Source organism: Nocardioides sp. Root122, assembly GCF_001425025.1.
Taxonomy (GTDB): domain Bacteria; phylum Actinomycetota; class Actinomycetes; order Propionibacteriales; family Nocardioidaceae; genus Nocardioides.
In genome coordinates this window covers 417,387-780,545 of the sequence record NZ_LMDE01000010.1, presented here as the reverse complement: position 1 = coordinate 780,545, position 363,159 = coordinate 417,387, and the positions used below count along the sequence as shown (strand labels likewise).

Genomic DNA, 363,159 nt, shown 5'->3' with positions numbered 1-363,159 from the left:
GGGTGCGTCTGATACTTGAGAACTCAACAGTGTGTTTGATTAGTCGACGAATTAGTTTGTTATGCCCCGTTGACATCGTTTGCTGGCCTTTCTTTGTGGAGGGGTTGGTGGTGGTGTCGCGGTTTCTTTGACAATGATTCTGGCGAGGGCCTGGCTTTGGTTGGGTTCTCAAATTGCTAGTTTTGTTCAGTCAGGGGATGTGGCTCTTATTGATAGTCCTGCCGGCTCTTGGGTTGGTGGGTATGTTTTCGATGGAGAGTTTGATCCTGGCTCAGGACGAACGCTGGCGGCGTGCTTAACACATGCAAGTCGAGCGGAAAGGCTCCTTCGGGGGTACTCGAGCGGCGAACGGGTGAGTAACACGTGAGTAATCTGCCCCTGGCTTTGGGATAGCCACCGGAAACGGTGATTAATACCGGATACGACCACTTCTCGCATGGGATGGTGGTGGAAAGTTTTTCGGCCAGGGATGTGCTCGCGGCCTATCAGCTTGATGGTGAGGTAATGGCTCACCATGGCTTCGACGGGTAGCCGGCCTGAGAGGGTGACCGGCCACACTGGGACTGAGACACGGCCCAGACTCCTACGGGAGGCAGCAGTGGGGAATATTGGACAATGGGCGGAAGCCTGATCCAGCAACGCCGCGTGAGGGATGACGGCCTTCGGGTTGTAAACCTCTTTCAGCAGGGACGAAGCGCAAGTGACGGTACCTGCAGAAGAAGCACCGGCCAACTACGTGCCAGCAGCCGCGGTAATACGTAGGGTGCGAGCGTTGTCCGGAATTATTGGGCGTAAAGGGCTCGTAGGCGGTTTGTCGCGTCGGGAGTGAAAACCAGGTGCTTAACACCTGGCTTGCTTTCGATACGGGCAGACTAGAGGTATTCAGGGGAGAACGGAATTCCTGGTGTAGCGGTGAAATGCGCAGATATCAGGAGGAACACCGGTGGCGAAGGCGGTTCTCTGGGAATGACCTGACGCTGAGGAGCGAAAGTGTGGGGAGCGAACAGGATTAGATACCCTGGTAGTCCACACCGTAAACGTTGGGCGCTAGGTGTGGGGTCCATTCCACGGATTCCGTGCCGCAGCTAACGCATTAAGCGCCCCGCCTGGGGAGTACGGCCGCAAGGCTAAAACTCAAAGGAATTGACGGGGGCCCGCACAAGCGGCGGAGCATGCGGATTAATTCGATGCAACGCGAAGAACCTTACCTGGGTTTGACATACACCCTGCCGCTCCAGAGATGGGGCTTCTTTTGGGGGTGTACAGGTGGTGCATGGCTGTCGTCAGCTCGTGTCGTGAGATGTTGGGTTAAGTCCCGCAACGAGCGCAACCCTCGTTCTATGTTGCCAGCACGTAATGGTGGGGACTCATAGGAGACTGCCGGGGTCAACTCGGAGGAAGGTGGGGATGACGTCAAGTCATCATGCCCCTTATGTCCAGGGCTTCACGCATGCTACAATGGCCGGTACAAAGGGCTGCGATCCCGTAAGGGGGAGCGAATCCCAAAAAGCCGGTCTCAGTTCGGATTGGGGTCTGCAACTCGACCCCATGAAGTCGGAGTCGCTAGTAATCGCAGATCAGCAACGCTGCGGTGAATACGTTCCCGGGCCTTGTACACACCGCCCGTCACGTCACGAAAGTCGGCAACACCCGAAGCCGGTGGCCCAACCCTTGTGGAGGGAGCCGTCGAAGGTGGGGCTGGCGATTGGGACGAAGTCGTAACAAGGTAGCCGTACCGGAAGGTGCGGCTGGATCACCTCCTTTCTAAGGAGCACACACCCCGATGCCCACCGAATGTGTGGGTGCGATGGTGGTGTCTCACTAGTGGAACGTCGACTGTCAGCTCCTGGGCCTTCGGGTCTGGGGTTGGGCGTCTGCCTCACGTTGGTGGGGGGATGGTTGAACACACTGTTGGGTCCTGAAGGATCAGCCGTATCGGCCTCCCTGGCCTGTTTGTGGGGTGGGGGGGTGGTGGTTGGGTCTTCTGGTTCCTCTCTTCGCCCGAGCACACGGGTGCTGGTCCACGGTTGTGGGCTGGTGGTGTGTGAGGGGGTTGGTGGGGTTGTTGTTTGAGATCTGCATAGTGGACGCGAGCATCTTTGCAACCAGTCACATCTGGGTTGATATCTAGGTTGATATCTAGTTGTGGGTTGGTTGCTTGTATGTGTGTGCTGCCGGCTCTTCCTTGTCTTGAGGGGGTCGGTGGCGTCTGGTCTGCCTCTTTGTGATTGGGGGGTGGATCGGTAGTGTTTCTTTGTGTGTTGTCTTGACGTTGTTGAGACAAGCTATGAAGGGCACATGGTGGATGCCTTGGCATCAAGAGCCGATGAAGGACGTTGGAGCCTGCGATAAGCCCTGGGGAGTTGGCAACCAAGCTGTGATCCGGGGGTGTCCGAATGGGGAAACCCAGCACGAGTCATGTCGTGTTACCTGCACCTGAACACATAGGGTGTGTGGAGGGAACGTCGGGAAGTGAAACATCTCAGTACCGACAGGAAGAGAAAACAACAGTGATTCCGAGAGTAGTGGCGAGCGAAATCGGATGAGGCTAAACCGTGTCTGTGTGATACCCGGCAGGGGTTGCAGGTACGGGGTCGTGGGACCGCTCAATTGAGTCTGCCGGCTCAGTGCAGAGTAAGAAACCAGTGTGGAAGTCGAAGCCGGTTGGAAAGCCGTACCGTAGAGGGTGATAGGCCCGTAGACGTAAGACACTGGCTCTGGAGCGTGTTCCCAAGTAACACGGAACCCCTGAAATTCCGTGTGAATCTGGCGGGACCACCCGTTAAGCCTAAATACTCCTTGATGACCGATAGCGGACAAGTACCGTGAGGGAAAGGTGAAAAGTACCCCTGGCGGGGAGTGAAATAGTACCTGAAACCGTGTGCCTACAATCCGTCGGAGCTTCTCCTTGTGGGGGGTGACGGCGTGCCTTTTGAAGAATGAGCCTGCGAGTTTGCGGTGTGTTGCGAGGTTAACCCGTGTGGGGAAGCCGTAGCGAAAGCGAGTCCGAATAGGGCGATTCAGTAGCGCGCTCAAGACCCGAAGCGAAGTGATCTATCCATGGGCAGGTTGAAGCGTCGGTAAGACGACGTGGAGGACCGAACCCACTTAGGTTGAAAACTGAGGGGATGACCTGTGGATAGGGGTGAAAGGCCAATCAAACTTCGTGATAGCTGGTTCTCCCCGAAATGCATTTAGGTGCAGCGTTGCGTGTTTCTTGCCGGAGGTAGAGCACTGGATAGCTAATGGGCCCTACAAGGTTACTGACGTTAGCCAAACTCCGAATGCCGGTAAGTGAGAGCGCAGCAGTGAGACTGCGGGGGATAAGCTCCGTAGTCGAGAGGGAAACAGCCCAGACCATCAGCTAAGGCCCCTAAGCGGTGACTAAGTGGAAAAGGATGTGGAGTCGCATTGACAACCAGGAGGTTGGCTTGGAAGCAGCCACCCTTGAAAGAGTGCGTAATAGCTCACTGGTCAAGTGATTCCGCGCCGACAATGTAGCGGGGCTCAAGTCATCCGCCGAAGCTATGGCATTCAGCGAATACATCAGCATCCACTTGATGGGTGTTCAGTGCGCTGGATGGGTAGGGGAGCGTCGTGTGGGCAGTGAAGCGTCGGAGTGATCCAGGCGTGGAGGCCACACGAGTGAGAATGCAGGCATGAGTAGCGAATCACGGGTGAGAAACCCGTGCGCCGAATGATCAAGGGTTCCAGGGTCAAGCTAATCTGCCCTGGGTAAGTCGGGACCTAAGGCGAGGCCGACAGGCGTAGTCGATGGACAACGGGTTGATATTCCCGTACCGGCGAAGTTGCGCCCATGACGAACCTGGTGATGCTAACCACCCGAAACTCATCGGACCGGACCCTTCGGGGCGAGGCTGGTGGGCGGAGCGTGGGACCCGAGCTGGTAGTAGTCAAGCGATGGGGTGACGCAGGAAGGTAGCCCAACCACAGCGATGGTTGTTCTGTGGGCAAGCGTGTAGGACGTCTGGTAGGCAAATCCGCCAGATCCACTTGGGTGTGGAGTCTGAGACGTGACGCGGAGCCATATATGGCGAAGTGGGTGATCCTATGCTGTCGAGAAAAACCTCTAGCGAGCAATGAGCCGCCCGTACCCCAAACCGACTCAGGTGATCAAGTAGAGAATACTAAGGCGATCGAGACAACCATGGTTAAGGAACTCGGCAAAATGCCCCCGTAACTTCGGGAGAAGGGGGGCCGGATCCGTGAACCCACTTGCTGGGGGAAGCGGTGATGGCCGCAGAGACCAGGGGAAAGCGACTGTTTACTAAAAACACAGGTCCGTGCGAAGTTGTAAGACGATGTATACGGACTGACTCCTGCCCGGTGCTGGAAGGTTAAGAGGACCGGTTAGACCCAATGGGTCGAAGCTGAGAATTTAAGCCCCAGTAAACGGCGGTGGTAACTATAACCATCCTAAGGTAGCGAAATTCCTTGTCGGGTAAGTTCCGACCTGCACGAATGGAGTAACGACTTTCCCACTGTCTCAACCATGGACTCGGCGAAATTGCACTACGAGTAAAGATGCTCGTTACGCGCGGCAGGACGGAAAGACCCCGGGACCTTTACTATAGTTTGGTATTGGTGTTTGGTACGGCTTGTGTAGGATAGGTGGGAGACTGTGAAACCTTCACGCCAGTGGAGGTGGAGTCAACGTTGAAATACCACTCTGGTCGTACTAGATGTCTAACCTAGGTCCGTTATCCGGATCAGGGACAGTGCCTGATGGGTAGTTTAACTGGGGCGGTTGCCTCCTAAAATGTAACGGAGGCGCTCAAAGGTTCCCTCAGCCTGGTTGGCAATCAGGTGGCGAGTGTAAGTGCACAAGGGAGCTTGACTGTGAGACAGACATGTCGAGCAGGGACGAAAGTCGGAACTAGTGATCTGGCCACGGCATGTGGAAGCGTGGTCACTCAACGGATAAAAGGTACCCCGGGGATAACAGGCTGATCTTCCCCAAGAGTCCATATCGACGGGATGGTTTGGCACCTCGATGTCGGCTCGTCGCATCCTGGGGCTGGAGTAGGTCCCAAGGGTTGGGCTGTTCGCCCATTAAAGCGGCACGCGAGCTGGGTTTAGAACGTCGTGAGACAGTTCGGTCCCTATCCGCCGCGCGCGCAGGAAACTTGAGAAAGGCTGTCCCTAGTACGAGAGGACCGGGATGGACGAACCTCTGGTGTGCCAGTTGTTCCGCCAGGAGCACGGCTGGTTGGCTACGTTCGGAAGTGATAACCGCTGAATGCATCTAAGCGGGAAGCACGTTTCAAGATGAGGTTTCCCACCCAGGAATGGGGTAAGGCCCCCCACAGAACATGGGGTTGATAGGCCGGAGGTGTACAGCAGTAATGCCCAGCCGACCGGTACTAATAGGCCGAGGGCTTGTCCCAACCACGTACAAGACCACACACACGTGTGAGACACCCGCGCACAAGACGAACACGATGTTCGCGTCCACTAGGCAGTTCCCAACCAACAAACCCAAGCTCTCACGACACCCAGCGTGTCGAGACAGGGTCTGTAGAGGTTGAAAGAGTTACGGCGGCCATAGCGAAACGGGAAACACCCGGTCCCATACCGAACCCGGAAGTTAAGCCTTTCAGCGCCGATGGTACTGCAACCGAGAGGTTGTGGGAGAGTAGGACGCCGCCGGACATACATTNCACCCGGTCCCATACCGAACCCGGAAGTTAAGCCTTTCAGCGCCGATGGTACTGCAACCGAGAGGTTGTGGGAGAGTAGGACGCCGCCGGACATACATTGTGGAAGTGGGGTCACCTTCGGGTGGCCCCACTTCTGCATTTCGGGCCAAGTCGTTGCGAGCTGTCGTGGCCGCGTACGAGGGCCACGAAGCGTCCACAGGACCGTCTTCCAGCGTGCTGTCCCCAGGACTGCCCGTCGTGGTGCTGCCGGCGTCGGTCCGCTCCGTGAGTGTGGTGCGCCAGGAGGTGCACTGTGGAGAAGACACAGACGAAGGATCAGGCCGCCGACGAGGTGGCGGTCAACGACGTACGACTGGTGGGCCGGGTCACCGGCGAGCCGGCCGCGATGGAGCTGCCGAGCGGCGATGTCCTGGTGACGTTCCGGATCTCGGTGCCGCGCGCTGTCCCGGCCGCCGTGCAGGCCAGGCGTGGTCAGGGCGTCGACTCGGTGCCGTGCACGGTGTGGATCCCGCGGTTGCGGCGCAGCGTGCTGGGCTGGCGGGCTGGCGACCTGGTCGAGGTCAGCGGCGCCGTGCGGTGCCGGTTCTTCCAGGCGGGAGGGGCGACCCGGTCCCGGGTCGAGGTGGAGGCGGCAAGCGCCAGGATCATCCGCCGGTCACGGGCCGCATGAGCACGCCGAGGCTCGGCTTGGGCTGGAAGGAGGTCGCCTTCTCCGGCAGCAGGCCGCCGGACTCGATCAGCGTCTGCACCTGTTCGAAGTCGGGGCTCGGCAGCAGCACAGCCGGCGAGGTAGGCGAGGCCGCGGCGAGCGCGTCGTCCACGTTGTGGTGGTGGTGGACCCGCTGCACCGGCTCGGCCAGCCGGGGGAGTGCGCGTTCGTGGAGCCAGGCCACGGCGGCCTGGTGGTCCAGGTCACGAGGGGCTGCGGTGTGCCACTCGTCGCCATCGGTGAGCACGAGGTGCGTGCTGTCCAGGGCGCCGAGCGCGTGCTGACGGCTGCTGACCGTCACCTCGGCGCCGGTCGCCCGGACCGCGGTGATCAGGTCCGCCAACGTGGTCCCGGACAGCGTGCGGTGGATCGCTCCGAGGAACAGGGGAGTGTCGTCCTGGTCGACGATCATCGCCAGTCCGGCATCCCACGGCGTGCCCGGGTGCTCCTCCTGCAGGCGAAGGTAGGCGGCGTAGCGGTGGTGCCCGTCGGCGAGCAGGCACCTGGAGCGCGACAGCGTGTCGGCGATCGTCTCGAGCTGCCCCGCGTCACGGATCGCCCAGATGCGCTGGCGTTGACCTGCGCGGTCGAGGTAGCGCCAGCCCGGCTTGGTCCGGGCCACGTCGGCAAGGACGGCACGGAGCGCCGGATCACCGTGGTGCACCAGAAGGATCGGTGCGGGGTTGAGGTCCATCTGGAGCATCCGGTCCGCGAGCTCGCCCGCCTGCTCGGGGTGGATCGCCTCGTGCGGCCAGACGGCACGCTCTGCCGGGGTCTCAGCCCGGTGCGACATGTCGAGGGCGCCGACGAGCCCGCGGACGGTCAGCCCGCCCACGGTGTACTCGTGCAGGTAGACCGCCGGCTCGGTGTCGGACGTCGCACGGCCCTGCTCGATCCACCGGGTCAGGCGGGACGCGACGTCGCGGTAGGGTCGCGCCAGCGCTCGAGCCGATGCCGGGTCCCCGACCCGCTTCGGAGCCAGCATGACCGCCCGGAACGGGTGGAGCGTCAAGGGCTTCGCGACGTACGGGGGCACGACGGTGGCGAAGTCCATCGAAGCATCGTAGGGGGACGCTGGTCACGATCCGGAGAGGGGTGGAGGATGCTCGAGGAGTCGAGGAGCGCAGTCCTGGAGGCCCATGACCTGGTCATGTTCGACCTGGACGGTGTCGTCTACGTCAGCGGTCACGCCATCGACGGCGTCGCCGAGCGCATCGACCGGGTCCGCTCGGCCGGCGCGCACGTCGCGTTCGTCACCAACAACGCCTCCCGCACTCCCGAGCAGGTCGCCCGGAAGCTCAGGGACCTGGGTGTCTCGGCGGTCGACACCGACGTCGTCACGTCCGCGCAGGCCGCGGCCCGGCTGCTCGCGGACCAGCACGGGAGCGGTGCGAAGATCCTGCTCCTGGGCGGGGAAGGCCTGCGCGTGGCGTTGACCGAGGCCGGTCTCGAGCCGGTCGAGGACCCGGACGGAGCCGTCGCGGTGGCGAGCGGCTACGGCCCCGACGTGCGGTGGCGCGACATCATGCGGGTCGCGACGCTGGTGCGCGACGGCCTGCCCTACGTCGCCAGCAACACCGACATGACGATTCCCACCTCCTATGGCCTCGCGCCCGGGCACGGCGTGCTCGTGCAGACCATCGCGGGTTTCGCCGGGGTGGAGGCGACCGTGGCCGGCAAGCCGGAGAAGCCGCTGATGGAGGAGACGGTGCTGCGGGTGGGCGGCGACCGGCCGATCATGGTCGGCGACCGGCTCGACACCGACATCGAGGGCGCCCACGCGCTCGGCGTACCGTCGCTGCTCGTGCTCACCGGCGTGACGTGGCTCGAGCAGCTCGTCGCGGCCGCACCCGAGCTGCGGCCGAGCTACATCTCGCCCACGCTCGCAGGGCTCTTCGAGCCGCACCCGGTGCCGACCGAGGAGGACGGGGCAGCCCGGCTGAACGGCTGGACCGCGTCCGTCGAGGACGGCCGGCTGGTGGTCGACGGCGAGGGCAGTGACGCGGACTGGTGGCGTGTCGCGGCGGTGGCCGCCTGGCGCCACCTGGACGACGGTGGCACGCCGGCGGACGTCACCGACACGACCCCGCCCGGACCGGTCCGGCAGCTGGGCGACGAGTAGGCTCGCGGCCATGGACCAGGTCGCCGACGCCACGCCTCCCGAGCCGCACGAGGCCGGTGGCGCACCGTCCGTCGAACCTGCTCCGGAGCCCCGCGCGCCGATCGACTACGAACCGACGGGCGTGGAGTCCGTCGACCGGGTGCTGGCGGACGTCGCCACGATCGCCGACCGTCCGGTGGGGGAGCACGTCGAGGTCTTCGAGCGCGCGCACGAGCAGCTGCGCCGGGCCCTCGACGCCCAGCCCGATCCCGCATCCCACGGCGGACAGGGCGCCTGACGCACCGTGCCCCCCCGACGACTTCGACTCGACCAGGAGCTGGTCCGTCGCGGCCTGGCCCGCTCCCGCGAGCACGCGAGCGAGCTGGTGGCGGCGGGCCGCGTGACGGTCTCGGGCGCCGTGGCGACCAAGCCCGCGACCGGCGTGACCACCGACGGGGCGATCGTGGTGCGGGAGGACCCGACCTCGGTCGACTACGTGTCGCGCGGCGGGCACAAGCTGGCCGGTGCGCTGGAGGCGTTCGCGGCCCACGGCCTCAGCGTCGAAGGCAAGCGCTGCCTCGACGCGGGCGCCTCCACCGGTGGGTTCACCGACGTGCTGCTGCGTGCCGGCGCGCGCGAGGTGGTGGCGGTCGACGTCGGCTACGGGCAGCTGGCGTGGTCGCTGCAGAGCGACGAGCGCGTCGTCGTGCACGACCGCACCAACATCCGGGAGCTGACCCCGGAGATCGTCGGGGAGCCCGTCGACCTCGTCGTCGGTGACCTGTCCTTCATCTCGCTCGCGCTCGTCCTGGACCCGCTGCTGTCGGTCACGCGCGAGGACGGTGAGCTGGCCCTGATGGTGAAGCCGCAGTTCGAGGTCGGCAAGGAGCGCGTCGGCAAGGGTGGTGTGGTGCGCGACCTGGCGCTGCGGGCCGAGGCGGTCACGACGATCGCCGACCTCGCCGCCGCGCGCGGCTGGGGTGCGGTCGCCGTGACGGTCAGCCCCTTGCCCGGGCCGTCCGGCAACGTGGAGTTCTTCCTGCTCCTGCGGCGCGGTGGCGCACAGGTCGACGCGGACGACATCCGCGCTGAGGTCGATCGTGCGGCCTCGCTGGGGGTGGCGGGTGAGAGGGTGGACCCGTGATCGTCGACAGCCCGGTGCGCCGTGTCCTCGTGCTCGCCCACACCGGGCGCGCCGAGGTGCGCGAGGTGGCGCGCGCCTGCGTCGAGGCCCTGACCCAGCACGGCATCTCGGTGCGCCTGCTGGCCGACGAGGCGGCCGACCTCGGCCTCGGCCCCGACCCGCTCGGCGAGGGGCTCGTCGAGACGACGGTGGCCGAGGACGTGCCCGGTGAGGGCTGCGAGCTGGTGCTGGTCATCGGGGGCGACGGGTCGATCCTGCGGGCGGCCGAGCTCACCCACGAGACGAGCACGCCGCTGCTGGGGGTGAACTTGGGCCACGTCGGGTTCCTGGCCGAGGCCGAGCAGGAGGACGTGGAGTCGACGATCCAGGCGATCGTGGACCGCGCCTACACCGCTGAGGACCGCCTGACCCTGGCCGTGTGCGTCATGCAGGGCAAGGAGGTCCTCTTCTCGACCTTCGCCCTCAACGAGGCGAGCGTGGAGAAGGCTGCCCGCGAGCGGATGCTCGAGGTGGTGGTGGAGGTCGACGGACGTCCGCTGTCGCGCTGGGGCTGCGACGGCGTCGTGTGTGCCACCCCGACCGGCTCGACGGCCTACAACTTCAGCGCCGGCGGTCCGGTGGTCTGGCCGGAGGTCGAGGCGTTGCTGATGGTTCCGTTGAGCGCCCACGCGCTGTTCGCCCGTCCGATGGTCGTCGCCCCGACCTCGGTCCTGGCGATCGAGGTGCTGGCCAACACGGAGGGCTCCGGTGTCCTGTGGTGCGACGGCCGCCGCTCGGTCGACCTGCCTCCGGGCGCCCGGATCGAGGTGCGCCGCGGCGAACGCCCGGTGCGTCTGGTCCGGCTGCACGCGGCTCCGTTCACCGACCGGCTCGTCGCGAAGTTCGGGCTGCCGGTCGAAGGCTGGCGCGGCGCCGCCGAACGCCGCCGCAGGGACAACGGTGACGCCGATGCTTGAGGAGCTGCGGATCAGCTCGCTCGGCGTGATCGACTCCTCGACGCTCGAGCTCGGCCCCGGGCTGACGGTCATCACGGGTGAGACGGGCGCCGGCAAGACCATGGTGGTCACCGCGCTGGGCCTGCTGCTCGGCGGACGGGCCGACTCCGGCGCCGTACGCTCGGGGGCGAAGCAGGCGCGCGTCGAGGGCGTCGTGGCGGCCGGGTCGCTGACCGACTTCCGAAGGGCTGTCGAGGACACCGGCGGCGAGGTCGAGGACGACCAGGTGGTGCTCGCCCGCAACGTCGCAGCGCAAGGCCGTTCGCGCGCCTGGGTCGGCGGCGCGGCGGTGCCGGTGACGACCCTGGCCGAGCTCGCCGAGCCGCTGGTGGCGGTCCACGGGCAGTCCGACCAGCACCGGCTGCTGAAGTCGGGTGCCCAGCGCGCGTCGCTCGACCGGTTCGGCGGGGCGGAGCTGGCGGAGACCGCCGCGGCCTACGCCGCCCGGTGGGCCGAGCTGGCCCAGACCGAGCGGACGCTCGCCGACGTCGTCGGCTCCGCGCGCGAGCGCGCCCGGGAGGCAGACCAGCTGCGGTTCGGCCTCGATGAGGTCGAGGCCGTCGATCCGCAGCCGGGGGAGGACGCCGAGCTGGCCTCCGAGGAGACCCGTCTCGGGTTCGCCGACACGCTGCGCACCGCGGCCGAGCAGGCCCGGGAGGCCCTCTCCAGCGACGAGGGCGCCGTGGACGCGCTGGCCACGACCAGCGCCGCCCGCCAGGCGCTCGAAGGCGTGCGTGAGCACGACGCCACGGCAGGAGAGCTCGCCGACCGGGCTGCGGAGCTGAGCCACCTCCTGGTCGACCTGGCCGGTGACGTGGCGTCCTATGCCGCGTCGCTCGACACCGACCCGGCGCGCCTCGCCGCCGTGTCCGAGCGCCGGGCGGCACTGACCGCGCTCACCCGCAAGTACGGCGAGACCATCGACGAGGTCCTCGCCTGGGCCGAGGAGGGCGCCAAGCGCCTGCTCGACCTCGAGGACACCGACGGCCAGATCGCCGAGCTGGAGCAGCGCCGCGACCGGATCCGGGGCGAGCTGGGCGAGCTGGCGGCCCGGCTCAGCGACCAGCGCGCGCAGGCGGCGACCCGCCTCGGCGCCGCGGTGAGCGACGAGCTCACCTCCCTCGCCATGCCGCACGCCACGGTGAGCATCGCCGTCACCCAGCAGGAGGTGGCAGCGCCGGAGACGCCGTCCGGCCCCGTCATCCAGGTGGGCCGGCGCTGGCTGCGGGCCACCTCGCACGGTGTCGACGACGTCGAGTTCCTGCTCGCCGCCAACACCGGCGCCGACGCTCGTCCGCTCCACAAGGGCGCGTCCGGCGGTGAGCTCTCCCGCGTGATGCTCGCCCTCGAGGTGTCGCTGGCCGGGACCGGCTCGGTGCCGACGTTCGTCTTCGACGAGGTCGACGCCGGAGTGGGCGGCCGCGCGGCGATCGAGGTAGGCCGCCGGTTGGCGGCGCTCGCGCGCTCCTCGCAGGTGCTGGTGGTGACGCACCTGCCGCAGGTGGCCGCCTACGCCGACCGCCACGTGGTGGTGCACAAGTCCAGCGACGGGTCCGTGACGACGTCCGGGCTCGTCACGCTCGACGAGGACAGCCGGGAGCAGGAGCTGTCCCGGATGCTCGCCGGTGTGGAGGACTCCGAGAGCGCTCGGGCCCACGCCCGCGAGCTGCTCGACGCCGCCGCGCCCGAGCGGGCGTGCCTCCCGGAGGGGCAGGGGCGCGGCTGAGACCATGGCGCGGTCATGAAGTTCGCAGTCCGCTCCCGTCCAGCCCCCGCCCTCCCCGGCGTCCACGGCCCCGCGCGCATCCACCGGCGTACGTCCAGCGTCCTGGGCCGTCTGCAGGCAGGTGACGTCGCCGTCATCGACCACACCGACATGGACCGCGAGACCGCGCAGTCCTTCGTCGACGCCGGCGTCGTCGCGGTGGTCAATGCCGGACCGATGATCTCGGGGCGCTTCCCGAACCTCGGCCCGGCCCGGCTCGTCGCGGCGGGCGTCCTCGTCGTCGACAACGCGGGCGCGGTGGTCTTCGACCGCCTCAAGGACGGCACCGCCGTCCGCATCGACGGGGGAGTGGTCTACGCCGGGGAGATCCTGGTCGCACCGGCCCGCGAGCTGACCGACGAGCTCGTCCGCTCGGAGATGGACAAGGCCCGCAGCGGCCTCGCCGCCCAGCTGGAGAGCTTCACCCACAACACGACCGAGTTCCTCCGCCGCGAGCAGGACCTGCTCCTGCACGGTCACGGCGTCCCGCGGACCTCGACCGAGATGGCAGGACGCCCCGTCGTGGTGGCCGTCCGGTCGCACGGCTGGGAGCAGGAGCTGAGCGGTATCAAGCCGTTCGTGCGCGAGCAGAAGCCGGTCCTCATCGGCGTCGACCGCGGCGCGGATGCGCTGGCCAGCGCCGGGCACCGTCCTGACGTGGTCGTGGTGACCGGTGGCAGCGACGACCTGCCGAGCGCAGCCGTGCTGCGCAAGGCGCGTGACGTCGTCGTGCTCGTCGAGCGGGGTGCGCCGCGCAGTGCCACCGAGCACTTCGAGCGCATCGGCGTGAGGCCGCTGCGGTTCGAGACCACCGCGACGACCGAGGACGCCGCGCTCCTCCTCGCCTCCGCGCGCGAGGCGACACTGATCGTCGGTGTCGGCATGCACGCGACGCTGAGCGAGTTCCTCGACCGTCGCCGTGCCGGGCTCGCGAGCACGTTCCTGACGCGGCTCAAGCTCGGGCCCGACCTCGTGGACGCGGCGGCCCTGCCCCGCCTCTACGACGGTGCCGTCCGCCCGCGGCACCTGCTGGGTGCCGTCCTGGCCGGCGTGCTCGCCGTCGGCGCGGCCGTCAGCGTCACGCCCGTCGGCCAGCAATGGGTCGACGACGCGTCGCCGGCCGTCTCCCGCACCACCTCCGACCTGTTCGACAACGTACGAGGAATTCTCCCGTGATCACCCTGCGTCACCACGTGCTCACCATCGTCGCCGTCTTCCTGGCGCTCGCCGCGGGCATCGTGCTCGGCGGCGGACCGCTGTCCGACGTCGGCGCCACCGTCGCGACCGCCGGCAAGGACGAGGACGCCCCGCCAGCGGGCGCCAGCCCGCAGGCCGGCTACAACGAGGCGTTCCTGTCCGCCGTCGGCCCCTCGATGATCGGTGGCCGGCTGGCCGACCGGTCGGTGGCCGTGGTCACCGTCCCGGGCGCCGACGAGCGGATCGTGACGGCACTGGCCGACGGGATCGCCGCGGCCGGCGGGACGGTCAGCGCCCGCTACTCGCTCACCGACGACCTCGTCGACCCCGCACAGAAGTCGCTGGTCGACACGCTCGGCAGCCAGCTCCTCACGCAGCAGGCCAAGGGGGCGGTCGCCCCCGAGGCGTCGACGTACGACCGGATCGGGCAGCTCCTCGGCCTCGCGGTCGCCAGCAAGGCGGCCGAGGGCGAGGACGTCAACGGCAAGGCCCGCGGCATCGTGGACGCCATCAGCGGCGCCGGGCTGCTGACGAAGCCCGACAAGGTCTCTCAGCGGTCCCCGCTGGTCCTGCTGGTGCTGGGCACCGATGCCGACGACGACGGCTCGGACGCGATCCTGGCCGGCCTCGCCGAGGGCCTCGCCGCCCAGGCGACGGGCGTCGTCGTCGCGGGCACGACCGCCGACGGTGCCTCGGGGCAGCTCGGCCGGCTGCGCGGCGACCCGGCAGCGGCCGCCGTCGCGAGCGTGGACGGGACCGACACCACCGCCGGACGGGTGGCGACGATCGTCACTCTCCAGCGCTCGTTGGGCAACCAGGGCGGGTCCTACGGTGCGTCGGGTTCTGACGGACCGCTCCCTCTCGGGTAGGATCGAAGCCCGTGAAGAGCCGCACGCCGACCAAGCACGTATTCGTGACCGGAGGCGTCGCCTCCTCCCTCGGCAAGGGGCTCACCGCCTCGAGCCTGGGCAACCTGCTGAAGGCGCGCGGACTGCGCGTCACGATGCAGAAGCTGGATCCGTACCTCAACGTCGATCCCGGCACGATGAACCCCTTCCAGCACGGTGAGGTCTTCGTGACCAACGACGGGGCCGAGACCGACCTCGACATCGGGCACTACGAGCGGTTCCTCGACACCGACCTCAACCAGATCGCCAACGTGACGACCGGGCAGGTCTACTCGACCGTCATCGCCAAGGAGCGCCGCGGCGACTACCTCGGCGACACCGTGCAGGTGATCCCGCACATCACCAACGAGATCAAGGACCGCATCCTCGCGATGGGCGGCCCGGACATCGACGTGGTGATCACGGAGGTCGGCGGCACTGTCGGCGACATCGAGTCGCTGCCCTTCCTCGAGGCGGCGCGCCAGACCCGGCACGAGATCGGTCGCGACAACTGCTTCTTCATCCACGTCTCGCTGGTGCCCTACATCGGCCCGTCGGGCGAGCTGAAGACGAAGCCGACCCAGCACTCGGTGGCCGCGCTGCGCTCGATCGGCATCCAGCCCGACGCGATCGTGTGCCGTGCGGACCGCGACCTCCCCGAGAGCATCAAGCGCAAGATCGCGCTCATGTGCGACGTCGACGACGACGCGGTGGTGACCTGCGCCGACGCGCCGTCGATCTACGACATCCCGAAGGTGCTGCACCGCGAGGGCCTCGACGCCTACGTCGTACGCCGCCTCGACCTGCCCTTCCGCGACGTCGACTGGACCAACTGGGACGACCTGCTCCGCCGGGTGCACCACCCGTCGGAGGAGGTCACCGTCGCGCTCGTCGGCAAGTACATCGACCTCCCCGACGCCTACCTCTCGGTCAGCGAGGCCCTGCGTGCCGGCGGCTTCGCCCACGAGGCGAAGGTCAACATCCGCTGGGTCGCCTCCGACGAGTGCGAGACCGAGGCGGGCGCAGCCAAGCACCTCGCCGACGTCGATGCCGTCCTCGTCCCCGGCGGCTTCGGCGTGCGTGGCATCGAGGGCAAGCTCGGCGCCCTGCACTACACGCGCACCCACGGCATCCCGACCCTCGGCCTGTGCCTCGGCCTGCAGTGCATGGTCATCGAGTTCGCGCGCAACGTCGCGGGGCTCGAGAAGGCCGGCTCGACGGAGTTCGACCCCGACACGGTCGAGCCGGTGATCTCCACCATCGAGGAGCAGAAGAAGTACGTCGAGGGCGCCGGCGACCTGGGCGGCACCATGCGGCTCGGGCTGCAGCGTGCCGAGCTGGCCGAGGGCAGCGTCGTACGAGCGGCCTACGGCACCGGCATCATCGAGGAGCGTCACCGCCACCGCTACGAGTTCAACGACGCCTACCGCGACACGCTCGCGAAGGCCGGGCTGGTCTTCTCCGGCATCAACCCCGAGCTCGGCCTGGTCGAGTTCGTCGAGCTGCCGGCCGACGTGCACCCCTACTACGTCGCCACCCAGGCCCACCCCGAGCTGCGCTCGCGCCCGACGCGGCCGCACCCGCTGTTCGCGGGGCTGATCGGTGCCGCGATCGAGCGCCAGCGCTCGGAGCGCTTCCCGATCGACGAGTCCGGCCTGCGCCGCAAGGACGAGGTCGAGGTCGAGGCCTGAGCCCCGGAGGGCCCACTTGTCAGGCTCTCGCTGAACATGTCAGGCCGTGCACGGCCTGACATGTTCAGCGATCCCCGGTCAGCCGGGGATCGCTGAAATGAGGCAGGGGGCGCCGCGGTGGCGGCGGGTCAGAGCTGGCGGGCCTGGAGGATCCGGCCCAGCACGAACGAGTTCGAGCGCAGCTGGTTGCGGGCGTAGGCCATCAGGGTCTCGTCGTCGGCAGCCTTCTCCGCCGCGGCGAGGAACGCCGCGTCGCCGGCGCCCAAGGGGAACATCGCGCGGATGGTGAGTCCCTGGTTGAGCAGGCCGCCCTTGAGCGTGTGCAGCTCGTCGAGGTAGCGGTGGGTGAACGGCGCGAGGAGCTCGGCCTGCCCGGGACGCCAGAACGTCGAGCCGAGCATCAGCGTCTCGCGGCTCGCGGGCACGGCGTAGTCGACGAAGAATGCGCGCCAGACCTCCTCCTTGGCCTCCACGTCCGGGCGGGCGGCGAGCACGGCGAGGCGGCGCATCCCGGCATCGGGGTCGGGGTCGGACTCGAGCAGGGAGCGGACCTTCGCCCCGTCGTAGTCGCCGAGCTCCGAGCGGCGTACGGCGATGCGCCACGCCAGGTCGAGGTCGGTGGCCTGCCCGGCGGCCTCCTCCAGCACGGCCCAGTGGGCATCGGTCGAGGCCGACGCGGCCAGCGTGCGCAGGGCGGCCTGCCGGGCGTCGGGGAGCTCGACGAGCCCGACGGCGGCGTCGGCCAGGGCACGGAGCAGACCGGGGGACTCCGCGGCCGGTGCCCAGCGGTCGGCGACCTGGAGCGCCTGGCCGAGGAAGGGCTCGATCAGCGCAGGGCTGGTCTCGGTGGTCAGGGCGCGGGTCAGCGCTGCGGAGACCTCGCGCGGGGCGACGTCGCCGAGCAGGAGCAGCTGTCCGGCGGTCGCCGCCACGAGGGCGCGGTCGAGGGGATCGGTGAGCTGCTGCACGCGCTGCAGCATCTGCTCCAGCGAGGTCGCGTCGGGCTTCACCGCCGCGAAGGTGTAGTCGCCGGCGTTGACCAGCCGCAGGTCGCCCGCGGGGAGCTCGATGGTGGTCCGCTGCCCGGCCACCTCGTGGGAGGACCGGCCGACCGGAACCAGGTCGTCGCCGGAGGTGTCGAAGACCGCGATGTCGAGGCGGTGCGGCCGGGGCTCCTGGTCGTCGGTGGTCTCGACGACCAGCTCGTCGCCGACCAGCGAGATGACGTCGGTGCCGGCCTCGTCGAGCCAGGCCTTGGTCCAGGCCGACAGGTCACGGCCCGAGGCCCGGGCGTAGCAGTCCATCAGGTCGTCGAGGCGGGTGTTGGAGAAGGCGTAGCGGCTGAAGTAGTCGCGCAGGCCCTCCACGAACGCGTCCTCGCCGATGTAGGCGACCAGCTGGTGCAGGACGCTCTGGCCCTTGACGTAGGTGATCGCGTCGAAGTTCGACATGGCGGCCGAGACGTCGGGGACGTCGCCGCGGATGGGGTGCCGGGCCGGGCTCATGTCCATCTCGTAGGCGGTGCGCTTGGCGGCGGCGAGGAAGGTGGCCCACTGGTCGGTGAACTCGGTCGCGCCGGCCATGCCCCAGTTGGCCGCCCAGGAGGCGAACGCCTCGTTGAGCCACAGGTCGTCCCACCACTGCATCGTGACCAGGTCACCGAACCACATGTGCGCCATCTCGTGGAGGATGAACTCGGCGCGCACGCCGCGCTGGGCGTGGGTCGGCGGGGTGCGGAAGAGCTGCCCGTCGCCGTAGGTCACGCAGCCCCAGTTCTCCATCGCGCCGCCGAGGTTGGGCACGAAGACCTGGTCGTAGCGCTCCTGTGGGAAGGGGAAGGCGAACCGCTCACCGAAGAAGGCCAGGCCCTGCCGGGTGAGGGTGACCAGCTCGTCGAGGTCGCGCTCCATGACCGACACCAGGGACTGGCGGCAGTAGAAGCCGAGGTCGTAGCCGTCGTGCTGGCGCCGCACCTCGTGGAACGGGCCGGCGTTGACCACGACGACGTACGTCGAGAGGCGGGGGGTGTCGGGGAAGGTCCACACGCGTGCGTCGGCGGCCCCGGCGTCCTCGACCGACTCCGGCGCGCCGTTGGAGGTCACCAGCCACGACGAGGGAGCGGTCACGGTGAATCGGTGCGGGGCCTTGAGGTCGGGCTGGTCGAAGCAGGCCCACACCCGGCGCGCCTCGTCGGGCTCGAGGCTGGTCCAGACGTAGACGAGCTTGTCGGTCGGGTCGACCGTGCGCAGGATGCCCTCGCCGCTGTCGGTGTTGTCGGTGCTCGCCTCGACGACGAGCACGTTCACCTCGGCCAGCGGGGGCAGCGGCAGGCGACCGTCGGCGGCCGCCGACACGTCCACCTCCTCGCCGTTGAGCGTGGCGCGGGCGACGTCCATCGCCACGTCGACGAAGGTGGTGGCACCGGGCTCGGAGCAGGTGAAGGTGATGTTGCTGACCGAGGACCAGACCTCGCCCTCGAGCAGCCCGGTCATGTCGACCGCGATGTCGTAGCGCTGCACCTCGAGGAGGGCGGAACGGGTGGCTGCTTCGTGCCTGGTGAGGGTCGACAACGTCATACGGGTGACCGTACTCACCCTGTCCATCCGCGCTAGCGTGCGGGGCATGTCACACCCGCCACGCCCCGACGCAGCAGAACCTCCCGTGCATCCGCTCGCCGACCGGCCGATGTCCTGGCCGGTGGTGGACAGCCGCGACCTGCACCGCGACGACTGGGTGGTGGCCCTGCGCGAGGACACGATCACCCGCCCCGGGCACGACGAGCGGTTCAGCCGGATCAGCCTCGAGCACCCCGGCGCGGTCATCGTGCTGGCCGTCGACGCCGAGGAGCGGGTGATGTGCCTGCGGCAGTACCGCCACACCAGCGGCCACGAGTTCGTCGAGCTGCCGGCCGGGCTCCGCGACGCCGGTGACGAGCCGGCCGTCGAGACGGCGAAGCGCGAGCTGCGTGAGGAGGTGGAGCTCGACGCGGCCGACTGGCGGCTGCTGCTGAGCACCTACTCCAGCGCCGGCATCACCGACGAGGTGCACGAGATCTTCCTCGCGCGCGACCTCACGCACGCGCCGCGCGGCGACTTCGAGATGCGTCACGAGGAGGCCGAGATGGAGCGCTTCTGGGTGCCCTACGACGACCTGCTCGAGGCGGTGCTCGACGGCCGGGTGCGGCAGGGCCCGCTCGTGCAGGCGGTGCTGGCGTACGCCGTGCTGAGGAGCCGGGGCACCCTGGACGCCGGATGACCCCGCCCGGGAGTAGTGTCGTCCCGCTGTGAGGCGGGCCACACCGTGGTGCCCGCCCCGATCCCCGAGGAGCAAGGCATGAAGGTCGGCGTACCCAAGGAAGTCAAGAACCGCGAGTACCGCGTGGCCCTGACCCCCATCGGTGTGCACGAGCTGGTCCAGCACGGCCACGAGGTCTACGTGCAGAAGACCGCCGGCGAGGGCTCGCTGATCCCCGACGACGAGTACGTCGCCGCGGGCGCCACCATGCTCGACACGGCCGACGACGTGTGGGGCACCGCCGACATGATCCTCAAGGTCAAGGAGCCGGTCGCGGAGGAGTACGGCCGGATGCGCGAGGGCCAGACCCTCTTCACCTACCTCCACCTCGCCGCCGACAAGCCCCTCACCGAGGAGCTGATGAAGCGCAAGGTCACCGGCATCGCCTACGAGACCGTGCAGCTGCCCTCCGGCGGGCTGCCGCTGCTCTACCCGATGTCCGAGGTGGCGGGCTGCCTCGCGCCCCAGGTCGGGGCGTACTCCCTGATGAAGGCCAACGGTGGCCGCGGTGTGCTGATGGGCGGTGTCGGCGGTGTCGCCAACGCCAAGGTCGTCATCATCGGCGCCGGCGTCTCGGGCCAGAACGCCGCCAACATCGCGCTGGGCATGGGCGCCGACGTGACGCTGCTCGACACCGACCTCGACAAGCTGCGGATGTCGTTCTGGCGCTACAACAACCGGGTCCACGGGCTCGCCTCGTCCAAGCTCGCGATCGAGCAGCAGGTGATGGAGGCCGACATGGTGATCGGCGCCGTGCTGATCCCCGGCGCGGCCGCGCCCAAGCTCGTCAGCAACGACCTCGTCTCGCGGATGAAGCCCGGCTCGGTGCTCGTCGACATCGCCATCGACCAGGGCGGCTGCTTCGAGGACTCGCACGCCACCACCCACGACGACCCGACCTACGCGGTGCACGACTCGGTCTTCTACTGCGTGGCCAACATGCCCGGCGCGGTGCCCAACACCTCGACGTACGCCCTCACCAACGCGACGCTGCCCTACGCCGTCGCGCTGGCCGACAAGGGCTGGGAGCAGGCACTGCGCGACGACCGGAGCCTCGCGCTCGGCCTGAACACCCACGCCGGCCAGCTCACCAACGACCCGGTGGGTGTCGCCGTCGGCATCGAGTCGGTGGGACTCGATACCGTTCTGGGGTGAGCTCTGGTGTGACGCTGCGCCGTGCCGTGCGCACCTATCTCGACCACCTCGCGGTCGAGCGCGGGCTGGCGGTCAACACGCTGAGCTCCTACACGCGTGACCTGGGGCGCTACGACGAGTTCCTGGCGACCCAGGGGATCGAGGACCTGGACGCGGTCACCGAGGCGACGGTGGCCGCGTTCCTCGTCGACCTGCGCGAGGGCAGCGACGGCCATCCGCCGCTGAGCGCGACCTCGGCGGCGCGCACGGTGGTCGCGGTGCGCGGCTTCCACAAGTTCGCGGTGGCCGACGGGCTGGCCACGGCCGACCCGGCCGCGGCGGTGAAGCCACCCACACCGGCGAAGCGGCTGCCGAAGGCGCTGCCGCTCTCCGACGTGGAGGCGATCCTCGAGGCGGCCGGTGCACCGGCCACCGTCCTGGCGCTGCGCGACCGAGCCCTCCTCGAGCTGCTCTACGGCACGGGTGCCCGCATCTCCGAGGCGGTCGGGCTCGACGTCGACGACCTCGACAGTGTCGACGGCACCGTCCTGCTGCGGGGCAAGGGTGGCAAGGAGCGGCTGGTGCCGGTGGGCACCTACGCCCGCGAGGCCGTCGGTGCCTACCTCACCCGCGCACGCCCCGAGCTCGTCGGCACCGGCCGCGGTGGTCCGGCGATGTTCCTCAACTCCCGCGGTGGCCGGCTGTCCCGGCAGAGCGCCTGGGCGGTCCTGGTGAAGGCGTCGGAGCGCGCCGGGGTCACGGCCTCGGTGTCCCCGCACACGCTGCGGCACTCCTTCGCCACCCACCTCCTCGACGGCGGCGCAGACGTCCGCGTGGTGCAGGAGCTGCTCGGTCACGCCTCGGTCACGACCACGCAGGTCTACACCCTCGTCACCGTCGACAACCTCCGCGAGGTGTTCGCCACGGCCCACCCGCGGGCCCGGGAGTGACCACGCCGTGATCCGCCTCCGCCTCTTGGACGGGGTGTCCTGGGAGGGCACCCCGCTCCCCGGTGAGCGGGTCGGTGCCCTGCTGGCGGTCCTGGCCGCGGAGCACGCGGGCGTCTCCGACGCCCGGCTCGTCGAGGAGATCTGGCCGGACGCAACGCCGGTGCACCCGGCCAAGGCCCTCCAGGTGCTGGTCTCCCGCACCCGCGCGGCCACGCTGGCGCGCGCCATCGACCGGGTCGAGGGCGGCTACCGGCTCGGTCTCACCGACGAGGAGGTCGACGTCCGGGCACAGGCCGCCGCGCTCGCCGGGGCCCGCACGGCCCTGGTCGCGGGTGATGCGACCGAGGCCTTCCGGCTCGCCTCCGCCGCGGCCGAAGTGGCCGTCGATCCGGCGGCGGGGGCCGAGCCGGTGGCGGCGCTGCGGCGCGGCGCCGTGGCACGACGTACGACGGCGCAGGAGGTGGCCGCCCTCGCCGCGGCGCGCCTGGGCCGGCACGCGGAGGCCCGCGACGGACTGCTCGCCGCCCACGAGCGGCGCCGCGACGACACTGATGTGCTCGATGCCCTGCTGCGCGCCGAGGCTGCCACCGCCGGCCCGGCGACGGCGCTGGCCCGCTACGAGTCCTACCGTGCCGACCTGGCCGACCGGCTCGGCATCGATCCCGACCCCGCCCTGCAGCGGCTGCACGGCGAGCTGCTGGCGGCCGACGACCCGGTGCGCAGCGGCCTGCGCTACGACGGGGCCGGGCTGCTCGGGCGCCAGGAGGACCTCGCCCGGCTGCGCGCCGCGCTGGCCGCGGCCCGCCTGGTCACCGTGCTGGGCCCGGGTGGCATCGGCAAGACGAGCATCGCGCAGGTCATCGCCCGCGAGTCGAGGCAGCCGCGCGTCCACGTGGTCGAGCTCGTCGGGGTCGGCGCCGGCGACGACGTGGTCGTCGCCGTCGGTGCGGCCCTCGGCGTGCGCGGCTCCGTGACGTCCCGGCTCAGCCTCACCGCGGCCCAGCAGGCCGACGTGCGCGGCCGTCTGGCGCAGGAGCTCGACGCGGGGCCGACGTTGCTCGTGCTCGACAACTGCGAGCACGTGCTGGAGCCCGTGGCCGCGCTCGTGGCGTTCCTGCTGGCGACGACGCGTGACCTGCAGGTGCTGGCGACCAGCCGGGCCCCGCTGCGACTGGCGGCCGAGCGTGCGGTGCCGCTGAGCCAGCTCTCGACCGGAGACGCCGAGCAGCTGTTCGTGCGGCAGGCGTCGGCGACGCGTCCGGACGCGGTGCTGGAGCCCGCCGCGGTGCGCGCTGTGGTCGAGCGGCTCGACGGGCTGCCGCTGGCCGTCGAGCTCGCGGCGGCGCGGGTGCGCACGATGACGGTGGCCGAGGTCTCCGCTGCCCTCGACGACCGATTCGCCACGCTGCGCAGCCGCGACCGCAGCAAGCCGGACCGGCACCGCACCCTCGAGGCCGTGATCGGGTGGTCCTGGGACCTCCTGGCCGCCGACGAGCAGCGCGCGCTGGCCTGGCTGTCGGTGTTCCAGGACGGCTTCGACCGGGCCACCGCGGTGGCGGTCCTGGGCCCGGACGGCTCCGACCTCGTCGACGTCCTCGTCGAGCAGTCGCTGCTCGTCATCGGTGAGGACGGCGGCACGGCCCGCTTCCGTGCGCTGGAGACGATCCGTGAGTTCGCCGCCACGCAGCTGTCCCGCGCCGGTGAGCAGGACGCGGCAGCCGACGCCCAGCGCCGCTGGGCGCAGGACCTCGCCGAACGCTGCGCCGACCTGGTCCTGGACGACGACCAGGTGTCGACCGTCGACCTCCTGGTCCGCGAGCAGAACAACCTCACCGACGTGCTCCGTCACGCCCTCTCCGTGGGGGACCGGGCGCTGGTGGCACACCTGGTGGCGCTGCTGGGCAGCCTGTGGACCATCACTGGCGACCAGCCGCGCATCTTCGCGGTCTGCGACGCGGCGGCCGAGCTGCTCACCGGGTGGGACGTGCCCGCCGACGTCCGGACGGCTGCTCAGGACGCCGCCGGGGTGCTGATGATCCACCTGAGCTGGATGCCGGGCGTGGACCTCGCCGGGCTGCGCGACGTGCTCACGCAGGGCGACACGCCCGTCGGGACGTGGGGCCTGATCGCGCACAGCGTCTACGTCGCCGACGGCCCGACGTCCGAACGGCTGGCCTCTGTGGCGGCCCTGCAGTCGCGACCGGCGATGGCGGCCGCGCTGCTGCTGTGGGCGTCCATCGTGTCCGAGAACGCCGGTGACATCGACGCCGCGCGCGGCTATGCGGAGGACGCCCTGGGCGGGCCGCTGCCGCCCTACCTCCACGCCTCGTTGCACGCCGAGCTCAGCCAGCTCGCGATCGCGAACGGCGACCACCACCGAGCCGCTCGACACGCCGAGATCGCCTGGCCGCTGCTGACACGTGTGCACGCCGAGACCGACGCGTACAGCCTGCAGGTCGCGACCGCCATCGCGCCGCTGCTCGACGGCGACGTCGACGCGGCCGCGGCCCTGCTCGAGGGTTTCGGCCCGCCCGACGGCGAGACCGCGCAGATGGGCGCCCGGCTGACGTGGCAGACCGCCCACGCGGAGCTGGCGTTGGCGCGCGGGGAGCACGAGGAGGGGTTGCGACGCTACGACGCGGTCGTCGACCTGGTCCTGGACTCGGACGGCAGCATGGGCGCCTCGCCGTGGCTCGCCATCGCCGCGTCGGCCGCGCTGGTCAGCCGGGCCCGCCACGGCACCGCCGACGTCGACGCGCGGGCCGACGAGCTGCGCGACACCGTCCTGGGCCCTCGGCTCGGCGTGTCGGAGGGGAGGCTGTGGTTCACCGACCTGCCCCTCAACGGCGTGCTGCTCGTGGCGCTGGCGTCGTGGGTGCTGCGCTTCGGGCGGGCCGAGCAGCACGAGGACGGCGCCCGGCTGCTGGCGCTGGCACACCGCTGGGCCTACAACCGGAGCATCCCCGTCATGGCGTGGGACGCCATGCGGGCGATGGCCGACGACGCGCTGCCGGGGCGGGTCGACCAGCTCGCCGCGGAGCTGGCCGCCCGTCCCGGTCCGGACCTGGTGCCGGATGCCGCTGCGCTCGTCGACCGGCTGCGGCGCACCTGGTCCGGCTGAGATCACATCTTGCGGTTGAAGGCCCGCACGGACAGGGGCGCGAAGATCGCGATCACGACCGCGCAGCCCAGCAGTGCCCAGCCGACGTTGCCGGTGAGGGCGCCGTCGTTGGCCAGGTCGCGGATCGCGGTGATCACCAGCGACACCGGGTTGACCTCGGCGAAGGCCCGCAGCGGGCCGGGCATCGTGTCGGTGGGCACGAAGGCGTTGGACAGGAACGTGAGCGGGAACATGACCAGCAGCGAGATGCCCTGCACCGCCTGGGCGTTGCGCCCGACGATTCCGAACAGCGTGAAGATCCAGGCCAGCGACCAGCCGGCGAGCATCGCCAGCAGGATCGCGCCTGCTACGCCGAGGACGCCGCCGCCCGGCCGGTAGCCGATGGCGATGCCGACGGCGAAGGTGAGTCCCGAGGCGATGAAGTAGCGCAGCAGGTCGGCCACCATCGGCCCGGCGAGTGGGGCGATCCGTGCGATCGGCAGCACCTTGAAGCGGTCGAAGACGCCGGTGTCCATGTCGGTGCGCAGCTGCACGCCCGTCGCCACGCACGCGGTGAGCACGGTCTGACCGATCAGGCCCGGGATGATGAGCGGCAGGTAGCTGCCGACGTCACCGGAGATCGCGCCGCCGAAGATGTAGGCGAACATTCCCGTGAAGATCAACGGCTGGATGGTGACGTCGAACATCACCTCCATGCTGCGTCGCATCTTCATCGTCGCCCGCCAGGCGAGGGTGAGGGTCTGGCTGAGGGTGTCGGCGAGGCTCACCCGCGGCGGGATGACGACGTCCGCCGGGTCGGTCACGGTCAGGCCCGTGGTCAGCGCAGTCATCGGGAGGCCTCCATCAGCTCGGGCGAGTCGTCGGTGTCGGTGTCGGCGTCGGCCGCCGTGTGGTCGTGGGTGTCGTGGCCCGTCAGCGCCAGGAAGACCTCGTCGAGGGAGGGCTTCTGGACCGTGACCGACTCGATGGCGACGCCGCGGTCGCGCAGTGCGACCAGCACGTCGACCGCTTGGTCGGTGCGGGTCAGCGGCACGTTGACCCGGCGGGCCTCGGGGGAGGGCACGGCGTCCTCGCCGATCAGCCGGCGGACCTCCTCGGCGACGGCGTCCAGGTCGGCCGGGTCGGCGACCTGCAGCTGGAGGGTCGACTGGCCGACCGAGGACTTCAGCTGGTCGGCGGTGCCCTCCGCCACCTTGACGCCGCGGTCGATCACGGCGATCCGGTCAGCGAGCTGGTCGGCCTCGTCGAGGTACTGCGTGGTGAGCAGGACCGTGCAGCCGGACCGCACCAGGTCGCGGATGGTCTCCCACATCTGACCGCGGGTGCGCGGGTCCAGCCCGGTGGTCGGCTCGTCGAGGAAGATCAGCGGTGGGCGGGTGAGCAGGCTGGCGGCCAGGTCGAGCCTGCGGCGCATGCCGCCGGAGAACGCCGAGATCGGCTTGGTGGCGGCCTCGGTGAGGTCGAACTGCTCGAGCAGCTCCGCGCCGCGGGTCCGCGCCTCGGTGCGGGGCATGCCCTGGAGCCGGGCGAAGAGCCAGAGGTTCTCGGTCGCGGTGAGGTTCTCGTCCACCGAGGCGTACTGCCCGGTGACGCCGAGCAGGCGTCGTACGGCATGCGGCTCGGCGGCGACGTCGTGGCCGAAGATCTCGGCCCGGCCGCCGTCGATGTGCAGCAGCGTGGCGAGCATCCGGAGCATCGTCGTCTTGCCGGCACCGTTGGGGCCGAGGACGCCGAAGACCTCGCCGCGGTGCACCTCGAGGTCGATGCCGTCCACGGCGCGCTGGTCGCCGAACTGCTTGACGAGCCCGGTCGCCCGGACGGCCAGGTCCCGCCCGGCTCCCGGTCGGGGGTGGTTGTCTGTGGTCATGCCGGCCAGCGTGGCCGCCACCGGTTTCACCGCGGTTGCGCGGCGCCTTCACCGACGAAACCCTGGGGTTGAGGAGGGCGCCCCGCGCCCGTCGCGAAACCGCGGATGGTTGGATCGGCCCCATGCCGGACCACGTCGCACGCCTCGACACCCGCGTGCCCACCGGCGCCGACCCCGACGCGGTGTACGACGCCTTCACCACGTGGGTCGCCGACCAGGGGCTCGAGCTCTACCCGCACCAGGACGAGGCGGTCATCGAGCTGCTCGGTGGCAACCACGTCATCCTGGCGACGCCGACGGGCTCCGGGAAGTCGATGGTCGCCATCGGCGCGCACCTCGCCGCGCTGGCCCGCGACGAGGTCAGCTTCTACACCGCGCCGATCAAGGCGCTGGTGAGCGAGAAGTTCTTCGCGCTGATCGAGGTCTTCGGCGCCGACAACGTCGGGATGCTCACCGGCGACGCGGCCGTGAACCCCGATGCCCCGATCATCTGCTGCACGGCCGAGGTGCTGGCCAACATCGCGCTGCGAGAGGGTCGCGCCGCCGACGTGGGTCTCGTGGTGATGGATGAGTTCCACTTCTACGGCGAGCACGACCGCGGCTGGGCCTGGCAGGTCCCCCTCCTCGAGCTGGTCGATGCGCAGTTCGTCCTGATGTCGGCGACGCTGGGCGACGTGTCCTTCCTCGTCGAGGACCTCAAGCGCCGGACCGGGCGCGACACCGCGGTCGTGGACGACGCGGAGCGGCCGGTCCCGCTCAGCTTCCGCTGGTCGACCGAGCCGCTCGACGACACCCTCGAGGAGCTCGTCACGACCGGTCAGGACCCGGTCTACGTCGTCCACTTCACGCAGGCCGCCGCGGTGGAGCACGCCAGCAACCTGTTGAAGTCGCGGCTGGTCTCCGCCGGCGGCGGGCTCAAGGTCGACAAGGACGCGATCGCCGACCGGATCGGGGCGTTCCGGTTCGGTGCGGGCTTCGGCAAGACGCTCTCGCGCCTGGTCCGCAACGGGATCGGCGTCCACCACGCGGGGATGCTGCCGAAGTATCGCCGGCTCGTGGAGACGCTGGCCCAGGCCGGGCTGCTGCGCGTGATCTGCGGCACCGACACCCTGGGCGTCGGCATCAACGTGCCGATCCGCACCGTGCTCTTCACCGGGCTCGCCAAGTTCGACGGCACCAAGCAGCGGGTGCTCCGGACGCGGGAGTTCCTGCAGATCGCCGGGCGCGCGGGCCGGGCGGGCTACGACACGGCCGGCTACGTCGTCGTACAGGCTCCGGAGCACGTGATCGACAACGAGCTCGCCAAGGCGAAGATCGCTGCCCGGGTGGCTGCGGGCAAGAAGAAGTCGAAGGTGCAGCTGAAGAAGCCGCCCGAGGGCACGGTCGTGTGGACCGAGCAGACCTTCGACAAGCTGGTCGCCGGGGTGCCCGAGCGGTTGACGAGCCGGATGAAGGTCGACAACGCGATGCTCGTCAACGTGGTCTCCCGCGAGGAGGACGCGTTCGCGGTGATGAACCGGCTGGTCACCGACAACCACGAGGACCGGCGCGGGCAGCTGCGCCTGGCTCGCAGGGCCCTGCGGCTGGGCCGCTCCCTGGTGCGCACCGGCATCGTGACCCGGCTCCCGGAGGTCGACCGCTTCGGACGCCGCTACGTGCTGGCCGTCGACCTGCCCGAGGACTTCGCGATCAACCAGCCGCTCGCGCACTTCGCGCTGGCCGCCTTCGACGTGCTCGACCCGGAGTCGGAGACCTACGGCCTCGACGTCGTCTCCGTCGTCGAGGCGGTCCTCGAGGCGCCGCGCCAGATCCTGATGGCCCAGCAGCACGCGGCCCGGGGCGAGGCCATCGGTGAGATGAAGGCCGACGGCATCGAGTACGACGAGCGGATGGCGCTGCTCGAGGAGATCACCTGGCCGCAGCCGTTGCGCGAGCTCCTCGAGGCACTCTACGAGACCTACCGGCAGACCCACCCCTGGCTGCGCGAGGACGCGCTCGGCCCGAAGTCGATCGTCCGGGAGATGTGGGAGCACGGGATGGGCTTCACCGACTTCGTCGGCCGCTACCAGCTCGCCCGATCCGAGGGGCTCGTGCTCCGCTACCTCACCGACGCCTACCGCACGCTGCGCCAGACCGTCCCGGAGGCGCACCGCGCGCCGGAGGTCGAGGACGTCATCGAGTGGCTGGGGGAGACGGTCCGCCAGACCGACTCCTCGCTGCTCGACGAGTGGGAGGCGCTCTCGGACCCCGACCACGCCTCGTCCGCGGTGGCGCACCACGAGCCGCCCCCGCCGCCGCGTCCGCTGTCGCGCCAGGACCGGCCGTTCCGCGTGATGGTGCGCAACGCGATGTGGGCGCGGGTCGAGGCCTTCGCCCGCGACGACCTCGACACGCTCGTACGACTCGAGCGGTCGGCCGCCGACCGCACGGACCCGCCCCGGGAGGTCGTCGTCGGGCGGTCGGTGTGGGACACGGCACTCGAGGACTACTTCGCCGAGCACGACACCGTGCTCACCGACGGCGACGCCCGTGGCCCCGACCTGCTCGACGTGGGGGAGGAGCGCACGGGCGAGCCGGTGGGCGCCGACGAGGACACGACGGCGCGCGTCCGCGACGTACGCCAGACCCTCCACGACCCCGCCGGCGACCACGACTGGGTCATCGACGCGGTGGTCGACTGCGACGCGACCGACGAGTCCGGCGAGCTGGTGCTGGCGACGCGGGTGGTGCGCCGACTCTGATCCCTCGGTAACGTGCCCGCCATGGTGTCCGAGGCTCGGGTCAGGCACGTGGTGGTGATGGGCGTCTCCGGCGTCGGCAAGACCACGATCGCAAAGGGGCTCTCCACGCTCACGGGGTGGACCTTCGCCGAGGGCGACGCGTTCCACCCGCAGGCCAACGTGGAGAAGATGCGGGAGGGGCTTCCGCTCACCGACGACGACCGCTGGCCCTGGCTGCGGACCATCGGTGACTGGATGAGCGAGGAGATCGCCCACGGCCGCTCGGCCGTCATCACCTGCTCGGCGCTGCGCCGGTCCTACCGCGACCTGCTGCGCGAGGGCCGCCCCGAGGTGGAGTTCTGCCACCTCGCCGCCGACGAGGGCCTCGTCGGTGACCGGCTCGGCCACCGCAAGGGCCACTTCATGCCCTCGTCACTGCTGCAGAGCCAGTACGACACGCTCGAGCCGCTCGCGCCCGACGAGCCCGGTGTCACCGTGTCCGTCGAGGGCTCGGTGCCCGACGTCCTGGCGAGGGCCGTGGCCGCGCTCGACCTGTCGCCCACCGAACGGAGCACCTGATGGAACTCACCGACGCCGGCGACACCCAGCTCGTCATCGCCGCCCTGCTCGGCATCGCCACGGTGGTGGTGCTGATCGTCTGGGCGAAGCTCCACCCGTTCCTCGCGCTCATCCTCGGCGCCGCCGTCATGGGTGGCGTCGCCGGCGTGGCACCCCTGGACATCGTCAACAGCTTCACGGTCGGCTTCGGAGGCACCGTGGGGTCGGTGGGGCTGCTCATCGCCCTCGGCGCGATGGTCGGCAAGATCCTGGCCGACTCAGGGGGCAGCGACACGATCGTCGACACCATCATCGGGCGGGTCGGCAAGGCGGGCCTCCCGTGGGCGATGGGACTGATCGCCGCGATCCTCGGCCTGCCGCTCTTCTTCGAGGTGGGCGTGGTCCTGCTCGTCCCGGTGGTCATCCTGGTCGCCCGCAAGATGGACGTCCCGGTGATGCGCGTCGGCATCCCGGCGCTCGCCGGCCTGTCGGTGCTGCACGGGCTCGTGCCGCCGCACCCCGGTCCGCTGGTCGCGATCGACAACCTGGGTGCCGACCTCGGACTGACGCTGCTGTTCGGTCTCGTGGTCGCGATCCCCACGCTCGTCGTCTGTGGCCCCCTCCTCGCCCGGCTGATCGAGCAGTGGGTGCCGGTCCACGTCCCCGCGGTCGCGGGCGGCGGAAGCGCAGGGGTGGCGCTGGACGCCACGGACGCTGCGGAGGCGCGCGACGCGGCGGAGCACGAGGCGCGTACGCCCCTCGCCGAGGGCGTCACCCGCCGTCCGGGCTTCGGCGCCGCGGTGCTGTGCATCACCCTGCCCGTGGTGCTCATGCTCATCCGCGCGGTCGCCGAGCTGACGATCGACGACGCGGAGAGCACCACCCGCCAGACCCTCGACTTCATCGGGACCCCGTCGGTCGCGCTGCTCGCGGCCGTCCTCGTCTCGATGTGGTTCCTCGGCTTCCGCACCGGCATGAACCGCAAGCAGGTCGAGGCCTCGCTGGGCTCCGGGCTGCCCGGCATCGCCTCGATCCTGCTGATCGTCGCGGCCGGCGGCGGCTTCAAGGCCATGCTGGTCGACGCGGGGGTCGGCGACGTGATCGGGAACTGGGCCGAGGGCTCCGGCATCTCCACGCTCGTGCTCGGCTGGCTCGTCGCCGTCGGCGTGCGCCTGGCCACGGGCTCGGCGACGGTCGCCACGATCACGGCCAGTGGCATCGTGAGCGGGGTGGCGTCCAGCCTGGACTCCCCGGAGCTCGCGCTGCTGGTGCTTGCGATCGGGTGCGGCTCGGTGTTCTTCAGCCACGTCAACGACGCGGGCTTCTGGCTGGTGAAGGAGTACTTCGGGCTGACGATCGGCCAGACCATCCGGTCGTGGTCGGTCATGGAGACCGCCATCTCGGTCGTGGGCCTGGTCTTCGTGCTGCTGCTCAACCTGGTCGTCTAGGCCCGGGCACGTCGACGGCCACGGTGCCGTGCCTAGTCTGGGACCGTGCCCGACCCCGCCGAGATCTTCGACCGGATCGACGACCGGATCGACCGCGCGAGCGCGCGGCCCTTCGGGCGTCGCTTCCACCTGCGCGGGCGCGAGCGGGCCACGGCCGAGCTCCGCGGCCCGCGGACGATGCGGGCCCACGCCGCGGAGATCATCGCAGAGCGGCTGGCGCCGGCCGAGCCGCGCAACGACGGTCGGCAGACGCCGTACCGCAACCACCCGGTGTTCGTCGCCCAGCACGCCACGGCCACCTGCTGCCGGAGCTGCCTGGAGACGTGGCACGACATCGCGAAGGGGCATCGGCTCGACCGCGACGAGCGGTCCTACGTCGTCGAGGTGATCGGGCGCTGGATCGACCGCGAGCTGGCGGCTCCCGTCGAAGGTCGGGACGTGGGGAGCACCCGCTCACGCCGACCGTGACGGCGGCGCGGTGGTGCGGTCGTCAGCAGTCGTGCGGTGGTGGCGACGGCCGACCATCGCCACCCGGAACATGAAGAACCGCACCAGCCCCGTGCCGAGGTTTGCCGCGACCAGGACCACCACCTCCTGCAGGCGTGAGGGCTGGTCGACAAGTGCGTCGAGCAGCCACAGGGAGCCTGCCGTCACGGCCAGGCTGAAGCCCAGGAGGGCGAGCCCGAGCACCTGGTGCTGCACCGTCCGCTCCGTGCCACGGACCCCGAAGGTGACGTAGCGATGCCCGAACGTGCCGGCGATCGTCGACAGGATGAGCGCGAGAGCATTCGCCGGCTGCGCGCTGAGCTGCTCGCGGAGGACGACGTAGAGCAGCCCGTAGAGCACGTTGAGGGCAGCGCCCACGCTGGCGAAGACGACGAGCTGCACGACGACCGGCCGCCAGCGCGCCCACGCGCCGGTCACGACCTCAGCGCCCACCCGCGCCGGGACCGAGCACTCGGGCGGCGGTGCGGGCGCTCTGGACACGGCATGGCGGACATCCTGCCCGAGGGGCGCGGCCGTCGGCAGAGGCGGGCGGTCGATGTCAGGGCCGTGCGCGCGGGACGGACCGTCCCGGCCCGTCGGCGCCTGCACAGGGTTGTGCACAGGACCGGCTCGCCTGTGCACGCGAGCGGGGCGGCGTGCACAGATTCCGATGGGCGTCTGTGGGACTGGCGGTCGGTGTTGGTGGTGCCCGTGCGGCAGTCCTAGAGTCGCGCGAAGTCGTTCTCGGAACTGTCGACGTGTCGACAAAGATCGAGGCGCTCGGCGTGATGCAATCGAAGCCAGTCGACGCGAGAAGGAGCAGACATGAGTGGTGCGGGACTCCCAGGTCCGGGAAGCTCCGGGAGCAGTGCCCCCGAGATGCCGCCCATGGTCCGACCACCGGTCCCGCCGGCCCCTTCGCACGCCCCATCTCCATCGTCGAGCCAGCCTTCCCCCCGAGACGAGCACACCGTGACCCAGCCGATCCCGTTCGAGCGACCGATCGTGGAGGAGACCCTCGACGTCGTGCCCGCGACCACGACCGAGGCCCCGCTCGGTCCGACGGGTCGCCCGATGCCGGTGTTCCCCGAGCCCCGCCCGGTCACCCGGCACGGTGCCGCGCGGGTGGTCTCGATGTGCAACCAGAAGGGCGGCGTCGGCAAGACCACCACCACGATCAACCTCGGTGCGTCGCTGGCAGAGGTCGGTCGCAAGGTGCTGCTGGTCGACTTCGACCCCCAGGGCTCGCTCTCGGTCGGTCTCGGGCTCAACCCCCACGAGATGGACCTGAGCATCTACAACCTGCTGATGGACCGCGAGACCACGCTCGACGAGGTCGTCGTCCCGTCCGGCATCCCGGGCATGGACCTGCTGCCCTCCAACATCGACCTCTCGGCCGCCGAGGTGCAGCTCGTGCACGAGGTGGCGCGCGAGCAGACGCTGCAGCGGGTGCTCGCCCCGGCGCTCGAGCAGTACGACGTCATCCTCATCGACTGCCAGCCCTCGCTCGGCCTGCTGACCGTCAACGCGCTGACCGCCTCCGACGGCGTGATCGTGCCCCTGGAGTGCGAGTACTTCGCGCTCCGCGGTGTGGCACTCCTCAAGACGACCATCGACAAGGTGCGCGAGCGGCTCAACCCCAAGCTCGAGATCGACGGGGTGCTCGGCACGATGTTCGACGGCCGCACGCTGCACAGCCGCGAGGTCATGGAGCGGCTGGTCTCGGCGTGGGGGGACACGGTGTTCCACACCGTCATCCGCCGCACGGTGAAGTTCTCCGACGCCACCGTCGCGGGCGAGCCCATCACGTCCTACGCCTCGTCCTCGTCGGGTGCCGACCACTACCGCCAGCTGGCGAGGGAGGTGCTCACCCGGTGGCCCGCCGAGTGAGCATGCCGGCCGCGGACGACCTGTTCCGGCCGACGTCCGACAGCGCCGCCGAGCCCGCCCCCGAGCAGCGCCCGCGCCGGGTGCGCGCGGTCGCCGACGACGCGGAGCCGGCTCCGAAGAAGCCGAGCGGGCGCATCCGGCACGACGAGAAGATGACCGTCTACGTCACCGCCGACGAGCTGCTCGACATCGAGCACGCGCGGTTGATGCTGCGGCGCGAGCACGGGCTGGCGGTCGATCGCGGACGCCTCGTGCGGGAGGCCCTCGCCCTGGTGCTCGCCGACCTCGAGGCACAGGGCGCCGACAGCCCCCTGGTCCAGCGGCTGCTGGACGAGTGAGCGCCACCCACCCGTCCGGCACAGACCCCGGCCCCGGGGCAGGAGCCGCCCTCGAGCCCGGCAGCGAGGCGCCGGCGTTCGCCGTACGCCTGGACAACTTCGAGGGTCCTTTCGACCTGCTCCTCGGCCTGATCGCCAAGCACAAGCTCGACATCACCGAGGTCGCCCTCTCGCAGGTCACCGACGAGTTCATCGCCCACGTGAAGAAGCTGGGTGGTGCATGGGACCTCGAGGCGACCACGTCGTTCCTCGTCGTCGCGGCCACGTTGCTCGACCTGAAGGCCGCCCGGCTGCTGCCGCAGGGGGACGTGGAGGACGAGGAGGACCTCGCGCTGCTGGAGGCGCGTGACCTGCTGTTCGCCCGGCTCATGCAGTACCGCGCCTTCAAGTTGGTCGCCTCGGTGTTCGAGGAGCGGCTGGCCTCGGAGTCGCGACGCCACCCGCGGGCGGTGGGCCTGGAGGAGCGCTTCGCCACGCTGCTGCCCGAGGTGCTGATCGGCATCGGCCTCGAGCAGTTCGCGCAGCTCGCGGCACGGGCGATGGAGCCCAAGCCGGTGCTCGAGGTCTCGCTCCAGCACATCCACGCGGCCAAGGTCAGCGTCCGCGAGCAGGGACAGGTGGTGGTGGACCGGCTGCGGCGCAGCGGCACCATGACGTTCCGAGCGCTGTGCGGCGACTCGCCCGACCGGCTCACGACGGTGGCGCGGTTCCTCTCGCTCCTCGAGCTGTTCCGCGAGGGGGCCGTCTCCTTCGACCAGGTCACGCCGCTCGGTGAGCTGACCGTGCGCTGGACGGGCGCCGAGGACGGCGACGTGGACATCCACGACGAATTCGACGGCGCCCCGCCGTCCGACGATGATGGTGACAGCGACGCGACACCCGCCGACGCAGGTGCGGACCGGGCGGACGAGCCCCAGGAGGACGAGTGAGCGAGCAGCCCGAGCCGGCGGAGCAGCCGGTCGAGGCCGGCACGGCGACGACCGAGGGCGACGACGTCGACACCCTGGCGGTGGCCGTCGCCGAGCTGCGCCCGGCGCTGGAGGCCATCTTGATGGTCTGCGACGAGCCGCTCGACCAGGTGCGGCTCGCGTCGGTGGTCGGCCATCCCGTCGCCGACGTCACCGCGGCGCTCGAGTCGCTCGCCGCGGAGTACGCCGAGCAGGGCCGCGGCTTCGACCTGCGCGCCGTCGCGGGGGGCTGGCGCTTCTACTCGCGGCCGGAGTTCGCCGCGGTGGTGGAGTCCTTCGTGCTCGACGGCCAGCAGGCCCGGCTCACCCAGGCGGCGCTCGAGACGCTGTCCGTGGTCGCCTACAAGCAGCCCGTCTCGCGGGCGCGTGTGTCGGCGATCCGCGGCGTGAACGTCGACGGCGTCATGCGCACGCTGCTCACCCGCGGCCTCGTCGAGGAGGCCGGCCAGGACGAGCACAGCGGCGCGAACCTCTACCGGACGACGTCGTACTTCCTCGAGCGGATCGGGATCACCTCGATCGACGAGCTGCCCGAGCTGGCGCCGTACCTCCCCGACATGGACGACCTGGAGGACGAGCTGGCCAGCGTCGCCGGCCTCGACGCCCCCGCCGAGCCGACCCCCGAGCCCGCAGCGGAGCCGACGCCTGAGCAGGCCCCCGAACCCACGCCCGCCCACGCCTCCCCGCACAGCGGGTCGGGCACCGAGCCCGACGGCGGGACCGAGATCACATGAAGCCGCACGACGCCCCCGACAACGACCAGCCCGCCTCCCAGCGTCCCGACACCGATGAGGACGGCCTGATCCGCCTGCAGAAGCTCCTCGCCCAGTCGGGCGTCGCCAGCCGGCGCAAGTGCGAGGAGCTGATGCTCGACGGCCTCGTCGAGGTCGACGGTGAGGTGGTCACCCGCCTCGGCACGAAGGTCGACCCCCGCACCGCAGTGATCAGGGTCGAGGGCAAGCGCCTGCCGCCGATCAGCGACAAGGTCTACCTGGTGCTCAACAAGCCGCGCGGGGTGGTCTCGACGATGAGCGACCCCGAGGGGCGGCGCACGCTCGGCGACCTCGTCGCGGACCGTCCGGAGCGGCTCTTCCACGTCGGGCGCCTCGACACCGACACCGAGGGCCTGATCATCCTCACCAACGACGGTGACTTCGCCCAGCGCCTCGCGCACCCCTCGCACGAGGTCGACAAGACCTACGTCGCCGAGGTGGAGGGCGAGGTGCACGTCCGCACGATCCGCGAGCTGCTCGCCGGGGTCAGCCTGGACGACGGCCCGGTGACCGTCAGCCGCGCCCGCGTGCTGGGCGGTGACCCGCGCCGCGAGGGCAGCAACCGGTCCATCGTCGAGCTCACGATCCACGAGGGTCGCAACCGCATCGTGCGCCGGCTGCTCGACCACGTCGGCCACCCCGTGCGCCGCCTGACCCGCACCGCGATCGGTCCGCTGACCCTCGCACGGCTGCGGGCAGGGGAGATGCGCGAGCTGACCGTCGCCGAGCTGGGCGAGCTGATGGACACCGCGGAGCTCTGACCCGAGGTCGGAGCCCACGGCTAGCGTGGGGGCATGGGTGAGGGGCTGGCCGCCGTGCATCCCGCGCTGACGCCGTTCGTGTGCTCGATCGTGGTCTACGACGTCACGTTCGGCGGCCCCGGCGTGCACATCGGGATGCCGTCCACGGCCCTGACGTTCGTCCTCCCGGTCGACGAGCCGCTCGAGGTGTCGTGGGACGGCGCGCCCGACACGCGGACCGTCGGCTGGTCGTCGGTCTCGGGCCTGCACACCACCGCCGCCGCGGTGCACCACGGGGACCGCCAGCGCGGCATCCAGCTCAGCCTCACCCCCGCCGGAGCGCGAGCACTGTGGGGAGTGCCGGCGAGCGCGCTGGCCGGGGAGCTGCTCCACCTCGACGACGTCGACGCCGGTCTCTCCGACCTCGCCGAGCGGCTCGCCGCCGAGACCACCTGGGACGGACGCCTCGCCGCCCTGGAAGGCGCGCTCCTCGCGTCGCTGAGACGCCACGAGCACCCGCCGCCCCGGCCGGAGGTCGCGCGCGCGATGGCGCTGCTGACGCGGGGCGTGCCTGTGGCCGCGGCTGCCGGCGACGTGGGCTACAGCCGACGGCGGCTCAGCACGCTGGTGCGCGACGAGGTCGGCCTCACCCCCAAGACCTACCAGCGCCTGGCGCGGTTCTCCCGCGCGCACGGCCGGCTGCGCCGCGCGGTGCTCGACGGCGAGGTGTCGGTGGCACGCGTCGCCGCCGAGAGCGGGTACGCCGACCAGGCGCACCTCGCGCGGGAGTGGACCGGGTTCGCGGGGTGCAGCCCGACCGAGTGGGTGCGCCGGGAGTTCCCGATCGTCCAAGCCACCGGTGACCGGGGCGCGGGACCCTGAGGTCGACGGCCGGACCGGCCGGCCGACGACCAGGAGGAACACCCATGGCAGGCACCACCGACGTCTCCCGCACCACCTTGTGGCACACGTTCTCCGTGCGGGACGCCGACACGATGATCACGTGGCTGCGGGCGATCGGGTTCGCCGAGCACGTCACCCTCCGCGACGAGGCGGACCCGTCGGTGGTCGTGCACGCCGAGTGGGCGTGGCCCGGTGGCGGCGGGATCATGTTCGGCTCGGACCGCCCGGACGGCGCGCTGGCCGGCACGGGTCCGGCAGCGGCGTACCTCGTCACCCCCGACCCCGACGCGGTCTTCGACGCCGCGGTGGCAGCCGGCGCGACGGTGGTGCGGCCGATGGTCGACCAGGACTACGGCGGTCGCGGCGGCAGCGTGAGCGACCCGGAGGGCAACCACTGGTCGTTCGGGAGCTACCAGCCGGCCTGAGGCGGTGGTGCCCGTCGGCCCGCGAGACGGGGCGCGGGTGGGCGCGGCGGCTGGCCTAGGGTTCTCCCGTGGCAGTGAGGGCAGTACGAGGAGCGACGCAGCTCGACGAGGACACCCGGGAGCACATGCTCGACCGGGTCGCGGAGCTCGTCACCGACGTGATGTCGGCCAACGACCTGGCGGTCGACGACTTCATCTCGATCATCTTCACCGCCACGAGCGACCTGACCAGCGAGTTCCCGGCCTACGCGGCGCGGCAGCTCGGCTTCTCCGACGTGCCGCTGGTCTGCGCGCGCGAGCTGGAGATCGAGGGGTCGATGCCCCGCGTGGTGCGGCTGATGGCGCACGTCGACACGGAGCTGCCGCGCGCCGAGGTCACCCACGTCTACCTCCACGGCGCTGCCAACCTGCGACGGGACCTGTCGCGGACGACCAGCCATGACTGACCCCCGCCCCGGGGATGCGGTGCCCGCCCTGATCGGGCCGGTCGAGGTCGTCGGCGCCGGCCTGATCGGCACGTCGATCGCCCTGGTCTGCCGCCGCCTCGGCCTGGAGGTGGTGCTGCGCGACACCTCCGACGAGAACATCCGCACCGCCACCGGCCTCGGCGCCGGTCGGGTCGTGACCCCGGCGGACCGACCACAGCTCGTGGTGGTGGCGGTCCCGCCCGCGGCGATCCCGGAGGCGATCGTGGCAGCGCTGGGGCGCTCGGACGCGGTGGTCACCGACGTCGGCAGCGTGAAGGCGGCACCGCTGGAGGCGGTCGCAGCCCGGGTGCCGGCGACGGACCTCGGCCGCTACGTCGGCTCGCACCCGATGGCCGGCAGCGAGCGCTCCGGGCCGCTGGCGGCGAGCGCGGCGCTGTTCGACGGCCGGCCGTGGGCGGTCACCCCCCATTCCGGTGCGCCGGAGCGAGCCGTCGCCCTCGTGGAGCAGCTGGTCCTGGAGTGCGGCGCGACGCCGCTGCGGCTGGCGCCCGACGAGCACGACCGCGCCGTCGCCCGTACGTCGCACCTGCCGCACCTCGCCGCGGTGCTGGTCGCCGGGCGACTGGCCTCGGCGCCGCCCGAGCACCTCGCCCTGTCGGGTCAGGGCGTGCGCGACGTGACGCGCGTCGCGGCGAGCGACCCGGCGCTGTGGCAGCAGATCCTGGAGGCCAACAGCGAGGCTGTCCTCGACCTGCTCGCCGAGGTGCGCGCCGACCTCGACGCCCTGATGACGGCCGTGGCCGCCGACGCCGGCCCGGACCTGGTCGAGATCCTGGTCCGGGGCAACGACGGCACGGCCGCGATCCCCGGCAAGCACGGTGGACCGGCACGGCCGACGCGGTCGGTCTTCGTGTCCGTCCCCGACCACCCCGGCGAGCTCGCACGCCTGTTCGGCGACGCGGGCGAGGTGGGCGTCAACATCGAGGACGTCCACATCGACCACGACCCCGGCCGCCCGGTGGGTCTGACCGAGCTGGTGGTCGAGGAGAACAGTGCCGAGCGGCTGCTGGCCGCTCTCGAATCCCGCGGGTGGACGACCCACCGGTAACCTTCTCGCCCGTGAACCACGCCGACACCGCCCCTGGCCACGAGTCCCTCGTCATCGCCGTCGACGGCACGTCCGGCTCCGGCAAGTCGAGCACCTCGCGCGGCGTGGCCGAGCGCCTGGGCCTGCGCTACCTCGACACCGGCGCGATGTTCCGGGCGATGACCTGGTGGCTGCTGCGCGAGGGCGTCGACGTACGCGACGGGGAGGCGGTCGCCGCAGTCGCCGGGCGTCCCGGCATCGAGTCGGGCACCGACCCGGCCGCGCCGACGATCACCGTCGACGGCCACGACGTCTCCGTGGAGATCCGCGGCGCAGACGTCACTGCAGCGGTGAGCCCGGTCAGCGCGGTGCCCGAGGTCCGTGCCCGCCTGCTCGACCTCCAGCGCGCGGTCATCGGCGACGGCGGCATCGTCGTGGAGGGCCGCGACATCGGCTCGGTCGTGTGGCCGCAGGCCGAGGTCAAGGTCTACCTGAGCGCCGACCCGGACGCGCGTGCCGAGCGCCGCACGGCGGAGCTGGGCGGGGGAGACGTGGCCAGCACGCAGGAGTCGCTGCTCGAGCGCGACCGGATCGACTCCGGTCGCGCGACCGCGCCCCTCACCATGGCCGAGGGCGCCGTGCACGTCGACAGCACCCACCTCACGCTGGCCGAGGTCATCGACCGCATCGTCGACCTCGCGACCCGGGCGCAGGACCAGCCGGGGGCCCGGGAGGACGCGTGAGCGCGGCCGACCACCTCGCGCTGCCGCGGAGTGCGGAGCGGCACCCGCCGACGCGCCTGCTGCACGGCCTCCGCCCGACAGCCGCCCGGCTCGTCCGACGCCGGTGGCCGGTCCGCGTGCACGGCCAGGACCGGGTGCCCCCGCACGGTGGGGTGATCCTGGCGGCCAACCACGTCGGCGTCATCGACGGCCCGCTGCTGGCCGTCTTCTCGCCACGACCGGTCCACGCCCTGACCAAGCAGGAGATGTTCGCGGGACGGCTCGGTGGGTTCCTGCGGGCCGCAGGCCAGATCCCGCTCGACCGCTACGCCGCCGACCCGGGCGCGATCCGGTCCTGCCTGCGCGTCGTGCGCGACGGGGGAGTCGCCGGCATCTTCCCCGAGGGCACGCGCGGCGACGGCCGGCTCGGCCGCTTCCACCACGGTGCCGCCTACCTCGCCCTCGTGACGGGCGCCCCGGTCGTGCCCGTCACGATGATCGGCACGCGCCCGGCCGGTGGCTCGAGCAACGCCCTGCCGGAGCGTGGCGGCAGCATCGACGTGGTCTTCGGCGCACCGTGGCGAATCACACAGCAGCCGTGGCCGCGGACGCGGGAACACGTGCGGGAGTCGTCGGTGTTGTTGCGGTTGCACATGCTGTCCGAGCTGGACGGCGCCCTCGCGCAGACGCGACGATCCTTGCCCGGACCGCTTCCTGCGGGACAATCCGAGGACGACCCCGACACCGGGCTCGTTCCTCCCACCCAGAAGCTGTGAGCACCCCATGACTGAGTACGACGCCGTCGTCGAGCCAGGTTCCGACGAGCCGTCCGGCCCGACCCCCGTCCTGGCCGTGGTGGGCCGCCCCAACGTGGGCAAGTCCACGCTGGTCAACCGGATCATCGGACGTCGCGAGGCCGTCGTGGAGGACCGCCCGGGCGTGACCCGTGACCGCGTGTCCTACGACGCCAACTGGAACGGCCGCGCCTTCACCGTCGTGGACACCGGTGGCTGGGACCCCGACGCCCGCGGGCTCGCCGAGCGGATCGCCGGCCAGGCCGAGGTCGCGGTCACGCTCGCCGACGCTGTCCTGTTCGTCGTCGACGCGACCGTGGGCATCACCGACGCCGACGAGGCCGTCGTACGGATCCTGCGCAAGTCGGGCAAGCCGGTCGTCCTCGCCGCCAACAAGGTCGACGACCAGCGCACCGAGGCCGAGGCCTACGGCCTGTGGAACCTCGGCCTGGGGGAGCCGTTCGCCGTCTCCGCGCTGCACGGTCGCGGGTCCGGCGACATGCTCGACGCCATCCTCGCGGCGCTGCCGGAGACGCCGGCCGAGTCGTTCGAGGAGGTCGGCGGCCCCCGCCGCATCGCCATCGTCGGCAAGCCCAACGTCGGCAAGTCCTCGCTGCTCAACATGCTCGCCAAGGAGGACCGCGTCGTCGTCGACAACGCCGCCGGCACGACGGTCGACCCCGTCGACGAGCTCATCCAGCTCGGCGACCGCACCTGGCGCTTCATCGACACCGCCGGCATTCGCAAGCGTGTCAACCAGGCCTCGGGCCACGAGTACTACGCCTCCCTGCGCACCTCGACGGCCATCGACCGCGCCGAGGTGGCGGTGCTGGTGCTCGACGCGAGCGAGACGGTGTCCGAGCAGGACATGCGCATCATCCAGACCATCCGCGACGCGGGCCGGGCGATGGTGATCGCCTTCAACAAGTGGGACCTCGTCGACGAGGAGCGCCGCTACTACCTCGAGCGCGAGATCGAGCGGGACCTCGTCCAGCTGACCTGGGCGCCGCGCATCAACTTCACCGCGCGGACCGGCTGGCACGTCGACCGGCTCGTGCCGGCCATCGACAAGGCGCTCGAGGGCTGGGAGACCCGCATCGGCACGGGCGCGCTCAACGCGTTCCTCGGCCGCCTCGTCGCCGAGCACCCGCACCCGGTCCGCAGCGGCAAGCAGGCGAAGATCCTCTTCGCCACGCAGCCCTCCACCGCGCCGCCGACGTTCGTGCTGTTCACGAGCGGCAAGCTCGACGCGTCCTACGAGCGTTTCGTGGAGCGTCGCCTGCGTGAGGAGTTCGGCTTCGTCGGCACCCCGATCGTGATCAACCAGAAGCCGCGGGAGAAGCGCAAGCGCTGATCGGCCCCGGGAGGCGGGTCGATTCCGTGACTCCCGAGGGCCTGCGGTAGTGTTCCACTCGCTCCGGAGGCCTCGTGCCGAGGAGCACTCGGGCTGTGGCGCAGCTTGGTAGCGCACTTGACTGGGGGTCAAGGGGTCGCAGGTTCAAATCCTGTCAGCCCGACCGAGGAGGAGCCCCTGACCTGCGGAGACGCGGGTCAGGGGCTTCGTCGTCCTTGGACCAGGAGCCCTTGTGGCACGTTCATGGCACGGAAATCATCGCGGTATGCCCCGTTTGTGCCCAGGTTCGAAGCGGCATGGTCGAGTCGCGCTTCGCCGTGATGCGGCAGTTGGACCCGGGTTGCCGCGACGTCACTGAGGTGATGGGTCCGTCAGGGCGTCGCCGGCGAATCGTTGCAGGAGGTGCGTCACGTCGGGCGTCGACCGGTCCTTGTCGATGTAGAACTCTTTGGTGATCACCGCCGATGAATGTCCGAGAACCTGGGCGGCGGTATCCGAGTCGACGGCCTCCCACCACCCGGGCCTCCTCGCCGTAGGTCATGACGTGAGCTCCGGTATCGCATCCACCGTGGCAAGGACCGTGGCGACGTACTCACTGTGGATGCGCATGCGGGCCTTCTCCTCGATCCTTGTGGAGCCGCGCCTTCTCGCGGCATGGCGCTTGGCCGGTCATGGCGTTTGTTGATCGGACCAGCCGAGCAGCTGGGCTCCCAGCACCGCGGCCTGCAAGGTGAAGCGATGTTCGGGATCGAGTGCGTCGAACCCGGTGAGGGCCTTGATCCGGTTCAACCGGTACGTCACAGCTCGTACAGAAAGGTGGAGGGTGGTGGCGGTGGTGGTGGCCACGCACCCGCACGTGAAGTAGGCCGCCAACGTCTCGACCAACGGTTGTGCACCGCCGCGGGCCTGATGCAGGGGGCTGAGGACCGAGTCGACGAGGTCCACCAGGGCGGACTGGTCTCGCGCTAGCACGCGGTACGTCAGCAGGTCCCGGGTTTCGACGATCGACCGCTCGAGCTTCATGCGCGTGGCCATGGTCAGCCCCTCCCGAGCCTCCTCGTACGACCGCGCGATGCCGTAGGCCCCGGGGTGAGCTCGTCCCACCGCCACCCGCCACGGCCGTCCGCGACGTAGTCGGCTCAACTCTCCATGCAGCATCTTTCCCAGGTTGCCAGAGGTGCCGAGTCCTCCCGAGGCCGGCGCAGGGGCTCCGGTCGCATCGGCCAGGGCGATGACCACGACGCAGCCTTCCTTGATAGCGACCAGGACGTCTCGGTCACCGAAGCGGTCGAGGATGACGCGTTCGAGGGACGTGGTGGCGGCAGCGATGGACGACAGGTGCTTCTCGGGTTGCGCGAGGGCGACCTGGTGTGCGCGGGTGAGGTCCAGCCCGAAGGGTTCGGCTCGTTCGACCAGGTCGCTGAGGTGTGCGTCGCCACGCAGGAGGTCGTCGATGAGCTCACGGCGCAGCGTCTCCTCCTGGCGCACGCGCTCGCGTCCGACTTCGGCATGACCCTCGGCGAATGCGGCGACGGCCTGGTCCATGACGCTGAGAACTGCTTCGGTCGCCGACCGCACGGCGCCGCGGTCGCGTTCTCGGATCGATGCTGGGAGGTCGTCCCACACGCGGCGGGCGGCCGAAAGATAGAGATCGACTCCCTGGCCCACCGAGACGCCTTGCTCCGCAGCTGCCCGTCCTTGGTTTCGCACTGCCGCGATGCCTGCGCGGGTGGGCCTCTGACCGGAGGTAGCGGCGTTGGCAAGCATCGGAAGGTAGTCACCCAGCAGCGCGACGGGGACGCCGCCGGCGTCGCGGCTCGCCGAGGCCGAAGCCCTCGCGAGCCAGCCGTCGTCAGACAGTCGTGCAGCGTTGCAGCTGGGAGGGAGCCCGTCGGGCGTGGACACGGTCCCCATCGTGGCTCGCCTCCTCACCTCACCCGTTGGCGTCTCGTGAAGCCATCATGGCAGTAGGCCCAGTCGCGGGGTCGTGGCTTCGGAGAGCTGTTGTGCCCGTCCCGCGATCTTTGAGGGACGGGTGAGAATCGTGCCTGCATCCCGGGGTCCCTCCGTCTCCGCCGCATCCGTGGGCGAGGTGGCCGCGGCAGGATCAGCGGGGGTTGCCCTTTCAAGGAACCGCAGCAGCTCGACAGGAAAGGGAAGTACGAGTGTGGAGTTCTTCTCGGCCGCAACCTCCACCACGGTCTGGAGCAGCCGCAGTTGCAGCGCCGCCGGGTGCTCGGCCATCACCTCGGCCGCTTGCGCCAGCTCCTCCGACGCCTGGAGCTCGCCGTTGGCGATGATCACCCTGGCGCGGCGTTCGCGCTCGGCTTCGGCCTGACGTGACATGGAGCGCTTCATCGACTCGGGCAGTGCGACGTCCTTGATCTCCACTCGTTCGATATGGACCCCCCAACCCTCCGCAGGGCTGTCGATCATGAGCTCCATTCCCTGGTTGAGCTGTTCGCGGTCGCAGAGCAGGTCGTCGAGGTCGCTCTTGCCGATGATGGACCGGAGCGACGTCTGGGCCACCTGACCGATCGCGGAGAGATAGTCCTGGACATCGACGCCCGCTCGGATCGGATCCATGACGCGGAAGTACACGACCGCGTCCACGCGCACGGTGACGTTGTCCCGGGTGATGCCATCTTGTGCCGGGACCGGCATCGTGACGATCTGCATGTTGACCTTCTGCAGCTTGTCGACGAACGGAACGATCATCACGAGGCCCGGTGAGAGAGGTTCGCGGCGTACCTGCCCCAACCGGTAGATGACTCCGCGTTCGTACTGCTTGATGACGCGGGTACTGGCCGCCGCGAGGATCGACAACAGCGCGACCACTAGGAGGACGAGGTAGAGAACAGGCATGGGAGTCTCCGTTCAGTGCGGGCGTCAGCCCTCCCGTCATCCTTCACCCCGTGACCCGGCCGCAGCAGGGTGGCGTACGGCCACTCACCACCCGGTCGACTTGCCGGGCTCCGGCAACGTCTACGCCGAACGGCTCAGGCGCCCGCGGTGAGAAGGTCGTACAGGACGGCTGCCTGGCTCCGGTCAACATCGCGGGTTGCGGTGAGGAGCGTCAGCCGGTCGTGAGCGCCCATGTCCAGCAGATGACCAAGCGCATGAGCGCGTCCTGGTTCCTTCAGCTCTTCGCGGTAACGAGCCTCGAACTCCTCGTAGCGGCTCGCCACGTGCGCGAACCAGGTGCGGAGCTCGTCGGAGGGGGCGACATCTGCGCACCACTCGTCCACTTGGGCCCGGACCTTGCTGACGCCGCGTGGCCAGCGCCGGTCGACGAGGACGCGGATGCCGTCGTCTGCGGTGGGCTCGTCATAGATGCGTCGCAAGCGGACGTCGGGCAGGGTGTGCACGGGGTACCTCCAGAGGGCGTCTGGCAATGATCGTGCGCTTCGCAGCGACTGGTGCCATCGCACGGGCGCAGAAGAGAACATCTGCCTCTGACTGCCGGGCGGCAGCAATGGTGCTGCCACCGGGCATCATGTGCGCGTGATGTCCGGGGTCCGGCAACCACGACCGCGTGGTGACGGCCGGACGTAGGCGCTGACGTGGCTTCGGTTGGTCGGCACGGTGAAGACATGGGTCGTCGCCAGCGGTCGGAGAAGGCCGGTGTCTATCGGGTGTGTTGGGTCGTCGTCGTCGCGTTCCTGCACGTTGCTGGGTGGTGGGGGGCCGTCGCGTTGTCGTTCTCGACCGTCCTCTTGCTCTTCGGCACCGGCGTGATCGTGGGCGGCCGCGCAGTGCTCGTCAGGAAGATGCGCGAGCGTCGGGCACCCTCACCCGTCAGCGCCTGGAGAACTTGGTTCACCGTCGGCGGGGCGGGTCTGTCCGCCGTGGCGACAGGTGGCTTCCTGCACCTGGTCGGCGGCGCGGTGGCGCTCACGGTGATCCTCGCGGTCGCGGCTGCGTCGCCGTACGTGCTCGCGGCTGCGAGGCGGCGGTTGTCTCCGATGCCACCTGCCATGGCGCGGGGGATCGACACGACTGTGTGGGCGCTGGCGTGCTCCAACCCAGGGCCCGTTCCTTTCCAGCCCACACGTGAGTGTCAGCGAACCGTCGAGGAGCTGTGTCGAGCCTGGTGCGCGACCTACGAGGCGCTGCACGCCTCCCCCTCCCGGCGCACGTGCCTGGCACTCGTCGAGGAGCGCCGAGCCATCCTCGATGAGCTCGCGCGACGCAACTCGGCGGCCTTCTCGGCGTGGCTGGTCGAGGCCGCGCCCGGCGACAGCCCCTGGCCGTACATGCGTGTCGACGACTTCCACCGAGCAGTCATCAACTGGGACGAGCTCATCGGAGGCTGTGACCCCACGTGAAGACGGGTGGCGCCCCGTGTATGCGGTGCCACGAAGAGGCCGACGAGTGCAAGGTGTGTGTCACCTAGGAGCTTTGGGAGACGTTCGTCAAGCCACGCGGTGCCCATGTGCCGACGGTCGGCAAGGGGAGCGGACCAGGTTGGCCCGGTCTGGTCCTCGTGCGCGACGTGCGAACAGGTGACGCTGGTTCGAGCGGGCACTGCTCCGTGTGCACTGAGCGAAGGAGACCGGCACATGAATCGAGACCCAGGAACCATCGTGGTCGGGTACGACGGCTCAGCGGAGGCCGACGTGGCCCTTCGCTGGGCGACCAGGACGGCAGGCCCCGAAGGGCACCGGGTCCGCGCGGTCATGGCGGACCACTTCGACACCGCATACACCTCGGCCTGTCCGGACCCGACGGGTGGTGATGACATCGTCTCGCGTGCAGAGGAGATCCTCGCCTCCGCGCGCGGCACCGGCACGTTCGAGCGGCAGGCGGGCTCGGTCATACCCGTCCTCCTGGAAGCGGCACGCGAGGCAACCATGCTGGTTCTGGGCAGCCAGAGGCACGGTTGGGCAGCAGACGCGGTAGGACGCTCGGTCAGTCAGCACATCGTGCGACACGCACCTTGCCCGGTCGTGGTGGCACGCGCCGCACCACGTCCTGAGGCGGAACGCATCATCGTCGGTGTCGACGGCTCGAGGCAGAGCCGTGCTGCACTGGATTTCGCCTGCCAACGGGCTCACGCCACGCACGAACGCGTGGTCGCCGTGCACGCCTGGCGGCCCGGTCGAGCCAATGTCGACGACCGCGGTCACCTGTCGAGCAAGCTGACTCAACGCTCACAGGCAGCCGACCTCGCGCTCCGCGAGTACGTCCGAGACCTCAATGTCGAGTTCCCTGACGTTGAGATCGAGCTGGAAACCATCGCGGTGCCACCAGCCCAGGCGCTCACCGACACCTCCGCTGGTGCATCGCTGGTCGTGACCGGCTCCCGGGGACGCAGCGTCGTGAGCGGCCTACTGCTCGGATCCGTCAGCCATCACGTGCTGAACCAGGCCCACTGCCCTGTTGCCGTCGTCCACTGAAGAATCGCTCCGCGCTCGTGACGCCGTAGCGGCGAACGACGACGCGGACCCGTCCGCCGTTCCTGTTCGGCTGGTGATGCTGTCGACGGTGGACCTGTCCAGCGGGACGCCACGTGCGCCCAACCCAGCCCTCACCTCCTCGAGGTCGTCCTCGCTGGGGGACAGACCAGATCAGGTACTGATGACCGACGCACGCGAGGACGTCGCGGTGGAGGTCGATCGAGCGCTCGAGGTTCGCGACGCACAGAACCGTTGGAGTGACGTCGGTCGCGGTGCGATGTTCGTTTGACGTGTGTGATGCCCTCCGACGAGACGGGTCAGGTGTGGTGTGCGACCGACCTACCAGTTCGCGGGCGGGTCGCTTGCTGGGAACGAGCCGCAACCCCACTCGTCCACGATGTCCCACTCGTGCTCGGCCGGCCCGTCACGGGGACCGTGGCGCGGCCGTTCGTCGGGTGGCAGGGACGTCTGGGCCGACGGGGCGCTCTGCCCGCCTGGCACGGGACACGGCGGTGTGAGGTCCTGCTGGTCGACGGGGACCACCCGCTCGTTCATCACCGCTCGTACTCGGATCACCGACGTCTCCCTACCTCGCCATCCCGGCCTCGTACGGATCACGCGGGTTGCAGATGCGGAGGGGGACAACACCCACCCTCGCGTAGCGATCCGTCACTGGGTAAGGGTCTTCTCCGTCAGCGATGGGCCGGTGGTACTGCCTGCCCTCGGCAATGACGGCACCAGGGGTCGGGCGCGTGACGTTGCCTACGAGCCGTGCGCCGCGTGGATGCGCACGAGCTCCTCCAGAGCGCTCGCTTCCTCGGCGCACACACCGCACCCAGCCAGGTGGGTGGTCATCTCGAGGTCGGTGTGGCTGGGGTCAGCCACGCGGGCGTCAACGAACTGGTCCAGCCGCTCGAAGCAGTCGTCACACGAGAGGTACGGCTCGGTGTCGACGACCAGGGTGGCCACCGTGCCACTGCTGAGCGTGTTCGTGTTGTCGTTCATGTGGAGCTCCGCTCGGATCCTGCGGCGAGGTGTCCGTCGTCGACGAGCGCGTGCCGCAGCCGTTGCCGTGCGTCATGGAGGGCCTTGTACAAGGCGTTACGACTACTTCCGAGGCGTTCGGCCAAGACGTCGATGGGAACCTCCTCGACGAGCAGCGCGAGCACCACTCGGCGCTGATAGGGCGTGAGCTGGGTGGCGATCGCATTCTGGACTGCTCTGGCCAGGTGGGCTGCTTCGCTCGTGGCGGCCGGCGACGGACTGGGGTCCACGAAGGTGAGGGTGTCGGGCAACGGCACCTCTCGATTGCGCCAGGCCTGACCGCGCACGGCGACACCGGCTTGCAGGATGGCGAACTTGTACGCCCAGGTCGTGAAGCGGCTGCGTCCTTCGAAGGCGGGAAGGCGACGCAGCACCGCAACCATGGCGTCGTCTGCCACTTGCTGGGCAAGGTCGTCAATCTCCGAGGAACCCGCGCCGGGCAGGAGCGCACGTAACCGCCACACCTGGTGGCGGCTGGCCCTGAGCAGCAGCTCATGCAGGCGGCCCAGCGCTTCTCTGCCAGCTGGGCCGTCATCGGTGAGGTTCGACCACCACGCGTCGTCTCCCAGCGGCGGTCCCACACTTGCCGCCGTTCGCTCCGCGGTCGTCACAAGTCCACATCTTCCACGAGGGGAGCACCGATGCGGACCGCCAGGTCTGGCGGGCATCCGCGGTCCAGGAGCTGGAGCAACACGTGCAGGTCGAACGCCAGCTCGCCGGCGACGGCGTCCGCGAGGGCCTCGGGGAGTCCCGCTTCGACCAGGCGGCACCGACGCCAGGTACGAGCATCCGTTGGCGGGCTGCTGCCGCAGCTGCCCGCGTCTCGCGACGTGTGAAGGGTCATGGTGTGTTGGTGTCCTGCCACCACCATGTTCTTACCTCCGGCGGACTCGTGAAATCGCAGGCGGACCCGAACCCCGCACAACAGAGCCGGTGCGCTCCTGCTCACGGCTCCTCACTCCTGCCCGTCTGGGTTGGGTGAGGAATCCGGATGGTCCCCGTAGTAGCGGTCCCTCGCCTTGCGAGGCAGTGCGGGGTCGAGCTTCCCCTGCCACGCCAGCCGTTCCAATGCTCGCAACACGATCGACGGCGGGTCGACCGCGAAGTGTCGGCGCAGCGCGGCGCGGGTGTCGGACATCCCGAAGCCGTCGGTGCCCAAGGAGGACCAGTCACCGGGGACGAACGGCGCTATCTGGTCGGGGACGGCTCGCATCCAGTCCGACACCGCTACGACCGGCCCTTGCTTGTGCAGCTTCTTCGTGACATGGGGGAGTCGTGGCCTCTCCTCGGGGTGCGCGCGGTTCCACGCCTCGATCCTCAGCGCTTCACGACGCAGCTCCGTCCAGGACGTGACCGACCAGACGTCTGCCTGCACGGCCCAGTGGTCGCGCAACATGGTCTGCGCCTCCAGCGCCCACGGGACTGCGATACCGGACGCCAACAGCTGCACTGCGTCAGGCGTGGGCATCGCGGCGCGGGAGTACAGGTGCATTCCAGCGAGGATGCCTTCGACGTCCACGTCGGCGGGTTCGGATGGTTGGAGGACCGGCTCGTTGTAGAGCGTCAGGTAGTAGAAGACGTCGGCGTCCTCTTCCAAGTCCTCGTCGTGCAGCCCGCCATACATCCGGCGGATCGCGTCCCGGACGATGTGTCCCAGCTCGAAGGTGAAGGCCGGGTCGTAGGCAACGCAGGCAGGGTTGGTGGAGGCGAGGAGCAGGGAATGGCCGTCCTGGTGCTGCAGCCCTTCACCATTGAGCGTCGTCCGGCCTGCCGTCGCGCCCAGCAGAAACCCGCGCGTCAGCTGGTCTGCGGCCGCCCACAGCAAGTCCCCGGTGCGCTGGAAGCCGAACATCGAGTAGAACATGTAGATCGGAATCATCGGCTCGCCGTGCGTCGCGTACGCCGTTCCGGCCGCGGTCCACGAAGCCACGCAACCGGCTTCGGTGATCCCTTCGTGCAGCAGCACCCCGTGGGTGTCTTCTTGGTAGCTCAGCAGCAGGTCGCGGTCGACCGAGAGGTAGTTCTGCCCGTGGGGGGAGTAGATCTTCTTGTTCGGGAAGAACGCATCCAGACCGAACGTGCGGGCTTCGTCAGGGATGATCGGGACGAACCGTTCCCCCAGGCCCGGCTCGCGCATGAGGCTCTTGAGCAACCGGACGAAGGCCATCGTGGTGGCGACCTTCTGTCGACCGGAGCCCTTGGCTGCGACGCCGTACGCCGCATCGCGCGGCAAGGTCCTCTGATCGACAGCTGCGCGTCGCTGGGGGAGGTAGCCGCCGAGACTCCTGCGCCGTTCGTGGAGATAGTGGCTCTCCACCGAGTCGGCGTCCAGGCTGACGTAGGGCGGCAGGTCGGTGTCGAGCTGGCGGTCGAGCAGGGGGATGTCGAGACGGTCGCGGAAGGCGCGCAGGTCGTCGGGACTGAGCTTCTTCATCTGGTGGGTGGAGTTGCGGCTCGCGAAGTGCGGTCCCAGCATCGAGCCCTTGATGGTCTGTGCGAGTACGACCGTGGGCTGGCCTCGGTGCCTCAGGGCAGCCTCGTACGCCGCGTACACCTTGTGGGGGTCGTGTCCGCCGCGTCGTAGCGCCCAGAGCTCCTTGTCGGTCATGTTCGCGACCATGTCGAGGGTGCGTGGGTCTCGTGAGAAGAGATGGTCGCGTACGAAGGCCCCGGACTCGGACTTGAAGGTCTGGAAGTCGCCATCGGGTACCTGGTTGAGGAGCTGGACCAGGGCGTTGTCGCGGTCGCGGTCCAGGAGCTGGTCCCACTCGCCTCCCCAGATGACCTTGATGACGTTCCAGCCGGCTCCGGCGAAGTAGGACTCGAGCTCCTGGATGACCTTGCCGTTGCCGCGTACGGGGCCGTCGAGGCGTTGCAGGTTGCAGTTGATGACGAACGTGAGGTTGTCGAGTCCTTCCCGGGCTGCCACTCCGAGGGCGCCCAGCGCTTCCGGCTCGTCCATCTCCCCGTCACCCAGGAACGCCCAGACGTGCTGGCCGCTGGTGTCCTTGATGCCGCGGTCGCGGAGGTAGCGGTTGAACCGGGCCTGGTAGATCGCGTTGAGGGGTCCCAGGCCCAGGGAGACGCTGGTGAACTCCCAGAACTTCGGCATCAGGCGCGGGTGCGGGTAGGACGGCAGACCGGCCCCGGGTCCACTGTGGGAGACCTCCTGGCGAAAGCCGTCCAGCTGGCTCTCGGTGAGTCGACCTTCGAGGAAGGCGCGCGCGTAGATGCCGGGTGAGGCGTGGCCTTGGAAGTAGACCTGGTCCGCGCCGCCGGACGCGTCGTGGCCGTGGAAGAAGTGGTTGAAGGCCACCTCGTACAGGGTTTCGGTCGAGGCGTACGTGGAGATGTGTCCACCGACACCGAGCCCGGGGCGTTGGGCACGGTGGACGATCATCGCCGCGTTCCAGCGGACGTAGGCGCTGATCCGTCGTTCCACCTCGTTGTCGCCCGGGTACGCCGGTTCGTGCGAGTGGTGGATCGAGTTCACGTAGTCGGATGGGTTGAGGAGCGGCAACGCGACGTGGCGCTGCCGGGCCCGGTCCAGGAGGGTGAGCACGATGGCTCGCGCGCGCTCGGGGCCGGCATGGTCGACCACCGCGTCAAAGGACTCCACCCACTCCAGTGTCTCCGCCGGGTCATTGTCGGCGTGCGTGTCGCGACTGGCCCGCTGGGACGGGACGCCGTTGCTGAGAGTGGTCATCGGCTCGTCCGAGCGGGCGGCGAGGGTGGGGCAGGGCGCGCTACGAGGCCGGCTGATGATCCCGACCCCAACGCCCCACGCGTCGGGGTGAGAGCCGTGCGCGGGTTCCTCTGACCCGTTCGGTCAGAGGAGCCCGCGGAGGAACCTTCGCGACTGCGTGAGCGCGAAGGGGCAGGACCGGCTCGGGATCCGGCTGGACGCAGGGCTGACATGGCGAGTCCTTCCGGGGCTTCGAGGGCTGGGCAGCCACCCGTTGATGTCTGCGATGTCCCTACTCTGGCCGCGTTGCCGGAGTGCCTGCGACGTGGACGGTCGGCCAACGTGGACGCGTTTCGTTGCTGGACCGCAGCAACGTAGCCACGGGCTCGAGCCCGTTCCAGCCGGTGTATCAGGTGACGGCTCATTGCGGGTCTTCAGCGTCGCTGTCGGCTGTCTTGTCGTGGGCAAGGACTGCCGTGCGGCCCTGCAGGTCCGGGGTGTCAGCGAACGGTGATCCATCAGAGGACCTCGCCTGGGTGAGTTCGCCCTCGACGACCTCGGGGTGGTGCAGGTCGAACGCTGGCGACTCTGAGCGGATCCGAGGCAGGGAGTGGAAGTTGTGTCGCGGCGGCGGGCAGCTGGTGGCCCACTCCAGGGAGCGGCCCCAGCCCCACGGGTCGTCGACCTCGACCAAGGGGCTCTTGGTGGAGACGTAGACGTTGTAGAGGAACGGCAGCGTCGAGGCGCCGAGCAGGAACGCTCCCACGGTCGAGATCTGGTTGAGCGTGGTGAACCCGTCGGCCGGCAGGTAGTCGGCGTAGCGACGCGGCATGCCCTCGACGCCCAGCCAGTGCTGCACCCCCGTCGGCCGGCAGGTAGTCGGCGTAGCGACGCGGCATGCCCTCGACGCCCAGCCAGTGCTGCACCAGGAACGTGGTGTGGAAGCCGATGAACAGGAGCCAGAAGTGGACCTTGCCGAGGCGTTCGTCGAGCATCCGGCCGGTCATCTTCGGCCACCAGAAGTAGAAGCCGGCGAACATCGCGAACACGACGGTGCCGAACACGACGTAGTGGAAGTGAGCGACCACGAAGTAGGAGTCCGTGACGTGGAAGTCCAGCGGCGGGCTGGCCAGGATGACACCGGTGAGACCACCGAACAGGAAGGTGGTGAGGAAGCCGATGGACCACAGCATCGGGGTGTCGAAGGACAGGCTTCCGCCCCACATCGTGCCGATCCAGTTGAAGAACTTGATCCCTGTGGGCACCGCGATGAGGAAGCTCATGCCGGAGAAGAACGGCAGGTCGACCGCGCCGGTGACGAACATGTGGTGTGCCCACACCGACACGGACAACGCGGCGATCGCGTTCGTGGCACCGACCAGGCCGATGTAGCCGAACACAGGTTTGCGGCTGAAGACCGGCAGCACCTCTGTGACGATGCCGAAGAACGGTAGCGCGATGATGTAGACCTCCGGGTGGCCGAAGAACCAGAACAGGTGCTGCCACAGGACCGGCCCGCCGTGTGAGGGGTCGAAGACGTGGGCACCGAGCTGTCGATCAGCTTCAAGCATCAGCAGCGCGCCGCCCAGCATGGGGAAGGCGATGAGCACGAGCATGCTGGTGATGAGTGTGTTCCACACGAAGATCGGCATCCGGAACATGGTCATGCCGGGCGCGCGCATGCAGATGACGGTGGTGATGAGGTTGACCGCACCCAGAATGGTGCCGAGGCCCGCCATCCACAGTCCCATCACCCACAGGTCTCCGCCCACACTGGGGCTCCGCACCGCGTCGTTGAGCGGTGCGTAGGCGAACCACCCGAAACTGGCTGCACCTTGTGGGGTGACGAAGCCCGAGGCGGCGATGAGGCCACCGAAGAGGAACAGCCAGTAGCTGAACATGTTGAGGCGCGGGAACGCGACGTCGGGGGCGCCGATCTGCAGCGGCATGATCACGTTGGCGAAGCCGAAGAACAGCGGTGTCGCGAAGAGCAGCAACATGATCGTGCCGTGCATCGTGAACAGCTGGTTGTAGAGCTCCTCGTTGACGACCTGCTGACCGGGGTAGGCCAGCTCCGAGCGCATGACCATGGCCATCACTCCGCCGATCATGAACCAGGCGAATGACGTCGCCAGGTACAGCTTGCCGATGACCTTGTGGTCCGTCGAGGTCAGGAGCCGCACGATCGACCGCCTCAGCGGGACCTCCCCGTCGCGGGCGGTTGTCGGCTTCACTGCGTCCACGTGGTCGCTGTTCAAGGTGGGTGACGGCGCGGCGGGGGCCGACCGGCGTGGGCCGCGCGTCCGGTTCACTGAAGGCTCCTTGGGCAGGCACTGCGTCAACGTGCGGACACGAACAGCCGGGCTGTCACCTGGTGGGTGGCGTGCCAGCGCTGCTCAGACTGGTTCATCGACGAGTCCCTGGCACTGCTCCTGGACGGCGGACAAGTGCCCTCGGACCTGCTGGCGTCCGGCAACGGGGCCTCGCGGGAAGTGCCGGCGATGGGGTGGTGCCGCCTTGGTCGTCGGATGCGGGGTAAGGATCGTGGCCCGCCGCACACCAACAAGACAGGGTCTCGTGAGACGAGGCCCAGTGACTCGCCTCCGCACCCGGTGGAGGCAACGAGAAACGGAGCTCCCTGATGACCGCCGCCACCACGTCTCACCCCGTCATGCGAACCGGGTCTGGAGCCGGAGCCGATCGGGCCTACCAGCTGCTGCGCACCGTGTTCACCATTGCGCCCATCGCGTTCGGGCTTGACAAGTTCCTCGGGCTCCTCACCGACTGGGACCAGTACCTGGCGCCCTGGATCGACGACCTTGTGCCGGGTCCTGCCCACCAGGCCATGCTCGCCGTCGGCGTCATCGAAGTGGTGGCCGGCATCGCGGTTGCTGTGGTGCCGCGGTTCGGTGCGCTGCTGGTGGCCGGCTGGCTCGCGGGAATCATCGTCAACCTGGTCACGATGGGCGAGTACTACGACGTCGCCCTGCGCGACTTCGGCCTGCTGGTGAGCGCACTCGCCCTGGCAGCCTTGGCCTTCGGCCGGCACTCGGCCACGGCATGAACAGCGTGGCGTCCGTGCCCGAGGATGGCGGGGTCTCCCGATGGCGTCCGCGTGTCACGCACCTGCAGCCACACGCTGATGCTCCCGCGGTCGAGCAGGCAGCAGCGGCCCTGCTCACCGCGTTGGGGCTGGACCTGAGCGACGACAACCTCGCCGAGACACCGCGCCGGATGGCGCACGCGCTGATCGAGATGACCAGCGGCGCGGACTTCGAGCTCACTACCTTCCCCAACGACGACGACTACGACGAGCTCGTCCTGGTCCGCGACATCCGGGTGCAGTCGATGTGCGAGCACCACATGCTGCCGTTCGTCGGAGTCGCCCATGTCGGCTACATCCCCGGTGAGCGCATCGTCGGGCTCTCCAAGCTCGCTCGCATGGTGGAGCTGCACGCACGACGCCCTCAGACCCAGGAGCGCCTGACGAAGCGCATCGCCGACCACCTCCGCAGCGAGCTCAGCCCTCGAGGAGTGGGCGTGGTGATGGAGGCCGAGCACACCTGCATGGGCTTGCGGGGCGCACGCACGCCCGGTGCGCGCACCACCACCTCCGCCCTCTTCGGTCACCTGCGCGACGACCCCCGCACCCGCGCCGAGTTCCTCGCCCTCACCAGGAGCACCCCATGAACATTGTCATCGTCGGCGCCGGCCTCGCCGGCGCCAATGCCGCCGAGGAGCTCCGCGCACAGGGCTACAGCGGCGACATCACCCTCATCGGCGAAGAACCCCACCGGCCGTACGAACGGCCGCCCCTCTCCAAAGGTCTGCTGCTCGGCACCGCGGACCCTGACTCGGTCTTCACCCACCCCACCGCGTGGTATGCCAACCACCAGGTCGACCTGGTCACGGGCGCACCCGTCACCGAGATCGACCTCGACACCAGCCACCTCACTGTCCGCGATCGGCAGCTGTCCTACGACCGGTTGCTCCTCGCTACTGGCGCCCGGCCGCGCCGGCTGCCGATGGCCGACACCTCGGGTGCCGAGGTGGTCTACCTGCGCACGCTGGACGACGCGCTGGCGCTCGCGCCTCGGCTCACCGAGCACCTGCTCATCATCGGCGGCGGCTGGATCGGGCTCGAGGTGGCCGCGGCAGCCCGGCAGGCCGGTGGGACCGTGACCGTCGTCGAGAGCGCGACCCTGCCTCTGGTGCGGGTGCTCGGCCAAGAGGTCGCTCCGATGGTCGCCGACCTGCACCGCGAGCACGGGGTGGACCTTCGGCTCGGAGTGGGCATCTCCGGGGTCGAGCACGCGGCCGGATGCACCACGGTGCGGCTCGACGACGGCGCGGTCGTCACACCCGACTTGATCTTGGTCGGCATCGGCGCCGACCCCGACGACGCGCTGGCCGCGAGGGCAGGGCTGGCCACCGACCACGGTGTCATGGTCGATGCGCGGTTGCGCGCGAGCGACCCTCACGTGTACTCCGCCGGCGATGTCGCGAACCACGATCACCCGCTGCACGGGCGCTTGCGCGTCGAGCACTGGGACGCCGCCATCCACCAAGGCAAGCACGCCGCACGTGTCATGCTCGGCGACGACCAGCCGTACCTCCGTCAGCCCTACTTCTTCACCGACCAATACGACCTCGGCATCGAGTACGTCGGCCACGTCGGACCTCGGGGATACGACGAGGTTGTGATCCGCGGCAGCCTTGCCAACCGCACCTTCACTGCCCTGTGGATCAGCGACGACTGTGTCGCAGCTGGGATGCACGCCAACGACTGGGACGCCGTCAACCTGCTGCGGGGGCTCGTCGGTCGCCGCGCTACGGCCGCCACCCGCGACACTTCGGTGACTTTGGAGGACGCCCTCAACGGGGTCTGAAGGGCCGCTATCGCCTCTGCTCCACGTGCGCGTTCGGCGTCACGCTGGTCCCTGTTCGACGGCGAGGTTGGTGGCAGGTGGTGGCGGCCGAAAGGGCGGAGCGGACCGTCCGAGACCGTGATCTACGTACCCGTCAGAACGCTCGTGGAGCCGCCCCTGAGGGTTTCGGCGCGTGAGCTGGATCGCCGACTGGCTTTCGGCAGGAACGTTGCTATGGTCCATGACATGGAGGGGAACACGGTGCTCGAGTCGGCGATGTCCGACAGTTCCTACCTGCCCCCACATGTGCCGTTCGGCGCTGCGCTGCTCGCCCTCGAGCTGAGCGAAGAAGCCCGCGGCATCAGCGGTCTCGACGTGCTGCGACGCAGCGTCGACCGCGCCCCCCCGGTCCCGTCCTGAGGTGACTACCCCAGGGTGCCCCGCGTAGCGGCGTACCCGTCCCCTCGCGCACCCGCGACCACTGCGGCTGCGTGATGCTGCCAAGGACCGACCATGCCCGCCTACTCGCTCTTCCTTGTCACCGAACCGCACGACTACCGCGCAACCCCCGAGGGGCGCGCCAGCGCCGCACTCCGTGACCCGCTCGACCACCACGAACACGGCTACGACGCGGCAGATCAGCACGTCGCTGCTGCCTGCCACCCGGTCGCGACCGTCGACGCGGAGCCACGTGCGAACGAGCTGACGCCCACACCCGCCCCCATCACCAAGGCACGGTCTGAACGTGGCACTGAGTCCACCCGCCGCGACGGCATGTCGAGACCGGTGGCCGGGCCGAGCGCCCGCCTGCGCGCCCTGCCTCAAGCGACTGCCGATCAGCTCACCACACCCGACGGCATCGACAACCACCTGGCACAGCTCGAGAAGGCCCGACAGGCGCAGCTCGATGCGTTGCCTGCGGCTCCGGGCAACGTCGTCGCGGCCGCGCACCAGGAAACCGTCGAGTGGATCCTCAAGCAGGTCCGCACGGCCCGCCAACGCCTGCGCGAAGACGTGTACGGCATCTGTGCCCGCTGCGGAGCCCTCATCCCTCCGGATCGACTCGCCGCGCAGCCCTGGGTCATCACGTGCACCGTGTGCGACCCCCCCGATCGCCCCGTTCTCAGCCCCGTTCCCACCCCCGGAAGGTGAACCCCATGCCTCAGCGCGTCGCCGTGATCGGCGGCGGGATGGTCGGGCTCTCCACCGCCTGGTTCCTGCAGGTTCACGGCTTCCGCGTCACCGTCGACGACCGCCGCCACGTCGCCGCGGGCGCATCGCGGGGCAACGCCGGATGGCTCACGCCTGCACTGACCGCGCCGCTTCCCGAACCGGCGGGGCAAATCTGGATGAACGCCGCGACTCGTGGTGCGGCTCCCGGCCCTGCGCCGCCGACGGCCTCGCACCCATGGGGGCCACACCACACCGCGATTCTTCGTGGCCGGAGGACACGGCATGTGGGGCGTCGCGCTCGGACCCTGACCGGGAAGCTCCTCGCCTACCAGATGGCGTCCGGCACCGCCGCGCCTGACCTGTCGCCGTTCGCCCCGCTGCCCTGATCAACGCGCGCACTTCCGCAATTTCCGCCGACGAGACGGGGATGAACCCCCGGCCCGTTGACTCTTAAGAAGGGACGTCGTCATGCACGACACGCCTCAGCCACCCACCCGCAGCCACACGTTCCCCACGTCCACCGCCACCAGCCGCGCTGCGGCCAACGCACCGCGGGTCAGGTCGCGTCGAGAGCTGCGGTTCTGGTCCTACCTCGCCGTCGCAGGATCCTGCGCGGTGCTGGTCCCTCTGGCCGCGTTCGTCGTGACTCCCCGCACCGACGACGGCCCGTCACGAGCGCTTCTTGCCGCGCTGATCGCGGTGTTCATGGGATTGGCCGTCTACTTCTCAGCCGCCGCAGCGGACGCCGCGCGCGGGATGCGGCAGCGACCAGGGCGACCCTGAACCACCCGTGATCGCGCATTGCACGCTGCGAGGAACCGGGGGAGAGCGGGGTAAGGCCTCGGAGGAGGACGGTCGTCGGGGTGAACGGGAGCGAACATGAGGTCGAGCCGATGACGACCTTGCTCACCCTCGGGCACGGCGAAGCGTCCCCAGTCGCAGCTGATGACGTTGTCGGGCGATGCTCACGTCGGCTTGGTCGTGGACGTGCGACGATTCCCGGGCAGTCGACGTCACCCCCACGTGGCTCAGGAGCAGGTCCAGCACTGGCTGCCCGCCGGCGGCATCGCCTACCGGTGGGAGCCGCGACTCGGGGGACGGCGTCGCGTGCCCCCAGACGTCGAAGGTACCGATGCGTGGTGGCAGGTGGAGGCGTTCCGCGCCTATGCAGCCCACACGCGCACCGAAGAGCTCGGTGCAGCGATCCGCGACTTGATCGCAGACGTTCTGGCTGGCCCCGAAGGACGCGTCGCGGTCATGTGCAGTCAGTCGCTGTGGTGGCGCTGCCACCGCATCCTCATCGCTGACGTAGTCGCCCCTCCTCTGTGGGACACCGGTGCAACACCTGGGTCACGACGACAAGCTGACCGCGCACGTCCCGGCCGCGGGAGCCCGAGTCTGCGCCGAGGGGTTGCGCTACGACTTGGTCGACCCGCCCGAGTGAATCGCCCCCCGGCCCGTTCGAGTGCCTTCGCAGTCGGCCGCACGCCTGTCCACGTGTTGGTCGTCAGCGAACCGACACATGCCTCCGAGGGTGATCAGCCGCAGTGTCGCCGTGACATGTCGCTTTCGCCCCGTCCACCGGACACTCCTTGACAGGCCGCCGTCCTCCGAAAGGCGGGGACGGTGGCTGCACGAGAAACCCTGGCAAGACTGACCACGTCAGACCGGACTCAGACAAGGGTAGCGGCTGCCAATTCGTGGTCGTTCGCAGTGTTTCCGCAGTTCAGGGGCTCTGTCGTCCTTGAGCCAAGAGGCTTGCGGCGTCCGGGCGGCACGACCCAGCTCAGTGGGATGCTCAGGCGGCGCGAACGACGAATTGCAGACGGTTCAGCTCGTCGCGTCGGACGTGGAGCACGCTGTCGTTGAACCGCAGCGCAGCGATCGGCGCCAGGAAAACGCGGGCCCCGTCATGCTCGACGACTTGATCAGTCTCAACGGGCGCCACCGCGCGCTTGACCGAGAACGTGGGTCGGTCGGCTCTGCGACAGATGCGCAGTCCCGGTGCGTGGTGGGGAGCGGTCGACCGTGAGATGGCAGCGACAGCCTTATGAGCGTCAGCACTGAGCGTGAGCATGGATTGTCTCAACTCCTCGTTGTTGGGGCCTGTCTCCACCATTGCGCACTCATCGGCGCGCGCAACCGGGCCTACGCTCAGGCCGTTACCAACCGTCACGAGATGGTTACCGTGCCGTGACCTTCACGCTCGCACGCGGTCCGAACGCGGCAGGCGAACGCCGCCGCGGGTGGGTGCACATGCCGTCCGCACGCAGGTGGAACTGCTCCTTCTCACCGGCAACTTGGTACAGGTGGAAGCATGCCCACCACGTCGACGAGCCGATGTCCCACGACCGACCTCCCGCGCCTTCGCCGCGTCAGACCGGGCCGGGGCCGCGAACGACCGGGGCGGTTGCTGACGGTGCTGATGATCGCCGTGTGCCTGGTCCTGGCCGGGCTTCTCTCCTCGTGCGGCGAAGAGGGAACAACCGGTGCCGCGCCGCTGGGTGAACGAGCCGAGAACGACGTCCCCCTCAACCCGCCGACCGTGCGGTTCCACGTGTCAGCGGACGGACAGGTGGACGCGTCACCCGACCTCGAGGCCGAGGCCGGGGAAGCGGTCGCCGTTGTGCTCGAGAACGATGCCGACGTCGGTTACCAGCTCCGTCTGGTGGATCCCGAGGGCGATGACGTCTTCGCCGTGGAGGCGCCCCCGCACGGCCGCGGAGACGGGCGCGCCGCGCCCCGTGAAGACGGGAGACACGTGGCCAAGGTCTACCCCACCGGCCACCCGGACGCAGCCGAGGAGTTCACGGTTGAGGTCTTCGCAACCTGATTGCCGCGGGCGGGTGACGCGACGTATCCGGTCCTCAGCACGCCGGTCCAGAGCCGCTGCCAGGCGCCGTCCGAACCGCGTGGTCGGGGCCCTGCTGCTCGCGTGTGTCCTCGTCTCAGCCTGTTCCGCTGACTGCCGCGGTGCCCTCTCCGAGCGGGCCTCGGTGGCGATCGGAACCAACGCGCGCACCGAGCAGGTCGACGCACACGGATTCGCCATCGTCGTCGATGGCAAGGGACACGGGCGCGTCGTTGGCACGCTCCTCAACACCGAACTCAGCCCGCACGCGATGACCGCCGCCTCCATCAAGAGCGAGGCAACCCCGGTCCGCACCGCGGTACTTGCCGACATCATCCGGCTACCACCGCGGGCGCCTGTGGACCTGCTCGACGCACCGATCGTGTCCGTGCCGGCCCGCGATCTATCGGCGGGCTCCTTCGTCGAGCTCACCCTCGACATCACCGACGGTGAGCTCGTCGACATGCTCGTCCCCGTCGAAGCGCAGAAGGGTCCGTACGCCGACGTCGACGTCGTCGCTCCCACCGCCGCGCGCCATGGGGTGCCGCTGTCGATGACGGGACCGCGCGGGACGCCAGCTGGGCAGTCGGCCCGCTGGGTTGGACGTGAGCTGCTCGGGCGCGCTGGTCCTGTCGTTGCGAACCGGCTGGTGTCGATCAGGCGGCGCGCTCGATGATGAATGCCAGCATGAAGCCGATGGTGGCGATGAGACCGGCGTACAGGTGAGTTCGTTCGAAGGCTTCGGGGATCATGGTGTCGGCGACCATCGCCAGGATGGCTCCTGCGGCGAGCGCGGTGATGGAGGCGACCGTCTCGTCCTCGACGTTCTCTCGCGGGTCATGCGCTCAGCAGGTAGCCGGTGACGAAGCCGGCCGCGCTGGCCAGGGCGATGACGGGTCCGCCTTCGCCGAAGGCCTCGGGGGCGAGGGTGTCGATCACCGATGCGAGGACGGCGCCACCCGCGAACGCCAACGGATAGGACAGCGCGGCGGGTCCGGCGCCCGCGAACAGGTACTTCCCGAGGAAGACCGCGGCGGCGAGCAGCACCGTCGCTGCTGCCCACACCAGGACCACGGTCCGTGCGCTGCGGCCGCGGTCCATCATGCTGCGGGCGCCGGCGAGGGCCTCCGGGAAGTTGCTGACGAACACGGCGACGAGCAGCGCGACGCTGGCTGAGTCGTTGAGGGACACGCCGAGGGCCGTGTTCTCCGGGATGCCGTCCAAGGTGACGCCGGCGAGCAGGGCTATGCCGGCGGCGCTGTGCTGGTAGCGGTGGTCGAGCCACGTGTCCGCTGCCACGAAGACGATGGCACCGGCGGCGAACATGGCGCCAGATCGCCACGGACCTCCGCCCGCGTACGCCGGCTCGAACAGCTCGAAGGACGTGGAGACGATGAGGGCGCCGGCGGCGAAGGCGAGGACGGACGCGACGAGATGTTTCGGTGGCTCCCACCGCACCCCCACGGCGGCGCCGACGACGAGAGGGAGGGAGGCGCCGAGAGCGTAGGCGAGCGTGGTCACCATGGCGTCCTCGCGGTCTCGTGGAGGGATGTCCCGTCATCCGGTCCGGTCGAAGGGACGTGGTTGGCCGAATGAGGCGTCTCGGACAGGCGGAGGGCTGCATTGACGAGACCCACAAGGCTGAAGGCTTGCGGGGTGTTGCCCAGGTGTGCGCGGGTGCCCGGGTCGTACTCCTCGCTGAGCATGCCGACGTCGTTGCGCAGTGCGAGCAACTCATCGAATTGGCGCGCCGCGCGGTCGGTCTGGCCAGTGGCGTGCAGGGCCTCGACCAACCAGAACCCGCACGCCACGAACGGGGCTTCGGTGCCGGGAAGCCCGTCGGGGCCGCCGTCGGCGGTGGGGTCGTAGCGCAACAGGTGGCCGTCGCGGCGCAGCTCGGTCTCGACGGCACGCACTGTCCCGATGATGCGGGAGTCGGTCCAGGGGAGGAAGCCGACCTTGGGCATCAGCAGCAGCGAGGCGTCGAGGCCGGTCGAGCCGTAGAACTGGGTGAAGGTGTTGCGGTCGGGGTCGTAGCCGCGCGTGCACACATCGTTGTGGATCCGCTCGGCGAGGTTGCGCCAGCGCTCGGCGGGGCCGTCGAGGCCGTGCCGTTCGATGCTGCGGACGGCGCGGTCGACACCTGCCCACGCCATGACCTTGGAGTGGGTGAAGTGGCGGCGTGGGCCGCGCATCTCCCACAGGCCGTTGTCGGGCTCGTCCCAGTGACCTTCCAGCCAGTCGAGCAGCGCCCGTTGCAGGGTCCAGGCGGCGTCGACGCTGTCCAGCCCAGCTTCTCGGGCCTGGTAGAGGCCGTCGAGGGCCTCGCCCCACACGTCGAGCTGGCGCTGTGCGGAGGCTGCGTTGCCGATGCGCACCGGTCGGGACCCGGCGTAGCCATCCAGCCAGGGCACGGTGAGCTCGGGCAGCCAGGGTGTGCCATCGAGTCCGTACATGATCTGCAGCTGGGCGGGGTCACCGGCGACCGCGCGAACCAGCCATTCTCGCCACGCACGCGCTTCCTCGGTGTAGCCGGTCTTGAGCAGGGCTTGGAGAGTGAAGCTCGCGTCGCGCAACCAGCAGTAGCGGTAGTCCCAGTTGCGGACGCCGCCGATCTCCTCCGGCAGGGACGTGGTGGCGGCTGCGACGATGCCGCCGGTGGGAGCGTAGGTCAGCGCCTTGAGCAGCAGCAGTGAGCGGCGGACCTCGTGCGTCCATGGACCTGTGTAGGTGCACCGCTCGAGCCAGTCCGCCCAGTAGTCGATCGTCTCGGCCAGGGCGGCGTCGGGATGTGCTGGTTCGGGCTGCGGTTCGTGTGAGGGCCGGTGGGTCAGCACGAACGCGACCCGCTCCCCGGCGCGCACCGAGAACCGCGAGGAGATGGCGTCGTCGTCCAGCTCCATCGCCACGTCGGCGCGCAACCAGACCGCGTCAGGGCCCGCCACGGCGGTGAACAGGCGTGCCGGCGTGGATCGCGTGTCCCCGCCACGCGATGCGTTCTCGGCATCCCCGACGGATCGAGTGCCAGCGTCTGTGTCGGAGCGGGACTCACCGGGGCGCACCCACGGCCGCACGCGTCCGTGGTCGAACCTGAGACGGATGACGGACGTCATGTCGATCGATCCTCGGACACCTTCGACGAGGCGTACGACGTCCGCGGCCTCGCCTCGCGGCGGCATGAAGTCGACCACGTCGACAGCGCCTTGTTCGTCCTCCCACCGCGTGCGCAGCACCAGGCTGTGAGCGTCGTAGTCGCGGCTCGTGGGGGCCGACGCCGACTCGCGGTGCCCCGCGGGGCTCGTGCGGTCAGGGCGGATCGTCCAGTGGCCGGCGTCCTCGCCTCCGAGGAGTGCGGCGAAGCAGGCAGCAGAGTCGAAGCGTGGAAGGCACAGCCAGTCAATCGATCCGTCCCGGCTCACCAGCGCCGCGGTGTGCAGGTCGCCGATCAGGGCGTAGTCCTCGATCGGCGCCACCGGCGTGGCGGGCGTCAGTGCTCGCACGATGCTTCCTCCTCGTCCTCGGGGATGGAGACGTACCCGCCCGTGCCGAAGTACATGCGCTATCGCATGCATCGGTCACGGGTGGACGGTGCCTGCGACGTTTGTCGCCTGGAGCGTGCTGGCACGCTCGCCGGATTCTCTGGTCCCAACCGTGTTGAACGGCGTGGCATGCTGGCATATAGATGCGTCAGCGCATTCAAAGTCGAGCAGGCGTCGATGGGAAGGGCGCCACTGCTCGCCAGCGACGCGAGCCTGGCGACAGGGACCATCGAGGAGGACAGATGAGCACCATCCCACCGTCACCCCGCAGGATCGTGGTCACCGGCGCGTCCGGGGGCATCGGCCGGGCCACCGCGCGGATGCTGGGTGCTCGCGGGGACCGGGTGGCGTTGCTCGCGCGCGGTGAGGTCGGCCTGGAGGCCGCCCGACGTGACGTCGAGAGCGCCGGCGGTCAGGCCGTCGCGATCCCCGTCGACGTGGCCGATCACCTCGCCGTCGAGTCTGCCGCCGATCGGGCGGCAGAGGAGCTGGGGTGGATCGACGCCTGGATCAACGTTGCGTTCACCTCCGTCTTCGCGCGGTTCGAGGACATCGAGGCCGACGAGTACCGGCGGGTGACCGAAGTGACCTACCTCGGCTACGTCAACGGGACCCGGGCAGCTCTGCGGCACATGCGTCCGCGCAACCGGGGCGTGATCGTGCAGGTGGGCTCGGCCCTCGGCCACCGCGGCATCCCGGGGCAGAGCGCCTACTGCGGGGCCAAGCACGCGCTCGAGGGGTTCCACGACTCCCTGCGTGCCGAGCTCATGCACGAGCACAGCGGAGTCCAGGTCACGGTCGTGGAGATGCCTGCCGTCAACACGCCGCAGTTCGACTGGGTGCTCTCCAGGCTTCCGAACAAGGCGCAGCCAGTGCCGCCGATCTATCAGCCCGAGGTCGCAGCGCGGGGTGTCATGAAGGCTCTCGACCACCCGCAGCGGCGGGCTCGATGGGTCGGCCTGAGCACGGCGGCCACCATCGTGGCCAACCGGGTGGCCGCGGGACTGCTGGACCGCTATCTCGCTCGGACTGGCGTGGCCTCGCAGCAGACCGACGAACGCCGGTCGGGCGACGAGCCCGTCAACCTCTGGGCACCGGTCGATGGCCCTGGCGGCCATGACTTCGGAGCCCACGGCCGCTTCGACGACCGCTCGCACGAGCACGGATTCATCGGATGACGGACCTCCATGGCGTCCGGCCGGTCGACGTGGCCCGGTTCGCACTCGGCGCGACGGCGCTGCTGCGTCCGCAGTGGCTGCTCCGCAGCACGGCATCCGCCGACGGCACGGGGCCGCGGCGCGTGACCCGCATCCTGGGCGGTCGGTACGTCCTGCAGTCCGTCGCTGGACTCGCGCCGTCGCGGACGTGGGTTCCCGAGGTCGACGCCGCCATCGACCTCGTCCACGCCGTCTCGACGGTGGGCCTGGCCCGCTCCTTCCCCGACCACCGTCGCCTCGCGCTCGCCAGCGGTGCCGTGGCCCTCGTCTTCGCCGTCGCGGACCTGACGGACGTCCGAGTCGCATGACGTCGTCTCGGTCGTCCACCCGGCGCATGGTCCGCCCACGGTGGGTCTGGGGCGGAACCGTCATCTCGATCGTCGGCCTGGCACTGCTGTCGGTAGGAGCGGTGCTTCTCTCATGGCCGTGGTCGGTCCTGGGCGGCGCGATCGCCGTGGCCGGTGCCGTCGTTGCCTGGCGCGGGGGAGTCCTCTACGACGTCCACACGTCTGCCGCCCTGAGTGTGGTCGGACAGGTGGCGCACGGCACCGTTCACGAAGGCGTCGCGCCGGGACAGACGGTTGCGACGTCGGCCGCCGCGCGCCGTCGCACAACCGAGGTGGAGCGCCGACGGCGCCGGCTCGAGAGCGCCGCCATGATGTCCCGACGTCCCGGGCCCACCAGGCCCGCGGGCTGGCTGCTGCTGCTCATCGCTGTCTTCCTGACGGTCGCCCAGTGGGCGCTGTACCCGCTGGAACGGCCCGGGCAGACGAACGCGGTACGAGCACTCGGAGCGGCGATCGTGCTCGCGCTCACAGGGATGCGCCTGATCTCGGCGGTGAGCCGGCCGCCGCGCGTCGCGGCGCTGGTGTGCATCGTGGTGGGACTGGCGCTGCTCGCCAACGCCGTGTTCGCCGAGCACGACGTCGACGCGACCGCCGCATCGGAAGGCGTGTGCGGGGCTCTCGCGGTCGTGGCCGGGGCAGTCGTCCTGGTCGCGGCGTCGTCCCGGAACGACCGCAGGCGGTGAACCATCGGCCAGACCACCAGGGACTGCACGGGCCGTCGAGCGGCATGAGCGGCCACGCGGAAGGTCAGTGTCTGACGGAGTCGCGGTCGTCACTGCCGGCGCCGCGCCTGAGGTCGCCGGCCTGTCGTTGGACGACCGCCAGGCGGCACGTCTCCACGAGTGCATGTCCGACACGCTCCACGCGTCCTCGATGCTCTTCGTCCCGATCGGCGCCGGGCCCGAGTGCCTCGGCAGTGTCGCCCTGACCCGGCGGGGACCGAGCACGGACTGGAGCGGGGTCGAGCGGCAGGCGGCGCTCGAGCCCGACCTGACCACCTCCGTGACGGACTCGACCGCAGCCATGGAGCGTGCGGTCGAACGGATGCGATGCATCATCGACGACCTGCTGCTGGCTGAGGTAGGCGATCCGGACACCGTGCCGGACGTCCAGTCAGTCGATCTCACCGACGTGATCAGCGAGGCGCTCGACCTGCTCGGCGTGACGATCGACCAGAAGCACCTCGAGATCCAGCTGCACGTCCCGCCAACGCCCGTACGCGTCCGAGGCGGGCAGCACGAGCTGTTCCAGCTGTGCGTCAACCTCCTCAGCAACGCCGTGAAGTACACGCCCGAAGGAGGGACGATCACCGTCTCGCTCGACCGCGCCGAAGGTGACGTCCGGCTGGGGGTTGCCGACACCGGGATCGGCATCTCGAAGTCGGACCAGCACCGGCTGTTCGATGAGTTCTTCCGTTCCACTGACCCGGCAGCACTCGCCGTGCCAGGAACCGGCCTCGGGCTCAGCATCGTCCACCGCATCGTCGAGCGTCACGACGGGGGCATCGCCGTCGACTCGACCTCGGGGCCGGGGCCACGTTCACCGTCACCCTTCCGTCGGCAGTCGATCCATCCGAGAGCAACGTCTGAGAACGACGCGAACCGGAGCAGCTGGCATGCCGAAGGCGCTGGTCGCGTCGCCCAGTCTCGCGCCGAGCATCGGCTGTGATGCGAGGCTCGACCGTTGCCCACAGCCGCTCCTCGGACTTGTCATGGGTTCCGCCGTCCGTGACTCGTCACGAGCACAGGACAGGTGATCGAGCCGGCCGGTCAGCGATGGCCGCTCAGGACCGGTGCGACCTGCTCCGCGGACCGGGAAGTAGGTGCGCGGCCTGTCACGTTCCCCGGCCCGATCCGCGAGGACTTGTCGGGCTCCAGCGCGGCCATGACGGCCAAGAGCATCGCGATGCCGCCTTGGGTGGCCAGGACGACCAGGACCATCATGTGGAAGTCGTTGAGCATGTCGTTGACGCTCCTGCTGACTTTGGATCGGAGGGCTCCGCCCGCTGTGAGACTCCAGCGGCCCAGCCCCCGGGGGGTGGGGCCGCGCCGCTGGACCCTCATCTCTTCAGCGTCGCCGAACGCGTGCGCGTTACTGCCCTTCGCGCCGTCCCACCCCGCGGGGTGGGCCCACCACGCACTGGTGCTGCCAGGCGGGAGCCAGATTGCGGCGTGGACGAGGCCGTGCAGGACCAAGAACACCCCGATCAGCCAGCGCATCGGTGCTCCTCGTCTTGGTCGTGGACCCCGAAGACCGGGTATCGGTCGGCGATCTGTGCGAAGTCAGCCACCGTGGCACTCGGGTCCAGACCGAAGTCGAACCTCGCCTGCAACCGGGCTGCCGACTGCCCGCTGCGTTCGGCGCCAGCCGCTTGATAGGCGGCCAGGACCGGAGCACGCGATTCCGGCGGAAGCTCGACCAGGTGGACTGGGCGCGACCTCCGGCGATGCAGGACGGCACGGCCGTCTGCGGCCCGCACGTTGCGGAGCGACACGATCGCTCGCACGATTCGCGCGGCGCCGCGGTGGAGCGGACAGAGGGTCAGTCGAGACGACGTGCGAGCAGGCGCAAGGTGCGGGCGGCAGGTCCCGGACGCTCGGCCCGGCAAGCCGTCGGCCTTGAGGCCCGCGTCCCGACAGCGCCGACGTCGGCGCTCGCAGCCAGGGCGGAACGCGCCCGCGAGGGGTCGTTGACCCACTCGGGTGACGTCTCGTCGGTGCTCTTTGGGATGCTTGCGCACCGAGCACGGCAGGGACGAGTCAGGAAGGGCGTGAGGTGAGCGAGGTCGCAGGCGAGCTTGCGCGCGTGAAGGGTGCGTTCGCGCAACCCACGCTGACGCTGCTCCACCAGCGCCAGGCGCCCGTCGTGATCACGATCTTCCGCACGGCCTTCGGGCGCAGCAACAACCCCATCCCGACCGCCAGGCTGCACACGCAGGTCGAGGAGCACCTCGGCCGGATGCGGCTGGCGGGGGAGCAGGACGTGCCGACCGGCACCGGCCGCGAGGTCTGCCAGCGCTGGATGCGTGGCCAGTGGCTGGTCCGCTCGCTCGACGAGGCGGGGCACGAGGTCTACGCGCTGACCTCGCACGCCCAGCAGGCGCTGGAGCTGGTCAAGAACCTCGCCCGTGATCGGGCAACGCTCAGCGAGCACCGGGTCGCCACCATCCTCGGCACGGTCCGCCGCTTCAACACCGAGGCCAACCCCGACCGGACGGCACGCGTGACGATCCTCAACGAGGAGATCGCGCGGCTCAAGGCGGAGCGCGACCGGCTCGTCGACGGCGGTGAGCTGGAGGGTGCCACCGAGGACTTCATGCTCGAGGGGTTCACCGAGCTGCTGTCGCTGATCTCGGCGCTGCCGAGTGACTTCGCTCGCGTCGAGGAGCGCTTCGCGACGATCCGGTCGGAGATCCTCTCGGCCTTCCGAGCGGAGGACCGTCCCGCCGGCGAGGTCATCGACGACTACCTCGCCCGCGCCGACGCGCTGATGACGGCGACCCACGAGGGACGGGCGTTCGAGGGCGCGTTCGCGTTGCTGCGCGACGACGCGCTGGTGACGCAGCTGCGCGAGGACCTGACCGACCTGCTGGAGCACCCGCTCTCCGACCGGATCCTCAGCGACGCCGAGCGAGCCGAGCTGCGCGGCACCGTACGGCTCGTGCGCGACGGCCTCGACCGGGTGCTGGCACAGCGGTCTCGGGTGACGGCGACCCTGAAGGAGTACATCGTCTCCCACGACGCGGCCCGTGACCGCGAGCTCGAGCAGACGCTGCGCCAGGTCGAGGCGGAGCTGATGGCCTGGATGGCCACCACCGGCCCCCGCGCGGTCCACGACGTCGCGCTCCTGCCCGCGCGGACCAGCATCGACCACCTCCGCGAGCGGTTCCACGACCCGGCGGACGACGTGCTGCCCGACCGCATCAGCACGCCCGACCCCGACCTCGCGCCACCGGTCTCGCTCGCCGAGCTCGTCGCCCAGGGTGGACCCAAGCTCGCGACGCTGCGCGATCGGCTCGACGCCGTGCTGGGCTCGCTCCTTCCCGTCGCGTCCCTCGGTGCGCTGTTCGACGGGCTGGAGCCGTCGCTGCGGCGGCCGGTCGAGATCTTCGGTCTGCTGCACCTCGCCGCCGACCGGGACTGGCGGGCCGAGGAGTCGCTCGAGTCCTTCGAGGCCGTCCGCCCCGACGGGAGCCGGCGGACCTTCGCGGTGCCCCGCACACCACTGCCCGACCCCGATCTGCCCGCAACCCAGGAGACCACCGGATGAGCGTCGAGACGGACCCCGGGATCGACGACGTCGAAGCCGGGTTCGAAGCCGTGATCGAGGACGGGATCGAGGATGGGATCGAGGACGACGAGCTGTCCGACGACGTCTCCTTCTCGCTGTTCGAGGGCGACGAGGGCGGCCTGGCGTACGCCCAGCGGCGCGCGCTGGTGACCCTGCTCAAGCAGCGCTTCATCAGTGCCCGCACGCACCCGCGCGACTGGGAGGTGCTGGTGGAGCACGAGCGCCTCCTCCGGTCCCGGCTCAACGACCTCTTCCTCGACCTGCAGGTCGACCGCACCCGGGAGGTCGCGTGGAAGCGCCAGGCGACGTCCGAGACCGGCAGCCGCTTCCCGACGATGCTCTACGACGCGGCGTGGTCGCGCGAGGAGACACTCGTGCTGGTCCACCTCCGCGACCGGCTGCGCGCCGGCGCCGCGAGCGGTGACGCGCGTGTCTTCGTCGACCGTGAGGACATCGTCGGCTACGTCGCGAGCTTCCGACCCTCGCACGCGACCGATGCCGCGGGTGACGAGAAGCGGGCGCGCAACGCGATCACCAGCATCGTGAAGTCGGGGCTACTGATCGCCACCGGGTCCGAGGAGCGCTTCGAGATCAGCGAGGCCGTGGAGCCGCTGATCCCCCTGGAGCTGCTCAAGGAGCTGCTCGAGGCCCTGGTGGCCGCCAACGCGAGCGAGGTCCCGCCCGATCCGGACGACGCGGCCGACCTGTTCGACGACGTCGCAGAGGAGCAGTGAAGATGTCGATCGACGAGATCGAGCAGACGACACCCGACGGGCTCTTCGAGCGGCGGGACGTCGCCACACCCGGGGACGACACGATGCAGTGGCGCGCGGCGCTGCTCCAGATGGTCAACTGGGGCGGCTTCGACGGGCTCACCGTCGTGCCCCTGCGCGGCGACGCGACGATGATCTCCGGCGCTTCCGGTGTCGGCAAGAGCACGATCCTCGACGCCTACACGGCGCTGATGATGCCGTCCGACACCAAGTTCAACGGCGCCTCCAACGACGCCGTCGCGGGCCGGGCGCGCGGCGTCGGCCAGCGGAACCTGCTGTCCTACCTGCGAGGTGCCGTCGACGTCGTCGACGACCCGCGCACGGGTCGGCCGGTCGAGAAGCTGCTCCGCGGCATGGGCGCCGACACGTGGGGCGCGATCGCGATGACCTTCGTCAACGACCAGGGCGGCCGGTTCACGGTGCTGCGCACCTACTACGTGCCGCGTCGCGCCACGCGGTCGGGCGACGTGCAGATGCAGCTGGCCACCCAGGACGGCGCAGTGGCGCTCGACACGCTCGAGGTGGCGGTGCCCGAGCGGTTCCACGCCAACACGCTCAAGAAGCTCTTCCCCGGCATCCGGGTCCACCGGACCTACGCGGAGCTCGCCGCCGTGCTGCACGCGCGCCTGGGCATCGGTGCCAATGGCGACGGCGCCAAGGCGCTGAGGCTGCTCGCCCGGATCCAGGCGGGCAACCAGGTGCGCAGCGTCGACGAGCTCTACAAGGACATGGTGCTCGAGCGGCCCTCGACGTTCGCCGCCGCCGACCGTGCGATCGAGCACTTCGACGACCTCGACACCGCGCACTCGGCGATGCGCACCGAGGAGCAGAAGCTCGAGCTCCTGACGCCGATCGTCGAGCTCCACGACCGCAAGGTCGCGGCGACGCGGAGGCTCGCCGAGCTCGACTCCTACGGCGTGACGCGCGACGGAGACACGCCGCTGCGGATGTGGCTGCTGCGCACGCACCTGGGCCTCATCGAGACCGCCGTGGTCGACAACCGTGCCGCGCGAGCGTCGGCCGCCGACGAGCTCGCCACCACGAGCGCGGCAGAGCGCACGCACCTCGCCGACCTCGAGGCGGCCAGGGAGTCGCACCGCGCGGCCGGTGGCTCCACGCTCCGGTCGCTCGCCCTGTCGCTCGAGCAGGAGCAGGTGGTCCGCGAGGACCGGCTTGCGCGCCGCCGCGTCATGCAGGAGCGGCTGCTCCCGCTCATCGACGCCGCCGACGCCCAGGCGCCCGACGTCGAGGCCGCGCTCCTGTCGAACGAGTCGTTCACCGTGCTCCAGATGCACGCCCAGCAGTGGCTGGCCGGCTTCCAGCGCGAGCAGGAGCGGATCCGGCGCCAGCGTGACGCCGTGCTCCGCGACCAGTTCCCGCTGAGCCAGCGCCAGGCCGAGCTGCGTCGCGAGCGGGCGTCGCTGGAGAGCCGGGCCGGACGGGTGCCGGCCCGGATGGACGAGCTGCGCGCGGAGGTCGCGCGGGCCAGCGGGCTCGACGTCGCCGAGCTGCCGTTCGTGGCGGAGCTGGTGGACGTCGCACCCGACGAGACGCGGTGGCGCACGGCTGTCGAGACCGTGCTCGGTGCGAGCGCCCGGACGATGCTCGTACCGCTCGACCGGCTGGAGCGCTTCTCTGCAGCGATCGACGGGCTGCGCCTGCGCGGTCGGCTGACGTTCGAGGGCGTCGAGCTCGACCTGCCCGACCTCGGTCCCGCAGATCCGGAGCGTGTCGCCGGCAAGCTGGTCTTCAAGGACTCGCCCTTCTCGGGCTGGGTGCAGGCACACGTCGCAGAGCCGTCCCGCAACGCCCTGTGCGTGGAGTCCGCCGACGACCTCGCGGGTGCCGGCTACCGGGTCACCCTTGCCGGACAGACCCGCAACGGCCGTCGCGGTGTCCACGGCCGCAACGACACCCGCAACATCATCGGCTTCTCCAACGCCGACGCGATCGCGGAGGTCGACGCCGAGCTCGCCGAGCTCGAGCAGCGGCTCGACGCCCAGGGTGCGGAGGTGGCCGCGCTGGACCGCGCGTCACGCGTGCTGGAGCAGCAGCGGACGTCGTACGACCTGGTGGCGACCGCGCGGTTCGACGACCTCGACGTCGACGGCAGCGACCGCCGCATCGCCGACCTCGGGCGCCGTCGCACCGAGATCCTCGACGCCGACGACGGGCTGCAGGTGCTGGAGTCGCAGATCCGCGACCTCACCGAGCGGCTCGAGGAGACGCGACGGGCCCGCTACGCCGTCGAGCAGCGCCAGCGCGAGCTCAACGCCGCCCACGGTGAGCTCGTCGACGACGAGGACGCCGTCAAGGACCGGCTCCAGGCGATGGAAACCGCCGGCAAGGTCGAGCTCAGCGCCGACCAGGAGGCTGCCCTGGCAGCCGACTTCGCCGCCGCGGCCGCGCCAGCGGACCCCGACGACCTCGACCGGTTCGCGGAGTCCGCGCAGCGGCTCGCCGAGCGGCTCCGCGCGGCCGTGGGGGACGCCGAGGCCGAGGTGCGCCGCGTCGACGACGACCTGGCGCAGGTCTTCCGGGTCTACAAGCTCCAGTGGGACTCGCCCAACCTGGGCGCCAGCGCGGACTCCTACCCCGACTACGCCCGCATCCTCCACGACATCCGCGGCGAGGGCCTCGCGGCCCGGCGGGCGGAGTGGCGACGCCGGCTCACGGAGTGGAGCGGCCAGGACCTGGTGCCGCTGGTCGGAGCAATGGCCGCGTCGGTGGAGGAGATCGAGGACCGGCTCGAGCCGATCAACGCGATCCTGCGCCGCCTGGAGTTCGGCGCGTCGGGCGACCGCCTCCGGATCCGGCTGCGGCGGCTGGCACCGGCACACGTGCAGACGTTCATGAAGGACCTGCGTGCGCTCTCGTCGGGGTCGACCTCCGAGCTGGACGAGGACGCGCTCGAGAAGCGCTTTGCCGACCTCAGCAGGTTCATGCAGCAGCTCCGCAAGCCCAGCCAGGTCGGCGACCAGGCGACGTCGCTGACTGACCGCGAGCGCCTGCTCGACGTACGTCGCCACGTGGAGATCAGCGCCGAGCGCTACGACCACACCACCGGCGAGCTGCGCGCGACCTACCGGACGCTCGGGGAGAAGAGCGGCGGCGAGAGCCAGGAGCTGGTGGCCTTCATCGTCGGGTCCGCCCTGCGCTTCCGGCTGGGCGACGAGATGCGCTCGCGGCCCCGGTTCGCGCCGGTCTTCCTCGACGAGGGCTTCGTCAAAGCCGACTCCGAGTTCGCGGGCCGCGCCGTGCAGGCCTGGCGCGGCCTCGGCTTCCAGCTCATCGTCGGAGTGCCGCTCGACAAGGTGACGGGCCTCGAGCCGCACATGGACGAGCTTCTCGCCATCACCAAGAACAGCACGACCCACCAGTCGTGGATCACGCCGATCACCGACGCAGGCCGGGTCGGCGAACCGCCCCGTGGCCACTCCTAGACGTGTCCAGCCGGCGCGGCCGGCGCGGGCAGACATGGCTGACGGCTCACATGTGTCAGGTCGGTCGGGGTACGGGGGACACGTGACCTCCGACGCGACGGATGGCTTCGTGCGCGTACGCGGAGCCAGCGAGCACAACCTGCGCCACATCGACGTCGACATCCCCCGCAACGCCATGGTGGCGTTCACCGGGATCTCCGGGTCGGGGAAGTCGTCGCTGGCGTTCGGCACCCTCTACGCCGAGGCCCAGCGTCGCTACTTCGAGTCGGTGGCGCCCTATGCACGTCGGCTGCTGCAGCAGGTCGGGGCTCCGCACGTCCAGGAGATCACCGGCCTGCCGCCGGCGGTGGCGCTGCAGCAGCGGCGCGGCGCGGCCACGTCCCGCTCCTCCGTGGGCACGCTCACGACGCTGTCCAACCTGCTGCGGATCCTCTACTCGCGAGCAGGCGACTACCCGAGCGGGGCCGACCACCTCCCGGCCGAGGCGTTCTCGCCCAACACCGCGTCGGGTGCGTGCACGCGCTGCCACGGCCTGGGTGTGGTGCACGACGTCACCGAGGAGCTGCTCGTCCCCGATCCGACCGTCAGCATCCGTGAGGGCGCGATCGCCGCGTGGCCCGGCGCCTGGCAGGGAGCCAACCTGCGCAGCATCGTCTCCGGCCTCGGCATCGACATCGACAAGCCGTGGCGCCGGCTCGCGAAGAAGGACCGCGACTGGCTGCTGTTCACCGACGACCAACCCTCCGTGCTGGTCGAGCCGGAGCCCGGACGCATCGACCACGGCTACTACGGCAAGTTCTGGAGCGCGCGCAAGCACGTCATGCACGTCCTGTCCGACTCCAAGAGCGAGCGCATGCGCGAGCGGGCCCTGCGGTTCGTGGAGGACGCGCCCTGCCCGGACTGCCACGGCAGCGGGCTGCGGCCGGAGGCCCTCGCGGTGACCTTCCTCGGTCGTTCGATCGCCGAGGTCAACGACCTGCCGTTCACCGCGCTGGTCGCGATGCTGCGACCCGTCGCCGAGCTGCCCGAGGAGTCCACCGAGGTCGCGGTGCGGATCAGCGCCGACCTGGTCGCCCGTATCGAGGTGCTGCTGGACCTGGGGCTGGGCTACCTCAGCCTCGGCCGGAGCTCGACGACGCTGTCGCCGGGCGAGGCCCAACGCCTCCGGATCGCCACCCAGCTGCGCTCCGGTCTGTTCGGGGTCGTCTACGTCCTGGACGAGCCGTCCGCCGGCCTCCACCCCGCCGACGCGGAGCCGTTGCTGGACGTCCTGGACCGGCTGAAGGCGTCCGGCAACTCACTGTTCGTCGTCGAGCACGACCTCGACGTCGTACGGCGTGCGGACTGGGTCGTCGACATCGGTCCCGGCGCGGGCGAGGCCGGGGGACGAGTGCTCCACAGCGGCCCCGTGGCCGACCTCGAGCACGTCACCGAGTCGGCGACCAGCGCGCACCTGTTCGGTCGGGCCGAGCGGCTGGTGCACGAGGCACGGGCTCCGCAGGGGTGGCTGCACCTGGCAGACGTGAGCCGCCACAACCTGCGCGACCTGTCCGTCGACATCCCGCTCTGTGTGCTGACCGCCGTGACCGGGGTGTCCGGCTCCGGCAAGTCCACCTTGGTCAGCCAGGTGCTCGCGGAGGACCCCACTGCCATCGGGTCGTTCGACCGGCTGGTGCTCGTCGACCAGCGGCCCATCGGCCGGACACCGCGGTCCAACCTCGCGACCTACACCGGGATGTTCGACGCCGTCCGGAAGCTCTACGCCGCCACGGACGGGGCACGAGCCCGCGGCTACGGGGTCGGCCGCTTCTCCTTCAACGTCCCCGAAGGACGGTGTGAGACCTGCCAGGGCGAGGGCTTCGTCTCCATCGAGCTGCTCTTCCTGCCCGGCACCTACGCACCCTGCCCGGCCTGCCACGGAGATCGCTACAGCCCCGAGACGCTCGAGGTCACCTATCGCGACACGAACATCGCCGAGGTCCTCGCCATGTCCGTCGACGACGCCGCGACGTTCCTCGCCGATGTGCCGGCCGCAGCACGGAGCCTCCAGACGCTGCGCGAGGTGGGGCTGGGCTACCTGCGACTGGGACAGCCGGCGACCGAGCTCAGCGGCGGTGAGGCGCAACGCATCAAGCTCGCCACCGAGCTCCAGCGAGCGCACCGCGGCCACGCGCTCTACCTGCTCGACGAGCCGTCCTCGGGACTGCACCCCGCGGACACCGCGCTGCTGCTCCGCCAGCTGCACCGGCTGGTCGACGCCGGCAACACGGTGGTCCTGGTCGAGCACGACCTCGACGCGATCGCCACCGCCGACTGGGTGATCGACCTCGGTCCCGGCGGGGGAGACGCCGGTGGTCGGGTGGTCGCGACCGGCACGCCGGCCGACATCGCGACAGCTGAGGGCAGCGCGACTGCGCCGTACCTCGCCCGGCGGCTCGCGCGGAGCTGAGCCACCCGGCGCCGGTCGGCAGTGCACGGCCGGTGGCGCGTCGAGACCCGTCCGTCCACGAGCGGGCCGACCATCCTCACAGGTGATCCGTGGAGGGGGTGAGTCGGCAAGGGTGGGGGACGACCCACCACACCCGACGAAGGAGCGAAGCATGTCTGATGACGCCAAGGCGGCGAAGGAACTGGTCGAGACGCTGAAGGACGGCGAGCGGGGCTTCGCGGACGCGGCCGACAAGCTCCGCGATGGCGAGCACCCCGAGTGGGCCACCACCCTGGTGCGCTTCTCCGAGCAGCGCGCAGGGTTCTGGCGCGAGATCGTCGACCTCGGACACGAGTACGGCGAAGGTGTCGAGAAGAGCGGCACGGTCGCTGCGGCTGTGCACCGGGGTTGGATGTCGTTGAAGGATGCACTCACGGGCGACGACGCCGCTGCAGTGCTCAAGGCTGCCGTCACGGGCGAGGACCACGCGGTCTCGGAGTACGACGACGCCCTGGAGATGGACCTCAGCGCCGGTTTCCGCGACGTCGTCGTACGTCAGCGGGCCGCCGTCGTCGCCGCGCGTGACGAGGTCAAGGCACTCCAGAACGCCGGATAGCGGCGTGCGCCCGGCGTCGCATGGGACATGGCGACGCCGGGCGCTTCCCGGTCTCAGTCGTCCAGACCGAACTTCGTGCGGGCCTCCGGGGTCATCGGTGTGAAGAGGTTGACGAGGTTGCCGTCGGGATCGCGGAACAGCAGTGCGCGGTTGCCCCAGGGCATGGTGGTCGGTTCGGTGACCACGAGAGCGAGCGAGTCCCTCAGCCGTGCCCATTCCTGGTCGACGTCGCCGACCATGAACTCGAGGATGGCCGAACGGTTCGCACCAGCCTCAGCGCTGCCCTCGCCGAAGAGGGGGACCGTCCGCGTGCTGCCGATCGCCAATGTCGCGTGAGCGGTGCGGACCTCGGCGAAGTCCTCGTTGGCCCAGGTCGCCTCGGCGCTGACGACCTGCTCGTAGAAGCGCACGAGTGCGGCGACGTCTGCGGTGATGAGTCGAGTGCTGATGAAGGTGGTGTCCATGAGCCGACCGTAGGAGCGATACCGGGCAGTCCCCGCCCGGTATTCGCATAACCTCCGGGACCATGGCGAAACCGACCGCACGCGTGCTCCGGCTGCTCGAGGTGCTGCAGTCCGGTGGCACGCACCGCGTGCGCGACCTCGCTGCCCGCCTGGAGGTCGACGAGCGGACGGTGCGCCGCTACGTCGAGCACCTCGTCGAGCTCGACATCCCTGTCCACGCCGTGCGTGGCCGTCATGGCGGCTACCGCCTGGCGCCGGGCTTCCGGTTGCCACCGCTCATGCTGACCGACGACGAGGCGGTCTCGACGCTCCTGGGACTGACACTGCTGCGGCGCTCGGGCCTGAGCAGCGACGACGCGGCCCAGAGCGCTGAGGAGAAGATCCGGCGTGTCCTGCCGCGACCCATGGCGGACCGGGTCGCCGCTCTCCAGGGATCGCTGCGCCTGTCGATGGCTCAGCGCACGGCGTCGCCGGCCGACACGGCGACGCTGCTGCTGCTCGCGGAAGCCGCTCGGGACGGCAGGCTCGTGGGGTTCGCCTACCGGTCCACCAGCGGCGCCGACAGCGCGCGGGTCTTCGCGCCGTACGGGATCGTCGTGCACCGCGGACGTTGGCTGGCCTCGGGCATGGACCAGGAGCGCGGCGAGCTGCGGACCTTCCGCGTCGACCGGATGATCCTGCCGCGGCGTCTCGAGAAGACCTTCGACGAGCCCGACGGGTTCGATGCCCTCGACCATGTCGTGGGTGGGATCGCCTCCGCGCGGCGCACGCACAGGGTGGTGGTCCGGGCACGAACCTCGGCCGAGGAAGCCCGCGCCACCCTGCCCGCCACGGTGGCCGTCGTCTCGGAGGCGGAGCCGGGGTGGGTCACGATCGAGATCAACGCCGAGTCGCTCGACTGGGTGCCGCCGCTGCTGGCCCGCCTGGGCTGCCAGTTCCACGTGGTCGAACCCCAGGCGCTCAACGCGGACGTGGAGGCGCTCGGGCGGCGGCTGCTCGAAGCCTCGCGCGGGCCGGAGGCCCCCGGCAGGGCCTGACGGGGCTCACGGCGAGCGCCGACGGGTCCGCAGAGGTGTGGTCGCAGCCGCACCCGAGATGGATGATCGCGGCATGACCTCAGCATCCGGTGCCGTCGAGAGGGTCCTGGCGGGCCTCGCCGGTCTCGAGTGGTTGGAGGAGACCTACTGCGACCTGCACGCCCACCCCGAGCTGTCGCACGAGGAGCACCGCACGGCTGCCGTCGTCGTACAGCGCCTGCAGTCCCTGGGCTACGACGTCCGCGAGGGCGTCGGGGGCACCGGGGTGGTGGGCCTGCTGCGCAACGGGGAGGGACCGACGGTCCTCCTCCGAGCGGACATGGACGCCCTGCCCGTGCGGGAGGAGACAGGTCTCGCGTACGCGAGCACGGTGGTCTCCGAGGAGCAGGGACCGGTCATGCACGCCTGCGGTCACGACGTCCACGTGGCCTGCCTGCTCGGGGCCGCCGCGTTGATGTCGGGAGGACGGCACGCATGGAGTGGCAGGCTGGTCGTGCTGTTCCAGCCTGCGGAGGAGACCGCCGACGGCGCCCGCGGGATGGTCGAGGACGGGCTCGCCGACATCGTGGGCGACGTCGACGTCGTGATGGGGCAGCACGTGCTGCCGATGCCGGCAGGGGTGGTCGGCACACTGGCGGGCCCGGTGCTGTCGGCCGCGGACAGCATGACCATCACCCTCCACGGGCGCGGCGCGCACGGCTCGATGCCGCAGGCATCGGTGGACCCTGTCGTCCTGGCCGCAGCGATCGTCCTCCGGCTCCAGACAGTGGTGGCCCGCGAGGTGGCGCCCGCGGACACGGCGGTCCTGACGGTGGGAAGCATCCAGGCCGGGACCAAGAGCAACGTCATCCCCGACTCGGCGCAGCTCAAGCTCAACGTACGCACGTACGCCGAGGACGTCCGCGCAGCAGTCCTCGAGGCGATCGAGCGCATCGTGCGCGCCGAGTGCGTGGCGTCCCGGTGTCCGAGGGAGCCGGAGCTCGAGCTGTACGACCGCTACCCCCTCACGGACAACGACGGCGCCACGACGGCCCGCGTCTCGTCGGCGTTCGCCCGGCACTTCGGCGACCGCGCCGCCGAGCTGCCGCAACAGTCGGCGAGCGAGGACTTCAGCGACATCCCGAACGCGCTCGGCGCGCCCTACACCTACTGGGGCATCGGCGGGACGGATCCCGACGTCTACGCGGCGGCGGAGGAGGCCGGCCGGATCGCCCAGGACGTGCCGGTCAACCACTCGGCTGCCTTCGCGCCACCACTCCAGCCCACCTTGACCACCGGGACGGAAGCGTTGGTCGTGGCCGCGCTCGCGTGGCTGGGCACGTCCTAGCCGGATCCACGACCACCTCGGTCCGAGGGGCGCAGAAGACCGGCGCGAGCTCGGGGACGCGGGCGCGCGCGGACCAGCGCCGAATGGCTTCGGGTGGGGGAGTTGCCTAGGGTGCCTGTCATCGCCTGAGCACCATGACCTCGTCCTGGGGTCGTGTCGCGACGAGGATCGGAGGCCGACATGGACGTTCGGTCTCGCGACGAGCTCATCGACCTGCCCTCCGCGGCGCCGCTGCTCGAGCGTCACGCCGTCCTGTCGCGCGTGCCGACCGGCGCCGCCCTGGCCGCCCTGCGGCTCAGCGAGGAAGCACGCGGTGTCCGTGGTCTCGACGTGCTGCGACGCAGCGTCGACCGCGCACCGCCCGTCCCGGCCTGACCGTCGACACACCCGCCAGCAGGCCGTATGCCGCTGGCAACGCGGGCTGGTCGTCACCCGCCGGGCCACGCGAGCGCGTGCGCCTGCTGCTCGGGCGACGTCGGCCTGCGCCCTCACGACCTCGCAAAGGACATTCACGTGCGCACGCACACCTACCAGTACGGCCTGGCCACCCCGGTGCCCGACTCCACACCCCCCGAGCACCAGCCGAGCTCCGACGACGGACCCCTCGAGCCCTACGGGCCGGAACCCCGGGCGGGCAGGCACGGCGTGCCCTGAGCTCCCGAGGAGCAGCGCGCCGGCGGGCCACCAGCTCTCAGGTGGTGGCCCCGGCGAACACGTCGCTCTCGTCGCCAACCGGCTCGAACGACGACAGGTCGCTGTCCTCGTCGAAGTCCACGAGCGGCAGCTCGTCGCCCTCGCCCGGCGTCACGTTCGCGACGGCGACGACGCCCATCAGCGGTGACAGGTAGGCGTACACCTGCAGCATCCGGTCGACGGTGAGGGAGCCGATCGTGTCGACCCCGACGGCGACGAGACCGGCGAGCACGGCGCCGATGAGCGCGAGGACGGTGTAGATCGTCCTACGGACGGGTGCGGGGAGGTCGCGCAGCAGGCTGGCAGCAGTGGTGATCGGGTTCATGGTCCTGGCCTTTCGGGAACGGCCTCGATCGCACCCTGGAGGCTGCGCGCGGCGAGCGCGAGCTGCTCCTCCAGGGGGCCGAGGTCGGGATGGACGAGCACGGGTGCCGGTGCCGGCGGGACCGGCACCGTGACGGTGACGGTGATCGCGCCCGGCTGTCCCGGTGCACCTCGGACCTCCGAGGTCGTGACGGTGGGCGCGGGCTGGATGGCCGGCTGGACGACAGCGGTCGGCTGGACGGGGACGGCGGGGGTGACGGGTGCGACAGGCACGACGGGTTGCACGACGTCCACCGGCGCCGCCACCACGGGCTGGGTGTCCGACGGCGTCGGCCTGCCTCGGCCCGGCCGCGCCGGGCGTCCCGCGGGCCGGAGCCGCAGCGCGGACAGGGGCAGGTCGGGGTGCATCGCGTTCACGTCGACGTGCCCGACGCCGGGCACGCTCTTCACGGGACCGAACCTGCCGTTGGAGTGCTGCCAGATGGCCGCGCGCTTCCACGGCGTCGGGATCACCGGCGCGCGGAAGTCGTCGCTGTAGCGCGCCACCCACAGCAGGCACCCGAATCCGTGGGTGAGGTTGAAGGGCGTGTAGATGAGGGGCTTGCCGCTCAGGCCCTTCCGCCTGATCTCCTGGTTGACGGTGCGCACCCACACCCCGGTCCACTCGGTGAGCTGGGGGAGGGTGAGGTCGCCGATGTCCTCGAGGTCGAGCATCGGCACCATGTCCCCGGCACGCAGGTCGATGTTCGCCAGGAAGAACCGGGCCTCGGCAGCGGCGTCGCGTCCCTCGGGACGGGCGAAGTGGTAGGCACCGACCGGCAGACCGCTCGAGCGTGCCTGCCTGACCCGCCCGCGATGGGTCTTGTCCTTGAACGACGTCCCCTCCGTCGCCTTGACGTACATCCACCGCAGTCCCGCCCGCTTGGCGGCGGTGAGGTCGAGCCGGCCCGACTGGTGGTGGCTGATGTCGATGCCGTCGAGGGAGCGGTTGGGAGGGTACGGGCGGCCCAGCGGCGCGACCGAGGCGCGACGGCGCGCCTCGCCGTCGGCGGGCATCGTCGGGCCGGGCACCACAGGTGGGTAGGAGAACACCGGGATCGGGCTGGGTCGTGGGAAGTCGTCGGACCGACCGCCCTTCAGTCCGTCGCGCCCGGCTCGGTACGCCACGACCTGCGCGGCGGCGCTCGGGTCCAGCCGACCATGATCGATCAGCACGGCGTGGATGTGCGCGCCCCACAGTCCCGGTCGGGCGGGGCGGTACCACGCGGCGAACCCGATCTCGCGCAGCACCGTGACCTTGCGCCGCCAGTCCCAGGCGAGCAGGTCGACGACACCGCCGCCGTCGTGCGTCGGGCCGGAGGCCTTCACCCGTCCGTTGTTGTAGGACCCCTGGACGACGGTCAGCCGGTAGTCCAGGCGGCGCTCGGCCTCCTCCAGCGCGGCCCTGGTCTTCCAGTCGACGCGCTTGGGGACGGTGTCGCCGAACTCGGTGAGCGCGAACGGCTGGTCCACAGGCCCGGCGAACGCGGTCCCCGACGAGCCCGCGAGCCCGTCGACGAGCACCTGGCCCGCCTGTTGCCCCTGCGGGGCGAAGGAAACGACCTTGCGCTTGCGCTTGCGGTCCTTCTTCGACTGCGCCTTCGTGGCGCTCGACCCGTCCGGCGCGATGACGACGGGGTCGGGAGCGGTGTCGACACCGACGCGCGCCAGCGCGAGCGTCGCCTGCCGCGCCGCGTGGTCGCTGTTGCGCTTCGGCGGGGGCCGTCCCTCGCGGCTGCGGAATGTCGCGCGGCCGCGTTCGGCCCAGATGGCGGAGACGCCGTCGACGAACCAGATCAGGTCGATCGAGGCGAGGTCGACCCCGAACGACACCCGGCGGCCAGCGCCGAGTGCCTGGATCTGCGGACGGAACGCGCGGAGCTGGCGGTTGTAGTCGCCGCCGCAGACGACGGGGGCGCCGGTCGCGACCAGGCGGGCGACGTAGCGGTCGTGCTTGTCCATGCCCCGGCGCCACTCGGCCTGCCGTGCCTCGGCGTCCGGCTTCGGTGGCTTGTGGAAGGCGCCCGAGACGAGGTGCAGGTTGACCGCGTGCAGCTCGACGCCGAGCGCCCGGTGCCGGAGGTGGACATGGGTGAGGTAGCGCGGCTCGTTGACCTTCGCAACGCCCGGGTGCACCTGCAGTGCGTGCTCGTCGAGGACGTCGAAGGCGTCGCGGCGCACGGCGATGGGGGAGTGGTTCGCCCGGGGGCCGAAGAAGACGTGCCAGCTGGTGCTCGGGAACTCCTCGAGCACGAGGCGCCGGTAGCGCGTGTCGATCTCCTGGAGCAGGACCAGGTCGCCGTCAGCGGCGTTGGCCCGCAGGTCCTGGCGCGCCTGGTCGAGGGTGATCGCGGTCGGCGGGAACGACTGGACGTTGGCGGTGAGCAGTCGGAAGGTCTGCACCGCCGACGGCGGAGCGCCCGTCCCGCCCTGTGCCGGACGTGACGAGGTGACTGGCGGCGCGGGTCCGCCCGCGGTCAGCAGTCCGTTCGTGGTCAGGACGGTCGTCTGTTCAGCCATGGTTCCCCCCGGGCGCTCACCGCCGGAGCCGGAGTGGCCCCCGCGGAACGCCATCTGCCGACGTTCCTCCCGCTCGAGCCATGGGTAAAGAAACCCCCCGGAATTGCCCCAATCTTGGCGATGGCAGGGCGTGGTGGGAGGTGGTCGGATGCGTCCTCGCCCGCGGACGGACGGGCCCGGTCGCGCCCCCGGACGTACCTCTCACAACCTTTCCTGTTCGGCGTGCGTCTCCTGCCAGGTGGGGAGCCGTCCCTGCGGTCGCTCGGACGCGTCCGCGGACAGCGCCTCACCACCCGTGACGAACAATCGGATGGGTCAGCATGGAAGAGGCGTCGCCGTGGGCGGCGGGAAGGTGTGTCGTGTCGAGGTCGTCGTTTGTCCTGTTCGCCCTGTGCCTGGTGCTGGGAGGGCCGGTGATGGCGATCCCTGCCGCGAGCGCTGCCGACGGCGGCGGCCGCGCCCCGTCGTCCGTCGCGGCGGCCGCGCCCCCCACCGTGACAGCACAGCGCGACCGCGCGCAGCGTGAGCGGTGGACGGCGCCTCGCGGTCCGTTCTTCAACGACCCGCACCGCAAGAAGGGCTACTTCACCATCGAGCGGAAGGTCATCCAGACCATCCGTCACACGCCGCGCGGGTCGACGATCCGCATCGCGGTCTACTCCTTCGACCGGATGCCGGTCGCGAAGGCGCTCGTCGCCGCCCACCGCAGGGGGGTCAAGGTGCAGATGCTGCTCAACGACCACCAGTACACCAAGGCGATGCGGGTGATCCGCGCCGAGATCGGTGCCCGCCGCGGGGCCGACAGCTTCATCTACCGGTGCAAGGCCGGCTGCCGCAGCAAGGCGAACCAGTACAACAACATGCACACGAAGTTCTACTCGTTCTCCCGGGCCGGGCGCTCGCGCGACGTCATCGCGGTCGGGTCGGCCAACATGATGCTCAACGCCGCCATCCACCAGTGGAACGACCTCTACTTCACCTCGGGCGACCACACGCTCTTCCGCCAGTTCGTCTCGCTGTTCAACGACATGGCGAAGGACCACTCCACGCGCCAGCCGCCGCGGTCCTTCTGCGGCTCCCCGCGCGGGGCGGCCTGTGACGACTCGGTCGACAAGCACACCGTGTGGGCCTTCCCGAAGCCGGCGGGCCCGAGGAACGACCTCGTCATCGACATGCTCGACAAGATCCAGTGCGTGACCCCCGACGGGGCCGGCGGCATCACCCGCACGCGTCTCGCGCTGTCGATGCACACCATGCGCGGCAGGCGGGGCGACTACCTCGCCGCGGCGATCCGGCAGAAGTTCGCCGAGGGGTGCCGCTTCCGCGTGAGCTACGGCCTCATCGGCTACCACACCAAGAAGATCCTCGGTGCGCCCACGCGGCGCGGCCGCATCCCGCTGCGCTCGACGGGGCTGGACTTCAACCCCGACGACAACTACGACCTCAACCACGACGGCAAGGACGACCTGATCCTGAGCTACTACAGCCACCAGAAGTACTTCGCCATCCAGGGCACCTACAACGGTGTCAGGGACACGAACATGGTGCTCACCGGGTCGTCCAACTGGGCCAGCCTCAGCACCGGCAACGACGAGACGTGGTTCACCATCCGTGGCAAGAAGCTGACGAGGAAGTACCTCAGGAACTTCAACTACCAGTGGGACCACAAGCGCAACAGCCGCAACGCCTACACCACGACCTACGCCAGCTTCCGAGTGGCGCGGATGGTGCGCGGCGACGACGGCGTGCTGCGCCGGACCTTCGTCACCGAGCGCCGGCCGGTCACCACGATCGAGCGCGACGGCTACCGGAAGGGTCCCTACTGGGAGTCCGACTGATCCCTGACCGGCCGCGGTGGCGCGCCTACGCCAGCGTGGCCGGATCGGTGTTGGCGCCGCAGACGACCACCGCCACCCGCTCGCCGGGAGCCGGCACGTACGCCCCGGCGAGCAGGGCCGCCATCGCCGCGGCCGCGCCGTGCTCCGAGACGATCCGGTGGTCCTGCCAGAGGCGGGCGCGGGCCGCGACGATGTCGTCGTCGCTGACGAGCACGGAGACCGGGGCCTCGGCCTGCTGGGCCGCGAAGGCGAGGTCACCGACGCGTCGGGCACCGAGCGAGTCGGCCGCGACGCCCGACACCTCGACGTCGACCGGGCGTCCCGCCTCGATCGCGCGGTGCAGGGTGGGGGCGAGGACGGGCTCGACCGCGACCACGCGGGCGCGTCCGCGCAGCGCCGCGGCGACACCGGCGTAGAGCCCGCCGCCGCCCACGGCCACGACGACGGTGTCGATGGCGGGCTCGTCCGCGAGGACCTCCTCGGCCAGCGTCCCGGCCCCGGCGGCCACGTCCGGCTGGTCGTAGGCGTGCGCGAAGGTCGCGCCCTGCTCCTCGCCGAAGGCGACGGCGGCCTCGAACGCCTCGGCGTACTCCCGGCCGACCCTGCGGACCTCGGCGCCGTAGGCCTCGATGCGGCGGACCTTGACCTCGGGTGCCGTCACGGGGACGAACACCGTGGCGCGGATGCCGAGCTCGCGGGCGGCGAAGGCCTGTGCCAGTCCGGCGTTGCCGCCGGACGCGACGACGATCCCGGCGTCGCCGAGCTCGCCGCGCTCGAGGGCAGCGAGCTGACGGTTGAACGCACCCCGGGTCTTGAACACCCCGCAGTGCTGCAGGTGCTCGCACTTGAGCCACACGGAGTCGCGGCCGGCCGGCTGGAGGAGGGGAGTACGGCGCACGCGACCGTCGATCCGGTCGCGGGCAGCCAGCACGTCCTCGCGCGTGATCGTCACGGCCCCAGTATCCCGAGCAGCCGGGCAGGGGCGCTCAGTGGATCGTGAGGGTCGCCGCCGTCACGCAGACGGCGGCGCAGAGCGCACCCCAGCCGGCGAGCCTGAGCAGGGGCACTCGGAGCCCCGCGGAGCGGCAGCGCTGGAGCCAGAGCAGCGTCGCCAGCGACGCCCAGGGGGTGACGAGGGCGCCGGCGTTGACCCCGACGAGGGTCGCCACGAGGCGTCGTACGTCGTCCGCGGCGGCGGGCTCGACCAGGAGGTAGGCCGGGAGGTTGTTCACCAGGTTCGCCGCGAGCGCCGACGCGCCGGAGAGGTGCAGCAGGTCGAGCGGGCGCGTGCCCGTCCCGACAGCGGGAGCGAGCCAGTCGAGCAGGCCCTCGGCCTGGGCGGCCCGCAGGAGCCCGGCGACGACGACGAAGGCGCCCGCCATCAGCCACGGCGGCCGGACCTCGCGGACCATCGACGGGGCGCGCCACAGCAGGGCGGCGAGCAGCAGGGTCGCCGAGGCCAGTGCGACGACGGCAGGCTCCACGCCCACCGCGAACAGCGGTCCGATCCCCAGGCAGACCACGGCCGCGACGACCAGCAGGGTGCGGTCGTGCGGGTCGGCGGGCGGGTCGACGGCGTAGGTCCCGCGCAGGGCACGGCGCTGGAGGACGCCGATGAGGACCAGCGTGGCGACGATCGCGGTGACGGCGGGCAGGGCCGCGGTGCGTACGTAGTCACCGTGGCCGGCACCGAGGTCCTCGAAGCGGTGGACCGCGAGCAGGTTGGTGAGGTTGGAGACGGGGAGCAGCAGCGAGCCGGTGTTGGCGATCCACAGCGTGGTCAGCGCGAAGGGCATCGGTGCGATGCCGGTCTGCCCGGCGATGGCCAGGCCCACCGGGGTCAGCAGCACCGCGGTGGTGTCGAGGCTCAGCACGATCGTGCTCACCACGGCCAGCCCGGCGAACGTCAGCCAGAGCAGCACCACCCGGTGACGAGCCCGGCGGGCCATGGCGTGCGCGGCGACGTCGAAGACGCCGGCGAGCTGCGCGACCTCCGCCGTCACGGTGATCGCGACGAGGAAGACCGCGACCGGGAGGACCTGGTGGAGGACCTCGCTCACGGGGTGGGCGACGACGGGTCGGGCACCGGCCCGAACACCTGGTTGCAGGTCCAGCCCGCGCAGGTCACCAGCTCGCTGCGACGCAGCTCGAGCGCCGTCTGCACCTCGGCGTAGTCGGGATCGTCGATCCGGTTGACCATCTCGTCGGGGTCGAGCAGCAGGTCGTAGAGGAACCCGTCGGTGCCGTCGGTGCCGTAGAGGTAGCGGCTGGTCCGCACGCCGCGGTGCGACCAGCCGTCGCCGAGCGTGCGACCGGTCTGGATGAGCGTGGTGTCGCGGAAGTCCTGGTCCTGTCCGCGCAGGGTCGGCAGCAGCGAGGTGCCGTCGACCTGCCAGGCGGGGGAGACGCCCGTCAACGCGGCGAAGGTCGCCGGCAGGTCCACGAGGGTCACCGGGAGGTCGGAGGTGCTGCCCGGCGCGATCCCGGGGCCGCGCACCAGCAGGGGAACCTGCAGGGCCTCGTCGGTGAGCACGTCCTTGCCGACGAAGCGGTGCTCACCCAGGGAGTAGCCGTTGTCGCTGGAGAACACGATGTAGGTGTCGTCCAGCACGCCCTGCTCGTCGAGCGTCTCCACCAGCGAGCCGACGGCCCGGTCGACGGACTGGAGCGCCTCGAGCCGCGCGGTGTTCTCGGCGCTGACCTCGGCGGGGGAGACGGGCGACAGGTGGCGCAGGTAGGCGGGCTGGTCGGTGACGTCGTCCTCGTTGAACGCCGGGTCGTCGAACGACGCGGGCCGGTCGTCGCGGAACATCCCCTCGTCCTGCGGAGCGGCCGGCGGCAGGCCACGTCCGCCCTCCGGTGAGATCCGGTAGTGCGGGGCGAGGTGCCAGGCGTAGACCACGAACGGGTCGCCCGTCGCCGCGAAGTCGCGGACGTCGTCGTTGGTGTGCTTCTCGATCACCGAGGTGATGTAGCTGTCGGTGTAGCGCTGCGGGTCGCCGTCGCCGGTCATCGAGAAGTCGACGTAGTCGTAGACGCCGCGGGTGAGGGCGTCCCAGCGGGTCCAGCCGGCAGGGCGTACGTCGCGGGGGCCGTAGCCGTTGAGGAACTTGCCGACGAACCCGGTGCGGTAGCCGGCGTCGCGGAACCACGAGCTCGCCTCGTGGGTCGGGTCGAGGGCCTGGAACCCGCCGTGGACGCCGCGGTTGTGCTGGACGCCGTTGTTCTGGGCGTACTGGCCGGTGGCCAGCTGGGCGCGTGCGGGGCAGCACAGCGGGTGCGGCGAGATGGCGTCCGTGAACTCCATCCCCTCGTCGGCGAGCAGGCGGCGGGTGATCGGCATGCGGTCGAGGTCGTCGTCGCGCATGTCGTCGGTGAGCACGAACACGACGTTCGGGCGCGACGCCTTCGCGTCGGCGGTGCGGGACGGGTCCTGCGTCGTCTGGACGAGGCTGACCGAGTCGGCCGTCGTGCCGTCGCCGTTGGCGGTCACCGTCGCGAGGGTGGCGACGAGCACGACCAGCAGAGCAGCCGTGATCGACTGGGCCCACCCACGCATGTACGCCATTCCTTCGCCCCGAAACCCGTGAAGGCGCACGTCTGCCGCCCCGATGTCGGGGCAACACTAGGGCGCCCGGTGGACCCTTCCCAAAGCGACACGACGACTGGGGCGAACCTTGGCCCAGCCGCTAGTCTGTGGGCTCGCCGACACGGCGGACCGACGCCGGAGCAGACGCCGAAGAACAGGAATCCCCAGCACTCGCCATGGAGAGTCAAAGTCCCCGCACGACCGCCCTGACCGCCGGGTGCGCGTCGTGACCCCCCTCGTGCTGCTGCTCGTCTCGCTGGCCCTCGTGGCCGCCTGCGGCCTGTTCGTGGCCGCCGAGTTCGCCTTCGTCACCGTCGACCGCCCCACGGTCGACCGGGCCGCCGCCGACGGCGACGAGGGAGCGCGTGGCGTGCAGATCGCGCTCCGCTCCCTGTCGACGCAGCTCTCCGGTGCCCAGGTGGGCATCACGGTCACCAACCTCGCGATCGGCTTCCTGGCCGAGCCCGCGATCGCCGACCTCATCGACGAGCCGCTCGCCGCGGCCGGCCTGCCGGACGGCGCGGTGACGCCCCTGTCGCTCGGCCTGGGCCTGGCGCTGGGCACGGTCCTCACGATGATCTTCGGCGAGATGGTGCCGAAGAACATCGCCATCGCCCGCCCGCTCGAGACCGCGCGCACCACGCAGGGGTTCATGCGCGGCTTCACCGCGCTGACCAGGGGCCCGATCCGCGCGCTCAACGGCTCCGCCAACCTGATCGTGCGCCGTCTCGGCATCGAGCCGCAGGAGGAGCTCCGCTCGGCGCGCAGCTCCCAGGAGCTGGCCTCGCTGGTCCAGCGCTCGGCCGACCAGGGCACGCTCGACGCGGAGACCGCCGAGCTCGTCGAGCGCTCGGTCGAGTTCGGCACGCGCACCACCGGCGAGATCATGACGCCCCGGGTGCGGACCACCACCGTGGAGGACGGCGACCGGGTGTCCTCCGTGATAGAGCTCGCCCGTCAGACCGGCCACTCACGCTTCCCGGTGCTCGACGCCGAGGACACCGTCGTGGGCACGGTCCACGTCAAGCACGCTGTCGCGGTTCCCGTGCACGAGCGCGCCACCACGCGGATCAAGCACATCATGGTGAAGCCCGTCGTCGTGCCCGACAGCCTGCGGCTCGACCCGCTGCTGGCGTTGTTGCGCCAGGACGGCTTCCAGATGGCCGTCGTCCTCGACGAGTACGGCGGCCACGCCGGCATCGTGACGCTCGAGGACGTCGTCGAGGAGATCGTCGGCGACATCTCCGACGAGCACGACCGGCTCGGCTCGCGCATCCGTCAGCGGCGCGACGGCAGCTGGACGCTCTCGGGCCTGCTGCGTCCCGACGAGGTCGAGGACGCCACGGACGTGGAGCTGCCCGACCACGATGACTACGACACCGTGGCCGGCCTGGTCATGCGCGAGCTCGGCAAGATCCCCGCTCCGGGCGACCGGATCGAGGTGCCGGTCCCCGACCGCACCGACCCCAACGAGCTGCGCGAGCGGCTGGTGACCCTCACGGTCGAGCGGATGGACGGGCTGCGCATCGACCGGCTCGACCTGCGGGTGGTGGCCGGCGAGACCGACCAGGCGGGGGAGGCCGACCGTGAGCGGTGACCTCTTCGGCGTCGTGCTGGCGGTCGTGCTGCTGGCCCTCAACGCCTTCTTCGTGGGCGCGGAGTTCGCCCTGCTGTCCGCACGCCGCAGCCAGATCGAGCCGCGCGCGCAGGAGGGCTCCCGCGCCGCCCGCACCACCCTGCGCGCGATGGAGAACGTCTCGCTGGTGATGGCGGGTGCCCAGCTCGGCATCACCGTCTGCTCGCTGGGGCTCGGTGCCATCGGCGAGCCCGCCGTGGCCCACCTGCTCGAGCCGGCGTTCCACCGGCTGCACATCCCCGACAACCTGCTCCACCCGATCTCGTTCGTGGTGGCCATGTCGATCGTGGTCTACCTGCACGTGGTGCTCGGCGAGATGGTGCCCAAGAACATCGCGCTCGCCGGCCCCGACCGCGCGGCCCTGGTCCTCAGCCCGCCGATGATGGCCATCGTCACGGTCCTGCGACCGCTGATCGCCGTCATGAACCTGATCGCCAACGGCGTCCTGCGGCTGCTGCGGATCGAGCCGAAGGACGAGGTGAGCTCGAGCTTCACCCGCGAGGAGGTCGCGGCCCTCGTCGAGGAGTCGCGCGGCGAGGGCCTCATCGAGGCCGAGGAGTACGACCGGCTCGCCGGCGCGCTCGGCTTCACCGAGAAGGCGGTCGGGTCGATCCTGATGACGCCCGACACCCTGGCCACCGTCTCACCCGGGTCGACCGTGGCGGACGTGGAGGCACTGTGTGCCTCGACCGGCTTCAGCCGCTTCCCGGTGGCGGCGCCCGACGGGTCGCTGCTGGGCTACCTCCACATCAAGGACGCCCTCGAGACCGACGAGGAGAAGCGCTCGCGCGTGATCGAGGACAAGTGGATCCGACCGTTCGCGTCCGTGCACCCCGACGACCTGCTCCACGACGCGCTCGAGAGCCTGCAGGTCAAGGGCGCCCACATGGCCCGGGTCGTCCAGCGTGACGGCACGGTGATCGGCCTGGTCACCCTCGAGGACGTGCTGGAGGAGCTGGTGGGCGAGATCCGCGACGCCGCGCACCACGACGTGTCCGGCGCCGACCTCGCGTGAGCGCTGGATAGGGTCAGGGCGTGTCCGAGGGAGCGAGCCGCGTCTGGACCGTGCCGAACATCATCAGTCTGGTGCGGCTCGCCGGCGTACCCCTGTTCCTGTGGCTCGTCCTCGGGCCCGAGCAGGACGCCATCGCGCTCGCCCTGCTGATGGTCGCCGGGTTCACCGACTACCTCGACGGCTGGCTGGCCCGACGGCTCAACCAGTACTCCACGCTGGGCGAGATCCTCGACCCCGTCGCCGACCGGCTCTACATCCTCGCGGTCGTCGTCGGGCTGTTCCTCCGTGACATCATCCCGTGGTGGGTGGCCGTCGCCCTCCCGCTGCGCGACCTCTTCCTCTGGGGACTGGTCCCGTTCCTGCGCACCCGCGGCTTCTCGGCGCTCCCCGTGCACTTCCTCGGCAAGGCCGCCACCTTCAACCTGCTCTACGCCTTCCCGCTGCTGCTCCTCGGCGAGGGCACCGGCGTCGTGGCCACGCTGGCCCGCAACTTCGGCTGGGCGTTCGCCTGGTGGGGCATCGGCCTCTACTGGTGGGCCGGCGTGCTCTACGCCTGGCAGGTGCGCACGCTCCTGCGCGAGACCCCGCGCCGTACGTCGGCGGCGACCGACCATGGCTGAGACCCGCGAGCACCCGGACACCGACCGGCGGCTGCCCGACCACGTCACCACTCCGCTGCTGACCCTGATCACCGCGCGCTCGATGGACGAGGACTAAGCGCACGTCGCCCAGCAGCGCGCGGCCGCGGGGCAGGCACCGTCCCAAGGCCGACGCCCTCACTGGATCAGCCTGGTGGCGGTGGCCGCGCTCGGCATCATGGGCGCCGTGGTGGCCGTGCAGACCGACCGCGAGGCCGAGGTCAACGAGCTGAGCCGAGCCGCGCTGGTCGGTCAGATCGACGCCAAGCGCGACGAGCTGCGCGACCTCCAGTCGCAGGTGGCCGGGCTGACCAACACCAACCAGTCGGTCGTCAGCGCCAACACCCGCATCCAGGGGCAGCTCGACGACCTCGGGGGCCGCGTCCGACGCGCCGAGCTCAACACCGGCTTCGCTGCCGTGCACGGCCCCGGGGTGCGGATCACCGTCGACAACCGGGCCGACGTCGACGTGGACAGCGAGATCCGCGACGAGGACCTGGCCTTCCTCGTCGACGGGCTGTGGGAGGCCGGGGCGGAGGCGATCGCCGTCAACGACCAGCGGATCAACGTGCTGGGCGGCATCCGCAACACCAACCGTGCGGTGCACGTCAACGGCCGCCCGGTCAACGCGCCCTACGTCGTGTCCGCGATCGGCGACCCCCGGACCCTGCAGGCCCGCCTGCTGCAGACGAGCGAGGGCCAGGAGTGGTTCGCCCTGGTCAACGGGCTCGGGTTCGTCTACTCGGCGGAGAATGTCGACGACATGCGCCTTCCGGCGGCACCCGAGCCGGACCTGCGTGATGTGATCGAGCTCAACGCCGATCCGGACGGCCAGACGCAAGAGGGGAGCGCGCCGTGATTGCCGCCCTGGGACTGCTGTTCGGCATCATCGCCGGGCTGGTCTTCGCTCCCGACGTGCCGCTGAGCCTGCAGCCCTACCTCCCCATCGCGGTGGTGGCGGCGCTCGACGCGGTCTTCGGCGGCCTGCGCGCCTACCTCGACGGCATCTTCGACGACAAGGTCTTCGTGGTCTCGTTCGTCAGCAACGTGGTCATCGCCGCGGCCATCGTCTACCTCGGCGACCAGCTCGGCGTCGGCGCCCAGCTGACCACCGGCGTCATCGTCGTGCTGGGCATCCGGATCTTCTCGAACGTCGCCGCCATCCGGAGGCATGTCTTCCATGCCTGACCTGCCCGACCTGCCCGACCTGCCCGACAGCACGGCCCCGTCGGCCCCCACGCCCGGCACGCCGGCCCGTGAACAAGGGCGTGAGCACGGGCGGGGAGACAGGGGGCGTGAGCGCCTGCGCACCGCGGTGGTGAAGCCGTCGCGCCGCCAGGTGGTCGTCGCGGTCCTGCTCGCGGTGCTCGGCTTCGCGTTCGTCGTGCAGGTGCGTGACACCAAGGCCAACGACACCTACGCCGGGCTCCGCGAGAGCGAGCTGATCCAGGTCCTCGACGGCCTCACGGGCACGGCCGAGCGCGCGCGGCGCGAGGTGGACCGCCTCGAGACCCGACGCGACGAGCTGCAGGACGAGAACCGCGCCCGGTCCGCGGCGCTGGACGAGGCTGCGCAGCGGGTGCGCACCCTCAACATCATCGCCGGCCTGGTCCCCGTGTCCGGGCCCGGCCTGCGCGTCACCATCACCGAGTCGACGAGCCGGGTCGCGGTCGGCTCGCTGCTCGACATGGTCCAGGAGCTGCGGACCGCGGGCGCCGAGGCGATGGAGTTCAACGACGAGATCCGGCTCGGCGCCGACAGCTCGTTCGAGAACGCCGTCGGCGGGATCGAGCTCGACGACCAGCTCCTCGAGCCGCCCTACGTCCTCGACGTGATCGGGGACCAGCACATCCTCAGGACCGCCCTCACCTTCTCCACCGGGCCGGTCGAGACGTTCGGCGAGGACGGTGCGACGGTGGACATCGAGGAGCTCGACTCGGTCGAGATCACGAGCGTGCGCGAGGCGACGCGACCCGAGTATGCGGAGCTCGGCTCGGGCCAGTAACCTGCCCGACAGTCGGTCTCGTTCCTGCACGTGCACCCGTTCCGTACCCCCCTTGCGACACCACCCTTGCGACCCATCGAGGAGCCACCGTGTATCCGGAGAACCTGAAGTACACCAGCGAGCACGAGTGGATCCGCACGCCCGGCGACGCCGAGGGCTCCGTACGGGTCGGCATCACCGACTTCGCCCAGGACGCGCTCGGCGACATCGTCTACGTCTCGTTGCCGCAGGTGGGCGACTCGGTGACCGCGGGGGAGACCTGTGGCGAGCTGGAGTCCACCAAGTCGGTCAGCGACATCTACGCCCCCGTCACCGGCGAGGTGGTGGCCACCAACGCGGCACTGGACCAGACCCCCGAGCTGGTCAACAGCGACCCCTACGAGGCAGGCTGGCTGTTCGAGGTGACGGTCACTGACCCCGCACAGGTGGACGGCCTGCTCGACGCCGCCACCTACCAGGCTGGCCTCGAGGGCTGATTCACCGCGACCCGTCAGCCACGGGCTGGTAGGTTCGGGACAACCGTCAACCTCAACCCTCGGCTGAGGGTTCAGCGTCGATCCGTCGAGGAGTTTCCATGCCGTTCTGCACCGCCTGTGGCAAGCAGAACCCTGACGATGCCCGCTTCTGTGCCCAGTGCGGCACCAAGCTGCTCGGCGGGGAGGACACCGGCGCCTCGCCGGTGGAGTCCACCGCCACCATCACGTTCGGGGTGCCGGACCAGCGCGAGTCCTCGGACCGCCAGCTGAGCCCGGTCGATGCCGCTGCCGTCGACGCCCTGCCCGCCGGGCACGCGTTGCTCGTCGTGCAGCGCGGTCCGAGTGCCGGGTCGCGGTTCCTGCTCGACACCGACGTGGTCGGCGCCGGGCGCCACCCCGACAGCGAGATCTTCCTCGACGACGTCACCGTCTCGCGCCGGCACGCGGAGTTCCGCAGGTCGGGCGCCGGCTACACGGTGAGCGACGTCGGCAGCCTCAACGGCACCTACGTCAACCGTGACCGCATCGACTCCGTGGAGCTCAACGACGGGGACGAGGTCCAGATCGGCAAGTACCGCCTCGTCTTCTTCTCCTCCCACCCGGACAGCTGATCCGTGAGTGCCTCGACGCCGGCGAGCTCGAGTCGCGGCGCCCGGTTCAACATCGGGCAGGTGCTCGACCAGCTCCGGCCCGACTTCCCCGGGGTGACCATCCCCAAGATCCGCTTCCTCGAGGACAAGGGCCTGGTCAAGCCCGAGCGCACGGCCGCCGGCTACCGCAAGTTCTCCGGCGACGACGTCGCGCGGCTGCGCTACATCCTGCTGATGCAGCGTGACCACTACCTCCCGCTCAAGGTCATCGGCGACCACCTCGACGCCATCGACCGCGGCCTCGAGCCGCCGCCGATCGAGTCGGTGGTGCCGACCGTGCCGAAGGTCGCGCTGAGCGCCGACGGCCTGCCGAGCCCGGAGTCGTTCCGCCGCACGAGCGACCTGCGGCTCTCGCGCCGCGAGCTGCTCAAGGTCGCCGACATCTCCGAGGACCTGCTCGCGCAGCTCGAGCAGTACGGCCTCCTCAGCGCCCGCACGGGCACTGGTCACTTCGACAGCGACGCCCTCGTGGTCGCGCAGACCGCGCGCGAGCTGGCGGACTTCGGCTTCGAGCCCCGCCACCTCCGCGCGTTCAAGACCGCCGCGGACCGCGAGGTCGGCCTGGTCCAGCAGGTGGTCGCCCCGCTCGCCCGTGGCCGGGACGCCGCGGCCCGTGGACGCGCCGAGGACGCCGTGTCCGACATCGCGGCACTGTCGGTCCGCCTCCACGCCACGCTCGTCAAGATCGGCCTCGACCGCGGGTGACGCCGATCCCGCCCGGCCTCACACCACGTGGGTAGGGTGGTGGCATGCGGGAAATGGACGTCGTCGGTGTCCGTGTCGAGATGCCTTCCAACCAGCCGATCGTGCTGCTGCGCGAGGTGACGGGCGAGCGCTACCTGCCGATCTGGATCGGCGCGGTGGAGGCCACCGCCATCGCCTTCGCCCAGCAGGGGGTCACGCCGCCGCGTCCCCTGACGCACGACCTGATGCGCGACGTGCTCGAGGCCACCGGTCAGCGGCTCGACGAGGTGCGCATCGTCGACATGCAGGAGGGCATCTTCTACGCCCAGCTCGTGTTCGACGGCGGAGCCGAGGTGGGCGCCCGCCCTTCCGACTCCATCGCCCTCGCCCTGCGCACCGGCACCCGGATCGTGTGCGCCGAGTCGGTGCTCGAGGAGGCGGGCCTGGCCGTGCCGGCCGAGCAGGAGGACGAGGTCGAGCGGTTCCGGGAGTTCCTCGACCACGTCTCGCCGGACGACTTCGAGGCGCACTGATTCCTGGCTCAACCCTCACCCTCAAGTTGAGGTTGAGGGTTGCGACACGCCGCTCCGTGGATGGACAAGCCGGATCCTCGGGCTTACCTTGAACTGTCTCTGTTGTAACTCCACCGCTGTGGTTGTCGCTCGTCGGGCACCGCACGGATCCTTCCCCCCAGGAGTTACCGCACAACGGAGGAACTGACCTGGAGGGTCTGCTGTGGGTAGCAACGAGAACGAACAGGGCGCGGACACCGCCGGCGCCAAGGCTGCGGCGGAGGCTGCCGAGCTCGCCGAGGAGCAGGGCCTGCTGTTCGACGACGACGTCTCGCCGCTGCCCAGCGACACCGGCTACCGCGGCCCCACTGCGTGCAACGCCGCCGGCATCACCTACCGCCAGCTCGACTACTGGGCCCGCACCGGCCTGGTCGAGCCGAGCGTGCGGGGCGCCGCCGGGTCCGGCTCGCAGCGGCTCTACTCCTTCCGCGACATCCTGATCCTCAAGGTGGTCAAGCGGCTGCTCGACGCCGGCATCTCGCTGCAGCAGATCCGCACCGCCACCACCCACCTGCGTGAGCGCGGCACCGACGACCTGACCCGCGTCACCCTCATGAGCGACGGTGCCTCCGTCTACGAGTGCACCAGCAACGACGAGGTCATCGACCTGCTCCAGGGTGGTCAGGGTGTCTTCGGCATCGCGATCGGCGGTGTCTGGCGCGAGATCGAGGGCACCCTGGCCGAGCTCCCCAGCGAGCGTGCCGCCGAGGAGCCGGCCTCACCGGTCGCCGGCGACGAGCTCGCCGCCCGCCGCGCCGCGCGCCAGACGGGCTGACCGCGGACCGCCCGCGGTCCACCTCCTCCAGCTGTTCGTGACGTTGCCGCCCGACCACCGGGCGGCTTCGTCCATTTCTGCCGCGGGTCGCTAGACTCGGACGTGCTGACATCCCGTGCGGGAGAGTCACGGTGGTCGGGTGCACGCCCGGTCGCAGTGCGCCGAAGGGGCAATTCCTCCCGGAACCTCTCAGGCACCAGGACCGCACGGGTTGGCAATCTGGAGGCCACCGGCCGACAGAGGGGAGGTCTCGTCAGTGACCTCAAGGAGCCCCCGTGCCGGACGTCAGCCCGACCAGCCCCACCACCAGCGAGTCGACCACCTCCGCCCTCGGTGAGTTCGTCCCGCGCCACATCGGACCCGACGACGCGGCCGTGGCGCACATGCTCGCCGCGATCGGGCACGAGTCGCTCGAGTCGCTGATGACCGCGGCGGTGCCCGGTGGCATCCGCACCGCGGCCGCGCTCGACCTGCCCGACCCGCTCGACGAGGAGGCCACGGCTCGCGCGCTGCGGACCCTCGCCTCGCAGAACCGCCCGGCGGAGGCGATGATCGGCCTGGGCTACCACGGCACGATCACGCCGCCGGTGATCCGCCGCAACGTGCTGGAGGACCCCTCCTGGTACACCGCGTACACGCCCTACCAGCCCGAGATCTCCCAGGGCCGCCTCGAGGCGCTCCTCAACTTCCAGACCGTCGTGGCCGACCTCACCGGACTGCCCACGGCCAACGCCTCGCTGCTCGACGAAGGCACCGCCGCTGCGGAGGCGATGACGCTCGTACGTCGTGCGCAGCGCAACGCCGCCGGGCCCTTCGTGATCGACGCCGACGCCCTGCCGCAGACCATCGACGTGGTGCGCACCCGCGCCGAGGGGATGGGCATCGAGGTCGTCGTCGCCGACCTGCGTGCCGGCCTCCCCGACGGTGACCTGTGCGGCGTCCTGGTCCAGTATCCCGGCGCCTCGGGCGCCGTCGCCGACCCGCGCGCCGTGATCGACGCCGCCCACGAGCGCGGCGCGCTGGCCGTGGTCGCCGCAGACCTGCTGGCGCTGACCCTGCTCGAGGCGCCCGGCACCTTCGGCGCGGACGTGGTCGTCGGCTCGTCCCAGCGCTTCGGCGTACCCCTCTTCTACGGAGGCCCGCACGCCGGCTTCATGTCGGTCTCCGCCGGTCTCGAGCGGCACCTGCCCGGTCGCCTCGTCGGCGTCTCGGTCGACGCCGAGGGCCGTCCCGCCTACCGCCTCGCGCTGCAGACGCGTGAGCAGCACATCCGCCGCGACAAGGCCACCTCCAACATCTGCACCGCGCAGGTGCTGCTGGCCGTGGTCGCGTCGATGTACGCCGTCTACCACGGCCCCGAGGGGCTGCGGCGGATCGCGCAGCGCACCCACGACCACGCCTCGCGCATCGCTGCCGCGCTGCGCGCCGGGGGAGTGCAGGTCGTCAACGACACCTGGTTCGACACCCTGACGGTGGCGGTGCCCGGTCGCGCAGCCGAGGTCATCGCCGCGGCCCGCGCCGTCGGGCTGCACCTGCGCCTGATCGACGACGACCACGTCGGGCTGTCGACCTCCGAGCGCACCTCGGCCTCGACGGTCTCGGCCGTGCTGCGCTCGTTCGGCGTGGCCGCGGCCGAGGGTGCGCCCGCGAGCGGCCTGCCCGAGGAGCTGCACCGCACCACGGACTACCTCACCCACGAGGTCTTCGGCTCCCACCACAGCGAGACCCAGATGCTGCGCTACCTGCACAAGCTCTCGGGTCGCGACTACGCCCTCGACCGCGGCATGATCCCGCTGGGCTCGTGCACGATGAAGCTCAACGCGACCACGGAGATGGAGCCCATCAGCCTGCCGGGCTTCGCCGACCTCCACCCGTTCGCCCCGGCGCAGGACGCCACGGGCTACCGCGAGCTGGTCGACGACCTCGAGGCCTGGCTCGCCGAGGTCACCGGCTACGACAAGGTCTCCGTGCAGCCCAACGCCGGCTCGCAGGGTGAGCTGGCCGGCCTGCTGGCCATCCGCGGCTACCACCGTGCCAACGGCGACCTCGACCGCAACATCTGCCTGATCCCCTCCTCTGCGCACGGCACCAACGCCGCGTCCGCGGTGATGGCCGGGATGAAGGTCGTCGTGGTCAAGGCCTCCGACGACGGGTCGGTCGACCTCGACGACCTGCTCGCCAAGTGCGACCAGTACGCCGACACCCTCGCCGCCATCATGGTCACCTACCCCTCGACCCACGGGGCCTACGAGGACACGATCACCGACCTCTGCAAGGTCGTGCACGACCACGGCGGCCAGGTCTACGTCGACGGCGCCAACCTCAACGCCCTGCTCGGCTACGCCCGGCCCGGTGAGTTCGGCGGCGACGTCTCGCACCTCAACCTGCACAAGACGTTCTGCATCCCGCACGGTGGCGGCGGACCCGGCGTCGGTCCGGTCGCCGTGCGCGAGCACCTCGCGCCGTACCTCCCCTCGCACGGGTGGCACCCGGACGCCGAGAAGCGTTCGGGCATCGGCCCGATCAGCGCCGCCCCCTACGGCTCGGCCGGCATCCTGCCGATCACGTGGGCCTACATCCGGATGATGGGCGGGGCGGGCCTGACCCGCGCCACCGCTGTCGCGGTGCTGTCCGCCAACTACATCGCGCACCGGCTCGAGGAGCACTTCCCGGTGCTCTACCGCGGCCACGGCGACCTCGTGGCCCACGAGTGCATCCTCGACCTGCGTGGACTCACCAAGGCGAGCGGCGTGAGCGTCGACGACGTGGCCAAGCGCCTCGTCGACTACGGCTTCCACGCCCCGACGATGTCGTTCCCCGTCGCCGGCACGCTGATGGTCGAGCCCACCGAGTCCGAGGACCTCGCCGAGATCGACCGGTTCTGCGACGCGATGATCGCGATCCGCGCCGAGATCGCACGGGTCGAGGCCGGGGAGTGGACCCCGGAGGACTCGCCGCTGCGCCACGCCCCGCACACCGCCCGTGCGCTGGTCGGCGAGTGGGACCGCGGCTACACGCGCGAGCTCGCCGTCTTCCCGCAGGGTGTCGACCCCGACAAGTACTGGCCGCCGGTCGCGCGGATCGACCAGGCCTACGGCGACCGCAACTTGGTCTGCGCCTGCCCGCCGCCGGAGGCGTTTGCCCAGGACTGAGCCCGCCCCGCGGGCAGAGGCCCTAGGGTCGCCTGCGTGAGCGATCAGCGTCAGCGACTCCTCGACGTCGCCCAGGCCGAGGGCCGGCTGACGTCGGTGGTGGGCGCCGTCTTCGACCGCTACGGCGCCGTGTGGGCCGGCGGCGCCGGGCACGCGCCCGGCCTGGACGGGCAGTACCGCATCGGGTCGATCACCAAGACGCTCACGGCGGTCCTCGTCATGCAGGCACGCGACGAGGGCCTGCTCGACCTGTCCGACCCGCTGTCCGCGCACCTCGGCGACGTCGGCTACGGCGAGGTCACCGTCCGCGACGCGCTGGCGCACACGTCGGGCATGCAGAGCGAGCCGCGCGGGCCGTGGTGGGAGCGCAGCCGGGGCGGGGACTTCGCCCTGCTCACGTCCCGCAACGACGGCACCGGGCGGGTCGCGGCTGCGGGGGAGTGGTTCCACTACTCCAACCTGGGATATGCGCTGCTCGGCGAGGTCGCCGCACGCCGCTTCGGGGCACCCTGGCGTCAGCTGGTCGCCGAGCGGCTCCTCCAGCCGCTGGGGATGCGGGCGACGTCGTACCTCCCGCGCCCGGGCGCCCAGCCGGGGTGGAGCGTCGACCACTTCACCGGGATCCGCGTGCACGAGCCGCTCACCGACACCGGCGCGATGGCCCCCGCGGGGCAGCTCTGGTCGACGCTCGCCGACCTGGTGACCTGGGGGCAGGTGCTGGGTGGCGCTCGACCCGACGTGCTGGCGCCGGCCACGCTCGAGGAGATGCAGCAGCCCGTCACGGCCGACTACGGGCTCGGTCTGATGCTCGGCCTGCACCCCGGCGGACGACTGGTGGGTCACAACGGCTCGATGCCGGGCTTCCTCGCCGCGCTGCACGTCGACCCGGGCAGCGGCATCGGCTCCGTCGTGCTGGCCAACGCCACCACCGGGATCGACCCGCGTGACCTCGCCGTGTCGCTCATCGAGGGCGACCCCGATGCCGACGATGACCGCCCGGCGCCGTGGCGGCCCACCGTCGTGCTGCCGGCCGAGGTGCACGGGGTGCCCGGGCTCTGGTTCTGGGGGAACACCGCCTACGACGTGCGCTGGCACAACGACGGCCTCGAGCTGCGGGCGATGGCGCGCGGCGGCGTCGTCACCGACCGGTTCGAGCTGCGCGCCGGCTCGCTCGTGGGGGTGCTGGGCTACCACCGCGGCGAGCGGCTCGTCGTCGTACGCCGTCCCGACGGGTCGATCCGCAACCTGGAGTGCGCGACCTTCGTCTACACCCGGGTGCCCTACGACCCGGACGTCGACATCCCCGGTGGCCACCCGCGCTGAGTCGACCCGGTCGGCTAGGGTCCTGCCCACGCCAACGTCTCGGGGGAGAACAGATGCGCCTCGGCCTCACCGGTCATGCCCGTGCCCGCACCACCGTCGTCCTGACGGTGCTCGTCGCCCTCGCCGCCACGGTGCTGGCAGCAGGCAGCGCGAGCGCCGCCGAACGCCGCCGGGACGGGATCACGGGCTATGCGTTCGACGCGCGCTGCGCGCCCACCCAGGAGCAGATGGACGCCTGGCTGACCTCGTCGCCCTTCTGGGGCGTGGGGACCTACATCGGCGGCTCGATGATGTCGTGCCGTCCGACCGCCGCCGACGCCGGCCAGCCGCACCTCGACGCGACCTGGGTGGCCCGCCAGCGGGCCAACGGGTGGCGGGTGCTCCCGATCTGGGTCGGTCCCCAGGCGGCGTGCCACACGTCGTACGCCGACCGGATCGACCCGAGTCCCGCAGGGGAGTACGCCGCCGCGGACGCCCGCGGCCGCGCGGAGGCCGCAGCCGCGGTCACCCGGGCGCGCGAGCTCGGCCTGCCGGCGGGCACGACCCTCTGGTACGACCTGGAGGGCGGCTTCGACGTCGCGGACGAGGACTGCCGGCGCTCCGCGCTGCGGTTCCTCAGCGGCTGGACCTCGACCCTGCACGCCCTCGGCCACCGCTCGGGTGTCTACTCGAGTATCTCGGCGGGCATCCACGCCCTCGACAACGCCGCCAACCTCTCGCCGGGCTCCTACGAGATGCCCGACCAGGTCTGGTACGCCTGGTACAACGGCCGGCCCGACGTCGACATCGACCCGCAGTGGGTGCGCGGTGACAGCTGGGTGGGCGAACGCGTGCACCAGTACGAGGCGCACACCACCGTCGCCTACGGCGGCGTCGCCCTGACGATCGACCGCAACTTCCTCGAGCTCGACGGCGGCTCCCCGGAGCCGCGCTCGACCCGTCTGTGCGGTCGGACCCGGGTCGACTTCGGCGCCTATCCGCGGCTGCGCCCGAGCAGCCGCGGCGACCGGGTCACGGCCCTGCAGTGCCTGCTCAGGAAGCACGGCCGCTACCGCGGGAAGCTCGACGGACGGTTCGACGGTGACGTCGCACGTGCCCTCCGCACCTACCAGCGCCGCCACGACCTCCGCGAGACCGGCAAGGCCGACCGCGCCACCTGGACCGCGCTGTTCGCCACCGGCTCCACGCCCCTGCTCAAGGTCGGCTCCTCCGGGGAGCCCGCGCTGCGCGCGCAGCGCGCCCTCCGGGCCGGCGGGTCCCGCTCGGTGAAGCCGACCGGGGTGGTCACCGACCGGACGGCCACGGCCGTCGCCCGCCTCCAGCGGCGGCTCGGGCTGGAGCCCACCGGCGTGGTGACCGACGAGACCTGGGCAGCGCTCCAGACCGGCGCGCACTGACGGCCGGGAATCGCCCGCCGGGGCGGTGCGCGAGCGCTAGGGTTGCGCCGCGCACCAGCATCCACCAGAGGGGGAATGGGCATGGGTCTCTTCCAGGCCGTCAGCGGAGCCATCGGCGGGACGCTCGCCGACCAGTGGCTCGACTTCTACGGCGTCCCGGACGGACTGCCCGTCACCGCCGCCCTGTTCCCGGCCGTGGCCAAGGGGCAGAACGCCGACCGCGGCAGCAACACGCGCGGCTCGGACGGGGTGATCAGCAATGGCTCCAAGATCGTGGTGCCCGAGGGCTACGGACTGGTGCTGCTGCAGGACGGCGCGTTCACCGGGTTCGCCGCCCAGCCCGGTGGCTACATCTGGGACTCCGAGGAGACGGCGTCGCAGTCGGTGTTCTCCGGCGGCGGGCTGGTCGACTCGATCGTCAAGCAGAGCTGGGAGCGCTTCAAGTTCGGCGGTCGCCCCGGCTCGCAGCAGACCGCGATCTTCGTGGCGCTCAAGGAGCTGCCGAACAACCGGTTCGGCACGCAGTCGGAGATCTACTGGGACGACGCGTTCCTCAACACGCAGGTGGGCGCCATCACGCGCGGCACCTACACGCTGAAGATCAGCGACCCGCTGACCTTCATCCGCAACTTCGTGTCCGCGTCGGTGATCAACGGCCAGGGCGTCTTCGACTTCACCGACATCGACAACCCGGCGGGCGAGCAGCTCTTCAACGAGGTCGTCGGCTCGCTCGCGCCGGCGTTCTCGATGTACACCAACGACCCCGCCAAGGGGAACCGGATCGCCCGCCTCCAGCAGGACTCCATCGGCTTCGCGCAGTCGCTCTCGGCCGCCGTCGAGGAGAACTACAAGTGGCGCACCGACCGCGGCCTGGATATCGTCAAGACCGCGATCATCTCGATCGAGTACGACGAGAACACCCGTGAGCTGCTCAAGAACGTCCAGCGCGCCGATGCCCTCTCCGGCTCACGCGGCAACTCCAACCTGCAGGCCTCGGTCGCCGCGGGCGTCGAGGCGGCGGGGGAGAACGCCGGTCCCGGCGGCCTGATCGGGATGGGCATGGCCACCAGCGGCATGGGCGTCGGTGGGCTCCAGCAGCCCGTCACCCCGCCCGCGGCCCCCGCCTCGTCACCGGCAGCACCGGCAGCACCGGCTGCGGAGGACCCGATGGAGACGCTCAAGCGTGCCAAGGGCATGCTCGACGCCGGCCTCATCACGCAGGAGGACTACGACGCGGTGAAGGCGAAGGCCCTCGGTCTCTGAGGGGACTTCCGACATGACCCAGGACGCCACCGGGGACGCGCACGCGCCCCGAGACCCCGACGCTCCCGTCTTCGACGGTCCGCCCCTCTCCCTGGAGGAGGAGCTCGCCGCCGCGCGCGCCGAGCCCGAGCCCGGACCGGACATCGCCACGGTCAACGAGTCGCTCGCCGACGGCGTGAACCGCTGCCCGCGGTGCGGGTCGACCGACGTACGCCTGCGCGGGACGACCGGGATGCTGATCTGCCTCTTCTGCCGCCACGAGTGGCAGGAGGCCCGCGTCGAGGAGGAGCTCGGCCTCGGGGAGGGGATCGACGACCTCCGAGGGACCGTGATCGCCGGAGGCGCCCAGGACATCGCTGCCAACACCGCCGACGTCATCACGCTCAAGTGCGGCGGCTGCGGCGCGGAGGTGGTCATCGACACCGCACACGCGATGAACGCGCGCTGTCACTGGTGCCGGCACACGCTCAACGTCAACCAGCAGCTGCCCAACGGCGCGGTTCCTGACGCGGTGCTGCCGTTCCACCTGACGCACGACGAGGCCGTCGAGAAGATCCGGGAGTTCGCCTCCAAGCGGCGTCTCTTCGCGCACCCGCGCTTCAAGTCCGAGTTCGTCCCGGAGAACGTGCTGGGCGTCTACCTGCCCTACCTCGTCATCGACGCCAACGCCCACGCGCGCTACGACGGCGTGGGCGAGGTGCAGACCCGGCGGTGGACCGAGAAGTCGGGCGACGACACCGTCACCTACTACGCCGCCGACGTGTTCCGGGTGGACCGGTCAGTGGACTTCACCGTCGACGACCTGACCGTCGAGGGGTCCGCGGACCGGGCGAGCATGGACGGCTCGACGACCAACAACATCGTCAACACGATCCTGCCCTTCGACACCAAGAACGCCGTGAAGTGGAACGCCAGCTACCTCGTCGGGTTCACCAGCGAGAAGCGTGACCGCGACGTGAGTGACCTCGGCCCGGTCCTGGAGGACCAGCTCCTCTCGATCGGCCGTTCACAGGTCGAGCAGTCGCTCGCCGAGTTCGACCGCGGCGTGCGCTGGGAGCGGGAGCAGCTCGACGTCGGCGGCTCGCGCTGGGTCTCGATGTACCTGCCCGTCTGGCTCTACTCCTACTACCAGGAGGACACCGGGATGCTCCACTACATCGCGGTCAACGCCCGCACCGGCGAGACGATGGGCAGCGTCCCGGTCTCCCAGTGGCGGCTCGTGCTCGCCGCCCTGACCGTCGGCACCTTCCTCGAGGGCATCGCCGGTGCGCTGCTGGTGGCGTGGTCGTGAGCGCCCTGCTGGACGCCGTCGTGCTCGACGTCGTCGTGATGGCCAGCTCCGACGGTCCGCCGGTCTGGCTCCTCGCCGCCGGTCCGGCCGGCGCCGTGGCGACGTACTGGTCGCTCTACCGCTACTACCGCAACACCGACAAGTCGCACGCCTACGAGCGCGACACCCTCATCGAGGCCCAGCCGGTGCAGGGCGGCCGCGAGAAGATCGACCACATCTCCAAGACTCGCAAGTCAGGCATCGACGGCAAGAACTCGGGCAACCACCGCACGCGCGTGCAGCGGGTGCGGTGACCCGGGCGGACCCCGGGAGCTCAGACGCCCTGCGACACGCTCGACATGTTGAAGTCGGGGATCCGCAGCGCGGGGGTGGCGGTGCGTGAGAAGTAGTCGTCGCCCCACTCACGGCTGAAGCTCGGCACGGTCGTCGAGGCGGCGCTGAACCGGTTGAGCAGGTCGATCGGGCTCTCGTTCCACCGGAAGTTGTTGGCCGCCCCGACGATCTCACCGTCCTCGACGACGTAGACGCCGTCGCGGGTGAGGCCGGTGAGCAGCATGGTCTGCGGGTCGACCTCGCGGATGTACCAGAGGCAGGTGAGCAGCAGTCCGCGCTGGGTGCCGGCGACCAGCTCGTCCAGCGTGCCCGCGCCGTCGGCGACCTCGAGCACGAGGTTGTCGATCATCGGCGTCACCGGCTGACCGGTCATCTGCGCCGAGTGCCTCGTCTGCAGCAGGCCGGTCAGGAGCCCGTCGCGGATCCAGTCGGTGCGTCCGAGGCGCAGACCGTTGTCGAAGACCGAGTCGGTGTTGTCGGACGCACCCGCAACCACGAAGGGCGCGCACTCCAACCCGGGGTACGTCGGGTCGGAGAACAGGCTCACGCCCGGCGCGGCGACCTTGTCGTGGATGCGCGTTCCGCCACCGCGGCGGCTGTAGACCGACTCGCCCTCGTGTGCCACCCGGGCTCCCGCACCCCAGTAGGCGTCGATCATCAGGTCGGCGACGGAGGAGGGCGGGAGGATCGTGTCGTAGCGGCCGGCCGGCAGGTCGACACGGCGCTCGGCCCACGCGAGCCGCTGGGCGACCTGTGACGCCATGGTGGCTGCGTCGACGTCGCGGAAGTCGCGGGTGGCGCCGCCGACCCACGCGCTCCGGGTGAGCGCTGTGTCCTTCGCCGTGCAGGCGTAGTGGCCGGTCGGCTGGGCGTGGCGCAGCCGCACACCGCGCGTCGAGCCGAGGTAGGTCGTGGTGACGTCGTGGTTGACGAAGCCGTAGAGCAGCCGGTCCTCCGCCGTGGCCTGCCGGAACGCCTCGCCCAGGGCGGGAGCGAAGGCGTCGTAGACCCCGATGTCGGTGGACACCGGCTCGGTCTCCCAGTCGGCCGACGTCTCGTCGGCGACCAGCTCGGCCGCGTCCTCGGCGGGTGAGCCGGCGCGTGCGGCCGCGTCGGCGGCCTCCACCAGGGCGGTGACCTGCTCGGTCGTCGCGGCGCTGCCCGACACCGACCCGGTGGCGATGCCACCCGGGACCGAGGCGAAGCTGACCACGGTCACCGAGACCTCGGTCATCACGCCGTTGGTGGTCAGCGTGTTGTTGGCCCAGCGCAGGTTGGCACTGGTGACCTCGCGGACGATGGCGATGCAGTCATCGGCCGTGGACGTGGCGAGGGCGTGCTCGACGAGCTGCTGCGGGGTGCTGGCCAAGGTCGTCATCAGTTGCCTGCCTCGTCGAGGGTGTTGAGGATGTTGACGCCGCGGAACAGCGCGGACGGGCAGCCGTGGCTGACCGCCGCGATCTGCCCGGGCTGGGCCTTGCCGCAGTTGAACGCGCCGCCGAGCACCCAGGTGTCGGGGCCGCCGACCGCCTCCATCGAGCCCCAGAAGTCCGTGGTGGTGGCCTGGTAGGCCACGTCGCGGAGCATGCCGTCCAGCTTGCCGTCGGTGATCTTGTAGAACCGCTGGCCGGTGAACTGGAAGTTGAACCGCTGCATGTCGATCGACCACGACTTGTCGCCGACGACGTAGATGCCGCGCTCGACCCGGGAGACGAGGTCGTCGGTGGACAGGTCGTCGGTGCCCGGCATCAGCGAGACGTTGGCCATCCGCTGGATCGGGATGTGGCCGGGGGAGTCGGCGTAGGCGCATCCGTTGGAGCGCCCGTCGTTGAGCTCCGGCTTCAGGTGCCCCATTGAGCGGTCGAGCTGGTAGCCGACGAGCACGCCGTCGCGGACGATGTCCCAGGCCTGCGTCTGCGCGCCCTCGTCGTCGTAGCCGACAGTCGACAGGCCGTGCTCCTGGGTGCGGTCGCCACGGACGTTCATCACCGCGGAGCCGTAGTGGAGGGTGTTGAGCTTGTCGTAGGTCGCGAACGACGTGCCGGCGTAGTTGGCCTCGTAGCCCAGGGCCCGGTCGAGCTCGGTGGCGTGACCGATCGACTCGTGGATGGTGAGCCAGAGGTTCGACGGGTGGACGACGAGGTCGTAGGTGCCGGCCTCCACGCTGGGTGCCGCGAGCTTCTCGGCCAGCAGCTCTGGGACCTCCGCGAGCTCGGCGTCCCAGTCCCAGTGCGCGCCGGAGAGGTACTCCCAGCCGCGCCCGACCGGCGGGGCGATAGAGGCCATCGAGTCGAAGACGCCCGTGTCGGGGTCCTCGCCGGTGGCCTCGAAGCCCGGCTGCAGGCGGACGCGCTGCTGGGTGGTGCGGGTGCCGGCCAGGTCGGCGTAGTACTTGTTCTCCTGCACCTGCTGGAGGAACGCCGTCGCGTGGGCGACCGCGGCACCGGCGCGCAGCCGCTCGGTCCAGTCGACCAGCAGGGCGGCCTTCTCCGGGGTCGGGACCTCGAGCGGGTTGACGTCGTAGCCGGAGACCCAGGTGACGTCGTCATGGACGGGCTCGGGCGCGAGCTCGACGGGGACGGTGGTCATCGCGGCGGCGACCTTGGCCACGGCGACGGCGGTCTCGGCCACCCGCCGTGCCTCGTCGTCGGTGAGCACGACACCCGAGGCGAAGCCCCACGCGCCACCGTGGACCACGCGGACCGCGAAGCCGAGGTCCTCGGCGTCGCTGGCGGTCTGCAGCACCCCGTCGCGCGCGCCGAGGTACTGGTAGCGGTTGCGTTCGAGGCGGAAGTCCGCGTGGCTCGCGCCGAGCTCCTGGGCTCGGGCCAGGGCCACGTCGCCGAGGCGACGGTGCGGCAGGTCGGTGAAGGTCGGGTCGAGCCCGGGCGCACTCATGCAGGAAACCTATCGAAGCCGTTCAGCGGGTGTGGAGGGAAGTCCGGCTGCCGTGTCGCCCGCGGTGCACGCGCAGCTGGGTCGGGATCCGGGTCTGCAGCTCGGGGACATGGCTGACGACGCCGACCACGCGGCCACCGTCGCGCAGGGTGTCGAGGGTGTCCATGACGTCCTCGAGGGTGTCGGCGTCGAGCGAGCCGAAGCCCTCGTCGACGAACAGGGTGTCGAGGTCGGCGCCGCCGGCCTCGTCGGTGATGACGTCGGCGAGCCCCAGCGCCAGCGCCAGCGACACGACGAACGTCTCGCCACCCGACAGCGTGGCCGGGTCACGGCTGTCGCCGGTCCAGTCGTCGCGCACCAGCAGGCTGAGCCCGCCGCGCCGTTCGCCGGCGCCGCGCTGCCCGGTGTGGACGAGGGAGTAGCGCTGGTCGCTCATCGAGGACAACCGGAGGTTGGCCGCGTCGACCACCTGCCCGAGCCGGTGCGCCAGGACGTAGGCGGACAGACGCATCTGCAGGCGGTTGTCGGGGTGCTTGCCCTCGACCATCCCGGCGAGGTCGGCGACCCGGTCGAGGTCGTCGCGCACCGGGAGCCAGGCAGCGAGCGCCGCAGCGACGTCGGCGCCGAGGCCGACGAGCCGTCGGTGGCGCTCGAGCAGGCTCGACTCGAGCGCGCGGCCAGCCGCGACGGACTCCCGCGCCCGGCGGAGGTCGAGGGTCAGCCGGTCGAGGTCGGGAGGAGCCGTGTCGGCGGCGCGACGGAGGTCGGCGTCGGCCAGCTGCTCGGCGACGCGCGCGACCTCGCGGTCGTGCTGCTCCAGGCGTCGCTGCAGCGCGGTGAGCTCGGTGGCCGGCAACCACGCGTCGGCCGCCTCGTCAGCCGTGGCGAAGCCGGCCTCGACGGCGGCTGCCAGGGCGGCGGCCTCGGCCTTCTCGGCGTCGCTCCGTGCCCGGACCAGGTGTGCCGCGGCGTCGAGGCACCGGGTGGCGCGGGCCTCGACCGACTGCAGCCGCGCCGTCAGGGCCTCGAGGTCGCCGATGTCGTCGTGCGCCGCGCCGTCGGGGAGCGCTGCCGCCACCTGCTCGCGGAGGGTCTCGATGCGGGACGCCAGGACCGCGGCGTCGGTGTCCTGCCGGGTCGCGACGGTGGTGAGCGAGTCGCGCTCGTGTGACAGCGACGCGAGCTCGTCGGTGAGGGCGGAGCAGCGCGCGGCCAGGGAGTCAGCGGCCGCTGCCTCCCGTGCGGCGTCCGCCAGCTCGGCGGTGAGCGCCTCGTGCGCGGCGCGGAGGTCGGCCAGGGACTGGCCGGCCTCGGCCAGCGCCGCCGCCCGCTGGGCTGCGAGGCCGCGCACCTGCTGGGCGTGGGCCTCGACGACCGCCTCGAGGTCGTCGACCGTGCGCCGTGCGTCGCGCTCGGCGGCCTCGTCGGGCGCACCCGGGGCGGGGACCGCCGGCGCCGGGTGCTCGGCGGACCCGCAGACCGGGCAGCACGCGCCCACGGCGAGCTTGAGGGCGATCTCGGCGGCCATCCCGTCGAGTCGCCGCTCTCGGATCTCGACGAGCGCCTCCCTGGCCCCGAGCCGGGTCTCGGTGGCCTCACGCCATGCCTGCTCGGCGGCGGCGAGCTCGACCTCGAGGCGCTCGGCCGTCGTCGCGGCCGAGATGCGGCTCTCGAGCGTCGCGCGCCCGGCGCCGAGCTCCGTCGAGCGGGCTCGGGCCGCCGTGGCCGACTCCAGCCGCGGTGCGAGGTCGGCCAGAGCGGTCGGGAGCTCCTGGGCGCGCGCGGCGAGCTGCTGCAGCGTGGAGCGGGTGCGGTCACGCGCCACGGCGAGCGCGCGGAGCTCGTCGTCGAGGTCGTCGGCCTGCCGCTGCAGCGGCCTGACCCGGGCGAGGTCGGTGAGCGTCGCGATGGCGGTCCGGAGGTGCTCTGCGACCCGGTGGTCGTCGAGGTCGTCCTCGTCCACCAGGGCGGCGAGCTCGGCGCGGGAACGACTGACCTGCTGCTCGGCCTCCTCGGCCGTGTCGCGGGCGGTCACGGCCACCTGGTGCAGGGGGCGTACGCCGAGGGCGCGCTGGGCCGCAGCAGCGCGGTGCGTGCGTGCGACGTGGGCGTCGTGCTCAGCGGCCAGCGCGGCGGCAGACCGCTCCGCAGCCGCGTGGGTGGCCTGGCGCGCGGCGAGCTCGGCGCCGGCCGAGGAGGCGTCGGCAGCGGACCCTTCGACGGACGCCGCCTCCTCGACGCGGACGGCCTGCACGGCCGCCGCGTCGGACGTCGTGGCAGCGAGCTCCTCCACCCATGCGGTGAGGACCGCGGGCTCCTGCGCCCAGTCGGGCGGAGCGGGCACGGCGCCGACCTCGCTGACCCGGCTCACCAGGTCGGCGACCGCGGCTTGGTGCGCCTCCGCGGAACGTCGCAGCTCCACCCGACGATCGCGGAGCCACCGCTCGACCCGGTCGAAGCGCTCGGTCTGGAAGACCTGCTGGAGGAGCACGTGCCGCTCCTCCGAGCGAGCCCGCAGGAAGGCCTGGAAGCGTCCCTGGGGCAGCAGCGCGACCTGGCAGAACTGGGGCAGCGTCATCCCGACGAGGCGGGTCACCATGTGGCCGGTCTCGTCGAGGCGCGTGCTGAGCGGGTGCCACTGGTCGGTGCCGTCGGCGGTCGGGCGACGCTCCGAGATGACGACCCGCGCCTGCTCGGTCGTCGTCCCGGTGCCGCGCTTCTTGGGCCGGGTCCAGGCCGGGGACCGGTCGATGCGGAAGCGCCGGCCGGACAGGGTGGCCTCGAGGACCACGCGCGGCGTCACGTCGTCGCCGGCGTGGTCGGACCGGAGCCGCTTGGCGGTCGCGCGGTCGCCCGGCACGTCGCCGTAGAGGGCGAAGCACACCGCGTCGAGCACGCTCGACTTGCCGGCGCCGGTCGGCCCGCTCAGGAGGAACAGGCCGGCGTCGGAGAGCGCGTCGAAGTCGATCCGCACCCGATCGGCGAAGGGTCCGAACCCGGTCACCTCGAGGTGGTGCAGCCTCATGCCTCACCCGCCCGCGACAGGGGGGACGCCGCCACGAGGGCGTCGAGGTCGGGGTCGTGGCAGCACGCGTCGACCGCCTCGAGCAGCAGCGCCGACTCGGACTCGGTCGCCGGCACTCCGCGGACCTGCGCGAGGAAGTCGAGCGCGATCCCGTGGTCGCTGCGTCCCGGCGCGGGCGGGGCAGGGAGGTGCGCCTCGACCGCGGGAGCGGGGAACTGGAGCACCAGGGTGTGCGGGAAGCGTCGGCGCAGCTGCTCCATCGCCCGGGCGGGTCGCGGCACGTCGGTCACGGTCGCCTGGACCCAGTCGTCCTCGCGGTCGGCCAGCGCGGGATCGACCAGCAGGTCGTCGAGCGTCCCGCTGATGCGCGAGAGCCGCCGGGGGACGGGGGCGTCGACCCAGTGGGCGCCGGTGAACCCGTCGGCACCGAGCTCGACCAGCCACGAGCCCTTGACCTGGTCGGCCTCGGAGAAGGAGTAGGCCAGCGGGGAGCCGGAGTAGCGCAGGCCGTCGGCGAGGACGTGCGGGCCGTGGAGGTGGCCCAGCGCGGTGTAGTCGATGCCGTCGAAGGTGCTGGTCGCGACCCGGGACACGCCACCCACGCTGATGTCGCGCTCGGACTCGCTGGGGCTCGCGCCCGCGACGAAGGCGTGCGCGAGGACCACCGAGCGCGTCGACGCCGGCCGCGCCGCGAGGTCGTGGCGCACGCGCACCATCGCCTCGCCGAGGGCCGCCTCGTGACTACGGTGGCTGAGCCCCCAGGGCTCGAGCAGGGCGGAGGGGTCGAGGTAGGGGAGGGCGTGGATCGCCACGTCGCCGTGCTCGTCGCCGAGGACGACCGGGGTGCCCACCGTGGCGGCATCGGTGCGCACGAAGACCCCTGCGGCGTCCATCAGGCGGGAGCCGAAGCCGAGCCGCCGGGCGCTGTCGTGGTTGCCGCTGCTCACCACGATCCGGGCGCGCGAGGCGGCCAGCCGGGCGAAGGTGTCGTCGGCGAGGGCGACGGCGTCGACGTGGGGGAGGGCCCGGTCGTAGACGTCGCCGGAGACGACCACGACGTCGACCCGCTCGACCTCCACCACCTCGAGGAGGTGGTCCACGAACGCCGCCTGGTGCTCGAGCAGTCCCTCACGGTGGAAGGACCTCCCCAGGTGCCAGTCGGAGGTGTGGAGGATGCGCACACGACGAACCTAGGCGGACGGACCGACAGCGCCGGGCCACCACGCCGCGGGGCTGCCGCCCTCAGCCGTAGTGGACCGTGCGACCCGCCGAGGTGAAGCCCCACAGCTCGATGCCCGCCTCGCGCGCCAGGCCGGCCGCGAGGGTGGTCGGCGCACCGACGGCGACGATCGAGCCGATGCCACTGGCGGCGGCCTTCTGGACCAGCTCGAAGCCGACGCGCCCGCTCAGCACCAGGCACGCGGCGGCAGGCGGGGCCCCCGCCAGCACGCGCGCACCGACGACCTTGTCGACGGCGTTGTGCCGGCCGACGTCCTCGCGCACCACGATCAGGGTGCCGTCGGCGTCGGCCAGGCCGGCCGCGTGGACGCCACCGGTCCGGTCGAAGAGGGACTGCTGCGCGCGCAGCGCGTCGGGCAGGCGGCGTACGACGTCCGGGCCGGGACGAGCCCCCAGCCAGGGAGCGGCCGTCCGCACGGCCAGCGCCTCGGCCACGCTGTCCTTGCCGCACACCCCGCACGCCGAGGACCCCGCCGATGCCGCGACGTGGCGGTGGGGCAGCTCGTCGCCACCGGTCAGCGAGACGGTGACGACGTTGAACTCCTGCTCCGGGGCCAGGTCGGCGTCGGTGCAGTAGGCGACCCGGGCGAGGGACTCGGGCGTCGCCAGTCCCTCGTTGACCAGCCAGCCCGCGGCGAGCTCGAAGTCGTGCCCTGGAGTGCGCATGGTCACCCAGGCACGCCGTGCCTCGAGGCCGCCGACGCGCACGCGGATCTCGAGCGGCTCCTCGGTCACCAGCCGGTCCTCGCGGGGGATCTCGGTGCCGTCGGCGTGCTCGACGACGCGGGTCCGCATCGACGGACCCGGCCGTCGTACTCGCTCGCTCGTCACCCCTCGACCCTAGCCCGGGGGCCACGTCGCTGGTGTCCGAGATCACCCCTTCGGGGATGCGGGACAGGACATTCTGCGGTCGTAGAATGTAAGAGCCGCAACGGAGCGGCTACTTCTTACACGACGACGTGTGAAGTTCCAGTGCTCATCACGTGAGGGTCCCCCCTCGAAAGGACAGATCTCCATGACCACGCAGCTGCACCTCGCCAACAGCCTCGTCCACGCACGGGCTCACTCGGCGGAGGACCGCGCCCTCCTGCGCGACGTGGAGATCGCCCGCAGTGAGGAGCGCCGCGCCCGTCGCGCCGCGCGTCGCACCAAGCGCTGACCCAGCGCCTTCCTCGTCCGACGTCCCCCACGTCGGACCCAGCCGCACGCCCGCCCCCACGCGCTGGGCGCGCGGCGCCGACACCCTGCCCGACCCCCCTCTGGCAGGGTGTCGGCCATGACCGAGCAGAGGCTGCCCGCAGGGGCCGAGACGCCGTCCGACACGCTCCGCAGCGTCGAGCTCACCCGGATCGGGCACGCCCGGTTCAAGGCGACCAACGCCCGGGGTGGGGAGACGTTCTTCGGCACCGGGGGAGAGGACCCCGACTTCACGCCGGTGGAGCTCCTCCTGGCTGCCATCGCCGGGTGCAGCGCCCTCGACGTCGAGGCGATCACCCACAAGCGCGTCTCGAGCACGACGTACGACGTGCACGCGGAGGGCCACAAGGTCCGCGACGAGCACGGCAACCACCTCGTCGACCTGCGCCTGAGCTTCGACATCCGGTTCCCCGAGGGCCCGGAGGGCGACGCGGCGCGCGAGCGGGTGCAGGGCGCGATGGAGATGTCGCGCGACCGCCTGTGCACCGTCGCCCGGACGGTGCAGCTCGGCGCGCCGGTCGCCTACGAGCAGCTCAGCTGATCGTCATCTTCTCGATGGTGACCGCCTTGTTGGGGGCACCGCCGCCGGCCGGGTGGGCGCCGTCGTTTCCCTCCTTGGCGATCGCGTCGATGACCTCCAGGCCCGCCTCGTCGATGGTGCCGAAGGTCGTGTAGCTCGGCGGGAACTGGGAGTCGCGGAAGACCAGGAAGAACTGCGAGCCGTTGGTGTCGGGCGCCCCGGTGTTGGCCATCGCGATGGTGCCGGCGGCGTAGGTCTCGTCGCCGTTGAGCTCGTCGGCCACCGTGTAGCCCGCACCGCCCGACCCGGTGCCCGTGGGGTCACCGCACTGCAGGATGCCGAAGCCCTCCTGGTCGCCGATGCGCGGGCACGGGGTGTCGTCGTAGAAGCCCTGCTCGGACAGCGACACGAACGAGTTGATCGTGCACGGTGCGTCGGCGCGGTCCATGGTCAGCGTGATGTCGCCGAAGTTGGTCGTCATGGTGGCCGTCACGGTGCCCTCTGCGGGCGCCTCGGCCGCCGGCGCGTCGACGTCGCGCGCCGGCTCCTGGCCGTCGGCGGGGTAGTCGCAGGTGGTCGTCTTGCCGCTGGCCTCGGTCGGTGACTCGCTCGGGGACTCGCTCGGCGACTCGCTCGTGGACTCCGAGGTCTGGGCGGACGGGTCCGTGGCGGTGTCCGGGTCACCGTCGCTCTCGTTGCCGCAGGCGGCGAGGGTGAGGACGGTCAGGCAGGCGGCCACCGTGGCCAGGCGCTTCAGCATGGCGCCGAGGATAGCCAGCGGCCGTTCACATCTCCTCGTGGGTGTCGGGGTCGCCGCCGAAGAGCCGGCCGTCGTCCTCGGCCAGCCCGGAGATCGCCGCGACCTCGTCGTCGGTGAGCTCGAAGCCGAAGACGTCGAGGTTCTGCGACTGGCGCTGCGGGTCGGCGGACTTGGGGATCGGGAGCGAGCCCAGCTGGACGTGCCAACGCAGGATGACCTGGCCGGGGGAGACGCCGTGCGCCCGGGCGGCCGACGTGACGGCGTCCTCGTCCAGCGGCGCTCGCCGCTTGCCCATCGGGCTCCAGGCCTCGGTCCGGATGCCGAGGCGCTCGTGCACCGCGCGCATGTGCTCCTGCGGGAAACGGGGGTGCAGCTCGACCTGGTTGACGGCCGGGACGACGCCGGTGTCGTCGATGATCCGGGTGAGGTGCTCCTCGGTGAAGTTGGAGACCCCGATCGAGCGGACCAGCCCGTCCTTCTGCAGCTGGACCAACGCCCGCCAGGCCTCGACGTAGCGGTCCTGGCTCGGGTTGGGCCAGTGGATCAGGTGCAGGTCGGTGCGCTCCAGGCCGAGGCGCTCGAGGGAGGAGCGCACGGACGCGATCGCGTCGTCGTAGGCGTGGTGCCGACCGGGGATCTTGCTGGCGACGAGCACCTCCTCGCGCGGGAGGCCCGAGCGGCGGACCGCCTCGCCGACCTCGGTCTCGTTCTCGTAGTTCACGGCCGTGTCGAGCAGGCGGTAGCCCGCCTCGAGCGCGCGCACCATCGAGGCGGTGCCGTCCTCGCCCCGGAGGGGATAGGTGCCGAAGCCGATCGCGGGGATCGAGGTGCCGTCGTTGAGCGTGTACGTCGGTGTGGTCGCCATGGCTCCCAACCTAGGACCGCCGGCAACCGTGGTCGTCAAGTGGCTTGACCATCGCCCACGGATCGCCGTACGGTGATGGTCAAGCCACTTGACCATCTAGGAGGAGCCATGTCGGTTCTCACCCTCGCCGGCGCCACGACCCACGAGCTCGAGGGGACCCGCTTCACCTCGCTCGCCACGCCCCGCCGCGGCACGTCCGAGACGGCTGTGTGGCAGGTGGAGATCGCCCCCGGCACGCCGTCCACGCCGCACTCGCTGACCCGGGAGGAGGTCTTCGTCGTCCTCGCGGGTCGTGCGCGCGTACGCATCGGCGACGCGGCAGCCGACCCGGCCGGCCCCGGGGACGCCATCGTCGTACCAGCGGGCGTGGAGCTCGAGCTGGCCAACGCTGGTGAGGAGCCGCTCCGGCTGCTGTGCTGCCTGCCCGTGGGTGGGCAGGCAGTGGTCGGCGGCACGACCTTCACGCCGCCGTGGGCCGAGTGAGCAAGCCGTCGGAGGCTCCGGCCACCTCCCCGGGTGACGTGTCGGGCGAGGAGCCGGGGGAGGGGATCGCGCTGGCGCGCCTGCTGGCGATGGGCTTCCGCCTGGCGATCACCGGACTGCACGAGCGGCTCGCCGAGCGGGGCTGGGACGACGTGCGCCCGCCCTACGGCTTCGTCCTGCTCGCCCTGCGCACCGGCCCGTCGACCGTCACCGACGTCGCAGCACTGATGGGGATGACGAAGCAGGCGGCGTCGCAGCTGGTCGACGCCATGGCGCAGTCCGGCTACCTCGTCCGGACCGTCGACGAGTCCGACCGCCGCCAGCGAGCGCTGTCGCTGTCGGCGAAGGGGAGGACCCTCCTCGGCGCGGTCGAGGAGATCTACGCCGAGATCGAGGCCGAGTGGGCCGACATGGCCGGTGGAGACGACCTGCGCACGACCCGGGACGCGCTCACGCGGATCGTGCTGACGGCCAACGACGGCGCCCTCCCCGCGGTGCGCCCGACCTGGTAGCGACCCGCCATCAGGGCGGCCATGGCGAGGGTCAGCAGCTCCATCCCGTCCGCGTGGGAGTTTCGTGCGTACCCTTGTGGTTACGTACGCCGTCAGGTACATTGAGGTCATGGACGCGGTACTGCAGGCACTGGGGGACGGGCACCGGCGCACCGTGCTGGAGATCCTGCGCGACCACCCTGCCACGGTCACCGAGCTGGCGGCCGCCCTGCCGATCGCACGACCGGGTGTGTCCCGGCACCTGCGGGTGCTGCGCGAGGCCGGGCTGGTCTCGGTCGAGCAGGACGCCCAGCGGCGCATCTACAGCCTCCGTCCGGAGGCGCTGGTCGAGGTGGACGAGTGGCTCGAGGGCTACCGCGCCCTCTGGCAGCACCGGCTCGACGCACTGCACACCGAGGTCGCGCGCGGCAGGCGCACGCGACGGACCGAGGAGGTCTCGTGAGGACACTGGGAACGCTGGGCCGGATCGACGGCACGAGGGGAGTGGTGCGCGTCGAGGACGTCTACGCCACCGGGATCGACGACCTCTGGGAGGCCTGCACCGACCCCGAGCGCCTGGTCCGGTGGATCGCTGACGTCTCCGGTGACCTCGCGACCGGGGGCGGCTTCACCGCCCGGTTCACCAGCGGCTGGGAGGGCTCCGGCCGGATCGACGTCTGCGAGCGCCCGCACCGCCTGCTCGTGACGACGTGGGAGGACGAGAGCCCCGACCGCGAGTCGACGATCGAGGCGACGCTGACCGCCGTCGAGGGCGGCACCCGCCTGGTCGTCGAGGAGCGCGGCGTGCCGGTCGACCAGCTGGCGGCGTACGGCGCCGGGTGGCAGGTGCACGCGGAGGACCTCGCCGCGCACGTCGCCGGACGCGAGCGCGACACCGACGAGGCGCGCTGGGTCGACATGGTCCCCGCGTACGCCGACCTGGTCCCGGCCGCGGGCGACCAGGGCGAGGCGTGAGGTCGGAGGCCGTCGCGGCCGGCATCGACTGCGCCGTGGTCCACCACGAGTTCACCGCGTCCCAGGACTTCTCGGGCGCGAGCCACCGCATCGGCACGCTTGCCGAGCTGAAGGAGATCGTGTTGTGAGAGCCGACCACTACGACGGGTTCGCCGAGGCCTACGCGCGCGAGAACGAGACCGGCCTGTTCAACGCGCACTACGCGCGCCCGGCGGTCCTCGACCTCGTGGGTGACGTCAGCGGGCGGCGCGTCCTCGACGCCGGCTGCGGCTCGGGACCCCTGGTGGCGGACCTGGCCGGGCGGGGCGCGCAGGTCACCGGCTTCGACGCGAGCCCGGCGATGGTGCGCATCGCGAAGGAGCGGCTCGGACCGGACGTGCCGCTGCTCGTCGCCGACCTCACCGCGCCGCTGCCGTTCGCCACGGGAGAGTTCGACGACGCCGTGGCGGCCCTGGTGCTGCACTACCTCGAGGACTGGTCCGGGCCGCTGGCCGAGCTGCGACGGGTGCTCCGGCCGGGCGGGCGGCTCGTCGTGGTGGTCAACCACCCGGTGATCCGTCCGGTCGTCTACCCGGACGAGGACTACTTCGCCGTCACGTCCTACACCGAGGACTACACCTTCGACGGCCACACGGCGCAGCTGACGTTCTTCCACCGGCCGCTGCACGCGATGACCGACGCGTTCGCCGCGGCGGGCTTCCGGATCTCGACCGTCAGCGAGCCGCCGTTCGATCCCGGCACCCCGCGCGAGCTGCTCCCGGACGGGATCGGGGACCGGACGTCGTTCCTGTGCTTCCTGTTCTTCGTCCTGGAAGCGGTCTGACGAGGGGAGCGGCGCCCGGGCCAGATCCTCCGCTATCTGACATAATGTCAGTTATCGGCGAACTTTGGACGGGTGGGGCTCTGCTCCTTCGGGGCCCGGAACACGGTGATCGCCACGTGGCGCACCATCGCCGTGAACGCCGCGACCCACGCGGTGAGCGCGACCCACAGCTCGACGCGACCGATCGCCGCGACCACGGGCAGGTCGTCGGCGCGCCCCAGGTAGATGCCGGCCACCGCGTACATGCCCAGCGGGAACACGATGCTCCAGAGCGTGGCGTCGTAGCGCAGCGGCACCCGGCGGCGGACGTGCCGCCACCAGCCGGCCGCCACCAGCACCGGGATCAGCCAGGTCGCGAACGCCCAGAACACCACTGCCAGCCCGGCGATGAGGTCACGCGTCACCCGCACCATCGGTGCGTCGGCCATCTCCACGATCCGTGCGCCGGCCAGCACCGTGATCGCGAGGGCCCCCATCGCCACCCAGTACGGCGGCGTCAGCTCCTCGGGCCCGAACTCGTAGAGCATCAACCGCAACGCCACGAGCACGCCGGCCGCGGCGTACAGGAACACGCCCACCGACCACGACACCACGGCGAGCACCGCGAGCTCGCGGCGCACGGATCCGTAGACGGGCTCGATGCTCGCAGCCGCAACCGCGACGGACTGGCTGGCGACCACCCAGATGAACCAGGTGCCGTTGGCCGTGGCCACCACCGGACGCTCCTGGCGGCCGAGCACCGCGGTCCACGGGACGACATAACCGAGCGCGAGCCATGCGATGCCCGAGACCACGAGGAGCGCCGCGGTCGCCGCGTACCACCCCTCCAGGCCCAACCGGACGCCGAGCACGTTGGTCCCGGCGACGAAGGTGAAGAAGCCGAAACCCCGCCGCGGGTCGACGAAGTCGACCACGACGGCGCTCCGGTACGCCAGGAAGCGCCACCCGGTGAGCGTGCCCAGGACGACGAAGGAGGCGACGCACACGCCGAGCAGCACCTCCGAGAGGACGTCGACCCCTTCCAGGTGTGTCCCGACGGAGAGGATGCCGGTGCCCATCACCAACGCGAAGTAGCCCGGGGTCAGCCCCTCGACGGCTCGCGCGAAGCGGGTCCGGAAATGCGTCACGTCCTGATCCCCTCGCGTCGGGCGGCCCGGCTGGCGAGCCGCTGGAGTGACATCTGGAGTGACATAATGTTCAGGCGAACTTGCCGTACTTCTTGTGCATCGCCTGCTTGCTGACGCCGAGCATCGTGCCGATCTCGGCCCAGCTGAAGCCGTGGATCCGGGCGCGCCGTACGGCGACCGCCTCGGCGGCAGCGAGCTCGTGCTTGGCCCGGGCGATGCGCATGAGCTCCTCGAGGGGGCTCTCCTCCCCCGGCTCCTCGGCGTCGACGGCAGTCCTCATGCGTCAACCATGATTGACGTCGGGCGAGAAGTCAACCTCTGTTGACGGACTGGTCCTTCGTCAGGTGCAGCAGCCACTGGGTGCCGTCGGTGTGGATCAGCGCGTAGCGGCGCGACCCGGACCGGCCGTGCAGCACGAGCACCAGCCGCCGCTCGTCGCGGTCCTCGGCCTCCCAGGTGCCGGTGTCGGCGATCGACTTGTGCTCGTCCTCGTAGTCGACGTGGTCGAGCTCGTGGTCGTCGACGGCGATCGCCAGCCGGTCGCGGCGTGAGTCGGTCGGCAGGCCCTTGGGCACCGCCCAGCTGCGCAGCACGCCGTCCTCCTCGAGACGCAGGTCGAAGTGCGGGCTCGGTCGTCGGTGGTCGTGCAGGACGAACCTTGCTGGCATGACGCCCTAGCCCTGGGGCCGCTCGTCGACGATCCGTCGCATCTTGCCGACCGACCGCTCGATCCCGAAGGGCTCGACGACCTCGACGCCGACGCTCACCCCGATGATGCGCTTGACGAGGGCGCCCACGTGCCGGCCCGCGGCCTCGCCGGCCTCGACGCCGACGTGCTCGCGGCGCTCGATGCGCACGGTGAGCGTGTCCATGTTGCCGGAGCGGCCGCGCACGCACTGGAAGTGCGGCGTCAGCTCCGGGACGCCGAGCACCAGCTCCTCGATCTGCGTCGGGAACAGGTTCACCCCTCGCAGGATGATCATGTCGTCGGTGCGGCCGGTGATCTTCTCGATCCGCCGCATCGGGCGCATCGTGCCGGGCAGGAGGCGGGTCAGGTCACGGGTCCGGTAGCGCAGGACCGGCATTGCCTCCTTGGTCAGGGACGTCAGCACCAGCTCGCCCTCCTCACCGTCGGGCAGCACCTCACCGGTCACCGGGTCGATGATCTCCGGGTAGAAGTGGTCCTCCCAGAGGTGCAGGCCGTCCTTGGTCTCGACGCACTCCTGGGCCACTCCCGGGCCGATGATCTCGGACAGGCCGTAGATGTCGACGGCGTGCATGTCGAGCCGCTCCTCGACCGCGGTGCGCATCTCGTTGGTCCAGGGCTCGGCGCCGAAGATGCCCACCCGCAGCGAGCTCGCCCGCGGGTCGAGGCCGTGGCGCTCCATCTCGTCAACGATGTTGAGCATGTAGGACGGGGTCACCATGATCACGTCGGGCCGGAAGTCGGCGATCAGCTGGACCTGCCGCTCGGTCATCCCGCCGGAGACCGGCACCACCGTGCACCCCAGCCTCTCCGCCCCCGCGTGGGCACCGAGGCCGCCGGTGAACAGGCCGTAGCCGTAGGCGTTGTGCAGGATGTCCCCCGGCCGCCCGCCGCCGGCGCGGATGCTGCGCGCGACGACGGTCGCCCAGACGTCGAGGTCGCCGCGCGTGTAGCCGACGACGGTCGGCTTGCCCGTCGTGCCGCTCGAGGCGTGCAGGCGTACGACGTCGGTGCGCGGCACCGCGAACATCCCGAACGGGTAGTTCTGCCGCAGCGTCTCCTTGGTCGTGAACGGGAGCCGCCCCAGGTCGGCCAGCTCGGTGACGTCGTCGGGGTGGACGCCTGCCTCGTCGAGCGCCGCGGTGTAGTGCGGCACGTGGTCGTAGGCGTGCCGCACGGTCCACTGCAGCCGCTCGAGCTGGACTGCGCGGAGCTCGTCGACGGACGCCCGCTCGATCGGCTCGAGCCCGTGGTCGGGTGGGACGGGTGCGGGCACGGCGGACCTCCTGCTGGCTTCTAGACCGATGCCCGGCGCACGAGCTCGGGCACGAAGACCACCCTGCGCGGCGCGCCGCGGCCGCCCTCGGCGATGGCCTCGATGAGCAGCCGCACCGCCTCGGTGACCATGGAGCCGATCGGGTTGTGCAGCGTGGTCAGGGGCGGCCGGGTGTGCTCGGCGACACCGAGGTCGTCGTAGCCCACGATCGAGACGTCGTCGGGCACGCGGATCCCCCGTGCCGCCAGCTCGCGCATCGCGCCCTGCGCCATCAGGTCGGACGCCGCGAAGATGCCGTCGATGTCGCCGGTGGCGTCGAGGAGCGACGCACAGGCCTCCGCGCCGCCCGCCTCGGTGAAGTCGCCGTAGGCCACCAGGTCGGTGTCGAGCCCGGCGTCGGCGAGCTCGTGGCGCCAGCCCTCCAACCGGTCGTGGCCCGCCCGCATGTCCCGCGGTCCGGCGATGGTCGCGATCCGGCGCCGGCCGGCGTCGAGCAGGACCCGCACCGCATGGCGCGCGGCCGCGGCGTTGTCGCTGTCGACGTAGGACACCCGCTCGGACCCGAGCCACGGACGACCGATGAACACGCAGGGCAGCGCGAGGTCCGACAGGTGCTCGGCGAGGCGGTCGTCGCGGTGGTGGGAGGCGACGATCGCGCCGTCGACGTAGCGACCCCGGAGGTACTTGAGCAGCCGTTCCTCCTCGTCGCCGGGCTCGGCGAGGAGCAGCACCAGCTGGAGGTCGTGCTCGCGCAGCGAGCGGGAGACCAGGTGCAGCATCCGCGCGAAGAACGGGTCGGAGAAGATCCGCTCGTCGGACTCCGGGAGGATCACCGCGACCGAGCCGGTGCGCCGGGTGACCAACGAGCGCGCGGTGCCGTTGGGGGTGTAGCCCAGCTGGCGTACGGCGTCGAGGACCGCGGTCTGCGCCTTCGCGCTGACCTTGGACCTGCCGTTGATCGCGCGCGACGCGGTCGCCTTGCTGACACCGGCCAGCCTGGCCACCTCGCCGAGCGTGGACGCGTGCTCGTTCATCGGGTTCACGCTACTACTGGGACCCGGTTCTGCAGGGCGACCTCGGCGAACCAGAGCGCGCTGTCCTTGGGCGTGCGCTCCTGCGTCTCGTAGTCGACGTGGACGATGCCGAAGCGGTGGGAGTAGCCGTAGCTCCACTCGAAGTTGTCCATCAACGACCACACGAAGTAGCCCCTGACGTCGACGCCCTGGTCCATCGCGTCCAGCATCGCGTGCAGGTGCTGCTCGATGAACTGCTGCCGCCCGCGGTCGTGGACGGCGCCGCCCTCGACGACGTCGTCGGCCATCGCACCGTTCTCGGTGATGTAGATCGGGGGTGCGCCGTAGTCCTCCGCGAGCCGGACGAGCAGGCGCCGGAAGGCGTCCGGGTCGATCTCCCAGTCGCGGTCGGTGGTGGGACGACCCGTCCGCGGGAACACGAAGCCGCCGCCCGGGTACGGCGAGGCGCGCCGGCGCGGCGAGTGCTCGATCCGGCTGCCGAGGAGCTCCCCCGGCCCTGCCTCGTAGGGCAACGCCGCCGGGAGGTCGCCGTGGTAGAAGTTCACCCCCAGGAAGTCGAGCGGCTGGCTGATGAGGTCCAGGTCCCCGTCCCGGACGACGTCCTGCCAGGGCCGGCCCTCGAAGAGCATGCCCGCCGTGTCCCCCGCCAGGTCGTCGGCGTACGCGCCACGGAACAGCGGGTCGAGGAACACCCGGTTGTGGAAGCCGTCCAGGCGCCGCGCCGCGTCCACGTCGGCCGCGCGGGTGGGGTCGAACGGGTCGGCCACCGTCGGGTTGAGCGTGATGCCGACCGCCTTCCCGTTGTCCGCGGTGCCTCCGCGGCGGCGGAACTCCTCGACGAACAGGCCGTGCCCGAGGAGCAGGTGGTGGGCGGCGACGACGCCCGCCACTCCCTCGCGGCGCCCCGGGGCGTGCCCGCCGCTGGTGTAGCCCATGAAGGCCGAGCACCAGGGCTCGTTGTGGGTCGTCCAGCTGTCGACCCGGTCGCCGAGCGCGTCGTGCACCGCCATCGCGTAGTCGAGGAACCGGTGGGCCGTGTCGCGGTTGGTCCAGCCGCCCGCGTCCTCGAGGGCCTGCGGCAGGTCCCAGTGGTAGAGCGTCAGGAACGGCGTGATGCCCGCGGCGAGCAGCTCGTCGGTGAGCCTGTCGTAGAAGTCGAGGCCGGCGGGGTTGACCCGCCCTCCGTCGGGGCACACCCGTGGCCACGCCGTGGAGAAGCGGTAGGACGCGAGGTTGAGCCGCTTCATGAGCGCGACGTCCTGCGGCATCCGCTCGTAGTGCTCGCACGCGACGTCGGCGTCGTCGCCGTGGAGGATCGCCCCCGGCACGCGGGCGAAGGTGTCCCAGATGGACGGCGTGCGCCCGTCGGCGTCGACGGCCCCCTCGATCTGGTAGGCGGCAGCGGCCGCCCCCCAGAGGAAGTCCGCGGGGAACTCTCGGGTCGTCATCCCTTGACGGCTCCTTGCATGATGCCGGCCACGAGCTGGCGGCCGGTCGCGATGAACAGGACGAGGAGCGGGATCGTGGCCAGCAGCGTCCCCGCCTGGAGCAGCGCGACGTCGGAGATCCCTCCGGCCGGCGCGATCTTGAGCTGGTCGAGCGCGGTCTGCAGCGTCTGCACGTCACTCCCCTGCAGGATCAGCAACGGCCACATGAACTCCGTCCACGTCTGCATGAACGTGAACAGCGCCAGGATCGCCATCGCGGGCCGCGCGGCGGGGACGGCGACCGTCCAGAAGGTGCGGATCTGGGAGCAGCCGTCCATCCGGGCGGCCTCGATCAGCTCGTCGGGGATCGCGTCGATGAGGTACTGGCGCATGAAGAACACGCCGAACGCGGTGACGAGGAACGGCAGCACCACCGCGGTGCGCGTCCCGGTGAGCCCGAGGTTGCTGAACTGCTTGAGCAGCGGCACGAACGCCAGCTGGGTGGGCACCGCCATCGTGGCGACGACGAAGCCCATCGCGACGTTGCTGCCGGGGAACCGCAGCTTGGCGAACGAGTAGCCGGCCAGCGTCGAGAAGAAGACGACGGAGGCGGCCGAGACGCCGGAGATCACCACCGAGTTGGCCAGCGCGGACCAGAAGTCGATCTGGTCGAGCACCCGACGCGCGTTGTCCAGGAAGTGTCCGCCGGGGTAGAGCGGCGGCGGGCTGTGGATGGCGCGCTCCTTGGTCACCGACCCGATGACGAAGGACCAGTAGAGCGGGAACGCCGAGCCCACCACGAACGCGGACAGCAGGCCGTAGACCAGGAACCCGGGACGCCGGCTCACCGCTCCCCCCTCCCCTGCAACCGCCGCGTGAGGAGGTAGTTGAGGGCAGCGATGCCCACGATGACCACGACGATGATCCAGGTCGCGGCCGCGGCCCGCGGGTAGGGGTCGGTGCCGCTGTTCGAGGCGTTGAAGACGTACATCGTCAGGGTCTGGTACTGGTAGTCGGCCCCGCCCTGGAACTGCAGGTTGGTGTCGAACAGGCGCGGCTCGGTGAAGATCTGCATCCCTCCGATGGTCGAGGTGATGATGACGAAGAGCATGGTCGGCCTGATCGAGGGCAGCGTGACGTGGAAGAACTGCTGCAGCGGACGGGCACCGTCGATCGCGGCGGCCTCGTAGAGCTGTCGAGGGATCGCCTGCAGCGCGGCGAGGATGATCAGGGTGTTGTAGCCGGTCCAGCGGTAGTTGACCATCGAGGCGATGGCCGTCCAGCTCGCCAGCCGGTCGGAGTGCCAGCTGATCCCCGGCAAGCCGATCGCGCGGAGGACCTCGTTGACCAGGCCGGACTGGTCGGCGAACAGGCTCCCGAAGATGAGGGCCGTGGCCGCCGGTGCGACCACGAAGGGAAGCAGCACGCTCATCCGCCACCAGGTGCGTCCGCGCAGGGGCGTGTCGAGCATAGCCGCGATGACGGTGGCGATGACCACCTGCGGCACCGAGGACAGCAGGAAGATGCCGACGGTGTTCCAGAACGCCTTGTGGAACACCGGGTCGGCGAGCACGTGCGCGTAGTTCGCGAACCCGACCCCCGGTCCGTGGGTGGGGCCGAAACGGGGCCACGAGAAGAAGGAGAGGTAGGCCGAGTAGACCATCGGGTAGACCCCGACGAGGCCGAACACCACGAAGAACGGGACGACGTAGAGGACCGGCGAGAAGCGGGTGTCCCACCGGGAGAGCTTCTGCCGCCACGTCAGCCGTGGGGGCGTCGTGCCAGCCGCGGTCCGGGTCTCCGGAGGACCGGGTGCGTGGACGGTGGTCATCGCGCGCCTCCTCTCGTCGGTGCGGGCTGGGTGACCCCGGCCGGGGAGGTGGTGCAGTCCTCCCCGGCGGGGGCGATGGGGATGATCACGGTCGAGTGATCAGGAGAGGCTCTCGACGGCCTGGGTGAACGTCGCCCAGGACTCGTCCGGCGAGGTGCCCTCGTCGACCCGCTGGATGGCGGTCTGGAAGAGGCCGAGGATGTCGGAGTACTTGTCCCCCTCGTAGGGGTGTCCGGGCTCCACCGCGGCCGCCCGGTCGGCGAGGATCACTGCCGTCGGCGCGTCGTTGAAGTAGGGGTCGGTGGCGTTGGCGTCGGCGAGCGCCTGCTGGGCCTCTATGTTGGCCGGGTAGTTGCCCGCAGCCTCGAAGGCGGCGAGCTCCTGGTCCTTGTCGGTCAGCCAGCTGGCCAGCTGCTTGGCCTCTTCCTGGTGCTCCGACATCGCCGGGACGGCGAGGTAGGAGCCGCCCCAGTTGCCGCCGCCTCCCGGGAAGGCGTTGACGATGTCCCAGCCCTCGACCTCGGGGGCGTTCGACTTGATGTTGGAGAACATCCACCCCGGGCACGGCATCGTGGCGAACCCGTCGTTGGTGAAGTTGGCGGTCCAGTCCTCCTTCCACTGCACGACGCGCGGCGAGAGCGTCGAGGAGTAGCGGGTGACGGTGTCCCAGACCTCCTCGAGCTCGGCGTTCTCCACGTCGACCGCGTTGTCGGCGGTCTGGAACGGGAACTCGGCCTGGTTCAGCATCGCCTGGGCGATCGAGCCGCTGGCGTCGTACCACTTGGTGTCCGGGAGCTCGGCGACGAGCTTCTCGCCGGCGGCGAAGTAGGAGTCCCAGGTCTCGAAGATCTTCTCGACCTCCTTGCGGTCGGACGGCAGGCCGGCCTTCTCGAACAGGTCGGCGCGGTAGCAGAACGCCTCCGGGCCCGCGTCGGTCGGATAGCCGATCTGCTTGCCGTCGGCGGTCTGGCCGGCGAGGTAGGCGTAGTCGACCCAGCGGTCCTCGAGCGACGGGTCGGAGATGTCGGCGAACTGGTCCGAGGCGCCGTCGGCGAGGAACTGCGGCATCGCGTCGCCCTCGACCGCGACGACGTCGGTGAGCCCGTGGCCGGCCTGCAGGTCCTGCGTGAGCGTCTGCTTCCACGGGTCCCAGTCGGCGATCTTGGTCATCTTCACCGTGAAGGGGCGGTCGGGGTCGGCGTTCCACTCCTCGATCAGCTTGTCGTAGCCGAAGTCGCTGAAGGTGGTGATCGTCAGGACGTCGTCCTGGCCGAGCTCGGCCTGGCCGGCGTTGGACTCGTCGTCGCCGCCACAGGCGGCTGTCATGGTGGCGACGAGGGCCAGGGCGGCGCCGAGCGCCGCTCCCCGTCGGATGGTGGGCTTGCGCATCGCTGAACGCTCCTGGGGTGGGCCGGTGAGTGGAATCGTTTCCACTCGCGCTTGACATGGAACTATGACCGCAGTCACAGCCGCTGTCAACGGCACGCTCCCCAGTCGCGCTCAGTCAGGTGAGCGGGCGGTGCAACCGTTTCCACCAAAGTGGGGGTGTGAACCCGTCAGCCGAGGCGTCGGACCTGGTAGGTGCCGGTGGTCGAGGCGACGACCTCACCCTGGGCGTCGGTCAGCACCGCCTCCAGCACGAACTCCCCCTTGCCCGTCGCCAGCGCGTCGGCGCGCACGCGGTCGACCTCCGGTGCAGGCAGCGACGCCGAGGCGCGTACGACGCCCAGCGCGGGACGCCGGAACCTGATCGTCGACTCCTTGACCAGCGGCACGAACCCGGCCAGCTCGCCCTCGAGGTCGAAGGTCGCCAGGGCCAGCAGCCCGCCGAGCATCTCGGCGACGCTGAACAGAGAGCCGGCGTAGGTGACCCCGAAGTGGTTCATGTTGGGCTCGGGCGGGAGCTCGGCGGCGGCGAAGCCCGCGCGGACCTCGACGACGCGGATGCCCATGGCCTCGAGGATCGGCACGGACCCGACGGCCTGGACTGCCTCCACTCTCAACGTATAGGCCATCAGGGGGCTTGCCGCAAGGCCCCGGGGGTGACTCACACTGCACGGCGTGACGCACCCCGGACAGCCGCTGGACACCGCCCCGTTCGCCCTTCCCGACTCCCTCGGCGCCAAGGCGGATCCGGGTCTCATCGACCAGGACCGTGCCCACTTCGACGCCATCGCGACCAGCCTGGAGCACGCCGTCGCCGAGATCGAGCGACTGCTCGCCGAGGCGAGGCAGACGACCGCACGCCACGGCACCGCCGCGCTCGAGCGCGACCAGGAGGTGCACCGCCTCACCGCGCGGCTGCGCGCGCTGCGGCGTTACGACCTCGACCTCTGCCTCGGCCGGATCGTCCACGACGACCGGGACGAACCGACCTACATCGGTCGCCTCGGGCTCGCCGACCCCGACGGCCGGCGGCTGCTGGTCGACTGGCGCTCCCCCGCCGCCGAGCCGTTCTTCGCGGCGACCCACGCCCGTCCGCACGGTCTCCTCAGCCGTCGCCGCTATCGCTGGAGCGGGGGCCGGATCGTGGACTACTGGGACGAGGCGTTCACCGCGGAGGGGCTGGCCCGCACGGCGGCACTGGACGACCAGTCGGCCTTCATCGCGACCCTCGGGGCCGGCCGTACGGCGCGGATGCGCGACGTGCTGGGCACCATCCAGGCCGACCAGGACGCGATCGTCCGCGCCGACAGCGCGGGCGCGCTCGTCGTCGACGGCGGTCCCGGCACGGGCAAGACGGTGGTCGCGCTGCACCGCACGGCGTACCTCCTCTACGCCGATCCGCGGCTCGGGCACCGCCGCGGCGGGGTGCTCTTCGTCGGCCCGCACCAGCCCTACCTCGCCTACGTCGGCGACGTGCTGCCCAGCCTCGGCGAGGAGGGCGTGCAGACGTGCACGCTCCACGACCTCGTGCCGGAGTCACCGAGCGCCGGCGCGGAGACCGACGAGCACGTCGCCGCGCTGAAGGCGGACCTGCGCATGGTCCGGGCGATCGAGCCCGCGGTGGCGCTCTACGAGGAGCCGCCCACCGAGGCACTCCTCGTCGAGACGCCCTGGGGCGACGCGCGACTGACGGTCGCCGAGTGGGCCGAGGCGTTCGGCTCGGCCGACCCCGGCACACCGCACAACCTCGCGCGCGACGACGTGTGGGACGAGGTGGTCACGATCCTGGTCGACAAGCTCGACAGCGCCGAGCTGTCCCCGGAGGACGCACGGTCGGTGCTGGAGCGGCACGGCGCGCTGCGCGAGGCCTTCGACCGCGCGTGGCCGCTCCTCGAGCACACTGACCTCGTCGGTGACCTCTGGACGGTCCCGGCCTACCTCCGCCACTGCGCGCCCTGGCTGGAGCCCGACGACGTGCAGGCCCTCCGGCGCACGGACCCCGAGGCGTGGACGTACGCCGACCTGCCCCTGCTGGACGCCGCGCGGCTGCGGCTCGGCGATCCCGAGGAGTCGCGCCGGCGGCGCCGGACGCGGGCGGCGGAGGCGCGGGAGCGGGCCCGGATGGGCGAGGTCATCGACGACCTGCGCACCACGGCGCGCGAGTCCGGGGCCGACGAGTTCGGCGACGGGCTCGTGTCGATGCTCGTGCACGACGACCTCCGGACGGCGCTCGTGGACGAGGGCGCGCTGCCCGGCGCCGACCCCGACCGGCTGGCCGGACCCTTCGCGCACGTCGTGGTCGACGAGGCGCAGGAGCTCACCGATGCCGAGTGGACCATGCTGCTGCGCCGCACCCCCTCCCGCAGCCTCACGATCGTGGGTGACCGGGCGCAGGCCCGGCACGGGTTCGCCGAGTCCTGGACCGAGCGCCTGGGGCGCATCGGGCTGGGCGACGCCCGGGTCGCGGCGCTGACCATCAACTACCGGACGCCGGCGGAGGTGATGGCCGAGGCCGAGCAGGTGATCCGCGCGGAGCTCCCCGAGGCCAACGTGCCCACCTCGGTCCGGGAGAGCGGGATCCCCGTCCTGCACTCCCCCGCGGCGGCGCGCGACGCGATCCTCGACGCCTGGCTCGCCGAGCACGCGGAGGGCACGGCGGTGGTGATCGGCGACCCGTCCTTCGCGGAGCGCCCGCGCGTGCGCTCGCTCACCCCCGAGCTTGCCAAGGGCCTGGAGTTCGACCTCGTCGTGCTCGTCGACCCCGATCGCTTCGGTGCCGGCGTCACGGGCGCGGTGGACCGCTACGTCGCGATGACCCGTGCGACCGAGCGGCTCGTGGTGCTCACCGGCTGAGGCTGCCGGGCCACGCATCCGGACACGGGTGCGGTCACGGTGCGAGGGTGGCCCGCAACGCGGTGATGTCCTCCGGACCGACGCGGCAGCACCCGCCGACCAGGCGGGCGCCGTCGGCCACCCAGCCACTGACGTCGGCAGGCTCGAAGGCGGACCGCCCCGTCCAGGACCGCGCGACGGCGTCCCAGCCCTGTCCGGAGTTGGGGTAGACCACGGCTGGACCGCTCGCACCCGCCAGGGCGACCGCAGCGCCGGCGTCGGCAGGCGTCGTGCAGTTGACCCCGACGGCGATCACCTCGGCGACGTCCGCCGCCATCGCGAACGCCTCCGCGAGCGGCTCACCGGCCCGCGTCCGACCTCCTGCCGCGGAGAGCGACAACCACGCGGGCACCCCGCTGCCGTCGAGCTCGGCAAGCACCGCCTCGACCTCTGCGAGGCAGGGCACGGTCTCGACCGCCAGCACGTCGGCGCCGTCGCCCACGGTCGAGGCCAGCACGTCGAGGCGGGGCCGGTGGAACGCGCGCAACCCGTCGACGTCGAGGTCGTAGTCGCCGCGGTACTCCGAGCCGTCGGCGAGCACCGCGCCGTAGGGTCCGACGGACGCAGCCACCCAGCCGTCGGGGGCGACCGCGTCCCGGGCGGCGGACGCCAGCTCCACGCTGCGGCGCAGCAGCTGCTCGACCTCGTCCCGGTCGGCGCCCTCGGCGCCGAACCCCTCGAACGACACCTGGTAGGACGCCGTCGTCGCGACCTCCGCGCCGGCAGCGAAGAACTCGCGGTGGGCCCGCTCGATCGCAGCCGGGTCGTCTCGCAGCAGGCGTGCCGACCACAGGTGGCTCGACAGGTCGTGGCCGTGGCGCTCGAGCAGCGTGGCGAGGCCGCCGTCGAGCACGACGGGCCGGGTGCGGACGGTGTCACGGAGGCTGGCGCGGCTCATGGCACGAGTCTGGCACCCGAGGGTGTGCCCGCCGGCCGTCAGGCGGTCAGCGCCAGCACCGCCGCCGGGTCCTCCACGTGCGCGTTGTGGCCGAGACCCGGCAGGGTCACCGGGTCGGCGACCAGCGCGACCAGCTCGTCGTGGCTGACCATCGGGTCGTGCTCGCCCCTCGCGAGGACCACCGGGCACCCGGCCGCGGCGAGCAGCCCGGCCATGTCGGGCACCCCGACGCCGAACGTGCGGGGGTCCTGGGCCAGTCGCCAGCCACTCCCCTCGGCGACGACGCCGGCGTCGACCACCGGGTCGTCGGGACGGACGAGCCCGGCGAGCCCGGAGACCCGCAGGAACCGGTCGACGGCCTCCGCGCGGGTGTCGTACGCCACCACCGGCCGATCGGCGAGCGAGGCCGCCCGCGCCGCGTCCTCGGCCGGCCAGTGCACCTTGATGCCCAGTCCCACCACCCGGCGCACGCGTCCGGGCGCGACCGCGGCGAGCGCGAGCGCCACCACCCCGCCCATCGAGTGACCCACGACGGTGACCGGCTCCTCGCCGAGGAGGGGCAGGACGGCCTCGGCGTGCCGGGTGAAGGAGTACGGCGGGTCCCACGGCGCGGTCCCGTGCCCCGGCAGGTCGGGCGCGACACCGTCCCAGCCGCGCCACACCGCGCCCGTGGCGCCGAGGCCGTGCAGGAGCAGCATCAGGCGCCCACGTAGTCCGCGAGGTGCTTGCCGGTCAGGGTCGGTTCCTTCGCCGCGACGAGCTCGGCGGGCGGGCCCTCGAACACGACCCGTCCGCCGTCGTGCCCGGCACCGGGGCCGAGGTCGATGATCCAGTCGGCGTGCGCCATCACGGCCTGGTGGTGCTCGATCACGATCACGGACCTGCCGGCGTCGACCAGCCGGTCGAGGAGGCCGAGGAGATTCTCCACGTCGGCGAGGTGCAGGCCGGTGGTCGGCTCGTCGAGGACGTAGACGTCGCCCTTCTCCCCCATCTGGGTCGCGAGCTTGAGTCGCTGGCGCTCGCCGCCGGAGAGCGTGGTCAGCGGCTGGCCGAGCGAGAGATAGCCCAGGCCGACGTCAACGAGCCGGTCGAGGATCTTCACCGCCGCCGGGATCCTCGCCTCGCCGTCGCTGAACAGGTCGCGCGCGTCGACCACGGACATCTCGTGCACCTCGGCGATGTCCTTGCCGCCCAGCGTGTGCTGGAGCACCTCGGCCTTGAACCGGCGGCCCTCGCACTCCTCGCACGGCGACTCGACGGTGGCCATCGGGCCGAGCTCGGTGAAGATCACGCCGGCGCCGTTGCAGGTCTCGCACGCGCCCTCGGAGTTGGAGCTGAAGAGCGCCGGCTTCACGCCGTTGGCCTTGGCGAAGGCCTTGCGGATCGGCTCGAGCAGCCCGGTGTAGGTGGCGGGGTTGCTGCGCCGCGAGCCCTTGATCGCGCCCTGGTCGATGACGATCACGTCGTCGTGCCCGGCCAGCGAGCCGTGGATCAGCGAGCTCTTGCCCGAGCCGGCGACGCCCGTGACGACCGTGAGGACGCCGAGAGGCACGTCGACGTCGACGTCGCGCAGGTTGTGCGTGCTCGCCCCGCGCACCTGGATCGAGCCGGTGGCGGTGCGGACCGACTCCTTGAGGCGCGCGCGGTCGTCGAGGTGCTTGCCGGTGATCGTGCCGCTGCCGCGCAGGCCGTCGATGTCACCCTCGAAGCAGATGGTGCCGCCGTCCGCGCCCGCGCCGGGCCCGAGGTCGACGAGGTGGTCCGCGATCGAGATCGTCTCGGGCTTGTGCTCGACCACCAGCACCGTGTTGCCCTTGTCGCGCAGCTGGAGGAGCAGGTGGTTCATCCGCTCGATGTCGTGCGGGTGCAGGCCGATCGTGGGCTCGTCGAAGACGTAGGTGACGTCGGTCAGCGACGACCCCAGGTGCCGGATCATCTTGGTGCGCTGGGCCTCGCCACCGGACAGGGTGCCGGCCGGGCGGTCGAGGGAGAGGTAGCCCAGGCCGATCTCGGAGAACGAGTCGAGCAGGTGCTGCAGCCCCTTGAGCAGCGGCGCGACGGAGGGCTCGTCGAGGTCGCGCACCCACTCCGCGAGGTCGCTGATCTGCATCTCGCACAGGTCGGCGATCGACTTCCCCCGGATCTTCGACCTGCGCGCCTCGGGCGTGAGGCGCGTCCCCTCACAGTCGGGGCAGGTCTGGAAGGTGACCGCGCGCTCGACGAAGCGGCGGACGTGCGGCTGCATCGCCTCCGGGTCCTTGGACAGCATCGACTTCTGGATCTGCGGGATGATCCCGTTGAAGGTGAGGTTGACGCCCTCCACCTTGATCTTGGTCGGCTCCGACCACAGCATCGTCTCGAGCTGCTTCTTGGTGAACGACCTGATCGGCTTGTCCATCGGCAGCCCCATGCCCTCGAAGAGCCGGCCGTACCACCCGTCCATGGAGTAGCCGGGCACCGTCAGGGCGCCGTCGGAGAGCGACTTCTCCTCGTCGTAGAGCGCGGTCAGGTCGATGTCGTTGACCTTGCCCATGCCCTCGCAGCGCGGGCACATGCCGCCGAGGTAGACCTCCTGCTTGGCGATCCGCCGCTCGGTGCGCCCGCCCTTCTCGGTGGTCATCATCCCGCTCGCCTTCCGCGTCGGGACGTTGAAGGAGTACGCCGTCGGCGGACCGACGTAGGGGTCGCCGAGCCGGCTGTAGAGGATGCGCAGCATCGCGTTGGCGTCGGTCGCGGTGCCGACCGTGGACCGGGGATTGGCGCCCATCCGCTCCTGGTCGACGATGATCGCCGTGGTGAGACCCTCGAGGTGGTCGACGTCCGGGCGGGCCAGCGACGGCATGAACCCCTGCACGAAGGCGCTGTAGGTCTCGTTGATCATCCGCTGCGACTCCGCGGCGATGGTCGCGAAGACCAGGGAGCTCTTCCCGGACCCCGAGACGCCCGTGAAGACCGTGAGCCGGCGCTTGGGCAGGTCGACCGAGACGTCCTTGAGGTTGTTCTCGCGGGCCCCCTCCACGCGGATCAGGTCGTGGTCGTCGGCCGGATGTGTGGTGGTCATGCGTGCTCGTCTCCCCTGTGTGGTCGTGCGCCCTCGACGTGCGGGCCCATCCTGCCAGTCAGACGACCGGGGGCGCCCCGATGTGACCACCGCCCGTGGGGATGAGGTGACGGTCAGGGTCGGCCTGACAGTGTGGGCGACATGACCACTGACGACGACCAGCTCCGGACCGTTGCCCAGATCATGGAGGACACGCGCATCGCGGTCCTCACCTACGTCTCCCTCGAGGGCACGCTCGTGTCGACACCGATGGGCACCCAGGACTTCGAGGACCCCGGCACGGTCTGGTTCCTCACCGAGCGCAACACCGACAAGGTGCACGCCATCCAGGCCGACCCGCGGGTGAACGTGTCGTACGCCAGCGACTCCGGCTGGGTCTCCCTCACCGGCACGGCCACCATCAGCGACGACCGGGCCAAGCTGCACGAGCTCTGGGACGCCTCGGCGGGCGCGTTCATGACCGGTGACGCCGACGACCCGTCCAACGTGCTGCTGCGCGTCGACGGCCGCACTGCTGAGTACTGGGAGTCGCCCGGCAAGGTGAAGGCGGCGATCCAGGTCGCGAAGGGCCTCATCGGCGACGGGCGTCCCGATCTCGGGGACAACGACACCGTCGACCTGTAACCCTTCGGCATGCTTGTCGACGCACACGGACCCGCACACGCCGACGACGTCTGGCGCCGCTTCACGCAGCCGGACACCTGGCCGACCTGGGCGCACCTGATCCAGGGCGTGGACGCCACCGACGACGTCCTCGCCCCGGGCACCACGGGCACCGTCCACGGCCCGGCGGGAGTGCCGGTCTCGTTCACGGTCACCGAGGTCGACCCCGAGCTGCGCTCGTGGTCGTGGACGATCGGGGGCCGGTTCGCCGGCGCCGCGATGGAGCACTTCGTCCTGCCCGCCCCCGGTGGCGGCAGCCGCGCGGTGCTGCGGGTGCCCGGCCGGTCCTCGGCGCTCCTGCAGGGCTACCGCCTGCCCGCCACCCGTGCGCTGCGCCGCCTGGTGGCCCCGCCCGGCGGCACCGGTTCCGTCGAGGACGTGCAGGCGTTCGACTTCGCCTTCGCGCCGTCGTACGCCGCTGCGGGTCGCGCGTTCGGGATCACCCCGGCCACCGCGACCGTCGAGGTCGGACCGCAGTGGCTCTACATCGCCTACGGGCCGTGGCGCCTCGTCACGCCCGTCGACAACGTGGCCTCGGTCGAGGTCACCGGTGGCTTCGCCTGGATCAAGACCGCCGGTCCGCCGCACCTGTCGCTGGAGGACCGTGGGATCTCCTTCACGACCAACGGCGACCGCGCCCTGTGCCTGACGTTCCACGAGCCGGTCCCCTCGATCGACCCCACGGCGACGATCACGCACCCCGGCGCCACCGTCTCGGTCGCCGATCCCGAAGGCCTGGCGGAAGCACTCGGCCTCGAGCTCTAGCTGCTCCCGGGTCTCGCGCGACTAGGGTCGCGCCATGGGAATCGTGCACCGCGCCACGCTCACACCGTCCAAGCAGGAGCTCGTGGAGTCCTGGCTGCCCTCACGCGGCTGGGCCGCGGGTCGCCGGGTCGTCGACAAGGTCGGCGAGTACCGCCTCGACGACCCGGCCGGCGAGGTCGGGGTCGAGACGATCCTGTGGCGGGCCGACGACGGCGCGGTGCTCCAGACGCCGCTCACCTACCGTGCCGAGCCGCTGGACGGTGCCGACGCGCACCTCATCGGCACCTGCGACCACTCGGTGCTGGGCAGGCGCTGGGTCTACGACGCGTGCGGCGACCCGGTGTGGGCCACCACGCTCGTGGCTGCGATCCGTACGGGCGGGGCACAGTCTCCGATGTACTTCGAGCAGGACGGGGAGCGCATCGACATCCCGGCCCGGGTGGAGGTCCGGGGCAGCGGGAGCGCGGACTCCACCGAACCGGTGGCCGCCGTCGACTCCGTGAGCGACGACGGCGACATCACCACGGTCGCCGCCGACGCCACGCGGATCGCACTGGCGCGGGTCGTCGGTACGCCGCTGGGCGAGGGCGAGCAGCTCAGCGGCACCATCGTGGACGGCGGGCAGACCTCGGTCCTCGCGGTGCTCGTGAAGCACTGACGACGGCCGGGCTCAGCCGCGGCTGAGCTCGAGCCCCAGCCACTCGGCGAGGGACTGCAGCTCTGCCTCGACCCGGGCCCGCCGCGCCGTCGACCAGTCACCGTCCTCGTGGACGCCGTCGACGACCAGCACGCCGCCCTCCCGGTCGGCGGTGGCGTCGACCTTGCCGACGAGCTCGTCGCCGTCGAGCACCGGCATCGCCCAGTAGCCCCAGATCCGCTGGCCGGCGGGCTTGTACATCTCGAGCTGGTAGTCGAAGGCGAAGAGGTCGCCCATCCGCTTGCGGTCGAACACCAGCCGGTCGAGGGGCGACAGGATCGCGGTCCGGCCCTCGAACTCGTCGTCCAGCAGCGACGGGTCGACCCGCCACAGCCCGCGGACGCCGTCCACGCGCGCCGGCTCGCCCACGTCGCGCACGTCGTAGGGCTCGTGCCACGCCTCGAGCGCGCGAGGGCGTGCCAGGCCGAGGGCACGCAGCCGACGGGCGGCCAGGGTGCGGTGGGCCTCCTCCCCCGGCACGGCTGCGTCGCCCGGGTGGACCCGCTCGGCCAGGTCCCACCGGCGTTCGCGGCCCTCGCGGGAGGCGACGGCGACCTCGCCGCGCGCCTCCATGCACTCGAGGAGCTTCATGACGTTCTTGTTGTTGGTCCACCCCGAGGAGCGCCACGGCACCTCGCAGCTGTCGGGGAGGTCGCGGGCAGCCGTCGGGCCCTCGCTGCGCAGCAGCGCGAGGACCTCACGTCGCGCTCCGTCGTTGGCCTGCACCCAGTCGCGGAGGTCCTCCTGCCACTCCCTGAGCGGCGGCTCACCCGGCCAGGCGTCCATGTCGGCCTGGAACAGTGCCATGTCCTCGCTCGGCCGGAGCATCGCCTGGTGCTCGACCATGGCGCCGTCGCCGACCAGGCCCGCGAGGTCGTCGGGGTCGTAGCCGGGCCCGATGCGGGTCCACAGCGCCAGGTCGGCGTGCTCGGCGACGACCCGCGTCAGGTCCACCTGGAGGAAGCCCAGGTGGCGCAGCACCTCGAGCACGTCGTCGGGGCGGTCGCCGTCGAGCAGCTGCGCGCGGACCGCGATCCGGCGCGCCTGGACCCCGGACAGCTCGTGGGGCCTCACCGGCGGGTCACCAGGACAGCTCGGCGCAGGCGGCAGCGTCGGTCTCCACCTGCACCGTGGCGTGGTCGATGCCGTGGCGCTCGCGCAGCAGCGTGCGGGCGGACGCGAGCACCGCCTCGCGGTCGGCGGACGTGTCGGCGACCAGGTGGGCAGTGGCCACGTGCATGCCCGAGGTCAGGGTCCACAGGTGCAGGTCGTGGACACCGGTGACCCCGCCCATCGCCTCCAGCTCGGCGGCGACCACGTCGGGGTCGACGCCGGCCGGCGCGTGCTGCCCGAGCACCGTCATCACCTCGCGGCCGAGAAGCACGGCCCGGACCGCGACGAAGAGCGCGATGGCCACGGCGACGGCGGTGTCCCACCAGCCCTGACCGGTGGCGATCACCAGGACCGCCGCGGCCATGACGCCGACGGAGCCGAGGCTGTCGGCCACCACCTCGAGGTAGGCGCCCTTGACGGCGAGGCTGTCGCTCGCGCCACCACGCAGGAGGGCGAGGGCGACGAGGTTGACGAGGAGGCCGAGGGCACCGACGACCAGCATCGGCGCGGTGGCGGGCGCCACGTCCTGGCCGAGGCGGCGTACGGCCTCGACGGTGACGTAGACCGCCGTGCCCAGCATCAGCAGGACGGTGAACCCCGAGGCGAACACCTCGGCGCGGTAGGAGCCGTAGGTCCGGCGTCCGGTGGTGTCGGGCCGCGTGGCGATGCGGGTGGCGGCGAGCGTAGCACCGAGGGCCACCACGTCAGCCGCCATGTGACCGGCGTCGGAGAGGAGCGCGAGCGAGCCCGACCAGAGGCCGGTCGCGAGCTCGACGAGCAGGAACGACAGGACCAGCCCGAAGGCGACCGCGAGACGCCAGCGGTGGCGCGCCCCCGCGTGTCCGTGACCGTGTCCCGCACCCATGGCTCCGATCGTAGGACACCGGTAGGGCACCGGTCGGAGCAAGGCGTGCGGTGAGGACGGGCCAGGCGGCCATGGCCCGAACGGGTCATTCGTGCCCCAATATCAGGCACTTAGCACGCGTTCTCGCCTGCGCGGCGTCATGCGGTGGGAGTCTCGACGTCACCAGTAGGACATCTCGGAACACCAGCACTGCCGTGGGGGGCAACACCATGTGGGACACCGTCGAGACCAGCTCGGTCCATCTCTCGCACGACCTTCCGTGCACCGGCTGCGGCCACGGGACGCACACCTTCCTCCCGTGCTCGGACACGTGCGACTGCGCCCACGGGCGCGACCGGGCGCTCAGCGCCGTCTGAGCCGCCGCCGGAGCTTCGAGATCGTGCCCTCGTGCGGGGGCGGGTTGCCCTGCTCGTCCAGGGCGTAGGTCGCCACCTTCGCCAGTCGCGGTCGTGCGTCGTCGTCGACGACCTTGCCGGTCAGCCACCACATCCGCAGGCCCCGCCCCGACACCTGCAGGCACGCCAGGTTGTTGTCGAACCAGGGCCCCTCGGCGTAGCGCCAGGTCAGCGGCGGGTCGGGGACGCGTGCGGAGCGCGAGGCCAGCCGGCCGGCCGGTCCGGCGACGCCGTAGGACAGCACGGCCGTCGCGAAGCGCATGTTGCGCGAGAGCGGGTTGCGGATCGGTGAGCACACGGCCTGGAGGAGCGTGGACTGCAGCCGCCGCCCGCGGTCCGTCGGCCACGCCTCGGTGACGTAGCTGTGGTGCACGTCGCCGGACAGGAACGTCACCGTCGACGGGGCGCGACCGCGCTCCCCTGCGGCGACCTCCATGACCTGGCGGGCGACCTCCTGGAAGCTCTTCTGGAAGGCACCCCAGTGCTCGAGGTCGACGGTCTGCCGGATGCGCTCGCCTGCGCGTGCGCCGCGGTCACCCCAGGCGCCCTGCGCGAGCGCCTCGCTGAAGGCCTCGAGGTGGTGCAGCCCGCGGGCGAGCAGGAAGGGCAGCGACGTGCCGACGAGCAGGTGGTCGACGTCGCCGCGCAGCTGGTCGTCGAGCCAGGCCGCCTCGTCGGGGTCGAGCATGGCCCGCGCGTCGGGCCTGAGGTCGCGCGCGGCACGCGAGTCGACCACGACCAGGCGCGCCTGCGTGTCGAACTCGCGGACATAGCTCCAGCGGTAGGTCTCGGGGTGCTGGTCGACCCGCTCCGCGAACGCGTCGATCGCCGCACCGAGGTCGTGCTCGCCGTCGCCGGCGTGGGCCACGACCTGCTGCCACAGCTCGTCCTCGGCACGCTGGGCGGGCGAGAGGTTGCCCAGGTGCTGGTAGACCCAGTAGGACCCCAGGCCGGCGACGATGCGCCCGTGCCACCACGAGGTGGCCTCCATCTCCCGGCGCCAGTCCAGCGAGGTGTTCCAGTCGTCGCGGATGTCGTGGTCGTCGAAGATCATCGAGCTCGGCACGGTCGACAGCAGCCAGCGGTTGGCGGGGTCGGACCACGCCAGGCTGTAGAGGTGGGCGTACTCCTCGTAGTCCTTCAGCTCGGTCCACGGCGGCTGCTCGATGTCGCGGCGCGACTCGATGAAGGCACGCATCTCGTCGGTCGTCTCGTCGGCGTAGACCTGGTCGCCGAGGAAGAGCACGAGGTCCGGCAGCTGCGGCGCCAGGTCGGGGTCGTCCGGCTCGGCGCTCGCGGCCGGCTCGACGTGGTCGGCCATCCGCAGCGCCCAGGCCCGGAGCGCGTCGACGCCGTGCATCCGGTTGCCGGCCTCGTCGTGGGTCACCGACGTACGGCAGGAGCCGAACGCCATCCGCAGCGGGCGACCCGGCTCGAGCGTGGCGATCACCGGTGCCGGGAAGGGCGAGTCCGGCTCCGGCCACACCCGCACCCCGTCGACGTCCACGGTGTAGGCCTCGGTGCTGCCGGGGGTGAGGTCGTCGAGCTCCACGAGCGCGTAGTGGTGGCCGTGGACCGCGAAGGTGCGCGCCGTCGAGGTGGCGTCGCCGCGCACGACCGTGACGGTTGCCGTGTCGCGGGTCTCCAGCCACACGGACGCGGACGTGTCGTCGACGTACCTCAGCAGGGGGCCCAGGACCAGCGGGTCGTCGGTCCCGGTCACGGCTGGAGCAGGACCTTGATCGCGCGCCGCTCGTCCATCGCGCGGTAGCCCTCGGGGGACTCCGCCATCGGCAGGGTCAGGTCGAAGACCTTGCCCGGGTCGATGGAGCCCGAGAGCACCCGCTCGAGCAGGTCGGGGAGGTAGCGGCGGACCGGGGCCATGCCCCCGGCGAGGCCGACGTTCTTCTGGAACATCCGGCGCACCGGCAGCTCCACGCCGTGGGGCACGCCGACGAAGCCGACGGTCGCGCCGGGCCGGGCGACGGCGAAGGCGGTCTTCATCGACTCATCAGTGCCGACGCACTCCAGCACCGCGTCGGCGCCGATGCCCTGGGTGAGCTCCGCGATCCGGGCACCGCCCTCCTTGCCGCGCTCGGCGACGATGTCGGTCGCGCCGAAGGCCCGGGCGATCGCCTGGCGAGGCTCGTGGCGCGACATGGCCACGACGCGCTCGGCGCCGAGCTGGGCCGCTGCCAGGACGCCGCACAGGCCGACGGCGCCGTCACCGATCACGACCGCGGTGCCGCCCGGCTTCACGCCGGCGGCGACCGCTGCGTGCCAGCCGGTGGGCAGGACGTCGGAGAGCGTGAGCAGCGAGGGGAGGAGTGCGTCGTCGGGCATGCCGTCGGTCTTCACCAGGCTGCCGTCGGCCTGGGTCACCCGGGCGTACTCCCCCTGGCCGCTCTCGGTGAAGCCGGCGTGCACGCAGGCCGACTGCACGCCCGCGCGGCAGTGGGCGCAGGTGCTGTCGCTGTGGCAGAAGGGCACGATGACGAAGTCCCCGGGTCGGAAGTCCTTGACGTCCGAGCCCACCTCCTCGACGACGCCGACGCACTCGTGGCCGATCGTCGAGCCGGCCTCGATGTCGTTGTGGCCGCGGTAGGGCCACAGGTCCGAGCCGCAGATGCAGCCCGCGACCACCTTGACGATCGCGTCGGTCGGCTCCTCGATCCTCGGGTCGGCGACCTCCTCGAAGCGGACGTCACCGGGGGCGTGGATCGTGGTTGCTCGCATGGTCGCGATCCTGCCACGCGACCCCGACCGCCCTCTCCCCCGCAGGGACGGGTGGGCCCACCACCCCTGTCGTCGGTCGGGGCACGAGCCCGGCGCGGGCAAGATGGCGTTATCTCATATTTGAGATATCGTGGTCGGCATGGCTGACTACAAGGGCCGCATCGGCAACCTCATCCGCGACGCGCGCAAGCACCGCGGGCTCACCCAGCACCAGCTCGCAGAGCTCCTCGGCACCAGCCAGAGTGCCATCAACCGCATCGAGAAGGGCCACCAGAACCTCTCGCTCGAGATGCTGGCCCGCATCGGCGCGGCCCTCGACTCCGAGATCGTCGCCCTCGGCGCCGGCCCCACGCACCTGCGCGTCGACGGCCCGACGACCCTGTCGGGCTCGATCGACGTGAAGACCTCCAAGAACGCCGGCGTCGCGCTCCTGTGCGCCTCCCTGCTGAACAAGGGACGTACGACGCTGCGCAAGGTGGCGCGGATCGAGGAGGTCAACCGCCTGCTCGAGGTGCTGAACTCCCTCGGCGTGGCCACCCGCTGGGTCGGCGACGACAACGACCTCGAGATCATCCCGCCGGCTGAGCTCAACCTCACGGCCATCGACGAGGCGGCCGCGCGGCGCACCCGCTCGGTGATCATGTTCCTCGGGCCGCTCCTGCACCGCTACGAGGAGTTCGAGCTCCCCTACGCCGGCGGCTGCAACCTCGGAGAGCGCACCGTGGAGCCGCACATGTCGGCCCTGCGACCCTTCGGCCTCGAGGTGAAGGCCACCGACGGCGCCTACCACGCGAGCGTCAACCGGACCATCGAGCCGACGCGGCCGATCGTGCTCACCGAGCGCGGCGACACCGTCACCGAGAACGCACTCATGGCGGCCGCCCTGCACCCGGGCACCACGGTGATCCGCAACGCCTCGTCCAACTACATGGTCCAGGACCTCTGCTTCTACCTGCGCAAGCTCGGCGTCGGCGTGGAGGGCATCGGCACGACCACGCTGAAGGTCACCGGCAAGACGGCCATCGACGTGGACGTCGACTACTCCCCCTCCGAGGACCCGATCGAGGCGATGTCGCTGCTGGCCGCCGCCATCGTGACCCGCTCCTCGATCACCATCCGTCGCGTGCCGATCGAGTTCCTCGAGATCGAGCTGGCGACGCTGGAGGAGATGGGCTTCCACTACGACCGCTCCGCCGAGTACGTCGCCAACAACGGCGAGACCCGGCTGGTCGACATCACCACGCACCCCTCCGACCTCCGGGCGCCCCTCGACAAGATCCACCCGATGCCCTTCCCGGGCCTCAACATCGACAACCTGCCGTTCTTCGCCGTCATCGCCGCCGTCGCCGACGGGCAGACCCTCCTCCACGACTGGGTCTACGAGAACCGGGCGATCTACCTCACCGAGCTCAACAAGCTCGGCGCCCAGGTCAAGCTGCTCGACCCGCACCGCGTGCTCGTCGAGGGCCCGACGCACTTCTCCGGCGCGGAGATCGTCTGCCCGCCCGCCCTGCGCCCGGCCGTGGTCCTCCTGATCGCCATGCTCGCCTCGAAGGGCCGCAGCGTGCTGCGCTCGACGTACGTCATCCACCGCGGCTACGAGGACCTCGCCGAGCGCCTCAACGAGCTCGGGGCCAACATCGAGACGTTCAGAGATATCTAGCTCGCTGTGCTTGTCTGGCGCCTCCGCTTCGCTTCGGCGCGTGTCCGCGTCGCCTGAAGACGGCGCCTTCGTCGTCGTTGCTGCACCCTCCTCCGCTTCGCTCCCCCGGCTGCAGCCCTCCTCCTGCAGGCGCCGTCGCGACGCGGACGGCACCCCCGGGCAACTGATCTTCCGGACGGGCTGCACGTCGTCCCTCCATCGGCGGCCGCCGAGCGTGAGGGTTGAGGAGGCTGGCGCGATCCGGTCGGCGGGAGTTCGCCGCGCCGCGGACGGCACCACCGGCCACAAGCCGCGAGCGAGGGCCCCGATCGCCCGCCCACCTCAGCCCACGCGCTCGGCGCCCGACGTCGTCTGGACCGACGAGCGAGCAAGCGCGACGAGCGCAGCGAGACAGGTTGGGAGCGAGGACGACGTCTTCAGGGGCGCCGAGCACGCGCGAGCGGAGCGAGCGCAGAAAGCACAGAGCTCAGTTAAATAGCGTCTCGACCCAAGCGCGGGACTGCTTGCCCATGGCGGGCGGGGCGGTCATGTCCGGGGTGATCCGGGGCAGCGGGGCGGTGTGCTGGCCGGCGTTGCGGTGCCAGTCGTTCTCGGCCTCGATGAGCAGGCCGAGGTCGGCGCGGGAGAGGAACACCCCGTGGCCGTCGGGACACTGGGCGACGGCGGCCTCACCGAGGGTCCGCTCCTCCATCTCGGCGCCGCACCGGGGACACGTCATGCTCTCCATCCCCCGAAGGTACTCCGCGCCCCCATACTTTCCCCCGTGAACTCACCGGGTTACCTCGACTCGCCCCGCCCGCTGGCCTTCGCCCACCGGGGCGGCGCCTACCACCCCGACATCGAAGGCCTGGAGAACACCCTGGTGGCGTTCGCCCACGCGGTCGACCTCGGCTACACCTACCTCGAGACCGACGTGCACGTCACCAGCGACGGCGTCCTGCTGGCCTTCCACGACACCGTCCTGGACCGGGTCACCGACCGCACGGGCAGCATCGCCGACACCACGTGGACGGAGGTCCAGCAGGCGCTGATCGGTGGCTCGGAGCGGGTGCCGACGCTGGCCGCGCTGTTCGACGCCCTGCCGGAGGCGCGGTTCAACATCGACATCAAGTCCGACGGCGCCGTCGAGGCGCTCGCGGCGTTCATCGAGGAGCGCGACGCGTGGGACCGGGTGCTGGTGGGCTCGTTCTCGGGACGTCGGATGCGCGCGTTCCGCCGGCGCACGCGCGGGCGCGTGGCCACCTCGGCCGGCCCGCTGGAGGTGGTCGCCTTCGTCCTCTCCCCCAGCGCGCGCCTGGCGCGGTGGCTGACCCGGGGACGGCCGGTCGCCCTGCAGGTGCCGCACCGCCAGGGTCGGGTCCTGGTGGCCTCGAGCGGGCTCGTGCGCCGTGCGCACGCGGCGGGCCTGCAGGTGCACGTCTGGACCATCGACGACCCAATCGAGATGAACGCCCTCCTCGACCGTGGTGTCGACGGCATCATGACCGATCGCACGGACATACTCAGGGACGTGCTCCGCGCACGCGGACTGTGGAACGGCGCCGAGAGCCGCCGGGAGGGTGACTCATGAGTCAAGTAGACGGTGGCATCGCCGACCTGAAGCCGCTCGAGCAGGCCAGGGAGCAGAAGGCCTGGTACTGGTACGACTGGGCCAACAGCGCCTTCGTCACCACCGTCGGCACCGTGATGTTCGCGCCCTACATCATCTCCGTCGCCGAGGACGCCGCCGTCGACGACCGGGTCTCGCTGCTCGGCATCGCGGTGGCGCCGGGCTCGCTGCCGTCGTACCTCGTCACGTTCGCCACCATCCTGTCCGCGGTCCTGCTGCCGCCGCTCGGCGCCTTCATGGACCGCACGGAGAAGAAGCGGAAGTGGCTGGGTGGCTTCGCCTGGGCGGGCGCCGGCTTCGGCTCGCTGCTGTGGTTCTGCCGCGACGGCAACTGGCAGATCGGGGCCGTCGCGATCATCTTCGCGAACCTCTGCCTGGCGGCCTCGATGGTCGTCAACGACTCGATCCTGCCGATCATCTCGGACGAGGCGAACCGTGACCGGGTCTCCTCGCGCGGCTGGGCCTGGGGCTACCTCGGCGGCGGCCTGCTGCTGGTGGTCAACCTCGCGCTCTTCACCCTGCTGCCCTTCGGGCTCACCGAGGGTGAGGCGACCCGGATCAGCATGCTGTCGGCGTGCGTGTGGTGGGCCGCCTTCACCTTCATCCCCTACCTCCGCCTCTCCGACCACCCGCCGGCCGACGTCGAGCAGGTCGAGGGCAACGTGCTGGCCCGCAGCTTCGGCCAGCTCTTCGTCACGCTGCGCGAGATGAAGAACTACCCGATGGCCCTGACCTTCCTGCTCGCCTACCTGTTCTTCAACGACGGGATCCAGACCGTCATCGCCTCGTCCTCGACCTACGGCTCGAAGGAGCTCGGGTTCGGGCAGTCGGTGCTGATCGCCACGATCCTGCTGGTGCAGTTCGTCGCGTTCGGTGGCGCCTTGCTGTTCGGTCGCCTCGCCAACCGCTACGGCGCCAAGCACACCATCCTCGGCGGCCTGGTCGTGTGGATGCTGATCGTCACCGCGGCGCTCTTCCTGCCGGAGGAGTCCCTCGTGCCGTTCCTGCTCCTCGGTGCAGCCATCGGCATCGTCCTCGGCGGCACCCAGGCGCTCGCCCGGTCCTACTACTCGCTGCTGATCCCGAAGGGCAAGGAAGCCGAGTACTTCAGCTTCTACCACGCGATGGACCGCGGTACGTCGTGGTTCGGCACGCTCGTGTTCGGCGTGGTCTTCCAGCTGACCGACTCCTACCGGCCGGCCATCTTCGCTCTCATCGCCTTCTTCGTGGTCGGCGGCCTGCTGCTCATCCGGGTCGACACCGCCCGCGGGATCCGCGACGCCGGCAACGAGCAGCCGGCCGTGATCTGACGGCCGCCCGCAAGATCCGGTGGCCGCTGGGCCGTGACCTCGGCAGGTTGCACCCCTGGGGGTGAAGTTCGTCTCGCCTGAGGGTGGTTTCCCGGGTCTCGAATCCACGGAATGTGGGCTGCCCCGCTACCGTTGAAGGATCACAGGGGATGGGCCGCGCCGTCACGAGCGGCGTCACGAACCCGGTTCTGGCCCGTCTCACCTTTGACCCGGTACAACACGTACGACGGGTGTCAGCAACCCATTGGAGGTGGGCACGGTGGCGGAGCGCACACTGCGTGGCGCGAGGCTCGGCGGCCAGAGCTTTGAGGACGAGCGCGGCATCGAGTTCGCAGCTCGTCAGCAGGTCGGATATCGATGCAAGCAGGGACATGACTTCGAGGTCACCATGTCGGTCGAGGCCGACATCCCGGCGAAGTGGGAGTGCCCGCGCTGCGGCGAGGAGGCACTGAGCACGGCCGGCATCCTCCCCGAGGAGAAGGTCGAGAAGCCGGTTCGCACGCACTGGGACATGCTCCTGGAGCGCCGCTCGGAGAAGGAGCTCGAGGACATCCTCAAGGAGCGCCTCGAGCTGCTGCGCGGCGGCGAGATCGGCCCGGCGCACCTGCACCGCGCGAACAAGAAGAAGCGAGTCAGCTGACCGCTCGACCTCGCGGTCGACCCGGTCGAGTCACTCGACCACGTCGCCCTGGACCACGGGCCCCTCGCCCTCCGGTCCGGGGCGTCGTCCATTTCCGGGCACCGAGCCCGGGCCGAACCCGGCACCGGGGCCGAAGCCGGAGCCGAACCCCGAGCCGAACCCGGGAGCACCTGGTACGACGACGAGCCGGCGCTCGACGACGGTCGTGAGCAGGCGGCGTGCGACGGGGCGGGTGAACGGCAGGACCAGCACGATCCCCACCGCGTCGAGCAGGAAGCCGGGGCTCAGCATCAGCGTGCCGCCGATGAGGATCAGCGCACCGTCGGCGATCTCGCGAGCCGGCATCCGCCCGCCCTGGAGCGCCTCGCGCAGGGCACGCCAGGCACGGCCGCCCTCGCGCTTGATCAGCCAGGCACCGACCATGCTGTCGAGCACCAGCAGCAGGATGGTCCACCACGGGCCGACCAGCTGGCCGACCTGCAGGATCGCCCAGATCTCGGCGAGCGGCACGAGCACGAACGCAGCGGCCAGCACCGGACGTACCCAGCCGCGCCTGCGCGCAGGGGTGCGGCGTGGACCTGCCGGGTGGGTCACGGCCGTCTCCGGCGACGAGCCAGCTGCGCGCGACGCTCGGCCAGTCCCCACCGGGTGATCAGCTGGAGCGACTCGCGGGCCACCTGCCCGCTCATCTTGGAGTCGCCGCGCTCGCGCTCGATGAACTCGATGGGCACCTCGGTGAGCCGCAGGCCCTGCGTGAGCGTGCGGTAGGCCAGGTCGGTCTGGAACACGTATCCAGTAGACCTCACCGTGCCAAGGTCGATCTTCTCGAGCGTGGTGCGGCGGAACAGGCGGTAGCCGGCGGTGGCGTCCTTGACCTTGATGCCCAGCAGCAGGCGGACGTAGAGGTTGCCGCCGCGGGAGAGAGCCAGGCGCTGCACCGGCCAGTTCACCACCGAGCCGCCGGGCACGTAGCGCGAGCCGATGACCAGGTCGGCGGTGCGCAGCGCGTCGAGCAGCCGCTGCAGCTGCTCGGGCTGGTGGGAGCCGTCGGCGTCCATCTCTCCGATGACGTCGTAGCCGGCGGCGAGCGCGACGTCGAAGCCGTTGAGGTAGGCCGCGCCCAGACCGGCCTTCTCGGTGCGGTGCACGACGCTGACGGCGTCGTCAGCCGCGGCCAGCCGGTCGGCGATCGCACCCGTGCCGTCAGGGCTGTTGTCGTCGACGATCATCACGTCGACACCGGGCTGTGCGACCCGGAGCCGTCCGACGATCCACTCGATGTTCTCCGACTCGTTGTAGGTCGGGACGACCATCACGACACGGCCGAGGCCTTCGACACTCACGCGGTGCTACCTCGATCCATGGGCTGCTGGGAGGGGGCGGGCGACGGGCGGTCGCCACGTCGCCGACGACGATAGGCCACGAAGACCAGTGCGGTGTGGCAGACGAGGAACGCGAGGGCGAAGCGCGCGGGCCACACTCCTGCGCGCACGGCCGGGGTGAGCGTCGTGCTGAGGCCGACCTCCTCCACCAGCACCTCCTGGCCGCGCGCCGGCACCGAGGCCACGACCGTCCCGTCGGGGCGTACGACGCCGGAGACACCGTTGATGGCCGCGACCACCACCCAGCGCCCCGTCTCCAGGGCCCGCAGCCGGCTGATCTCGAACTGCTGGTCGAGCTGGGCGGTCCGGCTGAACATCGCGTTGCTGGTCTGCACCGCCACGAGCTCGGCGCCGCGGGCGACCTGGCCGGCGATGCCCTCGTCGTAGGCGACGTCGAAGCAGATCGCGTCGGCGACCCGCACGTCGCCGATGCGGAGCGCCTCGAGGCTGGTGCCGCGGGCCATGTCGCGCGGGACCATGCGCAGCTTGCCGTAGGTCTCCGGGATCAGGCTGCCGCGGAAGGGGATGTACTCGCCGTAGGGCACCGGGTGCCGCTTGGTGTAGCGGTCGCCGCTGCCGAGGCCGGGGCGGTAGACGATGCCCTGGTTGAGCACCTGCGTGTCGTCGAGCGGGTCGTTGGACATCGCCCCGACCACGACCGGCACGCCGATGGCGTCCGAGGCTGCCACGATCCCCGCGTGCACGCCGACGTCGGTGAAGGGGTCGACGGCGGTGGAGTTCTCCGGCCAGATCACGAAGTCGGGCTGCTCCTGCTCCCCCGCCGCGACCGCGTCAGCGAGCTCCTCGGTCAGCCGGACGTGGTTGGCGGTGACGTCACGGTGCACCGACACGACGTCGATCCCGGAGCCCGGGACGTCGCCCTGCACCGCCGCGACGGTCGTCGTGCCGCTCTCCTCGACCTGGAAGGGCAGCAGCACGGGCAGCGCGGTGACGGCCGCCAGCGCGGCCACGACGGCGTACGACCTGCGCGGGGTGTTGCGTGCGTCGACGACCAGCCACGCCAGCGTCGTGCCGGTCAGCGCCACGAGGAAGCTGACGCCGGTCATGCCGATCCACGGCAGCGCGTCGCCCCAGGGCGTGTCGGCGGTCGCGTAGGCAAGCCGGCCGAAGGGCATGCCGGAGAAGGGGAACCCGCTGCGCCACGTCTCGATGCCCACCCACCACAGGGCCGTCCAGACCGGCCAGGCGCGCAGCCGCAGGCTCCAGGACAGGCCGAGGCCGAGCGGCACGAAGAACGCCGCCTCGAGGGCGCACATCGCGATCCACGCGTCGGTGCCGACCGCGCGCATCCACTCCATGACGGCGTAGGTGAAGGCGATGCCGAAGAGCAGGCTGGGCAGCCACGCCCGGCCGGGCCGCAGCCCGCGCACGGACAGCACCAGCGCAGCGATCGCCGGTGGCATCAGCCAGGACAGGCCGATCGGCTCGAAGCCGGCTGCCAGGACGAGGCCGCCGACGAGGGCGAGGAGGCAGCGCAGCGGCACGGACAGACCGTAGCCGACCGCTGCTCACGACTCGCTGCACGGACCCGCGAGCCTGCAGCGGTGCGGGAGGGACGAGGGGGCTTCGGACCGACACACGACCGTCTGGCTGACGACCGCACGAAGTTGTCTAGCGCCCCGAGGTCCCTCCCGCATCCAGCCACCGCGGGGCACCGCCGACGGGTCGCCGGACGGTGGGCATCGCTGGCACCGCGTCCCACACGTCACAACTCCCCACTGCCGAAAGCGCCACCCGCGGGCTGCACAGGCGGACCCCGGAACCCTCCCTCCCGGAGAGGGTGCTGTCAACACGGCCCTGACCTGCGTGGACGCGCGTTCATGCAGGTCAACGCACTGGCATCAGGTTGAAAGTCGTCGGACAAAATCTGCCCTGGCCCGGCGTGTCGCCGAGGACACGCCGTGGCACGCCTACGTGGGGGGTACGACGACCGTGCCGGTCGCCGTGGTGGCGACGATCGGCGGGTCGAGCACCTCGGCCGCACCCGGGGCGTCGGCCGTCGGGGCCCCGCGCCCGACGACGTGCACGGCGAAGTCCATCACCCGGCTGCGCGTGCCCTCCTTCACGAGCGTCGCGGTGATCTCGAGGACGTCACCGGCGCGCACGGGGGCGGCGAACTGGACGTCGGAGTAGGAGGCGAACAGCCCCTCGTCACCGTCGAGCACGATGCACATCTCGGTGGCCACGTCGCCGAACAGGCCGAGGCTGTAGGCGCCGTCGACGAGGTTGCCGGCGTAGTGGGCGTGCGCGTAGGGCACGTAGCGGCGGTGGGTGACCACCGTGCCGACGCGGGTCGAGCCGGTCGCGGGGACGCTCATGAGGCCTTCTCCTTGCTGCGGGCGAGCTTGTGCACGATGAACGAGGCGACCTCACCCGGCGTCGTGCCCCTGCCGAACACGCGGTCGACGCCGAGCTCGCCGGCCATCGTCTCGTCGAAGCGGGGGCCACCGACGACCAGCAACGGACGCTTCGCGGCCGGGTAGGCCTCGCGGAACGCCGCGGACATCTCCCGGGTGTTGAGCAGGTGGGCGTCGCGCTGCGTGACGACCTGCGAGACCAGGACGGCGTCGGCCTTCTCCTCGCGGGCCGCCTCGACCAGCTGCGGCACGGAGACCTGGGCGCCGAGGTTCACGACCTTGATCTCGCGGTAGTACTCCAGGCCCTTCTCCCCCGCGAAGCCCTTGATGTTGAGGATCGCGTCGATGCCGACCGTGTGCGCGTCGGTGCCGATGCACCCGCCGACGACCACCAGGCGCCGACGCAGCGAGCGCTTGATCGCCGCGTTGGCCTCCTTCGGCGTCAGGAGCGGGAAGTCACGCTCGACGACCTCGACGGTGCTGGGGTCGACGAGGTGGTTCACGCGGCCGTAGACGACGAAGAAGGTGAAGCCCTCCCCCATCGGCTTCGCGTGGACGACCAGCGCCGGGTCCATGCCCATCTTGTTGGCGAGCTGCACCGCGGCGCCCTCGGCGACCTTGGAGTGCTCGATGGGCAGGGTGAACGACAGCTGCACCATGCCGTCGCCGGTGGTGTCGCCGTACGGACGGATCAGATTCATGCGGAGCATGCCCTCTCGGTGGTCGAGGTGCGAGCGCAGCGAGCCTCGAGACTCACTTGTCCCCCTCGAGGATCTCGGTCGCCGGGTTGTAGTAGCCGGCCGCCTTGTGGGCCACGCCCTCGAGGCCCCTGCCCTTGTCGGCGGGGCGCTTCATCAGGCCGAACGTGCCGTCGGCGATGGCGGACAGCAGCGGCGGCTCGCCGGGCACGCTCCGGTCGGCCTTGATCTCCTCGAGCAGGTCGATCGACTCGCCGAGCACCTCGCGGGCGCGGTTGGCGATGAAGCCGTCCGGGGCCGGCCGGAAGTCCTCGTGCAGCTTGCCCGCGGCGTTCATGACGTAGCGGACGTTCTGCAGGGCCAGGTCGCGGTCGGAGATCCACGGCGTGACCACGGCCTCCGTCATCATGCCGACCAGCAGGATGCCCTGCCCGGTGAGGGCCCCGACGAGGTTGAAGAAGCCGTCGAGGAGGTAGCCCTTGAAGATGTCGCCGGTCATGTGCCGGGTCGGGGGCATCCACTTCAGCGGCGCGTCGGGGAACAGCTCGCGGGCGAGCATCGCGTGGGCCAGCTCGAGGCGGAACGAGTCGGGCACCTCGGGATCGATCTCGAACGCGTGGCCGAGCCCGAGCTGCCAGTCCTCGAGGCCGGCCTCCTTGGCGAAGTACTCGTTGAGCAGCTGGCTCGTGGTGACCGTGTGCGCCGCCTCGATCGCGTCCGCCGTGGTGAGGTAGTTGTCCTCGCCGGTGTTGATGATGATGCCGGCGCGGGCGTGGATCTGGCGGCTGAAGCGCTGGTCCACGAAGGTGCGGATCGGGTTGATGTCGCGGAAGAGGATGCCGTACATCGAGTCGTTGAGCATCATGTCGAGCCGCTCGAGACCGGCCAGCGTGGCGATCTCCGGCATGCAGAGCCCGGACGCGTAGTTGGTCAGCCGGACGTAGCGGCCGAGCTCCCTGGACGTCTCGTCGAGGGCCGCGCGCATCAGGCGGAAGTTCTCCTGGGTGGCGTAGGTGCCGGCGAAGCCCTCGCGCGTCGCGCCCTCGGGCACGAAGTCGAGGAGCGACTGCCCCGTCGACCGGATCACCGCGATGACGTCGGCGCCCTCCCGCGCGGCGGCTTGCGCCTGCGGGATGTCCTCGTGGATGTCGCCGGTGGCGACGATGAGGTAGATCCAGGGCTTGCTGGGCGCGTCGCCGACCTTGGCGACCATCTTCTCGCGTGCGGTGCGCTGGCGGTCGATCTGCTTGATGCCGGCGGCGACCGCCTTGCGCGATGCGGCAGTGGCGCGGGTGGCGTCCTTGCCCTCGGGGACGCGGAACGTCACCGACCCGGCGGCGGCCTTCTGCGCGAGGGTGAGCAGGTCGTCGCCCTCGCCCCGCAGGAGGGCGTCCCACACGGGCAGGCTCACGCCGTGCTCGAGCCCGACGTCCGCGCGTACGGCGTCGGCGAGCCGGTTGACCCACGGTGTGCCGTCGGGGTCGGCTCCCCCGAGCCCGGCCAGGCGCAGCGTGGCCCGCTCGACGCTCACGGTGGTGTGCCGCTGGGCGAGGTCGACGATGGGCTTGCCGACCTGGCGGGCCAGCGTGCGCGCGCGGCGTACGTCGGTCTTGTCGATGCCGAGCTGGCTCGACGGCTTCCTCATGGGCTTCTTCGTGGTGGCCATCAGAGCCTCCGCTCGAACAGGCTGCGCACGCCGGCGTCGGCGCGCAGCAGCTCCATGGCGTACGCCGCGTGGCCGGGCACGTAGCCGTTGCCCACGAGCATCCGGACGTCGGCCGCCAGTCCCTCCGCGCCCAAGGCGGCGGCGCTGAAGCTGGTGGCCATGGAGAAGAAGATCACGGTGCCGCCCTCGGCCGTCGCGAGGATCGCCCCGCCCTCGCAACCGGGGACGTCGACGCACACGACGGTCACGTCGGCCGGTCCGCCGGCCGCAGCGACGGCGTCACGCAGCGCGATCGGGTCGCGGGCGTCGGCGACGGCGACGGCGTCGGCCAGTCCCGCGCCGGTCAGCAGGTCGTGCTCGCCCTGGTGGGGCACCACGCCGATCGTGCGGGCCGCGCCGGCCGCGCGAGCGGCGGCCAGGCTGAGTGAGCCGGACTTCCCGGCGCCGCCGATGACGGCGACGGTGGGTGCGCTGGTGCCGTCCTGCTCGGCGCGGGCGGCGTACTCCCCCACCACGCGGGCGGTCAGGGCGGGCGCGCCGCAGACGTCCATCACGCTGAGCGAGAGCGCGGGGTCGAGGTCGTCGGGGATGACCGCCGCGATCGAGCGGCCGAACAGCACGGCGTAGCCGTCGCACGGCACCTGCTCGCTGCGACCGTCCCAGCCTGCGAGGCCGTCCTCGATCACGAGCGGGGTGAGGGTCAGGCTGACGAGCGTCGCCACGCGGTCGCCGACGGAGAGGCCGAGCGGCGAGTCGGGACCGACCTCCTCGACGGTGCCGACCAGCATGCCGCCCGAACCGGTCTCCGGGTTCTGCATCTTGCCGCGGGTCGCCACGATGTCGAGGACCGCGGCCCGGACGGCGTCCCCGTCGTGGTCGTGCGTGCGCTCGAGCTGGCGGAACGACGCCGCGTCGAGGTTGAGGCGCTCCACGCGCACCCGCACCTCGTCGGGCCAGAGCTCCGCACGCGTGTCGAGCCGCTGCGCAGCCTGGGGCAGCACCACGCCCTCGTCGAGGACGCGGTGCAGACCGGTCGGGTCGCCGGTGCGGCACTCCGTGTGGACGTCCGAGGGGGGTGTCATTCAGGTCATCCTTCTAGATTCGTGCTCAACAGCAGTAAATCTTGCGGCGTGGCATTGGACTCGCCGCACGTTCTCCACGTACTCTTCCAGATGTGGCGCCGCCCACACAACCGGCGCGCCGTCAGGTCGCCATCACGGCCCAGCACCGAGGAGAACCCATGAGCATCGAGACCGCCACGCCCCTGGAGCTGGCACTCGAGTCCGGACAGCCCTACCCCTACCAGCGCGTCGAGCTCGTCGAGCCCGACTGGACGCGCTTCCCCGGCTGGGCCGGCGTGACCGCCGAGGAGTGGGCCTCCGTGCAGTGGCAGCGCGCGCACTGCATCAAGAACGTCAAGCAGCTGCGCGAGCTCATGGGCGACCTGCTCGACGAGCGGTTCTACGCCGACCTCGAGCGCGACCAGGCCGAGCGGGCCACCATGTCGATGCTGGTGCCGCCGCAGATGATGAACACGATGGTGCCGACCGAGACGCCGGGCGGCGCCGGCTCGCTCACCGAGGCGTTCTACGCCGACCCGGTGCGCCACTACATGATCCCGGTGTTCAGCGACCGTCGCACCGACTGGCCCTCGCACCCGCACGCCGCGCGTGACTCCCTCCACGAGCACGACATGTGGGCCACCGAGGGCCTCACCCACCGCTACCCCACCAAGGTGCTCGCCGAGCTGCTGCCGACGTGCCCTCAGTACTGCGGCCACTGCACCCGCATGGACCTGGTCGGCAACTCGACGGTCGTCATCGACAAGCTCAAGTTCGCCGGCAAGCCCAACGACCGCCTCGGCGACATGCTCGACTACCTGCGTCGCACCCCGTCGGTGCGCGACGTCGTCGTCTCCGGCGGCGACGTGGCCAACATGCCGTGGCCCCGGCTCGAGGCCTTCCTGACCGAGGTCCTCGCAGTCGACAACATCCGCGACATCCGGCTCGCCACCAAGGCGCTGATCGGCCTGCCGCAGCACTGGCTGCAGCCCGACGTCGTCGAGGGCGTCAACCGCGTCGCCACGCTGGCCCGGTCCCGCGGCGTCTCGCTCGCGATGCACACCCACGCCAACCACGCGAACTCCGTCACGCCGATCGTGGCCGAGGCGACCCGGGCGATGCTCGACGCCGGCCTGCGCGACGTACGCAACCAGGGCGTGCTGCTCAACGGCGTCAACGCCGACCCACACGCGCTGCTCGACCTCTGCTTCCGTCTCCTCGACGGCGCGCAGATCATGCCCTACTACTTCTACATGTGCGACATGATCCCGTTCTCGGAGCACTGGCGGGTCTCGCTCGCCGACGCCCAGCGCCTGCAGCACCACATCATGGGCTACCTGCCGGGCTTCGCGACGCCGCGCATCGTGTGCGACGTGCCGTTCGTCGGCAAGCGCTGGGTGCACCAGAACGCCGACTACGACACCGAGCACGGCATCTCGTACTGGACCAAGAACTACCGCACGTCGATCGAGTCGACCGACGCCGAGGCGCTCTCGCGCCACTACGAGTACTACGACCCGATCCACACGCTGCCCGAGTCTGGCCAGCAGTGGTGGGAGCAGCACGGTCGCCTGGACGAGGCCTCGCTCAAGGCCGCCGAGATGGCCGAGGCCTCTCGCCGCACCGCCGCCCTCCAGGCCTACTGACCGGCCGGCCCACCTCCGGGGGGCGGTGGGCCGGCCCCCTTCCCCGGTGCCCTCTCGTCAGCGATCCCCGGCCAGCCGGTCAGCCGGGGATCCCGAACTGGGGTCAGTCGATGGGGCGGTTCTCGTATGGGGTCGAGAGCACGATGGTGGTGCGCGTCGAGACGCTGGCCGAGCCGCGGATGCGCGCCAGGAGCTCCTCGAGGGCGAGCGGCGTGGCGACGCGGATCTTGAGGATGTAGGACTCCTCGCCGGCCACCGACCAGCACGACTCGATCTCGGGGATCTCGACCAGGCGCTCGGGGTAGTCGTCGGGCTGTGAGGGATCGATCGGCGTGATGGAGATGAAGGCGGTCAGCGGCCGGCCGAGCTGGTCGTGGTCGACCGTCGCGCCGTAGCCCTTGATCAGGCCCCTCTGCTCGAGCCGCTTGACCCGCTGGTGCACCGCCGACGTGGACAGGTCGGTCGCCTTGCCGAGGTCGGTGAAGGACATGCGACCGTCGGCGGCCAGCAGGGAGAGGATCTGCCGGTCCTTGGACTCGACCTCGGAAGTGCTCACGGCGCTCACACTAGTGCGATCCGGACAGGGCCTCCACGAGACGCACGGCAGACGAACCCAGGTCCCACTTCTCGTCCAGCGCCACCACCGCGGCGTGGTCGGCCGGCGTGCGCGGCCGGGCCAGGTCGGGCTCGCCGAGGTCGAGGTCACGGCGTACGGCGACCACCCGGGGCGCGACGGCCAGGTAGTCGGCGGCCGCCTTGATCTTGCCGCGCGGACCGGGCCCCATCTCGGAGTCGGGGTCGGTGGCGGCCTCGATCACCGCCTCGATCGTGCCGAAGCGGTTGAGGAGCGTGGCCGCTGTCTTGTCACCCACGCCCGCGACGCCCGGCAGTCCGTCGGAGGCGTCACCCCGCAGCGTGGCCAGGTCGGCGTACTGGTGGGCGTCGACGCCGTACTTGCCGCGCACCCAGGCGTTGTCGACCCGCTCGTGCCTGCTCACGCCGCGGGCGACGTAGAGCACGCGGACGGCGGCGTCGTCGTCGACGAGCTGGAACAGGTCGCGGTCGCCGGTGACGATGTCGACCGGCATCCCGGCCCCGGTGGCCAGCGTGCCGATCACGTCGTCGGCCTCCATCTCGGGGTGACCGACCACCGGGATGCCGTAGGCGTCGAGGACCGCCTGGATGATCGGGATCTGCGCCTCGAGCGGGTCGGGGACCTCCTCGACGTCGGGGCGCGGCCCGGGGACCGCCCGCACCACCCGGTGCGCCTTGTAGGAGGGGATCAGGTCGACGCGCCACTGCGGTCGCCAGTCGTCGTCCCAGCAGCAGGCGAGGTGGGTCGGGTCGTACTCCCCCACCAGCCGGCTGATGAAGTCCATCAGGCCGCGCACCGCGTTGACCGGCGTGCCGTCGGGTGCCTTCAGCGAGTCGGGCACCCCGAAGAAGGCGCGGAAGTAGAGGGACGCGGTGTCGAGCAGCAGGAGGCGGTCGCCGGAGTCGGTCACGCCGGTGAGCCTGCCACAGGCCTACTCGGCGAGCACGGAGTAGGCGACGACCCCTCGCTTGAGGGCGGCCGCGGTCTTGCGGGCCGTGCTGCGCAGCGGTGCGTCGCCTGCGGCGTCGGCCACCTGCCCGCACAGGTCGAGCAGCTGCTTCATCCAGCGCACGAAGTCGCCCGCGGACAGGCCGGTGACCATCAGCACGTCGTCGAGGTCGTCGCCCTCCGCCCAGCGCCACGCCGCCCACGCGAAGCCGAGGTCGGGCTCGCGGAGGAAGTCGAGCTTGTGGTCGCGCTCGAGGGCGTCGAGCTGCCCCCACAGGCGGACGAGCTCACCCAGCGCCGGCTGGACGCGACCGCCCGGCAGCCTGGGCGACGAGGCGTCGTCGGCGCGCCTCGCCTCGAACACCAGGGCGGACAGCACGGCGGCCAGCTCGGACGGCGCCAGCTCGTCGAGGACCCCGGCGCGGATCGCCTCGGCGGCGACGAGGTCCATGTCGGTGTAGATCCGGCGCAGGTGCGAGCCGCGGTCGGTGATGCGGTCGCCGTCGAGGTAGCCCAGCGCCGTGAGCACGTCGCAGACGCGGTCGAAGGTGCGTGCCACCGTGTTGGTGCGGTTCTCCACACGGCGCTTGAGGGTCTCGGTGTCGCGCTGCAGCTTGAACCACCGCTCCGCCCACCGGGCGTGGTCCTCCCTGTCGGGGCACTGGTGGCACGGGTGCGACTTGAGGTCGGCGCGCAGCCGACCGATCTCCCGGTCGGTGGGGGTGTCGCTGAACGACTCGCCCTTCGAGGTACGCCGTGGGGCGGGGGCCTCGAAGGAGTCCGCGCGCGACCGCAGTGCGTTGGCGAGCTCGCGGCGCTGCCCGGGGTTGCGGCCGTTGAACGACTTGGGGATGCGCAACCGGCCGATCGCCTCGACCGGCACCGGGAAGTCCATCATCGCCAGCCGCCGTGCCTGTCGGTCGGCCGTGACGACGTAGGGGCGCGGCTCGTCGGCGGACTGCCCGGGGTCGATGACCACGGCGAGCCCACTGAACTTGCCGGCCGGCACGTGGATCACGTCACCGGGCCGGAGCCTGCCCAAGGAGGCGGCGGCCTCGCCCCTGCGGTCCTGGCGCCGCTCCCGGGCGGCACCCTTCTCGAGGTCGGAGATCCGCCGGCGGAGGGCGGCGTACTCCATGAAGTCGCCGACGTGGCACGTCGCCGCCTCGCGGTAGCCCTCGAGCGCCTCCTCGGCCTTGTGCACCTGCCGGGCCAGGCCGACCACGGCCTTGTCGGCCTGGAACTGCGCGAAGGACTGCTCCAGCAGCTCACGGGAGCGGGCGCGACCGAACTGGTGCACCAGGTTGACGGCCATGTTGTAGGACGGCCGGAAGGACGACCGCAGCGGATAGGTGCGCGTCGAGGCCAGGCCCGCCACCTCCCGCGGGTTCATCCCGGGCTGGTAGAGCACGACACCGTGGCCCTCGATGTCGAGGCCGCGACGACCGGCTCGGCCGGTCAGCTGGGTGTACTCCCCCGGCGTGAGGTCGGCGTGGCTCTCGCCGTTCCACTTGGACAGCTTCTCGATGACGACGGTGCGCGCGGGCATGTTGATGCCGAGCGCGAGGGTCTCGGTGGCGAAGACGACCTTCACCAGCCCCTCCTGGAACAGCTCCTCGACCACGTGCTTGAACGCCGGCAGCAGGCCGGCGTGGTGGGCGGCGACGCCTCGGGTGAGCCCGTCGAGGAACTCGTGGTAGCCCAGGACGTGCAGGTCCTCCTCGGGCAGCGTGCGGGCGGCCTCCTCGACACGGGCGAAGATCTCGTCTCGCTCCGCGGCCGTGGTGAGCCGGGTGTTGGCCTGCACCAGCTGGGTCACCGCGGCGTCGCACCCCGCGCGACTGAAGATGAACACGATCGCCGGCAGCAGTCCCTCGCGGTCGAGCCGCTCGACCACCTCGACGCGGCTCGGGATCCACACCCGGCGCCCGTTGCCGACCGCGCGGGGATTCTTCGACGACCCGGGCTTGCCCTTGCGGGGTGAGCGCCGGTCGCGCATCAGGCGGGTGCTGGCCCAGTCGTCGCGTGCGATCCGGGTGAGCTCGTCGTTGACCGGCGCACCCTCCTTGACGAACCCCGCGCTCGCGTCGACGTCGGAGGACGCGAACAGGTCGAGCAGCCGCCGCCCGACCATGACGTGCTGGAAGAGCGGGACGGGCCGCTTCTCCTCCAGGACCGTCGTGGTCTCGCCGCGGACGGTGGCCAGCCACTCGCCGAACTCCTCGGCGTTGGAGACGGTCGCGGACAGCGACACCAGCGTCACCGACTCGGGCAGGTGGATGATCACCTCCTCCCAGACCGCGCCGCGCATCCGGTCGGCGAGGTAGTGGACCTCGTCCATCACGACGTAGCCCAGGCCCAGCAGGGTCCGCGAGCTGGCGTAGAGCATGTTGCGGAGCACCTCGGTGGTCATCACGACCACCGGAGCCTCGCCGTTGACGACGTTGTCGCCCGTCAGGAGACCGACGTTGTCGGCGCCGTAGCGCTTGACCAGGTCGTTGTACTTCTGGTTCGACAACGCCTTGATCGGGGTCGTGTAGAACGCCTTGCGTCCCGTCTGGAGCGCCAGGTGGATGGCGAACTCGCCGACGATCGTCTTGCCGGAGCCGGTGGGCGCCGCGACCAGCACGCCGCGGCCGTCCTCGATCTCGCGGCACGCCCGCACCTGGAAGTCGTCGAGCTCGAAGCCGTAGAGCCCGGCGAAGTCCTTGAGCATCGGGTAGTCCTTGTCGCGCTGGAAGGCCGCGTAGCGCTCGGCGGGCGACAGGTCCCCGGACGGCACCTCGCTCATGAGATCACCTCCAACGCGCCGGCGACGCACTCGACGGTCAGCGGCAGCGGGCCGAAGCGCTCGCCGTCGGCGTACGACACGATGCCCGGGGCGGCCACGGTCACCGAGCGCACCCGCCGGTGGACGTACTCCGCCACCCCGTCGATCCTGCCGGTGAACAGGCGGGGGTAGGAGCGCACCAGCTTGGGTTTGCTCATCCGCGTGATCATCACGACGTCCAGCAGGCCGTCGTCGAGCACCGCGCCCTCGGTGATCCGCAGCCCGCCGCCGAACGACGGGCCGTTGCCCACCGCCACCAGCATCGCCTCGCGCTCGATCGTCTCCGGTCCGGAGCCGTCGTCGAGCTGGAGCACGTAGGGAATGGGACGGAAGGTCCGCAGCTCGGCCAGGGTGGCGAGGTTGTAGCGCATCTGGCCGCGGGGCCACGTCATGGCGTTGGCGCGCTCGTTGACGATCGCGTCGAAGCCCGCGGCCAGCACGGTGACGAAGTACCGGTCACCGCTGCGGGCCAGGTCGATCGTGCGCCGCCGGGAGGCGATGATCCGGTCCGCCGCGGCGACGGGGTCGGTGCGCGGCAGGTCGAGGTAGCGAGCGACGTCGTTGCCCGTGCCGGCCGGGATCAGGCCCAGAGGCACGCCGGTCCCGGCGACCGCCTGGGCCCCCAGGTGGACCAGGCCGTCGCCGCCGCACAGCACCAGCGCCTCGACCCCGTCGGCGACGCAGCCCCGGGCGAGGTCGGCCGCCTCGTCGGCGTCGCGGCCCTGGAGGTTGCGCACCACGAAGCCGCTCTCGCGCAGCCGGGCGAGCGCCAGGTCGCGGTGGCGAGCTCCCTTGCCCTTGCCCGCGGTGGGGTTGGTCAGCAGGGCGATCTCACGGCCGCGCACGGAGGCGGTCGCTGACGGGTCGTGCATGTGCGCGACCCTATCCCCCGCTTCTAGGAGCCCAGACGCAGCAGCGCCGCATAGCGTTCGGCACGGGCGCCGACCGCCCGTGCCAGCCGGGCGAGCGCCTCCAGGACGAGGTCGGGGCCGAAGCCGGTGCCCGGGACCGCGAGCACCATCCGCCCGCCCAGGTCGCCGACGACCACCTGCCCGTGGCGCCACGCCTGGTGCACGCGCAGCCGGGTCGCGTCGTCCACCACCGGCTCCGGGTAGGCCTCGTCGACCGCCAGCAGGTCGCAGACAAGGTCGGGCTCGCCGTCGCCGGTCAGCCGCCCCTTGACGAGGTGGCCGGTGCGGAGCCCGGCGTCGGAGCACCACACGACCTCGAGCGTGCCGAGCCAGTCGGGCAGGTCGAACGGATCGATGTCGGTGATCGCGGCCTGCATGGGTCCACCCTGTCAGACCCCGTCAGGCACCCGTCAGAGCGGTGAGAGCTCGTCGGGGCCGAGCCCGCGGTTGACCGAGCGACTCGCCCGGCGGCGGTCGTTGATCCGCGCGATCGCCTCGGAGGCGAAGAAGAGCAGCACCATGGGCACGGCCATGAGGGTCATCGTGAACGGGTCGGCCGACGGCGTGGCGACGGCGGCGAACACGAAGGTGCCGATGATGATCCACGGCCGGTAGGCCTTGAGCGCCGAGCCCTTGACCACGCCCGCGAAGTTGAGGAGCACCACGAAGACCGGGATGTTGAAGGCCAGCCCGAACACGAACAGGGTGCGGGTGAAGAACTGGAGGTAGTCGTTGAAGTCGATGAGGTTGGTGACGCCGTCGGGGTTGAAGCCGATCAGCACCTCCAGGGCGACCGGCAGCGTGACGTAGCCCAGCACCACGCCGGTGATGAACAACGGCCCCGCGACGGCCACGAACACCCGCGACATCTTGCGCTCCTGGGCGTAGAGCCCCGGCAGCACGAAGGCCCACACCTGGTAGAGCCAGTAGGGCGCGGTGACGATGGCCGCGGCGAAGCCGCACAGCGTCAGCCACAGCAGCAGGCCGGCGCCCGCGCCGCTCGTCGTCGCGATCGACGTGCCCTTCGTCAGGGTCTTCTGGGCGTCCTGGTAGGGGCCGTAGACGGCATCGTAGATCGCGTGGCGGAACAGGATCGCCACGACGAGCGCGACCGAGAAGACCAGGAGGCAGCGCAGCAGCCGCGCCCGGAACTCGCGGAAGTGGTCCGAGAGCGCCATCCGGCCGTCCGGGCCGACAGCATGGTGCGGCCGGCCGTTGAACAGGCCGACGAGTCCGGCGATCCTCACGCTAGTGGAGACTCCAGCGCTCAGGCGGTGGTGTCGTCGCGACGCTCACGGAGGACCTCGCCCGAGGTCTCGTCGGCCACCTCGTTGCGGGCCTGGATCTCGCGCTGCTCGGGCGTCGTCGTGGCGTCGTCCTCGTCGCGCAGACCCTTGGTCTCGGTCTTGAAGATGCGCAGCGCCTGGCCGGAGCTGCGGGCGAGGTCGGGCAGCTTGGCAGCACCGAACACCAGCACGACGATCGCGAGGATCACCAGCCACTCGAGACCCTGTGGCATGCCGATCAGGGTGTTGATCATGAGGTCACTCCGTTGTGTGTGGTGGGTCGTGCGGTGTGCGTGTCGAGTCTACGCCGTCACCCTCGTAGAGGTTGAGCGCTTCTCGTGCAACTGCTGTGAACGTGTCGGCGTAGTCGGCCGGCGCGAGGAGCGTGGCGTGCGGGGCGAGCCGGAAGAGCAGCGACTGGGCCCACTGCTCGCTGGCCACCTCGAGATCGACGTCGACGGTGCCGTGGGGACCGGGACGCTGGTCGGTGACCTGGTAGTACTCGATGACCCACCGCGCCGGCGGGGCGAGCCGGAGCGTCACCGTCGTGGTCTCCGCGTCGGTGAACCAGCCCTCGGTCAGGTCACGGGGGCGCGCGCCCTTGTCGGCCACCTCGGTCCCGAGCTCTCGGGCCGTCAGGATGCGGTCGACCCGGAACGCCCGGTCGCCCTGGGCGGTGTGGCACCAGGCGTCGAGGTAGAGCAGGTCCTCGACGCGTGCCAGGCCGCGCGGGTCGACCGTGCGGCGTGACTCCTGGTCGCGCGAGGGGACGTGGTAGGTGATCTCGACCTGGTGGCCGTGCGCGATCGCCGACTCCAGCACCGGCACCACCGCGCTGGCCTCCAGCGGGGTGGGTGAGACGTGCAGGCGCAGCAGGTCCTCGCCGTCGGCTCCGGCCGCCTCCTCGAGCTTGTGGAGGGTCCGCTCGATGATGTCGGCCGCCCCCTCGGGCGCCGAGTCGGCCATGGTGCGCAGCGCCACGACCAGCGCCGTCGCCTCCGCCGGGGAGAAGCGCACCGGGCGCGCGAGGTAGTCGGCGTTGTCGACGCGGATCATCCGGTCGCCCTCGAGCGCGTCGAGGTCGACCTCGATCAGGTCGCCGGGCAGGCCCGGGGACAGCCCGGTCATGAACAGCAGGCGCAGGTCGCGCTCGATCTGCGCCGCGTCGGTGCCGAAGTGGGCGGCCGCCTCGTCGAGCCGGACCTCGCCGCGGGCGAGGAGGTAGGGCACCAGGGCCAGGAGGCGCGCGACCTGGTCCGGGGCGGTGTCGGCGGGCTGCGTCGTCACGATGACCCCTCCACGATCGAGTGCAGGCGGGAGACGACCTCGTCGCGCAGCGCCTGCGGGGCCTGGACCACGACGTCCGCACCGTAGGTGAGCACCTCGTCGGCCAGCTCGTGGACGGGACCCTCCACCACGACCGTGTCCCAGCCGGACGCGTCCGTCGCCGGTGCCACCGACTCCGCGCGCCGTCGCAGGGCCACGCCGGTGCCCGGACGGACGCCCAGCTCGGCACGCACGGTGGGGAAGGTCGGCGACAACCGGCGCGCGACCGCACGCACGTCGGTGCCCGGCGGGACGTCGTACGCACCGGACTTGCCCGTGGCACGGACCGGCCCGACGATGCGGGACAGCCGGAAGACGCGCTCGGCGCCGCGGTCGACGTCGAAGCCGACGACGTACCAGCGACCCGAGGACCGGGCGAGCCCCCACGGCTGGACGCGACGCGTGGTGGGCTGGGTCTCGGTGGCGCGCTGGTAGGGGAAGCTCACCTGTCGGCGCTTGCCCACGGCGTCCCAGAGCGGCTCGAAGGCCGGCTCGTCGGCGCTGATGGAGGGGGCGACCACCTCGAGGCGCGAAGGATCGATCTCGACGCCCTGCCCCTTGAGCTTGGCCAGCGCACGGCCGGTCGCCTTGGCGAGCGTCGCGTGCTGCCAGACCTGTGCGGCGAGGCCGAGGACGGCTGCCTCGTCGGACTCGAAGCGGATCTCCGGGAGGGAGGTCTGCTCGGTCGGGATGCGGTAGCCGATCTCGTCGTCGAAGAAGGCGTCCGCGCTCCCGACCTCGATCACCGCGCCGATCTGGCGCAGCGCGTCCTTGTCACGCTCGAAGGCACGCTCGAACGCCTCGTCGCCCGCCCCGCCGCGCGGGTACTCGGAGTAGCAGGCGTCGCGGATCGCGTCCTTGCTGATGAAGCGCTTGGCGCCGAGCAGCAGGATGTGCAGGTTCATCAGCCGTTCTGCACGTGGCTGTGCCATCCCGCTTCCCCCCTGTCGTCCGTGCTGTCGTCCGTGCGGTCGTGGTCGCTCAGGAGGCCTTGAGGATGTCGACCACGAAGAACAACGTGTCGGTGCCCTTGATGCCGGCCTGCTCGTTGCCCGTCTTGCCGTAGCCGTCGGCCGGCGGGATCTCGAGGATGACACGGGAGCCGACGGTGCGGCCGACAAGTCGCTCGTCCCAGCCCTTGATGACCTGGCCGACGCCGATCGGGAACTCGGCGGGCTCGCCGCTGTAGGACTCGTCGAACGGCTCCTTGGCGTCGTACACCTGGCCGAGGTAGTCGACGGTGAGGGTCTGGCCGGCCTTCACCTTCGCGCCGTCACCCTTCACGAGGGTGGTGGCGATCAGCTTGCCGGTCGGCTCGTGCGCGTCGGTGAAGTCGAGGCCGGTGATCACGCCGTCCTTCTGGATGAGCGTGGGCGCCCAGCCGGCGGGCTTCTTGTCCTCGCCCTGCGGGCCGTCGAGGACCGGCACCGTCTCCGAGCGACCCATGATGTCGACCACCGCGAGGACGGAGTCCTTGTTGCCGATGCCGATGGTGGGGTTGCCGGTGTCGCCGTAGGCCTTCGCGGCCGACGTCAGCACGACGACGCGGTCGCCGACCTTGTGGCCGATCATCGCGTCGCGCAGGAACGGGAGGACCTCCGAGGTCAGCTCGACCGACTGGGTCGCGCCGTCCTTGGTGTAGGTGCTCTGCGCCTCCTCCTCGGTGAATCCGTTGCCGATCCACCAGTTCGCCGCGACGGTGTCGCCGTCGGCGACGGTCTCGCCGTCACCCTCCACGAGCACATCGGTCTCCTCGTCGGAGCCGTCGAGGCGGCCGTCGAACGTGACCTTGGGCTCCTCGCCCTGCTTGCCCTCGATGGTCACCGAGCTGAGCGACTTGCCGCCCTCCTCGGTGTCGCCGGACGCGGAGCCGCAGGCGGCGAGTCCGAGGAGGCTGAGGGTGAGGACACCGCTGAGGGCAGCGGAACGTACACGAGACACAGGTTCACCTAATCGATCGGTCGGCGTTGCCGGGACACCCTATCCAGCGGCTCCCACCCGCGGTGCCGCGACACCGCCGCACGTGGGGATCGAGGGAGGCGGGAACGACGCCTCACATCCCGTCGATGAGCCGCTGCACGCGCTCGTCGTAGGCCTTGAACGGGTCCTTGCACAGCACCGTGCGCTGCGCCTGGTCGTTGAGCTTGAGGTGCACCCAGTCGACGGTGAAGTCGCGCCGCCGCTCCTGGGCCTTGCGGATGAACTCGCCGCGGAGCCGCGCGCGGGTGTTCTGCGGCGGCACGCTCTTGGCCTCGAAGATCTTCAGGTCGCTGGTCACCCGGGCGACGGCACCGCGCTTCTCCAGCAGGTAGTAGAGGCCGCGGCCGCGGTGGATGTCGTGGTAGGCGAGGTCGAGCTGCGCGATGCGCGCGTCGCCGAGGGACATCCCGTGCTTGGCGCGGTAGCGCTCGATCAGCTTGAGCTTGATGACCCAGTCGATCTCGCGGTCGACCAGGCCGAGGTCGTCGGACTCCACGGCCTTGAGCCCGCGCTCCCACAGGTCGAGGGCCCGCTCGATGGTCGGGGTGGAGATCTGGCGACGGTCGACGAAGTCGCGGGCCTTGCCGAGGTACTCGGCCTGGATCTCCAGGGCGCTCGCCTCGCGGCCGTTGGCCAGCCGGACCTTGCGGCGGCCGGTGGTGTCGTGGCTGATCTCGCGGATCGCCCGGATCGGGTTCTCCATCGTGAGGTCGCGCATCACCACGCCCTCCTCGATCATCCGCAGGACGAGGTCGCACGAGGCGACCTTGAGCATCGTCGTCGTCTCGCTCATGTTCGAGTCGCCCACGATGACGTGCAGGCGGCGGAACCGCTCGGCGTCGGCGTGCGGCTCGTCACGGGTGTTGATGATCGGTCGGCTGCGGGTAGTGGCGCTGCTGACGCCCTCCCAGATGTGCTCGGCGCGCTGGCTCACGCTGTAGGACGCCCCGCGCGGGGTCATCACGACCTTGCCTGCGCCGACCACGATCTGCCGCGTCACGAGGAACGGGATCAGGATGTCGGCGAGCCGGCTGAACTCCCCCGCCCGGCCGACGAGGTAGTTCTCGTGGCAGCCGTAGGAGTTGCCCGCCGAGTCGGTGTTGTTCTTGAAGAGGTAGATGTCGCCGGAGATGCCCTCTTCGTGGAGGCGGTTCTCCGCGTCGAGGAGCAGCCCCTCGAGGATCCGCTCGCCGGCCTTGTCGTGGGTCACGAGGTCGACGATGTCGTCGCACTCGGGCGTGGCGTACTCGGGGTGGCTGCCCACGTCGAGGTAGAGCCGGGCGCCGTTGCGGAGGAAGACGTTGGACGAGCGACCCCAGCTGACGACCTTGCGGAAGAGGTAGCGGGCGACCTCGTCGGGGCTCAGGCGACGCTGCCCCTTGAACGTGCACGTCACGCCGTACTCGTTCTCGATTCCGAAGATCCGCCGGTCCACACCTCCACCCTAGTCTCGCTAGGGTCGACGACCGTGGACTTCCGTGACTACGACACCCGGCTGGCGGCGTACGCCGTCGTCGTCGACGACTCCGACCGCGTGCTGCTTGCCCTCTGGAACGAGCAGGCCGAGCACTCCTGGACACTCCCCGGCGGCGGCGTCGAGCTGGAGGAGACCGCCGCCGAGGGCGCGGTGCGCGAGGTGCGCGAGGAGACCGCGTACGACGTCGAGCTGACCGGGCTGCTCACCGTCGACTCCCACGTCGTCGCGCCCGAGCGCCGCCTGCACTGGCACGACCGGCCGCTCAAGAGCGTGCGCGTGGTATACGCCGCGCGTGTCGTGGGCGGCGAGCTCACCCACGAGGTCGACGGCACCACGGACGAGGCCCGCTGGATCCCTGTCGGTGACGTGGACGGGCTTCCCCGCGTCCCGCTCGTCGACGTCGGTCTCGACGCCTGGCGCGCCCGGGCCTGACCGACGACGCGCCGCGGGAGGTCCGTCGTGGGAGGACGGCATTTTCGGGGGCTCCCTTGACGGGCCCGGCACGCGCGGGTGAGCGTTCCTCCATGGGCCCCCGTCACCTCGTCGCGACGGTCCTGGTCGAGCCGGGCGTCGTGGAGGACCTCGAGCTCCGGGTGATGACCGACGACCTGTGGCTCTGGCCCGTGCGCACCGCTCCCGTCGTCGTCGACGGACCGCGGCTGGAGTTCCAGCTGCGCAGGCGCCTCGTCGAGCAGCGCCGCGGCGAGTGGGACGACGCCGCCGGCTGGACGCCGGTGTGGATCGGCTTCGGGGCCGCGTGGCACGAGTTCGGTCCTGACGGCAACGTGCAGCCGACCGGCCCGCTCCCTTGGGCTGCGCACCAGCGGCTCTGGCGCGCGCTCGACGAGTTCGGCCCGCTCGTGCGCTACCAGCGCCGCCTGCGCGGCATCCCGACGGTGGCGACCGCGGAGTGGCCCGGGCTCAACCTGCGCTGAACCGCCGTCAGCCCGGCTGGCCGGTCGAGGGCGTGCCCGGGCCGCTGGGGTCGACGGGTGGCTGCGGCGCGGGCGGGGGTGCCTCGCCCGGCGCAGCCGGGTCGGTCGGCGTGGGGTCGGTCGGCGTGGGGCCGGATGGCGGGGCCACGGGAGGGGCGACCGGCGGGGCGACCGGGGGCTCGCCGGTGACCGGGTCCTCGAGGGGAGGCGTCGCGCCGCTGACCTGGTCGGTCGGGTCGGCGGGGTCGTCGTGGCCGCTCTGCTGTGGAGCCGAACCGGCGATCGCGTCCTCCGGCGCAGCCACCGCAGGCTCCTCCGCGCCGCGCTCGCCCAGCACCTGGCTCAGCCGGGGCTCGCGCAGCCGCAGGAACTTGCGCGGCTGCACGCGGGTGCGGTCGAGCACCGCGACCTCGAGGTCGTCGGTCGGGATCACCCGGTCGTCGGTCTCGCTGTGGCCCAGTGCGGCGACCGCCACGCGGAGCGCCGCGTCGAGCGGAGCTCCGGCCTCGTAGTGGTCCTTGAGGTAGCCCGCGACGACATCGGCGGCGCCACCCATCACGGCGAAGCCGTGCTCGTCAGCCACCTGGCCGTCGTAGGTCAGACGGTAGAGCTGGTCGTCCTCGGCATGGTCACCGATCTCGGCGACGAAGATCTCCACCTCGTAGGGCTTCTCGCCACCGGAGGAGAAGATCGTGCCGAGCGTCTGGGCGTAGGCGTTGGCCAGCCCCCGTCCGGTGACGTCACGCCGGTCGTAGGCGTAGCCCCGCATGTCGGCGAGGCGCACGCCGGCGATGCGGAGGTTCTCGAACTCGTTGTAGCGCCCGACCGCCGCGAAGGCGATCCGGTCGTAGATCTCGCTGACCTTGTGGAGGGCCTGCGAGGGGTTCTCCGAGACGAACAGCACGCCGTCGGCGTACTGGATCGCGATGACCGAGCGCCCGCGGGCGATGCCCTTGCGCGCGAAGTCGGCCCGGTCCTTCATCAGCTGCTCGGGCGAGACGTAGAACGGCATACTCATGTGAGGGCTCCTGCTGCTCAGGTCAGCGGTGCGACGGGGCCGTCGGGACGCTGCATGCGCGAGGCGATCATCCGGTCGGCGATCGCGGCGACCTCCTCGTCGGCCATCCTGCGGCCGCCCGCGGGCGTGATCACGTGGACGACCGGGAAGATCCGGCGGGTCAGGTCGGGGCCTCCGGTGGCGGAGTCGTCGTCGGCGGCGTCGTAGAGCGCCTGGACGGCCGCCGTGACGACGCCCTCCTCGTCGAGGTCCTCGCGGTAGAGCTTCTTCAGCGATCCGCGGGCGAAGAGCGAGCCCGAGCCGACGGAGTGGAAGGCGGTCTCCTCGTAGCGGCCGCCGGTGACGTCGTAGCTGAAGATCCGGCCCTGGTCGGCCTCGAGGTCGTAGCCGGCGAACAGCGGGACCACGGCGAGGCCCTGCATGGCGAGGCCGAGGTTGGCACGGATGAGGGCAGACAGCCGGTTGGCCTTGCCGTCCATCGACAGCGTGGTGCCCTCGATCTTCTCGTAGTGCTCGAGCTCGGTCTGGAAGAGCCGCACCATCTCGACGGCGAGCCCGGCCGTGCCGGCGATGCCGACCACGGAGTACTCGTCGGCCGGGAAGACCTTCTGGATGTCGCGCTGGGCGATGATGTTGCCCATCGTGGCCCGACGGTCGCCGGCCATGACGACGCCGCCGTGGAAGGTCGCCGCCACGATGGTGGTGCCGTGCGGCGCGAGGTCACCGGCGTCACCGGTGGGCACGGCGCGACGCGACGGCAGCAGGTCGGGTGCCTGGACGCCGAGGAAGTCCGCGAAGCTCGACGTGCCCGGCGTCATGTAGGAGGCGGGCAGGCGAGAGTCGCTCACTGTCCGCCCTTCTGGATGAACGACTTCACGAAGTCCTCGGCGTTGGTCTCGAGCACCTCGTCGATCTCGTCGAGGATCGCGTCCACGTCCTCGTCGATCATCTCCTTGCGCTCGGCGACGTCGCTCTCGACGACCTCCTCGGTCGCCGTCTCCTCCTGGGAGGACTTCCGCGGCTGCTTCTGCTCCTGGGCCATACCAGTGACCCTATCCACTCGCGCCGACGTCACAAGGACGTTGGTGGTCCGCGGACGGCGCGTCGGGTCAGCGGGTGATGGCGGCGACGAGCGCCTGGGCGGTGTCGCTGCGGTCGATGAGCGCGCCGACGTGCGCCTGGGTGCCCCGGAGGGGGTCGATCGTCGGCACGCGCTGGAGGGACTCGCGTCCGGGCAGGTCGAAGATGACCGAGTCCCAGGAGGCCGCCGCGACGGAGTCGGCGTACTTGTCCAGGCAGCGGCCGCGGAAGTAGGCACGGGTGTCGGTGGGCGGTTCGTGCATGGCTTCCTCGATGGTGGCGTCGTCGAGCAGCCGCTGGATCCGTCCGGACGCCGCGAGCCGGTGGTAGAGGCCCTTGTCCGGGCGGATGTCGGCGTACTGAAGGTCGATGAGGTGCAGCTTGGCGTCGTCCCAGTCGAGCCCGTCGCGGTCGCGGTACTGGGTGAGCAGCTTGAGCTTGGCGACCCAGTCGAGCTCGGTCGCGCACTCCATCGGGTCGCGCTCGAGGCGCGTCAGCACCGACTCCCAGCGCTGGAGCACGTCCAGCGTCTGGGGGTCCGCGTCGGCGCCGAAGCGGTCCTCGACGAACTTCCGCGCCAGGTCGAGGTACTCCAGCTGCAGCTGTACGGCGGTGAGCCGGCGCCCGTCGCGCAGGGTGACCAGGTGCTTGAGCGTCGGGTCGTGCGACACCTCGCGCAGCGATCGCACGGCGCCCTCGACGGACAGGTCGGCGTCGATGAAGCCGTCCTCGATCATCGCCAGCACCAGCGAGGTGGTGCCGGTCTTGAGGTAGATCGAGATCTCGGCGAGGTTGGCGTCGCCGAGGATCACGTGGAGGCGGCGGTAGACGGCGGGGTCGGCGTGCGGCTCGTCGCGGGTGTTGATGATCGGCCGCTTGAGCGTGGTCTCGAGGCCGACCTCGACCTCGAAGTAGTCGGCGCGCTGGCTGATCTGGAAGCCGTGGTCGCGACCGTCCTGGCCGATGCCGACCCGCCCGGCGCCCGTGACGACCTGCCGGGAGACGAAGAACGGCGTCAGGTGCCGCACGATCTCCGCGAACTGCGTCGAGCGGCGCATCAGGTAGTTCTCGTGGGCGCCGTAGGAGGCGCCCTTGTTGTCGGTGTTGTTCTTGTAGAGCAGGATCGGCGCGGTGCCCGGGACCTGGGCGGCCATCCGCGACGCGTCGAGCATGACCTGCTCCCCCGCCTTCTCCCACCGCACCACGTCGAGCGGGGTGGTGACCTCCGGCGAGGAGTACTCCGGGTGCGCGTGGTCGACGTAGAGCCGGGCGCCGTTGCCGAGGATGACGTTGGCCAGACCGAGGTCCTCGTCGGTCAGCTGGCTCGGGTCGGCGACCTGGCGGGACATGTCGAAGCCGCGGGCGTCGCGCAGCGGCGACTCCTCCTCGAAGTCCCAGCGGGCGCGCCGGGCCTTCACCGTCGAGGAGGCGTAGGCGTTGACGATCTGCGACGACGCGACCATCGGGTTGGCGGCGGGCTGCCCCTGCACCGAGATGCCGTACTCGACCTCGGTGCCCATCACGCGTCGTACGCTCATGGCATGAGCCTACGGCTGTGGGACGAACGCGTCGTGCCTCGCCTGACCGACCTCAGCCTGCGCGGGACGGAGGTCGGTGAGCTCCGCGAGGTCGCCTGCGCGGGGCTCACCGGCCGCGTGCTGGAGATCGGCTTCGGCAGCGGCCTCAACGTCCGGTGGTACCCGGGTGAGGTCACCGGCGTCACAGCCATCGAGCCCTCCGACCTCGCCTGGCAGCTGTCGGAGCGCCGTCGGGCGCGCACCGGGCTGCCGGTCGAGCGCGCCGGGCTCGACGGCCAGCGTCTCGACCTGGCCGACGGCTCGCACGACAGCGCGCTGGTCACCTTCAGCCTGTGCACCATCCCCGACGCGCTGCGAGCGCTGCGCGAGGTCCGTCGGGTGGTGCGCGACGGCGGCACCCTGCACGTGCTGGAGCACGGGCTGGCCCCCGACGAGCCCGTACGCCGCTGGCAGCGGCGCCTCGAGCCGGTGCAGCGCGCGATCGCGGGCGGCTGCCACCTCACGCGCGACGTGCCGGCCCTCGTCGCGGAGGCAGGGTGGCACGTCCGGGAGCTGCAGCAGGAGTACCTCCCCGGTCCGGCCGCCAGCCGGCCGTGGACCTTCGGCTACCGGCTGCGGGCGGATTGAGGGGACGGGGCGACGCGGCTCAGCGGCCGCGGCGCAGGAACCCCATCAGGAAGATGACGATGACGACGATGACGACGATGATCAGAATGGTTCGCATTCGTTCAACCTAGCCCTCGCGGCCCTCGCCCGGGCCCTCCCGGCGGGTGGGGCGCTCAGGACTGGCGCGACTGCCAGGCGTGGGCGAGGTTGACCGCCACGATGCCGGCCAGCGTGACCAGGAGTGCGGCGAACTGGCCGTTGACGCCCAACGCGATGCTGATCGGGATGAACGCGATGAGCGAGACGATGCCGAGCGCCAGCTGGCGGGCGCCACCGCCCGCCACCGCCGCCGTACGTCCGCGCTGGAGCGCCACCTGGTCGGCCACCCGGCGGTCCACCGCCCGTTCGATGCGCTCGGCGAAGCCCTCGACCAGCTCGGCGTCGTAGCGTGCGCCGAGCTCGCGCCGGGTCGCCAGCGCAGCCTCGATGTCGCTGTGCCCGAGGTCGTCCTCCGCCGCCATCAGCGGCTCACAGGTACTGCCCGGTGTTGGCGACGGTGTCGATGGAGCGGCCGGGCTCGGTGCCCTGCTTGCCGGTGATGAGGGTGCGGATGAACACGATGCGCTCACCCTTCTTGCCCGAGATCCGCGCCCAGTCGTCGGGGTTGGTCGTGTTGGGCAGGTCCTCGTTCTCCTTGAACTCGTCCACGCACGCCTGGAGCATGTGCTGGACCCGCAGGCCGCGCTGCGCCGGGTTGAGGTCGCTGTCGAGGAAGTCCTTGATCGCCATCTTCTTGGCGCGGTCGACGATGTTCTGGATCATCGCGCCGGAGTTGAAGTCCTTGAAGTAGAGGACCTCCTTGTCGCCGTTGGCGTAGGTGACCTCGAGGAAGCGGTTCTCCTCCGACTCGGTGTACATCCGCTCGACCGTCGCCCGGATCATCGCGTTGACCGTGGCCGCGCGGTCGCCGTGGAACTCGCCGAGGTCCTCGGCGTGCAGCGGCAGCGTGGGCGTGAGGTACTTGGAGAAGATGTCACGCGCCGACTCGGCGTCGGGACGCTCGATCTTGATCTTCACGTCGAGCCGCCCCGGACGCAGGATGGCCGGGTCGATCATGTCCTCGCGGTTGGAGGCGCCGATGACCAGGACGTTCTCCAGTGCCTCGACGCCGTCGATCTCGCTCAGCAGCTGGGGCACGATCGTGTTCTCCACGTCGGAGGACACCCCGGAGCCGCGGGTGCGGAACAGCGAGTCCATCTCGTCGAAGAACACGATGACCGGCGTGCCCAGCGAGGCTTTCTCGCGCGCCCGCTGGAAGACCAGGCGGATGTGGCGCTCGGTCTCGCCGACGTACTTGTTGAGCAGCTCGGGGCCCTTGATGTTGAGGAAGTACGACTTCCCGGATGCACCGGTGCGCTCGGCGACCTTCTTGGCCAGCGAGTTGGCGACCGCCTTCGCGATCAGCGTCTTGCCGCAGCCGGGCGGGCCGTAGAGGAGCACGCCCTTCGGGGGCTTGAGCTCGTGGTCCTTGAACAGCTCGGGGTGGAGGTAGGGCAGCTCGACCGCGTCGCGGATGGCGTCGATCTGGGTGGTGAGGCCGCCGATCTGCGTGTAGTCGATGTCGGGCACCTCCTCCAGCACCAGCTCCTCGACCTCGGACTTGGGCACCACCTCGTAGACGTAGCCGGCGCGGGTGTCGAGCAGCAGCGAGTCGCCGGCGCGGATGGTGACGTCCTCGGCGCGCAGCGGCTCGGCGAGCCGGACGACGCGTTCCTCGTCGGCGTTGGCGATCACGAGGGCGCGCTCGCCGTCGGCGAGGATCTCCTTGAGCATGACGACCTCGCCGACCTGCTCGAAGTCCAGCGCGGCGACGACGTTGAGGGCCTCGTTGAGCATGACCTCCTGGCCACGGACCAGGCCGTCGAGCTCGACGGCCGGGCTGACGCTCACGCGCAGCTTGCGGCCACCGGTGAAGACGTCGACGGAGTCGTCGTCGTTGCGCGTGAGGAAGGTGCCGAAGCCCGCTGGCGGCTGGGCCAGCCGGTCGACCTCCTCCTTGAGCGTGGTGATCTGGTCACGTGCGTCGCGCAGGGTCTGCGCCAGTCGCTCGTTCTGGCTGGACACCGCGGCCAGCGACCGCTGGGCGTCCGCCAGGCGCGTCTCCAGGCCTCGGCCCTGCCCCGGCGCGTCGTCGAGGCGGCGGCGCAGGTCGGTGACCTCTGCCTCCAGGTAGCGCACCTGAGTGGCAAGTTGCTCGCGTGTCGGCTCAGTCATCTCGCACCTCTTCCCGTCGTGCTCCCTTGCGACACTACCCACTGGGCGTCGAGACGGAAGTGCTTATCTCGCCGTGTTGATCACCGTTTCGCAACGCCGGCGTCACCCGGCCTCCAGCCGTCGTTGAGCCGGCGGATCGCGTCGAGCTCGGCGTCGCTGAACGCGCCGGACGCCTCGAGCACCTGCTGGAGGACCGCGGACTTGCCGGCGACGTAGGTGTCGGTGTCCATCCCGGGATCGGCCGCGAGCGCGCGCTTGACGTCGGCGTACGCGTCGCGCAGGTCGTCGCGGCTGCGCAGCACGTCACGGACCGCGAGGTGGTTGCGCACGTTGGCGGTGCCCTCGGCGCAGACGTAGACGTTGCGACGCGGCGGCCCCGGGGCGAAGAAGGCCTCCCGGCCGGTGACCCCGAGGTCTCCGCGGTGCTCGTAGCCGACGGACTCCAGCGCGGCGATCGCCGCGGGGACGTCACCGGGCGCCACGACCACGTCGACGTCCAGGACCGGCTTCGCCGCGAGCCCCGGCACCGAGGTGGAGCCGACGTGCTCGACCCGGGCGGACGCGAGGTCGGCCAGCGCGTCGCGCAGGACGGCGGCCACCTCGTCGAACTGGCCGGCCCACTGCGGCGACCAGTCGACGACCTCGACCCCGGTCACCTGTCGGTGTCGGGGTGGCCGTCGGTGGCTTCCAGAGGAGGTACGTCGGCCGGGCGTGGGCCGGTGTAGTCCGGGCCGTACGCGCCCGGCGCGGGACGGCGGGTCTTGCGCGGCGGCTTCTCCCCCGGGGCCATGCGGCGGGCGGTGACGAGGAAGGCGGTGTGACCGATCATCTTGTGGCCGGGGCGGACCGCGAGGCCCTCGACGTGCCAGTCGCGCACCAGCGACTCCCAGGGCTGCGGCTCGGTGAAGCCGCCGTGGGTGCGCAGCGTCTCGACCACCCGGGAGAGCTGGGTGGTCGTGGCGACGTAGGCGCACACGATGCCCCCGGGGACGAGCGCGTCCGCGACGGCGTCGACGCAGCTCCACGGGTCGAGCATGTCGAGGATGACGCGGTCGACCTTCGCGCCGAGCGAGGGCAGGCCGTCCTTGAGGTCACCCAGGCGCAGGTCCCAGGCCGGGTGGGTCTGGCCCTCGGGTGCGGAGAAGAACTGGTTGACGTTGCGCCGCGCCACGTCCGCGAACTCCTCGCGGAGCTCGAAGGAGGTCACCCGGCCCCACGGCCCGACGGCGCGCAGCAGCGAGCAGGTGAGCGCCCCGGAGCCGGCACCCGCCTCGACCACCCGGGCGCCGGGGTAGATGTCGGCCAGCGACACGATCTGGGCCGCGTCCTTCGGGTAGACCACGGCCGCACCGCGCGGCATCGAGACGACGAACTCGTTGAGCAGCGGGCGGAAGACGAGGTACTGCCCGCCGGCCGACGAGGTGACGGTGAAGCCTTCCTCGCGGCCGATGAGGTCGTCGTGGTCGAGGTGACCCTTGTTGGAGAAGAAGCGCTTGCCCCCGACGAGCTCGAAGTTGTGCTTGCGGCCCTTCTGGTCGACGAGGCGAACCCACTCGCCCTCACGCAGGGGGCCGCGGTGGACGCCGGACCAGGCCTCGGCAGGGACGTCGGGAGACTGCTCGGACATGCCGCGCAGACTAGTGGCCGGAGGGCCGATTCGCTCAGCCGGCGGCGTTGTCGCGGAAGGCCCGGTCGACGTCGGCGGTGGCGAGCACGCCGTAGATGCGGCCGTCGTCCTCGACGAGGAGGTACTCCTCGGCGGGTCGCCTGCTGATCGCGAGGATGAGCTCCTCCCCCGCGACCGTGGCGGGCAGGGTCAGGCCCTCCTCCATCGCCCGCGCGACGGTGGACACCGGCACCCACGGGCGCCGCTCGGCGGGCATCGCGGTCACCGCCGCCTCGTTGACGATGCCCAGCGGACGACCGTCGGGCGAGACCGTCACGATGCTCCCCGCCTGCGCCTCCTGGGCGCGGCGCACCGCCTCGGCCAGCGGGAGGTCCGCAGGGACGGTCAGGGTGCGGCGCGCGAGAGGGCGCGCCACGAGCGCCGGCAACCGTTGGCGGAGCCGGGCGTGGGTCATCGCCGCGGTCGCCCCGGTCCAGAGGAAGAGGCCGAGGATGAAGACGAGGACGAGGTCCATGATCGACGCCGGCACGCCCGTGAGCGGCTCCTGCACCACTGGCCACGCGAGCAGCGCCAACGCGGCCAGGCGACCGCCCCAGCCGGCCACGATCGTGGCGCGGTGCTGGTTGCCCGAGGCGCCCCAGACCAGCGCCTTGAGCACGCGCCCGCCGTCGAGCGGCAGGCCGGGCACGAGGTTGAGCACGCCGATGACGAGGTTGGCCGCAGCGAGGCTCCAGACCGCCTCCCGCACCAGGCCGTCGGGGACCACGAACCAGAGCCCGGCGGCCGCCAGGCCCACCGCGATCGAGGTCAGCGGACCGACCACCGCGATCCAGAACTCGTGGCGCGGCTTGCGCGACTGGCCGTCGATCTCGGTCATGCCGCCGAGGAAGTGCAGCGTGATGGAGGTGACGCCGTAGCCGAGGCGCTGGGCGGTGACCGCGTGGGAGGCCTCGTGCAGCAGCACGGACAGGTAGAGCACGACGGCGAAGACCAGGCCGGCGACGTACTTCCAGAAGCCAAGGCCGGGCTCGACCTGCTCGATGCGCGGTGCGAACGACAGCGAGATCAGGATCGCCACGAGGATCCACGAGCTGGTGATCAGCACGTCGATGCCGGCGATCGACCCGATCCTGAGCGTGCCCGGTGCCCGCGGGCCGCGGCGGGTCGGCTGCGGCTGGGCAGCGGGCGGACCGGGTCTCTCATCAGGCACGACACGACCCTAACGAACGCCACCCACAGGCGGTCCGCGCGCACGGCGCTGTCGTACGCCTCGCCTAGGGTGGCCGCGTCATGTCGATCTCCGCTGCACCGTCCTCGTCCGGCGACTCCCTCGCCGGCTCCCCCGCGGACTCTCCCGCCGAGCGGGTCTCCACACCAGTGGACGGAGTCGACGTCCTCGGGGCGCTGTCGCCCAGCCGTGCCGGCGACTTCATGGCCTGCCCCCTGATGTACCGCTTCCGCACGATCGACAAGCTCCCCGAGGAGCCCTCACCGGACGCGGTGCGGGGCACCGTGGTGCACAAGGTCCTCGAGGACCTCTTCGACCTCCCGGCGCCCGACCGCACGCCCGACCGGGCCGCCGACATGCTCGTGCCGGCCTGGGACGCGCTGCTCGAGGCGGAGCCGGGGCTGGCCGAGATGTTCTCCGGCGAGGGCCCCGACGTCGCCTCGTGGTTGGCGTCCTGCCGCACGGTGCTGGCGCGCTACTTCGACCTCGAGGACCCCCGCCGCCTCGAGCCGGCGGAGCGCGAGCTCTACGTCGAGGCGCTCCTCGACTCCAGGCTGCTGCTCCGGGGGTTCGTCGACCGCATCGACGTCGCGCCCGACGGCCGGGTCAGGGTGGTCGACTACAAGGGCCTAGCCCTCGACACCCCTCTTCCCACTCCCACTGGTTGGACCACGATGGCAGATGTCGCCGTGGGCGACGAGCTCCTCGGTCGAAGCGGACGTGCGACGCGGGTCGTCGCGAAGTCACAGGTGCACCACCGACCTTGCTACCGGGTGTCGTTCAAGGATGGATCTTCGGTGGTCGCGGACAACGTCCACCTGTGGAGGGTCGTCACCAGCAGACGGCAGCAGCAGGTGGAGGACGTGATCAGCACCGAGTCCCTTGCCCGTGAGCTGGCGGCGCTGCGAGCCGACGGCCGACCCAGCTCGCTCTGGGTGTCGTCGGCGTCTCCACTGGTCACCCCCGATGTCGAGCTTCCCATCGATCCGTGGTTGCTGGGTGCGTGGCTCGGAGACGGTGATTGCGCCAATGGCGGTCTCACGGTTGGCAAGAAGGACCTTGCCGACACCCTCGTCCTCGTGAAGGCCGCCTGGGACAAGGCAGTCCTTGTTCGGGAGGAACAGTCAGCCTTCCGCGTCACACCGTCCAAGGACCCCAGCCAGTGCACCTTCGGACATGACGAGTTCCGTCCGGCGACCGTAGGGCATCAGACGAGGCGCTGCGCTCACGAGGAGCTGCACCGCGGGGCGGTCCAGGTCAACCTGTCCTTGTCGGGCAAGCTACGGCGCGAGGGCCTGTTGCACAACAAGCACATTCCGCGTCGGTTCCTACGAAGCGGGACGGAGCAGCGCATCGCGCTCCTGCGGGGCCTCATGGACACGGATGGATGGTGGAACACGACGCGCCGCCGAGCCTGGTTCACGACCACTGACGACACGTTGGCTCGTGACGTGGTCGAGCTGATGCGCACCTTGGGCATCAATCCGTGCCACTCCCAGAAGCCCTACACGAACGCCGTCCGCAACGACCGGACATGGCACGTCATCGAGTTCACGCCGTCGTGGTTCAACCCCTTCTCACTTCCCCGCAAGGCACTCGCCTCCCAAGGAGCAATCACGCCTCTGCAACAGGATCTCTCCAGCCGACGGGTGATTGCTCGGGTGGACCAGGTCGCCTCCGTGCCGACGCAGTGCGTCGCTGTAGACGCGCCGGATTCCATGTACCTGTGCGGCGAGGGCTTCATCCCAACACACAACACCGGGCGCAGCCCGAGCGAGGGCTTCGAGGCCAAGGCGCTGTTCCAGATGAAGTTCTACGCGCTGGTGATCTGGCGCCTGCGCGGGATCGTCCCGTCGGTGCTGCAGCTGATCTACCTCGGCAACGGCGAGATCGTGCGCTACGAGCCCGACGAGGACGACCTCCGCGCCACCGAGCGCAAGGTCGAGGCGATCTGGACGGCCATCCAGCTCGCGCAGCAGACCGGTGACTGGCGACCGAGCCCGTCGCGGCTGTGCGACTGGTGCTCCTACCACCAGTACTGCCCGACCAAGGGCGGCGTGGTGCCGCCGCTGCCCGTGCGACCCGCGCCGGTGCGCGACGTGTCGACCGACGAGTCGACCGACTGAGCGGGCGGGCCGACTCCCGACTCCCGGGCTCGCCCGGTCCGTCATCCGAACCCGAGCCCATCGGTTCCGGTTCGGATGACCTAGCACGCCTCCGGCGGGTTCAGATCCCGATGTCGGCGGCGGGCGGGGTGAGCGGTGCTGCGCCGTCGTCCGGCCCGCCCCACGGGCTCTCCACCAGCTGTGCCTCCACCTGGTGCGGCTTCAGCTCCCCCGCCGCGATCTGCTCGGCGAAGTGGCAGGCCACGCGGTGGCTGTCGGAGACGCCGGGCACGTCGACCACGCGCAGCTGCGGGCGCTCGGTGTCGCAGAGCGTCTCCTGCCGCCACGGGCAGCGGGTGTGGAACCTGCAGCCCGACGGCGGGTTGGCGGGGGACGGCAGGTCCCCCGTGAGCAGGATCTGCTCGCGCGAGTCCTCGACCTTCGGGTCCGGGACCGGCACCGCCGACATCAGCGCGCGGGTGTAGGGGTGCAACGGGATGTCGTAGAGCTCGCCCGCGCCGGACTCCTCCACCAGCCCGCCGAGGTACATCACCCCGATCCGGTCGCTGATGTGGCGCACCACGGCGAGGTCGTGGGCGACGACGAGGTAGGTCAGGCCGAGCTCGTCCTGGAGGTCCTGGAGCAGGTTGATCACCTGCGCCTGGATGGAGACGTCGAGGGCACTGACGGGCTCGTCGGCCACGATCAGGTCGGGGCCGACCGACAGGGCCCGGGCGATGCCGATGCGCTGGCGCTGTCCACCGGAGAACTCGTGGGGGTACTTGCTGAGCGCCGCGGCCGGCAGGCCCACGGCGGCCATCAGCTCGCGGAGCCGGGCGTGGGTCGCCGCCTTGTCCTTGTCGAGCCCGTGGGCGCGCATGCCCTCGAGCAGCAGTGCCTCGACCGTCTGCCGCGGGTCCAGGCTCGACATCGGGTCCTGGAAGACCATCTGGAACCGCTTGCGCTCCTTGCGCAGCGCCTCGCCCTTGAGCGACGCGATGTCGACCCCGTCGAACACCACGTGCCCCGCCGTGGGCGGCTCGAGGTTGAGGATGGCCTTGCCGAGCGTGGACTTGCCGCAGCCCGACTCCCCCACCAGCCCGTAGGTCTCGCCCCTCCGGATCGACAGGTCGACGCCGTCGACGGCGCGCACGTGGCCGACCGTGCGGTCGAACACGAGCCCGCTCTTGATCGGGAAGTGCACCTCCAGGCCGGTCACCTCCACCAGCACGTCAGAGGCGTCGGGGGCTGCCGGGGTGGGTGCCTGGTCCGTCGTGGTGCTCACCGGGTGCCTCCCATCGGGTTGAAGCAGCGGAAGCCGACGACCTGGTCGCCCTCCCACTCGGGCATCTCGCGCGTGCAGACGTCGAGCACGTTGGGGCAGCGTGGCGCGAACGCGCAGGCGGACGCCCACGGCAGGTTGTCCGCGACCGACCCGGGCACGGGAGAGAGCTTCTCGCCGCGCGGGGCGTCCAGCCGCGGGATCGAGTTGAGCAGCCCGACCGTGTAGGGGTGGCGCGGACGCTCGAAGAGGCCGTGCCGCCCGCCGCGCTCGACGATCTTGCCGCCGTAGAGCACGTTGACCTCGTCGCACAGCCCCGCGACGACGCCGAGGTCGTGGGTGATCATCACCAGTGCGGTGCCGGTGTCGACGACCAGCTCCTTGAGCAGGGCGAGGATCTGCGCCTGGATCGTCACGTCGAGCGCCGTGGTCGGCTCGTCGGCGATCAGCAGGCGCGGGTTGCAGGCCAGGGCCATGGCGATGAGCGCGCGCTGACGCATACCGCCGCTGAGCTGGTGGGGGTAGTTGGCCAGCCGAGCCTTGGGGTCGGGGATGCCGACCCGGTCGAGCAGCTCGGCGGCCTTGGGCGTGGCCTCCTTGCGGCTCAGGCCCTGGTGGCGCTCCATCACCTCGGTGACCTGCCGGCCGATGGTGATGACCGGGTTCAGCGACGACAACGGGTCCTGGAAGATCATGGCGATGTCGGCACCCCGGCGGTCGCGCATCGCCGACGGCGACAACGACAGCAGGTCCTCGCCGTCGAACAGCGCCGCGCCGGAGACCCGGTTGCCGCGCGACGGGAGCAGGCCCATGATCGCGAGCGACGTCACCGACTTGCCGCACCCGGACTCGCCGACGAGGCCTACGGTCTGCCCCGGGCGTACGTCGAAGCTGACGCCGTCGACAGCCTTGAACGGCTCCTGGCCGTGGCGGGCGAAGGTCACCTCCAGGTCGCGGACCGACAGGAGCGGCTCGCCGGACGCGGCCGGACGGCGGGACTGCTGCGTCACCTGCGTCATGGTCACCTCCTCGTCTTCGGGTCGAGGGCCTCGCGCAGCGACTCACCCATCAGTGTGAAGCCCAGCGCGACCACGATGATGCACCCGGCCGGGTAGAAGGCGAGGTGCGGCGCCTCGGTGATGTAGGGCTGGGCCAGGCCGAGCATCTGTCCCCATTCGGGTTGTCTCTGGTCGGGGTTGCCCAGTCCGAGGAAGGACAGGGCGGCAGCCTCGATGATGGCCACGGCCAGCGACAGGGTCGCCTGCACGATCACCGGCCCCATGGCGTTGGGCAGCATGTGCCGGAACACGATCGCGCGTGGTCGTACGCCGAGGGAGCGCGCTGCGAGCACGTGGTCGCTCGAGCGCTGGGCCAGCATCGACCCGCGCAGGAGACGGGCGAAGATCGGCACCTGGATGATCGCGATGGCCACCACGACGGTCCACTGGCTGGGGTTGCGCGCCAGCGAGGCGATGGTGAAGGCCAGCAGGAGCGACGGGAGCGAGAGCATCACGTCGACGATCCGCATGACCAGCGAGTCGACCCAGCCGCCGACGGCGCCCGCGAGGGTCCCGAGGGTGACCCCGCCGATGAGGCCGAACAGCGTCGCGAAGACACCGACGATCAGCGTCTGGCGGCTGCCGACGATCAGGCGCGAGAACAGGTCGCGGCCGCGGTCGTCACCGCCGAGCAGGTGGCCGGCCTCGGGGCCGGGCACCGGGTTGCTCTGCGGTCGGACCTTGTCGAGCAGCGGGCGGGCCGTGACGTCCCACGGTGCGATCCACGGTGCGATCACGGCGAGGACGACGAACGCGACGGTGATCGCGAGGCCGATGAGGAAGATCGGGTTGCGGCGCAGGCGCTGCCAGGCGCTCCGGATCAGGGAGACGCCCGGCTGGTCGTCGACGGTGCCGGCCGTGGCCAGGTCGTCGATGCGCTGCTTGCGCAGCCCGCCGTAGGTCGTCCGGCGCGGGGTCTGCGACGAGGACTCGTGCTGGTCGTCGTGCCGGTCGGTGGTCGGGTCGCTCATGTCAGCTCACCTCGTCCGGATCCGGGGATCGATGATCGCGTAGGCGATGTCGACCATCAGGTTGACCAGGACGTAGATCGCGGCCGCGGCCATGATCAGCACCTGGAGCACGGGGTAGTCCTTCTCGCGGAAGGCGGTGGCGAGCGCCTCACCGACACCGCGGTAGGAGAAGACGGTCTCGGTCAGCACCGCTCCGGAGAGCAGCCCGCCGACCTGGAGGCCGATGGTCGTCACCACCGGCAGCATCGCGTTGCGCAGGACGTGGCGGCCGCGGATCACCTTGGCGGTGAGCCCCTTCGCCTCCGCGGTGCGGACGTAGTCCTCGTCGAGCACGTCGAGCACCGAGGCCCGGGTGATGCGGAAGATCACCGCGAAGGGGATCGTCGAGAGTGCGAGCGCCGGCAGGATCAGGTGCTTGAGAGCGTCCCAGGAGGCATCCCACTCGCGCGTCAGGATGCCGTCGAGGACGAACATGCCCGTCACCCGGGTCGCGTCCATGCCGGTGGACTGGCGCCCGGAGACCGGCAGCAGGTTCCACTCGACCGCGAAGAAGTACTTGAGCAGGAAGGCGGTGAAGAAGACCGGCACCGCGACGCCGACGAGCGAGAAGATGACCGCTCCGGCGTCGGCCGGTGACCCGCGCCGACGTGCGGCGAAGTAGCCCAGCGGGATGCCGAGCGCGACGGCCAGCACCATGGCCAGGAACGAGAGCTCGATCGTCGCCGGCAGCCGCTGCAGGAAGATGTCGAGCGCGTCCTCACCCGGGAGCACCTTGGTGGAGACGCCGAAGTCGCCCTGCACGGCACGCTGCAGGAACTTGCCGTACTGCACCGGCAGCGGCTGGTCGAGGCCGAGCGCCGCCTCCAGCGCGGCGCGGCGCTCGGGGGTCTGGCGCTCCCCCAGCATGGCCGACACCGGCCCGCCCGGCAGCGAGCGCAGCCAGGCGAAGACGAGCATGGACAGCACGAGGACCACCAGCAGCATCTGCAGCAGTCGTCGTACGACGAAGCGGATCACACGAGCTCCTCACACGCCTGTGTGGTCCGGGGGCCGCCGGGCCGGCGGCCCCCGGACGTCACGTACATCGAACGGTCAGCGGGTGGGGGTCACTCCCCGCCCACCGAGACCGTGTCGAACTCCTCGGCGGTCAGCGGGCTCGGGATCACGCCCTCCACGCCGGGACCGACCACGAGGGCCGGCGGCGAGTGGCTGATCGGCAGGCCCGGGAGGTACTCCTCCATGATCTGCTGGTTGATCTTCTCGAACGCAGCACCCCGCTCGGCGTCGTCGACGATGGCGTCGGCGGTCTTGAGGTCGTCGGCCAGCTGCTTGCCCCACGGCATGACCTCGGTGCCGAAGTCGTTCTCCTTGAGGTTGCCGAAGAACGTCCCGATGAAGTTGAACGGCGAGTCGTAGTCACCGGTCCAGCCCAGGATGTAGGCGTCGTACTTGCCCGCGGTGACGTTGTCGAGGTAGCCACCGTTCCAGGACGCGGTCTTGACGTTGACCTTGATGCCGACGGCCTCGAGGTCGGTGCGCAGCGCCTCGTAGATCTTCTCCGGGTCCGGCATGTACGGCCGGCTGACCTCGGTCGGGTAGGCGAAGTTCAGGGTCATCCCCTCGGCGCCGGCCTCGGCGAGGAGCTTCTTCGCCTCGTCGGGGTCGTACGAGTAGGGCTGCAGGTTGGTGTTGTAGCCGCTGACCGTGTCGGGCATGAACTGCGTCGCGACCGCGGCACCCTCGGGCAGCTGGGTCTGGACGAGCTGCTCGCGGTTGAGCGCGTGGTAGAGCGCCTGACGGACCTTGAGGTCCTTCAGCTGCGGGTTCGCCTCGGGGTTCAGGCCGAGGTAGAGGATGTTGAACGGGTCGCGGACCTCGACGCTGTTGCCGTCGTCCTCGAGCCCGGCCCAGTCGACCGGGTTGGGCAGGTCGTAGCCGTTGATGCTGCCGGCCTCGAGCTCCTGGCGGCGCGTGCTCTCGTCGGGGATGACGCGGAACACGATCTCGCTGGACTTGGCCTTCTCGCCCCAGTAGTCGTCGTTGCGCTCCAGCGAGATCTCGCCGTTGGCCTCGTCGTACTCACCGAACGTGAACGGGCCGGTGCCGACCGGGTTGTTGGCGTAGTCCGGGAAGCTGAAGCCCTCGCCCTCGGCGGCGATGCCGTTGGCGTCCCCCTCCTCGAGCGCCTTGGGCGACTGCATGGAGAGTGCCTCGAGGGAGAGCATGGTCGGGAAGCCGGACGTCGGGCCGGAGATGCTGATCTTGGCCTCGTAGTCGCCGGTGGCCTCGCAGCCCTGGTAGAGCGAGTTCGCGGCGTCGTTGGAGAACGCGCCCATGACGTAGCCCCAGTACTCGCCGGCGGTCTGGCCGGCCTCGTTCTGGTCGAACATCCGCTCGAAGTTGTAGCAGACGGCCTCGGCGTTGAACGGCTCACCGTCGTGGAACGTCACGTCGTCGCGGAGCTTGAAGGTCCACTCGGTGCCGTCGTCGTTGGGGGTCCACTCGGTGGCCAGCTCGGGCACGACCTCGGCCGTGCCGGGCTTGATGCCCACGAGGCCCTCGAACATCTGGCGGGTGACCCGGAAGGTCTCGCCGTCGGTGGCGTAGAACGGGTCGAACATCTCGGGGGCACCGGCGGCACCGAACACGAAGGTCCCGTCGTCGCCACCGCCTCCCCCGTTGTCGTCATTGCGCTCACTGTCGGCGCAGCTGGCCAGGGTGGCGGCCGTGAGCACGGCCATCGTCCAGGTCGCCACGGTGCGTTTCGGAGACATCCGAGGTCCTTCCGTCCGGAATGCGTTCGTCCGAGCACCCTAGACCGGACGATGTGGGCTGGGCCACAACGCCGTGGTCACGGTCGTGTCACACCTTGGCAGCCCGCGGGTGTGCCGCCGCAGGGGCTCAGCGGCGGGTGAGCTCGGCCAGGCGCGCCGCGTCGACGCCGACGAGCGTGTCGACGAACACCCGTCCCTCGCCCTCGAGGATCGGCACGTGGTGGGGCACGCAGAGCACCGTGCAGCCGGCGGCCACGCCGGACTTCGCTCCGGTGTTGGAGTCCTCGATGGCGACGCAATCCTCGGGGCGCAGGCCGAGCTCGGCGGCCGCGGTGAGGTAGGGCTCGGGGTGCGGCTTGCCGAACTCGACGCGGTCGCCCGTCACCACCGTCACGAAGGTGCGCTCGGGCAGCTGGGCGAGGATCGGCGCGACGAAGCGCTGCCAGGACATGGTGACCAGCGCACAGGGGATCCCGTGGGCCTCGAGGTCGACGAGCAGCTCGCGGGCGCCGGGACGCCACGGCACCGCCGCCTCGACGCGTGCCACCACTCCGTCGAGCAGCTCCTCGACGATCTGCTGAGGGGTCAGGTCGATGCCCATGTGCTCCCGGATGTAGGCACCGGAGTCGAGCAGCGCCTTGCCGACGAGGTTCAGCGCGTGCTCCTCCGACCACGTCCCGCCGTACTTCTGCGCCAGCTCGAACTCCGTGGCGATCCAGTAGGGCTCGGTGTCGACGAGGGTGCCGTCCATGTCCCACAGGACCGCGGCCGGGTGGCCGGGCGTCGCGCTCGTCGGGATGGTGCTCGGCATGCCTACGGACTCCACGTGACCAGTCATCTCGGTCGCCACCCTAGACGGGCCGCACCGTGGTCAGGGATTCGCGGAGTCGCGGGGCAGGCTGACCACGAACGTGGTCGGGTTCACGCCGTTCGGCGGCTCGTAGGCGACGTCACCACCGTGGCCCCGGACGATCTCGCGCACGAGGTAGAGGCCGAGGCCCGATCCGCCTGCGGCGCCGCTGGTGGCGTGCCGGTCGAACAGCCGGGGCACCAGGTCGTCGGGCACCCCCTGGCCGGCATCGGTGATGCGGAGCTCGACCGCGTCGTCGGCCACCCGGGCCGCCACCGCGATCGGCGCCTCCCCGTGGCGTACGGCGTTGTCGAGCAGGTTGTCCAGGGCCTGGGCCAGACGGACCTCGTCCCCCTGGACGACGGCGTGCTCGGGCACGTCGACCTCGACCTGGACGCCCGGTCCCGCGCTCGCACGGCGGGCGGCGGCGCTGCGGACCAGCTCGGACAGCGACACGCTGCCCGTCTCGTATCGGATGCCCGTGCCCTGGAGCTGCGATGCCGCGGTCAGGTCGGCCGTCAACCGGCGCAGGCGCTCGGTGCTGGTGCGGATCCCGCGCCAGAACTGGTCGCGCTCGTGGGACGACATGTCCTCGTGGGACGTCTCGAGCAGGTGCGCGCTGCCGTCGATCACCGCCGTCGGGTTGCGCAGCTCGTGGGCAGTGACGGCAAGGAGGCGGGCCTGCTCTGCGGCTGCCTCCTGCCGGTCCGCGGCGTGCTGGCGCTGCTCGGTCTGGTCGCGGGTGATCTTGGTGAACCCGACGTGCTTGCCCCGGTCGTCGTGCACGGCACTGATGACGATGTTCGCCCAGAAACGGGTTCCGTCCTGGCGCACCCGCCAGCCGTCCTCGGCGATCGACCCGTCCCGCAGCGCCACTTCGAGATTGTGCTCCGGGTGGCCGGTCAGCTGCTCCTCCTCGGGGTAGAAGACCCGGAAGTGCCGACCCACGATCTCCGCTGCCTCGTAGCCCTTGATCCTCTTGGCCCCGGCGTTCCAGCTCACCACGATGCCTGAGGGGTCGAGCATGAAGATCGCGTAGTCCTCGACTGCGGCGACGATGAGGCGGAAGTTCTCCTCGCTGCGGTGCAGCTCCTCCTCGGCTGCGCGCTGCGCGCTGATGTCCTGCACCTGCGCGAAGACGTAGAGCAGCTCCCCGACGCCGTCGCGGATGGGGACCAGCGTCACGAGCGCCGTACGCCTCGAGGTGACGCCGGGCGGGGCCGGGATGGGGTGCTCGAAGGTCGCCACCTTCCCCTGGGAGGAGCGCAGCACCTCGAGCCGGTGGTCGAGGACCTCCCCGCGCCCTCCGGTCAGGCGGCCGTAGTCGACCCCGACGAGGTCACTCGCCGAGCACGACATCAGCTCTGCCAGCGCATCGTTGGCCCGCACGATGGTGGCGTTCACGGTCAGCGTGGCCATGCCGATGGCTGCCCGGTCGAAGAGGGCACGGAAGCCCTCGACGTGCTCGTCCAGGATCGACTGCTCGATCTCGGCCACGTCGACGTCGTCGAGAGGGACGCCGGCGACCAGCGCCTCGTCGGGCGGCGGCTCCACTGGTGCCGGCCTGGGCCTGCGCAGGCTTTGGATCAGGCGGTCCGGGAGCTCGTCCAGCGGGATCGACTTCTCGATGAAGTCGAGCGCACCGAGCTCGCCGAGCTCGGTGGTGAGGTCGCTGCCACTGAAGCCGCTGAACATGACGACCGCGGTGTCCGGCTGGACGGCGAGGATCGCCGGCAGCGTCTCCACGCCGTCCATCGCGGGCATCGAGACGTCGAGCAGCACCACGTCGGGCCGGTGCCGCAGGACCAGGCCGATGGCCTCCTCGCCGTCAGCGGCCTCGCCGAGGACCTCGAAGAGCCCCGACGACTCCAGCCGCATCCGCACGAGGGTGCGTACGTCGACGGAGTCGTCGACCAGCACCACCGAGACCTTGCCGGTCCCCATCGCCTTCCTCCTCCAGCTCGCTCGGGACATCATCGCCCCGACGGCCGTCGGCTGCCGGGTAGGTCGTCCTGTGTCGCCGGTTCCCACCTGACGCCTTCTGATGCATGGCGCCCCGCGCGGAGGGGTGGGCTCGCTAGTCCTCCGGGTCGTAGCCGAGGTTCGGGGAGAGCCACCGCTCGGCCTCGGCGAGGGTCCAGCCCTTGCGCTCGGCGTAGTCGGCGACCTGGTCGCGGTTGAGCCGGCCCACCACGAAGTACTGCGCCTGCGGGTGGGAGTAGTAGAAGCCGCTGACGGACGCTCCGGGCCACATCGCCATCGAGTCGGTGAGCTGGATGCCGGTGTGCTCCTCGACGTCGAGGAGCTCCCACAGCGTCCGCTTCTCGGTGTGCTCGGGGCAGGCGGGGTAGCCGGGCGCCGGGCGGATGCCGTCGTACTGCTCCTTGATCAGCCCCACGTTGTCGAGCTGCTCGTCGGGGGCGTAGCCCCACAGCTCCTTGCGGACCCGCTCGTGCAGCCGCTCGGCGAACGCCTCGGCGAGACGGTCGGCCAGCGACTCCAGGAGGATCGCGTTGTAGTCGTCGAGCTCCTCGCGGAAGGCCCGCACCCGCTCGCCCACCCCGTCGCCCGCGGTCACCGCGAAGGCCCCCACGTGGTCGCGCAGGCCGGTCTCCTTGGGGGCGACGTAGTCGGCGAGCGACCGGTTGGGCACGCCGCCGCGGTGCTCGCCCTGCTGCCGCAGGTGGTGGAGCCTGGCGTGGACCGTGGTGCGGTCGCCGTCGAGGTAGAGCTCGACGTCGTCGCCGACCGAGTTGGCCGGGAAGAAGCCGACCACGCCGTGGGCGCGGATCCACTTCTCCTCGACGATGCGGTCGAGCATCTCCTGCGCGTCGTCGTAGAGCTTGCGCGCGGCCGGACCGGAGCTGGGGTTGTTGAGGATGTCGGGGAAGGCACCCTTCATCTCCCAGGCGTTGAAGAACGGCTGCCAGTCGATGTAGCGACGCAGCACCTCGAGGTCGTGGTCACGGAACGTCCGGACGTGCTGGGTCACCTGCGTGCCGGTGATCGGCGACACCGCGTGGTCCTGCTGCAGCAGCAGGTGGGGCCGGGGCGGGTGGTAGTCGCTCCAGTCGATCGGGGTCGCGTTGGCGCGGGCCGCCTCCAGCGGCACCATCGGCCGGTCGTGCTTGGCCGCGTGCCGCGTGCGCAGGGAGTCGAAGTCGGCCTTGACGTCAGCGAGCAGCTGCTCGCGCTGCGTCGGGTGCAGGAGCGCGGCGGCCGTCGGGACCGAGCGTGAGGCGTCCTTGACCCACACGACCGGGCCGTCGTACTTCTGGTCGATCTTGACCGCGGTGTGCGCGCGCGAGGTGGTGGCGCCGCCGATGAGCAGCGGGATCTCGAGCCCGAGGCGCTGCATCTCGGAGGCGAAGTTGACCATCTCGTCGAGCGAGGGCGTGATCAGCCCGGACAGTCCGATGATGTCGGCGCTGTGCTCCTGCGCCGCGTCGAGGATCTTCTGCGCAGGCACCATCACCCCGAGGTCGATGACCTCGTAGTTGTTGCACTGGAGCACGACGCCGACGATGTTCTTCCCGATGTCGTGGACGTCGCCCTTGACGGTCGCCATCACGATCGTGCCGTTGGTGTCCTTCTGCTTGGCCAGCTCGGGGTCCTTGGCCTTCTCCTCCTCGATGAACGGGATCAGGTAGGCGACCGCCTTCTTCATCACGCGGGCGCTCTTGACCACCTGGGGCAGGAACATCTTGCCGTCGCCGAAGAGGTCGCCGACGACGTTCATGCCGTCCATCAGCGGACCCTCGATCACCTCGATGGGCCGGCCGCCCGCCTCCGCGATCTCGGCGCGCAGGGCTTCGGTGTCGGCCTCGACGTGGGCGTCGATGCCCTTCACCAGGGCGTGCGTGATGCGCTCGCGCAGCGGCAGCGCGCGCCACTCGTCCTCGGACTCCTCGACGGCGCCGGCAGCGATGTTGAAGCGCTCGGCCACCTCGAGCAGCCGCTCCGCGGCGTCGGGCCGCCGGTTGAGCACGACGTCCTCGATGCGCTCGCGCAGCTCGGGGTCGACCTCGTCGTAGACGACGAGCGCCCCGGCGTTGACGATGCCCATGTCGAGGCCCGCGCGGATCGCGTGGTAGAGGAAGACCGCGTGGATGGCCTCGCGGACCGGGTTGTTGCCGCGGAACGAGAACGACACGTTGGAGATGCCGCCGCTGACCTTGGCACCGGGCAGGTTCTGCTTGATCCAGCGGGTGGCCTCGATGAAGTCCTGGCCGTAGCCGGCGTGCTCCTCGATGCCGGTCGCGACGGCGAAGACATTGGGGTCGAAGATGATGTCCTCGGGCGGGAAGCCGACCTCGTCGACCAGGATCCGGTAGGCACGCTCGCAGATCAGCTTGCGCCGCTCGAGGTTGTCGGCCTGCCCGTCCTCGTCGAAGGCCATCACGACCACGGCGGCGCCGTACTTGCGGCACAGCCGGGCATGGTCGCGGAAGGCGTCCTCCCCCTCCTTCATGGAGATGGAGTTGACGATCGCCTTGCCCTGGACGCACTTCAGCCCGGCCTCGATCACCTCCCACTTCGAGGAGTCGACCATCACGGGCACGCGGCTGATGTCGGGCTCGGCGGCGATCAGCTTGAGGAAGCGGTCCATCGCGGCGACGCCGTCGATCATGCCCTCGTCCATGTTGACGTCGATGACCTGCGCACCCGACTCGACCTGCTGCGCGGCGACGGTCAGCGCCGTGTCGTAGTCGCCGTCCTTGATGAGCTTGCGGAAGCGGGCGGAGCCGGTGATGTTGGTGCGCTCGCCGACGTTGACGAAGAGGCTGTCCTCGGTGATCGTCAGCGGCTCGAGGCCGGAGAGCCGCATGACCGGAGCGACCTCGACGGGCGTACGCCGCTCCTTGCCCTCCACCGCGGACGAGATCGCGGCGATGTGCTCGGGCGTGGTGCCGCAGCAGCCGCCGACGAGGTTGAGGAAGCCGGCCTCGGCGAACTCGGACAGGACGGCGGCGGTCTGCTCGGGGGTCTCGTCGTACTCGCCGAAGGCGTTGGGGAGGCCGGCGTTCGGGTAGACGCTCACGAAGGAGTCGGCGAGGCGGGAGAGCTCGGCGACGTAGGGGCGCATGTCGCGGGCGCCCAGCGCGCAGTTGAGGCCGACGGCGAGCGGCCGGGCGTGCCGGATCGAGTCCCAGAAGGCCTCGGTGACCTGGCCGGAGAGCGTACGACCCGAGGCGTCGGTGATCGTGCCGGAGATGATGACCGGCCAGCGGCGGTCCTGCTCCTCGAACAGCGTCTCGACCGCGAAGATCGCCGCCTTGGCGTTGAGGGTGTCGAAGATCGTCTCGATCATGAGCAGGTCGGCGCCACCGTCGACCAGGCCGCGGGCGGCGACGAGGTAGGCCTCGGCGAGCTGGTCGAAGGACACGTTGCGCGCGCCGGGGTCGTTGACGTCGGGCGAGATCGACGCCGTGCGCGTGGTCGGGCCGAGGGCGCCGGCGACCCAGCGCGGCCGGTCGTCGGTCGCGACGGCGTCGGCGGCCGCACGGGCGAGGCGTGCGGACTCGAGGTTGAGCTCGTAGGCGAGGTCCTCGAGGCCGTAGTCGGACAGCGAGATGGCGTTGGCGTTGAAGGTGTTGGTCTCGATGATGTCCGCGCCCGCGGTGAGGTAGTCCTCGTGGATGGCGCGGATCAGCTGCGGCTGGGTCAGCGTGAGGAGGTCGTTGTTGCCGATCAGGTCGCTGGGGTGGTCGGCGAAGCGCTCACCGCGGTAGCCGGCCTCGTCGGGCCGGTCACGCTGGATGGCGGTGCCCATCGCGCCGTCGAGCACCATGATCCGCTCGCGGAGGATCGCCGTCAGGGAGTCGGTGGCGTCGGGGCGGTGCTGCGGCTTCACGGGTGTGGCCTCTCTCGATGGCTCTCTCAGCGGGCAGACAGCCAGACTAGGAACCTCGTCCGACTGGCGGACACTCTTCCCACATCGTGGCACCGCGCGACACGACCCATGAAATCACGACGGCTGGTTAGGCTGGGCCGGTGATCGAGTTCGACGACGTGCAGGGCCTCGTCTCCCCCGTGGTGATCGCGGCCTTCGAGGGGTGGAATGACGCGGCCGACGCGGCCTCCGGACTGGTCGACCACCTGCTGGAGCAGTGGAAGGCCGAGGTCATCGGCGCCGTGGACCCGGAGGAGTTCTACGACTTCCAGGTCAACCGCCCCGTGATCAGCACCGACGTCAACGGCCACCGCCGCCTCACCTGGCCCACCACCCGCATCGCGGTCGCCCGCCCGGCCGAGCTCGACCGCGACATCATCCTGGTCCGTGGGATCGAGCCGAACATGAAGTGGCGGCAGTTCTGCGCCGAGCTGCTCGCCGCCTGCGACGACCTGGGCGCCGAGCTCGTCGTGACCCTCGGCGCGCTGCTGGCCGACACCCCGCACACCCGGCCGATCCCCGTCAGCGGCACGGCCAGCGAGCCCGAGCTGCTCGACCGGCTCGACCTCGAGCAGTCGAGCTACGAGGGTCCGACCGGCATCGTCGGGGTCTTCAACGACGCGTGCAACCAGCTCGACATCCCGTCCGTGTCCTACTGGGCGGCGGTCCCCCACTACGTCGCGCAGCCCCCCTGCCCGAAGGCCACGCTCGCGCTGCTGGGCCAGCTCGAGGAGCTCCTGCAGGCGCCCATGCCGCTCGGCGAGCTGCTCGAGGACGCCCGCGCGTGGGAGCGCGGCGTCGACGAGCTCGCCGCCGAGGACGAGGACGTCGCCGACTACGTTCGGGCGCTCGAGGAGACCCGCGACACCACGGACCTCCCCGAGGCCTCCGGCGAGGCCATCGCGCGCGAGTTCGAGCGCTACCTCAAGCGCCGCGACACCGACTGACCGGCCCGCCCGGGGCGTACGTCAGAGGGAGAGGCCGAGGGCAGCGTCGAGCAGGCGGTGGATGGTCGTGGCCGCCTCGTGGTCGGTCGTGTCGGCCAGACCGGTGGTGCCGAGCGTGGCGTCCACCCACTCCTGGACCGCCGCGACGGCGGTGGGCGCGTCGAGGTCGTCGGCCAGTGCCGCCAGCACCCGCTCGACGACGGGAGCTGCGTCGGCGCCGTGGCCCAGGGCCAGAGCCCGCCGCCAGCCGGCGAGCGTGTCGACGGCGTCCCAGAGCTGGTCGTCGGTCCACTCCCAGTCGCTGCGGTAGTGGTGGCGCAGCAGCACCAGCCGGATCGCCATCGGGTCGACGTCGCTCATCCGCAGCGCCGAGACGAAGACCAGGTTGCCCTTGGACTTCGACATCTTCTCGCCGTCGTAGGCGACCATCCCGGCGTGGGCGTAGGCCCGGGCGAAGCGCTCCCCCGGGTGTGCCACCTGGCCGTGCCCGGCCGACATCTCGTGGTGCGGGAAGACCAGGTCGCTGCCGCCGGCCTGGACGTCGAAGGTCGTACCGAGGTGGTCCAGCGCGATCGCGGTGCACTCGACGTGCCAGCCGGGCCGACCGGGACCGAACGGGCTGTCCCACGCGGGCTCGCCGGGCCGCTCCGCGCGCCACAGCAGGCAGTCGAGCGGGTCCTTCTTGCCCTCGCGGTCGGGGTCACCGCCGCGCTCGGGGAAGATCTGCAGCATCGTGTCGCGGTCGAGTCCGGACACCTCGCCGAACGCCTCGTCGGCGGTGACGGAGAAGTAGAGGTCGTCCTCGACCTTGTAGACCGCGCCGGCCTCGTCGAGGCGCTGGATCAGCTCGATGACCTGCGGGATCGACTCGACAGCGCCGATGTAGTGGGCCGGCGGCAGGACGCGGAGCGCCTCCATGTCGTCGCGGAACAGCTGGGTCTCCCGCTCGGCGAGCTCGACCCAGTCCACCTTGACCTTGGCGGCCCGCTCGAGCAGCGGGTCGTCGACGTCGGTGACGTTCTGGACGTAGGTCACCTCGTGCCCGGCGTTGCGCCAGGCGCGGTTGAGCAGGTCGAAGGCGACGTAGGTCGCGGCGTGGCCCATGTGGGTCGCGTCGTAGGGGGTGATGCCACAGACGTACATCCGCGCGGGTCCCTCGGGACGGGTCTCGACCAGCTCGCCGCTCGCGGTGTCGTGCACCCGCACGGCGGGGCCCGTCACCGGGAGTCGGGGAACGTCGGGGGTCGACCAGGCACGCATGCGGCGCAGCCTATCGGCCGGTCCCACGCGCGTCAGAAGGGCGGCCAGGGGATGACGGGGTACTGCGAGGAGGCCGGCGCCGGGAAGGTGCCGTCCGCGAGCAGCCGCCGCAGGCGTCGGGCGGTGACCGTGACCTCGTCGTCGGCCAGCAACCCGCTCAGGGTGGCGCCGAGCTCGGCGTCGAGGGCCGACTCCAGCCGCCGCAGGCCCTCGGTCTCCTCGTCGGAGAGGGGCTCGCCCACGAAGCCCCAGAGGACCGTGCGCAGCTTGTGCTCCACGTGGAAGGTCAGCCCGTGGTCGACGCCGTGACGGTGCCCGTCGGCCATCGGCAGGACGTGGCCGCCCTTGCGGTCGGCGTTGTTGACGACCACGTCGAAGAGCGCCATCCGCCGCAGCTGGGGCGAGTCCTCGTGGACCAGCGAGACCGGCTGGTCGTGCGCGTCGAGACCGTCGAAGACGTGACGGAAGCCCTCCGGGACCTCACCCTCCCCCACGATGTCCACCGGCGCCTGGTCCTCGACCTCGTCGCGCCACAGCTGCACCATGCCCGGTCCGTGGGGACCCTCGCGCAGCACCGTGGTGGGGACGATGTCCCAGCCCAGCGCCTCGGAGACGGCGTACGCGCCGACCTCGCGCGCCGCGAGCGTGCCGTCGGGGAAGTCCCACAGCGGGCGCTCGCCGGCGATCGGCTTGTAGACCACCCGGACGCCGTCGACCTCGCCGACGAACGTCGCGTTGGAGGCAGGGAGCACGCGTCCGTGCAGGGTCAGCTCGCCCGTCGGGAAGCCGGCCGGGACCTCGTCAGGGGTCACGGCGTCGGAAGCCGTTGGCCCGCACGCACAGGTGGCCGGCCGGGTCGATCGGCTCGCCGCAGAACGGGCAGTCGGGGCGGCCGGCGCCGATCACCGTGCGGGCACGCTCGACGAACGAGCGGGCGGCCGCGGCGGTGATCCGGACGAGGAAGATCTCCTCCGGCTCGGGCTCGAGCAGGTCCTCGAGGTCCTCCTGGAGCTGCTCCGGCGAGACCACGGCCGCCTCGGTGAAGGGGAACACCTCGATCACGACCCGCTCGTCGGAGGTGTCCCACGACAGCGTCATGGTGCCCGCGCGGAACTCCTCCTCGATGGGCTGCTCGAGGGGCTGGTTGTCGATGAGGTCGCGCGGCGCGATCGCGGGGATCAGCACGTCGTCGCCCGCCGCGTTCATCAGCTCGTCGAGGAGCTCGTCGATGCGCTCGGCGAGCGCAGAGACCTGCTGCTTCTCGAGAGAGACGCTGATCAGGCGCGCGCCCTCACGCGCCTGGAGGAAGAAGGTGCGCTGGCCGGGCTCGCCAACGGTGCCGGCGACGAAGCGCTCGGGAGGGTCGAAGCGGTGCACGACGGGCATGTCACTCACCCTAGGACCTCCCCGTCTGGGTGCCGGGCCCCGCTCCCCCGCCCACCTCGGCGTCACCCCGTCGGCGGGTGCGGGCCTTGGCCGGCGGCGTCAGCCAGGAGAGGTCGCCGCCGTGGGTGTTGGTGCCGAGGACGAACGGGCGGGTGTCGCCGTAGCGGATGATCGACACCGACCCGGGGTCGACGTGGATGCGCTGGAAGAGGTCGAGGTGGGTGCCGAGCGCGTCGGCGAGGATCGACTTGATCAGGTCGCCGTGGCTGACGGCGAGCCACACCGCGTCGTCACCGTGCTCGGCTCCGACGCGGCTGTCGTGGCGCCGGATCGCGGCCACCGCGCGGTCCTGCATGGCGCGCATCGACTCGCCGTTGGGGAACGTCACTGCCGAGGGCTGCGCCTGCACGGTCTTCCAGAGCTTCTCCTTGGCCAGCTCCTTGATCGGCCGGCCCTGCCAGTCGCCGTAGTCGCACTCGGAGAGCTGCTTGTCGGTGCTCGCGCGCAGGGGCGCCGGCTGCCGCGAGGTGATCTCCTTCGCGGTCTCCCGGCACCGCTCCAGCGGGCTGGTGACGGCCGAGGCGAGGCGTACGCCCGCTAGCCGGTCGCCGACCGCGCCGGCCTGCGTCACCCCGGTCTCGTCGAGGTGGACGCCTGGGGTCCGCCCGGCCAGCACGCCGGCGGTGTTGGCCGACGACCGGCCGTGTCGGACGAGGATGACGGTAGGCACGGGAGCGACCTTAGTGGGACTAGCCTCAGCACGTGATCGTCGACAACGCGCTCTACCACCGTGGTCAGCGGGTTCCGCTGGGCGACGGTGACGACCAGAGCCTCGGCGCCGCGCGCGTCCCGTGCGACCCCGGCGACTTCCAGTGGATCGGCATCCACGACCCGAGCTCGGAGGAGCTCGACCTCATCGCACGCACCTTCGACCTGCACCCGCTGGCCGTCGAGGACGCCGGTGACTCCCACCAGCGGCCCAAGCTCGAGCACTACGGCGACACGCTCTTCCTGGTGCTCAAGACCCTCTGGTACGTCGATGCCCACGATGCGGTCGAGACCGGTGAGATCAACGTGTTCATCGGGAGCGACTTCGTCGTCACCGTCCGGCACGGCGAGGGCATCGACCTCGCGGACTCGCGCCGCGACCTCGAGCGTCGAGCCCAGGTGCTCGAGCACGGGCCGATGGGAGTGATGTACGCCATCTGCGACCGCGTGGTCGACGAGTACGAACGGGTGGGCGCGGCGCTCGAGGAGGACGTCGACGAGGTCGAGGAGTCGGTCTTCTCCCCCGCCCGCACCGACGACTCGACGCGGATCTACGTCCTCAAGCGCGAGATCGCGGAGGTCCGGCGCGCGGTGATGCCGCTGCGCGAGCCAATGCGGAGGTTCTCCCTGCACTCCGACACCGTGCCGACCATCCGGACGCCCATCCCGATCACGGCCGAGACCGCGACCTACTTCCGTGACGTGGCCGACCACCTCCAGCGCGTCTCGGAGGTGATCGACAGCCTCGACCAGCTGCTCTCCACGGCCTTCGACGGTCACCTGGCCCGGATCTCGGTCCAGCAGAACGAGGACATGCGCAAGATCTCCGCGGGGGCCGCACTCGTGGTCGTGCCGACGCTGATCGCGGGCGTCTACGGCATGAACTTCGACCACATGCCCGAGCTGCACTGGACCTACGGCTACCCGTTCGCGATCATCCTGATGATCGGCGTGGCCGTGGGGTTGTTCGCCTCGTTCAAGAAGTCCGGGTGGCTGTGAGCGGTCCCCCCACCACCCGGCCCGCGCCCCCGGCCTGGCGGGTGGTGTGGTGGTTCGGCTTCGTCAGCCTGGCCGCCGACATGGTCTACGAGGGTGCGCGCTCGGTCTACGGCCCATTGTTGGCCGCGCTAGGCGCCTCCGCCGTCGTGGTCGGCCTGGTCACCGGCGCCGGCGAGGCGGTGGCGCTGGTGCTGCGGCTGGCGTTCGGCCCGATCGCGGACCGCACCGGGCGCTACTGGTCGCTGACCATCATCGGCTACGGCCTGACCGCGGTGTGCGTGCCGCTGCTGGCGCTCGCGCCACGGCTCGGGGCGGCGGGCATCGCCTTCGCCGCGACCATGATCCTGCTCGAACGCCTCGGCAAGGCGGTGCGCTCGCCCTCCAAGTCAGCGCTCCTCGCACACGTCGCGGCAGCAGTGGGCCGCGGCCGCGGCTTCGGCGTGCACAAGGCGCTGGACCAGGTCGGCGCCTTCTCCGGGCCCCTGGTCGTCGCGGGTGTCGTCGCGGTCGCCTCGATCTGGTGGGGCATGGCCGTCCTCGCCGTCCCGGGCGCCATCGCCATGGTCCTGCTGCTCACCCTGCGCCGTCGGGTGCCCGACCCCGGCGTGTACGACGAGCAGCCCGAGCCCGCCGCGGCCGCGCCGGGCGAGCGGCGCGGCTGGTGGGCCGACGCCGTCGGTGCGGGACTGTCCGGCGACTTCTTCCGCTACGCCATCGCTGCCTCGCTCACCACCGGAGCGCTCGTGACGTTCGGGATCATCGGCTACCACCTCAACGTCGAGGGACTGGTGCCCGTGGCGGCCGTCCCGGTCGTCTACGCCGCGGCCATGGCGGTCGAGGCGCTCGCGGCGCTCGCGATCGGGTCGGTCTACGACCGCACGGGGGCACGCGTCCTGCTGCTGGTGCCGGTGCTGGTCGCCGTCGTGCCCGCACTCGCGCTCTCCTCGGCGCTCACGGCGGTGCTCGCCGGCGTGGTCGCGTGGGGCTTCGCCCAGGGCGTGCAGGACTCGACGATCAAGGCCGTGGTGGCCGACCTGGTCGAGGCACCACGCCGCGCCACGGCCTACGGCGTCTTCGCGGGCATCCAGGGCATGTTCGCCATCGTCGGTGGCGTCGGCGCGGGGTGGCTCTACGAGCGGTCGCTGCTCGCGCTGGTCGTCGTCGTGGCGCTCACGCAGGTGATGGCGCTCGCGCTGCTGGCCGACACGTTCAGGCGCTCAGCACGCCTGCGCCGAGCAGGATGAGCGTGCCGGCACCGAGCACGATCCGGTAGACGACGAACGGCGTGTAGGACCGGGTGCTGACGTAGCGCAGCAGCCAGGCGATGGCGGCGTACCCCACCACGAACGACACCACGGTGGCGGTGACCGTCGGCCCCCAGCCGAAGTCGTTGTGCCCGTGCGGGATCTCCTTGAGCTCGAACAATCCCGCGCCGACCACCGCCGGGATGGCGAGGAGGAAGGCGAATCGGGTGGCGGCCTCGCGCTCGAAGCCGAGGAAGCGACCCATCGAGATCGTGGCGCCGGAGCGGGAGACGCCGGGGATCAGCGCGAGCGCCTGTGCGGCGCCCATCAGGACCGCATCCTTGAGCGTGATCTTCGTGATCGCCCGGTCGGTGCGCCCGACGCGGTCGGCGATGCCGAGCACGATGCCGAGCACGATGAGCGTGCACCCGATGATCCAGAGGTTGCGGAAGTCGCGCTCGATGATGTCCTTCAGCAGCACGCCGAGCACCACGATGGGCAGCGACCCGACGATGATGAACCAGCCCATCCGGGCGTCGAGCGTGCCGCGGAGCTCGGGCCGGAAGAGCGAGCGCACCCACGCGCTGCCGATCCGCCAGATGTCCTTGCGGAAGTAGATGAGCACGGCCAGCTCGGTGCCGATCTGGATCACCGCGGTGAAGGCCGCGCCCGGGTCGCCCCAGCCGAACAGCTCGGGGAAGATGCGCAGGTGCGCGCTGCTCGAGATCGGGAGGAACTCGGTCAGCCCCTGGATGACGCCGAGGACAACGGCCTTGAGGAGATCGATCACAGGGCAGGAGCCTACGGGCGCGTCCCCGCGTGTCGGTGCAGCCCCCGTGGCTACCCTCACGTGCATGCAGCAGCGAACGCTTGGCGCCACCGGTCTGAAGGTCTCCCGCCTCGGCCTCGGCACCATGACGTGGGGCCGTGACACCGACGAGCACGAGGCCCGCGACCAGCTCATCTCCTTCGCCGAGGCGGGTGGGACGCTGCTCGACACGGCGGCCGGCTACGGCGACGGCGCGAGCGAGGAGCTCATCGGCTCGCTCGTCGGCGACGTGGTCGCCCGCGACGAGATCGTGCTGGCCACCAAGGCCGGCATCTCGCGGCGTACGGGCGAGCGGGTCACCGACACCTCGCGCGGCACCCTCCTCTCGACGCTCGACGCCTCCCTCGCGCGGCTCGGCGTCGACCACGTCGACCTGTGGCAGGTGCACGTGTGGACCGACGAGACGCCCGTCGAGGAGACGCTGACGGCGCTCGACCTGGCCGTGTCCTCCGGCCGCGCCGCCTACGTCGGCATCTCCAACTACACCGGCTGGCAGACCGCCCAGGCCGCGACGTGGCAGCGGGCCGTGCCGGGACGCTTTCCTCTCGCCTCCACGCAGGTCGAGTACTCCCTGCTCAACCGCCAGGTCGAGCACGAGGTGGTGCCCGCCGCGCAGGCGCTCGGCCTCGGCGTGCTGCCCTGGTCGCCGCTGGGCCGGGGCGTGCTCACCGGCAAGTACCGCAGCGGTACGCCGTCGGACTCGCGCGCCGCGACCGAGCACTTCGCCCGTTTCGTCGGTGCCTACCTCGACGAGCGCGGCCGGGGCATCGTCGAGGCGGTGGCCCGGGCCGCCGACGGCCTCGGCTGGACACCGCTGGAGGTGGCGCTGGTCTGGGTCCGTGACCGGCCGGCCGTCACCGCGCCCATCGTCGGCGCCCGCACCGCCGCCCAGCTCAAGGGCGCCCTCGGCGTCGAGGAGCTGACCCTTCCCGCCGAGATCGTCGACGCCCTCGACGACGTGTCGGCGGACTGACGGACACTGGCAGCGAGAGACAGAGCCGGAGAGAGCCGGACCGGCAGACAAGGAGGACCGATGGCCCGTATCCAGCGTCGTCCCCCCGCACGGGGCGTCGAGTGGGAGTTCGAGACGCTCGTGCTGCCCAAGGACTTCTCCCGCAACGTCGTGACCCGGCTCCTGGTCGAGCGCGCCGAGCACGGCGGCTGGGAGCTGGACCGCCTGCGCATCGGCCACGACGGCAAGCGCCGCGTCGTGCTCCGCCGCAAGATCATCCGCCAGCGGCTCACCCTCTTCGCCGGCTGACCCCGTTTCCGGGGTAGTCCCCTACGTTCTGGACGCCGTTCTGGGGTAGTCCCTTACGTTCTGGACGCCGTTCCGGGGTAGTCCGCTACGTTCTGGACGCCCGGGCAGCCGTCGGGCGTGCGAAACGTAGGGGACTACCGAGGCCGTGGGTCGGGGACGACCGCCGATGGGGTCAGGACCCCATGGCGACCGACCGGCGCAGGTGCTCGACTCGAGGTGACGGGGTCGCCCGACCCCGGTGAGGGGACGACGTCGATGTCCATGCGACGCAAGCACAAGACCGAGCTCGGGATCGTGGAGCTGGCCGTCGACCCGGCGGACGTCGAGCGACGTACCTATCCGGTGCGGATCCGGCTCACCCGCCCCTTGACGCCGTGGGAGGTCGAGGGCCTGGCGGTGGTCGCTCCGGGCCTGCGCGCCGAGGGCGACGCGCTCGTCGTCCCGGACTCCCGGCTGGACGACGTCGCCCGCGAGCACGAGCAGTGGGTCGTGCGGCTGGAGCGCGCGCAGTCCATCGGTGACGAGCTCGAGGGCGAGAGCTGGGTGGCCGACCACCAGCGGGTGGACCGGCAGAGCCTGCACGGGTCGCACCTGCGCAGCCAGCAGTCCGACGACCGCGGCATGCACTGACCCACGGCCTCACCAGCCCGTGGTGCCCGGTGCCCCCTTGAACGGACCGGTCACCCGCGAGGTGATCCAGCCGCCGTAGAAGCTGCCCGGTTGGGGCTGCACGACCTCGCCGTCGACCGTGCACCGGTCCACACGACCCGGGTAGAGGGCAACGTGGTCGACCAGGGTCTCGAACCCCGTGCTCGGCCTGGGGTAGGTCCACGCCACGGCCTGCAGCACGTCGTCACCCACGACGAGGTCGTAGTAGGCCGCCTGGCCCTTCCACTCGCACCACGACGCCCCGTCGCCGAGCCGCAGCACGCCCGGAGCGAACGCGCCGGTGGGCAGGTAGTACGTCGGCGGGTGGCTCGTCTCGAGGACGCGCAGGCTCGCCGTGGCGTCGGCCACGACCACGCCTACGTGGGTCACCACGACGTGCTCGCTGCTGGGTTCCACCCGTGGTGGACGCGGGTAGTCCCACACCGACTCGGTCATCCCGCCAATGTACGCACCCGGGCCACGAGCACGCGGCTGGGACGTCAGGAGGTGAGGCTGCGTGACTCCAGCCACGCCCGCCCACGCCGGGCGGACGCCTGCGCGAGCCAGGCCTCCTCGACCACCTCGACCAGCTCGTCGCGCTCCAGCTCGCCCACCCGGGAGGCGCGCAGCAGCACCGACGGGTGGCCGTCGAAGTGCGCAGTCGTGAAGAACGGCAGCCGCTCGTCCTGGAGCAACGCCTGCTTGTCGCCCTCGGACGCCACCCAGAGGACGACCACGTCGTCGTAGCGCTCGCCCGTCTCGGGGTCCACTGCGTCGGGGCGCGGGGTGCGGAAGAAGACGAACGACTTGCCGCCCACCTGGTAGACGGGGTTCTTCTCGGGCCGGAGGACGGTGACGTACGGCATCGCGCGCGCGGTGGCGTGGATGTCGTCGACCCTCGCGCGCCGGCTCACCCCGCGGCGGCCTCCGCCGCAGCCCTGAGCTCGGCGACCATCGCGTCGGGGTCGTCCGCGGAGTAGACCGCGGAGCCCGCGACGAACACGTCGGCGCCGGCCTCGGCGCACCGCTCGATCGTCTCCAGCGACACGCCACCGTCGACCTGGAGCCACGTCTCGACCCCGTGCTTGCGCATCAGCGCGCGGGTGGTCCGGATCTTGGGCAGGCACAGGTCGAGGAACTTCTGCCCGCCGAAACCGGGCTCGACGGTCATCAGCAGCACCATGTCGAGCTCGGGCAGCAGCGCCTCGTAGGGCTCGATCGGCGTGGCCGGCTTCAGCGCCATCGACGCCCGGGCGCCCTGGGCACGGATCTCCCGCGCCAGCCGCACCGGGGCCTTGGCGGCCTCGGCGTGGAAGGTCACCGACCCGCAGCCCGCCTCGGCGTAGGCCGGCGCCCACCGGTCGGCGTCCTCGATCATCAGGTGCGCGTCGAGCGGCTGGCTCGCGTGCTTGCTCAGTGCCTCGATGACCGGCAGCCCGAGCGTCAGGTTGGGCACGAAGTGGTTGTCCATCACGTCGACGTGGACCCAGTCGGCGCTCGGGATGCGCGCGACCTCGTCGGCCAGGCGCGACAGGTCGGCGTTGAGGATGCTCGGCGTGATCTGGATGCCCACGGGTCGATCCTAGGGACTCGCCCGGGCCGGGCGAGCGCCCTACCCCTCCTCCGGCTCCGGCGGCGCTTCCTCGCCCTCGGCCTCGTCGCGGTCGGCCCACTCGAGGAGCGGCGCGATGGAGAACGGGTGCTCGTCGATGTCGGCGTGCAGGTCGCCGAGGTCGGCGTAGCGCTCCGGCATGGTGAAGAGCGTGAAGTCGTCGGGGGTGCAGGCGTCGACCTCGTCCCACCGGATCGGCGCCGACACGCGCGCCGCGGGGACGCCACGCACGCTGTAGGCCGCGGCGATCGTGTGGTCGCGAGCGTTCTGGTTGTAGTCGACGAACAGCTGCGCAGGGTCGCGGTCCTTGCGCCACCAGGCGGTCGTCACCTCTCCCCCGGCCCGGCGCTCCACCTCGCGGGCGAATGCCAGCGCGCCACGTCGTACGTCCGGGAAGCCGTGGTCGGGCGGGATCCTGACGTAGACGTGCATGCCCGAGCCGCCACTGGTCTTGGGGAAGCCGACCGCGCCGAGCTCGTCGAGCACCTCGTGGGCGACGTGCGCGACCCGCTGGACGGTGGACCAGTCGCACTCCGGCCCGGGGTCGAGGTCGATGCGCCACTCGTCGGGCTTCTCGGTATCGTGGCGTCGGCTGTTCCACGGGTGGAACTCGACGGTCGACATCTGCACCGCCCAGATCACGCTGCCCAGCTCGGTGACGCAGAGCTCGTCCGCGGTGCGCTTCCACCGCGGGAAGAACAGCTGGACGGTCTCGACCCAGTCGGGGGCGCCCGCCGGCAGCCGCTTCTGGTGGACCTTGTCGCCGGCCAGGCCCTTGGGGAAGCGGTGCAGCATGCAGGGGCGCTCGAACAGTGCGTTGACGATGCCGTCGCCCACCGACAGGTAGTACTCGACCAGGTCGAGCTTGGTCGCCGCGGGCCGGCCCTCGAAGGGCGGGAAGTAGACGCGGTCCGGGTTGGTGACCTTGACGACGCGTCCCTCGACCTCGATCTCGGTGAAGGGCGACGCCATGTCGGGGAGCCTAGCCGGGCGCGACGGGGCGTATCGAGGCCCCCGGCGCCGGGCGCGGGCTACTTCTCCGTGGCTGCGACCGGCTCGAGGGCGTCCGCGACGGTGACGGTGACCGCGCCCGACCAGCCCTCGTCGGCGTACTGGCTCTCGGGACGGTGCCAGCGGAACTCGGTGGTCTCCGTGACGGGTACGTCGACGCGCGCGACGCCGTCGGGACCGACGAGGACCGGGGCGTCGTCGGCACGCCAGGCGCCACCCGGGGTGCGCGACTCGAGGACGAGCGGGTCGCCGGTCGTACGGGCGTTGGGGTCGGTGACGCGCCCGGTGATCGTGACGGACTCCCCGGCGACGGCCTGCTCCCGGCTGACCGACACCGACGTGTCCAGCGCCACGCCCTCGAAGTCGAACGTCGAGCCGTCCCCGGAGACGGCGTCGAGGTTGAAGGCGCCGCCGTTGCACCCGAAGCCGGTGACCACGAGCCCCTGGCCGTCGCCGTGGGTCGCGGCGAACTCGCCCGTCGTCGCGGTGCCGCCCGGCTGGAGGGCTGCGTGCGAGGCGAGGTCGATGAGGGTCCAGTCGTAGGCGAGCTGGGCCGGGGACACCTGGGTCCACCCCCCGCTGGGCACGGACAGCGTCGTCGTGGCCAACCAGGCCGCTCCTGGGGGCGTGTCGGGCGTGACCACCACGACGTAGGACGTCCCGGTGCTGCCGCCGGTCGAGGCGACGGAGAAGCTCGGGTCGGCGGAGGCGAGGGAGTCGAAGAACACCACCGGTCCCGACGCGCTGCCGGGGCCGCCGGGCACCAGCCCGAGCGAGCGTCGTCCCATCGGCGCGTCGAAGGGCCCGAGGTTGAGCCGCGACGCCGGTGCCGTGCCGGGGGCGAAGAGGTCGGTGCAGTCGACGTAGGTCAGGTAGACCGAGGCGTCACCGGTGGCAGGCCCGGTGAGCGTCTGGACTCCGTCGGCCTGGGCGGGCGCCACCGGCAGGGTGCACACGAGCGCAACCGCAGCGACCGTCATGAGCGTGGACCGCAACCGCATGCTTCGTCTCTCTCCCCGTCGCACGACACGCCCCTCCGGTGCGCCGTGCTGCACCCATCATGCGCGGGTGCGGCGACGTTGGGAACAGGTGACACGGAGATGACCAATTCTTCGTACCCCTACGGGCGGAGGGGCCGGGTCGGGGCCTCAGGCGAGGGGCCGTCTGCGCAGCGTGGCGGCGAACATCGCGTCCGTGCCCTCGCGGTGCGGCCAGAGCTGGAAGCGCTCGACCTCGTCGGTGTCGCCCCGCCGGGCGAGGACCGCCGAGACGACCTCCGCGGTCTCCGCGAGCACCGGTGAGCAGGTGGCGTAGACGACCACGCCACCGGGACGCACCGAGTCGATCGCGACGTCGAGCAGCACCTCCTGGAGGCCGACGAGGACGGTCACGTCCTCGGGGCTGCGCCGCCAGCGCGACTCCGGACGCCGGCGCAGGGCCCCGAGACCGGTGCACGGTGCGTCGACGAGCACGCGGTCGAAGGTGCCCGGCACCCAGGCCGGTCGGGTGCCGTCGCCCGCCACCACGTCGACGGAGCTCGCCGGCACGGCCCGCAGCGCGGAGGCCACGAGGGCCGCCCGGTGCGGCTGTCGCTCGTTGGCCACCAGGTGCGCCCCTCGCTGGGCCGCGAGCGCGGCCAGCAGGGCCGCCTTGCCCCCGGGCCCCGCACAGAGGTCGAGCCAGCGTTGGTCGCGTCCCTCCAGGGCGGCGTCGGCCATCGCCAGCGCGACCAGCTGCGAGCCCTCGTCCTGCACCCCGGCCCGCCCCTCGGCCACCGCGGCGATCCCGGACGGGTCCCCGCCGGGCAGCACGGCACCGTAGGGCGAGCGCTCGCTGCGGACCGCCCCCGCCGCCTCGAGCTCCTCGACCTCGGCGAGCCCCGGCCTGGCCACCAGCGTCACGCGGGGAGCCGCGTTGTCGGCGGCCAGCAGTGCCTCGAGCTCGTCACCCTCGTCGCCGAGTGCCTCCGCGAGGGCGTCGACGACCCAGCGGGGGTGGGAGTGCGCCACCGCCAGGTGGCCGTGGAGGTCGACCGAGCGCTCCGGGGCCACCTCCGCCACCCAGCCCGCGACGTCGCGCGTCGCGACCTTGCGGAGCACCGCGTTGACCAGGCCAGACGGTCCCCTGCCGACCGTCGCCCGCACCAGGTCGACGCTCGTCGAGATCGCTGCGTGGTCGGGGACCCGCATGGACAGCAGCTGGTGCACGCCGAGCCGCAGCACGTCGCGCACCTCGGCCTGCAGGCGGGGCTTGGTCAGGCAGGCGTCGATCACGACGTCGTAGAGGCCCTGCATCCGGATCACTCCCGATGCGAGCTCCGTGGCCAGCGCGGCGTCGCGGCCCTCGAGGCGGTGCTTGCGCAGCACCTGGGGCAGCACGAGGTTGGCGTAGGCCTCGTCGACCCGGACCGCGGTGAGGACGTCGAGGGCCGCGCGGCGGGGACGGTCCACGGGACGGCGGCGCTCAGTCACCGAAGTGCTCCCGCACCAGCTTCTTGGGGGCCTTGGCCGCCCACGCCTCGGTGATCACCTCGACGAGCTCCTGCCGGCTCAGCTCGTCCAGCCGGGACTGCCGGACCAGCACGGCGTTGAAGCCCGTGAAGTGGTCGATGGTGAAGAACGGCGTGGCGTCGTCCTCGACGAGCGCGTGCTTGTCGGCCTCGGTCGGCGTCACGATCACCACCAGGTCGTCGTACATCTCCCCCGTCGTCGGGTCGACGGCGGTCTTGTGCGGCGCCCGGTAGAGCACGAACCCCTTGCCCTTGTCGCCGCGCGGCACCTTCCACGTGGGGCGGTCACCCCACGAGGTGCCGAGCTCGGTGCCGGGGAGGGAGGCGCAGATCTCGTCGACGTCCTCCGGGCTGGCCGGCCGGTCCGGGTCGCTCACGACGCCTCGTCACCGAGGCGCACGCCGGACTCCAGGCGTACGCCGCGCGCCCAGTCAGCCGCCGGCATCTGCTTCCGGCCGTTGGCCTTGACCTCGCCGAGCAGGAGCGGGGCGGTGGCGGTGCCGACGAGGACGGCGTTCTTGGTGACCTCCAGGACGCCGGGAGCGATGGGGGCGCGATCGGTGACGACGGTGACCGGACCGATCTTGATCCGCTCGCCCTCGAACGTGCTCCACGCGCCGGGCGCCGGGGTGCACGCCCGCACCTGGCGGTCCACGGCGACCGCCGGGTGGGTCCAGTCGATCCGCGCGTCGTCGACGAGGATCTTGGGAGCGAACGACACTCCGTCCTCGGGCTGCACCCGTGCCTCGAGCGTGCCGTCCTCGATGCCGTCGAGGGTCTGCACCAGCAGGCCGGCGCCGCCCTCGGCGAGCCGTGCGAGCAGGTCGCCGGCGGTGTCGGTGGGGCGGATCCGCTCGGTCATCACGCCGAAGACCGGGCCCGCGTCGAGCTCCTTGATGATCCGGAACGTCGTAGCCCCGGTCAGCTCGTCGCCGGCCCACAACGCGTGCTGGACGGGCGCGGCGCCCCGCCACGCGGGCAGCACCGAGAAGTGCAGGTTGATCCACCCGTGGGGCACGAGGTCGAGGGCGGACTGCGGCAGGAGGGCGCCGTAGGCCACCACCGGGCAGGCGTCGGGGCGCAGGTCCGACAGGGCCGCCTGGAAGTCGGGGTCGCGCGGGTGCTCGGGCTTCAGCACTGGTACGCCGAGCTCGTCGGCACGTTGCGCCACCGGGCTCGCGACGAGCTTGCGGCCGCGCCCGCTCGGGGCGTCGGGCCGGGTGACGACGCCGACCAGCTCGTGGCGGCTGGCGGCGACGGCCTCGAGCGCCGGCACGGCGACCTCGGGGGTGCCGGCGAAGACGAGGCGCATCAGCGGCCCAGCCCGAAGGTGCTGTGCGGGCTGACCCGCACCGTGGGCTTCTCCAGGCCGAACCAGTCGGACTCGCGGATCTCCTTCATGGCGGCCTTGCGAGCCTCGGTGTCGAGCTTGTCGATGAAGAGGATCCCGTCGAGGTGGTCGGTCTCGTGCTGCATGGCGCGCGCGAGCAGCTCGGAGGCCTCGATGCGCAGCGGCTCGCCGTGGACGTCGAAGCCGGTCGCCACGACGGACAACGCCCGGAGGCAGTCGTAGGTCAGCTCCGGGAGCGAGAGGCAGCCCTCGGCGCCGTCCTGGGTCTCGTCGGAGAGCTCCAGCGACGGGTTGACCAGGTGTCCGACCTCGCCCTGGACGTTCCAGGTGAAGACCCGCAGGCCAACCCCGATCTGGGGGGCCGCCAACCCGGCGCCGGGGGCGGCGAGCATGGTGTCGGTGAGGTCGGTGACGAGCCGCTCGAGCTCCTTGTCGAAGCTGTCGACCTCGATGGCGCGCTGGCGCAGGACGGGATCGCCGAAGAGGCGGATGGGCTGGACGGCCACGGATCTCCTTCAACCTGGGCGGGACCAGGTCGGACCTGGGGCGGACGGAACGCCCAAGTCTAGGGACGCTGCCCCTTCCGGGCGCACCCCCGGCTAGATGCTGAGGGGATCGACCTGGATCCGGACCGGGTCGAGCTTGCGGGCGGACCGCAGGCGCTGGAGGTCGCCGAGGGCCTGGGACAGCGCACCACCCTGCGCCCACGGCACCCGGAACAGCACGCGCTGCTCGTCGTCGACGGGGACCGGGCCGAGCACCTCGGCGCCCTCCGGGAGGTCGAGCAGGTGGAGCACGTCGTCGATGGCACCCAGATCGCCGGTCACCGTCGCCAGCCGCGCAGCCGGCGGCAGGTGGGCCTGGGCCCGCTCGTCGGCCTCCCGGACCGCGAAGCCGGCCGGGTCCCACCGCACGAGCGCCTGCAACGCGGGGTGGGCGGGGTCGCCCACTGCCACGACGTGGCCGCCCACCCGCACCAGGGCAGCGGCGTTGAGCCAGCGTCGCAACGCCTCCTCGGCCGCCCGCAGGTCGTCGCGGGCCAGGCTCAGCCACGTGTCGAGGACGACGACCGCGGCGTAGCCGCCCTCGGCGACCGGCTCGGCGCCCACGGTCGCGACGACGATGTCCGCGCGGGCGGTCACCCGGTCGACGACCCGCTCCCCGCTCGAGCTGCGCACCGTGGTGCCGGGGAACATCCGGCCCAGCTCCTCGGCCGTGCGGGCCTCACCCCGCACCGGTGCGCGGAGCCCACGTCCACCGCAGGTCGGGCACGCCCAGGCGCGCTCGACGTGGCCGCACCAGCGGCAGTGGGGCGGCTCGGCCGGGCCGCCGACCAGGAGGGGGCCGGTGCACACGGTGCAGCGCGCCGGCGCCCGGCACGTGTCGCACGCGAGCGAGGCGGCATAGCCGGCACGCGGGGTCTGGACCAGGACGGGCCCGGTCTCCAGGCCGCGGCGGATCGCGTCGTAGGCCGCGCGCGGCACGCGGGTGCCCACCGATCGGTCCTCGGCCGCCACCGCCTCCACGCGGACGCGTCGGCGCAGGACCTCGCGCGGGACCGCGAGCTCGTGGGCCCAGCCGGTCACCAAGAGCTGCTGGGCCTCGGGCGTGCGGGCGAATCCGCCGAACAACGCCGCGGTGGCCTGCTGCTCGGCCCGCGCGACGAGCACCTCTCGGGTGTGGGGGTACGGCGCGCGCGGCTCCGCGTGCAGGTCGTCGCCGTCGTCCCACAACGCGACCAGACCGAGGTCGTGGACGGGAGCGAAGGCTGCCGACCGGGTGCCGACGACCACCCGCCGTGCGCCCCGGGAGACGGCCAGGAAGTCGCGGTAGCGGCGGGCCGGGCCGCCGTCGGCGGTCAGGCACACGTGGTGGCCCTCCCCCAGCACCGCGGTCAGCGCCGCATCGACCCGAGCCACGTCGCGGCGGTCGGGGACGCACACCAGCGCGCCGCGGCCCGCGGCGTAGGTCGCGGCCACGGACTCGGCGACCATCGTCGGCCAGTCGTCGGCGGGGGCGGCCGACCACACGGCGCGGGGCGAGTCGCCCTGCGCGAGCCGGCGCAGGAAGGCGTCGGCGTGGGCGACGTGCGCCCACGCCGACGGAGCCGCACCGGCGAAGGAAGGCGCCGGCGGCGACTCCTCCTTCTCGGCGGCCGCGTGCCGCGGCGGGACGGCGAGGCGGAGGACGTCCGACCGGGCGCCGGCATAGCGCCGGGCGAGGGTCTCGCTGAGCCGGACGACCTCCGGGGCCAGGACCGGTTCGGCGCTCACCACCCGCCGCAGCGGCTGCAGGCGGCCCGTGTGGTCGGTCTCGGCGCCGCGCTCGACGATGAAGCCGTCGACGTCCTGGCCGGCGAAGCGCACCTTGACCCGTGCACCCGGCACCGCGGTGTCGGCCATCGCCCGCGGCACGGCGTAGTCGAACGGCCGGTCGAGGTGCGCGAGCGCGATGTCGACCAGCACCCGCGCAACGGGGTCGGTGTCGGCCGGCTCCCACGCGGCAGCCTTGCGCCGCCGGGTCGCCGCGGCCTTGGCCCGCGCATCGTCCACGGCAGCACGAAGCCCCGGGAGCATGTCTGCTTCCGGGGCCTCGTGCTCGCTCATGGCGGCGATTGTGTCAGCGGGCACCGACCGCCCTGCTCGACGGGCGCGCCTTGCCGTTTCAGTGAGAGCCTGACAAGACCGGCAGGGCGTACGCCGCCCGGGCTCAGATGCCCGCGGCGGCCTTGAGCTTGTCGGCGCGGTCGGTGGCCTCCCAGGTGAAGTCCGGCAGCTCGCGACCGAAGTGGCCGTAGGCGGACGTCTGGGCGTAGATCGGCCGCAGCAGGTCGAGGTCGCGGATGATGGCGGCCGGACGCAGGTCGAAGACCTCGAGCACGGCCTCCTGGATCCTCTCGTCGGGCACGACACCGGTGCCGAAGGTCTCGATGAAGACGCCGACGGGGGCGGCCTTGCCGATGGCATAGGCGACCTGGGCCTCGCAGCGGCGGGCCAGGCCGGCCGCGACGACGTTCTTGGCGACCCAGCGCATCGCGTAGGCCGCGGAGCGGTCGACCTTGGACGGGTCCTTGCCGGAGAACGCACCGCCGCCGTGGCGGGCCATGCCGCCGTAGGTGTCGACGATGATCTTGCGGCCGGTGAGGCCGGCGTCGCCCATCGGGCCGCCGATGACGAACGTGCCGGTCGGGTTGACCAGCATCCGGTAGCCGTCGGAGGGGATGGTGAAGGAGCTCAGCACGGGGTCGATGACGTGCTGCTTGATGTCGGCCTCGAGCCGGGCGTGCTCGACGTCGGCGTCGTGCTGGGTCGACAGCACGACCGTGTCGACGCGGACGGGGCGGTCGTCCTCGTCGTACTCGATGGTGACCTGGGTCTTGCCGTCCGGACGGAGGTAGGCGAGCGTGCCGTCCTTGCGGACCTCGGTCAGGCGCTGGGCGAGGCGCTGGGCGATGGTGATCGGCAGCGGCATCAGCTCGGGGGTGTCGTCGCAGGCGTAGCCGAACATCAGGCCCTGGTCGCCGGCACCGCGCTTGTCGAGCTCGTCGTCGGAGTCACCGACCCGGGACTCGTGACCGGCGTCCACACCGGCGGCGATGTCGGAGGACTGGGCGCCGATCGCGACCTGGACGCCGCACGAGTGGCCGTCGAAGCCCTTCTCCGAGGAGTCGTAGCCGATGTCGAGGATCGCCTTGCGGACGATGTCGGCGACCGGGGCGTAGGCACCGGTGCGGACCTCACCGGCCACCACGACGAGGCCGGTGGTCAGCAGCGTCTCGACGGCCACGCGCAGGTTGGCCTTGTCGGGGTCCGCCGCCATGAGGTGGTCGAGGACCGAGTCGCTGATGCGGTCGGCGATCTTGTCCGGGTGACCCTCGGTCACGGACTCAGAGGTAAAGAGGCGTCCAGCCACGTCGTCACTCGCTTCTTCAGTGGAACGGTTCGGTCAAAACGTACCTGCTGACCAGCATCCGGGACGCATGTCTCAGCCGACGAATCGTCGGACGACCTCGTCCCAGATGACGTGGGACAGCGCTGCCTTGCTCCCGTGGGGCACCTCGACCGAGCCGCCGTCCGCCCCGAGGATCACCGCCTCGTTGTCGCTGCTGCCGAAGACCGCTCCCCCGCTGACGTCGTTGACGACGAGCAGGTCGCAGCCCTTCCGGGCCAGCTTGGCGCGCCCCAGGTCGAGCACCGACCCGGTCGCGTCGCCGGTCTCCGCCGCGAACCCCACGACCACGGCACCCTCGCGGGCCCGGTCGTGCGAGATCTCGGCGAGGATGTCGGGGTTCTGCTCCAGCTCGATCGCCGGCGCGGTGCCGTCGTCGGCCTTCTTGATCTTGGCCTCGCTCACCGCGGTGGGCCGGAAGTCGGCGGGCGCCGCTGCCATCACCACGGCGTCGGCGGTCGCGATCGCTGCCACGACGGCCTCACGCAGCTGCGCGGTCGTCTCGACGCGTACGACGCTCACGCCGGCCGGGTCGGGCAGCGAGACGTTGGCGCTGACGAGCGTGACGTCGGCGCCGCGCGCGGCGGCGGCGCGGGCGAGGGCGTAGCCCTGCTGGCCCGAGGACCGGTTGCCGAGGAACCGGACCGGGTCGAGGTACTCGCGGGTGCCGCCGGCGGAGACGACCACCTTGCGGCCGGCGAGGTCGTGTCCCGCCGCACCGCGGTCGAGGACGCCGACGACGAGCTCGAAGATCTCGGCCGGGTCGGGCAGCCGGCCCTTGCCGGTGTCGGCGCCGGTCAGCCTGCCCTCGGCGGGCTCGATCACGATCGCGCCGCGCTGGCGCAGCGTCGCGACGTTGGCCTGGGTGGCCGGGTGCTCCCACATCTCGGTGTGCATCGCGGGCGCGAACACCACCGGGCAGCGCGCGGTGAGGAGCGTGTTGGTGAGCAGGTCGTCGGCGAGGCCGTGGGCGGCCTTGGCCAGCACGTCGGCGGTGGCCGGGGCCACCACGACCACGTCGGCGCTCTTGCCGATGTGGACGTGCGGCACCTCGTGCACGTCGGTCCACACCTCGGAGGAGACCGGCTTGCCGGACAGCGCCGCCCAGGTCGGCGCGCCGATGAACTGCAGCGCCGCGGCGGTGGGCACGACCGTGACGTCGTGCCCCGACTCGGAGAACCGGCGCAGCAGCTCGCAGGCCTTGTAGGCAGCGATCCCGCCGGAGACCCCGAGGACGACCCTTCGAGACGGTTGCTGCGCAACCTCCTCAGGGCGGCGCCTGTCAACCATGGAAGGCTCGCGTCACTCCGTGGCGTCGCCGGCAGCGGCCTCGGCGGCAGCGGCCTCGGCGGCGGGGTCGATGTCCTCGCAGGTCAGGAGGTCGTCGTTGATCTCGCGGAGCGCGATCGAGAGGGGCTTCTCCTGCACGTGGGTGTCGACCAGCGGGCCGACGTACTCGAGGAGGCCCTCACCGAGCTGGGAGTAGTAGGCGTTGATCTGGCGCGCACGCTGGGCGCTGTAGAGCACCAGCTTGTACTTGCTGTCGGTCTTGCTGAGCAGGTCGTCGATGGAGGGGTTGGTGACGCCCTCGGCGGCGATGGTGGGAGAAGCCACGGTCGCGTGCCTCGCTTCGTTTGATGGGGTGGTCGGGTGGGTCCTGCGCACGCCGGGAACCGGCGGACTCAGTCGAGCGACGAGTCTTCGCCCTGGACCGTCATCAAGGTTACCAACTCGTCAGCCGCAGCGTGAACTTCGTGGTTGACGATGGTCACGTCGAACTCCGACTCGGCGGCCAGCTCCTCGCGGGCGGTGGCCAGACGACGCTCGCGCTCGGCCTCGCCCTCGGTGCCGCGGCCGACGAGGCGGCGGACCAGCTCCTCCCACGACGGGGGCTTGAGGAAGACGAACAACGCCTCGGGCATCGTCTGGCGGACCTGACGCGCGCCCTGGAGGTCGATCTCGAGCATCGCCGGGTGGCCGGAGGCGAGGGCGAGCTCGACCGGGCCGCGAGGAGTGCCGTAGCGCGCGGCCTTGTGGACCACCGCCCACTCGAGCAGGTCACCCCGCTCGACCATCGCGTCGAACTCCTCGTCGGAGACGAACCAGTAGTGGACGCCGTTCTCCTCGCCCGGTCGGGGAGCACGGGTGGTGGCCGAGACGGAGATCCACACCTCGGGGTGCGTCTCGCGCACCGCGGCAGCCACCGTGCCCTTGCCGACCGCGGTGGGGCCGGCGAGCACGATCAGGCGGGAGCGGCGGTGGGGGTGGGTCCCTCCAGAGCCGCTCACGAGGCGTCGGGGCCGAACTCGCGCTCGAGCGCTGCGACCTGCTTGACGCCGAGGCCACGCACGCGACGGCTCTCGGCGATGCCCAGGCGCTGCATCACCTGGCGGGCGCGCACCCGGCCCAGGCCGGGCACCGACTGGAGCAGCTCGACGACGCGCATCTTGCCGATGACCTCGTTGGTCTGGCCCTCGTGCAGCACGTCGACGATGGAGCCGCCGGAGTTCTTGAGCCGGTTCTTCACCTCTGCCCGCTCGCGTCGGGAGGCCGCAGCCTTGTCGAGGGCTGCCTGGCGCTGCTCGGGCGTCAGAGGGGGCAAGGCCACGAAGGGATCCTTCTCAGGGTCTCGGGTGTGTCACGGTCCGGCTGGTGGTGGCTCAATCTAGTCACGTCGCGACGAGGCAGGCAATCGAGGCTGCGCCATCCGTCGCGGGAGGTGACCTACGCCATGGGATGCCCTCGACCTACCGCGACAACGGCGTGCCGCACACGTCGAGGGCGTGCTGCTCGACAGCGCCCATCGCGGTCACCGTCCGCTCCGACCCGACCTTGCGGGCGGCGGCCTCGATCGCGTCGCGATCCTCCTGGGAGACGTCGGCGGGCGGCTTCTCCGAGGAGTACGTCGACGGGTCGACGCCGGCGTGGTCGAGCGCGTCCTCGAGCTCGCGCAACGGCTCGATCACCGAGGCCCAGTCGTCGGCGATGTCACGCGGCGCCTTCGCCCGCAGCTCGTCGTAGGTGTCGAGGACGTCGAAGAGGGCACCGGTGTCGTCCGAGGCGGCGACGTCGGTCAGCGCGGCCTGGTGGTCCTCCACGGCCTCGCAGTAGTCGTCGGTGGGGTCGGACGAGCACCCGGCCAGCGCGACGCACAGCACCAGCGGCACGACGGCGGTCAGCAGGACGGGCAGCCTCACGCTCCCAAGCCTTGCACGGCCTCGTTGCCGCGCAGGGCCGCGTCGCGCAGGGCCGTGACGTCCGGACCGGCCTGCAGCACCTCGCGCGAGGAGCTGGGCAGCGCCCACCGGGCGGCCGTGCCGAAGATCCGCGCCAGGTCGGCCGTCGTACCTCCCTGGGCGCCGTAGCCGGGCACGAGGAACGGGCCGTTGATGTCGAGGTCCTCGTCGGTCTCGCCGATCGTGGCGCCGACGACGGCCCCGAAGGAGCCGAGCGGCGAGGCGTCGGCGTTGAGCGCGCGGAGGTGGTCGAGCACGGTGCCGGCCACGGTCGTCTCGCCGGTGCGGGCGTGCTGCACCTCGGGGCCCTCCTTGTTGGAGGTCAGGGCGAGCACGAAGAGGCCCCCGCCGTGCTGGTGGCACGCCTCGACCATCGGGTCGAGCGAGCCGAAGCCGAGGTAGGGGCTGGCGGTCACCGCGTCCGAGCCCAGCGGCGAGGACGGGTCGAGGTAGGCGTCGGCGTAGGCCTGGCTGGTGGACCCGATGTCACCGCGCTTGACGTCGAGCAGCACGAGCGCACCTGCCTCGCGGGACTCCGCGATCACCCGCTCGAGCACGGCGATCCCGCGGCTGCCGAACCGCTCGTAGAACGCGCTCTGCGGCTTGACCACGCTGACGACCGGAGCCACCGCCTCGACGACGGTGAGGGCGAAGCGCTCCAGGGAGGCGACGTCGTCGGACAGGCCCCAGTCGTGCAGCAGCGCCGCGTGCGGGTCGATGCCGACGCAGAACCGGCCGCGTGCGTCGATCGCCTGGGCGAGCCGGGTGCCGAAGGGGGTCATCTGTCCTCCTGTGGGTGTGCGGTGAGCGCGGCCCGGAGCCGGGCCACCGTCGTCGGGTCGTGGAGCAGGGCGGTGCCGACCTGGACGGCGGCGGCACCGGCGGAGAGGTACGCCCGGGCGCTGGCGACGTCGTGCACGCCGCCGCAGCCGACCACGGGCACGTCGGGGAGGGCTCGGGCGACCTCGGCGACGCAGCGCAGCGCGATCGGCGCGACGGCGGGCCCGCTCAGCCCACCGGAACGACCGTCGGGGAACGCGGCTGGCACGGCGTTGCCGACCACGACCGCGGTCGCGCCGGCCTCCTGGCAGGCCCGGGCCCCCTCGACGATGCGGGAGACGTCAGGGCGGAGCTTGGCCAGCACCGGGCGGTCGGCCGGGAACTCGCGTCGCACGGCCGCGATGACGCTGGCTGCGTGGTAGGGCTCGCGCACCTCGAACAGACCGGCCCCGACCTCGTCGGGCGCCCCGACGTTGACCTCGAGCGCGGTGACGCCGGGCGCGCGGCTCAGCCGCCGGGCCAGGTCGGCGTACTCCCCCATCGTGCTGCCGGCGACCGAGACCGTCACCCGGGCGCCCGCGCGGACCAGCCACGGGAGCTCGGTGGCGAGGAAGTGCTCGAGCCCCGGGTTGGGCAGCCCGACGGCGTTGACGAGCCCGCCGGGCACCTCGACCAGGCGCGGACCGGCGCCGCCGGGACGCGGGTCGAGCGTGATCGAGCGAGTGACGAAGTCGAGGCCCTCGAGCCCGTCCGGACCGGCGTACGGCGCCAGCTCGCGGCCGGTGCCACCGCACCCCGCGGCCACCATGACGGGGCCACCCAGTCCGGCGATCATCGAGCCGCCCCAGGGTCCCCGCGGAATCGTGCGGCGGAGGAGCGAAGCGGGGGAGGCGCAGGATTCCGTGGGGTGGTCAACGCATCCCAGCGCACGCGGTCGCCGCGGACGACAGGGCCCTCGGTGCAGGCGCGGACCACCCGGTCGACGCCGTCCTCGCCCACGACCGGGAGGGGGCAGCCGTGGCACAGGCCCGTGCCACAGGGGACGGCCGTCTCGACGGCGACCTGGCTCCAGGCGCCGCCACGCTCGGCGGCCGCCGCAGCCGCGCGCAGGACCCCGGTCGGGCCGGCGGCATAGACGACATCGGCGTCGGTGCGGCGGACCAGGTCGTCGACGTGCTCGGCCACGGTCCCGCGCTGGCCGACCGACCCGTCCGCGGTCAGCACGGTGACGGAGCGGACCGCGCGGCGGGCCTCGAGGGCGGACAGGAGGCGCGACTCGTCGGGTGCGGAGACCACGAGCGAGACGGCGCAGCCCCGTTCGCGCAGCCGCTCGGCCAGCGGGAAGAGGGGTGCGGCCGCGTAGCCCTCCCCCACCAGCAGGCAGGAGACCGCCTCCTTGGGCAGCGCGAAGGGGCGGCCCAGCGGGCCGGTGATCGCGACCCGCGCGCCCACCGGCTGGGCTGCCAGCCAGGCGGTGCCCGCGCCGCGGGGCTCGACGACGACGTCGAGGGTGGGCCCGTACGCGCTCGACGCGCGGACCCGGTGCACCCACAGGGCACGCCGGGCGACGTGGCCCTCGACGCTCACGGCGACGAAGTTGCCGGCCCGGAAGGCCTCGGGCACGCCGGGCGCGGTCAGGGTCAGGTGCCGGTAGCCACCGATCCTCTTGCTCGCCACCACCTCCCCCTCGACGTGCACGGGGAGGTGGGCGGCACCTGGCACAGGGCCACCGACCTGGGTCATGCCTCTGCGAGCCCCCGCACGATGCGACGCGGCCACAGCGGACCCTCGTAGACGAATGCGGTGTAGCCCTGCAGCAGGTCGGCACCGGCGGCGAGCCGGCGCCGTGCGTCGTCGACGGAGGTGATGCCGCCGACACCGATGAGCGTGAGGTCCGCGCCGACGCGTCCCCTCAGCAGTTGTACGACGTCCTCCGACCGCTGGGTCAGCGGCTTCCCGCTCAGCCCTCCCGCGCCGATCCGCTCCACCGTGGCGGCAGGGCTGGCCAGCCCGTCGCGGCTGATCGTGGTGTTGGTGGCGATGATGCCGTCGAGGCCGACCGACAGCGCCAGGTCGGCGACCGCGAGCACGTCCTCGTCGCTGAGGTCGGGCGCGATCTTGACCAGCAGCGGCACCTGGTCGTCGGGGCGCACCTCGTCGGCGCGACGGCGCACGGCGGCGAGGATCGGCTCGAGCTTCTCCACGGCCTGCAGGTCGCGCAGTCCCGGGGTGTTGGGCGAGGAGACGTTGACCACGAGGTAGTCGGCATAGGGGGCCAGCAGTCCAGCGGACTTCTCGTAGTCGCGGGCCGCCTCCTCCTCCGGGACGACCTTGGTCTTGCCGATGTTGACACCGAGGATCGGAACGGGCCGACCGAGGAACGAGGTCGGGCCATTGCGTCGAAGATCGTCGGATGTGGCGTGGCCTCGTCTCCACGTCTTCAATCGCCGCGCCACGACCTCGGAGCCGTCGTTGTTGAAGCCCATCCGGTTGACGATCGCGCGGTCGTCGGTGAGCCGGAACAGGCGCGGCTGCGGGTTGCCGGGCTGCGCCTCCCCGGTCACCGTCCCGACCTCGACGTGCCCGAAGCCCAGCGCGGCCAGCCCGTCGATCCCCACCGCGTTCTTGTCGAACCCGGCGGCCAGGCCCAGGGGGTGCGGGAACGTCAGCCCGAGCGCCTGGACGGGCATCGACGGCACCCGGACCGCACGGCCGGTCACCGGCGCGGCGGCCCGGATCGCCCGGAACGCGGCGTGGTGGATCCGCTCGGGGTCGACCCGGGTCAGCGCCTGCTCGAACAGGACGTCGTAGGGGCGCACGGTCACTCGGCCGATGCCTCGGCGGCCGTGGAGCCTCCGCGCAGGTGGACCGCCCAGTCCTGGAGCGAGCGCACCCCGATGTCGCCGCGCCGCATGGCCTCGAGCCCCTGCACGGCGGCGCCGAGGCCCTGGATGGTCGTGATGCACGGGATGTCGGTCGACACGGCCGCGGTGCGGATGTCGTAGCCGTCCGCGCGGGGCGAGCCGCCGCTGGTGGCTCCGTGCGGGGTGTTGATCACCAGGTCGACCTCGCGGGCCCAGATCCGGCCGACGATCGTCGGCTCGCCGTCAGGCCCCTCGCCCTCGGAGTGCTTGCGCACGACCGTGGCCTCCACGCCGTTGCGGCGCAGCACCTCGGCCGTGCCGGCGGTCGCAAGGATCTCGAAGCCCATGTCCGCGATCTGCTTGACCGGGAAGATCATGTGCCGCTTGTCGCGGTTGGCGACCGACACGAAGACCTTGCCCGACAGCGGGAGCGAGCCGTAGGCCGCGGCCTGCGCCTTGGCGAACGCGGTCCCGAAGAAGGCGTCGAAGCCCATCACCTCGCCGGTCGAGCGCATCTCGGGCCCCAGCAGCGCGTCGACGGTGCGGCCGTCGGCGGTCTTGAAGCGGTCGAAGGGCATGACCGCCTCCTTGACCGCGATCGGCGAGCCGTCGGGCAGGTGGCCGCCGTCGCCCTCCGCCGGCAGGACGCCCGCCGCACGGAGCTCCGCGACCGACTCCCCCAGCATCACCCGTGCTGCGGCCTTGGCCAGCGGCGTCGCGGTGGCCTTGGACACGAACGGGACGGTGCGCGAGGCGCGGGGGTTGGCCTCGAGGACGTAGAGCACGTCGGAGGCGAGCGCGAACTGGATGTTGAGCAGCCCGCGCACGTCGAGCCCGCGGGCGATCGCCTCGGTCGAGCGGCGGATCCGGTCGATCTCCTCGCGCCCGAGGGTGATCGGCGGCAACGCGCAGGACGAGTCGCCGGAGTGGATGCCGGCCTCCTCGATGTGCTCCATCACGCCGCCGAGGAAGAGCTCCTGGCCGTCGAAGATGGCGTCCACGTCGATCTCGACCGCGTCGTCGAGGAAGCGGTCGACGAGCACCGGCTGGCGCTCGTTGATCAGGCCGTTGGCGACGTAGCGCTCGAGGTAGTGCTCGAGGGCGGCGTCGTCGTAGACGATCTCCATGCCCCGTCCGCCCAGGACGTAGGACGGACGCACCAGGACCGGGTAGCCGATCTCGTGGGCGATCCGCTGCGCCTGCGGGTACGACGTCGCGGTGCCGTGCTTGGGCGCCGGGAGGCCCGCGTCGGCGAGGACGCGACCGAAGGCGCCGCGATCCTCGGCGAGGTGGATCGCCTCGGGCGTGGTGCCGACGATGGGGACGCCGGCGTCGGCGAGGCCCTGCGCCAGGCCGAGCGGCGTCTGTCCGCCGAGCTGGCACACCACACCGGCGACGGGGCCGGCCTGCTGCTCGGCGTGCACGATCTCGAGGACGTCCTCGAGGGTGAGCGGCTCGAAGTAGAGCCGGTCGGACGTGTCGTAGTCGGTGCTCACCGTCTCCGGGTTGCAGTTGACCATGATCGTCTCGTAGCCGGCCTCGGCCAGCGCGAGCGAGGCGTGCACGCAGGAGTAGTCGAACTCGATGCCCTGGCCGATGCGGTTGGGCCCGGAGCCCAGGATGATCACGGCCTCCTTGCCCTCCGCGCGCGGCTGCACCTCGGTCTCCTCGTCGTAGGACGAGTAGTGGTAGGGCGTGCGGGCAGCGAACTCGGCGGCGCAGGTGTCCACGGTCTTGAAGACCGGCCGGATGCCCAGGGCGTGGCGCACGCCGCGGATCACGTCGGCGCTCAGGCCGCGGATCCGGCCGATCTGCTCGTCGGAGAAGCCGTGACGCTTGGCGAGCCGGAGCAGGTCGGGCGTGAGCTCGGGGGCCTCGATGAGGTGCACGGCGACCTCGTTGATCAGCGCGAGCTGGTCGACGAACCACGGGTCGATCGCGGTGGCGTCGAAGACCTCCTGCGGCGTCGCGCCGGCGCGGATCGCGTCCATCACCTTCTTCAGGCGACCGTCGTGCGGGACCTTGATCTCCTCGAGGAGGGCGGCCTTGGACTCTGCGGAGGCGAGCTCGTCGTCGAAGTGCTTGTGCCAGTCGAAGGGCGCGTGCTTGCTCTCCAACGAGCGGAGCGCCTTCTGCAGCGCCTCGGTGAAGTTGCGCCCGATCGCCATCGCCTCACCGACCGACTTCATGTGGGTCGTCAGCGTGGGGTCGGCCTCGGGGAACTTCTCGAAGGCGAAGCGCGGCACCTTGACCACGACGTAGTCGAGCGCCGGCTCGAAGGAGGCCGGGGTCTCCTGGGTGATGTCGTTGCGGATCTCGTCGAGGGTGTAGCCGATGGCGACCTTGGCGGCGATCTTGGCGATCGGGAAGCCGGTGGCCTTGGAGGCCAGGGCAGAGGACCGCGAGACGCGCGGGTTCATCTCGATGACGATCAGGCGACCGTCGGCCGGGTTCACGGCGTACTGGATGTTGCAGCCACCGGTGTCGACGCCGACCGCCCGGATGATGCCGATCGCGAGGTCGCGCATCTTCTGGTACTCGCGGTCGGTGAGCGTCATCGCGGGGGCGACGGTGATCGAGTCGCCCGTGTGCACCCCCATGGGGTCGAGGTTCTCGATCGAGCACACGATGACCGTGTTGTCGGCGCTGTCACGCATGACCTCGAGCTCGTACTCCTTCCAGCCCAGGATCGACTCCTCGAGGAGCACCTCCGTGGTCGGGCTGGCGGCCAGCCCGGCCCCGCCGATGCGGCGCAGGTCAGCCTCGTCGTAGGCCATGCCGGAGCCGGTGCCGCCCATCGTGAACGACGGGCGGACGACCATCGGGTAGCCGAGCTCCTCGGCGCCGGCGAGCAGGTCCTCGACCGAGTGGCAGATGACGCTCCTGGCCGACTCGCCGCCGAGCTGCTCGACGATCTTCTTGAACTGCTGGCGGTTCTCGCCGCGCTCGATCGCCTCGATCGAGGCGCCGATCAGCTCGACGCCGTGCTTCTCGAGGATCCCGGCCTTGTCGAGCGCCATCGCGCAGTTGAGCGCGGTCTGGCCGCCCAGCGTGGCGAGCAGCGCGTCGGGGCGCTCCTTGGCGATGACCTTCTCGACGAACTCGGGCGTGATCGGCTCGACGTAGGTGGCGTCGGCGAACTCCGGGTCGGTCATGATCGTGGCCGGGTTCGAGTTGACCAGGATGACCCGCAGGCCCTCCTGGCGCAGCACCCGGCAGGCCTGGGTGCCGGAGTAGTCGAACTCGCAGGCCTGGCCGATGATGATCGGCCCCGAGCCGATGACCAGGACGCTGGTGATGTCGGTGCGCTTGGGCATGTCAGGCCTCCGCCTTCTCGGTGGTCGAGGTGCGAGCGGAGCGAGCCTCGAAACCACTCATCAGGTCGACGAACCGGTCGAAGAGGTACGCCGCGTCGTGCGGGCCGGCGGCAGCCTCGGGGTGGTACTGCACGGAGAACGACAGCAGCCGCCCGCCTCGCTCTTCTGGGTCGCGCAGCTCGAGGCCCTCGACCACGTCGTCGTTGAGGCAGACGTGGCTGACAGCCACCTCGCCGAACTCGGTCGTCGTGGTGCCCTCGAGCGGGGCGTCGACGGCGAAGCCGTGGTTGTGCGCGGTGACCTCGACCTTGCCGGTCGTGCGGTCCATCACCGGCTGGTTGATGCCGCGGTGGCCGTACTTGAGCTTGTAGGTGCCGAAACCGAGCGCGCGGCCGAAGAGCTGGTTGCCGAAGCAGATCCCGAAGTAGGGGATGCCGGCGCGCAGTGCGCCCTGCAGCAGCTCGACCTGGCCGGTGGTCGCGGCGGGGTCGCCGGGGCCGTTGGAGAAGAACAGGCCGTCGGGTGCGACCGCCTGCACCTCCTCGAGGGTCGCGGTCGCGGGCAGCACGTGCACCTCGATGCCGCGCTCGCTCATCATCCGCGGGGTGTTGGCCTTGATGCCGAGGTCGACCGCGGCGACCGTGAACCGCTTCTCGCCGACGGCGGGCACGACGTAGGCCTCGGGCGTGCTGACCGCCTCGCTGAGGTTGGAGCCGGCCATCTCGGCCGAGCCCCGGACGCGCTCGAGCAGACGCTGCGGATCGGTCTCGGTGGTGGAGATCCCGACGCGCATGGCGCCGCGCTCGCGCAGGTGGCGGGTGAGTGCGCGGGTGTCGACGCCGCTGATCCCGACGACGCCCTGGTCGCGCAGGTCGTCACCGAGGCTGCGCGTGCTGCGCCAGTTGCTGGGGACCCGGGCGGGGTCGCGCACGACGTAGCCGGCGACCCAGATGCGCGAGGACTCGGCGTCCTCGTCGTTCATCCCGGTGTTGCCGACGTGCGGGGCCGTCATCACGACGACCTGGCGGTGATAGCTGGGATCGGTCAGCGTCTCCTGGTAGCCGGACATGCCGGTGGAGAAGACCGCTTCGCCGAAGGTCTCGCCCTCGGCTCCGAAGGAATCACCGCGGAAGGAGCGCCCGTCCTCAAGGACGAGGAGCGCTGGGATGGGCAGATTCCGGGCAGGCGATGCCACGCCGTACCTCCTTCTCCGCCTCACGGGACGGATCGTTAAAGGATGTTCGAGCCGACGCCGACACTACCAGCGCGGGACCCGCGGTCCGGCATCGCGTCCACGACACGGAGCGCCCGCTCACCACGACGCCAGCGCCACCTCCGGCCCGTCCCAGCGGCGGCGCAGCCACCGGTCGTGGGAGGCCAGCACGATCCCGCCCGGTGAGGTGGAGAGCGCCTCCTCGAGCTCGCCGGCGAGCGCAAGGGACACGTGGTTGGTCGGCTCGTCGAGCAGCAGGAGGTCGGGGGCCGCGGCGATGGCGACGGCGAGCCCGAGCCGCCGCCGCTGGCCCACCGAGAGGTTGCCCACGGCCGTGCGGTGGTCGCGCGGGTGGAGCAGCCCGAGCTCGCGCAGGGCGGGTGCGTCCGCGACCGCGCCGACCGCGGCGTCGTACGTCGCCAGCGCGGAGCGCGCCGGATCGCTGGGCTGCGGGTCCTGGGTCAGCTCGCGGACCGTCCGGGCGGTCACCAGGGCCGTGCCGCTCGACGGGGTCAGCCGTCCCGACAGCACGCCCAGCAGCGTGGACTTCCCCGAGCCGTTGGGGCCGGTGAGCAGCAGGTGCTCCCCCGCCGCCAGGTCCAGCCGCGCCGCCCGGAGGCGGCCGGCCACCTCGAGGTCGCGGACCTGGACGAGGCGGCCGGTGGCGCGCGCCGTGAGGTCGCCGCGGAAGCGCAGCGGCGCAGGCGGCTTGCCCACCTGGTCCCGCTCGGCGACCTCGAGCCGGCGCTGCGCGTCCTTCTTCCGACGGGCCAGCGTCTGGTCGACGCGGCCGCCCTTGAAGGAGTAGATGAACTTGTCGCCGTCGGTGGGCCCGCGGTTGTGCGCGATGGCGCTGGTGCCGATCCGCGTCGCGTCGCGCAGGCGGGCGATCTCCTCCTGCTGCTCGGCGTAGGCCTGCTCCCAGCGCCTCCGCGCGTCGGCCCGCGCCGCCTCGTACGCCGTCCACCCGCCGCCGAACCGCCGGCCCCCACGGCCGTCGGTGCCGAGGGCACCGGCGTCGAGGTCCACGAGGTCCGTGCAGACGTCGTCGAGCAGCACGCGGTCGTGGCTGGCCAGCACCACCACTCCCGGCAGGTCGGTGAGGAACCCGGTGAGCACCTCGATCGCGTCGTCGTCGAGGTGATTGGTGGGCTCATCGAGCAGCAGGCACGTCGGACGTGTGGTCATGATCGTCGCGAGCGCGAGGCGCGTGCGCTGCCCGCCCGACAGGGTGCCCACGGCACGGTCCGGGTCGAGGTCGTCCAGGCCGAGCCGTGCCGCGGCGACGGCGGCCCGCCGATCGGCGTCCCACGCGTCGTGCGCCAGCGCCAGCTCGAGGGCTCGACCGTAGGCCGCGTCGCCGTCGGGCGTGCCGACCGCCGCGGCCAGCCGCTCGACGTCGGCCACGGCCTCGCGCAGCGGGGCGAGGGTCATGGCGAGCACGTCCGCCACCGTGGCCCAGTCACGGAACGGCGGCTCCTGGCCCAGGAGCACGAGGTCGTCGGGCACGGTGATGCTGCCCGACACCTGCGCCCGGCTCGGGAGCCGGCCGGCGACCGCTCGCAGCAACGTCGACTTGCCGGTGCCGTTCTCGCCGACGAGCCCGATCCGCCGTCCCGGCTGGGCGAGCAGGTCGACGTCGGTCAGCACGCTCCGGCCGGGAAAGCCGACGGAGAGCCCGAACACGACGACGGGCGCGAGCGCGGCGCCGGAGGAACGGGAGAATGGGGAGGGTGCAGGCATGCGCACGTCCTTCGAGGTCAGGAGAGGACTCGCCGGGCATCGGGGCGCACGAGGGCGCGGCCGCGGACGCGAGTCGGGTCAGTCCTGGATCCACATGATGGGTACAGCCTAGGAGGCGAGCCGCACCGTTCCCACCGATTTTGCCCGGGGTTCGTTTCGGCCCCGCCGCGCGTGGGGAGCATCGCGAGCATGAAGCCCACGACGTCCGTCCTCTTCCGCGCTGCCGCCGCGGCGACCACCGCCCTCGCCTCCGCCGCCCTGGTCGCGGTCTCTGCCCCCGCCCACGCGGGCACGGTCGTGCAGGACTGTGCCGGTGGCCCCGTGACGATCGGCGCCACCCTCGACGACGTGACGCTCACCGGCGTGTGCACCGACGTCAGGATCGACGCCTCGAACATCTCGGTCGCACTCCCCGCGACGTCGTCGCTCACCGTCACCGGCGCCAACCTCGAGATCGCCGCGTCCGGCCCGGTGGGCACGGTGACCTTCGCCGGCGGAAACAACGTGCTCGTCGCACCGTCCGCCGGGGACGTCAGCGTCAGCGGTGGCAACAACGAGGCGACCTTCTCCGGCGCCATCGGCCGCACGTCGCTCGTCGACGGCAACAACTCCGTCCGGGCCGGGGAGATCGCGGCGCTGCGGGTGGAGGACGGCAACCAGGTCGTGAAGGCGACCACGCTCGGCGCGGTCACCGTCAGGGGCAGCAACGCGACGCTCATCGCCACCACGGCACCGAAGGTCACGGTCCGGGGGGCCAACAACCTCGTCAAGGTGAGGAAGCTGCCGGTCCTCACGATCATCGGGAGCAACAACACCGCCGTGGTGAGGATGGGGACCACGAAGGTCACGGTCAGGGGCGCCAACAACGTGGTGCGGGTGAAGAAGCGCGCCTGACCCCACAGCGGGCGGGCGAACTGGCACGCTGTCGCCATGCGCGTGGTCGACATCGCCCGGGCCGTCGAGGCCGTACGAGCCCACTGCGGGTCCGTGGCCGGTGTGCCGCGGGTCGCGACCAGTGGCAACTTCGCCTCGCCGGTCACGCTGCTCGAGCCGCTCCTCGCCGAGCTCGAGGCGGTCCGTCTGCACGCGCTCAACGCCCAGTCCTCCCTCCCGCTGCACGACGGCGTGGTCCCGGAGACGACGTTCGTGGGTCCCGGCTTCCGCAGGCACCCGCGGCTCTCCTACGTGCCGTGCCGGCTGTCGATGGTGCCGCGGCTCTTCCAGGGCCCGCTCGCGCCGGACGTCGTCGTGGTGCACACGACGACGCCGCGCGACGGCTTCGTCTCGCTGGGACTCGAGGTCAACGTGCTGCCCGCCGCCATCGACGCGGCCCGCGAGCGTGGTGCCCTGGTGGTGGCCCAGCTCAACCCGCGGATGCCGTGGACCTTCGGTGACGCCGTCGTGCCGGTCGACGCGATCGACCTGGGGGTCGAGGTGGACGTCGCGATGACCACCCACACCGCCCGTCCTCCCAGTGACGACGCACGCCTCATCGGCTCGCGGGTCGCCGCCGAGATCGGCGACGGTGCGACCCTGCAGGCCGGCATCGGGGAGGTCCCCGACGCGACCATCTCCGGCGTCCTCGAACGACGCGGTCTGCGGATCTGGACCGAGATGTTCAGCGACGGCGTGCTGACCCTCGACCGGGCGGGCGCGCTGGACCTCGACACGCCGCTGCGCACGTCGTTCGTGTTCGGCAGCGCGGAGCTCTACGAGTGGGTCCACGACAACCCGCGGGTGCAGATGCTGCGCACCGAGACGACCAACTCCCCCGCCGAGATCGCCCGGCAGCCGGCGATGACCTCGATCAACACCGCCCTGCAGGTCGACCTCTTCGACCAGGCCAACGCCTCGCGCATCGGGGCCCGGATCTACAGCGGCTTCGGCGGCCAGACCGACTTCACCGTCGGGGCGAGCCACTCACCGGGCGGGCGGGCGTTCATGGCGCTGCGCAGCTGGCACCCGCGCGCCGACGTGTCCACGATCGTGCCGATGGTCGACGAGCCGGTCACGTCCTTCCAGCACGGCGCCGTGGTGACCGAGCAGGGCGTGGCCTGGATGTGGGGACGCGACGAGCGCGAGCAGGCGCGCAACCTCATCGAGCACGCCGCCCACCCGAGCGTGCGCGACGACCTCCGGGAGGAGGCACGCGCCCTCGGCCTGGCCTGAGGCCGGTCAGGACCAGGACGCGCGCATGACGTCGTACGTCACTGAGCGGGTGTCGTCGCGCTCGGGCACGACGTTGCGCATCGTCAGGTCGACCGACGCGCCGGACACCCGCACCTCGACCTCCCAGCGCCAGCCCGGGGCGTACTCGTAGCCGACGCTCGCCGAGGACGCGCCGCCAGCGCCGGAGAGGAGCGCGGGATCCTTCTGGTGCCAGCTGTCGACCCATCCCGCGGTCACCGCGCCGTCGTCGCCCGGCACACCGAGCAGCAGGGTGCCCGCCTGCTCGCCGTCCTCGGGGTGGGTCCACGTGTAGTCGAGCCGCACCGTCCGGCCGAGCGCCGCGGGGGCGACCTCGAGCGTGGAGCCGCCGCCGGTGAAGTCGTCGGTCGGCATCAACCGGAACTCGGCGGTGCCGGACCAGCGGCCGGCGGGGGCGTCGTAGGGCGCGGGGGTGGTCACCGCACCATCATGGCGCGGGTCAGGCGACGAACACGCAGAAGATGTGGCCCGCGGGGCTGGCGTAGGCGCGCAGCGGCTCGTCGGGGTCGTCGGTGCGGTCGAGGCGCAGCTCCCCGCCGAGCTCCAGCACGCGCTGGTGGGCCGCGTCGAGCGCGCTGGTCGAGGGCACCGTCGTGTCGAGGTGCGAGACCGACGGGTGGCCCGGCTCGGGCCACCGGTTCGGAGCGAGCGCATCGACCTCCTGGATGGCCAGGCAGCGGCGGCCGTCGGGGTGGGTGAGGACCAGCCAGTCGGAGTCGTCGGCACCGTCCTGCGGCGCCTCGTCGCCGGGGCGGTAGGCCAGGCCGAGCAGGTCGCGCCAGAACTCCGCCTCGGTCCGCACGTCGACGGCGTCGAGCACGGTGTGCTGGAGCTGCGGGACGACCGGCGGGAAGTCACTCATGCCCCGACCCTACGAGGTGTCAGGATCGACCCATGTCCGTCGGCCCCGCCTGGATCCAGGTCTTCCTCGACACCCCTGCGTCGGCGTTCGAGGAGGCTGTCGCCTTCTGGTCCGCAGTCACTGGGTGGCAGCCCTCCGAGCGCCGCGGCGAGGACGGCCAGTTCCTCACGCTGCTGCCGGCGGCAGGGTCGGCGTACCTCAAGATGCAGGCAGTCGACGGGCCGGCCGGCCTCCACCTCGACCTCGACTCGACGGACCGGCCCGCAGCCGTGTCACGCTCCTACGACCTCGGCGGCACGCACGCCTGGACCTACGAAGGCGTCGAGGTGATGCGCTCCCCCGGCGGCTTCGTCTTCTGCCACACCCTCGTCGACGGCGAGCCGGTGCTCGACCGCCCCGGCGCGACGATGCTCGACCAGGTCTGCCTCGACGTCCCCGCAGCCCACTGGGACGCGGAGGTCGCCTTCTGGGCCGCGCTCACCGGGCGCGAGCCGGAGGTCGGGTCCCTCCCGCAGTTCGTTCGCCTGGTCCGGGAGGGCCAACCGCGGATCCTCGTGCAGCGCCTCGACGAGCCCGACGGGCCGGTGCGGGCGCACCCCGACCTCGCCTCCGCGGACCGCGAGTCCGACACCGCGGACCACGTGCGGCTCGGCGCGCGCGTGCAGTCCGTGAACGCCTTCTGGACCGTCCTCACCGCGCCCGGTGGCCAGGTCTACTGCCTCACCGACCGCGACCCCCGGACGGGCGTGGTCGGGTGATGTGACGCGGCCCACGGCGAGCACGGCCGTCGGTGCGTACTGTCGGTATGTGATCTCCAGCCGCCGCGCCCTGACCTGCTCGCTCGTCTCACTCACCGTCGGCGCGGGCGTCGCCGCCGTGCCGGCCCAGGCCGCCGGGATCACCGTCCCGGTGCAGTGCGAGCTCTCCAGCGAGACGCTGCTGCCGTGGGACGGCGTCTCCTACGACCTGCAGGGCACCTGCGGCACCGTGCGGGTGACCGCCGACGACGCGACGGTCACCATGCCCGCCGCCACGCAGCTGGTGGTGGAGGGCACCGGCAACACCGTCACCGCGAAGCCGCTGGGTGCGGTGTCCGTCGTCGGGGCCGGCACCAGCATCACGACACCGGCGATCCAGGACCTCTCGGTCTCCGGCGCCGGCACGACGGTGGCGGTCGCCGGCCTCGTCGAGCGTGCCGTCCTCGCCAGCACGACGTCCTCGCTCACGGCCGACACCGTCAACGTGCTGCGCCTGCGCGGCTCGGACAGCGTGACCGCGCGCAAGGCGTACCGCACCCGGGTGACGGGGTCCGACAACCAGCTCGGACTGACCCGCGCCGACCGGGTCGTCGTCACCGGTGACCGCAACAGCGTCACCGTCGCCCGCGGGCGTACGACGGTGCGCGACCGCGGGCAGGACAACGTGCTGGACCTCCGCCCGCGCAGGCGCTGACCGGCTGGTGCCCCGTCAGGCGAGGACGCCGTCGCGCACGGTCACGCGCCCGGCGTGGACGGTGTGCACCACCTTCGAGGTCAGCTCGCAGCCGTGCCAGGGGTTGTTGCGCGACAGCGAGGCCGAGGAGTCGCGGTCGACGGTGACGCGGGCGTCGGGGTCGACCAGGACGACGTGCGCCGGCGAGCCCGGGGCCAGCGGACGGCCCTGACCGTGCAGGCCGGCGATCCGCGCGGGGTTGACCGACATGACCCGGGCGATGTCGGCCCAGGTGAGGTCCTCCATCACCGTGCGGACGACGGCCAGGGCTGTCTCCAGCCCGAGCATCCCGAAGGCCGCGTCGACGAAGGCGTGCTCCTTGTCGTGGCGGGCGTGCGGTGCGTGGTCGGTGGCGACCGCGTCGATCGTCCCGTCGGCCAGCGCCGCTCGGACCGCGTCGACGTCCTCCTGCGGCCGGAGCGGTGGGTTGACCTTGAAGGTCGGGTCGTAGCCGGCCAGCAGGTCCGTGGTCAGCAGCAGGTGGTGCGGAGTCACCTCGGCGGTCACGTCCCAGTGCCCGTCTCGCTTGGCCTGGGCCTTGGCCCAGCGGACCACCTCGACCGAGCCGGCCGTCGAGACGTGGGCGACGTGCACCCGCGACCCGGTGTGCCGGGCGAGCATGACGTCACGCGCGACGATGACCTCCTCGGCGATGCCCGGCCAGCCGGGCAGGCCCAGGCGTCCGGACAGCTCACCCTCGTGGCAGCAGGCCGACGAGCCGGCGAGCGTCGGGTCCTGCGCGTGCTGCGAGACCACGCCGCCGAAGGCCTTGACGTACTCCAGGGCCCGGCGCATCACGCGGGCGTCGTGGACGCACTTGCCGTCGTCGGAGAACACCGTGACCCCGGCACGCGAGCGGTGCATCAGGCCCAGCTCGGCGAGCTCCTCGCCGGCGAGGCCGCGCGTCACCGCGCCCACCGGCTGGACGTGCACCAGCCCCGCCTCCCGACCGAGCTCCCAGACCCGGGTCGCGGCCTCGGCGGTGTCGGTGACCGGCGCGGTGTTCGCCATCGCCAGCACGGCGGTGTACCCGCCGAGGGCCGCGGCACGCGACCCGGTGAGGATCGTCTCCGCGTCCTCGCGACCGGGCTCGCGCAGGTGCGTGTGCAGGTCGACGAGCCCCGGCAGCGCGACCAGCCCGTCGGCGTCGAGCGTCTCCGCTCCCGGTGGCGCGGCGTCCACGAGCATGCCCGCGTCGTCGACGTAGAGGTCCGTGGTGTCCTCGCCGAGCAGCGAGGCTCCGGTGATCACGAGCGCCATCAGGCCACGTCTCCTTGCTGTCCTTGGAGGTCTCCGGCGAGCAGGTGGTAGAGCACGGCCATCCGGACCGCCAGTCCGCTCGACACCTGCTCCAGCACCACCGACTGCGCCGCGTCGGCGGCGTCGGCGGCGATCTCCAGGCCGCGGTTCATCGGGCCGGGGTGGCAGATCGGCACCTCGGGATCGAGCAGCGCGAGCCGATCACGGGTCAGGCCGTAGCCGACGGTGTACTCCCGCGCGCTCGGGAAGAACGCGCCCGACATGCGCTCGCGCTGGACGCGCAGCATCATCACCGCGTCAGGCCGTCCGTGCACGCCGGCGCCGCGCAGCACCTCGTCCAGGTCGTACGACGTCTCGAAGCCCGCCGCGGCCGACCAGGTGGCGATGCCGCTCGGCATCAGCGTCGGCGGGGCGACGACGGTCACCCGGGCGCCGAGCTTGGTCAGGCACTGCACGTTGGAGCGGAACACCCGGCTGTGGGTGAGGTCGCCGATGATCGCGACGTGGCGGCCATCGAGGGAGCCGAGGTGGCGCTGCAGCGTGTAGGCGTCGAGCAGCGCCTGGGTCGGGTGCTCGTGGGTGCCGTCGCCGGCGTTGACCACGGCCGCGTCGACCCACTGGCTGACCTGGTGCGCGGCGCCGCTGGCGGGGTGGCGGATCACGAGGCCGTCGACGCCCATCGCGCAGACGGTCAGCACGGTGTCGCGCAGGCTCTCGCCCTTGGACGTGCTCGAGCCCTTGCCGCTGATGTTGATCACGTCGGCGGAGAGCCACTTGCCGGCGATCTCGAAGGACGACCGGGTGCGGGTGGAGTCCTCGAAGAACATGTTGACGACCGTGCGACCGCGCAGCGCCGGCAGCTTCTTGACGTCGCGGCGCTGCACGTCGTGCATGTCGGCCGCGGTCTCGAAGAGCTGCTGGACCTCGTCGGTGGAGAGGTCGTCGATGGAGAGCAGGTGCTTCACGAGATCGTCACCTCGTCGATGCCGTCGACCTCGCTGAGCCGAACGCTGACCCGCTCGGCCAGGGCGCTCGGCAGGTTCTTGCCGACGTGGTCGGCGCGGATCGGGAGCTCGCGGTGACCGCGGTCGACCAGCACGGCCAGCCGCACGGCCGAGGGTCGGCCGAGGTCGGCGAGCGCGTCGAGGGCCGCCCGGATCGTCCGGCCGGAGAACAGCACGTCGTCCACGAGCACCACGACCTTCCGGTCGATCCCCGTGGGAGGGAGCGCGGTCTTGTGCGCGCGCCGCGTGGGCTGCGAGCGGAGGTCGTCGCGGTACATCGTCACGTCGAGCTCGCCCACCGCGACGGGAGCGCCCTCGACGGCCGCGATCTTCTCGGCGATGCGCCGCGCGAGGGGTACGCCGCGCGTGTGCAGGCCGAGCAGGACCAGGTCGGTCGCGCCCTTGTTGCGCTCGAGCAGCTCGTGGGAGATGCGCGTGAGGGCCCGGGAGATGTCACGGGCGTCGAGCACGGTGCGGTCCGTGCGTGGGGTCCGGTCGGTGCCGGGGTCGGTCTCTTCAGGGGCAGGCATCTGCGCGCCGGACCTCCTTCTCCGCCTCACGGGACGGCTCGTTAAAGGATGTCGATCGCGGCCGACCCTAGCAGCCGGCATGGGGAGTACCGTGGAGAGAGACCGGTACTTTCCGGTCACCAGGTCAGGAACTCAATATGGGCATCGGCTACGCCGCCGCATACCGCGCCGGGATCATCCCGTGGGAGAAGGCGGGCCGGCAGGACCAGCCCACGCTCCTCCACCTCCTCGACCGCGAGGAGGCGATGCGACCGGATCGCGTCATTCGCGCGATCGACCTCGGCTGCGGCCGGGGCGCCAACACCAAGCTGCTCGTCGATCGCGGCTGGGACGCGATCGGGGTCGACAACGTCCGCCAGGCGGTCGACGTCGCCGTGCGCCGCAACGGACTCGACGACGCCCGGTTCGTCATCGGCGACGTGCGGCACCTGGTGCACTCGGGCGTCGGGAAGGGCTTCGACCTGTTCCTCGACGTCGGCTGCTTCCAGAGCCTGGACGACGCAGGACGCACCCTGCTGGCCGGGGGCGTCACCGAGCTCGCTGAGCCGGACGCCACCGTCCTCGTCCGCACCGGCGGGCCGCGGGCCTGGCCGGTGCGGCCCAAGGACGCGGTCCGGTACGACCTCGAGCGGGCCTACCGGGGCTGGACCGTGACGGCCGTCTCCGGGATCGGCTCCACCGACCGCTCCGCGCCGGCACGAGCCGTGGCCGGCAACAGGGGCGAGTGGTTCAGGCTCACTCGCCCCTGAGCCGAGCCGGCACTCCCTCGCACGGGACACCGTGTCCGGGCGCCTCCTCGCGCTGCGCGGAAGCGCCCGGTCGGTGACCAGGACAGGGACGAAGGGGGGTGGTCAGCGCTCCAGGATGGCGACGACGCCCTGGCCGCCGGCTGCGCAGATCGAGATCAGCGCCCGGCCCTGGCCCTTCTGGGCGAGCAGCTTCGCGGCGACCGGGATGATCCGGCCGCCGGTCGCGGCGAACGGGTGGGCGGCCGCGAGCGAGGAGCCGTTGACGTTGAGCTTGTCACGGTCGATCGCGCCGAGCGGCGCGTCGAGGCCGAGGCGCTCGGTGCAGAACACCGGGTCCTCCCAGGCGGCCAGCGTCGAGAGGACCTGCGAGGCGAAGGCCTCGTGGATCTCGTAGTAGTCGAAGTCCTGGAGCGTGAGGCCGTTGCGCTCCAGCATCCGCGGGACGGCGTACGCCGGCGCCATCAGCAGGCCCTCGTGGCCGTTGACGTAGTCGACCGCCGCGGTCTCGGCGTCGACCAGGTGGGCGAGGACCGGGAGCCCGCGTCCCTCGGCCCACTCGTCGCTGGCCAGAAGAACGGCGGAGGCGCCGTCGGACAGCGGCGTGCTGTTGCCGGCGGTCATCGTGGCGGCCGAGCCCTTGCCGAAGACCGGCTTGAGGGTGGCGAGCTTCTCGACCGTGGACTCCGGGCGCATGTTGTTGTCGCGCTCGACGCCGCGGAACGGCGTGACGAGGTCGTCGTGGAAGCCCTCCTCGTAGGAGCGCGCCAGGTTGTGGTGGGAGCGCGCGGCCAGCTCGTCCTGCGCCTCCCGGGTGATCCGCCACTCGAGCGCGGTGAGGGCGGCGTGCTCGCCCATCGACAGCCGGGTGCGCGGCTCGCCGTTCTGCGGGATGTCGAGGCCGATGTCACCGGGTCGGATGGCGCCGAGTGCCTTGAGGCGGCTCGCGGTGTCCTTGGCCGAGTTGACCTTCATCAGCTTCTTGCGGAGCTTGTCGCTGATCGCCACCGGCGCGTCGGACGTCGTGTCCGTGCCGCCCGCGACACCCGCGTCGATCACGCCCAGCGCGATCTTGTTCGCGACCTGGATGGCCGCCTGGAGCCCGGTGCCGCACGCCTGCTGGATGTCGGTGGCCGGGGTCTCCGGCGCGAGCTTCGAGCCGAGCACCGACTCACGGGTCAGGTTGAAGTCGCGGGAGTGCTTGAGGACGGCGCCGGCGACCACCTCACCGAGTCGCTCGCCCTGCAGGTCGAAGCGCTCGACGAGGCCGTCGATGGCCGCGGTCAGCATCTCCTGGTTGGAGACACCGGCGTAGACGGTGTTGGACCGGGCGAACGGGATGCGGTTGCCGCCGACGACGGCGACCGGACGAGTGGTGTTCTGCATGTCCATATCCTTGCCGGTGAGGTGCCCGACGCCAACGGGGTGAGGGGCACGTCACGAAATATGGACTCCGAGTTGCACACACAGTTACATGAGTCCGTCCGCCGCGCTACCCGGAAGGCCCCACCCATGAGCGACCGCTACCAGGGCTTCACGTCCACCCCGATCGGCCAGCTGTTCGTCAAGAATCTCGGCCTCCCGAACCCGACCGCGCTGGAGCGCTGGTCCGAGGGTGCGGCACTCGTGGACGGCCTGGTCGTGCTCGGCGGGTCCGGCCGCCTCACCGAGGTGCTCCCGACGACCCTCGACGGGCTCGGCATCGCGTCGACGAGGTCGCTGGAGGACGACGCGTTGGCCAAGGCCCTGGTCTTCGACGCGACCGGGATCACCGACACCACCGGCCTGGTCGCGCTGCAGGAGTTCTTCACCCCGCTCATGCGCCGGCTCGAGACCTGCCCGCGCGTGGTCGTCCTCGGCACCCCGCCCGAGCTCACCTCGGGCGCTGAGCGGATCGCCCAGCGCGCACTCGAGGGCTTCACCCGCTCGCTCGGCAAGGAGATCGGTCGCGGCGGCACCGTCCAGCTCGTGTACGTCGCCCCTGCCGCCGACGGCGCGATCGACTCGACCCTCGCCTTCCTCCTCTCCCCCAAGTCCGCCTACGTCTCGGGCCAGGTCGTGCGGATCGGCGCCCACGGGGCGACCACGACCGACCAGGTGACCGACTGGACCCGGCCGCTGGCCGGCAAGGTCGCCCTCGTCACCGGCGCCAGCCGCGGCATCGGCGAGGAGATCGCCCGCGTGCTGCACCGCGACGGCGCGACCGTGGTCGGCGTCGACGTGCCCCAGGCCGCCAGCGAGCTGCAGACGCTCATGGCCGAGCTCGACGGCGACCACCTCGTCCTCGACATCACCGCCAAGGACGCCCCGCAGCGGATCGCACACCACCTGCGCGAGCACCACGGAGGCGTCGACGTCGTCGTCCACAACGCCGGCATCACCCGCGACAAGAAGCTCGCCAACATGGCCGAGGACCGCTGGCAGAGCGTGATCGCGGTCAACCTCACCGCCCCCGAGCTGATCACCCGCGAGCTCCTCGACGCCGGCGTCCTCAACGCGGGCGGTCGCATCGTCGGCGTGGCCTCCATCGCGGGCATCGCCGGCAATGTCGGCCAGACCAACTACGCGACGTCCAAGGCGGGCGTGATCGGCCTCGTGGACAGCCTGCGCGACGAGCTCGACAACGGCATCACCGTCAACGCCGTGGCCCCCGGGTTCATCATCACGCAGATGACCGCTGCGGTGCCGTTCGCGACCCGCGAGGTCGGCCAGCGCCTCAACGCGATGGCCCAGGGCGGCCTCCCGGTCGACGTGGCCGAGACCATCGCGTGGTTCGCCAGCGCGGGGTCGGGCGCGGTCAACGGCAACGTCGTGCGGGTGTGCGGCCAGATGATGCTGGGCGCCTGATGGCCGACGTCACCGAGCCGACCAGGACCCTCACCGGGGAGCCGGGAGGGCTCAGCACCCTGGTCCGAGCGGCGCTCCCGGCCCTGCCCGGCGTCAACCGGCTGCCCGGGGTGCGCAAGGGCCCGGCGAGCGCCTTCACCGGGTTGGCGTACGCCCGCGAGGACGTCGCCGTCCAGCGCGAGCGCGTGGACGCCTACGCCGCGGTGTGCGGCTTCCCGCGCAAGGACGTCGTCCCGGTCACCTACCCGCACCTGCTGGCCTTCCCGCTGCACATGGCGATCATGGGCGACCCGGCGTTCCCCTACCCGGCCATCGGCATGGTGCACGTCGAGAACACCATCACCGCCCACCGCGCGATCGGGGTCGGCGAGACGCTCGACGTCGCCACGCGGGTGGGTGCTCCCCGTCCGCACGCCCGGGGCGTGCTCCTCGACTTCGTGACCTCGGTGACCGCGGACGGCGAGACGGCGTGGGAGTCGACGTCGACCTACCTGCGTCGCGGACGCTCCGTCGAGGGTGACCCCGCCCCGGGGATGGCCGTCGACGACGCGCCGACCGGGGGCATCGAGTGGCGGCTGCCCGCCGATCTCGGCCGGACCTACGCCGCGGTCTCGGGTGACGCGAACCCCATCCACCTCTACCCGCTCACCGCCAGGGCGCTCGGGTTCCGGCGGCAGATCGCCCACGGGATGTGGACCAAGGCGCGCTCGGTCGCCGCCCTCGAGAACCGCCTCCCCGAGGCGGTGACCGTCGAGGTGGCGTTCAGGAAGCCGGTGTTCCTCCCCGGGACGGTGGCCTTCGCGGCTCGGCGCGACGACGACCGCTGGACGTTCGCGATGACCAGCCCGAAGGACGGGTCCCCGCACCTCCTCGGCCGGACGACGCCCGCCTGACCCGCGCTAGCGGCGGGGGTTGCCGAACCGGAGGGTGCGCAGCACCCGGCGGGCGGCGGTCGCGGTGCGGCCGACGCCCTGGGTGAACGTCGCCGTGGCGGGCGTCCAGACGCCGAGGTCGGTGACGCCGTCGCCGTTCCAGTCGCCGGTCACCGGGAGGTCGCCGGCAGCCCCGAACGGCACCACCTCGAGCACGGACAGCCCGGACGCGTCGACGGAGCGGAGCGTGAACGTCGCCGTGGCCTGGTCGAAGACGCCGAGGTCGGTCGTGCCGTTGCCGTCCCAGTCGCCCGTCACGGGCAGGTCGTCGGCGTCGCCGAGCCACACGGGGCTCGACGACCCGTCGGGCAGCCGTTGGTAGAACGTGCCCTCGGACGCGCGACGTACGCCGATCTCGGTGGTGCCGTTGCCGTCCCAGTCGCCGCTCACGGGGATGTCGGAGGTCAGGCCCCACTTCACGCGGACGATGCCGCGGGGCGTCTTGAGCCGGAACTTGCTGTTCCTCGGGGTCCGGACGCCGACGTCGAGCTGGCCGTCACCGTCCCAGTCGCCCAGCAGGGGCTCGTCGAAGGCCTTGCCGAACGCCACGGTCACGCCCGAGCTGAAGACGAACGACGACTTCTTCGCCCGGCGGAAGACCGCGACCTCCGAGATGCGGCTGCCGGCCAGGTCGCCGGCCAGCGGCACGTCGACGCAGTTCTTCGAGGTGAGCGCGCCGTTGCCGAACGCGGTGCCGTCGAACCAGGCCGGGACGACGCTGCGTCCGCTCTTCTCCTCGAAGTGCAGGTGCGACCCGGACGCGTTGCCGCTGTCGCCGAGGGTGCCGATCATCGCGCCCTGGTCGACGCGTTGGCCGACCCCGACGACGACGCTGGCCATGTGGGCGTACAGCGAGGTCTCGCCGTTGCCGTGGTCCAGGACGACCCAGCGCCCGTAGCCGCCCTTGGGACTGGTCCAGGCCGTCGTCACCACGCCGGACGCGGCCGCCACGATCGGCGCACCGAGGTCGGGGTTGCGGTTCCAGTCGATGGCGTTCGGGCTGGGGCTGTGCCCCGGACGGGTCGCCCCGCTCCACGTCTCGCCGCACGGGAACGGCATCTGGTACGCCGTCACCGGCGCCCCGCGTCGGGCGGCGGCGGGTGCCGAGGGCGCGAGCAGCGCGAGCGCCGCCGCGGAGGCCACGAGGGTCGTCGTCGTACGGGGGTTCGGGCCCATGGGTGAGCGTCCTCGTCACGGTGCGTTCGATGTCGGGTGAGCAGCGCACCGGGCCCGTCGTAGGAGCAGTCACGACAGTCCCAGGCGCCACACGAGCGCTCACAGGTTACGGGCGCACGACACGCCCGTCTGCCAAATGCAGGAAACTACACGCTTGTAGTGCTAGTCGGCTTGTCGCGGAGGCGGATCAGGCCCTCCTGGGCGACCGTCGCCACCAGCTCGCCCGACTGCGTGAAGACGCGGCCGAGGGCCAGCCCGCGCCCGCCGCCCGCGAACGGCGAGAACTGGTCGTAGAGCCACCACTCGTCGGCGCGGAAGGGCTTGTGGAACCAGATGGTGTGGTCGAGCGAGGCCGGCATCAGCCGCGGCGAGGCGATGTGGACGCCGTGCGGGACGAGGGCGGCGCCCAGCAGCGTCAGGTCGCTGGCGTAGGTGAACGCCGCGGTCTGGACCGTGGGGTCCTCGGACACCTCGCCGTTGACCTTGATCCACAGCCGGGCCTGCGCGGGGTGCTCGGGGTCCTCGGGGATGCCGCGACCCGTGATCCCGACGTGGCGGATGTCGAGCGCCGACCACTCCCGCTCCCAGTGCTCAGCCGCCTCGGGGCCGCGTTCGCGGGCCAGCTCGACCAGGGGCATGCCCTGCTCGGGCGGCGGGACGTCGGGCATCCGGTCCTGGTGCTCGAGCCCCGGCTCGGGGATCTGGAAGTTGGCCGTCAGGTAGTAGATCGGCCGCCCGTGCTGGCGGGCGGAGACCCGGCGGGTGGCGAACGAGCGGCCGTCGCGGATGCGCTCGACGTCGTAGACGATCGGGATGGTGGGGTCGCCGGGCCGCAGGAAGTAGGAGTGCAGCGAGTGGAGGACGAACTCGCCCTCCACGCTGCGGGTGGCGGCGACGACGGCCTGGGCGGCGACCTGGCCGCCGAAGACCCGCTGCCGCTCGGTGCGCGCCTGGGTGCCCCGGAACAGGTCGACCTCGAGCTGCTCGAGCTCGAGCAGGGCGGCGAGCTCAGCGGCGCTGCCCGCCATCAGCGGTCCTCCCAGCCGGTCTCGTCGGGGTTGTCCTTGGACTGGTCGTCGAGGTCGGCGAGGAACGCCTCGAAGGCGCTACCGATCTCCTCGCCCGTCGGAAGCGTCTCGTCGCCCGCGAGCAGCGAGCTGCCGGCTGCCTCGGCCTCGCGGAAGGAGTCGTACTGCTGCTCGAGCCCGCGTACGACGTCGCCGACCTCGTCGTGGGAGGCGAGGTAGCGGTCGACCTCGGTCTCGGTGATCTCGGCGGCCTCGCGGACCTCGCTCAGGTCGATCGTCAGGTGACCACCGATCTCGAGGTGCTCGAGCAGCACGAGCGCGGCCTGGGGGTACTCCATCTGCGCGAGGTAGTGCGGGATGTGGGCGACGAAGCCGAGCGCGTCGTGGCCCCACTCCCCCAGCCTGATCTCCAGCAGGGCCTGCGCGCTCGCCGGCACCCGCAGCTCGCTCTGCCACGGGCTCTCGCCCGGCACGAGCTCGGGGCGGTTGGCGTGCGGCGTGATCGCGATCGGCCGGGTGTGCGGCACCGCCATCGGAACCGCACCGAGGCTCACCACGCGCGCCACCCCGAAGTGCTCGACGACCTCGCGAACGGCACGCGCGAACGCCTCCCACCGGATGTCGGGCTCGGGGCCGACGAGCAGGAGGAACGGCGTGCCGCCGGTGTCGCGCATCGCCCGGACCGCGAGGCGCGGCGCCTCGTAGTCGGCGTAGTGGTCACGGAGGAAGGTCACCGGCGGTCGCCGGGCGCGGTAGTCGTGGAGCGAGTCCACGTCGAAGGTCGCGACCACCTTGCCGTCGGACTGCGCGGCGAGGTGGGAGGCGGCGAGCTCGGCCGCCTTGCCGGCGTCCAGGAAGCCGGTCAGCACGCAGACCAGCGTGAGGTCACCCGCGTCGGCGAGCACCTCCGCGTCGTCCACGATGTGCACGAGTCGTTCGGCCATGGCGCAACCCTAGTGACTCCCCACCAGTGACCCGACACACACCCGCGCATCTGGGCAGGTCTTGTTACCGAGGGGTAACCTGTCCGCGATCCTGCAGTCCTTCCCGTGAGACACCCCGACACCACTTGGGAGAAGCCAGTGCCCCGTCCACAGCGTGAGGTCGTCTTCGTCGACGGCGTGCGCACCCCGTTCGGCAAGGCCAAGGGCCAGTACGCCGAGACGCGCGCCGACGACCTCGTCATCAAGTGCATCCGTGAGCTGATGCGCCGCAACCCGTCCCTCCCGCCCGAGCGGGTCGACGAGGTCGCGGTTGCCGCCACGACCCAGATCGGCGACCAGGGCCTGACGATCGGGCGCACCGCCGCGCTCCTCTCGGGCCTGCCCCAGAGCGTGCCGGGCTACTCCATCGACCGCATGTGCGCGGGCGCGATGACCGCGGTCACCAACACCGCCTCGGGCATCGCCTTCGGCGCCTACGACGTCGCCATCGCCGGCGGCGTCGAGCACATGGGCCGCCACCCGATGGGCGAAGGCGTGGACCCCAACCCGCGCATCCTGTCCGAGCGGATCGTCAACCCCGACGCCCTCGTGATGGGCAAGACCGCGGAGAACCTCCACGACCGCTACCCCACCATCACCAAGCAGCGCGTGGACGAGTACGCGGTCCGCAGCCAGCAGAAGACCAAGGCCGCCTACGACGCGGGCAAGATCCAGCCCGACCTGGTGCCGGTCGCGACCCGCTCCGCCGACGCCGGCTGGGGCCTGGCCACGCTCGACGAGCCGATGCGCCCCGAGACCACCCTCGAGTCGCTGGCCGCGCTGAAGACTCCGTTCCGCTCGCACGGCAACGTGACCGCCGGCAACGCGGCGGGCATCAACGACGGCGCCACCGCCGCGCTGCTCGCCGACGAGGAGACCGCGCGCGAGCTCGGCCTGCCCGTGAAGATGCGCCTGGTCACCTACGCCTTCGTCGGCGTGGAGCCCGAGGTCATGGGTGCCGGACCGATCCCCGCGACCGAGAAGGCCCTGCGGCTCGCCGGCCTCACCATCGACGACATCGACGCGTTCGAGGTCAACGAGGCCTTCGCGGTGCAGGTGCTCGCCTTCCTCGAGCACTACGGCATCGCCGACGACGACGCGCGGGTGAACCCCTACGGCGGCGCGATCGCCATGGGCCACCCGCTCGCCTCCTCCGGCGTACGCCTGATGAACCAGCTCGCGCGCCAGTTCGAGGAGCGCCCCGAGGTCCGCTACGGCCTCACCACCATGTGCATCGGCATCGGCATGGGCGGCACCGTCATCTGGGAGAACCCGCACTGGACCGGCGGCGACACGAACGAGGGAGCAGACAAGTGAACGACTCCAGCATCTTCGAGCGCGCCCGGGCGATCGTGTCCGACGCCGAGCGCGTCACGCAGGCCCACCTGCGCACCGTGGCCCTGCCCGGCGCGACGATCGGCCTGATCACCCTCGACAACGGCGAGGACCACACCAAGCCCAACACCTTCGGTCCGGCCTCGCTGCTGGCGCTCGACGCCGCCATCGACGCGGCGCTGGCCGACGACACCATCGACGCGATCGCGGTGACGGGCAAGCCGTTCATCCTGGCGGCGGGTGCCGACCTGACGTCGATCCAGGGCGGCGGCCCCGACGCCGTACGCACCGTGGCCGAGCTCGGGCACGCGGTGTTCCGCAAGCTCCAGGACGGCGGCAAGACGTCGTTCGGCTTCATCAACGGTCTCGCCCTGGGCGGTGGCCTCGAGGTGGCGCTGCACTGCACCTACCGCACCGTCATGGACTCCGCGCCGGCCCTCGGCCTGCCCGAGGTCATGCTCGGCCTGGTCCCCGGCTGGGGCGGCGCCTATCTCGTGCCCAACCTCGTCGGCGCCGACAAGGCGGTGACGCTGATCATCGAGAACCCGCTCAACCAGGGCAAGACGCTCGGCGGGCAGGCGGCCTACGACTTCGGGCTGGCCGACGCGGTCTTCAACGGCGCCGACTTCCTCGAGCAGTCGCTGCTCTGGGCGGCGTCCGTGCTGCGCGGCGAGGTCACCGTCGAGCGTCCCGAGGTGGACCGTGGCGAGGCCTGGGACGCCGCGATCACGCGCGCCGAAGGCATCGTCGCGTCGAAGACCGGCGGTGCCTCGCCGGCCGCCGCGAAGGCTGTCGAGCTCATCGCCGCAGCGCGCGACAGCGACCGCGACGCCGGCTTCGCGGCCGAGGACGACGCGCTCGAGGCGATGTCGCAGACGGCCGAGCTGCTGGCCTCGCTCTACTCCTTCGACCTGGTGCAGAAGCGGGCCAAGCGGCCGGCCGGCGCACCCGACAAGTCGCTCGCCCGCCCGGTGACCAAGGTCGGCATCGTGGGCGCCGGCCTGATGGCCAGCCAGCTGGCGCTGCTGTTCGTACGCCGCCTCGAGGTGCCGGTCGTGCTGACCGACCTCGACCAGGAGCGTGCCGACAAGGGCGTCGCCTACGTCCACGCCGAGATCGACAAGCTGCTCGCCAAGGGACGCATCAACCAGGACAAGGCCAACCGCCACAAGGCCCTGGTGTCCGGTGAGACCGACAAGCAGGTCGCCTTCGGTGACGCCGACTTCGTCATCGAGGCCGTCTTCGAGGAGATGTCGGTCAAGAAGACCGTCTTCGCCGACGTGGAGAAGGTCGTCTCACCCGAGTGCGTCCTGGCGACGAACACCTCGTCGCTGTCGATCACTGAGATGGCTGCCGACCTCGAGCACCCCGAGCGGGTGGTCGGCTTCCACTTCTTCAACCCGGTCGCGGTCATGCCGCTGCTGGAGATCGTCCAGGGCGACGCCACCGACGAGGCCACGCTCGCCACGGCTTTCGCGACCGGCAAGGCGCTGAAGAAGACGACGATCCTCGTCAAGGACAGCCCGTCCTTCATCGTGAACCGGCTGCTGGGCCGCTTCATGAGCGAGGTCGGCCGCATCGTCGACGAGGGCACCCCGGTGGAGGTGGCCGACGGCGCGTTCGCCGGCATCGCGCCGATGCCGCCGTTCGTGCTGCTGTCGCTGGTCGGACCGGCGATCGCGCTGCACAACAACGAGACGCTCGCGGGCGCGTTCCCCGACCGCTTCTACGTCTCCCCCGCCCTCGAGCGGATCGTGGCGGCGAGGAAGCCTGCCTACTACGGCGCCGACGGTGCGCTCGACCCCGAGGTCGAGGCGCTGCTGGAGAAGCCGGCCGACCCGGTCGTGCTGACGGCCGAGGAGGTGCGCGAGAAGACCCTCTCCGGCCTGGCCGAGGAGGCGCGCCTGATGCTCGACGAGGGCGTGGTCGTGGCCCCGCAGGACATCGACCTGGCGATGATCACCGGCGCCGGGTTCTCGTTCTGGAACGGCGGGCTGACCTTCATGCTCGACGTGAAGGGCATCTCGGAGAAGGCGACCGGCAAGCGCTTCCACTGACACACCACCAGGTGGTCGAGCAGCTCGCGCGGCTACTCGACCACCTGTGTGCTGTCCGCCGGGCGGGTGTGCTTGTCGTAGTCCCCGCGACCGAGCCGGCTGTGCGAGCGGCCGTAGGCGAAGTAGACGACCAGGCCGATCGCCATCCAGACGAGGAAGCGGACCCACGTCTCGGCGATCAGGTTGAGCATGAGGTAGCCGCACAGCAGCACTGACGCGGTCGCGACGACGTAGATCGCCGGCACGCGGAACGCGCGGTCGAGGTCGGGCCGGGTCCGGCGCAGGACCAGCACGCCGACGCTCACCAGCATGAAGGCGAAGAGCGTGCCGATGCTGACCAGGTCGCCCAGCGTCTCGAAGGGCACGAAGCCCGACAGCACCGAGACCATCACCGCGGTGAGGGCGGTGATCCGGTAGGGCGTGCCGAACGTCGGGTGGACCTTGGCCAGGCTGACCGGGAGCAGGCCGTCGCGGGCCATCGCGAAGGCGACGCGCGTCTGCCCCATCAGCAGGATCAGCACGACGACCGTCAGCCCGATGGTGGCGCCGATGGCGATGAGGTCGGAGATCCAGTGCAGGCCGACGTTCTCGAACGCCGTGGCCAGCGGAGCCGCGTCGTCGGGGTCGATGTCCTGGTAGGACTGCATGCCGGTGATGACCAGGCACACCGCGATGTAGAGGACGGTCACGATCGCCAGCGAGCCCAGCACGCCGATCGGCACGTCGCGCTGCGGGTTCTTCGTCTCCTCGGCGGTCGTCGCCACGACGTCGAAGCCGATGAAGGCGAAGAACACGATCGCCGCACCGGCGATGACCCCGGCGATGCCGAAGACCGCCGGCTCGAGGCCGAAGATCGACGTGATCAGCGGGGTCTTCCAGGCCGAGGCGTCGCCGCCGGCAGACGGCTGGCTCGGCGGGATGAACGGCGAGTAGTTGGCCGTCTTGATGTGCGCGATGCCGACGATGATCACCAGTGCGACGACGCTCAGCTTGATTGCCACCACGACCTGGTTCACCCGGCTGGAGAGCTTGATGCCGCCGATGAGGACCGAGGCGCACACGAGCGTGATGACGACTGCCGGCAGGTTGACCACGCCGTCGCTGGCGGAGGCCAGTGACGCCGGGATCTCGAGCGCGGTGCCGTCGAGCAGGGACTGCAGGTAGCCGGAGAAGCCCACGGCCAGGGCGGAGGCGCCCACCGTGAACTCCAGCACGAGGTCCCAGCCGATGATCCAGGCGATCAGCTCGCCGAAGGTCGCATAGCTGAACGTGTAGGCGCTGCCGGCGACGGGCACCGTCGAGGCGAACTCGGCGTAGCAGAGTGCCGCGAGCGCGCAGGCAAGTCCGGCGATGAGGAACGAGAGCGAGATCGCCGGGCCGGCGTTGGTCGCGGCGACGAGGCCGGTGTAGACGAAGATGCCGGCGCCGATGATGACGCCGACACCGAAGATGGTGAGGTCGAGCGCCCCGAGGTTCTTCTTGAGCTTGTGCTCGGGCTCCTCAGTCTCGGCGATCGACTGCTCGACGGACTTGGTGCGGAACAGACTCATTCCAGCACGGTAGACCCGACCGGGCCTGCTGCGCCTCCCTCCTACGCGTGTCGTGGACGGACGGACCCAACCATGCGGGGTGCTGGGATCGTCAGTAGGGGTGACCCGCTCCCGAACAGTCAGGACCCAGCGATGCCACGACGTGATGCGGCGGCCTTCGCCGAGTTCGTCGCTGCGCGCTCGGCGGCACTGCACCGCACGGCGTACCTCCTGGTGGGCGACCGGGGCCTCGCCCAGGACCTGCTGCAGGAGGCGCTCACCAAGACGTACGTCGCCTGGCCCCGGCTCCGCGACCCGGGCAAGGCCGAGGCCTACACGCGCAAGGCGCTGACCACCACGGCGATCACGTGGTACCGCCGTCGCAGCTGGGGTGAGCGCCCGGTGGACGCCGTTCCCGAGCAGGCCGGTGACGGCCTCGCCGACGACGTCGCCATCCGCGCACTGCTCTGGCAGGCGCTCCAGGGGTTGCCGCCGCGCCAGCGCGCAGCGATCGTCCTGCGCTACTACGAGGACCTGACCGAGGCACAGACCGCCGGCGTCCTCGGTTGTGCCGTCGGCACGGTCAAGAGCCAGGTCTCGGACGGCCTGCGCACGCTGCGCTCGCGCCTCGGCGACCGGGTGGGCGACGCCGATCTCTTCCCGACCACGACGATGGAGGTGACCCGATGACCGGGCTGCTGACCGACCTGATGCGCGAGCGTGCCGACCACCTCGACGCCCCGGAGCTGGACCTCGCCGCGATCACCCGCGACGGCGACCGCGTCGTACGCCGGCGGCGCACGGCGGTGGTCGGAGGCGTGGCCGCGGCCTCCGTCCTGGTGGTCGTCGCCGGAGCCGCAGTGCTCGGCGGCAGGGCCAGCGACGACGCCGTCGTGGCAGCCGGCCCGGTCGCCGAGCTCGACCAGCTGAGCTGGACCACTGGACGGGTGCTGCACACCGGCAGCGGGGCGACGGTGGCGCTCGACACGGACGTCCGGGCCTGGGTCTGGGTCGGCGACTCGGTCGTCTACACCGACCCGTCGGGCCGGGTGCACCTCTGGCAGGGCGGCATGGAGCGGATCATCGGCAGCGCCGTTGCGGAGGGCGACCTGGCCGAGCTGGTGACCGACGCGACCTTCGTGGCCTGGGTCGATGCCGACCGCCGGCTGGTGCGGTACGACGTCACCGACGGCACGCTCGTCCGGGGCCCATCCATGCCGGGCAGCAGGCTCCGGGCCACCGCGATCGATGGAGCGACGGTCTATGCCGCCGACTCAGAAGGCGTCTATGCATGGCAGCCGTCCGATCCGGACGCCTACCGGGCCCTCGGCACCGACCCCCGCGCCGTCGTCCTGGACGCCGAGAACGGCACGCTCGTGCGCACCGCACCCGGGAGGACGGTGGTGTTCGAGCGTGACGGCGACACCCTCCTGGTCGCTGCGCGCGAGTTCGCCGAGCTCTCCCCTGACGCTCGGTTGCTGTCCGTGGAGGACGACGACGCCGGGTTGGTCGTCGACACGGCCAGCGGCGTCGAGGTGTCGCTCGACACCGGCCACGAGTGGGCGATCGGCTACCGGTGGATGGACGCGACCACGGTCGCCACGCTCGCCTTCGACGGGGTCGGCGGGGAAGACATGGACGGGTGGCTGCTGGCCTGCGACGCGGTCACGGGCGCCTGCTCACGGGGTGAGCAGCTGCCGGCGCTCGGCGGGTTCCAGCTGCCCATCGGCATCCACTTCGCGGCCGACTGACCGCGCGGGTGACCAGGTCGGATGTCAGGTCGGATGATCAGGCGGGGTGGTCGACCGCTACCGGAGCCAGACCCTCGTCGAGGGCCGTGACGTCCTCGACGATGCCGCGGGCGATCGTCTGGGCGTCGAGGCCGATGCGGGCGAGGATGACGTCGCGCTTGGCGTGGTCGAGGAACTCCTGCGGGATGCCGTGCAGCCGGAACGGCGTGTGCACCCCCGCGTCGTTGAGCGTCTGCAGGAGGGTCGCCCCGCAGCCGCCGACGCGACCGTTGTCCTCGACACTGACCACCAGGCGGTGCGAGGCAGCGAGCTCGATGAGGGCCGGGTCAACCGGCTTGACCCAGCGGGGGTCGACGACGGTGACGCCGATCCCCTGGGCGGTGAGCCGGGAGGCGACCTCGACCGCAGTGGTGGCCATCGACCCCACGGCGACGATGAGGACGTCGGGAGAGCCCTCGCTGACCAGGATGTCCACGCCGCCGTGGCGCTCGAGCGCCGGGACGTCCGCCGGCGGCGGCCCCTTGGGGAAGCGTACGACCGTCGGGGCGTCGTCGACCTCGACCGCCTCACCGAGCAGCTCGCGCAGCCGGGTGACGTCACGTGGCGCCGCCAGGCGCAGGCCCGGCACGACCTGGAGGATCGACATGTCCCACATGCCGTTGTGGCTGGCGCCGTCGTCGCCGGTGACACCCGAGCGATCGAGCACGAAGGTGACCCCGCACTTGTGCAGCGCGACGTCCATCAGCACCTGGTCGAAGGCGCGGTTGAGGAAGGTCGCGTAGACCGCGAACACGGGGTGCATGCCGCCCATCGCCAGACCGGCGGCCGAGGTGGCGGCGTGCTGCTCGGCGATGCCGACGTCGAAGGTGCGCTCGGGGAACTTCTCGGCGAAGACGTCGAGGCCGACCGGGTGCATCATCGCAGCGGTGATCGCGACGAGGTCCGAGCGCTGCTCGCCGAGCTCGACGATCGCCTCGGAGAAGTGGTCGGTCCAGATCTTGCCCTTGGGCTTCTCGGCGCCGGTCTGCACGTCGAAGGGGCCGGGAGCGTGGAACTGGTCGGCCTCGTGGCGCAGTGCGGGGTCGTAGCCCTGGCCCTTGCGGGTGATCGCGTGGACGATCACCGGGCCGCCGAAGCGCTTGGCGCTGGCGAGCGCCTGCTCCATCGCGGCCCGGTCGTGGCCGTCGACGGGGCCGACGTACTTGAGGCCGAGGTCCTCGAAGAGACCCTGCGGCGCGAGCGCGTCCTTCATGCCCTTCTTGACCGCGTGGAGCGCGTCGTAGGCCGCGTGCCCGACACCGGGGACGGCGTTGAGCCGCTTCTTGACCAGGTCGAGGACCTGCTCGTAGCGCGGGTTGGTGCGCAGCGAGGTGAGCGCCGTGGCGAGGCCGCCGATGGTCGGGGTGTAGGAGCGCTCGTTGTCGTTGACCACGATCACCAGGCGGCTGCTGCGCGCGATGGCGATGTTGTTGAGGGCCTCCCAGGCCATGCCGCCGGTCAGGGCGCCGTCACCGATGACCGCGACGACGTGCCGGTCCTCGCCGCGGATGGCGTAGGCCTTGGCCAGGCCGTCGGCGTAGGACAGCGACGTCGAGGCGTGCGAGTTCTCCACGATGTCGTGCTCGGACTCGGCCTGGCTCGGGTAGCCGCTGACACCGCCCTCCTTGCGGAGCGTGGCGAAGTCGGCGTGCCGCCCGGTGACGAGCTTGTGGACGTAGGACTGGTGACCGGTGTCGAAGACCACCCGGTCGTGCGGGGAGTCGAACACCCGGTGGATCGCCAGCGTCAGCTCGACCACGCCGAGGTTGGGACCGAGGTGCCCGGAGTTCGTCGCGACGGTGCGGATCATCAGGTCGCGGATCTCGGCGGCCAGCTCGTCCAGCTGCTCGGCCGAGAGCCCGCGGAGGTCGCGCGGCGACGCGATCGAGTCGAGGTGTCCCATGGGGTGTGAGTCTATTTCATGCCAGGTCGTGGACGGCCACCGCGGGCTCGTGGAGGCTGCCCATCCACACCCGGCCGTGGTGCTCCCGGACCCCGGTGACCATGTGGTAGCCCGGTGATCCGGCCGGGGCCACGATGTCGAGGTCGTGGACGCAGCGGCCGTCGTCGTCGTAGGCCTGGACGCGGATCGTCCGCCTCGGCTTGGGCTGCAGGGCCTCGGGGATCTTCGTGATCGCCTTGCGGAGCGCGAGCGGCGCCCCGCCCAGCCGCTCGACGAGCCCGTCGACCGGGCTGGCGATCGTCACCCAGACCAGCCCGTCGCTGCCGCGGCTGATGTTGTCGGGGTAGCCGGGCAGGTCGCCGACCAGCAGGTCGCGCTCCCCCGCCCGCGCACCGGTCAGCCACAGTCGTACGACGGTCCTGCCGCGCGTCTCCGCGACGCACACGTAGGACTCGTCGGCGGCCATGGCGACGCCGTTGGCGAAGGCGAGCCCGTCGAGCACCGTGGTGACGGTGCCGTCGGGGTCGCGCCGGAACAGGCGGCCGGTGCGGGTGTCCTGGACGAAGTCGTCCTTCCACCGGTCGACGCCGTAGTGCCGCGAGGAGTCGCTGAACCAGATCGTGCCGTCGCCGGCGACGGCGGCGTTGTTGCAGAACCGCATCGGCATCCCGTCGATCCGGTCGCACAGCACCTCGACGGCGCCCGACTCCGGGTCGACGTCGAGAAGACCGCGACGGGCGTCGCAGACGAGGAGGTGGCCGGTCGGCAGCAGCTCGATCCCGAGCGGCCGCCCCCCGGTGTCGGCGATGCGGCGGGTGCTGCCGCTCGCGGGGTCCAGTGCCCAGACAGCGCCGTCCTCCGTCCCGGTCCAGACGGTGCCGTCGGGACCGACAAGGACGTCCTCGGCGCCCATGGACGGGACAGGGTGCACGGTGAGGGACGAGTGGCTCATGGCGCCATGCTCGCGTAGACGTCGCTGCGGAGGAAGGCCGGGACGATGGCCTCTGCTCCCTTCGTCAACGGCAGGCCCCGCGCGACCTCGGGGTCGACGAACACGATCTGCCGGCCCTCCCGGCAGTCGATGTCGGCGTCGGTCAGGTCGCACGCGGCCGCGTAGACCCACATCCGGTCCCAGGTGCCGTAGGACTCGCGGTGGTCGTTGGCGAACGCGCCGACCTCGCGCAGCTGCCCATGGTCGAGGCGTACGCCGGTCTCCTCCTCGAGCTCGCGCAGCGCACCCTCGTCCGGCGTCTCCCCCGGCTCCAGGTGGCCGCCGGACAGGCCCCAGACCTCGGGATCGACGCGGGCGTGCTCATCTCGCTCCTGCAGCAGGATCCAGCCGCGTCGGTCGACGAGGACCACCCCGGCGAACCCGCGGGCGTCCTCGGGCGGCACGGGCGTGTGCTCGGCCGCCCAGGACCGGACGGCCTCCAGGGCCGTCTCCGTGGACGTGACGAGCGGCAGGTCGCCGACGGTCGCCGGGTCGACGAACACGATCTGCCGTCCCTCCTGGCAGTCGACGTCGGCGTTGCCGAGCTCGGTCGGCGCGACGAACACGTGGTAGCGGAACCGGCCGTGGGGGGACTCCACCTCGAGCTCCCCGAGGTCGCTGACACCCTCGGGCGCCAGCCGGATGCCGGTCTCCTCCGCGAGCTCGCGCACGGCTCCCTCGCGGGGTCGCGCCCGGCTCGAGGCCGCCACCGGGGAAGCACCACGTGTCCGGCCACACCGGAGCGTGCTCGTCGCGCTCCTGCATCAGGAGCCAACCACGCGGGTCGACGAGGGTCAGGCACACGAAGTCGGTGCGGACTCCGTCAGCGGGAAGGTGCATCCGGCGACCCTAGCCAGCACTCACATGCGCACCCGGTAGCGACGCCCGCGCAGCGCCTCCTCGACCAGCCCGACCTCGCGGCGTACGGCGAGCAGGCGGGCGTCCTCGAGCTGGAAGGTCTGCACGGCCGCCTCGACGACCGCTTGGCTCGCGACGTCGCGGAGGTCGCCGCGGATCTCGCTGAGGCCGCGGCGGGTGGCCAGCTGCTGGGCCTCCACGTGCAGCACCGCGAAGCGCGCCAGGACCAGCACGTGACGCCGCAGCCCGGGGAACCGGCGGTAGTCCGGCGGGCAGAGGTCGAGCAGCCAATTGGCGGCCGTCGCCTCCCAGTCGGGGGCGTCGGGCGGCCGCACCTGACGTGGCCACCCGGGCGGCGCAACGCCGCGGTGTCCCTGCGGCGGGGTCGGCCGCTGGCGTGGCTGCGGAGGCGGGAACACCGGCCCAGCATATCGAACAGGTGTTCGATGCGGTGCAGGGTCAGGGCGTCGGGAAGTCCCGGGCGAACAGCTCCTCGAGGAACGCCAGGTCGGGGTCGCGCAGGCCCGCGGAGTCGTGACGCCACCAGACGTCGGGATAGACCAGCTGCCCGGTCATCCAGTCCTCGTAGGAGTCGAACGTCACGACCTGGAAGGCGGCCTCGGGTGTGCGCCGCGACGCCGGCAGGAGGCCGAGCGTGCTGGCCCGGGCGAAGCCGCGCGAGCCGTAGAAGGCGGGGCTTCCCTCGAGGAAGAGCGCCGGCCGCCCGGTGCTACGTGCGGCCCCGATCGCAGCCGCCACCAGCGCCGTACCGGTGCCCTCCCGCTGGCGGACCGGCCGCGTGCTGAGCGGGCTGAGCATCGCCACGTCGACCAGCTCCGGGCGCGCATCGAGCCAGCAGTGGCTGACCCCCACGTGGCCGAGGACGACGTCGCCCTCGACCGCGACGAGCTCGGCGAGGACGAGCCCGAGGCCGCGCACCTCAGTCCAGAGGTCACCCACCTGGTCCCCGTGGGCGGCGTCGTCGGCGCCGAAGGCGGCACGGATCACCTCGTCGATGCCGCGCGCGTCAGCCGGTGTGCCAGGTCGGATCTCGATCGGTCAGCCCGCCAGGAAGGACCAGCGCACCTCGCGCCGGTCGTTGTCGACGTTGAGGTCCACCAGGCAGATGCTTTGCCAGGTGCCGAGCGCGAGCCGTCCGTCGAGCACGGGCACCGTGCAGTGCGGCGGGACGACGGCCGGCATCACGTGCGACCTGCCGTGGCCCGGCGACCCGTGCCGGTGCCGCCAGCGGTCGTCGGCGGGCAGCAGGTCGGCGAGCGCGGCGAGCAGGTCGTCGTCCGACCCGGCGCCGGTCTCGATGATCGCCAGCCCGGCCGTCGCGTGCGGCACGAACACGTGGAGCAGCCCGTCACCGCGCCCCGCCACGACGTCCGCCGCGTCACGGGTGAGGTCGAGCACGACCTCCTCGCCACCGGTGCGGTAGGTCCTCGTCTCGCTGTGCATGGCAGCCACGCTAGCGGCGCCGTCGTACGACGTCGTGCCGAGACCCGTGTGCCGGGACTAGCCTCCCTCCATGGGACGGCTCCTCCCGCTGGTGACGCTGGCCGTGGCCACGCTGCTAGCCGGCTGCGGCGGCGAGCCGACCGACGATGACGACCGAGGGAGCTCGGCGACGACGTCGACCGACCCGGCGGCGTCCTCCTCCGAGATCTCTGACGTGGCGCCGTACGTCGAGGTCGGCGCAGGTCCGGTCGGCATCACGAGCGCCGCGGACGGTGCCGTCTGGGTGGTGAGCAGCGCGTCCGACCAGGTGTCCCGGATCCCGCGCGGCGCGAGCGAGCCGGACCTCGTCGTCGACGTGCCCGGCACTCCCCTGCGCGCGGTCGCAGCCGGCGACGCCGTCTGGGTCACCTCGTTCCGCGGCGAGCAGCTGCTGCGCATCGACGCTGCCACGGGCGAGGTCACCGACACCCTCGAGACCGCCGCCGGACCGGAGGGGGTCACCGCCGGCTTCGGCTCGATCTGGGTCGTCGAGCAGGACGCCGGGCGGCTGGTGCGCATCGACCCCGAGACGCGGAAGGTGGTCGACCGGGTCGACATCGGTGTCGGCGCCCGGCTCGCGACCGCCGGCACGGATGCCCTCTACGTCGCAGCCTTCGCCGACGACCGCGTGCTGCGGGTGGACCCGCGGACCCTCGAGGTGACCCGGTCGCCGAAGGTGTGCGGCGGGCCGCAGGGCATGGCGGAGCTCGACGGGACGCTCTGGGTCGCGTGCACCTTCGCCGACCAGGTGGTGGCCGTCGATACGGCGACGCTCCGGCGTACGGCCGTGGTGCCCGTCGAGGGCCTGCCCGACTCGGTCGTCGCGGACGACGGGCGGCTCCTGGTGCTGGCGGAGGAGGGGCCACGATTGGTGGTCGTGGACCCGGCCGGCGCCGAGGTCACGCGCGAGGTCGTCCTCGGCGAGGAGACCGCCCTCTACGACAGCGCGAATCTCGACCTGGCGGTGTCCGCCGACGAGGTGTGGGCGACGTCGTTCAAGGCCGACCGGGTCCACCACCTGCCGGTCCCGCGCTGAGGGTCGCTCAGTCGCGCAGCGCCTGCTCGATGCGCTCGACCTTGGCGGTGAGCTGGCCGTCGTAGCCGGGCCGGATGTCGGCCTTGAGCACCAGGCCCACCCGTGGAGAGACGGCGGCGACGACGTCGACGGCACGCTTGACCACCGCCATCACCTCGTCCCACTCCCCCTCGATGTTGGTGAACATCGCGTTGGTCTCGTGCGGGAGGCCCGACTCGCGCACGACGCGGACGGCGGCGGCGACTGCCTCGGTGACCGACCCGCTGGGGTCCTGGGCGACGGGCGAGAGGGAGAAGGCGACGATCATGGGGCCACGCTAGCGAGGTCGTCCGAGGGGTCCGTGGTCAGGCGTTGGCGCCCTGCTCCGGCAGCCCGCCCTGGGGGTCGGTGACCCCACCCTGGCAGGTCACGCCGAACTCCGGGGCGGTGTGCCCGTCGCCGTACTCCTCGAGGAACAGGCCGAGCCGGTCGTCGTCGACCCCGTCGAGCTCGAGCTGGGCACCCCAGACGGTCACCACGACCGCGGACGGCAGGCCCTCGCGCGGCGACATGATGCCGTTGTCCGGCAGCTCGGCCGCGAGTCGCTCCACCTCGTCGGCCGACAGGCCGGGGTCGTGGGTGATCCACACGGTGCCGTGCTCGAGGTCGTGGACCGCGTTCTCGTCGCGGACGGGCTCGTCGTAGACCCCGCACGCCAGCCACACCGGGGCGTGCGGGCCGCCGGCGGGCGGAGTCTGCGGATAGCGGACGTCGTCCGTCGTGTGCGTGCGGTCGGTGATCTCCCACGTCCGGACCAGGCCCAGGTCCAGGGCCCGCTGGGCCTGCTCGTCGCCGCGCAGGAGCTTGTCGACCAGCGGCGCGGCGAGCGCCGCGCCCATGATCGCGACGGCGCCGACGGTGGCGAGCACCAGCGGCACTCGCGACCTGTCCTGCCTGACCTCGTGCACGACGTCGAACCCCGGTACGACGTCCGGTTCCGGCGTCTCGACGGTCGCCCCCGGCAGGTGGTGGTCGGGACCGTCGGTGTCGCTCACCGCGTCAGGCTATCGGCGGTCCCCAGCGGTACGTGTGACGATCCGCTCGTGCAAACGACCGCATCGCCACACGTCACGCCAGCGCGGCGCGCACGGCCCCCGCGCGCTCGTCGTACTCGTCCTGGGGGATGTTGGGGAGCATGTCGGCCCAGACGGGGAGGTTGGACCCCCGGAGCTCCAGCACGCCGAGCGGACGCGCCAGGACGTTGACGGAGAGGTGACCGCCGCCGTTCTCCCACTTGCTCACCTGGACGTTGCCGACGCCCGGGAGGGCGCGCAGCGCGCGGTAGGTGCGCGCGACGAGCCGGCCGAGCTCCTCGTCGGCGGTCTCGTCGAGGTCGTCGAGCCGCTCGTGATCACGCGCGACGACGTTGGCCACGAACATCAGACTGGTGCCGCCCGGGCGGATCACCGCCAGCCGCTCGCCGGTGTGCAGGACGAGGTCGTCGCGGGCGAGCGCCTTGCAGGTGCCGCAGGCGTCCGCGCCGCGCGAGCGATCGGGCTCGGGGACCACGCGCTCCCCCAGGACCTTGGGGGTGAGGCCTTCACGCTCGAAGGGGAAGACCTCCCAGTCGGTCATGCCGCCCAGCGGGGGGCGGCCGGCCGCGTCCAGGTGGTCCTGGACGCGGCCACGCCACACCTCCGCCGGGTCGGTCACCGCAGGCTCAGCCCTTGAGCAGGTTGCGCAGGACGTACTGCATGATCCCGCCGTTGCGGTAGTAGTTCGCCTCGCCGGGGGTGTCGATCCGGACCGTCGCCTCGAACTCGCTGGTCTCGCCGTGCGCCTGGTCGGTGCCCGGCGCGGGCTCGACCCGGACGGTCACCGTCTTGGGCGTGGTGCCGTCGTTGAGCGCGGTGATGCCCGAGATGCTGATGACCTCGGCACCGGTGAGGCCCAGGTCGTCGGCGGTCTTGCCCTCGGGGAACTGCAGCGGGATGACGCCCATGCCGATGAGGTTCGAGCGGTGGATCCGCTCGTAGGACTCGGCGATGACGGCCTTCACGCCCAGCAGCGCGGTGCCCTTGGCGGCCCAGTCACGCGAGGAGCCGGAGCCGTACTCCTTGCCCGCCAGGACGACCAGCGGCGTGCCGGCGGCCTGGTAGTTCTCGCTGGCCTCGAAGACGCTGGTGACCTCGCCGTCCTTGCTGAAGTCGCGCGTCACACCGCCCTCGGTGCCGGGCGCGATCTGGTTGCGCAGCCGGATGTTGGCGAAGGTGCCGCGGATCATGACCTCGTGGTTGCCGCGGCGCGAGCCGTAGGAGTTGAAGTCACGCTGCTCCACGCCGTGCTCGGCGAGGTAGCGGCCCGCGGGGCTGTCCTTCTTGATGGCACCGGCCGGGCTGATGTGGTCGGTGGTCACCGAGTCGCCCAGCTTCAGCAGGACCCGCGCGCCGACGATGTCGGAGACGGGCTCCGGCTCGGTGGGCATGCCGTCGAAGTAGGGAGGACGCCGGACGTAGGTCGACTGCTCGTCCCACGCGAAGGTGTTGCCCTCGGGGGTGGGGAGGGACTGCCAGCGCTCGTCGCCCTTGAAGACGTCGGCGTAGGAGGAGCCGAACATGTCGGACGTGATCGCCCGAGCGATGGTCTCCTCGACCTCCTGCGGGCTGGGCCAGATGTCCTTGAGGTAGACGTCGTTGCCGTCGGTGTCCTGGCCGAGCGGGTCGCCGAACAGGTCGACGTCCATCGAGCCGGCGAGCGCGTAGGCCACGACCAGCGGCGGGGACGCGAGGTAGTTCATCTTCACGTCGGGGTTGATCCGGCCCTCGAAGTTGCGGTTGCCCGAGAGCACCGAGACGACGGCGAGGTCGGCCTCGTTGACCGCGGCGGACACCTCGGGGATCAGCGGACCGGAGTTGCCGATGCACGTGGTGCAGCCGTAGCCGACGAGGTTGAAGCCCAGCTTGTCGAGGTACGGCGTCAGCTCGGCGCGGTCGTAGTAGTCGGACACGACCTTGGAGCCCGGCGCGAGCGAGGTCTTGACCCACGGCTTGCGCGAGAGGCCCTTCTCGACGGCGTTCTTCGCCAGCAGCGCGGCGCCGATCATGACGCTCGGGTTGGAGGTGTTGGTGCACGAGGTGATCGCGGCGATCACGACGGCGCCGTGGTCGATCTCGACCTCCTGGCCGTCGAGCGAGACCGTGGTCTTCTTCGTCGGTCGACCGGCGTCCTTCGGAGCCTCGGCGTGCACGGGCTTGCCGTTGCCGCCCTCGTGGCTCGGCGAGTCGGACGCCGGGAAGGACTCCTCGACGGCCTCGTCGTAGCCGGTGGCCTCCGCGGCGTCGTCCGGGTCGGAGTCACCCTCGTCGACGTAGTCCTTCAGTGCGGCGCGGAACGAGTCCTTGGCCGCCGAGACCTCGACGCGGTCCTGGGGACGCTTCGGGCCCGCCAGCGACGGAACGACCGTCGAGACGTCGAGCTCGAGGCGCTCGCTGTAGCGCGGCTCGGCGCTCGGGTCGTGCCACAGGCCCTGCTCCTTGGCGTACGCCTCGACGAGCGCGAGCTGCTCCTCGGTGCGGCCGGTGAGGCGGAGGTAGTCGACGGTCTGCTCGTCGATCGGGAAGACCGCGATGGTCGAGCCGAACTCGGGGCTCATGTTGCCGATCGTGGCGCGGTTGGCCAGCGGCAGCGCCGAGACGCCCTCGCCGTAGAACTCGACGAACTTGCCGACCACTCCGTGCTCGCGGAGCATCTCGGTGATCGTGAGCACGAGGTCGGTGGCGGTCGAGCCCTCGGGCAGCTCGCCGGACAGCTTGAAGCCGACGACGCGAGGGATCAACATGGAGACCGGCTGGCCGAGCATCGCGGCCTCGGCCTCGATGCCGCCGACGCCCCAGCCGACCACGCCGATGCCGTTGACCATCGTGGTGTGGGAGTCGGTGCCGACGCAGGTGTCGGGGTAGGCCACGCCGTCGCGGACCATGACCACACGGGCCAGGTGCTCGATGTTGACCTGGTGCACGATGCCGGTGCCCGGGGGGACGACCTTGAAGTCGTCGAAGGCGCCCTGGCCCCAGCGCAGGAACTGGTAGCGCTCGCGGTTGCGCTCGTACTCGATCTCGACGTTGCGCTCGAAGGCGTCGGCGGTGCCGAAGACGTCGGCGATCACGGAGTGGTCGATGACCATCTCGGCCGGGGCGAGCGGGTTGATCTTCGTGGCGTCGCCGCCGAGCTCGGCCATCGCCTCGCGCATGGTGGCGAGGTCGACGACACAGGGCACGCCGGTGAAGTCCTGCATGATCACGCGGGCGGGCGTGAACTGGATCTCCTGGTCGGGCGCGGCGCTCGCGTCCCAGCCGGCGATCGCCTTGATGTGGTCGGCGGTGATGTCCGCGCCGTCCTCGGTGCGGAGCAGGTTCTCCAGCAGCACCTTCAGCGAGAAGGGCAGGCTCTCGACGTCGAGACCCTCACCCTTCACCGCGTCCAGGCGGTAGATCTCGTAGGACTGTCCGTCCACGTCCAGGGTGCCCTTGGCACCGAAGCTGTCCTGACTGGCCATCAGCCACATCTCCTCGGGAGTTCGCGGGTTCGCGTCCATCTTGCCGTCGCAGGGGAAGGGACGGGAAGGAAGGGGACCCTTAGTTGTCGGCGTCGGTCTATCTCGATGTCAAGATACATGAGGTCAAGGAATCGGTTCAAGCGCCACGCCCGGGCCTCGGGCCGCAGGCCACCTAGGGTGTGCCGGTGCCCACGCTCCTGCACCTCAACGGTCCCTCCGGCGTCGGCAAGTCGACGCTCGCCCGCGCGTACGCCGACCTCCGGCCCGGGACCCTCGTCTGCGACATCGACGAGCTGCGGTCCTGGGTCTCGGGATGGGCGACGGACTTCGTCAGCACCGGCAATGCTGTCCGCACCTCGGCGCTGGCGCTGATCACCGCCTACCTCGCCACCGGACGCGACGTGGTGCTCCCCCAGCTCATCGTCACGCCCAGCGAGAACGACCGGTTCGAGGCGGCCGCAACCGAGGCCGGGGCGGCGTACGTCGCAGTGGTGCTCGACGCGGCTCCTGACCTCCTGCTGGAGCGCCTGCACGCCCGCGCGGAGACGCCCGTGACCGCCGTGGTGTCGCGGATCATCGCCGAGCGTGGCGGCGACCCGCTCGTGCTCCATGGCCGGGAGCAGCTGCTCGGCTTGGCCGAGGAACGCGGCTGGCTCGTCGTCGACACGACCGACCGCGAGGCGGCGCTGGACGGGCTCGCGCGCGCCGCGGACGGCTGACGTCAGTCGATGCCGGCCTTCCGGTCGAGCTCCTGGAGGAGGTCGTGCGCGGCCAGCTCGACCTGCTTGTGCCGCCACTCGGACGCGCGGTAGACGCACGCGATCAACCCGGAGCGGTGGACCCTGCGCAGGTCGCCGTAGACGAAGGCGTACCTCGCCTTGGTCCCGTCGTTGGCGCCCTCGGTGAGGCCGAGGTGCCATCCGGAGTAGTCGTCCCACGAGTGCTTCTCGAGGTAGGCGTTCTGGGCGTCCGCGCCGGGCTGTACGTCGCCCCAGTCGCTGTCCAGGACGTACTGCCGCGCCTCGATCAGCCGGCGCGCATGGGCGACTGCGTCCGGGTTGACGGCGTAGGTGGCCATGCGACCACACTGCCACGACCGGCGCGGGACACCGTTGCGCGACTCAGAGGCCGAGCACCGTGTCCTGACGGTGTGTCGGCTCAAGCATCTCGACGCTAGCGTCGAGGTGACCGCGTTGTGCGGCACTGCCAACGCCTGGAGGAATTCGCCCATGGATCGAGATCCACCGACTTCGGGGCCTTCTGGTGACCCCTCCCTTCTCGACTTCGAGACCGTCGCCCGCGAGCTGGACGTGGACCCGACCGCCGGGCTCTCGGACGACGAGGCCGCGCGCCGACTGGCCGCCGACGGCGCCAACGAGCTACGCGGCAAGACGCCGCTGCCCCTCTGGCGCAAGATGCTTGCCCAGTTCCAGGACCCCCTGATCTACCTGCTTCTCGCAGCCGTGGCGATCTCGATCATCGCCTGGCTCCTCGACGGTGCCCGAGGTGTGCCCGTCGACGTCCTGGTCATCGCCGCCATCATCGTGCTCAATGCCGTGCTCGGCTATACCCAGGAGGCGCGGGCCGCCGACGCGGTGGCGGCCCTCGACAGCATGACTGCCGCGACGTCCACGGTCCTGCGATGCGGGACGCTCCGGACGGTTCCCTCGACGGAGCTGGTGAGAGGGGATGTGCTGGTCCTGGACGCGGGCGCAGCGGTGGGGGCAGACGCCCGTTTGCTGAGCGCGAGCTCGCTCCGGATCCAGGAGGCATCCCTGACCGGGGAAAGCGAGGCCGTCACGAAGGATCCGACGACTCTTGGTCGACACGTTCCCCTCGGTGATCGGGTGAACATGGTGTTCAAGGGCACCGCCGTGGCCCAAGGCACCGGGCGGGCCGTCGTCACTGGCGTCGGGATGCACACCGAGGTCGGGGCCATCGCCGAGCTGCTGGACGCCACGGTCGAGGAACCCACTCCCCTGCAGAACGAGGTGGCGAGGATCAGCAGGATGCTCGGGGCCGGCGTCGTCGTCATCGCGATCGTCGTGATGCTCACGATCATCGTGATCGACGGCGTCACCGAGCCGAGTGACCTGGTGGTCGTGCTGCTGCTGGGCGTCTCGCTCGCGGTTGCCGCGGTACCCGAGGGGTTGCCCGCCATCTTGTCGGTCGTGCTCGCGATCGGCGTGCAGCGCATGGCCAAGCGCAACGCCGTGGTGAAGAAGCTCAGCTCGGTGGAGGCGCTGGGGTCCGCCTCGGTCATCTGCACTGACAAGACCGGCACCCTGACCCGGAACGAGATGACGATCCAGCGGATCGTCACGGCGTCGGGCACTGCCGAGCTGAGCGGCATCGGATATCGCCCCGAGGGCGAGGCGCGAAGCGATGGACGACCGCTCCTGGATGCCCACCTGTACGAGGCCCAGCTGGTGCTGGGGGCAGGGGCGCTTGCCAATGACGCGCAGCTGGCCGAGCGTGCTGGCGAGTGGGAGATCGTGGGTGATCCGACCGAAGCCGCGTTCCTGGTCGCGGCACGCAAGCTGGAGGGCACCACCGAGGAGATGAGCCGGTTCGACCGACGGGCGGTCATCCCGTTCACGTCCGAACGCAAGATGATGTCGACCCTGCACCAGGAGTCGAGCGACGACAGCCGGTTCGTGCTGACCAAAGGCGCCCCAGACGTTCTCCTGGCCAACTGCACGATGCAACAGGTGGGGCGCGAGACGGTCCCCCTCACCGACGGGACCAGGGCCGAGCGGCTCGCCGAGGTCGAGACCCTGTCTGCGGGCGCCTTCCGGACCCTCGGCGTCGCCTATCGGCGCCTGGCCGAGGGGTCCGAAGCTGTCGAGATGGATCAGTCCTGGGAGCGTGACCTGGTCTACGTGGGCGTCGTCGGCATCATCGACCCCGCGCGCTCCGAGGTGGCTGCGGCGGTCGGCGAGGCACACCGTGCAGGCATTCGCGTCATCATGATCACCGGGGACCATCCGACCACCGCCAGCCGCATCGCGGAGGACCTCGGCATCATCGAGGTCGGCGGTCGCGCCGTGACCGGGGTGGAGCTGGACACCCTCGACGACGAGGAGCTGCTCGCCCTCACGCGTGAGGTCTCCGTGTATGCCCGGGTGGCACCCCAGCACAAGCTCAGGCTCGTCGACTCGCTGCAGTCAGATGGCCAGATCGTGTCCATGACCGGCGACGGCGTCAACGACGCCCCCGCGCTCAAGTCGGCCGACATTGGGGTAGCGATGGGCATCACCGGGACCGAGGTCACCAAGGAGGCCTCGCGAATGATCCTGGCGGACGACAACTTCGCCACGATCGTCGCCGCGGTCCGGCAAGGTCGTGTCATCTTCGAGAACATCAAGAAGTTCCTGCGGTACCTGCTGTCGTCGAACATGGGCGAGGTGCTCACCGTCTTCCTCGGAGTCGTCCTGGCCGGCGCCATCGGGCTCAGCGAGGCGAGCGACGGGTCCGCGGTCGTGCTGCCGCTGCTCGCGACCCAGATCCTGTGGATCAACCTGATCACCGATTCCACGCCCGCACTGGCCATGGGAATCGACCCGGAGATCGACGACGTCATGGCGCGGGCACCACGCAAGATGACGGACCGGGCGATCGACGCCCGGATGTGGAGAGGAATCGCGGCCATCGGGTTGGTCATGGCCCTCGTGACGCTCTTCGCGATCGACCTGTTCCTGCCGGGCGGCCTGGTCGCGGGCGACGACACCCTCGACGTCGCCCGCACCGCCGGCTTCACCACCCTCGTGCTCGCCCAGCTGTTCAACTCCCTCAACGCCCGCTCGGAAACGACAAGCGCCTTCCATGGCCTCTTCGGCAACAGGTGGCTGTGGGCCGCGCTGGGGCTGAGCGTGGCGCTACAAGTCGCCGTCGTCGAAGTCCCGTTCCTCCAGGTCGCCTTCGGCACAGCATCCATGGACCTGACCCACTGGGCCGTGTGCGTCGCCCTCGGGTCGGTCGTGCTCTGGTACGACGAGCTCCGCAAGATGCTCCTGCGACTCACCGATCACCGGTCGGCCGCGCCGCCCCGGTGACGACGGGCCCGAGCGACGCAAGCGGGGGCTCCAGCGCCACGCGGGACCTCTCTGACCGACCAACACAAAAAAAAGAAGGTCGAAGTCCAGTTCCTTGGGATGTCTGGGACGATCCCTCTCGGAATGCCCTCTTCATCGCCGCGGTGGGCGGCGGTGTGGTGGTAGCCATCGCGGGGGTCGCTCGAGTCACACAATTGCGCATGAACGCGCGCCGTACCAGGCAGGGCACCACTGGCCACCCGTAACGAGGTCTCGGCGCCTCGACAGAACCCGGTGCAACGAACACGTCCGAGTCCGAGATCTCTCGGCAATGGCCGCAGCAGCCCTCGAATCGTCCTCGTGCTGGACGCGCAAAGTGCGCCACGAGGCGGGCTAACGACGTCGGTCCGATTCACGTCTCCGCAGGTCAGCGGCACCGTTCCAGCAGCGCCACGCACTCCACGTGGTGGGTCATCGGGAAGAGGTCGAAGGCGCGGATCGCCGTCAGCTCGTAGCCGTGCTCGGCGAAGATCGCGACGTCGCGGCCGAGGGCGGCGGGGTCGCAGGCGACGTACGCCACCGCGCGTGGGCGCCGGTCGACCACCTGCTCGACCACCACCCGCTTGGCGCCCTCGCGGGGTGGGTCGAGGACGACGAGGTCGAAGGGCTCGTCGAGCCTCTCGCGCAGCACCCGATCGGTCGGCCCCCACTCGACCACGGCAGGCTGCAGGGCAGCGAGGTTCGCGCGGGCGTGCTGGCACGCGGTGCGGTCGGCCTCGACCGCGACCACCCGGGCACCGGTCGCCTCGCCGACGAAGCGGGCGAAGAGACCGACGCCGGCGTAGAGGTCGAGGGCCGCCTCCCCCGGCTGCGGGTCGAGCAGCTCCATGACCGCCTCCACCAGCACGCGCGGTGCCTCGGGGTGGACCTGCCAGAAGCCGTCGGCGGCGACGGAGAAGGGATGGGTGCGGCCGTGCGCGGTGACCTCGTGGGTGACCGGGTCTCGTGACGGGCGCTGCGCGCCCTCCTCGACCACCGGTTCGTCCCGGGCGTCGACCGGGCGGGCGCCCTCGGCGGCGATCAGGCAGTCGTCGATCGGCACGAGCGCGTGCGAGCGGTGCGCACGCATGGCGGGTCGCCCGTCCGGCGCGGCGGCGTAGCGCTGTCGCGTACGCCACCGCAGGCCGTCGTCGGGGCGTCCCTCGACCGGTACGGCTTCGACGCCCAGGCCCTGCACGATCGCGGACTCCGGGGCGAGCCGTCCCAGTCGGACCAGCTGCTCGCGCACCACCGCGGTCTTGAGCTCGCGCTGGGCGGGTACGGCGACGTGCTGGAGGTCGCACCCGCCGCAGAGGCCGGGGCCGGCGTAGGGGCACGGCGCCTCGACGCGGTCAGAGGAGGGCGACAGGACGGCGACGGCGTCGCCGCGCCAGAAGCGGTCGCCGTCGGTGCCCTCGGTGATCTCGACGACCACCTGTTCGCCGGGGAGGGTGTGGCGCACGAAGACGACGCGGGACTCGGGCTCGGGCAGGCGCGCCACGCAGTGCCCGCCGTGGGCGACGGGTCCGACCTCGACCTCGAACCTCTCCCCGACCCGCGAGCGGCCGCGAGCCTTGCGGGGCCGGTTGGTGCGGCTCACAGGTCGTCCGCCTGCCGCGAGCGGCGCGAGCCGACACGCCCCCGGCGGAGGTCGCCGGCGTGCACACGGACCTCGTCGCGGGCCTCGCGCTCCCGCGCGATGAGGGACGAGCGGAGCTGGTAGGGCACCGAGATCACCATGACGCCGGGGGTGAACAGCAGCCGGCCCTTGAGCCGGAGCGCGGTCTGGTTGTGGAGCAGCTGCTCCCACCAGCGACCCACGACGTACTCCGGGATGTAGACCGCGACGACGCCACGGGGGCTGGCCCGCCGGATCTCCTGGGTGTACTCCACGATCGGTCGCACCACCTCGCGGTAGGGCGAGTGCAGCACCTTGAGCGGGATGTCGAGGTGCCGCTCGTCCCACTCCTCGAGGAGCCGGCTGGTGGCCTTGGCGTCGATGCTGACGTAGATCGCCTCGAGCACGTTGGGCCGGGTGGCGCGGGCGAAGGCGAGGGCGCGCAGCGTGGGCTTGTGCAGCTTGGACGCCAGCACGATCGCGTGGACGCGGGTCGGCATGATCTTGTCCTGCTCGTCCGCGGCGAGCTCGAGCTCGACGCGGGCGTAGTGGCGACCGATCGCCTTCATGACCATGAAGAAGAAGGCCATCGCCAGGATGGTGATCCACGCGCCATGGATGAACTTCGTCAGCAGCACGATCACCAGCACCACGGCCGTCATTCCCAGGCCGAAGGTGTTGATCGCCCGCGAGCGCAGCATCTTGCGGCGTGCGGCCGGGTCGCGCTCGCTCTTCAGGTGCCGGGTCCAGTGGCGGATCATGCCGAGCTGGCTGAGGTTGAAGGACACGAAGACGCCGACGATGTAGAGCTGGATCAGCTTGGTGGTCTCGGCGTCGAAGACCCAGATGAGCAGGATCGACATGGCGGCGAGGAAGACGATGCCGTTGCTGTAGGCCAGCCGGTCGCCACGCGAGCCCAGCGAGCGCGGGGCCAGCCCGTCCTGCGCCAGGATCGAGCCGAGCACCGGGAAGCCGTTGAAGGCGGTGTTCGCGGCCAGCACCAGGATGATGCCGGTGACGGTCAGCACGAAGTAGAAGCCCGGCGAGAAGTCTGCGAAGACGCCGGCGGCGATCTGGGCGATCACCGGGTGCTGCTCGTAGTCGTCGGGCAGCGCCGAGCCCGACGCCGTACGCAGGCGGTCGAGCTCGTGCGGGTCGACGTAGCGGATCGCCATCTGCTTGGCGAGCACGATGACGCTCATCATCATCGAGATCGCGATGAGGCCGAGCATCAGCAACGTGGTGGCGGCGTTGCGGCTCTTGGGCTTGCGGAACGCGGGTACGCCGTTGCTGATCGCCTCGACGCCGGTGAGGGCCGCACAGCCGGAGGAGAAGGCGCGGGCGAGGAGGAACAGCAGCCCGATCTGGGTGAGCGGCCCGTCCCAGGCCTCCTGGGGCTGGATGACGAGGCGGGAGCTCTCGGCTTCGGGCAGGTCACCGGTGAGCAGCTCCAGCAGGCCGTAGCCGCACATGCCGAGGATCGCGACCATGAAGAGGTAGGTCGGGACGGCGAAGAAGGCCCCCGACTCGCGCACCCCGCGGAGGTTCATCGCGGTGAGGACGACCACCGCGACGACCGCGACCGTCGCCTCGTGCCCGATGAGTCCGTTGATGGCGCCAGCGGCGTACTGGGCCGCCGAGGAGATCGAGACGGCGACGGTCAGGACGTAGTCGACGAGCAGCGCGCTCGCGACGGTGACGCCGGCGTTGCGGCCGAGGTTGACGGTGGCGACCTCGTAGTCGCCGCCGCCGGACGGGTAGGCGTGCACGGTCTGCCGGTAGCTCGCGACCACGGTCAGCATGACCAGGGCGACCGCGATGCCGATCTTCCACGACCAGACGTAGGTCGAGGTACCGGCGACGGCGAGCATGATGAAGATCTCGTCGGGGGCGTAGGCCACCGACGACAGGGCGTCGCTGGCGAACACGGGAAGCGCGATGCGCTTGGGCAGGAGGGTCTCCCCCAGCTGGCTGCTTCGCAGCTTGCGGCCCAACAGGATCCGCTTGGAGACATCGCCGACACTCACGGGCGGCAAGCCTAGACCCGGGGACGCCGTATTCCATGCTGGGATACGGTTCTGGCGTGCACGTCGTGATCATGGGTTGTGGCCGCGTCGGTTCGACGCTTGCCCGTAGCCTCGAGGACCGCAACCACACCGTGTCGATCATCGACAGCGAGCCCGACTCGTTCCGACGGCTCGGCCCTGAGTTCAACGGCGACAAGATCACCGGCTACGGCTTCGACCAGCAGGTGCTGGAGAAGGCCGGCATCCGCCGCGCCGACGCCTTCGCCGCAGTGTCGAGCGGTGACAACTCCAACATCATCGCCGCCCGCGTGGCCCGCGAGACGTTCGGTCTCCAGCAGGTCGTGGCGCGCATCTACGACCCGGGCCGCGCCGAGGTCTACCAGCGCCTCGGCATCACGACGGTCGCCACGGTGAAGTGGACCGCCGACCAGGTCCTCCGCCGCCTGCTGCCCGCAGGTGCCGAGCCCGACTTCCGCGACCCCTCGGGCACGATCCGGGTCGACCACATCCCGGTCCCCGAGATCTGGGTCGGCAACCGGACCGTCGAGTTCCAGATGCAGTCGCGCAGCCGGATCGCCTGGATCGACCGGCTCGGCGAGGGCATGCTGCCGACCCGCGAGACGGTGCTGCAGGAGGGCGACATGCTCCACATCGTGATCCGCGAGGAGAACGCCGCCCACGCCTATGCCGTGCTCGAGGCCGGCCCCGAAGACGACTGAGAAGCAGGAGCACAGCTGACATGCGCGTCGCCATCGCCGGAGCCGGAGCCGTCGGACGCTCGATCGCCCGCGAGCTGATCGAGAACGGCCACCAGGTCCTCCTCATCGACAAGAACCCGTCCTCGATCCGCCCCGAGCGGGTCCCCAACGCGGAGTGGCTGCTGGCCGACTCCTGCGAGCTCTCCTCGCTCGCGGAGGCACAGCTGGGCAAGTGTGACGTCGTCATCGCCGCGACCGGCGACGACAAGGCCAACCTGGTCACCTCGCTGCTCGCCAAGACGGAGTTCGGCGTGCCGCGCACGGTCGGACGGGTCAACCACCCCAACAACGAGTGGCTCTTCACCGAGGCGTGGGGCGTCGACGTCAACGTCTCCACGCCGCGCATCATGTCCGCGCTCGTCGAGGAGGCGGTCTCCGTCGGCGACCTCGTCCGCCTGTTCACGTTCCGCCAGGGCAACGCCAACCTCGTCGAGCTGACGCTGTCGGCAGATTCCCCCTACGTCGGTACGCCGGCCGGCCTGGTGCCGTTCCCGGACAACTGCGCCCTGGTCACCATCCTGCGTGACGGGCAGGTCTACCCCCCCGAGGCCGAGCAGCCCCTGGAGTCGGGCGACGAGCTCCTGTTCGTCGTGCCGACCGAGGTCGAGACCGAGCTCGAGCGCCTGCTCTCCCCCAGCCAGCACCACAGCTGACCCTTCGGCCCGTCGTGGCCGGCAGGCTCGGTCGGCGCGATCAGGCCGTCGCCGGGTCGACGCCGGCGACGGGCGTCTTGTTGCGCGAGAGCAGCCAGACCATCGAGCCGAGCGCGGCGAGCTGGAGCGGCCAGCCGAGGACGATCTTCAGCACACCCAGCGCCGCCACGGCCGCGTCCGGGTCCATCGACCCCGACGACCCGGCCAGCCAGATCGGCGCCTGCACGGCGACGCGGATCAGGCACGGGGCGACCAGCAGCCAGGTGAGGCGGCTGCAGAGCTTCACGACCTGGCGGTCGGAGTGCCACGCGGTGGGGTCGCCGGTGATGCTGCCGACCATGAAGCCGACCAGCGGCCAGCCGATCAGGCAGGTGAACGCCAGCACGACGGCGTACCCGCCGTTGTAGAGGATGCCGGGCAGGAAGTAGGCGAGCGCCTGGTCCTGCTCCGACCCGCCCGCGGCGGCGGAGCGGTGCACGAAGTACCAGCCGATGCCGATGCCGAACAGCGCGTTGACGACGAACTGCACCGTCGAGCGCTGCACGAGCCGCACCACCAAGAGCACCAGCGCCGCCCCGACGCTGACCGCCAGCGCAGTGTTGAGCTCGCGCAGCGTCAGCCACGTGGCCGTGAACAGGATGGTCGGCACCGCCGCCTCGGCCATGCCGCGACGGCCTCCGAGTGCCTTGGCGAGCTGCTGGCGCACCACGGCCTCGACCGTGTCGGCCTCCACCTTGTGGGTCTGCTCGGTCACGGGCGCAGCTCGTAGCGAGGGTTGAACATCAGGGGCACGCCGCCCTGGCGACCGATGCAGCCGGCGACGGTCACGGAGCGACCCGGGTCCACCCCGGTGATGCGTCGTCGGCCCAGCCAGACGACGGTGATCACGCCGGAGCCGTCGTCGAGCTCGGCCTCCAGCGCGGGCACACCCCCGCGCGGGCGCAACGTGACGGTGCGGAGCACGCCGTTGACGACGACCTGCTCACGCTCGGGTGCGTCGGCGATCGCGACCGCTTCCTTGCTCGTGTGCGTCTGGCGCAGGTCGCGCTGGTGCTGGTCGGAGCTGTCTGCCCATCGCGACAGCGCCTGGCGCAGCTTGCTCTTCTCCCCCACGGCTCACCTCACCCGGCGAGCGTCGTCGGGCAGGCGCACGGGCAGCGGCTCCCCGACCGGCATCGCACCGTCCCCACGCCGTACGACGACCTGCGCGAGCGCGTCCTCCCACTCCCTCGTGGCGTCGGGCTCGATCGCCGGGCGACCCAGGAAGGAGGCACGAAGCATCCACCGGTCACCGTTGATCCCGATGATCCGCGACGGCTGCGTGGCCGTCGTGCCGTCGGGACGCTGCACCGGCATCTGGCACACCAGCTCGGTGCCCCAGCGGCCCTCACGCTCGGTGGCCTGACCGCCACGGCGCGTCAGGTCCTCGGCGATCTGCGGCCGTACGTCGGACCACAGGTCGCCGTTGCGAGGGGCGGCGAACGCCTGGAACTCGCAGGCGCCGTCGGACCCGGCGAGCATCACGGCCCGGACCTGTCCGCTGTTCTCGTCGACCTGGAGCCGGAGCTCACGGTCGGCGATGGCCGGCACGAGCACCGAGCCGAGGTCGGCACGCTCGACGCCGTCACCCTCGACCTGGGAGACGTCGAAGGGCCCGGAGGCCGTCGTCGACGCACCCGGCGCGACGTCCTCGCTCGTTCCGGCGGTCACCCCGCCGGTCGCGTCGCCGCCCGGCTGGGCGGCCTCGTCCGACTTGCGACGGAACCTCACGTCAACACTCCTTCGTCACGACCGGATCCAGGACGCGATCCGGTACCTGTAGAACCGTAGCCCCCGGCGCCCCGCGTCGACTCCGGCAGCACCCCCACCTCCACGAAACGAGCGCGCTCGAAGCGCTGGATCACCAGCTGGGCGATCCGGTCGCCCCGGTTCAGGGTCACTGCTTCCTCCGGGTCGTGGTTGATCAGCAGCACCTTGATCTCGCCGCGGTACCCGGCGTCGACAGTGCCGGGAGTGTTGACGATCGACAGGCCATGGCGCGCGGCGAGTCCGGACCTGGGGTGGACCAGCGCCACGAAGCCGTCCGGCAGCGCGATCGAGATGCCGGTCGGGACCAGCGCGCGCTCACCCGGGGCCAGCGTGACGTCCACGGTCGTGTGCAGGTCCGCCCCGGCGTCGCCGGGGTGCGCATACGACGGCAGCGGGAGGTCCGGGTCGAGCCGTACGACGGCGACGTCGAGGTCGGCGGGGCCCCCGGTCTCTTGCTCGGTCGGGCCACTGGTCGGGCCGTCGGTCGGGCTGTCGGTCGGGTGGGTCGCGGCGTCGGGGTGGAGGTCGTGGTCGGGCACGAGGACTGAATCTATAGGCTCTGCGCCGTGGACTACGCCGAACGCCTCACCGTCCCGCTGCGCTGGTGGGCGCAGGGCACGATGCTCGTGGCGTCGCTGTGGCTGGCCGTGCTGGCCGCCACCCCGGGGATCGTCGCGTGGTCGGTGACGTCCGGGGCACTGGCACTGATGGTCGCGCTGTTCGTCGGCTACGGCCGCGCCCGCGTGGGCATCGAGGACGGCCACCTCCGGGCCGGCCGCGCCCACATCCCGCTCGAGCACGTGGGCGAGGTGGCCCCGCTGGACGCCGAGGAGCTGCGCCGCCAGGCCGGCGTCGACGCGGACGCCCGGGCGTACCTCCTCCTGCGGCCCTACCTCAAGCGCGGCGTCCGGGTCGACATCACCGACCCTGCCGACCCCGCGCCGTACTGGCTGGTCAGCTGCAAGCGGCCCGACCGACTGGTCTCAGCCCTAGAGGCGAACCGGGCGCACTAGCCCGCTGGGTAGGGTGAGCGACATGGCCTCCACGGACTCGAACAGCAAGTTCTACTCGGCGTTCTCGCTCGCCGCCGCCCTCGGCGCCGCGGCTGTGGCCAAGAAGGGGCTCAACACCTCCTGGCGCGCCGCGACCGGGAAGAACCCGCCGGCGAATCCCGCCGACCCGGACGTCAGCATCGCCGAGGCCGTCATGTGGGCCGCCATCAGCGGCACCCTGATCGGCGTCGCCCGGATGCTCGCCGCCCGCCGCGCGGCGCACTACTACGCCAAGTCGACCGGCCACCTTCCTCCCCAGCTCCAGAAGGACAACCAGGACGCCGACAAGGCGCCCGCCGCGCAGTCCTGACCTGCGTGGCCCGCGGCCGCGAGGACTGATGGGTCCGCACCCAGCAGGATCCGCGGCACCCCTCCGGTCGCACCCCGCCGCCCCCTCGGGGCTGCCGTACGCGCCGTGACTGGCCGATGAGTCCCTGACCGACTCACCGCCCGAGGACCCCAGCCTGGCCTCGCCCTCGAGGTTGAGTCTCCGAGAGACTCATCACCCGGCGCCCCCGCCCTTGGCATGCCCTGGCCGGTGAGTCTGCGAGCGACTCGCCGGCGAGTGCGGAGGAGGCGGCGCGTACCCGGAGCCGGGAAGGGCCGGGGAGCGTCCACAGGACCCGCTGAGGCGCCTCCTCGACCACCTCTGTGGACGGGCGCCGGCGAGTGTCGGCGTGCCCGGGTCGGATGGCGGTACGACAACCTGCCGGACCGCGAGGAGACGAGACGATGAGCGACGCGACGACCTGGGACTGCCTGGCCAACTGGACCGAGGCCGAGCGCGAGTGGTGGTGGATGGGGCCGTTCGGCGGAGGGGTGCCGGGACTCGTACGTCGGATCCGACGGATCCTCGATGTGTCCCAGCGCGGCCTCGCCCAGATCCTGGACGTCTCGCAGTCGGTCGTCGCCCGTTGGGAGACCGGACGCACCAGCCCGCGGGTCGCCGTCCTGGAGAGGATGCTGCGGCTCGCGGGCGTGGAGGTCACGCTACGCGACGCCGACACCGGCAAGGAGGTGCGCCCGATGCGGGCCGACGGGGCGCGCAAGCACGGCGGCAGCCGGTTCCCGGCGCACACGGATCTCCGGGCGACCGGGTGGTGGGTGCCGAAGGCGCTGCTGTGCATGACGTCCGTCGACTACTTCGTGCAGCGCGACCTGTCCAGGGAGGCTCGCGACCCCTACATCGCCTACCGCACGTCTTCGCGACACAAGCGTGTCGAGCGGGCGATCTACGGCACGCCGGACGACCACCCGGCGGTCCACCAGCTCGCCGCGGAGGCAGAGCACCTCGACGAGCTGCGGGAGGCCTGGCGCCCCGTGCCCCGCGCCGCGTAGCCCAGGCTGGAGGAGCCGGAAATGGGGGCCGGGGACAAGAGTCGCCGGGGTGTGGACATGACACAGCGCCCGCCCTCGTGCGAGGAACGGGCGCTGGACCTGTTCGAGGTGGTGCCTGCTCAGATGCAGTCGCGGCAGATGAGCTTCTTCTCATCGGCCAGCTGCGAGCGGTGGTGCACCAGGAAGCAGCTCATGCAGGTGAACTCGTCGTCCTGGCGCGGCATGACCTCCACTGCAAGCTCTTCGTGCGAGAGGTCGGCGCCGGGGAGCTCGAAGGACTCGGCAGCCTCGGTCTCGTCCTCGTCGACCTTGCCGGAGTTCTTGTCGTGGCGGCGGGCCTTGAGCTCCTCGATGCTCTCCTCGCTCTGGTCCTCCTCGGACTTGCGTGGTGCGTCGTAGTCGGTGGCCATCGGATCCCTCTCCCCATGCTGTGACTCGTCTGCCGCCGGATCGCGGCGGCCCGAGCCGGTGTGCTCGTCGTCGGCGCCAGATTGTGCACCATGAACCGGCTCCGTGGTGAGCCGGTCCGCGACGTGTCGCCTGAACAGTGCGCCACGTCGCGCTATTCCCCAAGTCTTGACAAGTGTCAGGACAGGAATCCGGCGGCTCCCAGAGCGGCCACGAACGTGTCCCAGCCCTCGGCCGGAGCGCCCACCACGACGTTGCGCGTGGGGTGCGGCTCGAAGGTCCTGCTGCCGTCCAGCAGGTCGAACCGGCCGCCCGCCTCGGAGAGCACCAGCCCGGCCGCGGAGTAGTCCCACGGCTGCGGTCCGGCCTCGACGTAGGCGTCCGCGCTTCCGTCTGCGACGTGGCAGAGGTCGAGGGCACAGGAGCCCATCCGGCGGATGTCGCGCACCTCGGGCAGCAGCCGGGCCACGCACGCTGCCTGGTGGGCACGGACCTCGCGCTGGTAGCCGAAGCCGGTGAGCACCAGGCGCTCCGCCAGCGGCGGCTGGGGACGTACGCCGATGGGCTGGGAGTCGCGCGTGGCACCGGCGCCACGCGCGGCGGCGTACTCGACGCCGGTCGGGATCACGACCACGGCGCCGGCCACCACCTCGCCGTCGAGCTCGACTGCCACCGAGACGGCGCAGTCGGGAAGGCCGTAGAGGTAGTTCACGGTGCCGTCGATCGGGTCGACGACCCACCGGATCCCGCTGGTGCCGGGCCGGTCGTCGCCCTCCTCCCCCAGGATCGCGTCATCGGGACGGGAGGCGGAGATCCGGGAGCGGATCAGGGCCTCGACGGCCCGGTCCGCCTCCGTGACGACGTCGACGACGCTGGTCTTGGTGTCGGCCACGTCGATCCCGCCCAGCTGCATCTCCCGGGCCAGGTTGGCGCCCTCGTGGGCGATGGCGACGGCCAGGTCACGCAGCTCGACCGGGGACACCTGGGTCACGAGTCGACACCGCACAGGGCGGGCCTGGGGCCGCGCGGGTTGGGGCAGCAGCCGGCGCCACACAGGTCGGGACCGGCAGGCAGGGAGCCGATCGCCTCGCGCTCCGGCTGCTCGCCCCGCTCGGCGGCGGCGCGCTCGAGCAGGAGGTCGCGCACCATCGTCACGAAGCGCTGGTCGGTGCCCGAGGTGGCCGCCCGGACCGCCTTCATGCCGAGACGCTCAGCGGTCGCCATCGCCTCGGTGTCGAGGTCGTAGATGACCTCCATGTGGTCGGACACGAAGCCGATCGGCACCATCACGACCTGGCCGACCCCGTCGGTGGCCAGCTCCTCGACGTGGTCGTTGACGTCGGGCTCCAGCCACGGCGTCGACGGGGCGCCGGAGCGCGAGCAGTAGACGAGGTCGTGGCGGTGCGCCTTGCCGGTCGCGGCACGTACCCGCCGGGCGACCTCGTCGACGGCGCTGCGGTGCTGCTTGACGTAGGCCCCGCGCGGCTGGCCGGCCGGGTCGAGCGAGCCGCTGGTCTCCGCCATCTCGGTCGGGATCGAGTGCGTGACGAAGACGAGTCGCGCGCGCTCCCCCCCGTCGGGCAGCTCGGACAGGGCCGCGACGCAGGCGTCCACGACGGGGTCGATGAACCCGGGGTGGTTGTAGTACTGCCGCAGCCGGTCGAGCCGCGGGGCCCCGGGGGTCGCGGAGGTGGCGTCGAAGAGGTTCTCGCGGTACTGCCGGCACGACGACCACGACGAGTACGCCGAGGTGGTGAAGACCGCGGCCCGCTCGACTCCGTCGGCCACCATCTGCGCCAGCGTGTCGGCGAGGTAGGGCTCCCAGTTGCGGTTGCCGAAGTAGACCGGCAGGTCGATGCCCTGGTCGGCGAAGTCCTTCTCGACCGCCGCGATCAGCGCGCGGTTCTGGTCGTTGATCGGGCTCCGGCCGCCGAACAGGAAGTAGTGCTGCCCCACCTGCTCGAGGCGCTCGCGCGGGATGCCCCGCCCTCGGGTGACGTTCTCCAGGAACGGCACCACGTCCTCGGGCTTCTCCGGACCCCCGAAGGAGAGCACCAGGAGAGCGTCGTACGGCTTCACATCGGGGTGACCCGCGAGATTCATGCTGCCAGCGTAGAGCGCCCTACCATCTCCCCGATGCTCGACTCCTACCGCCGGGTGCTGGCCCGTCCCGGCGCCCTCGCCTTCAGCAGTGCAGCGCTGGTCGCCCGCCTGCCCATCTCCATGGTCGGGCTCGGCATCGTGCTGCTCGTCGAGCAGAGCACGGGCTCCTACGGCCTGGCCGGCACGGTGTCCGCGGTCTTCGTGCTGGCCGAGGCGGCGTTCGCCGTCCTGCACGGCCGGCTGGTCGACTCGCACGGCCAGTCCACCGTGCTGCCCATCGCCATCTCGGTCTTCGGCGCCGGGCTGGCGTTGATGATGGTCGCGGTCGAGAGCGACTGGCCCCGCGTGCTGACCTACGTATTCGCGGCCGTCGCCGGTGCCGCCCTCCCCCAGGTCGGGGCGAGCGTGCGGACCCGGTGGTCGTACCTGCTCGACGACCCCGGCCAGAAGCAGACGGCCTTCGCGCTGGAGGCGGTCCTCGACGAGGTCGTGTTCGTGGTCGGGCCGGTGCTGGTCACGCTGCTCGCCACCAGCTGGCACCCCGTGGCCGGGCTCACGGCCGCGCTCGTCAGCGGCCTGGTCGGCACCTTCGCCTTCGCCGCGCAGCGCCGCACCGAGCCGCCGGCCGGTCGCACCCAGGAGTCCGGGACGGCGCGGCCGCCGATGCCGTGGCGGCTCGTGCTGCCCCTCTCGCTCGTCTGCATGACCCTCGGCGCGCTCTTCGGCGCGGCCGAGGTGACCACGGTCGCGTTCGCCGAGGAGGCCGGCATGCGATGGGTCGCAGGGTGGCTGCTCGCCGCCTGGTCGCTCGGCAGCCTCGTGGCCGGGCTCGTCACCGGCGCGATCGAGTGGCGCAGCGGACCCGAGGTACGGCTGCGGTGGGGCTCCGCGGCCATGGCGCTGGCGATGGCACCGCTGATGTTCATCGAGTCCGTGCCCCTGATGGCCGTCGTGCTGCTCGTCGGCGGGCTGGCGATCGCTCCCACGATGATCGGCGCGATGACGATGGTCGAGCAGGGCGTCCCCTCGGGCCGGCTCACCGAGGGCATGGCGATCCTGCACACCGGGATCGTGGCGGGCGTGGCTCCGGGCGCGAGCATCGCCGGCTTCGTGGTCGACCACGACGGGGCCTCCGCGGCGTACTCCGTGGCGCTCGTCGGCGGGATCCTCGGAGCGTTGGTGGCCCAGAGCGCCCGCCCGCGCCGCGCGTCCCGCTAGCCTCCCGCCATGACGACGCCCACCGACGGCACGCTCTGGCGCAACTGGTCCGGTCTCGTGGAGGCCCGCCCCCAGCAGGTGCTGACCCCGTCGTCGGTCTCCGCCGTCGTGGATGCCGTACGCCGGGCGCGCGAGCAGGGCACCACCGTGAAGATGACGGGGACCGGCCACAGCTTCACCGCCATCGCGGCTCCCGAGCACACCCTGATGCGGCCCGAGCAGCTGTCCGGGATCCTCGAGGTCGACCGCGAGGCGATGACCGTCACGGCCCGCGCGGGCACCCCGCTGAAGGAGCTCAACCTGGCGCTCGAGCGGCTCGGGCTGTCGCTGCACAACATGGGCGACATCGCCGAGCAGACACTCGCCGGGGCGACGTCGACCGGGACCCACGGCACCGGCGGCGTCGCGGCCGGGCTCGCCGCCCAGCTCGCCGGGCTCGAGCTGGTCACCGGCACCGGGGAGGTCGTGCGTGCCTCGGCCCGGGAGAACGCCGACGTCTTCGAGGTGGCGCGCGTCGGCCTGGGCGCCCTCGGCGTGCTGACGAGCGTGACCTTCCACGTCGAGCCGCTCTTCGTCATCGAGGCCCACGAGCAGCCGATGGGCTGGGACGAGGCCATCGACTCCTACGACGAGATGACCGCTGCGTCCCACCACGTCGACATGTACTGGTTCCCCCACACCGACGCGATGATGGTCAAGCAGAACGTCCGCACGGACCTCGAGGTCGGCGAGCAGGAGCCGCCGTCACGCCTCGCCGCCTGGTGGGAGGACGAGCTGGTGTCCAACACCGTGTTCGGAGCGCTCTGCCGCGTCGGCTCGCGCGCCCCCGACCTCGTCCCCCGGATCAACCGGATCGCCGGACGCGCGTTGTCCGAGCGCCGCTACAGCGACCTGGCGCACCGCGTCTTCGTCACGCCGCGCCGCGTCCGCTTCCGCGAGATGGAGTACGCCGTCCCGCGCGAGGTGGGCCTCGACGTCCTCCGCGAGTGCCGCCGGGTGATCGACGCGAGCGACTGGAGGATCGCCTTCCCCGTCGAGATCCGCACCGCGCGGCCCGACGACATCCCGCTGTCGACAGCGAGCGGCCGCGAGAGCTTCTACCTCGCGTTCCACGTGCCGATGGACACCGACCACACGGCGTACTTCGGTGGTCTCGAGCCGGTCCTGCGCGAGGCGGGCGGTCGACCGCACTGGGGCAAGGTGCACACCCGCACCGCTGCCGACCTCGCGCCGGTCTACCCGCGCTTCGGTGACTTCCTCGCGATGCGCGACCGCCTCGACCCGGACCGGGTCTTCGCCAACGCCCACCTGCGCCAGGTGCTCGGCGACTGACCGTCCTCAGACGTTGGCCGGCCCCTTGGGCATCGGCGCCTGCCACCCGCGGACCAACGCGAGCAGCCGCCAGCCGAGGCACGTGCCGAAGCCCGCGGCCGCCACGACACCCAGCGGCAGGCCGACCCGGTCGAGGACGACCGCGACCGCTGCGCCGGCCAGCGCCGGAGTGGCGTACAGCGCGCCCTCGAAGACGACCGGGACCCGACCGGCGAGCACGTCGCGGATCATGCCGCCACCGATGGCCGTGACCATGCCCATCAGGGCCGCCGGCACCGGGCCGACGCCGTAGTCGACCGCCTTGAGCGCCCCGGTGACGCAGAACAGTGCCAGCCCGAAGGCGTCGAACAGGGTCACGACCCGCTCGAGCCGGCCCACGACCGGGTGGAAGGCGAACGTCACCAGACCCGCTGCGACCGGCACGATGAGGTAGCGCCAGTCCGCGAGCGCGGCCGGCGGGGTGGCGCCGATGAGCACGTCGCGGATGAACCCGCCACCGAGACCCGTCACGCCGCCGAGCACGAGGGCGGCGAAGAGGTCCAGGTGCTTGCGCACCGCGACCAGGGCCCCGGTGACCGCGAAGACGAAGATGCCGACGAGGTCGAGCACGACGAGCGTCGTGGCGTACTCCGTGGTTGGCACCCCCCGAGGCTAGGGCCCCCGGCCGGCTGGCAGCCAACCCGTCCCACCACCGCCTGGTGTGATGCTCCGGACACACCTTTCGCAGGCGCGCCGCACGCCTCACGAGCCGGGGCCGCACGCTGGCGTAGGCTCGCCGGAACGCATGCCGAGCGCATCGACGGCACCACACCCGACCCAGCCCAGAACGTAGTCAGACACAGCCCATGCCCCATCCCGCACCGAGCCAGGAAGCAGTCAGGAGCGCGCCGCCCATGGCCAAGCTGACGTTCACCGGACGCAGCGGTGACGGAAAGCGCCTGATGCTGGTCGACGAGTCGGGTCAGCAGCACTTCGTGGTGATCGATGCCAAGCTCCGCAACGCCCTGTCGGGCGTGTCCGCAAGCAACGGCCAGTTGGAGATCCCGATGGAATCAAGCCTCCGCCCCCGCGACATCCAGACGCGCATCCGCGCCGGCGAGACGCCCGAGTCGGTCGCGCACGCTGCTGGCACGTCGGTGGAGAAGATCATGCCGTTCGCCGCACCGGTGCTGGCCGAGCGCGCGCACGTCGCCCAGCGCGCCCAGCTGTCGTCGGTGCGCCGCCGCGCCAACGAGTCGGGGGCCCGCACCCTCGGCGAGGCGGTCAGCGCACACCTCCGCTCGCACAACGTCGACCCCGGCTCCGTCGAGTGGGACGCGTGGCGGCGTGAGGACGGTCGCTGGACGCTCACCGGTCTCTACGACATCGCCGGCCGCACCGGTGCGGCCACGTTCTCCCACGACCCCCGCGGCAACTTCGTCACCGTCGACGACGACGACGCACGCTGGCTGATCGGTGAGGCCTCCCCCACTGCCCCGGCCGCCGCCCCGCCCGAGCCGGCTGCCGACGACCTGGCCGCGGCCCGGATGCGCCGCCGCAACGCCGCCCCCGGTGAGGAGCTGCCGCTCGGCGAGGACGCCATCGAGATGGTCACCGGCGAGGAGCCCGCCCGCGACGAGCCCGCCTCCGCCCCCGACGAGGCCAACGAGACCACGGCCGAGCTGGGCGCGCTGGGGACCGAGCAGTCGCTCGAGGCCTACCTCGACCGCTCGGCCGATCCCGACCCCACCGACGAGTCGCGGTCGGCCGCTCCCGCGGAGACGTCAGCGACCGAGGACCAGTCCGCGTCGCCGACCGCACCCCCCGCCGAGCCCGAGCCCAAGGCACGCAAGAAGCGCGGCCGCGCCTCGGTGCCGAGCTGGGACGAGATCATGTTCGGCGGCGGCAAGGGCGACTGACGTGCGCCTGGTCCAGGTCAACGTCCACCCCCTCAAGTCCGGCGCGATCCGCCCGCTCGTCGCTGCAGACGTGCTGCGCGGAGGCTTGCGCGACGACCGCACGTGGATGCTCGTGGACGGCACCGGGCGGCTGGTGTCGGCGCGTGAGCTGCACGCGACCTTCCACGTCGTCGCCGACACACCGGCGACCGACCCGTCCGTCGAGTCGGCGCTGCGGCTGCGTGCCCCGGGCATGGACGACCTGTCCGTGGCGCTGCCCGACGGCGAGCCGGTGCCGGTGCAGCTGTTCTCCCTCGACCTCAAGGCGGTGCCGGCGGCCGGGACGGCACAGGAATGGGTAGGCCGGGCGTTCCGCCGCGACGACCTGACCCTCGTCTGGTGCCACGACCCGGGTGCTCGCAACCTCCAGTCCGGCTTCTCCGCGCCGGACGACCACACCGCGTTCGCCGACGCCTTCCCGGTGACCGTCGTGTCCCTGGCCTCGGTGCGCCGGCTCCACGACTGGATGGTGGAGCGCGCGCTCGAGACCGGCGAGGAGCCGCCCGAGCCGCTGGCCGTCGAGCGCTTCCGCGCCAACCTGGTGGTCGACGGCGAGGAGCCGTTCGCGGAGGACCACTGGCGCGAGGTGCGGATCGGCTCCGTGCGGTTCACGGTCGCCAAGCCGGTCAGCCGGTGCGTGATGACGACGATCGACCCCGTCTCGCTGACCACCGGCAAGGAGCCGGTCCGCACCATGGCGCGCCACCGCCTCGTGGAGGGCAAGACGAAGTTCGCCCTGCACCTGCTGCCCCTGGACGAGGGCCGGGTCAGCGTGGGTGACGAGGTCTCCGCGACCTGACGCGCCCTGCGGTCAGCCCGTCTCGACCGGCCGGTCGGGGTCGGTGGTCCAGCCGCTCCAGCTGCCGGGGTAGAGGGCCGCGTCGTCGAACCCGGCCGCAGCGAGGGCCACGAGGTCGTGCGCGGCCGTGACCCCGGAGCCGCAGTACGCCGCGACCGTGCCGCCCGCGCCGACGCCGACGGCCGCATAGACCTCCCGCAGCTCCGCCGGCGACCGGAACCGGCCACGCTCGTCGAGGTTGTCGGTGGTGGGCACGTTGACCGCGCCGGGGATGTGCCCGGCCACCGGGTCCACGGGCTCGGTCTCGCCGCGGAAGCGCTCGCCCGCGCGGGCGTCGATGAGCACGTCGACGTCGAGCACGGCGTCGGCCTCGACGACCGGCAGCTGCTTCTCGGCGGCGACGGTGAAGTCGCCGGGCTGGACGGCGCGCTCCCCCGCCTCGACCGGGTGGCCGTCCTCCCGCCAGGCCGTCCAGCCGCCGTCAAGGACCCGCACGTCGGGGTGCCCGTGGTGCCTCAGCAGCCACCAGGCGCGGGCGGCCGCACGCCCCTGCCAGTCGTCGTACACCACGACGGGTCGGTCGCCGCGCACGCCGACGCGTCGCATCGCGGCCTCGAAGTGCCGCTCGTCGGGCAGCGGGTGCCGGCCGCCGGCGCCCGGCGGGTCGGCGAGGTCCTCGTCCAGGTCGACGTACGCCGCTCCCGGGACGTGGCCGGCCGCGTGCAGGTCGCGCCCGGGCGGCCCGCCCATCAGGTAGCGCACGTCGAGGACGGTGACGTCGGCCAGGACGGCCGCGAGCTCGTCGGGACTGATCAGGGGCCCGTCGGTCATGGAGCCACCCTCCCACGGCGTGGCAGGCTGCCCGCATGGACTTCGACTGGGCACGCGGCGACGTCATCGTCGTGGACGGGACAGAGGTGGCACACGCCGAGCGGTCGTGGCTGCGCCAGCGTGCCGAGGTCCAGATCGGTCCCGAGCTCTGGCACTACCGGGCCGAGGGCGGCTGGACCCGCAGCGCGCTGGTGGCCGAGGTCGACGGGGTCACCCGGCTCTCCGCGCGGCGCTCGGGGCTGTTCACCACGACGTGGACCGTGGACGCAGCCGGGGACCAGCTCGAGGTCGCGAGCGCCGGCTTCTTCGGGACGCGGCTCGTCGTCAGGCGCGCAGGCACCCCCATCGGCGAGGTGGGCCGGTCCGGCATCTTCACGACCCGGACGCGGCTGCAGACGACGGTGGACGTCGACGTGTCCCTGGGCTGCTTCCTGCTCTGGGTGGCGTACGTCGAGCTCAACCGCCGGCAGTCGTCGGCCGGCAGCTCGTCGGCGGCGGTGTCCTGACGCCCGGGCCGGCCGGGCTGTGACAGGATCACCGCGACATGGCTGAACTGCACTTCTTCACCGGCACGATGGACTCCGGCAAGTCGACGCTGGCGCTCCAGACCAACCACAACCACGCCGCCCGAGGACGCGTCGGTCGCATCTTCACGACCCACGACCGGGCGGGCGCCGCGGTGCTCTCCAGCCGGCTCGGGCTGACCCACGACGCGCTCGAGGTGGACGCCGAGTTCGACTTCTGGGCCTACGTCGTCGACACGCTCACCCGCGGCGGCCGGATCGACTACCTGATCTGCGACGAGGCCCAGTTCTACTCCGCCGCGCAGATCGACCAGCTCGCCAAGGTCGTCGACGAGCTGCAGATCGACGTGTTCGCCTTCGGGATCCTCACCGACTTCCGCACCGTCATGTTCCCCGGAAGCGCCCGGCTCGTCGAGCTCGCCGACCGGATGAACGTGCTGCAGGTCGAGGCGCTGTGCTGGTGCGGCAAGCGTGCGACCCACAACGCCCGCACCGAGAACGGCGCGATGGTCGTCGAGGGCGAGGTGATCGTGGTGGGCGACGTCGACCTGGTCGACGAGCCGCCGGCCGACGTGGCCTACGAGGTCCTCTGCCGCCAGCACCACCGGCGCCGGCTGACAGCCGCGCGCGCCAAGGCCGTCAGCCTCGCGCCCGAGCCGCTGCCGTTCGGCTGATCGGCACGCCGGGCGCTCGGCCGACGAGCCTCATCCCACCAGGATGGGGATCAGCATCTCGGTCGAGGTGAGCGAGCCGTGCAGCCCGACGAGCGTGTTCTCGTAGGGGAAGTCGCGGGTCGAGACCACCGCGGTGTCGCCGTGGCAGGCGACCATGACGTCGCCCAACCGGGGCAGCACGGCCGGCGCGACCGCGCCGAACCAGCCCTCGCCGACCGCCTCCTCGCGGGTCAGCACCGTCGCCCGGTCACCCAGCGTCCCGCGCCAGGTCTCGACCACGTCGGGGACCGCACCCGCGGCGCAGTAGAGGTGGCGGAACCGGGCCTCGCCGCCCAACAGGCCCACCCCGTCGCGGAGCCCGTCGGTCTCGTCGACGTCGACCCGCGCCTCCGGCGGGCTGTCGACCATGCCGTGGTCGGCGACGACGAGCAGCCGCGTGGAGGAGGGCAGCGCCTCGCGCAGCTGCTCGGCCTGGTGGTCGACCATCGCCAGCTGCTGCAGCCACTGCGTCGAGGCCACCCCGAACTTGTGCCCGGTCCAGTCGAGGTCGGAGTCGTAGACGTAGGTCAGCGACGGCTGGTGTGCCGAGGCGCTGACGGCTGCAGCGATCCGCTCGCCGACGCGGTCGGCCCCGACGTAGGTCGCCCCACGCTGCGAGGCGACGGTCAGCCCGGTGCCGTCGAAGTCGCGCTTGTTCACCGAGGTGACGTGCACCCCGGCGTGCGCGAGCCGGCCGAAGGCCGTCGGGTGCGGCTGCCACTCCAGCGGGTCGACGTGCTTGTCCCACCACAGGTGGTTGAGCAGGCGGTCGGTGCCCGGGATGCGCGCGGTGAAGCCGACCAGGCCGTGCGCACCCGGCACCAGCCCGGTGCCCAGCGAGGTGAGGGACGTCGCGGTGGTCGACGGGACGCCGGCGGTGCCGGTCGAGCCGTCTGCCACCAGCGAGGAGAGGTAGGGCGCGACGTGGCCGTGCCGGGCGAGCAGCTCGGCTCCGAGGCCGTCCACGAGGAAGACGACGTACGCCGGTGCCGGCGGCAGGTCGAGGCCGCCCGGGTGGCCGTCGAGGTCCGCGCCCAGCGCACGGGCCACCGCGGGCACGACGTCGGCGAGCGAGCGGTCGCCGTAGGCGGGACTCGTGAAGTCCGTGTTCACGGGGTCCCCGCGGCGTTGTTCGACGGAGGAGCGCAGCGGGGGAGGCGAAGAACGTCGTGGGGTGTTCATCCCCGCGTCCGCGCCGAGAGCGCGTCGGCGAAGGACAGCAGTCCGGCGACGGAGCTGGCGCCCTCGGCAGCGGCGGACACGCGCAGCGTGTAGTCGTCGCCGGCCAGCGTGCCGGTGTAGCCGTGGTCGGCGTCGCAGTTGGGGTCGGAGCAGACCGCGGGCTCGAGGTCGAGGCGGCCCACGCCGCCCCAGCCGATCGTGAGCACGGCCTCCGCGGGCGGCGCGACACCCGCGGTCGGGTTGGCGACCATCCGGGTCACGACCACGGTCCGGATCGAGGTCAGGGTGACCGCCTCGGTGGTGGTCGACGTGTAGGGCTCCGGGAGCAGGTCGTCGCCGGGGTGCTCGTCGGTGTGCGCGATCACCAGTCGCGTCGGGGTGAGGAGCAGCGCCGTCAGGTGCCGGCGTACCTCCTCGTGGTCGAACGTCGTCTCGTGGTGGATGAAGTACGAGACGACCTCCTCGCCACCCGCCGCGGAGAAGACGCCGTCGGCGACGACCTCGGGGTAGTAGCCGGTGCGGGCGATCTCGCGGCGGAGGTCGTCGGAGACGTCCAGGTCACGGGTGGAGCGGGCCATGGCTGAAGTCTGTCACGCGGGCCCGTCGGGCGGACCAGTCAGTCGGGGAGCGTGTCCCCCGGCATCGTGCTGAGGCGCCGCACGAACCAGTCGGAGCGCGAGTCCTTCACCGGCTCGACCCGCACCGTGGCGCCGAGGACCGTCGCGCCCTCTGCGCCCGCGAGCACCAGCGGGAGCTGCAGCGCGCGCACCTGCGGCAGGTCGTGCTGGAGCTGGGCCACCTGCCTCACGAGCCGCTCGACCTCCTCGACGTCGACGATCTCGCTGCCGCGGTAGCCGAAGAGCAGCGGCGAGGCGCGGATCTCGCGGACCATGTCCTGCGCGTCGTGCTCGGCCAGCGGCGGGATGCGGTAGGACCGGTCCCCCAGCAGCTCGGTCAGCGGACCGCTGACGCCGAAGGAGATCACCGGCCCGAAGAGCGGGTCCTCCATGGTGCTGATCGTCAGCGGGACGCCGGGAGGGGCATTGCGCTGCACGACGAAGCCGGCGTTGTCGGGGTCGGTGATCACGTGGTTGAGCGAGCTCCAGGCGTCCTTCATGTCCCCGGCGCCGTCGATGTTGCGCCAGACGTGGGCGAGGTCGGGGCGGTCGCGGAGGTGGTCGGCCGTCGCCTTGAGCACCACGTCCCAGCCGAGGGTCTCCCCTGCGGCGACGGCCTCGTCGAGCGACGCCACGGCATAGGTGTCCCACAGGTCGATGCCGTAGGCGCCGAGCAGCCGGTGCTGCTCGTCGAAGTCGAGGTCGCGGCCCTCGGGGTGGCGCATCAGCAGCTCGTTGACGAGGTGCCGGGCCTTGTCGCGCTCCGACGACGACGGCTCGAGCGGTGCGGCCTGCGGGAAGCGGAGCCACACGGCGTACTCCACCACGTGGGCCAGGGCGCGCACGGCGGCCTCCACGGCGGGGTACGACGGCACGGACCCGCGGCCGGCGCTGGAGCCGGCCACGTCGGGCACCCGCAGCAGCTCGGGGACGCCCTCGGTGCCGAGGAACGTCGAGACGATCGGCTTGTCGGACTGCTCACCGACCGCGGCGAGCACGTTGGCGACGTCCTCGCGCGCGCCGGCGACGTTCAGGGGCGGGATGAAGATGGCGACCACCGCGTCGACCTCGGGGTCGTCGATCGCCCCGTCGAGGGCGTCCTCGAAGTCCTCGGCCGTGGCGTCCGCGCCGAGCGCGACCTGCTTGTTGACGACCAGGCCCACCGAGTTCGCGGCGTCGGCGGCCAGCAGGCCGAGCGCGTCGGAGTTGCCGACGATCGCGACGCGGCGCCCGCGCGGCAGCGGCTGGTGGGCGAGCAGCTGGGCGACGTCGAACATCTCCTCCAGCGACTCGACCTGGATGATGCCGGCCTGGCGGAACATCGCGTCGACGGCCTCCGGCGGGGCGCCGATCTTGCGGACCGCGTGGCCCATCGGGACACCTTGGGAGGAGCGCCCGGACCGCACGGCGACAATCGGCTTGCGGCGGCTGACCCGACGGCAGATGCGGGAGAACTTGCGCGGGTTGCCGATCGACTCGAGGTAGAGCAGCACGACCTCGGTCGCGTCGTCCTCCTCCCAGTACTGGAGGAGGTCGTTGCCCGAGACGTCGGCGCGGTTGCCGGCGCTGACGAAGGTGGTCAGGCCGAGGCCGCGGTTCTGGACCTTCTCCAGGATCGCGGAGCCCAGCGCGCCGGACTGGCAGAAGAAGCCGGCGCGGCCGCGTGGCGGCATCACCGACGACAGCGAGGCGTTGATGGACACGTCGGGGTCGGTGTTGATCACGCCGAGAGCATTGGGGCCGATGAGGCGCAAGCCGTAGGAGCGGGACAGTCCGACGAGGCGGCGCTGGCGCATCCGCCCCTCCTCCCCCGTCTCGGCGAAGCCGGAGGAGATCACCACGAGGCCGTGGACGCCCTTGGCCGCGCAGTCGAGCACGACGTCCTGGACCGCCTCGGCGGGCACCGCGACGATCGCCACGTCGACGTCGCCGGGGATCTCGGCCACCGACTTCCACGCCGGCATGCCGCCGACGGCGTCGGCGCTGGGGTTGACCACGTGGACCCGGCCGGTGAAGTCGCCCAGCACCAGGTTGCGCACCAGCAGGTGGCCGATGGTGTCCTGGCGGCGGCTGGCACCGATGACCGCGACGGACCTCGGCGACAGGAAGCGCTCGATCGAGGCGTACTCGGCGCGGTGCTCGCGCTGCTCCATCACGCCGATGGCGGTGTCGGTGGGGTCGATCCGGAACACCAGCTCCATCACGCCGTCCTCGAACGCGCTCTTCACCTGGTAGCCGGCGTCCTTGAACGTGTGGATCATGGCCTTGTTGTCGGGGAGCACCTCCGCGACGAACTCCTCGATGCCGCGCTCGCGCCCGGCCTGCGCGAGGTGCTCCAGCAGGAGCTGTCCGATGCCGCGGCCCTGGTGCTTGTCCTCCACGAGGAAGGCGACCTCGGCGTAGCCGGGCCGGATCGTGTCGTAGCGGCCCACCGCGATCATCTGTCCGGCCACCAGCAGGATCATCGCCACCCGGTCGCGGTGGTCGACCCGGGTGAACCGGTCCAGGTCGCGCTGGGACAGCTCCGGCATCGGGGAGAAGAAGCGGTAGTACTTCGACTCGTCGGAGACCCGGCTGTAGAACTCGACCAGCAGCTCACGGTCCTCGGGCTGGATCGGACGGATGTGCGCGGTCCGCCCGTCGCGCAGCAGGACGTCCGCCTCCCAGTGGCGCGGCGGCGGCGGCACGGTCGGCAGTTCATCCGCTTCGGTCACGGCTGCAATCTATCGGGCGTCCCGTCTCCCGCCGAACGAACCACCAAGGCCCGCTCGGCGTGCCCCGACCTCGGCGCAGGGGCGAGCGGGGACAATGGCCCGCATGGCACGACGTACGACGAAGCAGCCCCTCCCGGACGACTTCGAGGAGCACATCCTCGACACCGACATCCGTGACGAGATGCAGTCGTCGTTCCTGGAGTACGCCTACTCGGTCATCTACTCCCGGGCCCTGCCCGACGCCCGCGACGGCCTGAAGCCGGTCCAGCGCCGGATCCTCTACACGATGGACGACATGTCGCTGCGCCCCGACCGCGGGCACGTCAAGAGCGCCCGCGTCGTCGGCGAGGTGATGGGCCGGCTGCACCCGCACGGTGACGGCGCGATCTACGACGCGCTCGTCCGGATGGCCCAGCCGTGGTCGATGAGGTTGCCGACCGTCGACGGGCACGGCAACTTCGGCTCGCCCGACGACCCGCCGGCCGCGATGCGCTACACGGAGTGCCGGATGGCGCCCGCGGCGGTCGCGATGACGACGTCGATCCACGAGGACACCGTCGACTTCAAGCCCAACTACGACTCGCGCGAGATGGAGCCGGTCGTGCTGCCGGCGGCCATCCCGCACCTGCTGGTCAACGGCTCCGCCGGCATCGCGGTCGGCATGGCCACCAACATCGCGCCGCACAACCTCGTCGAGGTGGTCCAGGCGCTCAAGCACCTGATCACCCACCCGAAGGCGACCCTCGACGACCTGATGCGCTTCATCCCGGGGCCGGACCTGCCGACCGGGGGCAAGATCGTCGGCCTCGACGGCGTCCGCGACGGCTACGAGTCGGGTCGCGGCACCTTCAAGATGCGCGCCACCGCCCGGATCGAGGCGGTGACGCCGCGGCGCAAGGGCATCGTGGTGACCGAGCTCCCCTACGGCGTCGGCGAGGAGCGCGTGGTCGAGCAGATCAAGAAGCTCGTGCTCTCCAAGAAGCTCCAGGGCATCGCCGACATCAAGCAGCTCGGTGACCGCCACCACGGCCTCCGGCTGGTCATCGAGGTCAAGAACGGCTTCGTCCCCGAGGCGATCCTCGAGCAGCTCTACCGCCAGACGGCGCTGGAGGACTCCTTCGGCATCAACGCCGTGGCCCTGGTCGACGGGCAGCCGCGCACGCTGGGCCTCAAGCAGATGCTCGAGGTCTTCCTCGGCCACCGCTTCGAGGTCGTACGCCGCCGCTCGTCGTTCCGCCGCACCAAGGCTGCGGACCGGCTCCACCTCGTCGACGGACTGCTCATCGCGATCCTCGACATCGACGAGGTCATCCAGGTGATCCGCACCTCCGACAACGCCGCCGCGGCGAAGGAGCGCCTGATCTCGGTCTTCGACCTGTCCGAGGTCCAGGCCGACTACATCCTCGACATGCCGCTGCGCCGGCTCACGAAGTTCTCCAAGCTGGAGCTCGAGAAGGAGAAGGGCGAGCTCGAGGCCACGATCGAGTACCTCGACAGCATCCTCGCGGACGAGAAGCTGCTCCGGAAGGTCGTCTCCGACGAGCTGACCGACGTCGCCAAGGAGCACGGCACCCCGCGGCGGACCGTCCTGCTCGCCTCGGCGGGCACCCAGGTGACGGCAGCCACCCCGGTCGAGGTCGCCGACGACCCGTGCTTCGCCCTGCTGTCGTCCACGGGCCTCCTCGCCCGTACGACGTCCGCCTCCGCCCCCGGCCAGGGCGAGGGCCGTGCCAACCACGACGTGGTGACGAGCGTCGTGCGCACCACCGCGCGCGGCGAGGTCGGCGTGCTGACCAACCGGGGCCGACTCGTCAAGGTCAACGTCCTCGACATGCCCGAGCTGCCCGACTCCGCCAACGACCCGAACCTCCAGGGCGGGTACCCGCTCAGCGAGATGCTCTCCCTCGAGGGCGGCGAGCGGGCGCTGGCGCTCACCGCGCTGCCCACGGAGGGCCCGGGCCTCGCGCTGGGCACGCGCCAGGGCGTGGTCAAGCGGGTCAACCCGGAGGTGCTGGGCCGCGACGAGTGGGAGGTGATCGGCCTCAAGGACGGCGACGAGGTCGTCGGTGCCGTCGAGCTGCGCACCGGCGAGGAGGAGCTCTGCTTCATCTCCTCCGACGCACAGCTGCTGCACTTCCCGGCGTCCGGCGTCCGGCCCCAGGGCCGCTCCGGCGGTGGCATGGCCGGCATCAAGCTGACGGCGGGCGAGCACGTCGCCTTCTTCGGTGCGTTCGACCCCGCCGACGCCGTCGTCGTCACGGCGTCCGGGTCCTCCACCGCCCTGCCGGGCACGGAGGCGGGCGCGGTCAAGGTGACGCCGTTCAGCGAGTACCCCGGGAAGGGACGGGCCACCGGTGGCGTCCGCAGCCACCGCTTCCTCAAGGGCGAGGACACCCTCGTCGCGGCCTGGGCCGGCCCCGGTCCGGCCCGCGCCGCCGCGTCCAGCGGTGCCCCGATCGACCTGCCGGAGGCCAACGGCCGGCGGGACGGGTCCGGCGTACCCGCTCCGCAGCCCATCGACGCCGTGGCCTCCCCCGTCGCTGCCCAGGTGGCCGGACCCGGGTCCGACGCGGATGCCGCTGCGGCACCCGCCCCTGTGGAAGGCTGACGCCATGACACCTCGCGTGCCTCGTCGTGCCCGGACGCACCGCCGTCTCGCCGCCACCGCCTCGGTCCTGCTCGCCCTCCCGACCTTCGCCGCCTGCTCGGGCGACTCGAGCGACGCCGCCGAGGAGGGCAAGGCACCGGAGGACGTGCTGGCCGAGGCCGCCACCAAGCTCACCGAGACCAGCGGCATCGACCTGACCCTGGCCACCGGCAAGCTGCCCGAGGGCGTGTCCGGCATCGCCAAGGCCGAGGGCACCGTCACCGACGCGCCCGCCTTCGACGGCTCCATCACGGTGGTCTTCGCCGGTCAGACCGCCGAGGTCCCGGTCATCGCGGTCGACGACAAGGTCTACGCCCAGCTCCCCTTCACCATGGGCGCCTGGGACAAGGTCAACCCCAAGGAGTACGGCGCCCCCGACCCGTCGCAGCTCGTCGGGGAGGACGGCTTCGCCGGGCTGCTCGGCCTCACCGAGTCGCCCGAGGAGGGCGAGAGCGTGCGCGGCGGCGACAACAACACCGAGGTCCTCACCACCTACTCCGGGACGGTCCCGGGCGACGCGATGGACGCCGTGATCCCGTCCTCGTCGGGTGACTCCTTCGACGTCGAGTGGCAGGTCAACGACGACGGGGAGCTGCGCAAGGCCACCATGACCGGCGTCTTCTACCCCCACACCGACCCGATGACCTACACCGTCGAGTTCGACGACTACGGGACCGAGAAGGAGATCACCGCGCCGTGAGCGCCGACCCGGCCGTGACCGGGCAGGTCTCGCGCACCTCGCGGCTGCTCCTGTCCATCGCGGCGGTCGCCGTCGCGTTCGCGGCCGCCGACACCTACGTCGTCGTGCTGGCGCTGCCCGACATGATGACCGGCGTCGGTGTGCCGATCGACCAGCTCCAGCGGGCCGCGCCGATCGTCAGCGGCTTCCTCCTCGGCTACGTCGCGATGCTGCCGCTCATCGGCCGCATCGCCGACCTCCGCGGGCGGGTGCCCGTGCTCGTGATGGCGCTCGTGCTCTTCGCGCTCGGCTCGCTGATCACGACGCTGGCCTACGACATGCCGAGCATCGTCGCCGGGCGCTTCCTCCAGGGCGTCGGCGGCGGCGGCCTGGTCCCGGCCACCCTCGCGCTCGTCGCCGACCTCTACCCCGTCGAGCGACGCGGTGTCCCCCTCGGCGTGGTCTCGGCGGTGCAGGAGATCGGCTCGGTCGTCGGGCCGCTGTTCGGGGCGGTCGTCCTCGCGCTGGCCGACTGGCGGGCGATCTTCGCCATCAACCTCGCGGTCGGCCTGGTCCTGGCGGCGGGCGTGCGCGCCCTGTCACCGGCCGCGGACCGCGAGCGGCGGCTGCGTCGACCCGACATCGTCGGGCTTGTCCTGCTGCTCGCCACGCTCGCCAGCGCGCTCGTGGTGTTCCTGCGCCCGTCGGCACTGATGCGCGACCTCACCTGGGGCCGGCTCTTCATCCCCTACGCCGGAGACGGCCGTTGGTGGACGCCGATCGGTGCCATCACGGTCGTGGCGCTCGTCCTGCTGCTCGCCTGGTGCTGGTTCGCGCGACGTCCCCTCCTCGACCTCCGCGGCTGGGTGCGCGTCCTGCTCGAGGCCGACCTCGTCGGCGCGCTGCTGCTCGCCCTCGCGCTGGGTGGCGTGATCCTCGCCTTCGCCACCGCCGACCCGAAGATCGAGGTCTTCTCGCCCCGCGGCCGCTGGTACCTCCTCGGCGCCGCCGTCGCCACGGCCGCCTTCACCTGGCACGTGCGCCGGGCTGCCAACCCGCTCGTGCCGCGCGGCGCCCTGCGTCGTACGCCGGCGTGGGGGGCGCTGCTGGTCAGCTTCTTCGTCGGTGCCGCGCTGATCGCCGCGCTCATCGACATCCCGCTCTTCGCCCGCACCACGGTCTACCCCGACGACCAGCTGCCGGCCGCGCTGGTGCTCGTCCGCTTCCTGCTGGCGCTGCCCGTCGGCGCGGTCGTCGGCGGCTACCTCATCCGCTTCCTCTCCCCCGGTGTGGTCACTGCGATCGGGATGGCGATGGCCGCGGCGGGGTTCGTGCTGATGACCCGCTGGGGGCTCACCACGATCGAGGAGCCCATCGCCAACCTGGCGCTGATCACCGGCGGCCTCGGCTTCGGGCTCGCGCTCGCCCCGGTCAACGCCGCGCTCCTCGCCTTCACCGACGACGACGTGCACGGCGTCGCGAGCGCGTTCGTCGTGGTGTCCCGGATGGTCGGGATGCTGATCGGCATCTCGGCGCTGACCACGATCGGCCTGCGCCGCTACTACTCCGAGCAGCTCGCCATCCCGCCGGTGCAGGAGGTGTGCGACGGCAAGAGCAAGTGCAAGGCCTTCTCCGACCTGCTGCGCGTCGCCGGCATCGCCCAGGAGCACGCGGTGTTCTGGGGGGCGGCGGGCTGCGCCGTCGTGGCGGGCCTGCTGGCGCTCGTCGTCTTCCGCGAGGTCAGGCCCACGCGACTGGCCGCGCGAGACGTGTTCTCGGGCCACGCCTGACGTTCGCTAACCTGCTGGGCGTGGACGACTTCTCCGACCTCATGCAGGCCAACCGCGAGTTCGCGGACTCCTTCGACCTCGGCGGCTTCGACGGCAAGGCCCATGCCGGCATCGCCCTCGTCACGTGCATGGATTCACGCATCGACCCGCTGCGGATGCTGGGGCTCAAGCACGGCGACGCCAAGATCTTCCGCAACCCGGGCGGCCGGGTGACGCCGCAGGCGCTCGAGGCGCTGGTTCTCGGCGTGCACCTGCTCAACGTGTCCCGGATCCTCGTCGTGCCGCACACCAGGTGCGCCATGGCCTCGGCCTCGGAGGAGGAGCTGCGCGCCAAGGTGGGCGAGTCCGCCGGCACCGACGCCAGCTGGCAGTCGTTCGGGGTCGTGCCCGACCAGCTCGACCAGCTGCGCCAGGACGTCGCCAAGGTGCGCACGCACCCGCTCATCGTCGACCGTGCCCAGGTCGGTGGCTTCCTCTACGACGTCGACAGCGGGCTGCTCACCCAGCACGTCTGAGACGCCCAGTCGTCAGGCGTCGAGAGTGTCGACGTCGACCTCGTAGGCGCCCTGGACGATGAACTCCTTGCGCGGCGCCACGTCCGAGCCCATCAGGAGCTCGAAGACCTGGCTGGCCTCGTCGACGTCGTCGATCGTGAGCTTGCGCAGGGTGCGGTGGCGCGGGTCCATGGTGGTCTCGGCCAGCTGGTCGGCATCCATCTCGCCGAGGCCCTTGTAGCGCTGCACCGGGTCCTTCCAGCGCACGTTCTTCTTCTTCAGCTCGGCGAGCTTGCGCTGCAGCTCGTCGTCGGAGTACGTGTAGATGTACTTGTCCATCCCCTTCTTCGGGTTGGACAGCTCGATGCGGTGCAGTGGCGGGACCGCCGAGTAGAGCCGTCCGTCCCGCACGAGCTCGGGCATGTACTTGAAGAACAGCGTCGCGAGCAGGCACCGGATGTGGGCGCCGTCGGAGTCGGCGTCGGCCATCAGGATGATCCGCCCGTAGCGCGCCGCCTCGAGCTCGAACGTGCGGCCCGAGCCGGCGCCGACGACCTGGATGATCGAGGCGCACTCGGTGTTCTTGAGCATGTCGCCCACCGAGGCCTTCTGGACGTTGAGGATCTTGCCGCGGATCGGCAGGAGCGCCTGGAACTCGCTGCTGCGCGCGGCCTTGGCCGTGCCCATGGCCGAGTCGCCCTCGACGATGAACAGCTCGGTGCGCTCGGTGTCGGAGCTGCGGCAGTCGAAGAGCTTCGCGGGGAGCGCCGAGGACTCGAGGGCGTTCTTGCGGCGCTGGTTCTCCTTGTGCTGGCGCGCGGCGAGGCGGGTCTTCGACGCCCCGGCCACCTTCTCCATCAGCAGCTTGGCCTGCGCCTTCTCGGCGCGCTTGGTGGAGGTGAGGAACGCCTTCAGCTCACCCGCCACCACCTTGCGCACGACGCTGCGCGCCGCGGGGGTGCCGAGGATCTCCTTGGTCTGGCCCTCGAACTGCGGCTCGGCCAGGCGGACGGTCACCACTGCGGTGAGGCCCTCGAGGACGTCGTCCTTGATGACGTCCGCATCAGCAGCCTTGAGCACCTTCGCGCCACGCATGGCGTCGTTGAACGTCTTGGTCAGCGCGGCCTCGAAGCCGCTCACGTGGGTGCCGCCCTTGGGCGTGGCGATGACGTTGACGAAGGAGCGCAGCTCAGTGTCGTAGGCGGTGTCCCAGCGCACCGCGACGTCGACCGTCAGCTCGCGCTCGACCTCCTGGGGCGTCATGTGGCCCTTGTCGTCGAGCAGCGGGACGGTCTCGGTGAAGGTGTCCGTGCCCTGCAGGCGCAGGATGTCGGTCACCGGCTCGCCATGGGAGAGGAACTCGACGAACTCGGCGATGCCGCCGTCGTGGCGGAACTTCTCCTCGACCATCTCCTCGCTGCGCTGGTCGCGGATGACCAGCTCGAGCCCCGGCACGATGTACGACGTCTGGCGGGCCCGGCCGAGCAGGCCCTCCATCTCGAAGCGCGCGTCCTTGGTGAAGATCTGCCGGTCCGGCCAGAAGCGGATCCTCGTGCCGGTCCTGCCCTTGGCGACCCGCTTGCCCTTGCGGGTGAGGCCGGACTGCGGGGTGAACGGCGCGCCGGGACCCTCGCCGTCGAACACGCCGGGGACGCCCCGCTGGAACGACAGCCCCTGCTGGCTCGGAGAGCGGTCGACGTCGATGTCCATGCGCGAGGACAGGGCGTTGACGACCGACAGGCCGACGCCGTGCAGGCCGCCGGTGGCGACGTAGGACCCGCCGCCGAACTTGCCGCCGGCGTGCAACTTGGTGGCCACCACCTCGACACCGGGGAGCCCGGTCTTGGGCTCCTTGTCGGTCGGGATGCCGCGACCGTCGTCGAAGACCTCCACGGACCCGTCGTCGTGCAGCGTCACCTCGACCCGGCGTGCGACGCCGGCCAGGGCCTCGTCGACGCCGTTGTCGATGATCTCCCACAGGCAGTGCATGAGGCCGCGGGTGTCGGTCGAGCCGATGTACATGCCCGGCCGCTTGCGCACGGCGTCGAGGCCCTCGAGGACCAGGAGGTGTGCTGCGTTGTAGGTGTTGTCTGCCGGTGCTGCCACGGAGGTCCTGTCGTACGTGAAATCTGCTGGATCGGGTACTACGAACCACAGATGTGGAACGAGTCGACACTACCCGCGACACGCCGTACGGCGACGGAGGCACGCTGCCCCCGTGGCCACCCGGCGCGGACTAGCGTGGACCGCGACGCACCCCCGCACGACCCCCGCACCACCCACAGCACCGACCCAGCACCTGTTGGTCTCACTTCTGCAACGGCTCGTCCACGGTTGAGGACAACGCCAGCGGGGAGGGTGACCACGTGATTGACTGCACACGTTCTCGATCTACCGCCAGTGGGAATCTTTGCCCCACTGGCTACGTTGGGCCAGACACCGATGAACAGAAATGAGGCTGACGTGACCACTGCCACCGCACCCTCCCAGGCCGTGCTGACGGCCGGTGACCGCTGCGACCGCTGCGGCGCACAGGCCTACCTCCGTGTGGAGCTCCAGACCGGCGGCGAGCTGCTGTTCTGCGCGCACCACGCGCGCGAGCACGGCGAGAAGCTCCGCGAGATCGCGGCCAACGTCCACGACGAGACCCACAAGCTGGGCACCCCCGTCGCGGGCAGCGAGGCCTGAGCAGCACCCTGACCGCACCGACTTCCCGAACGGCCCCGGACGCGCTCTCCGGGGCCGTTCTGCGTCCGCAGGGGGTTCGCGGCGCCGCCGGTCGGGCCTCTGGGAGGCTGTGCCCGTGAGCCCGACCGAGATCCTGATCGCCGTGGTGATCGCCGTGGGCATCGCCGGCATCATCGTCCCCGTCCTGCCCGGCACGATCCTGGTCCTCGGCGCCGTCCTCGTGTGGGCGCTCGAGATCGGGACGACGACCGGCTGGATCGTCTTCGCGGTCGCGACCACCCTGCTGGCCGCCGGCACCGTCGTGAAGTACCTCGTCCCGGGTCGACGCCTGAAGGCCTCCGGCGTCCCCAACCGCACCCTGCTGGTCGGCGCGCTCCTGGCGTTCATCGGCTTCTTCGTGGTGCCGGTCGTCGGGCTCCTGATCGGCTTCGTGCTGGGCATCTACCTTGCCGAGCGCGCCCGCCTCGGCGCCGCGCAGGCGTGGCCGTCGACGACCGCCGCGCTCAAGGCGGTCGGCGTCTCGATCCTCATCGAGCTGGTCGCCGCCTGCCTGGCCGCGGTCACCTGGGTGGTCGGCGTGGTGCTGACCTGATGGCGGTCCTGCTCTCCCTGGCGGCCGCCCTGGCTTACGGCCTCTCGGACTTCGTCGGCGGCCTCGCCTCGCGTCGTACGTCGGCGTGGCCGGTCGCCTTCGTCGGTGCCGTCGCCGCGTTCCTGGGTGCCGTGGTGCTGGCCCTGGTGGGTGACGGCTCCCCCACCCGCGACGACCTGCTCTGGGGCGCGCTCGCCGGCGTGGGCAGCGGTGCCGGTGGCGCGTTCCTCTACCGCGGGCTCGCCGCCGGTCGGATGGGTGTCGTGGCACCGATCTCCGCGGTGGGCGCTGCGCTCGTGCCGGTCTGCGTCGGCGTCGCGACCGGTGAGCGTCCCGAGGTCCTCGTCTGGCTCGGCATCCTCGCCGCCGTCCCCGGCATCTGGCTGGTCAGCCGCGAGCCCGGTGGCAGCGGCGACTTCGCCGACGGGGTCCTCGACGGCGTCCTGGCCGGCCTCGGGTTCGGCCTGCTGTTCGCCGCCATGGGCCAGGTCCCCGAGGACGCCGGCTTCGTCCCGCTCGCCGTCGCCCAGGGCGTGGCCGTCGTCGGCGTCGCCCTCACCGCGGCCGCGCTCGGCGGCCGCTGGGTTCCCTACGACGCCTCGCAGGCATGGGGCGCCCTGGCCGGCCTGCTCGCCACGGCGGCGGCACTGGCGTTCCTCCTCGCCACCCAGACGGGGCTGCTCACGGTGGCCTCGGTGGTGACGTCGCTCTACCCGGCCGTCACGATCGCGCTGGCTGCTCTCGTGCTCCGCGAGCGGATCCACGCCTCCCAGGGCGTCGGGCTGGTGCTGTGCGGCGTGGCTGTCGGCCTCGTGGCGGCCGCATGAGGTCAGGCGCTGAGACCCGAGCCGATCGGCAGGCTCCACCGGTGCCGCTTGGGCACCCAGTCGACGACGGGCTTCGAGCCGTCGGCCTGGTCGACCATCTTGACCGACACCCGCACGGACGGGAGCCGGTCGAAGCACTCCCTGCTGATGACCGCCCGGAACACGTCGCTGCCCCACTTGGGCCGCGCGGAGTAGTCGCACCGGACCCGGTCGTCGCTGCCGTGCCACCCGTCAGCCTCGGTCAGGACGAAGTCGGTGCCGTTTCCCAGCCCGGAGCTGAGCACGAGCTCGGGACCCTTGACGGCACGGTCGGTGTCGATGAACACCGAGACCCCGGCGGCGCTGGAAGGCATCAGCTCGGTGAAGCGCACCTTGACGAGGAGGTTCTCCCGGCCGTGCCTGGCCGTCATCCCGGTGATGTCGGTGAGCGACGCGCTGGCGTCGGCCGGGTCGTCGATCGAGAAGAACTCCGCGTTGGCCGGCGGTGAGGCCAGCGTGACGAGCGTGAGCGCGGACAGGGCAGCAAGTGAGATCCGAGTTCTCATGGTTTGAGTGTGGCACCACCCACCCCCGTCCCGTCCACCCACTTGCGGGGGTGGACGGGCGCCCCGGTGGCACGATGGAGCCATGGGCGGAGCGGGGGGCGGGCGCGCGCACCGGGCAGTCGTGGCCGCCGCGGCGGGGGCCGCCATGGTGCTCTCCGGGTGCACGTCCACGCAGGAGGACACGCCGCCGTCGGAGCGGCCGGGCTCCTCGTCGCTCCCGGAGCCCGCACCCGCAGCCACGTCGTCGTCGGCCGCCACCTCGCCGCCGCTCCGGATCGCGCTGGCCGGCGACATCCACTTCGAGGGCCCCCTCGCAGGGCGGCTGCGCGATCCCGCGTCGGCACTCGCGCCGGTCTCGGACGTCCTGTCGGCAGCAGACCTCACCATCGTGAACCTGGAGACCTCGGTCGGCACGGGCGGCCGTCCCGAGCCGGGCAAGCGCTTCACCTTCTCCGCGGGACCCGAGGCCTTCGAGGCGCTGGCCGCCGCGGGCGTCGACATCGCCACCATGGCCAACAACCACGCGCTCGACCACGGCCGCGCCCGGCTCGCCAGCACCCTCGCGGCGGCCCGGCGCGCTGCCCGGGCGGAGACGCCCCTCTCGGTCGTCGGGATCGGACGCGACGCCGACGAGGCGTTCGCGCCTGCGCTCTCCGACGTCCGCGGCACCGTGGTCGCCACGCTCGCCGCCTCCGTCGCCGACCAGGACCCGTCGGCCGACCCGACCGGCCACTGGGCGGCCACGGACGGACGAGCCGGCATCGCCGACGCCCTCGCTCCGGGCCGGCTGCTCGACGGCGTGCGTCGGGCCCGGGACACCGCCGACGTCGTCGTGGTCTATCTCCACTGGGGTGTCCAGGGCGAAGGCTGCCCGAGCCGGGACCAGCGCTCACTGGCGGCCGAGCTGGTCGACGCCGGAGCCGACATCGTGGTCGGCTCGCACGCCCACAGGCTGCAGGGGGACGGCCGGCTGGGCAACGCGTACGTCGCCTACGGGCTGGGCAACTATGCGTGGTACTCCCCCGGGGACGCCACCACCTCGCGCACCGGGGTGCTCTACCTGACCGTCCGGCCCCGCACTGCCGGCCGCCGTCCGCCCTACGTGGTGCGCGCGGCCTGGGCACCCGCACGGATCGGCGTCGACGGACTGCCGGCGACCGCAAGTCCTGCGGACGCCACCGCCTTCCGGTCCGACCGGGCGTCCTTGCGGACGTGCGCCGGGCTGGCGCCCTGAGCGCTCAACGCGGCGCGAGCCACGCCAGCAGCAGCCGGCCCACGCGCTCGAGCTGGGCGGGCTCCACGACGGCCGGGACGTCCCCGGCCGAGTGGTAGCCGGCGTAGGGCGTCGACCCGAGGCGGGCACCGGGCAGGCCACTGCGCACGAAGGACCAGTGGTCGCTGCTGCGCTGGTCGGGGTCGGGCACGGCCGGCACCCCGGCCCGCCGGGCGGCGGCCAGCAGGCTGCGCTGGACGGGGTCGGATTCGCCTGCGGAGCCCACCGGCACGGTGGCGCCGACCCCGACACGGTCCAGGGACACCATCCCGCGCACGGCCCTCTTCGCCGCCGACGCCAGCCCGTCGACGTACGTGCGCGACCCGTAGTGGTGGTCGTCGTCCGTCGGCCCCCGGGGCTCCTCGGCGCCGAACGCCACGAAGACCACGGGCAGCCGCGTCCGCCGACCTGCAGCCGCTTCGGCGACCGCGAGCACCACACCGACGCCGGAGGCGTTGTCCTCCGCGCCGGGTGCCTGCGGCACGGTGTCGAGGTGCGCACCCACGACGAGGTGGGGACGCGTGGGGTCGAAGCCCGGCGGCGTCGCGACGACGTTGGACGAGCGGCCGGCCGGGACCGGCACTCCCCACGACTCCCCCGCAGGTACGTCGACGTGCTGGCGCGTGACGTCGTAGCCCTGGCGCGCGAAGGTCCGCGCCACCCGTGCGGCGGCGCGCTCGTAGGCCGGCGTGGTCGCCTCGCGGGGCCCGATCGCACCCGCGAGGTGGCGTACGACACGCACGGCCGTGGCCGTCCGCAGGTCGCCGGGCCGGACCGGCCGCACCTCGGGCGAGGGCTCGGCGCTCGCCGCGCCGGACGGAGGCAGCGGTGCGGCGCGGGTGGTGCCTGCCTCACCACGGGGTCGCGTCGGCGAGGAGGTCTCGGCGGAGCACGCCGCCACGACGAGGATGACCGGCACCGCTGCTGCGAGGCGTCGCAGGCGTGCCGGCGCGGTCACCGCAGACGCGCGTCGAGGTAGGAACGGAGCATCAGCTCGACCTCGCGCAACGACGCCTCACGGTCCTCGTGGCCCGGCGGGCGCTGGGCGAGGGTGTGGCGCACGGTCTCGATGCAGAGCTCGACGACACGGCGCAGGTCGCCCGGCGGCTGCTGCACCCCGGTGCCGCGCAACGCGTCGGCGAAGAGGTCCACGAGGTGCTCGCGCACTGCGTGGGCCGGCGAGTCGCCCCGGTCGGGGGCCAGCTCCTCGGTCAGCCGGTAGTAGCCCGGGTGCTGCTCCTGCAGGGCGGCCGCCCGGCTGAGCAGCTCGCCGAGCACGGCCTCGAGGTCGCTGAGCGAGGCGATCTCGGAGACCACCTCGGTGTAGGCGGGCGCCACCGCCTCGAGGTAGCGGCTGGCGAGGGCGTCGACGATCGCGGCCTTGTCCTCGAAGAACCGGTAGAGCGCACCGACCGACAGCCCGGCGCGCGCGGCGATGCGCGTGGTGCTGGCTCCCACGACGCCGCGCTCACCGATCTCGTGCTCGGCCGCGACGAGGATCCGGTCGACGGTCTCCCGCGACCGGTCCTGCTGGGGGCTGCGCCGGGTGCCGCTCACTGCACCATGATGGCCCCCGACGTCCCGCGGACGCACGTGACGCTCCGGGTGCCGGCGAGCCAGGCGCCGCGCAGGCAGGTTCCCAGCGCGCGCTGGCCTGCCGCGTTGGGGTGCCAGGACTCCTGGCAGGTCTGGTAGTAGGACTGGCAGGTGTCGGTGACGCGCTTGATGTCGAGCTTGTCGTAGGGCGTGAAGCTCTGCACGTGCACGCCGCTCGGGCCGTCCATCACGCGCAGCGGCGTGGCGAGCGCGTTGCCGGGGCTGCCGGGCTGCTCGCACAGGCGCGCGCCGTCGAAGGCCCGCTGGACGTTGAGGTAGGTGATCTTCGCCGTCGGCCGCTCGGCCTGGATCGTCGACGCGACGCCTGCGACGAGGGTGCCGAGGTTCTGGCTGAACCGCTGCGCCGGCGCCAGGGAGTCGATGTCGGCCGGGCACCCGGCGGCGTACCTCTCGTCGACGAGCGCGCGGTACTTGTCGCGCGTGTCGGTGCGGCCGTCCTCGGTGCGGTACTGCTCGGCGTACGCCGGCGGGAGCGGGTTGGTGTAGTCCTGCAGCACGACGCGGTGGTCCCCGTCGGCGTCCACCTCGTCGAGGACGTCGAGGACCTGCCGGACCGCAGCGGTCGTCTCGGCACGCGCCGCGCCGAGCTGGGCCGCGGTCGCGAAGTCCGCGTCGGAGCAGGCGCGCTCGTTGAGCTCTTCGCCGGTGACCCAGTTGACGAAGTGGATCCACACCTCCCACCAGCCGGTGTAGCCGTCGGCGACGAACCGGCCGGCGCACTCGGCGGCGACCCCGCCGAAGGTGAACTGGCTGTTGTTCGACCCCAGCCCGAGCAGGACCAGGTCGATGTCACCGGTCTGGGCGACGGTGCGCAGCTGCACGATCTGGGCAGCGACCGTTCGGCCTGCGGGGCGGGCGCTCGACGCGGCCGCCATGTCGGCGGGCTGCGCGCCGGAGCATGCGAGGTTCACCCGGCGGGTGATGCCCGGCAGGTCCGCGACCTGGATCGAGGCGTTGACCGAGCGGTGGCAGAAGTAGGCGTTGCTGTTGGCGGCCGACCACCCGGGAAACCCCTGCGCGACGCCGGACTGGTCGGTGACGGGCTGGTAGCCGCCGGCGCCCTCTCCGCTGATGAAGCTGTCCCCCATCGCCACCGCGGTGGGGGGCAGTGGGTCGGCCTGCGCGGGCGGGGCGAGCGCGGCGAGCGCTCCCGTCGCCAGCAGGAGTACGCCGGCCAGTGCCGACCGGTCACGTGCGCTGCCTCCGAGCATGGGCCCTCCCGAGATCCATGAACGCGAGCCCAAGCTCGCGTTATTGCATGGTCCGCCTGCGTCACCGTGGCGTCAAGGGGAGACCCGGGACGGACGGGGCGGCCGGACGGGGCGCCCGAAATGACGAGCAGCGCCGCCCGGACGGGCGACGCTGCTCGGCGTGACGGGGTCGGACGATCAGTCCAGGTAGTCGCGCAGGACCTGCGAGCGGCTCGGGTGACGCAGCTTCGACATCGTCTTGGACTCGATCTGGCGGATCCGCTCGCGGGTCACGCCGTAGACCTTGCCGATCTCGTCGAGGGTCTTGGGCTGGCCGTCGGTGAGGCCGAACCGCATCGACACCACGCCCGCCTCGCGCTCGGAGAGGGTGTCGAGCACCGCGTGGAGCTGCTCCTGGAGCAGGGTGAACGACACGGCGTCGGCCGGGACGATCGCCTCGGAGTCCTCGATCAGGTCACCGAACTCGGAGTCGCCGTCCTCGCCGAGCGGGGTGTGCAGCGAGATCGGCTCCCGGCCGTACTTCTGGACCTCAATGACCTTCTCGGGGGTCATGTCGAGCTCCTTGGCCAGCTCCTCCGGCGTGGGCTCGCGGCCCAGGTCCTGGAGCATCTGGCGCTGCACGCGGGCGAGCTTGTTGATGACCTCGACCATGTGCACCGGGATGCGGATGGTGCGGGCCTGGTCGGCCATCGCGCGGGTGATCGCCTGACGGATCCACCACGTCGCGTAGGTCGAGAACTTGTAGCCCTTGGTGTAGTCGAACTTCTCGACCGCACGGATCAGGCCGAGGTTGCCCTCCTGGATGAGGTCGAGGAAGAGCATGCCGCGACCGGTGTAGCGCTTGGCCAGCGAGACCACGAGACGCAGGTTGGCCTCGAGGAGGTGGTTCTTGGCGCGTCGGCCGTCCTCGGCGATCCACTCGTACTCCTCGAGCATCTTCGCGCTGATCCGGCCGCCCTTGGCGAGCTTCTCCTCCGAGAACAGGCCGGCCTCGATGCGCTTGGCGAGCTCGACCTCCATCTCGGCGTTGAGGAGGGGGACCTTGCCGATCTGCTTGAGGTAGTCCTTGACCGGGTCGGCGGTGGCGCCGGCCACCATGACCTGCTGCTCGGGCTCGTCGGTCTCGTCCGCCGCGGAGACCGTGAAGGCCTGCTTCTCGTCCTCCTTGATGGTCGGGTCGGCCACGACGTCCTTCTCGAACTGGTCGTCCGGGATGTCGGGCAGGACCTTCTTGCCGTCCGCGCCGACGACCGCGGCGGCCGCACCCAGGTCGACGGCGTCGCCGGCAGCGGCGTCCGCGGTCTTCTTGGCGGCCGCCTTCTTCGCCGGGGCCGCTGCCTTCTTGGCGGCGGCCTTCTTGGCGGGTGCCTCGGTCGTCGTGGCGGCGGCTTTCTTCGCCGGCGCCTTCTTGGCGGCGGCCGACGTCGCGGAGCGCTTGCTGGTCGCGGCGACCGCGCGCAGGCTCGTGGCGTCGACCTGGACCGAGATGCCCAGGCCGCTGAGGTGCACGAGGAGTGCCTTCAGGTGCTTGGGCTCGACACCGGCCTCGTCACTGGCGCGCCGTACGTCCTCGGGGGACACGGTGCCGGTGGGGGTGCCGCTGGCGACCAGGGTGGCGATGGAGGGGTGCGACAGCACCTCGGCGGGGAGCAACTTGCGTGCGTGTGAGGACACGAACACCTCTCGTCAAACAGCTTCGGGGCGCGGCGAGGCCCGGTGACGTCAAGAGCCGCGCCGTCATTCTGCCACGGCCGTCCATGCGTCCGGGCATCCCCCTCAGTCTGAGGCGCGGACGGCGGCCTTCTTGGCCTTCTTGAAGTCGCGGACCTTCTGCAGGGAGTCGGCGTCGACGACGTCGGCGACCGACCGGTGGCCCTCGAGGGCGTAGTCCCCCACGGCCGCCTCCCAGCCCTCCGGACGTACGCCGAGCTGCTTGGCGAGCAGCGCCACGAAGATCTGGGCCTTCTGCTTGCCGAAGCCGGGCAGCGCCATGACGCGCTTGAGCAGGTCCTTGCCGTCGCTGGCCTCGGTCCACAGCCGCGACGCGTCACCGCCGTAGGTGTCGTCGACGATGCGGGCGACCTCCTGGAGCCGGGCAGCCATCGAGCCCGGGAACCGGTGGATGGCCGGCGGGGTCGACGCCATGGCGGCGAACTCCTCCGGGTCGGCCGTGGCGATCGCGTGCGGCTCGAAGGTGCCGAGCCGGTCCAGGACCTTGGCGGGCCCCCGGAAGGCGTGCTCCATGGGGTACTGCTGGTCGAGCATCATCCCGATCAGCAGGGCGAACGGGGAGTCGTCGAGGACCTTGTCGGCGGCGGGGTCGCCGGTGATCTGGATGCCCATGGGGGCATTGTGCCCCAGAGCCCGCCGCCTCGGCTGCGCGCGCCGAGCAGCACAGCTGGCGCCGCGACGCCTGTCAGCCCCGTTCGGCGTTGGTGGTGCGGCCGGCCAGGAAGCTGCGCAGCACCGAGGTGCGGGCGCCGCTCACCCGGCTCACCTGGTCACCGCCATCGGCCGGGAAGAGGCCGATGTCGATCCAGGTGTCGCTCGAGGCGAGCACCTCCCAGCGCCCACCGGCGAGCTCCCACCGCTCCAGGACCTCGACGAGCCCACCCGGCGGGCCCGACTCCGGGCGTCCGTGCCCTTCCTGCAGGCCGCTCACGGGACGACGACCTCGGCATGCGGTTGCGGGCTCATGGGGCCACGATCAGCGCTTGGGGTGCCGCCGACTTCATCCGGGTGTTGAGCCACGTCAGCTGGCGGGAGGTCTGCTCGTTCGCGTGCTCGGCGACCGCGAGGAGCTCCTTGTCACGCAGTCCCTGCGCGCCCTGGCCGACGACCGTCCACGTCGTCTGGACCAGCGATGCGAGGACGTGCAGGTCCTGCAGGTCGCGCAGGAGCCCGACCTCGCCGTCGCGGGTCCGCGCGAGGCCGGCGGCGTGGAGCCGTTCGGGTTCCTCGACGTCTGCCTCGCCGTAGCGCTCGACGATCGGCGCGAGCGCAGCCCGGTTGGCCTCCGACCACTCGGCGAGCATCCGGCAGGTGTGGAACACGTCGGCCACGTGGGCGTGCCCGTCCGCGACGGAGCGGAAGGATTCCGCGAGTGTCCTCTCACTGTGGTCGGCCAGGCCGACGTAGGTCGTCAAGTGGGGCATCAGCGGCTTCCTTCCGAGGACCGGGCCGGGTCGAGCGGGTAGTCCGGGGTGCGGTCAGGCACGGTGGTGGTCGTCGGCGCGCCACCCTCCGTGGGCCGCGGCGGCCGGCGCCGGGAGGCCGGGCGGTCGGTGTCCGGCGCAGAGGCGGTCGTCGTCGGCGCCGGGGCCGGCCCGTCGCCGGCCCGGACCCGGGTCACCTGGCACGCGGCGGTCTTGAACACGGGCTGCTTCGAGACCGGGTCCCACACGGTCATGGTGAGCTCGTTGGCCAGTCGGTGCTCGGCGTCCGGGTGACCGCCGCCGAGGTCGGCGGGCGGTTCCCAGTGGCCGTAGTGGAACGGCGCGAACACGGCACCCTCCATCACGTTCCCGACACGCGCGCGGACCTCGATCGCACCGCGCGGTGACGCAACGCGCACCCAGTCGCCCTCCTCGATGCCACGCTCGGCGGCGTCCCCGGCGGACAGCTCGACCCACGCGTCCGGTGCCGCCCGGTTGAGGTCCTCGGAGCGACCGGTCTTGGTGCGGGTGTGGAAGTGGTAGACGGTCCGGCCGGTCGTGTAGAGCAGGGGGAAGTCCTCGGAAGGCTCCTCGTGTGCCGGCGTGTACGCCGCGCCCTTCAGGAAGGCCCGTCCGGCGGGGTTCATCGCGCGGTGCTCGGTCTCGGTGACGGTGCCGCCGGTGGCGAGGTCGTGGCCGAAGGTCTCGCAGTAGTCGGTGTCCGTCGGGAAGACACCGTCGGCATAGAGACGGTCCGTGCCGTCGGGGTGCTCCGCGTTGACCGGCCAGGGGATCCCGGTCGGCCCGCGGAGCCTGTCGTAGGAGAGGCCGGTGTAGTCGACCGGCCGGCCAGCGGTGACCGCGGCCCAGGCGTCGAAGGCCTCCTCGGGCGTGCGCCAACCGATCAGCGGTTGCCCGGAGCGGTTCGTGAAGCCCATCGCGTCGGCGTACATCAGGAAGATGTCGAGGTCGCTGCGCGCCTCCCCCGGCGGGTCGACCGCCTTCTCGGACAGGTGCACGGTGCGATTGACGTTGGTGAAGCACCCGGTCTTCTCGCCCCAGCCGGCCGCCGGGAGGACGACGTCGGCGAGCTCGGCGGTCTCGGTGAGGAAGAGGTCCTGGACGACGACGAAGCACTGGTCGCCACCGAGGATCCGCCGGATCCGCGCGGACTCCGGCATCGACACCGCCGGGTTCGTCGCGGAGATCCACAGCAGACCGATGGAGCCGGCCTCGGCGTAGGAGAAGATCTGCATCGCGTGGGTGGGCGGCGCCCAGTGCGGGATCGTCATCGTGTCGACGTCCCACGCGTCCGCGAGCTGGTGCACGTGGGCGGGGTTGTCCCAGTTGCGGAAGCCCGGGAGGTCGCCGTCGGCACCGCACTCCCGGTTGTTCTGCGCGGTGGGTTGGCCGTTCATCTGCAGGATGCCCGCTCCCGGGCGGCCGATCATCCCCCGCAGCAGGTGCAGGTTGTGCACCGCGACGGAGGCGGCCGTGGCCTGGTGGGACTGGTAGAAGCCCTGAAGCACCGTCGAGAGCACATCGGTGCTCTCACCGAAGATCCGCGCCGCGCGACGTACGTCGTCCGCGTCGACGCCGCAGACCTCGGCGACCTTGTCCGGGGCCCACTCCTCGACCGTGGAGCGCAGGTCGTCCACGCCGAGGGTGTGCGCCGCCACCCAGTCGTCGTCGACCCACCCGTTCGCGAACAGCTCGCGCGTCAGGCCGTTCATCAACGCCAGGTTGGTGCCGACCCGCGGCGCCAGGTGCACGCCGCCCGTGCGCTCGGCCTCGAGCGCCACGAGCGTCCGGCGCGGGTCGACGCACACGATGCGGGGCGGGTCCTCGCCTCGGGTGCGGTCGAGGATCCGCGCCCACAGCACGGTCTGGGTCTCCGGCATGTTGTGCCCGTAGAGGAAGATCGCGTCGCAGTGCTCGATGTCGGTGTACGAGCCCGGCTGCCCGTCGGCCCCGAAGGACTCCTTGAACGCCGCAGCGCTGGTGGCGGTGCACAGGCGCGTGTTGCCGTCCATGTGGGGCGTGCCGAGCCCGGCCTTCCCGATCACGGCGAGCGTGTAGTACTCCTCCAGGAACAGCTGGCCGGAGGTGTAGAAGCCGTGGCTCAGCGGGCCCTTCTCCTCCAGCAGGGCGCGCGAGGTGGCCACGATGCGCCCCATCGCGGTCTCCCAGTCCGTCTCCACGAGCCGTCCGTCCTCACGCACGAGCGGGCGGGTGAGTCGGTCACCGGCATGCGCCCACCGGGTCGATCCGTACAAGCCCTTCGGACCGAGCCGGCCGTGGTTGACCACGTCGGTCGCCCGTCCCCTGACCCCGACCATGCGACCGTCCCTGACAGCGATGTCCATCCCGCAGCCGTTGCTGCACAGCAGGCACGCGGACTGCACCCAGCGCTCGACATCCGTCTCCTCGACGCCGGGGTCGAGGTACTGGTCGATGCGGGCGGGCCACACCGTCCCCTTGGCGTGGGGCGTGCGTGGGCCGTGGATGTCGGCGATCCGGTCGGTCACGTCTCCTCCTGATCACGTCGTCGCGCGCCGCACGGGCGCCAGTTCCATGCGCAACAGCATAGACTCTCAGTGCACCACCGAGGCCAGACCGGAGACAGACCCAGAGGGGTGAGGCGTGAACCACGAACCCGAGATCCCGCGCCGGCCGACCGACGCGGACCTCCGCGCCGCCCGGGCGCTGCTCGAGCTCAGCCGCGCCCTGGTGGGCGTGACCCTGCGTGCCGTGGCCGCGGCCCCGGTCGCCCTGACGGTGCCTCAGCACCGGGTGCTCGTCATGATCGCGGCCGACGGTCCACGGCGCGTCGGGACGCTGGCGGACGACCTGGGGGTCAACCAGTCCAACGCGAGCCGGATCGTGGACCGTTTGGTGGGCCAGGGACTCGTGCACCGCATCCCGGACAGCGCGGACGGGCGTGCCTGGCTCGTCGACCTGACCCCGGACGGCCACAGCCTGCTGAGAGCGGTGCAGGACCACCGCCTGGCAGCGCTGCTCGACGTGGTGACGAGAGTGCCCGCAGGTGCCGAGGGACTGGCCGGTGCACTCGAACAGCTCAGTGCGGCAGCCGAGGAGGAATCATCGTGAGAGCACTCACCGTCGAGCCCGGACGCTCGGGATCGGTCAGGGTCGAGGACGTCCCGGACGTCACGCCAGGAGAAGGAGAGCTGCTCGTCCGAGCAGTGGCGGTCGGCGTCTGCGGCACCGACAAGGAGATCGTGCGGGGCGAGTACGGCTGGGCTCCCCCTGACCGGCAGCGGCTGGTGCTGGGCCACGAGTCGCTGGGGCGGGTCGAGCACGCCCCGCCCGGCAGCGACGTCCGCCCCGGGGACCTCGTCGTGGGCGTGGTCCGCAGACCCGACCCAGAACCGTGTGGCGCGTGTGCACGCGGCGAATGGGACATGTGCCGCAACGGCCGCTACACCGAGCGCGGCATCAAGTCCCTCGACGGGTTCGCCAGCCAGTGGTGGACGACACCGGTCGAGTACGCCGTGGTGGTCGACTCCCGCCTCGGGCCGGCAGGCGTGCTGACCGAGCCGACCAGTGTCGTCGCGAAGGCGTGGGAGCAGGTCGACCGCACCGGCGACCGCGCCTGGTTCTCCCCGCGCACGGTGCTGGTGACCGGCGCCGGGCCCATCGGACTCCTGGCCGCCATGATCGGGGTGCAACGCGGCCTCGACGTCCACGTCCTCGACCGCGTCACCGACGGCGTGAAGCCCGACCTCGTCGCCTCACTGGGCGCGACCTACCACCACGGGAGCCTCGCCGACGCCGCCCGAGCCGCACGCCCGGACGTGGTCATCGAGGCCACCGGCGTCGGGTCGGTAGCCTTCGACGCGATGGCAGAGACCGGGCCGTACGGCATCGTCTGCCTGACCGGCGTCTCGCCGAGGGGTCGGGCGCTCCGTATCGACGCGGGAGCGTTGAACCGCGAGCTGGTCCTCGAGAACGACGTCGTCGTCGGCTCCGTCAACGCCAACCTGCGCCACTACCGGGCCGCGGCCGACCACCTCGCGCACGCCGACGTCGCGTGGCTGCGACGGCTGATCACCACCACCGTGCCGCTCGAGGACTTCGCCACCGCCTTCGACCGGGATCGCGACGACGTGAAGGTGGTCCTCGCCCTGGAGGACTTCTGAGGGCGCTACTGCGCCTTCACCGCCAGCACCGGGCACGGTGCGTCGAGCAGCACGCGCTGGGCGTTGCTGCCGAGGATGAGCTTGCCCACCGGGGAGCGACGGCGCAGCCCGATGACGAGCAGCTCGGCGTTGTTGGCCTCGGCGATGCTGATCAGGTCCTCGGCGGGCTCGAAGCCGCGGACGAGCTGGCGGATGTCGTGCTCGACCCCGGACTCCTCCAACGTCGCGCGGATCTTCTCCAGGTCGTCCTCAGCGGCGCGGGCCTTGGGGCCGTCGAACTCCTGCCCCCCGCGGTGGGAGTTCACCACGACGAGCCTGCTGCCGCGCAGCTTGGCCTCGTTGATGCCGGCGCTGAGGGCGGCCTCGCCCTCCGGCTTGGGGACGTATCCGACGACGACGGTGCCCATGGGGTCTCCTCTCGCGGCCACAGCCTCCGTGCGGTGAGCCTGCTGGCACCGTAACGGAAACGGCCGGGCTTGGGCAGCCTGTGGACACGCGCGTCGGCGCGGGGCGGCTGCGACAGGCTGGGCGGGTGAGCCTCCAGGCGCCGATCGACCGCGACACCCACCGGGTCCTGCGCGCCGCCGTGCTCGAGCTCGTCCAGGCCGAGCCGCGCCGCCGGTCCGGCTTCCCCACCGTCGTGCACGCGGGCGCACCCGGGTGCAGCCTGCGGCACGTGGAGGCGCCGCCCCTTCCGGACGCCGGGCTGCGCGCCGACGTCGTGCTGACGCTCCTCCGTGGCGCGCCGGGCAGCCGACCCCACCTCTGGCTGACCCGCCCGGGCGAGCTCAGCCCGCACGACGACGACCTGCGGTGGCTCGGTCCGGCACAGTGGGCCGCGTCCGCGCTCGGCCTGCCGGTCGGGCTGGTGGTCGTCACCCGCAGGGGCTGGTTCGACCCCGTGTCGGGCGTGCGCCGCGAGTGGCGGCGGCTGCGCCGACGTTCAGGAGGCTGAGGACGTCGCGAGCAGCGCCGCGGTCAGTCCCACTCGTGGACGGGCGCGTTGCTGTGCATGCGCTCGCGGTAGTCGAGGAGCGTCGCGCGCAGGGCGTCGTAGCGGTCTGCTCCACCGCGCTCGTGGACGCGGTCCACGAACCAACCAGCTCCGCTCGTCTCCTTCAGGCACCGCTGCTCGATGATGCCGAGGTAGCGGTCGCTCTCCTCGCCCGGCACGCCCCAGGAGTCGAGGCCGGCGCGCGCCATCGGCAGCAGCCGCCGCAGGACCAGCTCGGTGGCCCGCACCTGGCCGATGCCGGGCCAGTAGACCTGGGCATCCACCCCCAGCTGCGCCGCCACGTGGAAGTTCTCCTCGGCCGCGGAGAACGACATCTGCGACCACAGCGGCCGCTCGCTCTCGGCGAGGTGGCGGACCAGGCCGAACCACAGGGCGGCGTTGGCGATGGTGTCGGCAACGGTCGGCCCCGCGGCGAGGAGTCGGTTCTCCACGCGCAGGTGGGGCACCCCGTCGGCGATGTCGTAGACCGGCCGGTTCCAGCGGTAGATGGTGCCGTTGTGCAGCTTGAGCTCGTGGAGGCTCGGCGTGCCGCCGTCCTCCAGCACCTGGAGCGGGTCCTCCTCGTCGGTGATGGGGAGCAGCGCCGGGAAGTAGCGGACGTTCTCCTCGAAGAGGTCGAAGACGGAGGTGATCCAGCGCTCGCCGAACCACACCCGCGGACGCACGCCCTGCGCCTTGAGCTCCTCGCTGCGGGTGTCGGTCGCCTGCTCGAACAGCGGGATGCGGGTCTCGCGCCACAGCTCCTTGCCGAGGAGGTACGGCGAGTTGGCCGACACCGCGACCTGGATCCCGGCGATCGCCTGGGCGGCGTTCCAGTAGGCGGCGAACTGGTCGGGCGAGGTCTGGACGTGGAACTGCGTGCTCGTGCACGCGGCCTCGGGGACGATCGAGTCCGCGGTCGTGGTCAGCCGCTCGCGGCCCGAGATGCTGATCGTGATGTCCTCGCCGCGGGCGGCCAGGATCTGCTCGGACAGCAGCTTGTAGCGCGGGTTCGCGCTCAGGCTGGAGAGGCTCATGTGCCCCTCGGCCAGCGTCGGGAGGATGCCGATCATCACCTGGTGGGCACCGAGCTCCGCGGACTTCTCCTCGGCGGTGTTGAGCGAACGGCGCAGGCTCGCCTCGAAGGTGGACAGGCCGCCCTCGCGGAGCCTGGCCGGCGCCACGTTGATCTCGATGTTGAACTGCCCGAGCTCGGTCTGGAAGTCCGGGTCGGCCAGCGCCGCCAGCACCTCGGCGTTCTTCAGCGCCGGGTCGCCCGCGTCGTCGATGAGGTTGAGCTCCATCTCGAGGCCCGTCATCGGGTCGTGGGTCTCGAACCGGGCCTCCCGGAGCATCCGGGCGAACACGTCGAGGTTGCGGCGGACCTTCTCGCGGTGCCGCGTCCGGTCAGCCCGGCTGAACTCCTGCTGGTCGACCTCTTCTCCCATGACGGCACCCTAGCCACGCCGCCGCCTGGCGGATACCGCCCGCGCGGGGGGTCTCAGGCGGCGGGGTCGGCCGTCGAACCGGGCTCGGGCCGCAGCGCCTCCCACGAGTCGGGCGAGGTTGCCGTCTCCAGGAGCTGTGCGACGAGGGAGGCCAGCGAGTGTGCGGGGCGGGCCTCCCGGCACCGGTCGACGGCACACCACGCGAGGGCGCCGTCGCCCACCAGCCACGCCGCGAAGGCCAGCACGGCCGCCGGCCCGGCCACGTGGGACAGCGGGAGCCGACGCACCGCGTCGGACCACAGGTCGACGGCGGCCCGCGCCTGTGGTCGGCCGAGCCAGACCCACGCCTCGTCACGACGCTCCCCCGACGTCACCGTGACGGCGACCGCAGCCAGCTCGCTGGGGGTGAAGGTCGTGCCGCGCTCGACGTGCCGGCGTGCCAGCGCGGCAAGCGCCCCCCGCGGCAGCGGAGACGCCGCGACCAGGTCGTCGGTGGCCAGACCGCCGGACCGGTCCGGCGCGATGGTCGCCCGCAGCGCTTCCCGGCTCGGGTGGGTGACGCGGCCGTCGAAGACGGCCTGGGCGGTGAACGGGTGCTCGGCGAGGGTGAAGGGCACGCCCTGGTAGGCCGGGAGCGGCGCGCCCGGGAGGACGGCGTACCAGTGGTCGTCGTGCACCCGGAGCACCTCGCGGACCCCGATCCCGACGGCGGTCAGCTCCTCGTGGAGCGCCCACGCTGCCTCGTCGGCCACCGTCGTGTCGTCGTCGTAGACCACCACGACGACCTCGCGGACACCGTGGCGGCGGGCGGGCCGGACCAGCGCCTCGACCACGTCGTCGACGTCGTCGGGGTCGTGCGGCAGGTCGACGCGAGCGTGCATCCCACCCCCCGGGCCGATGCTGGCGAGCACCACCGAACGCTCCGGCACGAAGCCGAGGGCGACGGGCACGAAGGCAGCGATGTCGCCGGGGGTGCGCGCGGTCAGCGTCGTGGTCTGGTGCGGCGGCGGGTCGGGGGCGGGCTCGGGATCGGGCTCGGGATCGGGGCTTGGGGTGTGGTGGGTCGAGGTCATGGCCATGACGCTGCCCGCGGTCACCGACTCCCGACCTCCGCGAGGGCGACGACCTGTGGACGACGGGCGGGGCGGGGTGCCTGTGGACGTTTCGTGGGCCGGGACCGGGCTGAGAGACTGTCCGGGTGACGGCCTTCGCGACGGTGCCCGCCCCCCGGGGCCGCGGCTGATGCGCAGCACCGCATCGATCCTGCACGTGGACCTGGACGCGTTCTTCGCCGCCGTGGAGCAGCGCGACAAGCCGTCACTGCGCGGCAAGCCGGTGATCGTCGGGGGGACCGGCGGTCGCGGCGTGGTCGCCACGGCGTCGTACGAGGCACGCAGGTACGGCGTCGGGTCCGCGATGTCGACCCGCGAGGCACGGGCCCGCTGTCCGCACGCCGCGTTCCTGGGCGGTCGGTTCCACGCCTACCGCGAGACCAGCGCGCGGGTCATGTCCGTGCTGCGCGAGCTCTCGCCCCTCGTCGAGCCGCTGTCGCTCGACGAGGCCTTCGTCGACCTTGCCGCTGCCGGGCTCCCCGACCTCGAGGTGGACACGGTCACGGAGGTCGGCGAGCAGCTGCGCGCGCGGATCCACGACGTGACCGGAGGCCTCACGGCGACCGTCGGCATCGCGTCGTCGAAGTTCCTCGCCAAGGTCGCCAGCGAGCTCGACAAGCCCGACGGGATGACCGTGGTCCCGCCCGGCACCGAGCTCGAGCTGCTGCGCCCGATGAACGTCGCGGTCATCCCGGGCGTCGGCCCCGCCACGGCGGAACGGCTGCGCCGCGCCGGGATCCACACCATCGCCGACCTGGAGCGGATGAGCGAGGACGAGCTGGTCCGGCTGCTGGGCAATGCCCAGGGCCACGGGTTGTGGCAGCTCGCCCGCGCGCGCGACGACCGGAGGGTCGTCGCGGAGCGGGAGACCAAGTCGATCAGCGTGGAGGGCACCTACGACTCCGACCTCACCGACCGCCGGTTGATGGAGGGACTGCTCACGCGCCAGGCACGCGACGTCGGCGCACGGCTGCGCAAGAGCGGCTACTCCGGCCGGACCGTGACCATCAAGGTGCGGATGTACGACTTCACCACGCTGAGCCGCTCCACGACCCTGTCCAGCCCCACCGACGACGGCGGCACCATCGCCCGGGTGGCCCGCTCCTTGCTGGGTGACCTCGACACCACCGGTGGCGTCCGGCTGCTGGGTGTCGGTGTCTCCGGTCTGGCCGACTGGGTGCAGGAGGACCTCTTCGGTGAGGCCCCTGCCGAGGAGGAGGTCGAGGTCGCGCTGCCGGAGCCCCCGCGCCGCACCTGGCCCCCGGGCGCCGACGTCGTGCACGACGAGCTGGGCGCCGGGTGGGTGTGGGGGTCCGGGTCCGGCGTGGTCACCGTGCGCTTCGAGACCGCCGAGACTCCGCCCGGACCGGTGCGCAGCTTCAAGGTCGACGACCCGGCGCTGCACCGACCCGAGCCGCCGGCGGAGGACTGAGGGCTCGGCGCTCCTGCGGGGCGAGCCGTCCACCTCGCCCCGGCCCGGTGGTCGACGTCGTCAGTCGGCCCAGCGTTCACCCGGACGTCGTTGCCCCGGGGAGGCGCGGACGGCAGCATGGATGCCGCCCGCTGGGGGAAATAGGGTGAGGGGCTCCCGATGGTATGAGCATCAGGAGCCCCTCGGATCGACCGGGAAGGTGACGTCCGGTCCACCGAACCGGCCGCCCAGCTCCCACAGTCCCCGTCACCAGGCCTGCGCGGCGAGCAAGTCGCCGTGTGGTGCTGCTTGTCCGATCCGATCCCCGACCCCGCCCGGAGGCGGTCTCGGTAGGGAGAGTTCTATGCCTCCGCGGACCCGGCCCGCAAGGGCTTGGCCGAACAAACTCCGGGTCCCACAGGGTTGCCCACAGAACTTCGTCCGCGCTCCACAGGCGGACCCGTCTCGTCCACAGATCCTCGCCCAGGTTGTGGAGGGGCGCCGCGTGCGTCCCCGCATGAGCACCGTCCCTCCGGGGAACCCCCTGAGAAGTCCCTGAGAGTTCGTGATTCGTGCAACTCCCGCAGGCACTGGCTCGTCAGTGCAGATGAAGGCACCGCCATCCGATCGGGAATCTCGCATCGAACACAGGTGTTGGAACAGGTGTGCGACACGGGGTGATCGCACGAGAGCAGGAGGACGAAGATGAGCACCGCACAGGCCAAGCGCACCACCACCACCACGACTCGTGAGATCGAGGGACGCGACAGCGTCGGTCTCTACCTCGACGAGATCGCCCGCACCCCGCTGCTCGACGCCGAGACCGAGGTCGAGCTGTCCAAGACCATCGAGGCGGGCCTGCTGGCCCAGCACCTCCTCGACACCGGTCGCGTCGGCCGCCGCAAGGGCGGTGCGCCGATGAGCGCCAGCGAGGCCGAGCTCGAGTGGCTCGCCGAGCAGGGCCGCCTCGCCGTCGACCGCTTCATCGAGGCGAACCTGCGCCTCGTCGTGTCGATCGCGCGCAAGTACGGCCGCTCGCAGATGCCGATGCTCGACCTGATCCAGGAGGGCAACACCGGCCTGATCCGTGCGGTCGAGAAGTTCGACTACACCAAGGGCTACAAGTTCTCGACGTACGCCACCTGGTGGGTGCGGCAGGCCATCACCCGCGGCATCGCGCAGCAGGCCCGCGTCGTACGCCTTCCCGTGCACGTCGTGGAGGAGCTCAACCAGGTCGGTTCGGCGCGCCGCACGCTCGAGCGCCAGCTCGGCCGCGACCCCGAGCCGCAGGAGATCGCCACCGAGCTGGGCATGGACCTCGACCGGGTCCTCGACCTGATGAGCTGGGGCCGTGAGCACGTCTCGCTGGACACCCCGGTCGACGAGGACGGCGACACCTCGCTGGGCGACCTGATGGCGCAGGAGACTGCTCCAGGGCCGGACCTCAACGTCCTCGACGCCGAGGCCCGCCAGCGGCTCGACGACCTCGTCGGCATCCTCGACGAGCGCTCCGCCGACATCGTCCGGGCCCGCTACGGCCTGGCCGACGGCCGCCAGCACAAGCTCGCCGACATCGGTGCCCGCCACGGCATCTCCGCCGAGCGGGTCCGCCAGCTCGAGCGAGAGGCACTGCAGAAGCTCCGCCGGGCCGGCGACCCCGACCTCGCGGCCTGACCCGAGCTAGTACGCCGCGGACAGCAGGTCCGCGCTCGCGGCCTGTGCCTGCTCGACGACGTCGGGCGGCACAGGCCGCTTCGCTGCGATCCGGGCCTGCCACATCTGGAGGGCGACCACCCGAGCCGCGGCCTCCTCGATCCGGGCGCGCGAGAGCTCGCCGGACTCCACCGCGTCCACGATGATCTGGTGCGTGGTGGCGTTGTCCACCGGCATGAGGAGCAGGTCGGCACCGGCCTGGAGCGCCTGGAGCGCCGGGGTCGGACGCCCACCGACGGCCCCCATGCCGAGCGAGTCGGTGATGGTCACGCCCTCGAAGCCGAGGTCGTCGCGCAGCAGGTCGTAGACCTCGGGCGCCATGCTCGCGGGAACGTCGGGCGCGATCGAGGTGAGGTCGAGGTGGCTCATCATCACCGCCGGCGCGTGCTTGGCGATGGCCAGCTCGAAGGGCGGCAGGTCGTGCGCGCGGATCTCCTCGAGCGTGGAGTCGACCACGGGCAGCACGTCGTGGCTGTCGGTCGTCGCGGTGCCGTGACCGGGGAAGTGCTTGACGGTCGACACGATGCCGGCCGAGTCGTAGCCCTTCACGGCGTACGCCGTCGCCAGCGCCGCGACCTTCGGGTCCTCGGAGGCCGAGCGGGCGCCGATGGTCGGGTCGGCAGCGCCGATGGTCACGTCGGCCACGGGCGCGAAGACCCAGGTGAAGCCGAGGTCGCGCAGCTCGTAGCCGGTGGCGCGTGCGGCGAGGCGGGTGACCTTGCGGCCCGTGCGCAGGTCGCCCTGGATGGCCAGGCCGGCCGACTGGAAGTGCGGGAAGTCGGTGGCGATGCCGCGCAGGTGCGAGACGTAGCCACCCTCCTGGTCCACGCCGATGACCGGTGGGAAGTCGCGACCGTCCTGCGCCGCCGCCTCCGTGACCGCCGCGGTCGTGGCGAGCACCTGGTCGCGGTCGGTGACGTTGTCGGAGGTGACCGAGACGCCTGCGAGGTGGAGCTCACGCACCATCGCAGCCGGCTCCTCGGGGTCGGTGCCGTGGTAGCGGCCCACGATCACCCCACCGGCCAGCTGGTCCGGGGACCAGGTGCTGACCAGCTGCTGCGCCTGCTCGACCTCGCCGATCGTCGGCCCCCAGGAGGTCGGGGTGTTCGGGTCCTCGGGGCTCTCCGTCGCGGTCGGCTCGTCCGAGGAGACGGTCGGGCTGGACGAGCCGGCGGGGCCGCTGCCGTCACCGGAGCCCGCCGCACAGGCGGTGACCATGAGGACACCTGCTGCGAGGACGGCCAGACGGGGTCGGAGCGCACGCACGCCCGGGAGGCTACCCGCGATGACGGCTCGACCGGGAAACGTCAGGCCAGGGCAAGGAGGTCGGCGTAGACCTCCTCGACGCGCGCCCTGAGCTCCTCGAGCGAGCCGGTGTTGTCGATCACGTGGGTGGCTAGGGCGAGCCGGTCCTCACGGCTGGCCTGGGCCGCGATCCGCGCCTCGGCGTCCTGGCGCGACCAGCCCCGGTCGCGCACCATGCGCTCGACCTGGACCTGCGTCGGGACGTCGACGACGACGACCGCGTCGAAGGAGCCCGCGCGGCCGCCCTCGGCGAGCAGCGGGATGTCGTGGACGACGACCGCGTCGGCCGGGGCCTGCGCCTCGAGCTCGGCGCCGCGCTGGTGGACGAGCGGGTGGATGATCGCCTCCAGTCGCTTGCGAGCGGCCGGGTCCGCGAAGACGATCGCGCCCATCGCCGGCCGGTCGAGGTCCCCGTGGGGCGTCAGCACGGACCCACCGAACTCCGCCACGACCGCGGCCAGCCCCGCCGTGCCGCGCGCCACCACCTCGCGCGCGAGCAGGTCGGCGTCGACGACCACCGCACCGAGGTCGGCGAGGATCGCCGAGACGGTGCTCTTGCCCGAGGCGATTCCGCCGGTCAGTCCCACCCGCACGCTCATTGGTCCTCCCCCACGACGATCCGAAGAATGCCGTGGAGCGTACGACGCTGCTCGGCACTCAGCACGTCCAGGACCTGCTCGGAGGCGTCCCGCCGCACGTCCTCGATCCTCGCCACCAGGTCCAGCCCGTCCGGGGTGAGGGTGATCAGGGTGGCCCGGCGGTCGGTGGGGTCCGCGGAGCGGCCCACCCAGCCGCGCTCCTCGAGGGCGTCGACGACCTCGGTCGCCGAGCGCGGGGCGATGCGGAGGACGTCCGCCAGCGCGGAAGGCCGCGTGCCCCCGGCCTGCGCCGACAGCACCCGCAGCGCCCGTGACTGCGACGGGGTGACGTGCCACTCCGCGAGCGCGTCGGCGTAGGCCCGGCGCACGCGGCGCGCCAGCGCCATCACCAGGTCACCGGTGGCGTGCACCTCGTGCTCGGTCTCGGGTGGGGCCACGGAATACCTCCGTCCTTGCGTCGGTTGCAACCTCACAGTGAGGTTACCCCACCTTTCCCCCTCCAGAGAGGAGCTGGTCGCGTGGATGACCGCACTCCCGGTCCCCGCCGCTCCCGCAGCGGCCGTCCCGACCCCGCCGACCTGCGGCAGCTCGCGGACTCCCCCGTCTCCCTGCGGCGCATTGCCCGCCTCTTCGCGCCCCACCGGGGCACGCTCGCGGTCGTCGTCGCGCTCATCGTGCTGAGCTCGGTGGTCTCGCTGGCCCAGCCCTTCCTCGTCCGCCACGTCATCGACGTGGCGCTCCCCCGCCAGGACGTGCGCCTGCTGCTCCTGTGCGTGGCAGCCATGCTGGGCGTCGCCGTCGCCAGCGCGGTGATCGGCGTCGTGCAGACCTGGCTCTCCACCTCCGTCGGGCAGCGCGTGATGCACCGCCTGCGCAGCGACCTGTTCGCACACCTCCAGCGCCAGTCCCTGGGCTTCTTCACCCGCACCCGCGGTGGCGAGGTGCAGTCGCGGCTGGTCAACGACATCGGCAGCATGCAGGGCGTCGTCACCCAGACCGCCACCGCGGTCGCCGCCAACCTCACCGTGGTCGTCGGCACCTCGATCGCCATGGTCGCCCTCAGCTGGCGCCTGGCGCTGCTCTCCCTGGTCGTGCTGCCGCCGGCCGTCCTGCTGACCCGGCAGGTCGCACGGATGCGCCACCGGGTCACCGCCGAGCGGCAGCGCCGCCTGGCCGACCTGCACGTCCAGATCGAGGAGGGACTCTCGGTCAGCGGCGTGCTGCTCACCAAGACGCTCGGCGCCTCGCCGCGGCTGACCGCACGGTTCGAGGAGACCTCCGCGGACCTCGTCGGGCTCGAGATCCGCTCCCGCCTCGCCGGCCGCTGGCGGATGGCGACGATGAACGTGGTCTTCGCGGCGGTGCCCGCTGTGGTCTACCTGGCCGCAGGCCTCCCCGCGACGTCCGGCGGCATGACGATCGGCACGCTCGTCGCCTTCGTGGCCCTGCAGGGCACCCTGTTCCGACCCCTGATGGGCCTGCTCAACGTCGGCGTCGACATCACGTCCTCGCTCGCGCTCTTCAGCCGCATCTTCGAGTACGCCGACCTCCCGGTCGAGATCGCGGAGCCGGTCACCCCGACCGCCCTCCCGCGTGCCGGGGTGGCCGGCGAGGTGCGGTTCGAGGGCGTCGCGTTCGCCTACGACGACGACCGGCCGGTGCTGAGCGCCGTCGACCTCGTCGTCCCCGCGGGCTCCACGCTCGCGCTGGTCGGCGAGACCGGCAGCGGCAAGTCCACCCTCGCCTCCCTGGTCCCCCGCCTGCACGACGTCACGTCGGGTCGCGTCACCATCGACGGGGTCGACGTGCGCGACATCGGCCTGGCCGACCTCGCGAGGCTCGTCGGCGTCGTCAGCCAGGAGACGTACCTCATGCACGCCACGGTCCGCGAGAACCTGCGCCACGCCCGTCCCGGCGCCATCGACGCCGAGATCGAGGAGGCCTGCCGGCAGGCGCGCATCCACGACGTCGTCGCTGCGCTCCCGGAGGGCTACGACACCGTCGTCGGCTCCCGCGGGCACCGGTTCTCGGGGGGCGAGAAGCAGCGCCTGGCGATCGCGCGCACCCTGCTGCGCGACCCGGCGGTGCTGGTGCTCGACGAGGCCACGAGCGCCCTCGACAACGAGACCGAGCGGGCCCTGCTGGGCACCCTCGAGGACGTCGCCCGGACCCGCACCACGATCACCATCGCGCACCGCCTCTCCACGGTCCGTGACGCCGACCAGATCGCGGTGCTGCACCGGGGACGGGTCGTCGAGCTCGGCACCCACGAGGAGCTGCTCCTCCTCGGCGGGAGGTACGCCGACCTGGTCCGGGGCGGGCTGCGTCGCGAGCCCGCCGCTGCGTGACGACTCAGGCTCCGGCGCTCACCCGACCGGTCGCCTGCTCCGCCGCCGCGAGGAGCACGCAGGTCGCCACGGCTTCCATGGCCTCGGTGACCTCCGCGATCGGCGGCATCGTCGGAGCGAGCCGGATGTTGGTGTCCTCGGGGTCCTGCTTGTAGGGGAAGGACGACCCGGCCGGCGTCAGCGCCACCCCTGCCTCCTTGGCCAGCTGGACCACGCGGCTCGCAGTGCCCGGCACCACGTCGAGGTTGACGAAGTAGCCGCCCGTGGGGGCGTTCCAGGTCGCGATCCCGCGACCGCCCAGGCGCTCGGTGAGGACCCGGTCCACCTCCGCGAACTTGGGCGCGATGATCTCCCGGTGCCGCACCATGTGGTCGCGCACGCCCTGGGCGTCGCCGAAGAACTCGACGTGACGCAGGTGGTTGACCTTGTCGGGGCCGATCGAGCCGTTGCCGAGGTGACCGAGGTACCACTGCACGTTGGCGGTCGACGCGGCGAGGAAGGCGACGCCGGCACCGGCGAAGGTGATCTTCGACGTCGAGGCGAACATGATCGGGCGGTGCGGGTGCCCGGCCGCCGAGGCCAGGGTGAGGATGTCGGCGCTCTTGGCCTCGTCCTCGGTCAGGTGGTGCAGGGCGTAGGCGTTGTCCCAGAAGACCTTGAAGTCCGCGGCCGCGGTGGACATCGCGGCCAGCCTGGCCGCGACGTCCTGGCTGACGATCGCGCCGGTCGGGTTGGCGTACGTCGGCACCACCCACATCCCCTTGAACGACGGGTCGTCCCTGACGAGGGCCTCGACGGCGTCGACGTCGGGACCGTCGTCGTGCATGGGGACGGTCACCATCTCGATCCCCAGGCTCTCCAGCAGGGTGAAGTGGCGGTCGTAGCCCGGAACCGGGCACACGAAGCGCACGGTCTCCTCCTTGCCCCACGGGCGCTCGGAGTCGACGGCGCCGAAGAGCATCAGGTCGACGAGGCAGTCGCGCATCATCGTCAGGCTGGAGTTGCCACCCGCCACGATCTGCTCGGGCTCGACCCAGAGCAGCTCGGCGAAGATCTCGCGCAGGTCAGCGAGCCCCTCCAGCCCGCCGTAGTTGCGTACGTCGACGCCGCGCGAGTCCGTGGTCGACGTCGGCAGCCGGAGCAGGTCGTCGGCCAGGTCGAGCTGCTGGGACGACGGCTTGCCCCGCGTCAGGTCGAGCTTCAGACCACGCTTCCGCAGCTCCTCGTAGGCCGCGCGCTGCTCCTCGAGCAGCACGGCGAGGTCGTCGGCGGACAGGTCGGCCAGCGCAGTCGCGTTCACGCGGTCAAGGCTACCGAGGTCCGGCACCGACGCCGCCCAGACCTCGATGCCGTGGAACACCCGGCCGTCAGGCGGGCGTGCGGAACGTCCGGCGGTACTCCTGCGGGCTGACGCCGCGCGACCGGCCGAAGTGGTGGCGCAGGGTGGCGGCGTTGCCGAAGCCGACCTCGCCGGCGACCCAGTCGATCGAGTGGTCGGTCTGCTCGAGCAGCTCCTGAGCGGCCCGGACCCGCTCGCCGAGGATCCAGCTGTAGGGCGTCGTGCCGGTCTCCTCCTTGAACCGCCGCGCGAAGGTGCGACCCGACATGTGCACCTGCTTCGCGAGGGTCTCCACGTCGAGCTCCTCAGACAGGTTGGCACTGATCCAGGCCAGCAGCGGGGCGAGGGCCTCGGACTCGCACACCGGGACTGGGCGCGAGATGAACTGCGCCTGCCCGCCGTCGCGGTGCGGAGGCACCACCATCCGTCGCGCCGTGGCGGCCGCGACCTTGGCCCCGAACTGCTGACGCATGACGTGGAGCGCCGCGTCGAGGGCGGCAGCGGAGCCTGCGCCCGTCACGATGGTGCCGTCCTGGACGTAGAGCACGTCGGGGTCGACGATCGCCTCGGGGTAGCGCTCGGCCAGCTCGGCGGCGTAGCGCCAGTGCGTGGTGCAGCGCCGCCCGTCGAGGAGGCCGGCCTCCCCCAGCATGAACGTGGCCGAGCAGTGGGCGAAGATCATCGCGCCGCGGGCATGGGTGGCACGCAGCAGCTCCGAGACCTCGGGCGAGGTGCCACGGTGGTTGCTCTTGGGTGCCAGGCACACGAGGTCCGCGTCCGCGGCCTCGTCCAGCCCGTGCTCCACGACCAGGTCGAAGCCGGCGCGCGTGCGCAGTCGGCCCGGGGTGGGCGTGACGACCGTGAAGTCGAAGACCGGGTTGTCGTCCTCGGGGTGGTAGGGCTCGGCCCAGACCTCGCACAACGCGCCGAGCCCGAACGGCTCGGGCTTCTCCTGGACGACGACCGCGACCTTCTTCATGGGGACACCCTGCACCCCCGGTGGCAGGAAATCAACCATCACTGTCGTTCCTGCCACTGGTGGCAGGAACGACGCGAGCGCATGATTGGTGCCATGAACACGATCATCGCCCTCCTGGTCCTGACCGCCCTCTTCACCGTGCTGGTCAGCTACGTCCGCCACGACCGCTTCGCCGGCCCCTCCTCCACCACCCACCGCTTCGACGACCTCGGCGAGGTCGACCTCCGCCAGCACCTGGTCCCGCGCGCCTGAGGCGGGTTGGATGGCGCCTCGCTTCGCTTCGGCGCGTGTCCGCGGCGCTCGCAACGCGCTCGTTCGTCGTCGCGCCCACACCCTCCTGCGCTTCGCTCCCCCAGCTTTGACGCTCCTCCTGCACTCCCGGGCGCGCCCCGGACGCACGGGGCTCTGCGGTCGGCACGCCCACCCTGCAGAATCTCCGTGTGCCGCGCTCCTCGTCTCCGCTCGTCGCAGGCTCCCGCGTCGCGTTGCTGGTGCCCGGCTCGGCGGCGTACGTCGACCTGGTGCTGGCACTGCTCGCCGACGGGATCTTCCCGATCCCGCTCGACCCGGCGCTGACAGAGGCCGAGCGCACCCGGATCCTGGCGCCCCTGACCCCCGACCTGCTGGTGACCGAGGCGTCCGGGGTCGAGGAGCTGCTGGCGGACCGGGCGGGGCGCAGCAGGTCGCTGCCGCGCGGTCGGCCGATCCACTGCACCAGCGGAACCACCGGAACCCCGAAGGGCGTGTACTCGGGGCTGCTCGATGATGACGACGCCGCTGCCCTCGTCGCCGAGGAGCGTGAGCTGTGGGGCTTCGACGCCGACGACGTGAACCTCGTGCTCAGCCCTCTGCACCACTCCGCGCCGCTGCGCTTCGCGATGGGGACGGTGCTCGCGGGCGGACGGCTGGTGGTGCCGGGGCGCTTCGACCCCGTGCGAGTCACGGCGGCCATCGCCGCCGAGCGACCGACCACCGTGTTCTGCGTGCCGACGCACCTCCAGCGGCTCTTCGCGCACTGGGACCAGGTCGGCGTACCCGACCTGTCGTCGTTCCGGCTCGTCGCCCACGCCGGTGCCCCGTGCCCTCCGGCCACCAAGCAGCGACTCGTCGAGCTGTTCCCCGAGGGATCCACCTGGGAGTTCTACGGCTCGACCGAGGGCCAGTTCACCGCCTGCCGCTCCGAGGAGTGGCTCACCAGGCCGGGCACCGTCGGGCGCGCCCGGCCCGGCCGCACGCTCAGCACGGACGAGGACGGACGCATCTGGTGCGCGGTCCCGTCCCACGCTCGTTTCACCTACCTCGGTGCCCCCGAGCAGACGGCGCAGTCATGGCGGGACACGCCGGCGGGCCCGGCGTTCACCGTCGGCGACGTGGGCCGCATCGACGACGAGGGCTACCTCCACCTCGACGGGCGCCGTACGGACCTCATCATCTCCGGCGGGGTGAACGTCTACCCCCTCGAGGTCGAGAACGCGCTGCGCGAGGTGGCAGGGGTCGTCGACGTGGCCGTCTTCGGCGCCCCCGACCCCGAGTGGGGCCAGCGGGTCTGCGCCGCCATCGTCGGCACCGTCTCCACCGACGACCTCACGTCCCATGCGCGCACGGTCCTCGCACCGGCGAAGCGGCCCAAGGACTACCTCGTCGTCCCCGAGCTGCCGATGACGGCGACCGGCAAGGTCCGCCGTGACGTCCTCCCGGAGCTGCTGGCCGGCACGTAGACCAATCAGGCGTCCCAGACGCGGCGCAGCTGGTCGACCAGCATCCGCGACTGGCGGAGCCCCGCCACGGCGGCGCCCTTGCGCTTCGACGGGTCCAGGAGATTGCGCCCGAAGGCCGCGAGGGCCTCCGCGTCCGGCGTCACCACGGACCAGGCGCGCGGTCCGACCCGCTCGAGCTGGGCGCGGATGGACACCTTCTTGCTCATCGATCGCGGCAGCGGCGCGAGCACGACGACCCGTTCGGCGCCGCGGGCGACGTCGACGTTGGCGGTCGAGCGCATCCCACCGTCCATGTAGGTGCGGCCCCCGACCTCCACCGGCGGCCACACCGTGGGCACGGCGCAGCTCGCGGCCACGGCAGCCACCAGGTCCACGTCGGAGTCACGCGTGAAGACCGTGAACTCGCCGCTCCCGGCGTCGACCGCGGTGACCCGCAGGTCGCGGTCCGGCCAGTCACGGACCGGGAGCCGGGAGCGGATCACGGACTCGCGGTCGACGCTGCCGGGGGCGTGCGATGCCAGCGCGACGCGACCGACCCGGGCGAGCTTGTCGCGGCCACTGCCGGGGAGGACGTAGGGAGGGACCAGCTTGAGCGCGGCGATCCTGGACAGCCGACCCCCGAGCTCGTCGTCGGCGGGCTCGAGCTGGGTGGCGTACAGGTCCTCGAGCGGCTGCCCGTTGGTGACCTGGGCGCCCACCACCGATCCGGCGGACGTGCCGACGACGATGTCGGCGTCCGTGAGGTCGACCCCCGCCTCCGCCAGGCCGGTGAGGATGCCGAGCTCCCAGGCGATGCCGGTGATCCCACCGCCGCCGAGGACCAGTGCCGAGGTGCCACGTCCAGTCATGTGCCAGTTGTAGCGGACCCGCCCTGACACGACGACGGCCCCCCGGGAGTCCCGGGGGGCCGTCGTGTCGTACGGGTCGTGCGTGGTGGTCAGCCGCTCAGGCCTGGCCGCCCGTGAGCTTCTCGCGGAGCGCCTGCAGCGCCTCGTCGGACGCCAGCGAACCGCCGGTGTCGCCACCGGTCTCATCCTCAGTGTCGCCACCGGAGGAGTACGACGTGGCCTCGCTCGCCTCGGCCGCGGAAACCTTCGCCTCAGCCTGCTGCTTGACGTGCTGCTCCCAGCGGGCGTGCGCCTTGGCGTACTGGTCCTCCCAGATGGCGCGCTGGTCGTCGAAGCCCTCGAGCCACTCGCCCGTCTCGGGGTCGAAGCCCTCGGGGTAGACGTAGTTGCCCTGCTCGTCGTAGGTGGCGGTCATGCCGTAGAGGGTCGGGTCGAACTCCTCCACGTCGGCCGCGGCAGCGGTCTCGTTGGCCTGCTTGAGCGACAGCGAGATCCGGCGACGCTCGAGGTCGATGTCGATGATCTTGACCATGACGTCGTCGTTGACCTGGACGACCTGCTCCGGGATCTCGACGTGGCGCTCGGCGAGCTCGGAGATGTGCACCAGGCCCTCGATGCCCTCCTCGACGCGGACGAACGAACCGAAGGGCACCAGCCTGGTGACCTTGCCCGGGACGATCTGGCCGATCTGGTGGGTCCGGGCGAAGTGCTGCCACGGGTCCTCCTGCGTCGCCTTCAGCGACAGGGAGACACGCTCGCGGTCCATGTCGACGTCGAGGACCTCGACGGTGACCTCGTCGCCCACGGCGACGACCTCGGACGGGTGGTCGATGTGCTTCCAGGAGAGCTCGGAGACGTGGACGAGGCCGTCGACGCCGCCGAGGTCCACGAACGCACCGAAGTTGACGATCGAGGAGACGACACCCTTGCGGATCTGGCCCTTCTGAAGCTGGGTCAGGAAGCCGTGGCGGACCTCGGACTGGGTCTGCTCGAGCCAGGCGCGGCGCGACAGGACCACGTTGTTGCGGTTCTTGTCGAGCTCGATGATCTTGGCCTCGAGGACCTGGCCGACGTAGGGCTGCAGGTCGCGGACGCGACGCATCTCCACGAGCGAGGCCGGCAGGAAGCCGCGCAGGCCGATGTCGATGATGAGGCCGCCCTTGACGACCTCGATGACGGTGCCCTCGACGACGCCGTCCTCCTCCTTGACCTGCTCGATGGTGCCCCAGGCGCGCTCGTACTGGGCGCGCTTCTTGGACAGGATCAGACGGCCTTCCTTGTCCTCCTTCTGGAGGACCAGGGCCTCGACCTTGTCGCCCACGGAAACGACCTCGTTGGGGTCGACGTCGTGCTTGATCGACAGCTCGCGCGAGGGGATGACGCCCTCGGTCTTGTAGCCGATGTCGAGGAGGACCTCGTCGCGGTCCACCTTGACGATGGTCCCCTCGACGATGTCGCCGTCGTTGAAGTACTTGATGGTCGCGTCGATTGCCGCGAGGAAGTCTTCTTCGGACCCGATGTCGTTGACAGCCACCTGGGGGGCGTCGTAGTCCGGAAGAGTCGAGAGCATGGTCATATGGGAAGTGATTCCTTGGATGGATGAAGTCGTGCGGACGCACGCAGCCGCCTGTTTCACTGGTCACCGACGGTGACGGATCACTGACGGCGACGCGGCGAGCCCCGGTTCGCTCGGTATGGAACCCCGGCGGACGACTGGCGCAACGCTTAAGACTACGCGCGCACGAGCCCGCGAGTCCAACCGGGGCGCCACGCTCGGGCCACGCTCAGCATGGTGGAGCGACCGGACCCGTCACACCGGGTCGCGCAGCCCGTCTTCTGCGACCTCGGCGGACGGTTCCTCGCGGGTCGCGGGCCGAGCGACGATCTCGAGCAGGTACAGGAAGAACGCGGCGGCCACGAGACCGAACGCCATGAGGATCGCACCGTCGAGGTCCGGCACGTAGGACTGGAGCGCGTCCTGCTGCGACACCCATCCCAGGAACACCGCCGCGGTCGCCGACGCCGCCACCCCACCGATGCTCCCGTGACGTCGCAGGACGACGAACGGCCCCACGACGAGGAGGAGCAGGGAGAGGGCGAGGGCCGGGAGGTAGACGTCGATCGACATCGCGAAGCGCCCACCCGCCTCGAGGTCGTACTCCGGGACGGTGGTGCGCGGCAACAGGTAGAGCCCGCGCAGCAGGACTGCCCAGCCGCCGAGGAGCAACGCCGTCGCCCCTGCCCTCGTCGCCGTACGCCCCGTCATGGCGCGAGGCTAGCCGTTCCGGCGTGCCGGAGTCACTCCTGGCGCGCCGCCGTGGTGGGTGGGGGCGCGTGCAGATCGCCCGTGCGTGCCACCGCCCGGAGGAGCGCGTCCGCCCGCTCGGCGACGGGGTTCGCCGCCGGGCGGGAGGCCAGCTCGGCCAGGGCCCACAGGTCGGCCGCGCGGGCCCCGTCGCGGAGGTCGTCCGGGCTCCCGCCACGGAGGTCGGTCCAGGCGGCCAGCACGGCCTCGACGTAGGCGGGGTGGCGCTCGAAGCGCAGCAGGTTGCCGACGTCGGTCCACGGGTGCCCCGCGTGGGAGAACTCCCAGTCGAGCACGGCGCTGACCGTCAGCGTACGTCGATCCACGAGCACGTTCTTGGGGTTGAGGTCGCTGTGCACGAGGCACGCGCGGCCTACCGTGTCGAGGAGGTCCTGGGCGTCGTCCGCGACCCCACGCAGTCGCGACCGGTCCTGCTCGGACCACGCGCCCAGGTGCAGGTCCACCCACTCCGCCAGCCCGCCGTGCGGGAACTCTCCCAGCGCCAGGTCCGCGCCGACGAACGGACCCGGCCGGACCATCGGCATCCCGGCGAGCGTGCCGGCAACGTGCCCCAGCGACGCCCCGAGACGGGACAGACCCTCGACGTCGCCGGCAGCGGCGAGGTCGGTGACCACGAGGTCGCCGCGCTCCCCCGGCCGCCACTCCGTGACGAGCAGCCCGGGGAGGCCCTGGGCGGGCTCGGCGCGACGCACCTCCACCACCGCGGGCACCGGGAGGAGACCCCGCACGAGGTGCAGCACCGCCGCGTCGATCTCCGGGGCCACCTCGCCACGCGGCTCCCCGGGTGGGTAGACGCGCACCACGGCGCGCTCACCGGCGACGTCACTGAGGAACGTACGCCCTGAGTGTCCGCCGGCGAGCGGGGTCAGGGAGGTGCCGCGGTCGTCCACCGGGAGATGGTGGCACGGGCCTGCGCCCTGCCGCCGCGTCCCCCGTACGCTCTCGGTGTGGAGGACCACCTGCCCCAGTCCGTCCGGGTCGAGCGTCGTCCCGTCACCGAGCACGAGTCCCGGAGCGCCAACGGCCCCGACTGGGACCGCTACGCCGACGAGTACCAGGCGACCCACGGCGCCTTCCTCGGTGACGCCGGGTTCGTGTGGGGCCCGGAGGGCCACACCGAGGACGAGCTGGCCATCCTGGGAGACGTCCGCGACCTCGACGTGCTCGAGGTCGGCAGCGGCGCCGGGCAGTGCTCGCGCTGGGTCCGCACGCACGGCGGCCGCGGCTTCGGGCTCGACCTGTCGCACCGCCAGCTGCAGCACTCGCTGCGCCTCGACGAGGAGACCGGCGTGGGCGTCCCGTCGGTGCGCGGGACGGCCACCGACCTGCCCTTCGCCGACCGCAGCTTCGACATCGTGTTCTGCTCGTTCGGCGCACTGCAGTTCGTCAGCGACATCGACGTCGCGGTGGCCGAGGCGGCCCGGGTGCTGCGACCCGGGGGCCGGTTCGCCTTCTCGGTGACCCACCCCACGCGCTGGATGTTCCCCGACGACCCGGGCGAGGCCGGCCTGACCGCGACCCAGTCCTACTGGGACCGCACCCCCTACGTCGAGGTCGACGACGCGACGGGCGTGGTGTCCTACGTCGAGCACCACCGCACGCTCGGCGACTGGGTCCGGCTGCTGCACGGGGCCGGGTTCACGCTGGCCGACCTCGTCGAGCCGGAGTGGCCCCAGGACCACGACCGGGTCTGGGGCGGGTGGTCACGCGCCCGCGGGCTGCTGACGCCGGGCACCGCGATCTTCGTCGCGCACCTGACGCGCAGCTGAGTCCGCGCGTGAGCGGTTGCGGGCCCAGCCGGCCAGCAAGGACGCCGGGTTGAGGTAGGACCACAGCCGGTGCCGCAGGTCGACCTCGCGGACCAGCTCGCGGCGCAGCACCATGCAGGTGTCCCAGAACTCGAGAGCGTCCGTGCCATCGGCTGGACGGGCCGCGAAGACGGCGCCGTCGGCGCGCCGGGCGAGGTCGAGCCCGACACCCAGGCGGGAGGCCTGCGCGACGCGGCTCCAGGTGTCGGGCACCGGCGTGCCGCGGTCGCGGGCGGCGTCGAGCACCTCCTGCCAGCCGTTGACGTAGGGCGCCGACCACGACGACGTACGCCGCCGGCGGACGCGGCGGAGCAGCTTGACCACCGGCACGAGGAGCAGGGCGAGGAGGATCAGGGCGACGAGGGACCCCATCAGGAGCAGGACGACCTGCCACGGCGAACGTGACGAGTCCTCGGCGGTGCCGTCGGTGATCGGGGCGCCCTCGGGCAACCGGATCTCCTTGTCCCTCCCCTTCGCCGCCTGCTGCAGCTGGTCGCGCACGAACGCGTCAGCATCGTCCGACTCCGTGGCGTCACCTCCGTCGGCGAGCACGTGCGAGCCCACGTAGCGATCGGGGTCGAGGGGACGCCAGGTGCCGTCCGCGAACTGCAGCTCGACCCAGGAGGTCACGTCGCCGTGGTCCACGACGCCGCGTCGCCCGACCTGGGCGCCGGTCACCACACGGGCCGCCACGCCGAGCCGGGACGCGCCCAACGCCATCAGGGCGCTGTACTGGAAGGGCGACCCGACGACCCGAGGCGTCCCGAGCATCCGGCGCCCGAGGTCGTCCGGGGTCTGCGAGACCTCGACGCCGTAGCGCACGTTGCCGTTGAGCCGGAGGTAGCGGGCCAGGAGCAGCACCCGTTCGATGGGCAGCAGCTCCTCGCGGTCGAAGGGCCGCAGGTAGGCGTCCAGGAACGACCCCACGGGCTGCTGCTGGGCGTCCGTCGGCTCCCGGACGGCGTCGCGACGCGTCCACGTGTCGTCCCCGACGACCGACTCGAAGGAGTAGCGGTCCCGGACGTCGACGCCGTCCACCACCAGCGCGGTGGCCGTGCTCTGGTTGTAGCGGACGTCCGACGCCTCGGTCCGGCCCGGGTTCCACGCGAAGTCGATGCTCGTCAGCTCGCCCACGAGCGGGAGCCAGTCACTGTCGTAGCCGGAGCGGAGCCTGACCCGCACGACCACCGTCCGCCCGGGGTGCAGGGGCGCCACCTCGTGCCCGATCCGCTTGTAGGTCCCGTAGCCGTCGGACCCAGGTGACTCCTCCGCCGGCACCCATCCCTCGGAGCTGTAGAGATCGAGGACGGCGAAGCGCAGGCGCTGCCCGTCAGGGACGCCGGAGGCCTTGAGGAGGACGTCCTCGCCCTCGCGCTCGGGAGGTAGTGCGGAGGACGCTGCCGCGGAGACCAGCGGGGTGTTGTCGCTCCCTCGCAGGAGCACGCGGTCGGCGTGGTCGTCGTCGGGCACCAGCAGGCTCACCAGTCCGGCGAGCAGGGCGACGGTCACGACTGCGGTGAGCGCGGAAGCCACCGATCCCCGAGCGGCGCCGGCCAGGGACTCGCGTCGACGTGCCCTGACCGCCGACCACGCGACGAGCACGATGGCAACGAAGATGCCCCGCACCACCAGCAGCGTCGGCACGAGCACGCCGAGCGGGATCGTCGCGCCGAGCGCCAGCACGAGCGGCACGACTGGCGCGAGCGGCCGGGACGTGCCGAGGGCGAGCCAGGCAGACGCCATCGTGGCGAAGAAGCCGATCAGGTACGGCACGAGCAACAGCTCGCCAGTGGAGTCGACGGGTGGCACCGTGCTCACCAGCGTCGTGGGCGCGCTGATGCTCTCAGCCAGTACCCGGCTCATGGCATCGAGGGACGGCACGACGAAATGCCCCGGCTCCCGCAGGGCGACGACCGCCCCGAGCGGCGAGAACATCACCAGCGCAGCCAGGGAGAACCACCAGCCACCCTCGTGGAAGCGTCGGGCCACCAGCACCATCACGAGCAGCAGCGCCACCGGGGCCAGGCCGGCCACGAGGTACCTGCGGTCGACGAAGGTGTCGTCGAAGATCGAGAGGATCGTCGCCATCATCACCGCGACGACGATGACATCGGCGCTCGCGCCGCGTTGCGTCCTCATCGTCGCGCCCGCGCCAGGAGCTCTTGCAGCCGCGCGAGGTCGGGCACCGACAGCTCACGGAGCGTCCCGCTGTCGCGCATGGTCGCGTCGTGCTCGCTGTCGGCGCGTACGACGAGCCAGTCCGCCCCACGGCCGAACGACTGCGCCGCCGCGTCGAGCTGCACCAGGTCGCGGGCGGCCCCGGTGACCTGGACGACGAGCCCCGTCCCCGCGATGGTCTCGGCCGCGGCCGAGGCGTGAGCCTGGTAGGAGTCGACGGCGTCACCGACGAATCGGCAGGCGACGTCGGTCATGGCCGCTGCGTGCCGGCTGCGAGCGAAGTGCGGGCCGCAACGCAGGTAGGTGTCGAAGTCGTCCCGCACGGCCCGCAGCGCGATCGAGGTCGCCACCGAGACGGCGAGCTCGAAGTCCCTGAGCCGGGGGTAGGAGTCCCGGGTGGCGTCCAGCAGCACCGTGACGTGCCCGCGGCGGGTCTCGTGGAACTGTCGCACCAGCAGCTCGCCCGCCTTGGCCGATGAGCGCCAGTGCACATGCCGCAGGTCGTCACCCGGGACGTACTCGCGAAGGGCGTGGAAGGCCAGGTCACTCATCGACGGCCGCTGGCTGGTGGCACCCTCGAGGTCGTTGGTCAGCCCGCCGGCGAAGACGGCGAGGTCCGTGACCCGCGGCGAGACGAACAGCTCCAGGACCTGCCCGCTCCGGAACCGCCGCGCGACGAGCCCGACGGGGTCGCTCTTCTCGTAGGTGACGGGGCCGACGATGTGCACCCCGCGGGGCACGTCGGGAAGCGTGATCTCCTCGGTGTGGCGGGCGAACGGTCCCAGGAAGGGCAGGCGCAGCTCGACCCTGTGACGTCCCACGGGGACGACCACCTTGGGGAACAGCATCGGGGCCGCGCCCGCCTGCACGTCCACGAGCGCGCTCGGCGATGCGCTGCCCTCGACCACACGGTGGCGTCGCAGCGTGACCTCCGCAGTCGGCGTCCCGGGGAGCAGCTGCCAGAGCAGCCCGAGGAGCAGCAGGCCCAGGGACAGCACCGCGAGCTGCGTGAACTCGTGCCAGTGGAACCACTCGGACAGGACCGCAGCGAACGCGCCGACGGCCACGACTCCGCGGCCCAGCGGCGTGAGGATCCGCCACGGTGCCGTCAGCCACGACGCGGACGGCCGGGCACGCCGCCTCTCGGCGCTCACTGGGCGGGCCGGTGTGCTCACGCGTGGTCGCGAGGCACCGAGACCTGGGCCAGCAGGTTGTCGATGACCTCCTCGGGGGTGACACCACCGAACGCGGCGCCCGACGCCATCAGCAGGCGGTGGCCGAGGACGGGTCGCGCCAGGGTCGCGACGTCCTCCGGCACGACGTGGCCGCGCCCCTCCGCGAGGGCCCACGCCTTGGCGGCGCGGATCCATGCCAGCGATCCCCGGGTCGACAGCCCGATCCGGACGTCCGGCACGTCGCGCGAGGCCTCGGCGAGGCGGCGTACGTAGCTGATGATGGCCCGGTCGACGTGCACCATGTCGGCCAGCTGGGCCATCTGGGTGATCTCGGACGCTCCGACGACCGGGGTCAGTCCCGCCGCCCGGTCGCGTACCCGCGACTCAGCCAGGAGCGCCTCGGTCGACTCGGCGTCCGGGTGCCCGACGCTGGTGCGCATCAGGAAGCGGTCGAGCTGGGCCTCGGGGAGCTGGTAGGTGCCCGCCTGCTCGATCGGGTTCTGGGTCGCGATGACCATGAACAGCCGGCCCACGTCGTGGGTGCGGCCGTCGACGGTGACGTGCCCCTCCTCCATGACCTCGAGCAGCGCGGACTGGGTCTTGGGCGAGGCCCGGTTGATCTCGTCCGCGAGCACCAGGCTGTGGAAGACCGGCCCGGGGTGGAACGTGAACTCCCCGTGCGCCTGGTCGTAGACCGTGACGCCGGTGACGTCGGAGGGCAGCAGGTCGGGCGTGAACTGGATGCGCGCGAACGAGCAGTCCAGTGACTTCGCCAGCGCGCGCGCCAGCATCGTCTTGCCGGTGCCCGGCAGGTCCTCCAGCAGGAGGTGGCCGCCGGAGACCAGGCACGTCAGTGCCAGGCGTACGACGTGCTTCTTGCCGAGGACTGCCGACTCCACGTTGTGCACGACCCGCTCGAACGTGTCGGCGTACCAGCGGACGTCGTCGGTGTGGACGGTCGCCATGTCAGTCATGCGGACGAGGAACTACCTCTCGAGTCGGCTCGCGGGATGGTGCGGCGGGGCAGGCTCGGCCCGCCCCGCCCACTGCCTCAGGCTGCCGACTCCTCGCGGCCCGCCGCCCGCACCAGGAAGGCGCCGACGAGGAGCGCGAGGATGCCGCCGATGATGCCGACGAGCGGGACGGTGCGGGTCAGGAGGCCCAGCTGCTGGCCGTTGTCCTCGGCGTCCTTGACGTTGGCCGAGACCTGGTCCTCGGTGAAGGCGAGGTTCATGTCAAGGATGGTCGAGCCGTCCTCGAGCTTGCGCACCTCGTGCTGCGTCTGGTTGATGATCGCGCCGGTCGTCGGGTCGATCCAGAGGTACTTGTCCTGCGAGTACACGCCGTCCACACCGTCGATGACCTCGGTGGAGGCGTTCTCGACCAGCACGTGGTAGCGGTAGGTCTCGAGACCGTCCTGGTCCTCGGTCCCGTCGTACTCGGCGTCCACGGCCTCGCCGAGCATGCCGTCCCAGTAGGGGTACGTCTTCTTCTCGGCGTCGAAGGGCCACTTGTTCACGAGCCCCTCCTTCTCCTCGGCGCTCGGCGGGAGGTACTTCGAGTCGTTGACGGCCATGCCGTCGGAACGGTCGGTGGCGAAGACGTCGGTCGACGCCGTCACGAGCCGGCCCTCGGGGTCCTGGGCGTCGACACAGTCGGGCACGCTGCCGCTGCCGTCGTCGACGATGAGGCAGGTCGAGTTCGCGAAGACGATGACGTCGTCGTCGGAGAGGTCCGAGTCGGCCTCGGTGATGCTGGTCGCGACGATGTCGATGTTCTCCACCTCGCCGGTGGCCGGGTTGAGCTTGTCGGCATTGCCCGACAGACGCGTGGTGCTGTCGGTGTCGAGCGGAGTCCGCTTGACCTGACCAGGAGCCCACACGGCGGCCATGAGGCCGATGACGATCAGGAAGGTCCCGAGTGCCAGAAGCACCCAACCGATGATCTTGCGCACGACGGATATCCCTCCAAGGAACGACGAGTCGCCGAAGGCTACCAACAAGTAGGCAGCCTGTCTGCCATATCCGCGCCGCCTTTTGAAGAGCCCGTGATGCAGTGCCGGCTCTGCCTATAGTGCCCCCGTGACGATCCACCGCGAGCCGACCCGTCGCAGGATGGCCACCGACCTTCCCGTGCGCAGCGAGGCGTCGCGTCCCGGCTCCGGATTCGCGATCTGGGGCGTGTGCCTGCTGCTGGTCTCGGCTCACACGGCCTTCCGCGCCTGGGCTGCGCTCGGTGCCTGGTTCCAGGAGGACGACTTCGAGTTCCTGCGCTTCAGTCTCGAGCAGCCGTTCAGCCTCGACTACCTGATGACGCCGCACAGTGGGCACCTGATGCCCCTCGGTCGCCTCCTGATCGACCTCTCGGTCGCCGGCGGACTCTTCGCCTGGCCCGCCACCGCGGCCGTCACCATCGTGTTCCAGGCGCTGGTCGGGCTCGCTGCGGTCTGGATGCTCCGCACGCTCTTCGGGCTCCGGTGGGGGATCGTCCCGCCCCTCCTGGTCTTCCTCTCCTCCCCCATCACCATGCCGGCCACCGTGTGGTGGGCGGTCGCCGTCAACCAGCTCGGCCAGCAGCTGGGGCTGCTGGCCGCCATCACGTGCTGGGTGCTCTACGAGCGGTCCGGCCGGCGCGCCTGGTCCGTGCTGACCCTGGCCAGCGTCGCCGTGGCCCTGGCCGCCGACATCCGCGGTCTCGCCATCTTCCCGGTCCTCGCTGCCATCTCGTACGGATGGTTCGCGACGGGCGGTCCCGTGAGCCGGTTGACGACGCTCGTGCGTCGCCACTGGCTCGCCGCCCTGGTAGCGGCGGGCGTCGGCCTGGGCACGATCCTGTACTACGCGGCCTACGTCCCGCTCGTCACCCAGGAGCGTGACTGGGGCCTCCTCGGTCCTCTCGCCAGCAGCATGCTCGGCACTGCGTACGCCACCGGGATCATCGGCGGGCCGTTCACGTGGATGTCGCCCCAGGCGCCGGCCGCGTTCGCGGACCCGCCCGTGTGGTTCGCCCACCTCTCCTGGGTGGTGCTCGCGGGCATCGCGACGCACGCGTTCCTCACGCGTCGTCGTACGCTCCGGGCGTGGGCGCTCCTCGGCGGCTACCTGGTGATCCTGCTGCTGCTCCTGTGGTCGAGCCGTGCACCGTTCGTCGGTCCCGTCGCCGGTGCGGAGTACCGCTACCTCACCGACGCGGCGGCCATGACGGCGCTGGCCCTCGGCCTGGTCTACCTGCCCCTCTCCGGGGCCGCCGGGTCGAGCGAGCCGCGCCCGGCGCCGATGTTCACCCCCCGCGTGCCGGTCGCCGCAGCCGTGGCCCTCGCCGTGGTGGTCAGCGTGTCCGGGGTGTACTCCTCGATCGGCTTCGCCAGGATCTGGCACGACTTCACCCCGCCGCGCGACTACGTCCGCGAGCTCCAGTCCGAGCTGCGGGAGACCGGCCCGTTGGCGCTGGCCGACACCGGACTGCCGGCTGACGTCGTGGCACCGATCATCTGGTCCGAGGACCGGCTCCCGCGCCTCGTGGGCATGCTGTCGCCCGACTCGCGCTTCCTCGAGGCGGCGCACACCTTGGCCGTCGTCGACGACGGCGGTCACCTCACCGCCGCCGACCTCCGGACGGTGCGCACCACCATGCCCGGTGACGTCGCCGGTTGCGGGTGGCAGGTCGACGACGGCACGCAGAGCATCCCGCTCGACGGGCCGGTGGTGGACGGGACGTGGTGGATGCGGATCAACTACCTGGCGCCGAGCGAGAGCCCGGTGCGCGTGGTCGCCGGCGGCGCGTCGGTCTCCAGCGTGCTCAGGGCAGGACTCAACCAGCTCTACGTCCGGGTCGAGGCCGGTTTCGACTCCGTGCTGCTCCTGGGCATCGACCCATCGCTGACCGTCTGCGTCGACAAGGTCGAGGTGGGAGACCTGGTCCCTGGAAGGCCGTTGACATGACACACACCACCGACTCCGACCCCGACGCCACCGCGCACGCCGCCGACTCCGCCCAGCAGCTCGACCACGTCCGCCACCAGAGCGACGGCGGCGCCACGCCCATCTTCCCCGTCCTGGACCCGTTGCGTGCGGTCGGCGCCTTCGCCGTCGTCCTCACCCATGTCACGTTCTGGACCGGCGACTACTTCCGACACGGGATCGTGGGTCGCATGCTGCCGCGCCTCGATGTCGGGGTGGCGCTCTTCTTCGTGCTCTCGGGGTTCCTGCTCGCCCACCAGTACTTCGCGGCGGCGCAGCGGGGGCGTCCGCACGACTCGAGCCTGCGCTACTACTGGAAGCGATTCCTGCGCATCTACCCGCTGTACGTCATCGGCGTGGTGCCGGCCATGGTGTTCGTGGAGGCCAACTCCGACGCCGGTGCCGGCGCCTGGGCCAAGGCGCTGACGATGAGCGACATCTACCTCAGCGATGCCCTGCGACCCGGCCAGACGCAGATGTGGAGCCTGGCCACGGAGGTCTCCTTCTACCTGGTGCTGCCGCTCCTCATGGTCGTCGTCGGCGCGACCGGCGGTCGGCGGCCGACCACGCGACGGGTGATGGGGCTGGCGGTGTCGCTGGTCGTCCTCAACCTGGTCTGGACGCTGTCGGTCAACGAGCGCCTGCGCGACGCGGGGGTCGGCCTGGCGTCCCAGTGGCTGCCCAACTACCTCATGTGGTTCACGGCGGGCCTCGCCCTGGCCTGGGCGCACGTGCTCGTCACGCGCTCGAGCGGCGCGCCGCGCCTCTACTGGCTCGTCGCACTGGCACGACAGCCCGGGGTCTGCTGGGCGATCGCAGGCAGCCTGCTCGTGGTCGCGGCAACGCCGTTGAGCGGCCCCATGCTCTTCGACCTGCCCACCCCCGCAGAGGCCCTCACCCGTCAGGTGCTCTACGCGCTGATCGGCGGCGTGCTGGTGCTCACCGGGGTGTTCGCCGACCCGGAGTCAGGCTATGCGCGATTCATGTCGCGCCGGTCCGTGCGCCGCCTGGGCCACATCTCGTACGCCGTGTTCTGCCTGCACCTGGTGGTCCTGCACCTGGTCTACTGGGCGACGCCCTACACGATGTTCGAGGGCAACGACCTGCTTCCCGTGCTGGCGCTCACCCTCGTCATCACGGTCCCGTTGGCCGAGCTCGCCTACCGTTTCGTCGAGACGCCGGTCATGCGGCTGCGCCACGTCGGCTCGGCAACCCCCAGCAGCACCCCGCCCAGCGCGACCACGCTCAACAGCTGAGGCCAGGCGCCGGCACCTGCCCAGTAGTTGCCCCAGGGGTGCACGGCGTAGAAGAAGGCAGCAGCCACCACTGCCGAGGCGAGCAGGGCGTCGCGCACGTCCGGGAACCGCCGCCCCAGCGGTACACCGACGGCGTAGGTGACCAGCAGCACGGCGAGGCCGCTCCACCCGGCCAGCAGGCCCACAGCGACCGCGGCGACCGCCGTCCACACGACAGGATGCACCTCGGCAGGTCCCACGGGACCGGGTCGGTCCTTCGGTGGACGACGCCACCAGAACAGCACGATCCCCAGCAGTGCCAGCGCGGTGATGAGCCCGGCGAGCAGGCCCCACCTGTAGCCGGCCTCAGGTGCGTAGCGCTCCACGACCGGGCCGGCGCCACCGTCGTCGAGCAGCCAGCCCTGCTGCCACCCGTCCACCCGCACGGCCGTGAGCGCCGTGCCGTCGCGCTCGGCGGTCCAGCCGCGGTTGCCGTTCTCGCGGAATGCGAGGACCGAGGATCCGGCCGGCGGACGTGCGGTGCGCGAGTCGGCGTCGTGCCCGGACCACGGGACCGGGGTCGAGCCGGAGGAGGTCCACGACGGAGTCCGGAGCACCAGCCGCGTGGCGCTGAAGACGTCGCTGCTCTCGACGTCGACGTCATTGATGCCGTCGTGCAGGCGAAGCGTCTGCCCACCGCACAGCACGGCGGGCAGCTCCTCGCCGCGGAAGATGCCGGCCGGGGAGGTCGTGACGCGCGTCGTGTGGCGGACGCCGTCGACGGTGACGTCCGGTCCGGAGCCGCAGGGCAGCTCCCGCTCCTGCTCGGGCGGCGCAAGGCTGGTGAAGGGAGCGCCCTCGATGCGCATCTCGCCGATGGCCGCCGCCAGCGACGTGACCGACTGGTCGAAGCCGATGCTGCTGGTGAAGTCCGTCTGCAGGACCTCCACGTCGAGGAAGTCGGTGCGCACAGCCGGGATCTCGGCCCGCCCCGACGCGTCGACGTCGACCTCCTGCGAGCCGCCGCGGTAGGTGAGCCGCACCCGGGTCGGCAGACGCCCGCCCGTGGCGGGGTCGATGCTGACCGTGATCCCCGTGACCCGGGAGCGACCCACCCAGCGCACCTCCAGCGTGGGACGGAAGTCGCCGCTGCTCGCCATCCACGCGGTGCCGGGGTCCCCGTCCAGGGCGGCGAGCGCCGACGCCCGCACGTCGGGGACGGCCTGGCTCGACGACGTCACGCTCACCGGGAGGTCCTCGAGGAGTGCCTCCTCCACGACACGTCCGGCGCGGGGGCGGACCCAGAGGTCGGCGTCGTACGCCTGGTCCGCGGGGAGCTCCAACCGGCGCCGGAAGCCGGTCTCCTCCTCCCCCGCCACGTTTCGACCCGGCTGGCAGCGCACGTCGTCGTCCACCTCGACACATCCCGTGCGACCGTCCTGCGCGGCCGTGAGGAGGATCGCATCGGGTGTCCCCCACACCTCGGGAGTGCTGGGCAGCTGCAGACGCTTCTCCACCGTCACGCCCGGCACCTCGACCTCGGCCAGCGCGGCCGGGACGTCGGCTGCCTGGCCGACGGTCTCCACGCGCAGCCACGAGGTGGGCCCCTCGGGGAGCGTCACGCTCGCTCGCTCGGCGGGGCCGAGGTCGACCGCCTCACTGGGGCCGTTCTCGGTCACCACACGCACGGTCTGGAACGACGGCGCGCTGATGCCGCCGACCAGCGACACGCTCGCAAGGCTCTGCTGGGACGCCAGCTCCAACGTCCAGGTCGGGCGATCGTCGTCGCTCGGGTTCGACGCCCACTGGGTCGAGTCGTCACCATCGACCGCCGCGAACGCCGACTGAGCCGGTCGCGCGCCCCCCGCACCGTTCGCGTCTCCCATCGAGCTGGACGCAACGACGGACCTGGCCCCGTCCAGGACCGCTCGAGTGCGCCACCGGTCGTCGCCCTTGTTGACGTAGAAGTCCTTCGTGGGGTGCTCGCTGTGGCGCGGCTCGTCCGGGAGCGTCGTGGCCGAGTAGCCGTCGTGGAGCTGCCCGAAGAAGCGCTCGCGGTCGCGGTAGCCGTCGGTGAGGACCAAGGGACCCGACGGCGCCACGTCCTGGTCTGCATCGGTCGCGAGCACCGTCGGTTCCTCGTCGAGGACGCCCGCGTCTGCGAGGTCGAGCAGGGACTCGGGTCCGCCCACGACGACAGGGAGCTCGTCCGACGCGACGGCGCCCGGGCCGCCGGCCTCCACCTCGTAGATCTCGATCGCGCGGTAGTTGGTCTGCCACCCGCCGTTGATGACGTTGCGCTCCCCGTCCTCGAGGAGATAGGCGGCGCTGCCCAGGTCAGGTCCGAACCCGGTCAACCGGCGCAGCCCCGGCGACCCGTCCAGGGCCTGGTGCAGCAGGACGGTGTCGGGGATGTCGGGCGCCTTGATGACGTCGTTGCGCACGACGAGGTAGCGCACGCCGGCGCGCGCGAGGAACGGCGCGAGGCCCCGCGAGGGACGACCCTGCGCCAGGCGCTCCTCGACGGCGTCGAGCGCACGGATGTTGCCCGGAGGGACGAACGGGATGTTCGACCTCACCCCGAAGCGTCCCTCCTCGACCAGGAACTCGAGGGGTTCGTCGTTGGTCGAGCCCCAGACGAACTGGGCGACCCCGATCCCGGGCGACATCAGCGCCGCGCCCTCGTCTCCTTGGGCGTCGAGCCACGCGCCCGCCTCCACCCAGTAGTCCGGCACCTCACCCACGAGCCTGTCGGGAGCCATCCGGCCCACGATGCCGGGAAGACCGGCGCCGAGGACGGCGACCACGGCGAGCCAGGCAACGGAGCGGTACGCCGCGGGTGAGGCCTCGACCGATCGACGGGCGCCCGGCAGGACCGATGGAGCCTTCAGGCCGTCGATCAGCATGGCCAGCCCGAGCACCAGCGGAAGCCGGATGATCGGGTCGAACTTGTGCACGTTGCGGGCGGCGGCGAGGACGCCGTCGAGCGCCTCGTGGAGCTGTGGGGCGAACCAGCCCTGCACCGCGCCCAGGTGCCCCATGCCCACCATCAGCAGGCCCAGGAGCAGGCACAGGGCGAGGAAGAACCGGTGCTGGTTGTCCCGCCGCATCAGCCCGAGGAGGCCGAGCATCAGGACCACACCGCTGTTGAGCGCGAGGTAGCCGTCGGTGACCAGGTCGTTGCCGGCCCTCCAGCGCGTGTCGAGGTACGGCAGCCAGTGGGAGGTGCCCCGCAGCGAGTCGAAGAGCGTCGTGGGGGTCGTGGTGAGGGTCGCGGACTCGATGAAGTCCAGGAACGGCGGGCTGTAGGCACCGAGCAGGAACAGCGGGATGAGCCACCACAACGTGCCGAGCGCGGTGAACACCGGCCACCACAGCATCAGGCTGCGCTTCCGCGGCCCGCGACTGCGGGTGAGCAGCCAGATCGCGGCAACGGGGATCACAGCGAAGCTCGCGGTGGCGTTGACCCCACCGGTCATGGCCACGGCCAGGGCAGCCAGAGCCGCTGCGCGCCGGGGCGATCCCCGCGTCGATCCGATGACGAGAGGAAGCAGGACCCATGGCGCGAGTGCCGATGGCCACGCCTCGATCGAGATGGTGCCCACGGTCGTGAGCATGCGTGGCGACAGCGCGTAGGCGAAGGCTGCCAGCACGCAGGCCAGGTGCGAACGCACGCCCAGCGCTCGTGCGACGTACGCCGTCCCGCTGAATGCGACCGCCAGGACCAACGCCATGAACAGCCGCTGCACGGCCCAGCCCGGGATGCCGGCCGCGGTTCCCAGCGCGAAGAAGGGACCCATGGGCCAGAGGTAGCCGTAGGCCTGGTTCTGGAGCTGACCGATCGCGCCGTTGGAGTCCCACAGGTGGAGCCCACGCTCGAGGTAGTGCCAGGGGTCGACGACGAGGTCGAACTTCGTGTCGAACGTCAGGAACCCGGGTGCCTGCGAGAACGCCAGGGCCACCAGGGCGAGAACGCCCGCGAGCACCCGTAGACGGAACCTCAGTGCTTCCTGATCACGATCACGAGGTTCCACGTCGCCACCTCCCTCACGAGGGGGATCCGTAGCAGGAAGTGCGCCCAGCGCGGGTTGTAGCGGGCGGTGACGTCGATCAGCTCCGTGCGGTGCTGCGACCGCGCCCAGGCCAGCCCGTCACGGACGGTCACGGGGAACAGGCTCTCGCCGAAGCGGTTCTTCGGCTCGACGCCGTTCTTGCGGCGGTAGCGGCGACGAGCGAAGTGGCCGCCGAGGAAGTGCCAGGGGGCCGTCTCGTGACCGCCCCAGGGCCCGTACCAGACCGTGTAGCTGATGAAGGCGAGTCCGCCCGGGCGCACCACCCGCAGCATCTCCTCCGCGACCTGCCACGGGTCCGACACGTGCTCGAGGACGTTGGAGCTGTAGGCCACGTCGAACGCAGCCGTCCGGAACGGCAGTGCAGTGCCCGACCCGATGACCCGTCGACGGCGCCCCGACTCGTCGGCGAGGTCGGAGTCGACGTCGACGGAGTAGTACGTCGCGCCCGCACGGGTGAAGGAGTCGGCGAAGTATCCCGGACCGCCGCCCACGTCGAGCAGCTGGACGCCTTCCAGAGGGACGTAGCTGGCCAGCATGTCGGCGGAGTCCTCCGCCAGCACGCCGTAGAAACGGGCCGGATCGGACTGCTCGTGGCCGAACTCTCGCAGCAGCCGGACCGACCTCCGCAGGGTCGGCGCCCACGTCTCGGACGACGCTCCCAGCAGTGGCACGCGCAGACCCTACCCGACAGTCACTTGCACGTCCGGAAGACGATAGCGTCGCCCGCATGGTTCCGGCTCCCGACCTCCGCGGCAAGCACGTGGTGTGCTTCAGCTGGCGCGACACCAGCAACCCGGAGGGCGGTGGCGCCGAGCTCTACCTCGAGCGGGTCGCGGCGGGCCTGGTGGACCAGGGCGCTCGCGTGACCATCTACTGCGCAGAGCACGGCCTCGCGCCCAAGGACGAGGTCCGCGACGGCATCCGCTTCATCCGACGCGGCTCCAAGATGGCGATCTACGTCCGCGGGCTCCTCCTGCTGCTCACCCGGCGCTTCGGCAGGGTCGACGCCGTCGTCGACGTCCAGAACGGACTTCCCTTCTTCACCCGCCTCGGGACCAAGGCACCGGTGATCGTCCTGGTCCACCACGTGCACCGCGAGCAGTGGCCCGTGGTCTACCCCGGCCTGGTCGGCCGCGTCGGCTGGTTCATCGAGCGGCGGGTGGCGCCGCGCCTGTACCGCGGCTGCCAGTACGTCGCGGTGTCCACGGCGACCCGCGACGAGCTCGTCGCCCAGGGCGTCGTGGCGGACTACCTCGCTGTGGTGCACAACGGCACCGATCCGGCCCCGGAGATGACGGGGCACCGAAGTGCCCACCCCTCGCTCTGCGTGGTCGGTCGACTCGTGCCGCACAAGCAGGTCGAGCACGCGATCGACGCGTGGGAGGACCTGCGGCGGACCTTCCCCGACCTCACCCTGACCATCGCCGGCTCGGGGTGGTGGGAGCACGAGCTCACCGACCACGCCGAACGCGCCCTCGCGCGACACGGCCTCGACCTCAAGGACGGCGCCATCGTCTTCGAGGGTCATGTGTCGGAGGAGCGCAAGCACGAGATCTACGCAACAGCCTGGGCGATGGCGCTGCCGTCCCTCAAGGAGGGGTGGGGTCTCGTCGTCGGGGAGGCAGGGATGCACGGCACACCGACGGTGGCCTACCGCTCCGCGGGCGGAACGCGTGAATCCATCGCCGACGGCGTCTCCGGCCTGCTCGCCGACGACCAGGAGGAGCTCACGGCCATGCTGGCGCGGGTCCTGGGCGACGAGGAGCTGCGCCAACGCCTCTCGGAGGGCGCGCAGGAGATGAGCCACAGGTTCACCTGGGGTCGAGCGCAGCACTCGTTCGGCACGGTCGTCAGCGAGGTCCTGGAGCGGCACCACCTCGCCGGCCAGGACCCGCTGTGAGGGACCTCAGACGTCGAGCACGCCCAGCAGCACGATGACGAGCCAGGCAACGCCGATGCCCTGGAGGACCCGATCGGCCCAGATGATGTCCTCGGGCTCGGCCGCCGTGCCGGCGTCGATGTCGACGGCGTAGCGCAGCACGCCCGCGACGAACGGCGCGATCGAGATGGTGGCCCACGGAAGGGTGCCACCCGAGGGGTTCTCGAACGCCCACAGCGAGAACGCGAGGAGCGTGGCCCCCGCTGCCACTCCCCAGACGAACCTCAGGTAGGTGGCCGAGTAACGCACCAGGGACTGCCGGGTGCCGGACTCGGCTCCGAGGGTGTGGAGCTCGGAGTACCGCTTCCCGGAGACGATGAAGAGCGAGCCGAACCCGGCGACCAGCAGGAACCACTGCGAGACGTAGATGTCCGACGCTGCTCCGCCGGCGACTGCCCGCAGGACGAACCCGCTCGTCACGAGGAGGATGTCGAGGACGGGCTCGTGCTTGAACCACACCGAGTAGCCGAGCTGCAGGACCAGGTAGCCGATCATCACTCCGAGCAGCTGCCACCCAGCGAGCGCTGCCAGCACCAGGCCGGCGAGCGCGAGGACTGCGCTGACGCCGCGAGCAGCGCCGACCGAGATCTCACCCGCCGCGATCGGGCGCAACCGCTTGACCGGGTGTCGCCGATCGGCCTCGACGTCGACGCTGTCGTTGACGAGGTAGACGGCCGAGGAGAGCAGGCAGAACGCGACGCCAGCGAGAACGGTCCCCAGGAGGACCTCGGGATCACCCAGGCGGCCTGCAGCGACCGGGACCGCGAGGACGAGGACGTTCTTGACCCATTGCTTGGGCCGCAGGGCCCTGACCAGGGCAGGCAGCGGGAGCGGCGTCACCGACGGGACGTTCGAGCTCGGAGGTGCGGGCCTGCTACCTCGTCACAGAAGTCGAGGCACAGCCCGGTCACTCGGAGACGGTGCCGTACTCCAGGGTGGGCTGCTCGACGTTGCCCGGGGACTTCTCGGGCGCTGCGGTCTGGCTGGAGACGACGCCCATGAGCGTGGTGACACCCAGTACGGCTCCCGCGAGGATGCTCACGACTGGCGCAACGACTGAACCCATGATGCGTAGACCCCTTCTCGGTGACGGCAGCGCCCACCCTAGCAGGCGCTCGACCGGTGAGTAACATTTCGCACCGTGCGCCCGCATGTCATCCGAGCGTGTCGGTGCGACCGCGCTTGCGACGTGCGTGGACGACGGCCGTGCCGAGCGCGACGAGCAGCACCGCCCACCACGCGGCCCACGCGGCGACCATCGCCGTGAGGCGGCCCACCCCCGGTGGTGCCGACACAGCCGCACCGAGCTCGACGACCGTCAGCGCGCCGCCGGCGACCGTCTCCCCCGCCACCTCGGGGGACGGATAGCCGTCGATCTGCTCGGCGACCACCACCGAGACGCCGGCCGCGCGCAGGGCTTCGGCCCGCTCGGCAGCGGTCCCAGCCGCCAGTGCCCGGGCGACGTCGGCCGATCTCCGGTCCTCCCCCGCGACCGGTCGCCCCGAGACGACGAGGACGTCGTTGACGACGGTGGTGCGAGCGAGGAAGCGGGGAAGCGGGTCGAGCACCCGGCGCCCGCCGTTCCAGGCGGGAGCGCGGTACGCCACGAACGGCAGGGACAGCGCATCGCCTGCGGGGGCGTCGCGGACCGCCCCCCGGGCTTCGGCGTACGACGCGGGGTAGTCGACGGCCTCCAGCCGGCCGCCCATCCCCCATGCCACGTCGGGCATGAGGGACACCGGGACCAGGGCGATCACCACCCCCACCACCGCGCGCAGTCCGCGCTCGGCGAACCGGTCGAGGAGACCGTCGACGGCGACGGCGACGAGCGTGACGACGAGCGGCACGGCCATTCCCAGGAGGCGCGAGCCGTCCCTGAGCAACCCGCCAGCCGGCACGTGCGCGCCCAGCCACCCGAGTGCCTGGGGAGCCGCCCAGCTGAGGACGGCCGTGCCCCAGCCCAGGAGCCAGCAGAAGGTCAACGCGCCGATGCGCGGCACCGCGACCCCCCGGGCGACGCGCACCGCGCCGGCGACCGCGACGACCACCAGCAGCACCGTGAACAGCAGGCCCGCGAGGCCGAGCCGGGACTCCGGCACCACCTCGACGTTCCAGATGCCGCCGAACGACAGCGCCGCCACGGGGCCCGGCGACATCCCCTCGTCCCCGGTGCCGAACACGACAGCACCGACGGTGTCGGTCGTGGTGCTGGCCGGGGAGGTGAGGCCGGCAGCCACCCAGGGCGCATTGGCACCCACCAGGCAGAGGAGCAGGAGGAGCCGCCGCCGGGCATCCGCGCGTCCGGCGACCGCGAGTGCCACCACGGCCGTCATCAGGCCCGAGCTCGCGCTCAGGCTGCCCAGCACCACCAGCGGGAGGACGCTGCGAGGCAGTCCCTCCTCGACCGCTCGGAGCCGCACGACGAGCCACGGGAGGACGGCGTACCCGATGAGCAGGGGCCAGTGGCCCAGCACGAGTCGCTCGGCGACGTAGGGGTTCCAGGTCCCGAGCGTGACCGCCACGAGCTGGGCCGCCGTCGAGCGCTCGCGCACCAGCGCAGCGAACCCGGTGCCGGCGCCGACGAGGGTGCCGAGCAGCACGATCTTCTGGAGCAGCGCGCCTCCGGTGACCTCGTCGAGCACGGCCACCACGGCATCGGACGGGACGGCACGCGGCAGCGCCGACCCGAGCCCGAGCACGTCGCGGGTGAGGGCCAGGTCGGGCACCCAGACCATGTCGTAGCTCAGGGTGTAACCCGGGCCCAGCGCCCCGCCGAGGAGCAGCACCGAGAGGACCACCGCCCACAGGATCGGTGTCGCGCGAATCACCGCGTCGTCCGCCCGGCCTGCCACGCTAGGACACCCTAGGGTGTGCGGCATGTCCACACGAGCGCGCGACACGACGCGTGCATCGACGAGGCTGGGCGCCACGGTGCGCACCTTCCTGGACAGCAGCGGGCAGATCGCGGTGGCGATGATGCTGATGAACCTCGCGACCTACGGCTTCACGATGTCGGCGGCGAGGATCATCGGACCCGTCGCCTACGGCGCGTTCTTCGCCCTGATGAACCTCGTGCTGATCGTCAGCGTCGTCATGCTCGGGCTGCAGGCCACGGCCGCGCGCCGGATCAGCGCCGATCCGACGCACGTCGGTCAGATCGAGCGCGAGATGTTGCGTGTCTCGATCCGTGCCTCGCTCGTGCTGGGCGGGGTCCTGGTCCTGCTCGCGCCGGTGATCAACCGGCTGCTCGACCTCGACAGCCTGCCGACCGCATTGCTCGCGGCCGTGGCCGCGGTGCCCATGACGATCACGGGCGCGCAGATGGGGATCCTCCAGGGCGAGCGGCGCTGGCGAGAGCTGGCCGTGATCTACGTGCTCTCGGGGGTGCCGCGGCTCGCCGTCGGCCTGGCGCTGATCTGGTGGGAGCCGACCGAGTTCATGGCGTTCCTGGGCGTCGCCATCGGGTACTACGCGCCGTTCGTCTACGGCCTTGCCGTGCTGAGGGGCACCCGTGAGTCCGGCGAGACCCACGAGCGCCACGGCTTCCTGCCGATCATCAAGGAGACGGTGGTCAACTCCCAGGCGCTCTTCGCCTACTTCGCACTCACCAACATCGACATGCTCGTCGGCCGCTCCGTCCTCGACTCCCACGACTCCGGGCTCTACGCCGCGGGCCTGATCGTGTCGCGCGCGGTGATGTTCCTCCCCCAGTTCGTCGTCGTCATCGCCTTTCCGTCGATGTCGACCAGTCTCAACCCGAGGCGGACGCTGGTCGGCAGCATGGCGATGGTCGGATCACTCGGGGGCGCCTGCGTCCTGGCCACGGCCGTCGCACCGGACTTCGTGCTGCTCTTCGCCGGTGGGCACGAGTACGACGAGGTCATGGGGATGTTGTGGCTCTTCGCGCTCCTCGGGACCTGCATGGCGCTGCTCCAGCTGCTGGTCTACTCGGTCCTCGCTCGCCAGGGCGTCGTGTCGATGCTGCTGGTGTGGGTGGCCCTTCTCGCCGTCGTCGGCTTCGGTGCGACCGTGGTGTCCAGCGTCGCCGAGCTGCTCGGGGTGGTGCTCACGGTGGAGCTGGTGCTGCTCGCGGTGCTCCTCGCGATCAGCTTCGTGCAGCTGAGGGAGCGCGCCGCAGCTCAGTGAGCGGCGTCGTGCCAGCTGCGCCCGGAGCCGACGGACACGTCGAGCGGCACCAGCAGGTCGGCTGCGCCACCCATCTCGGCGCGGACCAGCGCGGCCAGGGCGTCGGCCTCTGCCGGTGCGACCTCGAAGACGAGCTCGTCGTGCACCTGCAGCAGCATCCGCGAGCCCAGCCCCTGCTCGACCAGTGCGCGCTCGACGCCGAGCATCGCGACCTTGACGAGGTCAGCGGCGGAGCCCTGGATGGGGGCGTTGAGCGCCATCCGCTCAGCCGTCTCACGGCGCTGGCGGTTGTCGCTCGTGAGGTCGGGAAGGTAGCGGCGGCGGCCCAGGATCGTCTCGGTGAACCCCGAGCGGCGCGCTTCGTCGACGATGCCGCCGAGGTAGTCGCGCACGCCGCCGAAGGTCTCGAAGTACTCGTCCATCAGGCCGCGTGCCTCGGAGGTGTCGATGCGCAGCTGCTGCGAGAGGCCGAACGCCGAGAGACCATAGGCGAGGCCGTAGTTCATCGCCTTGATCTTGGCCCGCTGCTCCGTGGTCACCTCGGCAGCGTCCACGCCGAAGACCCGGGCGGCCGTGATCGAGTGGAAGTCCTGCCCGGAGCGGAACGCCTCGATCAGGAGCGCGTCCTCGGAGAGGTGGGCCATGATCCGCATCTCGACCTGGCTGTAGTCGGCGGTCATCAGCGACTCGTAGCCCTCGCCCACCACGAATCCCTCGCGGATCCGGCGCCCGGCCTCCGTCCGGATCGGGATGTTCTGGAGGTTGGGATCGGTGCTCGAGAGCCGCCCGGTCGCCGCGATGATCTGGTTGTAGGTCGTGTGGATGCGCCCGTCGGAGGCCACCGTCTTGAGGAGTCCCTCGACCGTCTGCCTCAGCCGGATGACGTCGCGGTGGCGCAGGAGGTGCTGGAGGAACGGGTGCTCGGTCTTCTCGAACAGCTGCTGCAGGGAGTCGGCGTCGGTGGTGTAGCCGGTCTTGGTGCGCTTGGTCTTGGGCATGTCGAGCTCGTCGAAGAGCACGACCTGCAGCTGCTTGGGCGAGCCGAGGTTGATCTCCTTGCCGATGACGTCGTAGGCGTCGTTGGCGGCGGTGCGCACCTGGTCGCCGAACTCCGACTCGAGTCCCTCGAGGTAGTCGGTGTCGACCGCGATGCCTGTCTGCTCCATCCGGACCAGCGTGCCGATCAGGGGCAGCTCCACCTCGCGCAGCAGGCGCGTGCCGCCGTGCTCCTCGACGGCACCGTCGAGGGCGTCCGCGAGGTCGAGGACTGCGCGAGCGGTGAGCATCGCGGCGTCGCTCGCCGAGGTGTCGTCGATCGCGTCGAGGGTGAGCTGGTCTGCGTCGGCGGTGTCCTGGCGCAGCTCCCGCTTGAGGTAGCGCAGGGTGAGGTCGGCCAGGTCGTAGGAGCGCTGGTCGGGCTGCACGAGGTAGGCCGCGAGGGCGGTGTCGACCTCGAGGCCGCCGAGCGTCCAGCCGCGGGCGGCCAGCGCCAGGCTCGGGCCGTTGGCGTCGTGGACCGCCTTGGGCCGATCGGGGTCGACCAGCCAGGCGGCAAGCGCGGCGTCGTCCTCGGGGGCCAGGTCGGTGCAGTCGACGAACGCCGCCTCGCCGGTGCCGGTGGCGATCGCGATGGACTGCACGTCACCCGAGCCGGCGCGCCACGTGCCGCCGACGGCGACGCCGACGCGTCGCCCGTCGGGCGCGTGCTCGGCGAGCCAGGCCGCCACCGCGCCGGTCTCGAGGCGCTTGCCGTCGAGCTCGAAGCCGGACTCGGCCTCGAAGGTCTCGGCGGGCTCGGGGTCGATCGTCTCGAGCAGCCGGCCGCGGAGCTCGCCGCGGAACTCCAGCTCGTCGAGGAGCTCGAGGCCCTCGGTGCGGTCCCAGGGCTGTCGCGCGAGGTCCGCCGGACCGACGGGCAGGGTCAGGTCGCGCACCAGCGCGTTGAGCTGGCGGTTGCGGATCACGTCACCGAGGTGGGCGCGCAGCGCCTCACCCTTCTTGCCGGTGATCTCGTCGGCGCGGGCGATGACGTTGTCGAGGCCGTCGAACTGGTTGATCCACTTGGCGGCATAGCCCTGGCCGACGCCGGGGACGCCGGGCAGGTTGTCGGAGGTCTCCCCCACGATGGCCGCGAGCTCGGGATAGCGGTGGGGCGGCACGCCGTACTTCTCCTCGACCGCGGCCGGCGTGAGCCGGGCCAGGTCGCTGACGCCGCGCATCGTGTAGAGGACGGTCGAGTCCTCGGTGACGAGCTGGATGGAGTCGCGGTCGCCCGTCATGATCAGCACCTGCATGCCCTGCTCCAGCCCCTGGGTGGCGAGCGTGGCGATGATGTCGTCGGCCTCGTAGCCGTCCATCGACAGGTGCTGGATGCGCAGCGCGTCGAGGACGCGGCGGATCAGCGGCAGCTGGCTGCCGAACTCGTCCGGGGTCTTGTTGCGCTTGGCCTTGTAGTCGGAGTACTGCTCGAGGCGGAAGGTCTGCCGTGACTTGTCGAAGGCCACCGCGACGTGGGTCGGCACCTCGTCGCGCAGCACGTTGACCAGCATCGAGGTGAAGCCGTAGACCGCGTTGGTGTGCTGGCCGCTGGCCGTCGCGAAGTTCTCCACCGGCAGGGCGAAGAACGCACGGTAGGCCAGGGAATGACCGTCCAGCAGCAGGAGGCGGGGGCGCACGGTCTCACTCGTCTCAGGCACGTGCGCGACTCTAGTCGTCGACGCCGACATCCGAGCCGGGGGTGAGGCCGGGCCTCGTCGGAGGGTTCGGACACAATGGCGCCATGAGCGAGACCCCCCAGTCCCTGGCCGACCTCAGCATCGAGGACTTCATCGCCTACATGCCCCAGGGCATGGGCCGGCTCAACGAGAAGATGGGCATCGAGCTGGTCGAGATCTCCGCCGAGCGCCTCGTCGCGACGATGCCGGTGGACGGCAACACCCAGCCCTTCGGCCTCCTCCACGGGGGTGCGTCCGTGGTGCTGGCCGAGACCCTCGGTTCCGTCGGCTCCGCGATCCACGCCTACCCGACGAAGGTGGCGGTCGGGGTCGACATCAACGCCACGCACCACCGCTCCGCCACGTCGGGCATCGTCACGGGTGTGGCCACCGCCGTCCACCTGGGTCGGTCGTCGACGTCCTACGAGGTGGTGCTCACCGACGAGCGCGGCAAGCGCGTGTGCACCTCGCGCATCACCTGTGCGCTCGTGGACATGCCCCAGCGCTGACGCCGGGGACCGCCGGGGCCGCCGGGTGCCGCCGGGTCAGCCGGGGACGCGCTCGCGACGCACCCGCCGGGCAGCGAGCACCCGGTCGATGCGCTGCTTGCTCGTGGCGGCCTGGGTCACCTGGCGCGCCTTCGGCAGCCGGGCGCGTACGGCGCTGGTGGTGGCGGCGCGCAGCATGGCCTGCGGCGCGAAGGACAGCCGGGCCATGAAGCGGTTGGCGTCGCGCGCCTCGGCGGCGGCCGCGGTCTGGACGTGGGAGATGCCGTGCTGGTCGGCGAACCGGCACGCCACCTCCATCAACGCGCTGCCCACGCCCTTGCGGCGGAACTGCGGGAAGACGTGGGGCGAGACGGCCAGCACGGCGGGCTCGAGGTTGAGCGGGGTGAACGTCGTCGCCTCGAGGTAGACCGCACCGGCCACCTCACCGTCGATCTCGGCCACCGCCACGCACTGGTCCTCGCGCTCGCGCGCCGTCGCGACCACGCGGGCCACGTCGGCGAGCTGCTCGTCGAGGCCCCCCTTGCGGAGGATGTCGCTCCACAGCTCACGAAGCGACGTGACGTCCGTTGGCTCTGCAGCACGTACGGTCACCGGCGTCCGACTCATCGACCCACCCATTTCCAGTTGCACCCACAGTGGCCCCCTGCCGACCTGTTCGCGGCACCACCACACCGGACGAGACCATACCGCCGGCAGGTCCATCAGGCTACGCCGAGGTAGGCCTCTCGCACCGAGGGATCGTCAAGAAGCTCCGAACCCGTGCCGGTCTTGACGATGCGCCCCGTCTCCAGGACGTAGGCCCGGTCGCTGCGCGAGAGCGCCTGCTTGGCGTTCTGCTCCACGACCAGGATCGTGGTGCCCTGCTGCGAGATCTCGGTGATGATGTCGAAGATCTGCTGGATCAGCATCGGCGCGAGACCCATCGACGGCTCGTCGAGCATCAGCAGCTTGGGCCGCGACATCAGGGCACGCCCGATGGCCAGCATCTGCTGCTCACCACCTGACATCGTGCCGGCGACCTGCTTCTTGCGCTCGAGGAGGCGCGGGAAGAGGCCGAACACACGGTCGTAGTCCTCCTCGATGGCGGCCTTGTCCTTGCGGGTGTAGGCGCCCATGTTGAGGTTCTCGGTGACCGTCATGCCCGGGAAGATCCCGCGGCCCTCGGGGCAGAGCACCAGGCCCTTGCGCAGGCGCTGGTCGGCGCGGAGCTTGGTCACGTCCTCGCCGTCGAACACCACGGATCCGGCCGCCAGACCGCGGACGCCGGACAGCGCTCGCATGGTCGAGGTCTTGCCGGCGCCGTTGGCGCCGATCAGCGAGACGACCTCGCCCTCGGCGACCTCCACGCTGATGCCGTGGAGGGCCTGGATCTTGCCGTAGTTGAGGACGGCATCATTCAGCTCAAGCAGCATCGTCGGGCTCTCCCAGGTAGGCGGCGATGACCTTCGGGTTGCGGGCGACTTCCTCGGGCGTGCCCTCGGCGATCTTCTGGCCGAACTCGAGCACCACGATGCGGTCGGTCACGCCGAGGACCAGCTTCATGTCGTGCTCGATGACCAGGACCGTGTGCCCCAGGTCGCGGATGCGGCGGATGAGGTCCATGAGGTCCTCCTTCTCCGCCGGGTTGAAGCCGGCTGCCGGCTCGTCGAGGCACAGCAGCTGCGGCTCGGTGGCGAGCGCTCGCGCGATCTCGAGGCGACGCTGGTAGCCGTAGGGCAGGTTGCGCGACAGCTCGTGCGCCCGGTCGGCGATGCCGACGAACTTGAGCAGCTCCATGCTGCGCTCGCGGCCGCCTCGCTCCTCCAGGGTGTGGCGGCTGATGCCGAACACCTTGGCGAGGCTGCGCTTCAGCGGGTTCGCCGGCAGCTGCTCCTCGGTCGGCCGGACCCGGTAGGCCCGGAAGAGCGCACCGAGCACGCTCGTCTTGTGGCGCGCGTCGCAGCCGACCATGACGTTCTCGAGCGCCGACATTTCCGGGAAGAGCCGGATGTTCTGGAACGTGCGGGCGATGCCGAGCTGGTTGATCTTGTGCGGCTTGTTGCCACTGATCGCCCGGCCGTTGAAGCGCACCTCGCCCGAGGTCGGCGTGTAGACGCCCGTCATGACGTTGAAGCACGTGGTCTTGCCGGCGCCGTTCGGTCCGATCAGGCCCAGGATCTCGCCCCGCTTGATCGAGAAGTCGACGTCGTTGAGCGCGACCACACCGCCGAAGCGGAGCGTGACGTGGTCGATCTCCAGGAGGGTCTCCCCCACTTGGCCGACGTCCATGCTGAGCATCGCGTGGTCGGAGGTGTCCGGGGCCACCGCGACGTGCCCCTCGGCGTGCGACTCCCGTGAGGCCGGGGTTGCGGGGTTCTGGTCAGACATCGGCTGCAGCCTCCTCGGCTTCGACCTTGCGGTCCTCGAACTCTCGGGCCCTCCGTCTGCTCGGCACCAGGCCCTGCGGGCGCAGGATCATCACCGCGACGAGCGCGACACCGAAGGCGAACGGACGCCACTCCTGGAACTCGCGGAACCGCTCCGGCAGGTAGGTCAGCAGGAACGCTCCGATCAGCACGCCCAGGATGTTGCCCGAGCCGCCGATGACCACCATGGCCACGAACAGGAACGACAGGTTGAGCATGAAGCCGTTGGGTTCGACGTACTGCTGCTTGCTGCCGAACAGGAGTCCGGCCATGCCGCCCAGCGAGGCGCCGATGGCGAAGGCCCACAGCTTGTACTTGAAGGCGGCCACGCCCATGATCGCTGCGGCGTCCTCGTCCTCGCGGATCGCGAGCCACGCACGACCGACGCGGCTGTGCTCCAGACGGCGGGCCATCCAGATGAGGATGATCAGCACGACCAGGGCCAGCCAGTACCAGCGCTCGGGCTCGGAGACGTTGAAGAACGGACGTCCGTCGACCTCCGGGCCGGGCGGCACCGGGACGTTGGTGATGCCGGCGGCACCGTTGGTGACGTTGTCGAGGTTGCGGGCGCAGATGCGGATGATCTCGCCGAAGCCCATGGTCACGATGGCGAGGTAGTCGCCGCGCAGCCGCAGGGTCGGCGCACCCAGGATCACGCCTGCGATGAGCGCCATCGCGATGGCGATCGGGACGCAGATCGCGAACGGGACGGCCCACTCCTCGGAGAGGCCGAACTTGTTCTGGATCGCCTCGACGACGGGCGACGACGTCGAGCCGAACAGCGCCACGGAGTAGGCGCCGAGGGCGTAGAAGCCGACGTAGCCGAGGTCGAGCAGTCCGGCCAGGCCGATCACCACGTTGAGGCCGACCGCCACGATCATGTAGACGACCACCAGGAACAGCACGCTCGCCCAGTCGGTGCCGGTGGCAGACAGGTCGGTCCGGATGTAGGCGAACGGCAAGACGTTCAGGTAGGGCAGGTAGAAGGCCAGCGCCACGACGAGCAGCAGCCCGAGGGCCCGGACCCACGTGGGCAGGACGTCGAGGCGGTCGCGCAGGCGGTTGGTGTACTGCGTGATGATGCTCATGCGCGCGCCTTTCCGAGGGACTCACCGAGAAGACCGGTGGGCCGGAACATCAGCACGAGGACCAGCACGACGAACGCCGTGACGTCGGCCCAGCTGGAGTCCCAGACCGTGGAGGCGTAGACCTCCACGACGCCGAGCACGAGGCCGCCGATGAGCGCACCCCGCAGGTTGCCGATGCCACCGAGCACCGCGGCCGTGAACGCCTTGACGCCGATGATGAACCCGATGTCGAACTTGGTGCTGTCGTACTGGATGGTGAACAGCAGCGCTGCCACACCGGCCATCGCACCACCGAGGACGAAGACCAGCATGATCACGCGGTCCTGGTTGACACCCATCAGGGACGCGGTGTCGGGGTCCTGGGCGACGGCACGGACACCGCGGCCCAGACGGCTCTTGTTCACGAAGAAGTCGAGCGCCACCATCATCGCGATCGCGCCGAAGATGATGATGATGCGCGTGTTGGTGATCGCGAGGTCGATGCCCGGGATCGTGAAGACCACCTTGGTCGGCAGCACCGCCGGCACGTTGACGAGCACGCGGCCGAAGGGCGGGCCGAAGAAGACCTTGAGCACCTGGCCGAAGGTCTCGACGAGGACCATCGAGCACCCGATGCCGGTGATGAGGAAGATGAGGGGCGGGGCGCCCTTCTTGCGGAGCGGCCGGTAGGCGATCCGCTCGACGGCGAGGGCTGTTCCTGCCGAGGCCAGCATGGCTGCGAGGAGCGCCAGCACGGTGGCCCCGATGATCATGCCGACGCCCATGCCGGAGCTGGCGCCGATGAGGGTGTAGGTCCCGAGCGTTGCCCAGGTGCCCACCATGAACACCTCGGAGTGTGCGAAGTTGATCAGCTTCATCACGCCGTACACCATGGTGTAGCCGAGCGCGACGAGCGCGTAGATGGATCCGCGGGTGATGCCGTCAAGTGTGTGACGGTCCAACCCGTTGATCAGGGCATCGAAGTCCACTCAGGGCCCTCCTGATTGCGGCCCGGTCGGGGCCATGGGTCGGGGGCGGCCAGGCACAAGACCTGACCGCCCCCGTTGTGCATGATCGATCCGTGAGGATCAGCTGGCGGGGCTGACCTCGACGTCGGGGACGAGCGTGCCGCCCTCGTTCTTGTAGGCCCAGTAGGACACCTTCTCCTTGGGAACGTCGCCGTTCTCGTCGAAGGAGATCTCCTTGCTGAGACCGTCGCCGGTGTAGCCGTCGACGAACTTCTCGACGTCCTCGCGGGTGCGGGCACCGTCGTCCAGCGCGGCGAGGAAGACGCTCATCGCGTCGAAGCCCTCGGCGGCGTAGGCGCCGGGCGCCGAGCCGAACTCCTCCTGGTAGTCGGCAGCGAAGGTGCTGTCCTCCTCGATCGGGGCGCAGGGGCACATCACGATGGCACCCTCCCCGGCGTCGCCGACGGCGTTGCCGAAGTCGGAGCCGTAGAGACCGTCACCGCCGATGAACGGGGCGTCGATGCCGGCGTCGCGCATCTGCTTGAGCAGCGGCGCGGCCTCGGCGATGTAGCCACCGTAGAAGACGGCGTCGGGCTTGGCCGACTCCATCTTGGAGATGGTCGGGGCGAAGTCGGTCTGGCCGACCTGCGTCTTGTCGCGCTGCGCCATCTTGTCGCCGAGGGTCTCCTCGACGCGGTCGGCCAGCGGCTCGCCGTAGGCCTCGGAGTTGTCGACGACGAAGACCTTCGTGGCGCCGAGCTCGTCGGTGAGGTACTTCGCGATCGCCGCGCCCTGGTAGTCGTCGTAGGGCACGAGCCGGTGGAACACCGGCGACGGGTCGTCCTGGGTGAGGTCGGTCGCGGTGGCGGACTGGCTGACCATGGTCACGCCGGCGTCGCCGTAGATGGCCTTGGTCGCCCGGGTCTCGCCGGAGAACGCGCCACCGATGACGCCGATGAAGGAGTCGTCACCCGCGATCTGGGTCGCGACCGGGGTCGCCTTGGCCGGGTCGCCCTCGGTGTCGAACTTCTCGATCGTGACGTCGCAGTCCTCGTTGTCCCACTGCTTCAGCGCCAGCTCGGCGCCGTCGACGGACGGGAGGACGATGCTGGCGTTCGCGCCGGAAAGCGCGCCCATCACACCGATCTTGAAGTTGCAGTCGCCGCCTGCCGCGTCGCCGTCACCACCGGTGTCGGTGGTGCCGCACGCGGTGAGCGCCAGACCGGCGACTGCCGAGATTGCGACAGCCTGCCACGTCCTGGATGAGCGGATCATGGATCCCTCCGTAGTTCTGTGGGTAGTTCAATGGGCTGTCCACCTCGGCAGCCTCGTGCGGGGAACCTAACACCATGAATGTGGCGCGGGACACGATTGCGCCATGGGTTTGGGCGGCCGTTGTCGTTTCGTGACCAACCGGTCTGTACCGGAAACAGAACCGAAACGCCCGGTGTCATCGACGGTTTCCGCACTTGGCGCATCCCGGGGCCGTCAGATCTGCGGTCGGGCGTCCCGTCGACGCCCGCAGTGGTCGGCAGTCAGGCGTCGCTGTCGCGGCCCAGGCCGGCCACGCCGTGCTCCACGACACCGTCGGCCACCTGTTTCATCGACAGGCGCAGGTCCATCGCGGTCTTCTGGATCCAGCGGAACGCGTCGGGCTCGCTCAGGCCGAGCTTCTCCTGCAGCACGCTCTTGGCGCGGTCGACCGCCTTGCGGGTGGCCAGGGACTCCTGGAGGTCGGAGACCTCGCGTTCGAGGACGGTGATCTCGGCGAACCGGCTCACGGCCATCTCGATGGCCGGCACGAGGTCGCCGCGCTGGAACGGCTTCACGAGGTACGCCATCGCGCCCGCGTCGCGGGCCCGGGCGACCAGGTCGCGCTGGGAGAACGCGGTCAGGATGACGACGGGTGCGATCCGCTCCGCCGCGATCACCTCGGCCGCCGCGATGCCGTCGAGCACCGGCATCTTGACGTCGAGGATCACCAGGTCGGGTCGCAGGTCGCGGGCGAGCTCGATGGCCTTCTGGCCGTCGCCCGCCTGTGCGACGACCTCGTAGCCCTCCTCGCCGAGCATCTCCGCGAGGTCCATGCGGATGAGCGCCTCGTCCTCGGCGATCACCACCCGGCGTACGTCGTCCGGAGCGGTGCTGTCGTCAACAGGCTGCGTCACGGGGGAAAGGCTAGTCGGGTACGGTTTCCCAGCGTTCGGCCCCGGTAGCCCAACGGCAGAGGCGATGCTCTCAAACAGCATTCAGTGTGAGTTCGAATCTCACCCGGGGCACCGTCAGTGGGCCGGTTCACGCTGGGCACATGTACGAACCAGCGGAACGCGCCCGGGCTCTCGCGCTCCTCGATGAGGGTTTGAGCCTGTCCGCGGCGAGCAGGGCGACGGGCATGCACCGATCCACGATCCGGGCCTGGTCACGAAACCCCAGGTCACTCGCGACCCAGTGCTGTCGTTGCGCTGGGTCGTACCCCAGTCGCGGTGATGATTACGCCGCCCTCCTCGGGTTCTACCTGGGCGACGGCTGCATCTCGCACCATCGGTCCCGCACCACACTGAGGATCTCGTGCGACCCGGCGTGGCCGAGCGTGATCCGTGACATCGACCGACTCATCGGCGCGGTCCACCCAGAGGGCCGCGCCTCCCACGTGCGCGCCCCGGGCACGTTGGTCGTGCACACCACCTGGAAGCACTGGCCCTGCCTGTTCCCCCAGCACGGCCCGGGTCGCAAGCACGAGCGAGCCATCCGTCTCGAGGCGTGGCAGGAGGACGTGGTGCGGGCGTTCCCGGCCGACTTCCTCCGCGGCCTCTTCCACTCCGACGGTGCCCGCGTGAACAACTGGGCCACGCGGATCGTCGCCGGGCAGAGGAAGCGCTACGACTACCCGCGGTGGCAGTTCTCCAACCGGTCGGAGGACATCATGGCGCTCTGCTGCTGGGCCCTGGACCTCGCCGAGGTCCCCTGGCGCCGATCCGGTCCGTGGACCGTCTCGGTCTCCCGTCGCGGGGCCGTCGGGAGGCTGGACGAGCTGATCGGGCCGAAGTCGTAGCCCGCGCCGGCGGCGACCACCGGCGCGGACCACATGTCTCGAGCGTCAGACCGACGCGGCGCTGGACTCGTACGTGAACTGGGCGACCAGGCCCTGGAGGCGCTGCGCCATCCGGGACAGCTCCTCGGCGGCCGAGCTGGTGCTGCCGGCGGCCGCCTGGGTGTCGGAGGCGGTGCGGGCGACGCCCGTGATGTTCTCGGCGATGTCGGTGGAGCCGACAGCCGCGTCGGCGACCGAGCGGGTCATCTCCTGCGTGGTGGCGGTCTGCTCCTCGACCGCGGAGGCGATCACGGTCTGGGTGTCGCTGATCTGGGCGATGATGCCGGCGATCTCGGAGATCGCGATGACGGCCTCCTGGGTGTCGGCCTGGATCGCGCGGATGCGCTGGTCGATGTCGCCGGTGGCCTTGCTCGTCTCCTGGGCCAGCTCCTTGACCTCGTTGGCCACGACGGCGAAGCCCTTGCCGGCCTCACCGGCGCGGGCGGCCTCGATGGTCGCGTTGAGGGCGAGCAGGTTGGTCTGCTCGGCGATGGAGTTGATCACCTTGATGACGTTGCCGACCTCCGTGGAGGACTCGCCCAGCTTGGCGACGGTGGCGTTGGTCGACTCGGCGGCCACGACGGCCTGGGCAGCAACGCCCGCCGCGTTGCTGGCGTTGACGGCGATCTCGCGGATGGAGGCACCCATCTGCTCGGTCGCGGCGGCGACGGTCTGCACGTTGTTGGACACCTGGCCGGCCGCCGACGACACCAGGCCGGCCTGGGCGGACGCCTCGGAGGCCGAGCTGGTCATCTGGCCGGACACCGCGGAGAGCTCCTCGGAGGCACCGGCCAGCTGGACCGCGGTGCCCGCGATCTCCGACATGGCGTTGCCGAGGTTGGCGACGGCGCTGTTGAGCGCGGTCGCGAGCTGGCCGATCTCGTCGCCGCGGTCCTCCTCGAGCCTGCGGTCGAGGTGCCCGGCGGCCACCGCCTGGAGCACCGCGACAGCGCGGCCCAGAGGACGGGTGATGGAGCGCGTGACGCCGACGACGACGGCGGTGCCGGCGATGATGACGAGCGCCAGGCCGATGTAGACCATCTGGTGACCGCGTGCCGACACGACCTCGAGGTCGGCCCGCACCGCCTTCTCCTGCTTGGCGAGCGAGTCGCCGAAGGCACTCATGTCCTCGTAGACCGCGGTCCACGCCTCACCGGCGGCGCCGCCGTTGATGCTGTTCATGATCTGGGGCATGGCGTCGAGGCCGCGTGCCTCGAGCCGGCTCACGACCCAGTCGTCCTGGTCGAAGAGCTGCTGGAAGTTCGCCTCGGTGCTCGCGAGGATGTCCTTCTGCTCGCTGGTCAGGCCGGTCGTGTCGACGTCGGCGAACATGGCCTCGATGGCGGCCTTGCTCTTGAGGTAGCCGTCGCGGTTGTAGCCGTCCTCGGACAGTGCCTCGTCGACGCCGAACGCGGCGGCGTCACCGAGGTAGAGGCCCTGCCAGCCGGTGATGTCGTTGATGTTGATCAGCATCAGGTCTGCGAGGGCGCGGTGCGAGGCGACCTGCTCGAGCTGGTCGCGCATCCCGTCGGCCTTGCTCTGGGCGGAGAGGCCGAGGTAGGCGGCGAGGCCCACGAGGACGCCGCAGGCGGCGAAGGCGGCGGCGAGACGCACTCCGATCTTGAGGTCTCGCAGGGCGTGGCGGGGCGAAGTCATGAAAGCTGTTCTCCGGGTGGCTCGCGGCGCCGTGGACGTCCGTGTCGTCAGGTCACCGCCTCACCCATCGCCCGGGAGCGCCCGGACCTGAGGACTTCGCGCACAGGATTCGCGCACAGAAGCCGCGCGTGGAAAGCGTCAGCGCGGGCGGCGGTAGGCCGGTGCGGCGCCGTTGATCGCGTCGCCCATCCGGTGGATCCGCAGGGCGTTGGTGGAGCCCGGGATGCCGGGCGGGCTGCCGGCGATGATCACCACGAGGTCGCCCTCCTTGACCCGGCCGATGTGCAGCAGCGACTCGTCGACCTGGCGGACCATCTCGTCGGTGTGCTCGACCGGCGCACCCTGGAAGGTCTCCACGCCCCACGTGAGGGCGAGCTGCGAGCGCGTCCGGGCCTCGGGGGTGAAGGCGAGCAGCGGGATCGGACCCCGGTAGCGCGAGAGGCGCTTGGCCGAGTCACCACTGGTCGTGAACGCGACGACGTACTTGGCGCCGACGCTCTCGGCCACCTCGGCGGCCGCCTTCGCGATGATGCCGCCGCGCGTGTGCGGCTTCCACGTCACCGCAGCCATGTGGCTCAGGCCGTGGTCCTCGGTCGACTCCACGATCCGGGCCATGGTCTCGACCGCGACGATGGGGTGGTCGCCCACGCTCGTCTCGCCGGAGAGCATGACCGCGTCGGCACCGTCGAGCACGGCGTTGGCGACGTCGCTGGCCTCCGCGCGGGTCGGGGCGGGAGCCGAGATCATGGACTCGAGCATCTGGGTGGCGACGATGACCGGCTTGGCGTTGCGCCGCGCCTTGTCGATGATCAGCTTCTGGTGGATCGGCACGTCCTCGAGCGGGCACTCCACGCCGAGGTCGCCACGGGCGACCATGATGCCGTCGAAGGCGTCGACGATCTCGTCGATGTTGGCGATCGCCTGCGGCTTCTCGATCTTGGCGATCACGGGGACGAAGATGCCCACCTCGCGCATCACGGCGCGGACGTCGTCGGCGTCGTCGGCGCTGCGCACGAAGCTGAGCGCGACGAAGTCGACGCCGAGGCGCAACGCCCACCGCAGGTCGTCGGTGTCCTTCTCCGACAGGGCCGGCACGGAGACCGCGACGCCGGGCAGGTTGATGCCCTTGTTGTTGGAGACCTTGCCGGGCACGACGACCTCGGTGATGACGTCCTGGCCTTCGACGGCGACGACCTTGAGCCGCACCTTGCCGTCGTCGATGAGCAGCGGATCGCCGGGCTCCACGTCACCGGGCAGCCCCTTGTAGGTCGTGCCGCACTGCTCGACGTCGCCCTCGACGTCGCGCGTGGTGATCGTGAAGCGGGCGCCCTTCTTGAGCTTCACCGGTCCGTCGGAGAAGGTCTCGAGGCGGATCTTCGGACCCTGCAGGTCGGCGAAGATGCCGATCGCGTGGCCGGTGTCGTCGGAGGCCTGGCGGACCATCCGGTACACCGCCTCGTGGTCGGCGTACCGGCCGTGGCTCATGTTGAGCCGGGCCACGTCCATCCCGGCATCGACGAGGGCTCTGATCCCTTCGGGGGTGTTCACCGCGGGACCGAGGGTGCAGACGATCTTGGCTCTACGCACGTGCTTCAGCCTAGCGGGTGTTGGAACGATCCAACCACCACTTCGGCGTCCGCGCGGCGCGCAGGAGGGAAAATCCGTGGTCCGGAGCTCCCCCCTCGCGCGCCGCGCGGCGGGCGCGACCGGGTCAGACGACCAGCGGGCGCTCGTGCGGCTTGATCGGCGCCGGCAGCGTCGTCGATCCGGTCAGGTAGGCGTCGACGGCGGCCGCTGCGCTGCGGCCCTCGGCGATCGCCCACACGATGAGCGACTGGCCGCGGCCCACGTCGCCGGCGACGTAGACGCCCGGGACCGAGGCCGCGTAGGACTCGTCTCGCCGCACGTTGCCTCGCTCGTCGAGCTCGACGCCCAGCTGCTCGACCAGGCCGGGCTTCTCGGGACCGACGAAGCCCATCGCGAGCAGCACCAGCTGGGCCGGGATCTCCCGCTCGGTGCCCTCGACGGGCTGGAACGTCGCGTCGACCTCGACCAACCGGAGCCCGGCGACGTGACCGTCGGCGTCGCCCACGAACTGCTGCGTCGAGACGGCGTACACGCGGTCCCCGCCCTCCTCGTGCGCCGAGGACACCCGGAAGGTCATCGGGTACGTCGGCCAGGGCTGGCCCTCGGGCCGGTCCTCCCCGGGCCGCGGCATGATCTCCAGCTGCGTGATCGAGCGCGCGCCCTGGCGGATGGACGTGCCGAGGCAGTCGGCGCCGGTGTCACCGCCGCCGATGATCACCACGTCCTTGCCCGTGGCGACGATCTGCTCCGATCCGTCCGCGGTCGGGGCCTCGCCCAGCGCGGCACGATTGGCTTGCGGGAGGAACTCCATGGCCTGGTGGATGCCGCCGAGCTCGCGGCCCGGCACGGGCAGGTCGCGCGCCGCCGTCGCCCCCATGGCGAGCACGACCGCGTCGTAGCGGGCGAGCAGCTGCGGGCCGGTGAGCTGGCCACCCACGTCGACGCCCGCACGGAACACCGTGCCCTCGCGGCGCATCTGGTCCAGTCGGCGGTCGAGGTGCTTCTTCTCCATCTTGAACTCGGGGATGCCGTAGCGCAGCAGGCCGCCGATCTTGTCGGCACGCTCGTAGACGGCGACCGTGTGGCCGGCGCGGGTGAGCTGCTGGGCGGCCGCCAGTCCGGCGGGCCCGGAGCCGATGACCGCCACGGTCTTGCCCGAGAGCCACTCCGGCGGCTGCGGGCGGACGTAGCCCGAGCCCCAGGCGCGGTCGATGATCGAGACCTCGACGTTCTTGATGGTCACCGGGTCCTGGTTGATGCCGAGCACGCAGGCGGTCTCGCAGGGTGCCGGGCACAGCCGACCCGTGAACTCCGGGAAGTTGTTGGTCGCGTGGAGCCGGTCCATCGCGCCGTCCCAGTCGTCGCGCCAGACCAGGTCGTTCCACTCCGGGATGATGTTGCCGAGCGGGCAGCCCTGGTGGCAGAACGGGATGCCGCAGTCCATGCAGCGTCCGGCCTGGGTGTTGATGATCGGGAGCAGGGCGCGCCCGATCCCGTCGGGGTAGACCTCGTTCCAGTCCTTGACCCGCTCGCCGATCTCACGGCGCGAGGCGACCTCGCGACCGTGCTTCAAGAAACCCTTGGGGTCAGCCATGAAGGACCTCCATGATCCGTGCGGCGGCCTCGTCCTCGTCGAGGCCCTCCTCGAGGGCCTCCTCACGAGCCTCGAGCACGCGCTTGAAGTCGCTGGGCATCACCTCGGTGAAGCGAGCCAGCGAGGTGTCCCAGTCGGACAGGAGTGCCGTGGCGACCGCGGAACCGGTCTCCTCGGCGTGCTGCTCGACGAGCGCCCGGAGCTCCTCGGCGCCCTTGCCCTGCACCGGTGCGAGCTCGACGAGCTCGGGGTTGACCCGCGACTCGTCGAGGTCGAGCACGAAGGCGTAGCCGCCGGACATGCCGGCCGCGAAGTTGCGACC

The 363,159-nt window shown here is 71.4% G+C and carries 333 protein-coding genes, 2 tRNA genes, 3 rRNA genes, 2 pseudogenes and 1 riboswitch (1 of these 341 cut by a window edge); of the genes and pseudogenes, 153 read left to right on the top strand and 187 right to left on the bottom strand.

The window, feature by feature from the left end; all coding sequences use genetic code 11:
• Positions 1-248: 248 nt before the first annotated feature.
• From ASC64_RS12755 to ASC64_RS12740, 4 genes are all read left to right on the top strand, one after another.
• A 16S ribosomal RNA gene (locus tag ASC64_RS12755) occupies positions 249-1,764 on the top strand.
• Positions 1,765-2,278: 514 nt separating this feature from the next.
• Positions 2,279-5,408 (top strand): 23S ribosomal RNA (locus ASC64_RS12750).
• A 147-nt stretch (positions 5,409-5,555) separates the two neighbouring features.
• A 5S ribosomal RNA gene (rrf, locus tag ASC64_RS12745) occupies positions 5,556-5,673 on the top strand.
• The 16S, 23S and 5S rRNA genes sit together here, the layout of an rRNA operon.
• A gap of 300 nt (positions 5,674-5,973) precedes the next feature.
• Positions 5,974-6,351 (top strand): single-stranded DNA-binding protein, encoded by a 378-nt coding sequence (locus ASC64_RS12740; protein ID WP_056907860.1) that lies wholly within the window; start codon positions 5,974-5,976, stop codon positions 6,349-6,351.
• On the opposite strand, the gene ASC64_RS12735 is transcribed toward ASC64_RS12740, so the two are convergent.
• Positions 6,326-7,444 (bottom strand): DUF1015 family protein, encoded by a 1,119-nt coding sequence (locus tag ASC64_RS12735; protein WP_056907859.1) that lies wholly within the window; start codon positions 7,442-7,444, stop codon positions 6,326-6,328. The genes ASC64_RS12740 and ASC64_RS12735 overlap by 26 nt on opposite strands.
• A gap of 48 nt (positions 7,445-7,492) precedes the next feature.
• Here ASC64_RS12735 and ASC64_RS12730 point away from each other — a divergent pair, with 48 nt between their 5' ends.
• From ASC64_RS12730 to ASC64_RS12695, 8 genes are read left to right on the top strand one after another with little or no spacing between them, the layout of a single operon-like run.
• Positions 7,493-8,512, top strand: a complete 1,020-nt coding sequence (locus ASC64_RS12730) for an HAD-IIA family hydrolase (RefSeq protein WP_056907858.1) — start codon at positions 7,493-7,495, stop codon at positions 8,510-8,512.
• A gap of 10 nt (positions 8,513-8,522) precedes the next feature.
• The gene (locus tag ASC64_RS12725; RefSeq protein WP_056907857.1) at positions 8,523-8,789 is read left to right on the top strand and encodes a hypothetical protein; all 267 of its coding nucleotides are present in this window, start codon (positions 8,523-8,525) and stop codon (positions 8,787-8,789) included.
• A 6-nt stretch (positions 8,790-8,795) separates the two neighbouring features.
• Positions 8,796-9,635 carry a TlyA family RNA methyltransferase gene (locus ASC64_RS12720; protein ID WP_056907856.1) on the top strand — a complete coding sequence of 280 codons (840 nt, stop codon included), beginning with the start codon at positions 8,796-8,798 and terminating at the stop codon, positions 9,633-9,635.
• Complete coding sequence (locus tag ASC64_RS12715; RefSeq protein WP_056907940.1) at positions 9,635-10,591, top strand: NAD kinase; 957 nt, start codon at positions 9,635-9,637, stop codon at positions 10,589-10,591. The genes ASC64_RS12720 and ASC64_RS12715 overlap by 1 nt, the downstream gene beginning before the upstream one ends.
• A complete protein-coding gene (recN, locus tag ASC64_RS12710) occupies positions 10,584-12,356 on the top strand; it encodes a DNA repair protein RecN (RefSeq protein ID WP_056907939.1) in 1,773 nt (590 codons plus the stop codon). The genes ASC64_RS12715 and recN overlap by 8 nt, the downstream gene beginning before the upstream one ends.
• Before the next feature lie 15 nt (positions 12,357-12,371).
• On the top strand, positions 12,372-13,571 hold the full coding sequence (gene steA, locus ASC64_RS12705) for a putative cytokinetic ring protein SteA (protein ID WP_056907855.1): 1,200 nt from the start codon (positions 12,372-12,374) through the stop codon (positions 13,569-13,571).
• The gene (locus tag ASC64_RS12700; RefSeq protein WP_056907854.1) at positions 13,568-14,461 is read left to right on the top strand and encodes a copper transporter; all 894 of its coding nucleotides are present in this window, start codon (positions 13,568-13,570) and stop codon (positions 14,459-14,461) included. Before steA ends, ASC64_RS12700 begins: the two co-directional genes overlap by 4 nt.
• Positions 14,462-14,472: 11 nt before the next feature.
• Positions 14,473-16,170, top strand: a complete 1,698-nt coding sequence (locus ASC64_RS12695) for a CTP synthase (RefSeq protein WP_056907853.1) — start codon at positions 14,473-14,475, stop codon at positions 16,168-16,170.
• A gap of 128 nt (positions 16,171-16,298) precedes the next feature.
• Here the strand turns inward: ASC64_RS12695 and pepN are convergent, their stop codons facing one another.
• A complete protein-coding gene (gene pepN, locus ASC64_RS12690) occupies positions 16,299-18,746 on the bottom strand; it encodes an aminopeptidase N (RefSeq protein WP_056907852.1) in 2,448 nt (815 codons plus the stop codon).
• A 46-nt stretch (positions 18,747-18,792) separates the two neighbouring features.
• On the opposite strand from pepN, the gene ASC64_RS12685 reads away from it, so the two are divergent.
• The 4 genes from ASC64_RS12685 to ASC64_RS12670 all read left to right on the top strand — a co-directional run bounded on the left by ASC64_RS12685 (position 18,793) and on the right by ASC64_RS12670 (position 24,669).
• A complete protein-coding gene (locus ASC64_RS12685; protein ID WP_056907851.1) occupies positions 18,793-19,425 on the top strand; it encodes an NUDIX domain-containing protein in 633 nt (210 codons plus the stop codon).
• A gap of 78 nt (positions 19,426-19,503) precedes the next feature.
• Positions 19,504-20,619, top strand: coding sequence for an alanine dehydrogenase (gene ald, locus ASC64_RS12680; protein WP_056907850.1), 1,116 nt, complete (start codon positions 19,504-19,506; stop codon positions 20,617-20,619).
• Entirely contained in the window at positions 20,616-21,548 is a 933-nt protein-coding gene (xerD, locus tag ASC64_RS12675; RefSeq protein WP_056907849.1) for a site-specific tyrosine recombinase XerD, read from the top strand. Before ald ends, xerD begins: the two co-directional genes overlap by 4 nt.
• A gap of 7 nt (positions 21,549-21,555) precedes the next feature.
• Positions 21,556-24,669, top strand: a complete 3,114-nt coding sequence (locus ASC64_RS12670) for an ATP-binding protein (RefSeq protein ID WP_056907848.1) — start codon at positions 21,556-21,558, stop codon at positions 24,667-24,669.
• Positions 24,670-24,671: 2 nt separating this feature from the next.
• On the opposite strand, the gene ASC64_RS12665 is transcribed toward ASC64_RS12670, so the two are convergent.
• Together ASC64_RS12665 and ASC64_RS12660 are read right to left on the bottom strand one after the other, a co-directional pair.
• A complete protein-coding gene (locus tag ASC64_RS12665) occupies positions 24,672-25,499 on the bottom strand; it encodes an ABC transporter permease (protein ID WP_056907847.1) in 828 nt (275 codons plus the stop codon).
• Positions 25,496-26,536, bottom strand: coding sequence for an ATP-binding cassette domain-containing protein (locus tag ASC64_RS12660; RefSeq protein WP_056907938.1), 1,041 nt, complete (start codon positions 26,534-26,536; stop codon positions 25,496-25,498). The genes ASC64_RS12665 and ASC64_RS12660 overlap by 4 nt, the downstream gene beginning before the upstream one ends.
• 122 nt (positions 26,537-26,658) lie before the next feature.
• On the opposite strand from ASC64_RS12660, the gene ASC64_RS12655 reads away from it, so the two are divergent.
• From ASC64_RS12655 to ASC64_RS12640, 4 genes are read left to right on the top strand one after another with little or no spacing between them, the layout of a single operon-like run.
• Positions 26,659-29,277 (top strand): DEAD/DEAH box helicase, encoded by a 2,619-nt coding sequence (locus tag ASC64_RS12655; RefSeq protein WP_056907846.1) that lies wholly within the window; start codon positions 26,659-26,661, stop codon positions 29,275-29,277.
• Positions 29,278-29,298: 21 nt separating this feature from the next.
• On the top strand, positions 29,299-29,835 hold the full coding sequence (locus ASC64_RS12650) for a gluconokinase (protein WP_056907845.1): 537 nt from the start codon (positions 29,299-29,301) through the stop codon (positions 29,833-29,835).
• On the top strand, positions 29,835-31,262 hold the full coding sequence (locus ASC64_RS12645; RefSeq protein WP_056907844.1) for a GntP family permease: 1,428 nt from the start codon (positions 29,835-29,837) through the stop codon (positions 31,260-31,262). Before ASC64_RS12650 ends, ASC64_RS12645 begins: the two co-directional genes overlap by 1 nt.
• A gap of 45 nt (positions 31,263-31,307) precedes the next feature.
• Positions 31,308-31,730 (top strand): DUF4186 domain-containing protein, encoded by a 423-nt coding sequence (locus tag ASC64_RS12640; protein WP_082550418.1) that lies wholly within the window; start codon positions 31,308-31,310, stop codon positions 31,728-31,730.
• Here ASC64_RS12640 and ASC64_RS22360 read toward each other — a convergent pair.
• A complete protein-coding gene (locus ASC64_RS22360) occupies positions 31,716-32,249 on the bottom strand; it encodes a GtrA family protein (protein WP_162245803.1) in 534 nt (177 codons plus the stop codon). The two genes, ASC64_RS12640 and ASC64_RS22360, sit on opposite strands and share 15 nt — an antisense overlap.
• Positions 32,250-32,822: 573 nt before the next feature.
• Between ASC64_RS22360 and ASC64_RS12625 the strand changes: the two genes are divergently transcribed.
• From ASC64_RS12625 to ASC64_RS12565, 13 genes are all read left to right on the top strand, one after another.
• Positions 32,823-33,638, top strand: coding sequence for a ParA family protein (locus tag ASC64_RS12625; protein WP_235563731.1), 816 nt, complete (start codon positions 32,823-32,825; stop codon positions 33,636-33,638).
• Entirely contained in the window at positions 33,623-33,976 is a 354-nt protein-coding gene (locus ASC64_RS12620; protein ID WP_235563720.1) for a hypothetical protein, read from the top strand. The genes ASC64_RS12625 and ASC64_RS12620 overlap by 16 nt, the downstream gene beginning before the upstream one ends.
• Positions 33,973-34,905: a segregation and condensation protein A gene (locus tag ASC64_RS12615; RefSeq protein WP_056907839.1), complete on the top strand. Its 933-nt coding sequence runs from the start codon at positions 33,973-33,975 to the stop codon at positions 34,903-34,905. The genes ASC64_RS12620 and ASC64_RS12615 overlap by 4 nt, the downstream gene beginning before the upstream one ends.
• Positions 34,902-35,678 carry an SMC-Scp complex subunit ScpB gene (scpB, locus tag ASC64_RS12610; protein WP_082550417.1) on the top strand — a complete coding sequence of 259 codons (777 nt, stop codon included), beginning with the start codon at positions 34,902-34,904 and terminating at the stop codon, positions 35,676-35,678. Before ASC64_RS12615 ends, scpB begins: the two co-directional genes overlap by 4 nt.
• Positions 35,675-36,478: a pseudouridine synthase gene (locus ASC64_RS12605; RefSeq protein ID WP_056907838.1), complete on the top strand. Its 804-nt coding sequence runs from the start codon at positions 35,675-35,677 to the stop codon at positions 36,476-36,478. The genes scpB and ASC64_RS12605 overlap by 4 nt, the downstream gene beginning before the upstream one ends.
• A 33-nt stretch (positions 36,479-36,511) precedes the next feature.
• The gene (locus ASC64_RS12600) at positions 36,512-37,339 is read left to right on the top strand and encodes a helix-turn-helix domain-containing protein (RefSeq protein ID WP_056907837.1); all 828 of its coding nucleotides are present in this window, start codon (positions 36,512-36,514) and stop codon (positions 37,337-37,339) included.
• Between the two features lie 44 nt (positions 37,340-37,383).
• Positions 37,384-37,785: a VOC family protein gene (locus tag ASC64_RS12595; protein ID WP_056907836.1), complete on the top strand. Its 402-nt coding sequence runs from the start codon at positions 37,384-37,386 to the stop codon at positions 37,783-37,785.
• A 68-nt stretch (positions 37,786-37,853) separates the two neighbouring features.
• On the top strand, positions 37,854-38,231 hold the full coding sequence (gene aroH / locus ASC64_RS12590) for a chorismate mutase (RefSeq protein WP_056907835.1): 378 nt from the start codon (positions 37,854-37,856) through the stop codon (positions 38,229-38,231).
• Positions 38,224-39,321 carry a prephenate dehydrogenase gene (locus tag ASC64_RS12585; protein ID WP_056907834.1) on the top strand — a complete coding sequence of 366 codons (1,098 nt, stop codon included), beginning with the start codon at positions 38,224-38,226 and terminating at the stop codon, positions 39,319-39,321. The genes aroH and ASC64_RS12585 overlap by 8 nt, the downstream gene beginning before the upstream one ends.
• 11 nt (positions 39,322-39,332) lie before the next feature.
• A complete protein-coding gene (gene cmk / locus ASC64_RS22510; RefSeq protein WP_056907833.1) occupies positions 39,333-40,043 on the top strand; it encodes a (d)CMP kinase in 711 nt (236 codons plus the stop codon).
• A complete protein-coding gene (locus ASC64_RS12575; RefSeq protein WP_082550415.1) occupies positions 40,040-40,798 on the top strand; it encodes a lysophospholipid acyltransferase family protein in 759 nt (252 codons plus the stop codon). Before cmk ends, ASC64_RS12575 begins: the two co-directional genes overlap by 4 nt.
• 7 nt (positions 40,799-40,805) lie before the next feature.
• Entirely contained in the window at positions 40,806-42,170 is a 1,365-nt protein-coding gene (gene der, locus ASC64_RS12570) for a ribosome biogenesis GTPase Der (protein WP_056907832.1), read from the top strand.
• 89 nt (positions 42,171-42,259) lie between these two features.
• Positions 42,260-42,333 (top strand) — tRNA-Pro (locus ASC64_RS12565).
• 506 nt (positions 42,334-42,839) lie between these two features.
• Here ASC64_RS12565 and ASC64_RS12560 read toward each other — a convergent pair.
• The 3 genes from ASC64_RS12560 to ASC64_RS12550 all read right to left on the bottom strand — a co-directional run bounded on the left by ASC64_RS12560 (position 42,840) and on the right by ASC64_RS12550 (position 45,538).
• Positions 42,840-44,075 carry a PucR family transcriptional regulator gene (locus tag ASC64_RS12560; RefSeq protein WP_200937696.1) on the bottom strand — a complete coding sequence of 412 codons (1,236 nt, stop codon included), beginning with the start codon at positions 44,073-44,075 and terminating at the stop codon, positions 42,840-42,842.
• Positions 44,076-44,129: 54 nt separating this feature from the next.
• Positions 44,130-45,035, bottom strand: a complete 906-nt coding sequence (locus ASC64_RS12555; RefSeq protein WP_082550414.1) for a slipin family protein — start codon at positions 45,033-45,035, stop codon at positions 44,130-44,132.
• Between the two features lie 134 nt (positions 45,036-45,169).
• Entirely contained in the window at positions 45,170-45,538 is a 369-nt protein-coding gene (locus ASC64_RS12550) for a DUF488 domain-containing protein (protein ID WP_235563718.1), read from the bottom strand.
• Positions 45,539-45,763: 225 nt separating this feature from the next.
• On the opposite strand from ASC64_RS12550, the gene ASC64_RS12545 reads away from it, so the two are divergent.
• A complete protein-coding gene (locus tag ASC64_RS12545) occupies positions 45,764-46,498 on the top strand; it encodes a hypothetical protein (protein WP_056907830.1) in 735 nt (244 codons plus the stop codon).
• A 234-nt stretch (positions 46,499-46,732) separates the two neighbouring features.
• Positions 46,733-47,569, top strand: a complete 837-nt coding sequence (locus ASC64_RS12540; RefSeq protein ID WP_082550413.1) for a universal stress protein — start codon at positions 46,733-46,735, stop codon at positions 47,567-47,569.
• A gap of 762 nt (positions 47,570-48,331) precedes the next feature.
• Here ASC64_RS12540 and ASC64_RS12535 read toward each other — a convergent pair.
• The 4 genes and pseudogenes from ASC64_RS12535 to ctaD form a co-directional block, all read right to left on the bottom strand.
• A complete protein-coding gene (locus ASC64_RS12535) occupies positions 48,332-48,574 on the bottom strand; it encodes a hypothetical protein (RefSeq protein WP_056907828.1) in 243 nt (80 codons plus the stop codon).
• Entirely contained in the window at positions 48,571-49,224 is a 654-nt protein-coding gene (locus ASC64_RS12530; protein WP_056907827.1) for an RNA polymerase sigma factor, read from the bottom strand. Before ASC64_RS12530 ends, ASC64_RS12535 begins: the two co-directional genes overlap by 4 nt.
• Before the next feature lie 344 nt (positions 49,225-49,568).
• Complete coding sequence (gene aceE, locus ASC64_RS12520; RefSeq protein ID WP_056907825.1) at positions 49,569-52,319, bottom strand: pyruvate dehydrogenase (acetyl-transferring), homodimeric type; 2,751 nt, start codon at positions 52,317-52,319, stop codon at positions 49,569-49,571.
• 400 nt (positions 52,320-52,719) lie between these two features.
• Positions 52,720-54,532 (bottom strand): annotated as a pseudogene (ctaD, locus tag ASC64_RS12515) (cytochrome c oxidase subunit I).
• A gap of 407 nt (positions 54,533-54,939) precedes the next feature.
• Here ctaD and ASC64_RS12510 point away from each other — a divergent pair.
• The 10 genes from ASC64_RS12510 (at position 54,940) to ASC64_RS12475 (ending at position 61,866) form a co-directional block, all read left to right on the top strand.
• Positions 54,940-55,362 carry a DoxX family membrane protein gene (locus ASC64_RS12510; protein WP_056907824.1) on the top strand — a complete coding sequence of 141 codons (423 nt, stop codon included), beginning with the start codon at positions 54,940-54,942 and terminating at the stop codon, positions 55,360-55,362.
• A 14-nt stretch (positions 55,363-55,376) separates the two neighbouring features.
• Positions 55,377-55,988: a GTP cyclohydrolase I FolE gene (folE, locus tag ASC64_RS12505; RefSeq protein ID WP_235563716.1), complete on the top strand. Its 612-nt coding sequence runs from the start codon at positions 55,377-55,379 to the stop codon at positions 55,986-55,988.
• A complete protein-coding gene (locus tag ASC64_RS12500; protein WP_056907822.1) occupies positions 55,985-57,187 on the top strand; it encodes an NAD(P)/FAD-dependent oxidoreductase in 1,203 nt (400 codons plus the stop codon). The genes folE and ASC64_RS12500 overlap by 4 nt, the downstream gene beginning before the upstream one ends.
• Before the next feature lie 225 nt (positions 57,188-57,412).
• Positions 57,413-57,586 (top strand): hypothetical protein, encoded by a 174-nt coding sequence (locus ASC64_RS12495; protein WP_156385166.1) that lies wholly within the window; start codon positions 57,413-57,415, stop codon positions 57,584-57,586.
• 93 nt (positions 57,587-57,679) lie between these two features.
• Positions 57,680-58,318, top strand: a complete 639-nt coding sequence (locus tag ASC64_RS12490; RefSeq protein ID WP_056907820.1) for a TraR/DksA family transcriptional regulator — start codon at positions 57,680-57,682, stop codon at positions 58,316-58,318.
• Between the two features lie 5 nt (positions 58,319-58,323).
• Complete coding sequence (locus tag ASC64_RS23095; RefSeq protein ID WP_082550411.1) at positions 58,324-58,725, top strand: FAD-dependent oxidoreductase; 402 nt, start codon at positions 58,324-58,326, stop codon at positions 58,723-58,725.
• Between the two features lie 82 nt (positions 58,726-58,807).
• The gene (locus ASC64_RS22085; protein WP_156385165.1) at positions 58,808-59,122 is read left to right on the top strand and encodes a hypothetical protein; all 315 of its coding nucleotides are present in this window, start codon (positions 58,808-58,810) and stop codon (positions 59,120-59,122) included.
• 162 nt (positions 59,123-59,284) lie between these two features.
• Positions 59,285-59,935, top strand: coding sequence for a DUF488 domain-containing protein (locus ASC64_RS23170; protein WP_200937695.1), 651 nt, complete (start codon positions 59,285-59,287; stop codon positions 59,933-59,935).
• An 814-nt stretch (positions 59,936-60,749) separates the two neighbouring features.
• Positions 60,750-61,172: a hypothetical protein gene (locus ASC64_RS12480; protein WP_156385164.1), complete on the top strand. Its 423-nt coding sequence runs from the start codon at positions 60,750-60,752 to the stop codon at positions 61,170-61,172.
• 163 nt (positions 61,173-61,335) lie between these two features.
• Positions 61,336-61,866 carry a hypothetical protein gene (locus tag ASC64_RS12475; RefSeq protein WP_156385163.1) on the top strand — a complete coding sequence of 177 codons (531 nt, stop codon included), beginning with the start codon at positions 61,336-61,338 and terminating at the stop codon, positions 61,864-61,866.
• Positions 61,867-62,027: 161 nt separating this feature from the next.
• On the opposite strand, the gene ASC64_RS12470 is transcribed toward ASC64_RS12475, so the two are convergent.
• Both ASC64_RS12470 and ASC64_RS12465 read right to left on the bottom strand, forming a co-directional pair.
• Complete coding sequence (locus ASC64_RS12470; RefSeq protein ID WP_056907816.1) at positions 62,028-62,714, bottom strand: ZIP family metal transporter; 687 nt, start codon at positions 62,712-62,714, stop codon at positions 62,028-62,030.
• Positions 62,708-64,690 carry a glycoside hydrolase family 15 protein gene (locus ASC64_RS12465; RefSeq protein ID WP_235563714.1) on the bottom strand — a complete coding sequence of 661 codons (1,983 nt, stop codon included), beginning with the start codon at positions 64,688-64,690 and terminating at the stop codon, positions 62,708-62,710. Before ASC64_RS12465 ends, ASC64_RS12470 begins: the two co-directional genes overlap by 7 nt.
• A gap of 281 nt (positions 64,691-64,971) precedes the next feature.
• Here ASC64_RS12465 and ASC64_RS12460 point away from each other — a divergent pair, with 281 nt between their 5' ends.
• The 4 genes from ASC64_RS12460 (at position 64,972) to ASC64_RS12445 (ending at position 67,961) form a co-directional block, all read left to right on the top strand.
• Positions 64,972-65,907, top strand: coding sequence for an SDR family oxidoreductase (locus ASC64_RS12460; protein WP_082550410.1), 936 nt, complete (start codon positions 64,972-64,974; stop codon positions 65,905-65,907).
• Positions 65,904-66,254, top strand: a complete 351-nt coding sequence (locus ASC64_RS12455) for a hypothetical protein (RefSeq protein ID WP_082550409.1) — start codon at positions 65,904-65,906, stop codon at positions 66,252-66,254. Before ASC64_RS12460 ends, ASC64_RS12455 begins: the two co-directional genes overlap by 4 nt.
• 146 nt (positions 66,255-66,400) lie before the next feature.
• Positions 66,401-66,976, top strand: coding sequence for a hypothetical protein (locus ASC64_RS12450; RefSeq protein ID WP_156385161.1), 576 nt, complete (start codon positions 66,401-66,403; stop codon positions 66,974-66,976).
• A 190-nt stretch (positions 66,977-67,166) separates the two neighbouring features.
• The gene (locus ASC64_RS12445) at positions 67,167-67,961 is read left to right on the top strand and encodes a sensor histidine kinase (protein ID WP_162245802.1); all 795 of its coding nucleotides are present in this window, start codon (positions 67,167-67,169) and stop codon (positions 67,959-67,961) included.
• Between the two features lie 101 nt (positions 67,962-68,062).
• On the opposite strand, the gene ASC64_RS22075 is transcribed toward ASC64_RS12445, so the two are convergent.
• Positions 68,063-68,254: a hypothetical protein gene (locus tag ASC64_RS22075; RefSeq protein WP_156385160.1), complete on the bottom strand. Its 192-nt coding sequence runs from the start codon at positions 68,252-68,254 to the stop codon at positions 68,063-68,065.
• A gap of 814 nt (positions 68,255-69,068) precedes the next feature.
• On the opposite strand from ASC64_RS22075, the gene ASC64_RS12430 reads away from it, so the two are divergent.
• The 5 genes from ASC64_RS12430 to ASC64_RS12410 all read left to right on the top strand — a co-directional run bounded on the left by ASC64_RS12430 (position 69,069) and on the right by ASC64_RS12410 (position 77,843).
• Positions 69,069-70,562, top strand: a complete 1,494-nt coding sequence (locus tag ASC64_RS12430; RefSeq protein WP_056907809.1) for a DUF3375 domain-containing protein — start codon at positions 69,069-69,071, stop codon at positions 70,560-70,562.
• Positions 70,559-71,317: a DUF4194 domain-containing protein gene (locus ASC64_RS12425; RefSeq protein ID WP_082550408.1), complete on the top strand. Its 759-nt coding sequence runs from the start codon at positions 70,559-70,561 to the stop codon at positions 71,315-71,317. Before ASC64_RS12430 ends, ASC64_RS12425 begins: the two co-directional genes overlap by 4 nt.
• 2 nt (positions 71,318-71,319) lie before the next feature.
• A complete protein-coding gene (locus ASC64_RS12420) occupies positions 71,320-74,799 on the top strand; it encodes an ATP-binding protein (protein ID WP_056907808.1) in 3,480 nt (1,159 codons plus the stop codon).
• Positions 74,800-74,881: 82 nt separating this feature from the next.
• Positions 74,882-77,248, top strand: coding sequence for an ATP-binding cassette domain-containing protein (locus tag ASC64_RS12415; RefSeq protein ID WP_156385159.1), 2,367 nt, complete (start codon positions 74,882-74,884; stop codon positions 77,246-77,248).
• A gap of 151 nt (positions 77,249-77,399) precedes the next feature.
• A complete protein-coding gene (locus ASC64_RS12410) occupies positions 77,400-77,843 on the top strand; it encodes a ferritin-like domain-containing protein (RefSeq protein WP_056907806.1) in 444 nt (147 codons plus the stop codon).
• A 53-nt stretch (positions 77,844-77,896) separates the two neighbouring features.
• Here the strand turns inward: ASC64_RS12410 and ASC64_RS12405 are convergent, their stop codons facing one another.
• On the bottom strand, positions 77,897-78,307 hold the full coding sequence (locus ASC64_RS12405) for a VOC family protein (RefSeq protein WP_056907805.1): 411 nt from the start codon (positions 78,305-78,307) through the stop codon (positions 77,897-77,899).
• Between the two features lie 62 nt (positions 78,308-78,369).
• On the opposite strand from ASC64_RS12405, the gene ASC64_RS12400 reads away from it, so the two are divergent.
• From ASC64_RS12400 to ASC64_RS22070, 4 genes are all read left to right on the top strand, one after another.
• The gene (locus ASC64_RS12400) at positions 78,370-79,344 is read left to right on the top strand and encodes a helix-turn-helix transcriptional regulator (protein WP_056907804.1); all 975 of its coding nucleotides are present in this window, start codon (positions 78,370-78,372) and stop codon (positions 79,342-79,344) included.
• A gap of 73 nt (positions 79,345-79,417) precedes the next feature.
• On the top strand, positions 79,418-80,671 hold the full coding sequence (locus ASC64_RS12395; RefSeq protein WP_056907803.1) for an amidohydrolase: 1,254 nt from the start codon (positions 79,418-79,420) through the stop codon (positions 80,669-80,671).
• 180 nt (positions 80,672-80,851) lie between these two features.
• The gene (locus ASC64_RS12390; protein ID WP_056907802.1) at positions 80,852-81,046 is read left to right on the top strand and encodes a hypothetical protein; all 195 of its coding nucleotides are present in this window, start codon (positions 80,852-80,854) and stop codon (positions 81,044-81,046) included.
• Between the two features lie 138 nt (positions 81,047-81,184).
• On the top strand, positions 81,185-81,325 hold the full coding sequence (locus ASC64_RS22070) for a hypothetical protein (RefSeq protein WP_156385158.1): 141 nt from the start codon (positions 81,185-81,187) through the stop codon (positions 81,323-81,325).
• A gap of 37 nt (positions 81,326-81,362) precedes the next feature.
• Here ASC64_RS22070 and ASC64_RS12385 read toward each other — a convergent pair whose 3' ends face one another.
• Both ASC64_RS12385 and ASC64_RS12380 read right to left on the bottom strand, forming a co-directional pair.
• On the bottom strand, positions 81,363-81,689 hold the full coding sequence (locus ASC64_RS12385) for a hypothetical protein (RefSeq protein WP_056907801.1): 327 nt from the start codon (positions 81,687-81,689) through the stop codon (positions 81,363-81,365).
• Positions 81,686-84,247: a GH25 family lysozyme gene (locus ASC64_RS12380; RefSeq protein ID WP_156385157.1), complete on the bottom strand. Its 2,562-nt coding sequence runs from the start codon at positions 84,245-84,247 to the stop codon at positions 81,686-81,688. Before ASC64_RS12380 ends, ASC64_RS12385 begins: the two co-directional genes overlap by 4 nt.
• A gap of 416 nt (positions 84,248-84,663) precedes the next feature.
• On the opposite strand from ASC64_RS12380, the gene ASC64_RS12375 reads away from it, so the two are divergent.
• Positions 84,664-86,085, top strand: coding sequence for a phospholipase D-like domain-containing protein (locus ASC64_RS12375; RefSeq protein WP_056907799.1), 1,422 nt, complete (start codon positions 84,664-84,666; stop codon positions 86,083-86,085).
• A 25-nt stretch (positions 86,086-86,110) separates the two neighbouring features.
• Here ASC64_RS12375 and ASC64_RS12370 read toward each other — a convergent pair whose 3' ends face one another.
• Genes ASC64_RS12370 through ASC64_RS12360 form a run of 3 tightly spaced genes read right to left on the bottom strand, consistent with a single transcriptional unit; the run spans position 86,111 to position 89,644 of the window.
• On the bottom strand, positions 86,111-87,037 hold the full coding sequence (locus ASC64_RS12370) for a threonine/serine dehydratase (RefSeq protein ID WP_200937692.1): 927 nt from the start codon (positions 87,035-87,037) through the stop codon (positions 86,111-86,113).
• Between the two features lie 34 nt (positions 87,038-87,071).
• Positions 87,072-88,145, bottom strand: a complete 1,074-nt coding sequence (locus ASC64_RS12365; RefSeq protein WP_056907798.1) for an SLC13 family permease — start codon at positions 88,143-88,145, stop codon at positions 87,072-87,074.
• A complete protein-coding gene (locus tag ASC64_RS12360; protein ID WP_162245801.1) occupies positions 88,142-89,644 on the bottom strand; it encodes a sulfatase family protein in 1,503 nt (500 codons plus the stop codon). Before ASC64_RS12360 ends, ASC64_RS12365 begins: the two co-directional genes overlap by 4 nt.
• A gap of 256 nt (positions 89,645-89,900) precedes the next feature.
• Between ASC64_RS12360 and ASC64_RS12355 the strand changes: the two genes are divergently transcribed.
• The 17 genes from ASC64_RS12355 (at position 89,901) to ASC64_RS12275 (ending at position 106,844) form a co-directional block, all read left to right on the top strand.
• Positions 89,901-91,271 (top strand): hemolysin family protein, encoded by a 1,371-nt coding sequence (locus ASC64_RS12355; protein WP_056907931.1) that lies wholly within the window; start codon positions 89,901-89,903, stop codon positions 91,269-91,271.
• Positions 91,261-92,325 (top strand): hemolysin family protein, encoded by a 1,065-nt coding sequence (locus ASC64_RS12350; protein ID WP_056907796.1) that lies wholly within the window; start codon positions 91,261-91,263, stop codon positions 92,323-92,325. The genes ASC64_RS12355 and ASC64_RS12350 overlap by 11 nt, the downstream gene beginning before the upstream one ends.
• A gap of 20 nt (positions 92,326-92,345) precedes the next feature.
• The gene (locus ASC64_RS12345; RefSeq protein ID WP_056907795.1) at positions 92,346-92,945 is read left to right on the top strand and encodes a CDP-alcohol phosphatidyltransferase family protein; all 600 of its coding nucleotides are present in this window, start codon (positions 92,346-92,348) and stop codon (positions 92,943-92,945) included.
• 178 nt (positions 92,946-93,123) lie between these two features.
• Entirely contained in the window at positions 93,124-93,822 is a 699-nt protein-coding gene (locus ASC64_RS12340) for a DUF881 domain-containing protein (RefSeq protein WP_156385156.1), read from the top strand.
• A complete protein-coding gene (locus ASC64_RS12335) occupies positions 93,819-94,151 on the top strand; it encodes a small basic family protein (RefSeq protein ID WP_056907793.1) in 333 nt (110 codons plus the stop codon). Before ASC64_RS12340 ends, ASC64_RS12335 begins: the two co-directional genes overlap by 4 nt.
• Positions 94,144-94,968 carry a DUF881 domain-containing protein gene (locus ASC64_RS12330; RefSeq protein WP_082550406.1) on the top strand — a complete coding sequence of 275 codons (825 nt, stop codon included), beginning with the start codon at positions 94,144-94,146 and terminating at the stop codon, positions 94,966-94,968. The genes ASC64_RS12335 and ASC64_RS12330 overlap by 8 nt, the downstream gene beginning before the upstream one ends.
• Before the next feature lie 89 nt (positions 94,969-95,057).
• A complete protein-coding gene (gene gcvH, locus ASC64_RS12325) occupies positions 95,058-95,444 on the top strand; it encodes a glycine cleavage system protein GcvH (RefSeq protein ID WP_056907792.1) in 387 nt (128 codons plus the stop codon).
• 98 nt (positions 95,445-95,542) lie between these two features.
• Positions 95,543-96,055 carry an FHA domain-containing protein gene (locus tag ASC64_RS12320; RefSeq protein ID WP_056907791.1) on the top strand — a complete coding sequence of 171 codons (513 nt, stop codon included), beginning with the start codon at positions 95,543-95,545 and terminating at the stop codon, positions 96,053-96,055.
• Positions 96,056-96,058: 3 nt separating this feature from the next.
• Positions 96,059-96,799, top strand: a complete 741-nt coding sequence (gene ftsR, locus ASC64_RS12315; protein ID WP_200937690.1) for a transcriptional regulator FtsR — start codon at positions 96,059-96,061, stop codon at positions 96,797-96,799.
• 44 nt (positions 96,800-96,843) lie between these two features.
• The gene (locus ASC64_RS12310; protein ID WP_056907790.1) at positions 96,844-97,311 is read left to right on the top strand and encodes a bifunctional nuclease family protein; all 468 of its coding nucleotides are present in this window, start codon (positions 96,844-96,846) and stop codon (positions 97,309-97,311) included.
• 289 nt (positions 97,312-97,600) lie between these two features.
• Positions 97,601-98,125 carry a MerR family transcriptional regulator gene (locus tag ASC64_RS12305; protein WP_235563730.1) on the top strand — a complete coding sequence of 175 codons (525 nt, stop codon included), beginning with the start codon at positions 97,601-97,603 and terminating at the stop codon, positions 98,123-98,125.
• Positions 98,126-98,233: 108 nt separating this feature from the next.
• A riboswitch (glycine riboswitch) is annotated at positions 98,234-98,340 on the top strand.
• 60 nt (positions 98,341-98,400) lie between these two features.
• Positions 98,401-101,277 (top strand): aminomethyl-transferring glycine dehydrogenase, encoded by a 2,877-nt coding sequence (gene gcvP, locus ASC64_RS12300; RefSeq protein WP_056907788.1) that lies wholly within the window; start codon positions 98,401-98,403, stop codon positions 101,275-101,277.
• A 36-nt stretch (positions 101,278-101,313) separates the two neighbouring features.
• Positions 101,314-102,600 carry a serine hydrolase domain-containing protein gene (locus ASC64_RS12295; protein ID WP_056907787.1) on the top strand — a complete coding sequence of 429 codons (1,287 nt, stop codon included), beginning with the start codon at positions 101,314-101,316 and terminating at the stop codon, positions 102,598-102,600.
• Positions 102,601-102,653: 53 nt separating this feature from the next.
• Entirely contained in the window at positions 102,654-103,997 is a 1,344-nt protein-coding gene (locus ASC64_RS12290) for a glycoside hydrolase domain-containing protein (protein ID WP_056907786.1), read from the top strand.
• An 81-nt stretch (positions 103,998-104,078) separates the two neighbouring features.
• Positions 104,079-105,260: an SPFH domain-containing protein gene (locus ASC64_RS12285; protein ID WP_056907928.1), complete on the top strand. Its 1,182-nt coding sequence runs from the start codon at positions 104,079-104,081 to the stop codon at positions 105,258-105,260.
• A gap of 13 nt (positions 105,261-105,273) precedes the next feature.
• On the top strand, positions 105,274-106,551 hold the full coding sequence (locus ASC64_RS12280) for a hypothetical protein (RefSeq protein WP_056907785.1): 1,278 nt from the start codon (positions 105,274-105,276) through the stop codon (positions 106,549-106,551).
• Positions 106,548-106,844: a hypothetical protein gene (locus ASC64_RS12275; RefSeq protein ID WP_200937689.1), complete on the top strand. Its 297-nt coding sequence runs from the start codon at positions 106,548-106,550 to the stop codon at positions 106,842-106,844. The genes ASC64_RS12280 and ASC64_RS12275 overlap by 4 nt, the downstream gene beginning before the upstream one ends.
• A 20-nt stretch (positions 106,845-106,864) precedes the next feature.
• Here ASC64_RS12275 and ASC64_RS12270 read toward each other — a convergent pair whose 3' ends face one another.
• From ASC64_RS12270 to ASC64_RS12250, 5 genes are all read right to left on the bottom strand, one after another.
• Entirely contained in the window at positions 106,865-108,262 is a 1,398-nt protein-coding gene (locus tag ASC64_RS12270; protein WP_056907784.1) for a metallopeptidase TldD-related protein, read from the bottom strand.
• The gene (locus ASC64_RS12265; protein ID WP_056907783.1) at positions 108,262-109,782 is read right to left on the bottom strand and encodes a TldD/PmbA family protein; all 1,521 of its coding nucleotides are present in this window, start codon (positions 109,780-109,782) and stop codon (positions 108,262-108,264) included. The genes ASC64_RS12270 and ASC64_RS12265 overlap by 1 nt, the downstream gene beginning before the upstream one ends.
• Positions 109,783-109,804: 22 nt before the next feature.
• Positions 109,805-112,807: an AAA family ATPase gene (locus tag ASC64_RS12260; protein WP_056907782.1), complete on the bottom strand. Its 3,003-nt coding sequence runs from the start codon at positions 112,805-112,807 to the stop codon at positions 109,805-109,807.
• Positions 112,804-113,988 carry an exonuclease SbcCD subunit D gene (locus tag ASC64_RS12255; RefSeq protein WP_056907781.1) on the bottom strand — a complete coding sequence of 395 codons (1,185 nt, stop codon included), beginning with the start codon at positions 113,986-113,988 and terminating at the stop codon, positions 112,804-112,806. Before ASC64_RS12255 ends, ASC64_RS12260 begins: the two co-directional genes overlap by 4 nt.
• Positions 113,989-114,049: 61 nt before the next feature.
• Positions 114,050-114,877, bottom strand: coding sequence for a formate dehydrogenase accessory sulfurtransferase FdhD (locus ASC64_RS12250; RefSeq protein WP_235563711.1), 828 nt, complete (start codon positions 114,875-114,877; stop codon positions 114,050-114,052).
• A gap of 184 nt (positions 114,878-115,061) precedes the next feature.
• On the opposite strand from ASC64_RS12250, the gene ASC64_RS22065 reads away from it, so the two are divergent.
• Positions 115,062-115,205, top strand: coding sequence for a hypothetical protein (locus ASC64_RS22065; RefSeq protein WP_156385155.1), 144 nt, complete (start codon positions 115,062-115,064; stop codon positions 115,203-115,205).
• 117 nt (positions 115,206-115,322) lie between these two features.
• Positions 115,323-115,784, top strand: a complete 462-nt coding sequence (locus tag ASC64_RS12245) for an OsmC family protein (RefSeq protein ID WP_056907779.1) — start codon at positions 115,323-115,325, stop codon at positions 115,782-115,784.
• On the opposite strand, the gene ASC64_RS12240 is transcribed toward ASC64_RS12245, so the two are convergent.
• Positions 115,777-116,523 carry a peptidylprolyl isomerase gene (locus ASC64_RS12240; protein ID WP_056907778.1) on the bottom strand — a complete coding sequence of 249 codons (747 nt, stop codon included), beginning with the start codon at positions 116,521-116,523 and terminating at the stop codon, positions 115,777-115,779. The two genes, ASC64_RS12245 and ASC64_RS12240, sit on opposite strands and share 8 nt — an antisense overlap.
• Before the next feature lie 25 nt (positions 116,524-116,548).
• Positions 116,549-117,388, bottom strand: a complete 840-nt coding sequence (locus ASC64_RS12235; RefSeq protein ID WP_056907777.1) for an aldo/keto reductase — start codon at positions 117,386-117,388, stop codon at positions 116,549-116,551.
• 108 nt (positions 117,389-117,496) lie between these two features.
• Between ASC64_RS12235 and ASC64_RS12230 the strand changes: the two genes are divergently transcribed.
• The 6 genes from ASC64_RS12230 to ASC64_RS12210 all read left to right on the top strand — a co-directional run bounded on the left by ASC64_RS12230 (position 117,497) and on the right by ASC64_RS12210 (position 120,160).
• Complete coding sequence (locus ASC64_RS12230; RefSeq protein ID WP_056907776.1) at positions 117,497-117,871, top strand: cupin domain-containing protein; 375 nt, start codon at positions 117,497-117,499, stop codon at positions 117,869-117,871.
• Positions 117,868-118,383, top strand: a complete 516-nt coding sequence (locus ASC64_RS12225; protein WP_056907775.1) for a MarR family winged helix-turn-helix transcriptional regulator — start codon at positions 117,868-117,870, stop codon at positions 118,381-118,383. The genes ASC64_RS12230 and ASC64_RS12225 overlap by 4 nt, the downstream gene beginning before the upstream one ends.
• A 109-nt stretch (positions 118,384-118,492) precedes the next feature.
• The gene (locus tag ASC64_RS12220; RefSeq protein ID WP_056907774.1) at positions 118,493-118,825 is read left to right on the top strand and encodes an ArsR/SmtB family transcription factor; all 333 of its coding nucleotides are present in this window, start codon (positions 118,493-118,495) and stop codon (positions 118,823-118,825) included.
• On the top strand, positions 118,822-119,337 hold the full coding sequence (locus ASC64_RS12215) for an SRPBCC domain-containing protein (RefSeq protein WP_056907773.1): 516 nt from the start codon (positions 118,822-118,824) through the stop codon (positions 119,335-119,337). Before ASC64_RS12220 ends, ASC64_RS12215 begins: the two co-directional genes overlap by 4 nt.
• Positions 119,334-119,465: a hypothetical protein gene (locus tag ASC64_RS23015; RefSeq protein ID WP_268788238.1), complete on the top strand. Its 132-nt coding sequence runs from the start codon at positions 119,334-119,336 to the stop codon at positions 119,463-119,465. Before ASC64_RS12215 ends, ASC64_RS23015 begins: the two co-directional genes overlap by 4 nt.
• On the top strand, positions 119,462-120,160 hold the full coding sequence (locus ASC64_RS12210; protein ID WP_056907772.1) for a class I SAM-dependent methyltransferase: 699 nt from the start codon (positions 119,462-119,464) through the stop codon (positions 120,158-120,160). Before ASC64_RS23015 ends, ASC64_RS12210 begins: the two co-directional genes overlap by 4 nt.
• A 47-nt stretch (positions 120,161-120,207) precedes the next feature.
• On the opposite strand, the gene ASC64_RS12205 is transcribed toward ASC64_RS12210, so the two are convergent.
• The 10 genes from ASC64_RS12205 to ASC64_RS12160 form a co-directional block, all read right to left on the bottom strand.
• On the bottom strand, positions 120,208-121,287 hold the full coding sequence (locus ASC64_RS12205) for a tellurite resistance/C4-dicarboxylate transporter family protein (protein ID WP_056907771.1): 1,080 nt from the start codon (positions 121,285-121,287) through the stop codon (positions 120,208-120,210).
• Positions 121,288-121,357: 70 nt separating this feature from the next.
• Entirely contained in the window at positions 121,358-121,567 is a 210-nt protein-coding gene (locus ASC64_RS12200) for a hypothetical protein (protein ID WP_056907770.1), read from the bottom strand.
• A gap of 31 nt (positions 121,568-121,598) precedes the next feature.
• The gene (locus ASC64_RS12195; protein WP_056907769.1) at positions 121,599-121,955 is read right to left on the bottom strand and encodes a DNA polymerase ligase N-terminal domain-containing protein; all 357 of its coding nucleotides are present in this window, start codon (positions 121,953-121,955) and stop codon (positions 121,599-121,601) included.
• Positions 121,956-121,961: 6 nt separating this feature from the next.
• Positions 121,962-123,269 (bottom strand): phenylacetate--CoA ligase PaaK, encoded by a 1,308-nt coding sequence (gene paaK, locus ASC64_RS12190; protein ID WP_056907768.1) that lies wholly within the window; start codon positions 123,267-123,269, stop codon positions 121,962-121,964.
• Between the two features lie 20 nt (positions 123,270-123,289).
• Positions 123,290-124,303 carry a LacI family DNA-binding transcriptional regulator gene (locus ASC64_RS12185; RefSeq protein ID WP_056907926.1) on the bottom strand — a complete coding sequence of 338 codons (1,014 nt, stop codon included), beginning with the start codon at positions 124,301-124,303 and terminating at the stop codon, positions 123,290-123,292.
• A 5-nt stretch (positions 124,304-124,308) separates the two neighbouring features.
• Positions 124,309-125,751 (bottom strand): glycoside hydrolase family 1 protein, encoded by a 1,443-nt coding sequence (locus ASC64_RS12180; RefSeq protein WP_056907767.1) that lies wholly within the window; start codon positions 125,749-125,751, stop codon positions 124,309-124,311.
• The gene (locus ASC64_RS12175) at positions 125,748-126,578 is read right to left on the bottom strand and encodes a carbohydrate ABC transporter permease (protein ID WP_156385154.1); all 831 of its coding nucleotides are present in this window, start codon (positions 126,576-126,578) and stop codon (positions 125,748-125,750) included. Before ASC64_RS12175 ends, ASC64_RS12180 begins: the two co-directional genes overlap by 4 nt.
• The gene (locus ASC64_RS12170) at positions 126,575-127,561 is read right to left on the bottom strand and encodes a carbohydrate ABC transporter permease (protein WP_056907766.1); all 987 of its coding nucleotides are present in this window, start codon (positions 127,559-127,561) and stop codon (positions 126,575-126,577) included. The genes ASC64_RS12175 and ASC64_RS12170 overlap by 4 nt, the downstream gene beginning before the upstream one ends.
• Positions 127,562-127,660: 99 nt before the next feature.
• Positions 127,661-128,950: an ABC transporter substrate-binding protein gene (locus ASC64_RS12165; RefSeq protein WP_056907765.1), complete on the bottom strand. Its 1,290-nt coding sequence runs from the start codon at positions 128,948-128,950 to the stop codon at positions 127,661-127,663.
• A 167-nt stretch (positions 128,951-129,117) separates the two neighbouring features.
• The gene (locus ASC64_RS12160; RefSeq protein WP_200937687.1) at positions 129,118-129,558 is read right to left on the bottom strand and encodes a PaaI family thioesterase; all 441 of its coding nucleotides are present in this window, start codon (positions 129,556-129,558) and stop codon (positions 129,118-129,120) included.
• A gap of 64 nt (positions 129,559-129,622) precedes the next feature.
• Between ASC64_RS12160 and helR the strand changes: the two genes are divergently transcribed.
• Positions 129,623-131,800, top strand: a complete 2,178-nt coding sequence (gene helR / locus ASC64_RS12155) for an RNA polymerase recycling motor ATPase HelR (protein WP_056907763.1) — start codon at positions 129,623-129,625, stop codon at positions 131,798-131,800.
• A gap of 34 nt (positions 131,801-131,834) precedes the next feature.
• Here helR and mmuM read toward each other — a convergent pair whose 3' ends face one another.
• From mmuM to ASC64_RS12140, 3 genes are read right to left on the bottom strand one after another with little or no spacing between them, the layout of a single operon-like run.
• Positions 131,835-132,737, bottom strand: a complete 903-nt coding sequence (mmuM, locus tag ASC64_RS12150) for a homocysteine S-methyltransferase (RefSeq protein WP_056907762.1) — start codon at positions 132,735-132,737, stop codon at positions 131,835-131,837.
• A gap of 38 nt (positions 132,738-132,775) precedes the next feature.
• A complete protein-coding gene (locus ASC64_RS12145) occupies positions 132,776-133,435 on the bottom strand; it encodes an alpha/beta fold hydrolase (protein WP_056907761.1) in 660 nt (219 codons plus the stop codon).
• Positions 133,435-135,798 carry an ATP-binding cassette domain-containing protein gene (locus ASC64_RS12140; RefSeq protein ID WP_056907760.1) on the bottom strand — a complete coding sequence of 788 codons (2,364 nt, stop codon included), beginning with the start codon at positions 135,796-135,798 and terminating at the stop codon, positions 133,435-133,437. The genes ASC64_RS12145 and ASC64_RS12140 overlap by 1 nt, the downstream gene beginning before the upstream one ends.
• Before the next feature lie 141 nt (positions 135,799-135,939).
• On the opposite strand from ASC64_RS12140, the gene ASC64_RS12135 reads away from it, so the two are divergent.
• From ASC64_RS12135 to ASC64_RS12125, 3 genes are read left to right on the top strand one after another with little or no spacing between them, the layout of a single operon-like run.
• Positions 135,940-136,422: a pyridoxamine 5'-phosphate oxidase family protein gene (locus ASC64_RS12135; protein WP_082550445.1), complete on the top strand. Its 483-nt coding sequence runs from the start codon at positions 135,940-135,942 to the stop codon at positions 136,420-136,422.
• A gap of 9 nt (positions 136,423-136,431) precedes the next feature.
• A complete protein-coding gene (locus ASC64_RS12130) occupies positions 136,432-137,226 on the top strand; it encodes an SRPBCC family protein (RefSeq protein ID WP_056907759.1) in 795 nt (264 codons plus the stop codon).
• 34 nt (positions 137,227-137,260) lie between these two features.
• Positions 137,261-137,884 carry a CG0192-related protein gene (locus tag ASC64_RS12125; protein ID WP_056907758.1) on the top strand — a complete coding sequence of 208 codons (624 nt, stop codon included), beginning with the start codon at positions 137,261-137,263 and terminating at the stop codon, positions 137,882-137,884.
• Between the two features lie 12 nt (positions 137,885-137,896).
• Here ASC64_RS12125 and ASC64_RS12120 read toward each other — a convergent pair whose 3' ends face one another.
• From ASC64_RS12120 to ASC64_RS12105, 4 genes are all read right to left on the bottom strand, one after another.
• Positions 137,897-138,997 carry a DNA glycosylase AlkZ-like family protein gene (locus ASC64_RS12120; protein WP_056907757.1) on the bottom strand — a complete coding sequence of 367 codons (1,101 nt, stop codon included), beginning with the start codon at positions 138,995-138,997 and terminating at the stop codon, positions 137,897-137,899.
• A 7-nt stretch (positions 138,998-139,004) separates the two neighbouring features.
• On the bottom strand, positions 139,005-139,901 hold the full coding sequence (locus ASC64_RS12115) for a cation diffusion facilitator family transporter (protein ID WP_056907756.1): 897 nt from the start codon (positions 139,899-139,901) through the stop codon (positions 139,005-139,007).
• A 342-nt stretch (positions 139,902-140,243) separates the two neighbouring features.
• Positions 140,244-142,019, bottom strand: a complete 1,776-nt coding sequence (locus ASC64_RS12110; RefSeq protein ID WP_235563702.1) for an alkaline phosphatase D family protein — start codon at positions 142,017-142,019, stop codon at positions 140,244-140,246.
• Complete coding sequence (locus tag ASC64_RS12105; RefSeq protein WP_056907755.1) at positions 142,016-143,032, bottom strand: zinc-dependent alcohol dehydrogenase family protein; 1,017 nt, start codon at positions 143,030-143,032, stop codon at positions 142,016-142,018. Before ASC64_RS12105 ends, ASC64_RS12110 begins: the two co-directional genes overlap by 4 nt.
• 139 nt (positions 143,033-143,171) lie before the next feature.
• On the opposite strand from ASC64_RS12105, the gene ASC64_RS12100 reads away from it, so the two are divergent.
• The gene (locus ASC64_RS12100; protein WP_056907922.1) at positions 143,172-144,695 is read left to right on the top strand and encodes a helix-turn-helix domain-containing protein; all 1,524 of its coding nucleotides are present in this window, start codon (positions 143,172-143,174) and stop codon (positions 144,693-144,695) included.
• A 466-nt stretch (positions 144,696-145,161) separates the two neighbouring features.
• On the opposite strand, the gene ASC64_RS12095 is transcribed toward ASC64_RS12100, so the two are convergent.
• A complete protein-coding gene (locus ASC64_RS12095) occupies positions 145,162-145,413 on the bottom strand; it encodes a TFIIB-type zinc ribbon-containing protein (RefSeq protein WP_235563700.1) in 252 nt (83 codons plus the stop codon).
• A 45-nt stretch (positions 145,414-145,458) separates the two neighbouring features.
• Between ASC64_RS12095 and ASC64_RS12090 the strand changes: the two genes are divergently transcribed.
• The 3 genes from ASC64_RS12090 to ASC64_RS12080 all read left to right on the top strand — a co-directional run bounded on the left by ASC64_RS12090 (position 145,459) and on the right by ASC64_RS12080 (position 148,254).
• A complete protein-coding gene (locus tag ASC64_RS12090; RefSeq protein WP_056907753.1) occupies positions 145,459-146,265 on the top strand; it encodes a glycerophosphodiester phosphodiesterase in 807 nt (268 codons plus the stop codon).
• Positions 146,262-147,614 (top strand): MFS transporter, encoded by a 1,353-nt coding sequence (locus ASC64_RS12085; RefSeq protein ID WP_056907752.1) that lies wholly within the window; start codon positions 146,262-146,264, stop codon positions 147,612-147,614. The genes ASC64_RS12090 and ASC64_RS12085 overlap by 4 nt, the downstream gene beginning before the upstream one ends.
• A 259-nt stretch (positions 147,615-147,873) precedes the next feature.
• Positions 147,874-148,254, top strand: a complete 381-nt coding sequence (locus ASC64_RS12080) for an RNA polymerase-binding protein RbpA (RefSeq protein ID WP_056907751.1) — start codon at positions 147,874-147,876, stop codon at positions 148,252-148,254.
• A 30-nt stretch (positions 148,255-148,284) separates the two neighbouring features.
• On the opposite strand, the gene ASC64_RS12075 is transcribed toward ASC64_RS12080, so the two are convergent.
• From ASC64_RS12075 to ASC64_RS12045, 7 genes are all read right to left on the bottom strand, one after another.
• A complete protein-coding gene (locus tag ASC64_RS12075) occupies positions 148,285-148,848 on the bottom strand; it encodes an FxsA family protein (RefSeq protein ID WP_056907750.1) in 564 nt (187 codons plus the stop codon).
• Positions 148,845-149,567 (bottom strand): polyprenol monophosphomannose synthase, encoded by a 723-nt coding sequence (locus ASC64_RS12070; RefSeq protein ID WP_056907921.1) that lies wholly within the window; start codon positions 149,565-149,567, stop codon positions 148,845-148,847. Before ASC64_RS12070 ends, ASC64_RS12075 begins: the two co-directional genes overlap by 4 nt.
• A 26-nt stretch (positions 149,568-149,593) precedes the next feature.
• Positions 149,594-151,141, bottom strand: coding sequence for an apolipoprotein N-acyltransferase (gene lnt, locus ASC64_RS12065; protein WP_056907749.1), 1,548 nt, complete (start codon positions 151,139-151,141; stop codon positions 149,594-149,596).
• A 426-nt stretch (positions 151,142-151,567) separates the two neighbouring features.
• The gene (locus ASC64_RS12060) at positions 151,568-151,975 is read right to left on the bottom strand and encodes a hotdog domain-containing protein (protein ID WP_056907748.1); all 408 of its coding nucleotides are present in this window, start codon (positions 151,973-151,975) and stop codon (positions 151,568-151,570) included.
• On the bottom strand, positions 151,972-152,715 hold the full coding sequence (locus tag ASC64_RS12055) for an OAM dimerization domain-containing protein (RefSeq protein ID WP_156385153.1): 744 nt from the start codon (positions 152,713-152,715) through the stop codon (positions 151,972-151,974). The genes ASC64_RS12060 and ASC64_RS12055 overlap by 4 nt, the downstream gene beginning before the upstream one ends.
• Positions 152,716-152,767: 52 nt before the next feature.
• Positions 152,768-154,378, bottom strand: a complete 1,611-nt coding sequence (locus tag ASC64_RS12050) for a lysine 5,6-aminomutase subunit alpha (protein WP_235563698.1) — start codon at positions 154,376-154,378, stop codon at positions 152,768-152,770.
• A complete protein-coding gene (locus tag ASC64_RS12045; protein ID WP_056907746.1) occupies positions 154,378-155,460 on the bottom strand; it encodes a hypothetical protein in 1,083 nt (360 codons plus the stop codon). The genes ASC64_RS12050 and ASC64_RS12045 overlap by 1 nt, the downstream gene beginning before the upstream one ends.
• 158 nt (positions 155,461-155,618) lie before the next feature.
• Here ASC64_RS12045 and ASC64_RS12040 point away from each other — a divergent pair, with 158 nt between their 5' ends.
• On the top strand, positions 155,619-157,085 hold the full coding sequence (locus ASC64_RS12040; RefSeq protein ID WP_056907745.1) for a KamA family radical SAM protein: 1,467 nt from the start codon (positions 155,619-155,621) through the stop codon (positions 157,083-157,085).
• Positions 157,086-157,188: 103 nt separating this feature from the next.
• On the opposite strand, the gene ASC64_RS12035 is transcribed toward ASC64_RS12040, so the two are convergent.
• The 11 genes from ASC64_RS12035 to pafA all read right to left on the bottom strand — a co-directional run bounded on the left by ASC64_RS12035 (position 157,189) and on the right by pafA (position 168,396).
• Positions 157,189-157,641 (bottom strand): Lrp/AsnC family transcriptional regulator, encoded by a 453-nt coding sequence (locus ASC64_RS12035; protein WP_082550444.1) that lies wholly within the window; start codon positions 157,639-157,641, stop codon positions 157,189-157,191.
• Between the two features lie 10 nt (positions 157,642-157,651).
• Positions 157,652-158,590 (bottom strand): 5'-3' exonuclease, encoded by a 939-nt coding sequence (locus ASC64_RS12030; RefSeq protein WP_056907744.1) that lies wholly within the window; start codon positions 158,588-158,590, stop codon positions 157,652-157,654.
• A 21-nt stretch (positions 158,591-158,611) separates the two neighbouring features.
• Positions 158,612-161,419, bottom strand: a complete 2,808-nt coding sequence (locus ASC64_RS12025; protein WP_056907743.1) for a DEAD/DEAH box helicase — start codon at positions 161,417-161,419, stop codon at positions 158,612-158,614.
• On the bottom strand, positions 161,416-162,330 hold the full coding sequence (locus tag ASC64_RS12020; RefSeq protein ID WP_056907742.1) for a diacylglycerol kinase family protein: 915 nt from the start codon (positions 162,328-162,330) through the stop codon (positions 161,416-161,418). Before ASC64_RS12020 ends, ASC64_RS12025 begins: the two co-directional genes overlap by 4 nt.
• A gap of 23 nt (positions 162,331-162,353) precedes the next feature.
• Positions 162,354-162,746, bottom strand: a complete 393-nt coding sequence (locus ASC64_RS12015) for a hypothetical protein (RefSeq protein ID WP_056907741.1) — start codon at positions 162,744-162,746, stop codon at positions 162,354-162,356.
• A gap of 33 nt (positions 162,747-162,779) precedes the next feature.
• Positions 162,780-163,616, bottom strand: coding sequence for a twin-arginine translocase subunit TatC (gene tatC, locus ASC64_RS12010; protein WP_056907740.1), 837 nt, complete (start codon positions 163,614-163,616; stop codon positions 162,780-162,782).
• A gap of 20 nt (positions 163,617-163,636) precedes the next feature.
• Positions 163,637-163,888, bottom strand: a complete 252-nt coding sequence (gene tatA, locus ASC64_RS23090) for a twin-arginine translocase TatA/TatE family subunit (protein ID WP_082550443.1) — start codon at positions 163,886-163,888, stop codon at positions 163,637-163,639.
• A gap of 25 nt (positions 163,889-163,913) precedes the next feature.
• Complete coding sequence (locus ASC64_RS12000; RefSeq protein ID WP_056907738.1) at positions 163,914-164,942, bottom strand: helix-turn-helix transcriptional regulator; 1,029 nt, start codon at positions 164,940-164,942, stop codon at positions 163,914-163,916.
• On the bottom strand, positions 164,939-165,886 hold the full coding sequence (locus ASC64_RS11995) for a helix-turn-helix transcriptional regulator (RefSeq protein ID WP_235563696.1): 948 nt from the start codon (positions 165,884-165,886) through the stop codon (positions 164,939-164,941). The genes ASC64_RS12000 and ASC64_RS11995 overlap by 4 nt, the downstream gene beginning before the upstream one ends.
• 76 nt (positions 165,887-165,962) lie before the next feature.
• A complete protein-coding gene (locus tag ASC64_RS11990; RefSeq protein WP_056907736.1) occupies positions 165,963-166,922 on the bottom strand; it encodes an FKBP-type peptidyl-prolyl cis-trans isomerase in 960 nt (319 codons plus the stop codon).
• 112 nt (positions 166,923-167,034) lie between these two features.
• Positions 167,035-168,396, bottom strand: a complete 1,362-nt coding sequence (gene pafA / locus ASC64_RS11985) for a Pup--protein ligase (RefSeq protein WP_056907735.1) — start codon at positions 168,394-168,396, stop codon at positions 167,035-167,037.
• Between the two features lie 33 nt (positions 168,397-168,429).
• Here pafA and ASC64_RS11980 point away from each other — a divergent pair, with 33 nt between their 5' ends.
• Both ASC64_RS11980 and ASC64_RS11975 read left to right on the top strand, forming a co-directional pair.
• On the top strand, positions 168,430-168,870 hold the full coding sequence (locus ASC64_RS11980; RefSeq protein WP_056907734.1) for an NUDIX hydrolase: 441 nt from the start codon (positions 168,430-168,432) through the stop codon (positions 168,868-168,870).
• A 92-nt stretch (positions 168,871-168,962) separates the two neighbouring features.
• On the top strand, positions 168,963-169,373 hold the full coding sequence (locus tag ASC64_RS11975; protein WP_056907733.1) for a hypothetical protein: 411 nt from the start codon (positions 168,963-168,965) through the stop codon (positions 169,371-169,373).
• Between the two features lie 7 nt (positions 169,374-169,380).
• Here ASC64_RS11975 and prcA read toward each other — a convergent pair whose 3' ends face one another.
• The 4 genes from prcA to dop form a co-directional block, all read right to left on the bottom strand.
• Positions 169,381-170,391, bottom strand: coding sequence for a proteasome subunit alpha (prcA, locus tag ASC64_RS23010; protein WP_082550405.1), 1,011 nt, complete (start codon positions 170,389-170,391; stop codon positions 169,381-169,383).
• Between the two features lie 17 nt (positions 170,392-170,408).
• Positions 170,409-171,239 (bottom strand): proteasome subunit beta, encoded by an 831-nt coding sequence (gene prcB / locus ASC64_RS11965; protein WP_235563691.1) that lies wholly within the window; start codon positions 171,237-171,239, stop codon positions 170,409-170,411.
• Positions 171,236-171,433 (bottom strand): ubiquitin-like protein Pup, encoded by a 198-nt coding sequence (locus ASC64_RS11960; RefSeq protein WP_056907732.1) that lies wholly within the window; start codon positions 171,431-171,433, stop codon positions 171,236-171,238. Before ASC64_RS11960 ends, prcB begins: the two co-directional genes overlap by 4 nt.
• A 67-nt stretch (positions 171,434-171,500) precedes the next feature.
• Positions 171,501-173,009 (bottom strand): depupylase/deamidase Dop, encoded by a 1,509-nt coding sequence (gene dop / locus ASC64_RS11955; RefSeq protein ID WP_056907731.1) that lies wholly within the window; start codon positions 173,007-173,009, stop codon positions 171,501-171,503.
• Positions 173,010-173,012: 3 nt separating this feature from the next.
• Here dop and ASC64_RS11950 point away from each other — a divergent pair, with 3 nt between their 5' ends.
• Complete coding sequence (locus tag ASC64_RS11950; RefSeq protein WP_056907730.1) at positions 173,013-173,636, top strand: class I SAM-dependent methyltransferase; 624 nt, start codon at positions 173,013-173,015, stop codon at positions 173,634-173,636.
• Positions 173,637-173,788: 152 nt separating this feature from the next.
• On the opposite strand, the gene ASC64_RS11945 is transcribed toward ASC64_RS11950, so the two are convergent.
• From ASC64_RS11945 to ASC64_RS11925, 5 genes are all read right to left on the bottom strand, one after another.
• Positions 173,789-174,136, bottom strand: a complete 348-nt coding sequence (locus ASC64_RS11945; protein ID WP_056907729.1) for a hypothetical protein — start codon at positions 174,134-174,136, stop codon at positions 173,789-173,791.
• A 7-nt stretch (positions 174,137-174,143) separates the two neighbouring features.
• Complete coding sequence (arc, locus tag ASC64_RS11940; RefSeq protein ID WP_056907728.1) at positions 174,144-175,889, bottom strand: proteasome ATPase; 1,746 nt, start codon at positions 175,887-175,889, stop codon at positions 174,144-174,146.
• A gap of 80 nt (positions 175,890-175,969) precedes the next feature.
• Entirely contained in the window at positions 175,970-176,545 is a 576-nt protein-coding gene (locus ASC64_RS11935) for a GrpB family protein (protein ID WP_056907727.1), read from the bottom strand.
• Positions 176,542-177,516: a tRNA (adenine-N1)-methyltransferase gene (locus ASC64_RS11930; protein WP_056907726.1), complete on the bottom strand. Its 975-nt coding sequence runs from the start codon at positions 177,514-177,516 to the stop codon at positions 176,542-176,544. Before ASC64_RS11930 ends, ASC64_RS11935 begins: the two co-directional genes overlap by 4 nt.
• Positions 177,517-177,550: 34 nt before the next feature.
• Entirely contained in the window at positions 177,551-178,726 is a 1,176-nt protein-coding gene (locus tag ASC64_RS11925) for a site-2 protease family protein (protein WP_235563690.1), read from the bottom strand.
• 80 nt (positions 178,727-178,806) lie between these two features.
• On the opposite strand from ASC64_RS11925, the gene ASC64_RS22355 reads away from it, so the two are divergent.
• Positions 178,807-180,870, top strand: a complete 2,064-nt coding sequence (locus tag ASC64_RS22355) for a PD-(D/E)XK nuclease family protein (RefSeq protein WP_162245799.1) — start codon at positions 178,807-178,809, stop codon at positions 180,868-180,870.
• Positions 180,871-180,970: 100 nt separating this feature from the next.
• Here ASC64_RS22355 and ASC64_RS11915 read toward each other — a convergent pair whose 3' ends face one another.
• The 8 genes from ASC64_RS11915 to metH all read right to left on the bottom strand — a co-directional run bounded on the left by ASC64_RS11915 (position 180,971) and on the right by metH (position 193,575).
• Entirely contained in the window at positions 180,971-182,134 is a 1,164-nt protein-coding gene (locus tag ASC64_RS11915) for an ABC transporter ATP-binding protein (RefSeq protein ID WP_156385152.1), read from the bottom strand.
• Positions 182,131-183,150, bottom strand: a complete 1,020-nt coding sequence (locus ASC64_RS11910) for an ABC transporter ATP-binding protein (protein ID WP_056907725.1) — start codon at positions 183,148-183,150, stop codon at positions 182,131-182,133. Before ASC64_RS11910 ends, ASC64_RS11915 begins: the two co-directional genes overlap by 4 nt.
• A 2-nt stretch (positions 183,151-183,152) precedes the next feature.
• On the bottom strand, positions 183,153-184,160 hold the full coding sequence (locus ASC64_RS11905; RefSeq protein WP_082550404.1) for an ABC transporter permease: 1,008 nt from the start codon (positions 184,158-184,160) through the stop codon (positions 183,153-183,155).
• 6 nt (positions 184,161-184,166) lie between these two features.
• On the bottom strand, positions 184,167-185,177 hold the full coding sequence (locus ASC64_RS11900) for an ABC transporter permease (protein ID WP_056907724.1): 1,011 nt from the start codon (positions 185,175-185,177) through the stop codon (positions 184,167-184,169).
• 89 nt (positions 185,178-185,266) lie between these two features.
• Positions 185,267-186,934, bottom strand: a complete 1,668-nt coding sequence (locus tag ASC64_RS11895; RefSeq protein WP_056907723.1) for an ABC transporter substrate-binding protein — start codon at positions 186,932-186,934, stop codon at positions 185,267-185,269.
• Between the two features lie 127 nt (positions 186,935-187,061).
• Positions 187,062-187,745 carry an HAD family hydrolase gene (locus ASC64_RS11890; protein ID WP_056907722.1) on the bottom strand — a complete coding sequence of 228 codons (684 nt, stop codon included), beginning with the start codon at positions 187,743-187,745 and terminating at the stop codon, positions 187,062-187,064.
• 60 nt (positions 187,746-187,805) lie between these two features.
• Positions 187,806-189,728: a PAS domain S-box protein gene (locus ASC64_RS11885; RefSeq protein WP_056907721.1), complete on the bottom strand. Its 1,923-nt coding sequence runs from the start codon at positions 189,726-189,728 to the stop codon at positions 187,806-187,808.
• 133 nt (positions 189,729-189,861) lie between these two features.
• Positions 189,862-193,575 carry a methionine synthase gene (gene metH, locus ASC64_RS11880; RefSeq protein ID WP_156385177.1) on the bottom strand — a complete coding sequence of 1,238 codons (3,714 nt, stop codon included), beginning with the start codon at positions 193,573-193,575 and terminating at the stop codon, positions 189,862-189,864.
• Positions 193,576-193,778: 203 nt separating this feature from the next.
• Between metH and ASC64_RS11875 the strand changes: the two genes are divergently transcribed.
• The gene (locus ASC64_RS11875; RefSeq protein WP_056907720.1) at positions 193,779-194,624 is read left to right on the top strand and encodes a PAC2 family protein; all 846 of its coding nucleotides are present in this window, start codon (positions 193,779-193,781) and stop codon (positions 194,622-194,624) included.
• Positions 194,625-194,645: 21 nt separating this feature from the next.
• Here ASC64_RS11875 and mshC read toward each other — a convergent pair whose 3' ends face one another.
• From mshC to ASC64_RS11855, 4 genes are read right to left on the bottom strand one after another with little or no spacing between them, the layout of a single operon-like run.
• Positions 194,646-195,884 (bottom strand): cysteine--1-D-myo-inosityl 2-amino-2-deoxy-alpha-D-glucopyranoside ligase, encoded by a 1,239-nt coding sequence (gene mshC / locus ASC64_RS11870; RefSeq protein WP_056907719.1) that lies wholly within the window; start codon positions 195,882-195,884, stop codon positions 194,646-194,648.
• Between the two features lie 32 nt (positions 195,885-195,916).
• Positions 195,917-196,696, bottom strand: coding sequence for an SCO1664 family protein (locus ASC64_RS11865; protein WP_056907718.1), 780 nt, complete (start codon positions 196,694-196,696; stop codon positions 195,917-195,919).
• The gene (locus ASC64_RS11860) at positions 196,686-197,270 is read right to left on the bottom strand and encodes a DUF3090 domain-containing protein (protein WP_056907913.1); all 585 of its coding nucleotides are present in this window, start codon (positions 197,268-197,270) and stop codon (positions 196,686-196,688) included. The genes ASC64_RS11865 and ASC64_RS11860 overlap by 11 nt, the downstream gene beginning before the upstream one ends.
• Before the next feature lie 10 nt (positions 197,271-197,280).
• Complete coding sequence (locus ASC64_RS11855) at positions 197,281-198,000, bottom strand: histidine phosphatase family protein (protein WP_056907717.1); 720 nt, start codon at positions 197,998-198,000, stop codon at positions 197,281-197,283.
• Between the two features lie 32 nt (positions 198,001-198,032).
• Between ASC64_RS11855 and corA the strand changes: the two genes are divergently transcribed.
• On the top strand, positions 198,033-199,037 hold the full coding sequence (gene corA, locus ASC64_RS11850) for a magnesium/cobalt transporter CorA (protein WP_056907716.1): 1,005 nt from the start codon (positions 198,033-198,035) through the stop codon (positions 199,035-199,037).
• Positions 199,034-200,281: an MFS transporter gene (locus tag ASC64_RS11845; RefSeq protein WP_235563689.1), complete on the top strand. Its 1,248-nt coding sequence runs from the start codon at positions 199,034-199,036 to the stop codon at positions 200,279-200,281. Before corA ends, ASC64_RS11845 begins: the two co-directional genes overlap by 4 nt.
• On the opposite strand, the gene ASC64_RS11840 is transcribed toward ASC64_RS11845, so the two are convergent.
• Positions 200,247-201,071, bottom strand: coding sequence for an undecaprenyl-diphosphate phosphatase (locus ASC64_RS11840; protein WP_235563687.1), 825 nt, complete (start codon positions 201,069-201,071; stop codon positions 200,247-200,249). The genes ASC64_RS11845 and ASC64_RS11840 overlap by 35 nt on opposite strands.
• A 64-nt stretch (positions 201,072-201,135) precedes the next feature.
• Here ASC64_RS11840 and ASC64_RS11835 point away from each other — a divergent pair, with 64 nt between their 5' ends.
• The 3 genes from ASC64_RS11835 to ASC64_RS11825 all read left to right on the top strand — a co-directional run bounded on the left by ASC64_RS11835 (position 201,136) and on the right by ASC64_RS11825 (position 203,001).
• Entirely contained in the window at positions 201,136-202,083 is a 948-nt protein-coding gene (locus tag ASC64_RS11835; protein ID WP_056907714.1) for an aldo/keto reductase, read from the top strand.
• Positions 202,084-202,143: 60 nt separating this feature from the next.
• Positions 202,144-202,371 (top strand): DUF5703 family protein, encoded by a 228-nt coding sequence (locus ASC64_RS11830; RefSeq protein ID WP_056907713.1) that lies wholly within the window; start codon positions 202,144-202,146, stop codon positions 202,369-202,371.
• Between the two features lie 261 nt (positions 202,372-202,632).
• The gene (locus ASC64_RS11825; protein ID WP_156385151.1) at positions 202,633-203,001 is read left to right on the top strand and encodes a hypothetical protein; all 369 of its coding nucleotides are present in this window, start codon (positions 202,633-202,635) and stop codon (positions 202,999-203,001) included.
• A gap of 9 nt (positions 203,002-203,010) precedes the next feature.
• Here ASC64_RS11825 and ASC64_RS11820 read toward each other — a convergent pair whose 3' ends face one another.
• The 23 genes from ASC64_RS11820 to ASC64_RS11710 all read right to left on the bottom strand — a co-directional run bounded on the left by ASC64_RS11820 (position 203,011) and on the right by ASC64_RS11710 (position 226,603).
• Positions 203,011-203,475 carry a DUF427 domain-containing protein gene (locus ASC64_RS11820; RefSeq protein ID WP_056907711.1) on the bottom strand — a complete coding sequence of 155 codons (465 nt, stop codon included), beginning with the start codon at positions 203,473-203,475 and terminating at the stop codon, positions 203,011-203,013.
• Between the two features lie 44 nt (positions 203,476-203,519).
• Positions 203,520-203,933, bottom strand: a complete 414-nt coding sequence (locus ASC64_RS11815; protein WP_056907710.1) for an MmcQ/YjbR family DNA-binding protein — start codon at positions 203,931-203,933, stop codon at positions 203,520-203,522.
• Positions 203,930-204,592 (bottom strand): ribulose-phosphate 3-epimerase, encoded by a 663-nt coding sequence (gene rpe / locus ASC64_RS11810; protein WP_056907709.1) that lies wholly within the window; start codon positions 204,590-204,592, stop codon positions 203,930-203,932. The genes ASC64_RS11815 and rpe overlap by 4 nt, the downstream gene beginning before the upstream one ends.
• A 39-nt stretch (positions 204,593-204,631) precedes the next feature.
• Positions 204,632-205,603, bottom strand: coding sequence for a DNA polymerase domain-containing protein (locus ASC64_RS11805; RefSeq protein ID WP_056907708.1), 972 nt, complete (start codon positions 205,601-205,603; stop codon positions 204,632-204,634).
• Positions 205,604-205,662: 59 nt separating this feature from the next.
• Positions 205,663-206,643, bottom strand: coding sequence for a hypothetical protein (locus ASC64_RS11800; protein WP_156385150.1), 981 nt, complete (start codon positions 206,641-206,643; stop codon positions 205,663-205,665).
• 147 nt (positions 206,644-206,790) lie between these two features.
• Complete coding sequence (locus tag ASC64_RS11795) at positions 206,791-208,113, bottom strand: RsmB/NOP family class I SAM-dependent RNA methyltransferase (protein WP_082550402.1); 1,323 nt, start codon at positions 208,111-208,113, stop codon at positions 206,791-206,793.
• Positions 208,106-208,528: an MmcQ/YjbR family DNA-binding protein gene (locus ASC64_RS11790; RefSeq protein ID WP_056907706.1), complete on the bottom strand. Its 423-nt coding sequence runs from the start codon at positions 208,526-208,528 to the stop codon at positions 208,106-208,108. The genes ASC64_RS11795 and ASC64_RS11790 overlap by 8 nt, the downstream gene beginning before the upstream one ends.
• Entirely contained in the window at positions 208,525-209,463 is a 939-nt protein-coding gene (fmt, locus tag ASC64_RS11785) for a methionyl-tRNA formyltransferase (protein WP_056907705.1), read from the bottom strand. Before fmt ends, ASC64_RS11790 begins: the two co-directional genes overlap by 4 nt.
• Positions 209,463-210,008, bottom strand: a complete 546-nt coding sequence (gene def / locus ASC64_RS11780; RefSeq protein ID WP_056907704.1) for a peptide deformylase — start codon at positions 210,006-210,008, stop codon at positions 209,463-209,465. The genes fmt and def overlap by 1 nt, the downstream gene beginning before the upstream one ends.
• Before the next feature lie 93 nt (positions 210,009-210,101).
• Entirely contained in the window at positions 210,102-212,108 is a 2,007-nt protein-coding gene (locus ASC64_RS11775; RefSeq protein WP_162245798.1) for a primosomal protein N', read from the bottom strand.
• A 103-nt stretch (positions 212,109-212,211) separates the two neighbouring features.
• Positions 212,212-213,414: a methionine adenosyltransferase gene (metK, locus tag ASC64_RS11770; RefSeq protein WP_056907703.1), complete on the bottom strand. Its 1,203-nt coding sequence runs from the start codon at positions 213,412-213,414 to the stop codon at positions 212,212-212,214.
• 72 nt (positions 213,415-213,486) lie between these two features.
• Positions 213,487-214,740 (bottom strand): bifunctional phosphopantothenoylcysteine decarboxylase/phosphopantothenate--cysteine ligase CoaBC, encoded by a 1,254-nt coding sequence (coaBC, locus tag ASC64_RS11765; protein ID WP_056907702.1) that lies wholly within the window; start codon positions 214,738-214,740, stop codon positions 213,487-213,489.
• Positions 214,741-214,752: 12 nt separating this feature from the next.
• Positions 214,753-215,064 carry a DNA-directed RNA polymerase subunit omega gene (rpoZ, locus tag ASC64_RS11760; protein WP_056600245.1) on the bottom strand — a complete coding sequence of 104 codons (312 nt, stop codon included), beginning with the start codon at positions 215,062-215,064 and terminating at the stop codon, positions 214,753-214,755.
• 68 nt (positions 215,065-215,132) lie between these two features.
• Positions 215,133-215,738, bottom strand: coding sequence for a guanylate kinase (gene gmk, locus ASC64_RS11755; RefSeq protein ID WP_056907701.1), 606 nt, complete (start codon positions 215,736-215,738; stop codon positions 215,133-215,135).
• Positions 215,735-216,058, bottom strand: coding sequence for an integration host factor, actinobacterial type (gene mihF, locus ASC64_RS22060; protein ID WP_056907700.1), 324 nt, complete (start codon positions 216,056-216,058; stop codon positions 215,735-215,737). The genes gmk and mihF overlap by 4 nt, the downstream gene beginning before the upstream one ends.
• Positions 216,059-216,197: 139 nt before the next feature.
• On the bottom strand, positions 216,198-216,647 hold the full coding sequence (locus ASC64_RS11745) for a hypothetical protein (protein WP_056907699.1): 450 nt from the start codon (positions 216,645-216,647) through the stop codon (positions 216,198-216,200).
• A complete protein-coding gene (pyrF, locus tag ASC64_RS11740; protein WP_056907698.1) occupies positions 216,644-217,468 on the bottom strand; it encodes an orotidine-5'-phosphate decarboxylase in 825 nt (274 codons plus the stop codon). Before pyrF ends, ASC64_RS11745 begins: the two co-directional genes overlap by 4 nt.
• Positions 217,465-218,301: a tRNA-dihydrouridine synthase gene (locus ASC64_RS11735; protein WP_056907697.1), complete on the bottom strand. Its 837-nt coding sequence runs from the start codon at positions 218,299-218,301 to the stop codon at positions 217,465-217,467. Before ASC64_RS11735 ends, pyrF begins: the two co-directional genes overlap by 4 nt.
• Entirely contained in the window at positions 218,298-219,143 is an 846-nt protein-coding gene (locus tag ASC64_RS11730) for an iron-sulfur cluster-binding protein (protein WP_200937685.1), read from the bottom strand. The genes ASC64_RS11735 and ASC64_RS11730 overlap by 4 nt, the downstream gene beginning before the upstream one ends.
• A gap of 62 nt (positions 219,144-219,205) precedes the next feature.
• Complete coding sequence (locus ASC64_RS11725; RefSeq protein ID WP_082550400.1) at positions 219,206-220,291, bottom strand: quinone-dependent dihydroorotate dehydrogenase; 1,086 nt, start codon at positions 220,289-220,291, stop codon at positions 219,206-219,208.
• Positions 220,288-223,647, bottom strand: coding sequence for a carbamoyl-phosphate synthase large subunit (carB, locus tag ASC64_RS11720; RefSeq protein WP_056907696.1), 3,360 nt, complete (start codon positions 223,645-223,647; stop codon positions 220,288-220,290). The genes ASC64_RS11725 and carB overlap by 4 nt, the downstream gene beginning before the upstream one ends.
• Before the next feature lies 1 nt (position 223,648).
• Positions 223,649-224,842 carry a glutamine-hydrolyzing carbamoyl-phosphate synthase small subunit gene (carA, locus tag ASC64_RS11715; protein WP_056907695.1) on the bottom strand — a complete coding sequence of 398 codons (1,194 nt, stop codon included), beginning with the start codon at positions 224,840-224,842 and terminating at the stop codon, positions 223,649-223,651.
• Between the two features lie 117 nt (positions 224,843-224,959).
• On the bottom strand, positions 224,960-226,603 hold the full coding sequence (locus ASC64_RS11710) for an ABC-F family ATP-binding cassette domain-containing protein (RefSeq protein WP_082550399.1): 1,644 nt from the start codon (positions 226,601-226,603) through the stop codon (positions 224,960-224,962).
• A gap of 189 nt (positions 226,604-226,792) precedes the next feature.
• Here ASC64_RS11710 and ASC64_RS11705 point away from each other — a divergent pair, with 189 nt between their 5' ends.
• Together ASC64_RS11705 and ASC64_RS11700 are read left to right on the top strand one after the other, a co-directional pair.
• Positions 226,793-227,497: a DUF3060 domain-containing protein gene (locus tag ASC64_RS11705; RefSeq protein ID WP_056907694.1), complete on the top strand. Its 705-nt coding sequence runs from the start codon at positions 226,793-226,795 to the stop codon at positions 227,495-227,497.
• A gap of 36 nt (positions 227,498-227,533) precedes the next feature.
• Positions 227,534-228,772, top strand: coding sequence for an acetyl-CoA hydrolase/transferase family protein (locus ASC64_RS11700; protein WP_082550398.1), 1,239 nt, complete (start codon positions 227,534-227,536; stop codon positions 228,770-228,772).
• A 6-nt stretch (positions 228,773-228,778) separates the two neighbouring features.
• Here the strand turns inward: ASC64_RS11700 and ASC64_RS11695 are convergent, their stop codons facing one another.
• Both ASC64_RS11695 and ASC64_RS11690 read right to left on the bottom strand, forming a co-directional pair.
• Entirely contained in the window at positions 228,779-229,231 is a 453-nt protein-coding gene (locus tag ASC64_RS11695) for a hypothetical protein (RefSeq protein ID WP_056907693.1), read from the bottom strand.
• Positions 229,232-229,250: 19 nt separating this feature from the next.
• Positions 229,251-229,673, bottom strand: coding sequence for a VOC family protein (locus ASC64_RS11690; protein WP_056907692.1), 423 nt, complete (start codon positions 229,671-229,673; stop codon positions 229,251-229,253).
• A 32-nt stretch (positions 229,674-229,705) separates the two neighbouring features.
• On the opposite strand from ASC64_RS11690, the gene ASC64_RS11685 reads away from it, so the two are divergent.
• Positions 229,706-230,431, top strand: coding sequence for a VOC family protein (locus tag ASC64_RS11685; RefSeq protein ID WP_056907691.1), 726 nt, complete (start codon positions 229,706-229,708; stop codon positions 230,429-230,431).
• A gap of 49 nt (positions 230,432-230,480) precedes the next feature.
• Complete coding sequence (locus tag ASC64_RS11680) at positions 230,481-231,125, top strand: DUF3060 domain-containing protein (RefSeq protein WP_056907690.1); 645 nt, start codon at positions 230,481-230,483, stop codon at positions 231,123-231,125.
• A 15-nt stretch (positions 231,126-231,140) separates the two neighbouring features.
• Here the strand turns inward: ASC64_RS11680 and ASC64_RS11675 are convergent, their stop codons facing one another.
• Genes ASC64_RS11675 through pyrR form a run of 3 tightly spaced genes read right to left on the bottom strand, consistent with a single transcriptional unit; the run spans position 231,141 to position 233,958 of the window.
• Positions 231,141-232,424: a dihydroorotase gene (locus tag ASC64_RS11675; RefSeq protein WP_056907689.1), complete on the bottom strand. Its 1,284-nt coding sequence runs from the start codon at positions 232,422-232,424 to the stop codon at positions 231,141-231,143.
• Entirely contained in the window at positions 232,424-233,389 is a 966-nt protein-coding gene (locus ASC64_RS11670) for an aspartate carbamoyltransferase catalytic subunit (RefSeq protein ID WP_056907688.1), read from the bottom strand. Before ASC64_RS11670 ends, ASC64_RS11675 begins: the two co-directional genes overlap by 1 nt.
• Entirely contained in the window at positions 233,386-233,958 is a 573-nt protein-coding gene (gene pyrR / locus ASC64_RS11665) for a bifunctional pyr operon transcriptional regulator/uracil phosphoribosyltransferase PyrR (RefSeq protein ID WP_056907687.1), read from the bottom strand. The genes ASC64_RS11670 and pyrR overlap by 4 nt, the downstream gene beginning before the upstream one ends.
• A gap of 137 nt (positions 233,959-234,095) precedes the next feature.
• On the opposite strand from pyrR, the gene ASC64_RS11660 reads away from it, so the two are divergent.
• On the top strand, positions 234,096-234,707 hold the full coding sequence (locus ASC64_RS11660; protein WP_056907686.1) for a class I SAM-dependent methyltransferase: 612 nt from the start codon (positions 234,096-234,098) through the stop codon (positions 234,705-234,707).
• A 102-nt stretch (positions 234,708-234,809) separates the two neighbouring features.
• Here the strand turns inward: ASC64_RS11660 and ASC64_RS11655 are convergent, their stop codons facing one another.
• A complete protein-coding gene (locus tag ASC64_RS11655) occupies positions 234,810-236,090 on the bottom strand; it encodes an acetyl-CoA C-acetyltransferase (protein ID WP_056907907.1) in 1,281 nt (426 codons plus the stop codon).
• Between the two features lie 126 nt (positions 236,091-236,216).
• Between ASC64_RS11655 and ASC64_RS11650 the strand changes: the two genes are divergently transcribed.
• Entirely contained in the window at positions 236,217-237,551 is a 1,335-nt protein-coding gene (locus ASC64_RS11650) for a 3-oxoacyl-ACP reductase (protein ID WP_056907685.1), read from the top strand.
• Positions 237,551-238,444 carry a MaoC/PaaZ C-terminal domain-containing protein gene (locus ASC64_RS11645; protein WP_056907684.1) on the top strand — a complete coding sequence of 298 codons (894 nt, stop codon included), beginning with the start codon at positions 237,551-237,553 and terminating at the stop codon, positions 238,442-238,444. Before ASC64_RS11650 ends, ASC64_RS11645 begins: the two co-directional genes overlap by 1 nt.
• A 6-nt stretch (positions 238,445-238,450) precedes the next feature.
• Here ASC64_RS11645 and ASC64_RS11640 read toward each other — a convergent pair whose 3' ends face one another.
• The 3 genes from ASC64_RS11640 to ASC64_RS11630 form a co-directional block, all read right to left on the bottom strand.
• Entirely contained in the window at positions 238,451-239,659 is a 1,209-nt protein-coding gene (locus ASC64_RS11640) for a M23 family metallopeptidase (RefSeq protein WP_056907683.1), read from the bottom strand.
• Between the two features lie 146 nt (positions 239,660-239,805).
• A complete protein-coding gene (locus tag ASC64_RS11635; protein WP_056907682.1) occupies positions 239,806-240,687 on the bottom strand; it encodes an acyl-CoA thioesterase in 882 nt (293 codons plus the stop codon).
• Positions 240,687-241,631, bottom strand: a complete 945-nt coding sequence (locus ASC64_RS11630; RefSeq protein ID WP_056907681.1) for a PAC2 family protein — start codon at positions 241,629-241,631, stop codon at positions 240,687-240,689. Before ASC64_RS11630 ends, ASC64_RS11635 begins: the two co-directional genes overlap by 1 nt.
• A gap of 138 nt (positions 241,632-241,769) precedes the next feature.
• On the opposite strand from ASC64_RS11630, the gene ASC64_RS11625 reads away from it, so the two are divergent.
• Together ASC64_RS11625 and ASC64_RS11620 are read left to right on the top strand one after the other, a co-directional pair.
• Positions 241,770-242,987 carry a thiolase family protein gene (locus tag ASC64_RS11625; protein WP_056907680.1) on the top strand — a complete coding sequence of 406 codons (1,218 nt, stop codon included), beginning with the start codon at positions 241,770-241,772 and terminating at the stop codon, positions 242,985-242,987.
• Positions 242,984-245,062 (top strand): 3-hydroxyacyl-CoA dehydrogenase NAD-binding domain-containing protein, encoded by a 2,079-nt coding sequence (locus tag ASC64_RS11620; protein WP_056907679.1) that lies wholly within the window; start codon positions 242,984-242,986, stop codon positions 245,060-245,062. Before ASC64_RS11625 ends, ASC64_RS11620 begins: the two co-directional genes overlap by 4 nt.
• A 32-nt stretch (positions 245,063-245,094) precedes the next feature.
• On the opposite strand, the gene ASC64_RS11615 is transcribed toward ASC64_RS11620, so the two are convergent.
• Positions 245,095-246,612, bottom strand: coding sequence for an amino acid permease (locus tag ASC64_RS11615; RefSeq protein ID WP_056907678.1), 1,518 nt, complete (start codon positions 246,610-246,612; stop codon positions 245,095-245,097).
• 132 nt (positions 246,613-246,744) lie between these two features.
• On the opposite strand from ASC64_RS11615, the gene ASC64_RS11610 reads away from it, so the two are divergent.
• Together ASC64_RS11610 and ASC64_RS11605 are read left to right on the top strand one after the other, a co-directional pair.
• Positions 246,745-247,281: a SigE family RNA polymerase sigma factor gene (locus tag ASC64_RS11610; RefSeq protein ID WP_056907677.1), complete on the top strand. Its 537-nt coding sequence runs from the start codon at positions 246,745-246,747 to the stop codon at positions 247,279-247,281.
• Positions 247,278-248,342 carry a hypothetical protein gene (locus ASC64_RS11605; protein WP_056907676.1) on the top strand — a complete coding sequence of 355 codons (1,065 nt, stop codon included), beginning with the start codon at positions 247,278-247,280 and terminating at the stop codon, positions 248,340-248,342. Before ASC64_RS11610 ends, ASC64_RS11605 begins: the two co-directional genes overlap by 4 nt.
• A 37-nt stretch (positions 248,343-248,379) precedes the next feature.
• Here the strand turns inward: ASC64_RS11605 and dxs are convergent, their stop codons facing one another.
• The 6 genes from dxs to ASC64_RS11575 all read right to left on the bottom strand — a co-directional run bounded on the left by dxs (position 248,380) and on the right by ASC64_RS11575 (position 253,597).
• Positions 248,380-250,284 (bottom strand): 1-deoxy-D-xylulose-5-phosphate synthase, encoded by a 1,905-nt coding sequence (gene dxs, locus ASC64_RS11600; RefSeq protein ID WP_056907675.1) that lies wholly within the window; start codon positions 250,282-250,284, stop codon positions 248,380-248,382.
• A 16-nt stretch (positions 250,285-250,300) separates the two neighbouring features.
• Positions 250,301-251,236 carry an SMP-30/gluconolactonase/LRE family protein gene (locus tag ASC64_RS11595; protein WP_056907674.1) on the bottom strand — a complete coding sequence of 312 codons (936 nt, stop codon included), beginning with the start codon at positions 251,234-251,236 and terminating at the stop codon, positions 250,301-250,303.
• Complete coding sequence (locus ASC64_RS22785) at positions 251,233-251,946, bottom strand: NUDIX domain-containing protein (protein ID WP_235563686.1); 714 nt, start codon at positions 251,944-251,946, stop codon at positions 251,233-251,235. The genes ASC64_RS11595 and ASC64_RS22785 overlap by 4 nt, the downstream gene beginning before the upstream one ends.
• Positions 251,947-252,135: 189 nt before the next feature.
• The gene (locus tag ASC64_RS11585; protein WP_056907673.1) at positions 252,136-252,468 is read right to left on the bottom strand and encodes a hypothetical protein; all 333 of its coding nucleotides are present in this window, start codon (positions 252,466-252,468) and stop codon (positions 252,136-252,138) included.
• A 124-nt stretch (positions 252,469-252,592) separates the two neighbouring features.
• Positions 252,593-253,183, bottom strand: a complete 591-nt coding sequence (locus ASC64_RS11580) for a GNAT family N-acetyltransferase (RefSeq protein ID WP_268788239.1) — start codon at positions 253,181-253,183, stop codon at positions 252,593-252,595.
• A gap of 9 nt (positions 253,184-253,192) precedes the next feature.
• A complete protein-coding gene (locus ASC64_RS11575) occupies positions 253,193-253,597 on the bottom strand; it encodes a YjbQ family protein (protein WP_056907671.1) in 405 nt (134 codons plus the stop codon).
• A 70-nt stretch (positions 253,598-253,667) separates the two neighbouring features.
• On the opposite strand from ASC64_RS11575, the gene ASC64_RS11570 reads away from it, so the two are divergent.
• Positions 253,668-254,672 carry a Vgb family protein gene (locus tag ASC64_RS11570; RefSeq protein ID WP_056907670.1) on the top strand — a complete coding sequence of 335 codons (1,005 nt, stop codon included), beginning with the start codon at positions 253,668-253,670 and terminating at the stop codon, positions 254,670-254,672.
• Positions 254,673-254,679: 7 nt separating this feature from the next.
• Here ASC64_RS11570 and ASC64_RS11565 read toward each other — a convergent pair whose 3' ends face one another.
• The 4 genes from ASC64_RS11565 to ASC64_RS11550 form a co-directional block, all read right to left on the bottom strand.
• Positions 254,680-254,979 (bottom strand): thiamine-binding protein, encoded by a 300-nt coding sequence (locus tag ASC64_RS11565; RefSeq protein WP_056907669.1) that lies wholly within the window; start codon positions 254,977-254,979, stop codon positions 254,680-254,682.
• A 37-nt stretch (positions 254,980-255,016) separates the two neighbouring features.
• Complete coding sequence (locus ASC64_RS11560) at positions 255,017-255,706, bottom strand: DUF3105 domain-containing protein (RefSeq protein ID WP_056907668.1); 690 nt, start codon at positions 255,704-255,706, stop codon at positions 255,017-255,019.
• A gap of 73 nt (positions 255,707-255,779) precedes the next feature.
• Entirely contained in the window at positions 255,780-256,364 is a 585-nt protein-coding gene (locus ASC64_RS11555) for a hypothetical protein (RefSeq protein WP_056907667.1), read from the bottom strand.
• A 7-nt stretch (positions 256,365-256,371) separates the two neighbouring features.
• The gene (locus ASC64_RS11550; protein ID WP_056907905.1) at positions 256,372-259,206 is read right to left on the bottom strand and encodes an aconitate hydratase; all 2,835 of its coding nucleotides are present in this window, start codon (positions 259,204-259,206) and stop codon (positions 256,372-256,374) included.
• A gap of 185 nt (positions 259,207-259,391) precedes the next feature.
• On the opposite strand from ASC64_RS11550, the gene ASC64_RS11545 reads away from it, so the two are divergent.
• Positions 259,392-259,925: an AAA family ATPase gene (locus ASC64_RS11545; RefSeq protein ID WP_056907666.1), complete on the top strand. Its 534-nt coding sequence runs from the start codon at positions 259,392-259,394 to the stop codon at positions 259,923-259,925.
• 2 nt (positions 259,926-259,927) lie between these two features.
• On the opposite strand, the gene ASC64_RS11540 is transcribed toward ASC64_RS11545, so the two are convergent.
• Complete coding sequence (locus ASC64_RS11540) at positions 259,928-260,284, bottom strand: hypothetical protein (protein ID WP_056907665.1); 357 nt, start codon at positions 260,282-260,284, stop codon at positions 259,928-259,930.
• A 151-nt stretch (positions 260,285-260,435) separates the two neighbouring features.
• Between ASC64_RS11540 and ASC64_RS11535 the strand changes: the two genes are divergently transcribed.
• Complete coding sequence (locus tag ASC64_RS11535; RefSeq protein WP_056907664.1) at positions 260,436-263,261, top strand: cation-translocating P-type ATPase; 2,826 nt, start codon at positions 260,436-260,438, stop codon at positions 263,259-263,261.
• Positions 263,262-263,667: 406 nt separating this feature from the next.
• Here the strand turns inward: ASC64_RS11535 and ASC64_RS11530 are convergent, their stop codons facing one another.
• On the bottom strand, positions 263,668-264,879 hold the full coding sequence (locus ASC64_RS11530; protein ID WP_056907663.1) for a class I SAM-dependent RNA methyltransferase: 1,212 nt from the start codon (positions 264,877-264,879) through the stop codon (positions 263,668-263,670).
• On the bottom strand, positions 264,876-266,924 hold the full coding sequence (locus ASC64_RS11525) for an APC family permease (protein WP_082550396.1): 2,049 nt from the start codon (positions 266,922-266,924) through the stop codon (positions 264,876-264,878). The genes ASC64_RS11530 and ASC64_RS11525 overlap by 4 nt, the downstream gene beginning before the upstream one ends.
• A 56-nt stretch (positions 266,925-266,980) precedes the next feature.
• Here ASC64_RS11525 and ASC64_RS11520 point away from each other — a divergent pair, with 56 nt between their 5' ends.
• Both ASC64_RS11520 and ASC64_RS11515 read left to right on the top strand, forming a co-directional pair.
• Entirely contained in the window at positions 266,981-267,643 is a 663-nt protein-coding gene (locus ASC64_RS11520; protein WP_056907661.1) for a potassium channel family protein, read from the top strand.
• Between the two features lie 20 nt (positions 267,644-267,663).
• Complete coding sequence (locus tag ASC64_RS11515; RefSeq protein ID WP_056907660.1) at positions 267,664-268,335, top strand: potassium channel family protein; 672 nt, start codon at positions 267,664-267,666, stop codon at positions 268,333-268,335.
• A gap of 40 nt (positions 268,336-268,375) precedes the next feature.
• Here ASC64_RS11515 and ASC64_RS11510 read toward each other — a convergent pair whose 3' ends face one another.
• Genes ASC64_RS11510 through dut form a run of 4 tightly spaced genes read right to left on the bottom strand, consistent with a single transcriptional unit; the run spans position 268,376 to position 270,536 of the window.
• A complete protein-coding gene (locus tag ASC64_RS11510; RefSeq protein ID WP_056907659.1) occupies positions 268,376-269,089 on the bottom strand; it encodes a DUF3159 domain-containing protein in 714 nt (237 codons plus the stop codon).
• The gene (locus ASC64_RS11505; RefSeq protein WP_056907658.1) at positions 269,086-269,448 is read right to left on the bottom strand and encodes an OB-fold nucleic acid binding domain-containing protein; all 363 of its coding nucleotides are present in this window, start codon (positions 269,446-269,448) and stop codon (positions 269,086-269,088) included. The genes ASC64_RS11510 and ASC64_RS11505 overlap by 4 nt, the downstream gene beginning before the upstream one ends.
• Positions 269,449-269,451: 3 nt before the next feature.
• The gene (locus tag ASC64_RS11500) at positions 269,452-270,105 is read right to left on the bottom strand and encodes a DUF3710 domain-containing protein (protein ID WP_056907657.1); all 654 of its coding nucleotides are present in this window, start codon (positions 270,103-270,105) and stop codon (positions 269,452-269,454) included.
• Complete coding sequence (gene dut, locus ASC64_RS11495; protein ID WP_056907904.1) at positions 270,102-270,536, bottom strand: dUTP diphosphatase; 435 nt, start codon at positions 270,534-270,536, stop codon at positions 270,102-270,104. Before dut ends, ASC64_RS11500 begins: the two co-directional genes overlap by 4 nt.
• A 174-nt stretch (positions 270,537-270,710) precedes the next feature.
• Here dut and ASC64_RS11490 point away from each other — a divergent pair, with 174 nt between their 5' ends.
• The 3 genes from ASC64_RS11490 to ASC64_RS11480 all read left to right on the top strand — a co-directional run bounded on the left by ASC64_RS11490 (position 270,711) and on the right by ASC64_RS11480 (position 272,534).
• A complete protein-coding gene (locus tag ASC64_RS11490; protein WP_056907656.1) occupies positions 270,711-271,157 on the top strand; it encodes a DUF3093 domain-containing protein in 447 nt (148 codons plus the stop codon).
• Positions 271,158-271,179: 22 nt separating this feature from the next.
• Positions 271,180-271,506, top strand: a complete 327-nt coding sequence (locus ASC64_RS11485) for a DUF4235 domain-containing protein (RefSeq protein WP_056907655.1) — start codon at positions 271,180-271,182, stop codon at positions 271,504-271,506.
• Positions 271,507-271,928: 422 nt separating this feature from the next.
• Positions 271,929-272,534, top strand: coding sequence for a helix-turn-helix domain-containing protein (locus ASC64_RS11480; RefSeq protein ID WP_056907654.1), 606 nt, complete (start codon positions 271,929-271,931; stop codon positions 272,532-272,534).
• Positions 272,535-272,653: 119 nt separating this feature from the next.
• On the opposite strand, the gene ASC64_RS11475 is transcribed toward ASC64_RS11480, so the two are convergent.
• From ASC64_RS11475 to ASC64_RS11465, 3 genes are all read right to left on the bottom strand, one after another.
• A complete protein-coding gene (locus ASC64_RS11475; RefSeq protein ID WP_056600397.1) occupies positions 272,654-272,944 on the bottom strand; it encodes a DUF4193 domain-containing protein in 291 nt (96 codons plus the stop codon).
• 176 nt (positions 272,945-273,120) lie between these two features.
• A complete protein-coding gene (locus tag ASC64_RS11470) occupies positions 273,121-273,933 on the bottom strand; it encodes an inositol monophosphatase family protein (protein ID WP_056907653.1) in 813 nt (270 codons plus the stop codon).
• Entirely contained in the window at positions 273,930-275,045 is a 1,116-nt protein-coding gene (locus ASC64_RS11465) for a ferrochelatase (protein WP_056907652.1), read from the bottom strand. The genes ASC64_RS11470 and ASC64_RS11465 overlap by 4 nt, the downstream gene beginning before the upstream one ends.
• A gap of 33 nt (positions 275,046-275,078) precedes the next feature.
• On the opposite strand from ASC64_RS11465, the gene ASC64_RS11460 reads away from it, so the two are divergent.
• Positions 275,079-276,263 carry an MFS transporter gene (locus tag ASC64_RS11460; RefSeq protein ID WP_056907651.1) on the top strand — a complete coding sequence of 395 codons (1,185 nt, stop codon included), beginning with the start codon at positions 275,079-275,081 and terminating at the stop codon, positions 276,261-276,263.
• Between the two features lie 9 nt (positions 276,264-276,272).
• A complete protein-coding gene (locus tag ASC64_RS11455; protein ID WP_056907650.1) occupies positions 276,273-277,595 on the top strand; it encodes a D-arabinono-1,4-lactone oxidase in 1,323 nt (440 codons plus the stop codon).
• A gap of 6 nt (positions 277,596-277,601) precedes the next feature.
• Here the strand turns inward: ASC64_RS11455 and ASC64_RS11450 are convergent, their stop codons facing one another.
• The gene (locus tag ASC64_RS11450) at positions 277,602-278,237 is read right to left on the bottom strand and encodes a trimeric intracellular cation channel family protein (RefSeq protein WP_056907649.1); all 636 of its coding nucleotides are present in this window, start codon (positions 278,235-278,237) and stop codon (positions 277,602-277,604) included.
• A 251-nt stretch (positions 278,238-278,488) separates the two neighbouring features.
• Between ASC64_RS11450 and sepH the strand changes: the two genes are divergently transcribed.
• Both sepH and ASC64_RS22345 read left to right on the top strand, forming a co-directional pair.
• Positions 278,489-279,493 (top strand): septation protein SepH, encoded by a 1,005-nt coding sequence (sepH, locus tag ASC64_RS11445; protein WP_056907648.1) that lies wholly within the window; start codon positions 278,489-278,491, stop codon positions 279,491-279,493.
• 1 nt (position 279,494) lies between these two features.
• Complete coding sequence (locus tag ASC64_RS22345) at positions 279,495-280,331, top strand: MOSC domain-containing protein (protein WP_056907647.1); 837 nt, start codon at positions 279,495-279,497, stop codon at positions 280,329-280,331.
• A gap of 12 nt (positions 280,332-280,343) precedes the next feature.
• On the opposite strand, the gene ASC64_RS11435 is transcribed toward ASC64_RS22345, so the two are convergent.
• Complete coding sequence (locus tag ASC64_RS11435; RefSeq protein WP_056907646.1) at positions 280,344-281,162, bottom strand: sulfurtransferase; 819 nt, start codon at positions 281,160-281,162, stop codon at positions 280,344-280,346.
• 35 nt (positions 281,163-281,197) lie between these two features.
• Here ASC64_RS11435 and ASC64_RS11430 point away from each other — a divergent pair, with 35 nt between their 5' ends.
• Positions 281,198-281,668 carry a hypothetical protein gene (locus ASC64_RS11430; protein WP_056907645.1) on the top strand — a complete coding sequence of 157 codons (471 nt, stop codon included), beginning with the start codon at positions 281,198-281,200 and terminating at the stop codon, positions 281,666-281,668.
• 38 nt (positions 281,669-281,706) lie between these two features.
• Entirely contained in the window at positions 281,707-282,360 is a 654-nt protein-coding gene (locus ASC64_RS11425; RefSeq protein ID WP_056907644.1) for a thymidine kinase, read from the top strand.
• Positions 282,361-282,390: 30 nt separating this feature from the next.
• Here the strand turns inward: ASC64_RS11425 and ASC64_RS11420 are convergent, their stop codons facing one another.
• From ASC64_RS11420 to ASC64_RS11410, 3 genes are all read right to left on the bottom strand, one after another.
• The gene (locus tag ASC64_RS11420; RefSeq protein ID WP_056907643.1) at positions 282,391-283,512 is read right to left on the bottom strand and encodes an alkaline phosphatase family protein; all 1,122 of its coding nucleotides are present in this window, start codon (positions 283,510-283,512) and stop codon (positions 282,391-282,393) included.
• Positions 283,513-283,577: 65 nt separating this feature from the next.
• On the bottom strand, positions 283,578-284,159 hold the full coding sequence (locus ASC64_RS11415; protein ID WP_056907642.1) for a DUF5998 family protein: 582 nt from the start codon (positions 284,157-284,159) through the stop codon (positions 283,578-283,580).
• Between the two features lie 38 nt (positions 284,160-284,197).
• Positions 284,198-286,912, bottom strand: coding sequence for a bifunctional acetate--CoA ligase family protein/GNAT family N-acetyltransferase (locus ASC64_RS11410; RefSeq protein ID WP_082550390.1), 2,715 nt, complete (start codon positions 286,910-286,912; stop codon positions 284,198-284,200).
• A 103-nt stretch (positions 286,913-287,015) separates the two neighbouring features.
• On the opposite strand from ASC64_RS11410, the gene ASC64_RS11405 reads away from it, so the two are divergent.
• The 4 genes from ASC64_RS11405 to ASC64_RS11390 are packed head-to-tail and all read left to right on the top strand — an operon-like array spanning position 287,016 to position 292,543.
• Complete coding sequence (locus ASC64_RS11405) at positions 287,016-289,520, top strand: DNA gyrase/topoisomerase IV subunit A (RefSeq protein ID WP_056907903.1); 2,505 nt, start codon at positions 287,016-287,018, stop codon at positions 289,518-289,520.
• A gap of 4 nt (positions 289,521-289,524) precedes the next feature.
• The gene (locus ASC64_RS11400; RefSeq protein WP_162245797.1) at positions 289,525-290,259 is read left to right on the top strand and encodes an LppX_LprAFG lipoprotein; all 735 of its coding nucleotides are present in this window, start codon (positions 289,525-289,527) and stop codon (positions 290,257-290,259) included.
• Positions 290,256-292,028, top strand: coding sequence for an MFS transporter (locus ASC64_RS11395; RefSeq protein WP_156385147.1), 1,773 nt, complete (start codon positions 290,256-290,258; stop codon positions 292,026-292,028). Before ASC64_RS11400 ends, ASC64_RS11395 begins: the two co-directional genes overlap by 4 nt.
• Positions 292,029-292,048: 20 nt before the next feature.
• Positions 292,049-292,543, top strand: a complete 495-nt coding sequence (locus ASC64_RS11390) for a beta-class carbonic anhydrase (RefSeq protein WP_235563684.1) — start codon at positions 292,049-292,051, stop codon at positions 292,541-292,543.
• Positions 292,544-292,555: 12 nt separating this feature from the next.
• Here the strand turns inward: ASC64_RS11390 and ASC64_RS11385 are convergent, their stop codons facing one another.
• Positions 292,556-294,628 carry a DNA gyrase/topoisomerase IV subunit B gene (locus tag ASC64_RS11385; protein ID WP_056907639.1) on the bottom strand — a complete coding sequence of 691 codons (2,073 nt, stop codon included), beginning with the start codon at positions 294,626-294,628 and terminating at the stop codon, positions 292,556-292,558.
• 336 nt (positions 294,629-294,964) lie between these two features.
• Between ASC64_RS11385 and ASC64_RS11380 the strand changes: the two genes are divergently transcribed.
• The 3 genes from ASC64_RS11380 to ASC64_RS11370 all read left to right on the top strand — a co-directional run bounded on the left by ASC64_RS11380 (position 294,965) and on the right by ASC64_RS11370 (position 296,629).
• On the top strand, positions 294,965-295,210 hold the full coding sequence (locus ASC64_RS11380) for a DUF7455 domain-containing protein (RefSeq protein WP_200937683.1): 246 nt from the start codon (positions 294,965-294,967) through the stop codon (positions 295,208-295,210).
• Positions 295,211-295,325: 115 nt separating this feature from the next.
• The gene (locus ASC64_RS11375; protein WP_056907637.1) at positions 295,326-295,802 is read left to right on the top strand and encodes a DUF456 domain-containing protein; all 477 of its coding nucleotides are present in this window, start codon (positions 295,326-295,328) and stop codon (positions 295,800-295,802) included.
• Positions 295,802-296,629 carry an EamA family transporter gene (locus tag ASC64_RS11370; protein WP_056907636.1) on the top strand — a complete coding sequence of 276 codons (828 nt, stop codon included), beginning with the start codon at positions 295,802-295,804 and terminating at the stop codon, positions 296,627-296,629. Before ASC64_RS11375 ends, ASC64_RS11370 begins: the two co-directional genes overlap by 1 nt.
• Positions 296,630-296,631: 2 nt before the next feature.
• Here ASC64_RS11370 and ASC64_RS11365 read toward each other — a convergent pair whose 3' ends face one another.
• Entirely contained in the window at positions 296,632-297,174 is a 543-nt protein-coding gene (locus ASC64_RS11365; protein WP_056907635.1) for a hypothetical protein, read from the bottom strand.
• Between the two features lie 82 nt (positions 297,175-297,256).
• Here ASC64_RS11365 and ASC64_RS11360 point away from each other — a divergent pair, with 82 nt between their 5' ends.
• On the top strand, positions 297,257-298,408 hold the full coding sequence (locus ASC64_RS11360) for a CapA family protein (RefSeq protein WP_056907634.1): 1,152 nt from the start codon (positions 297,257-297,259) through the stop codon (positions 298,406-298,408).
• 4 nt (positions 298,409-298,412) lie between these two features.
• Here the strand turns inward: ASC64_RS11360 and ASC64_RS11355 are convergent, their stop codons facing one another.
• From ASC64_RS11355 to ASC64_RS11320, 8 genes are all read right to left on the bottom strand, one after another.
• Positions 298,413-299,405, bottom strand: a complete 993-nt coding sequence (locus ASC64_RS11355) for a M28 family metallopeptidase (protein WP_156385146.1) — start codon at positions 299,403-299,405, stop codon at positions 298,413-298,415.
• Entirely contained in the window at positions 299,402-300,004 is a 603-nt protein-coding gene (locus ASC64_RS22050) for a TetR/AcrR family transcriptional regulator (protein ID WP_056907633.1), read from the bottom strand. Before ASC64_RS22050 ends, ASC64_RS11355 begins: the two co-directional genes overlap by 4 nt.
• Positions 300,001-301,275, bottom strand: a complete 1,275-nt coding sequence (locus ASC64_RS11345) for a hypothetical protein (protein WP_056907632.1) — start codon at positions 301,273-301,275, stop codon at positions 300,001-300,003. Before ASC64_RS11345 ends, ASC64_RS22050 begins: the two co-directional genes overlap by 4 nt.
• Before the next feature lie 177 nt (positions 301,276-301,452).
• A complete protein-coding gene (locus ASC64_RS11340; RefSeq protein ID WP_082550387.1) occupies positions 301,453-302,955 on the bottom strand; it encodes an RNA polymerase sigma factor in 1,503 nt (500 codons plus the stop codon).
• A gap of 96 nt (positions 302,956-303,051) precedes the next feature.
• On the bottom strand, positions 303,052-303,618 hold the full coding sequence (locus ASC64_RS11335) for an HhH-GPD-type base excision DNA repair protein (protein ID WP_056907631.1): 567 nt from the start codon (positions 303,616-303,618) through the stop codon (positions 303,052-303,054).
• A gap of 73 nt (positions 303,619-303,691) precedes the next feature.
• Complete coding sequence (locus ASC64_RS11330) at positions 303,692-303,937, bottom strand: hypothetical protein (RefSeq protein WP_056907630.1); 246 nt, start codon at positions 303,935-303,937, stop codon at positions 303,692-303,694.
• Between the two features lie 31 nt (positions 303,938-303,968).
• On the bottom strand, positions 303,969-304,430 hold the full coding sequence (locus tag ASC64_RS11325; protein ID WP_056907629.1) for a hypothetical protein: 462 nt from the start codon (positions 304,428-304,430) through the stop codon (positions 303,969-303,971).
• Positions 304,430-306,958: a molybdopterin oxidoreductase family protein gene (locus tag ASC64_RS11320; protein WP_056907628.1), complete on the bottom strand. Its 2,529-nt coding sequence runs from the start codon at positions 306,956-306,958 to the stop codon at positions 304,430-304,432. The genes ASC64_RS11325 and ASC64_RS11320 overlap by 1 nt, the downstream gene beginning before the upstream one ends.
• A 115-nt stretch (positions 306,959-307,073) precedes the next feature.
• On the opposite strand from ASC64_RS11320, the gene ASC64_RS11315 reads away from it, so the two are divergent.
• Positions 307,074-307,541, top strand: a complete 468-nt coding sequence (locus tag ASC64_RS11315) for a MarR family winged helix-turn-helix transcriptional regulator (RefSeq protein ID WP_056907627.1) — start codon at positions 307,074-307,076, stop codon at positions 307,539-307,541.
• Positions 307,538-308,593 (top strand): glucose 1-dehydrogenase, encoded by a 1,056-nt coding sequence (locus ASC64_RS11310; protein ID WP_056907626.1) that lies wholly within the window; start codon positions 307,538-307,540, stop codon positions 308,591-308,593. Before ASC64_RS11315 ends, ASC64_RS11310 begins: the two co-directional genes overlap by 4 nt.
• A 5-nt stretch (positions 308,594-308,598) precedes the next feature.
• Here ASC64_RS11310 and ASC64_RS11305 read toward each other — a convergent pair whose 3' ends face one another.
• A complete protein-coding gene (locus ASC64_RS11305) occupies positions 308,599-309,000 on the bottom strand; it encodes a universal stress protein (protein ID WP_056907625.1) in 402 nt (133 codons plus the stop codon).
• 125 nt (positions 309,001-309,125) lie between these two features.
• Here ASC64_RS11305 and ASC64_RS11300 point away from each other — a divergent pair, with 125 nt between their 5' ends.
• Positions 309,126-309,548 (top strand): hypothetical protein, encoded by a 423-nt coding sequence (locus ASC64_RS11300; RefSeq protein WP_056907624.1) that lies wholly within the window; start codon positions 309,126-309,128, stop codon positions 309,546-309,548.
• A gap of 23 nt (positions 309,549-309,571) precedes the next feature.
• On the opposite strand, the gene ASC64_RS11295 is transcribed toward ASC64_RS11300, so the two are convergent.
• Together ASC64_RS11295 and ASC64_RS11290 are read right to left on the bottom strand one after the other, a co-directional pair.
• Complete coding sequence (locus tag ASC64_RS11295; protein ID WP_056907623.1) at positions 309,572-311,035, bottom strand: hypothetical protein; 1,464 nt, start codon at positions 311,033-311,035, stop codon at positions 309,572-309,574.
• Between the two features lie 53 nt (positions 311,036-311,088).
• Positions 311,089-312,108, bottom strand: coding sequence for a DUF4192 domain-containing protein (locus ASC64_RS11290; RefSeq protein WP_162245796.1), 1,020 nt, complete (start codon positions 312,106-312,108; stop codon positions 311,089-311,091).
• A gap of 169 nt (positions 312,109-312,277) precedes the next feature.
• Here ASC64_RS11290 and ASC64_RS11285 point away from each other — a divergent pair, with 169 nt between their 5' ends.
• On the top strand, positions 312,278-313,579 hold the full coding sequence (locus ASC64_RS11285; protein ID WP_056907621.1) for a DNA polymerase IV: 1,302 nt from the start codon (positions 312,278-312,280) through the stop codon (positions 313,577-313,579).
• Positions 313,580-314,263: 684 nt separating this feature from the next.
• A complete protein-coding gene (locus ASC64_RS11280) occupies positions 314,264-315,232 on the top strand; it encodes a sigma-70 family RNA polymerase sigma factor (protein WP_056907620.1) in 969 nt (322 codons plus the stop codon).
• A 6-nt stretch (positions 315,233-315,238) separates the two neighbouring features.
• On the opposite strand, the gene ASC64_RS11275 is transcribed toward ASC64_RS11280, so the two are convergent.
• From ASC64_RS11275 to ASC64_RS11265, 3 genes are read right to left on the bottom strand one after another with little or no spacing between them, the layout of a single operon-like run.
• Positions 315,239-316,537, bottom strand: a complete 1,299-nt coding sequence (locus ASC64_RS11275) for a glycoside hydrolase family 3 N-terminal domain-containing protein (RefSeq protein WP_235563681.1) — start codon at positions 316,535-316,537, stop codon at positions 315,239-315,241.
• Between the two features lie 41 nt (positions 316,538-316,578).
• Entirely contained in the window at positions 316,579-317,175 is a 597-nt protein-coding gene (gene coaE, locus ASC64_RS11270; RefSeq protein WP_056907618.1) for a dephospho-CoA kinase, read from the bottom strand.
• Positions 317,172-317,612 carry a MarR family winged helix-turn-helix transcriptional regulator gene (locus tag ASC64_RS11265; RefSeq protein WP_235563679.1) on the bottom strand — a complete coding sequence of 147 codons (441 nt, stop codon included), beginning with the start codon at positions 317,610-317,612 and terminating at the stop codon, positions 317,172-317,174. Before ASC64_RS11265 ends, coaE begins: the two co-directional genes overlap by 4 nt.
• An 81-nt stretch (positions 317,613-317,693) precedes the next feature.
• On the opposite strand from ASC64_RS11265, the gene ASC64_RS11260 reads away from it, so the two are divergent.
• Positions 317,694-319,523 (top strand): ABC transporter ATP-binding protein, encoded by a 1,830-nt coding sequence (locus ASC64_RS11260; RefSeq protein ID WP_056907617.1) that lies wholly within the window; start codon positions 317,694-317,696, stop codon positions 319,521-319,523.
• Positions 319,524-319,527: 4 nt separating this feature from the next.
• On the opposite strand, the gene ASC64_RS11255 is transcribed toward ASC64_RS11260, so the two are convergent.
• Together ASC64_RS11255 and ASC64_RS11250 are read right to left on the bottom strand one after the other, a co-directional pair.
• A complete protein-coding gene (locus ASC64_RS11255; protein ID WP_056907897.1) occupies positions 319,528-320,823 on the bottom strand; it encodes an aminotransferase class I/II-fold pyridoxal phosphate-dependent enzyme in 1,296 nt (431 codons plus the stop codon).
• 67 nt (positions 320,824-320,890) lie between these two features.
• The gene (locus tag ASC64_RS11250) at positions 320,891-321,841 is read right to left on the bottom strand and encodes a GlxA family transcriptional regulator (protein WP_056907616.1); all 951 of its coding nucleotides are present in this window, start codon (positions 321,839-321,841) and stop codon (positions 320,891-320,893) included.
• A 93-nt stretch (positions 321,842-321,934) separates the two neighbouring features.
• Here ASC64_RS11250 and ASC64_RS22045 point away from each other — a divergent pair, with 93 nt between their 5' ends.
• Positions 321,935-322,093, top strand: coding sequence for a hypothetical protein (locus ASC64_RS22045; RefSeq protein WP_156385144.1), 159 nt, complete (start codon positions 321,935-321,937; stop codon positions 322,091-322,093).
• A gap of 188 nt (positions 322,094-322,281) precedes the next feature.
• Positions 322,282-323,559 carry a class I adenylate-forming enzyme family protein gene (locus ASC64_RS11245; protein WP_056907615.1) on the top strand — a complete coding sequence of 426 codons (1,278 nt, stop codon included), beginning with the start codon at positions 322,282-322,284 and terminating at the stop codon, positions 323,557-323,559.
• 5 nt (positions 323,560-323,564) lie between these two features.
• Here ASC64_RS11245 and ASC64_RS11240 read toward each other — a convergent pair whose 3' ends face one another.
• From ASC64_RS11240 to ASC64_RS11225, 4 genes are all read right to left on the bottom strand, one after another.
• Entirely contained in the window at positions 323,565-324,407 is an 843-nt protein-coding gene (locus ASC64_RS11240; RefSeq protein ID WP_056907896.1) for a patatin-like phospholipase family protein, read from the bottom strand.
• Positions 324,408-324,504: 97 nt separating this feature from the next.
• On the bottom strand, positions 324,505-325,983 hold the full coding sequence (rpsA, locus tag ASC64_RS11235; RefSeq protein WP_056907614.1) for a 30S ribosomal protein S1: 1,479 nt from the start codon (positions 325,981-325,983) through the stop codon (positions 324,505-324,507).
• A 234-nt stretch (positions 325,984-326,217) separates the two neighbouring features.
• Positions 326,218-326,673, bottom strand: a complete 456-nt coding sequence (locus tag ASC64_RS11230; protein ID WP_156385142.1) for a hypothetical protein — start codon at positions 326,671-326,673, stop codon at positions 326,218-326,220.
• A 32-nt stretch (positions 326,674-326,705) separates the two neighbouring features.
• Positions 326,706-327,623, bottom strand: coding sequence for a phosphotransferase family protein (locus ASC64_RS11225; RefSeq protein WP_056907612.1), 918 nt, complete (start codon positions 327,621-327,623; stop codon positions 326,706-326,708).
• A 57-nt stretch (positions 327,624-327,680) separates the two neighbouring features.
• Between ASC64_RS11225 and ASC64_RS11220 the strand changes: the two genes are divergently transcribed.
• Positions 327,681-328,502, top strand: coding sequence for a class I SAM-dependent methyltransferase (locus ASC64_RS11220; protein ID WP_056907895.1), 822 nt, complete (start codon positions 327,681-327,683; stop codon positions 328,500-328,502).
• Here ASC64_RS11220 and ASC64_RS11215 read toward each other — a convergent pair.
• From ASC64_RS11215 to ASC64_RS11200, 4 genes are all read right to left on the bottom strand, one after another.
• Positions 328,437-330,680 (bottom strand): transglutaminase family protein, encoded by a 2,244-nt coding sequence (locus tag ASC64_RS11215; RefSeq protein WP_056907611.1) that lies wholly within the window; start codon positions 330,678-330,680, stop codon positions 328,437-328,439. The genes ASC64_RS11220 and ASC64_RS11215 overlap by 66 nt on opposite strands.
• A complete protein-coding gene (locus tag ASC64_RS11210; protein ID WP_056907610.1) occupies positions 330,677-331,873 on the bottom strand; it encodes a DUF58 domain-containing protein in 1,197 nt (398 codons plus the stop codon). The genes ASC64_RS11215 and ASC64_RS11210 overlap by 4 nt, the downstream gene beginning before the upstream one ends.
• A 17-nt stretch (positions 331,874-331,890) precedes the next feature.
• Positions 331,891-332,868 (bottom strand): AAA family ATPase, encoded by a 978-nt coding sequence (locus ASC64_RS11205; RefSeq protein ID WP_235563678.1) that lies wholly within the window; start codon positions 332,866-332,868, stop codon positions 331,891-331,893.
• Between the two features lie 77 nt (positions 332,869-332,945).
• A complete protein-coding gene (locus ASC64_RS11200) occupies positions 332,946-333,848 on the bottom strand; it encodes a DUF3068 domain-containing protein (protein WP_056907608.1) in 903 nt (300 codons plus the stop codon).
• A gap of 127 nt (positions 333,849-333,975) precedes the next feature.
• On the opposite strand from ASC64_RS11200, the gene ASC64_RS11195 reads away from it, so the two are divergent.
• Together ASC64_RS11195 and ASC64_RS11190 are read left to right on the top strand one after the other, a co-directional pair.
• The gene (locus ASC64_RS11195) at positions 333,976-335,835 is read left to right on the top strand and encodes a hypothetical protein (protein ID WP_156385140.1); all 1,860 of its coding nucleotides are present in this window, start codon (positions 333,976-333,978) and stop codon (positions 335,833-335,835) included.
• Positions 335,832-337,109 (top strand): acyltransferase family protein, encoded by a 1,278-nt coding sequence (locus tag ASC64_RS11190; RefSeq protein WP_056907606.1) that lies wholly within the window; start codon positions 335,832-335,834, stop codon positions 337,107-337,109. The genes ASC64_RS11195 and ASC64_RS11190 overlap by 4 nt, the downstream gene beginning before the upstream one ends.
• Here ASC64_RS11190 and ASC64_RS11185 read toward each other — a convergent pair.
• Both ASC64_RS11185 and ASC64_RS11180 read right to left on the bottom strand, forming a co-directional pair.
• Positions 337,013-341,074 carry an alpha-(1->3)-arabinofuranosyltransferase domain-containing protein gene (locus tag ASC64_RS11185; protein WP_056907605.1) on the bottom strand — a complete coding sequence of 1,354 codons (4,062 nt, stop codon included), beginning with the start codon at positions 341,072-341,074 and terminating at the stop codon, positions 337,013-337,015. The two genes, ASC64_RS11190 and ASC64_RS11185, sit on opposite strands and share 97 nt — an antisense overlap.
• A 14-nt stretch (positions 341,075-341,088) precedes the next feature.
• Complete coding sequence (locus ASC64_RS11180; RefSeq protein WP_235563676.1) at positions 341,089-341,832, bottom strand: class I SAM-dependent methyltransferase; 744 nt, start codon at positions 341,830-341,832, stop codon at positions 341,089-341,091.
• A 56-nt stretch (positions 341,833-341,888) separates the two neighbouring features.
• Between ASC64_RS11180 and ASC64_RS11175 the strand changes: the two genes are divergently transcribed.
• Entirely contained in the window at positions 341,889-343,061 is a 1,173-nt protein-coding gene (locus ASC64_RS11175) for a glycosyltransferase family 4 protein (RefSeq protein ID WP_056907604.1), read from the top strand.
• Positions 343,062-343,067: 6 nt separating this feature from the next.
• On the opposite strand, the gene ASC64_RS11170 is transcribed toward ASC64_RS11175, so the two are convergent.
• The 3 genes from ASC64_RS11170 to ASC64_RS11165 form a co-directional block, all read right to left on the bottom strand.
• Positions 343,068-343,940: a decaprenyl-phosphate phosphoribosyltransferase gene (locus ASC64_RS11170; protein WP_056907603.1), complete on the bottom strand. Its 873-nt coding sequence runs from the start codon at positions 343,938-343,940 to the stop codon at positions 343,068-343,070.
• Positions 343,941-344,007: 67 nt separating this feature from the next.
• Positions 344,008-344,166 (bottom strand): DUF2613 family protein, encoded by a 159-nt coding sequence (locus ASC64_RS22340; protein ID WP_268788236.1) that lies wholly within the window; start codon positions 344,164-344,166, stop codon positions 344,008-344,010.
• Between the two features lie 88 nt (positions 344,167-344,254).
• Complete coding sequence (locus tag ASC64_RS11165) at positions 344,255-345,952, bottom strand: hypothetical protein (protein ID WP_156385138.1); 1,698 nt, start codon at positions 345,950-345,952, stop codon at positions 344,255-344,257.
• A gap of 25 nt (positions 345,953-345,977) precedes the next feature.
• Between ASC64_RS11165 and ASC64_RS11160 the strand changes: the two genes are divergently transcribed.
• The gene (locus tag ASC64_RS11160; protein WP_156385137.1) at positions 345,978-347,246 is read left to right on the top strand and encodes a lipopolysaccharide biosynthesis protein; all 1,269 of its coding nucleotides are present in this window, start codon (positions 345,978-345,980) and stop codon (positions 347,244-347,246) included.
• On the opposite strand, the gene polA is transcribed toward ASC64_RS11160, so the two are convergent.
• The gene (gene polA / locus ASC64_RS11155) at positions 347,240-349,972 is read right to left on the bottom strand and encodes a DNA polymerase I (protein WP_056907600.1); all 2,733 of its coding nucleotides are present in this window, start codon (positions 349,970-349,972) and stop codon (positions 347,240-347,242) included. The genes ASC64_RS11160 and polA overlap by 7 nt on opposite strands.
• A 53-nt stretch (positions 349,973-350,025) precedes the next feature.
• Here polA and ASC64_RS11150 point away from each other — a divergent pair, with 53 nt between their 5' ends.
• Positions 350,026-350,469 (top strand): hotdog fold thioesterase, encoded by a 444-nt coding sequence (locus tag ASC64_RS11150; RefSeq protein WP_056907599.1) that lies wholly within the window; start codon positions 350,026-350,028, stop codon positions 350,467-350,469.
• Between the two features lie 36 nt (positions 350,470-350,505).
• Here ASC64_RS11150 and ASC64_RS11145 read toward each other — a convergent pair whose 3' ends face one another.
• The 7 genes from ASC64_RS11145 to ASC64_RS11115 form a co-directional block, all read right to left on the bottom strand.
• Positions 350,506-351,075, bottom strand: coding sequence for a GNAT family N-acetyltransferase (locus ASC64_RS11145; protein WP_162245794.1), 570 nt, complete (start codon positions 351,073-351,075; stop codon positions 350,506-350,508).
• Positions 351,076-351,170: 95 nt separating this feature from the next.
• On the bottom strand, positions 351,171-351,881 hold the full coding sequence (locus tag ASC64_RS11140; protein ID WP_056907597.1) for an ABC transporter ATP-binding protein: 711 nt from the start codon (positions 351,879-351,881) through the stop codon (positions 351,171-351,173).
• Positions 351,871-352,836, bottom strand: a complete 966-nt coding sequence (locus tag ASC64_RS11135; protein WP_156385136.1) for an ABC transporter ATP-binding protein — start codon at positions 352,834-352,836, stop codon at positions 351,871-351,873. Before ASC64_RS11135 ends, ASC64_RS11140 begins: the two co-directional genes overlap by 11 nt.
• Positions 352,829-353,962: a branched-chain amino acid ABC transporter permease gene (locus ASC64_RS11130; RefSeq protein WP_056907596.1), complete on the bottom strand. Its 1,134-nt coding sequence runs from the start codon at positions 353,960-353,962 to the stop codon at positions 352,829-352,831. The genes ASC64_RS11135 and ASC64_RS11130 overlap by 8 nt, the downstream gene beginning before the upstream one ends.
• A complete protein-coding gene (locus ASC64_RS11125; protein ID WP_056907595.1) occupies positions 353,959-354,930 on the bottom strand; it encodes a branched-chain amino acid ABC transporter permease in 972 nt (323 codons plus the stop codon). The genes ASC64_RS11130 and ASC64_RS11125 overlap by 4 nt, the downstream gene beginning before the upstream one ends.
• A 99-nt stretch (positions 354,931-355,029) precedes the next feature.
• The gene (locus tag ASC64_RS11120; RefSeq protein WP_056907594.1) at positions 355,030-356,184 is read right to left on the bottom strand and encodes a branched-chain amino acid ABC transporter substrate-binding protein; all 1,155 of its coding nucleotides are present in this window, start codon (positions 356,182-356,184) and stop codon (positions 355,030-355,032) included.
• A 260-nt stretch (positions 356,185-356,444) separates the two neighbouring features.
• Positions 356,445-357,077 (bottom strand): ANTAR domain-containing response regulator, encoded by a 633-nt coding sequence (locus ASC64_RS11115; protein WP_056907593.1) that lies wholly within the window; start codon positions 357,075-357,077, stop codon positions 356,445-356,447.
• Positions 357,078-357,115: 38 nt separating this feature from the next.
• Between ASC64_RS11115 and ASC64_RS11110 the strand changes: the two genes are divergently transcribed.
• The 3 genes and pseudogenes from ASC64_RS11110 to ASC64_RS22775 all read left to right on the top strand — a co-directional run bounded on the left by ASC64_RS11110 (position 357,116) and on the right by ASC64_RS22775 (position 357,961).
• A tRNA-Leu gene (locus tag ASC64_RS11110) sits at positions 357,116-357,188 on the top strand.
• Between the two features lie 29 nt (positions 357,189-357,217).
• Positions 357,218-357,322 (top strand): annotated as a pseudogene (locus ASC64_RS23005) (helix-turn-helix domain-containing protein); the annotation flags it as partial.
• A 177-nt stretch (positions 357,323-357,499) separates the two neighbouring features.
• The gene (locus tag ASC64_RS22775; protein ID WP_235563732.1) at positions 357,500-357,961 is read left to right on the top strand and encodes a hypothetical protein; all 462 of its coding nucleotides are present in this window, start codon (positions 357,500-357,502) and stop codon (positions 357,959-357,961) included.
• Positions 357,962-358,006: 45 nt separating this feature from the next.
• Here the strand turns inward: ASC64_RS22775 and ASC64_RS11100 are convergent, their stop codons facing one another.
• From ASC64_RS11100 to gltB, 4 genes are all read right to left on the bottom strand, one after another.
• A complete protein-coding gene (locus tag ASC64_RS11100; protein WP_056907591.1) occupies positions 358,007-359,656 on the bottom strand; it encodes a methyl-accepting chemotaxis protein in 1,650 nt (549 codons plus the stop codon).
• 138 nt (positions 359,657-359,794) lie between these two features.
• On the bottom strand, positions 359,795-361,243 hold the full coding sequence (gene pyk / locus ASC64_RS11095; RefSeq protein ID WP_056907590.1) for a pyruvate kinase: 1,449 nt from the start codon (positions 361,241-361,243) through the stop codon (positions 359,795-359,797).
• Positions 361,244-361,367: 124 nt separating this feature from the next.
• Positions 361,368-362,837, bottom strand: coding sequence for a glutamate synthase subunit beta (locus tag ASC64_RS11090; RefSeq protein ID WP_056907589.1), 1,470 nt, complete (start codon positions 362,835-362,837; stop codon positions 361,368-361,370).
• A protein-coding gene (gene gltB, locus ASC64_RS11085) for a glutamate synthase large subunit (protein ID WP_056907588.1) crosses the window boundary here: on the bottom strand, positions 362,830-363,159 show its 3' portion. 4,233 nt of this gene lie beyond the right edge of the window; the window shows 330 of its 4,563 coding nt (coding positions 4,234-4,563); its start codon lies beyond the right edge, outside the window; its stop codon occupies positions 362,830-362,832. Before gltB ends, ASC64_RS11090 begins: the two co-directional genes overlap by 8 nt.

What these genes read in the sequence shown, in the direction of transcription:
- ASC64_RS11475 (WP_056600397.1), bottom strand. Translation starts at nt 272,944, where the DNA reads ATGGCCACCGACTACGACGCACCACGCAAGTCCGAGGAGGACCAGAGC.
- ASC64_RS12510 (WP_056907824.1), top strand. Translation starts at nt 54,940, where the DNA reads ATGACCGCCGCCACCACGTCTCACCCCGTCATGCGAACCGGGTCTGGA.
- coaE (WP_056907618.1), bottom strand. Translation starts at nt 317,175, where the DNA reads ATGAGCGTGCGGGTGGGACTGACCGGCGGAATCGCCTCGGGCAAGAGC.
- ASC64_RS11860 (WP_056907913.1), bottom strand. Translation starts at nt 197,270, where the DNA reads ATGCCCGTCGTGCACCGCTTCGACCCTCCCGAGCGCTTCGTCGCCGGC.
- aceE (WP_056907825.1), bottom strand. Translation starts at nt 52,319, where the DNA reads ATGACCACTCTCAGCAACGGCGTCCCGTCCCAGCGGGCCAGTCGCGAC.
- ASC64_RS11430 (WP_056907645.1), top strand. Translation starts at nt 281,198, where the DNA reads ATGGACTTCGACTGGGCACGCGGCGACGTCATCGTCGTGGACGGGACA.
- ASC64_RS11575 (WP_056907671.1), bottom strand. Translation starts at nt 253,597, where the DNA reads ATGCACAGCGAGACGAGGACCTACCGCACCGGTGGCGAGGAGGTCGTG.
- ASC64_RS11250 (WP_056907616.1), bottom strand. Translation starts at nt 321,841, where the DNA reads ATGAAGAAGGTCGCGGTCGTCGTCCAGGAGAAGCCCGAGCCGTTCGGG.
- ASC64_RS12095 (WP_235563700.1), bottom strand. Translation starts at nt 145,413, where the DNA reads ATGACGTGTCCCCGGTGCGGCGCCGAGATGGAGGAGCGGACCCTCGGT.
- steA (WP_056907855.1), top strand. Translation starts at nt 12,372, where the DNA reads ATGAAGTTCGCAGTCCGCTCCCGTCCAGCCCCCGCCCTCCCCGGCGTC.
- ASC64_RS11415 (WP_056907642.1), bottom strand. Translation starts at nt 284,159, where the DNA reads ATGGCCCGCTCCACCCGTGACCTGGACGTCTCCGACGACCTCCGCCGC.
- ASC64_RS12185 (WP_056907926.1), bottom strand. Translation starts at nt 124,303, where the DNA reads ATGAACGAGCACGCGTCCACGCTCGGCGAGGTGGCCAGGCTGGCCGGT.
- ASC64_RS11360 (WP_056907634.1), top strand. Translation starts at nt 297,257, where the DNA reads ATGGGCGGAGCGGGGGGCGGGCGCGCGCACCGGGCAGTCGTGGCCGCC.
- arc (WP_056907728.1), bottom strand. Translation starts at nt 175,889, where the DNA reads ATGACTGAGCCGACACGCGAGCAACTTGCCACTCAGGTGCGCTACCTG.
- ald (WP_056907850.1), top strand. Translation starts at nt 19,504, where the DNA reads ATGAAGGTCGGCGTACCCAAGGAAGTCAAGAACCGCGAGTACCGCGTG.
- ASC64_RS11460 (WP_056907651.1), top strand. Translation starts at nt 275,079, where the DNA reads ATGCTCGACTCCTACCGCCGGGTGCTGGCCCGTCCCGGCGCCCTCGCC.
- polA (WP_056907600.1), bottom strand. Translation starts at nt 349,972, where the DNA reads ATGTCGGCGTCGACGACTAGAGTCGCGCACGTGCCTGAGACGAGTGAG.
- ASC64_RS12605 (WP_056907838.1), top strand. Translation starts at nt 35,675, where the DNA reads ATGAAGCCGCACGACGCCCCCGACAACGACCAGCCCGCCTCCCAGCGT.
- ASC64_RS22085 (WP_156385165.1), top strand. Translation starts at nt 58,808, where the DNA reads ATGCACGACACGCCTCAGCCACCCACCCGCAGCCACACGTTCCCCACG.
- ASC64_RS12140 (WP_056907760.1), bottom strand. Translation starts at nt 135,798, where the DNA reads ATGACCACCACACATCCGGCCGACGACCACGACCTGATCCGCGTGGAG.
- ASC64_RS11595 (WP_056907674.1), bottom strand. Translation starts at nt 251,236, where the DNA reads ATGAGCCACTCGTCCCTCACCGTGCACCCTGTCCCGTCCATGGGCGCC.
- ASC64_RS12330 (WP_082550406.1), top strand. Translation starts at nt 94,144, where the DNA reads ATGCCTGACCTGCCCGACCTGCCCGACCTGCCCGACAGCACGGCCCCG.
- ASC64_RS11890 (WP_056907722.1), bottom strand. Translation starts at nt 187,745, where the DNA reads ATGCCGAGCACCATCCCGACGAGCGCGACGCCCGGCCACCCGGCCGCG.
- metH (WP_156385177.1), bottom strand. Translation starts at nt 193,575, where the DNA reads ATGGTGCTCGACGGCGCGATGGGCACCGCCATCCAGCGTGACCGGCCC.
- ASC64_RS11120 (WP_056907594.1), bottom strand. Translation starts at nt 356,184, where the DNA reads ATGATCCGCTCATCCAGGACGTGGCAGGCTGTCGCAATCTCGGCAGTC.
- ASC64_RS12535 (WP_056907828.1), bottom strand. Translation starts at nt 48,574, where the DNA reads ATGAACGACAACACGAACACGCTCAGCAGTGGCACGGTGGCCACCCTG.
- ASC64_RS11285 (WP_056907621.1), top strand. Translation starts at nt 312,278, where the DNA reads ATGCGCAGCACCGCATCGATCCTGCACGTGGACCTGGACGCGTTCTTC.
- ASC64_RS12050 (WP_235563698.1), bottom strand. Translation starts at nt 154,378, where the DNA reads ATGGCCACCACGAAGAAGCCCATGAGGAAGCCGTCGAGCCAGCTCGGC.
- dxs (WP_056907675.1), bottom strand. Translation starts at nt 250,284, where the DNA reads ATGGGACACCTCGACTCGATCGCGTCGCCGCGCGACCTCCGCGGGCTC.
- ASC64_RS11775 (WP_162245798.1), bottom strand. Translation starts at nt 212,108, where the DNA reads ATGAGCGAGCACGAGGCCCCGGAAGCAGACATGCTCCCGGGGCTTCGT.
- mmuM (WP_056907762.1), bottom strand. Translation starts at nt 132,737, where the DNA reads ATGAGCCGCGCCAGCCTCCGTGACACCGTCCGCACCCGGCCCGTCGTG.
- ASC64_RS12685 (WP_056907851.1), top strand. Translation starts at nt 18,793, where the DNA reads ATGTCACACCCGCCACGCCCCGACGCAGCAGAACCTCCCGTGCATCCG.
- ASC64_RS11400 (WP_162245797.1), top strand. Translation starts at nt 289,525, where the DNA reads ATGACACCTCGCGTGCCTCGTCGTGCCCGGACGCACCGCCGTCTCGCC.
- ASC64_RS22340 (WP_268788236.1), bottom strand. Translation starts at nt 344,166, where the DNA reads ATGGGTTCAGTCGTTGCGCCAGTCGTGAGCATCCTCGCGGGAGCCGTA.
- ASC64_RS11290 (WP_162245796.1), bottom strand. Translation starts at nt 312,108, where the DNA reads ATGACCTCGACCCACCACACCCCAAGCCCCGATCCCGAGCCCGATCCC.
- ASC64_RS11635 (WP_056907682.1), bottom strand. Translation starts at nt 240,687, where the DNA reads ATGGCGGGCAGCGCCGCTGAGCTCGCCGCCCTGCTCGAGCTCGAGCAG.
- ASC64_RS12360 (WP_162245801.1), bottom strand. Translation starts at nt 89,644, where the DNA reads ATGCGTGGGTGGGCCCAGTCGATCACGGCTGCTCTGCTGGTCGTGCTC.
- ASC64_RS12545 (WP_056907830.1), top strand. Translation starts at nt 45,764, where the DNA reads ATGGGTCGTCGCCAGCGGTCGGAGAAGGCCGGTGTCTATCGGGTGTGT.
- ASC64_RS11820 (WP_056907711.1), bottom strand. Translation starts at nt 203,475, where the DNA reads ATGACCGAGTCGGTGTGGGACTACCCGCGTCCACCACGGGTGGAACCC.
- ASC64_RS11895 (WP_056907723.1), bottom strand. Translation starts at nt 186,934, where the DNA reads ATGTCTCCGAAACGCACCGTGGCGACCTGGACGATGGCCGTGCTCACG.
- ASC64_RS12105 (WP_056907755.1), bottom strand. Translation starts at nt 143,032, where the DNA reads ATGCGAGCAACCACGATCCACGCCCCCGGTGACGTCCGCTTCGAGGAG.
- ASC64_RS11380 (WP_200937683.1), top strand. Translation starts at nt 294,965, where the DNA reads ATGAACAGAAATGAGGCTGACGTGACCACTGCCACCGCACCCTCCCAG.
- ASC64_RS11190 (WP_056907606.1), top strand. Translation starts at nt 335,832, where the DNA reads ATGACACACACCACCGACTCCGACCCCGACGCCACCGCGCACGCCGCC.
- pepN (WP_056907852.1), bottom strand. Translation starts at nt 18,746, where the DNA reads ATGACGTTGTCGACCCTCACCAGGCACGAAGCAGCCACCCGTTCCGCC.
- ASC64_RS23095 (WP_082550411.1), top strand. Translation starts at nt 58,324, where the DNA reads ATGCCTCAGCGCGTCGCCGTGATCGGCGGCGGGATGGTCGGGCTCTCC.
- ASC64_RS12085 (WP_056907752.1), top strand. Translation starts at nt 146,262, where the DNA reads ATGAGTCAAGTAGACGGTGGCATCGCCGACCTGAAGCCGCTCGAGCAG.
- ASC64_RS11605 (WP_056907676.1), top strand. Translation starts at nt 247,278, where the DNA reads ATGACCGGGCTGCTGACCGACCTGATGCGCGAGCGTGCCGACCACCTC.
- ASC64_RS11335 (WP_056907631.1), bottom strand. Translation starts at nt 303,618, where the DNA reads ATGGGCATCCAGATCACCGGCGACCCCGCCGCCGACAAGGTCCTCGAC.
- ASC64_RS11425 (WP_056907644.1), top strand. Translation starts at nt 281,707, where the DNA reads ATGGCTGAACTGCACTTCTTCACCGGCACGATGGACTCCGGCAAGTCG.
- ASC64_RS11145 (WP_162245794.1), bottom strand. Translation starts at nt 351,075, where the DNA reads ATGAGTCGGACGCCGGTGACCGTACGTGCTGCAGAGCCAACGGACGTC.
- ASC64_RS11535 (WP_056907664.1), top strand. Translation starts at nt 260,436, where the DNA reads ATGGATCGAGATCCACCGACTTCGGGGCCTTCTGGTGACCCCTCCCTT.
- ASC64_RS12540 (WP_082550413.1), top strand. Translation starts at nt 46,733, where the DNA reads ATGAATCGAGACCCAGGAACCATCGTGGTCGGGTACGACGGCTCAGCG.
- ASC64_RS11930 (WP_056907726.1), bottom strand. Translation starts at nt 177,516, where the DNA reads ATGTCCGAGCAGTCTCCCGACGTCCCTGCCGAGGCCTGGTCCGGCGTC.
- ASC64_RS11230 (WP_156385142.1), bottom strand. Translation starts at nt 326,673, where the DNA reads ATGACGGGGCGTACGGCGACGAGGGCAGGGGCGACGGCGTTGCTCCTC.
- ASC64_RS12015 (WP_056907741.1), bottom strand. Translation starts at nt 162,746, where the DNA reads ATGCAGGCCGCGATCACCGACATCGATCCGTTCGACCTGCCCGACTGG.
- ASC64_RS12100 (WP_056907922.1), top strand. Translation starts at nt 143,172, where the DNA reads ATGGCTGACTACAAGGGCCGCATCGGCAACCTCATCCGCGACGCGCGC.
- ASC64_RS11100 (WP_056907591.1), bottom strand. Translation starts at nt 359,656, where the DNA reads ATGACTTCGCCCCGCCACGCCCTGCGAGACCTCAAGATCGGAGTGCGT.
- ASC64_RS12270 (WP_056907784.1), bottom strand. Translation starts at nt 108,262, where the DNA reads ATGACGACCTTGGCCAGCACCCCGCAGCAGCTCGTCGAGCACGCCCTC.
- ASC64_RS12200 (WP_056907770.1), bottom strand. Translation starts at nt 121,567, where the DNA reads ATGAGGACTGCCGTCGACGCCGAGGAGCCGGGGGAGGAGAGCCCCCTC.
- ASC64_RS22355 (WP_162245799.1), top strand. Translation starts at nt 178,807, where the DNA reads ATGTCGATCTCCGCTGCACCGTCCTCGTCCGGCGACTCCCTCGCCGGC.
- ASC64_RS12290 (WP_056907786.1), top strand. Translation starts at nt 102,654, where the DNA reads ATGCGCCTCGGCCTCACCGGTCATGCCCGTGCCCGCACCACCGTCGTC.
- ASC64_RS12040 (WP_056907745.1), top strand. Translation starts at nt 155,619, where the DNA reads ATGAGCATCGAGACCGCCACGCCCCTGGAGCTGGCACTCGAGTCCGGA.
- ASC64_RS11825 (WP_156385151.1), top strand. Translation starts at nt 202,633, where the DNA reads ATGCGACGCAAGCACAAGACCGAGCTCGGGATCGTGGAGCTGGCCGTC.
- ASC64_RS12385 (WP_056907801.1), bottom strand. Translation starts at nt 81,689, where the DNA reads ATGAACCCGATCACCACTGCTGCCAGCCTGCTGCGCGACCTCCCCGCA.
- ASC64_RS11130 (WP_056907596.1), bottom strand. Translation starts at nt 353,962, where the DNA reads ATGAGCATCATCACGCAGTACACCAACCGCCTGCGCGACCGCCTCGAC.
- ASC64_RS11150 (WP_056907599.1), top strand. Translation starts at nt 350,026, where the DNA reads ATGAGCGAGACCCCCCAGTCCCTGGCCGACCTCAGCATCGAGGACTTC.
- dop (WP_056907731.1), bottom strand. Translation starts at nt 173,009, where the DNA reads ATGAGCGTACGACGCGTGATGGGCACCGAGGTCGAGTACGGCATCTCG.
- ASC64_RS11700 (WP_082550398.1), top strand. Translation starts at nt 227,534, where the DNA reads ATGCGCGTGGTCGACATCGCCCGGGCCGTCGAGGCCGTACGAGCCCAC.
- ASC64_RS12265 (WP_056907783.1), bottom strand. Translation starts at nt 109,782, where the DNA reads ATGAGTGCGCCCGGGCTCGACCCGACCTTCACCGACCTGCCGCACCGT.
- ASC64_RS12320 (WP_056907791.1), top strand. Translation starts at nt 95,543, where the DNA reads ATGCCGTTCTGCACCGCCTGTGGCAAGCAGAACCCTGACGATGCCCGC.
- ASC64_RS22075 (WP_156385160.1), bottom strand. Translation starts at nt 68,254, where the DNA reads ATGCTCAACGACTTCCACATGATGGTCCTGGTCGTCCTGGCCACCCAA.
- ASC64_RS11655 (WP_056907907.1), bottom strand. Translation starts at nt 236,090, where the DNA reads ATGCAGAACACCACTCGTCCGGTCGCCGTCGTCGGCGGCAACCGCATC.
- ASC64_RS12500 (WP_056907822.1), top strand. Translation starts at nt 55,985, where the DNA reads ATGAACATTGTCATCGTCGGCGCCGGCCTCGCCGGCGCCAATGCCGCC.
- ASC64_RS23170 (WP_200937695.1), top strand. Translation starts at nt 59,285, where the DNA reads ATGACGTTGTCGGGCGATGCTCACGTCGGCTTGGTCGTGGACGTGCGA.
- pyrR (WP_056907687.1), bottom strand. Translation starts at nt 233,958, where the DNA reads ATGCCTGCCCCTGAAGAGACCGACCCCGGCACCGACCGGACCCCACGC.
- ASC64_RS11705 (WP_056907694.1), top strand. Translation starts at nt 226,793, where the DNA reads ATGAAGCCCACGACGTCCGTCCTCTTCCGCGCTGCCGCCGCGGCGACC.
- ASC64_RS11485 (WP_056907655.1), top strand. Translation starts at nt 271,180, where the DNA reads ATGGCCTCCACGGACTCGAACAGCAAGTTCTACTCGGCGTTCTCGCTC.
- ASC64_RS12405 (WP_056907805.1), bottom strand. Translation starts at nt 78,307, where the DNA reads ATGGACACCACCTTCATCAGCACTCGACTCATCACCGCAGACGTCGCC.
- ASC64_RS12400 (WP_056907804.1), top strand. Translation starts at nt 78,370, where the DNA reads ATGGCGAAACCGACCGCACGCGTGCTCCGGCTGCTCGAGGTGCTGCAG.
- ASC64_RS12375 (WP_056907799.1), top strand. Translation starts at nt 84,664, where the DNA reads ATGGCGATCCCTGCCGCGAGCGCTGCCGACGGCGGCGGCCGCGCCCCG.
- ASC64_RS12390 (WP_056907802.1), top strand. Translation starts at nt 80,852, where the DNA reads ATGGACGTTCGGTCTCGCGACGAGCTCATCGACCTGCCCTCCGCGGCG.
- ASC64_RS12220 (WP_056907774.1), top strand. Translation starts at nt 118,493, where the DNA reads ATGGACGCGGTACTGCAGGCACTGGGGGACGGGCACCGGCGCACCGTG.
- ASC64_RS11240 (WP_056907896.1), bottom strand. Translation starts at nt 324,407, where the DNA reads ATGACTGGACGTGGCACCTCGGCACTGGTCCTCGGCGGCGGTGGGATC.
- ASC64_RS11950 (WP_056907730.1), top strand. Translation starts at nt 173,013, where the DNA reads ATGAGCCTACGGCTGTGGGACGAACGCGTCGTGCCTCGCCTGACCGAC.
- prcA (WP_082550405.1), bottom strand. Translation starts at nt 170,391, where the DNA reads ATGAGTATGCCGTTCTACGTCTCGCCCGAGCAGCTGATGAAGGACCGG.
- ASC64_RS11175 (WP_056907604.1), top strand. Translation starts at nt 341,889, where the DNA reads ATGGTTCCGGCTCCCGACCTCCGCGGCAAGCACGTGGTGTGCTTCAGC.
- ASC64_RS12655 (WP_056907846.1), top strand. Translation starts at nt 26,659, where the DNA reads ATGCCGGACCACGTCGCACGCCTCGACACCCGCGTGCCCACCGGCGCC.
- ASC64_RS12645 (WP_056907844.1), top strand. Translation starts at nt 29,835, where the DNA reads ATGGAACTCACCGACGCCGGCGACACCCAGCTCGTCATCGCCGCCCTG.
- ASC64_RS11640 (WP_056907683.1), bottom strand. Translation starts at nt 239,659, where the DNA reads ATGGGCCCGAACCCCCGTACGACGACGACCCTCGTGGCCTCCGCGGCG.
- ASC64_RS12660 (WP_056907938.1), bottom strand. Translation starts at nt 26,536, where the DNA reads ATGACCACAGACAACCACCCCCGACCGGGAGCCGGGCGGGACCTGGCC.
- ASC64_RS11910 (WP_056907725.1), bottom strand. Translation starts at nt 183,150, where the DNA reads ATGACGCAGGTGACGCAGCAGTCCCGCCGTCCGGCCGCGTCCGGCGAG.
- ASC64_RS12625 (WP_235563731.1), top strand. Translation starts at nt 32,823, where the DNA reads ATGCCGGTGTTCCCCGAGCCCCGCCCGGTCACCCGGCACGGTGCCGCG.
- ASC64_RS11515 (WP_056907660.1), top strand. Translation starts at nt 267,664, where the DNA reads ATGCGCGTCGCCATCGCCGGAGCCGGAGCCGTCGGACGCTCGATCGCC.
- ASC64_RS11945 (WP_056907729.1), bottom strand. Translation starts at nt 174,136, where the DNA reads ATGGCGGCGGAGGACGACCTCGGGCACAGCGACATCGAGGCTGCGCTG.
- ASC64_RS12285 (WP_056907928.1), top strand. Translation starts at nt 104,079, where the DNA reads ATGGGTCTCTTCCAGGCCGTCAGCGGAGCCATCGGCGGGACGCTCGCC.
- ASC64_RS11565 (WP_056907669.1), bottom strand. Translation starts at nt 254,979, where the DNA reads ATGATCGTCGCCTTCTCCCTCTCGCCCGTCGCCCAGGACCCCAGCGGG.
- ASC64_RS11615 (WP_056907678.1), bottom strand. Translation starts at nt 246,612, where the DNA reads ATGAGTCTGTTCCGCACCAAGTCCGTCGAGCAGTCGATCGCCGAGACT.
- ASC64_RS12490 (WP_056907820.1), top strand. Translation starts at nt 57,680, where the DNA reads ATGCCCGCCTACTCGCTCTTCCTTGTCACCGAACCGCACGACTACCGC.
- ASC64_RS12455 (WP_082550409.1), top strand. Translation starts at nt 65,904, where the DNA reads ATGACGGACCTCCATGGCGTCCGGCCGGTCGACGTGGCCCGGTTCGCA.
- ASC64_RS11885 (WP_056907721.1), bottom strand. Translation starts at nt 189,728, where the DNA reads ATGGGGACCGGCAAGGTCTCGGTGGTGCTGGTCGACGACTCCGTCGAC.
- ASC64_RS12665 (WP_056907847.1), bottom strand. Translation starts at nt 25,499, where the DNA reads ATGACTGCGCTGACCACGGGCCTGACCGTGACCGACCCGGCGGACGTC.
- ASC64_RS12195 (WP_056907769.1), bottom strand. Translation starts at nt 121,955, where the DNA reads ATGCCAGCAAGGTTCGTCCTGCACGACCACCGACGACCGAGCCCGCAC.
- ASC64_RS12725 (WP_056907857.1), top strand. Translation starts at nt 8,523, where the DNA reads ATGGACCAGGTCGCCGACGCCACGCCTCCCGAGCCGCACGAGGCCGGT.
- ASC64_RS11835 (WP_056907714.1), top strand. Translation starts at nt 201,136, where the DNA reads ATGCAGCAGCGAACGCTTGGCGCCACCGGTCTGAAGGTCTCCCGCCTC.
- ASC64_RS22065 (WP_156385155.1), top strand. Translation starts at nt 115,062, where the DNA reads ATGACCACGCAGCTGCACCTCGCCAACAGCCTCGTCCACGCACGGGCT.
- ASC64_RS11135 (WP_156385136.1), bottom strand. Translation starts at nt 352,836, where the DNA reads ATGTCTGACCAGAACCCCGCAACCCCGGCCTCACGGGAGTCGCACGCC.
- ASC64_RS11480 (WP_056907654.1), top strand. Translation starts at nt 271,929, where the DNA reads ATGAGCGACGCGACGACCTGGGACTGCCTGGCCAACTGGACCGAGGCC.
- ASC64_RS11610 (WP_056907677.1), top strand. Translation starts at nt 246,745, where the DNA reads ATGCCACGACGTGATGCGGCGGCCTTCGCCGAGTTCGTCGCTGCGCGC.
- ASC64_RS12495 (WP_156385166.1), top strand. Translation starts at nt 57,413, where the DNA reads ATGGAGGGGAACACGGTGCTCGAGTCGGCGATGTCCGACAGTTCCTAC.
- ASC64_RS11550 (WP_056907905.1), bottom strand. Translation starts at nt 259,206, where the DNA reads ATGGCCAGTCAGGACAGCTTCGGTGCCAAGGGCACCCTGGACGTGGAC.
- recN (WP_056907939.1), top strand. Translation starts at nt 10,584, where the DNA reads ATGCTTGAGGAGCTGCGGATCAGCTCGCTCGGCGTGATCGACTCCTCG.
- fmt (WP_056907705.1), bottom strand. Translation starts at nt 209,463, where the DNA reads ATGCGCCTCGTCTTCGCCGGCACCCCCGAGGTCGCCGTGCCGGCGCTC.
- ASC64_RS11675 (WP_056907689.1), bottom strand. Translation starts at nt 232,424, where the DNA reads ATGGCGCTCGTGATCACCGGAGCCTCGCTGCTCGGCGAGGACACCACG.
- ASC64_RS11995 (WP_235563696.1), bottom strand. Translation starts at nt 165,886, where the DNA reads ATGAACCTGCACATCCTGCTGCTCGGCGCCAAGCGCTTCATCAGCAAG.
- ASC64_RS11160 (WP_156385137.1), top strand. Translation starts at nt 345,978, where the DNA reads ATGTCCACACGAGCGCGCGACACGACGCGTGCATCGACGAGGCTGGGC.
- ASC64_RS11280 (WP_056907620.1), top strand. Translation starts at nt 314,264, where the DNA reads ATGAGCACCGCACAGGCCAAGCGCACCACCACCACCACGACTCGTGAG.
- ASC64_RS12235 (WP_056907777.1), bottom strand. Translation starts at nt 117,388, where the DNA reads ATGGCGACCACACCGACGTACACGCTCAACGACGGCACCTCGATCCCC.
- ASC64_RS11690 (WP_056907692.1), bottom strand. Translation starts at nt 229,673, where the DNA reads ATGAGTGACTTCCCGCCGGTCGTCCCGCAGCTCCAGCACACCGTGCTC.
- ASC64_RS12145 (WP_056907761.1), bottom strand. Translation starts at nt 133,435, where the DNA reads ATGCTGCTCCTGCACGGCCTCGGCGCCACGGGCGCGGTGTGGCGCGGC.
- ASC64_RS11660 (WP_056907686.1), top strand. Translation starts at nt 234,096, where the DNA reads ATGGGCATCGGCTACGCCGCCGCATACCGCGCCGGGATCATCCCGTGG.
- ASC64_RS12600 (WP_056907837.1), top strand. Translation starts at nt 36,512, where the DNA reads ATGGGTGAGGGGCTGGCCGCCGTGCATCCCGCGCTGACGCCGTTCGTG.
- ASC64_RS12650 (WP_056907845.1), top strand. Translation starts at nt 29,299, where the DNA reads ATGGTGTCCGAGGCTCGGGTCAGGCACGTGGTGGTGATGGGCGTCTCC.
- carB (WP_056907696.1), bottom strand. Translation starts at nt 223,647, where the DNA reads ATGCCCAAGCGCACCGACATCACCAGCGTCCTGGTCATCGGCTCGGGG.
- ASC64_RS12055 (WP_156385153.1), bottom strand. Translation starts at nt 152,715, where the DNA reads ATGAATCTGATCCGTCCGTACGGCGACACCACCGGCGACGGCATGGTG.
- ASC64_RS12380 (WP_156385157.1), bottom strand. Translation starts at nt 84,247, where the DNA reads ATGGCTGAACAGACGACCGTCCTGACCACGAACGGACTGCTGACCGCG.
- ASC64_RS11405 (WP_056907903.1), top strand. Translation starts at nt 287,016, where the DNA reads ATGGCACGACGTACGACGAAGCAGCCCCTCCCGGACGACTTCGAGGAG.
- ASC64_RS11905 (WP_082550404.1), bottom strand. Translation starts at nt 184,160, where the DNA reads ATGAGCGACCCGACCACCGACCGGCACGACGACCAGCACGAGTCCTCG.
- der (WP_056907832.1), top strand. Translation starts at nt 40,806, where the DNA reads ATGACTGAGTACGACGCCGTCGTCGAGCCAGGTTCCGACGAGCCGTCC.
- ASC64_RS11960 (WP_056907732.1), bottom strand. Translation starts at nt 171,433, where the DNA reads ATGGCCCAGGAGCAGAAGCAGCCGCGGAAGTCCTCCCAGGAGGAGACG.
- ASC64_RS12135 (WP_082550445.1), top strand. Translation starts at nt 135,940, where the DNA reads ATGACCACTGACGACGACCAGCTCCGGACCGTTGCCCAGATCATGGAG.
- ASC64_RS12245 (WP_056907779.1), top strand. Translation starts at nt 115,323, where the DNA reads ATGACCGAGCAGAGGCTGCCCGCAGGGGCCGAGACGCCGTCCGACACG.
- ASC64_RS11830 (WP_056907713.1), top strand. Translation starts at nt 202,144, where the DNA reads ATGGCCCGTATCCAGCGTCGTCCCCCCGCACGGGGCGTCGAGTGGGAG.
- ASC64_RS11325 (WP_056907629.1), bottom strand. Translation starts at nt 304,430, where the DNA reads ATGCCCCACTTGACGACCTACGTCGGCCTGGCCGACCACAGTGAGAGG.
- ASC64_RS12555 (WP_082550414.1), bottom strand. Translation starts at nt 45,035, where the DNA reads ATGCCTGTTCTCTACCTCGTCCTCCTAGTGGTCGCGCTGTTGTCGATC.
- ASC64_RS12460 (WP_082550410.1), top strand. Translation starts at nt 64,972, where the DNA reads ATGAGCACCATCCCACCGTCACCCCGCAGGATCGTGGTCACCGGCGCG.
- ASC64_RS12445 (WP_162245802.1), top strand. Translation starts at nt 67,167, where the DNA reads ATGCTCTTCGTCCCGATCGGCGCCGGGCCCGAGTGCCTCGGCAGTGTC.
- ASC64_RS12735 (WP_056907859.1), bottom strand. Translation starts at nt 7,444, where the DNA reads ATGGACTTCGCCACCGTCGTGCCCCCGTACGTCGCGAAGCCCTTGACG.
- ASC64_RS22045 (WP_156385144.1), top strand. Translation starts at nt 321,935, where the DNA reads ATGAACACGATCATCGCCCTCCTGGTCCTGACCGCCCTCTTCACCGTG.
- ASC64_RS11645 (WP_056907684.1), top strand. Translation starts at nt 237,551, where the DNA reads ATGGCCGACGTCACCGAGCCGACCAGGACCCTCACCGGGGAGCCGGGA.
- ASC64_RS12070 (WP_056907921.1), bottom strand. Translation starts at nt 149,567, where the DNA reads ATGGTCGTCCCGACCTACAACGAGTCGGAGAACATCGAGTGGATCGTC.
- ASC64_RS12420 (WP_056907808.1), top strand. Translation starts at nt 71,320, where the DNA reads ATGTCGATCGACGAGATCGAGCAGACGACACCCGACGGGCTCTTCGAG.
- ASC64_RS11295 (WP_056907623.1), bottom strand. Translation starts at nt 311,035, where the DNA reads ATGGGAGAAGAGGTCGACCAGCAGGAGTTCAGCCGGGCTGACCGGACG.
- ASC64_RS11215 (WP_056907611.1), bottom strand. Translation starts at nt 330,680, where the DNA reads ATGAGGACGCAACGCGGCGCGAGCGCCGATGTCATCGTCGTCGCGGTG.
- mshC (WP_056907719.1), bottom strand. Translation starts at nt 195,884, where the DNA reads ATGCGTGCCTGGTCGACCCCCGACGTTCCCCGACTCCCGGTGACGGGC.
- ASC64_RS11540 (WP_056907665.1), bottom strand. Translation starts at nt 260,284, where the DNA reads ATGGCCACCTACGCCGTCAACCCGGACGCAGTCGCCCATGCGCGCCGG.
- tatA (WP_082550443.1), bottom strand. Translation starts at nt 163,888, where the DNA reads ATGCCACAGGGTCTCGAGTGGCTGGTGATCCTCGCGATCGTCGTGCTG.
- ASC64_RS11365 (WP_056907635.1), bottom strand. Translation starts at nt 297,174, where the DNA reads ATGAGAACTCGGATCTCACTTGCTGCCCTGTCCGCGCTCACGCTCGTC.
- ASC64_RS12230 (WP_056907776.1), top strand. Translation starts at nt 117,497, where the DNA reads ATGTCGGTTCTCACCCTCGCCGGCGCCACGACCCACGAGCTCGAGGGG.
- ASC64_RS11140 (WP_056907597.1), bottom strand. Translation starts at nt 351,881, where the DNA reads ATGCTGCTTGAGCTGAATGATGCCGTCCTCAACTACGGCAAGATCCAG.
- ASC64_RS11435 (WP_056907646.1), bottom strand. Translation starts at nt 281,162, where the DNA reads ATGACCGACGGGCCCCTGATCAGTCCCGACGAGCTCGCGGCCGTCCTG.
- coaBC (WP_056907702.1), bottom strand. Translation starts at nt 214,740, where the DNA reads ATGGTTGACAGGCGCCGCCCTGAGGAGGTTGCGCAGCAACCGTCTCGA.
- ASC64_RS11710 (WP_082550399.1), bottom strand. Translation starts at nt 226,603, where the DNA reads ATGCCTGCACCCTCCCCATTCTCCCGTTCCTCCGGCGCCGCGCTCGCG.
- ASC64_RS11345 (WP_056907632.1), bottom strand. Translation starts at nt 301,275, where the DNA reads ATGCTCGGAGGCAGCGCACGTGACCGGTCGGCACTGGCCGGCGTACTC.
- ASC64_RS12425 (WP_082550408.1), top strand. Translation starts at nt 70,559, where the DNA reads ATGAGCGTCGAGACGGACCCCGGGATCGACGACGTCGAAGCCGGGTTC.
- ASC64_RS12280 (WP_056907785.1), top strand. Translation starts at nt 105,274, where the DNA reads ATGACCCAGGACGCCACCGGGGACGCGCACGCGCCCCGAGACCCCGAC.
- ASC64_RS11570 (WP_056907670.1), top strand. Translation starts at nt 253,668, where the DNA reads ATGGGACGGCTCCTCCCGCTGGTGACGCTGGCCGTGGCCACGCTGCTA.
- ASC64_RS12585 (WP_056907834.1), top strand. Translation starts at nt 38,224, where the DNA reads ATGACTGACCCCCGCCCCGGGGATGCGGTGCCCGCCCTGATCGGGCCG.
- rpsA (WP_056907614.1), bottom strand. Translation starts at nt 325,983, where the DNA reads ATGACCATGCTCTCGACTCTTCCGGACTACGACGCCCCCCAGGTGGCT.
- ASC64_RS12165 (WP_056907765.1), bottom strand. Translation starts at nt 128,950, where the DNA reads ATGCGCAAGCCCACCATCCGACGGGGAGCGGCGCTCGGCGCCGCCCTG.
- ASC64_RS12260 (WP_056907782.1), bottom strand. Translation starts at nt 112,807, where the DNA reads ATGAGGCTGCACCACCTCGAGGTGACCGGGTTCGGACCCTTCGCCGAT.
- ASC64_RS12730 (WP_056907858.1), top strand. Translation starts at nt 7,493, where the DNA reads ATGCTCGAGGAGTCGAGGAGCGCAGTCCTGGAGGCCCATGACCTGGTC.
- ASC64_RS12180 (WP_056907767.1), bottom strand. Translation starts at nt 125,751, where the DNA reads ATGACGACCCGAGAGTTCCCCGCGGACTTCCTCTGGGGGGCGGCCGCT.
- ASC64_RS12470 (WP_056907816.1), bottom strand. Translation starts at nt 62,714, where the DNA reads ATGGTGACCACGCTCGCCTACGCTCTCGGCGCCTCCCTCCCTCTCGTC.
- ASC64_RS12130 (WP_056907759.1), top strand. Translation starts at nt 136,432, where the DNA reads ATGCTTGTCGACGCACACGGACCCGCACACGCCGACGACGTCTGGCGC.
- ASC64_RS12025 (WP_056907743.1), bottom strand. Translation starts at nt 161,419, where the DNA reads ATGAGCGAGGTGCCGTCCGGGGACCTGTCGCCCGCCGAGCGCTACGCG.
- ASC64_RS12170 (WP_056907766.1), bottom strand. Translation starts at nt 127,561, where the DNA reads ATGACCACCGTCCACGCACCCGGTCCTCCGGAGACCCGGACCGCGGCT.
- ASC64_RS12395 (WP_056907803.1), top strand. Translation starts at nt 79,418, where the DNA reads ATGACCTCAGCATCCGGTGCCGTCGAGAGGGTCCTGGCGGGCCTCGCC.
- ASC64_RS12115 (WP_056907756.1), bottom strand. Translation starts at nt 139,901, where the DNA reads ATGGGTGCGGGACACGGTCACGGACACGCGGGGGCGCGCCACCGCTGG.
- ASC64_RS11975 (WP_056907733.1), top strand. Translation starts at nt 168,963, where the DNA reads ATGGGCCCCCGTCACCTCGTCGCGACGGTCCTGGTCGAGCCGGGCGTC.
- ASC64_RS11205 (WP_235563678.1), bottom strand. Translation starts at nt 332,868, where the DNA reads ATGACTGACATGGCGACCGTCCACACCGACGACGTCCGCTGGTACGCC.
- ASC64_RS11090 (WP_056907589.1), bottom strand. Translation starts at nt 362,837, where the DNA reads ATGGCTGACCCCAAGGGTTTCTTGAAGCACGGTCGCGAGGTCGCCTCG.
- ASC64_RS11305 (WP_056907625.1), bottom strand. Translation starts at nt 309,000, where the DNA reads ATGGGCACCGTCGTCGTCGGATACGTCCCCAAGCCGGAGGGCGAGGCC.
- sepH (WP_056907648.1), top strand. Translation starts at nt 278,489, where the DNA reads ATGGCCAAGCTGACGTTCACCGGACGCAGCGGTGACGGAAAGCGCCTG.
- ASC64_RS12125 (WP_056907758.1), top strand. Translation starts at nt 137,261, where the DNA reads ATGGGAATCGTGCACCGCGCCACGCTCACACCGTCCAAGCAGGAGCTC.
- ASC64_RS12595 (WP_056907836.1), top strand. Translation starts at nt 37,384, where the DNA reads ATGGCAGGCACCACCGACGTCTCCCGCACCACCTTGTGGCACACGTTC.
- ASC64_RS11735 (WP_056907697.1), bottom strand. Translation starts at nt 218,301, where the DNA reads ATGATCGCCGGACTGGGTGGCCCCGTCATGGTGGCCGCGGGGTGCGGT.
- ASC64_RS12310 (WP_056907790.1), top strand. Translation starts at nt 96,844, where the DNA reads ATGCGGGAAATGGACGTCGTCGGTGTCCGTGTCGAGATGCCTTCCAAC.
- ASC64_RS11805 (WP_056907708.1), bottom strand. Translation starts at nt 205,603, where the DNA reads ATGGCGTCGCCCTTCACCGAGATCGAGGTCGAGGGACGCGTCGTCAAG.
- ASC64_RS11630 (WP_056907681.1), bottom strand. Translation starts at nt 241,631, where the DNA reads ATGGCCGAACGACTCGTGCACATCGTGGACGACGCGGAGGTGCTCGCC.
- ASC64_RS12045 (WP_056907746.1), bottom strand. Translation starts at nt 155,460, where the DNA reads ATGACACCCCCCTCGGACGTCCACACGGAGTGCCGCACCGGCGACCCG.
- ASC64_RS11465 (WP_056907652.1), bottom strand. Translation starts at nt 275,045, where the DNA reads ATGAATCTCGCGGGTCACCCCGATGTGAAGCCGTACGACGCTCTCCTG.
- ASC64_RS11650 (WP_056907685.1), top strand. Translation starts at nt 236,217, where the DNA reads ATGAGCGACCGCTACCAGGGCTTCACGTCCACCCCGATCGGCCAGCTG.
- ASC64_RS12020 (WP_056907742.1), bottom strand. Translation starts at nt 162,330, where the DNA reads ATGCACGACCCGTCAGCGACCGCCTCCGTGCGCGGCCGTGAGATCGCC.
- ASC64_RS11455 (WP_056907650.1), top strand. Translation starts at nt 276,273, where the DNA reads ATGACGACGCCCACCGACGGCACGCTCTGGCGCAACTGGTCCGGTCTC.
- ASC64_RS12410 (WP_056907806.1), top strand. Translation starts at nt 77,400, where the DNA reads ATGTCTGATGACGCCAAGGCGGCGAAGGAACTGGTCGAGACGCTGAAG.
- ASC64_RS12240 (WP_056907778.1), bottom strand. Translation starts at nt 116,523, where the DNA reads ATGCTGAAGCGCCTGGCCACGGTGGCCGCCTGCCTGACCGTCCTCACC.
- ASC64_RS11370 (WP_056907636.1), top strand. Translation starts at nt 295,802, where the DNA reads ATGGCGGTCCTGCTCTCCCTGGCGGCCGCCCTGGCTTACGGCCTCTCG.
- pyrF (WP_056907698.1), bottom strand. Translation starts at nt 217,468, where the DNA reads ATGACCCCCTTCGGCACCCGGCTCGCCCAGGCGATCGACGCACGCGGC.
- ASC64_RS11685 (WP_056907691.1), top strand. Translation starts at nt 229,706, where the DNA reads ATGTCCGTCGGCCCCGCCTGGATCCAGGTCTTCCTCGACACCCCTGCG.
- ASC64_RS11800 (WP_156385150.1), bottom strand. Translation starts at nt 206,643, where the DNA reads ATGCGGTTGCGGTCCACGCTCATGACGGTCGCTGCGGTTGCGCTCGTG.
- ASC64_RS12060 (WP_056907748.1), bottom strand. Translation starts at nt 151,975, where the DNA reads ATGAGCGTCCCCGCGACCGGCTCGACCCGCGTCGGCACGGTGGTCACC.